This is a genomic window from Shinella yambaruensis (assembly GCF_050859155.1).
Classification (GTDB): domain Bacteria; phylum Pseudomonadota; class Alphaproteobacteria; order Rhizobiales; family Rhizobiaceae; genus Shinella; species Shinella yambaruensis.
In genome coordinates, this window is the sequence record NZ_CP150638.1 from 642,977 (window position 1) to 1,085,273 (window position 442,297).

Genomic DNA, 442,297 nt, shown 5'->3' on the forward strand with positions numbered 1-442,297 from the left:
CCGCCTGCGGTATCGCCGGCCGCTCTTCATTGCGGGGCTGGCGGTGCTCGGCCTTCTGTGGATATGGCTGGGCGTCTGGCTCGCGCTCACCTGACGGGCCGGTAACGCAGTTGTGTTCGGCAGGTTTCGGTGCGGGGCCTATCTTATCCGGCGGAGAACACAGCCGGAGGATCCGCCATGGACAAGCCGCAGATCACGCAGGCGATGATCAACGCCTATGACGAATACACCCACCTGACGCTCGACCGCCGCCGCTTCATGGAGCGCCTGACCGCGCTTGCCGGCTCCGGTGCGGCCGCCGCCGCCATCGTTCCGCTGCTCGCGGCCAATTCGGCGAGCGCCGAGATCATCGCCTCAGACGACGAGCGCCTGGCCGCCAAGGATGTCGTCTATGGCGGCAGCTCTGGCGAGATGAAGGGCTATCTGGTGCGCCCGAAGGAGGCGACGGCCCCGCTCGGCAGCGTCATCGTCATCCACGAGAACCGCGGCCTCAATCCGCACACCCGTGACGTCGCCCGCCGCATGGCGCTCGAAGGCTTCATCGCGCTCGCTCCCGATTTCCTCTCGCCCGCGGGCGGCACGCCGGACAACGAGGACCAGGCGCGCGAGATGATCGGCAAGCTCGATCCGGCGCAGACGGCGGCCAATGCCGAGGCGAGCCTGCAGTTCCTCGCAAAGCTCGACGGCGCGAACGGCAAGGTCGGGGCCGTCGGCTTCTGCTGGGGCGGCGGCCTCGTCAACCGCTTCGCCGCCAGGTCGCCGGAGCTGAAGGCGGGCGTCGCCTATTACGGCGCGCAGGCCGCCGCGGAGGACGTGCCCGGCATCAAGGCGGCGCTGATGCTGCATTATGCCGGCCTCGACGAGCGCATCAATGCCGGCATCGAGGCCTATCGCAAGGCGCTGGAGGAGAACGGCAAGACCTTCGAGATCCACATGTACGACGGCGTCAACCACGCCTTCAACAACGACACCTCCGCCGCGCGCTACGACAAGGCCGCGGCCGATCTCGCCTGGCAGCGCACGGTGGATTTCCTGAAGGCGAACCTCGCCTGAGCGTCCGAGGGCCTGCCGGGTTCATGCCTCCGGCAGGTCGAGGCGCATGGCGCAGCGCGTGTCGCGCTGGAGTCCGTGTTCGGCCTCCAGGTCAAGCACGTCCCTGAGGCGCGGCGAAAGCGCGGCCTCGTCCAGCGTGCTGAAGCCGAGCCGCTCATAATAAGGGCAGTTCCAGGGAATGGTGCGGAAGGTCGTCAGCGTCACCGCGGCAAGGCCGCGCGCCGCTGCCGCGTCGATCGCGTGCCGGATCAGCTTGCGGCCGATGCCGAAGCCCTGGTGCAGGTGATCGACCGAGATCTCCCAGATATGCAGGTCCTGCCCGGCGATCTCCGCGCTGAGGAAGCCGACCGGACGGTCGCCTCCGGCCACCGCCACCCAGTTGGTCCCCGCCCCGATCAGCTCGCGGTGCCGCTCGGCGCTCTGCACGTCGCCGACGGCGAGCCACGAGAAGGCCTCGATCAGGCGGAAGGCCTGCGCGGCCGAGCGCTCGATCTGGCACAGCGTCTCGACTTCGTCCTCGCGGGCAGGCCGGATCGTCACCGTCGACGGCCCGGCCTTGCCAGCGGGAATGCCGTCGAGGGGAAGCTGCGTCACCATCCGGGCAGGATATTGCCGGGCCGGAGCCGCGACAGGCGCGGGAAGACCTTGACCTCGGCTTCCGGCAGGTCGTCGACGGCCGTCAGCGGCGTGATGTTGTCGAGGCAGGCGCTGATATGGCTGGTGATGGCGTTGGAGAGCGAGGGCGAGAGGCCCGGGCGCCGCATGATGCCGATCTGCACCGGGGCGAGCGGCGGAAAACCGTCCGCCTGCGTCAGCACCTTCATGCCGGGACGCAGCGCCGATTCCGGCAGCACCGAAACCGCCATGCCCGCCATGACGGCCGCGGCGACGACGGTGGACGACCAGCTGGTGAACAGCACCTGGTAGTCCCGCCCGACGGAATCGAGCGCCGCGCAGGCGATCTGCCGCCACTGACAGTCGCGCCGGCCGACGGCGAGCGGCACCGGTGCGTTTTCCGGCAGCGGATGGTTGGCCGACATGACCCAGCAGAGCGGCTCCGTCCGCACGACGTCGGACTGGCGCTGGCGCGGATTGTGGGTGACGAGCGCGATGTCGAGCTCGCCCTTGGCCATCTTCTCCGCAAGGTCCACCGAGGGCTCGCAGACGATGAAAAGCTCGACATTCGGGTGGGTCTTGGCAAACCGCATGATGATTTCGGGCATGTAGCGGTCGGCGTAGTCGTCCGGCGTGCCGATGCGCAGCAGGCCCTCGAGGCGGTTGTCGTCGAAGGCGGCGATGGCCTCGTTGTTGAGGCGCAGCATCCGGCGGGCATAGTTGAGCAGGCGTTCACCCTCGGCGGTCAGCCGGTTGCCCCGGCCGTCCTTCATGAAGAGCTGCTTGCCGATGCGCTCCTCGAGGCGCCGCATCTGCATGGAAACGGCCGACTGGGTCTTGAAGACCCGCTCTGCGGCGCGGGTGAAGCTGCCCGTATCAGCAATGGCGACGAAGGTCTGGAGCTGGTCTATGTCTAGCGGAGCGGACATAACGATATCCATAAGATTGTTTGATTGATACTATTAGAAACATTCGTTGGACTGATCAATGGCTTTCTGCGAAAAAGCAAGTGTCGAACGATTGCCCCTGCCGGCAGTCATCGTTCGGCGGGATCCGTTGCCTTCCCTCGACCTCCCGGCGATGGCTCTGCCTGAAACATGACCTTCGAACCGCTGCCCTGTCCCTGGGCGGCGAACGATCACGGGTGCCGTGCGAAACCCCATGGAAGGACGATGGATCGCCGGGCCGGAAAGGAGAAATGCCATGCGCATGATCGACCGCAGACTGGAAATCGACAGCCTCGCAACGCGCCGTCCGGCTCCGAGCCTCTTCGCCCGCGTCCGCAACGCCGCCTACAGGTTCGTCCGCGCCTGGCAGAATCGCCGTGTGGTCAACCGGCTGAGCGAGCTCGACGATCATCAGCTTCTCGACATGGGGCTGTGCCGGAGCGACGTGCAGGATGTCCGGACCGCGTCCTTCTTCGCCGATGCGGGCCTGCATTTGACGATCGCGGCGCGTGAACGCGCCCGCCGTCACCTGCGCAGCGGCCGTCTGGATTGATTTCTCACGGTGCCGACCTATCTCCCGGGTCGGCACCTGACTTCCCCGCAGGGTGAGAGCCAATAGCCCTGCTGCTTGCCCGGCGTGCGACTCCCAAGGTCCGCGCCGGGCTTTTTCGTGTGTCGATGGATCCGGCCGCGCTACGCCCCGTTCTCAGGCCTTCTTGCCGCCATCCGGCTCCATGCCGCTGCGGATGGTCTCGAAGATCGATTCCACGTTGCGCTGGTAATCCTTCTGCATTTCCAGCCCGGTATCGAACATCGTGTTGACGAAGGACTTGAGCGAATCGGCCGGGGAATCGGCCTGTTCGGCGGTCTTGCCGCTGCCCGCGGGCTGGCCGGCCATGCCCGCCATCATGTCCTGGAAGGCCTTGGCGAAGGGGTTGTCGGTGAACGGATTGGCCGGCGCCTCCTTCTTCGTACCGAAGAACTCCTGGGCGGCCTGCATGAAGGGATTGCCGCTGAAGGGGTTTGCCGGCTCCCGTTTCCTGGCCATGCCCGTCGCTTCGGCCCATTGCTGCATCATGTCGGCAAAGGGGTTGGCGGGCGTCTTTCCGGCTTCCGCACCGGGGAAGAAGGGAGCGAAGGATTGCTTGAAGAGGCCGCCCATCAGCGTGCTCGCCATGACGGGCAGCATCTGCTTGTAGATGTCCTGGCCGATGCCGGTCATCTGCGCCGCCTGTGCGGCGATGGCGCGGGAAACGTCCTTGTTGCCGAAGAGGTGGCCGAGAATGCCGTTGCCCTCGGCAAGGCCCTGCGGCGTGAAGGCCTTGCTGATGTCCTCGAAATACTTGACGTGGTCGCCGGATGTCAGCGCGGTCATGAAGGCGGCAAGATCATAGGGATTGGCGGCGTTGCGCTTGAAGCCCTCGGAAAAGGCCGGCATCAGCGCGGCGATGGCCTTGGCCGCCTGTTCCTGCGCCAGCCCGAATTGCCGCGCCATGGTCTCGACGGCATTGCCGTTCTGCGCCTGCATCATCATGTCGTAGAGCGAAAGCATAACGGACCCTTTCCCGTTGGCAGGCATGTGCCTGCACTATAACGGGAATCTTGGCCGCGCAAACCGCTTTTTGGTGCCGCGCCTCAGTACTGGTAGTCGGTGAAGACCGGCTCGACGGAGCCGTTCCAGCGGCCGTTGTAGAGCGCCAGCATGTCTTCGGCGAGCGTCGCCTTCTTCGCCAGGACCTCGTCGAGCGGGGCAAGGAAGATTGTCTCGTCGACGCCCTCGCCATTGATCCTGGCGCGGGCGGCAAGGCCCTGGCGGGAGATCGAGACCACTTCGCGGGCGATGTCGAGCAGCGGCTTGTCGCGGAAATCGGCCTTGAGGCCTTCCGCGGGCACGGCGTTGCGCAGCGCCGTCACCTCCTCGACCGTCCAGTCGCGCACAAGCCGCTCGGCGGCATCCAGCGCGCCGTCGTCATAGAGCAGGCCCACCCAGAAGGCGGGCAACGCACAGATGCGCCGCCACGGGCCGCCATCGGCACCGCGCATTTCGAGGAAGCGCTTCAGCCGCACGTCGGGAAACAACGTGGAAAGGTGGTTCGTCCAGTCGCCGAGGTTCGGCTCCCAGTCGGCGAGCTCGCCCTTCAGCGCGCCGGCCATGAACTGGCGGAAGGTGATGTGCGTGCAGTCGTGGTACTTGCCGTCGCGCACGACGAAATACATCGGCACGTCGAGCGCCCATTCGACATAGTCGACGAAGCCGAAATCCGGCTTGAAGGCGAAGGGGATGAGCCCGGAGCGGTTGTTGTCCGTGTCGCGCCAGATGTCGCCGCGCCAGGAGAGCAGGCCGTTCGGCTTGCCCTCGGTGAAGGGCGAGGAGGCGAAGAGGGCGGTCGCCATGGATTGCAGCTTCAGCGAGACCTGCATCTTGCGGCGCATGTCGGTTTCGGAGGAGAAGTCGAGGTTCACCTGGATCGTGCAGGTGCGGTACATCATGTCGAGACCCTTGGTGCCGACCTTCGGCATGTAACGGGTCATGATCTCGTAGCGGCTTTTCGGCATGCGCGGCGTTTCGGCAAAGGTCCATTTCGGGCTGCCGCCCATGCCGAGGAAGCGGATGCCGAGCGGCTCGGCGATCTCGCGCAGCGTGGCGAGGTGCTGGTTGGATTCCTTGCAGGTCTGGTGCAGGTTTTCCAGCGGCGCGCCGGAAAGCTCGAACTGGCCGCCGGGCTCCAGCGAGATGGCGCCCATGCCGGAGGGTTCGGCAAGGCCGATGATGTTGCCGGCATCCATGATCGGGTCCCAGCCGGTCTTGGCCTGCATGCCGTTCAGCAGCGCCGAGATGCTCGCCTCGCCGAAATAGGGCACGGGGCTGTTGTCGGCCGTAAAGAAGACGAATTTCTCGTGCTCGGTGCCGATGCGGAACTTCTCCTTCGGCTTGTTGCCGGCGGCGAGGTAATCCGCCATGTCCGCGACGGTGCGGATCGGCGTCTGGTCGGTGGTGTCACGGGCCATGGGCGTCTTCTTCTGAACGGATGGCGCCCTGCGGAACGCCGGGCCTTGGGAGGGTGCTTGGACCGGAATTAGATGCGGTGCAAGCAAATTCCTTTCAAGGCAGATTCAAAAAAACCCATTCGACATTTTTATCAAAGCGCTTTCTTGCTTTCACGCAAATCCGCTCAGCGCCAGTCGCCGATCGCCGCCTGGATGACGGCCATCGCCGCCACCGCCGCGGTGTCCGCGCGCAGGATGCGCGGGCCGAGCGGGATCGGCGTCACGAAGGCGAGATTGCGCAGCAGCGTGCGCTCCTCGTCGGAAAAGCCGCCCTCCGGGCCGACGAGCAGGGCAAGCTTGCGCTCCTCGATCGCCTTGAGCGCCGGCAGCGGGTTCTGGCTGCCATGGCCTTCGTCGCAGAAGATGATGCGCCGCTCGCGCGGCCACTCGGCCAGCAGATCCTCAAGTTTCCTCGGTGCCGTGACCTGCGGGATCGCCAGGATGCCGCACTGCTCCGCCGCCTCCACGGCGTTCGCCTGCAGCCGCTCGAGGCTGGTGATCTTGCCCTGCACATGCTGGGTGAGGATCGGCTGCAGCACGCCGGCGCCCATTTCCACAGCCTTCTGAACGATATAGTCGAGCCGGCCGACCTTGAGCGGTGCGAAGAGATAGTGGAGGTCTGACGGCGCCGGCTGCGGCCGGGTCTGCTCGACGGGGGTCAGGACGAGGCGCTTGCGGGTCGGGAAGGAGAGCGTGGCGTGCCACTCGCCGTCGCGGCCGTTGAAGAGCAGCACGGCATCGCTCTCCGCCATGCGCAGCACGTTGGCGAGGTAGTGGAAGTGGTCCTTCGACGCCTCGAAGGCCACGCCCGCGGCAAGGGCATCGCCGACGAACAGGCGCTGCATCCGGTAATTGGCACGCATGGTCGGTCTCTCAGGTGAAAAGCGCGTTGAGGGCGAGGAAGACGATGGCCGAGAGGACCGCCGAGATGGGCAGCGTCACGATCCAGGCCGAAACGATCGTCATGAAGTGGGAGCGCCGCACGAGGTAGCGACGGCGCGTCTCGTCGAGGTTTACGGGCTCCTCCTCCGGGGCGATGCGGCTGCCGCGGCTGCGGATATAGTCGATGCGGCGCCGGGAGTTGCGCGTGTACCATTCGCGGAACAGGCCGACGCCGAAGACCGCGCCGACGGCGATATGGGTCGAGGAGACGGGAATGGCGAAGGCCGAGGCCGTCAGCACGGCGACGGCGGAGGACAGCGCCACGCAGAAGGCGCGCATCGGATTGAGCTTGGTGATCTCGCTGCCGACGATGCGGATGAGGCGCGGGCCGAACAGCAGGAGGCCGAGCGAGATGCCGAAGGCGCCGATGACCATGACCCAGAGCGGAATTGCCGCCCCGCTTCCCGCGTCGGCATGCAGGGCCGAGACCACGCCGTAGAGCGGGCCGACGGCGTTCGACACGTCATTGGCGCCGTGGGCGAAGGACAGCAGCGCCGCCGAACAGATCAGCGGGATGCGGAACAGCGTGCGCAGCGACTGGTTGCGGTTGTCGAGCCCTTCCGCATGGCGGCGGACGATCGGCCGGGTGGCGACATAGGTGGCGAGGCCGACGCCAAGGCCGATGAGGAGTGCCGCGCGGAGGGAGAGATCGAAGGCGCCGTTGGTGCCGCCATTGGCGATGAAGGCCGCGAAGGCGCCGGCCATGACCGCGACCAGCACCGGCACCCAGGTCTTCGCCGCGCCGATCTTGTCCTCGCGGTAGATGATGAATTCCTTGATGAAGAAGAGGAACGCCGCGGCGATCACGCCGCCGAGGATCGGCGAGACGGTCCAGCTCACGACGATGACGGCGATCGCGTCCCATTGCACGCTGTGGAAGCCGCTCGCCGCCGCGCCCGCGCCGATCACCCCGCCGACGATGGCGTGGGTGGTGGAGATCGGCGCATTGGCGAGCGTGGCGATGTTGATCCAGAGCGCGGCGGAGACGAGGGCCGCCATCATCGCCCAGGCATAGGTCTCGGGGCTGGGGAAGATCGACCGGTCGACGATGCCCGAGGCGACCGTCGCCGCCACGCCCTGGCCGGCCAGCAGCGCCCCGGCGATCTCGAAGACCGCGGCGATGACGAGGGCGACGCCAAGGCTCATGGCGCGCGCGCCGACGGCCGCGCCGACATTGTTGGTCACATCGTTGGCGCCGATATTCATGGCCATGTAGGCGGCGAGCGCCGCGGTGATGGCGACCAGCACGCCCGGTGTGCCGGTGGCGAAGCTGTTGGCGACGGCCATGGCGATCAGGAGGAAGACGAGGGCGATGCCGACGCCCGTCCACGAGCGCAGCACGAAATGCGTCGCCTGTTCGGTGAAGGTGAGTTTTTCCAGGTCCTTGTCCAGCGTCGGCTTGCGTAGCTGAACCTGTGAATTGGCCATTCCTGCTGCTCCGTTTTGGAGCCCCTGGCACGACCGCCGGGGTCTGTCTGCCGGTGCTTTCCGCCGTCCCTTCGTCACCGGACATCGCCGATGCCTGGGCATCGGCCGGGGCCGGTTTCTCGCGAGCGGACGAAATTCCCGCGGCAGCCTTCCGTCCGGAGGTCGCATCAGGGGCTCTCAGCCGACAGGCACTATCGTCTCAGGGCACCGGCGGCAATATGACAAGGGCCGATCGGGGGCGTTATCAGGCGTCGGGGGTGCCGTTCGGGCCGATTTCGGCGAGCATCGTGCGCTCGAAGGCGAGGATGAGGTCCTTGAGGCCGGGCTCCTGCACGCGGCGGGCGGCCTCCTGGCAGGTCACCCATTCGGCGCGCCGCTCGTCCTTCTCCGGAAAATTCTCGCTGAGGTCGTCGACGGAGAGCGGGAAGACGCGCACCCGGCAATCGACCTTCAGCCCGTGCGGCAGGCCCTTCAGATAGTTGTAGCTGCCGATCGGCGCCGCGCGGATGTTTCCCCTGACGCCGGCCTCTTCCCAGGCCTCGCGCGCGGCCGCCGCCGCGGCGCTCTTGCCGTCCATCGGCCAGCCCTTGGGAATGACCCAGCGGCCGGTGTCGCGGCTGGTGATGAGGAGGATTTCGATCGCCGGCTTTTTCTTCCTCACCCGGTAGCACAGCGCGCCGTATTGTTCTCGGGCCGGCCGGCGGAACATGAGATGGACGTCGCTGACGATGCGGTTGAGAATGTTCAAGGTCTTTTTCGTTCCTCTTGTCGGACGGGCCGGTTGAGTCTGTATAGACCATCTTGCTTGCGCGAGATTTGCGGCGCAAGTCAGGCTTGCGGGGGAAGCCCGCGCTTTTGCATGCGCAATTGCGAAATCCGCTGCCATTCGCCGCTGCGCTCGGCCTCGCGGATGGCGGTGGCGATGTAATCCATGTGCGCCTGGGCGGCCTTTCGCGCCGCAAGCCCGTCGCCGGCCATGATCGCCGCATAGATCGCCTCGTGCTGGGCGAGCAGGTGGCCGCGCGCGTCCTCGGAGGAGAAAACGAGGTGGCGGTGGAAAAAGATCCCCTGGGCGAGCAGCCGGTAGCAGGCGCGCAGCGTATGCAGCAGCACGATGTTGTGCGCTGCCTCGCCGATCGCGTTGTGCAGCTCCACGTCGGCCTCCAGCTCCGCATCGAAGGAGCCTCCCGCATGGGCCTCCCGCATCGCCTCCATGATGCGCGTCAGCATCTGCCGGTCGTATTCGGTGGCGCGGCGGGCGGCAAGCTCGGCGGTGATGCCCTCCAGCTCGCGGCGGTACTCGACATAGTCCTCCGTCGCGCGCTGGTGGCGGGCGATGAGGTCGACGACGGGGCGGGAGAACACCTGGCCGATGATGTCGGCGACATAGGTGCCGCCGCCGTGCTGGCTGATCAGCAGGCCGCGGGTCTCCAGCTCCTTCAGCGCCTCGCGCAGGATGGGGCGGGAGACGTCGAGCCGCCTGGAAAGCTCGCGTTCGCCCGGCAGCCGGTCGCCGTCGCGCAGCACCCCTTCGAGCAGCAGCAGTTCGATCTGCCGCACGACCTCGTCGGCAGTGCGGCTGTGGCTGATGCGGGCGAAAAGGTCGAAGGCGGTGTCGGTCACCGGTGAACACTAGCAATGCGGGCCGAAACTGGTCAACAATCTTGTCCAGTGGGGAGGAGCAGGCCTGCGTCAATGCGCCCTATCTCCAGGGGCCTGACATTTGTTAAGACTATGCTGTTGCACATGAGGGGACAGTGCAGACATGGCAAAAGGCAGCTTCGCCTTTCCGCAGGCGACCGCGCGTGCGCAGGCGCTGGGGGAAATTCACGCAAGACCATACGCGCTGGTGCCGTCGCCGCGCGTCATCTTCCAGCTCGCCTTCCTGACCGAAGGCGGCTCGGCGGTCGATCACGCCGTGATGGGGGAACTGTCGCGCTCGCGCGGCATCTCCCCGCCGGGGCGCGATTCCAGCCACCATGCGCTGAGCTGGGGGCAGGGCACGTTGCGCTGGGAGCGGCATACCGAGTTCTCCACCTATTTCTGGGACGCGCCGGCACCGGAAAAGTTCGGCGGCGAGGTTCCGGTCCATCCGTTCGGCGACAGTTTTTCGCCGCCCGGCACGCTGATCTCGGGCGTGCGGCTGGAAATCCGGCCGGACACGCCGGAAACCCGCGCGGCGATCTCCACCTTCGACCCGACGAGCCTCTGTTACAGCGAGATCAAGAACGGCCAGGGCGCGATCCTCACCGACTTCCGCCAGAATGGCGACGGGCTGACGCAGATCCTCGTCATCGACCGCGGCATGACCGAGGCCGGGCGCGGCGCGCTCGTCCAGCGCCTTCTGGACATCGAGACCTACCGCACGCTCGCCATGATGGGCCTGCCGCTCGCCCAGTCGCTCTCGCCGGACATCCGCCGCATCGAGGACGGGCTGACCGGCATCACCAATGCCATGAAGCAGCATGCCCGCGAGAAGGCCGATACGCTGCTGACGGAGATCACCCGGCTTGCCGCCGAGCTGGAGGCCAATGCGGCGCTCAGCCTCTATCGCTTCGGCGCCAGCCGCGCCTATTACGGCATCGTGCAGGAGCGCATCCGCACGCTCGCCGAGACGGCGGTGTCCGGCTACGAGACCCTCGGCTTCTTCCTGGAACGGCGCCTGGCGCCCGCCATGCGCACCTGTCAGTCGGTGGAGGAGCGGCAGGCGAACCTGTCGCGAAAGCTTGCCCGCGCCACAGCGCTTTTGAGAAGCTGGATCGACGTGGAGCTGGAGCAGCTCAACACGAGCCTGCTCAACTCCATGGACCGCCGCGCCAAGCTGCAGCTGCGCCTGCAGCAGACCGTCGAAGGCCTGTCGGTCGCCGCGATCTCCTATTACGTGGTCGGTCTCTTCGGCTATGTCGCCAAGGCGGCGCACGGGCTCGGCCTGCCGGTCAAGCCGGAAACGCTGACCGGCATCGCCGTGCCCTTCGTCATCGCCGGCATGTGGCTGCTCGTGCGCGCCATCCGCCAGCGCCATGCGGAAGAGGACAAGCATTAGAGCAATGCCAGCAAAAGTGTGCAGCGGCCTGCCGCCGCTCAGGTCGACAGGTCGCACTGGTAGCGCGGCACGCCGTCGGTGACGGCAAAGCCGGTGTCCCAGCCGAAGCCGGTTTCGTCGTGTTTCGCGAGCTTTTCCTGTGCGGCAAGGCCCCGTTCTTTGAACGTTGCCTCGGCAGCCTCCAGCGCGTCGGGCGGAAAGATAATCGCCTGGTAGCTGAAGCCGCTGGCAAGCGCCGTGATGTAGACCTCGATCTCCTTGACCGGCACGCCGCGCCAGGTGCCGCCCGTCACGGGCAGGACGATGTGCAGATACTCGTCCTGCGGTCGGACGGAGGGCGGACCGAAGACGGCCTCGTAGCCGGGCGGAATGGCGATCGCGCCTTCCTTGCGGGCGAAGGCGTAGCTCGATTGCAGGAGGCCGGCCAGCGCGTCGCTGTAGTCGCAGGCATCGTCGAAACCCTGGAGCAGGTGGTCGAGCGGCCTTGCGCCGGCCGCTGCCGGAAGCGCCAGCCCGACCAGCGCCGCCATCATTGTCATCCTGCCGATCATCGCCGTCCTCTCCGCCATGGGCCTGCAGCTTAGAGCATTTCCAGCCGAAGCGAAGTCGCTTCGGCGTTGGATAACGCGGTAAAAGCAAGAATCCAGCGCAAGGGTCCGCCCGCGCCAATCGGCGCATGTGCGGCCGACGGTGCTCAGCGCTCCCAATAGGGCAGGGGGCCGTAGAGGTCGGCGAGATAGTCGATGAACAGCCGCACCTTGACGGGCAGGAACTGCCGGCTCGGATAGACCGCCGAGAGCACCACGTTGCGCGAGCCCTCATATTGCGGCAGCACCTGCACGAGCGCGCCGCTCTTCAGCGCCGGCCCGACATCCCAGGTCGAGCGCAGCGCGATGCCCATGCCGGAGAACACCGCCTCCCGCACCACCTCGCTGGAATTGGTGTAGAGCTGTCCCTGCGGGCGATAGGTGACATTGCCCTCCGGCCCTTCCAGCCGCCAGACGTCCTGGGTGTGCGGCGGCAGGCAGACATGGGCGGGCAGCGCGTCGAGCGAGGCCGGCATGCCGTGGCGTGCGATATAGTCCGGCGAGGCGCACAGCACGCGCCGCACCGAGGCGAGCCTTCGGGCGACCAGCGAGGAATCGGAAAGTTCGCCGATGCGGATCGCAAGGTCGAACCCGCCGCCGACGATGTCGGAGAAGTCGTCGGTCAGCATCAGGTTGACGACGAGCTCGGGATAGGCGTCCATGAAGCCCTTGAGATTGGGGGCGATATGCATGCGGCCGAAGGAGGTGGGCGCGGAGATCCGCAGCGTGCCGCGCACGGCGCCGGAACGTCCCGAGACGAAGGCTTCCGCCTCCTCGATGCCGGAAAGGATGCCGACGATGCGGTCATAGAAGCCCTGGCCGGCCTCGGTCAGCGAGATCTGCCGCGTCGTGCGCTGGAAGAGGCGGGTGCCGAGGCGTTCCTCCAGCCGCTTCACCCGCTTGGAGACGACCGCGGGCGACAGGCCGAGCGCCCGGCCGGCCGCCGACATGCTGCCCATGGCGATGACGCGGGAAAAGATTTCGAGGTCGCCGAGATTTGTCATTCCATCGCGTCCATTCTTGCCGAAACGGACAAAATGCTTAGCATTTGCACCCTGCAATAGGAAGTGGTAAAGAAAACAGACCACTTAGGGCGGGAGGCCAAGACATGGATCAGATCGGGTTCCTGGAGCCGCGTCCGGCGGTGCTGTCGCGCCGCCGCGAGATCGTCGCCGACCTCGTCGATCTCCTGCCGGAAGGCTGTCTCGTGCACGAGCCGCGCGAGCTCGTGCCCTTCGAGACGGATGCCTTCGTGTCCTATCGCCGCCTGCCGCTCGCCGTCGCCCTGCCGGAAACGACCCAGCAGGTGGCGGCGGTCCTCAAATACTGTCATCGCTACGGCGTGCCGGTCGTGCCGCGCGGGGCGGGCACCTCGCTTGCCGGCGGGGCGATCCCGCAGGAGGACGCGGTGGTCGTCGGCCTTTCCAAGATGGCGCAGATTCTCGAAGTGGACTACGCCAACCGCACCGCCACGGTGCAGGCCGGCGTCACGAACCTCTCGATTTCCGATGCCGTCTCCGCCGACGGCTATTTCTACGCGCCCGATCCGAGCTCGCAGCTCGCCTGCACCATCGGCGGCAATATCGGCATGAATTCCGGCGGCGCGCACTGCCTGAAATACGGCGTGACCACGAACAACCTGCTCGGCGTCAAGCTCGTGCTCATCGACGGCACGATCGTCGAGCTCGGCGGCAAGGCGCTTGATGCCGGCGGGCTCGATCTCCTCGGCGTCGTCTGCGGCGGCGAGGGCCAGCTCGGCATCGTCACCGAGGCGACGGTGCGGCTCATCGCCAGGCCCGAGGGCGCGCGCCCGGTGCTCTTCGGCTTCGACAGTTCGGAGGAAGCGGGCGCCTGCGTCGCCGACGTCATCGGCTCGGGCATCATCCCCGTCGCCATCGAGTTCATGGACAAGCCGGCGATCGAGATCTGCGAGGCCTTTGCCGGCGCCGGCTATCCGATGGATGTCGAGGCGCTGCTGATCGTCGAGGTCGAGGGTTCCGAGGCCGAGATGGACGCGATGCTCGCCAGCATCATCGACATCGCCCGGCGCCACGGCGTCAAGGTCGTCAAGGAAAGCCAGTCGGCGACGGAGGCGGCGCTGATCTGGAAGGGCCGCAAGTCCGCCTTCGGCGCCACCGGCCGCATCGCCGACTATATCTGCATGGATGGCACGGTGCCGCTCGGCCAGTTGCCGCATGTGCTGCGCGGCACGGCGGAGATCGTCGAGAAATACGGCCTGCGCGTCGCCAACGTCTTCCATGCCGGCGACGGCAACATGCATCCGCTGATCCTCTTCAACGCCAACGACCCGGAGGATGCCGCGCGCGCGGAAGCGGCGGGCAACGACATCCTGAAGCTCTGCGTCGATGCCGGCGGGTGCCTCACCGGCGAACACGGCGTCGGCATCGAGAAGCGCGACCTGATGCGCCACCAATATGCCGATGTCGACCTCGCCCAGCAGATGGCGGTGCGCGCGGCGTTCGATCCGCAATGGCTGCTCAACCCGTCCAAGGTCTTCCCGCTCGAAGGGCGTCCCGCCGCATGACCCCCATCCACGAACCGCTTTCCGAAGAGGCCGCCGCGCGCCTCGTCCAGGTCGCCGCGCTGTCGCGCACGCCGCTTGCCATCCGCGGCGGCGGCACGCGCAGCCTTGCCGCCGCGCCGGACGGGGCCGAGACGCTCTCGACGCGCGGCCTTGCCGGCATCGTCGCCTATAACCCGGCCGAGATGACCATGACCGCCCGCACCGGCACGCCGCTGGAGGTCGTGGAGGCGGCGCTTGCCGAAAAGCGCCAGATGCTCGCCTTCGAACCCTGCGACCTGCGCGGCGCGCTCGGCTCTTCCGGCATTCCCACCATCGGCGGCGTCTTCGCCACCAATGCCTCCGGCCCGCGCCGCTTCGTCGCCGGCGCCGCGCGCGACAGCCTGCTCGGCGTGCGCTTCGTCAACGGCAGGGGCGAGGTGGTGAAGGCCGGCGGGCGGGTGATGAAGAACGTCACCGGCCTCGACCTCGTCAAGCTGCTCGCCGGCTCGCACGGTGCGCTGGCGCTCATGACGGAGGTCACCTTCCGCCTGCTGCCGGTGCCGGAAACGGCGACCACCATCGTCGTCTCCGGTCTCGCCGACGCGGAGGCTGCCGCTGCCATGGCGACGGCTATGGCGATGTCCGTCGAGGTCTCCGGTGCCGCCCACCTGCCGGAAAGCGTACGTGGCCGGTTTGCCGGCGGCGCGCTGCCGGACGGGGCGGCCACCGTGCTGCGCCTCGAAGGGCTCTCGGCCTCCGTCGCCGTGCGCAGCGAGAAGCTCGCTGCCAGCATGGCCCGCTTCGGCGCCGTGACGCATCTCGATGCGGAGACGACGGCGCGCCTCTGGCGCGAGATCCGCGACGTCGCACCCTATGCCGACGGCACGCCGCGTCCGCTCTGGCGCGTCTCCGTCGCGCCCACCGCCGGCCACCAGCTCGTCGCCGCGCTCCGCCTCGAAGCGGGCGTCGATGCCTTCTACGACTGGCAGGGCGGCCTCGTCTGGTTGCGCATGGAGGCCGATCCCGAGGCCGCCCTCTTGCGCCGCTACGTCAAGGCCGTCGGCGGCGGGCATGCAACGCTGCTGCGGGCGCGGCCGGAGGTGCTGGCGGCAACCGCCGTCTTCGAGCCGCAGGCCGAGGCGGTGGCGGCGCTTTCCGCAAGGGTGAAGGCGAGTTTCGATCCGGCGGGGTTGTTCGTGTCGCGGATTGTGGGGTGAGGATGATCGTTATGATGGAATCTGTCGCTTACCCCCCTCTGCCCTGCCGGGCATCTCCCCCTCAAGGGGGGAGATTGGATGAGGCGGCGTTTCGCCCCTCTTTGACGTTGCATTGGAAACGATGGCCTTACCTCTTGCCGATCTCCCCCCCTGAGGGGGAGATGCCCGGCAGGGCAGAGGGGGGTGCCGAACCCGCCCGCGCCAACGAAGAAGGCGCCCGCTGATGCAGACCAACTTCACTCCTGAGCAGCTTGCCGATCCGCATGTCGCGACATCGGAGAAGATTCTCCGCAAATGCGTGCATTGCGGCTTCTGCACCGCCACCTGTCCCACCTATGTGACACTGGGCAACGAGCTCGACAGCCCGCGCGGCCGCATCTACCTCATCAAGGACATGCTGGAAAACGGCCGGCCGGCGGATGCGGAGGTGGTGACCCATATCGACCGCTGCCTCTCCTGCCTCTCCTGCACGACGACCTGTCCCTCCGGCGTCGACTACATGCATCTCGTCGACCATGCCCGCATGCATATCGAGGCGACCTACAGGCGTCCGTTCTGGAACCGGCTGACGCGCAACATCCTCGCCGCCGTGCTGCCCTATCCGGGCCGCTTCCGCCTGGCGCTGAAGGCGGCCGCGCTCGGCCGGCCCTTTGCCGGCCTCCTCAAGCGCTTCAAGCCGCTCGAACCCTTCGGCGCCATGCTGGACCTTGCGCCCCGCTCCCTGCCGAAGGCCGCGGGCGAGGCGGGGCCGGGCACGCATCCGGCCGCCGGTCCGCGCCGCGGGCGGGTCGCGATCCTCTCCGGCTGCGCCCAGCCGGTACTGAAGCCGGAGATCAACGCGGCGACGATCCGCCTCCTCACCCGCCTCGGCGTCGAGGTCGTGGCGCCGGCGGGCGAGGTCTGCTGCGGCTCGCTCGTCCACCATATGGGCCGCGAGGCGCAGGCGCTGGAGGCGGCACGGCGCAATGTCGACGTCTGGCTCGGCGAGATCGAGAAGGACGGGCTCGACGCGATCATCATCACGGCATCGGGCTGCGGCACGACGATCAAGGACTACGGCTTCATGCTGCGCCTCGACCCGGCCTATGCGGAGAAGGCCGCGCGGGTCTCGGTGCTTGCGAAGGACATCACGGAATATCTTGCGACCCTCGACCTGCCGCAGCAGGAGACGAAAGGGCTGACGGTCGCCTATCACTCCGCCTGCTCCATGCAGCACGGCCAGAAGATCACCATGGCGCCGAAGGTGCTGCTGAAGAAGGCGGGCTTTGCGGTGCGCGATCCGGCGGAAGGGCACCTGTGCTGCGGTTCGGCCGGCACCTACAACATCCTCCAGCCGGAGATTTCCGGCAAGCTGAAGGCGCGCAAGGTCAGGAACATCGAGGCCACCAAGCCGGACATCATCGCCACCGGCAATATCGGCTGCATCACCCAGATCGCGACGGGCACGACGATCCCGATCCTGCACACGGTGGAGCTCATCGACTGGGCCTATGGCGGAACCAAGCCGGCCGTGCTTTCCTGAGGCTGTCACGCGCGGAACAGCCGCTTCGCCCCCGGATTGCCAGAGCATTTCCAACCGAAGCGACTTCGCTTCGGTGTCGGATAATCCAGAAAAAACAAGAATCTAGAGCATTTCCGGTTTATCGTCATCCTCGGGCTTGACCCGAGGATCCATAAGCCGTTGAAAAAAATGGCAACTGTGTTCAAGCGAAGTTGGTTTTGTCGCGCTGCATTGCGTTGAGGATCGTGATGAGCTTTCGCGCGACGGCGATGATGCCGGCCTTTGCGGAACCTGTTCTGGCTGAGACGGCCTGATGGAAGGCGCGCAGGCGCGCTGAGGCCTTGATGGCGCCGAGGGCCGCCATGTAGAGGGCCTTTCGCACGCGTGGCCTGCCGCCCTTGATGCGGCGGCGGCCGGATCTCCTGCCGGAATCGTCATTGAAGGGAGCAAGGCCGGCAAGGCTTGCGGCTGTTTTGGGCGAAAGGCTGCCGAGTTCGGGCATATGGGCCAGCAGGGTCAAGGCTGTCACCTTGCCCACGCCGGGCGCGGAGGTAAGGCGGTGCGCCTGCTGAGCGAGATGTCCATTCTTCATCTGCTCGTCGATCGCAGCCTGGATCGAGGCGATCCTCTCGCCGAGGATGGCGATCATGGCCTCGATGTCGGCGCGGACGGCGGGATCGAAGGCATCGCAAAGATGCCGGCGCTCGGTTGCACGGGCATCGACGAGCTGATCCCGGCGGCGGGCAAGGGCCGCCAGCCGTTCGCGCACCGGGCAAGGCGGCGCCTCGGCCGTCAGGCCGAACATGGTTCCCATCTCGCAAAGCGAGCGGGCATCGATGCGGTCGGTCTTGGCCAGCCGTCCCCGCGCTTCGGCAAAGCGCCGGGCCGTCTTCGGGTTGACGCGGGCAAAGGCGATGCCGGCCTGCGAAAGACACAGGCGCAGCAGCCGGTCGCAATGACCTGTCGCCTCGAAGACGACCAGGTCGGTGGCCGGGTCGAGACCACGGGCAAAAGCGGACAGCGCGGTCTGCTCGTTGGGGATGCGGCAGAACCTGGCCGTTTTCGGATCGAAGATGTCGATCATGTCCTTGCCGATGTCGCAGCCGATGAAGGTATGGTGTATCGTCATGGCGCCTGCTCCTGTGTGCGGGGTCTGTGGCGACAGCCCCGTGCAACTGTTCAGGTTGATGGGCGAAGCGGGAAGGGGCCAAGCCATGCCGCGGCCTGCCGTCACAAACGGCGGCCTGGATCCTCTCGGCCTCCTTCCCGCAACCATCTTACATCAGACCAAACACACAGGGTCCTCGGGTCGAGCCCGAGGATGACGGAAGAGAGGTCAGAGCAAGGTCTCCCGCCAAATGACGCCGGCGCAAGGCCGGCGTCCGGGCGATCTGCGGCGGGCGGTGGATCAGCCGCCGAAGCCGAAGAGGTTGCCGAAGAAGTCGACGCCCTTGTCGTTGTAGCTCACGCTGCCCTGGCGGTTGCCGGGGCCGACGACGATGACCTTGGTGCCGATGTCGGCGCGGGCATAGAGATGCTCCACGTCCTTGTTCATCATGCGGATGCAGCCCGACGACATGTTCTGGCCGATCGTCCAGGGCTGGTTCGTGCCGTGGATGCGGAAGATCGTGTCGCGGCCGCCCTTGAAGAGGTAGAGCGCGCGCGCGCCGAGCGGGTTGTCCTCGCCGCCGGCCTGGGTGACGGGCAGGATGCGGCCCTTCTTGGCCTCGCGGCGGCGCATCTCGGCCGGCGGCGTCCAGCTCGGCCATTCGGCCTTGCGGCCGACCTTCACCACGCCCGACCAGCCGAAGCCGTCGCGGCCGACGCCGATGCCGTAGCGCGTCGCCTTGTTGTTGCCCTCGACATAGTAGAGATACTTGTTGTTCGTATCGACGATGACGGTGCCCGGCGCCTGGTCGGTGACGAAGCGCACCTTGGTGCGCTTGTACTTCGCCGCGACCTGCTTCTTGCTCGGCTGGGCGACGAGCGTCACGTCGGAGGCCGTCTCGACCCGGTCGCCCGTGCGGGCCGCGGGGAAGGCATTCGCCGACGAGACCGGCATGATCGCCGTGGCCGCGACGGTCGCGGCCAGCAAGATCGATGCGTATTTCCGCATGGTATAGTCCCTCTCAATCCTCAATTCTGCGAGGCTAGCCGACTCTCGACCGATTTCAAGCCGGCTTGCGGACAGTAAGACGATTGTGAAGGCGGATTTCTTCGGGGCCTTGTGGCGCCAATACCACAAAATCAGATCACGATGACCTTCGTGCCCACCTTCACGCGCTCGTAGAGGTCGACGACATCTTCGTTGCGCATGCGGATGCAGCCGGAGGAAACCGCATAGCCGATCGTCCAGGGCGCGTTGGTGCCGTGGATGCGATAGAGCGTCGAGCCGAGATACATGGCGCGCGAGCCGAGCGGGTTTTCCGGCCCGCCTTCCATGAAGGCCGGCAGGTAATGGCCCTTGGCGGCCTCGCGGGCGATCATCTCCTTCGGCGGCGTCCAGCTCGGCCACTCGGCCTTGCGGGTGATCGTGTGGGCACCGGCCCATTCGAAGCCCGGCTTGCCGACGCCGACGCCGTAGCGCCGCGCCTTGCCGTCCTTCAGGACGAGGTAGAGGAAGCGGTTGTTGGTATCGATGACGATGGTGCCGGGCTTGTGCCCGCTTTCATAGTCGACGAGCTGCGGCAGGTACATCGGGTCGAACTTCGACTTGACCGGATTGCGCGCCGTGCCGGTCGCCGAGACCTGCTGCACGCGGGCCGCGCCCTCGCGGCGCAGGACGCGGCGCTGCTGCACCTTCTGGCGCTGGATGATGCGGCGGGTGTTGACGGCAGGCTGCACGCCCTCGCCGGTAAGCTGCATCAGCCAGGGCGCGGTAAGGTCGGGGCTGACGATGACCGGCGGGCGGCTCATGTAGCGCTCGCTCGCATGTGCCGCGGTGGTCGTGCACAGAAGGGTCGTTGCCAGGAGGATTCGTATCAACATCGGACGTACTCGCTACTGATCGTCGCCGGGATGCGCCGCGAAACTCTGAAAATTCGGCGCGGGTTCGACGGGAATGCTTGCACCCTGCGATGAAGCGAATGGTAAACGGACGTTCATTCGATATCGACGATGCCGATAAAGCTTTGAGTAGGGTTATTGCCGGCTTTCCAAATGTGGTTGATGAGTGGTAAAGCGGAACAAAAAGGAAACGGAGGGCGCGGTCATGGCAAAGGGACTTCTGGAAGGCGACGACGGACGGGTGCGGTGCGCCTGGCACGGCAATCTCGACGACTACCGCCGCTACCATGATGCGGAATGGGGCCATCCCGTCGTCAGCGACCACCGCCTCTTCGAGAAGATCTGCCTCGAAGGCTTCCAGTCGGGCCTGTCCTGGCTCACCATCCTGCGCAAGCGCGAGGGCTTCCGCGCCGCCTTCGCCGGCTTCGATTTCGACAAGGTCGCCGGCTTCGGCGACGACGACATCGCCCGCTGCCTTGCCGATCCCGGCATCGTGCGCCATCGCGGCAAGATCGTCTCGACGATCAACAACGCCCGCCGGGCGCAGGCGCTGCGCGACGAGTTCGGCACGCTCGCCCGCTACTTCTGGAGCTTCGAGCCGGGCCCGGACGAGCGGCCGGCGCGGGTCGACTGGGAGACGATCGTCGCCAACCCGACGACGCCCACCTCCGTCCGGCTTTCCAAGGACCTGAAGAAGCGCGGCTGGACCTTCGTCGGCCCCACCACCGTCTATGCCTTCATGCAGGCCATGGGCCTCGTCAACGACCATGTGGAAGGATGCTTTTGCCGCGCCGAAGTCGAAGAGAAGAGAAATCGGCTCGAACGGCCATAATTCGCGTCTTGCCGCCACAAATACAGCTTTGATTCTACAACGAATCATGTAGCTTAAGGTTGAGCGGCAAAATCATACATCGTAAGTTCTGGGGTCGGCGTACGCGTGCGTGGTCGTGAAGCGCCGCTTTGTGCTGAATGATTTGGCATGGGGGACAAATGGCGGCGAGCACACCTGCAATGGACGATTCTCGACTTGAAGGCTGGGCCTGTGACAAGGCGCAGGAGATCATGCTCCGGGAGGGCTTTCGCCTGATCCGGTCGGCAAGAAGCGGCAACAACACCGAAATTCGCGAAACGACGCTGCTGATGGCCCGCGCCATCGCGGCCTCGCTGGTTGAGGCGTCGGCGGTCCACCGCAATCCGGCGGCCGAATAAGCGCAGATGAATGGGGATGTGCAGAGGCTCGCCGGCGTTCCGGCGGGCCTCTGCTGTTCTGCCGGCCGGTCTACTTGGCGTTCTTCGCCAGCCAGTCTTCCATCATCCGGATCTCGCCCTCCTGGGCGGTGATGATGTCCTCGGCGAGCTTGCGAAGGCTTTCGTCCTTGCCGTATTGCAGCTCGATCTTCGCCATGTCGATAGCCCCCTGGTGATGGGCGATCATGCCGCGCACGAAGTCTTCGTCGGCATTGCCGGTGAAGTCGATCGCCATGCCTTCATGCATTTTCGTGTTGGCCGCGATGAAGGCCTCGGTGGAGGGGCTTTGTCCGGCCGGCGTCTCCATCGCCATGCCCTGATGGGCGGAATGGTCGGCCTCCTGGGCTGTTGCCGGCAGGGTGACGGCGAGCGCGAGGGCTGCGCCGAGAAACAGGGTCTTTGCGTTCATTGTCTTTTCCAGTTCTGAAGGGTGTCGATAGCCGGGCGCGGGGCGTCCGGATAGGCGGGCGTCAGGACCGGGGAGGGGGATCGAGCGGCCGGTGGGCGAGGCCGGAAAGCTGCGGCACGACGGCGGACAACCGGTCGGAAACACCGACCGTGCGCGCCGCCGGCTCGATGCGCACGGCCTCTATGGCGAAGCAGGCGGAACAGGCAAGCGGATGGGCGGCGCGCTTCGACGTGTCGTGGTCGCCGCCGGCCTCGTCGCTGCCCGACGTGTGCATGGCATGCAGGCCGGAAGGCTGCGCGCCATGCAGCGCCGCCGCGGCCACCGGCACCCAGCCGGAGAGCGCGGCGCCCAGAATGGCGAAGACGAAGAGGATCTGCCTCATGCGCCAACAGATAGGCGGCCCGCGAGCAAAAGGAAAGGGCGGGTCGGGAACGTCCGGCCCTTCCGCGTCCATTTGCTTGGCCGGCGCGCCACCGCGAGCGTGCCCCGGATCGGACCGCCGGCCGTCTCTGGCTGGCCGGGCGGGCGATCCTGGCGAAGCGGAAGGTCGCGTTGCCGCCGCCGCCTCTCCCAGCGCCTGCGCCGCCGCGGCATCCATGGCTTGCGCCGTCGTCGTGCGCGGTTGGGCCATGCTATCGCCCCGGCCGGGATACCGGGGCGCTTCCGCCCTTGCCGCTGCCCGTCCAATCCGCTAGGGAAACCGCAACGGAAATACAGGAATTTCGGGTATCCCGATGAGCGAAAAGCAAAAAAAACCGCAGAAGCTGAAGGCCCGCCTGCCGCGCGGCTTCGTCGACCGTGACGCCGCGGACATCCGCGCCCTCACCGAAATGACCGCGAAGATCCGCGCGGTCTACGAGCACTATGGCTTCGACCCGGTCGAAACCCCGCTTTTCGAATATACCGACGCGCTCGGCAAGTTCCTGCCGGACAGCGACCGCCCGAACGAGGGCGTCTTCTCGCTGCAGGACGACGACGACCAGTGGATGAGCCTGCGCTACGACCTGACGGCGCCGCTTGCCCGCCATGTCGCGGAGAATTTCAACGAGATCCAGCTGCCCTACCGCACCTACCGCGCCGGCTACGTCTTCCGCAACGAGAAGCCGGGCCCGGGCCGCTTCCGCCAGTTCATGCAGTTCGACGCCGATACGGTGGGCGCGGCCGGCGTTCAGGCGGACGCCGAAATGTGCATGATGTTCGCTGATACGATGGAAGCCCTCGGCATCGCCCGCGGCGACTACGTCATCCGCGTCAACAACCGCAAGGTTCTGGACGGCATGCTGGAGGTCGTCGGCCTTGGCGGCGAGGAGAATGCGGCGCGCCGGCTGAATGCCCTGCGCGCGCTCGACAAGTTCGACAAGTTCGGCATTCCCGGCGTCCGCGAGCTTCTCGGCGCGGGGCGCAAGGACGAAAGCGGCGATTTCACCAAGGGCGTCGGCCTCGATCCCGCCGGCATCGAGCTGCTGGTCGGCGTGCTCGACACCTCGTCCTTCGGCGACAACCTGGAGACCGTCGCTTCGCTCGACCGTCGCTTCGGGCAGAACGAGCGTGCCCGCGAGGGCGTGCAGGAGCTCGAGCAGATCGCGAAACTCGTCGCCAGCGCGGGCTATGATGCCGGCCGCATCAAGGTCGATCCCTCCTGCGTGCGCGGTCTCGAATATTACACCGGCCCGGTCTTCGAGGCCGAGCTGCAGTTCGCCGTCACCAACGAGAAGGGCGAGAAGGTCGTCTTCGGCTCCGTCGGCGGCGGCGGCCGTTATGACGGCCTCGTCTCCCGCTTCATGGGCCAGCCGGTGCCGGCCACCGGCTTTTCCATCGGCGTCTCGCGCCTGATGACGGCGCTGAAGAATCTCGGCAAGCTCGGCCAGGACGAGGTCGTCGCCCCCGTGCTCGTCACGGTCATGGACGGTGACATCGAGAGCATGGGCCGCTACCAGCGTTTCACGCAGGAGCTGCGCGCCGCCGGCATCCGCGCCGAAATGTACCAGGGCAACTGGAAGAAGTTCGGCAACCAGCTCAAATATGCCGACCGCCGCGGCGCCCCCGTCGCGATCATCCAGGGCGGTGACGAGCGCGCCGAAGGCCTCGTGCAGATCAAGGACCTGATCGAGGGCAAGCGCCTTTCCGGCGAGATAGAGGACAACATCGCCTGGCGCGAGGCCCGCGTGGCGCAGGTCTCCGTGCCGGAGGCCGAACTCGTCGCCAGGGTTCGCGAAATCCTCGACGCCCAGGCCGAAGACCGGGCGCGGGCCGGCTGACGGCGATGAGCGCGCGGTTCCACCCCCCTCTGGCCTGCCGGCCATCTCCCCCACAGGGGGGGAGATCAAATTGTTGCACCGTTTCGCCCATCGCCAACGCTTCACTTTGGGCAATGCCGATATGGCCAGCCGATCTCCCTCCCTGTGGGGGAGATGGCCGGCAGACCAGAGGGGGGTGTGCCTCCCCACGACCGGAGGTGTTTCCATGCCTCTAGTCAACCTCCCCGCCTTCGCGCCCGATCTCATCGCCGATCTCGAACGTCTCGGTACGGAGCGTGTCGACACGCCGGTCATCCAGCCGGCCGAACCCTTTCTCGACATGGCGGGCGAGGACCTGCGCCGGCGCATCTTCCTGACGGAGAGCGAGACCGGCAAGAGCCTGTGCCTCCGGCCCGAATTCACCATTCCCGTCTGCCTGCGCCATATCGAGACGGCGACGGGCACGCCCAAGCGCTACGCCTATCTCGGCGAGGTGTTCCGCCAGCGCCGCGAGGGCTCGAACGAGTTCTACCAGGCCGGCATCGAGGATCTCGGCGAGCCGGACGTCGCAAGGGCCGATGCGCGCGCCGTGCATGACGCGCTGACCGTCTTGAAGAATCGCCTGCCGGGCGTGGCCTTCTCCGTGGTGCTCGGCGACCAGTCGGTCTTCGAAGCCGTGGTGGCGGCCTGTGGTCTTCCCGCCGGCTGGCAGAAGCGGCTCGTCCATGCCTTCGGCAACCAGGCGCAGCTGCAGCGGCTGATGGACGACCTCTCCAATCCCGCGCGCGACGGCGTCTTCGGCCCGGAGGTCGATCGCCTCGCCATCCTCGGCAAGCTCGACGACGAGGCGACGCTGATCGCCCATATCGACGCGACGATGGAGGCGACCGGCTATTCCACCAATGCCAGCCGGAGCCCGGCCGATATCGCCCGGCGCCTGCGCGAGAAGATGGAACTGGCCAACACGCGGCTCGATGCCCGCACGCTGGCGCTCCTCAGGGAGTTCCTGGCGCTGGAGCTGAGCCTTGCCGAGGCGCCCGGGGCGCTCGCCGCCTTCGCGGAAAAGGCCGGCCTCTCGCTCGGCGCGGCGCTCGCGCGGTTCGAAAGCCGCGTCGCGGCGCTCAGCGCCACCGGCGTCGATCCGGCGACGATCACCTATCGCGCCGCCTTCGGCCGCCCGCTCGATTATTATACCGGCCTCGTCTTCGAGATCGCGCCGGCCGGGGAGAGCCTGGTGCTTGCCGGCGGCGGCCGCTTCGACCGGCTCTTGACCCTGCTCGGCGCGAAGGAGCGCATTCCGGCCGTCGGCTTCTCGCTCTGGCTCGACCGTATCGCGGGCGTGAAGGGAGCTGCCGCATGACCATCACCATCGGCCTTCCTTCCAAGGGGCGCATGAAGGAGGACAGCTCCGCCGTGCTCGCCCGCGCCGGTTTCTCCGTCGTCGCCGTCGGCAACGACCGCTCCTATCGTGGCCGCGTCGAGGGGCGCGACGACATCGAGATCGCCTTCCTCTCGGCCTCCGAGATCTCCCGCGAGATCGCCAACGGCACCGTCGATTTCGGCGTGACCGGCGAGGACCTGGTGCGCGAGGGGCTGGCGGAGGCGGATGCCCGCGTCGAATTCTGCGCCCGCCTCGGCTTCGGCCATGCGGATGTCGTCGTTGCCGTGCCGGAAATCTGGCTGGATGTCGACACGATGGCGGATCTCGGCGACGTCGCCCAGGATTTCCGCGCCCGCCACGGCCGGCGGCTCACCATCGCCACGAAATACTGGCGCCTCACGCAGCAGTTCTTCTCCGGCAACCACGGCATCCAGCTCTACCGCATCGTCGAGAGCCTCGGGGCGACCGAGGGTGCGCCGGCCTCGGGCTCGGCCGACATCATCGTCGACATCACCTCGACCGGCTCGACGCTGACGGCCAACCACCTGAAGATCCTCTCCGACGGCGTGATCCTCAAGTCCGAGGCCTGCCTCGTGCGCGCCCGCAAGGAAGAACATGAGGGCGATCCCGTCGTCGCCGAGATCGTCCAGGCGGTGCGCAAGGCGCTCTGAGATGGACGAGGCGGACCGCATTGCCGGCCTTTACGAGCGCCATGCGGACGCCTTCGACCGTATCCGCGGCCGCGATCTCTCCGAGAAGCCATGGCTCGACCGCTTCACCGCGCCGCTGGCCGCTGGAGCCGCTATCCTTGACCTTGGCTGCGGCTCGGGCGAGCCGCTGGCCGCGAGTCTCATCACACGCGGCTTTGCCGTCACGGGCGTCGATGCATCGCAAACGCTGGTCGGCCTCTGCCGAGCGCGCCATCCCGCCCATGACTGGTACGTCGCCGACATGCGCGGCTTTGCCCCTGGCAAGACCTTCGCCGGCATTCTGGCCTGGCACAGCTTCTTCCACCTGACGCCGCAGGACCAGCGGGCGATGTTTCCCCGTTTTGCTGCCATGGCCGCATCGGGCGCGATGCTGCTGTTCACGTCGGGCCCATCGCAGGGTGTCGTCGTCGGCGCCTTCCAGGGCGAGCCGCTCTACCATGCCAGCCTCGACGGTGCGGAGTATCGGGAGCTTCTGGCGGCAAACGGCTTTGCCGTCGTGGAGCACCAGCGGGAGGATCCGGATTGTGGCGGCGCGACGGTCTGGCTGGCGCGGAAATCCGGATGATCCACCGTCAGGCTCCTGCTTGCGGGCAGGCGATACGGCTCCTATATCCTTGATCTAACTCAGAAGGAGCCCGCCTTGTCCGACCTTTCCGCCTTCCCCGTCACCAAGAAGTGGCCCGCCAGGAACCCCGATATCATCCAGCTCTATTCGCTGCCGACGCCGAACGGCGTGAAGGTGTCGATCGCGCTGGAGGAGCTCGGTCTGCCCTATGAGGCGCACCGCATCGAGTTCGGGCCCGAGGGCGTCAAGTCGCCGGACTTCATCTCGCTGAACCCGAACGGCCGCATTCCCGCGATCATCGATCCGGACGGCCCGGACGGCAAGCCGATCGGCCTCTTCGAATCGGGCGCGATCCTCGTGTATCTCGCCGAAAAGACCGGCAAGCTGATCCCGGCCGATGCCGCCGGGCGCTACGAGACGCTCGCCTGGGTCATGTTCCAGATGAGCGGCGTCGGGCCGATGTTCGGCCAGTTCGGCCATTTCTACAAGTTCGCCGCCGATAAGGTGGCCAACAATCCCTATCCTGCCGAGCGTTACCGCGACGAAGCCAAGCGCCTGCTCTCGATCCTCGAAGACCGCCTGAAGGACCGCCGGTGGATCATGGGCGACGAATACACCATCGCGGACATCACGACCTTCCCGTGGATCCGCGGCGCGGATGTGTTCTATGGCGGTCGCGAGGCGCTGGACTATGCAGGCTTCCCGGCCGTGATGGCCTGGCTGGAGCGCTGCCTTGCGCGTCCGGCGGCGATAAAGGGCCTCGAAATCCCCGCCAAGCCCTGACGCAAACGAAAAATCCGGCGGCGCGGCGATGAGTTGACGCCGCCGGTTCCGGCGCGCTACCTCTCGGAAAACAAGGACGGGACGGACGACATCGTGACGGGAAGACTGGTTGTTGCGGGCGGCGGTCAGGCCGCCTTTGCCCTGGTTGCCAAATTGCGCGCGCTGAAGGACGAGCGGCCGATCACCATCATCGCCGCCGAGGCGAGCCATCCCTACCAGCGTCCGCCGCTCTCCAAGAAATACCTGCTCGGCGAGGCCGATCTCGGCCGGCTGATGTTCCGCCCGGAAAGCTGGTATGCGGACAACAATGTCGAGATCCGCCTCTCGACCGAAGTCACCGCCATCGACCGCGCCGCAAGGACGGTGACGCTCAGCGACGGCTCGACGCTGCACTACGGCGTTCTGGCGCTCGCCACCGGCGCGACGCCGCGCCGCCTGCCGGCCGAGATCGGCGGTGACCTCGACGGCGTCTTCACCGTGCGCGACTACCGCGATGCCGATCGCCTCGGCCTCGAAATGCAGGAGGGCCGCCGGGCGCTCGTCGTCGGCGGCGGCTATATCGGCCTCGAGGCGGCGGCGGTCGCGCGGGGCAGGGGGCTGCATGTCACGGTCATCGAGATGGCCGACCGTATCCTCGCCCGCGTCGCCTCGCCGGCGACCGCCACGATCCTCAAGGCGATCCACACGGCGCGCGGCGTCGATGTGCGGGAAAAGACCGGCCTCGTCCGGCTCCTCGGCGAAAACGGCCGCGTCACCGGCGCGGAACTCTCCGACGGCTTCGTGCTGCCCGTCGACGTGGTGATCGCCGGCATCGGCGTTGCGCCGAACGACAGGCTTGCGCGCGATGCCGGGCTGGAGGTCGCAAACGGCATCGTCGTCGATGCCCATGCCCGCACCTCCGACCCGGCGATCTTCGCCATGGGCGACTGCGCGGTACTGCCCTTCGAAGGCAACCGCGTGCGGCTCGAATCCGTGCAGAATGCCGTCGACCAGGCGGAGGCCGCCGCCGCGGTCATCGCCGGCGGCGATCTGCCCTACGAGCCGAAACCCTGGTTCTGGTCCGACCAGTATGACGTCAAGCTGCAGATCGCCGGCTTTTGCATGGGATTCGACGATACCTTCGTGCGCCCCGGCGCGCGCGAGGGCAGCGTCTCCGTCTGGTACTTCCGCGCGGGCAGGCTGATCGCCGTCGACGCGGTCAACGATGCCAAGGCCTATGTGGTCGGCAAGAAGCTGATCGAGATGGGCCGCACGCCCGAGCGCGCCGCCCTGGAGGACCCCGCGACGGACCTCAAGGCCCTGACGCTCTGAGCGTGGTGATGCGCACAAGTTGAGCGGAATTTTTGTTACGGATTGGAACAGTTGTACTGTTTTGACTTTTGTTAAGTATGAACCGATGCAGGGCCTGGCGGCCCGGTATCGCCATATCTGAATTCACTCATTTTTTAGGGTTGTGCGGCTGAGTGGGGCCATCTCATTCCCACCGGTGACCTTTCATGCTCCGCATTCTGACCTGCCTGACCGTCGAGCACGACCTCCGTCTCGTCCTGCTCGCAGCCCTCATCTGCTTCCTGTCCTGCTATGTTGCGGTGACGCTGACGCAAAGGGCGCAGGCTGCCAAGGGCATGGCGCGCAATCTCTGGCTCGGGGCGGCCGGCACGTCGAGCGGCTTCGGCATCTGGGCAACGCATTTCATCGCCATGCTGGCCTACGACCCCGGCGTCGTCATGGGCTTCGGCATGGAGCTGACACTGGTCTCGCTCGGTGTCGCGATCGTCGTGACGACGATCGGCCTTGCCGTCGCCACCTATGTTCCCGGCAGGAGCGCGGCCGTCGCCGGCGGCCTGCTGCTCGGTGCCGGCGTCACCTCCATGCACTATATCGGCATGGCGGCGCTGGAAGTGCCGGGCACCCTCCATTGGGACCTCGCCTATGTGACGGCTTCGGTCGTTTGCGCCGGGCTCTTCGGGGCGCTTGCGCTGGTCTTCTGCATGCGCCCGCAGGCGCGGCTTCGCGACCGGGCGCTCGCCACCGTGCTGATGGCGCTCGGCGTCGTATCGCTGCATTTCACCGCCATGACGGCGGTGACGGTCACGCCCGGCCTGGTGCCGGTGAGCGACGACACGATCTTGTCCGTGGGCCTGATGGCGCCGCTGATCGCCGTCGTCGCCTTCTCGCTGCTCTTCACGGGCCTGACGGCGGCCGTCTTCGCGCGGCAGGCCGAGCTTGCGGCAAACGAGAGCATGCGCCAGTTCGCCATGCTGGTGCAGGGCGTCAAGGACTATGCCATCTACATGCTCGATCCGGACGGCCGCGTGGCCAACTGGAACGGCGGCGCCGAGCGCAACAAGGGCTACAAGGCGCACGAGATCGTCGGCCAGCATTTCTCGCGTTTCTACAGCGAGGAGGACCGCGCCGCCGGCGTGCCGGAGCAGGCGCTGGCGATCGCGCGGGAGGAAGGCAAATACGAGAATGAGGGCTGGCGCTATCGCAAGGACGGTTCGCGCTTCTGGGCGAACGTGGTGATGGACGCCATCTACGACACGGGCGGCACGCTTGTCGGCTATGCCAAGATCACCAAGGACGTGACGAAGGAAAAGGCCGATGCCGACCGTCTCGCCGAGGTGACGAAGAACCTCGACCTGGCGCTGGAAAACATGTCGCAGGGCCTCTGCCTGTTCGACAAGGACGAGCGCCTGCTGCTCGCCAACAAGCGCTACAGCGAGATCTTCGGCTTTCCGGAAGGCCGTATCCGCCCCGGCATGACGCTGCGCGAGATCGTCGACCAGGGCGTCGCCGACGTCTTCGTCGATCCCGAGGTCTGGCAGCCGCGGGCGCGCGACATGTATGCGCGCCGCCGCGCCGCCATCCAGGCCAATGACGGCGGCGTGATCGTCGAGAAGCTGGCAAGCGGCATTTCCGTGCAGCTGCGCTATCGCACGCTGCCGGATGGCGCATGGGTCGCCACCTATGAGGACGTGTCCGAGCGCCTGCGCTCGGAGGAGCAGATCTCCTTCCTCGCCCGCCATGACAGCCTGACGGGCCTGCCGAACCGCGCAAGCTTCAACAACCGCCTCGAAGCCGACCTCGATTCGGCGAAGCGCTTCGGCGGCAAGGTCGCGGCGATCGGCATCGACCTCGACAAGTTCAAGGAAATCAACGACACGCGCGGCCATGCCGCGGGCGACGAGGTGCTGATGACGCTTTCGAAGCGCATGCAGGCCTGCCTGGAGGCCGATGAGACGGTCGCCCGCTTCGGCGGCGACGAGTTCGCCGCGGCAAAGCGCTTCGAGGATGTGTCCGACCTCCACGATTTCATCCAGCGGCTGGAAGCCTGCCTCCACGAGGAAATCCGCATCGACGGCTACGATATCAAGCCGGGTGCCAGCCTCGGCGTGGCGATCTATCCGCAGGATGCCGACAATCTCGAGGCCCTGCTCAACAATGCCGACCTTGCCATGTATCGCGCCAAGGAAGCACTGACCGAGCGGGTCTGCTTCTACGAGGTCTCGATGGACGAGGCCGCCCGCAGCCGCCGCCTCATCGCCAACGATCTGTGGCAGGCGGTGGAGCGCAACGAGCTCCAGCTCCACTACCAGGTGCAGAAGGCGGTCACCACCGGGGATACGATCGGCTACGAGGTGCTGCTGCGCTGGCACCATCCGATGCGCGGCACGATTCCGCCGGGCGAGTTCATCCCGATCGCGGAAGAGTGCGGCGCCATCCTGCCGATCGGCGAATGGGTGCTGCGCGAGGCCTGCCGCGAGGCCGCGACCTGGGACAACGACCACAAGATCGCCGTCAACCTGTCGCCGGTGCAGCTCGGCAATGCCGATGTCGCCGACCTCGTGCACCGTGTGCTGCTGGATACGGGCCTCAGCCCGCACCGGCTGGAGCTGGAAATCACCGAATCGACCATCATCGGCGACAAGGAGCGGGCCCTCCAGACGCTACGCCGCATCAAGGCCTTCGGCGTCACCATCGCCATCGACGATTTCGGCACGGGCTATTCCTCGCTGGAAACCCTGCGCGCCTTCCCCTTCGACAAGATCAAGCTCGATCGCAGCTTCATGAGCGAGGTGGAGGCGAGCCCCGAGGCGAAGGCCATCATCCGCGCCATCCTGGCGCTCGGCCAGACGCTGCGCGTGCCGGTCCTGGCGGAAGGCGTGGAGACGCGCAGCCAGCTCGACATCCTGCTGGACGAGGGGTGCGACGAGGCCCAGGGCTACTTCCTCGGCCGTCCGGTGCCGGTGGAGCGCATCCGCACGGGGCCTGAGGCGAGCGAGGCGGCGTGAGGCTTGGCAGCCTCCCTCTGGCCTGCCGGCCATCTCCCCCTCAAGGGGGGAGATCGGATGGAGAGCCGTCTCGACCATCACAAACGCTGCGGAAAAGGCAATGCCCCGCGTCTTGCTGATCTCCCCCCTTGAGGGGGAGATGGCCGGCAGGCCAGAGGGGGGTAGGCGCCCGTCGCAAACGGGGTCGCTGCCAACCCCTACTGCCGCTTGAAGCGGCGGCCGGCGAGGTCGATCTGGAAACGGGGGAAGATGAAGACGCCGATGATGGAGCCGGCATACTTCTCCTCCAGGCCCGTCGATTCCCCGACGCAGAACACCGGCTGGCGCGGTGCGCCGTCGAGATGGATGGTCGTCGAGAAGCAGAAGGATGACGAGGACGCGGCCGCCTGCTCGAAGAGCTCCAGCACGCGCGTGCGGTCGAGCGGCTCGTAGCAGCGGATGAGGTTCAGGAGGCCGCAGGTGCGCTGCGGCAGGCCATGCGCCAGCGCCGCCTTGTCGCCCAGCATGAAGAGTCCGTTGGAAAGATCGCCGGTCCAGCGCTCCGTCACGCAATATTGCGTGAGCAGTTCGTTGTCTGTTTCGTCGAACCCCATCGAGCCCGGCAGAAAGGGCGACGAGAGATCAGTCTTGATTATCTTGAACACCTACGACCTCAGGCAGTTGCTCGAATTTAGCCGACATGTCCCGCCCTTGACGGCGCAAGACATGCTAAAAAGCAGTCCCGGCTGACAACCATCGAAGCCCGCCGAACCACTTTCTTATGTACTGAACTGCATCCGGCTCCGTCTGTGCTATCGGATCGGACGTACGCGCGAAGACCGCCGCTGACCTTCATGCAGGTCTTCCGGCGGTTTCTTTCCAGTGCTTGGGGACATCCGGCTGCACGACAAATCGACTGTAGTCCCGTCGAGTTTCAGCGGCTGAATCCCCCGTGAATCTTTAAAGTTCACTTGGAGCGTCTTTATAGTTGGTTTTTTGATGCCATCAACGGCTTTTTGATAATTATTGTACAATTGGAAAAATTCTTTTCACGGCAACGATACAGATGCCGCCCGTCTTTCGAACGCAAAAGGGGCGGCCCGAAGACCGCCCCTTCCGAACTGAACCGGATGGCTCGGATGTGCAGGCTTTCGCCTGTCACATCATGTCCATTCCACCCATGCCGCCCATGCCGCCCGGCATGCCGGCCGGAGCGTCCTTCTTCGGCAGCTCGGCGATCATGGCTTCCGTCGTGATCAGCAGCGAGGCGACCGAGGCGGCGTTCTGCAGCGCCGTGCGGACAACCTTGACCGGGTCGACGATGCCGAGCGAGATCAGGTCGCCGTATTCGCCGGTCTGGGCGTTGTAGCCGTAGTTGTCTTCGTTCTTGTCGAGGATCTTGCCGACGACGATCGAAGCTTCGTCACCTGCATTTTCCGCGATCTGGCGAACGAGGGCCTGGAGAGCCTTGCGCACGATGTTGATGCCGGCTTCCTGGTCGTCGTTCTCGCCCTTGGAGGCGATCTTGACGGAGGAACGCAGCAGGGCCACGCCGCCGCCCGGTACGATGCCTTCCTGAACGGCAGCGCGCGTCGCGTTGAGGGCGTCGTCGATGCGGTCCTTCTTTTCCTTCACTTCGACTTCCGTCGAGCCGCCGACGCGGATGACGGCAACGCCGCCGGCGAGCTTGGCAAGGCGTTCCTGCAGCTTCTCGCGGTCGTAGTCGGAGGTGGTTTCCTCGATCTGGGCCTTGATCTGCGCGACGCGGCCTTCGATCTCGGCCTTCTGGCCGGCACCGTCGACGATCGTCGTGTTTTCCTTGGAGATCGAGACCTTCTTGGCCTTGCCGAGCATGTCGAGCGTGACGTTCTCGAGCTTGATGCCAAGGTCTTCCGAGATGACCGTGCCGCCCGTCAGGATGGCGATGTCTTCGAGCATGGCCTTGCGGCGGTCGCCGAAGCCCGGAGCCTTGACGGCAGCGATCTTGAGGCCGCCGCGCAGCTTGTTGACGACGAGGGTCGCGAGGGCTTCGCCTTCGACGTCTTCAGCGACGATGACCAGCGGCTTGCCGGTCTGGACGACGGCTTCGAGAACCGGGAGCATTGCCTGGAGGTTCGAGAGCTTCTTCTCGTGCAGGAGAATGTAGGCGTCTTCGAGGTCGGCGACCATCTTTTCCGGGTTGGTCACGAAGTAGGGCGACAGGTAGCCGCGGTCGAACTGCATGCCTTCGACGACTTCGAGTTCGGTCTCGGCGGTCTTGGCTTCTTCAACCGTGATGACGCCTTCGTTGCCGACCTTCTGCATGGCTTCGGCAATGTCGAGACCGACCTGCTTGTCGCCGTTCGCGGAGATCGTGCCGACCTGGGCGACTTCTTCCGAGGTGTTGATCTTCTTGGCCTTGGCCTGGAGATCCTTGACGACTTCGGCGACGGCGAGGTCGATGCCGCGCTTCAGGTCCATCGGGTTCATGCCGGCGGCAACGGCCTTGTGGCCTTCGCGGACGATGGCCTGGGCGAGAACCGTGGCGGTCGTCGTGCCGTCGCCGGCGATGTCGTTGGTCTTGGAAGCGACCTCACGGACGAGCTGGGCGCCCATGTTCTCGAACTTGTCGTCGAGTTCGATTTCCTTGGCGACGGAAACGCCGTCCTTGGTGATGCGCGGAGCGCCGAAGGACTTGTCGATGACGACGTTGCGGCCCTTGGGACCGAGGGTTACCTTCACGGCGTCTGCGAGGACGTCGACGCCACGCAGCATCTTTTCGCGCGCGGTGCGGCCGAATTTGACTTCTTTGGCTGCCATTGTGAGAACTCCTGAAGAGGTGTCAGCGGAATTGGGAAAGGATTACCGGCGGATCAGCCGATGATGCCCATGATGTCGGCTTCCTTCATGATCAGAAGGTCTTCGCCGTCGAGCTTGACTTCGGTGCCCGACCACTTGCCGAACAGGACGCGGTCGCCGGCCTTGACGTCGAGCGCGACGACCTTGCCGCTTTCATCGCGGGCGCCGGAGCCGACGGCGACGACTTCGCCTTCCTGCGGCTTTTCCTTGGCGGTGTCCGGAATGATGATGCCGCCCTTGGTCTTGGCTTCGGATTCGACGCGACGAACGACGACGCGATCGTGAAGCGGGCGGAAGGTGGTGCTTGCCATTGTCTTATCCCTCGATCAAATGACATTGCGGATCGCGAGATGGATCCGGTGGATTGATGTTAGCACTCGTCTTTCGTGAGTGCTAGCGATGCCGAGATAGGCGGCTGGGCGTTTGGAGTCAAGAACGACGCCTGCAAAATTTTTCGCCCGGTATGAGTTACCGCAGCCGCCAGATGGGAGCGTCATCGCACGCCATCAAGACGGCGCGGTGAATTTTCATCCGTTTGCCCGTCGATGGGGCAAAAATGTGCGGAGAGGCTTGTTTTCTTGCCGTCGCTTTGCAATGTCAGCCGGGCTCGATCTCGACACGGGAATCCCTGATGGCTCACCGCATCCAATCCTTCCGCGACATCACGCAGCATTATGACGTGGTCCTTTGCGACGTCTGGGGCGTCCTGCACAATGGCGTCGAAGCCTTCTCCCATGCTTCCGAAGCGCTCGCCGCCGCGCGCGCGGCCGGGCTGACGGTCGTGCTGATCACCAATTCCCCGCGCCCGCATCCGGGTGTGAAAGTGCAGATCCGCGGCCTTGGCGTGACGGATGACGCCTACGACCGGATCGTCACGTCCGGCGACGTCACCCGCGCGCTGATCGCCGAGGGGCCGAAGAACATCTACTTCATCGGCGCCGAAAAGGACCTGCCGCTGCTCGACGGCCTCGGCGTCGAGCCGGTCGGGCTGGAGGAGGCCGGCATCGTCGTCTGCGCGGGCCTGCGCAGCGACGAGACGGAAACCGTCGAGGATTATCGCGCCGAGCTGACGGCGCTCGCGGCGCGGGAACTGCCCTTCATCTGCGCCAATCCCGACCTCGTCGTCGAGCGCGGCCACAAGCTCATTCCCTGTGCCGGCGCGATCGCCAAGCTCTATGAGGAACTGGGCGGCGCCACCCGGATCGCCGGCAAGCCGCACCGCCCGATCTACGAGAAATCGATCGCCGAGGCGCGCGAGGTGCGCGGCGATTTCGACCTCTCGCGGGTGATCGCCATCGGCGACGGCATGCCGACGGACGTGCGCGGCGCGGAGGCCTTCGGCCTCGACGTGCTGTATATTTCGGGTGGCATCCACGCGCAGGACTATGTCGAGGGCGGTCGCACGGACGAGGCGAAGCTGGAGGCCTTCCTGAAACGCGAGGGCGCCCACCCGAAATGGTGGATGCCCCGGTTGCAGTGACGGAGACGGTCGTCATGACGGTGTTTCACAGGAACGAGACGAGGGAGCCGCTGCCGAAGCACCTGCGCGGCGGCGTCGTCGCCATCGGCAATTTCGACGGCGTGCATCGCGGCCACCAGGCCGTTCTGCAGCGGGCGCTCGATATCGCCGCCGAGCGCGGCATTCCCGCCCTGGTGCTGACCTTCGAGCCGCATCCGCGCACGGTCTTCCGGCCCGAGCGCCCGGTCTTCCGCCTGACGCCGGCGCCGCTGAAGGCCCGCATCCTCGAAGGCATGGGTTTTTCCGCCGTCATCGAATACCCGTTCGACCGCAGCTTCTCCGAAATCTCCGCGCACGATTTCATCCGTACCGTCCTGATGGACTGGCTGCACGCGTCCGAGGTCGTCACCGGCTTCGATTTTCACTTCGGCAAGGGCAGGGAAGGCGGGCCGGCCTTCCTGATGGCCGCCGGCCAGGAAAACGGTTTCGGCGTCACGCTGGTCGACGCCTTCCGCGACGAGAACGCCTCGGTCATCTCCTCCAGCTTCATCCGTGCCCTGCTCGGCGAAGGCGCGGTTGCGGAAGCCGCCGGCCAGCTCGGCTACCGCTACACGGTGGAGGCCGAGGTCATCGACGGCAAGAAGCTCGGCCGCACGCTCGGCTATCCGACCGCCAACATGCAGCTTCCGCCGGAAGTGGAACTGCGCAGCGGCATCTACGCCGTGCGCTTCCGCCGGTCCGACGGAAGCCTCCACGACGGCGTCGCCAGCTACGGCCGCCGCCCGACGGTCGATGCGAACGGCGCGCCGCTGCTCGAAACCTTCCTCTTCGATTTCTCCGGCGACCTCTACGGCGAGGTCTGCGCCGTCTCCTTCTTCGGCCACCTGCGCGACGAACTGAAGTTCGACGGCCTCGATGCGCTCGTCGTGCAGATGAAGCGCGACGAGGAGGAGGCACGGGCGCTGCTCTCCGGTGTTTCGCCGCTGGGACCGATCGACCGGCGGCTCTGTTTCTGATCGCAAGCGACGGCCTTACCGTCGGCAATTTGTTGACGAATCTTGCCCCATTCTCCTTCGTCATCCTCGGGCTTGACCCGAGGATCCTGTGTGTTTGGTCTGATGTAAGATGGTTGCGGGAAGGAGGCCGAGAGGATCCAGGCCGCCGTTTGTGACGGCAGGCCGCGGCATGGCTTGGCCCCTTCCCGCTTCGCCCATCAACCTGAACAGTTGCACGGGGCTGTCGCCACAGACCCCGCACACAGGAGCAGGCGCCATGACGATACACCATACCTTCATCGGCTGCGACATCGGCAAGGACATGATCGACATCTTCGATCCGAAAACGGCCAGGTTCTGCCGCATCCCCAACGAGCAGACCGCGCTGTCCGCTTTTGCCCGTGGTCTCGACCCGGCCACCGACCTGGTCGTCTTCGAGGCGACAGGTCATTGCGACCGGCTGCTGCGCCTGTGTCTTTCGCAGGCCGGCATCGCCTTTGCCCGCGTCAACCCGAAGACGGCCCGGCGCTTTGCCGAAGCGCGGGGACGGCTGGCCAAGACCGACCGCATCGATGCCCGCTCGCTTTGCGAGATGGGAACCATGTTCGGCCTGACGGCCGAGGCGCCGCCTTGCCCGGTGCGCGAGCGCCTGGCGGCCCTTGCCCGCCGCCGGGATCAGCTCGTCGATGCCCGTGCAACCGAGCGCCGGCATCTTTGCGATGCCTTCGATCCCGCCGTCCGCGCCGACATCGAGGCCATGATCGCCATCCTCGGCGAGAGGATCGCCTCGATCCAGGCTGCGATCGACGAGCAGATGAAGAATGGACATCTCGCTCAGCAGGCGCACCGCCTTACCTCCGCGCCCGGCGTGGGCAAGGTGACAGCCTTGACCCTGCTGGCCCATATGCCCGAACTCGGCAGCCTTTCGCCCAAAACAGCCGCAAGCCTTGCCGGCCTTGCTCCCTTCAATGACGATTCCGGCAGGAGATCCGGCCGCCGCCGCATCAAGGGCGGCAGGCCACGCGTGCGAAAGGCCCTCTACATGGCGGCCCTCGGCGCCATCAAGGCCTCAGCGCGCCTGCGCGCCTTCCATCAGGCCGTCTCAGCCAGAACAGGTTCCGCAAAGGCCGGCATCATCGCCGTCGCGCGAAAGCTCATCACGATCCTCAACGCAATGCAGCGCGACAAAACCAACTTCGCTTGAACACAGTTGCCATTTTTTTCAACGGCTTATGGATCCTCGGGTCAAGCCCGAGGATGACGAAGGAGAGGTCTGGCAGTCTTTGTCAGCGTCCCGCCGCGGCTTTGCCGCTCGTCATGTCTTTTCAAACCGCCCAAAACGCCGTAAGACCGCGCGCATGATGCTCGACCGGCTGACCATCGATCTGCGAATTAGTGGCCCGGCCTTCCGCGCGCTCTGAGCGAGGCCGGAAGGTCCGGGATTTCGGGCGTTTCGAAAGCGCCCCCGCCGTCAGTGCCCATTGCATGACCTGACACCTTCCCCGCATGCGCGAAAGATGCGCGCGACGAGACGATAGCCATACCCATGACCGATACGCCCGAAAAAGTCGACTATTCCTCCACCCTCTACCTGCCGCAGACGGATTTCCCGATGCGCGCCGGCCTGCCGCAGAAGGAGCCGGAAACGGTGGCCCGCTGGCAGAAGATGGGTCTCTACAAGAAGCTGCGCGCCTCCGCGGCCGGCCGCGAGAAGTTCGTGCTGCACGACGGCCCGCCCTATGCCAACGGCAACATCCATATCGGCCACGCGCTGAACAAGATCCTCAAGGACGTCATCAACCGCTCGTTCCAGATGCGCGGCTATGACGCCAACTACGTGCCCGGCTGGGACTGCCACGGCCTTCCGATCGAATGGAAGATCGAGGAGAAGTACCGCGAGAAGGGCAAGAACAAGGACGAGGTGCCGGTCAACGAATTCCGCAGGGAATGCCGCGACTTCGCCACCGGCTGGATCAAGATCCAGTCGGACGAGTTCAAGCGCCTCGGCATCGAGGGCGACTTCGACAATCCCTACACGACGATGAATTTCCACGCCGAGGCCCGCATCGCCGGCGAACTGCTGAAGATCGCCAAGAGCGGCCAGCTCTACCGCGGCTCCAAGCCCGTCATGTGGTCGGTCGTCGAGCGCACGGCGCTGGCGGAAGCCGAAGTGGAATATGCCGACGTCGAGAGCGACATGATCTGGGTGAAGTTCCCGATCGTGGACGGTGCCGCCGACCTTCAGGGCAATTATGTCGTCATCTGGACGACCACGCCCTGGACGATCCCCGGCAACCGCGCCATCGCCTTCTCCTCGCGCTATCCCTATGGCCTGTTCGAAGTCGAAAGCGCGCAGAACGATTTCGGCCCGCAGCCCGCCGAGAAGCTGATCTTCGCGACGCGCCTTGCCGATGAGGCGGCCGCGAAGGCGAAGCTCACCTTCAGGTTCGTGCGCGATATCGAGCCGGCCGAACTCGCCGCGCTCACCTGCGCCCATCCGCTGAAGGACCTCGGCTACACGTTCCCGGTCCCGCTGCTCGACGGCGACCACGTCACCGACGACGCCGGCACCGGCTTCGTGCACACGGCACCCAGCCACGGCCGCGAGGACTTCGATGCCTGGACGGCCAAGGCCCGCGAACTGGAAGCGCGCGGCATCTCCTCGAAAATCCCGTTCCCGGTCGACGACGCCGGCTTCTACACGGCAGACGCCCCCGGCTTCGAGGGCGCGCGCGTCATGGACGACAACGGCAAGAAGGGCGATGCCAACGAGCGCGTCATCAAGGCGCTCATCGCCGCCAACACCCTGTTCGCCCGGGGCCGCCTGAAGCATTCCTACCCGCATTCCTGGCGCTCCAAGAAACCGGTGATCTTCCGCAACACGCCGCAGTGGTTCGTCTACATGGACAAGGAACTCGGCGACGGCACGACGCTGCGCTCGCGTTCGCTCGCGGCGATCGACGACACCCGCTTCGTGCCCGCCACCGGCCAGAACCGCCTGCGCGCCATGATCGAGAGCCGCCCGGACTGGGTGCTGTCGCGCCAGCGCGCCTGGGGCGTGCCGATCGCCGTCTTCGCCGACGAGAACGGCGAGGTCCTGGTCGACGCCGCCGTCAATGCCCGCATCATCGAGGCCTTCGAGAAGGAAGGCGCCGACGCCTGGTTCGCCGAGGGCGCCAAGGAGCGCTTCCTCGGCAATGACCATGATCCGGCCAGGTGGACGCAGGTCATGGACATCCTCGACGTCTGGTTCGATTCGGGCTCGACGCACACCTTCACGCTCGAGGACCGCCCGGACCTGAAATGGCCGGCCGACGTCTATCTCGAAGGCTCCGACCAGCACCGCGGCTGGTTCCACTCCTCGCTGCTCGAAAGCTGCGCGACGCGCGGCCGTGCGCCCTATAATGCCGTCATCACCCATGGCTTCACCATGGACGAGAAGGGCGAGAAGATGTCGAAGTCCAAGGGCAACGTCGTCTCGCCGCAGGACGTGATGAAGGAATCGGGCGCCGACATCCTGCGCCTCTGGGTGATGACGACGGACTACTGGGAAGACCAGCGCCTCGGCAAGACGATCATCCAGACCAACATCGACGCCTACCGCAAGCTGCGCAACACGGTGCGCTGGATGCTGGGAACGCTGGCGCACGACACGGGCGAGGAAATCGCCCATGCCGACATGCCGGAGCTGGAAAGGCTGATGCTGCACCGGCTGTCGGAACTCGACGCGCTCGTGCGCGAGGGCTATGACGCGTTCGATTTCAAGAAGATCGCCCGCGCGCTGATCGACTTCTCCAATGTCGAGCTCTCGGCCTTCTACTTCGACGTGCGCAAGGATGCGCTCTACTGCGATGCCCCGTCCTCGCTGAAGCGCCGCGCAGCGCTTTGCGTCATCCGCAAGCTGTTCGAATGCCTCGTCACCTGGCTTGCCCCCATGCTGCCCTTCACGATGGAAGAGGCGTGGCTGTCGCTGAGGCCCGATGCCGTCTCGGTGCACCTTGAGCAGTTCCCGGCGGTTCCGGCCGAATGGCGCGACGATGCGCTCGAAGCCAAGTGGGAGAAGATCCGCGCCGTGCGCTCGGTCGTCACCGGCGCGCTGGAGATCGAGCGCCGCGAGAAGCGCATCGGCGCCTCGCTGGAGGCCGCCCCGGTCGTCTCGATCGCCGATCCGGAGCTGCTTGCCGCCCTCGAAGGCCAGGATTTCGCGGAGATCTGCATCACCTCGGCCATCAGCGTGGTTGCCGGCGAAGGCCCGGCCGAGGCCTTCCGCCTGGCCGACGTCGCCAAGGTCGCCGTCGAGCCGAAGCTGGCGGAAGGCCGCAAATGCGCCCGGTCCTGGCGCATCACGACGGATGTCGGCAGCGATCCGGACTACCCGGACGTCTCGGCCCGCGATGCGGCGGCGCTGCGCGAGATCGGCTTCCGCCGCGCGGCATAAACGCCTCGGCTCTGTTGACGGCCGGCGCTTTCCGGCCGTCAATCTTCCCGGGTGAATTGCGCTTGCCGCCGTCATCCGGTAATGCTGCCTGAAAATGGTCGGATTTTTCCGCCATGGGACGGCGGCCGTGCCTGGGCCTTGGGCCGCCGGCCTTGCTGGAAGGGTATTCATGGGAATGACGCGAAATATTCGGGTGCGCACCGGCCTGGTCGGTCTCTTGGGCGCAAGCTTCGTTCTGACCGGCTGCATGGGGCCGACCTACGGCACGGGCAAGAGCACCGGCGAGCAGCTGGTGGAGGACCTCGGCAACGCCGCCATGTTCCGCCGCAGCAACGAAGAGGCGAAGAATATCCGTTACCAGCCCCGCGGCGGCCTAGTCGTGCCGAAGGACGCGGGTGCGCTCAGCGAGCCGCAGCAGTCCGTCGCCAACAAGGACAATCCGGCGTGGGTCGAGAGCCCGGAGGACATGCGCGAGCGCCTGCGCGCCGAGGCGGATGAAAACAGCTCGAACATCAACTACCGCTCGCCGCTCGCCTCGCAGGGCACGACGACCCGCAAGCTGTCCGCTTCCGAGCAGACGGCCGCCTACCGTGAGGCACGCCGCCTGCAGATGGGGGCCTATGCCGACAAGCGCCGCTACCTGAGCGATCCGCCGCTGGATTACCGCCGCCTTCCCGAGGAGGCCCAGGCCGATCTCGGCGAGCCGGAGCGTGTCAAGGAGCGCCGCCGCAAGAAGGAAGCCAAGGCGGCCAAGCAGAGCGGCTCCTCCTGGTGGCCGTTCTAAGTCCGTGACGGACTATCGCATTCGGGCGGCGTCGGCGGGCGATGCCGCGACCATCCTGCGTTTCATCCGCGAACTTGCCGATTATGAAAACGCCCTCGGCGAGGTCGCCGCGACGGAAGAGACCGTCGCCGCCTCGCTGTTCGGCGAGGGGTCCGTCACCCGTGCGGTGATCTGCGAGACGGAGGAGGGCGAGCCGGCCGGTTCCGCCGTCTTCTTCAAGACCTATTCGACCTGGCAGGCGAAGAACGGGCTCTACCTCGAGGACCTCTACGTGACGCCCGCCCATCGCGGCGCCGGCGTCGGCAGGATGCTGCTGCGCCACCTCGCCCGCATCGCGGTGGGGGAGGGCTGCGGGCGTTTCGAATGGAGCGTGCTCGACTGGAACGCGCCGGCCATCCGCGTCTACGAGGCACTCGGCGCAGAACCGCAGTCGGAATGGATCCGCTATCGCCTCGACGGCGACAAGCTGGAGAAGTTCGCGGCCGGATGAAATATGGAGCGTTTCGCGATCCTGAGGAAAAGCGTAAATGCTCCAAAAGCCCGGTCAGCGCCGCTCGGCAAAAAAATCCTTCAGGATCGCCGCCGCTTCCAGGCCGCCGATGCCGGAATAGACGTCCGGCGCGTGATGGCAGGTCGGCTGGGCGAAGAAGCGCACGCCATTGTCCACCGCGCCGCCCTTCGGGTCTTCCGCGCCGTAGTAGAGCCGGCGGATGCGGGCGAAGGAAATGGCGGCGGCGCAGAGCGTGCACGGCTCCAGCGTCACGTAGAGGTCGGCGCCGGCGAGGCGTTCCTGCCCGAGCTTGCCGGCGGCCGCGCGGATGACGGCGACCTCGGCATGGGCGGTCACGTCGTTCTCCGCCCGCGTGCGGTTGCCGGCGCGCGCGATGACCGCGCCGTCCATCACCAGCACCGCCCCGACCGGCACCTCGCCTCGCGCGCCGGCGGCGCGGGCTTCCTCAAGCGCGATCTCCATGAAGCGATTTGTCATGAGCGGCACGAATTCCTCTTAACCCCGGACGCCTGACCTGATAGGACACGGCAAAACGCAGGCAACACAAATGACATCCAAAGACAAGCCAAAACGGCCGGGCGCCAAGCCCGCGGGCCGTGATCACAAGCCGCGCGGCGCATCGGCCGCAGCGGGCAAGAAGCCCTTTTCCGCCGGCAAGCCGTCGGGCGCCAAGAAGCCGTTCGCGGGCAAGTCCGCGCCGAGCGGCGGCAAGCCCGCCCGTGCCGCCAAGCCGGCACCGGCCGCACCCGCCAGCGCCGAGCTGGCGCCGGAGCGCATCTCCAAGCTCTTGGCGCGCGCAGGCGTCGCCTCGCGCCGCGATGTCGAGCGCATGATCATGGAGGGCCGGGTCAGCGTGAACGGCACGGTGCTGGACACGCCCGTGCTCAACGCCACGCTTGCCGATCATATCGAAGTGGACGGCGTGCCGATCCGCGGCATCGAGCGCACACGCCTCTGGCTCTACCACAAGCCGGCCGGCCTGGTGACGACCAATGCCGACCCCGAGGGCCGCCCGACCGTTTTCGAGAACCTGCCCGAGGACCTGCCGCGCGTCATGTCCGTCGGCCGCCTCGACATCAACACCGAAGGCCTCCTGCTCTTGACCAATGACGGCGGCCTCGCGCGCATGCTGGAGCTGCCGACCACCGGCTGGCTACGGCGCTACCGCGTGCGCGCCCACGGCAAGATCGAGCAGGCCGATCTCGACAAGCTGAAGGAGGGCATCGCCGTCGACGGCGTGCTCTACGGCGCGATCGATGCGACGCTGGACAAGACGCAGGGCACCAATGTCTGGCTGACGCTGGGGCTTCGCGAAGGCAAGAACCGCGAGGTCAAGAACGTGCTCGGCGCGCTCGGCCTCGACGTGAACCGCCTGATCCGCATCTCCTACGGCCCGTTCCAGCTCGGCGAACTGCCGGAAGGCCATGCCCAGGAGATCCGCGGCCGCACGCTGCGCGACCAGCTCGGCCCGCGCCTCATCGAGGAATCCAAGGCGAATTTCGACGCGCCGCTGTTCGACCATGCATCGGTCGACACGGACGAGAAGCCGGCGCCGAAGAGCCGTAGCGAGGCTCCGGCCTGGGGCGAAAAGCCGGCCGGCCGGCGCGAGAAGCCGGAGGACCGCCGCGAGAAGGCGCGCGCCCGCCTCGACACCCGGCGCGACGACCGCTTTGCCGACAAGCCGCAGGGCGGCGGCCGTGGCCGCGACGAGGACCGTTTCGACAGCAAGCCGAAGCGCGAACCGGCCGTGCGCGCCCGCAAGTCGAATGTCTGGATGGCGCCTGGCGCCCGTCCCGTTGCCGAAAAGAAGGCGGATGCCGCCGAGGGCGTGAAGCGCGAGCCGCGCGAGCGCCCCGAAGGCGCGCCGAAGACCAAGCGCTACGGCCGCACCGCCGATGGCGCGCTGACGCGCTCGGCCAAGAAGTTCGACCCGGACCGCAAGGGCCCGGCCCGCGGCCGTCCCGGCGACGACCGGGCGGAAAAGCCGCGCATCCTGAAGACGCGCGACGAGGATGGCGAATGGATCCGCGCCAGCGCGCCTGAAACCGGCGATCGTGGTGATGACGGCCGCGGCGGTTTCGGCCGCAAGCGCTCCGGCGCTGGCGACGACCGCTCTTCCCGTGATTTCGGTGACCGCCCGCCGCGCGGCGATCGCCGGCCGCGCGCAGAGGGCGAGCGCTCCTTCGGGGACCGCCCGGCCCGTGGCGACCGCAAGCCGCGCGCGGAAGGGGAGCGTTCCTTCGGGGATCGCAAACCCCGCGCAGAGGGCGAACGGTCCTTCGGGGACCGCCCGCCGCGCCGCGATGGCGGCAAGCCGTTCGGCGGAAAACCCGGCGGCAAATCCTTCGGCGGCAAGCCGGGCGGGCGGCCTTCGGGCGGCAAGCCCGGTGGTGGCCGTCCGGCAGGCGGCAGCCGCCCGCGCGGCAAGGGGAAGTAAGCGGCCGTGCGCATCGTCGGCGGTGAATTCCGCGGCCGGTCGCTGGCGACGCCGACGTCGGACGATATCCGCCCGACGACCGACCGCACGCGCGAAAGCCTGTTCAACATCCTCTCGCACGCCTATCCCGAGGCGCTCGACGGCACGCGCGTGCTCGATCTCTTCGCCGGCACCGGCGCCGTCGGCCTCGAGGCGCTGTCACGCGGCGCGCGCGCGGTGCTCTTCGTCGAACAGGGCGTCGAGGGCAGGGGGCTCCTGCATTCCAACATCGAGGCGCTCGGCGTGATCGGCCGCGCGAAGATCTTCCGGCGCGATGCGACGGCGCTCGGCGGCGTCGGCACGATGGAGCCGTTCCACCTGCTCTTTGCCGATCCGCCCTATGCCAAGGGCCTCGGCGAGCGGGCACTCGACGCGGCAGCCCGTGGCGGCTGGCTCGTCGGCGGCGCCCTTGCGATCCTCGAGGAGCGTGCCGATATTCAGCCTGCCGTCATCGATGGCTACGAATTGCTGGAGGTCCGCACCTTCGGCGACACGCGCATGCATTTCTACCGCTATCGCCCCGGCTGATCCTTTCGCCGGCGCTGCCGAAACGAACCGGAGACCTGAGCCATGACCGACGCCCTCGTTTCCGCAAACCAGCCGCAAGCCGACGGCCCGACCGTCGCCATCGCGCTTGGCGGCGGCGGCGCGCGCGGGCTTGCCCATATCCATGTCATCGAGGTGCTGGACGAACTCGGCATCCGCCCCGTGCTGATCTCCGGCGCGTCGATCGGCGCCGTCATGGGCGCGGCAAGGGCGGCCGGCATGACGGGCCGGGAGATCCGCGAGCACACGCTTGCCGCCATCGGCCATCCGGGCCGCATCATGAACCGCCTCTGGAGCCTCCGGCCCACCCGCTTTTCCGAGGTCGTCGCCCGCGGCTTCCGCGTCGGCCAGTTCGACCTGGAGCGCATCCTCAAGGCCTTCCTGCCGGAAAGGCTGCCGGAGACCTTCGAGGGGCTTTCCATTCCCCTGAAGATCGTCACCGCGGATTATTACGCCCAGTGCGAATGCGTCTGCGACAGCGGCCCGCTCTTGCCGGCGATCGCCGCCTCCGCCGCGCTGCCCGCCGTCTTCCGCCCGGTGGTGATAGACGGCCGGGTGATGATCGACGGCGGCCTGTGGAACCCGGTGCCCTTCGATCATCTCCTCGGCAAGGCGGACATCACCATCGGCGTCGACGTCATCGGTCACCCGCCCGCCGGCACGGCCGGCATGCCCAACAGCATCGACAGCCTCTACGGCGCCACCCAGCTCACCATGCGCTCCATCGTCACGCTGAAGCTGGAAAAGGGCGCGCCGGACATTTTCCTCCGCCCCGATGTCGGCCGCTTCCGCGTGCTCGATTTCGTCAGGGCCGAGGAGGTGCTGGCCGCCTCCGCGGGCATCCGCGACGAGTTGAAACGGGCGCTCGACGAGAAGCTGTCGGCGGTTTGAGGCGACGGTCATAGTCCGCAGCCGGGATACCCCCCTCTGCCCTGCCGGGCATCTCCCCCTCAAGGGGGGAGATTGGATGGGGCGGTGTCTCGCCCATCTCCAGCATTGCTGATCGAGCAGGTCTTTTGCGTCTTGCCGATCTCCCCCCTTTGAGGGGGAGATGCCCGGCAGGGCAGAGGGGGGCTTTCCGGGCGAAGGGCCCGCCTTCAGGCACTCTCCTCCTCGTCCAGCGCCAGCTTCCTCGGCTTGACCAGCGGCTCCGGCTTCACCGGCTTGCTGTGCAGCATGTGCCGGCCGGCGGCAAGGCCCTCGACGGCCTGCAGCTCCAGCCGGTCGAGGTCGCGGCGGCGGATGTCGTCGCCGATCGCCTGGGCGTCGTCCGGCTCCACGCCGAGCTCCTCCAGCGTTTCCCGGCCGAAGACGAGGGCGGATTCGAAGGTCTCGCGCACGTCGTGCTGCACGCCCCGCCCGCGCAGCGACAGCGTGTGCACCCGGTCGTAGGAGCGCACGAAGAGCGTGGCATTGGGATATTCCGACTGCACGAGGTCGACGATGCGATCCGTCGTCGCCTTGCCCTGGGTGCAGATGGCGACGACCTTGGCCCGTTCGATGCCGGCGGCGCGCAGCACGTCCTTGCGCGTGCCGTCGCCGAAATAGATGCGAAAACCGAAACTTGCCGCCTGACGCACGCGGTCGGTCGAATGGTCGATGACGGTGACCTCGCGCCCGCCGGCAAGAAGGATCTGCGCGGCGATCTGGCCGAAGCGGGAAAAGCCGATCATCAGCACGTCCGCGCCCGCGCCCTCGAAATCCTCCTCCATCTCCTCCTCGATGTCAGCGACGATGAGGAAGCGCGAGAGCGCCGCGGCGATCGGCGTCAGCGCCATGGAGATGGTGACGATGGCGATGAGCAGCGAGGCGAGGCCGCCGGAAAAGATGCCGGCGGCCGAGGCCGCGGTGAACAGCACGAAGCCGAACTCGCCGCCCTGCGGCAGCACGAGCGCGATGCGCACCGCGTCATTGTGGGGGGAGCCAGTGAGGCGGCAGAGGCCGTAGATGACGAGGCTCTTCACCAGCATCACGGCGGGCGTGGCGATGAGGATCGTCAGCCAGCTGGAGAAGACGACGTCGAGATGCAGCGACAGGCCGACGGCCATGAAGAACAGGCCGAGCAGGATGCCGCGGAACGGCTCGACGTCCGCCTGCAGTTCATGGCGATAGGAGGAATCGGCAAGCAGCACGCCGGCGAGGAACGCGCCCATCGCCATGGAGAGCCCGGCCATCTGAAGGAGCATGGCGGCGGCCAGCACGACGAAGAGCGCGGCGGCGATCATCGCCTCGCGCGCGCCGGTGCGGGCGATCACCTGGAATAGCGGGTTGAGAAGGTAGCGGCCGGCGGCAAACAGCGCCGCGATGGCGCCGATGGCGATGAGGAAGTCCTCGAAGGCCGTCGTCGTGTCCTGCGGCGCCTGCTCGGCGAGCAGCGGGATCAGCGCCAGCAGGGGCACGATGGCGAGGTCCTGCAGGAGCAGCATGGAAAAGGCCCGCTGGCCGTAGCGCGTGTTGGTGTCGCCCCGTTCGTCGAGGATCTGCATGGCGAAGGCCGTGGAGGAGAGCGCAAGGCCGAAGCCGATGATCAGCGCCCCGTCCCACCGTTCGAGGCCAAAGGCGAGCGTCAGGCCGGCCAGCGCAAGGCCGGTCACGACGACCTGCGCCATGCCGAGCCCGAAGATGTCGCGACGCATCGCCCACAGGCGCGAGGGCTTCAGCTCCAGCCCGATCAGGAAGAGCAGGAAGACGACGCCGAGTTCGGCGACGCCCAGCAGTTCCTCGCCGTCGCGGATCTGGTGCAGGATCGGGCCGATCACCACGCCGGCGGCGAGATAGCCCAGAATGGTGCCGAGACCCAGCCGCTTGAAGATCGGCGCGGCCAGCAGCGCCCCGCCGAGCATCATGAGGACCTCGTTATACGGGCTGTGGGTATAGGCCATGCGGAGGGCTTTCTTCTGAAGGGGCACCGGCAACGCGGCAAAAAAGGAGCGGCCTCCCTTGATGCCCGTGCGACTGCACAATAAATGGGGCAGCAAAGAAAGGCCAAGTCATGTCAGAGACGATCGATTCCGCAAGCCTTCTCGCGCGTGCCGGTGAACTCATCGACCGCGCCGTTCACGCAGGGGCGGATGCGGCCGATGCGGTCGTCGTCCGGGGCCGCTCCTCCTCCGTCAGCGTGCGGCTCGGCAAGGTCGAGGGCACCGAAGCCTCCGAGAGCGACGACTTCTCGCTGCGCGTCTTCGTCGGCAGGCGCGTCGCCAGCGTCTCGGCCAATCCGGGCTTCGACCTGAAGGTGCTCGCCGAGCGCGCCGTCGCCATGGCCAAGGCCTCGCCGGAAGACCCCTATGCCACGCTCGCCGACAAGGCCGATCTCGCCAGGGGCTGGCCGGACCTCGAGCTCTTCGACCCGACCGAGGTCTCGGCCGAGCAGCTGGCCGAGGCGGCGCTTGCCGCGGAAGCCGCCGCGCTTGCCGTCCCCGGCATCACCAATTCCGGCGGCAGCGGGGCCTCGGCCGGCATGGGCGGCCTCGTGCTCGCCACCTCGCACGGCTTTTCCGGCGCCTATAGCGCCAGCCGCTTCGGCCGCTCCGTCAGCGTCATCGCGGGCGAGGGCACGAAGATGGAGCGCGACTACGACTTCGATTCGTGCCTCTATTTCGCCGATCTGCGCGATGCCGGGGACATCGGCCGCGAGGCGGCCGCCCGCGCCGTGCGCCGGCTCAACCCGCGCCAGGTGCCGACGGCGAAGAACGTCACCGTCGTCTACGATCCGCGCGTGGCGCGCGGCATCGCCGGCCATATCGCGGGCGCGATCAACGGCGCCGCCGTCGCCCGCAAGACGAGCTTCCTGCGCGACCGCATGGGCCAGCAGGTGCTGAAGACGGGCCTGTCCGTCACCGACGATCCGCTGGTCGTGCGCGGTTCGTCCTCGCGCCCCTTCGACGGCGAGGGTGTGCGCGGCCAGCGCCTCACGATGATCGAGGATGGCGTGCTCAAGCACTGGTTCCTCTCCACCTCCACAGCCAACGAGCTCGGCCTGAAAACCAACGGGCGTGGCGTGCGCGGCGGCACGGCGGTCAACCCGGCCTCGACGAACCTTGCGCTCGAGCCCGGCGACATTGCGCCGGAGGACCTGATCCGCTCCGTCGGCACCGGCTTCTATGTCACCGAGCTGATCGGCCAGGGCGTCAACATGGTGACGGGCGAATATTCCCGCGGCGCCTCCGGTTACTGGATCGAGAACGGCGAGCTGACCTTCCCCGTTTCGGAAGTGACGATCGCCTCCAACCTCGTCGACATGTTCCTGCGCATCACGCCGGCAAGCGATATCGACCGCTCGTTCGGCGTCGCCGCGCCGACGCTCGCCATCGAAGGCATGACGCTTGCCGGGACGTGAGACCATGCCGAGCCCCGCCACCGCCTGGACCGCCGACCTCGATCTTCTCACCGGCGCCGCGCGGCTTGCGGGGGCCCGGGCGCTCGACTTCTTCCGCAAGGGACCGGAGGTCTGGTGGAAGAACGGCGGCCGTTCGCCGGTGAGCGCGGCCGATTTCGCGGCCAACGACATCCTCAAGAAGGAACTGCTCTCGGCCCGGCCTAACTACGGCTGGCTCTCGGAGGAGACCGACGACGATGCGGGCCGGCTCGACTGCGAGACGGTCTTCGTCATCGACCCGATCGACGGCACGCGCGCCTTCATCGCCGGCAAGGACGTCTGGTGCGTCAGCGCCGCCGTCGTGCACAGGGGGCGCCCTGTCGCCGGCGTCCTCTTCGCGCCTGCGCTCGACGAACTCTTCACCGCGGCGGCGGGCGGCGCGGCGCTGAAGAACGGCCAGCCCATCCGTGCGACTGATCCCGACGCCGCCCGCCCGACGCGCATCGCCGCGCCGGAGGACATGGCGCACGGCATCGACCGCTACATGATCGGCGGCGTCCAGCGCATCTCCCATGTGCCCTCGCTCGCCTATCGCCTGGCCATGGTGGCGGACGGGCGCATCGACGCGACATTGGTGAAACGCAATTCGCACGACTGGGACCTGGCGGCGGCCGATCTCATCCTCGCGCAGGCCGGCGGGGCGCTTGTCATGCTCGACGGCGAGGCGCTGTCCTACAACCGGCCGACCGTCAGCCACGAGACGCTGGCCGCGGCCGGATTTTCCCGGCTTTCCGGGCTTGTCGAGGCCTCCCGGCACCTTGCCGGCCATTGACCTTTGGTGCGGAATACCGCAAACCCATTGCCGAAATCGGCATCATAAAAAGAGAGAAGACATGACCGAAAGCAAAGAACCGAAACAGCTCCTGCATCTGGTCTTCGGCGGCGAACTGACGACGCTGACGGACATGCAGTTCCGCGATCTCAACGATCTCGATATCGTCGGAATCTTCCCCGACTATGCCTCCGCGCTCGTCGCCTGGAAGTCGAAGGCACAGCAGACCGTGGACAATGCGCACATGCGCTATTTCATCGTGCACATGCACCGGCTTCTGGATCCGCAGCAGAACTGAGGCGCGTTTCCCGACACCGTTCCGCGCGGCTTGATGCCGCGCCGAACCAGAGACCGGACCTTCCATGATCCCGAACAAGACGAAAGCCGCAACCAAGGGCACCTGCGCATGAGCCGGCGCCTCGCCCGTTTCGCGCTTTCGCTTTACCGCTGGGGCGGCGTCGCGCTCTATCCGATCGTCAGCCCCTATCTCACGTTCCGGGCCGCCAAGGGCAAGGAAGACCGCTCCCGCCGCCGCGAGCGCTACGGCTATGCCAGCGTCGCGCGCCCGCCGGGGCCGCTGGTCTGGTTCCATGCGGCCAGCGTCGGCGAGACCAACGCGGTGATCCCGCTCATCAAGGAAGTGCGCCGCCGCGGCATCGCCGTGCTCTTGACGACGGGCACGATCACCTCCGCCAAGGTCGTGCGCGGCCGCCTGGGCACGGATGTCATCCACCAGTATGTGCCGCTCGACCTGAAGCCGGCGATCAGCCGGTTCCTGGAATACTGGCATCCCGACCTTGCCATCATGGCGGAGTCGGAGATCTGGCCGATGACCATCCTCGAGCTCGGCAAGCGCCACATCCCGCAGGTCCTGGTCAACGGACGCATCTCGGATCGTTCCTTCCCGCGCTGGAAGCGGCGCCATGCCATCGCCGACGCCATCTTCGAGAATTTCGCCCTCGTCATCGCCCAGTCGGAGCTCGATGCCGACCGGTTCCGCACGCTCGGCGCCCTGCCGGTGCTGGTCTCCGGCAACCTCAAGGTCGACACGGACGCGCCGCCGGCCGATTCCGCCGTGCTGCGCAGCTATCTCGACCAGATCCAGGGCCGGCGCACCTGGGCGGCGATCTCCACCTTCGAGGGCGAGGAGGCGGCCGCCGGCGATGTGCACCGGGTGCTGAAGGAGCGCACGGGCCTGCTCACCATCATCGTGCCGCGCCATCCCGAGCGCAGCGACGCCATTGCCGACATGCTGGAGGCACGGGGCCTGAAGGTCGCCCGCCGTACGCGCGGCGACGCCCTGACGCCGCAGACCGACATTTTCCTCGGCGATACGATCGGCGAGATGGGCCTCTACCTCCGCATGACGGAGATCGCCTTCGTCGGCCGCTCGCTGTTCGCCGAAGGCGGGCAGAACCCGCTGGAGCCGGCCATGCTCGGCTGCGCGATCCTGTCCGGCGGCAATGTGCAGAATTTCCGCGAGGCCTACCAGCAGCTCGCCCGCAACGGCAGCGCCAAGATGGTGCGCGACACGGAAATGCTGGCCAAGGGCGTACACTATCTCCTGATGAACGACGAGATGCGCAAGCAGATGATCGAGGCGGGGCAGGAGACCGTGCAGGAGATGCGCGGGGCGCTGCGCGCCACCATCAAGGGGCTGGAGCCCTATATCAACCCGCTCACCGTGAAGGCGCGCCTGCATCCGCGCCAGACGTCCTGACGAAAGGCGTGTCATGTCCAAGGCTGAGACCATTTCCGGCATCCTCTTCGACAAGGACGGGACCCTGCTCGACTATGCCAAGAGCTGGGTGCCGGTGAACTACGAGCTCGCGCGCATCGCCGCCGCCGGCGACGAGGCGCTGGCCCGCACGCTGCTTCTGGCCGGCGGCATGGACCCCGACACCGGCTATGTCACGCCCGACAGCCTGCTTGCCGCCGGCAACACGGTGGAGATCGCCGAGGGCATGGTCGCGGCCGGCGCGCCCTTCACGGTGGAGGCGCTGGCGACGCATTTCGACGGCCTCTTCGCCAATTCGGCCCAGCTCGCCGTCGCCGTCACGGACCTTGCGCAGTTCTTCGCCACCATGCATGCCCGCGGCTACTGGCTCGGCGTCGCCTCCAGCGACAACGAGGCCTCGATCCGCGCGACGGCGAAGCGCTTCGGTTTCGAGGGCTACCTGCACTATGTCGCCGGTTACGACAGCGGCTTCGGCACCAAGCCGCAGCCGGGCATGGTGCTCGGCTTCTGCGCCGCGACGGGCCTTGCGCCGCACCAGGTCGCCGTCGTCGGCGACAACAACCACGACATGCATATGGGCCGCAATGCCGGCGCGGGCCTCAACGTCGCGGTGCTGACGGGCACCGGCTCGCGGGAATCGCTGTCGGACGCCTCCGACTATTGCCTTGCCGACATCACCGAGCTCGTCCCGCTCCTGCCCGAGGCGGCCATCGCGCGTCCGGTGGCGTGAGCGGTGAGGGCGGCCCCTCATCCCGCTGCCGCGACCTTCTCCCCGCAAGCGGGGAGAAGGGACAAGCAGAAAAGGCCTCCTCCATCTCCTCCTGTTTGGGGAAAACAGTGCGCCTTCCCCTTCGCCCCGCTTGCGGGGAGAAGGTGCCGGCAGGCGGATGAGGGGCAGGTCATCCCCCCTCGGAGCCGATGCAAATCCCCCCGGTTGATTTTCCGCAACTTCTCGCGTTTGCTGCGACGAACCGGGTCGGCACGCCCGCGGGGGATGGAATGGTAAGTGAAGCGCCGCCTTTCTGGTGGACGAAGCCTGACTGGCGGGCCTATGCGCTCTGGCCGGTCTCGCGCCTTTACGGCCTGATCGCCGGCCGGCGCATGCGCAAGGGCCGCCGTGCCGAGATAGCCGTGCCCGTCATCTGCGTCGGCAATTTCACCGTCGGCGGGGCCGGCAAGACGCCGACGGCGATCGCGCTCGCCCGCGCCGCCAAGGCGCGGGGTCTCAAGCCCGGCTTCCTGTCGCGCGGCTATGGCGGCTCGCTCGACGTGACCACCGTCGTCGATCCGCACCACCACCGCGCCCGCGCCGTCGGCGATGAACCGCTGCTGCTCGCCCGCGAGGCGCTGACCGTGATTTCGCGCCGGCGCGTCAAGGGCGCCCGCAGGCTGGTGGAGGAGGGCGCCGACCTCATCATCATGGATGACGGCTTCCAGAGCGCGCAGCTCACCTTCGACTATGCGCTGCTGGTCATCGACAGCCGCCGCGGCATCGGCAACGGCCATCTCGTGCCGGGCGGGCCGGTGCGCGCGCCGCTTGCCGAGCAGATGCGCCAGGCGAACGCGCTTCTGGCGATCGGCAACGGCAATGCCGCCGACGCGCTGATCCGCCAGGCGGCGCGCGCCGGCAAGGCGATCCACTCCGCCACGCTCGTCACCGTCGGCGCGGGAGACCTCGCGGACAAGGTCGTCATGGCCTGGTCGGGCATTGCCGACAACGAGAAGTTCTTCCGCACCGTCACCGAGACGGGGGCGCATCTCTACGTGACGCGCGGCTTCCCCGATCATCATCACCTCTCCGAGGACGAGGTCGCGGAGATCCTCGACCATGCCGAAGGGTTGAACTACCAGCTCGTCACCACGGCGAAGGACAGCGTTCGCCTTGCCGGCGAGCATGGCCGCGCCGAGGAGCTGAAGGAGAAGAGCCGGGTGATCGAGGTGGAAATCCGCTTCGACGATCCGAGAGGGCCGGATGCGATCATCGATGCGGCGATTGCCAGCGCAAGGCGGCGCAAGCTGCAGCGGTCGGCCGCGAAATAGGGGGTAGGCAATAGGCAGTAGCCAATAGGAATTGACGCCGCCGCACTCTCGGGCAGTCTCTACTGCCTACTGCCTACTGCCTACTGCCTACTGCCTACTGCCTACTGCCTCTTCTGCACCGGCAGCGCCCCGGCGCGCTTTTCGGCCTCGAGCGAGGCTTCGGCGCTGGCATAGGGCTCCTGCCGGGCGACGCTCCAGTAGCGCAGCTCGTCGACGGGCACCGTCTCGCCGGTCATCGCGCAGATGACGTGCGAGCCGGGCATCAGGATCTGGAAATCGCCGTCGAGATAGCGGATCTTCGCTTCGCGGCTGCCGCGTCCTTCAAAACGGTTCATCATCGATCTCAATATCCGTCTCATCCAGGGTCACGCGCCGGCTGCGCGGTCGATACCGTGCCATATCCCGGCAAGGCCGAAATTTCCAGCCTTTTCGCTGTCGCACCGGCCAAGGGGGCTCGCTTTGAAAGAATGGTTCACGCTCTGGATTCTTGTTTTCCCGCATTTCCAGCCGAAGCGAAGTCGCTTCGGCTGGAAATGCTCTAGCTCCGGCCGAACAGCCGCTCGATGTCGGAAAGCTTGAGCTCGATATAGGTCGGCCGGCCGTGGTTGCACTGGCCGGAGCCGGGCGTCGCCTCCATCTGGCGCAGGAGCGCGTTCATCTCCTCCGGCCGCATGCGCCGGCCCGAGCGAACCGAGCCGTGGCAGGCCATGGTCGCGGCAAGGAATTCCAGCTTGTTCTTCAGGCCGCTCGCCGTGTCCCATTCGGCCAGTTCGTCGGCAAGCTGGCGCACGAGCCCGGCCGCGTCCATCTCGCCGAGCATGGCCGGCGTCTCGCGGACGGCGACGGCGCCCGGCCCGAAGCGCTCGATGCCGAGGCCGAGGCGGGCGAATTCTTCCGCATGGGAGACCAGCCGGTCGCAATCGTCCTCGGGAAGGTCGACGATCTCGGGGATGAGCAGGGCCTGCGCCGGCACCGGCCGGGCATGGAGGGCGTTGCGCATCGCCTCGAAGACCAGCCGCTCATGCGCCGCATGCTGGTCGACGATGACGAGCCCGTCCTCGGTCTGCGCGACGATGTAGTTCTCGTGCAGCTGCGCGCGTGCCGCGCCGAGCGGGTGGCGCTGCGGCGGTTCCTCGTCCCGCGGCGCGGTGGAGGGAGGGGCGAAGGCCGGCTCGCCGCGCGCCGAGGGCGCGGCGAAATCGGCAAAGCCGGCCTGTCTTTCGCTGAAATGCGGCGCCGCGGCGCCGGCCGTCTCGAAGGGGCGGTAGGGCGAGGCGGCCGGGCTCCAGGGCGTCTGAGGGCGCTGCGCCTCCGGCCGGAAGGCGCGCATCAGGCCGGCCGCACCGGTCGTTGCCGCCCGGTCGCCCTCCCGGGCGAGCGCCTCGCGGATCGCGCCGATGATGAGGCCGCGCACCAGGCCCGGATCGCGGAAGCGCACGTCGGATTTCGCCGGGTGCACGTTGACGTCGACGAGCGCCGGATCGATCTCGATCGCCAGCACCGCCACGGGATAACGCCCGTGCGGGATCGTCTCGGCATAGGCCGCGCGCAGCGCCGACCAGATCAGCTTGTCCTGCACCGGCCGGCCGTTGACGAAGGCGAACTGGTTGAGGCTGTTGCCGCGGTTGAAGGTCGGCACGCCGGCAAAGCCGGTGAGCCGGACGCCCTCGCGCGCCGCATCGATCTCGATGGCATTGTCGCGGAAATCGCGGCCGAGCACCTGGGCGATGCGGGCGAGCCTGTCGCTGCCCGTCGCGGGAAATTCCAGCGTCGTGCGGTCGGAGCCCGACAGCACGAAGCGCACATGCGGGAAGGCGATCGCCATGCGCCGCACCACGTCGGCAATGGCCGAGGCCTCCGCCTTTTCGCTCTTCAGGAACTTGAGGCGGGCGGGCGTGGCGAAGAACAGGTCGCGCACCTCGACCACCGTGCCGCGATTGGCCGCGGCGGGCCGCACCGGCTCCACCCTGCCGCCGGTCACGCTGATCTCCGCGCCCTCGCCGGCCTCCGACGTACGGCTGAGCAGCGAGAGCTTCGCCACCGAGCCGATGGAGGGCAGCGCCTCGCCGCGGAAGCCGAGCGTGCGGATGTCGAGCAGGTCCTTGTCGAGTTTCGAGGTGCAGTGGCGGCGGATCGCCAGTTCCAGGTCGGCGGGCGCCATGCCGCTGCCGTTGTCGGTGACGCGCAGCAAGGTCTTGCCGCCGCCGGCCGTCGCGATCTCGATGCGCGTCGCGCCCGCGTCCAGCGCGTTCTCGATCAGCTCCTTGGCGGCGCTTGCCGGCCGTTCGATCACCTCGCCTGCGGCAATCTGATTGATGAGGGTTTCGGAAAGCTGCCTGATGGTCATACCGCCATTTTCGCGGATTCGGCGGGGGCTTGGAAGGGGCAAGTTGGCTTATTCCGCCTTGCGGCGCCCGGCGGCCGCAAATCGTTTAATCAGGCTTTAATAAAATGCTGCCAACGTGCGCGGACGCTTGTATGAACACAAGCCGGCCGGTTTTCCGGTGGACGATTTCAGCGTCGCTGGCCGCTGTCATTCCCGTATGTCCCAAGGTGCAAGACGCGCCGATCAGCATGTGTCCGGGAATGCCAGACAGGCGAGGTCTGCCACTATGAATGATGTAGCGTCGTCAGACGCGAACATCCGGCTGGGAATGTTTGAGGCCGCGTGCGATATCCTCGCCGCCGCCGTGATCGTCTACGACAAGAACGACTGCCTCGTCTTCGCCAGCCGCCAGGTCCTGCGCTACTTTCCCATTCCCGCCGATACGCTGAATCCCGGCACGCGGCTGCGCGACGTGCTCGGCGCCATCTTCGACAGCGGCGTGCGCTACGGCATTCCGCCCGAGCAGCGCCACAAGGCGGTCAACCGCGAGGAGTGGATTTCCACCCGCATCTCGGCCCATTGGCGCGAGCAGTACGATGCCGTCGAGCGGCTCGGCCGCGACCGCTGGATCCATTTCCGCAAGCGCCGCCTGCCGAGCGGCTACAATGTCACCACCCTGGTCGACGTTTCGGAGCAGAAGAAGCAGGAGGAGCAGTGGCGCTCGGACCTCGAGCGCATCGCGCTGACCGAGGAGATCCTCGAGACCCTGCCGTCCCCGGTCGTCATCAAGGACCGCAACCTCACCTATATCGCGGCCAACAGCGCCTTCTGCGCGATCTACAATGCCAATCCCGACGGCATTCTCGGCCGCTCGGTCTGGGACCTTGCCGATGCGGAGAATGCCGAGCGCATCGAGCGCTCCGACCGCGCGGTGCTGGAGACGGGCGAACCCTACAGCATGCCGGAGCACGTCATCCGTGCGGATGGGGCCGATCTCTACGTCATCACCCGGAAATACCGCATCGGCGCGCCCGGCCACCATGCCATCGTCACATTGATGGAGGATGTGACCACGCTCGTCGCCGGCAACAGGGCGGTTTCGGACGGCGGCGACGTGGTGCTCAGCGTGCCGGGCGGTTTCGTCGAGGGGCAGAACTGCTTCGATCCGGTGCGCGACGCCGAACGCCGGCTGCTGCTGGGCCAGCTGAACGGCGAGGAGCTGCGGGCGCTTTCCGGCAAGCGTGCCCTGGTCGCCACGCCCAATCCGCGCATCGAGGAGATCCTGGTCGGCGAGTTCCGGGCGCGCGGGGCGGATTGCTGCGCGGTGCGCAGCGTCTGCGAGCACGATGCCTTCCTCGCGCTTGCCGCCCGCGAAGGGCTCTCGATCGACCTCGTGGTGATCGACGACAACCTGCCGGACCACGAGCGCATCCTTTCCAATGCGCACGGCATCGCCACACGGGTGATCGCGCCCGACGGCATCGGCCCGGATTTCATGCGCGTGCTCGTCGAGGAGCACGAGCTGCTCTCGCAGAACGATTCGCCGCTCGGCGACATCATCACGCCGGTGTCGCTGTCGGACGACTGGTACATCGCGACGGACATTTCCGCCATGCTGCCGGGCGCCGTCGGCGATATCGAGGTGCTCGTGGCCGAGGACAACCGGATCAACCAGTTCGTCTTCTCGCAGATCCTCGAGGGCATGGGCATCTCGCACCGCATCGCCGAGAACGGCGAGGAGGCGGTGATGCTCTGGCGCAAGCACCAGCCGCGCCTCGTGCTGATGGACATTTCCATGCCCGTGATGAACGGCATCGATGCGGCGATGGAGATCCGCGAGGCCGAGGAGCTGACGGGCACCCACACACCCATCGTCGCCGTCACCGCCCAGGCGCTCAATGTCGACATGCAGAACTGCATGGACGCCGGCATGGACGACTACATCACCAAGCCGGTCAGCCCGGACATGATCGAGGCGATCTACCGGCGCTATGCCGGCCGTCAGCCGGAGAAATCTGTCGCATAGGTTGAATGGGGCCGGTCAACTCCCCAGATTTGGGGAGGCAGGTGGGCAGGAGTGACGATCGTTTGCTATGTTTTTGTTAACGATCATGCCTCATCGTGGAACCATCCTCGGAGGTCGCGTGCAAGTACGGGAAATCATTGATGAAGTCTGCTGATCCTGCAGCGCTGGATGTTTCCCAGACCGACCTCCATGCGATGGCCTATACGGACCCGCTGACGGGGCTCGGCAACCTCTACCGGTTGCGCGACAAGGTGCGCCAGATCGCCAAGGAGCGCGAGGAGGACCCCGCGCCGTTTGCCATCGGCATCGCCAATCTCGACGGCTTCAAGCCGATCAACGACCTTTTCGGCCCGCGCGCGGGCGATGAGATCCTCTGCCAGGTGGCCCATCGCCTGAAGGCCTGCATTCCCGACGGCGCCACCGTCACCCGCCACGGCGGTGACGAGTTCGCCTTCGTGCTGCCGCTCGTTTTCGAGCGCAAGGGCGCGGAGAAGATCGGCCAGATGCTGCGCGAGGTGCTGTCGGCCCCCTTCGACCTCGGCGACCGCAATGTGCGCCTTTCGGCCTCGTTCGGCTTTGCCATCTTCCCCTTCGCCGGCGCGGATTTCACCGAGCTCTTGAAGAGCGCGGATACGGCCCTCTATCGCTCCAAGCGCCGCGGCCGCGGCCAGATCACCGTCTATTCCCAGGAGATCGCCCAGGAGATGAAGCGCGCCACGCAGCTCGAGCAGGCGCTGCGCAATGCCATCATCGCCAATGAGGTGGACGTGCATTTCCAGCCGATCGTCAGCCTGCGCGACGACACGGTCGTCGGCTTCGAGGCGCTTGCCCGCTGGTGCGATGCCGATCTCGGCTATGTCTCGCCCGCCACCTTCGTGCCGCTTGCCGAGGAGCGCGGCTTCATCGATGCGCTGTCCGATACGCTGCTGCGCAAGGCGGCCGAGACGGCGCTGTCCTGGCCGAAGGAGCTCTTCCTCTCCTTCAACCTCTCCTCCGCCCAGCTGATGGACCCGAAGACGGCCTTCAACACGCTGGCGATCCTCAACCGCGCCGGGCTCGATCCGCGCCGGCTGGAGCTGGAGATCACCGAGACCGCCGTGATGACGGATGCCGACACGGCGCAGAAGATCGTCGGGGAGCTGCGCGCGGCGGGCGTGCGCATCTCGCTCGACGATTTCGGCACCGGCCAGTCGAGCCTCGGGCGCCTGCGCGACTTCACCTTCGACAAGGTGAAGATCGACCGCGCCTTCGTCTCGCGCATTTCCAACGACAAGGCCTCCGAGCACATCATCAAGGCGATCGTCGCCATGTGCGAGGGCCTCGATCTTGCCGTCGTCGCCGAAGGCATCGAGGATTTTTCCGAGGCGCTGAAGCTGAAGGCGCTCGGCTGCGGCATGGGGCAGGGCTATTTCTACGGCAAGCCGCAGGATGCCGTTGCCACCATGCGCTTCCTCTCCGATCGTTATGTCAGCGTCGAGGGCCGGGCGGTCTGCTGAGGCGCCGTCCCCGAATAGACCACTTCCGTAAAATTGCAGGCATTTGTTTAGCCGGGTGGCAAGCAGCCTCTGTTATGGTGGCTCCACTGTGAATGTTCGTGAGGGGAGCCACGGATGACGACCATCAAGGATATGCCCGTCAGGGCGAGCGACCGTTCCAAGGTGCGTATTTTCGCGACGGTGCGGGTGATGCATCAAACGACGCGTGCGCGCGTCATCGACCTCTCTCCGACGGGCATGGCCTTCGACGTGGAGAAGCCCATCCAGGCCATGGCCGGCCAACTGGTGACGGTCGAGAGCGAGGAACTGGGCCGCCTCAGCGGCACGGTGTGCTGGTATTCCAACGGCCGCCTCGGCATCCAGTACAAGCTGTCGACCAACGCGCTCGCGCAGATCACTTCCTATTTCCGCTTCTTCCACGAAGAGGTGCGGCCGGTCCTGCGCCGCTGACGCTCAGGCCTCGCCGCTCCGGGCCAGCCGGCCTTCCTCCAGCAGCCAGTCCCGCACCCGCCGGGCCGGGCCGTTGAGTTCGCGCGAGCGCGGCCAGACGACGTGGAAGGCGTCATCCGTCCTCAGCACATGGCCGCCGACGGTGACGAGCGCGCCCGAGCGCACCTGCCCGTCGATCAGGTGCCGCCAGCCGAGCGCGACGCCTTCCCCCGCCAGCACGGCCTGGATCACCAGCACATAATCGTTGATGGCGAGCCGGCGGGCCTGCGCCGGGTAGCGCACGCCCGCGCTTGCGAACCATTCCGGCCAGTCGCAGGCCGCCCGCACCGGCTCCTCCAGGTGGATGAGGGGCAGCTTCAGCAGTTCTTCCGGCGTCGTCGGGTGCCCGCGGCTTTCCACGAAGGCCGGGCTCGCGACGGCCGCGATCACTTCCGGCGCCAGCAGCGCCGCATGGTAGCGCGGCCATTTCGCCGGGTCGCCGCCGCGAATGCCGAGCGGGATCGGCTCCTCGTCGAGGTCGAGGTCGCGCACGCTGGTCTGGATGCGCAGGTCGATATCGGGAAGGTCGGCGCGCAGCTTGGCAAGCCGCGGCAGCATCCACATCGAGGCGAAGGCGGTGGAGGCGGCAAGCGTCACATTCGCCTCGCGCCCCTTGGCGCGGATATCCTCCGCCGATTTCTGGATGCGCGACAGGCCGAGCGTCACGTCCGCATGGAAGCGCTCGCCGGCATCGGTCAGCTCCACGGCGCGGTGGATGCGGTGGAAGAGCGCCACGCCCAGCTGCTCCTCGAGATTGCGCACCGCATAGGAGACGGCCGCCTGCGTCATGCCGAGCTCGGCGGCGGCGCGGGTGAAGTTCTGGTGCCGCCCGGCGGCCTCGAAGATGATGAGGCTGGAGGCGGAGGGGAGCAGGCGGCGCAGGGTTTCCATAAATGCAGCTTATAGTCTTCGTAAGTTTTTTCCAGCGTCACAAGGCGCTCAATCACGCCTAGCCTCGTTCTGGATTATGGAGGCGGCAATGGCAGACGCAGCGACGATCGAAGCACCGGCACGCAGAGTGAGGGGACGTCCGGCCCGGCGGGAGGGTGGTGCCAAGGCGCTCGGCGTGCCCTATATCGTGCGGGGCATCCCGACCTACGACGTGTTGTCGGAAGAGAACCTGCAGAAGATCGAGCGGGCGGCGGACCGCATCCTGGCCGAGGTCGGCATCGAGTTCCGCGACGATCCCGCCGCCATCGACCATTGGAAGCGCGCCGGTGCGAAGGTGGAGGGCCTGCTCGTGCGCTTCGAGCCCGGCATGCTGCGCGAGATCGTCTCCTCCGCGCCCGCCGAGTTCACCCAGCACGCCCGCAACCCCGCCAACAATGTCGAGATCGGCGGCAACAAGGTGGTCTTCTCGCCGGCCTATGGCTCGCCCTTCGTCATGGATCTCGACAAGGGCCGGCGCTACGGCACGCTGGAGGACTTCCGCAACTTCATCAAGCTCGCCCAGTCGAGCCCCTGGCTGCATCATTCCGGCGGCACGATCTGCGAGCCGGTCGACATTCCCGTCAACAAGCGCCATCTCGACATGGTCTACAGCCACATCAAATATTCCGACCGCGCCTTCATGGGCTCGATCACCGCGGAGGAGCGCGCGGAGGATTCCATCGACATGGCGCGCATCCTGTTCGGCGCCGATTTCGTCGACAAGAACTGCGTCATCCTCGGCAATGTCAACGTCAATTCGCCGCTCGTCTGGGACGGCACGATGACGAAATCCCTGCGCGCCTATGCCCGCGCCAACCAGGCCGCCGTCATCGTGCCCTTCATTCTCGGCGGCGCCATGGGACCGGTGACGAATGCCGGCGCCATCGCCCAGTCCTTCGCCGAAACGCTGGCCGGCTGCGCGCTGACCCAGCTTGAAAGGAAGGGCGCGCCGGTCATCTTCGGCAATTTCCTCTCCTCCATGTCGCTGCGCTCCGGCTCGCCCACCTTCGGCACGCCGGAGCCGGCCATCGGTTCCATGGTCGTCGGCCAGCTTGCCCGGCGCCTGAAGCTGCCGCTGCGCTGCGCCGGCAATTTCTCGAACTCCAAGCTGCCGGACGGCCAGGCCATGCAGGAAGGGCTGATGTCCATGCTGTCGGCGGTGCATTGCGGCGCCAACTTCATCCTGCATTCCGCCGGCTTCCTCGATGGCCTGCTCTCCATGTCCTACGAGAAGTTCGTGATGGATGCCGACCTTTGCGGCGCGCTGCATTCCTATCTCGCCGGCGTTACGGTGGACGACAACACGCTGGCCATGGACGCCTTCCTCCAGGTCGGCCCCGGCAGCCATTTCCTCGGCTGCGACCATACGATGCGCAACTACCAGACCGCCTTCTGGGATTCGGCCCTCTCCGACAACGAGCCCTTCGAGAAATGGAGCGAGGAGGGCGGCTCGACGGACATGGCGACCCGCGCCAACCGCCAGTGGAAGAAGACGCTCGCCGAATACCAGGCGCCCCCGCTCGATGCCGCCATCGACGAGGCGCTTTGCGACTACATGGACCGCAAGAAGGCCGCGATGGCCGACGCCTGGTATTGAAGCTGACGCCTGGTATTGAAGGAGTTTCAAGCGCGCATTTGCGGCTGCTCCCCCCTCTGCCCTGCCGGGCATCTCCCCCTCAAGGGGGGGAGATCGGCAAGGAGCAGGAAACCTGCTCGAATCGCAACGCTGGAGATGGGCGAAATGGTCCTCCATCCAATCTCCCCCCTTGAGGGGGAGATGCCCGGCAGGGCAGAGGGGGGTAAACGCGCACGCCAAAAAAAGAATGGTGCAAAAGAAAAACCCGGTGGCGCAGGGATGGCCACCGGGCTGGAGATCAGAATGAACCTGCCGGATTATTCGACCGGCTGGGTGGCCGGAGCCGTGCCCGTGTCGGTCGTCGACGAGGTCGTCGAGGTATCGACCGGGGTCGTGGCCTGGCGTTCGGCAACCTGCTGCGCCGTGGTCTTGAATTCCGGCGCGGCCTGCAGGCTCTCGGCGGTTTCGGTCGTCGTCAGCTTGACATCGTCCGAATCCGGGATCTGCGTGATCGAGATCTTCTCGAACGGAACGGCGACCCACTTTTCGCCGATGCCCAGGAAGCCGCCGACACCGACAACGGCTGCGGTGATGCCGCCGTCCTTCTCCATGATCAGGTCGGAGATCTTGCCGATGCTTTCATCGGCGCTGTTGTAGACGGCCTGGCCGAGATAGGTGTTGGCGCTGATCTGTTCCGGCGACTGGGCCGTCAGATAGTCACCGCCGGCAGCCGGCGCCTGCGCCGTGTCCTCGGTCGGGGTCGTTGCCGGGGTCTGAGCCGTATCTTCGGTGGCCGTGCCGGTTTCCGGCGTCTGGGCCGTATCCTCGGTCGTCGGCGTGGTCGGGGTTGCTGCGGTGTCGCCGGGCGTGGTGCCCGTGGCGTCGTCACCGGTCATGCCCGGCTGCTGTTCCAGGGTCTGGGTTTCGCCGGCGGCCGGCTGGTTGGTGTCCTGCGCAAAGGCTGCCGGGGCCAGGGCCGCGCCGAGGAAGAGTGCACCAGCGGCAACGGAAGTGAGAAGTTTATTGGTCATCTTGAACCTGCCTTTCGTCTCGTTGGCATCAAGGCGCGGCGGTCTTTAGAGGGGCCGTCCGCACCGGCTGATGGACAAGGAACGGCGACATCCGATTTTGGTTCCGATGAAAATTGCCTTCTTTTTGATTGCCGCCATGCATTTTTGACGCGGGAAGCGGGCGCAGGGCCGCGGCCCGCTCCAGCCGGATGTATCTTCAGATCGCGAATGCCGGCTCGAAACGCCCCTTCACCGCAAGGCCGAGTTCGAAGGTCTGGCCGGCATGCGGATCGGCAAGGCGTGCGGCCGCGTCCATGCCCTGCCAGGCGGATGTCACCAGCAGCCGGTCGGCCTTGTCGCCGATGAAGGCCGGGCAGCTCGCCTGCGCGGCCGGCACCAGATGGCGGGCGATCTTCGTGCCGTCGGGCTTGTAGACATCGACCGCATTTGCGCCCCAGCGCGCGTTCCAGATCAGCCCGTCCGCATCGCAGACCGAACCGTCGATGCCGCCCGGCGTGCCGGTCTCGTCGCCGAGGACCTCGGGCGCGCCGGCGGGCAGGCCGGTCTTCGGGTCGAGCGCGACGCGCATCAGATGGTTGACGTCCGTATCTGTGAAATAGCCGATGCGGCCATCCGGCGAGAAGCAGATGCCGTTCGGGATGGTGATGTCGGAAAAGAGCTTCGTCACCGTCCCGCCGGCAATGTGATAGATTGCGCCGGCATGCTTTTCCGCCTTGCGGCCCATCGTGCTCGCCCAGAGCGCCCCGGACGGATGCACGCGCCCGTCATTGGAGCGGTTCTGCGCCTTGTCCTCCAGCGTGACGAAGGGACTGAGCGCTCCATCGGCGACCCTGCGCAGGAAAAGCCCCTGGTCGGAGACGATGAGCTGGCGCTCCGGATCGACGACGGCGAGCACGCTGCCGAGGAAGGGCAGGGCATGCGTCGCCTTGGTCATCGTCGCAAGGTGCAGTTCATGCAGCGTGCGGCCCATGATGTCGAACCAGTAGGCCTTGCCCGTCGCCGGATCGTAGGTCGGGCCTTCGCCGAGCTCGCAGGCCGTCTCGCACAGGATGCGGCCGTTGAAGGAATGGGTCTCGCTCATTTTCCGCCTCCATAGACCGCGTCATAGGCCTCGACCGTCGCGCGGGCGCGGGCGCGCACCTCGTCGGCGCCCATGCCCACCTTGTAGAGGCTGGAGCCGAGGCCGAAGCTGCGGATGCCGATGGCGGCATAGTCGGTGAAGTTCTTCTCCGAGACGCCGCCGACGGCCGCGATCTCCAGGTCGGCCGGCAGCACGGCGCGGATCGCCTGGATGCCGGCAGGACCGAGCACGCTGGCGGGAAAGAACTTGAGTCCCGTCGCCCCGGCGCGCGCGGCGGCGAGCGCTTCGGTCGGCGTGAAGACACCCGGCATCGTCACCATGCCCTTGGCGGCGGCGGCGGCGATGACGTCGGGCTCGACATTCGGGCTCACCATCAGCCGCCCGCCGACATCGGCGAGCCGGTCGACATCCGCGACGGTCAGCACCGTGCCGGCACCGATCAGGCAGCCCTCCGGCGCCATCTTCGCGGCGGTCTCGATCGAGGCGAAGGGATCGGGCGAGTTCAGCGGGATCTCGATCGCGGTGAAACCCGTCTCGATTAGGGCGCCGACGACAGCCTGGGCCTCGCCCGGCTTCAGGCCGCGCAGGATGGCGATCAGCGGGTATTTCATCGGGGGGAAGGGGATGCGGTTCATCGGTTCAGCTTTCTCGGGAGCAGGTCCGGGGTGAGCGGAATGGGTTGCAGTTCATGTTCAAAGGGACCAGAGGGCTTTCGCGCCTGCGGCAAGGCCGTCGCGCACGGCGGTATCGGCATCGATGACGGTGGGGGCGATGCCGGCGGCGGCAAGGGCGTCCTTGTAGAGTGCGCCGAGCCCGCCGGACACGACGAGCATGACGGGCGTGCCCTCGGCGACGAGGGAGAGGGCTCCGGCGATCTCCAGCCCGATCAGCGTGCCGGAAAGGCGTGCCTTGGCATCCACCGGCGAAAGCCCCGCGATCAGCGAGCCGGCGCGCACGGAGAAGATCTGGCTCGTTGCAAGCGCCGGATTGGCCACCATGCGCACGACTGCGGCGCGGAAGGCGGCGTTGTCGCCGGCAATCGCCACGGTCTCGGCGATGGCGTGGCTGAGGATCGTGTTCCTGGCGATCGCCTCGAACAGCTCACCGGTCATGAAGGTGGAGAACCCCGCGACCTTTCCGCCGGAAAGGCGCACCCACTTGCTGTGCGTGCCGGGCATGCAGACGAGGTGGTCGCCTTCACCCAGCGTGGCGGCGGCACCGAGAAGCTGGGTCTCCTCGCCGCGCATGACATCGGGCGCGGCCGCGTCGCGCTGGGCAAGGCCGGGCAGGATGCGGATGTCAGCGGAAGCGCCGGGAATGCGCACGGCGGCGGCGGGAATGTCGGCAAGCGCGGCGGGCGTATCGAGATAGCCGGCCTCTATCCAGCCCTGTTTGGCCCCGGCCATGCCGCAGATCAGCACCGGCAGGCCGGCGGGTGCCAAGACGGCGGCAAGGTGGCTTTGCAGCACCTCGGCAAAGCCGGTGCGGGCGGCGGTCGTCATGCCTTCGCCGCTGCGGCGTTCGGCGAGCACGTCGCCGTCCTTGCCGATGAGCCAGAGGCGGAAGCTGGAGGTCCCCCAGTCGACCGCGACATAAGCGGGTTCGGGTGTGGTCATCAGAGCATGCCTCCGTCGACGATGAGCGTTTGTGCGGTTATGGCGGCGGAGGCGTCCGACGCCAGGAAAAGGCAGGGGCCGACCATGTCGTCGGCGATGAGCGAGCGTTTCAGGCACTGGCGGGCGATGCCGCCGGCCACCGCCGCCTCGTCGATCCACAGGCGCTTCTGCCGTTCGGTCAGCACCATGCCGGGCAGGATGGCGTTGACGCGGATATTGTCCGGCCCGAGCCGGCCGGCGAGCGACTTGGTGAGGCCGACAATGCCGGCCTTGGCGGTGGCATAGCCGGGAAACTCGCCCATGTTGAGCAGGAAGGCGATGGAGGAGAAATTGACGATCGCCCCGCCGCCGGCTGCCCGCATATGCGGTGCGGCGGCCTGGGCGGCGAAGAAGTGGTGGCGCAGGTTCACCGCCTGGTTCTCGTCCCAATAGTCGGGCTCCACGGTCTCCAGATCGTGCCGGTCGTCGCGCGCCGCGTTGTTGACGAGCACGCTGAGGCCACCGAGCACAGCGGCCGCTTCATCGACCGCCCTGCGCAGCGCATCGATGTCACGCAGGTCCGTCCGTATGTAATGGGGCAGGTGCCCGACCCTGCCTTCGAGTTCCGAGACCAGGGTGCGGCTCTCCACCTCGGCAATGTCGAGAAAGGCGACGCGGGCGCCGGCAGCGGTAAAACCCCTGACCAGCGCCGCGCCGATGCCCGAACCGCCGCCGGTGACGAGCACGCCCTGTCCTGCAAGGTCCGGATAACGCCCCGTCATCGATGGTCTCCAGAAAATTCCATTATTTGGAACTGAGTTTGATTATTCGGAATTATTTCGTTACCATGGCAGCCTGTCAAGGGACGAGCGGGGATGTGGCAATGGCGAACGAGCGGGACGAGGAGGGGGGCACCGGCACGCTCGGCAAGGCGATGGCCGTCCTGGAGACCGTGGCGCTCGCCGAGCGCCCGATGCGTTTCACTGATGTGCTCGCCGTCAGCGGCCAGCCGCGCGGCACGCTGCACCGCCAGCTCTCCCATCTGGTGCAGGAGGGGTTGCTGGAGCTGCGCCCCGACCATGCCTATGTGCCGGGCCTGCGCCTCTTGAAGCTCGCCTCCGCCAGCTGGGCGCGCAACGAGTTCCGCGCCGTTGCCGCGCCCTTCCTCGAGGCGCTGCACCGGCAGACCGGCGAGACCGTGCATCTCGGCGTCCTGCGCGGGCGGGAGATCATCTATCTCGACAAGGTGGAGAGCCGGCAGGCCGTGCGCATGAACTCGCAGATCGGCAATGCCTCGCCGGCCTATTGCACCGGCGTCGGCAAGGCGGCGCTCGCCGCGCTGGATGCCGAGGCGCTCGACGCCCTCCTGTCCGGCCTGGAGTTCCGCCGGTTCACGCCGCAGACGATCACCAGCCGCGCGGCGCTGCTCGACGAGCTGGCGCAGATCCGTTTGAGTGGCATCGCCTTCGACCGGGAGGAGCACGAACCGGGCATCCGCTGCGTCGCCGCCCCGGTCTTCGACGCCGGCCGCGCGCTCGTTGCCGGCGTTTCCGTGACGGGGCCGGCCTATCGCGTCGGTGAGGCGCAGCTCGACGACTGGGCGCCGCGCGTGCGGCATGCGGCCGGCGCCATCATGGCGGAATTGTCGGCCCGCCTCGGTCCGCAACGGTAAGTCGAGAGGCAAGGTCCGTAAATGATGGCATGGTTGTCTTATGGCGCCATTTTACGGTAAATTAGAAAATCGCGCTGGACGTGGAGTTGGGGCATCATTAGCTTCCCTCACGACCAGCTCACGAGTTGCGTCGCTCGCCGCGGACTTGAGGCGCGGTTCATCGAACATACTTGCATTGGGATACGGGGGTTCCTGGAGCAAGCAGTGCATTGTGACGGCATTTTTGCCGCACGGGCGCGTGCGTGCTGAAGGAAGATGGATATGGCGGATCGATTTCATACGGCGTCTGCGCGGTTCCGGCATCGGCGGGACCCGGATCCGGCGACGCTGGGCTCGCAGGAAGACGTCGCCGAGACGCTGGACAGCCTTGCCAAGCACTATGGCCTTCGCGGCTACCTCCTGATCAACGTCCCGTCGGAAACCTCGACCGACTTCTCCTCCAACGTGCTGCTGACGTCCTGGCCGGACGAGATGCTCAAGACATACGACCATGCCGGCCTGATCTTCGGCAGCCCCGTCATCGAGCGCCTGCGCCAGAGCACCAACCCCTTCACCTATGATGCGGACCGCACGAACCGGCGCAGGGCCGATGGCAAGGCGGCGATCGCGGCGAGCCTCTTCGAACGGCACGGCCTGTCGCGCGGGGCCTATTTCCCGGCCCACAATTCGGTGGGTCTGCGCGGCGCGCTGGCCTTCGGCGGCACGCGCGACGTGCTCAACCCGCGTGAGATGGCCGAACTCAACGCGGTCGCGAACCTCATCTTCACCGAAGTCGTCGAGCTGCGCGCCGGCCGCCGGCAGAACGTTTCGCTCTCGCGCCGCGAGATCGAGTGCCTGTCCTGGGCCTCGGCCGGCAAGACGAGCGTGGAAATGTCTGAAATCCTCGGCCTTTCGGAATATACGGTCAATCATTATCTCAACCGGGCGACGCGCAAGCTCGATGCCGTCAACCGGGTCCAGGCGGTCGCCAAGGCGATTCGCGCTGGGCTTTTGAACTGATGCATAAAAAAACCTTGCGACTTTCTGGAATGCGTGCGGTTCCGCTCCAAATGCCCAAGGCTAAGAACAAAATTGCGGGGGACCATGACGGCTGACGAAACGAGCAGCACCGACAACCAGCTACGGGACGAAGGCAGCGAGATCGCCGCTCTCGAAACGCAGTTCGACATCGTGCGCTATATGCGGCGCAAGTGCGAGGAATACGGGCTCAAATTTTTCATCGTCTTCAACCTGCCGGGCTTCGAGGCGGAGAAGCTGTCGGCCTATTCCATCGTCAGCAACTGGCCGCAGGAAATCCTCGGAAAATACGATGCGCTGCGCATGGTTCGCCACAGCGCCGGCATCCGTAAGCTACGGCTTACCACCGTGCCGTTCTCCTATGACATGCGGGAATGGATCGGCGAATCCTCCGAGCAGCTGGATTTCACCGAGCTGGTCGGCGCCATGACCAGCCACGGCATGCTGGCCGGCCACTTTTTCCCCGTGCACGATGCGCTCGGCAATCGCGGCGCCGTCGTCTGGGGCGGCGAGAGCCCGACACTCGGCCGCGACGAGCGGCTGATGCTGCAGATGATCTCCGTCCACCTCTTCAACCGGCTCGCGGAGATCGGCGCGGCCTGGAAATCCGGCCAGGTCGTGCTCACCGAACGCGAGATCCAGTGCCTCAGCTGGACCGCGGCGGGCAAGACCAGCCTGGAGATCGCCGAAATCCTCGGCCTGTCCGAGCATACGGTGAACCACTACCTCAACCAGGTCACGCGCAAGCTGGAGGCGGTCAATCGCACCCAAGCCGTGGTCAAGGCCATCCGCCGCGGGCTGATCGCCTGAGCGGGAGCCGAGGCTTTCGGTCACGGGCGAAAACGTTTGGCGAGCGCCTTTCCGTGCACTATCTACGGAAAAAAGGGCCGCGGCCTGATGCCGCGACGGGTCGATCGAGGGTTTCATGACGGATGTAAGCAAGGAACAGGTGCTGGAACGGCTGCGCACGGTGCGCGGCCCGGACATGGACGGCAACATCGTCGACCTCGGCCTCGTCTCGGATGTCTTCATCTCCGACGGCAAGGCCTATTTCTCGATCACCGTGCCGGCCGAGCGCGCCCGCGAGCTCGACCCGATGCGCGCCGCCGCCGAGCGCGTCGTCAAGGAAATCCCCGGCATCAAGGCTGCCATGGTGGCGCTGACGGCGGACAAGCGCGCCGCTTCCGGCCCCGCCGCCGCCCGCGCGCCGACCCCGCCGCCGCCCGGCCGCGGCGATGCGCACGGCCATGCCGGCCATGCCCATGCCGCGCCCGGCCAGCCGCCGCAGCGCGCGAAGTCCGGCATTCCCGGCGTCGGCGCCATCATCGCCGTCGCGTCGGGCAAGGGGGGCGTCGGAAAATCCACCACCTCCGTCAACCTCGCCCTGGCGCTGAAGGCGAACGGCCTTCGCGTCGGCATCCTCGACGCCGATATCTACGGCCCGTCCATGCCGCGGCTCCTGAAGATCTCCGGCCGGCCGCAGCAGCTCGAAGGCCGTACGATCAAGCCGATGGAGAACTACGGCATCAAGGTCATGTCCATGGGCTTCCTCGTCGACGAGGAGGTGGCGATGATCTGGCGCGGGCCGATGATCCAGTCGGCGCTGATGCAGATGCTGCGCGAGGTCGCCTGGGGCGAGCTCGACGTGCTCGTCGTCGACATGCCGCCGGGCACGGGCGATGCGCAGCTCACCATGGCCCAGCAGGTGCCGCTTGCCGGCGCCGTCATCGTCTCCACCCCGCAGGACCTTGCCCTCATCGATGCGCGCAAGGGCCTCAACATGTTCTCGAAGGTCGAGGTGCCGGTGCTCGGCATCGTCGAGAACATGAGCTATTTCATCGCGCCCGATACCGGCAACCGCTACGACATCTTCGGCCATGGCGGCGCGCGCAAGGAGGCCGAGCGCATCGGCGTGCCGTTCCTCGGCGAGGTGCCGCTGACCATGGATATCCGCGAGACTTCCGATGCCGGCACGCCCGTCGTCGTTTCCAATCCGGATGGCGCGGCGGCGAAGACCTATCGCGCGATCGCCACCCGCGTCTGGCAGGAACTCCAGGCGATCGAGGGCAAGGGCGCGCGCGGCGCGCCGGCGATCGTCTTCGAATAGTGGCGTCGATTTCATTCGACCCCCTTCTGCCCCGCCGGGCATCTCCCCCTTGAGGGCAGGGCCATTGCATGGAGGAAAACGGTAGCCCCATCCCCTTCTCCCCCGCGGGGAGAAGGTGCCGGCAGGCGGATGAGGGGGAGTGCCGCAACACAAACGAACCGTCGGAGCCACCCCCTCATCCGACCCTTCGGGCCACCTTCTCCCCGCGGGGGAGAAGGGGAAAACGGCAAGGTCGAATTCCATATGCGATAGCCCTGCCCTCAAGGGGGAGATGCCCGGCAGGGCAGAGGGGGTAAGCTCCCGTGCACACGCCGATGGAACCAAAAGCAGGGTCCTTGCTTTTTATGTTGTGCCGCGCAATATGCGCGGCCGACCGCTGAAGCGTGGCGTCCAGTCAGGAGTGTGAGCGATGGTCCTTCCCGGAGCCATTCGCCGGTGATCACGGTTTTCCGCCCCAACGGCGAGGCGCGCGCCCTGCCGGCAGAAACCGATTCTGCGGCCGCCGAGGCCCTTGCCGGCGCCGTCTGGGTCGATCTGCTCGAACCCACCCGCAACGACGAGGCCGTGATCGAGCGGGTCCTGTCGATCGACGTGCCGACGCGCGACGAACTGAAGGACATCGAGCCGTCGAGCCGGCTCTATACGGACGGCAATGCTGCCTACATGACGGCTTCGCTGATGGTGAAGGCGGAAAGCGACCTGCCGCACCTGACCGACGTTGCCTTCATCCTCACGCCGGACCGGCTGCTGACGGTGCGCTATGCCGAGCCGCGCTCCTTCTCCCTTTTCAAGAGCGCGATGCACCGCATTCCGGGCGGCTGCGGCACGCCCATCGTGATGATCACGCGGCTTCTGGAAACCATCGCCGACCGCACCGCCGAAATCCTCGAGATCGCGGTTTCGCGCGCCGACAAGCTCTCGCTCGAAGTGTTCGGCGACAAGCGGCATCTGAGCCGCCGCCCGCCGCGCTATCTGGAGGACCGCGTCGTGCAGGTCTCCGCGCTCCACCGCCTTGTCGCCAAGACGCGTGACAGCCTGATGTCGCTCTCGCGTGTCCTGACCTTCCTGCATGGCCTGCCGGCGCTGCAGTCCGATCGCGAGAGCCTGGAGCTCTGCCGCACGGTGACGCGGGACGTACAGTCGCTCTCCGAGCACGCCAATTTCGTCGCCGGCAACATCACCTTCCTGCTCGATGCCTCGCTCGGCCTCATCAACCTCGAGCAGAACGCCATCATCAAGATCTTCTCGATCGCCTCCGTCGTGCTGCTGCCGCCGACGCTGATCGCATCGACCTACGGCATGAACTTCGAGTTCATGCCGGAACTGCACATCCCCGCGGCCTATCCGCTGACGCTGGCCGCCATGGTGCTGTCGGCGATCCTCCCCTTTTTCTTCTTCCGCTGGAAAGGCTGGCTCTAGGCCTGATCGTCCCATGCAAGCACATGCCGCCGGCGCTCCGCATTCCCGCAGCAGGGCGCGCACGCTGTTCCTTCTCGCGCTCGGCTCCGTCGGCGTCGTCTATGGCGACATCGGCACGAGCCCGCTCTATGCCCTGCGCGAGGCGCTGCGCCCGGTCGCCGGCGACGGTCTCGTGCGCGAGGAGGTCGTCGGCCTCATCTCGCTGATGATCTGGACGCTGACGGTCATCGTCACGCTGAAATACGTGCTCTTCCTGCTGCGCGCCGACAACCACGGCGAGGGCGGCACGCTCTCCCTGCTGGCGCTTCTCACGAAGACCGCGGGCCGGCATGCCACCGTGCTCTTCTTCATGGGGGCGGCCGGCGCGGCGCTCTTCATCGGCGATGCGATGATCACGCCGGCGCTGTCCGTCCTTTCCGCCGTCGAGGGCCTGAAGCTCGTGACGCCGACGCTCGACGACTATATCGTGCCGATCTCCGTCGTCATCCTCGTCATGCTGTTTGCCGTGCAGTCCTGGGGCACGGCCGCCGTGTCGAAGTTCTTCGGCCCGATCACCGCCCTCTGGTTCATCGTCATGGGCCTCGGCGGCATCAGCCATATCAGCGACGACCTCGGCATCCTGGCCGCCTTCAACCCGTATTATGCCGTGCTGTTCATGTATAACGAAGGTTATGTCGGCCTCGTCGTGCTGGGGGCGGTCTTCCTGACGGTGACGGGGGCGGAGGCGCTCTATGCGGACCTCGGCCATTTCGGCCGGCGGCCGATCCAGTGGGCCTGGTTCTGCCTGGTCTTCCCGGCGCTGACGCTGAACTATCTCGGCCAGGGCGCGCTGGTGCTTTCCCATCCCGAGACGATCGCCAATCCGTTCTTCCTGATGTTCCCGAAATGGGCGCTGCTGCCGGTCGTCGTCCTTGCGACCTTCGCGACGATCATCGCCAGCCAGGCGGTCATCACCGGCGCCTTCTCGCTGACGCGCCAGGCGATCCATCTCGGTTTCCTGCCGCGCATGGAGATCTTCCACACGTCCGAGACCCAGACCGGCCAGATCTATCTGCCGGGCGTCAACACGGTGCTGCTCTTCGGCGTCATGCTGCTCGTCTTCATATTCGGTTCCTCGGAAGCGCTGGCGACCGCCTACGGCATTTCCGTCACCGGGGCGATGGTGGTGACGACCGTGCTTGCCTTCGAGTTCCTGCGCAGGCGCTGGCGCTGGACGCCGCTTGCCGCCGCCGCGGCGCTGCTGCCGCTCTTCCTGCTCGAACTCACCTTCCTCGGCGCGAACCTGCTCAAGGTGGTCGACGGCGGTTATGTGCCGGTCATGATCGCCGGCGCCGTCGTCGTCCTGATGTGGACCTGGACCCGCGGCACGAGGATCCTGCGCGAAAAGACCCGGCGCATCGAGGTGCCGCTGCCCGCCTTCGTCAAGTCCGTGGAAAGGCCCGGCGCGCATGCCCCGGTGCAGGTCACCGGCACGGCGATCTTCCTCACCAGCGATCCGGACTTCGCCCCCGCCGCGCTGCTGCACAACATCAAGCACAACCACGTCCTGCACGAACGCAACTTCATCCTGACGATCAAGACCGCCAACACGCCGCGCGTCGCTCCGGCCCAGCGGTTCTCGGTCGAGAAGATCTCGGAGCGGTTCTCGCGCATCGAGATGCATTTCGGCTTCATGGAGACGCAGAACGTCTCCCAGGCGCTCGGCCTGATGCGCAAGGCGGGGCACAGGTTCGACATCATGTCGACCTCGTTCTATCTCGGCCGCCGCAAGCTGGTGCCCGACGCCGAATCGGGCATGCCCATGTGGCAGGACCGGCTTTTCATCGCGCTCGCCAACATCGCCACCGACCCGTCCGACTATTTCCGCCTGCCGACCAACCGCGTGGTCGAGCTCGGCTCGCATGTCGTGATCTGACGAAAACGTGAAGGGGAGGTGAACGCCTCCCCGAAAGCCGTTTATCAGCATTAACCAACCATCAAGGTTAATGCTTCATTTTACCCTGACAACGAGCCGCTTCGGGCCCGTGCTTCGGCGCGGAAGGGCTCCCATACAGTCAGTTTCGGGCAGGAGGACACGCCATCGACAATGGCGGCGCGCCTGCGCATGCGTGCGGAGTAAGAAGTTGCGTAAGCGTAACATTCGTCATGCGGCGGCCGGCCGCTTCCTCGCCTATCTGAAGCGGGAGTGGAAAATCCCCCTGGCCGTCGGCCTCGGCCTCGTCGCCACCTTTCCGACGCCGGCCGCCCATACGGACCTTGCCACCTATCTCGCCGGCCTCAACCGCAAGGGCGGCAACCAGACCATGGTGCTGACCCGCTCGCCCGCCGGCTCCATTCACGAGGTCGAGATCGCCTTCGCCGACGCCATGACGACTGGGGGCATCGAAAGCGGCGCGGGCGTGGAGCTGCCGGGCGGCGTCACGGCGGCGCTGCGCAGCGAGCACAAGGGCAAGGGCGGCATTCCCGACGAGGACCGCGTCAACCGCCGCGACAAGAAGGGCCGCATCGTCGCCGTCCTGCCGGTGACGCCGCCGAAGGGCTTTGCCGCCGGCTCGATCCTCGATCGCACCAGCTTCCTGCTCTCGCCCGCCTTCGACACCGGCCAGCGCATGGCCTTCGCCAAGCCGCAGATCAAGGGCAAGGAAATCGAGATCGCCACCGCCTTCTACAAGAAGGAGCCGGTGCGCAGGAATCCCGGCGTCTCGCCCGTCATCGCAAGCCTCGTCACCAACGACAATGCCGACGTGCTGGCGACCGCCTATGCCCGCGTCGAGCCGGATTATGCCCGGGAATCGCCCTTCGATTCGATCCTCAAGCCGAAGACGGAACTCGGCCGCTTCGTGCCCGACATCTCGCCGGACGATCACGCCTGGGCGGCCACGCCGCTGCCGGCGGAGGTCTTCACCGCCAAGGAGCAGAAGTGCCTTGCCGAAGGCATCTATTTCGAGGCGCGCGGCGAGGAGCTGAAGGGCCAGGCCGCCGTCGCGCAGGTCATTCTCAACCGCGTGCGCAACCCCGCCTATCCGAAGACCATCTGCGGCGTCGTCTACCAGAACGAAAACTGGCGCAACCGCTGCCAGTTCTCCTTCGCCTGCGACCGCATTCCCGACCTGATCCTCTCGCCCTGGCACTGGAAGACCGCCAAGGAGATCGCCATGGCGGTCACCGCCGGAAAGATCTGGTTCGACGACGTCGGCTCGTCCACCCACTACCACGCGACCTATGTGAACCCGCCCTGGGGCCGCACGATGAAGCGGGTGGCCAAGATCGGCAAGCACATCTTCTACCGCACTTATGGCGGCGGCTGGAGCTGAGGAGCGCTGAGGGGCAGGGCGGGGTGAGTCCGCGCCACAGCCTTCGCGATTCCCGGGACGATCGGTCGCGCCTGATGCGTGATTCCGGCTAATCTATTGATTTATTTCATAATATTTGCTGCTGCGCAAAGCTTCGCCATGCCTTGACTATGCCGGCACCTAAAACTATGTTGCGCCCGACTTCGAAAGGGGTCGGATATGGCTTGAATCCTAGCCTTCAATATGTCCGCAATGGGGCGAAAGCGCCGCGGAACGAAACGGGAGAACGCCATGGCCGACGAACAGAAGAAAAGTCTGGAAGACCGGCTGAAGCGCCTGGATGCGGAACTCGCGGAACGGCGCAAGGACGACGGGGCGGATAGAGCCGCCGAGGCACGGGCATCGGAGAGCCGCAAGGGCTACGCGGTGGCCATGAAGCTCTCGAGCGAGTTCGTCGCTGCTGTCATCGTCGGGGCGCTTCTGGGCTATCTTTTGGACCATTTTGCAGGTACAGGGCCGTGGGGGATGATCGTTCTTCTGCTCCTCGGCTTCGGTGCCGGCGTTCTGAACGTCATGCGCGCGGCTGGCATGGTGGCATCGCCCCATCCGGTCGACAGGCTGGCGGGGCGAGAGCCCGGCAAGGCCGGCAGCGGGCGGGACGAGACCAAACCGAAGGACGGCGCCTGACGGCGTTGTCCCATTCATGGGTGACTTCCGCCGCAAGGCGGGCAAGCGAGAGAGATAGACGGTGGCAAACGATCCGACCCATCAGTTCCTGGTCAACAAGATTGTTCCGATCGAAATCGGCGGCATCGATTTCTCGTTCACCAACGCCTCGCTCTTCATGGTCGCCACCGTCGCGGCCGCCGCGGGCTTCCTCTACTTCACGACCGGCCAGCGCGGCCTCGTTCCGAGCCGCATGCAGTCGGTCTCGGAAATGTCCTACGAGTTCATCGCCTCGATGCTCCGGGAAGGGGCGGGCAGCCACGGGATGAAGTTCTTCCCGCTGGTCTTCTCGCTCTTCATGTTCGTGCTGACGGCGAACCTGCTCGGCATGGTGCCCTATTTCTTCACGGTCACCAGCCAGATCATCGTCACCTTCGCCCTGGCCATCCTCGTCATCGGCACGGTGGTCGTCTACGGTTTCTACAAGCACGGCTTCGGCTTCCTGAAGCTCTTCGTGCCGTCCGGCGTTCCCGGCGCGCTGCTGCCGCTGGTCGTCTCGATCGAGGTCATCTCGTTCCTCTCGCGTCCGATCAGCCTGTCGATCCGTCTCTTCGCCAACATGCTGGCGGGTCACATCACGCTGAAGGTCTTCGCCGGCTTCGTCACCTCGCTCGGCGCGCTCGGCGCCGTCGGTGTCGCCGGTGCGATCCTGCCCCTTCTCATGACCGTCGCCCTGACCGGTCTCGAATTCCTCGTGTCGTTCCTGCAGGCCTACGTCTTCGCAGTTCTGACATGCATGTACCTCAACGATGCCGTGCATCCGGGTGGTCATTAAGGAAACAGTCGTCGGCGCCCTCGGGCGCCGCTCATAAGCCGCAACAACCCATTCAAGGAGTTCAACATGGAAGCGGAAGCAGCAAAGTTCATCGGCGCAGGTCTTGCCACGTTCGGTCTCGCCGGCACGGCTCTCGGCCTCGGCAACATCTTCGGCAACTACCTGGCCGGCGCTCTGCGCAACCCGTCTGCTGCTGACAGCCAGTTCGGCCGTCTCGTATTCGGCTTCGCCGTTACGGAAGCTCTGGGCATCTTCTCGCTGCTCATCGCTCTCCTCCTCCTCTTCGCCGTCTGATATCGGCCGAGGACTGGACCATGGCCTCCGGGCCGTGGTCCATCGTACGTTCCGTACAAGATCTGAGAGTGCCCCCTGGAGGTGAGCATGTCCGTGACCCCGGCATCGGCCGAGTCCACCCCTTTCGAAATCGCCCAGGCGGAAACCCCTGCGACGTCGCATGAGACGGATACGCATGCGGCCCAGCCGGCAGGCGAAGTGCACACCGAAACGGGTGTGGCCCATGGCGACGAGCACGCCACCGGCGTTTTCCCGCCCTTCGACCAGACCACGTTCGCATCGCAGCTCCTGTGGCTGGCGATCACCTTCGGTCTGTTCTACCTTCTCATGTCGAAGGTCGTCATTCCGCGCATCGGCGGCATCCTCGAGACGCGCCATGACCGCATCGCGCAGGACCTCGACGAAGCCTCCCGCCTGAAGGCGGAAGCCGACGCCGCGATTGCGTCCTACGAGCAGGACCTTGCCAGCGCCCGCGCCAAGGGCAATGCGATCGCCTCGACCGCCCGCGACGAAGCCAAGGCCAAGGCCGACGCCGAGCGCGCCAAAATCGAAGCCTCGCTGCAGGACAAGATCGCCGGTGCCGAGACCCGCATCGCCGAGATCAAGGCCAAGGCCCTTGCCGATGTCGGCTCGATCGCCGAGGAAACCACGGCAGCCCTCGTCGAGCAGCTCATCGGCGCCAAGGCCACCAAGGCCGAGATCGCTTCCGCCGTGAAGACGGCCGCAGGCGAATAAGGAGGACACCATGGCATTCGACGCAACATTCTATGCCTTTGTCGGCCTCCTGCTGTTCCTTGCCCTCATCGCCTACCTCAAGGTGCCGGGCATGATGGCGAAGGGCCTCGACGCCCGCGCGGAGAAGATCCAGAACGAGCTGGCGGAAGCCAAGCGTCTTCGCGAGGAGGCCCAGCACCTGCTCGCCGAATACCAGCGCAAGCGCAAGGATGCCGAGGCGGAAGCCGCCAGCATCGTCGCCGCCGCTGAACGCGAGGCGAGCGCCCTGACGGCCGAGGCCAAGCAGAAGACCGAGGAATACGTCACCCGCCGGACGGCGCTCTCCGAGCAGAAGATCCGCCAGGCCGAGGCCGACGCGATCAACGCCGTGCGCGCCGCCGCCGTCGACCTCGCCGTCGCCGCCGCCGAGAAGGTCATCGCCACCAAGGCCGATGCCGCGACCGGCAAGGCACTGTTCGACAACGCCATCGGCGAAGTGAAGGCCCGCCTCAACTGAGGTCGCCCGCACGATCGATCTGAGAAAGGCCGGAGCGATCCGGCCTTTTTTCGTTGTGCCTATGCCATGACAAGGCGTGTCATGTGCTGGCCCGATACGCCTCGCCGATCTCGCGCTCGGTGAGAATGCGGTCGATCAGGCCCCATTCCAGCGCCTCCTCGGCTGTCATGAAGCGGTCGCGGTCCATGGCCTTTTCGAACTCCTCGTAGCTGCGCCCGCAATGGCGGGCATAGAGCCGCGTCATGCGCTGCTTGGTCTTCAGGATCTCCTCGGCGTGGATGAGCATGTCCGATGCCTGGCCCTGGAAGCCGCCGGAGGGCTGGTGGACGAGGATGCTGGCATTGGGCAGGGCGGCCCGCATGCCGGGCGCGCCGGCCATCAGCAGGAACGAGCCCATCGAGCGGGCGGTGCCCATGCAGAGCGTGTGAACGGGCGCGCGGATGTAGCGCATCGTGTCGTACATGGCAAAGCCGCTGGTGACCATGCCGCCGGGCGAGTTGATGTAGAGCTGGATCGGCTTCTGCGGGCTCTCGGCCTCCAGGAACAGCAGCTGTGCGCAGACGAGCGCGGAGACGGTGTCGTTCACCTCGCCGTTGAGGAAGATGATCCTCTCGCGCAGCAGGCGGGAATAGATGTCGAAGGAGCGTTCGCCCCGGCTGGATTGCTCGACGACCATAGGGACGAGTTGCATCGTTTCGCGCATGGGCGAACTCCTGTCTTCCGGATTGTTTCGGGGAGGGGTGGGTTAGGTCAGGCGGCGCGCATCAGCGTGCGCCCGTTGCCGTTGCCATTGTCGTTGACGGGCCGCGGCACGACGCGTGCATCCGCAAGGCCATGGACGATCCGGAGCGTGGTGCCGCCCTGCCCGTTGGGACGGAGCTGGAACACGACGAGGCTTTCGAGATGGGGCGGTTCATCGTCCCGCAGCCTGTAGCGGATTTCCTTGCCGGGCGCGGTCAGGACCGGCTCGGCGTCGGCGAGCGCGCCGCCCGGCAGCCATCTTTCGCGAAAGGCGGGAATGCTGATGGCCCGCCAGACCTTTTCGGTCGGTGCGTCGAGCTCGTATTCGAGCACGAGATCCGTCGCCTGCTCGGCCTGCCTGTCGCTCATTGGTCCATGTCCTTCAGCAAATCCTTCAGGGCGTCGATCCGCGCCGGCCAGTAGGCCCGATATTTTGCGAGCCATCCGGCAATGCGCGCCAGCCCGTCCGGGTCGACCTCGTAATTGATGAACCGTCCCTGCCGCTCCTCGCGCACCAGCCGCGCCTGGCGCAGCACCGCCAGATGCTGGGACATGGCGGGCTGGCTGATCTCCATGCCCTCGCGCAGCGCGCTGGCATTCATCGCGCCGTCCGCCAGCTTCTTGAAGATCGCGCGGCGCGTGGGATCGGCAAGCGCCTTGAATATCTCGTTCTCGATCATGAGAATGAGATAAGCATACACTTATCTGATTTGCAAGGACCCGGTCGTGCAGGCAGGCGGGAGCCGTCCCCCCGGGCTCAGTCCTGCCGGAGCGGGCGGAAGCTCATGCGGTGCAGCCGGCAGGGGCCGATATCCGTGATGGCCCTGCGGTGCACTTCGGTGGCGTAGCCGGCATGGATGGCGAAGCCGTAGCCGGGATAGGTGTCCTCGGCGCGGGCCATCATGCGGTCGCGCATCACCTTGGCGACGATGGAGGCGGCGGCGATGGAGAGCGAGCGGGCATCGCCCTTGACGACGGCGCGGCCCTCGCAGGCAAGGCCGGGCGGCACGTCGCGGCCATCGGCCAGCACGAGTTTCGGCGCGATCTCCAGGCCCGCGACGGCGCGGCGCATGGCATCGAGGCTCGCCTTGCGGATGTCGATGGCATCGATGCGGCGCGACGAGCTGGAGGCGACGGAGACGAAGGCCGACTGCAGGATCAGGGTGAACAGCGCCTCGCGCCTGGCGGCATTGAGCTGCTTGGAATCGTTGAGGCCGCCGGGGATGTTGTCCGGGTCGAGCACCACGGCGGCGGCGACGACCGGACCTGCCAGGGGGCCGCGGCCGGCCTCGTCCGTGCCGGCCACCGGCCAGATGCCACGCTTGAGGGCCGCGGCTTCCATCTGGAAATCCGGCCCCTCGGGCAGGTCGAAAAGAAGGCGGGAATCGGAGGATGCGGTACGGGACATGCGGCGAACCTCGCACATCCATCCGATTCCCTGCAAGCCCTCCGGCAGGAGGCGGACGCCGGAGGAGCGCCGGTCTGCCCCGGGGAAAGGCAGACCGGAAGAAGAGGCCGGGCGCGGGCGCCCGGCGGGGTTTCGTTTTCGCAGCTCTCCGGTTCGGGCCGAACCGGATGGGCTGGATTTCCCGGTGCCGTCAGTCCTTTCGGGAAAGCCGGATCCGCTTTCCCCTGACAAATCGGCCGGGCGAGGCGCGAGGCCCCTCCCGCCTTACAGCAGCGAAAGCTGCACGCCGCTGCCCGAGGGCGGCACGAACTGGTCGCAGGCGAGGCTGCGGCGGGTGCGGGTCAGCTCCAGCCGCTTGGCCGCCATCTCGAAGCGGCGGGCGATCTGCCAGGCATAGGGACCGGCGCCTTTCATGCGCTTGCCGAATTCGGCGTCGTAATCCTTGCCGCCGCGCATGGAGCGCACCAGCGACATGACATGGCGGTAGCGGTCCGGGTAGTGGCGCAGCAGCCAGTCGCGGAAGAGCGGGCTCACCTCCAGCGGCAGGCGGAGCAGCACATAGCTCGCCTCCAGCGCGCCGGCGGCCTTGCCCGAATCGAGCACGCGCTCGATCTCGTGGTCGTTGAGGCCGGGAATGATCGGCGCCATCATGATGGCGACGGGAATGCCGGCCTGCGAGAGCGTGCGGATGGCCTCCAGTCGGCGCGGCGGGGTCGCGGCGCGCGGCTCCATGGTGCGGGCGAGCTTGCGGTCGAGCGTGGTGACGGAAAGCCCGACCCAGGCGAGGCCCCGCGCCGCCATGCGCGCGAGGATGTCGATGTCGCGCAGCACGAGCGCCGACTTGGTGACGATCGAGACCGGATGGTTGGCCGCGTCCAGCACCTCGAGGATCTGCCGCATGATGCGCCATTCCTTCTCGATCGGCTGGTACGGATCGGTATTGGTGCCGATCGCGATGACGCGCGGCTTGTAGCCGGGCTTGGAGAGCTCGCGTTCCAGCAGCTTCGGCGCATCCGGCTTGGCAAACAGCCGTGCCTCGAAATCGAGGCCGGCGGACAGGCCCATGAAGGCATGGGTCGGCCGGGCGAAGCAGTAGATGCAGCCGTGTTCGCAGCCGCGATAGGGATTGATCGAGCGGTCGAAGGGAATGTCGGGCGATTCGTTGCGCGTGATGATGGTGCGCGGCTTTTCCACCTGCACCTCGGTTCTGAAGGGCGGCAGTTCCTCCAGCGTCTGCCAGCCGTCGTCGACCGTCTCGCGCGTCACCGGCTCGAAGCGGCCGGTGAAGTTGAGGCCCGCGCCCCGGCCGCGCCGGCGCTCGCTGTCGACGCGCATGCCCGTCTCGGCCATCAGCGCTTCGGCAATGTCTTTCGCGTGGCCGGGCGCAAGCGCGCCCTGCCTCAGGCTGGCCAGATCGTTCATGAGTGTCTCCGCCGGGGGCAGGCCCCGATTCAATGATTATATTCCTATCGCGCAAATGAGAACAATGCAAGAACAAATTTCGGGGCGCCGCTAACCATGCCGCCTAACCATGCGGGAAACTTCGCGGGTTCCCGCGGTGGAAATCGATGCTGCAATGCGGTATGGGAGGACATGCTGACCATCATCATGGAATGCCGGGACAATGAGGCCGAGCTTGCGCAGACATTGTCTGCGCTGGTTTCCGGCGCCGTCGAGGGCATCGTGCGCGACGTGATCGTGCTCGACCACGGCTCGCGCGACGGCTCCTCCAAGGTGGCGGACGCAGCCGGCTGCCGCTTCCTGACGAGCTGGGACATGAAGGACGTGGTGCGTTCGGCCCGCGGCGACTGGCTACTGCTGCTGGAGCCGGGCGCCCGGCCGCTGTCGGGCTGGGTGGATGCCGTCGTCGACCATGTGTCGGTCAACCGCAATCCCGCGCGGTTCCTCGGCTCGCGCAGCCACCGCCGGCCGTTCTTCCAGCGCCTTGCGCGCCGTCGCGCGCCGCTGGAGCAAGGCTACCTCGTCAGCAAGCGCCAGGCCTCGGCCGCCGTGCGCACCGGCATGACGCTCGCCGACATAGCGACGGGTGCCGGCGTGCGCCGGCTGGCCGTGGAGCTGGTGCCCGCCTGGGCCGTGAAGGCCATGCGGACGGGGATCGATTGAGCCAGGGCCGGACATCGTTGCGGAACAGGCCGTCGGTGACGGATAGCTCGATTGCGAAATCGGCGTCGGCATCGATGTCGCGCCACTCCCCCCGGAGGGGAGCGGGTCAGCCGGCGGTGCGCTTCAGGTGCTCGTCGAGCCGCGGCATGATTTCCACGAAGTTGCAGGGCATGTGGCGATAGTCGAGCTGCGCCTTCAGGATGCCGTCCCAGGCGTCCTTGCAGGCGCCGGGCGAGCCCGGCAGCGCGAAGATGAAGGTGGCGTTGAGGACGCCGCCGGTCGCGCGCGACTGGATCGTCGAGGTGCCGATCTTGTCGTAGGAGATGCGGTGGAAGACCTCGGAAAAGCCGTCCATGCGCTTTTCGAACAGCGGTTCCAGCGCCTCCGGCGTCACGTCGCGGCCGGTAAAGCCCGTGCCGCCCGTTGTGATGACCACGTCCACCGCATCGTCGCGCGTCCAGGCTTCCACCCTGGCGCGGATCGCGGCCACGTCGTCCGTCACGATGGCGCGGTCGGCAAGGCGGTGCCCGGCCTCCCTGATGCGCGCGACCAGCGTATCGCCGGACCGGTCGGTGTCGAGGGTGCGCGTGTCGGAGACGGTAAGCACGGCGATGCCGACCGGGATGAAAGGCCTCGTCTCGTCAATATGCGCCATCGTCGGCTCCTTTGCCTTGCGCTTCCAGCGTGCGCGTGGCGGTGAAAAACCAGTGCGGATGCCGGCGGGAGAGCGCCGCCGCCGCGGTCTCGGCAGCCGCGTCCGTATCGTATAGCGCAAAGCAGGTCGCGCCGGAACCGGACATGCGCACCAGGCCGGCGCCGGTGGCCGCAAGGCTTTCGGAGATCACGGCGATCTCGGGGCAGAGCCGGCGGGCAGGGGGCTCCAGGTCGTTGCGCAGGCGCGCAAGCGCTTCCGCCCAGCCGGCGGCGCCCGCAAGGGCGAGCGGCGGGTTGTGCCGGGAGGCAAGCGCCTGGAAGACGGCCGGCGTCGAAACGCCGACGAGCGGATTGGCCAGCACGATGGGAAGGGCCGGCAGGGCGACGGGGGTGATCGCCTCGCCGACGCCGCGCGCGCGCAGCGGGCGGCTGGCAAGGCACATCGGCACGTCGGCGCCGAGGCCGATGGCAAGCGCATCCAGCCCGTCGGCGGGCAGCTCCGCGCGCCACAGCGAGATGAGGCCGCGCAGCGTCGCGGCGGCATCCGCCGAGCCGCCGCCGATGCCGGAGGCGACGGGCAGGTTCTTTTCGAGATGGATGTGCACGGGCGGGGCCGCCTGCCCGGTCGGGGCGAGCGCCGCGCGCAGCCGGTCGCGCGCGCGGGTGACGAGGTTGTCGGCCTCGGCCGAAAGCGCCCCGCAGAAGCGGCCGGTGAGGGTGAAGCGGTCCTCGGCCGCCGGCGCAAGGCCGATGCGGTCGCCGAAGGCGGTGAAGGTCACGAGGCTGTCGAGGAGGTGGTAGCCATCCTCGCGCCGGCCGGTGACGGCGAGCGCGAGGTTGATCTTGGCCGGGGCCGGCTCGACGACCGCGAACCCCGACAGGGCGTCGGCGTCAGCCATGCGGCGTCAGGACTTGCGGTCGGCCGCCGTGCCCTCGGGCGAGGGGTTCTGCACCGGCTTTTCATCCTTGGCTTCCGCGGAGGCCGGCTCGGTCTTCTCCAGTTCCGGCAGGCCGTTTTCGATCTTCAGCTTGATCTTCGGGATTTCAGCCTCTTCCGGCTTCAGGCCGAGCGCACGGTTCCACTGGAAGGTGGCTTCCAGCTTGCGGCCGACGCGCCAGTAGGCATCGCCGAGATGGTCGTTGATCGTCGGGTCGCCCGCCTTCAGCTCCGCCGCCCGCTCCAGTTCCGCCACGGCGTCGGAGAAGCGGTTGAGGCGATAGTAGGCCCAGCCGAGCGAATCGACGATATAGCCGTCGTCCGGCTTGATGCTGACGGCCCGGCGGATCATGTCCAGCCCCTCGTCGAGGTTCATGTTCATGTCCACCCAGGAATAGCCGAGGTAGTTCAGCACCTGCGGCTGTTCCGGGTTCAGCTCCAGCGCCTTGCGGAAGTTCGGCTCGGCCTTCTCCCATTCCTTCAGCCGCTCATAGGCGATGGCGCGCTGGAAGAAGATGCTCCAGTGGTTGCGTGTCGGGACCGGGCCGATGGCGGCGACCGCACGGTCGTAGAGACTGGCCATCTCCTTGTAGTCCTTGGCGTCCGACAGCACGCTGCCGAGCGCAAGATAGGAGCGCAGGTCCGCCGGATCGGCCTCGATCAGTTCCTGCAGGTGCTTCTTCGCCTCGGGAACCTTGCCCGTATCGGCAAGGTTGAGGCCGAGCTGCAGCTCGGAAATGCGCCGCATCGGCGACTTTTCCGGCACGGCGCGGTAATATTCGATCGCCCGCTCCGGCTTCTTCTGGTTCTCCGCCAGCCCGCCGAGCAGCACCAGCATGTCGTCGCTGTCCGGGTCGAGCGCGCGGGCGGCCTGCAGGTAGAGCGAGACGATGTCCTCCGCGCCGTCGCGGTTGAGCGCGCCGCCGATCGAGAAGAGCACGGCGGCGGCGCCCTGCGCGGCGTTGCGCACCTGCTGCTCCTGCTTCTCGCCGGCCTCGATGCTCTGGCGCAGCGCCTTCAGCGGCGCATAGCTGGTGATGAAGTTGTCGCCGACCGAGATGGCGTCGAGCGCCTTCTGCTTGTTGCCCTCATGGGCCTCGAGGCGGGCAAGCGCCATCACGGCGCGGATGAAGGTGTCCGGCGCGGCGCTCGCGCCGTTGCGGTCGAGGATGGCGTCGTTGAGGCGCGCGCGCGCCGTCGCCTTGTCGCCGGCCGCCGCGGCCAGCGCGCCGGCATGGTAGTTCTTGAAGATGGCGAGCCAGTCCGGCCCCTCCATGCCGCCGATCAGCTTCAGCGCTTCCTTCGACTTGCCGTCGCCGAACTTGGCCCAGGCGAGCAGGAGGTCGTTCATCATGCGGTCGAGATCGTTCGGTCCCCTGTAGACGAGGATCTTCTCGGCGCTCTTGTATTCGCGCTTGCGGATCGCCTCCATGCCGCGCACCACGGCGGTGATGCGCTCGACGGCGGGGTCGTTGCGCAGCGCATCGGCAAGCTTCACGCCCTCCTCGAAATCGCCGTTCATCAGCTGCGTCACCATCAGGCGCTGCTTGACGTCCTTGTTGGTGGGGTCGAACTGCAGGGCGATCTTGTAGAGCGCGACGGCGGTCTCGTATTCCTTGTCGAAATCGGCCGTGCGGGCGGCGAGGAAGGCGCCGGAGAAGGTGTTGACGCTCAACGGATCGAACGGCCTTTCCTCTGCGGCCGCGGCTGCCGGCTTTTCCTCCGCATATGCCGCCAGAGGGCCGGCCAGGGTACCGGCAAGCGCGATGCTGGCCGCGATCGCCACGCCGGAGAGAAGCCGAAGGAGAAGGGAATGCCGCATCAAAATGCCTTTCGCCAGAAGCTGTGCCGTAGCCCTATGGGGATTGCCGTGACAAATTCAGCCACGATCACGCCCAAATCAATCACGGACTCATGACGGCAGAGAATGGCTTTTTTGGCGCGGTGCGGCAAGAAAATCCTGCCGGACCGCGTATTCGCCGATCAGCTGACGCGGGCGATGGAGAAGTCGATGACTTCGAGCAGCGCGTTCTTCCAGGGCGAGGCCGGCAGGGGTGCGAGCGCGTCGCGGGCGATCATGCCGTAGTGCTGGGCGCGGGCGATCGTGTCCGTCAGCCCGCCATAGCGGGTGATGAGGCCGAAGGCGCGTTCGAGGTTCGCGTCGTCGCTTTTTCCGCCCTCGATCGCCTCGCGCCAGAAGGCGCGGTCTTCCGCCGTGCCGCGGCGCCAGGCGAGGATGACGGGCAGGGTGATCTTGCCCTCGCGGAAATCGTCGCCGGTGTTCTTGCCGAGATCGGCCGCCTTGCCGCCATAGTCGAGCGCGTCGTCGACGAGCTGGAAGGCAAGGCCGAGATTCATGCCGTAGGATTTCAGCGCGTTGCGCTCGGCCCGGCCGGTACTGGCGATGATCGGCCCCACTTCCGAGGCGGCGGCGAAGAGCGCCGCCGTCTTGGCGCGGATGACCTGGAGATAGTCGTCCTCGGTCGTCTCCATGTTCTTGGCGACGGAGAGCTGCAGCACCTCGCCTTCGGCGATCACGGTGGCGGCGGTGGAGAGCACGTCGAGGGCCTCCAGCGAGCCGACCTCGACCATCATCTTGAAGGCCTGGCCGAGCAGGAAGTCGCCGACGAGCACGCTCGCCTGGTTGCCCCAGATCATGCGGGCGGTGGATTTGCCGCGGCGCATGTCGCTCTCGTCGACCACGTCGTCATGCAGGAGCGTCGCCGTGTGCATGAACTCGACGCTGGTGGCGAGCTTGATGTGCTGGTCGCCGTCATAGCCGAACATCGCGGCGGAGGCGAGCGTCAGCATGGGGCGCAGGCGCTTGCCGCCGGAGGAGATCAGGTGGTTGGCGACCTCCGGGATCATCGCGACGTCGGAGCCGGCTTTCGACAGGATGAGCTGGTTCACCCGCTCCATGTCGGCCTTCGTGAGATCGACGAGCGGCTTCACAGACGCCTGTTTGTTTTTGCCTTCTTCAAGCGGTATCACGACGCCCAAATGCCCGGACTCCTGTTCATTTTTGTTGAAAGACAATAGAAAGCGGGGCTTCCTGCGGCAAGAGGCGAATTGTCCCGCCTCGGGAATTATGGCTGGAAAACGACCGGAATGATCGAATTGATCCGCACCAACGACGCCGTCCTGCTCTCCTTCGCGGAAAGCCTGATGAAGGAGGCGGGAATCCATTGCCTGATCGCCGATCAGGCGATGAGCATCCTCGAAGGCTCGCTCGGCATGCTGCCCCGCCGCTTCCTGGTGGAGAGCGACCGGGCGGACGAGGCCCGGCGGATCCTCAAGGATGCGGGGCTCGAAGCGGAGCTGCGGGCGTGAGGGCCGTGGTTTTCACGGTGAAGGCTGCATTCGGAGCACCCTCCTCTGCCCAGCCGGGCATCTCCCCCTCAAGGGGGGAGATCGACTTGGGGCAAGGCAGTGCCACGATCCAATCTCCCCCCTTGAGGGGGAGATGCCCGGCTGGGCAGAGGGGGGATGGCCAAGCCCGGCCCCGCGCGCAGGGGACGACCTGCCCATGACCGTCACCGAAACCGTCGACGCCTTCCACTACGGCCGCTTCCACGTCGTCCAGCCGAAGGGCATCGGCCATCGTTCGGGCATGGACGCCATGCTGCTCGCCGCGCTGGTGACGGGGAAGGGACCGATGCGCGTCGCCGATCTCGGCGCCGGGGCGGGCGCTGCCGGCCTTGCCGTCGCCGCATGCAACGAGAAGGCCGAGGTGCTGCTCGTCGAGCGCTCGCCGCTGATGGCGGGTTTTGCCCGCAAGTCGGTGGCGCTTCCGGAAAACGCCGCCTTTTCGGCCCGCGTCGGCGTGCTGGAGGCCGATGTCGGGCTCGCGGGCACGGCCCGCGTCGCGGCGGGCCTCGCCGACGAGGTCTTCGACCAAGTTATCATGAACCCGCCCTTCAACGACCGCATCGGCAGCCGCACGCCGGACGCGCTGAAGGCCGAGGCCCATGCCATGGAGCATGATCTCTTCGAACGCTGGATCCGGACGGCGGGCGCGATCCTGAAGCCGGGCGGCCAGCTCTCCCTCATCGCCCGGCCGGAATCGATCGCCGAGATCGTCGCCGCCTGCGGCCGCCGCTTCGGCGGCATCGAGATCACCGCCCTCCATCCCCGCCCCGGCGAACCGGCCCTGCGCATCCTCGTCACCGCCATCAAGGGCTCGCGCGCCAGGCTGGCGCTTCGCATGCCGCTCGTCATGCACGAACCCGGCCGGCACGCCTTCACCCCCTTCGTCGACGACCTCAACAACGGCCGGGCAAGCTATCCGCGCCTGTCGAAGACCTGAATATTCCGTGATTGTCTTGCGTTTTCGCCCGTCGTGCATACATCAGCCGGGCAAACGAACAGGAGGCAGGATCGCGCGATGGCCGGATTTTTGAAGACGCTGGTGCCGAAGAGGTTCCGCAAGGAAGGGGTCGCGATCCCGGTCGTCCGGCTGCACGGGGCGATCATGGCCTCCGGCAGCCAGTTCCGGCCGCCGCTCAATCTGGCCACCGCCGCGCCCGCGCTCGAAAAGGCCTTCGGCTACAAGCAGGCGCCGGCCGTGGCGATCTCCATCAATTCGCCCGGCGGCTCGCCGGTGCAGTCGCGGCTGATCTTCCAGCGCATCCGCGCGCTCGCGGCGGAAAAGAACAAGCGCGTGCTCGTCTTCGTCGAGGACGTGGCGGCCTCCGGCGGCTACATGATCGCGCTTGCCGGCGACGAGATCTTTGCCGACCCGACCTCGATCGTCGGCTCGATCGGCGTCGTCTCGGGCGGCTTCGGCTTTCCGGAAATGCTGAAGAAGATCGGCGTCGAGCGGCGCGTCTACACGGCCGGCAGCAACAAGGCGATCCTCGATCCGTTCCAGCCCGAGCGCGAAAACGAGATCGAATATCTCAAATCCCTGCAGCTCGAGATCCACCAGGTCTTCATCGACATGGTGAAGGAACGCCGCGGCGCAAAGCTCACGGACGATCCCGACCTCTTTTCCGGCCTGTTCTGGACCGGCGGCCGGGGCCTGGTGCTCGGCCTTGTCGATGGCCTTGCCGACATGCGCTCGGAGCTGAAGAAGCGCTATGGCGAGAAGACGCGGCTGGAGCTGGTCTCGGCGCCCAAGGGGCTGTTCGGCCGCAAGGCGCCGGGCGTCGGGGGGCCTTCCGGCGACATTGCGGAGCGTATAGGCTCTGCAGGCGTGGCCGCCGTGGCGGGCCTTGCGGAAGAAAAGGCGCTGTGGGGCCGTTTCGGCCTTTCCGGATAAGGCGCGCGTGAAACAAGGGGAGGGGCGATGGCCCAGATCATCTTTCTGCTGCTGGTCGTCGGCCTTGCCTGGTTCGGCTATCGCAAGTTCGTGGCCGACGCCGAACGCCTGAGCAAGCTGCGCAAGCGGTCCGAGGAGGAACGCCGCACCGGTGCCACCGGCACGCTCGTCAAGGATCCGGAAACCGGCGAATACCGCCTGCGCCGCGACGACGAATAAAGAGGCCCGGCAAGCGCGGGATACGGTTCGGCGCCGGGATGTGTGGGAAAACAGCGAGATGGCTCCTTTTCGCGATTTGGGAACACGATGGAAGGATCTGTCGCCGCGGCACGGCTGTGTGCCGGCGCGGGACTGGAAACGAGGCCCTGTCGTGCGGTCCCGGGACATTAACCACGCTCCGTAAGGTTAACGCGGGATTTAAGCTTTTGCAGCCGCCTGCCGGCGTTGCCCCCGCGCGTAAGAAGGCCGATCTAGCGGTCAGGGCTGCCATGAGGGCGTCCCGGCAGTGAACGGAGAAGATCCATGGCCTCGCTTGACCTCGACTGGATTCGCACCATCGTCGTGACGGGCGGCGCCGGATTCATCGGCTCGCATATCGTCGACGACCTCCTCGCCCATTGCCCGAAGGCGCGCATCCGCGTGCTCGACGCCTTCACCTATGCCGCCGACATGTCCTATCTCGATGCCGCCTTCCGCACCGGCCGCGTGACGCTGCAGGAGGGCGATGTCGGCAATCTCGACCTCGTCACCGAAATGCTGAAGGATGCGGACCTCGTCGTGCATGCGGCGGGCGAAAGCCATGTCGAGCGCGCCTTCTCGGTGCCGGAGCGCTTCACGCTCGCCAATGCGCTCGGCACGCAGGTGCTGGTCGAGGCGATGGGCCGCCGCCGCGTGCCGCTGATGATCCATGTCAGCTCCGCCGAGGTCTATGGCGCCGGCAACGGCCAGCCGGTCGGCGAGCTCGCGCCGCTGCTGCCCGACAATCCGCTCGGCGCCTCCAAGGCTGCCGCCGAAATGCTGATTGCCGGCCTGCGCCGCTCCTTCGACCTCGATATCCGCGTGCTGCGCCCCGTCAACATCGTCGGCACGCGCCAGAACACCGAAAAGCTCCTGCCGCGCTTCCTCGAGCTTGCCGCCGTCGGCCGGCCCCTGCCGGTGCATGGCGACGGCCGGCAGACGCGCGGCTTCGTCACCATGGCGGATTTCTGTTCGGCGCTGCGCGCGGTGGTGGCGCGCGGGGCGGAGAACGCCACCTACAACGTGGCCGGCGACGATTTTCTCGACATCCTCTCCGTCGCGCGCCTGGTGCTGGAGACCGTGCAGGAGCCCGTTTCCGGCGTCAGCTTTGCCGGCGGCCGGCCGGGCAATGCCAGCCGCCCGCCGCTCGACACGCGGGCCTTGAAGGCGCTCGGCTGGCAGGCGAAGGGCACGCTGCGCCGCGAGCTTCCGATGCTGGCCGCCTGGTACGGCGCGCGCATGCCGGCGGGCCTGCGCCGCCAGGTGCGGCAGGTGCCGGATCTCGCCCCGCAGCGCGTGCAGGCCGTCACCCAGGCCGCCGGCTCCGGGCTCTTCCGCTCGCTCGAACGGCACTGACCCGTTTCGGGCGCCGGCCCGAAACCCTTGACCCTTCCGGCGCATCGTGGCACCAGTCCGGCACCTTTCCAAGAATGCCCGGACGAAACCGATGACCTCTGCCGCCCTGCCTGACCACATGAACCCGACGCGCTCCTTCCAGGGGCTGATCCTGACGTTGCACAATTACTGGGCGGACAAGGGCTGCGCGGTGCTGCAGCCCTACGACATGGAAGTGGGCGCCGGCACCTTCCACCCGGCCACGACGCTGCGCGCGCTCGGCCCCCGCCCGTGGCGCGCCGCCTATGTGCAGCCCTCGCGCCGCCCGTCCGACGGCCGCTACGGCGAGAACCCGAACCGCCTGCAGCACTATTACCAGTATCAGGTCATCCTGAAGCCGAACCCGTCGAACCTGCAGGAGCTCTATCTCGGCTCGCTCGCCGCCATCGGCCTCGATCCGCTGCTGCATGACGTGCGCTTCGTCGAGGACGACTGGGAAAGCCCGACGCTCGGCGCCTGGGGTCTCGGCTGGGAATGCTGGTGCGACGGCATGGAGGTCTCGCAGTTCACCTATTTCCAGCAGGTCTGCGGCATCGAATGCGCGCCCGTCGCCGGCGAATTGACCTACGGCCTCGAACGCCTCGCCATGTATGTGCAGGGCGTCGACAATGTCTACGACCTCAATTTCAACGGCCGCGAGGGCGACGAGAAGATCACCTATGGCGACGTCTTCCTGCAGGCCGAGCAGGAATATTCCCGCCACAACTTCGAATTCGCCGACACCGCCATGCTGCATCGCCACTTCATCGATGCGGAGAAGGAGTGCCAGGCGCTGCTTGCCGCCGGCGCGCCGGGCGATGCGGAAAACCAGCGCCTGCACAAGTGCGTGCTGCCGGCCTACGACCAGTGCATCAAGGCGAGCCACGTCTTCAACCTGCTCGATGCACGCGGCGTGATCTCCGTCACCGAGCGCCAGAGCTACATCCTGCGCGTGCGCACGCTGGCGAAAGCCTGCGGCGAGGCCTTCCTCCTGACGGATGCCGGCGGCGTGAACTGGACGAAGGACGCGGCCTGAGCCGCAACCGTTTCCAAGGGAGAGGAACATGGCGACAGAAAAAGTGGCGATCATCACGGCCGGCGGCAGCGGCATGGGCGCGGCGGCGGCAAGACGGCTGGCGGCGGACGGCTTCAGGATCGCCGTGCTCTCCTCCTCCGGCAAGGGCGAGGCGCTGGCGGCCGAAAGCGGCGGTTTCGGCGTCACCGGCTCGAACCAGTCGAACGACGACCTGAAGCGCCTCGTCGATGGCGCGCTGGAGCGCTGGGGCCGCGTGGACGTCCTCGTCAACAGCGCCGGCCATGGCCCCCGCAAGCCGATCCTCGACCTGACGGACGAGGACTGGCACGCGGGCATCGACGTCTATTTCCTCAATGCCGTGCGCCCGACGCGCCTCGTCACCCCGGTCATGCAGAAGCAGAAGTCCGGCGTGATCATCAACATCTCGACCGCCTGGGCCTTCGAGCCGAGCTCCATGTTCCCGACCTCGGCCGTCGCCCGCGCGGGCCTCGCCTCGTTCACGAAGATCTTCGCGGACACCTATGCGGCCGACAACATCCGCATGAACAACGTGCTGCCCGGCTGGATCGACAGCCTGCCGGCGACCGAGGAACGGCGCGACGGCGTGCCGATGAAGCGCTACGGCACGAGCGAGGAGATCGCCGCGACGGTGGCCTTCCTCGCTTCCGACGGTGCCGCCTACATCACCGGCCAGAACATCCGCGTCGACGGCGGCATCACGCGCTCGATCTGAGACAGGTCCGGTATCCTAACCCTCTCCCCGCCTGCGGCAGGACAATCGCATGTGGCGCTCGACGTTGCCGCGCATCCCCTTCTCCCCCACGGGGAGAAGGTGGCCCGAAGGGTCGGATGAGGGGGTTATGCAGGTGGAATCCTTTGCTTTTCTTGCCGGCGGGCTCCCCCTCATCCGCCTGCCGGCACCTTCTCCCCGCGGGGGAGAAGGGGATATGGCAAGGGTTTCCTCCATATCCTATTGCCATGCCGCAAGTGGGGGGCTGCCCCGTGAACCGGCGATATCAGAGGAAAACGGCGCGGCATCTCCCCTTCGCCCCGCTTGCGGGGAGAAGGGGACCGGCAGGCCGGATGAGGGGCCAACGTCCCGAAGAGCCTTTTTCGTTCAGGCGAGGGTCGAAACCTTCACGCCGAGTTCCCAGACGGGCTTCAGCGTCGGCATCGCGCCGGTGGGAAGCTGGCCGGCATAGGTCTGGAGCGCCCGGCGCACACCCTTCGGACGGTCGACCGCGGCGCCCATCGTGTAGGCGAGGAAGAGGGCGGTGAAACCGAGAACGTTGATGGTGAGGACGAGGGCTTTCATGACGGTTGCTTCAAGGTTCGTGTTGTTGGTGAAGCGACTATCGGCCAAGGCACGCCGCCGCGCGGTTCCCGGGGTGACAGGGCCGGCGGGCGATCGTTCTCTTTGATGAAAAGCAGGTGGCCTCGGAGCCCGCGGGGGGCTTTCCTGCGGCGATGCGAATGCTAAGGTCGGGCCTGGGACAAAGAAGGAGCGGAGACTTTCATGATCGGTCTGGCAATCGCGGCGGTGGTCGTCCTCTACGCCATCATTCTCTACAACGGCCTCGTCAAAGCCCGTCAGGTGAAGGAGGAGGCCTGGTCCGGCATCGACGTGCAGCTGAAGCGCCGTGCCGACCTCATCCCCAACCTCATCGAGACCGTGAAAGGCTACGCCGCGCACGAGAAGGATACGCTGGAAAAGGTGGTGGAGCTGCGCAACCGGGCGCAGGCCGTGCCGGCGGGTGACGTCGCGGGCAGGGCGCAGGCCGAAGGCCTGCTCAGCCAGGCGCTCGGCCGCATCTTCGCGCTCGCCGAGGCCTATCCCGACCTCAAGGCCAACCAGAACTTCGCCGAGCTGCAGGAAACGCTGGAAACGCTGGAAAGCGAGATCCAGATGTCGCGTCGCTACTACAACGGCGCCGCCCGCGATCTCAATGTCAAGGTCGAGAGCTTCCCCTCGAACCTCGTCGCCGGCCTCTTCAAATTCCTCAAAGCGCCCTATTTCGAGATCGAGAACCCGGCCGACCGGGCCGTGCCGACCGTAAAGTTCTAGAGCATTTTGTTTTGTCGCATTTCCGAACGGAAAACCGGTATCCACTTTTCCTGGAAATGCTCTAATCCCGGAGTCCTTCATGATGCGGATTGCCGCTCTCCTGGCGCTGTGGCTCTGCCTTCTGGTCGGGGGCGCGGCCCGGGCGGAGGAGTATTTCGACCGCTACCATTCCGACATCGCCATTTCGAAGAACGGCACCCTGACCGTGACGGAGACGATCCGCGTCCATGCCGAGGGCAACCGGATCCGCCGCGGCATCTATCGCGATTTCCCGCTCACCTTCGTCGATGCCGGCGGACGGGAGCGCGAGGTGGGCTTCAAGATCCTTCGCGTCGAGCGCGACGGGCGGCCGGAGCCCTACCGCACGGAAACCATCCGCCGCGGCATCCGCATCTATTTCGGCTCGGCCGACGTGCTCATCGATCCGGGCTTCCACGAATATCGCCTGACCTACGAGACGACGCGGCAGATCCGCTTCTTCGACACGCATGACGAACTCTTCTGGAACGTCACCGGCACCGAATGGGCCTTCCCGATCGAGAGGGCGACGGCGACGGTGACGCTGCCGCAGGGCGTGCGGGCGGAGGAGCTGACCGTCTTCACCGGTCCGCTCGGCGCCACGGGCAAGGATGCGCGCGGCGAAAACCAGGGCAACCGGGCGACCTTCGAGACGACGCGCGCGCTCGGGCCGAACGAGGGCCTGACGATCGGCGTGAAGATGCCGGCCGGCAGCATCGACCGGCCGACGGCGGCGGAAGAGCGCGCGCTGTTCCTCAAGGACAACCGCAACCTCTTCCTCGCCTTCGGCGGCCTGGTGCTGGTCGTCGGCTATTATCTCTGGGCCTGGCTCTCCGTCGGCCGCGACCCGCCGCGCGGCGTCATCGTGCCGCGCTGGGATGCGCCGGAGGGCATATCGCCGGCGCTCGTCAACTATATCGACGAGAAGGGGTTCGGCGGGCGGGGCTGGACGGCAATCTCCGCCGCTTTCCTCAACCTTGCGGTCAAGGGCCTTGTCGAGCTGAAGGACCTGAAGACCTCCATCACCGTCACCCGGACGGAAAAGCCGGTCGAGGGAACCCTGCCGACCGGCGAGGCGACCCTCCTGAAGACCATGGGGTCGGGAGGAAGCACCTTCGTCATCGACAAGTCGAACGGCAAGCGCGTGCAGACGCTGGGCCATGATTTCAGCCAGGCGATGGAGAAGGAGCACCGTTACAAATATTACCTCGCCAACTGGCCGCAGGTGATCTGCGGCATCCTCCTGTCGCTCGCCTGCCTTGCGACCCTGCTGATCTTCGGCACGCTGCCGGAGGAGGGCATCGTGCTCGTCATCCTGCCCGTCTTCGCCTCGGTCTTCGTGTCGATCTTCGCGCTGGCGCTCGGGCAGAACTTCCGGCGGGCGAAAACGCTCGGCGCGCGCATCCTCGCCGTCGTGATGATCGCCTTCGTCGGCTTCGTTCTCCTGACGGTCTTCGGCGGCGTTCTCGTCACGCTGTTCGTCACCAGCGCGGCCGCCGGCCAGATGCCGCTCTTTGCCGCCGTCGGCGGCATCGTCGTCACCAATCTCGTCTTCTTCTTCCTGATGGGCGCGCCGACGCCGCTCGGCCGCAGGATGATGGACGGCATCGAGGGCCTGCGCCAATACCTGACGCTCGCCGAGAAGGACCGCATGAACATGGCCGGCGCGCCGGAAATGTCGCCGCGCCACTACGAGACCCTCTTGCCCTATGCCGTGGCGCTCGGCGTCGAAAAGCCCTGGTCGGAAACCTTCGACCGCTGGCTCGCCGCCGCCGCGGCGGCCGGTGCTGCCGCGGCGGCCTACCAGCCCGCCTGGTATCACGGCGACGGCTTTTCCTCCGGCCGCTTCTCCGACCGCATGGGCGGCTTTGCCGGCTCCATGGCGAGCACCATGACCGCCTCCCTGCCGGACCCGCCGAAAAGCTCATCCTCCGGTTTCTCCTCGGGCGGCGGTGGCGGTTCGTCCGGGGGCGGGGGTGGTGGCGGCGGGGGTGGCGGCTGGTAGACGATCAGCGCGTCAGCCCGACTTTTCGGGTTTGGACGGATGACATTTGGCTTGAGGCTTGCTAAGTCCCCGCCAGTCGAAAAATCCATCAGTTAGTGACCCCCATGCCCGATCTTCTGCTTGAACTCCGCTCCGAGGAAATCCCCGCCCGCATGCAGCGGAAGGCCGCGGGCGACCTGAAGAAGCTCGTCACGGACGCGCTGGTGGATGCGGGCCTGACCTATGAGGGCGCGCGCGAATACTGGACGCCGCGCCGTCTGACGCTCGACATCCGCGGCCTCAACGCCCGCTCGAGCGACGTGCGCGAGGATATCAAGGGCCCGACGACCTCGGCGCCCGAACAGGCGATCCAGGGCTTCCTGCGCAAGGCGGGTCTTGCCTCTGTTTCCGAAGCCCATGTGCATTCGGACCCGAAGAAAGGCGATTTCTACGTCGCCCATATCGTCAAGCCGGGCCGCCCGGCCGACGAGATCATCGCCGAGGTGATGCCAGGCATCATCCGCAACTTCCCCTGGCCGAAGTCGATGCGTTCCGGCGCCGCCTCCGCCAGGCCCGGCGCGCTGCGCTGGGTGCGCCCGCTGCAGTCGATCGTCTGCACCTTCGGCTCGGAGACCGAGGAGACCCGCGTCGTGCCCTTCGAGGTCGACGGGCTCGTCGCCGGCAACGTCACTTACGGCCACCGCTTCCATGCGCCCGAGGCGATCACCGTGCGCCGCTTCGAGGACTATGTCGCCAATCTGGAGAAGGCCAGGGTCGTGCTCGACGCCGAGCGCCGCAAGCAGATCATCGCGACGGATGCGAACAACATCGCCTTTGCGAACGGCCTGGAGCTGGTCGAGGACGAGGGCCTGCTGGAGGAGGTCTCAGGCCTCGTCGAATGGCCGCAGGTGCTGATGGGCACCTTCGAGGAAGAGTTCCTGGCGATTCCCTCGGAAATCATCCGCCTCACCATCAAGACGAACCAGAAATGCTTCGTCACCCGCAAACCGGGCGCCGAAACGCTCTCCAACCACTTCGTCCTCGTCTCGAACATCGAGGCGAAGGACGGCGGCAAGGAGATCGTGCACGGCAATGGCAAGGTCGTGCGCGCCCGCCTGTCGGATGCCAAGCACTTCTGGCTGCGCGACCAGGGCGACCTGCCGGACCTCGACACGCTGAAGGCCTCCGCCGAAAAGTTCGGCCTCGACCTGAAGAAGCCGCTCGACCAGCGCATGGCCAAGCTCGATGCGCTGAACGTCACCTTCCATGCCAAGCTGGGCACCCAGGGCGCCCGCGTCGAGCGCATCCGCAAGCTTGCAGGCGAACTCGCCCCCGTCATCGGCGCCGATGCGGCGCTCGTCGACCGGGCCGTGGTACTCGCCAAGGCGGATTTGCGCACCGAGGCCGTCGGCGAATTCCCGGAACTGCAGGGCATCATGGGCCGCAAATACGCCGCGCTCCAGGGCGAGGACGCCGCCGTGGCCGAGGCGATTGAGGATCACTACAAGCCGCAGGGGCCCTCCGACCGCGTGCCCGCGGGCAAGGTGGGCCTCACCGTCGCGCTCGCCGACAAGCTGGACACGCTGATCGGCTTTTGGGCGATCGACGAGAAGCCGACCGGCTCGAAGGACCCCTATGCGCTGCGCCGCGCCGCTCTCGGCGTCATCCGCATGCTGCTCGAAAAGAACATCCGCCTGCCGCTCGCCTCCGTCGCGAAGGATCCGGACCTCGTCGCCTTCTTCCACGATCGCTTGAAGGTCTATCTGCGCGACATGGGCGCGCGTCATGACCTGATCGACGCCGTGCTGGCGCCCGAGGCCGACGATCTCCTGATGGTCGCCCGCCGCGTCGAGGCGCTGACGGCCTTCATCACCTCGGAGGAGGGCCAGAACCTGCTCGCCGGCACCAAGCGCGCCACGCAGCTTCTCGCCGCCGAGGAGAAGAAGGGCACCTTCGTCGATGGCGCCGTCTCGGCCGATCTTCTCCTGCTCGACGCCGAAAAGGCCCTCCATGCCGCCGTCGAGATCGCGACGAAGGATGCTGCGGCTGCCGTTGCCAAGGAAGACTTCCGCTCCGCCATGGAAGCCCTCTCGACGCTGCGCGCCCCGGTCGACCAGTTCTTCAACGACGTGCTGGTCAACGACGAGGACCCCGCCATCCGCGCCAACCGCCTCGCCCTGCTCTCCGCCATCCGCGCCGCCACCGGCACGGTCGCGGATTTCTCCAAGATCGCGGGATAGGCCGCCTCTTGAGAATGGTGGCGTATATGTTACCATCCTCACATGAAGGTCGTCGAATATCTCGATCCGGCGGGACGCAGCCCTTTTGCAGCCTGGTTCCGGCGGATCGAGGCGCGCGCCGCGGCCAAGGTGACGGTTGCGCTCGCGCGGCTGGAGGGCGGCAATCTTTCCAACACGAAAACCGTCGGCAGCGGCGTATTGGAATATCGCATCGACTATGGCCCGGGTTATCGTGTCTATTTCGGGCGCGATGGAGAGACGCTGGTCATCCTGCTTGCCGGCGGCACGAAGCAGCGCCAGCAGCGGGATATTGCCGACGCCCAGGCTCGCTGGCTCGACTACAAACGTAGAAAGCGTGGAGACTGACATGGCCCTGACACGCGATTTCAAGCAAAGCATCAAGGCGCGTGTCGCCGCTGATCCGGCCTATGGTACGCTGTTGCTCGCCGAGGCCGTCGAGCTTCTGCTCGCAGGCGACATGGAGACGGGCAAGAGCGTGATGCGTGATTACATCAATGCAACGGTGGGCTTCGAGGCACTGGCGCTGGCGACCGGAACCCCGGCGAAAAGCCTCATGCGCATGTTCGGGCCGAAGGGAAATCCCCGGGCCGACAATCTCTTCGCCGTGATCGGCGCCTTGCAAAAGGCCAATGGCGTCAACCTTGCCGTCGGCGTGGCGGCGTGAGGCATGGCCGCAAGAATCCTCATCAGCGCCTGTCTTGCCGGCCTGCCGGTGCGCTACAACGGTTCGGCCAAGCCGCTTGTCCATGGGGCGGTCGAGCGGTGGCGGGCGGAGGGGCGGCTGGTGACGCTCTGTCCGGAGCTTTCCGGCGGCTTCCAGGTGCCGCGGCCGCCGGCGGAGATCGAGAACGGGCTTGACGGCGAGGACGTGCTCGACGGGCGGGCGCGGGTGCTGGAAGTGTCCGGCGGGGATGTTTCGGCGGCCTATATAGCGGGCGCGCGCATCGCGCTCGACGTGGCGCGGGAAAACGGCTGCCGGCATGCGCTGCTCATCGACGGCAGCCCGTCCTGCGGCTCCGGCTTCGTCTATGACGGCACGTTTTCAGGTGTCCGGCATGCGGGGCAGGGGGTGACGGCGGCGCTCTTGCGGCGCGGCGGCATCGCGGTCTATTCCGACAGGGAGGTCGATCGGCTGGTCGGCGATCTCGGGGAGGGCGGCTGATACGCTTGCGCCCCCGCTTGAGGTCAGGGGCGCAAAACGTCCGCTTTCGCGGATTCCTGTCAGCCTGGAGGGACTGAGAGGCAGGGCTCGTGCAATATGGGGTCAGTTGACCCGAAGTTCAAACCCTGCCGGATCAAACTCCCGTGAAGGGACCATGCCGGCCGTTGCCGTCCTGCTGGCCGCGGTCTCGTCGAGGGCGCCGGTGCGGGCGCCCGCATCGACGGTTTCCGCGGCGGTGGCATCCGCGTCCGCCGGCTTTTCGGCCTCGGCGGCCTGCTGGACCTCAACGGGCGCCTTGCTGACGAAGAGCACCGGCGAGCCGCCCATCCAGGCTTCCGTGCGGAAGATCTTGCGCTCGCCGTTTTCCTCGCGGATCTCCACCTTCTGCGTGCCGGGCTCGATGGCATCGACATGGTAGGCGGCGGATTTCGACTTCGGCTTCAGCGCCGGGCAGTCGTCGCAGCGGATCGCCGAAATGCTCGAGCCGTCGGATGAGGCACTGGCAACGGGCTCGATCGAACCCGCAAGGGCGGGGGCGGCAAGAAGCAGGAAGGCAAAGGTCGGCAGCAGGGTACGCATCAACGGTTCTCCCTTATGGTTGTAGGGAGAATAGCGCCCGCCGGTTACGGTCCCGTCAGGGGAATTGGTAAAATTTGAGCGATCCGGCGTTTTTCGCGCCGGGCCTCACGCCTTTTCGCGGGCGACGGCGCGCCAGCCGATGTCGCGGCGGCAGAAACCGTTGTCCCATTCGACCCGGTCGAGCGCCTGGTAGGCCGCCTTTTGCGCTTCCGCGACGGTCGGGGCGACGGCCGTGACGTTGAGCACGCGTCCGCCGGTCGCCACCAGCTGGCCGTCCTTCAGGGCTGTGCCGGCATGAAACACCTTGCTGACCGCATCGTCGGCCGGCAGCGCGCGGATCGGCGTGTTCTTCTCGTAGGCGCCGGGATAGCCCTTCGAGGCCATGACGACGGTGAGTGCCGCGGCGTCGCGCCAGCTGGCGGAAACCGTGTCGAGCCTGCCGGTCGCGGCCGCATGCAGGATCGGCAGCAGGTCGCTTTCGAGCCGCATCATCAGCACCTGGCATTCCGGATCGCCGAACCGCACATTGTATTCGATGAGCTCGGGGCCTTTGGCGGTGATCATCAGCCCGGCGAAGAGCACGCCCTGAAAGGCGTGACCGTCGGCCGCCATGCCGCGGATCGTCGGCTCGATGATCTCCTTCATGGTGCGCGCGACCATGTCGGGCGTCATGACAGGGGCGGGCGAATAGGCGCCCATGCCGCCGGTATTGGGGCCGGTATCGCCGTCGCCGACGCGCTTGTGGTCCTGGGCGGAGGCGAGCGGCAGGGCGTTCGTGCCGTCGCACAGGCAGAAGAAGCTCGCCTCCTCGCCGTCGAGGAAGGCCTCCACCACGACTTCCGCCCCCGCCGCGCCGAAGGCGCCGTCGAAGCGGTCGTCCACGGCGGCCAGCGCCTCGCCGAGCGTCATCGCCACCGTCACGCCCTTGCCGGCGGCAAGCCCGTCCGCCTTGACGACGATCGGCGCGCCCTCGCGCTCGACATAGGCCTTCGCGGCGGCGGCATCGGTGAAGCGCTGGTAGGCGCCGGTGGGGATGTCGTATTTCGCGCAGAGGTCCTTGGTGAAGCCCTTGGAGCCCTCGAGCTGCGCGGCGGCAGCCGAGGGGCCGAAGACGTCGATGCCGGCGGCGCGCAGCTCGTCGGCCATGCCCGCGACCAAGGGGGCTTCCGGTCCGACCACCACGAAGGTGACGCCGTTCGCCTTGCAGAAGGCGGCGACGGCCGCATGGTCGTCGATATCGAGAGAGATCAGCGTCGCGCATTCGGCGATGCCCGGATTGCCTGGGGCGGCATAGAGCGTTTCGAGGAGAGGGGACTGTGCCAGCTTCCAGGCAAGGGCGTGCTCGCGTCCGCCCGATCCGATCAACAGAACCTTCATGCCCATACCCTCGATCCGTCCTTCGTTGCTGGCGGGTTAAGGGGACGGGGCTGAAAGGTCAAGGGCTGTAGGTCGCGGGAGCGCGCAAGGACAGGATAATGCCGGAGTGGCGGGCAGCAACCGTCTCCCCGCAAGCGGAGGGAAGGCAAGTGAGGGGAAGGAAGAGGAGGCCCGTATTCCCCGATCCCTGCGGTTCGATGGGTCGGGAAACCGGTTCCATCCTCCCCTTCGCCCCGCTTGCGGGGAGAAGGTCGCGGCAGCGGGATGAGGGGCGAGCGCGAATGGTAGGGCACGGCCCCTACAGCGTCGCCGCGCCCTTTTCCTCGACGGTACGGCCGAGGGTTTCCAGCTCCGTATCGATCAGGTGCACGTCCTCGTACCAGCCGTCATCCTCCACCATGGCGCTCTCGGTGGCCGCGCGCTGGAGGGCGCGCGCTTCGGTGCGCAGCTTTTCCAGCTTGGCGATCTTCTCCTTTCGGGAAAGGCAGGTGTCGTTGCGGATTGCCTGCAGCTTCAGTTCCATCGTGCTGACGGTCATCGGGAAACTCCTTGTTCGTTCCCCGAAAAACGCCCGCCCGGCCGATTCGTTCCGCGTGCCGTCCCGCCGGATGGTTAGCAAAGCGGTAATGAAACGCGGCTAATGTTCACGCAATCAAAGGTTTCGGCAGCCCGCAGCGGGCCTGCCGGTGAAGCGAGGATTGTGTTTTGCGTATCCGTGTCTCGACCGCAATGACTGCGGCCGCCCTTATTCTTGCGCCCGTTTCCGCCCGTGCCGGCGAGGGCGGCTATTTCTGGTCCGGCGACTGGTATCTGAAGGTCGGCGCCGCCGGCTTCGCCGCGCCGCGCTACGAGGGGGCGAAAAAGTACCTGCTCCAGGTCACGCCGATGATCTCGCTCGGCAAGGCGGGCAGCACCGTCCGCTTCTCCTCGCGCAACGACAACCCGTCCTTCGCGCTGATCGACAATGGCGGCTTTCGAGCTGGCGCGACGGGAAAACTCGTCATGCCGCGCGACAAGGACGATTCGAAGGACCTGCGCGGCCTGACGCCTGTGAAGTTCGGCGGCGAGCTCGGCGCCTTCGCCGAAGCCTATCCGACGGACTGGCTGCGCGTGCGCGGCGAGGTGCGCCACGGCATCCGCAGCCATGACGGCATCGTCGCCGATATCGCGGCGGATGCCTTCGTCGACGTGCGTCCGGACGTGCGCGTGTCGGCCGGCCCGCGCGTGACGCTCGCCTCGAACGACTACATGGACACCTATTACGGCGTGAAGCCGAACCAGGTCGCCAAGTCCGGCCTTTCCGCCTATGATCCCGATGGCGGCATCCACTCGGTGGGCGCGGGCGCGGCCATCACCTGGCAGGTCAACGAGAAGATCGAGACGAGCGCCTTTGCCGAATACAAGCGCCTCGTCGGCGATGCCGCCAAGTCCAGCCTCGTCAAGGAGCGGGGCAGCCGCGACCAGGTGCTGATCGGCCTTTCCGCCACCTACAGGTTCGATTTCACGCTGCCGTAAATCCTTTCGGCCCGCGCGGGCGCTCCTGCGGCGCGGTGCCGGCTTGACCGGCGCCGGTCGGCTTGCGATCTAGGGGCATGATCAGCTCTCCCTCCGATTCCGGCCGCGTCGCTGATGCGCCGTCCCGAAACTGGGTCTACCGCGTGCTGCCGCGCGCGGCCTGGCCCTATGCGCAGCTCGCCCGCTGGGACCGGCCGATCGGCTGGCAGCTGCTCCTCCTGCCCTGCCTCTGGTCGGCGGCGCTTGCGGCCAATGTCTCGGCGGCGATCGGCACCTTCGATCTTGCGCGCTTCGCCACGCAGCTCTTCCTCTTCTTCGTCGGGGCCGTCGCGATGCGCGGCGCCGGCTGCACCTATAACGATCTCGTCGATCACGAGATCGACCAGGCGGTCGCCCGCACCCGCTCGCGCCCGCTGCCGTCGGGCCGCGTCACGCGCCGGCAGGCGAAGGCCTTCATGGCGCTGCAGGCGCTCGTCGGCCTCGTCGTGCTGTTGCAGTTCAATCTCTTCACCATCGTGCTCGGCATCGCCTCGCTGGCGATCGTCGCGATCTATCCCTTCGCGAAGCGCTTTACCGACTGGCCGCAATTCTTCCTCGGCATGGCCTTCTCCTGGGGCGCGCTGATGGGTTGGGCGGCGGAGTTTTCCGCGGTGTCGGCCGCCTCGCTGGCGCTCTACATCGCCGCCATCGCCTGGACCATCGGCTACGACACGATCTACGCCCATCAGGACAAGGAGGACGATGCGCTGATCGGCGTGCGCTCCACCGCGCGCCTCTTCGGCGAGAAGACCGCCGGGTGGCTCATCGGCCTCTACAGCCTGACGGTCGTGCTGATCGCGCTCTCCTTCTGGCTCGCCGGCATCGGCATCGTCGCCTGGCTCGGCCTCGGCGTGGCGGCCGCGATGCTCGCCTGGCAGATCGCCACGCTCGACATCGACGACCCGGAGCAGTGCCTGGCGCTCTTCAAGTTCAACGGCATCGTCGGCCTCTGCCTCTTCCTCGCGCTCACCATCGCCATCCCGTTCGCCTGATCAGCGGTGCCGCGGCCCGCGCGAGCCGGTCTGAGGGCGGTCCTGGCTGCGGCGGAGCGTCGTCGGGTGGAGGGCGATCTCGAAGCCGCGGCGCGGCGGGCGGGCACGCTCGACGATCGCGCTGTCGACAGTGCGGATGCGGCCGAGGAGGGTGGTGAAGAACTTTGCCATTGTGATCTGTCCCTTGCTTCGCGTTCCCAGGTAACGAACCCGATGTGTTGAACGCTGTTTCCCATGCCGGGCGCGGGAAAAGTGTTCCCGGGGGAACAAGCGGGGGGGACATGGAAAAGCCGGCCGCAGGGAACGGCCGGCTTTGCGCAGGTCATGGCGTCAAGGCTCAGCGCCGGGCGATGATCTCCCGGCCGTCGATCTTCATCTGCACGCCGAGCTTGCCCGTGGTGCGGCGCACCAGGAAGCGCGGGCGGCGGTCGGCGAAATAGGAGTGGCGGCGGCGGGGCTTGGCGGGGCGGCTGCCGACCGCCAGGTTGTCGTCGAGCGGCCGGGCGACGCCGTCGGCCTCGACCATCAGCATGGGGATGCGGTAGGCCTCGGCCCAGCTGCGCCAGTCGGCGGCGATGTCGCACAGGTCGTGCGCCACAAGCAGCGGGATGCACAGGCCCGGATCGTCATGGTGCAATTCGAGGGTGACGGTCACGTCGCCGTTGCCATGGTCGATGGCGCGGGCCGCGACGCCCTTGAAGGCGCGGGCCGGCAGCGCGATCGAGAGCGGCAGGCCGCTTGCGGGCAGGACCTTGCGCAGCACGGCGCCGCGTTCGTCGAGCGTGATGGTGGCGTCGGTTCCCTCGGTGCGCAGCTCGAATGTCACCTGCTGCGGAAAGCGCTTGGGATCCAGCCGGAGCGTGGTGCCGGCCCAGGCCGGCTTGGAAACGGTATTCAGCATGTCTTTCGCCCTTGTTTTCCTTGAGAGCCGGTGCCCGGTCTTCTCATCGGGACTTTTCGTCCTCTGAGGGCGAGAATAGGCGCGCCCCCTTCCGAGCCGCTTAAAAATCGCGGTTAAGAAAACTTTGCAGTTCCTGATGGTTAGCAAAACCGCACGGGCTAGGGTTTAGGAGAGGTGAACGCCGGCGACAGGCCGGGACAAGCCTCGCGCGCGAGAGTGGCCCCCGATAAGCCTGCCCGCTTTGTCGAAAGAGACCTCTCCGATGCTGTCCACCTATACGAGCTACAACCTCATCGCGCGCGACATGCTGATGTCGCTGGACCGCACGGCGAGCGAGACGGTCACGGCCCGCGAAGCTGCGTACTACAAGGAAAACATCGGCAAGGTGAGCACCGTCGACGAGTTCCTCGACGACTACCGGCTCTATTCCTATGCCATGAAGGCCTATGGCCTTGAGGACATGACCTATGCCACGGCCTTCATGCGCAAGGTGCTGGAGAGCGATCCGTCGGATACGGGCAGCTTCGTCAACCTCCTGACGGATTCGCGCTACCGCGAGTTCGCCACCGCCTTCAGCTTCGAGGCGTCCACCGCCACGGCACAGACCGAGGCGCAGCTCGACGCGGTCATCGGCCTCTATTCGGCGACCGCCGCCAATGCCGGCGCGGCGATCAAGGAGGAGACGCGATACTACAATGCCGTCATCGACACGGTGACGAGCGTCGACCAGCTTCTGAACAACGACCGGCTGCGCGGCTACGTCTTCACGGCCTTCGGCATCGATCCGTCGACCTGGTCGCGCCAGACGATCCGCGGCGTGCTGGCGAGCGACCTCGACGACCCGGACAGCTATTTCAACACGCAGTTCGGCGCCAGGGCCGCGGCCGCCCAGACCGCCATCCAGGCCGCCAATGCCGAGCTGGCGACGCTTGAATCCAACGCGGCCAACGCGGCCCGCATTGCCGAGCTCAAGGCCGTGATCGCCCGCCAGAACGCCACCATCGCCAGCGCCGAGAAATACGCCACGCTCGCCAGCGCCTTCAATTTCGCCGCCGATGGTACGGCGGTGGCCGGCACGGTGCAGAATGCCGGCCAGAAGACCAGCACGACCGAGCTCTACACGCTCTCCAATCCGCGCACGACGTCGGCCGCCGCGCTGATCCACAGGGACTATTACGAAAGCCGGATCGCCAGCATCACGACGGCGAGCGAGCTGGCCGCCGATCCGCGCCTCGTCAGCTATGTCAAGGTGGCCTTCGGCCTCGACAAGCTGTCGATCGTCAGCTCCACCATCGCCAATATCGTGACCAGCGATCCCGACCCGGACAACGCCGACAGCTACATCAACAAGTTCGGCGGGGCGGACAAGGAGGCCTATTTCGCCCTGCGCGCTGCGTTCAACTTCCAGGAGGACGGCACGCTGGCGCCCGGCGATGCGCCGCAGACCGCCGCCCAGACCGCGGCGGTCACCAGGGACTACATGAACCGCTACAACGACAAGGACGACGAGGCGGACGAACTGGCCATCAAGCGCTTCAAGAGCCAGATCGCCGCGGTGCAGACCGTGAGCGACTTCGTCGGCGAGGCGAGCGTCTACGACTTCGCGTTGAAGGCCTACGGCCTCGATCCGGCCAAGGTTTCGGCCCTGACGATCAAGAACGTGCTGAAGAGCGACCTCAACGACCCGAAGAGCTATGTGTACCGGCTGAAGGACGAACGCTTCGTGGAGTTCGCCAAGGCGTTCAATTTCGGGGCGGACGGCAACATCACGGCGCCGAAGCTGGCACAGTCGGAATCCGAGATCCTCGTCATGTCGCGCGCCTATGTGACCGCGAAATCCCGTTTCGGAACGGAAGATGACAAGACCTTGGCGGAGGAGGAAGCGAAATATTACTCCGCCCAGATGCAGAAGATCGACAGCGTCGAGGAATTCCTCTCCGACGCGCGCCTCGTTGCCTTCGTGCTGGTGGCGAACGGCATCGACACGGAAAGCGTCGACGCCGAATTCATGGCGAAGATCTTCACCTCCGATCTCGACGACCCCGACAGCTTCGCCAACCAGCAGCCCGACCGCGCCTTCCGCAGGATCGTCGCCTCGTTCAACTTCAATGCCGAGGGCCTGGTCATGCGGCCGGACGATGCCGAGATCCAGTCGCGCCGCGGCATCTACCAGACGGTCGACAGCTATGTGCGCCAGAAGCTGGAGGAGGATGCCGGCAACGACAATGCCGGCGTGCGCCTGGCGCTTTATTTCGAGCGCAAGGCGGAAACGGTTTCGAGCCCCTACGACCTGCTGGCCGACGACGCGCTCTTCGAGGTCTTCAAGGTGCTCTACCAGCTGCCGGACGAGATCGCCAGCGCGGACGTCGATGCCCAGGCCGACATGATCGAGCGCTATCTCGAACTGAAGGACCTGCAGGATCCGGAAAAGGTCTCCAAGATGATCGTGAAGTTCTCCGTGCTCTACGACCTTGAAAACCAGAGCACGACGGACCCGGCGCTGTCGGTGCTCACCAGTTCCGGCTCGGCCGGCATCAGCGCCGATCTCATGATGTCGCTGGCGCAGCTGCGCACCGGCGGCTGACCGCTTGGAGCAATTCCAGCAAAAGTGCGGCGCGGTCTTGCGTCCGCAATTGCGTTAAACAAACAGACAGAGCGTTTTCGCGATTCGAAGAAAAGCGGAACTACTCTAGTTCCTGACGACCTTGCCGGGATTCATGATGCCGGCGGGGTCGAAGGCCCGCTTGACCCTTGCCATCAGGTCCATCTCGATCGGCGCGCGTATCGCCGCGAGCTCGTCGCGCTTCAACTGGCCGATGCCGTGCTCGGCGGAGATCGATCCGCCATGTTTCAGCACGATGCCGTGCACGAGGTCGTTGATCTCGCGCCAGCGGCCGAGGAAGGCCGCCGTGTCGGCACCGACGGGCTGGGAGATGTTGTAGTGGATGTTGCCGTCGCCCATATGGCCGAAGGAGCAGATACGCGCGCCGTCGATGGCCGCCATGACCGCCGCATCCGCCTCCGCCATGAAGGTCGGGACGGCCGAGACCGGAACGGAGACGTCGTGCTTGATCGAGCCGCCCTCCGGCTTCTGCGCCGGCGACATGCTCTCGCGCATGTGCCAGAGCGCCCGGCGCTGCTCTTCGCTCGCGGCGATCACCGCATCCTCGACCAGCCCCGCCTCGATGCCCTCAGCCAGCAGCGCCTCCATCATGCGCGCCGCCGTCTCCGGCGCGTCCGACGTCGAGATGTCGACCAGCACGTACCAGTCGTGCCGGCTGGCGAGCGGGTCGCGCACGCCCGGAATGTGCCGCGTGGTGAAGTCGACGCCGAGCCGCGGCATCAGCTCGAAGCCGGTCAGCGCGGTGCCGCAGCGGCTGGAGGCGCGCTCGAAGAGGGTGAGCGCGTCCGCGACGGATTTCAGCCCGGCGAAGGCCACCTCGTGGCCGAGCGGCCGGGGGAAGAGTTTCAGCACCGCGCCGGTGATGACGCCGAGCGTGCCTTCCGCGCCGATGAAGAGGTCGCGCAGGTCGTAGCCCGTATTGTCCTTCTTCAGCCGGCGCAGGCCGTTCCAGACCTCGCCGGTCGGCAGCACGACTTCGAGGCCGAGGCAGAGCTGGCGCATGTTGCCATAGGCGAGCACAGCCGTGCCGCCGGCATTGGTGGAAAGGTTGCCGCCGATCTGGCAGGAGCCTTCCGAGCCGAGCGACAGCGGGAACAGCCGGTCCACCGCCTCCGCCGCCTCCTGGATCGCCGCAAGCACGCAGCCGCCGTCGGCGACGACGACATTGCCGACCGGATCGACATCGCGGATGCGGTTGAGCCGGGAGAGCGACAGCACGACATCCATCGCCCCCTCGCGGGGCGCCGCGCCCCCGACATGGCCCGTATTGCCGCCCTGCGGCACGATGGCCGTGCGTGTCTCGGTGGCGAGCGCCAGGATCTTCGAGACCTCTTCCACAGAGCCCGGCCGCAGCACGAGCGGCGAGGTGCCGTGATAAAGCCCCCGGCTTTCGACGAGGTAGGGCGCGATGTCGCGGTCCGCCGTCAGCGCATGGGCCGGGCCGGTGATGGCGGCGAAGCGATCGATGAGGTCGGGGGAAAGCGTCGCCTGGATCATGGCTCTGTCCTCGTTGGCGCCGTGCCGCAAGGGGCGGAACGGCCTGCATCGGAAACGGTGTGGAAACGCCTGAAGCATGGCGCGCAAGGTATGCAACGGTTTTGCGCCAACGGCATGCCGGAAATCAAGAGGGCAGGGTGCGCATGAAGCGGTCGCGATGCTGCCCGGGTGTTCTCCGGAACGGGAGAGTGCACTTCGTTTCGAAGCGCCTGCCAGCCGGGCGCCTAGCCGCGCGGGGCGGCGGCGCGCTGCAGGCGGTCGTTGATCGCCTCGCCGAGGCCGCGGGCGGGGATCGGTGCGAAGGCGATGGAGCGCGCGCCCGTCGCATCCGCCTGCTTCATGTAGCCGAAGAGGTTGGCGGCCGCCTCTGCGAGGTCGCCGGCGGGGCTGAGGTCCAGCACCAGCACCGCATCGGTCTCGCCGGGCAGCGCCGTGCCGCCGAAGCGGATCAGCACCTCGCCGGGCGCCACGTCGCGCGCATCGAGCCGCACCGGCGCATCGGGCGCATAATGCGAGGCGAGCATGCCCGGTGCCTCGATCGCGGCGCCTGCCTTTTCGTTGCGCAGGACCGGCCGGCCGGTGACGCGCTCGACCTCGGCGGCATCCAGCCCGCCGGGCCTGAGCAGCCGGATCGTCTCGCCCTCGACCTTGAGGATGGTGGATTCCAGCCCCACGACCGCCGGTCCCGCATCCAGCACCAGCTCCAGCTTCGCGCCGAAATCCTCGGCGACGTGCCGGGCGGTGGTCGGGCTGATGCGGCCGGACGTGTTGGCGCTGGGGGCGGCGAGCGGCCGGCCGAAGGCCGAGAGCAGCCGGCTGGCGAAACCCTTGGGCACGCGGATGCCGATCGTGTCGAGCCCGGCGCGGGCAAGCGGATGGATGGCGCTTGCCGGCCGGATCGGCAGCACGAGCGTCAGCGGCCCCGGCCAGAAGGCCTCGGCGATCGCGCGCGACAGCGGATCGAAGACCGCATGCGCCTCGGCCATGGCAAGGTCGGCCATGTGGCAGATCAGCGGATTGAAGCGCGGCCGGCCCTTCATCTCGTAGATGCGGGTGATGGCCAGCGGGTTGGTGGCGTCGGCGGCAAGGCCGTAGACCGTCTCGGTGGGAATGGCGACCGGCACGCCCCGGCCGAGCGCCTCGCAGGCCCGTGCCAGCGCCGCCTCCGCATCCGTCCGCGTATCCACGATGTCCGCCATGTCGCCCTTCCTTGTCCGGGCTTCCTTTACAGGGCTTTTCCGGCAAAAGCCAAGGGGCGCTGTCGCAAGGCCATCCTCACCCCAACCCTTCCCGGCCGGCAAGGAATGGATGATCTGCCGGCCGTCGGGACGGGCCTGACGCGGCGGGGAAGGGGCTACAGCGCGTGGATGATCTTGCGCAGCGCCTCGTTGCGCGCGCCGAGCATCAGCACGTTCTTCATGGCGAGCTTGGGATCGTCGGTGCGGAAGAGCACGCCGTTGCCGCGCACCTTGCGGTCGATCTGCAGGCGGCCTTCCTCTTCGGCCGGCGTGATGGCGACGGCGAAGTACATGCGCTTCGCGGTCTTCGAGATATCGGCGAAGAACTGCTCCTCCTCGCCGATCTCGGCGAAGAAATTGGCCATGTAGAAGGCCCATTGCACGTTCTCGAATTCCGCGAAGCGGGAATTGGCGACGGTGATGTGGCAATAGCCGAGATGCGGCGTCTGGGCGAGCGTGCGGTGGAAGATCAGCTTGGGAAAGCGGATCGACTGGTGGAAGCCGTTGATGCGGTCATGCGTCACGTTACCGGCATTTTCCAGCTTGCGGCCGGTGCGCTCGGCCACCTCCTGGTAGGTGAGGTAACGCTTCTCGCTCGGGCTCCAGGGGAGGTTCCGGTCGATGCGGCCGGTGCGCAGGAATTCGGTATGCACCGCCGGCTTCGGCTGGTTCGCACGCTTGTAGGCGACCGCGTCGTAATAACGGAACTTGGTTTGCTGCACGCGCCGGTACTCCATCCTCGCGCTTCCCTGCGGCAAGTTTATGGAAACCGCGTTAAGCATTCCTTGCCGGGGCGCTCCTGTTTCCTTTGGTACGCCGGGTCGCAATATGGCAAATGTGGCAGCCCGGCGGCCGGCCTGCCTCCGATGCGGTCAGCGTGCCCGTTTAATTTGCATAATTGATTGAAATATATGCAATATTGTGAAGGCCCGTTCGGGCTCCCGCTGTTTTCCTCCTGTCGTCAAATCGGAATGGCATGTCGCTTTCTGGCATGTCATTCGCCGATTCTTGCGCTTAGATAAGGACACTCGAGGTGCCGCCCGAAAAGGCGGAGAATTGGGAAGCCGGTTGAAATCCGGCGCTGCCCCCGCAACGGTGTTGGAGAAAACGCGGCAGGACGCCACTGGACAAGATGTCCGGGAAGGCGCCGCGATGGTCCGCAAGGACGCTCCTCAGCCCGGAAACCAGCCTTGGGCAACGATCGTGACTGGCTGCGGCGGGCGGCCGGGAAGCGTGCAGTCCGTGCGCCTTGCGCCCGGATGCCGTCTCCTTCCGTGCGCCGTATCCCCAATTTGCAATCCGAGGATCCGGCATGGACATTCGCAGCGACGTGCTCCGCAAGCTCAAGAACCGGCGCGAGGGCCATAGCCTCGAGCAGGCCTTCTACATCGACCCCGACCATTACAAGCTGGACCTGGAGACGATCTGGTACCGCGACTGGCTGTTCGTCGGCCATGACTGCGAGATCCCGAAGGCCGGCAACTATTTTACCGTGCAGATCGGCGATTATCCCGTGGTCATCACCCGCGACCGCACGGGCACCGTGCGCGCCCTGCACAATTCCTGCCGCCATCGCGGCTCGCGCGTCTGCACGCAGCACAGGGGCTCCTCGGCCAAGCTCGTCTGTCCCTACCACCAGTGGACCTACGAGCTGGACGGTTCGCTGCTCTTCGCCCGCCACATGGCGGAGGATTTCGACAAGAGCCAGCATGGCCTGAAACGGGTGCACTGCGAGACCGTCGGCGGCTACATCTTCCTCTGCCTGGCCGACGAAGCCCCCGATTTCGCGCCGTTCCGCGCCACGGTCGAGCCCTATCTCGCCCGCCACCGCCTCGGCGAGACGAAGGTCGCCTTCGAAAGCACGATCGTCGAGAAGGGCAACTGGAAGCTCGTCTGGGAGAACAACCGCGAGTGCTACCATTGCGCCGCCAACCATCCCGAACTCTGCCGCACCTACCCCGAGGCGCCGACCGCGACGGGCGTACAGGGCGCCAAGGACGATCCGGTCATCGCCGCGCACTGGGAAAAGTGCGAGGCCGCGGGCCTGCCGAGCGAATTCAGGATGTCGCCGACCGGCCAGTTCCGTGCCGCGCGCATGCCGCTCATCCAGGATGCCGAAAGCTACACCATGTCCGGGGCCCGGGCCGTCCAGCGCCCCCTATCCAATGAGGTGCTGGAAAGCCACATCGGCACGCTGCTGCTCTTCCACTATCCGACGACATGGAACCATGTGCTCGCCGACCACGCCATCACCTTCCGCGTCCTGCCGCTCGGTCCCGAGCTGACGCAGGTCACGACGAAATGGCTCGTCAGCAAGGACGCCGTCGAGGGGGTCGACTACCGTCTCGACGAGCTCACCCATGTCTGGACCGAGACCAACGACCAGGACCGGCGGATCGTCGAGGAAAACGCCTTCGGCATCCGCTCGCCGGCCTACCAGCCCGGCCCCTATTCGCCGGAGGACGAGGGCGGCGTCATGCAGTTCGTCGAATGGTATGCGAATTTCATGATCGACCGGCTCGACGGCGGCAGGAAGCCGCTCTCGCGGGTGGCCTGACATGACGATCGCCAGCCATTTCCGCCACTTCGACGAGCTTCATCCGTGGAACGATCGCCAGCACATGCTGGAATGCATCGCCGCCACGGTGGAGACATCGGATGTGATGACCTTCACCTTCCGCTCCGATCGCGACAACTGGTTCCGCTACCTGCCGGGCCAGTTCGTCACGCTGGAACTGCCGGTGTCGGAAGACGAGCCCGTGATGCGGACCTACACGCTCTCCTCGACGCCCTCGCGCCCCTTCTCCGTTTCCGTGACGGTGAAGGCGCAGAAGAACTCGATCGGCACGCGCTGGATGTCGGATTGCGCCCCGCAGTCCGACGTCGCCTTCGTCACCTGTGCCCGCAAGCCCGAGGACCTCCTGTTCAAGGCGGAGCTGGAATGCCTCGCCGCGCAGATGCCGAAGCTGGCGCTCGGCTTCGTCGTGGAAGGGCAAAATCCGCGCGACGGCTGGCACGGCCTGCGCGGCCGCATCGACGCCGCCCGTCTCTCGCTTCTGGCGCCCGACTTCCGCGACCGCACCGTCTTCTGCTGCGGCCCGGAGCCCTTCATGCGTGGCGTGCGCGACATGCTGAAGGTCTGCGGCTTCAACATGGAGCGTTACCACGAGGAGAGCTTCCAGCCGGCCGCCGCCCCCGCGCCTGAGGAGATCGCCATCCGCGCCGGTGCCGGCGAGCAGGAGGTGGATGCCAACGCCGTTGCGACCGTCACCTTCACCATGGCGGGCAAGGACGCCAAATGTCCGCCGGGCCAGACGATCCTGCAGACGGCCCGCGCTGCCGGCGTGCGCATCGGTGCAGCCTGCGAGGGTGGCCTGTGCGGCACCTGCCGGGTCATGAAGGTCTCGGGCGAGGTCGACATGCGCCACAATGGCGGCATCCTCGACGACGAGATCGAGGAGGGCTACATCCTCGCCTGCTGCTCGCGGCCCATCGGCGACGTGCAGATCGAGGCGTAGGAGCGGAGCCTCAGAAATCCTGGTAGTTCAGCGGCGTGACCTCCACCAGGCGGCGGCCGAGCGTGGTGGTCGCGGTGCCTTTCGCCATGATGCCGGCGCGCACCTCGGCCGTCACGGCGACGGGGAAAGACGCCGTCGCGCCTGAGGCGAGCGTTACGGCGCCGGCCGTCTGCGCGGCGGTGCCGGCCTCGGCTTCGGCCGTCACCGTGGCCTTGAAGGCGCCGCCTGCCGGGATGGAGGCGGTGAGCATCCCGTCGAGGGGCTCGAAGGGCTTTTCCGGCAGCAGCCCGCCGAAGGCCCAGGCCTTGCCGAGTGCCGCCTTGGTCATCGGCGCCACGTTGACGTCGATATCCGTCAGCGCGCCCTTCACCCGGTAGGGGCAGCGCCGCTTCGAGCAGTTGACGCCGGCGGAGAACTGCCAGAGCGCGTAGCTGTCCCAGTTGCCCATCGGGAAGGCGTCTTCGATGCCGGGCTTGTAGCGGGCGTACCAGAGCGGCAGGCGCGAGAGGATGCGGTATGTGTCGCGGTTGAGCGCGATGTGCCGGGCGGTCGAATGGTTGGTATAAAGTACCGGATAGCGGCCCGTGCGCGTCTTGATATGGCCGGCGAAGACCTGCGCATCCGCAAGCGACATGTAGTTGTCCGGATCGATGCCCTCGATGTCCAGCACCATCATCTCGTCGTCCTGCGGATTGGCGTAGTCGAGGAAATGATTGGCCTGGTCGACAGGATTGCCCGGCCGGGCGAGGTGATAGGCGCCCCAGAGCAGCCCTTTCGACCGGGCGAGCAGCCGGCGCGTCTGGTAGAGTTCGCGGCTCACCGCGTATTTGCGCCACATGGTCTTGCAATGCGCCACCGTGTCGCCGCCATGCTCGCCCTTGCAGCTGAAACTCTCGGGCAGGCCGTCGGAAGCCTTGGAGATGAAGCCGGCGATGCGGCTGTCGGAGAGCATTTCCGACCAGTCGATCTCGTTCAGCTCATAGGCATCGATGACGATGGCGTTCTCGGGCTTTTTCCATGGTTCCACATAGGCCGCGCTGGCGGAGAAGGGCAGGCCCGCCAGAAGGAGAAGGGCGGCCAGGCCGGAACGATGCTTCGGGTTCATGGACGCTCCTGTTCGATTCCTGTGCCTCCGCAAGCGGCCATGGTGGACGAAGCATGGTTAACGGACGGCTAACGCGCGCAAGGCTGCGCGAAGGCGCTTCGGCAGCCATTGAATCAGGAGTGGGGAGACCGCATATGGAACGAAAGGGACTTTTGTGCGTTTCGCGTTCAAATTGCCGTTCGAGCAACAGTCGAAAGGCACTGTTAGGGAGAAGTGTCATGAGGTTTCTCAACAAATGCCTGGCCGTGGCCATGTCGGCGCTCTTCGCCGCGACGCCGGTCGTGCCGGCGGGCGCCATGCCGCTTGCCGTTCCGAAGGCCCAACCGGTCACCACGACCGGCGGCGGCGACGTGCAGCTTGTGCGCGATGGCGAGCGTCCGTTCTGGCTGAAGCGCAACTTCCGCTTCGACGGGAATTCGCGCGACGTCCGGCGCAACTACAACCGCCTGGGAACGCGCGAGCGCAACCGCCGGATCGAGCGTGCCTGGAACGGCGACAGCGGCTGGCGTGACAATCGCCGCTACCGCTATCGCGACCGGGATGTCGGCTGGCGTGACCGGGGCGACCGCTACGGCTGGTATCGCGGCCATCGCGGCTACCGCTACCAGCGCCCGGGCTATCGCTACCATGACGGTTTCTGGTTCCCGCTCGCCGCTTTCGGCGTCGGCACCATCATCGGCGGTGCGATCGCCAACGACCGGACCTATGTCGGCGGCGGCAGCGCGCATGTGAACTGGTGCGCCAACCGCTATCGTTCCTACAGGGCCTACGACAACACGTTCCAGCCCTATAACGGGCCGCGTCGCCAGTGCATCTCGCCCTATAGCTGATGGGTGATCCCCTGCGTGCCGGATGGTCCCCCCGGCACCTGGAACGGGCTGACCGGTCATCGACCGGCCGGCCCGTTTCCGTTTGGGCCGGTCTGATTGCCGGCCTAATCACATTGACGTTTACGTAAAAATCAATAATCTGCCGACAACACGTCGCTCCGCCAGCCGGGCAGGGCGGCCGGGAGGAGGATAGAGATGTACAAGGCGCCGGTCGAGGAGATTGCATTCACGCTGAAGCATGTGGCGGGGCTTGCGCCCGCGCTGGAAGGCGGCCACCTCGGCGAGCTGACGGACGACCTCGTCGATGCCATCCTCTCCGAAGCCGGGCGGTTCGCCACCGAGGAGGTGGCCCCGCTCGCCGAGATCGGCGACAGGCAAGGTGCCCGCCTTGTCGATGGCGCGGTGAAGATGCCCGACGGCTGGCCGGCACTCTACAAGGCCTGGGCGGAGGGCGGCTGGAACTCGCTGACGGCCTCGCCCGAATTCGGCGGGCAGGGCCTGCCGCATATGCTGCATGTCGCCGCGCTCGAAATGTGGAACAGCGGCTCCATGGCGTTTGCGATCGGCCCGACGCTGACGATCGGCGCCATCGAGGCGCTGGCGGCGCATGGCTCGGACCGCCTGAAATCCACCTATCTGCCGAAGATGGTGTCGGGCGAATGGATGGGCTCGATGAACCTCACCGAGCCCCATGCCGGCTCGGACCTCGGCGTGATGAAGACCCGCGCCGAGCGGCGCGACGACGGCACCTATCGCCTCTTCGGCCAGAAGATCTTCATTACCTATGGCGAGCACGATTTCACCGACAACATCGTGCATCTGGTGCTCGCCCGCCTGCCGGATGCACCGGCTGGCACGCGCGGCATCTCGCTCTTCCTCGTGCCGAAGTTCCTCGTCAATGACGATGGTTCGCTTGGGCCCCGCAACGACGCCCATTGCCATTCCATCGAGCACAAGCTCGGCATCCACGGCTCGCCCACCTGCACGATGATCTACGGCGACGGCCGCTTCGGCGACGAGCCGGGCGCCATCGGCTGGCTGGTCGGTGAGGAGAACCGGGGCCTTGCCTGCATGTTCACCATGATGAACAACGCCCGCCTTGCCGTCGGCATGCAGGGCGTGGCGATCGCGGAAGCGGCGACGCAGAAGGCGATCGCCTATGCAAAGGAGCGCACGCAGGGCAAGGCGCCCGGCTGGCAGGGATCGGGACAAGGTTCAGGCCGAGGTTCAGGCCAAGGTTCGGGCATGAGCCCGATCATCGAGCATCCCGACGTCGCCCGCATGCTTCTGACCATGAAGGTGTTCACCCAGGGCGCCCGCGCCATCACCTATGCCTGCGCCCACGCCGTCGACATGAGCCACGGCGCGGAGGCGAAGCACTGGGCCGAGCGCGCGAGCCTGCTCACCCCCATCGCAAAGAGCTTCGCCACCGATGCCGGCGTCGACGTCGCCTCGCTCGGCGTGCAGGTGCATGGCGGCATGGGCTTCATCGAGGAGACGGGCGCGGCCCGCCTCTACCGCGACGCCCGCATCGCGCCGATTTACGAGGGCACCAACGGCATCCAGGCCATCGACCTCGTCACGCGCAAGCTGCCGCTTTCGGACGGCGACCATCTGCGCGGCTTCATCGCCGAACTGCGGGAGATCGCGGCAAGGGCCGGGCAGGCGAATGCGCCGGCCCTCGGCGAGACCGCATCCCGCCTCGAGGCCGCCATCGCAGACCTTGAGGCGGCGAGCGAATGGCTGCTCGCCGCGCTGGCGGAAGGCCGACAGGCCGAGGCGCTCGCCGGCGCCACGCCTTACCAGCGCCTCTTCGGCCTGGTCCTGACCGGCGCCTATCTCGCCAAGGGCGCGCTCGCTGACGGCGGCGACGGCCGCAACGGCGAACGCGCCGCGCTGTGCCGCTTCGCCGCGGAGAATATCATCGGCGAGACGGCGGCGCTGCGGGACAGGGTGGTCTCCGGTGCCGGGAGCCTGGAAGCCGCGCGCGTGGTTCTGGGATAGGAACGCTTGGGCTGCCAGCGAAGTGAGAGACTGTAGCTGCCGGCCCCCCCTCTGCCCTGCCGGGCATCTCCCCCTCAAGGAGGGAGATTGGTTGGGGCCGCCGTTTCGCCCATCTTCGGCGTTGCCGGTTGAGCGAGGTTCTCGCGTCCTGCTGATCTCCCCCCTTGAGGGGGAGATGCCCGGCAGGGCAGAGGGGCGATCCGGCACCTGAGTGACAGCCATTCGATGAAGGAAACCGATACCCATGACCGACCATATCCTGATCGAGCGCCCCGAAGCGGCCCCGGGCGTCCAGGTGATCCGCCTCAACCGTGCCGACAAGAAGAACGCCATCACCCGCGCCATGTACCAGGCGATGACCGGGGCGCTGGCGGCGGGTGATGCGGACGAGACGGTGCGCGCCACCGTCTTTCTCGGCAGCGAGGGCTGCTTTTCCGCCGGCAACGACCTCAACGATTTCCTCGCCTTCGCCATGGGCGGCACGATGGGCCGCGAGGTGATCGACTTCCTCCATGCGCTCGCCGCCCATGGCAAGCCGCTGGTTTCCGGCGTCGACGGCCTCGCGATCGGCATCGGCACGACGATCCACCTGCACTGCGACCTCACCTATGCCTCGATCCGCACCGAGTTCCGCACGCCCTTCGTCGATCTGGCGCTGGTGCCCGAGGCGGCCTCCAGCCTTCTCGCCCCGCGCCTGATGGGCCACCAGCGCGCCTTCGCGCTGCTCGCCGCCGGCGAGGGCTTTTCCGCCACCGCCGCGCGGGATGCGGGCCTCGTCTACGCCGTCGTCGAACCCGCCGCGGTGGAGCGCGAGACGCTCGCCGCCGCCGCGCGCCTCGCCGCCAAGCCGCCGAAGGCGCTCGCCATCGCCCGCACCCTCATCCGCGGCGCGCGCGCCGACGTGGCGGCACGCATCGACGAGGAGGCGGGGCATTTCGCGGCGCAACTGAAAAGCCCGGAAGCACGCGCCGCCTTCGAGGCCTTCATGGCCCGCCGCTGAGGCGCGCGGCGCCGCCGTGGCGGCTCGTAATTTGTGGTATGTTCATTTTAACAGCGCCTTAAACACGTTTTCCTATGGTGCGGCATTCTCCGGCGCCTAGGCCGGCGGCCGCATGATGCGCCCGATTTCCGCCCACTGGCATGTCGTTCAGCATCGCGCCGCCGGTTTTGGCAGAGGCGCCCGAAGGAACACCCTTTCCATGGCCAAGCGCTCCAATCTGATGACGCGCATCCTCGTCGTCGCGTCCCTCGTCGTCGTTGCCGCCTTCACCGGCTTCTCCCTCTATATCGACAGCCTGCAACGCAGCGTCTTGACGAACTCCGTCGAGGAAAGCATCGACAGTTCCGGCAAGCAGGCCGCCCAGAGCATCGCCAACTGGCTGAATGCCCGCGTCTCGCTTACCGAAATGGCCGGCAACGCCGCCGGCAAGGCCGTCGAGGCGTCTGGCATCGAGGCCGTTCTGCAGAACGACGTGCTCGTCAGCCAGTTCATGACCACCTATGTCGGCGACGAGACGGGCCTCTTCACCATGTGGCCGAAATCGGAGATGCCCGAGGGCTACGATCCGCGCCAGCGCCCGTGGTATCAGGATGCCGTCAAGGCCAATGGCAGCGTCCTGACCGAGCCCTATATCGACGCCTCCACCAACGACCTGATCATCAGCGCCGCGACGCCCGTCAAGCATGACGGCAAGCTGCTCGGCGTCGCCGGCAGCGATTTTTCGCTGAAGTCGCTCGTCGACATGGTCAATTCGGTCGATCTCGGCGGCACGGGCTTTGCCTTCCTCGTCAGCAAGAACGGCCAGATCCTCGTGCATCAGGACAAGGCGCTCGTCACCAGGACGCTCGCCGATGCCTTCCCGGCGGCGACGCCGGCCATCGGCGGCGGCATCGCCCACACGACCTATGCCGGCAAGCCGGTGCTGGTCTCCTTCGTGCCGGTCACCGGCCTGCCGTCGGTCGAATGGTATCTCGGCTTCACCATCGACAGCGGCATGGCCTACGCGGCGATCGGCCAGTTCCGCATCGCCGCGACGATCGCCACCATCCTCGCCGTCGTCGTCATGATGGGCTTCCTCGCCACCGTGCTCTCCCGCCTCGTCGTGCGCCCGGTCAAGGACATGACAGCCGCCATGGATGCACTCGCCTCGGGCGATGTCACCGCCGCCATTCCCGGCGAGGACCGTACCGACGAGATCGGCCGCATGGCCGCCGCCGTTGCGGTCTTCCGCGACAATGCCATCGAGCGCACCCGCCTCGAAAACGCCGCGGAGGAAGGCCGCGTGCTCTCCGAAAGCGAGCGCCGCGAGCGCGAGGCCGTCAAGGCGCGCGAAGCCGGCGAGATCCAGCACGCCGTCGAGGCGCTGGCGGACGGCCTCGGCCGCCTTGCCGACGGCGATCTCGCCCACCGCATCGAGGAACCCTTCGCCGGCCATCTCGACCGCCTGCGCACCGACTTCAACCACTCGCTCACCAGGCTGCACACGGCGATGACGACGGTCGGCCAGAACGCCCGCGCCATCGATGCCGGCGCCACGGAAATCCGCTCGGCCGCCGACGATCTCGCCCGCCGCACGGAGCAGCAGGCGGCGTCCGTGGAAGAAACCGCCGCCGCGCTGGAGGAGATCACCACGACCGTGAAGGACTCCACCCGCCGCGCCGAGGAGGTCGGTTCGCTCGTCTCGCGCACCCGCCAGGGCGCTGAAAAATCCGGCGAGGTGGTGCGCCGCGCCGTCTCGGCCATGCAGGGCATCGAAAAGTCCTCGCACGAGATCTCCAACATCATCGGCGTCATCGACGACATCGCCTTCCAGACCAACCTCCTCGCGCTCAATGCCGGCGTGGAAGCGGCCCGCGCGGGCGAGGCCGGCAAGGGCTTTGCCGTCGTCGCCCAGGAAGTGCGCGAGCTTGCCCAGCGCTCGGCCAATGCCGCCAAGGAGATCAAGGCGCTGATCACCGCATCCGGCGAGCAGGTCCGCTCCGGCGTCGCCCTCGTCGACGAGACGGGCGCCGCGCTGGAGGCCATCGTGCGCGAGGTGCAGGAGATCAACGGCCATGTGAACGCCATCGTCACGGCCGCCCGCGAGCAGTCGACCGGCTTGCAGGAGATCAACACCGCCGTCAACACGATGGACCAGGGCACGCAGCAGAACGCCGCCATGGTGGAGGAACAGACGGCGGCCAGCCATGGCCTCGCCGGAGAGGCGGGCGCCCTCAACGCGCTGCTCGCCCAGTTCAAGCTCGGCGCGGGCGGCGCTGGTTACGCCGCGACGCCGGCACGCCGCGCGGCATAAGGCCTCCAGGCGGCATGATCCAACGCCGGCCTTCCTCGGAGGCCGGCGTTGTCATGAGCGGAGTATTGTTCTAATGTGTCAACAAATATCCGTTGAGGAGGTGCCGCCATGACGATCACCACCCTATCGAGCCGCGAATTCCAGCAGAATGCCAACAAGGCGCAGAAGGCTGCGAAAGACGGCCCCGTCTTCATCACCAACCGGGGGCGGACGGCCCATGTCCTTCTCAGCTATGAAGAATACCGCCAGCTTACCGGCGGCCGTCGAAGCCTTGTCGAGGCGCTTTCCATGCCCGGTCTTGGCGAGACGGAGCTGGACATTCCCCGCACCGGGGCACTGCCGCGTCCGGCCGACTTTTCCTGATGTTCCTGCTCGACACGAATGTCCTTTCCGAATCGCGCAAGATGGGTGCCGGAAAAGCGGACGAGAATGTCGTCGCCTGGCTCGCGGCCCGTGACGCGGCGACCTGCTTTGTCTCAGCCGTCACGCTGATGGAACTGGATCTCGGAATCCTGCTGATGGAGCGGCGTGATCCGGTGCAGGGCGCACGCCTGCGCATCTGGATGGAGAAATATGTGCTCCCGGAGTTCTCCGATCGCATCGTGCCCGTCGACAGGAGCGTCGCGCTTGCCTGCGCGCGCCTGCATGTGCCCGACCCACGACCGGAGCGGGATGCCTTCATTGCGGCGAGCGCGCTCGTCCATGGCATGGCGCTCGTCACCCGCAATGTTCAGGATTTTGCACCCATGGGTGTCGCGCTGATAAATCCCTGGGAGCCTATCTGAACGCCTACTTCTCCAGCACCGCCACCGCTTCCACATGCGCCGACCACAGGAACTGGTCGATCGGCGTCACGAGGCGGATGCGGTAGCCGGCGGCGGTGAGGATGGCGAGGTCGCGGGCAAGGCTCACGGGATTGCACGAGACGGCGACGATGGTCTTGACGCCGGAGCGGGCGAGTTCCCGGCACTGGTCCTCCGCGCCGGCGCGCGGCGGATCGAAGACCACGGCATCGAACACCTTCAGCTCGGAAGCCATCAGCGGGCGGCGGAAGAGGTCGCGCCGCTCCACCGTCACCGGCTTCAGGCCTTGCGTGTTGCGCGCCGCCTGGTCGAGCGCCTTCAGCGCCTTTTCCTCGCCCTCCACCGCATGCACCTTGGCCTGCCGCGCGATGCGCAGCGCGAAGGTGCCGGAGCCGGCGAAGAGATCGGCCACGCGCCTGGCCTTGCCCAGCGCCGCCAGAACCAGGTCCGCCATGGCGTCCTCGGCCGGCTTCGTCGCCTGGGTGAAACCGCCGGCGGGCGGGAAGATGCGCACGCCGGAAAAATCGATCACCGGCTTCTGCGGCTCGATAAGGACCTCCCCGTCGCTGGAAACGCGGGCGATGCCGCGCAGCGACAGGATGCATTCGGTAACGGCGCGCCGCTCCTTGTCGCCCACCTTCTTCACGCCCTCGAAGGCGAGGTCGAGGCCGGAGAGGGTTTCGAGCACGGTGACGCGGAAGGGCTCGGCCGAGGTCGCGATGGCGGCGGCCACCCGGCGGATCGCCGCCAGCATGGAGACGATGCCGTCGCTCGAGATCGGACAGTGCTCGATGGAGACGATGTGGTGGCTGCCGGCCTGGTTGAAGCCGAGCAGCATCTCCTTTTCCGTCCGGCGCACGGTGAAGACGACGCGGCGGCGTTCGCCCGGCCGGGCGATGACGAGCGGGGCGACCTCGGGCGCAAGGCCCTTGGCCTTCAGCGCGTTGACGACGAGGCCGCGCTTGAAGTCGTGATAGAGCGCATCGGAAGCGTGCTGCAGCGTGCAGCCGCCGCAGGTGCCGTTCCTGCCGTCCGGGCCGAAATGCACGCAGGGCGGCTCCACCCGTTCCGGCGAGACCACCGACATGGACATCACCGTGCCGTGGTTCTTCACCCGCGCGACGGCGGCCGTTTCGCCGGGCAGGGTGAAGGGCACGTAGACCGGGCCGCCGGCCGCCTCCGCGATGCCGTCGCCGCCGCTGCCGAGCCGCGCGATGGTGAGCGTTTCCGTCGTCATGGCTTTCGGCCTCCCAGAAGAAATTCGCGGTTGCCGTCGCCACCGGTGATCGGCGAGGGGATGAGGCCGAGGCTCTGCCAGCCCATGTCCTCGACGAGCCAGCGTTCCAGTTCCGCCGCCACCGCCGGCGCGCGCTCCGGGTCCTTCAGCAGCCCCGCCTTGCTGATCGCCTCGCGCCCCGCCTCGAATTGCGGCTTGACGAGCAGGACGCAGAAGGCGCCGGGCCGTGCCAGCGCCAGGGCCGGGGGCAGCGCCAGTTTCAGCGAGATGAAGGAGACGTCGGAGACGACGGCGCCGATGGCGCGGCCGTCGAGATGGTCCGCGTCGAGCACGCGGGCGTTGAGGCCCTCGTGGCTGGTGACGCGGGCATCCGCCGCCAGCCGTGGGTGAAGCTGGCCGTGTCCCACATCGACCGCGACGACATGGCTGGCGCCGCGCTCCAGCAGGATCTCCGTGAAGCCGCCGGTGGAGGCGCCGATGTCAAGACAGTCGAGGCCCGCGGGATCGAGCCCGAAGGCGTCGAGCGCGGCCTTCAGCTTCAGCGCCGCGCGCGAGACATAGGCCTGCGCGGGGTCGTCTATCTCGATGGTGGCAGAGACGGGAAAGGCCGAGCTCGGCTTTGTGACGATGCGGCCGTCGACGCGGACGGTGCCGCGCGAGATGGCATCACGCGCCCGCGAGCGGCTGGCGACGAGACCGGCGTTCAAAAGAAGCTGGTCGAGGCGGATGGTTTCTGTGGGTTGGGACATTGCCTCTCATGACGCCTCGCAGGCCAAGAGGCAAGTCCCGCCTCACAGCCAGATGATGCGGCCGGGGAAATATCGGTGCGATTCAAGGTCGACAAGCGCGGCAATGCCACGCGGCGCCTGCACCGGCCGCGCCGCACGCACGAAGATGGGCGCGCTGTGGATCCCGTGCGCCGGGCGGATATCCGGCAGCCGCTTCTGCAGCATCGCGATGGCGGCGGCCTCGATGGCCGGGTCGTGCGACGGCCGTTCTCCGGCCGCCGCGATGGAGGCATGGCAAAGCGTGGCGGCAAGGGCCGCAAGCAGCGCGTGACGCATGGTGAAAATCCCTGTCCGGTTCTTCTCTTTGGCGTGAAACCTAGCAGCCGGAGGTTTCAGAACGGCCAAGGGATGTGGTTACAGGGTTGCAAACCCGGATGGTTGAGAAACCGTGACGGAACATGCCTGCCTGCCGGAAGGCAATGCCCGGCAGGCAAGGAAGGACGGGTGTTCAGGTCACCCGGCCACGCCGACGCCAACGGCCTTCTGGCCGAGCGCCTGGAACACGGTGGAGACGATGCCGGCGCGGTCGAGGCCGGCCTTGGCATACATCGCCTCGGGCTTGGCCTGTTCCATCCAGATGTCCGGCAGCACCATCGGGCGCACCTTCAGGCCGTGGTCGAGCAGGCCTTCCAGCGCCAGGAACTGCAGCACATGGCTGCCGAAACCGCCGATGGCGCCTTCCTCGATGGTGATCAGCACCTCGTGGTGGCGGGCGAGCTGGCGGATGAGGTCGTGGTCGAGCGGCTTGGCGAAGCGCGCATCGGCAACGGTCGTCGAAAGGCCGGCGGCATCGAGGTCTTCTGCGGCCAGCAGACAGTCGGCGAGCCGCGTGCCGAAGGAGAGGAGGGCCACCTTGGAGCCCTGCTTGACGACGCGGCCCCTGCCGATCTCGAGGCTCTCCCCGCGTGCCGGCATATCGACGCCGACGCCCTCGCCGCGCGGATAGCGGAAGGAGATCGGACCGTCGTCATAGGCGCTGGCGGTGCGCACCATGTGCTTCAGCTCCGCCTCGTCGGCGGCGGCCATCACCACGAAGCCGGGCAGGGTGGCGAGGTAGGTCGTGTCGAACGAGCCGGCATGGGTCGGCCCGTCGGCGCCGACGAAGCCGGCGCGGTCGATCGGGAAACGCACCGGCAGGCCCTGGATGGCGACGTCGTGCACGACCTGGTCGTAGCCGCGCTGCAGGAAGGTGGAATAGAGCGCGCAGAACGGCTTGTAGCCTTCGGAGGCAAGGCCGGCGGCGAAGGTCACGGCGTGCTGCTCGGCGATGCCGACATCGAAGGTGCGGGCCGGGTAGGCCTTGGCGAACTTGTCGAGCCCGGTGCCGGAGGGCATGGCGGCGGTGATGGCGAGGATCTTCTCGTCGAAGCCCGCCTCCTGCACCAGCGCCTCGGCGAAGACGGAGGTGTAGGCGGGCGCGTTCGGCTTGGCCTTCGCCTGCGCGCCGGTGATGACGTCGAAGGTGTTGACGCCATGATACTTGTCGGCGGCGGCTTCTGCCGGCGGATAGCCCTTGCCCTTCTGGGTGACGACGTGGATGAGCACCGGCCCCCTGGAATTGTCGCGCACATTGCGCAGCACGGGCAGGAGGTGCTCGAAGGAATGGCCGTCGATCGGGCCGATATGGTAGAAACCTAGTTCCTCGAACAGCGTGCCGCCGGTGACGTAGCCGCGCGCATGCTCGACAGCGCGGGTGATCGCCCGGTCGACCGTCTTGCCGAGATAGGCCGTCAGTTTCTTGCCGAGTTCGCGAAAGCCCATATAGGTGCGGCCGGAGGCGAGGCGCGCGAGATAGGCGCTCATCGCGCCCGTCGGCGGGGCGATCGACATGTCGTTGTCGTTGAGGATGACGATGAGGCGCGCATCGAGCGCGCCGGCATTGTTCAGCGCCTCATAGGCCATGCCGGCCGACATGGCGCCGTCGCCGATGACGGCGATGACGTTGCGGTGCTCGCCGGAAAGATCGGCCGCTACCGCCATGCCGAGGCCGGCGGAGATCGAGGTCGAGGAATGGGCGGCGCCGAAGGGATCGTATTCGCTTTCCGCCCGGCGGGTGAAGCCGGACAGGCCGTCCTCCTGGCGCAGCGTGCGGATGCGCTCGCGCCGGCCGGTCAGGATCTTGTGCGGATAGCACTGGTGGCCGACGTCGAAGATCAGCCGGTCCTTGGGCGTGTCGAAGACCTTGTGGATGGCGATGGTCAGTTCCACCACGCCGAGGCCCGCGCCCAGATGCCCGCCGGTGCGCGAGACGGCATCGACCATCTCGGCGCGCAGTTCGCTGGCCAGCTGCGGCAGGTCGCGATCGTCCACGGCCTTCAGGTCCGCGGGAATGTGGACCTTGTCGAGCAGGGGGGTGGCGGGTGCTTGTGTCACTCTCATGCCTCGTGTTCTCGCCCGCGTGCCCTGGCTCCGTTGGGGAACCCGGCCCGGACATGCGGTCTCATGCCGCGCTCACCTGTCACATGCAGAATGCGGCGCGCGATTTCAACCGTTTCAGCAAGTCTAGAGCGTATTTCGCCGGATTGATACCGCGCAATCCGACGCATTCCCGCGTTCTCCCGGGCAATTGGGGCATTTTGCGGACGTAAGGCCCCTGCACTCACGTTGTCGTGATTTCCGGACGCGGAGTCCCTATGCCTTCTTCGAACGCGACTTGGCGCGCGCGGCTCCATTCAGCGCCACCGCGGCGCGGATCAGCGCCTTGAAGGCGGCCTCGTGGATGACGTCGCCCTCGCGGAAATCGATGGCGCGGCGGGTGTTGCCGTCCAGGCTGGAATTGAAGAGGCCCGCCGGATCCTCCAGGGAAGCGCCCCTGGCGAAGGTCAGCTTCACGACGGCCTTGTAGGTCTCCCCGGTGCAGACGATGCCGTCATGCTCCCAGACCGGCACGCCGCGCCACTTCCATGCCTCGACGATATCGGGATCGGCCGCCTTCACGAGCGCGCGCAGCCGGGCGAGCGTCTCGCCCCGCCAGTCTGCAAGCTCGGCAATGCGCGCGTCGATCAACGCGGAAGGGGTGGCCGTTTCGCTTTCCATCTTGTCCATCGTCCTCGTGTCCTTCGTCACATGCGCTCGCCCGGAAGCCGGCTCGCCTGCCGGATCCAGTCGGCAAGCGGCGTCTTGTCGAGATCGTCGCCCTCATGGATGTGGAAATAGCGCGTCTCGGGGGTTTTCGAGGCGACCGGCGGGACGGGATCGAGCGACGTGCCGCGGAAGAAGGTCAGCTTGATGTATTTCGCAAAGCAGTGGTAGCTGAGAAACCAGCCGTCGCCCTCGATGCCGTAGAACGGCGAGTTCCACTTCACCGCCTTGTGGACATCAGGCACCGTCTTGACGATCAGTGCGTCGAGCTTGCGGCCGACATCGCTCTTCCAGCCCGGCATGGCCGCGATATAGGCCTGGATCGGGCCGTCGCCATAACCCTTGGCGATCTGCGGATTGCCGCCCGAAAGGAGCTTCGGTTCGTCCGGTGCCTTGGTCATCGCAGGCCCTCCGGGCTGCGCCGCCGCGCCAGATAGGGCAGGGCGAAGAGATAGAGCCCGCTTGCCAGCAGCAGGATGAGCGGGAAGAGCGCGAGAAGGTCGATCCACAGGGCCGGGTTCTCCTGCGTCATGGCCGCGATGTTGATCAGCACCGCGACGGTGAAGATGACTGAGAGCCAGCGGTGTATCTGCCGGATCCGCATGTTCCAGTTCATTGTTGCCTCCTCAAGCGACAAGAGAGCCCGGCGATTCAGTCCAGATTGTCCAGGACGTGGTCGAGATTGTCGAGGAACCGCGGCCAGCCGGCCTGCGCGCCCTGGAAATAGCGCGGCTGGTCCGGCTTGAAACCGGTCTGTTCCATGCGCAGCGTCGTGCCCGCGCCGACGGGCGTCAGCGTCCAGGTGACGATGCTCTTCAGGCGCGAATCGCCCCATGTATAGGAAAGGCTGCGGTGCGGCTGGACCTCCAGCACCTCGCAGTTCACGGAACCCCACTCCGCCCGGAAATCGAAGCGATGGCCGACACTGGCCGCAAAATCGGTCTCCATCAGCCATTCGGCGATGAGATGGGGTTGGGTCAAAGCGCGCCAGATCTTTTCCGGCGGATGGGGGATGTGCCGTTCCATGACGACGGAAAGGGTTTCTGTCATTGATCCATTCTCTTCAGGAGGTCTTCCAGGCGATCGAACCGGCTCTGCCAGAAGCCGGCCATCTGGCTCGTCCAGTCGGCGAGCGGGGCGAGGGCATCGAGTTGCGCGCTGTAATGCGTCTGCCGGCCCTCGTGCCGGTCACGCACCAGGCCCGCCTGCTTGAGCAGGGCGAGATGCCTGGAGACGACCGGCTGGGAGACGCCGGCCTGCGCCGTCAGCGCCCCCACCGTCTTCTCCCCCTCGCGGCACAGCCGCTCGAAAAGCGCCCGGCGGGTGGGGTCCGCAAGCGTGCGGAAGAGCGCATCATGTGCTTCGGCCACGTTGATCCATACCTTGATAGCTATGTATTTCCTATAGCCGGTTGACTGTGAATAAGTCAAGTCAGGCGAAACGGGCCAAAAAAGACTGGCTCCGCTTGCCTGCAATATATGCTTAACCGTCTATACATCAGCTGGCCGGCAGCGGTACGAATTCCTCTTCGTCGCCGGGCACGATGTCGAAGCGGCCGCTGCGCCACTCCTCCTTGGCCTGTTCGATGCGTTCCTTCGAGGAGGAGACGAAGTTCCACCAGATATGGCGCCTGGAGCCGAGCGGCGCGCCGCCGAAGAGCATGATATGACAGCCCTCCGGCCCGGCCTTCAGCGTTATCGCGTCGCCGGGGCGGAAGACGAGCAGCTGGTCGGGCGCAAAGACGTCGCCGGCGACGTCGAGCGTGCCCGACAGCACGTAGACCGCCCGCTCCTCCCAGTCCGCCGCAAGCGGCGCGGAAGCGCCGGGCGCCAGTGTCAGGTCGGCGTAGAGCGTCTGCGTCGGCACGCCGACCGGCGAGGCATAGCCCTCGTAGGAGCCGATGATCGTGCGCCCGGTGATGCCGCCCGCCGAGAAGGCCGGAAGCTCCGCCTTGGTCGTGTGGGCGAAGACGGGTGCCATCTCCTCGTGGCTGTCGGGCAGCGCCAGCCAGGTCTGCAGGCCGGAGATCGACTGCGGCCGGCCGCGCAGGTTCTCCGGCGAGCGCTCCGAATGCACGATGCCGCGCCCCGCCGTCATCAGGTTCACGTCGCCGGGTTCGATGACCATCTCCGTGCCGAGGCTGTCGCGGTGCTTGATCTCGCCGTCGAAGAGATAGGTGACGGTGGACAGCCCGATATGCGGATGCGGCTTGACGTCGATGGCCTCGCCGGCGCGCAGCAGCGCCGGCCCCATGCGGTCGAAGAAGATGAACGGCCCGACGAGCCGGCGCTTGGCCGTCGGCAGCGCCCGCCGCACCTCCAGCCCGCCGATATCGCTCGTGCGCGGAATGATCAGATGCTCCAGCGCATCGCACGCCGCCGCATCGCCGGCCTCCGGGTCCTTTCCGGGAAAGAAGCTCATTGCGCCCTCCTGTCGTTGCTTCGTTCGCGGATGCTAGCGGGCAGGCAGGGGCATGGATAGGGCAGCGGGCGTTGACGGTGTGGTCAGGAATTCAGCGCGGATGGGTTTGCTCTGTCGCTTCCAGACGCGCTAGCGTAGCCTTGGTCGACAGGAAAAGAGGATCGAGCAAGGTCGTGACGATCGCCCAGATCGCCTTGGGTTCCAGCCGGTCGTAGGCGTGGCGAAGGACGTTGCCGATATCGCGGATACCCCGCCAATCGAGATCGGGCATTTCCGCTTCAGCCAAGTCGCCGAGCTTCTTCGCGGCCTCTGAAATCCGCTGAAGACAACGCTCCGTTGCGTCCCTCGTTTTCCGGTCTGCAAGAAAAGCCGGGAAGTCCATGCCCTTCGTATACTCGCGGATCATCTCGATGTTCTCGATGATATCCATGAGCCGCACGGTGGGTCGCTTAGAAGGCAATGACGCGATCCCGTTCGAGTTCGCGGCGCAGGCGTTCCTTCCGGACAGGTTCGGAAAGCACATCGACACTTCTGCCTGTCATGCCTTCGATCTTCTCACGGATATCCTCCAGTGTGCTGAAGTAGCCGAAGCCGGATTGAAAGACGCGATCTTCCAGCGAAACGGCGACGTCGATATCCGAATCCGGGCCATCGTCACCGCGCGCAACCGAGCCGAACAGCGACATGTGCGTAATGCCGGCAGCTTCGAATTCGCTCCGGTGTTCCACAAGCTTCGCGATGATCTCGTCCCTGGTCATGGGAAAAATTCTACCACGACGCGAGAAGGGCGTCGAGTTGGGGGCCTATGCCCCGTCGAGCGGCTCGGTGCCCTGCGGCTTGCCGGCGCGGTCGAGGCGGATCTTCTCGATGCGATTCTCGGCGGCCGAGAGCAGCGTCTCGCAATGCTTCTTCAGCGCCTCGCCGCGCTCGTAGATCTCGATGGAGCGGTCGAGCGGCACGTCGCCGCGCTCGAGGGCGGCGACGATCTTCTCCAGCTCCTCCACGGCCTGTTCGAAGGAGAGGGCGGAGACGTCAGGGGCGGCGGCGTTTGTCATGGTCAGCCTCTCATCAGGCGAAGGATATGGGTGGCGGCGGATTCGGCGAGGCCGGTGAGGTCGTAGCCGCCTTCCAGCAGGCTGACCACCCGGTTGTTCGCCGATTTTTCGGAAAGCTCCATCAGCTTGGCGGTCGCCCAGTCGAAATCGTCGGCGACGAGGTTGATCTGCGCCAGCGGATCGCGATGATGGGCGTCGAAGCCGGCGGATATGATGATCACGTCCGGCCGGAAATCGGCGACGCGCGGCAGGACGCGCGAGCGGAAGGCGTCGCGGAAATGGTCGCTGCCGTCGTTCATCGAGAGCGGCGCGTTGACGATGTTGCCGGCGCCCGTCTCGTCCTTCGCGCCGCTGCCGGGATAGAGCGGCATCTGGTGCGTCGAGCAGAACAGCACCGACGGGTCGTCGTAGAAGATGTCCTGCGTGCCGTTGCCGTGGTGCACGTCCCAGTCGACGATGGCGACGCGCTCGGCGCCGTGCGCCTTCTGGGCATGGCGGGCGGCGATGGCGGCATTGTTGAAGAAGCAGAAGCCCATCGCCCTGTCGCGCTCGGCATGGTGGCCGGGCGGGCGGGCGGCGACGAAGGCATTGTCGGCCTTGCCGGTGAAGACCGCGTCGATCGCGGCGATGGCGCCGCCGATGCCGGTCAGCGCCGCCTGCAGCGTCGCGGGGCTCGCATAGGTGTCGGCCTCGACCTGGTTGATGTCCTCCTCCGGCATGGCGGACATGACGGCGGTGAGGTGGCGCTCGGGATGGGCGAGCAGTACGACGTCCTCGTTCGCCTGCGGCGCCTTTTCGCGAACGAGCGGCGAAAAGCGCTCGTGCTCCAGCGCGAGGTTGATCGCCCGGATGCGGTCCGACCGCTCCGGGTGGCCCTCCGGCGTATGGTGCTCGAGGAAGATCGGGTTCTCGAAGAGACACGTCGTCATGGCCGGAAGCTACCCATTGCGGTTCACGAGGTCCACGGGAAATGGGCCGTGTCCACGGCTTTTCAACCGTCAGGGAGCGAGAAGCAGCTTTCCGGTGCGCGCGGGATCGTCCTGCCGGGCGAGCGCGGCGGGAAGGTCGGAAAGGGGAAAGACGCCGTCGATGGCCGAGCCGAGGACACCGGCGCGAATGCCGGCAAAGCTGCGCGCGAAGGCTGCCTCGATCGCCGCGCGCGGCGCCGAATGCACCCAGTTGCGCAGCCAGAGGAAGGAGAAGGCCACCGTCTCGCGCCGGCTCGCCACCAGCGCGGCATCGAGCTGCGCCCCGCTCAGCGCGCCGTACTGGATGAAGGCGCCGCCGTCGCGGATCTGCCGGAACAGCGCATTGCCGGGCTCCCCGCCGACCGCGTCGAGCACCGCATCGAGCGGCGGGGCGGCATGGGGAACGATCTCGCCGGCAAATGTCTCCGCCAGCCGCGCCGCGCTCGCCGCGCTGCGCACGAGGGCGACGGGCCGGAAGCCGGCCTCGGCCAGCAGCACCAGCAGCATGCCCCCGATGGCGGAGGCCGCGGCCGTGACGCCGACGCGCTGGCCCCCTGCCGCGCCGAAATGCGTCCTGGCGGCCTCGACCAGCCGGAAGGCGGTGAGCGGGTTCACATAGGCCATGGCGGCGGCCTCGTCGGAAAGGTCGTCCGGCACGGCGAAGCACCAGCCGGCCGGGCGGAGAAGAAAGGACTGCCACAGTCCGCTCGCGCCGATCGGCAGCACGCGCTGGCCGAGGGAAAGCCCGCTGACGCCCTCGCCGAGCGCGGCGATCTCCCCGACGCCCTCGAAGCCGGGCACGAAGGGCAGCACCGTGCGGCTGCGATAGGCACCGGTGACGGGGATGAGGTCGGAGGGGTTGATCGCCGCGCGGCGGATGCGGATTTGCACCTCACCGGGGCCGGGCACGATGCGCTCGGCTTCCTCGAGGCGGATCACTTGCCGGGGATCGCCGAACGCTCTAACAACGGCACGGAACATGGCTTTACCCCGGGGCAGGACGTGGAACAGGCGGCAGACATCACGCTCAGCGAGGTCCGGATACCCTTCCGCGATATAGACATGCACGGCCACATGCACAATGCCGCCTATTATGCCCATGCCGAGGCGGCCGTCGCCGGGCTCTGGCGGCACCGGCCGCACGGCGCGGCCGATCCGGTCTATTTCGTGCGCAAGTCCGGCTGCACCTTCCATCGCGGCCTGAAGCTCGATGACCTTGCCCGCCTGAAGGTGTCCGTCACGCGCATCGGCGCGACCTCGCTGAGCTTCGCGGTCGCGGTTTCCGCAGAAGGCGCGCCGGTCGCCGACCTGGAGATCGTCTGGGTCGCCGTCGATCCGGCAAGCCGCCAGCCCGTCAACGTGCCGCAGCCGGTGCGCGACTGGCTGAAGTCATTCCTCGCCTGACGCCGTCCCGACCTGCAGCCAGCCCGGCCGGCAATCCTCGAAGGAATGGTATTGCGGCGCAAGCGCCGGATCGGCCGGATCGTCGAAGCCGCCGATGAGCAGCGCCACGACCGGTTCGTCGTCGATCGCGCCGATGGAGCTGCCGCAGGCCGGGCAGAAGGCACGGCTGGAATAATCGGAGGAGCGCCAGGTGGCGGGCCTGCCGCCACTGCCGGTCCAGGCGAGGCGCTCGGCAGGAAACTCCACCCAGGCGGCGGTCGGCGCGCCCGTATGCCGCTGGCAGAAGCGGCAGGAGCAGGTATGCGGCTTTTCCGCCACGCCCCGCGCCTCGAAACGGATGGCGCCGCACAGGCAGCCGCCGGCATGGATCTTCTCGCCCATGGTTCCTCCCTCACAGTTTCCGGAAAAGCGTCACGATCCCCATGCCGCCGCCGACACCCATCATGGTAAGCGCCTCGGCGCCCGCTTCCGCTGCCCGCATCTGCGCGAACAGCCGCGTGACGAGGATGGTGCCGGAGGCCCCATAGGGATGGCCGAGCGCCAGCGCACCGCCCTCGCGGTTGACGGCGGCGGGATCGATGCCGAGCGCATCGAGGCTGGCGAGCACCTGGGACGCGAAGGCCTCGTTGAACTCGATGAAGGGAACGCGTGCGGCGTCAAGGCCGGGATGGCGCGCGGCGAGCTTCCGCATGGCCGGCACGGGGCCGAGGCCGAGCAGGTTCGGATCGACGCCGGCGACCGCGCTGTCGACGATTTCCAGCAGCACCGTCAGGCCCAGCCTCTGCGCCTCGGCGAGCGACGTGACGAGCACGACGGCGGCGCCGTCGTTGACCGGGCAGGCATTGCCCGCCGTCACCGTGCCGCCGGGGCGGAAGACGGGCTTCAGCGCGGCGAGTTTCTCCAGTGCGGTGTTTTCGCGCGGGCATTCGTCGCGGGAGACGGGGCCGGCGGGCGTGTCGACCGGCACGATCTCGCCGGCAAAGCGCCCGGCCTTCTGCGCCGCCACGGCGCGGCGGTGGCTTTCGAGCGCGAAAAGGTCCTGCCGCTCCCGGCTGATGCCGGCATGGGCGGCAACGTTTTCGGCGGCGATGCCCATGTCCGGATCGCCCACCGTATCCGGCGCCATGCGGGCGCGGCGGAGCGGCTCGGGCGAGCCGCCCGGCGTCGACGGCGGGCGGAAGCGCAGATGGGCGCGGCTGGTGCTCTCGGTGCCGCCGGCAAGGTAGAAGCGCCCGGCGCCCGCCTGCACCAGCCGCGCCGCCAGCGCGATCGCCTCCAGCCCGGAGCCGCATTGCCGGTCGATAGTCATGCCGGGCACGCAAACCGGAAGGCCCGCCTCCAGTGCGGCAAGGCGCGCGAGATTGCCGGCGCTGTTGGCGGCATTGCCGAGGATCACATCGTCGACGGCATCGGGCGATAGTCCCGTCTCGGCAAGGATTTTCCGGATGAGCGGCACGGCGAGGCTGGCCGGCTCGACAGCCGAAAGCGTGCCGCCGATGCGGCCGATCGGCGTGCGGAAGGCCGCGGCGACGACGGGGATGCGGTCAGAGGAAACGGTCGAGCGCATCGCTTTCCTCCGCCACCCATTGCCGCACGGTCTTCGCCGCCACCTTGCCGGAGGACGTCACCGGCATGGCGCGGCACAGCCAGATGCGGCGCGGCTGCTTGTAGCGCGGCAGGAATTCCGAGAGCGCCGCCGTCAGCGCCCGGGGCGTCAGGCCCGGCCGTTCCGGCTCGATCACCGCGACGAGCTCGCTGCCGAGATCGGCATGGTCGATGCCGAAGACATGGGCGGCGCGCACGAGGCCGGTGTCGCGCAACGCCGTCTCCACCTCCGAAGGATAGATGTTGTTGCCGCCGGACAGCACCATGCCGCCGGAGCGGCCGAGCAGGTGCAGCATGCCGTCCGCCTCCATGAAACCGACGTCGCCGACGGTCGCGAGCCTGCCGGAACGGACAAGCCCAGCCCCGTCGCCCTGTCCGAGATAGCCGGTCGCGACCAGCGGGCTTTCGACGAAGACCGTGCCCGTCTCGCCCGCCGGCAGCGGCCTGCCGGCATCGTCGAGCACGGCGATCCTGACGCCCGGAAAGGCCCTGCCGACCGCCGTGGAGGAGGCGGCCTCGCCCGGCGCGGTGACGGTGACGAAGCCGAGTTCGGAGGCGCCGTAATATTCGCGCAGCGCCGCCTCGGGGAAATGCGCCGCGCAGAGCGCATGGTCCGCTGCCGTCAGTTTCGCACCGGCAATGGTGATGGCCGTGACGCCGGTCACCGGGGGCTCCGCGGCGAGCCGGCGCAGCATGGTCGGCACCAGGACGAGGCGGCGGATCGTGTTCGCCCGGATCGTCGCGAGCGCCGCATCCGGATCGAAATGCGCGGCGGAATGAAAGGCACCGCCGGCAAGCAGCGTCTCGGTCATCGCATAGAGCGCAAGGCCATGGGCGAGCGGGCCGGGGGCATAGGTTCTCACCGTCCGGTCGATGCCGAAGAAGGGCGCGCCCATGGCAAGGCTGGTCCGCCAGGAGCGCCGGTCGCGGATGATCGGCTTCGGATCGGCCGTCGTGCCCGAGGTGAAGACGATGAGGAACGGAGCGTCGGCCGCCCCTTCCGGCAGGGGCTGCGTGTCCAGTGCGGCGCTTTCGGCGATCACGTCCCGCGCATCGCCGTGCCGGCTCTCTACGACGAGGTCCGCTCCATGGGCCGTGACAAGAAGGTCGGGGTCGATTTTCCCGATCAGGCGCTGGCGCTGCGCCTCCGGCAGGTGCGGGTCGATCAGCGCGGCGCAATGGGTGCCGGCCGTCGCGGCCGCGAAGGCGGCGGGAAAGAGCGCGTGGTTGCCGGTCATGATCGCGACCAGCCGGTCTTTCGGCCCGATGGCGCTGCGCCCCTGCGGGGCGAGATCGGCGAAGGCGGCGTGAAGCCGCCGGGCGGTCGCCGTGAGCGTGCCATAGGAAAGAACCCGGTCCTCCAGGTGGAAGGCCGGGTTCGCGGGGCTTTCGGCGGCGTGCCGTTCGAGGGCGCCGGAAAGCGGCATCGGCTCAGGCGCGCTGCGGCAGCAGCGGATAGCCGGCGAGCACGGCGCGGCCGGCCAGCATGGCGACGAACGCCTTGATGAGATCGCCGGGCACGAAGACCATCGAGGCGAGGGCCGTCTCGAAGAAGGCCTTGCCGCTCATATAGGCGAGCCACGGAATGCCGAAGAGGTAGACGACCGCGATGCCGCCGGCGACCGAGGCGGCGAGGAAGGCGAGGAACTGCGCCAGCTCCGGCTGGTCTTCCCGCACGAAGCGCTCGGCGATCAGGCCGCAGACATAGGCGCCGAAGAACCAGCCGACGAGATAGCCGGCCGTCGGCCCGGCAAAGACGGCAAGGCCGCCGCGCCCGCCAGACAGGACCGGCAGGCCGATCGCCACGAGCAGCAGCACGAGCAGCACGGCCGCCGCGCCGCGCCTGGCGCCGAGAATGCAGCCGGCGAGCATGACGCCGAGCGTCTGCGCGGTGATCGGCACCGGAATGAAGCCGAGCGTGAGCGGCGGCAGCAGGCCCAGCACCACGATGATCGCGGCGAAGAGGGCGACGAGGACGATGTCTCTGGTGGTCATGTCGGGTTCCCCGGTGGACAAAATAGGGTCGAATGGTTAGTGCCGCCGAAAGCCGCGCGCGTCAATCGCCATGGCGATCGTATCGGCGTCCTTCAGCGTCAGGATGATGAGCGGCACGAGGGTGGTCAATGGCCGGACCGGCAGGCCGCGCGCCCGGTGCGCGTCCGCGATCTCGCCATAGCGCGCGAAGATCTCCGGCACGAAGCGGATGACAAGGCCGACCGCGAGACTCACATCGGCCGCGCGCACGAAGCCGAAGCGCTCGAGCGGCGTCAGGAGCCGGGTGATTTCGTCCATGAAGGCGGAGATGGAGGTCGTGGCGGTGACGGCGGCGGCGAGCAGGACCAGCGCGCTCAGCCGGCAGAGGACGACCAGCGCCTCGTGCAGCGAATGGAACGCATAGTTCGCGGCCGCGACGAGGAGCACCGTGAAGAGCACGAAGCGCACGCGCCGCAGGGCCTCGCGAAAGCCGATGCCGGTCGAAAGGTAGAGGAAGGCGGAAAGCCCGAGCGCCGGCACGAGGATGCGCAGCTCCGAAACGAGGAAGAGCCCGATCGCGGCGGCGAAGAGCAGGGCCAGCTTGCCGCGCACGGGCATGCGGTGCAGCGGCGAATCGCCTTCGATGTCGAGCCCGTTCAGCATGCCGCGATCTCCCGGTAGGCGCGGATCGCCTCCGCCGGCCGGTCGTCGGCCGCAAGCCGGCCCTCGTGGAAGACCAGCACCCGGTCGAAACCGTAGAGCAACGCGAGGTCGTGCGTGATGACGAGCACCTGTTCCGGCAGGCCCGCCACCGTGCGCTCGATGAGCGCGCGGTTCTTCAGGTCGAGCTGGTTGGTCGGCTCGTCGAGGATCAGGAGGTCCGGGCCGGTGACGAGCACGCTGGCGATCGCGCCGAGCTGCGTCTCTCCGCCGGAAAGCTCGTGCACGCGCCGCCGCGCTAGGTGGGAAATGCCGAAGCGGGCCAGCACCGCCTCGGTCCGCTCGGCGATCTCCGCCTTGCCGAGGCCGCGGTTCTTGAGGCCGAAGGCGATGTCCTCGGCAAGGATCGGCAGGATCATCTGGTGCTGCGGGTTCTGGAAGATGAACCCGGTTTTTCCGCGCGCGGCGCTCTCGTCCTTCACGGTGTCCAGCCCGTCGACCGTCACCGTGCCGCCCGTCGGCTTGACGAGGCCGTTGATCAGCCGCGCCATGGTGGTCTTGCCCGAACCGTTGAGCCCGACGACGCCGATGCGCGGTTCGCTCAGCGCAAGCGTCAGCGGATGTAGCGCGGCGCGCCCGGCATAGGTCACCGTTGCGGCGGAGAAGACGATATCCAAGAGCGGGGTCCCGTTTCGCGGATGCTGGGGGAGCTATAGGCAATTCTACCGCATGTGCGAAGAGGTTTTCCGCGCCGGCCTGTGCGATAAGCGACAATCGGGCGAAGGACAAAACGGCCGATCCCCGCATTCCTGTCGGAATCGGGTGGAACAAACCAAGAATATGTGCCTATCATCCACCATGACGATTCTCCTCTCCAACGCCGAGGCCCGGCGTATCTTTCTCGCCCGGCAGGGCCTGAGCGCGCCGCCCGGCCGCGTTCTCGGCAAGGCCGGCCTGCTGAACCTCATCCACGACATCGGCTTCGTGCAGGTGGACAGCATCGCCACCGTGGAGCGGGCGCATCACCAGATCCTGTTCTCGCGCAACCAGACCTACCGGCGCGAGCACCTGACGGCGCTGCTGGAGAAGGACGGCGAGCTCTTCGAGAACTGGACGCACGACGCCTCGGTCATCCCGAGCGCCTTCTTCCGCTACTGGAAGCATCGCTTCCGCCGCGAGGACGCCGCCATCATCGAGCGCTGGCGCAAGTGGCGCGGCGAGGGGTTCGAGGCGGCCTTCGACGAGACCTATGCGCGTATCGCTTCCGGCGGCGCCGTGCTGTCGCGTGATCTCAAGGCGGACGATCACAAGTCCGGTGGCTGGTGGAACTGGCATCCGAACAAGACGGCGCTGGAATATCTCTGGCGCACCGGCAAGGTGGCGATCGCCCGGCGCGAGAACTTCCAGAAGGTCTACGACCTCGTCGAGCGCGTGCTGCCGGCCCGTCATCATGCGCCGGATGTCGAGCACGACGCCTTCGTCGACTGGGCCTGCCGCAGCGCGCTGGAGCGGCTGGGTTTTGCCACCCATGGCGAGATCGCCGCCTTCTGGGACCTCGTCTCGCCGGACGAGGCCAGGGCCTGGGTGGAGGCGCATCGCGAGGAGCTGCACCCCGTCGCCATCGCGCCGGCGGATGGCGGCAAGCCGCGCGCCTCCCATGCCTTCGCCGATTTCCCGGCCTGCCTCGGCGACGTTCCCGATCCGCCCGCCCGCCTGCGCGTGCTCTCGCCCTTCGATCCGCTGATCCGTGACCGCAACCGCACCGAAAGGCTGTTCGGCTATTTCTACCGCATCGAGATCTTCGTGCCGGAGCCGAAGCGGCAATACGGCTACTATGTCTTCCCGCTGCTCGAAGGCGACCGCCTCGTCGGCCGTATCGACATGAAGGCCGACCGCAAGGGCGGCACGCTCGACGTCAAGCGGCTGTGGTGGGAACCGAAGGTGCGCGCCTCGGCCGGCCGGATGGAGAGGCTGGAGGCGGAACTGGCGCGCGTGGCGAAATTCGCGGGCGTCGAGAAAGTCCGGTGGCTGGACCGGGCGAGGGCGGACGCGTGATGGCGGGCGGTCAGCCCGCCTTCCGGTAGCGGCGGGCGACATAGGCCACCTGCCCGGTGGCGAGGCCCTTGTAGAGGATCGAGCCCCTGGAGCCGGAAAATTCGGACATGAAGCGCCGCATCAGGCGCAGCCGGCCGATACGCTCCCGCTTGCGCGCCTCGGCCGCATCGAGAGCCGCCACGACGCCCGCGGAAAGATCGCGTTCGCCCATCTTCTCCAGTCCCGGGGCGCCCAACTGGTCGTCGAGTTCCGCAAGGCTGGCCCTGGCGCGCATGTCGGCGAAGGTGAACCAGCCGCCCGGCGCCAGCACGCGGGCCACTTCGCGGGCGAAGGCGGGCACGTCGGCGTAGCAATGGGACGATTCGATGTTCACGACGACATCGAAGGCGCCATCGGGAAAGGGCATGCGCTCGGCATCTCCCACCTCGAACGAAAGCGACGGCGTGCCGGCATTCAGGCTTTTCGCCCGGGCCACGGTCGCCTGGGAGTAATCAAGGCCCACCACCGATGCCGGCGCGTGGTAGCGGGCGATGTAGCGTGATCCGCCGCCGCGGCCCGAGCCTACTTCGAGGACGCGCAGGCCGGCGACGGGCAGGTTTTCGACGGCCTGCTGGTAAAGCCCGATGAAGACCCTTTCGGGTTCGTCCTCGGGCTTCAGGGGAAACGGAACGCCCTCCGGCACGAAGCCGTAGTTCATGAAGCGCCAGTCCTCGTCGCGCCAGAAGCGGGAGAGCAGGTTGTAGAGGCGCCGCCAGACCCATTTCTGCGCCCGCGGAAACCGGCCTTGCTCAATCGACTTGAGAAGATTGGAAAAGAGACTGCTGCCCATTTCCGGTCCGTCAGGCCGTGGCGCCGGCGGCGGGCATTTCCCGCGCGATCCACTCACGGCCCTTCATCACCAGCGCGGCATCGTCGCTGTTGCGCGGATCGAAGCCCGGCAGATAGTAGCGCAGGAGCAGCGGGATGCAGCGGCGCCAGAAGCCGGGAGAGACGAACACGACCCACAGGAAGCGCATCCAGAAGCGGAAGCCGGGCTTCACGCCGTCCGTCTTGGCATAGAGATGCGTGTTGCGCAGGAAGATCAGGAGGAACGGGACGATGGTGGCGTTCATGGCGATGACGCGCAGCAGGTAGCGCTGCCAGCCGGACATGTTCGCCGTCGCCTTCTTCAGCACGTCGAGCGCGACGGCCTTATGCTCGATTTCCTCCAGCGCATGCCACATCCAGAGCCGGCGATAGTGCGGTTCCGCGCCGTCGAACATCTCCGGATGCCGCAGCGTGACGGTGGACAGCGTCGCCGTCAGATGCTCGATGGCGCAGGTCACCGCCAGCCTCTGCAAGGGTTTCGTCGTCAGGCCGAGGGCCGAGGCGACCGGCCCTTCCATCGCCTTCACGTCGTAGCCGAGGGCGGCCATGGCACGGTTGTAGTCCTCGTGCTCGCGGGTGTGGTAGGCCTCCTGCACGGCATAGCCGTTGATTTCGTCCGCAAGCTCGCGGTCGTCCAGCTGCGCGGCATAGTGCTTGAGCGAGCGGATGAAGAAGCGTTCGCCTTCCGGCAGGAAGATGGACAGGCCATCGGCCAGCGCCGTCTTGACGATGTCACCGGCGAACCAGTGCCGCGTCGGCTTGTCGACGATCCCGAAGCGAATGTCGCGCGGGATGATGTCGTCCGCGCCATGGTGATCGGCGGTCGCGCCTTCCTTGCCTTTCCAGCCGTAGCCAGCTCCGTCTGTCACGATCGTCACCATGCTGTTCGTCGCTTGCCGAGCGGCAGGACCTCGATAATGCCACAAGCCGGCGGACGCGCGCAACAGGGCAGGGCCGTGCCCGTTGGCGCGGCGCGCGCTATTCCTAAAGGACGTCCGTCCCGGCGATTGCGATGCCGAACCCTTCGAGGCCGACATAATGGCGCTCGCGCGAGGCCATGAGACGGATCGAGCTGATGCCGAGATCCTTCAGGATCTGCGCGCCGAGGCCGATTTCCAGCCATTCGCTCTCGCGCGCCTGCGCCTCGTCGTGACCCTCGCGGTCGTGTTTGCCCTTTCGGGCGGTGGAGGACTGCCCGACGCCGACGGAGCCTTCGCGCAGGTAGACGATCACGCCGCGGCCCTGCTCCGCGATCCGCTTCATGATGCCGTCGATCTGGCGGTTCGCGCCGAAAACGTCGCCGCCGACATTCTCGAGATGCAGGCGCACCGGGATGTCCACGCCGTCGCGGATATCGCCGAAGACGACGGCGAGGTGCTGCATCGGATCCCAGGGCAGGGTGTAGGTCAGGGCCTTCGCCTTACCGTAGGGCGTATCGATGTCGAAGCTGTCGACCTGCTCGATCAGCGTCTCCTTGCGCTGGCGATAGGCGATGAGATCGGCGACGGAGACCTGCTTGAGGCCATGCTGCTCGGCAAAGCTCGCGACCTGCGGCCCGCGCATGACGGTGCCGTCGTCATTGACGAGTTCGCTGATCACGCCGATCGGCGGCAGGCTTGCGAGCCTGCAGAGGTCGACGGCGGCTTCCGTATGGCCGGAGCGCATCAAGACGCCGCCCTCGCGCGCGACGAGCGGGAAGATGTGGCCGGGGCGCACGAAATCCGTCGGGCCGACATTCGGGTTGGCGAGGTTGCGCACGGTCAGCGTGCGGTCGTCGGCAGAAATGCCGGTCGTCGTGCCGTGCTTGAAGTCGACGGAGACGGTGAAGGCGGTGGTGTGGGCCGAATCGTTTTCCGCCACCATGGCGTTGAGGTTGAGGCGCTTGGCCTCCTCGCGCGGCATGGGCGTGCAGACGATGCCGGAGGTGTGGCGCACGATGAAGGCCATCTTCTCCGGCGTGCAGTGCACGGCGGCGACGATGAGGTCGCCCTCGTTCTCGCGGCCGTCGTCATCCATGACGACGACGATCTCGCCGGCCTCGAAGGCACGGATGGCATCGACGACGCGCTTCTGGTCGTAGCTCATGGCGGTTTCCTATTTCAGGCGGCCGGTCTGGCCGCGGTCGCGGAGATAGTGGTCGGCAATGGCGCAGGCAACCATCGCCTCGCCGATCGGCACGGCGCGGATGCCGACGCAGGGATCGTGCCGGCCCTTGGTGCGCACGTCGACATTGTTGCCGTCGGCGTCGATCGAGCGGCGCTCGGTGAGGATGGAGGACGTGGGCTTGATGGCGAAGCGCGCGATCACCGGCTGGCCGGTGGAAATGCCGCCGAGGATGCCGCCGGCATGGTTGCTGAGGAAGATCGGGTTGCCGTCATTGCCCATGCGCATCTCGTCGGCGTTCGCCTCGCCGGTCAGTTCCGCGCTCGCAAAACCCTCGCCGATCTCCACGCCCTTGACGGCGTTGATCGACATCAGCAGCGAGGCGATGTCCTGGTCGAGCTTGCCGTAGATCGGCGCGCCGAGGCCGGCTGGCACACCCTCGGCAACCACCTCGACGACCGCGCCGATGGACGAGCCCGCCTTGCGGATGCCGTCCAGGTATTCTTCCCAGACCGGAACGATGGCGGGGTCCGGCGCGAAGAACGGGTTGTCGTTCACCGCGTTCCAGTCCCAGTTGTCGCGGTTGATCCTGTGCTTGCCGATCTGCACCAGCGCGGCGCGCACGGTAAGGCCCGGCACGACCTTGCGGGCAAGCCCGCCGGCGGCGACGCGCGCCGCCGTCTCGCGGGCGGAGGAGCGGCCGCCGCCGCGATAGTCGCGGATGCCGTACTTGACGTCATAGGTATAGTCGGCATGGCCGGGACGGTAGCGCCGGGCGATCTCGCCATAGTCCTTGGAGCGCTGGTCGGTGTTCTCGATCAGCATGGAGACGGGCGTGCCGGTGGTGATCATCGTCTCGCCGTCGTCGTCCATCATCACGCCGGAGAGCACCTTGACGAGGTCATCCTCGCGGCGCTGCGTCACGAAGCGCGACTGGCCGGGCTTGCGCTTGTCGAGCCAGGCCTGGAGTTCGGCGAGCGTGAAGCGGATGCCGGGCGGGCAGCCGTCCACCACGCAGCCGAGCGCCGGCCCATGGCTTTCGCCCCAGGTGGTGACGCGGAAGAGATGACCGAAGGTATTGTGCGACATGAGCGGAACCGGACCCCACAAGAAAGTGCGCCCTCTCTTAGGGGAAAAGGTGGGGTCGGGACAAGGGTTTCGCGTGGGTGAGGCGGTTTTGGCGCTATCCCAAAAGCTCTAGGACGCCAGTTTCCACCGCATCTCGCTGCCGAAGGCGAGGAAGGCGTCGCGGGAGAGCGGCTTGGCGAAGGCATAGCCCTGCAGCAGGTCGCAGCCGAGCAGGCCGAGCATTTCGGCATGGGCCATCGTCTCCACGCCCTCCGCCACGATCTCGATGCCGAGCGAGCGGCCGATCTCGATGATCGAGCGCACCAGCGCCTGCTCGTTGCGCGAGGTGAGGATGGGGGCAACGAGCTGGCGGTCGATCTTCAGCCGTTTCGGCTTCAGCTTGAGCAGGCTGACGATGGAGGTGTGGCCGGTGCCGAAATCGTCGATCTCGATGTCGATGCCGAGCGCCTTGATGCGTTCGAGATTGGCAAGCACCACGTCGTCGCTCTCGTCGAGGAAGATCGATTCGACCAGCTCGAAGGCGATCTGGCCGGGCTGGATGGACAGGCCCGTCAGGCTGTCGATCAGGCTCTCGTCCCTGAGGCGCCGCGCCGAGACATTGACCGAGATCTTCGGCATGATGAGGCCCTGGGCGGCCCAGCGGGCGCAGTCCAGCAGCGCCTTTTCCAGGACGATGCGGTCGAGCGTCGCCATGACGTTGAGGTCCTCGGCGATCTTCAGGAACCGGTCGGGCGTGAGCAGCCCGTCGCGCGGGTGGTTCCAGCGGATGAGCGCCTCGGCGCCGGCGAGCTTCAGCGTGCCCGCGTCGATCTGCGGCTGGTAGTAGGGCACGAACTCGTTGTTCTCGATGCCGGCCAGGATGTCGTCGGCGATGCGCTTGTTCGAGATGATCTCGGCCTGCAGCGCCTCGGTGAAGAATTCGTGCCGGTTCCGCCCGAGCGCCTTGGCGCGGTAGAGCGCGATATCGGCGTTGACGAGCAGCTTGGCGGTGTCGATCGACCGGCCCTCGGTCAGCGCGATGCCGATGCTGACGCCGAAGCGGCAGAGATGACCCTCATATTCGACAGGCTGCTGCATCAGGCTGATGATGCGGCGCGACAGCGCACTGAGATAGGTCTGGTCCGTCGTGTTCGTCACCACGACGACGAATTCGTCGCCGCCGATGCGCGCCACGAGGTCGCCGGCATGCACGCAGGCCCGCAGCACCTGCGAGGCGTGCACGAGCAGCGCATCTCCGGCGGCGTGGCCGAGCGTGTCGTTGATCTGCTTGAAGCGGTCGAGGTCGATATGCAGGATGCCGACGCGGGCGTCCTTCGTCTCGCTGCGCGCGGCGATGCCGGTCAGCTCGTCGTCGAGCTTGCGGCGGTTGCCGAGGCCGGTCAGCGGGTCGTGCAGCGCATTGTGCTCGATGCGGACCTTCGCCTGTTCCAGTTCGATATTCTTGGCGTCCGCCTGCTCCTTGGCCGCCTTCAGGTTCTCCTTCAGGATCACGTCTTCCGTGACGTCGAAGGCAAGGCCGATGAGCTTGCGGCTGCCGTCCTGGCCGAGATGGACCTTGCCGACGGAGCGGACGTGGCGGACCTCGCCGTCCGGCAGCACGACGCGGGCCTCATGAACGTAGGGCAGGTGGTGCTCGATGCAGTGGTTGACGGTCTCGACCGTCGCGGCCCGGTCGTCCGGATGCATCGCCTCGAGCCAGGCCTCGTGCGTCACGATGCCGTCGGTGAAGACGAGGCCGTAGAGCTGGTGCATGCGCTCGTCCCAGTAGGTCCGGCCGAGGTCGAGGTCGGCCTCCCACAGGCCGCACTGGTAGGAATCGAGCGCGAGGTCGAGGCGGCGGCTGGTCCGTTCGAGCTCGGCATTCTGCCGGTCGGACTGTTCCTTGGCCTCCCGCAGGCGGGCGGTCATCTGCATGTCGTTGGTGACGTCGAAGGCGAGGCCGACGAGCTTGCGCCGGCCGTCCTGCCCGACATGCAGCTTGCCCACCGACTGGACGTGACGCACGGAGCCGTCGGGATGCACGACGCGCGAGGTGCGCAGATAGGGCACGTTCTCCTCGATGGTCTGCGTGGCCTTGCTCTCGGCCTCCGCACGGTCCTCGGGGTGGATGGCGTTGATCCAGGTCTCGTGCGTGATGCGCTCGCCGGTGTTCGTGACGCCGTAGAGCTGGTGCATGCGGTCGTCCCACAGCGTCAGGCCGTCCTCCAGGTCGGCTTCCCACAGGCCGCATTCGTAGGAATCGAGCGCGAGGTCGAGGCGCTGCGTCAGCTTGGCAAGCTCGGCGTTCTGCACCTCGGCATGGTCCTTGGCGCTCTTCAGCGCCTGGTTGAGCAGCACGTCCTCGGTGACGTCCCAGCTGATGCCGGTCAGTTTCTCCTCGCCGTTCGGGCCGACGAGGCGCGAGCCGACATTGCGGATGTAGTGCCAGCTGCCGTCCGGCATGAGGATGCGGTACTGCGACTTGTAGTCGTTGCCGCCGGCACGGATCATGTCCATCTCGGCCCTGGTGGTGGCGACGTCCTCCGGGTGAAGGACGGAGCGCCACGCGTGGTCGTTCGGCGTCTCGTTCTCCGGAAAGCCGTGCAGGCGATGCATCTGCGCGTCCCAGTTGCGCGCGCCGGTGGAGAGCTCGATTTCCCAGATGCCGATCTTGGAGGCGTCGAGCGCGATGTCGAGGCGCTGGGAGAGCGATTGCACCTGGCGTTCGCGCGCCCGCAGGCGGGCGATGTTGCGCTGGCGCTCGCTGACGAGGCCGCCGGTCAGGAAGATCGGCACGATGATGACGAGGGCGGCGGCGACGATGATCAGCCGGACCTGCGTGAGGTTTTCCGGCGGATGGTGCCAGCCCTTGGCCGGAATGGCCGCCAGTTCCCAGCGGCCGCCGGGAAAGTCGAGGGCCTGCACGACGGGATCCTTCTCGAAGATCTCCGCATCGCCGAAGAACGGATCGACGATGTTGTCCGGCACGCTGACATCGCGGATGGCGAGCTGGATGTCGGTCTCATGCCGTTGCGCGCCGTGCAGGGCGGCCTGGTCGGGATCGAACAGGCCGGCATCGCTGAAAAGCTTGCGCTCGTCGATCAGGCCGTCGATGTAGCCCCAGAAATAGTGCCGCGCGCCCGCATTGGTGAAGACCGGGATGAAGAGGTTGAAGCCGCGGCCGCCCTTGGCGAACTGCACCGGCCCGAACATCAGCGGTCGCCCGCGCGAACGGTCCGCCTGGGCGGCCTGGCGAAAGGAGGGGAAGCGGTTGAAGTCGGTGCCGAGATAGTGCTGGTTGCCGTCGAGCGGGAAGGCCTGCCGGACGATGCCGTCCGGCGCGACGCCGACGCGCCGGAAATGGGCGTTCTGCAGCATCAGCTTGCGGGCGAAGACATTGAACTGCAGCGTCGCCTGCTCGGGGGCCACGGCGAACATGTTGGCGACGCTGCGCAGCGCCGCCACGTTGCTGCTCACCTGGCTCTGCAGCCGGGCGCCGACCAGCGCGAGATCGCCGGCGACATGGTTCTGCAGCTCGTTGTGATAGATGCGCTCGTTCTGCCGCTCGTAGATGACGCCCGCCGTCAGGATGACGCAGCCGGCGATGGCCGCCGGAACGAGCGATGGCTTCGCCCATTCTGCTATGGACGCCAGAGCGTGGCGAAGGGCGGCTGGAAGGTGCAAGACGGCGGTCCCCGATGATCGCAAAACGGTAAGTGAGGCATTGTTAAAATTGCATTTATAAGCAGCTGAAATACTTGCACTTCCCATCCGATACGGCGGCTCCGCCCACCGGAGCGTTGCCGACTTGTCCGACAATTCGGGGGACGAGCCGGCGGCGCGCCTTGATTCGCCTGACCTTTCCGGCCATCCATTTCGTGGACGCGCGCGGGGGCGGGCGAATTTCGCCATATTTGGGGGGCATCTGACATGGCCAGCAAAAAGACTGATTCATTCCCTGAGGTTCGCAAGATGCGCTTTCTGATCGCCGCGCTGATGGCCACGGCCGTTTTTCTCTCGCCGCTCGCCGCTTCGGCCGAAAGCGCCGACGTGGAGGCGGTGATCACGAATGTCGACACGACGAATCTCAGCCTCTCGCTGGACGACGGCAAGAAGTACCAGGCGCCGGAGGAGTTCAACTTCGAAGGCCTGGAGCCGGGCGTGAAGGTGCTGGTCTTCTACACCGAAGTCGACGGCAAGCGCGTCATCAACGATCTGGAGATCATCCAGTAGAGGGTCGTCCCTCATCCCCCTGCCGGGACCTTCTCCCTGCGGGGGGGGAGGAGAAGGGGAATGCCGTGCCGTTCCTTCCTCCGGAAATGGGCAGAATGCAGGAAAACGGCGAGCCCATCGCTGCTCGCCCCGCTTGCGGGGAGAGGATGCCGGCAGGCAGGTGAGGGGCCTTCGCTCCTCAGAGCCAGTGCATTCCCGTCGCGTCGATGCGCAGCACGCGGTCCTGGTGGATCGGCGTGTTGGCCGCCTCCTCCTCGTCCATGCCGTTGAGGCGGAAGGCCGCGCGGAAAACGCCGCCATGGCTGACGCAGACGGTCGGCTCGCGCACGTCGGCAAGCCATGAGGCGACGCGCCAGGAGAGGATCTCGTAGCTTTCCGCCGCTTCGCCCGGCGGAATGAAGTTCCATTTCGCGCGGCTGCGCTCCTCGACCCGCCGCGGCGCTTCGGCCATCAGTTCGGGCAGCGTATGGCCCTCCCAGTCGCCGAAGGAGACTTCGACGAGGCGGGCATCGGTGCGGTAGGCCAGCGGATCGAGCCCCATGGCGCGGCGCAGGATTTCCATGGTCTCGCGTGTGCGCCCGAGCGGGCTTGCGACGAAATCGAAATCGCCGGCCTTCTTGCCGAGAATGCCCTTGAGGGCGGCGCCGTTGCCGGCCGCCTGGCGGCGGCCGGTCTCGTTCAGCGGGATGTCCTTCTGGCCCTGCAGCCTGCCCTCTGCATTCCACGCGGTCTGGCCGTGGCGGATCATGTAGATGAGCAAGGCGGGAAACCTCGGGAGAAAGGCCTGTATCAGTCCTTGACGACGGAGATGTCCGGCGCATCGACGGCCTTCATGCCGACGACATGGTAGCCGCTGTCCGCATGATGGGTCTCGCCGGTCACCGAGCGCGAAAGATCGGAGAGCATGTAGAGGCCGACATCGCCCACCTCCTCGATGGTGACGGTCCGGCGCAGCGGCGCGTTGTACTCGTTCCACTTGAGGATGTAGCGGAAGTCGCCGATGCCGGAGGCCGCGAGCGTCTTGATCGGGCCGGCCGAAATGGCGTTGACGCGGATGTTCTTCGGGCCGAGGTCGACGGCGAGATACTTCACGCTCGCCTCCAGCGCGGCCTTGGCGACGCCCATGACGTTGTAGTTCGGCATGACCTTTTCCGCGCCGTAATAGGTCAGCGTCAGCATCGAGCCGCCGTCGGTCATCAGCTTTTCCGCGCGGCGGGCGACGGAGGTGAAGGAATAGACCGAGATCTGCATGGTCTTGGCGAAGTTCGCCGGCGTCGTGTCGACGTAGCGGCCGGTCAGCTCGTCCTTGTCGGAAAAGCCGATGGCGTGCACGAGGAAGTCGATCTTGCCCCAGGTCTTCTCGATATTCTCGAAGACGGCGTCGATCGACGCCTCGTCGGAGACGTCGCAATCGCCGGCCAGCACCGCGCCGATTTCGGCGGCCAGCGGCTCGACGCGCTTCTTCAGCGCATCGCCCTGGTAGGTGAGGGCGATCTCGCCACCCTGTGCGTGGATAGCCTTGGCGATGCCCCAGGCGATGGAACGGTTGTTGGCGACGCCCATGATGACGCCGCGCTTGCCCTTCATCAGACCAGATGCCTGAACCATGGTTTGCCCCCTGATACGTAAGTCAGGTTTGCCTATGGCATAGGCGGCAATGGCGTTCAAGCGCGCGGGGGTTCAGGAACTGTTAGCACACGTAACAATGGGTGCATGTTTTATGAAAGCGTCACGAAGCGCTTAAAGATAGAGCCCTTCGCGCAGGCTGCGCATCAGGTCGATCATCTTGTCGTCCGGCTTTTCCCACAGGAGGAGGCGGATTTCGGCGACGAGATCGCCCCGCTCGCCGTTCTCCATGACGAGGCCTTCGCCGGGAATGCGGATCTGCTGGTCGGAGCCCGACCAGGCCGGAACCGTCACGGGGAGGGTCCCGAGCGGGCCCTCGACGGTCGTCTCGCAGCCGAGCACGGCATTCTCGATCGTCACCGGCAGGTCGACCTTGAGGTCGAAGCCGTCGACCCGGAAGCGGCCGGGAATAACGCGCAGGGTAAGGACGGCATCGCCGCGCCTAAGGCCCTCGATACGGTGTCCGGCCTCCTTGAGGCGGATCACCTGGCCGTCGGTCGACCCGGCGCCGACCGGCACGCGCAGCGTCTGGCCGTCCGGCGTCTCGACGGTCGGGCGCACCTTGTTGAGGATGTCCTCGACGCTGACGGCGACGTCTGCGACGAAGTCCGGCGCCGTTTCCACCTTGGCGCGGCTGCCGCGGATGCGGCGGATGATGGCGGAGATGAGGTTGGACGCCGGGGCGACGCCGCGGCCTGGTGCCGCCTTCTCCGCGTCCGGCTCGTCGGTTGCCTTGCGGGCGTCCTGGGCGGGGGCGGCGGTCGCTTGTGCCTGCGCCTGCGGGCGAGGCTGCGCCTGGGATTGGGCCTGTGCCTTGGCCTCCGCCGGCTGGCCGCGCGAATCGACGCCGAAGATGCGGGCGATCATGTCCTCGGCATCCTCGTTCGACATGCGCGGCGGCGCCTCGCTCTTCGCCTTGCGCTCGGCCTGCTGGCGGCGCATCTGCTCCATGCGGCGCAGTTCGGCCTCGCGCTGCTGGCGGTCGTAGCGGCTGCGCTTGTCGGGATCGCGCAGGATGTCGTAGGCGCGGCCGGCCTCGGTGAAGCGCACGGTGGCGTTGGGATCGTCGTGGTTCTGGTCGGGATGCACGGCCTTCGCCAGCGAGCGCCAGGCAGCCTTGATTTCCTCCTGCCCGGCGTTCCGCTTCACACCGAGCACCGAATAGGGGTCACGCATAACTTCCACCCGTTGCCGTTTTGCCCGCCATGATAGCGATGAACGTCCTAATCACTCGTTACGGGTCAGAGTTGAGAAATCGCAAAGATCGCGCGCCCTCAACCCTGCAGGTCGAAGGCGAGCAGCAGCCATTCGCCGGAACTGGCAAGGCAGGTCCGGCCGGAATAGTTGGCGATGCCCTGGTAGGAATGGCGCGTCGTCACGAAATCGCGGCAGGGCCGCCCGGCATTGTCGCGGTTTTCCGCAATGCTGCTGATGACGCCGGCGCTGCCCGAGGCGGAGTTCGCCCAGGGAATGGGGCTGCCGCCGATGCGCGCAAGATCGGCGGAGGAGACGGCATTGCGCACGGTGATCTCGTCGGTCAGCCGCTCCGTGCCGGCGGGCACGGAACTGGTGCGCACGGCATCCACCTTGCCGCCGTCGAAGAGGTCGAGACCGCCCATGCAGCCCGAGAGAGAGGCGCCGCACAGGGTCACGACAACAACCGCAAGGCAATGTGCCCCGTATGGCTTTGTCTGCGCTCGCGACTTTGCTATGACGTCCACTCCAACCTGCCTCATGCAGCCAATAGATCGGCATTGAATCGAATATGAGCGAAAATGCGTTAACAAGCGGTGACTTCACCGAGGAAAACGAACCCTATTCCCTCTTCGGCGCATGGCTGGAGGAGGCGGGGAAGACCGAGCCGAACGACCCGAACGCGGTGGCGCTCGCCACCGTCGACGAGGCGGGCCTGCCGAATGTGCGCATGGTACTGCTCAAGGGGTTCGATGCGCGCGGCTTCGTCTTCTACACGAATTTCGAGAGCCGGAAGGGCGTGGAGATCCTTGGCGCGCGCAAGGCCGCCATGTGCTTCCACTGGAAGTCCCTGCGCCGCCAGGTGCGCATCCGCGGCGAGGTGGAGATCGTCACCGATGCCGAGGCCGACGAATATTACGCCTCGCGCCCGCGCGGCAGCCGCATCGGCGCCTGGGCGTCGAAGCAGTCGCGCCCGCTGGAAGGCCGCTTTGCGCTGGAAAAGGCCGTCGCCGAATACACGGCCCGCTACGCCATCGGCGAGATCCCCCGCCCGCCGCACTGGTCCGGCTTTCGCATCAGGCCCGTCTCGATCGAATTCTGGCACGACCGCCCCTTCCGCCTGCACGACCGCGTGGAATTCCGCCGCACGGAGGACGGCGACGGCTGGACGAAGGTCAGGATGTATCCGTGAGAATTCGGGACCGTCGTGTTCTATGGCGGCATACCCCCCCTCTGGCCTGCCGGCCATCTCCCCCTCAAGGGGGGAGATCGGCTAGAGGCGAAAACCTCGCTCAAATTGCAACGCTAAAAAGAGGGCAAAATGCCGCCCCATCCCATCTCCCCCCCTTGAGGGGGAGATGGCCGGCAGGCCAGAGGGGGGCGCAGTGTGGAACGGTTTCCCGAACGTGCGACGGACAACACGCCGCCGCCTGAGGCCCAAGCTCAGCGTCGCATCAGCCGGAAGGGAATGCCCGAGGCCAGCGCGCCGACATATTTCGGCTTCTGGTAGTGCCCGTTCAGCGAGATGCGGGGCAGCGTCGTCGGCGTGTCGAAGGAGCGGGCCGAAAGCGTGCCCGGATCTGTGGTGACGGCGACGCGGAAGCCGAGGTCCCTTGCGAGCTTGTGCTCGCGCGGCGAGACGGCGGCGCGGTCGCCATAGGGATAGGCGAGCGTGTCCGGCCGGTGGCCGACGATGTCGGCGATGCGCGCGGCCGACTGGTCCATCTCGTGGCGCGCCTCCTCGTCGCCGAGGCGCGCGAGGGCGCGGTGGCTCACCGTATGGGCGCCGATCGAGGCGAGGGGGTTGACGACGAGGCTCTTCAGCTCCGGTTCGCGCATGACGAGCCGTTCGGTGATCATCAGCGGATCGATGCCATGGGCCCTTGCCGCCGCATCGAGGCGCTCGATCGCTGCCGCCTCCTCCATCTCTGCCTGGATGAAGCGGGCGAGCCGGGCATAGGCGGCCTGTTTCTGGAAGGGGGTGGCAAGCGGCATGGCGATCGCGCCGGAGCCGAAATCGAATTCCAGATGGGGCGCGGTGCGTAGAAGTTCCGTCAGCGTCTCCCACCAGATGCCATGGGTCTTGCAGGTGAAGCCCGGCGAGACGAAGACGGTGAACGGCACCTTGTGCCGCGTGAAGACCGGCTGGGCATGGACCGCATTGTTGCGGTAGCCGTCATCCAGCGTGAAGGCGGCGAAGCGCTCGCCGGCCCGCGCGATGGCGAGCCGCGCCGGCATGTCGGCCAGCGCCACGAACTGGTAGCCTTCTTCCGTGAGGTATTCGATCGCCGCATCGAGAAATTCCGGCGTGACCTCCAGATGCGCATTCGGATCGAAGGCCTGCGGCGTCTTCGGCCGCACATGGTGCAGCGTGAAGATCGCGCCCATGCCGCGGGCGGACGCCATCAGCCCGACGCGTTCGGCCAGGTGCGCGAACTCCAGCCCGCCGGTGATCACGGCGCGCCTCAGTCCCTGTCGCATGACACTGCGGATCGGCATGTCGTCTTCGTTGTCCCTTCGTCTCTCGCGGCCGTTATCGCACCCGGTCGGTATCCGAGTGGTTAACAACGGCTTTCCTGTGGCGCGGCGGCGCCGGCCGCCCGGTCTGGAAGGTGAGGATACGGATGACATCCATGAAGATGCGGGTGATGGGGTCGAACATCGTCGTTCTCCGTGCTTTCGGTCTGCACGGAGTGTCCGCCCGCTTGCCCCTGCGGCTCAAACGAGTTTATCGTCGATTTCGGATGACTTGAGGTTATGCGATGAAACGCGGACGTCTGCCGCTCACGGCGCTCAGGAGTTTCGAGGCGGCGGGCCGGCTCGGCAGCTTCACGCTGGCGGCCGAGGAACTGCTCGTCTCGCAGGCCGCGGTGAGCCGGCAGGTCAAGGAGCTGGAGGCCGAGCTCGGCAAGCCGCTCTTCGAGCGCCGCCATCGCAGCGTGCGCCTCACCTCCGCCGGCGAGGCGCTGCTCGACGTCCTGTCGCGCGCCTTCGACGCGATGGATGCGAGCCTGTCGGAGATCCGCGGCCGGCGCGGCGGCGGGCTGCTGGAGATCAGCTCCGAGCCCTCTTTCGCGGCAAGCTGGCTCGTGCCGCATCTCGACGATTTCCATGCGGACCATCCCGAGATCGACGTCGTGGTCGAATCGGACATGCGGCTCATCGAGTTCCGCACGCACGAGGCGGAAATCGCCATCCGGCATGGCATGGATGCCAGGGCCTGGCCGCGCGTTGCGGCCGAGCATCTGGCGGACGTGGAGCTGGTGCCCGTGATCATGCCCTGCCTGATGGCGGAGGGGCCTCCGCTGCGCGTGCCGGCCGATATCCTCGCCTATACGCTGCTGCACGAGGAGAACCGTAGCGCCTGGCAGCGCTGGTTCGCCGCCGCCGGCCTGCCGGATGTGCCGCCCGGGCGGGCGCAGATCTTCACCGAAGGCAATCTGGTGCTGCAGGCGGCGCTGCGCGGCCACGGCATCGCGCTGGTCGACCGCGCCTTCGCGGCCGAGGACATCGCCGAAGGGCGTCTCGTGCAGCTCTTCGACATCTCGATCCGCTACGGCGCCTACTGGCTCGTCGCCCGCGATTTCAAGCGCCTCTCCCCGGAGGCCCGCGCCTTTCGGCAATGGCTGTTGCAGCGCTTTGCCGTCTCTGGCGGTCCTTGAGGCCGAGGTCCGGCTGCCCCTCATCCCGCTGCCGCGACCTTCTTTCCGTCTGTGGGAAGGCAATCGCATCAAGCAGGGCGGCATGTTGCGTCCCCCCCTCTGGCCTGCCGGCCATCTCCCCCTCAAAGGGGGGAGATTGGCAAGAGGCAAAAACCTTGCTTGATCAGCAACGTTAGAGCGAGGCGAAACGCTGCTCCATCTAATCTCCCCCCCCCTTTGAGGGGGAGATGGCCGGCAGGCCAGAGGGGGGACGCCTCGTCAGATATGATTGCCCTCCCGCTTGCGGGGAGAAGCTGCCGGCAGGCGGATGAGGGGCTGCGGAGCGCCAGGGAGCTTGCGGGATCAGGCCTTGGTGCCGCCCACCGTCACCTGGTCCATGCGCAGATGCGGCTGGCCGACGCCGACCGGGACCCACTGGCCGGCCTTGCCGCAATTGCCGATGCCGGTATCGAGCTTCGTGTCGTTGCCGACCATCGAGACGCGGCGCATGGCGTCCGGCCCGTTGCCGATCAGCATGGCGCCCTTGACCGGCGCCGTCACCTTGCCGTTCTCGATGAGATAGGCTTCCGTGCAGCCGAAGACGAATTTTCCGGAGGTGATGTCCACCTGTCCGCCGCCGAAGGAGACGGCATAGAGGCCGTTCTTCACGGAGGCGATGATCTCCTCCGGCGTCCTGTCGCCGGAGAGCATGTAGGTGTTGGTCATGCGCGGCATGGGCCGGTGGGCGTAACCCTGCCGGCGGCCGTTGCCGGTCGCCTTCATGCCCATCAGGCGGGCATTCTGCCTATCCTGCATATAGCCGACGAGCTTGCCGTCCTCGATCAGCACGTTATAGGCCGACGGCGTGCCCTCGTCGTCGACGGTGATCGAGCCGCGGCGGTTGTCGATCGTGCCGTCGTCGACGACGGTGACGCCCCGGGCGGCGACCTGCTCGCCCATCAGTCCGGCGAAGGCCGAGGTCTTCTTGCGGTTGAAATCCCCTTCCAGCCCGTGGCCGACGGCCTCGTGCAGCATGACGCCCGGCCAGCCGGAGGAGAGCACCACGTCCATCGTGCCCGCCGGCGCCTCGACGGCCTCGAGGTTGACCAGCGCCTGGCGCAGCGCCTCGTCCGCGCCGAAACGCCAGCTCTCCTCGGTGAGGAACGCGTCGAAGGTGGTGCGCCCGCCAATGCCGTAGCTGCCGGTCTCCTGCCGGTCGCCGTGTCCGGCGACGACGGAGATGTTGACGCGGGTCATCGGGCGGATGTCGGTGACGCGGTGCCCGTCGGCGCGCAGGATGTTGACGACCTGCCAGCTCGCGGCGATCGAGGCCGTCACCTGCCGCACCTTCGGGTCCTTGGCGCGCAGGTAGGCGTCGATCTCGGTGAGGAGGGCGACCTTCTGCTCGAAGCTCGGCGCGCCGATCGGGTTGTCGGGCGTATAGAGCCGGCGATTGGTGCCCTGCGGCGCGGCGGCATAGTCGCCGGAATAGCCGCGCGTGACGGCACCCGCCGCATCGGCCGCGCGCTTCAGCGCCGCAAACGTCATCTCGCCGGAATGCGCATAGCCCACCGCCTCGCCGGCGACGGCCCGAAGGCCGAAGCCCTGGTCGGTGTTGAAGCTGCCGCCCTTGAGGCGGCCATTGTCGAAGGAGAGGGATTCGGCCTGGGCATGCTCGAGGAAGAGCTCGCCATCGTCGGCACTATCGAGCGCCTCCTTCAGCACCGCCTGCACGGACGCCTCGTCGGCGTCGAAGAGGGAGAGGAGGTCGGTGTTCATGGGAGGCTCCGCAAGCAATGGACTTGGGGCTCATGTAAGTCCCCGGTGGGCGGGCGGCAAGCCCGCCCGGGAGCGGGCTTACGGCAGCGCGTCGTAGCCTTCGCCGAAACCCTTGAGGTCGACGGGGATGCCGATGCCTTCCTCGGGCGACTGGAAGACGATGAAGGTCGCCGTCGCGCCGGAGCGGAAGGTCTTCAGCAGCTCGTCCTCCAGCACGACCTCGGCATAGCAGCCGTCCGAGAAGCAGCGCACGAAATAGGCGCGGCCGATGTCCTTGCCGTCGACATTGAGGCCGAGGCCGTTCGGCAGGAGCACGCCGAGCGGCGCGAGCACGCGCAGGATCTTCGCCTTGCGGTCGGCGGTCTTCAGCACGACGACGGAGAGGCCGAGCTCGGGCCGGTCCTCGGCCAGCACGTTCTGCATCAGCGCGCACTGTTCGCCGGAGGCGCCGGCCGGCTGGTCGCAGACGATCGACCAGGCGCCATGGTTCGATTTCACCGTGCCGGGCTGCTGGGCTGCCGAAAGGGAGGGAAGCGCGAGAGCGCCGAACCCGAGCGCGGCAAGGCCAAGTGCCGCGCGGGACAGCCGGGAAAGGGGAGCAAAACCCATGAAAACCTCGGAATCTCGAATCAGTCGGGCCTATCTTTGAAGGGGCGGCGGCGAAATGAAAAGCCCCGGGCGCTCATTTCCAATTGATTGAAGGCGGAAATTGGACGGCCCGCCCACTCATTATAATAGGGGCCTTGCGCGGGGCGGGCGAGGCGCCGCAGCAGGCGGACCGGGCCGGGTGAGGGGGGCATGCGGCGGGATCGGCGCAGCCAAACCTTTCATGCTATAGAGGATTGTGAAGAAACTGTGGGGAGCGGGGCCATGCTTTTGCTTTTGCGCAAAAATGCCGCACGGGGTGTCCCCCATGGCTGTTGCGGCGAGCATGAAACTGTGGTTTTAAGCACTCAGTATAGCAGGGATTCTGCGCGTCTGTTTGATCCCGATCAAACGCCTTGGGGAGATACGTTGTGAAAAACAAAGCTTTTGCAGTTCTGGCCGCGATCGGCTGTCTGCTCTTTGCTTCCACCGCTTTCGCTGATCAGCCGTTCGACTGGCAGAAGGGCCTTCAGCCCGCTGCGACCTCGATCATGGAAGAGATCCGCTGGTTCGAGCAGTACACACTGTGGTTCATCGTCCCGATCACCCTGTTCGTTCTCGCGCTGCTTGTTGTCGTCGTCGTGAAGTTCCGCGAAGGCGCCAATCCGGTCCCGTCCAAGACCAGCCACAACACGGCGATCGAAGTCGTCTGGACGCTCGGCCCGGTCATCGTTCTCCTCTTCCTCGCCGTTCCCTCCTTCCAGCTCCTGACCAAGCAGCTCGCCCCCACGGAAGAGCCGGAACTGACGATCAAGGCCACCGGCTACCAGTGGTACTGGGGTTATGAATACCAGGTCGGCGAAAGCCCGCTCTCCTTCGACAGCATCCTGCTCCAGGAAGGCGATCGCGCCGCCGCCGGCAAGGAAGACAAGGGCGTCTATCCGCGCCTTCTCGCCGTCGACAACGAGGTCGTCGTTCCCGTCGGCAAGCATGTCCGTCTCCTCGTCACCGCTGCCGACGTGATCCACGCCTTCGCGATGCCCTCCTTCGGCGTGAAGATCGACGCCGTGCCGGGCCGCCTCAACGAAACCTGGTTCAAGGCCGATCGTGAAGGCCTGTTCTACGGCCAGTGTTCCGAGCTGTGCGGCAAGGACCATGCGTACATGCCGATCGCCATCCGCGTCGTCTCGCAGGAGAAGTACGATACGTGGCTTGCCGCCGCCGCGACGAATCTCGGCGATGCAAACAAAGCCCTGATGGCGTCGGTCGACGGTGCGGCGAAGTCCGTCAACGTCGCCGCCAACGCCGCGCAGTAATTCCAAGGGAGTCGAGACCATGGCCGGAACATCCGCTGCCCACGGCGATCACCACGATCACCACGAACACAAGCCGCTCACCTTCTTCCAGCGTTGGTTCCTGTCGACCAACCACAAGGACATCGGCACCCTCTACCTGATCTTCGCGATCTGTGCGGGCATCATCGGCGGTACGCTGTCGGTGGTGATGCGCATGGAACTGCAGGAGCCGGGCATCCAGATCTTCCACGGTCTCGCCCAGATGGTCTACGGCTTCGAGGGCGATGCCGCCATCGACGGCGGCAAGCACATGTTCAACGTCTTCACGACGGCGCATGCGCTCATCATGATCTTCTTCATGGTCATGCCCGCGCTCATCGGCGGCTTTGCCAACTGGATGGTGCCGATCATGATCGGCGCGCCGGACATGGCCTTCCCGCGCATGAACAACATCTCCTTCTGGCTGATCATCCCGGCCTTCCTGCTGGTTCTCCTTTCGATGTTCGTCGAAGGCCCGGCGGGCGCCTATGGCGCTGGCGGCGGCTGGACGATCTATCCGCCGTTCTCGACCTCCGGCCAGCCGGGTCCTGCCATGGACTTCGTGATCCTCGGCCTGCACATCGCCGGCGCATCCTCGATCCTCGGTGCGATCAACTTCATCACCACGATCCTCAACATGCGCGCCCCGGGCATGACGCTGCACAAGATGCCGCTCTTCGCCTGGTCGGTGCTGATCACCGCCTTCCTGCTGCTGCTCTCGCTGCCGGTCCTGGCGGGCGGCATCACCATGCTTCTGACCGACCGCAACTTCGGCACGGCCTTCTTCGCGCCGGAAAACGGCGGTGACCCGATCCTCTTCCAGCACCTGTTCTGGTTCTTCGGTCACCCGGAAGTGTACATTCTGATCCTGCCCGGCTTCGGCATCGTCAGCCACATCGTGTCGACCTTCTCGCGCAAGCCGATCTTCGGCTACCTCGGCATGGCCTATGCCATGGTTGCCATCGGCGCCGTCGGCTTCATCGTGTGGGCACACCACATGTACACGGTCGGCATGTCGCTCGACACGCAGCGCTACTTCGTCTTCGCCACGATGGTCATCGCGGTTCCGACGGGCGTGAAGATCTTCTCGTGGATCGCGACGATGTGGGGCGGTTCGATCCGCTTCACCACGCCGATGGTCTGGGCGATCGGCTTCATCTTCCTGTTCACCGTCGGCGGCGTCACGGGCGTTCAGCTTGCAAACGCCGGCCTCGACCGCGCCCTGCACGACACCTACTACGTGGTTGCCCACTTCCACTACGTCCTGTCGCTCGGCGCCGTCTTTGCCATCTTCGCGGCCTGGTACTACTGGTTCCCGAAGATGACCGGCTACATGTATTCGGAATTCCTCGGCAAGCTGCACTTCTGGGTCATGTTCGTCGGCGTGAACCTGATCTTCTTCCCGCAGCACTTCCTCGGCCTTGCCGGCATGCCGCGCCGCTACATCGACTACCCGGATGCCTTCGCCGGCTGGAACGCGGTGTCGTCCTACGGCTCGTACATCTCGGCCTTCGCCGTCGTGATCTTCCTCTTCGGCGTCTTCGAAGCCTTCGCCAAGAAGCGCGTCGCCGGAGACAACCCGTGGGGCGAGGGTGCCAATACGCTGGAATGGCAGCTCTCCTCGCCGCCGCCGTTCCACCAGTGGGAACAGCTCCCGAAGATCAAGTAGGATCTTTTGACATCGGGGCCGCCGGAAACGGCGGCTCCCTGACTTGCAGAACACGTGAATGCAGAACGCGTGAATGTTGGCGGAGACGACGGTTCGTTGGGCAGCGGCCCACGCCCCACCCTCCGTCATCCTCGGGCTTGACCCGAGGATCCACTCCCTACGGCACGCCGGAGGGGGGTGGCGTGGATCCTCGGGTCAAGCCCGAGGATGACGGAAGAGAGGGAGGAGGCATGAGGTTTGCTCTCTCTGACAACGGAACGATACGGTAAAGAACATGGCGGTCATCGAGCATCACGAAACGGTTCCGGGCGGCGGCGAGGTCTACCTCTCCGAAGCGTCGCCGCGTGATTTCTTCGAGCTTCTGAAGCCGCGCGTCATGTCGCTCGTCGTCTTCACGGCCTTTGCCGGCCTCATCGTCGCGCCGGGCGAGATCAATCCCCTCATCGGCGCCATCGCGATCCTCTGTATCGCCGTGGGCGCCGGAGCCTCCGGTGCCCTCAACATGTGGTACGACGCGGACATCGATGCGGTCATGACCCGCACCGCCAAGCGTCCCATCCCCTCCGGCCGCATCCGCCCGGAAGAAGCGCTCGCCTTCGGCCTGACGCTCTCCGCCTTCTCGGTCGCGATCCTCGGCCTTGCGGTCAACTGGCTCTCGGCGGGCCTGCTCGCCTTCACCATCTTCTTCTACGCCGTCATCTACACGATGTGGCTGAAGCGCTCGACGCCGCAGAACATCGTCATCGGCGGCGCGGCCGGCGCCTTCCCGCCGATGATCGGCTGGGCTTGCGTTACCGGTGGCGTCTCCGTCGAGAGCGTCGTTCTCTTCCTCATCACCTTCCTGTGGACCCCGGCGCATTTCTGGGCGCTCGCCCTCTTCAAGATGCGCGACTACGACGCCGTCGGCGTGCCGATGCTGCCGAATGTCGCCGGCGAGTGGACGACGAAGGTGCAGATCCTTGTCTACGCCGTCCTGACCGCCGTCATCGCCGTCGTGCCGACCGTGCTCGGTTTCGCCAGCTTCGGCTATGGTCTCTTTGCCGCAGCCCTCGGTCTCGGCTTCGTGTGGTATTCTGTCGGCGTATTGCGCATGCCGGAAGGCGACCGCGCGATGGTGCCGGCCAAGAAGCTCTTCGCCTTCTCCATCGTCTATCTGTTCGCGGTCTTCTCCGGCCTGATGGTCGACCACCTGGTCGCGTCGCTTGGATGGGTGCTGTAATGGAAACGGTCAATCTCACGGAAAGCCAGAAGAAGTCGCGCCGCGGCCGGAACATCGCGCTCGGTGCGGTGCTCCTGGGGCTCGTCGTGCTGTTCTACGTCATAACCCTCGTCAAGTTCTCCGGCGGAATGGCGGGCTGACGATGAGCGAGCTGCAGAAGACCGAGAAAAGCGGGCCCGAGAAAAGCGGATTGGGCAACGGCACGATCGTCGCCATCTGCTGTTCCTTCGTCATCGGCATGGTCGGCATGGCCTATGCGGCCGTGCCGCTCTACGAGATGTTCTGCAAGGTGACGGGCTATGGCGGCACGACGCAGCGCGTCGAGCAGGCCTCCGACGTCATCCTCGACAGGACGATCAAGGTGCGCTTCGACGCCAATGTCGGCCCGGGCCTCGCCTGGAGCTTCGAGCCGGTGCAGCGCGAGGTCGAGCTGAAGATCGGCGAGACCGTGCAGGTCCTGTATAAGGCACGCAACAACGCCTCGACGCCGACGACCGGCCAGGCGACGTTCAACGTCACGCCCCAGGCCGCCGGCGCCTATTTCAACAAGGTCCAGTGCTTCTGCTTCACCGAGACGACGCTGAAGCCGGGCGAGGAACTCGAAATGCCCGTCGTTTTCTTCGTCGACCCGGCGATCGTCGAGCCGGTCGAGACGAAGGGCATCCACACGCTCACGCTGTCCTATACCTTCTATCCGCATGAGGCGTCGAAGCCGGTGGCTTCGGCTGCGGAGGCGAAGGCGGACGACGCGAACAAGCTTTGAATACCATGCGTTTCCGGCTATGCCGGGAACGGAACGCGATACATTGGGGATAAGTCAGATGGCCGATGCGCATCAGAAGAAACACGACTACCACATCATCGACCCCAGCCCGTGGCCGTTGCTTGCCTCCATCGGCGCCTTCATCCTGGCGTTTGGCGGTATCGGCTACATGCGCTACCTTTCGGGCGGTGCCTTCAGCCTGTTCGGCATCAACTTCGCCAATCCGTGGATCTTCTACATCGGCCTCCTGATCACGCTCTACACCATGTATGCCTGGTGGGCGGATACGGTGAAGGAAGCCCATGAGGGCCACCACACGCGCGTCGTCTCGCTGCACCTGCGCTACGGCATGATCATGTTCATTGCCTCCGAGGTGATGTTCTTCGTCGCCTGGTTCTGGGCCTTCTTCGACGCCAGCCTCTTCCCGGGCGAGGCCATCCAGGCCGCCCGCGTCGAGCATACCGGCGGCGTCTGGCCGCCGAAGGGCATCGAGGTGCTCGATCCCTGGCACCTGCCGCTCTACAACACGGTCATCCTGCTGCTTTCGGGCACCTGCGTGACCTGGGCGCACCACGCGCTGCTGCACAACGACCGCAAGGGCCTCGTCAACGGCCTCGCGCTGACGGTGGCGCTCGGCGTGCTGTTCTCCTTCGTCCAGGGTTACGAATACGCCCACGCGCCGTTCGCCTTCAAGGAATCCATCTACGGCGCGACCTTCTTCATGGCGACCGGCTTCCACGGCTTCCACGTCCTGGTCGGCACGATCTTCTTGATCGTCTGCCTCATCCGCGCCATGCGCGGCGATTTCACCCCGAAGCAGCACTTCGGCTTCGAGGCGGCCGCCTGGTACTGGCACTTCGTCGACGTCGTCTGGCTCTTCCTGTTCTTCTCCATCTACATCTGGGGTGGCTGGGGCGCGCCGATCGCGCATATGTAGGCGAGTCTCGCTCGATTTGTCGAAACGGCCGCAGCGATGCGGCCGTTTTCCGTTTCGGGGCCGTTTGTCGCGGCCTTTCGATTGGACGGGGCAAGGGCAGGGCGGTATAGGGATGTATGCGCCGGTTTGGCCCCTCATCCCCTGCCTGGACTTTCTCCCCGCAAGCGGGGCGAAGGGGCAGAAGGCGCATCCATCGCTCCTCGCCCCGCTTGCGGGGAGAGGATGCCGGCAGGCAGGTGAGGGCCTTGCCGCCCGAAGCATGAGCCCGCGGCCGCCCGCCCGGGCGTGAACACACGGACAAGACCATGGACGAGGACAAGGCACTCTATCCCCCCGTCGACCCCTTCAGCGCCGGCGTGCGCGGCTGCTGCCCGCGCTGCGGCCAGGGCAAGCTGTTCGACGGCCTGCTCAAGGTGAAGCCGGCCTGCGCGAGCTGCGGGCTCGACTATTCCTTCGCCGATTCGGGCGATGGCCCGGTCGTCTTCGTGCTGCTCATCGTCGGCTTCATCGTCGTCGGCGCGGCGCTGTGGATGGAGGTGAACGTCAACCCGCCGCTCTGGGTGCATTTCCTCTTGTGGATCCCGCTCGTCATCGTCCTCGGCCTCGGGCTGACGCGCATCCTCAAGGGCCTGCTGATCGCGCTGCAATACCGCAACAATGCGCGGCCGGGCGAGATCGACCGTGGCTGAGGTCCCCGCCGGTGCCATGCCGCGCAAGGGCTGGGGCAAGGCGATCCTCACGGGAACCGCCTTGGTCATCGCCCTCGCCATCCTCCTGTCGCTCGGCACCTGGCAGGTCCAGCGCCTCTACTGGAAGGAGCAGCTTCTCGCAGACATGGCCGCGCGCCGCATCGCCGCGCCGGCGGCGCTCGCCGATATCGAGGCGATGGCGACACGGGGCGAGGATATCGAATACCGCCCCGTCACGGTTTCCGGCACCTTCGCCAACAACAGGGAGCGGCACTTCTTCGCCACCTGGCACGGCCGGACCGGCTATCACGTCTATACGCCGCTCCAACTCGCCGACGGCCGCTTCCTCTTCGTCAACCGCGGCTTCGTGCCCTTCGAGGCGAAGGAGCCGGAAATGCGCAAGCAGGGCCAGCTCACCGGCGGGCAGACCGTGGTGGGCCTTGCCCGCGCCCGCCTTGCCGAAAAGCCGTCCTCCATCGTGCCCGACAACGACCTGCAGAAGAACATCTTCTACTGGAAGGACCTCGACGCGATGGCGTCGAGCACCGGCATTCCGGCCGACAGGCTCGTGCCCTTCTTCGTCGATGCGGGCGATGCGCCGAACCCCAAGGGCCTGCCGATCGGCGCCGTCACCCAGTTCGACCTGCCGAACAACCACCTGCAATATGCCGTCACCTGGTATGGCCTCGCGGCCGCGCTGGTCGGCGTCGGCCTCTTCGCCGTGCTGCGGCGCAAGGCGGCCTGAAAGCGCGCGACCAGGTTGTTTTTTCTTGGCGCGGCGCCGCTTGCCGGCCTATATGGGGCGCAAGGCCCGACCATTGCCGGATACAAGAGAAGCATGATTGATACCCGACCGGACTTGACCATCAGGCTGTGCGGCCCGCGCGGCTTCTGCGCCGGCGTCGACCGCGCCATCCAGATCGTCGTTCTGGCGCTGAAGGCCTATGGCGCGCCGGTCTATGTGCGCCACGAGATCGTGCACAACCGCTATGTCGTGGAGGGTCTGGAGGCCAAGGGGGCGATCTTCGTCGAGGAGCTCGACGAGATCCCGGAAGAGCACCGCCAGCAGCCCGTCGTCTTTTCGGCGCACGGCGTGCCGAAATCGGTGCCGGCGGATGCCGAGGCGCGCAACCTCTTCTATCTCGATGCGACCTGCCCGCTGGTTTCCAAGGTGCACAAGCAGGCGATGCGCCACCAGCGCCTCGGCCGCCATGTCGTGCTGATCGGCCATGCCGGACACCCCGAGGTGATCGGCACGATGGGCCAGTTGCCGGAGGGCTCCGTCTCGCTGGTCGAGACCGTCGAGGACGCCGACAGATACGTGCCGCCGGATCCGGACAATCTCGGCTTCGTCACCCAGACGACGCTCTCGGTGGACGATACGGCCGGCGTCATCAAGCGCCTGCACGAGCGTTTCCCGAACCTCACGGCCCCGGCCGCCGATTCGATCTGCTACGCCACCACCAACCGGCAGGAGGCGGTCAAGCAGGCCGCGCCCGGCTGCGACCTCTTCCTCATCGTCGGCGCGCCGAACTCCTCCAATTCCAAGCGTCTCGTCGAGGTGGCGCTGAGGGCCGGGGCGACGAAATCCGTGCTCGTCCAGCGCGCCGCCGAGATCGACTGGGAGACCATCGGCGACATCCGCACCGTCGGCCTCTCGGCCGGCGCATCGGCGCCGGAGGTCATCGTCAACGAGATCATCGAGGCTTTTCGCGCGCGCTACAATGCTGTCGTGGAGCTTGCCGATACCGTCGAGGAGAACGAGCACTTCCTCGTCAACCGCGAGCTTCGCGCCATCGAACTCACCCCCGCCGACATGGCCTTTGTCAATGGGGAGTAGCTGGTGACGGGGGATGCAGCGACCACGCTGCTTCTCCAATATGCGCTGAGCGGGATTCTGCTGCTTGCCATCATCTGCGGGATCGCGAGCTTTTTCTTCATGCTGCGATCGATAATGAGCTTCGGATCGGGACTTGGAAATCCGGCAGGCAGTTCGTCTGATTCCGAAGGGGCTGCGCGGATGTTCGACGGTCCGGAATACGCCGCGAAACGTAGACAGCTGGGCTTTTCCGTCCTGGTGCTGGTTTGCTCCCTTGTAATCCTCGCCGCATTCATCCTGATTAAGAATCATCTGACCTGTTGTCAGCTATCAGCCATTTCCTAGGTAGTTCACTTGGCCGTCTACACCGATATCACCGAAGACGATCTGTCCCGTTTCCTCACCGCCTATGACGCGGGCACGCTGCTCTCCTACAAGGGCATCGCCGAGGGCGTGGAGAATTCCAACTTCCTGCTGCACACCACCAAGGGCGCCTTCATCCTGACGCTCTACGAAAAGCGCGTCGATCCGAACGACCTGCCGTTCTTCCTCGGCCTGATGCACCATCTCGCCGAACGTGGCCTGTCCTGCCCGTTGCCGCTGCCGCGCAGCGACGGCGCGCTGCTCGGCGAACTCTCGGGCCGCCCCGCCGCGATGATCTCCTTCCTGGAAGGCATGTGGCTGAGAAAGCCCGCGGCGAAACATTGCCGCGAGGTGGGCCGGGCGCTGGCCGAGATGCATCTGGCCGGCGAAGGCTTCGAGCTCACCCGCGCGAATGCGCTCTCCGTCGGCGGCTGGCGGCCGCTGTGGGAAAAGTCCGCGGACCGGGCCGACGAGGTGGAGGCGGGCCTCCAGGACGAGATCGCCGGTGAACTCACCCTCCTGGAGGCGAACTGGCCGAAGGACCTGCCGTCGGGCGTCATCCACGCCGATCTCTTCCAGGACAATGTCTTCTTCATCGGCGACACGCTGTCGGGCCTCATCGACTTCTACTTCGCCTGCAACGACCTCTTGGCCTACGACGTTTCCATTTGCCTCAATGCCTGGTGCTTCGAGAAGGACGGCGCGTTCAACCTGACCAAGGGTATGGCGCTGCTGGAGGGCTACGAGAGCGTGCGCCCGCTTTCGCCCGGGGAGGCGGCGGCGCTGCCGCTGCTCGCGCGGGGCTCGGCCCTGCGCTTCTTCCTGACGCGGCTCTACGACTGGCTGACGACGCCGCCGGGCGCGCTGGTCGTCAAGAAGGATCCGCTGGAATATCTGCGCAAGCTGCGCTTCCACCGCCAGATCCGCAACCCCGCCGAATACGGTCTGTCGCGATGAAGCATGTCGATATCTTCACGGACGGCGCCTGCTCGGGCAATCCCGGTCCCGGCGGCTGGGGCGCGGTGCTGCGCTACGGCGAAGTCGAGAAGGAGATGCTCGGCGGCGAGGCACTGACCACCAACAACCGCATGGAGCTTTCCGCCGCCGTCGCCGCGCTCGGCGCGCTGAAGAGCCCGTGCGAGGTCGATCTCTATACGGACTCGAAATACGTCATGGACGGCATTTCGAAATGGATCTTCGGCTGGAAGAAGAACGGCTGGAAGACCGCCGACAAGAAGCCGGTGAAGAACGGCGACCTCTGGCAGGCGCTCGACGAGGCGCGGGCGCGCCACAAGGTGGAATGGCACTGGGTCAAGGGCCACGCCGGCCACCCGGAGAACGAACGCGCCGACGAACTGGCGCGCCAGGGCATGGCGCCGTTCAAAGGCATTAGGAGTTAGGCAGTAGGAATTAGGGAAGCCGGCGTCCTCCCTACTGCCTACTGCCTAATTCCTCTTCAAAGCTGCTCGATCATCGCAGCGGCACCGGAGACCGTCGCCTGGCCGGGGCTTTCCTCGATGTTCAGCGCCTTCACCACGCCGTCCTCGACGAGCATGGAATAGCGCTTGGAGCGCACGCCGAGCGTGCCGGCGGAAAGGTCGATATCCAGGCCGAGCGCCTTGGTGAAGGCGGCGTCCCAGTCGGCGAGGAAGCGCAGCTTGCCGGCGCCGCCCGTGGAGGTCGCCCAGGCGCCCATCACATGGTGGTCGTTGACCGCGACGACGGCGATGTCGTCCACGCCCTTGGCGAGGATCGCGTCGCGGTTTTCGAGGTAGCCCGGAAGATGGTTCAGCGAGCAGGTCGGCGTGAAGGCGCCCGGCACGGCGAAGAGCACGACGCGCTTGCCCGCGAAAAGGTCCGCGGTCGAGATATCGGCGGGGCCGTCCGGCGTGCGTTCCTTGAGCGTGAGGTCGGGCAGCTTGTCTCCAACGGAAATGGTCACGGCGTCTCTCCTGTCTGGTATGGGATGGCGCGGGGCCGGAAGGGCCCGCCGGCGGCACTATAAGCAGCGCCGGCCAAAGTGCGAAGCGGTTTTCCGCCTGAAGAGGCAGGCGGCTCACTTCACCGCGAGCGGGCCTTCCATCGTCTTCTCGCCGGCCCGGAGGGTCAGCCGGATGGGGTTCTTCGCAAGGTCGAACACCTTCGGCCGGTGCAGCACCGGCACGTCGGAGACGAAGGCGTCGCCCTCCCGCCGCACGGGGCCGGCCGCGCCGAATTCGAACGGGGCGCCGGAGAGGAAGACGTCCGCGGCGTCTCCGTCCGCCGGTGCCTCGAAGCGCACCGCGATCGTCTTGCCGTCCGCCGACCACTGGCCGCCGAGCGGGCGGAAGCCATCTCCCGCCGTGCCGGGAAGCGTCGCCTCGGCCGCGGCGACCGCGGTCTCCTCCAGCGGGTTGGTGAAGCCTTCGCCGCCCGTCTCCACCGTCAGGTCCGCCTGCACGGGAATACAGATATCCTTGCACACGCCGAGGAAGACGGTGGCGGTCACCGTGCCGCCCACCGCCCCGCCGAGTTTCATCGGCAGGCGCACCGGCGCGTCGTAGCCGATATAGTGGTTGGTATCATCGCCAAGCCGGCGCGGCGCCGGAAAGCCGATCGAGGTCAGCGTCGCGCCGGAGACGGTGATCGACGGCGGAATGCCGCTGCCGCCGGGATCGCGCCAATAGGTCTTCCAGCCCTCGTGCAGGCGGATGTCCAGCATGGCGCGCGCCGCGCCGTCGGCGCCCGCCGGAAGCACCACGAGGCGCACGTCGCCGCCCGGCGTCTCCACCCAGGAGGAGGTTGCCGCCGTGGCGGCGGCGGGAAGGAAAAGCAGCGCGATTGCAGCGGTTTGCAGGCGTTTCATGCGTCAACATCTAGCGCCGGGGCCGCGTGCTTTCCAGCAACAAAAACGCACGGGCCGATCATAAAAGCTTGATCGTCCGGCGGCACACCATACCTTTCTATAGGCTGGCACGTCGCGCCGGCGAAAAGAACGCTTTTCATTTGGCGGCGAATTGATAGGCTACTTGCACTATGGCTATGTCGGTTCTGAAAAACAGGCGAGAACGCGGCTTCCTTGACGGTCAGTTCCTGATCGCCATGCCGGGCATGGCCGATGCCAATTTTGCCCGCACCGTTGTCTATATCTGCGCCCATTCGGAAGACGGGGCCATGGGCTTCGTCATCAACCGCCCGCAACAGCTGAGCTTCTCCGACGTGCTGCTGCATCTCGATCTCGTCGGCGAGGACGAGGTGATCCGCCTGCCGGGTGCGACGCTGGACTTCCCCATCCGCTGCGGCGGGCCGGTGGAGAGCGGGCGCGGTTTCGTGCTGCATTCGGACGACTACATGTCCGAATCCTCCATTCCCGTCAGCGACGATATCTGCCTCACGGCGACGCTCGACATCGTGCGCGCCATTTCCCGCGGCCGCGGGCCGGAGAAGGGCCTGATGATGCTCGGCTATGCCGGCTGGGGAGCGGGGCAGATCGAGAACGAGATCGGCGCGAACGGCTGGCTGTCCTGCCCCGCGCAGGAGGAGCTGATCTTCGACACCGACCTCGACAGCAAGTACGAGCGGGCGCTCGGCCTGATGGGCATCACGCCCGCCATGCTCTCCGCCGAGGCCGGCCACGCCTGAGCGGCGCGGCAAATTTTCCCCGATGCCGCCGGAACTTGTTGCAGCGCACGCCGTTTATCTGCCGCAGTCAACAACTGCGCCTCTAACAAGGAGTACGATGGTGGGTAGCACGAGCGACAAGATCAAGGGCACGGCCAACGAACTGGCCGGCAAGGCCAAGCAGGCAGCGGGCAAGGCGGCCGACAGCCCGAAGCTGCGCGCCGAGGGCGCCGCCCAGGAAGCCAAGGGCAAGACCCAGAAGGCGGTCGGCAAGGCCAAGGATGCCGTCAAGGGCGCCATCGATCGCCTCTGATCGATGATGCGGGGCGGCACGCCGTGTCATCCCGCCATTGCGAAGTCGAGATACCCGTATCGCCAATGCCGATGCGGGTATTTTATCGAAAGCATCATCGCCGATCGGGGGGCATCATGAAACTCTTCACCTGCGGCACATGCGGCCAGACCACCCATTTCGACAATCGCGTCTGTGTGCGTTGCGGCTCCACACTCGGTTTTCTTGCCGAAGACATGACATTGCATGCCCTGGTGCCGGAAGGCGAGGGGCTGTGGAGGGTCGTCCCGCGCGAGGGTGTCTATCGTTTCTGCGACAATGCCGCGCACGACGTCTGCAACTGGCTGCTGCCGGCCGACAGCCCGCACGCCTTCTGCGAGGCCTGCCGGCACAATCGCATCGTGCCCACCACGGATCCGAAGGGGCTGGAGCGCTGGCGGCGCATCGGCGCGGCCCAGCGCCATCTCTTCTATTCGATCCTGCGCTGGAAGCTGCCGCACCCGACCCGCGAGGAGGATCCGGCCGGCGGCCTCGTCTTCGATTTCCTGGCCGACGAACTGGATGCGGACGGCAATGTCGTCCAGCCCGCCATGACCGGCCACGAGGACGGCCTCGTCAGCCTGCGCGCCGCCGAGGCGGACGACGAGGTGCGCGAGGGCGTGCGTGTCTCGATGGACGAACCCTACCGCACGCTGCTCGGCCATTTCCGCCACGAGATCGGCCATTTCTACTGGACCCAGCTCATCCGCGACGAGGCGACGCTGGAGGAGGCCCGCCGCCTCTTCGGCGACGAGCGCGCGGACTACGCCGCTGCCCTCCAGCACAATTACGAGCAAGGCCCGCCCGCCGACTGGCAGCAGCACTTCATCAGCACCTATGCCAGCTGCCATCCGGCCGAGGATTTCGCCGAGTGCTGGGCGCACTTCTTCCACATCGTCGACACGCTGGAAACCGCCCGCGCCTTCGGCCTCAATACCGATCCGAAGGGCCACGAGGAACTGGAGGCCGAGGTCACCTTCGACCCCTACCGCGCCCCCGATGCCGGCCGCCTCGTCGAGGCCTGGATCCCGCTCAGCGTGGCGATGAACGCCATCCAGCGCTCGATGGGCCAGCCCGACAGCTACCCCTTCGTCCTGCCGCCGCCGGTCGTGGAGAAGCTGGATTTCATCAACGGACTGGTGAGGGAAGCAGCCAATAGGAATTAGCCAATAGGCAGTAGGGGGTGCCCTATTGGCTACGGCCTACTGCCTAACGCCTAATTCCTCCTCACGCCCGCTTCATCAGCGGAAAGCGTTCCTTCAGCAGCCGCAGCACGGAATCGTAGCCGATCGGCGGGCCGAAGAGGTAGCTCTGGCCGAACTCGCAGCCCATATTGCCGAGCTCGATCGCTTCCTCCTCCGACTCGATGCCTTCGGCGACGACCTGCATTTCGAGCTCCCGTGCCATGGAGATGACCGAGCGCAGGAGCACGGTACGCTTGTCGGAGCCGTCCCGCACCAGCGCCTTGTCGATCTTGATCGTGTCGAAGGGAAAGCGGGTGAGGTAGGAGAGCGAGGAATGGCCTGTGCCGAAATCGTCGAGCGCCAGGCCAAGGCCGACATCCTTCAGCTTGGTGAGGATCAGGCGGGCCTGTTCCGGGTTCTCCATCACGACGGATTCGGTGAGCTCCAGCTTCAGCTTCTGCGGCTCGCAATGCGTCTTGGCGAGCGCGGCGCGCACATCGTTGTAGAGCTCGTTGTTGAGCAGCTGGGCGCTGGACAGGTTCACCGAGACGAAGACGGGCAGGTCGCCGGTCTGGAGCTGCCAGTCCATCAGGTCGCTCGCCGCCTTGTCGAGGGCGAAGAGGCCGAGCTGGTTGATGAGGTCGGAGCTTTCCGCGATCGGGATGAATTCCGTCGGCGAGATGTTGCCGCGCTTGGGGTGATCCCAGCGCATCAGCGCCTCGAAGCCGGCGATCTCGGCATCGGAAAGGCGCACGATCGGCTGGTAGACGAGCGAGAGCTCCTTGCGCTCGATGGCGCGGCGCAGGTCCGTCTCGATCTGGAGGCGGTCCGCGCCGAAGGTGCGGAAGGCGGGGCGGAAGGGCTCGACGCGGTTGCCGCCGCCCTTTTTGGCCCGGTACATGGCCAGTTCCGCATCGTTGAGCAGGCCCGGCGCGTCCTCCTGCTGGTCGACCCAGGAGACGAGGCCGATCGAGGCCGTCAGGATGATCTCGCGGCCGCCGAAATTGATCGGCACCATGATCGCCTTGCTGACGGCGTCGGCGAAATCCGCCACCTTGGCCGGATCGCGCTCGGACATCAGGATCAGGCCGAACTGGTCGCCGGCCAGCCGCGCCAGCGTGTCCTGCGGCTTCAGCAGGCGGCGCAGGCGCCGGGTCAGCGCGATGAGGATGTTGTCGCCGGCGGCAATGCCGAGCGCATCGTTGACCTGCTTGTAGCGGTCGATGTCGATGGTGAGCACCGTCGGGCGCACATTGTCGGAGCTTGCCGTCAGCGCGAGGATCGACTGGAGACGGTCGAGGAAGACCTGGCGGTTCGGCAGGCCCGTCAGGTTGTCGTGCAGGGCGTCCTGCAGCAGCCGGTCGACGGAATTCCTCTGCTCGGTGATGTCGATGATCGTGCCGACGCAGCGGATGATCTCGCCATTGGCGCCGAGCACCGGCCGGGCGCGGATCGAGAGCCAATGGTAATGGCCGTCCTCGGCGCGCACGCGGAACTGATGGTTGAGCCGGCCCTTGCGGTGTTCCAGCAAGACATCCAGCGTCGCGCGGAAACGGTCGCGGTCGTCCGGGTGGAGGCGCGGCAGCCAGTTGCGCGCCGGCCCGTGCATGACGCCGGGCGCAAGGCCGAGCTGGATGGAAATGTCGGGAATGGTGACGACGCGGTCGCGGGCCACGTCCCAGTCCCAGACCGTGTCGCCGGAGCCGGTCAGCGCGAGCGACTGGCGCTCGAGATCGGAGAACAGGCCCTGGCTATAGGCGCCGCCGGCAAAGGCGTGCTGCATCACCGTGAAGCCGATGAGGAGCACGATCAGCACGAGGCCGCCGCCGAGCGCCGGCTGGATGATGTCGTTGTTGAGCTGGCCCGTCACCGTCAGCCACGCGCCGAACAGCCAGACGAGGATCAGCGCCCAGGCGGGCACCAGAAGGATGGCGCGGTCGTAGCGGTTGAAGCCGAGATAGGCGATGAGCACGATGCCGACCGTGCCGGTCAGGGCGAAGGAGAGGCGGGCGATGCCGGCGGCGATCGGCGGATCGTAGATCGCGACGCCGAAGAGCAGGCCGAGGCCGAGAATCCAGGCGAGCGTCGCATAGGAGAGATGCGCATGCCAGCGGTTGAGGTTGAGATAGGTGAAGAGGAAAACGACGAGGCCGGCGGCAAGGAACACCTCCGTGCCGGCGCGCCAGATGCGCTCGTCCCCCGCCGTGATGCTGATGAGCTTCGACAGGAAGCCGAAGTCGACGCAGATATAGCCGAGCACCGCCCAGGCGAGCGCTGCCGTCGCCGGCAGCATGGAGGTGCCCTTCACCACGAAGAGGATGGTGAGGAAGACGGCGAGCAGGCCCGCGATGCCGAGCACGATGCCGCGATAGAGCGTGAAGGCGTTGACCGTGTCCTTGTAGGAATCCGGCGCCCAGAGATAGATCTGCGGCAGGTCGGGCGTCGCCAGTTCCGCGACGAAGGTGACGACCGTGCCGGGGTTGAGCGTGATGCGGAAGACGTCCGCCTCGTCGCTCGGCTGCCGGTCGAGCGCAAAGCCTTCGCTCGGGGTGATCGAGAGGATGCGTTTTGCCCCGAGGTCCGGCCAGAAGAGCTTCGATTGCACGAGGCGGAAATGCGGGGCGACGATCAGGCGGTCGATCTGCTCTTCCGAAACGTTGGCGAGCGCGAAGACGGCCCAGTCGCCCTGGTGGTCCTGCGAGGTGGCGCGCACCTCGATGCGGCGCACGATGCCGTCCGTGCCGGGCGCGGTGGAGACCTGGAAGGCCTCGCCCCGGCCCGTATAGATCTCCGTAGTGGCGGTGAGGTCGAGGGCGGTGTCGTCACGGGAGATCTTAACGGGTTCGACGGCGAAGGCACGCCCCGTCATCATGCCGGCGAAGAGCATCGTGGCGAGGAGAATGAGGGCGAGCAACCGGCTGGCATGCAGCGTTTGCGGCACGGATAAAGGCTTCATTGAAACTGCATGGTCCTTAGGTCTGCCCAGTCCTGTCGCGCCCGGGTGCCGCCTACGGCCGCCTGTCGGCCGCCAGAAGCGAGAACATCAGATGGTCGCGCCACTCCCCGTTTATCTTCAGATACTCCCGAAGGTAGCCTTCCTGCCGAAAGCCGGCCTTTTCAAGGAGACGGATGCTTCTCTGATTGTCTGGAATACAGGCTGCCTCGATACGGTGCAACTGAAGGCTCGAAAAGATATACGGTATGACCAGTTTCAGGGCACCATGCATGTGGCCCTGGCCGGCATGGCGCTCGCCCATCCAGTAGCCGATCATGCAGCATTGCGCGGCCCCGCGCCTGATATAGCCGATGGTCAGCCCGCCGAGCAGCGTCTTTTCCTCGCGTGCGAAGACGAAGAGCGGCACGGCCTGGCCGGAGGAAAATTCCTGTTCATTTCTGAGAACGCGGGCGCGGAAGGCGCTTTCCGTCAGTTCGTCGTTGCGCCAGGTCGGCTCCCAGGGCTCGAGGAAGCGGCGGCTTTCCGAGCGGAGCTGATACCATTGCCGGTAGTCCTGGAAGCGGGGCAGGCGCAGGAGGTGCCGATCGTCGGCAAGTTCCACGGTGTCGGACTGCCGGGACAGAAACCGAAAAACCGACCGTGCCATTCGCCCTCCGCGCGCGCCGATCCGTGGCGTGCCTTGTCGGGAAAGACTATGCCGAGAGGCTCGCCGGCGTCAAATGGTCCGGGGAAGGCGGGCCGCCGGAAAACTCTTCCAAAAACAAAACCCGCCTTGCGGCGGGTTGCGTCTTCGAAGCCATGGGCGCTTCACCATCGGTGAGGGCGGGACGACCGGTTCCAGCGCTTTGGTCAAGCGCGCCCTGTCGTCGGGCCGTGGCGCCAGGCTCTCTTGCCGGATGGCTCAGCCGAAAACCGTAAGGCCCTTGACGGCGGACTGGATGTTCGAGCGCGAGATGCCGAGGTCCTGCAGGGCGCGGTCGTCGAGGGCGCTGAGTTCACGGACGGCACGGCGGTCGGCGGCGTTCTTCTTGAGCTTTGCGAAGATGTTCATTGGTCAACTCCTTTGGGTTGCCCATGATATAAACAATCCCTTGCCCGGAAAAAATGCATATGCTTGCAGCGTAGGCATGCGTTTATTGCATGGCGACGCAAGTGCCCGTTATTCGAGGTTCTCCTGGGCAAACGCCGCCGCCACATGCAGGTCCGTCGTCTCCAGCCGGCCGGGGCCGAGATTGACGAACGTGTGCGGCACGTTGGCCGGTCCGAAGACGATCTGCCCGGCGCTCGCCTCAATCTGCCGGTCGCCCACCGTGAAGAGCGCGCGGCCCTCGCGCACGATGAAGATCTCGTCATAGGGATGCCGGTGGAGCGGCGGCCCGCGGCCGACCTCGTCCGTCGTGTAGAACATGACGGAGACATCGGTGCCGAAGGCCCGGCCCTCGAACTCGCCCTGCCAGACATCCGGTTTTTCCGCCCATTGGGCGCGCTCGAGCATTGCGGCGACTTTCTGCATGGGGTCCTCCTTCAGTCCGCGGCGGCGAAATGCGCCATCTGGTCGGCATGGGCCTTGGCGAAGGCCGGGCGGGCGGTGGCGCGGGTCATGTAGCTGCGGCAGGCCGGATGATCCGCCAGCCCGTCGAACCGGTCGACGAGGCGCAGCACGTCCGCCATGGCGATGTCTGCCACGGAGAAGGGCCCGGCCAGCCATTCCCGCTGCGAAAGGACCGGCTCCATGCGCTGCAGCCGCAGCTTCAGGAAGTCGTCGAGCGGCTTGCGCGACGGCGTGTCGGCGGGAACGTTCGCGAACATCAGGAGAGCCCAGGGCAGGCTTGCCATCTCGACGGAGTTGAGCGCCGCGAACAGCCATGCGATGGTGTCGCTCCGTCCTCGCGGGTCGGCGGGCATCAGGGCCGCGCTCCGTTCGCCGAGATGGAGCAGGATCGCGCCGGTCTCGAAGATCGAGATGTCGCCGTCGACAAGCCACGGCACCTGGCCGAAGGGCTGGTGCGCGAGATGTCCGGCCTTGCGGTCGTCGAACGGCACGCTCTCGACGCGGTAGGGCAATCCGGCCTCTTCCAGCGCCCAGCGCACGCGCAGGTCGCGCACCAGGCCGCGTGGCGTCTTGGGCACCCAGTCGAAGGTCGTGACGACGAAGTCGGCCATGGTCCATCTCCCATTCCTGTTTCAGGACAAGGACGGGCGCGCCGCTTTCGTTCCGACAGCGTCGGCGGATTTTTTCCGGCAATGGTTGGGAAGGGTTCCCTCAGCTCGCCGCGCGGTCGGGAAGGGCCTGCCGCGACAGCGAGCGCGTGATGTCCCCTGCCGGGACCAGGTGCTCCAGCGGGCCGATCGCGGAGATGGTCGGCACCGTGTCGAAGAACAGGCGGCCGGCAAGGTCCGTCAGGCGCTCGATGGTGATGCCCGCAAGGCGCTCCATCAGCTCCTCGTTGGGGATCGGACGGCCGTAGAGCATCATCTGGCGGGCGATCTGGCCGGCGCGGGCGGCCGGGCTTTCCTGGCCCATCAGGAGCTGGGCGCGGATCTGCGCGCGGGCGCGCTCGATTTCCTGCTGCTCGATCGTTTCGGAGGATTTCTTCAATTCGTCGAAGATGACGGGCATCAGCTCGGGCAGGTTCTCGCCGCCGGTCGCGGCGTGGATGCCGAAGATGCCGGTGTCCGAAAAACCCCAGTGGAAGGCGTAGATCGAATAACACAGGCCCCGGTGCTCGCGCACTTCCTGGAAGAGGCGGGAGGACATGCCGCCGCCGAGGATGTTGGCGAGGATCTGCGAACAGTAGAAGTCGCGCGCGTGATAGGCCTTGCCCTCGAAGCCGAGCAGCACCTGCGCGTCCATCAGGTCACGCGTCTCCCGGATGTCGCCGCCGGTATAGCGGGCCGGCTCGAAGACCGGCGAGACCTTCGGGGCGGTCGGCAGGCTGGAGAAGCGATCCTCGACCTGGCGCACGAATTCCTGATGGTCGACGGCGCCGGCGGCCACGACGAACATGCGGTCCGTCGTATAGTTGCGGTCGAGATAGGAGCGGATCTCGCCGGGCGAGAAGGACAGCACCGATTCCGGCGTGCCGAGGATGGCGCGGCCGATGATCTGGTCGCGATAGGCGACCTCGGAGAACTTGTCGAAGACCACGTCGTCGGGCGTGTCGTTCGCCGCGCCGATCTCCTGCAGGATGACGTGCTGCTCGCGGCGAAGCTCGTCCTCGTCGAAGACGGATTGCGTCAGGATGTCGGCGAGGATGTCGACCGCGAGCGGGACATGGTCCTTCAGCACGCGGGCATAGTAGGAGGTGGTTTCCGTCGAGGTGGCGGCGTTCACCTCGCCGCCGACATTCTCGATCTCCTCGGCGATCTGGCGGGCGGAGCGGCGCTCGGTGCCCTTGAAGGCCATGTGTTCCAGAAGGTGGGCGATGCCGTGCTCGTCCGTGGTTTCGTTGCGTGACCCCGACTTGATCCATACGCCGAGAGCCACGCTCTCGAGATGGGGCATGTTTTCCGTCACCACGGTCAACCCGGACGCAAGCCGGGTGCACTCAACTTTCATCATGCGCACTTTCTGCGTTCCACATTTGCGCGTCTCCTTCAAAACCCGCAAATGCTCTCCCTGTGTCCACACAATCCCGAACGCAAACCGCTCCCGGAACCGCTCAGCCCCGGATTCGCGAGTGGTCGCCGATGAAGGCTTCCACGACGTCGAGTTCCGCACTCAGCACGTCGAACCGCTCCTCCCGCTGCATGAGGTCAGCAAGCCACGTCGGAAGCGCCGGGTCAATACCGCATGCCGATTTTACTGCGGCGGGGAATTTCGCCGGATGGGCGGTGGCGAGCGTCACCATCGGCGCACCGGGCTTCTCGTGCTTGGCGGCGACGAAGACGCCGATCGCCGAATGCGGGTCGAGCAGGTAGCCGGTGTCGGCGAGCGTGTCCTTGATGGTCTTGGCGACCTGTTTTTCCGAGGCTCGGCCGGCGCGGAACTTCTTGCGGATCACCTTCAGCGCGCTGTCCTCGATCTCGAAGGCGTTTGACTGCTTCAGGCTTTCCATCGCGCGGCGCACGGCGCCGGCATCGCGGCCATAGGCCTCGAACAGCAGGCGCTCGAAGTTCGAGGAGATCTGGATGTCCATCGAGGGCGAGGTGGTGGCCTTGACGTCCTTCATCTCGTAGCGGCCGGTCTTCAGCGTGCGGGCGAGGATGTCGTTCTCGTTGGTGGCGATGACGAGCTTGTCGATCGGCAGGCCCATGCGCTTGGCGGCATAGCCGGCGAAGATGTCGCCGAAATTGCCGGTCGGCACGGTGAAGGAGATCTTGCGGTCCGGCCCGCCGAGCGCCACGGCACTGGTGAAGTAATAGACGATCTGGGCCATGATGCGCGCCCAGTTGATCGAGTTGACGCCCGAAAGCTTCATCCGGTCGCGGAACTTCGTGTCGTTGAACATCGCCTTCACGAGGTTCTGGCAGTCGTCGAAATTGCCCTTGACGGCAAGGGCGTGGACGTTCTTTTCCTTGGAGGTCGTCATCTGGCGCTGCTGCACCGGCGAGACCTTGCCTTCCGGAAAGAGGATGAAGATGTCGGTGCGCTCGCGGCCGGCAAAGGCGTCGATCGCCGCCCCGCCCGTATCGCCCGAGGTGGCGCCGACGATGGTGGCGCGCTCACCGCGGGTCGCCAGCGCATGGTCCATCAGCCGGGCGAGCAGCTGCATCGCCACGTCCTTGAAGGCGAGCGTCGTGCCGTGGAAGAGCTCCAGGACGAAGGAATTCGGCCCGGTCTGCACCAGCGGCGCGATCGCCGGATGGCGGAAGGTCGCATAGGCCTCGTCGATCATCGCGCGGAACTTGTCCGCCGGGATGTCGCCCTCGACGAAGGGCGAGAGCACCGTGAAGGCGATCTCCTCGTAGGACTTGCCGCGCAGCGCCCGGATCTCCTTCTTGGAGAAGGTCGGCCATTCACGCGGCACATAGAGGCCGCCGTCGCGGGCAAGGCCCGCCAGAAGCGCATCGGAGAAGCCGAGGGAAGGGGCCTCGCCCCGCGTCGAAACATAGTCCACGTTCATACGTCCTTGGGAAGGTTGATGATTTCGAGCGACGAAAATCGCAGGAACCGGCTGTCGCTTCGTACCAATGCTCTGTCGCCCCGTCCAGCGAAAGGCCACGGGCCGCCTTGCGGCGGATCGCGGCAATGCCGTTGCGTTTTGCCCGTTCCGGCGCGAAACGGGCCCTGGTGAAATTCTGCGGGCGGGTTCAATCGACAATCGATTTTTAGCCACGTCGCTGCTATAGACCATCGCCTGGGGTCGTGAAAAGGCCCGCAAAAAGAGTTCCGAAAGGCTTGCGCGCCGGGGGCGGGGCCTGATCGCAGGGGTTACAGTATCGTGTTTGGAATGAATATCCGCCGCTTTCTCGGCATATCCCTTCTCGCCGTCGTCGCCGGCTGCAGCCAGACCGACAAGCCGGCCGATCTCGGCGTGACGAGCGACCCATCCGGCGTGGAGACCGCCGCCCAGCAGCAGACGGGCACCGCCGTCGTGCAGGGCTCGTGCCCGCAGGTCTACCTGCGCGACGGCACGGCCGTGCTGCGCCGCTATGCCAAGGGCGCCAAGGACGATCCGCAGAAGCTGCTCTACCAGGTGACGCTGGCCGACACGACACGCCAATGCGTCCTGAACGAGAGCCAGCTCGTCATGACCGTGGTGGTGCAGGGCCGTGTGGTGACGGGACCGGCCAGCACCGGTGGAACGGTCAACGTGCCGATCCGCGTCGCCGCCACGGACGGCAAGACGACGCTCTATTCCGATCTCGTCCAGTATTCCGTGAACACGGAGGCCGGCCAGTTCATCTTCACCAAGGGCGACGTGGCGCTGCCGGGCGGCTCCGGCGGCTTCACGAGGGTCTATGTCGGCTTCGACGAAGGGCCGTACAACACGAAGTGAGGAATTAGGGGGTAGGCAATAGGCCTTAGGGTTGACGGCGCTGTCCGACGCCGAGACCGCAGTCCTAATGCCTAATGCCTAATGCCTAATGCCTACTGCCTACTGCCTTAGACCGCCCCCTGCCATTCCGCCAGCGCCGAGATAACCCCCGGCAGCTCGCTCATGCGCGAGATCACGGTCTCCGCGCCGGCTTCCGTCAGCCGGTCGGCGTGGGAGGGGTAGGTGTGCGAGGCGCCGGTGAAGCCGACGACGCGCATGCCGGCGGCGCGGGCGCCGGCGATGCCGTGCACGGAATCCTCGATGACCAGCGTGTTGGCCGGGTTCGCGCTGAACTGCCCGGCGCCATGCAGGAAGATATCCGGCTTCGGCTTGACGCGATCGGGGCCGAGGTCCTTGGCCGAATAGACATAGGGACCGAAGACCTCCCGCAGGCCGACTTTCGAGAGCATCATGTCGAGGCGGTGCGCGGCGGAGTTCGAGCAGATGCAATAGGGCTTGCGGATGCGCGAGAGCATCGGCTTGACGCCCTCGATGACCCGCACCTCCTGGGCAAGGCGGGCATCGAGCAGCTTCTCCGACTTGTCGAGCAGCGAGGCGGAGAGCGGGATGGCGGCCTCGCGCTCGATGGTCAGCAGGATGTTGTGCCAGGTCATGCCGGCAAAGCGCTCGCCCATCTCCTCGACGCCGATCGGATAGCCCGCCTCGGTGAGAAGCCGGGATTCCACCTCGGCCGCGATGATTTCCGAATCGACCAGGACCCCGTCGCAGTCGAAGATGATGAGATCGAAACCGTCCATGACAAACCGTCTTTCAATGGCGCAATTGCCCGCATGGGGCGGGACGCGGCGGGCGTCGGGAATTGCGATGGGATAAGGGGCGGGATCGCCCGTGAAGCCGCGGTCTCCCTACACGAAAGGGCGCGCCGCGACAATTGCCGATTCCGGACGTGAGCTATGCGGCGGCTTGTGGGGCAAGGTGGTGCAAGGGCCGCTCATCCCGCTGCCGCGACCTTTTTCCCGCAAGCGGGGCGAAGGCGTAAGCCGCTTCGCCTTCCCGCCAATCGGCTGTCTTTGTTTGAGGAAGCCGGCGCCCCAGCCCCCTTCTCCCCGCTTGCGGGGAGAAGGTCGCGGCGGCGGGGTAAGGGGCAGCGGTCACTCCGGAAACAGCGCCAGGAACCGCCGCTCGCCCTCGGCGGTGAAGCGGATGGCGCGGCTGTCCTTCTCGCGCTTCGCCCAGCCGTCGGCGATGAACCGGGCGAGCAGCGCCTCGCCGAGCGAGCCGGCAAGGTGCGAGCGCCGCTCGCTCCAGTCGAGGCAGGTGCGGCAGACGGGGCGGCGCTGGGTCTTCAGTGCGGCAAGGTCGATGCCGATGGCGGCGATGCGCGCCTCGCCGGAAGGCGTCAGCGATGCCTCCCCGCCATCGAGCGCCACGTCGCCGTCGGCCACCAGCCGGTCGAGCATGCGCACGCCGAAATCGCCGGCAAGATGGTTGTAGCAGACGCGCGCCTTGCGCAGCGCCGGATCCTTCGGGCCGGGACGGCTGCGCATCAGCCCGCGGTTCGCCGCAAAGCCCATGATGTTCTCGAGCAGCAGCCCCACCTCGTCGTCGGCGAGCGCGAAATAGCGGTGCCGGCCCTGCTTGCGCTGGGCGACAAGCCCGCCGGCCTCCAGCCGGGAAAGATGGGAGCTGGCTGTCTGCAGCGTGACGCCCGCCGCGCCCGCAAGCTCGCTCGCCGTCAGCGCCTGCCCGCCCATCAGCGCGGTCAGCATGTTGGCGCGGGCGGGATCGCCGATCAGCGCGCCGATCTGGGAAATGTCGGGACCTTCTTTCATACTTCGATGGTAGCCGAAGCATTCGCGTTCGGCAATGTGGGAAAAGGGGGCATCGCAAGCACGGGCAATTCCGGCAAGGGATTGCGCCAGGACGAGGAGACGACGATGATCACCTGCTTCATCCGCTACCGGATCGACCCGTTCCGCAAGGACGCCTTCGCCGCCTATGCCCGCAACTGGGGCGAGGCGATCCCGCGCTGCGGCGCCGATCTTGTCGGCTATTTCGCCCCGCACGAGGGCTCGGCCACCACCGCCTATGGCGTCTACAACATCGAGAGCCTCGCTGCCTACGAGGCCTATCGCGCCCGCCTTGCCGCCGACCCGCTCGGCCGGGAGAACTATGACTTCGCCCGCAACGAGCGCTTCATCCTCAAGGAGGATCGCCTGTTCCTGAAGAACGTCTCGCTGCCGCATGCGCCGAAGGTGACGCCATGATTGCCGTCATCTTCGAGGTGGTCCCGGCGCCCGGCCGCATCGACCTCTATCTCGACACCGCCCGGGACCTGCGCCCGCTGCTCGACGATATCGACGGCTTCATCTCGATCGAGCGCTTCCGCAGCCTCACCGATCCGACGCGGCTCCTGTCGCTCTCCTTCTGGCGCGACGAGGCGGCGGTGAAGGCATGGCGGACCAGCGAACGGCACCGCGCCGCCCAGGCCCTCGGCCGCGCCGGCATCCTCGACAGCTACCGGCTGCGCATCGCCGGCGTCGTCAGGGACTACGGCCTCAACGACCGCAACGAGGCGCCGGACGACAGCCGGGCCTTTCATGCGGCGTAGGGCGGTAGTGCGGACGCAAGCCCAAGACGCGAAACCCGCGCTGCTCGTGGAAAGGGGCAATCGCGTATGAATGATGGAGATTACCCCCCTCTGCCCTGCCGGGCATCTCCCCCTCAAGGGGGGAGATCGGATGGATCACCGTTTCGCGCATCTCCGGCGTTGCTGGTTGAGCAAGGTTTTCGCATCTCGCCCGATCTCCCCCCTTGAGGGGGAGATGCCCGGCAGGGCAGAGGGGGGGTGCTCCGCCATATGCAGGTGGGTGCCGCCGTTCGCCGAAAACGCCATTTCCCAGCCTACTGCACCGTCACTTCCGAGCGCTCCCCGGCCTTCACCGTCGCCTTGGCCTCCTTCGGCGCGACGTCGCCCTCGTATTTCACGTTGACGACATAGTCCCCCGGCGGCAGCGTGTCCTGCCATTCGGCGCCGTAATTGTAGGACATGGACTTCCGGTTGCCCTGGATGTCCTTCGTGGCGTTGAGGATCTCGATGAAGCTCGCCCCGGGCGCGGTGATCGCCAGGACGCCGGCATTGATGTTGACGGTGACTTCCTTCATCTCCCCCGCCTTGATGGTGAAGGGGATCTCACCCGTCGCCGAGCCGAGTTTGGCCGTCAGCACATGCTCGCCCGGCGGCACGTCGAGCTTCGTGCCGGTGCCGTAATTGTAGGCGATGCTCTTGCGGGTGCCGTCGATGTTCTTGCTGGCGGCGACGACCTCGAAGAAGACGTTGCCGGAATCGACCGCCGCCCCGCCCTCCGCATAGACCGCCTTGTTGAGCACGACGCCCGAACCGATGACGAGGTCGCGCTCGATCGTCTCGCCCGCCTTGACGGCGACCGTCTCCTCGACGATGGACGGGCCGATCTTGCCGGTCAGCTTCAGTTCGCCGGCCGAGGCGTAGAACTTGGCCGTGCCGTAATAGGTGGTGGAATAGCCGCCGAAGGCGATCTCGACGCCCGCATTGGCATCGTCCTCGGCATCCTCGGGCGTGCGCTTGGGATGGATCGTCACATGGCCGGCATCGAAGTTGACGAAGGGTTTGGCGACGGCGCCGTCCTGCACCTCGAAGGGCACCTCCCGCCTGATCGCGCTTTGCAGCGTCGCGACGGCGACATATTGGCCCGGCGGGTAGTTGCCGGAGAACTTGCCCTTGTACTGGCTTTCCAGGGTGTCGCCGGCCGGCTTGCCGCCTGCATCCGCCTTGAAGACCTGCCAGAACACATTGTCGTTGTCGCCGAGCGAGGCGCCGCCCTCGGCAAGGACGCTGTCGAACTCGGTGTTGAACGCGAGGGCGGGCTCCGGCTCGGGTTCCGCTTCCGCCACGGCCTCGGCCGGCTTCGACATCGGCGCTTCCGCCACCGTCTCCGTCAGCGCCGCCACGAGCTGGGCGGCATCGGAGGCCTGGAAATAGGTGCCGCCGGTGTTCTCGGCAAGGCAGGCGACCTGCCGGCCTTCCTCCTCCGTCAGGCCGAAGCCCACGACATGGGTGGTGAAGTCGACGCCCTTGCTTTCGAGCGCCGAGGCGAGCGCACAGGGATCGGCCTCGCAGGTCTCGAGCCCGTCCGTCACCAGCACGACGGTCGCCTTGTCCTCGGTATATTTGAGGATGTCGGCCGCCTGCTCGGCGGATTGCGTAAGCGGCGTCCTGCCCTTGGGGCTGAGCCCCGAAACGAAGGAGGTGATCGCCTCCCCGGTGCCCGCGCCCGGCGGCACGGCCAGCTCGATGTCGCTGCACGAGCCCTTTTCGCGGTGGCCGTAGACCATCAGGCCGAGCTCGGTGCCGGCAGGCACGGATTTCAGCACCGTGCCCAGCGTCTCGCGGGCGATCTCGATCTTGCTGCGCCCGCCGATCTGGCCCCACATGGAGCCGGACGCGTCGAGCACGATCATCGTCTTGTCGGCGGCAATCGTCTCGGTGGCGGCAAGAAGCCCCGCCAGAAGCATGAAGGCGGCTCTCAAACGCACGTCTTTTCTCCTCGTTTCCCCGCAAACGCCGGCCGTCCACGCCGGCAAGGCTCAGCGATGCTGTTCCATGACGGGCGAGGCGGGGCGTCTATTCGATCTTGCTGACAAGCGTCTCGACCGCGACGCGCAGGGCCGGCAGGTCGCGCACGACGACGGTCCAGATCATGTCGTCGGCAATGCGATGGTATTCGTGGCGCAGGATGTTGCCGATGCCGCGGATGGCGCGCCACGGGATATCGGGCGTGTGCTGCAGGAGTTCGTCGGGAATGTGCCGGCTGGCCTCGGAGATGATTTCGATGGCCCGCTGGATCGCCAGCCGCAAGATGGCATCCCTGCCGAAATCCTCTCGCGATTTTCCCGAGAGCGCCGTATCGACCAGGGCGATCGTGTCGAGCATGTCCTGGAGAACCGGTCCGACATCCCGCGCCATCAGAAGATGCGGATCGCCGATTGTTCGATCCGGTCCCTCAGCCGCGGATGCAGGCTGTCGCGCGTCGTGATGTCGACATCACCGCCGAATTCATCCTCCAGCAGCAGCTTGATACGGGCAAGATCGACCAGCGAGAAGGCTTTCCCGCTGTCGTGGTCGATGAACAGGTCGAGATCGCTTGCCGGGCCGGCTTCGTCCCGCGCCACGGAACCGAAGAGATAGAGCGAGGTGGCACCGAGCGCCCGGACGGCATCGGCCTGCTGTTTCAGCCTCGTTATGGTCTCGCTCTTCGTCATTCCGGCATTCTAGAGCAATTCCGGTAAAAGTGCGAAGCGGTTTTGCGCCCGGAATCGCGGCGAAACAAACGCTCCAGCGCAGCTGGCGGAACAACGCCATGTCCAGAAAATTTCCCGAAACCGTTCAACAGGTTCAGCCTTTGGTAACCATCTTCGGTAACCATAAGCGCCAGTTCAGTTCCGAGTCAGCGTATCAGCGAGTATCCCATGCCATCTGTTCTTTCGCTTGCAGACGTCTCCCGTTCGCCCCGCAAGAGCGGCTGGCTCGACACGATCATCCGGGGGGACTGCGTTGCCGCGCTCGAGGCGCTGCCGGACCAGTCCGTCGACGTCATCTTCGCCGATCCGCCCTACAATCTCCAGCTCGGCGGCGCGCTGCATCGTCCGGACCAGAGCCTGGTCGATGCCTGCGACGACGAATGGGACCAGTTCGCCTCCTTCGAGGCCTATGACGCCTTCACCCGCGCCTGGCTGCTCGCCTGCCGCCGCGTGCTGAAGCCGTCGGGGACCATCTGGGTCATCGGCTCCTACCACAACATCTTCCGCGTCGGTGCGACCCTGCAGGATCTCAATTTCTGGATCCTCAACGACATCGTCTGGCGCAAGACGAACCCGATGCCGAACTTCAAGGGCCGCCGCTTCCAGAACGCGCACGAGACGATGATCTGGGCGACGCGCGACCCCAAGGCCAAGGGCTATACCTTCAACTACGACGCCATGAAGGCCGCCAATGACGACGTGCAGATGCGCTCGGACTGGCTGTTCCCGATCTGCAGCGGCGGCGAGCGCCTGAAGGGCGAGGACGGCAAGAAGGTGCATCCGACGCAGAAGCCGGAAGCCTTGCTCGCCCGCATCCTGATGGCCTCCTCCAGGCCCGGCGACGTGGTGCTCGACCCGTTCTTCGGCTCCGGCACGACCGGCGCGGTGGCCAAGCGCCTCGGCCGCCATTTCGTCGGCATCGAGCGCGAGCAGGCCTATATCGATGCCGCACGCGCGCGCATCGAGGCGGTCGAACCGCTCGGCAGCGGAACCCTGTCCGTCATGAGCGGCAAGAAGGCCGAGCCGCGCGTCGCCTTCAACACGCTGATCGAAAGCGGGCTGATCGCCCCCGGCACGGTGCTCACCGATGCCCGCCGCCGCCACAGCGCCATCGTGCGCGCCGACGGCACGCTCGCCTCGGGCAACGACGCCGGCTCCATCCACCGCGTCGGCGCCAGGGTGCAGGGGCTCGATGCCTGCAACGGCTGGACCTTCTGGCACTATGCCGATGGCGCCGAGCTGAAGCCGATCGACGCGCTGCGCGCCGTGGTGCGCGCCGGCATGGCCGGCCTCGAATAAAGCCTTTCCAGGAAAAGCGGCCACCGGTCTTCCGTTCGGAAAAGGCGAAAATCGAAGACCGGCAAGCGCCATTACCCGTTTCTCCAGCTGCGGCCTCCGGTGTTCCCTGCACCGGGGGCTGTGGCTTTCGATGGGGAGGGTTTGCCGGCAGCGCCTGTCCCGAATTTCCATCCATGCGATTCAGGTGATGTTAACCATCAATGGCTTAGTGTGACCTCGAAAGTACATCAGGCCAAGCAACGGAAATCGTTGCGGAAAGCCGGGGCCGATCAACCGGCCCGGCAGGCAGGATATCGCCTTTCCGGTTTTCGTACCTTCAGTCCCGGAAATGCGAAAACGCCCGGAGCCGCAAGGCTCCGGGCGTTTCGGTTTTCAGGCCCGTTCAGAGCGCGATGCCGTGCGCGGCAAGGTCGGCCTTCAGCTTTTCCGGATCGGTGAACTGCACCGCGTTCCAGCCGGCGAGCCGCGCGCCCTCGACATTGGCCGGGGCGTCGTCAATGAACAGCGTATGGGCCGGCGAGAGGCCGAAATCGCGCGTGTGCTTCTCGTAGATCGCACGGTCCGGCTTGATGAGGCCGATCTCGCCCGAAACCGTCACGCCGCGCGGCATGTCGAGGAAGGGGTAGAGTTTTCGCGCTTCCTTGAAGGTATCGGCGGCGAAGTTGGTCAGCATGGTCACGTCGCGGCCGTCGGCGATCAGTGCCTCCATGATCGCGACGCTTTCCACATAGGCATGCGAGACCATCTCGTGCCAGTGCTTGCGGAAGGCGCGGATGTGCTCGGCGCGGTCGGGATGCACGTCGATCAGCAGCGCCTCGGCGTCCTCCCAGGCGCGGCCGCGGTCCTGTTCGAGGTTCCAGTCGTGCGTGCAGACATTGGTGAAGAACCAGTTGCGCTCGGCATCGTCGGGAATGAGGCGGGCATAGGGAATGTGCGGATCGTAATGGATCAGCACCCTGCCGATGTCGAAGACGATGTGTCGGATGTCGATGCTGTTCATGCTTTCCTCGCTTGTGTCAGGCAGTAGGAATTAGGCAGTAGGGAAAAGCAGAGCAGGCGGACGCCGGCCCGGTCGCTTGTCTTCTCGACTGCCGCTCCTTTTCCCTACTGCCTACTGCCCAATTCCTATCGCCTCGAAAACGCATCCGGTATGGCCTGCCTTATCGCCTTCTTCATGACGGTCGGCAGCGCCTCGCCGTCGAGCGTCTCCTTCGCCTGCCACCATCCTTCGCCGGCCTGCACATGGCGCGGCACCATGGAGCGGTAGATGGAGAGGCGCAACTCGAAATGCGTGAACACATGGGTGACGGTGCCGCAGGCCTGCCAGTCGGCAGCAAAGGGCGCGGCGGCAGGGCCGGTCTCGCCGTCGATGCGGGCCGTCCAGCCGCTGCCGGGCACCTCGGTCATGCCGCCGAGAAGGCCGGTTTCCCCACGCTTGCGCAGGAAGATCGCGCCCGTCTCGTCCTCGGCGACGAAGGCGGCGCCGAGCCGCACGGGCTTTTCCTTCTTCGCGGCCTTGCGCGGATAGAGCTCCGGGTCCTCGCGCCCCAGCACGCGACAGGCGGCATTGAGCGGACAGAGCGCGCAGGCCGGCCGGCGCGGCGTGCAGATCGTCGCGCCGAGGTCCATCATCGCTTGGGCGAAATCGCCCGGCCGGTCCGCCGGCGTCATGGCGGCCACCAGCGCCCGCATCTCGGCCTTTGCCGCGGGCAGGGGCGTTTCGATGGCGTGGAGGCGGGAGATGACGCGCTCGACATTGCCGTCCAGCACCGCGCTCCTGCGGTTGAAGGCGATGGCGGCGATTGCCGCGGCGGTATAGTCGCCGATGCCGGGCAGGGCCTTCAGCCCGTCCTCGCTGTCGGGAAACACCCCGCCATGCTCGAAGGCGACGGCTTCGGCGCATTTCTTGAGGTTGCGCGCGCGGGCGTAGTATCCGAGGCCCGCCCAGGACTTCATCACGTCCTCCGTCTCGGCCTTCGCAAGGTCGGTGACCGTCGGCCAGCGGCTGGTGAAGAGGGCGAAATAGGCCTTGACCGCCTGCACCGTCGTCTGCTGCAGCATCACTTCGGAGAGCCAGATGCGGTAGGGATCGGGCCTTTCGCCGCGGGCCGCCATCGGCGGGCTCACCCGCCAGGGCAGGTCGCGGTGGTGCCGGTCGTACCAGGCAAGAACGAGATCGGCGGGTGCCGCGATGCGGGGCGCTTGGGTCATGACGTGCCTGAAACGGGGTCGATGCGACCCATGATGCGAACACAGCTCCGGACGCAAAACGCTCGCACACTTTTGCTGGAATTGTTCTATAACTGGCGAAGCAGGCGGCGATCTTCAAGTCGGTTTTTCGCCGGAACAGGAATATTTTCCCGATCGGGAGCGGATACGTGAATACCAGCAAGGTGCCCCGGCGCGGCCAGAGGCGCGGCATCGTCCAGATCAGCGAAGTGGCCAACGACCTCATCGATCCGGTGCTGGCCAAGCGCGCCGGCATCAACACCATGCTGCTCGGCTCGTGGGACGAGATCGCGGGGGCGGAATTTGCCGAATGCACGCGGCCGGAGCGCATCACCTGGCCGCGCCGCGCCTCCGAGATGACGGGCGAGGGCGGTGGCCACCAGCCGGGCGTGCTGACGATCGCCTGCGAGGGCGCCCGCGCGCTCTTCCTCAGCCACCAGCAGGGCGAGATTATCCAGCGCATCAACGGCTTCTTCGGCTTTCCGGCCGTGAGCCAGATGAAGATCGTGCAGAAGCCGGTGAGCCCGCATTCCAGCCGCCGCGCCAAGCCGCGCCCGCTGACCGGCGAGGCCGCCCGCCATCTGGACGACCTCGTCGACGGCATCGAGGGAGACGCGCTGAAGGCGGCGCTGAAACGGCTCGGCACGGCGGTGCTCGGCCGGCGCCGGTAAGGGACGGAAAGCCCCGTCCCCGACCATCGAACGGTCACAATTCTTTGAAGTTACTTGCCTTAACGCCGCTTGTTCCCGCCCCAAAGCAGGTATAACGGGGGTGCCCGGAGCAATTCCGGAAAAAGCGCAAGGAAGCTTTTTCCGGAATTGCGTCAATGGACCCGAGAATTCCCATCCCTTCCGACAGGAGAGACCATGTCCCTTTCCGAAATGAGCCTGATGAAGCGCCTTGCGACCGGCGTTGCCGTTGCGGCGCTCGCCGTGACGCTGGCTGCCTGCTCCGACGAGAAGAAGGAGGAGACCGCCAAGGCTCCCGAAACCAGCCAGACGACGACGGGCGAAAGCGCAAGCTCGACGCCGGCCACCTCCTCCGGAACGACGACCACCACGACGACCGAGACCGCCCAGGCGCCGGCCGCCGAGGCGAAGTCCGTCGAGGTGCCCACCGCCGACGGCGACGTCGACATGGCGGAGGTGATGAAGGAAGGCGCGCTGCCGGAAATGGCGCTCGGCGAGGCCAATGCCCCGGTCACCATCGTCGAATACATGTCGACGACCTGCCCGCATTGCGCCGCCTTCCACAACAACACCTTCGACGCGATCAAGACCAAGTATGTCGACAGCGGCAAGGTTCGCTTCGTCATGCGCGAGTTCCCGTTCGATCCGCGCGCGGCCGCCGCCTTCATGCTGGCGCGCTGCAAGCCGCAGAACCCGGCCGAGCTTTCGGACGCCTCGCAGTATTTCCCGATGATCTCCATGCTGATGAAGCAGCAGGAAACCTGGGCCGCCGCGCAGGACGGCCGCGAGGCGCTGCTGCAGATGTCGAAACTCGCCGGTTTTACACAGGAGAGCTTCCAGGCCTGCTTGACGAACCAGAAGCTTCTGGATGATGTGAACGCGGTGCGCGAGCGCGGCGCCAAGGAATTCGGCGTCGCGGCGACGCCGACCTTCCTGATCAACGGCAAGCGCTATTCGGGAGACATGTCGGTTGACACCATGTCGGCCCTCATCGACAGCATGCTCTGATCCTTCGACCGGGTTTATGGCGGGCGACGGCAGTGGTCGCGCGCCCGCATTCCATTGGGTTTCGGGTGGGATTTACCCCCCTCTGGCCTGCCGGCCATCTCCCCCACAAGGAGGGAGATCGGCTGGAGGCAGGAACCTTGCTCAAATGGCAACGTTAATGATGGGCGGGACGCCGCTTCGTCCGATCTCCCCCCTTGTGGGGGAGATGGCCGGCAGGCCAGAGGGGGGTGGCCTCGTCCGCCCCACCTGCGCATGAAGTTCACCAAGCTCCGCCTTCTCGGCTTCAAGTCCTTCGTCGAGCCCACCGAGTTCATCATCGAACGGGGGCTCACCGGCATCGTCGGGCCGAACGGCTGCGGCAAGTCGAACCTCGTCGAGGCGCTGCGCTGGGTGATGGGGGAGAACTCCTACAAGAACATGCGTGCGTCCGGCATGGACGACGTCATCTTCTCCGGCTCGGGCAACCGCCCGGCGCGCAACACCGCCGAAGTCGGCCTCTATCTCGACAATTCCGACCGCACGGCTCCCGCCGCCTTCAACGATCAGGACGAGATCCAGGTCTCGCGCCGCATCGAGCGCGAGAACGGCTCGATCTACCGCATCAACGGCAAGGAGGCGCGCGCCAAGGACGTGCAGCTGCTCTTTGCCGATGCCTCTACCGGCGCCCGCTCGCCCTCCATGGTCGGGCAGGGCCGCATCGGCGAACTCATCCAGGCAAAGCCGCAGGCCCGCCGCCAGCTGCTCGAAGAGGCGGCCGGCATTTCGGGCCTCCACTCCCGCCGCCACGAGGCGGAGCTGCGCCTGCGCGCCGCCGAGACCAATCTCGAACGGCTCGACGACGTCACCACGCAGCTCGAAAGCCAGATCGAGAGCCTGAAGCGCCAGTCCCGCCAGGCGAACCGCTTCAAGGCGCTCTCCGCCGATATCCGCCGCCACGAGGCGATGCTGCTGCATATTCGCTGGGCGCAGGCCAAGGAGGCCGAGGCCGAGGCCGAAAGCCAGCTCAACCAGGCGACCTCGCTCGTCGCCGAGCGGGCCAACGCCCAGATGCAGGCCGCCAAGGAACAGGCCGTCGCCAGCCTGAAGCTGCCGGAGCTGCGCGAGAACGAGGCGAAGCTCGCCGCCGTGCTGCAGCGCCTGCAGATCGCCCGCGCGCAGCTCGAAGAGGATTCCGCCCGGCTGCTGCGCCGCCGCGACGAGCTCACCCGCCGCCTCGCCCAGCTCGCCGAGGACATCGGTCGCGAAGAGCGCATGGTGGCCGACAATGCGGCCGTGCTGGAGCGCCTGATTGCCGAGGAGGAGGAGATCGGCGAGATTCTCGCCGAGGCGGACGCGCGCGCCGAGACTGCCCGCGAGGCGATGGAGGCCGCCGCCGCGACGCTGGTCCAAAGCGAAGCGGCCCTCGCCGCCGTCACCGCCGAGCGGGCGGAGGCGCAGGCGGTGCGCAACCAGCTCGAAAAGGCGATCCGCGACCTTGCCGAACGCCACCTGCGGCTTGGCCAGCAGCTTGACGCCCAGGCCCGCGAGCTTGCGGAAATGGATACCCGCATCGCCGCGCTGCCCGACCCCGAAGAGCGCCGCGCCGCCGTTTTGTCCGCCGAGGAGGCGCTGGAGGCGGCCGGCGAGATGCTGGTCGCCGTCGAGGAGGCGCTGGAGGAGGCCCGTTTTGCCGAATCCGAGCTGCGCGGCCCGGTCGATACCGCCCGCGCCCGCCTTGCCGGCATCGAGACGGAAGCCCGTACGATCCGGCGCATGCTGGAGGCTGGCGGCACCGGCGGCTCCTTCCCGCCCGTCGTGGAGGACGTCGATGTCGACCGAGGCTATGAGACGGCGCTCGGCGCTGCGCTCGGCGAAGACCTCGATTCGCCGGCCGACAGCTCCGCCCCCGTGCACTGGCGCCTGTCCGGCGATGCGTCCGGCGACGCGCCCCTGCCGAAGGGCGTTCCGGCGCTGATCGACCATGTCCGCGCGCCCGCCGTGCTCGCCCGCCGCCTGGCGCAGATCGGCATTGCCGGCAGCGTCGAGGAAGGGTTGTCCCTGCTGCCGCAGCTCAAGGCCGGCCAGCGGCTCGTCACCCGCGAGGGCGCGGTCTTCCGCTGGGACGGCCATGTCACCGGTGCCGATGCGCCGAGCGCCGCCGCGCTCCGCCTCGAACAGAAGAACCGCCTCGCCGAACTCGAAGCCGAGCTGGAGGACGCCCGCGCCGCGCTCGGTGATGCGGAAGCCGACCTCGCCCACGCCGCTGAAGCCATCCGTGCCGAGACACAACGCCAGCAGCAGGCGCGCGAGGCCCAGCGCGCCGCCGCCCGGGCGCTCGCCGAGGCGCGCGAAGGGCTGGAAGCGGCCGAACGGGCGGCCGGCGATCTCATCCGCCGCCGGGCCGTGCTTTCCGAAACAGGCGCGCAGATCGAGGCGCAGGTGGAGGAGGCCGCGATCTCGCTGGAGGATGCCCGCGCCGCGCTGGAAGAGGCGCCGGACCTTGCCGACCTCGACCTCAGCCTTCGCACCCGCACGATGGACGTCGCGACCGACCGCGCGACGCTGGCCGAGGCGCGCGCCGGCCATGACGGCCTTGCCCGCGAGATGGCCGATCGCCGCCGCCGCCTGATGACGATCCTAGCCGAGCGCGAGACGTGGCGAAGCCGTGCCGCCAATGCCGAGAACCACATCGCCACCCTGCGCGAGCGCGAAACCGAAGCGCATGAGGAGATGGAGGAGCTGGCCGAGGCGCCGGACGAGATCGAGGACAAGCGCCGCGAGCTCCTGACCGGCCTCAGCAATGCCGAGGCCGCCCGCCGCGAGGCGGCCGATGCGCTCCAGGAGGCGGAGAACCGCCAGCGCGAGGCCGACCACACCGCCGCGACCGCGCTGTCGCAGCTCGCCGAATCGCGCGAAACGCGGGGGCGGGCGGAAGAGCGCCTCGTCTCGGCGCGCGAGCGCCGCATCGAGGGCGAGGCGCGCATCCGCGAGGCGCTGAACTGCGCGCCGCACGAGGCGCTGCGGCTGACCGGCCATCCCGCCGGCAGCCCGCTGCCCGATCCGCGCGAGCGCGAACGCGAGCTCGACCGGCTGAGGATGGAGCGCGAACGGCTTGGCGCCGTGAACCTGCGCGCCGAGGAGGAGCAGCGCGAGCTGACGGAAAAACGCGATGCGCTCGTCGCCGAGCGCGAGGATATCATCGAGGCGGTCCGCAAGCTGCGCTCGGCGATCCAGAGCCTCAACCGCGAGGGCCGCGAGCGCCTGCTGGCCGCCTTCGACGTGGTCAACGTGCAGTTCCAGCGCTTGTTCACCCACCTTTTCGGCGGCGGCACGGCGGAGCTTCAGCTGATCGAGAGCGACGATCCGCTGGATGCCGGCCTCGAGATCCTCGCCCGTCCGCCGGGCAAGAAGCCGCAGACCATGACGCTGCTGTCCGGCGGCGAGCAGGCGCTGACGGCCATGGCCCTCATCTTCGCTGTCTTCCTCACCAATCCCGCGCCGATCTGCGTGCTCGACGAGGTGGACGCTCCGCTCGACGACCACAATGTCGAGCGCTACTGCAACCTGATGGACGAGATGGCAGCCTCCACCGAGACCCGCTTCGTCATCATCACGCACAATCCCATCACCATGGCCCGCATGAACCGCCTCTTCGGCGTCACCATGGCCGAACAGGGCGTCTCCCAGCTCGTCTCCGTCGACCTGCAGACCGCCGAGCAACTGCGCGAGGCGTCGTAGCCGTTCCTCTCTTCGCACGGTAGCGTACGGGAACAAATCCCCCTCTCGCGCATTCAACAGCGCCTGCTGTTCCCGCAGGCCTTCGTGCAATTGGGGATCAAACGTGAGCAGAGACGCACTTTACATGATCATCGGCGCCCTCATCGTCGTGGTGGCCGGGTTTTCCTATTATGCCTGGCAGCAGGAGAAGAAACCGGACGGTGTCGAGATCCGCGTGGACGAGCAGGGGCTTTCCATCGAGGGAAACTGAAGCCTGCCGGCGCGCCAGGCCGTGTTCCCGCCAGGGGCACAGCTTTTGTCCGGCTCTCGTAATGTTGCATTGCCGTTGCAAATTTGATGCATTGCAGCAAAAAACCTGTCGCGCCGCGTTTTCAACAGGATGCAGTTCATGTAGATTGTGAGGACGCATATGGGGAGGCGTGCATGGACAAGTGGGTCTACACCTTTGGGGGAGGCCGCGCCGAAGGCAGCGCGGGCGATCGCAACACGCTCGGCGGCAAGGGCGCGAACCTTGCCGAAATGTGCAATCTCGGCCTGCCGGTGCCGCCCGGGCTCACCATCGTCACCGCCGCCTGCAACCATTACTACGACAACGGCCGCCGGCTGCCGGACGATCTGAAGGATCAGGTCCGCGCCGCGCTTCGCCAGATGGAGGCGATCACCGGCCGCCACTTCGGCGACACGACGAAGCCGCTGCTGCTCTCCGTGCGCTCCGGCGCGCGCGCGTCCATGCCCGGCATGATGGACACGGTGCTCAATCTCGGCCTCAACGACCGCACGGTCGAGGCGCTCGGCCACGATGCGGGCGATGCGCGCTTTGCCTGGGACAGCTACCGTCGCTTCATCCAGATGTATGGCGACGTCGTCATGGGCCTCGACCACGAGGTCTTCGAGGAGATCCTGGAGGACGAGAAGGGGCGGCTCGGCCACGAGCAGGACACCGAGCTTTCCGCGGTGGAGTGGCAGCATGTCATCGCCCGCTACAAGCAGACCATCCAGGAAGAGCTGGGCGAGGCCTTCCCGCAGGATCCGGAGGTCCAGCTCTGGGGCGCGATCGGCGCCGTCTTCGCAAGCTGGATGAACGCCCGCGCCGTCACCTACCGCACGCTGCACAACATCCCCGCCGTCTGGGGCACGGCCGTCAACGTCCAGGCCATGGTCTTCGGCAATCTCGGCAATTCCTCCGCCACGGGCGTCGCCTTCACGCGCAATCCCTCGACGGGCGAGAACAAGCTCTACGGCGAGTTCCTCGTCAATGCGCAGGGCGAGGATGTCGTCGCCGGCATCCGCACGCCGCAGAACATCACCGAGGAGGCGCGCATCGCGTCGGGCTCCGACCGGCCGTCGCTGGAAAAGCTGATGCCCGAAGCCTTCGCGGAATTCCGCGGCATCTGCGACCGGCTGGAGCGGCATTACCGCGACATGCAGGATCTCGAATTCACCATCGAGCGCGGCAAGCTCTGGATGCTGCAGACCCGTTCGGGCAAGCGCACCGCCAAGGCCGCGCTGAAGATCGCGGTCGACATGGCGACGGAAGGCCTGATCAGCGAGGGCGAGGCTGTCGCGCGTATCGATCCCGCCTCGCTCGACCAGCTGTTGCACCCGACCATCGATCCGCGCGCGCGCCGCGACGTCATCGGCTCCGGCCTGCCGGCTTCGCCGGGCGCGGCGACGGGCGAGATCGTCTTTACCTCGGAAGACGCGGTGAGGGCGGAGGAGGAGGGGCGCAAGGTCATCCTCGTGCGCATCGAGACGAGCCCGGAGGACATTCACGGCATGCACGCCGCCGAGGGCATCCTCACCACCCGCGGCGGCATGACCAGCCATGCGGCGGTCGTCGCGCGCGGCATGGGCACGCCCTGCGTTTCCGGTGCCGGCACGCTGCGCGTCGACCTGCGCAACGAGCTCCTGGTCGCTCAGGGGCTGACGCTGAAGAAGGGCGACGTCATCACCATCGACGGCTCGTCCGGCCAGGTGCTGAAGGGCGAGATTCCCATGCTCCAGCCCGAGCTGTCGGGCGATTTCGGCCGGATCATGGAATGGGCCGACCGCACGCGGCGCATGAAGGTGCGCACCAATGCCGAGACGCCGGCGGATGCCCGCGCCGCACGCTCCTTCGGCGCGGAGGGCATCGGCCTTTGCCGCACCGAGCACATGTTCTTCGAGGGCAGCCGCATCAATGTGATGCGCGAGATGATCCTCGCCGAGGACGAGGCCGGCCGCCGCGCCTCGCTGGCAAAGCTCCTGCCGATGCAGCGCTCGGACTTCGCCGAACTCTTCGAGATCATGCACGGCCTGCCGGTGACGATCCGCCTGCTCGACCCGCCGCTGCACGAATTCCTGCCGAAGAGCGACGAGGAGATCGCCGAGGTGGCGGCCGCCCTGTTCATCGAGGAGGCCGCGCTGCGCCGGCGCGTCGATACGCTGCACGAGTTCAACCCGATGCTCGGCCACCGCGGCTGCCGCCTCGCCATCTCCTATCCGGAGATTGCCGAGATGCAGGCCCGCGCCATCTTCGAGGCGGCCGTGGAGGCGGCCAGGACGACCGGCGCGGCCGTGGAGCCGGAAATCATGGTGCCGCTCGTCGGCCTCAAGGCGGAGCTCGACTATGTGAAGGCCCGCATCGAGGCCGTCGCCAAGGCGGTGATCGCCGAAAGCGGCGTTGCCATCAACTATCTCGTCGGCACGATGATCGAGCTGCCGCGCGCGGCGCTCCGCGCCCATGTCATCGCCGAATCGGCCGAGTTCTTCTCCTTCGGCACCAACGACCTGACGCAGACCACCTTCGGCATCTCGCGCGATGACGCCTCGGCGTTCCTGTCGACCTATATCCAGAAGGGCATCGTCGAGCAGGACCCGTTCGTCCAGCTTGATTTCGACGGGGTGGGCGAGCTCATCCGCATCGCCGCCGAACGCGGCCGGCGCACGCGGGCCGACCTGAAGCTCGGCATCTGCGGCGAGCACGGCGGCGATCCGGCCTCGATCCATTTCTGCGAGGAGGCCGGGCTCGACTACGTCTCCTGCTCGCCCTTCCGCGTGCCGATCGCGCGCCTTGCGGCCGCGCAGGCGGCGTTCAGCGGCAAGGCCTGAGACCGCTTAGCTTCAGCGCCGCCGGATGGGCACATAGACATAGGTCGGCCGGTCCCACATCGGCGATTGCAGCCGCGCGGCGCGGAAATCCGCGCGCCGGTCGAGATCGATGCGCTGCAGGCATTCGGCAAAGGCGTCCGTCCCCATGCGAAAACCGTAGGACCGGCATCGGGCCTCGTCATTGGCGCGCACTTCGGCGGCCGTCTGGCAGCCGGCGAGGAAGAGGGCGGTGGCGGCGAGGGCGGCGAAACGAACAAGCATCTTGGACATGCGGGCTCCGGCGAACTGTTGCGTGCCATGGATAGGCCCGTCGGCGCGCCGCGGCAAGGGCTCCCGGCAATTCCAAACGCCGGAGCGATGCCGCTTCGGCTGGAATGCTCTAAAGCGCGTCGCGATCTTTCAGATTCGCTCCCTGCGCTTTAGCTCTTTGTTTTTTCGCATGTCGTTGCCGCAAAACCGCTGCGCACTTTTGCGCGACATGCTCTAGATGCGCTGCAGCACGTCCACGAAGGCGTCGGCGAAGCGCTTGAGGTCCTTCGTCGTCTCGTCGGGATTTTCCACGCGGATGGCCGATCCCTCCGTATCGAGCAGCGCGAAGACCACGGTAAGCGCGCCGTCCTCGCCCTGCGGCACGCGCAGGGCCGCGATGCGCCGGCAATCGTCGGCAAGCCCCGAGGCCGGCAGCTCGAAGAGGAAATCGCCGCCGACACGGTCGGCCGCCATGCGCACGGCATCGGCAAAGCCGGCCTCCTCGCCGGAAAAGCCGTCGAGCGAGAGCTCGAGTTCCAGAAGCTTCAGGGGGAGGGCGGGTTCGCCCGCGGGCGCGGATATAGCGGTGTCGGCAGCCGTCTGCGTCGGCAACATCGTCTTGCTCCTTGCTCTACCCCCGTTCGTAAACCGTCGTTAACGAGCGTGGCGAATTTGCGGCACGCAAGGATTTTTACCGCGTGCTGCCTGTTGTCCCCGGCAAGGATGTCGCATGGTCATGGAGGAAAGCCGTGCCGCTGAGGTTTCCGCGGAACCTGAAGCGTGCGCCGCAATGTCTTAAAACGATTCCGGTTTCGGCAAATTTGCAGTAGGAAAAGGACGCGGCAGCGAGCGCCGCAGCGCATCCGGTGAGGCCATGGCAATCACGATTCAGTACGAACGGCCCGTTTCGCATGCGGCGCACTGGGCGCGGCGCCTGGCGCTGTTCTCCTGCCTGCTGTTCCTCGCCGCCGTGCTGTCGCATCGTTTCGGCCCGCTCACCACGCCGCATTTCCTGGCGCTGGCGGGCTTTGCCGCGGCCATGGCGGGCATGGCCGTGCTGCTGGCCGCCGTCGGCCTTGCGCGGCTCTGGCATGTCGGCGCGCGGGGCGGCAAGGCGGCCTTGACGGCGCTCCTGCTCTGCCTTCTGCCGCTCGGCTTCACCGGTGCCGCCGCCTATGCCTATTTCTACAAGCCGGCGCTCTACGACGTGACGACGGATACGCTCGCCGCCCCGCCCTGGCTTGCCGCGCCGGCCGCCGAACAGGACTGGCTGCCGCGCATCGGCCCGGTCGGGGCGCGTGACCGGGCGGTGCAGCTTGCGGCCTATCCCGGCCTGTCGGGCCGGCGCTACGACGGCGCGCTCGACCGTGTCTACCAGGGCGTGCGCAAGGTCGCCGCCGCCTATGGAATCACGATCACCGCCGAGGACGGGCTCGACAACATCCTCGCGGACCTAGAGGATCTCGTCGTCGATCCGGCCAAGGTGGCCGAAAGCCAGGAATCGCTCGGCGACGTGCCGGTTCCCGAGGCGCGCCCGCTCGAGACACCGCCCATTCCCCGCATCGGCGGCCCGGGCGACGTGCTCCTGCAGGGCGAATGGCGCTCGCCCGTCTTCGGCTTCCGCTTCGACGTGGTCATCCGCCTGCGCGAGGAGGCGGAGACGACGCTCGTCGACATGCGCGCCGCCTCGCGCTACGGCCCGCACGACCTCGGCTTCGGCGCGGCGCTGGTGGAAGGCTACCTGAAGGCGCTCGATGCGGAACTGCTGGGCATTGCCGGCGACTGACGGCGCCGGCATCCAGCGTCAGGAATCTCAAAGGCCGGGGGCGGGGAAATAGAGCCCCTTCAGCGCCGGCGGACCGTCCGTCACCACCTCGCCGCGCGCGACGAGGTCCTCCAGATGCGCCAGCACCGAGAGCGCCGCCGCGCCATGCAGGCGCGGGTCCGTCTCGCGGTAGATCACCTTCACCATGTCGGCGATCAGCCGGTCGCCGGCGCGCACGCGCTCGCGCACCGCCCGCTCGCGCATGCGCCGGTGGGTCCTCAGTCCCCGCAGGAATGCCGCCGGCTCGGTCACCGGCCCGCCATGGCCGGGCAGGTAGAGCCGGTCGTCGCGCTCCAGCAGCCGGTCGAGCGAGGCCATGTAGTCCGCCATGGCGCCGTCCGGCGGCGCCACGATGGTGGTCGCCCAGGCCATGACATGGTCGGCGGAAAAGACGATGCCGTCCGGTCCGTCGAGCGCGAAGGCGGCGTGGTTGGCGGTGTGGCCCGGGGTGAGCAGCGCCGTCAGCGCCCAGCCGTCGCCCGCCACGCTCTCGCCATGGCCGAGCGCGATGTCCGGCACGAAGTCCACGTCCGCGCTTTCCGCGAAGGGATTGCTTTCGCCGGCATGCAGCGGCCGCGCCGCGCGGTGCGGCCCCTCCGCGACGATGATCGCGCCCGTCTCCGCCTTCAGCCGGCGGGCGAGCGGCGAGTGGTCGCGGTGGGTGTGGCTGACGGCGATATGGGTCACCTCGCGCCCGGCGAGCGCCCGCATCAGTGCCGCAAAATGCGCCTCGTCCTCGGGGCCGGGGTCGATCACCGCCACAGACCGGTCGCCGACGATGTAGCTGTTCGTGCCGTGGAAGGTGAAGGGGCCCGGATTGTTGACAGTGATGCGCTGCACGCGCGGCGCCACCGGCACCGCCTCGCCATGCGCCGGCTTGAATTCGAGGTCGAACTGCGGGGCCTCCCGGCCGGTGTCGCTCCCGGCCGTCACTTGTATTCGATCTCGATGAAGCTCATCGGCGTGTCGCCGCCGTTGACGACATTGTGCGCCACGCCCGCCTCGCGCCGGTAGACGGCGCCCGCCTTGGTGTGCACCCGCCGCTCGCCGGTCTCCTCCTCGATCAGGAAGTCGCAGTCCGTCATCGGCACGACGACATAGCCGAGCCCGTGCACATGATGGCCCGTATCGGCGCCCGGCTCGAAATCCCAGCGCGTCACGCGCACGACGGCATCGTCGAGAAGGACGGTGGGCATTGCCGGCGGGCGGGCGCGGAACTGGGGCATGGCGGCTCCTCACAGGAAAGGGCAGGGCGGGCGAGCCGGCTGCGCCGGGCGGCCGCCGAAAGGGCGATCGATCGCCCGGACCCTATCGCCGCCATGCGCCCCTGCCAAGCACCAAGCCGCAGATCACGCCTCTTCGGCAAAGCCCGACCGGAGAATAATCGCCCCGAACCGGAACTTAAGCATTGTCCACGCCGCCCGCCTTTGCTATCAGGCTCCCGCCGTGTTGGGGCGTCGCCAAGCGGTAAGGCACCGGTTTTTGGTACCGGCATTCCCAGGTTCGAATCCTGGCGCCCCAGCCACGGCTGTTTCGGAACCGCCCTTGCGATCTGCCAGCCTCGCTCAGCCAAGCCCGCCGAGCGGGATGATCTCCGCTGCGCCCGGTTGCCAGTCGCTTCCTTCCCAGTCCCCGAGCCAGCGCTCCGCGCGAAGGCCTGCCGCGGCAAGCAGCGCCTCCAGCTCCGCCTTGTCCGGGAAGGCGATGCGGGAGGCGGCGGAGAGGCGTTTGCCGGTGGCGCGGATCTCGTAATGGGTGCCGTAGGTGACGATGCCGGTCGCCGGATCGTGGGCGACGTCGTTCCAGGCGGCGACCGGGCCGAAGCGGGGATGGTCGATGAGGCGCATTGACGCCTCCGGTCCCCATTCCTCCCATTCCCGGCAGGCGGGGTTGCGGCTGTCGAAGACGAAACGGCCGCCGGGCGCAAGATGCGCGGCAATGGTGGCGAGGGCGGCGGCGCGGTCCTCCCGCGTCAGGAAGACCTGGAAGGCGTGGCCGGTCAGCACGACCAGGTCGAAACGACGGCCGAGCCGCAGCGTGCGGGCATCGCCCTCGATGAAATCGATGCCGCCCGCGCCGGGCTTGCCGCGCGCGATGGCGAGCATGGCCGGGGCCGGATCGACGCCGACGACCGTGCGTCCGCCGGAAAGCGCCACGGCAAGCTCGCCCGTGCCGCAGCCGAGGTCGAGCACGCTCGTCGCCTCCTCGGCAAGCGCCCGGCAATAGGCGAAATCCGGCGATCGCTCCCAGCCGTTTTCCAGATCGTAGAAATCCGCGAGCTCCGGGTCGTGGTAGAGGCGGTCTTCGTCCATGTGTCCTCCCGGAGCAAATCCGGCAAGCGTGCGCAGCGGTTCTGCCTAAAAAAGCGAAAATGTTCCAAGAAAAAGGCCGCGTCTTCGCGCGGCCTTGGAAAAGGCGGTCGGGCTGCCCTTTACGAGGCGGCGTCGAGAACCTTCTCGCAATGGGTCGGCCCGCCCTTCGGGTCGACGCGGTCGCCGACGGCGCGGATGGTGTTGATCCGGTAGCTTTCGTTCACCGTCAGCTCCACCGTGCAGGACTTGCCCTTCACGAAGCCGCCGCGCCACTTGTAGAGCGTCGTGCCGCCCGCGCCGGCCGTGTCGGAGATCGGCGGGCCATAGGCCGCGAAGAAGCTGCCGGCGGTCTTGCCGTTCCAGCGGGCCTGCAGCGGGTTGGACGCGACGACGGCGGTGGTGCATCCGGCGAGGGCAAGCGCAACGCCTGCCAGAATTGCAATGCGGGAGTTCATGGGTGCCATTTCCTTGGGACTTCGGTGCGGCCGTGAATGTGAGCCTCGCACCGCCATAGCGCAGCACGCCGGAAAGGGGAATCGCCGCCACGCGAACTTTGCCGTCGTCCCCAGCGAAGAGGCGTCAAACGTGCGGATTTGCAACAGTGTGCGCGGCGGTTGAAGGGCGGCGGGGGAGGCCGGGCCGCCGCAGCGCCAAGGCCCCTCCGCCTCGTGTCACAGGAGGAAGTCCGCCTTGTCGAGATTGTCGATGTTGAACTTCCGGATGATCAGGACGTCGTTGCCGCCCAGTTCGATATGCACGTCGCTGCCGACCTGCTCGGCCTTGTCCAGCACCTTGTTGACGCTCGAAAACTTGTAGGAGCGCAGGTCGATGTCGTCGACATTGTTCTTGAAGTCGGTGATCGTGTCGCGACCGTAGCCCTTCTTGAAGACGAAGATGTCGGTTCCCTTGCCGCCGGTCAGCGTGTCGTCGCCCTTGCCGCCGTCGAGCTTGTCCTTGCCCGCCGCGCCGTTGAGCTTGTCGTTGCCGCCATTGCCGAACAGGGTGTTCTTGCCCTCGTTGCCGAGGATGTTGTCGTTGCCCGAGCCGCCCTTGGCATTCTCGATGAGCGAGCGCAGGTCGCCGTTGAAGAGCAGCGCGTTGAAGATGTTGCCGCGGGCATAGCCGTCGTTCGGCCCGCCGCCGAGGAAGGCAAGCTGGGTCTTGCTGAACATCGAATAGGCGCCCGGCCGCAGGTCGATGTCGAGCCCCGTCTTGTAGGCGCTGAGGTCGTAGGTATCGGTGCCGCCGCCGTCCCAGATCGTGCCGAAGATGCGGTTGCCGCCGGCATCGATGGCGACCTTGCCGTTGACGAAGGTATCGCCGTTGCCCGGCTTCCACTTGTAGACGGTGTTGCCCTTGTTGGTCGTATAGTCCGCGCCGTACATGTACTGCAGCGCGTAGATGTCGGCCATCATGAAGGTCTGCGGCGCGCCGAACTCCTCGTATTTGTAGCCGCTGGCGTCGTCGCCGACGAAGGAGTTGTACGTCATGACCGAATATTCGGGACTGTTCCATTCGCTCTGGATCGCGCCGAACGTGTCGTTTTCATGCGCGTGCTTGAGGCCGAGCGCATGGCCGAGCTCGTGGATGAGCGTGTGCCAGGCGTAGTTGCCGGCCTTCGGCGTGCGGTAGTCGTTGATCGTGCCGGCATTTTCCGTGCTGAACCAGATGTCGCCGCCGGTGGCGCCGGTGTCCGGATAATAGGCATGGGCGGTGGGGCTGGCGTCGTCCGACTGGGCAAAGCGTAAGGTGGCGGTGCCGTTCGAGCCGGCCGAGAAGTTCAGGTTGGTGAACCCTTCGACGGAGAAGCCGTCGTTCGCTTTGCCGCCGAAGCTCTTTTCCATGGCGAAGAGCGCGGCGTTCTTCTGCATGGCCGAGACCGCGCCGAAATTGTTGTCGGGCTCGCCCGAATAGGAGTAGCTGCTCGTCGATGTGGGAAAGGCATAGGTGACGCCCGTGCCGTCCCAGGCAAAGCCGCTGAGCACGGAATCGATGAACTGCGATCCCGTCGCCGTGACCGTCTTTGTGGATTTACCCGTACCCGTCATTGCTGCCCCCCTTCGAACAGAGCTCGTACGTTGTTGTCGCCGGACGGATAGTGTCCCCCCGTCCGCACGCCGCCTTGCTGCGCCGGACCGTTTCCGCCGTGGATCGATGGCATCATATGGCAGCAAGACGTTCGCACAAGAAGCCTTATTCATGCGCGAAAGAACAAATTTGGTCGTACTTGTGGTTTTACCGCCGTGTCGCCTGCGGGTTGCATGGGCGGCGGCGCATCGAGGCGCGGAGGGCATCGTGCGGATCGTCCGTCCGCCGTCGAACCGGCCGGACGACAGCCGCCCCGCAGCGAGGCTTACTTAACGACGGGCCGGTGGAATGCCGTCAATGCGTCGTCGGCACGTCGTCGTCCTCGAGGAACGACCGGATGCCGTCGCGCGCCACCGTCGCGAGGAACTCGTCGAAGGCCTCCCGGTCCGTGGCGAAGGGCTCGTCCCATTCGAAGAGCTCCTCCTTCTCCGTGACGACCTCCAGCTTCCAGTCCTGTTGCGTTCCCGCCGGCCGGAAGATGTCGACAAGGACCGTAATCCCGTCCTCGGTGAACTCGCCGGACAGTTCGGAATGCTCCAGCTTGGGTTTCTTGGCCATGGTGTTCCTCGACGGCGAAAGCAGGCGGCGTGCATGCAGCCGGACCGTTATCCTATCTTCGCGAGGAGCGCAAAGCCGCAACGCGAAGCTGGGGAGCACGCCTGTCATGCACCATGCCGTCGTCGTTTATTCTCGTGGCCGGGCTGCGGAGTGCGGAACAGAAACCGGTTTCGGACCTTTCCCTGTGATCAGGGAGGCAAACGATGAAGCACAAACTTCTGGTAAGCGATGCGGGCGAGCGTACCTATATTCTGGTTCTCGACGAAGGCGACGAGGCCTTCCGGTGCATCACCGATTTCGCTGAAAGAGAAAGCCTGACCGCGGCATCGATTACCGCAATCGGCGCGTTTCGCGCCGCAACCATCGCCTTCTTCGAATTCGACACGAAGCACTACCGGAAGATACCCGTGGAGGTGCAGTCGGAGGTCCTCAGCATGCTGGGGGACATAGCGGTGGATGACGAGGGCAAGGCAAGCCTGCATCTCCACGTCGTGCTCGGCTTTCCGGACGGAAGCACGAAGGGCGGCCACCTGGTGGAAGGATACGTCCGGCCCACGCTGGAGGTCATGCTGCGCGAAACGTCGGCCGACCTGCGGCGGCGGACGCGCCCCGATCTCGGCATCGCGCTGATCGACGTCGGTTAGCCCTGGATGTCCTTGCGCCAAAGCGAGACGAGCGGTCCGTCCGAGCCGTAAACCGGGTCGCTTTTCGGGAGGGGCAGGCTCGCGATGATCTTCAGTTCGCCGGACGTGGCTGCCGTCGTTTCGATGTCGGCATGTTGGCCGGGCGGATAGCCGCCGACCACGCGGAAATCATCACTTCCGGAATTTTGCTTGTGGCCGGTGCCGGCCGGCAGCACAAGGCAGTCGCCCGCGCGAACCTGAAGCGCCCTGCCGTCCGGCCCGCCGATCAGGAGCTCGGCGCTTCCTGCCGCGATGCCGAGCACCTCATGGGCGCCGACGTGGTAATGCTGGTAGGAGAAGACGCCGTTGCGCCAAAGGCCTTGCCAGCCCGCGTCGTAAAACAGCCGCTCGAAGGCACGGGCACGATCCTTCTCGCCTGCCGCCAGCACATCGCGATAGACGAGCACCGGCAGGAACGGATGGTTCGGCACCCATTCGCTGGCGGGGAAGAACAGCGTTTCCGGTTGTTTCATCGTCGTCTCACTTGCCTTTCTTCGGTTCCCGGCCGAAATCCTTGCGCAACTCGTCCTTGGCCTTTTCCAATGTGTCGCGCCGGCGTTTCGAAAGCTGGTCGCCGGCGCGGTTGATGTAGAATGTCAGCATGGACATGGCCGAGCGGAAAGGGCTGGATTTGCGCCGGTCGCTTTCCTCCGCCGAATGCTTCAGGGACTGCGCGATCTTTTTTGCGCTGCCCTGCTTGAAGACGCCCTCCTTGAGGTCCATCGCGTCGCTGTTCTCGGTCACGTCCTGCGACCACTTCTTCTGTTTCTTCGCCATGCTCAGCCTCCTTCGCCGGGATAGGGATGGGCTTTGAACAGCCGGGCGGCATGCACCGTGTTGCGGGCGACGAGATCCAGCGTCGAGCGCACGACATCGGGGATGTCCTCCAGATCGACGAAATTGACCGAGCCCATCGCTTCGCCCACCCAGTAGGTCACGGCATTGGCGGGAATGGTGAAGCCGACGTCGTTCAGCGCTTGGAAAAGCTCGGCCGAGACATGATGCGCGCCGTCCTCGTTGCCGACAACGGCGACGGCGGCGACCCGGCCATAGGAGACCATGCGGCCCTCGTCGTCCTTCTCCTCCAGGAAGGCGTCCATCCGCTCCAACGCCCGCTTGCAGACGCTCGACGGCTGGCCCATCCAGATCGGCGTGCCCATGACGAGAATGTCGGCGTCGAGGATCTTGTGGCGGATGCCCGGCCAGTCGTCGCCATGGCCTTCGTCGGAGGTGACGCCGGGCTTGATATCGAAATCGGCCAGCTGCAGGAAATCCGTGGTGACGCCAAGCGGTTCCATCGCGTCGGCCAGCAGCTTCAGCATGCGGTCGGTGGAGGAGGGGTCCTTGGCGGTCCTTGTCTTGAGCGTGCAGTTGAGCGCCAGCGCTGTCAGGGTCATGTTCGCCTCGCTTCATAGGGGTCGAATGCCGAACCGATCCATCCGCCGATTGTTCCGGGAACCGATCCGGCAATCGTGCATTAGAACCTCCAGATACGCGGTTCCGGAGGTTCCCATGGACAACAAGGACAGATTGATCCTGGCGCTGGCGGCGCTGTTGCGCGCCGAGCGCGAGACCCGCGGTGCCCTGATGGACGCGCTGGAGGAAAACTCCATTTCGCGCGAAACGCTGCTCGCCATCCTTTCCGATCCCATCCCCGTCGTCACGCAGGAGGACATCGAGTTCGCCGAGCGCTTCGCCATGTCCAGGCATCTGCCCATCGAGAGGAAACGGTGATGGCGCCGCGCGCCTTCTGGAAGGGCTATCTCAAGCTCTCGCTCGTCACCTGCCCGGTGGCGATGTCGCCGGCGATCTCCCAGGAGGACAAGGTCCGCTTCCGCACCCTGAACGGCAAGACCGGCAATCCCGTCGTCAGCCGCTATGTCGATGCGGTGACCGGAAAGGCCGTCGCCGAGGACGACGAGGTGAAAGGCTATCCGCGCGGCGAGGACGATTACGTCATGCTGGAGGATGACGAGATCGAGGCGGTGGCGCTGGAAAGCACGCGCACGATCGACATAGAGACCTTCGTCCCGCGCGAGACCATCAAATGGATCTGGTACGATGCGCCGCATTTCCTGGTGCCCAACGATACGGTGGGCGAGGAGGCGTTTTCCGTCATCCGCGAGGCGATGGCCTCGACCGGCACGGTGGGCATCTCCAGGCTGGTGCTGTATCGACGGGAGCGGGCGGTGATGCTGGAGCCGCGTGGCAGGGGTATCGTGCTCTGGACGCTGCGCTACGGCGAAGAGGTGCGTGAGGAGAAGGACTATTTCGGCGGCTTCGGGCGCGCGAAGCCGGACGCCAAGGCCCTGTCTCTGGTGAAGACGCTGATCAAGGAGCGCACCAGGGCCTGGAGCCCGAAGATGGCGGACGATCCCGTCCAGGACCGCTTGCTCGACATCATCGCTGCCAAGAAAAAAGGCCGCAAGCGTCCGGCGAAGCAGAAGGCACCGCCGCCGACGTCGGGCAATGTCATCAACATCATGGATGCCCTGCGCAAGAGCATCAAGGCGGAGGGCAAGGGCAGGTAGCTCAGCCCTTCGCCTTGCCGGTCTTCAACGGTTCCGCAGCCTTTCTGAAATCCGCCCACGGGTCGGTCGCAAGCGCCTGAAGACGCGTCGGCGTGTTCTCCACCGTGAAATAGGCGGGGCCGATATCGGCGCTGAGCTCGCTCCAGGCGAGCGGCATGGAGACGGCGGCGCCGGGACGGGCGCGGGTGGAATAGGGGGCGACCGCCGTCATGCCGCGCTGGTTGCGCAGGTAGTCGATGAGGATCTTTCCCCGGCGCTTCGACTTTGTGATGGTCGAGACATATTTGTCCGGGCTGTCCTTCGCCATGGCGTCAGCGACGCCCTTGCAGAAGGCCTTGATCGCCGGCCAGCGGGCGGACGGCTTGAGCGGGGCGCAGACATGAAGCCCCTTGCCGCCGGAGGTCTTGACGAAGGCATTGAGCCCGGCGGCTTCGAGGCGCTTGCGTGTCTCCTCGGCGGCATCGATGACCGCCTGCCATGCGACGCCCTCGCCGGGATCGAGGTCCATGATGATGCGGTCCGGACGCTCCCAGTCGGCGAGCGTCGAGCCCCAGGGGTGGATTTCCAGCACGGCCGACTGAACGAGGCTCATCAGCCCGTCGAGATCCTCGATCGCCACATAGGGTTCGTCGTCCTTTTCCGCCGGATCCTGCACTTCGACGATATGGGCGTTGATGCCCTTCCAGGCATGCTTCTGGAAGAAGGTCTGCCCGTCGATGCCGCTCGGCGCGCGCAGAAGGGCGAGCGGGCGGCCGACGATATGCGGGGCGATATAGCGCCAGACCTCGGTATAGTAGTCCGCCAGCCCTTCCTTGGTGACGCCTTCGCCGGGCCAATAGACCCGGTCGGGATGGGTGAGGCGCACGGTGCGGCGCGGCGGCTTTTCCGCCTTCGGCGCGGCGGATGTCTTGGACTTCGGCATTTCGGCGACGACCTCCCTTGCCGGCTTGTCTTCCCTCAGGCCCCGGAACGAAGCATGGCGCAGATGCCCATCGGCCGTCCAGGCGCGGAACTCCACTTCGGCCACCAGGTCCGGCCGCACATAGCGGGCCTGTCGCGCCTCCTCGGCCGTCAGTTTCCGGCCGAAGGGGCTTTCGTCCGTCCGCATGCGCGAGAGGCGTTTGAAGAGATCGGCGGCAACGGGCGTGCTGAAGCCGGTGCCGACCCGGCCGACCGGCTCCAGCCTGCCGTTCTTGTAGACACCGAGCAGCAATGAGCCGATCGCCTGGCGCGAGACGGTGGAGGGGGCATAGCCGCCGATGACGAATTCCTGCCGGGCCGAGCATTTCGACTTGATCCAGCCCTTGCTGCGGCCTTCGCGATAGGGGGCGTCGCGCAGCTTGGAGACGACGCCTTCGAGGCTGAGGCGGCAGGCATGGCGCAGCACCAGCGCGCCGTTCTCGTCGAAATGGCCGCTGTAACGCAGGATGCCCCCGGTTTCCGGCACGAGCTTTTCGAGGAGGGCCTTGCGCGCCTCGAGCGGCAGGCGCGTCAGGTCATAACCGTCGAGATGGAGAAGGTCGAAGACGTAGAAGGTGAAGCGGTCGTTCCGGCCCGCGCTGAGATCGGCTTGGAGGGCGGAGAAGTCGGACGCCCCGGCGCCCGTCTCGACGACGAGCTCGCCGTCGATCAGCGCCTTGCCGACCGGCAGCGCGGCAAGCGCCGCGACCACCGGCTTGCCGAATTTCTTCGTCCAGTCCAGCCCGCTGCGGGTGAGGAGCTTGACCCGGCCCGCCTCGATGCGCGCCTGGAGCCGGTAGCCGTCGAACTTGATCTCGTGCAGCCAGCGCGCGCCGGGGGGCGGCGCGGCTGCGAGCATCGCCAGCGTCGGCGGCAGGAAATCCGGCAGGTTCGCCTTGCGCGCGCCCTTGAGGCCCGAGGGATCGGGCGCCTCCGTATCCGGTTCCGCCTTCACGGGGTCGGCCTTCGCCTTCCTTCCGGAGGACTTGCGGATGCGTCCGGTCTTTGAGGACCAGCCCGGTTCCTCCCCTGCGACGTCGGCGATGTCCCGCCCCGTTTTCACCGATTCCGGCCGCTCATCAAGCAGGTCGTCATCGCCGTCGGGCATGGCGAATTCGTCGTCGCCCTTGATCAGCAGCCAATTCTCGCGCTTCTCGCCGGGCTTGCCGTGCATGCGCACGAGATGCCAGCGGCCGTGCAGCTTCTCGCCGTCGAGGGTGAACTCGAGATGGCCCTTGGCATAGGCTTTCCGCGCGTCGCCGATCGGTGCCCAGGTGCCGCGATCCCAGACGATGACGGTGCCGCCGCCATATTCACCCTTGGGGATCGTGCCTTCGAAATCGCCATAGGCGAGCGGGTGGTCCTCCACATGCACGGCCAGCCGCTTTTCGCTCGGCACCAGGCTGGGGCCGCGCGTCACCGCCCAGCTCTTGAGCACGCCGTCCATTTCGATGCGGAAATCGTAGTGCAGGCGCGTCGCGTCGTGCTTCTGGATGACGAAGCTGTGGCCGCCCTTGCGGGCCTTCCTGCCGCGTGGTTCGGATGTGGTCTTGAAGTCCCGCTTTTGCCGGTAGACGTCCAGCGTCGCCATGATCACCCTGCCTTGCGTCGGCTTGCCGCCGTCTTGCCTGTGGCCGCGGCCTTCTTCCTGCCGCGCTTTGCCGGTTTCTCGTTTTCACCGGCGCTCCGCCGCAGGGCCTCCATGAGGTCGATGACCTTGCCCTCGGCCTTCTGCGTGACACGTTTGATCTTCCGGCCCTCGATCTTCGCCTTGACCACCTCGGCGAGCGCCGCGTCGTAACGGTCGTCGAAGGTCTTCGGATCGAAGCGGCCGCTCTTCGTCTTGATGATGTGCTCGGCCAGGTCCAGCATCTCGCCCTTGAGCTTGAAGGCGGGGATCTCCGAAAAGGCCTCCTCGGCGGAGCGCACTTCGTAGTCGTAGCTCAGCGTCGTCGCGATGAGACCTTCCCCGTGGGGGCGGATGAGGAGGGTACGCACCCGGCGGAACAGCACGGTCTCGGCCAGTGCCGCCACTTTCTTCGTCTTCATGCCCTCGCGGATCAGCGCGAAGGCCTCTTCGCCGTGCCTGTCGGACGGCGCAAGATAATAGGGTTTGTCGAAATAGAGGTCGTCGATGTCGTCGCAGGCGATGAACGCCTCGATCTCCATCGTCTTGTCGCTCTCGGGCACCGCCGAGGCGACCTCCTCGGGATCGAGCGTGATATAGTCGTTCTCACCCGCCTCGTAACCCTTCACCTGATCCTCGCGCTCCACCACCTTGCCCGTCTCGCTGTCGACGAATTCCCGGTGCAGCCGGTGGCCGGTCTTGCGGTTCAGCATGTGGAAGGCGATGCGTTCGCTGGTCGAGGCGGCCGTGTAGAGCGCGACCGGGCACACCAGTTCACCCACCTTCAGGAAGCCTTTCCAGTTCGCTCTCGGCGCCACGCCCGTTCTCCCGCTTCAAAGCGGAAGCAATGCCGGCATGCCGCAAATGTTCCCGGCCTCGTGCCGGCGGCATCATGCGGCAATTCCGGCGCGGAACGAAAACGGGGCTTTTCGTGTTCCCGAGGCGTCCGAAACAACGCGAGGACGGTATGGGCAGGCGGCTGAGGATCATGACCTACAATGCGCACAGTTGCTTCGGCACGGACCGGAAGCTCGACCCCGGCCGCATCGCCGCGGTGATCGCCGAATGCGAAGCCGATATCGTCGCGCTGCAGGAGGTGGACGTCGCGCGGGCGCGCAGCGGCGGCATCGACCAGGCGCAGGCCATCGCCAATCACCTCAGCATGGCCTCGCACTTCCATCCGGCGCTGCACCTGGAAGAGGAACGGTACGGCGACGCGCTGCTGACGGCGCTGCCGACGCGCCTCGTCAAGGCCGGCGGGCTTCCCTCGCGCGGCGAGCCGCGGGGTGCGCTGTGGGTGGAGGTGCCTTTCGACGACGTGAAGCTGCAGGTCTTCGTCACCCATCTCGGCCTGTTCGGCGCCGAGCGCGTGCGGCAGACCGAGGCCCTGATCGGGCCGGGCTGGCTCGGTGCGCCGATGCCGGACGATGCGCGCGTCGTCCTTGCCGGCGATCTCAACGCGGTCTCCCGCTCGCCGTCCTATCGCCTGCTCGTTCGCCGCCTCAAGGATGCGCAGGTCGAAGCCGGCGGACGGCTTGCCGCGACCTTTCCCTCCCGCCTGCCGCTGCTGCGCATCGATCACATCTTCATCGGCGAGGGGATCGCCGCCCGCAGGGCCTTCGTGCACGATACGCCGCTCGCCCGTCGGGCGTCCGACCACCTGCCGCTCTGCGTCGACCTGGAGATCGCGTGATGCGGGAAAAGATGCCCTTTATCGCAACGGTGGCATGGTCGATCCCGAAGGCGGTTGCCGACCGGTTTCCCGAAACCGGAAGCGGCCTCGAAAGATATGCCGCCGTCTTCAACGGCGTGGAGGTCAACTCGACCTTCTATCGCCACCACCAGAAGACGACATTCGAACGCTGGGCGGGGTCGGTGCCGGATCATTTCCGTTTCGCGGTGAAGATACCGCGCGAAATCACGCATGGCGCGCGCTTGCGGAACGTCGATCGGCTCTTCGAGGCATTCGTCGACGAGGTTTCGGCGCTGGGTGGCAAGCTCGGGCCGCTGCTGTGCCAGCTGCCGCCGAGCCTTCGGTTCGATGCCGGAGACGCCGAAAACGCGTTCGCGGCCATGCGCCGCGTCTTTACCGGCACTCTCGTGCTCGAGCCGCGCCACAAAAGCTGGGCGTCGCCGCCGGCGCGCACGCTCCTGCAACACCATGCGATCGATCGCGTTTTGGCCGATCCTGCGCCGGTCTGGCCGGCGTCCGATTTCCACGAGGCGCCCCGATATGTCCGGTTGCATGGCGTGCCCGAAATCTATTACTCCAGCTACGGCGATGCCGAGATCCGTGCCTTCGCGAAGCGCCTCGCCGTCGATAGCTGGTGCGTCTTCGACAACACGGCCTCCGGCGCCGCCATCGAGAATGCGCTGACGATGCGCGATCAAATGGTTTGACGGCGGGCCACGGGATGGATGAACGTTTCTTCGCGCGTGACGTGGTCGCCGTCGCCGCCGACCTTCTGGGGGCCCGCCTGCTGGTCGATGGTGTCGGAGGGCTCGTCGTGGAAACCGAGGCCTACCGCCAGGACGACGAGGCGTCGCACAGTTTTCGCGGGCCGACGGCTGGAAATGCCGCGATGTTCGGCGAGCCGGGCCGGGTCTATGTCTATCGATCCTATGGCCTGCACTGGTGCCTCAACGTCGTCTGCGAGCGGGGCAGCGCGGTGCTCATCCGCGCGCTGGAGCCGACGCACGGGCTTGAGACGATGATGGCGCGCCGTGCGGTCACCGCTGCGCGCAAGCTGTGCAACGGGCCGGGCAATCTGTGCCGGGCGCTTGCCGTAACCGGCGAGATGAACGGACTTTCGGTCCTCGACGCGCCCTTTTCCCTGGAGCCGCCGTTCGAGGTGCCCGTTTCGGCAAGCGGTGTCCGCATCGGCATCAGCAAGGCCGCCGAACGCCCGTGGCGCTTCGCGGTAAAGGGATCGCCCTATCTCAGCAAGCCGATCTGACCAACGGCGCTCCTAAGGCTCCACGATGTCCAGCTCGGCGGTGAAGGTCGTTCCATTGCTCCCGTCGAAGGTGTGGGTGCCGTTGAGCTGGTTGACGACGCCCCGGATCAGCCGGCTTCCCATACCCTGTTTGACGGCCTGCGGATCGAAGCCGATGCCGTCGTCGTGGACGGTGAGCCGGGCCCGCCGCCCCCCGATGGCCGTGAGCACGATGGAGATCCGGCCCGCGCGGCCGTCCGGAAAGGCATATTTCAGGATGTTGGTCAGCAGCTCGTTCACCAGCAGGGCGAGCGGGGTCGCATTGTCGGTGGAGACGGCGAGGTCGTCGATCTCGTAGGTCACGGTGACGGGCGCGCCGTAGGCTGCCATCAGCTTCTCGACCACCGAGGTCAGCAGGTCCCGCGCTGACAGGCGGGAAAACTCGTCATGTCGGTAGATCTTCTCGTGCACCGCGACCATGGAGGAGATGCGGTCGACCAGCGATTGCTGGACCTCGTCCGGCAGGCGCTGGAGCTGGATGATGCTCTGGACGGCCTGCAGGTTGTTCTTGACGCGGTGATGGACCTCGCGAAGGAGCAGCTGGTTGTCGGCAAGGGCGTTTCTGAGCAGCTGGGACTGTGCCGCATCGCGCTGCCGCAGATGACGGATCCACTGGCCCGCGGCCAGAAGGCTGACGCTTGCGAGGATCAGCACCGCGATCGCCACCGTCACGTCCCGCCGGAAGCGCTGGATGCCGAAATCGTAGTCGGCCGAAGCGAGCGCGATGAACCTCGCGCCATCGACGGTCCGATAGGCGACGATGCGGTGGGCGCCGTCGACGGGCGAGATGGCGTCGTAGGTGCCGGTCGGCGCCTTGGGCAGGTAATCCGTGAAAAGCACGTATTTGCTCATGTCGAGCGGCCCGTCGGCGAGCGGATAGCGGGCGACGAGCTGGCCGTCGGACCGGGCGAAGCTGACCGTGGAGTTCGGGCCGAGATCGACGGCCTCCCAGACATCGGCGAGGACCCTGACCTCGAAGGAAACGACGGCGGCGCCGGCGAACCGGCCGTTTCGCTCCAGCCTTCGGCTGAAGGCAAAGATCTGCTCGCCGTTGAGGCGGCTGATCAGCAGGCTTGAGACGTGCTGCTTCGTGCCCTTCGCCAGTTCCGAGAAATACGGCCGGTCGACGATGCTGATCGGCTTCACCATCGGATCGGTCGAATAGAGGGTCAGACCTTCGTCATCGACCACATAGGCCTTCACCTGGCCGGGAAGGTCCGCGACGGCCTCGTCGATGTTTCTGACGCTGGTGGATGCCGGCGGCGTGATGGTCTCGCCGAGCGCCTCGTCTATGCGCTGCAAGGCCTGCCGCGCCAGGGAATCGATGAGGGACACGTTGCTCGCGACGATCTTGGAGGCGGCGACGGCGCGCTCCTCGGTGCGGCGAACCGCGTCGTGATAGCTCGTGTTGAGCCACAGGCCGAGCATGAGCAGCAATGAGACGAACATCGCGACGATGATCATCGCGGCCGCCCTTGCCAGCGTGAAATGGATGTTCAGCCCGCGCGGCACCGCTATCCCCCAAGTGCGTCGGCCAACCTTAACCAGAAGGGTGAAACATGTCCCGGCCTTTCGTCAACCGGGCACGGCCGGTCATCTACCGTACTGTCGTCCCGGCAGGGCCGGTGGAGTCCGCACCGGTCCGCGCCGGCGAGACGTTCGGAACAATCGTCCGGTCCTCCCGTTTGCCTGATATCCCGGGAGGCAAGCATGGCCATCGACAATTCGGTTCATCTGGAAGGCAGGATCAATGCGCACCGGCGTCTGCTGGTGGAGCTGGTCTCGGTGGTGGCCGCCATTCCCGAAGCGCGCGAGGCGCTGGTCGCCATGGCGCGCGACAATGAAACGGTCATCGACCACGAGGAGGATCCCGGCATCGAGCCCGATGCCGCCTTCGCCGCCCAGCAGATCGCCGACGACGAGATCAGGGGAATCCTGAAGGCCGCGATGGCCCGCCTCGAAACCAAGCCATGAGGATAGAACGATGGGAGTGATTGAAAAGATCTCCGGATACTTCAAGCAGTTGGCCGGCGAGGTCACGGGCAGCCAGGCGCTGCACGACGAAGGCCGCCGCCAGGCGGCGGATGGCGGCTATCGCGAGGAAGACGAGCAGGTGGTGCCCGTCGCGTCGCGCACGGTGCCGGGCGCGGGCAGCGTCGTCTCGGCGGAGACCGGCCGTGAAAAGGTCATCCATGCCGACGCCGTTCCGCAATTTACGGTCTCCCAGGCCGGCCGGACCAATGACGGCGTCTCCAGTGCGAAGCCGCGCGTCATCACCGGAAGCGACGATGCCACGGCGCACCGCACGCCTCCCGGCATGGAAACGCCGGGCCGCGACTGGTCCGCCGGTTTCGATGAAAACGCGCCGCGGCAGGATATGCCGGCCCCCGTCGCCGACTATTCCGATACCGAGCAGCTGAAACTCTACCGCCTGGTGCCGATTGCCTCCGCCGGCGACACGAACTGGGACATCGCGCCCAACCAGGGCGAGGTGGTGGTGCGCGCCCGTTCCAGCGGCGATGCCCGCGTCGTGGCCGCGGAGGCCGAGCTCGACTACATGGAAATCGACGCCCTGCCGGGCGATGGCAATTCCACGACCTCGTCGAGCGCCTTCCGCAACGAGAAGCTCTACACCGTGGTCGACGAGAGCGATCCCGCCTATCCCGTCGAAGGGCCCCGCGAGGTCGTCGCCGGCACGGTCCGCGTCGACAATATCCGTCCCACCGAACTCTGAGGAGGCTGTCATGACCCGGAGCCAGTCCGCCCGCACGGCCGCGAAACAGCGGGATATCCAGGAAGAGGTCGCCGAGGCCGACCGCAAGGGCAGGGACGAGGAGCCGAAGGCCATGCAGGCCGGCGCGCGCCTCTATCCCGTGCCGCCTTTCCCGAAGCAGCACCAGCCCAAGCCCGGCCACGAGGCGAAGCTCGATCCGCAACCGATGTACGACGCGCCCTTCTACAAGGGCTCGGAAAAGCTGGCGGGCAAGGTCGCGCTCATCACCGGCGGCGATTCCGGTATCGGCCGGGCGGTCGCCGTGCTCTTTGCCCGCGAGGGCGCGGACGTGGCGATCTGCCATCTCGCCGAGGGGCAGGATGCGAAGGACACCATCGCCGCCGTCGAGGCGGAGGGCCGGCGCTGCATCGCGTTTGCCGGCGACGTCAAGGACAAGGCCTTCTGCACGCGGACGGTGAAATGCGTGGTGAAGGATCTCGGCAGGCTCGACATCCTTGTGAACAATGCGGCCTTCCAGGTTCACACGAAGGATATTCTCGACCTGTCCGAGCAGCATTTCGACGAGACGCTGAAGACCAATCTCTACGGCTACTTCTTCATGGCGCAGGCGGCGGTGCCGCACATGGAGCCGGGTTCGGCCATCATCAACACCGGCTCGGTCACCGGCCTCGAAGGGTCCAAGGACCTTCTCGATTATTCGATGACGAAGGGCGGCATCCACGCCTTCACGCGTTCGCTCGCCGGCCAGCTCGTGCCGCGCGGCATCCGGGTCAATGCGGTGGCGCCGGGGCCGGTCTGGACGCCGCTCAACCCCTCCGACAAAGAGGCCGGGGACGTCGCGAAATTCGGCGCCAACACGCCCATGAAGCGCCCCGCCCAACCGGAGGAGCTGGCGCCCGCCTATGTCTTCCTCGCCTCGCCGCAATGCTCCAGCTACATTACCGGCGAGGTGCTGCCGATCATCGGCGGATACTGAGGGCATCCTCCCAAGGGATGCCACGCCGGGCGGCGCGTTGCGGCACTGGCGCATGGCTGAAGCAGGGCTCGACGAAGGGGCCTTGCTACCCGTCCCGCTCCGGGTCGGACGAGAGAAAATCCTCGGTAAGGAGCAATTCCACCTGGGCGGAGAAGCGATGGCCGAGCAGCGTGAGCGAAGCGTCATGCGTCTCGTCGGCCCCGCTGCACACCGCGTCCTTGAGAACGATGACGCGGTAGCCGAGATCGATGCCCCCGAGCGCCGTCGCCAGCACGCAGACATCCGTCTCGCCCCCCGTGATGACGAGCGTATCGACGGCCTGAATCGCCAGCCGGGCATGCAGGCGGCCATCGACCCAGGGCGAATAGGTCTGCTTGTCGAAGAGTGTCGCCGGCGGGCAGTAGCGCGCAAGCTCGGGAACGAGGGCGAGCATGTCCGGGGGAAGATGCTCGCCCGTCATCATCCGCCATTTTTCGTAGTAGGTCCGCCACATGCCGTGCGCATCGGAAGGGCGGGCCGGCGGGCAGAATCGTGAGAATATCGTGCGGGCGCTGTGGCGCGCTGCCACTTCGATGACCTGCGGCGACACCGCTTCCAGCCAGGCGACCCGCCATGGCGTGTCCTCGGCGAACATTCGCTGCATGTCGACGCAGATATGGCGCCAGTTTCCGAACATGGCGGCACTCGTTGCAAGGGGTTCGCCCGATGGCAGGGCGCGGGCAATGGGCCGGCGCGCGGCCGGCCCCCCGCCTGTTCAGGCTGCCTTCGACTTGCCTTCGCGGTTCACCTTCGCTTCGGCCAGCCGGGTCAGCGCCTGGTCGGTCTTGCTTTCCTCCGAAAGCGTCTGGTCGAGCAGCTGCGCCACGTCCTTGTGTCCGAGCTGCAGGGCCCAGGACTTCAGCGTGCCGTAGCGGGCGATCTCGTAGTGCTCGACGGCCTGGGCGGCGGCCAGCAGTCCCGCGTCGAGGGCCGGCGATTCCTTGAATTCCTCCAGGATCTCCTGGCCTTCCTCGAGAATGCCGTCGATGGCGGGGCAGGTCTTGCCGCGGGCGGGCTTGCCGAGGATCTCGAACACCTGGACGAGCCGTTCGACCTGGCCTTCCGTTTCCTGCAGGTGCTTGTCGAATGCGGCCTTCAGGTCCTCGGCCTTGGCGCCGCGTCCCATCTTCTTCAGCGCCGCGATGATCTTGCGTTCGGCGTAATAGATGTCCTTGACCCCGTCGATGAAGAGGTCTTCCAGTGTCTTCGTGGGCATTGCAGTCTCCTCGTTGGGAATGAGCCGTTGATCGGCCTGGGATTGAACAAGGCAATCCGGCGATTGTTCCTGAAGATTGGGCTTCTATCGGAAGCGGGCCGGCCGGTTTGTCAGGTTCATCTGGATTTCGAGCCGGCTCGCGAAACGGCCCACCAGCCGCACGAGCTTTCTGGTTTCCCACTCGCTGATGCGCTGAGACCGGCAATAGGCCACGACGTCGAACACCTTGCGTGCCGGCACCGAGCGTTTCTTGTCGAGATGTTGCATGTTCTCTCCCCCGCTATCGTGCCAGTCAAATGTGCGCGGGGAGGGGATGTTCCCGCCGCGCCGGGGATCGTACGGAACCGTACGTTCCGTGGCGGGGCGGCCCTGCCTCATGCGCGGCCTCACGCATAGCGAGGTGCCGCGAAACCGACGGCTCGTCGTCTCGGTACGATTCCGTACGGAGCCGGCATAAGCCGGCGCTCTGCTTCATCTAGCCCCCTTGCCGTGCCACAGTCCGCGCTCCCGGAAGGGAGGGCGCAATCGCCGTCCGGCAGTTGGACGGAGCCTCAAGCTGCTCCGTTGCCAAGGCTCCCCCGAGCATTGGCCGCCCGTTCGCTTCGGCGACCGCGCACATCCAAGGAACGTTTGCTTCCCTTCGACATTGTCCAGCCAATCCAGGAGGTGGCAATGGGACGTTATTACTTCAAAATCCAGGATCAGGACGGCGTGCTCCAGCCCGATCGGGGTTTCGATTTTGAGAATCTGGCGCAGGCCAGGGAAGAGGCAAAAACGCTTCTGGCGGAAATGGCGATCGACGGGCTGCCCAACGAGCCGATCGACAGCATTTCCGTCGAGCTGCAGGACGCCAACCGCGTTCCCATCATCACGTTCCGGCTGATTCTGGAGGCGATACCGCACGGCGCCCAGCAGTTGTGACGCCGGGCCGCAACCAGGAAGGACACGCTACGCTTCCATCCCCTTTGTCCGCTTCCGTACCGACGCCCGGCGCCGGGTTGTCTCGCCGATTTTATGATCATAGATGGACGGCCATTGACTTTAGGAGAGACCGAAGCCTTTGGCAGATATGCGGTCGCTGAACCGCATAGGATCGTTGGATGGCAGACGTTTGGCAGGGCAGGTTCCGGAACAACCTGCTTCGGCGTTTACCGGAAACGAGCCTGGAGCGGTTTGCCGGGCGGCTGGAACGAATAGAGCTTCCCCGCTTGTACCAGCTTTCCTCTCCCCACCAGCCGATGGAGCACGCCTACTTCTTCGAGAACGGGATCGCGTCCGTCGTCGTCCGGTCGCCGGAGGGCCAGCATAGCGAGATCGGCATCATCGGAAGGGATGGCATGTGTCCGACCTCGGCTGTCCTCGATGTCGATGCCGATCCCTTCTCCATCCACATGCAGATGCACGGGCAAGCCTACCGGATCCCCGTTCCGGACCTGAAGGCGGTTCTTGCGGAGGATCGGGAGGTTCACAGGCTGCTTTCCCGCTACACCCAGGCGCTTGCCGTCCAGCAGGCCTATACGGCGCTGTCCAATGCCGTGCACCACATCGACGAGCGGCTCGCGCGGTGGATCTTGATGTGTCACGACCGGGCGGACGGGTCGGATATCAGCCTGACGCACGAATTCATGTCGATCATGCTCGCCGTGCGGCGCCCCAGCGTGACGACGGCGCTCCATGTGCTGGAGGGCAAGAAGCTCATCTATTCCGAGCGTGGCGTCGTCAGCGTGCGCAACCGCGCCGGCCTCGAGGCCTTTGCGCGCGATGCCTATGGCGAATGCGAGAAGGAGTATGAACGGCTCATCGGGACCATCGTCTCGCGATCCGTTATCTGAGCGCCTCGCTGAAGGGAACGCGGGCCACCAGCCGCCCCCGTTCGTCGGCAATCTCGCAGAAGCGCGTCTCGTCGACCTGCCCCTTGCGGACATCCTCGGCCAGTATCTCGCGGGCTGCAAGCCGCGCCTCGGCCAAGGCCGCCTGCACCGTGTCGAAATCCGCGCCTTCCCGATCCTCGATCCGTTCCGTTCGACTGCAGATGTGAAAGAAGTAGCGGGTCATGTTCGCCTCGGGACAGCTTTGGCTCTCCTACTGACTGGTGAAGCCGCGAAGTGTTCCATTCTCTTTTTGCCGGCGTCTGTACGCTATCGTACGGCAACCTCCGCGAGCCCGCTTCGTTTCTTTGGAAACGGAGGAATGAATGGACGCCCTGGTCTCCAAGCCCGCCGCGCAGACGGTTCACGCCGCGATCGAAGCACAGTTGCCCGCGCTGAGGCGGTTTTCCCAGCGGTTCACCCGGTCGGCCAGCGACCGCGAGGATCTCGTGCAGGAGACGGTCATGCGCGCGCTCCGGTCCTCTCACCAGTTTTGCCCGGACACGCGACTGCGCTCGTGGCTCTTCACGATCATGCGCAACACCTTCAACACGGAATACCGCCGCCGCTGCCGGGAACCCGTCGGGCTGGACGACGGGCTGTTCGAGCGCGCCAGCATTTCGGCGCCGCAGGAATGGGCGGTTCGCCGCAGCGAGCTGCGCTCCGCGCTCAGCCGTATTCCGCCGCGCTCGCGCCGCACATTGCTGCTCGTCGCGATGGGGGTCAGCTACATCGACACGGCGCGGCTGTGCGCATGCGAGATCGGCACGGTGAAAAGCCGGGTCAACCGCGCGCGAAAGATGCTCGAGGACGAGATTGGCCGTCCCGGCGCGTTTTGACGGGAACGACGCAGCGGAGGATCGCCCCTTCCTTTCCGGATGAGCTTCGCCGAGCGGCACGCGCGGGAACAATGGCAGGCCTGATCGGTTGGATCTGTCTCCTCACTGCAGCATTGAACGAATGGAGAAGACGATGACCGATCGCAAGCGAGCTTCCGGCGAAGAGGATTTCCGTGACCACGAGGAGCGTGACATCCGGGATGGCTGGCCCTATCCCGACGACGATGACGCACGCCGGGCCGGACAGAACGCGCCCTACGGAACACGCGGCGCCGATCCGGACCAAGCCGACAACGGGGGTATCGAGATCACCGCCGATCCCGAGGCGCGGGATGTCGACGGCGCACCGCTGCCGTTTGCGGAGGAAACGGACGACATCATCGCGGACGACGATCTCGAGGCGCGGATCCTGGAGGCGCTTGAAGAGGATGAACGGGTCGATCTGGCCATGCTGGATCTTGCGATCCGCGACGGCATCGCCGTCCTCGACGGCGCCGTCGACAGCGAGGAGGACCGTCGCCATCTGATCGGCTTCCTGCGCCGGGTGAAGGGCGTGCGCGATGTGCGCGCGGACGGGCTTTTGATGCGGGGTGTCGATAGCCACGTTCCCCGCGACGTGACGGAATAGGCCGGGGCTTCTTCGTACGATATCGTACCGCATTCCCGCTTTGAATCCCGCAAGGACGGTCCTAGAATCCACGGCTGTCACGGAGAGGAGGCGGGCGTGGGCAGCTACACTTCCAAGGGAACGTTCGAGCCGGAAGAATTGGGCGCGTTGAAGTCGGTCTTCGATGAATTGACCTCGCAGCCTTGGTTCGATGCCTCGCAGGAGGCCAGGGAGAGCTTCGCCAGATATCTCTTCGAGACGTTCCCCGCCGTCACCTTCGATCCCGTCAGGCACCGCTCGATCATCGAAGCCTCCGCCCGCATGTTCTACACCAGGGATGACATCTAGCCTGCGGGCTGAAACCATCGCTCCCCTTCTGCGTTGCAAACCTGATCCCCGAAGAAGAGGAGAAGGTTCCATGTCCGACGACAGCACGAAGACCATGTGGGCGATATTCGCGACCCGGGAGGCCGCCGACCGGGCCGTCGAACATCTCGTGCAGCAATGCGGGATTGACCGTGCCGATGTCTTCATCGAGCCGGACACGCACGCCAACACGGCCGGCGTGGAAGCCTCCGGTGGCGATACCGTGCGCGCCGATGCGCCGCTTCATGGTGAGATCCGCGTCTCGGCCGATATTGCGCGCACCGATCTGCTCAAGGCCGAGCAGGCCTTTCGCCAAGCCGGTGCACGCAGCGTGATGGCGCAATAGACCCGGTCAAACCCGCAAGGAGGCCACGATGGCTATCATTCCGAACGAACCCAATCCCGGCCCCAACCCGGTGCCCGACCTTCCCCCGATCGGCGAGCCGACGCCGCCGATCAAGGAGCCGGAGCCCGACCGCCTGCCGGACGAGGAACCCAATCCGAACCCGGACGAGAACGACGATCCGGCCAAGCAGGTCGGCCGGCGGTAGGCCTCAATCCGCCGGTTTCCGTCCGGCGAAATAGGCGGCGAGAGGGGCCATGTCCTCCGCTTCGAGGTTGGCGACGGCTTTCGCCATCACGTCCCTGAACGGACCGCCGCCGCGGCCCTTCCCGGTAAAGAGCTTCAGCTGGCTTTCGAGATAGGCCGCCGGCTGGCCCGAAAGGCGGGGAAAGGCGGGATTGGCCCCGGCCTTGTCGTGGCATGACAGGCAGGCGGGAATGCGCCGGGCCGGATCGCCGTTCAGGGCGATCGTCTCGCCGCGCGCCGCGTCCTCCCCGGATGTCGATTGGCGCAGGCGTGCGGGCTGGGCGGCAAAATGGCGGGCGAGCGTCCGGCGTTGCTCATCGTCCAATCTCTCCGTCGCGACGGCCATGATGCCGCTCGCCCGCGTTCCCTCCGCATAGGCGAGCAGAGCCTGTTCGAGATAGGTGGCGGACTGGCCGGAAAGGTCCGGAATGAGGCTTTGCGCATCGAGCCGTTCCGGTGCGTGGCAGCCGTTGCAGGTCCCGATGGCGTCCCCGGTTCCTGCCGGTCGCGTTTCGGCAAGGCCGGCAAGGCTGCGATAGGCCTCGGCATCGAGCGCCGGATAGCGGCGCAGGAAGGCGACCATGGCCCAGGCTTCGTCCTCGCGCCCCGCGGCCGGCCAGGCCGGCATGCCGGTGAAGCGCACGCCGTGCTGCACGATCTTGAACAGTTCGGCATCGCTCCAGCCGGCGATCTTGTCCTTGAGATCCGGCGGGGCGGGCAGCATGTTGCGGACGCTGTCCGGCCGCGGCCGCGCCGGCGAGCCGTGACAGATGGCGCAGCCCCCCTCGAAATGGCCCGCCGCCATCGGCAGCATGCCCTCGGTGAAGGCTGGGACCGGCGTTCCTATCGCCGCGGTCCTGACCGAGGATCGCATCACCCAATGCAGGAACCAGTCGGTCGCCTTCCAGTGGCCCGTGCTCGCGCCGACGCCGATAATGCCGGACCAGGCGATAAGGAACGCGCCGAGCGCGCCGGCCAGCACGAGGCCGAGGATATGCCTCCAGCCGATCAGCATGGCGGCCTCTCCGCCGGAAGCGCCTCGTCCTCCCGCAGGACGCCGGCAAGAAGCAGGATGCCGCCGAGGAGATAGGCGAGCGCCCCGACCATCAGCATGACGACCCCGCCGAGCTGCTGGTCGGCGGCGGCCGAGAGGGGAATGCCGAAACAGGTGACGTCGCCGCCGCCATAGAGCGGGCGCGGGGCGAGCGCCAGCAGCACGCCGAGCAGGGTCATGTGCATCGAGGTGAACAATAGCCCGGCCGCGCCGGCAAGGCGGCCGTCCTTCGGCCGGAAGCAGGCGTGCCAGAGCAGGACGCCGGCAACCAGGAAGCTTGCCTGTTCGACGAGCGACAGGGCGAGGCTTCCATCCGCGATCCTCCGCAGGGCAGGCAGATGCCAGAACCAGACGACGACGAGCTCGACGAGCGAGGCGAGCATCGGAGTTGCGCGGATCACGCCCGGCAGCGGATCGAGCCGCGTATCGCGCAAGCCATAGGCGACGAGCGGCGCGGCAACCGCGACGATGCCCATATGGATGATCATATGGGCCGTGAACGAGCCGCTGCCGAAGCTGGCGAGGAGCATTGCGCCGAGCGCGGCGAGAAGGGCGAGGCCGAGGAAGCGCGCGAGGCTCTTCATGGCTGGCACGCCCCGATGAAGACCAGCGGCACGGCGACGAAGAGCACGGCCACGAAGCTGAGGCCGGAGAGGAGCAGCGTCGCGAACCCCTGGAAGAGCAGCCGGTCCTTGCGGGTCGGTTCGTCGTGCGGCGGATCGCCGGACCCGAAACCCCACTGCCGCCAGGCGAGCACGGCGGAAAGCACGATGCCGGCAAGCGCGGCGAGGGTGATCAGGCCGAGGGCGAGACGCATCGTGTCGAAGGAGAAGGGAACGGCGCCCGCCTTCGCGCAGGTGACGGCGGCGGTGATGTAGCAGGCGAGGAAATGCAGCGCCCAGATGGTCGGCGCCGTGAAGAGGGTCCAGAGGCTTTCGATTTCCTTGGGGATCAGCCGCATGGATCACCTCAATCCCGGAAAGAGGCCGAGGACGCCGAAGGACGTGACCGCCGTGATGACGAGGAAGTGCCAGTAGAGCACGACATTGACGAGGTCCATGTCGTGGCGCGCGTCCATCCGGCCGGCAAGGCTGCGCGCCAGGCAATAGAGCTGCATGACGATGCCGACGCCGCCATGCACCACGGTCCACAGGGCGACGACCCAGACGATGGCCGGATAGACATGGGCGGTCGGGTCCATGCCGGTGAGATAGGGTCCGGCAAGGCCGGCGCCACCTGCCGCAAGCGTCAAAAGCAGGGTGGCGAGGAGCGAAAGGCGCGTGGCGGCCGGCCGGTCGCCTTCGTTGAACCTGCGCGCCAGCAGCATGGCGAGCCAGGCCAGCGTGAAGAGGCCGGCGGCAAGGAGCGGCCAGAGCATGCCGGGCCCGGCGTGGCCGCCCGTGAAATCGTCGTGGATGGTCCAGTAGAAGAAGTAGCCGAACATCAGGCTGGCATAGGCGGTGCCGTCGCCCGCCATGGTGATGAACATGGCCCACCAGCCGACCGATTGCGGTCCGGACGTATAGAGCGGCAGGCTCTTGCCGAGGCCGACGTCGCGCATCTCCTGCCTGGGGATCACGGCGGTGCCCGTCCAGAGCCAGGCGATGATGGCGGCAAGCGTCATCACCGCGCAGACGATCGTCACGATCCACCAATGGAAGGTGAGCGCGATGAAGACGCCGCCGAGCGAGAAGGCGGCGAGGATGGTGAGGATCGAGGTGCCGCCGACGCGCAGGCACTGGATCGGCTCGGCGTCCAGCACCGAGGTGACGAGCGTCTCGCGCGCGCCGTCCTTTGCGTCGGGCAGGTAGAAGCGGCCGGCCTTGATGTCCTCGATGAGGCCTGGCTGGTCCCAGATCGGATAGCGGCTCCTGATGATGGGGATGGAGCGCACGCCCCACTTTTCCTCCGGCTCGCTGATCCATTCCAGCGTGCCGGCGTTCCAGGGGTTCTCTTCCACCTTCGGCTGGCGGTGCTTGGGCCTCACGACGTCGATCACCACGATGGCGACGCCGGCGGCGAAGATGAAGGCGCCGATCGTGGAGACCAGGTTGAACCAGTCCCAGCCGATATCGGCCGGATAGGTGAAGACCCGCCGCGGCATGCCGCGCAGGCCGGAAAGATGCATCGGGAAGAAGGCGATGTTGAAGCCGGAAAACATCAGCCAGAAGGCGATCTTGCCGAGCCGGTCGGAGAGTTTTCGCGCGTCGAGCAGCGGATAATAATAGTAGATGCCGGCGACGACCGGGAAGAGCATGCCGCCGATCAGCACGTAGTGCAGGTGGGCGACGATGAAATAGGTGTCGTGCGCCTGCCAGTCGAAGGGCACGAGCGCCACCATGACGCCCGTCAGCCCGCCGATGATGAAGATCGCAAGCCCGCCCGCGCCGAACAGCATCGGCACGGAGAAGATGACGCGGCCGGCGAGCATGGTGGCGATGAAGACGAAGATCTGCACGCCGGTCGGGATCGCGACCGCCTCCGAGGCGGCGGAGAAGAAGGCGAGCGAGATCTGCGGCAGGCCCGTCGTGAACATGTGGTGCACCCACAGGCCGAAGCTCAGGAAGCCGGTGCCGACGGCGGCGAGCACGATCCACGAATAGCCGACGATGGGGCGTTGCGAGAAGGTCGGCACGATCATCGCCATCAGCGCGATGGCAGGCAGGAAGATGATATAGACCTCCGGATGGCCGAAGATCCAGAACAGGTGTTGCCAGAGCAGGGGATCGCCGCCACGCGCCGCGTCGAAGAACGGCCAGTCGAACATCCGCTCCATCTCGAACAGGATGTCGCCGGCGATCAGCGGCGGGAAGGCGAAGAGGATCATGCCGGCGACGATGAGGAGATACCAGGCGAAGAGCGGCATCATGTTGATGCGCATGCCGGGCGCCCGGCACTTCATGATGCCGACGATCAGCTCCACCGCGGCGGCGATCGAGGCGACCTCGATGAAGGAGAGCCCGAGCAGCCAGATATCGGCGCCGATGCCGGAATATTCCTTGTCCGTGGCCAGCGGCGGATACATGAACCAGCCGGAATTCGGCGCCGCGCCGAAGAAGATCGAGCCGCAGACGAAGACGCCGCCGAGCGCGAAGCTCCAGAAGCCGAAGGCGGATAGGCGGGGGAAGGGCAGTTCCCGCGCGCCGAGCATCGAGGGCAGGAGGAAGATCGCCACCGCCTCGAAGATCGGCACGGCGAAGAGGAACATCATCACCGTGCCGTGCAGGGTGAAGGCCTGGTTGAACGTGTCGGCGGAAAGGAAGTCGTTGTCGGGCACGGCGAGCTGCACGCGCACCAGAAGGGCGAGCACGCCGGCAAACAGCATGAAGAGGAAGGCGGCCGCGCCATACCAGAGGCCGATTTCGGTGTTGTTGACGGAGGTCCAGTAGCGCCAGCCGGAGGGCGTGCGCCAGACCGCGCGCAGTTCCGCCTCCTGCGCTTGGCGCTCCTGCGTCGAGAGCTCTGGTTCGGCCGCACCGGTCATTTGAGCCCCACGAGATAATCGGCCATGGCGGCGATGTCCCCGTCCGGCAGCATGTCGAAGGCCGGCATTTTCGCGCCGGGCTTGACTTTGTCCGGGTTGCGGATGAAGCGCGCGACGTTTTCGGCCGTATTGGCAAGCGTGCCGGCGCCGACCGTCTGGCGCTGCCCGAAGAAGGTGAGGTCCGGTCCGAGGCTCGCGGTCTCCGTCAGGCCGCGGATGCCATGACAGCCGGCGCAGCCGTGACGGGCGAAAAGCTGCTCGCCTTCGCTGCCCGTTGCGGGGTTCCCGTCCGCCTGCGCCCGGCGCCAGGCCGCATAGTCCTCCGGTTCCATCACGACGACGGAAAAGGCCATCAGCGTGTGGGAGGCGCCGCAGAACTCCGCGCAGGGCGCGCGAAAGATACCGGCCCGTGTCGGCAGCAGCGAGAGCGTGTTGGTGCGGCCGGGGATCATGTCCATCTTTCCGCCCAGCGCCGGTATCCAGAAGGAATGGATGACGTCCTGCGCCTTGAGCGCGAAGACGGCGCGCGCGCCGACGGGAAGGCGCAGTTCGTTGGCGGTCTCGAAGGCCGGCATGCCTTCGGCGGCGGGATAGCGGATGCGCCACCAGAACTGCTCGCCCGTCACCTCGATCGGCCGGGCCGCCGGCGCGGAATGCGCCAGCCAAGGCCGGATCGCCGGCATCAGCCAGACCGCATAGGCAAGCAGCGCCAGGAGCACGGCGACGGGAAAGGCGACCCCGCCCCAGGCGATCAGCCGCCCGGCGGTCTTCTCGCTCCACGGCGCCTCGCGCCGCCGCGCCGCGTGAAGGAGAAGCCCGACGACGGCGAGCCAGATGAGCGCACCGCCGGCGACCATGACGAGGAAGAGCGTATAGATCGCCGCCGCCTCGTCACCCGCGGGATCGAGCGCTGACTGTGTGCCGGAACAGCCGCTCAGCGGGATCAGCAGGAGAGGCAGGGCGCGTCGATGAATGGCGGTGCTCCAGGCGGTGGTTCCTGAGGGGCGATATGGCCCGCAAGGCCGGGCTGGCAAGGGTCAGTGCACGGTAATGGCGATGTTTGCATCGTGCGCCGCCGCCAGAAACGCATCCCGCACGTCCTCGTCGGTCACCTCGCCATCGAGCGCGTCCGCGCAGAGGCGAATGGCCTTGTAGAAGGCGGGTCCGTGCTGCTTCGGCCAGAAATCCATCAGATAGGCGGCGGCCTCGAGGGAGTTGCGCACCACCACGAATGCTTCGGCCTCCCGATTGGCCAGGACGACGGGCATCTGCCAGTTGTGAGCGCTTTCCATTTCGAAACCCCGCGCTGTTGATGTCCTTCTACAATCAGGAATGGCGAGGATTGTTCCGTCCGCCTCCCGGAACCAACGGGGCCGAGCGAACTTCTAGACGATCGCGCGAACAAGGCGGGAGCGGGATCGTGCTGGATTATCTCACTGCGGATTTGCTGCTTTTCGTCGTCATCGGCTTCCTGGCCCAGATCGTCGACGGCGCCCTTGGCCTCGCCTTCGGCGTGCTGACGACCACGAGCCTGCTTGCCGTCGGCGTGCCGCCGGCAACGGCAAGCGCCATGACCCACGTGACGGAATGTTTCACCACCGCCGCTTCCGGGCTTTCGCATGCCTATCATCGCAATGTCGACTGGCGGCTGGTCGCGCGGCTTGCGCCGGCCGGCATGGCGGGCGGGGCGATCGGCGCCTATCTCCTGTCGAACATCGACGGCAAGGTGATCGAGCCCTTCGTTTCGGCCTATCTCGTCGCCGTCGGCCTCTTCATCCTCTACAAGGCCTTCAACCCGTCCTGGCCGCGGGATGTGCGCGACTGGATCGTGCCCTATGTCGGCGGGCTCGGCGGCGTGCTCGATGCCATGGGCGGCGGCGGATGGGGGCCGATCGTGACGAGCAGCCTGCTCGGGCGCGGCCATGACCTCAGGAAGGTCATCGGCTCCACCAACCTCACCGAATTCGCCGTCACCATGGTCATCTCGGTCACCTTCATCCTGGCGCTCGGCTGGTCGGAGCTCTCCTCGGCGGTGGGCCTCATCATCGGCGGAGTGCTCGCCGCGCCGTTCGGCGCCCTCATCGTCAGCCGGCTGCCGGTCAAGCCGCTGATGATCGCGGTCGCGCTGGTCATCACGGGGACGGCCGCGGTGCGGGTGTTCTAGCCGCCTCCGCCGGCAGATGCGGCATCAGCACGCGGTTATTTTACGCCTCCCGCAAAATTAGCGAGGAACCAAACGCCGCGATCTCGGTTTGCTTCTTGCCTTCAACGGCTGACAACGAGGAAACATCATGAAAAAGCTATTGCTCGCCGCCGCGTTCGTCGGCGCATCGACCCTTGGCGCCTTCGCCCAGACCTCCACGACGCCCGCCACCGATGGCGACACGCCGGCGGTCGCGACGCCGGACGACAAGAACGCCACCGCGCCGGTCGAAGGCGCGAACAGCTTCACCGAGGACCAGGCCAAGGAGCGCATCGCAGAAGCGGGCTATGCCGACGTCACCGGGCTCGCGCTCGACGACAAGGGCGTCTGGCGGGGCACCGCGATGAAGGACGGCAAGTCCGTCGGTGTCGCGCTCGACTACCAGGGCAACATCGTCGCCAACTGACGCCAACTGAGAGGATACTCCCATGAAGAAAACCGCAACCGGACTTTTTGACGACTATTCCGACGCGCGTGCCGCGGTCAGCGCCCTCGAAGCGCGGGGCATCCCCTCGGACGACATCAGCATCGTGTCAAACAATGTGGACGAGCGCCGCACCGGCGATACGAACGCCGCGGAGGGCGCGGGAGCAGGGGCCGGCATCGGTGCGGCCGTCGGCGGCGTCGGCGGCCTTCTGACCGGCCTCGGCATCATGGCCATTCCGGGCGTCGGGCCCGTGGTCGCCGCCGGCTGGCTTGCCGCCACGGCGGCCGGTGCCGCCGCCGGCGCGGTGGCCGGCGGCGCGGCGGGCGGCCTCATCGGCGCGATGACGGAATCCGGCGTGCCGGAAGAGCATGCCCATGTCTATGCCGAAGGCGTGCGCCGCGGCGGCACGCTGGTTACCGCCCGCGTCGAGGAAAGCCTCTATCCGGAGGCCGAGGCGATCCTGCGCCAGTCGAACTGGGTCGATCCAGCCGAGCGGCGCGCGGCCTATGCCGAGCAGGGCTGGACGCGCTTCGACGAGACGCTCGATCCCTACGGTCCCGCCGAAATCGAGCAGGAGCGCCTGCGCTACCGGCGCTGATCGCTTGGCAGCCGTATTTTTCGGTTCGTGATGCAGCGGCCGGCCCGGACCTTCGGGCCGGCCGCTGCATATTCGCCGCCTCGCCTGCGGCGCGCCGTCCCGCTCTTGCGACTTGGACAGGATGGCGTAAGCTCGACGGCGCACCGTCATCTCCCCGAATTGCCGGCGCCAGGCGCTGACAGGCGTGCCGGCCCGAAACAGGAGGCGTGGACATGGCCGCCCCGTTGCGCTCTGCACCCCCCAACAACCTCCTGCAGCTCTTGCCGGATGTCGACTTCCAGATGCTGGCGCCCGACCTGAAACACGAGGTCCTTCCCAAGGGCACGCCCCTTGCGCATCGGGACCGGCCGATCGACGCGGTGTATTTCCTGACCGACGGCATCGGGTCCGTCGTGATCACGACGCCGCAGGGCCGGCGCGCGGAAGCAGGCATCTTCGGCTTCGACGGCTACATCCCGACCTCCGCGGTGACGGGCGCCCGGGTCAGCTCCTATGACGTGACGGTCCAGCTCGACGCCGAGGGCTACAGCATGGGCTTCGACGATTTCCGCCGCTGGATGGACCAGAGCAAGCCCTTCGTCCGGATCATGAACCGCTCGATGGAGAGCTTTGCCGTGCAACTGGCCCACACGGCCGTGTCCAATGCGGTCCACGAGGTCAACGAGCGGCTCGCCCGCTGGCTGCTCATGTGCCACGACCGCTCGCGCAGCGACGAGATGGCGCTGACGCACGAACTCCTGTCGGTGCTCCTGGGCGTCAGGCGGCCGAGCGTGACGACCGCGCTGCATGTCCTGGAAGGCGAGGGATTCATCCGCTCGCTGCGCGGCAGCGTCGTCATCCGCGACCGTCCCGCCCTGGAGGAGTTCGCCCACGACGCCTATGGCAGGCCGGAAGCAGAATACCGGCGCCTGATGAGCGGTCTTTCCTGAGGCATCCTGAAAGGGGCCATTGTGGGCCGACTGGCCGGTCGAAAAGGGGAAGTCGTTATCGACGGCTTCGAGCTGGTCACGCGGGGGGAGTTGGTCACGCGAGGCGCGCTCTCGCAGCACCTCAAGGCGCTGGAACAGCAGCTGAACGTCCGGCTCATCAACCGAACGACGCGCAACATGTCGCTGACGGAGGAGGGGCAGCGCCTGTTGGACGTCCTGCAGCCCGCGCTCGTGGCCATAGAGAGGGCGGTATCGGAGTTAGGGGAGATGCAGGCGGAACCGTCGGGCTTGATCCGCATGACCGTCCCGCGCCCCGTCAACCGCATGCTGATCGAGCCGTACATGAGCGCGTTCCTGGCGCGCTATCCAAAGCTGCGGCTGGAGATCGTGCTGGACGATGGCTTTTCGAACATAGTGGCCGACGGCATGGATGCCGGCATCCGGCTGGGCGAGAGCCTGGACGAGCATATGGTGGCGGTGCCCGTCACGCCGCCGATCGAGGAGGCCGTCGTCGGATCGCCGGCCTACTTTGAAAAATACGGCGTGCCTGAAACCCCGAACGACCTTTTGCGGCACAATTGTCTCGCCTTCCGTTTCACATCCAGCGGCACGATCGATCGCTGGTCGTTCACGTCACCGGACGCCGAAGAACGGACGATAGAGTTCGAGCCGAAAGGCAACGCGGTGTTCAACGACGACGAGACCATGCTGAACGCCGCCATACAGGGCGTGGGGTTGGTCAAGTATCTGGACCTTTGCGTTCGGCAACACTTGGCCGATGGGCGGCTGGTGCGGGTGCTCGCGCCCTGGTGCCGGCCGTTTCCGGGCTTCTATCTCTACGTGCCCTCACGCAACCAGATGCCGGCCAAGACCCGGGCGCTGATCGATTTCCTGGTCGAGCGGCGCAAACACCTGGTCGCGGAGTCCCGCAAAGCCATTCCGGCAATCGCCCCGGCCGGCGAGAGCACATAGAAGGACACGGATATCCGTCACCTGACGAAGGGCGTACTGCAACCGTATGATCCGGACGCAAGGAGGGACTGCTTTCTTGCCCCCCAAGGAGCGGCCAGTCCCTTTCGGCCCAATCCCGGAACTGGTTGAACGGACGCTACGTCGTGGTTTGCACGCGTTCGGCCATGGCCAGCGCCAATGCACGGCTATCGAGGCTATGTCTTCTTTGTGTTGTATCGCAGTGCATCGATCAGCGCAGCCAGTGCCGGCGGATGCTGACGCCGATTGGGGTAGTAGAGGTGATAGCCCTCGAAGGTCTTGCACCAGTCGGCCAGCACCTCGACAAGCGCCCCGCCCGCGATGTGCCCGGCAACGAAATCGAGCGGCAGATAGGCGAGGCCGAAGCCGGCAAGGCAGGCCTGGCGCACCTGCACGACGCTGGTGAAGACCAGCCTGCCTTGCGTGGTGACGCGCAGGTCCTTGCCGCCCTTGCTGAAGGTCCAGGCGAAGAACTCGCCATGCGTGGGCAGGCGAAGGTTGATGCAATCGTGGTCGGACAGATCCTGCGGCCGCTTCGGTTTCTTCCGCTGCGAAAAGCAGGACGGTGCGCCCACGACGACCATCGGGATATCCGGCCCGATGCTGAGCGCGATCATGTCCTTCGACACGAGCTTTCCGCGGCGCACGCCCGCGTCGAAGCGCTCGCGGACGACATCGGTGCGGCCGTAGTCCGTCACCAGCTCGATATTGACCTCCGGATAGAGGGCGAGGAACCGTTCCAGCGCCGGCCATAGCAGGCTGAGGATCGCATATTCGTCGGCCGACAGGCGGATCGTGCCGGAAGGGCGCTCGCGCAACGAACCGAGCTGGGCGAAGCCGCGGTCGATCTGCTCCAGAGCGGGCGCCACCTCCGACAGCAGCCGCTCGCCCGCCTCCGTCGGCGAGACGTTGCGCGTCGTGCGATTGAGAAGGCGGATTCCCACCCGCTCCTCCAGATTGCGCACGGTCTGGCTGAGCGCGGACTGCGAAACGCCGAGCCGCGCCGCGGCGCGCGTAAAACTGCCTTCCTCCGCGACGGTGACGAAGGCGTTCAGATCACGAAGGTTCTCGTTCGACATTCATAAGCCTGGCTAATCACGACATCCCGATTGCACTGTCTAATCGAAAACAGGAAGGCGCGCTATCTTCGGGTCATCGAATGGAAAGGAGACCGAACATGAAATCCGTGACCTTCAAGAACAAGACCTGGGACGTCGCCGCCAACCTGCACCTGCCGGCCGGCTTCGACGAGGCGAAAAAATATCCGGCCATCGTGGTCGCGCACCCGATCAGCTCCTGCAAGGAGCAGACGGCCGCGATCTACGCCGCGAAGTTCGCCGAACTCGGCTATGTCTGCCTTGCCTTCGACGCCTCCACGCAGGGCGCCAGCGGCGGTCCCGGCCGCTATCTGGAAGACCCGGCGACCCGCGTCGAGGATTTCCGCTGCGCGGCCGATTACCTCGTGACGCTGCCCTATGTCGACGAGAACCGCATCGGCGTGCTCGGCATCTGCGGCGGTGGCGGCTATGCGGTCAACGCGGCGATGACCGAGCGCCGCTTCAAGGCGGTCGGCACCATCGTCGGGGCCAATTACGGCCGGCTGTGCCGGGAGGGGGACCTTTCCGCCGATGCGGCGATCAAGGCGCTGGAAGGCATCGGCGCGCAGCGCACGGCCGAGGCCCGCGGCGCGGAGACCGCGATCGCCACCTATATCCCGCAGTCGAAGGCGCAGCTCGATTCCTATGGCATCACGGATGTCGATGTGGTCGAGGCGGTGGACTACTACACGACGCCGCGCGGCCAGCAGCCGGGATCGCCCAACAAGCTGAACGTCGCCAGCACCGGCGCCGGCTTCACCTTCGATGCCTTCCATCTGGCGGAGAAGCTGCTGACCCAGCCGCTGCAGATCGTCGTTGGTGGCGGGCAGGCGGGCGCCTTCGGCTCTTATCGCGACGGGTTCGAGCTGTTCAACAAGTCGGCCTCGAAGGTGAAGAACATCCTCGTCGTGCCCGGCGCCACGCACTACGACCTCTACGACAAGCCCGATTGCGTCGATCAGGCCGTCGACAGGCTCAAGACGTTCTACGCCGAGAACCTCTGACCGTCAGCCACCGATAGGAAGGTTCGCCGTACTGCCGAGCGACAGGAATGTCCCTGCGCGCGTTCTTCAAGGCAGGCCGTTTGGACAAGAAAGGCCCTCTTCGGAGGGCCTTTTCGATTCAACCGCCACGCATCCCGCAAGGGGTTTCTGCCAGTTTTCGCGCGGGGAGATTTCTGTCAGCCCTCGGGATGGCTGTAAGCCATTGTCTTGAAAGGATTTTCTCTGGTCGGAGTGGAGTGGTTCGAACACTCGACCCCACGTCCTCGACGAGGCGACCTCGGCGCTCGATACGCAGACGGAGCGGGCGATCCAGCAGTCGCTCGCCGCGCTCTCGGCCGGCCGCACCACGCTGGTCATCGCCCATCGCCTGGCCATCATCGCCAATGCCGACCGCATCCTCGTCGACGACGACGGCCGCATCGTCGAAAGCGGCAGCCATGCCGAGCTGATCGCCCGCAAGAACGGCCGGTATCGGAGTTTACATCTGGCGCAGGCGGCCGCTTAGGGCGGATTCTCCCTGCTTAGACTTTGATGAGGCTGGCCCGATTTGATCTCGGAAAAGCGAAACACCAGCAGATGAATTGGCGGAGAGCTTGGTTCGTATCCCATCAAGAGCGAATAGCGTGTCCGGTGATGAACGTCCCGCATGATCAGAGGGCAGGCCGCATTTCGCGAGTTTTACTGGAGATCAATGACGTCGTGAGCAACCGCCCGGACCAATCGTTTATCGTGGCTTGTAAGAACGAGGCTCATATCCTGCTCGTCAACCAGGGTTCGCAGAAGCTCTGTCACTTCGCGCTGCACCAGTGGATCAAGCCGCGATGTCGGTTCATCGGCGACCAGGCAATACGGTTTGAACAGGAGGATGCGAGCGATTGCGATGCGTTGCAGTTCTCCACCGGAAACCTCGTCCGGTCGCCGTTCGAGAAGCGATGGTTGAACCGCCAACCGATCGAGAAGGGGTGGCAGGTCGCGTGCCAGGCATCCGAACGGTAGCACAGGTTTGAGGTCCTCAAGCTGACGTCTCAACACACGCCCCGGCATGAACGCCGAAGCTGGATCCTGATGTAACTTCTGAAAACGCGCGCGTAAGGCAGGTCGACGGACACGGTGCGGATCAGTGCCGTCGCACCATCGCACCGTGCCTGCGTGCGGTCGCGCGAGGCCGAGGAGCACATTGCCCAACATCGTTTTGCCGCAACCGCTCGGACCCGTTATGGCTGTGATGCTCCCCCGGAGGAGCGTCAGACTTAAGTCCTGGAATAATCTGCGATCACCGACCGCATAGGTGAGCTTTTGGGCGTGGAGCACCGGCTCGGCGATGCGTTGCGCCGTGCGCCGGGGCCACCGATCGGGATCTGCATCAAGCCACGCCCGGGTATAGGCGTGGCGCGGTGCCAGTATCACCTCTTCCACAGGCCCCTGTTCCAACATCCGGCCGGCGCGCATCACACCTATATGGCCGCCAAGGCCACGCGCGACGCGTATGTCGTGTGTGATTGCCAACACCGCCCGGCCATGGTCGAGGAGTTGTCGGATGCGTGAGACAGTCTCTTCGACCCGATCATCATCCAGGCCTTTGGTCGGCTCGTCGGCGATGACGACGGGCGCCTGCGTCGTCAATGCCCCGGCAACCAGAACACGTTGAGCCATGCCGCCCGACAACATGAACGGATACTGCCGCCCAACCGAGGCACGGAGGCTCAGGCTCGTCATCGCCTGATGCGCATGTGCCTGTTTTGCCAAACCAGTGATCTGCGGCAGCACGCGCATTGTCGGATCGAGTGCTGCTCGTGGTTCTTGCGGCACAAGCGCCAGGTGATTTGCCCAATACTGTCGCAAAGCCGCCCGATCCGATAGTTCGACGGTACGTCCATCGAACTCGATGCGTCCTTGCACGCTCAGTCCCTCCGGGACCAGGCCGAGCACCGCCTGCGCGACGAGGCTCTTGCCGCTACCTGTTTCGCCTATCAGAACAACGGCGCCTGCCTGCGGAATTGCGAAGCTGACGGCTTCGACCAGCAGCGTGCCTTTTTGATCCCGCACCGAGAGATCACAAACTCGTAATATCGCCCGCATCATATTGCCTCGGCCAGTCGTCGCCCGGCGATCATGCAGGCAAGCACGGTCACGAACAGCGCGACACAGGGGGCTGCGATCTGTACTGGCGCGACGTCCATATAGGGCAGGAGCTCCGTGATCATCGCGCCCCATTCCGGCGTGGGCGGTTGCAACCCAAGTCCCAGGAAGCCCAGTGAAGAGATCGTCAAGACCGCGCCACCGACGCCCAGCGCCGCAAGTGACGCTGTATGGATCAGAACCCGCGGCATGACCTGTCGCAAGAGGATCCGCCATCCTGCGAGACCAGCCAGACGCGACGCCTCGACATGCGCCTCGGTCATGGCGGCGGCTGCGACACTCCGCGTCATCCTGGCGAACTGGGGCCACTGCCCCAGCGCAATACCGACGAGAACCGGCAGCATTCCGCCACCCATCAGCCCTGCCAGTACCATTGCGAGAAGTAGTCCAGGGAACGCAAGCGCGAGGTCGGTGAGGCGCATCATCGCTGCATCGACAAGGCGGTTGGAGACCGCGGCGGCTAGCCCGACCAAGGTCCCGATGGCCACCGCCGCTGCCATCGCTGACGTCGCGATGCCGATAGAGCGGGGTAGTGCATGGAAGAGGCGAGCGAACACGTCGCGACCCAGATGGTCGGTTCCGAGCGGAAACAGCATGGATGGCGGCGCGAGGGCAACCGCGAGGTCCTGATGGAGAGGATCGCGGCCGATGATCACGGCGATCGTAACAATCGTCACCGCCGTAGCCGCCCCGATCGTCCAAAGAAGGCGCTGATCAACGGCTGCCATGGCCCTCATCCACAAGCCGGGGATCCATCCACATGCAAATGAGGTCAGCGGCAAGGCTGATTGCCGCGAAGGTGGTGCCGATCAGAAGCGCACAACCCATGACGACTGGGACATCGCGTGCAAGCAGCGCCGATACCATCGCGTTCCCGATCCCCGGAAAATTGAACAAGGTCTCCACGACAAAAAAGCCGTCCATGAGATAGGCAAACTGAAGCGCCGCGAAGGTGACGATCGGAACGCTCGCGTTTCGCAGGCCATGCCGTATGAAGGCTTTGACTTTGCCAAACCCTCTCACATGAGCATAGGTCATGTAGGCTGAGGCCTGCACTTCAGCGACAGCATCGCGTATGACCCGCATAGACGGCGCCATCAGCCCCAGGGCCAGCGTGATGGCTGGAAGGACGAGATGCTCAGGTCGTCGATACCCTGCTGGCGGAAGCAGGTTGAGGGCGAGTACGAAGATCGAGATGAGTGCGATCCCGATCAGGAAGGTCGGCAACGATGAAAAGGCCGCCGCGGCGAATGCCGTTGCCCGATCGATTGCGCCATCGGGCTTGAGACCGGCCGCGATACCAAGCGGCAAAGCCAATGCATAGGAGAGCAGCCAGGCGATAACTGCGAGCCGCAGGGTGTATCCGCCAGCCTGCCGAAGTTCCTCGGCCACGGGCCGGCCGGAAACGAAGGAGCGCCCGATATCACCGGTGGCGACCGCCTTCAGCCAGTCGAAATACTGCACGAGGAGAGGGCGAGACAGCATCTCGGCGTCGCGGATCTGCTCGACCGCCGCTGGAGACATATTTTCCGTTCCCAACCGGCTGACGGCGATCCTCAGCGCCATGTCGCCGGGAATGGCGTGAAGAAGCGCAAAGCAGATCGTCGCGAGGATCAACGCGACCGAGAGAGCCTCAAGAACCCGGCGCAAAACAGCGCGCGGAACGGCGTGACGAACCGCGCGCTGCATGGATCAGTCCTTGAACGACAAATGATTGAGCGGTCGCGTCTGCATCACCGGGTCGGCAACAAAGCCTTCCAGCCGCTCCGAGACGGCGTATTTCTCATCGGTGAACGTGATCGGGATGACGGGAAGTTCGTGCTGCAGGATTTCAGCCATCTTGCGCTGAAGCGGCAGGCGAGCCTCCGGATCGGTCGTGAGATTGTATGCGGCAACGGCTGCCCGCATCTCCTCGCTCTTCCATCCGGTGGCTCCGGTCGCATCTGTGCTGGGTTCGTCGGTCGCAAAGTCGCTGGTGAGGCGCGCCACCGGATCCGGCACCTGGTAGATCATGGTGCGGATGCCTAGTCCCAACTCGAGCGTCCCATCGTTCTGTGCTTCCGGGATAAGGCTGGATTCCCCGACCTGGATGGAGAGGTCAAAGCCGATCGCCTTTAACTGGGCCTGGAGTGCCTCGGCAATCACGGGCAGGTATGCGCGTTGCGGGAATGTCCGCATCATGCCGGCGAAGCGCGTGCCATCCTTTTCACGGATCCCGTTTGCCCCCGGTTTCCAGCCGAGCTCGTCGAGGATACGGTTCGCCTCGGCGACGTTGAGCGTTTGCGGCTTGAAATCCTCAAAATGCCATCCCTTCATCGCGGGCGGGAAATACTGGTTCGCGGCAAGGTCCTCGTTGCCCATGATCGTCCGGGCGATTGCTTGTCTGTCGACGGCAAAGCTGAGCGCGCGGCGAATCTCGACATCGGCGAACTGCGGTTTTTTGACATTGACCAGCATCATGACGACCCGAGGCACCGGTGCACGGACGATGTGCGTCTCTCCGGAGCGGTCGATACGCGAGACGGCCGTCGTCGGGATTTCCAGCACCAGATCGCCTTCACCTGCCAGCGCGATGTTCACGCGGGTCTCAGGGTTCGGTATGCCATCCACGCGGACACGCTCGATTTTCGCGACGTCACCCCAATAGCTGTCATGCCGAACCAGATCGAGGCCCTGCGGGAGTTCCGCTTTTTCGATTCTGTACGGTCCTGTCGCCACGATAGCCGTGAGTTCTCCGCTTGAAGCGAACGACGAGGGCGCAAGAACCGGAACGGCGGGGTCCAGGAGGTAGGCAAGGAATGGCGCGAACGGTTGCTCAAGCGTGAATGTCACGGTCCCGTCACCGGCGCTGACATCCTTGACCTTGGCGTTCTTGATAAGATTGCCGGTCGGAAGGAGCGCCTTGAAGGATGCCGCGACGGCCTCCGGCGTCATCGCGGTTCCGTCGTGGAAGGTGACGTTGGGGCGCAGGAAGAAAGTCCATTTCAGGCCATCGGCCGATGTCTCCCAGCGCTCGGCCAGCGCCGGCAGCACCGCCGCCTCCGGATTCGTCTGTACCAGCGTCTCCGTGACGCCGTTGGCGCGAAGCTGGAACCCCCCGGTCTGGGTATCGAGCCGTTGCAGCTGGAACGGCTCCACGACGCGAAGCTCCTCCTGCGCAAAGACGGAAAAGGGGGAGACGAGCATCGCCGTTACGAAAGCGGAAAACCAAAGATTGCGAGACATGAAAATCACTCCGGAGCGATTGCGGTGAGAACGAAGAAGGTGATCGGGGTATCCGGATCGTCATAAACGGAGCCGTAAGGGTCGCCGGGCATCAGGTGGCGCCAGCTTTCAACGGAGCGGAAGCCGGCGCCAGCGATCAGCGCACGCGCATCGGTCTCGGTCAGACCGTTATAGAAGGGCAGGTTTGTCCCGAAGATTTCGCGACTGTTGTTGACGCGTTGGCGATACCAAAGCCCATCCGACAGCAGAAGTTTGCCGCTTGGCCGGAGGATTTCGCGCGCCAGGGCCAGTGCGGCCGGCGGGTTTTCGAGCGTCCACAGGACATTGCGTATCGCGACGGCATCGGCACTTGACGCCGGAAGCTTCGCTTCGTCCATGGTCGAGTGGATGAAGTCGATCTCAAGGCCGGCCTCGGCAGCAGCGGTTCTCCCATGAGAAAGCATTTCGAGAGAGCCATCGACGGCCGTGACACGATGGCCAAGGCTCGCCGCGAGGAGCGCGCACGCTCCGGTCCCGCACCCTAGATCGACGACGTCCTGAGGCCTGCTGCCGAGTGCGGCTTCGAACACTGCCCGCCATGACGAGGCGTCGCGCCGATGGGACGCCGCGGCGTCAAACTTCCATGCCCGAGCATTCCAATGCTCTGACATGGCGGTGGCAGTCGTCGGGGCAACACGTTCCATCGTGGGGTCCTTCGATAGCAGGTGCTGGTTGCTGCGTGGGTCATGACGTGGAATGCGCCGGGCGATAGATCATCGCCGGCAGGCGCGCCAGGATGTTGCTTGCGAGCTTGCCGGGTCGGTCGACGGAGCGGCACCAGCCGTCATCGAGCTGGGCATAGAGCTGCGCAAAGCGCACGATGTCGGCCACGTCCTCGATTGGATCGAGGTTGAAGAAGAGCCAGCTCGCCTTTTCGGGAGCACGAACGGCGACCGAGCACGGCTGGTCACAGCCGCCCATGCAGGCGGTTCCCGTAACCTCGAACTGGTCGGAGAGGCTCGTTTCGGCAATGGACGCGCGCAGGTTCGCGATCATGGTTCCGCCGGGCCGGCGGTAACGCTCCGTCCGTTTGCAGCCTTTGCAAACAAGGATCTGATGCGGCGCGGATTGAATCACGCAATAGGCAGGTGTCGCCACCGGCCGGGAAGATGCTTTCGCCATCACTGCTCCTGACCGGACTCCCCGCCCGGTTCGGTTTCATTCGTGATGGCAGGTCTCCTGACTTGCGGGTCGTCGCGTCCTCCACCTTCCCAGCGCCTCCGAACGAGGTTCACCAGTGGTCTTTCGAGGTTGCTCGCCGCTCACAGTTGCGGGGGCAGTCACGGTCTCGGCCCCTGATGGGTAGTCCTCACCGTGTTCCCTTTTCACCTGACGTCGCTTGGCATGTCAGGAACCATCGAAGACACCGTAGCCAACAGTCAGCGCAAGTCAACGGCCTGATTTCGGCGCGCCATCCAATAACCTGTTGGAATAGAGTGGGCCGATCTTATTATTGGACGGCCGACTGCGCTCATCCCATAGTGCGCGTGTCGGACGAGGGAGACGTCGGTCCTCCCAAGCGTCACCCGGTCCGCCGCAAACAAGATGGGGAACAAAAATGATCAAGATCCTGACTCATGTTTCAATTGTCACCGCCTTCGCTTTGACTGCCTTGAGCGGTCAAAGCTTTGCTCAGAGTTTCGACACCTCGGCGATCAAGGTCGAGGAGGTCTTGGCCTCCCGTTTGCCCGAAAAAATCAAGGCGGCCGGCGTCCTGACCATAGGGTCGGACACCGCCTATGCACCCTGGGAATTCCTGAGCGAGAAGGATGGACAGACGCCGGAAGGCATCGACGTCGATATTGCCAACGCGATCGGCAAGAAGCTCGGCGTCAAGATCGACTTTCAGACCTCGGCCTTCGAGGCCATTCTGCCCGCTCTCGGAACCAAGTTCGACATCGGCGTTTCTGCCTTTTCGATCACGAACGAGCGTATGAAAGCGGTCAATTTCGTCAGTTATGCCGACACGGGCAGCATGTGGGCCGTCAAGGCCGGCAACCCGACTAAGTTCGACCCAGCCGATATTTGCGGCCGCAAGATTGCCATCCAGTCCGGCAGCTACCACGAAAAGGCAGTCATCGCCGAAAATGATCTTTGCAAGCAGGCCGGCAAAGCCGAAATCGAGATTTTGCCATTCTCCAAGCAGCCTGAAGCGCTGACCCGCGTCGCTGCGGGCGGCGCGGACGCCACGGTCTCTGGTGAGGCCGGCATCGGTTATGCTGCCAAACAGTCGAGCGGAGCCTTTGAAACTCTCAAGCCGGCCGGCGGCGCGCTGAGCAAGCACGGTCCGAACGGGATCGCCGTTGCAAAGGCAGACATGGAACTGACGCAACGTAAGCGTGTAGGCGATCCCACGTAGCGCGTTTGTTCGCGGAAGCTCATTTTCTGCATGAATCATGCGGAGAGTCATATGAGCGACAAGGTGAATCAGGTCCGGACATTCGAAGTTTTGACGGCAACGCCGTCGCGACGTTCGCCGCGGCATTGGTCTGATGACGAGAAAGCGCGGCTTGTGGCGGAAGCTTTTTCGCCCGGAGGGACGGTTGCGGAGGTTGCGCGCGCCTATGAACTGGACGTGTCGCAACTTTATGCGTGGCGCAGGAAGGCGCTTTCCATGGGGACGATGGCGCCATTGACGGTGCCATTGGGCGGTCGAACCATGATGGAAAGCGAGCCGGCGAAGTTCACGCGCTTTGAGGTGAGCGGCGGCGCGACGGTGGAGATTGTGGTTGGCGATATCGTCATCCGGGTACGCGGCGATATCGATCCGGATCAGTTGGCGGGCATTATCGGCGCGGTGCGCAAGGCATGATCGCTTCCGGCGTTGTGGTTTACGTGTCTTGCCAACCGGTCGACTTCCGCAAGGGAGCCGCATCGTTGATGGCGTTGGTGCGGGATGGCGGCCTCGACCCGTTCAATGGCGCGCTTTACGTCTTCCGGTCGAAACGGGCGGACCGTGTCCGCATTGTCTGGTGGGACGGCAGCGGGGTCTGCCTCTATTCAAAAACCCTGGAAGAGAGCAGCTTCTGCTGGCCGGGCATATCGGCGGCGCGGGTGCGTCTCGACCATTCGCAACTGATGGCGCTTCTGGCCGGAATGGATTGGAAAAAGATCCGTCCAGCCAAGGTCCGGCGACCGCTGCTGACGGGCTGATACCGGCCTGCGGCAAGATGAATCATGTCGCGGGAACGCTTGGGAAAACGGCCGCTTTTGTGCTCTATTCCTCCCATGGTTTTGCCTGTTTCCGAATTGCCAGATGACGTCGATGCGCTGAAGGCGATGGTCCTGGCGATGGCGCGCGAGCAGGCGGCAAACGAGGCGCGGATAGCGGTTACAGAAGCTCGGCTCGTCACCTCCGAGGCAGAGGTTATCCGGTTGCAGGCGGTCGAGGCGGCGGCCAACGAGCGGATCGCCAACCTCACGACGATCATGAAGGTCCTGCAGCGCACGCAGAATGGCACGCGGTCCGAGCGATTGCACCTGGCCGTCAATGACGAGCAGGTGTCCTTTGCCTTCGAGGAGGTCGAGACGGGTCTTTCGGCGATCCAGTGCGAGCTTGATCGCGCTGCCGGGGACAAGCCGAAGCGTGCGCCGCGTCCGCGCAAGGGCTTTGCCGCTCACCTCGAACGCATTGAGGAGATCATCGAACCGGAAATCCCTGCTGAATGCGAGGGTCTGGAAAAGGTGCTGATCGGCGAGGACCGCTCCGAACGGCTGGATGTCGTGCCGCCGAAGTTCCGGGTCATCGTGACGCGCCGCCCCAAATACGCTTTCCGGGGGCGTGACGGCGTGATCCAGGCTCTGGCACCGGCGCGCATCATCGAAGGCGGCCTGCCGACGGAGCGGCTGCTGGCCTATATCGCGGTCTCCAAATACGGCGACGGCCTTCCGCTTTACCGGCAGGAAGCGATCTATCTGCGCGATGGCGTCGAGATTAGCCGGAACTTGATGGCGCAATGGATGGGGAATCTGGGCTTCGAGCTTCAGATATGCGCCGACTACATCCTGGAGCGCGTCAAGGAAGGCGAGAGGGTCTTTGCCGACGAAACGACGTTACCCACCCTTGCGCCCGGTTCGGGCAAGACCATGAAAGCCTGGCTTTGGGCTTACGCACGCGATGATCGGCCCTATGGCGGAACCAGCCCGCCGATGGTCGCCTATCGCTTCGAAGACAGCCGAGGTGCGCAGTGCGTGGCGCGGCATCTCGTTGGCTTCAATGGTATCCTGCAAGTCGATGGATACACGGCCTACACCAGCCTGGCCAAGACGCGGGCCAAAGGCGGCAACAACGAGACGATCCAACTCGCAGGCTGCTGGGCGCATCTGAGGCGCAAGTTTTACGACCTGCACATCACCGGGGTCTCGCAGGCCGCGACGGATACGGTCGTCGCCATGAGCGCGCTATGGAAGGTCGAGGATGAGGTTCGCGGCAGGGACGCCGATACCAGAGCGACGCTGCGACAGCAAAAGTCCGCAGTCATTGTCACCGGCCTCTTCGATCTGTGGGAGAGAGAGCTGCGCAAAATCTCCGGGAAATCCAAGACCGCCGATGCGATCCGCTATGCGCTCTCCCGGCGGGACGCGCTGGAGCAGTTCCTGGCGGACGGCCGTGTCGAAATCGACTCCAATATCGTCGAACGCGCGATCAGGCCTCAAACAATCACGAGAAAAAATAGTCTATTCGCCGGCAGCGAAGGTGGTGGACGCACCTGGGCGACATTGGCCACTCTCCTTCAGACTTGTTTATGCCGCGCGCGGCATAAGGCCGTTTATGCCGACCGGCGAACTATGCCGATTAAGCAAACTTTTGCCAACGTTTTCTGTAACATAGCGGTAACCCCAGCGGCATAGCTTAGGGTCTCTCCGTCGTAATTGACGCGAAGGAGAGGACATATGATCGCAAGTGACTATTTGAAGCGCAGCGCACTGTATCGGAAGCTGGTCCACGGTCCATATCGGGAGTTTGCGCGCGTTTACGCCACCAAGATGTCAAACGAAGGTTTGGGTCGGCACTGCACGCGGCGCTCGCTGAGCCTGTTTCGAGACCTGATGGACTGGTATGTTGGCAATGGACATCATCCGCAGGATTTAAGCGAAGCTCATGTCGATCGTTTTCTTGAGCATCGTTTCGAACACTGGAGCCCTGACACGGGCGACCGATCAGCGCTCCGACGCTTACTCTCCGCGCTACGGGAAGAGCGCTTAATACCAACTGCCCTCCCGGTTGAGCGTACAGAGCACGAGCAGATTATCGATGTATTCGCGGTATATTTGTCGAATGAGAGAGGACTCGCTGCCTCGACGGTGGAAAGCCACAAGCTGCTGTCATATCGATTTCTGCGGGAGGTCTGTCCTGCCGGCGCAGACGGGTTTGAAGCGCTCACCCCGGAGATTGTCATCGGGTATGTCGAACGACATGCGCTCGATGGCTCCGCCGACAGCGGCAAGGCAATGTGCGGAGTCGTGCGTGCCTTTCTGCGTTACTTGCATCTGAAGGGCTTCATTTCGACGGCGTTGGCCGATTGCGTGCCGTCCATCCGCCGCTGGCGACTTGCCGGCCTTCCAACATTCCTACCGCCAGAGAAGGTCCAGAAGGTTCTTGATGCCTGTGATCGGACGACGGCAATGGGTCATCGGGACTATGCGGTTCTGATGATCCTTGCCAAGCTCGGTTTGCGCGCCAGCGAAGTTGCCACCCTCAATCTCGATGATATCGACTGGCAGTGCGGCACGATCCTCGTACATGGAAAGGGGCGACGGCAAGCGACTATGCCGCTACGTCATGACGTCGGAACAGCTATCGTCGCTTATATCCGGCATGGGCGGCCCGCTTCGGCATGTCGGCGAGTTTTCTTGCGAACTCTTGCGCCGCACGTGGGTTTTGCGTCCGGCTGCGCCATCACGATGATCGCGAAGCAGGCACTCGAACGGGCAGGCATTGACGGCTATGCGCATCACGGTGCCCATCTTTTCCGCCACAGCCTCGCGACCGACCTTTTGCGGTCAGGCGCCAGCTTTGCCGAGATCGGCCAACTGCTCCGCCATCGAAGCATCGACAGTACAAGGATCTATGCCAAGCTCGATATCGAGAAGCTGCGTGAACTGAGCCTGCCCTGGCCGGGAGGTGCCCAATGAGCCGGCTTCGCACCGCGCTTGAGCGCTACGTCGGCATGCGCCAAGGGCTGGGATACAAATATGACGGTCCGGCAAAACGATTGTCGGAGTTCGTCGCTTTCATGGAAGCCCGCGGCGCCGAGACCATCACGACAGACCTTGCAATGGAGTGGGTCACCTCAATGGGCCGGCAGCCGAGTTGGTCCGTCCGCCTGGTTGACGTGCGCTGCTTTGCCCAGCACCTGGCTCATTTCGATCCTCTGACGGAAGTACTACCAAGCGACGCTGTACCGCCGGCACGGCGCACAAAGCCCTACATCTATAGTGAAGTCGAGATTCAGGCGCTTCTGGCAGCAGCACTGTCGCTGCCGCCGGCCGGCGCCCTTCGGCGATGGACATATAACTGCCTGTTCGGATTGATAGCGGTGACCGGGCTGCGCCATTCCGAAGCGCTCGGCCTGCTCCGGACCGACGTTGATCTCGACCAGGGCATCCTCACCATTCGAGAGACTAAGTTTGGTAAGTCACGGCTAGTGCCGCTACATGCCACGACAATCGCCATCCTTTCAGACTATGCCGCCCGACGCGATGCACACCTTGGTACGCCGCGCAGTCCCTATTTCTTCGTCGCCGAACAGGGCGGCAGATTGCTGCATCAATACGTGCACCGCGTGTTCTGGCGATTATCCCGGCAAATCGGATTACGGCAGGAGGGGAATCGCAATGGCCCACGGATTCATGATCTTCGTCACCGTTTCGCCGTCCAGACCCTGATCAACTGGCATCGGGCTGGCGAAGATGTGGAACGCGAACTGCCGGTTCTCTCGACCTTTCTCGGCCATACCAATGTTCGCGACACCTACTGGTACCTGTCCGCCGCGCCGGAACTGATGAACCATGCGGTCCGGCGATTGGATAAGCGTTGGGAGGCTCGGTCATGAGACGCACGAACGACTTGGCCGTGCTGATCGAGCGGTGGTTCACAGATCGGCTTATGAAGCATCGAGGTGTAAGTTCTAACACCATCGCCTCCTATCGCGACACCTTCAGGCTCCTGTTTGCGTTCGCACAGACGCGCCTTGGGAGATCCCCATCCCAGTTGACGCTGCGGGATTTGGACGCTCCCTTCATCGGCGCATTCCTGGAGGACCTTGAGACGAAGAGATCCGCCTCAGTGAGGACCCGGAATCTCCGCCTCACAGCCATCCGATCCTTCTTCCGGTATGCAGCGTTCGAGGAGCCCACACATAGCGCCCATATTCAGCGTGTGCTCGCGATCCCCAGCAAGCGATGTGACAAGCGGCAGCTTCAGTTTCTAACCAGGCCCGAGATTGAAGCGATCCTGGACTGCACGGATCGAAGCACGTGGCTGGGACGCCGCGATTACACTCTGCTATTGTTGGCCGCGCAAACCGGATTGCGGGTCTCGGAGATTGTCGACCTGGACCGAGACTCCGTAATGCTCGGCCAGGGCGCGCATGTGCGATGCGTTGGCAAGGGCCGCAAAGAGCGATGTACGCCGCTCACAAAGGTTGCACGGCAAGCCCTTCGTCACTGGCTCAACGAGCCCAGAAAGCGAAGCGCAACGGCGCTCTTTCCGAACATGCACGGTGGCAAGCTCAGCGCTGACGGCGTGCAGGCACTGCTGAACAAATATGTCGCCAAAGCACGTGAGCACTGCATCTCCCTTCGCTCAAAGCGGGTCTCGCCCCATGTCTTGCGGCACTCCGCCGCCATGGAGTTGCTACAGGCTGGCGTCGACTGCTCGGTTATTGCCCTGTGGCTGGGCCATGAAGCGATGGAAACAACCCTGACCTATCTTCATGCACATCTTGAACTGAAGGAATCTGCACTCGCAAAGCTGAAGCCGTACGAACGCGCTAAGGCCGAGCGATTTCGACCAAACGACCGGCTTCTGGAATTCCTGAACGCCCTCTGAGCATGAGAACTATGCCGAGTGTCAACCACCGGCATCCGGCCGAACCTGCCGGGAACGCGCCATGGACCGTTCCTATCAGAAGAGGCATTCGGCATAGTTCGCCGGTCGGCATAAACCTGCAAAATGAACAGCGTTGATCCGCTCGCCTGGCTCTGCCAAACCTTGACCCGCATCGCTCAAGGCTGGCCCGCGTCTGACATCGAAGCCCTCATGCCCTGGAACTTCAGGTCCGACGCCATCGGCTGACCGCTTACGACGCAACTCATCGCAGACACCATCAATTCCCTGATTGCAGACGGCACCTACAAGGCCCTGCTCGACACCTGGGGCGTCGGCTCCGTTATCGTCGACAAGGCGCTCGTGAACCCTGAAGTCAAGATCTGAGCTCATGGCTTCCGATGTTGAAAACATTGCGACCGGCTTCAAGCCGGTCGCCGTAGAGAAGCCAGCGATCACGCGAAACATCGTGGTTCCGCGCCGTCATCCCGGCCGCTGGCTCGCGGTCGCGGTCCTTGCCATTCTCGCCCTGCAGATCGGCCAGGCGGTTTCGGTCAATCCCAACTTCCATTGGGATGTGTACTTGACGTACCTTTTTTCGCCGCAGGTCATTCGGGGCGTGGGATGGACACTTCTGCTGACGGTTGTTGCCATGACCGTAGCGATCGTTGTCGCTGGCCTGCTCGTTGTCATGCGAGACAGCGAGAACCCTGTTCTTCGCGGCATCGCCTATGGTTGGGTGTGGTTCTTCCGGGGCACACCGATCTACACCCAGCTGCTATTCTGGGGCCTCTTTGCCGTTCTCTTCCCCAATCTCAGCCTTGCAATTCCGTTCGGGCCAGAGATCGTCAGTGTCGAGACGAAGTACATCCTCACGCCGGCCATGGCCGCGATCCTCGGCCTTGGTTTCAACGAGTCCGCCTATCTCACGGAAATCTTCCGCGCGGGCTTCAACTCCCTCGACAGAGGGCAGGCCGAGGCCGCCCAGGCACTCGGGATGAAACCCGGAAAAATCTGGATGCGGATCCTGATGCCGCAGGCGATGCGCGTGATCATCCCGCCGACAGGCAATGAAACGATCGGCATGCTGAAGATGACGTCGCTCGTGCTCGCGGTACCGTTCACGCTGGACCTGACCTTCGCGACCAACGCGATTTCCAACAGGCTGTACCTGCCGATCCCGCTCCTGCTGGTCGCGGGTACCTGGTATCTTGTGATCACCAGCCTGCTGATGGTCGGCCAGCATTTTCTCGAACGTCACTTTGGCAAGGGCGTTTCCGTTCATCCGACACGGGCGGAGTAGAGCCATGAACGCAAATATTTCCGAATTCTGCGTCGAGATGCAGAACATCCATAAGTTCTACGGCCCGGTCCATGCGCTCAAAGGCGTCGATCTTCGCGTGCGCCGGGGCGAGGTCTGCGTTGCGATCGGCCCTTCGGGCTCTGGCAAGTCGACGCTGCTCCGGTGCATCAACCAGCTTGAAAGCATCTCGGCCGGTCGTGTCCTCCTGAAGGGCGAGTTGCAGGGTTACGTCGAGAGGGACGGACGGTTTCATCCTCTTTCGTCCGGCCAAATCGCTGCCCAGCGGCGCATGACAGGGATGGTCTTTCAACGTTTTCATCTGTTCCCGCACATGACGGCACTCGAAAATGTCATGGAAGGGCCGGCCCATGTCAAAGGTTGGCCGAAAGAGCAGGCGCGCAAAAAGGCCAACGAGCTCCTGGACAGGGTGGGGCTGGATGGTTTCGGCGGCCGCTATCCGGGACAGCTTTCCGGTGGTCAGCAGCAGCGCGTGGCGATCGCGCGGGCGCTCGCCATGGAGCCGGAGGTTATGCTGTTCGACGAACCGACCTCTGCACTTGATCCGGAACTCGTCGGTGAGGTCCTCGACGTGATCAAGGATCTGGCGATGAGCGGCATCACAATGGTTGTCGTAACCCACGAGATCGGCTTTGCCCGCGAGGTCGGCAATCACCTCGTGTTCATGGACCAGGGACAGGTGGTCGAGGAAGGCCATCCACGAACCATGCTTGCCAGTCCGCAGAACCCGCGGACTGCCGCATTCCTATCCAAGGTTCTGTGAGCGGCCATGTCAGAGAGACGCGAAATGGGCTCAGATTGCGCCGCGCAGTTGTTTTATGAACTCCTCGAGGTTTCTGGAAGGAAGGCGATTGGGTGGCGTAATCAGCAGGGTGCGGAAATGCAGTGCCGGTTCGAACGGTCGCAGGACCAGCCCGTGGTCCACGTAGGGTTCTGCGGTGAGAGGATTGACGAGACCAATACCAATGCCTGCGGCAACCATCGCGCAGATCGTCGTCGAGTAGGGCGTCTCAATCACCGGGCGGACCGTGACGCCAGCGCGCGCAAAGGCGGCTTCCGCCTCGCGCCGGGTCGTATCCTCCGGAGCAAGCGCTATGAATTTTTGTCCGTCGAGGTCGCTGGGATGTATGACATCCAGAGCTTCGAGCGGATGTCCCTGTGGCATGGCAAGCGCTACCCGGAACTGCGCGAACTCCTCGACCTCCACGCCCGTGCGATCGATCTCGTCGGCCACGATCCCGAGATCGAATTGCCCGGATGCGACAAGGTCCCGGACGTTCGAGGACATCCGTGCCTGGAAGGTGATGCCGACATTGGGATTGCTTTGCATGAAGGCGTGCAGGGCGCGGGGCAACACATTCGTCGACAAGGCCGAGAGGCAGGCAATTCTGAGCTCACCGGAGCCGTAATCCCGAATGCGTGCCGCCGCACCACGAAGATGGGTCAGACCAAGAAAAGCCTGCTCCACTTCGCGGAAGAACAACTGGCCTTCCTGCGTCGGCTGCAACCGCCCCTTGATCCGCTGGAAGAGATCGAACCCGAGCGACCGCTCCAGTTCCTGGATCATCTTGCTGACCGCGGGCTGCGAGACGTGCAGCACGTCCGCGGCCCGCGCGGTCGTGCCGTTCGTCATCACCATACGAAACACTTCGACCTGCCTCAGATTCATCGCAGCCACCTCTACAGACCAGCAATAACTTCAGCGAATAGCAGTAGCGCAAAGCGTGTCGCTCCGGAATTGATTTCCGAGCGCGTTCCGAGCGACTTCAGAAAGGTTCATCCATGAACGATCTCACCCAATGCGTTGTTACGCCGAGCGTATCGATGGACGGTTTTGCGCCGCTTGGTGTGGGAGTGCATCGCGCCTCGACGATCGTGTTCGAGGATGCCGCCGCCTACGCCTCTCGCGGCGAGCGCGGGCATGAGGGGTATTCCTACGGCCTCTATGGCACGCCGACGACGCGCACCCTCGAGGCGAAGCTGACGAGCCTGGAAGGAGGAGCCTGGACGTTTCTTGCGCCTTCCGGCCAGGCGGCAAACGCATTTGCCGTGCTGCCGTTCTTGTCGGCCGGTGACCATGTTTTGATTGCCGATACGGCCTATCCGCCCATGCGCGACTTCGCCACTACAGATCTGCGCCGACTGGGTGTCGAAGTGGGCTTCTTCGATCCGAAATCCCCTGATGACGTTCGTGCGAAGATGCGCGCGACGACCAAGATCGTCTGGTGCGAAAGTCCGGGTTCCTCCACGATGGAAATTCTCGATTTGCCGGCGATTGCCCGGATCGCCCATGAACATGGTACGCTTGTCGGTGTCGACAATACCTGGGCGACACCGCTCAATTTCAAGCCCCTGGAGCATGGCGCCGACATCGTGACGGAAGCGCTGACCAAGTTCGTCTCCGGCCATTCTGATGTCTTGATGGGATCGATCACGATCAAGGATACGGCGCTTCTTAAACCGATCCGGTCCCTGATCGGGCGAATGGGCATTGGTGTCTCGCCCGATGATGCGTCACTTGTCCTTCGCGGCTTTGAAACCTTCGGCGTTCGGCTACGCCATTCGGAGCGGGTGGCACTCGAATTCGCGCGCAAGATCGAGCTGCACCCGCTCGTGGAGCATGTCCTGCACCCCGCGCTCGAAACCTCGCCGGACCATGCCCTTTGGAAGCGCGACTTCCTCGGATCGAGCGGCGTTTTCAGCATCCTGTTCAAGAATGAGGCGATCGCGCATATCCCCGCGGCGCTCGACACGCTGAAGGTGTTTGCAATCGGTGCCTCCTGGGGTGGGACACGCAGTCTCGCCGCACCTATGTCGATCGATGGTTTTCGCAGCGCCACAAGCTGGTCCGGCCCGGACGTGATCTTGCGCCTGAGCATTGGACTGGAAGACGAATACGAGCTGTGGGCCGATATCGAGGGATTGCTCGCGAGCCTCGATCAGGCGGTGACGAACGCGGAAACCCGCGCGGAGCGGCACACCCTTCGCCACGGTTGACTTGAGCCGACCTGCATTTCGAGGTTTGGAAAGGAAAGATCCCATGTCAAGAATGGATGAAGTGCTGCGCGATATAGACGGCAATTTCGATACGACGGTTCGAAAGCTGCTCGAACTGATCTCAATACCCTCGATCTCCAGCGAGCCGGAAGGCCGAGATGGCATAGAGCGCGCCGCATCCTGGCTGAAGGATGAGTTGTCATCGATTGGCCTGCCTGCGGAAATTGTTCCGACAAGTGGCCATCCTCTCGTGCTCGCGCGATCATCGGGGGCACGAAACGGGGCGCGGCCCAAATTGCTCTTCTATGGCCATTACGATGTCCAACCCGTTGGCGATCCCGGCCAGTGGACGCATGCTCCTTTCGAGCCGCGTGTCAGGGAGGAAGAAGGCCTTCAGCGCTTCTACGGGCGAGGGGCCTCCGATAGCAAAAGCCAGCTCTGGACGTTTATAGAGGCTCTGCGCGCGTGGAAACAGGTGCATGGCGCGTTTCCGGCCGATATCATCGTCCTTCTCGAGGGTGAGGAAGAATGTGGGTCTCCAAGCTTGCCGGAGTTCATCGAAAAGCATCGCGATCGGCTCGACTGTGACGTCGCGTTCATTTGCGATGCGGAGATGTGGTCCCCCGCCCAGCCGGCAATCACCACGCAGCTCAAGGGCCTGGTGCATGAACGTGTCAAGGTTTCGGCGCCAAATCCTGATCTACATTCCGGTCACTATGGGGCGGTTGCCGCAAATCCCATCCGAATCCTGAGCACGATCCTTGCCGGACTTCATGACGAAGAGGGTCGGGTGACGATCGATGGCTTTTACGACGGCGTAGAGGAGATTCCGAATGTCGTCCGGGAACAGTGGCGAGAACTGGCAAAGGAGCCGGATCTCTATGGCGGCGTAGACCTGACCGGTGGCATAACAGAGGCCGGATACTCCGCGCTCGAAGCCATGTGGGGGCGGCCGACGGTGGACATCAACGGCATCACCGGCGGAAACCAGGGACCAGGCGAACGTTCGGTCTTGCCCGGCTCCGCGACAGCTCGGCTTTCCTTCCGCCTCGTCGCCGGGCAATCTCCGGAGAAGATCAGGCAGCAGTTTCAGCGCCATGTTCGGTTCAGGCTTCCGCCGGGCTGCAGCGTGGAGTTCGAAGGCTCCGGCGGCAGTTCCGCCGTCGTTCTCTCGCAGCACAGTCCTTTTCTTGCTGCTGCGGCGCGCGGTCTGCGGGAGGAGTGGGGCATGCCGGCGATCTTGCGCGGAACCGGTGGCGCGATCCCGCTCGTGCAACAGTTCAGCGACGTTCTTGGCGCGGAATGTGTGGTCATAGGCTTTATCCTGCCATCTGATGCCATCCACGCCCCTGATGAGCGATACGACACTGAACGGCTGCTGAAGGGCGCACGAAGCTGGGTCAGGATTTTTGGAGAGATCCAAAACCATGCCGCAGCAGGATAGCCAGTCCATGCCGGAGGAAGCGATCGCAACCCGTGATGCTGCGGTCCAGCCAGCACTGCGGCTGGAAGAAGACGCCATCGGCACACGCCTGATCCAGGACAGCGTCGCCTATGGTATCCAGACCGTGCGCGCGACAGAGAACTTTTCCATTTCCGGTCGGACGATTGCCGATATCGAAGGATTCGTTCCTGCAATCCTCACCATCAAGCTGGCCGCGGCAAGGGCGAACCATAAGGCAGGCGATCTTGATGGTCGCCTCGCAGATGAGATCGAGGCCGCTGCGCTCGAACAGCTTCGCGGCATTCGTCGGGAGGATTACCCGGTCGACATCTATCATGGCGGGGGAGGGACGGCTGCCAATATGAATGTCAACGAGGTGCTGGCAAACCGTGCAAGCGAAATCCTGACCGGACGCAAAGGATTTGATCCGGTCCATCCCAACACGCATGTCAACATGAGCCAGTCGACCAATGACGTCATCCCGTCCGCGATGAAGATTTCCGTTGGAAACGAGCTGTCGAAGCTGAAGGATGTTCTCACCGGGCTTATCGGGGTGTTGGCCGACAAGGAGCGCGAGCTGGCCGGCGCCGTGAAGCTGGCACGCACTTGCCTGCAGGATGCCCTGCCGATCACGTTCGCACAGCAGTTCTCGGGCTATCGCGCAGCCTTCGAGCGCCAGGCGCGCGAGCTTGAAGTCAGCGAGATGGCATGCTGCGGTCTTCCTCTCGGTGCAACCGCGGTCGGTACGGGATTTGGCGCTTCTGCTGACTACCGACGCCTGGTGTATGAGGAACTGCAGGCGCTGACTGACACGCATTACCATCAAGAGGAGAACCTGTTCGATGCACTGCAGAATGCAGATCATTGGATCCGTGTTTCCGCGGTCCTGAAGGCGATCGCCATCACGCTTTCGAAGCTTTCCGCCGATCTACGGTTGATGGCCTCGGGACCGCGGGCCGGGTTCGGCGAGATTTCGTTGCCGGCCGTCCAGCCCGGCTCTTCGATCATGCCGGGCAAGGTCAATCCGGTAATGCCGGAGATGATCATGCAGGTCGCATTTCGGGTGATCGGAAATGACGCGACGGTAACGCGTGCCGCGGAGGGTGAACTCGACCTCAATGTCTGGGAATCGATCATCCTTGAGGCAATCAGCGAATCCATTCGCCTTCTGAGGCAAGGCATATCGCTATTCGTCGATAGATGCCTCTCCGGCGTCCAGGTGAACGTTGATCGCACCCAGGACGACGCATCCAGGTCTTTAGCGCTATCGACAGCGCTTGCAGCGATCTACGGGTATCCGGCTGCTTCAGCGGTCGCGAAGCATGCGGCGTTGCAAGGGTTGTCTGTCCGTCACGCTGCAATCGCTTGCGGGCTTATGAACGAGAGAGAGGCCGACGACCTGTTTGCGGATATTTCGGTGTTTGCCGATCCGAACCGGTGCGCGAACCTTGTCGCGAGCTTCAGACGCCTGGTTTCCGGTTCAACCATGCAGCGGCCCTCGGCTGGTGTCGGACCATGACGGCATGAAGGCGCTCTTCTCGCCGCCCTTCGTGCGCGTCTGGCTGGGCAGCACCGCCTCCGGTCTTGCCACCTGGGCCCTGCCGTTCGTTCTCGGACTGGCCATGCTCGATGGCCGATTGTCCGCCGCTGACCTTGGCCTTGCTCTGGCGGCGCGCACGATTGGCTTTCTTGTCGCTGTCCCTATCGCAGGTGTCCTCTCCGATGAAAGAGGTCCAAGACAGATTATATTTGTATCGGGGGTGGTCGCCGCCGGCAGCATCCCGATCATGATCGCAGGCCTCTATGCGCATGGGGTCAGCGGTCTTCTGTTGCTTTTGGCAGGAGCGTCTGTGATCGGGGTCGGGCAAGGGGCGTGCCGACCCGCCTACCAGGCGATCATCCCGGAGATCGTCAAATCAGACCGACTTCAGGCTGCCAACGCCGTCATGAGCATCGCGGTGCGTGTGACAAGCATTCTTGGTCCAGCGACCATCAGCTTCGTCGCGCTCTGGAGCGGAACGGTCGCTGCCTTTGGTGTTATCGCGCTTCTTTGGCTGGCAAGTGCGCTGATGCCCCCGAATGTGACAAGCAGGTCTACAGGATTGCCCCGCGGCGAGGGGCTCACCTTCGGGCGGTTGGTCCGGGATTTTTGTGAGGGCGCGCGGGAGGCGCGTGGTCATCCCTGGTTCATGGCCGGTCTTTTGTCGCTCACGGTAACCGTTGCGGCAGGGTACTCCGTCACCTCGGTGTTGCTGCCGGGCATAAGTCAGGAAGCGTTCGGCAGCGCGGCACTTATGACGAGCACGGCCACCGCCTACATGGTCGGCGCCCTCGCCGGCGCCCTGCTTATGGCACGATGGCACCCTCGCCGTCGAGGATGGGTGGCCTTGGCTGGACTCGCACTATACGGGCTCGTCCCCTTCAGCTTGCTGTTCGCTGACATCAGGATTATCCCGATCCTCGCCTATTTCGTGGCGGGTGTCGGTATCGAGATCTTCAACGTGCCATGGTTCACGTCCGTCCAGAACGAAATACCGCCGAACCGACTGTCGCGGGTGTCGTCGATCGACTTCCTTTTTTCTTATGGCCTCGCGCCGTTAGGCTTGGCGCTGATCGCACCGCTCGCGACCGTCCTTGGCCGAGACGTGTTGCTCATCTGCGTCGGTCTGGCGTGCCTGTTCATCCCCGCAGCGGCAGCACTTGCGCCAACCGCACGTTCCTTTTCCAAGCGGCATTCTCCAGCGAGGGGCGCGTCGGGCGAACATGGTGGTCACGGGGATCATCTCTAGCCCAATTGCATCGTCCGTTGTTGTACGACACGGTGAGCAACTTCGGTCGCCTGCCCGAAAGCCGATGAACATCTCCGTCCATGATCTGTCGATGAACGCCGTCACGTAGCCGTGCATCACTTCCGGCGACTTTGAGCTAGTCAAATTACAGGATGTTATTGACATCCCTCGATAACTGCCCGCGTTCTGGCGGGGCTCAGGCTCGTGCCCCTTCAAGAGCTTTGCTCGTCTCGTGGCTTACGACACGTCCTGCCTATTTCGGATCGACGACTACCTCCAGTGCCGCTTCTTGAGACAGCCCAGATAGAGTAGCGATCATCCCGTCTGCGTTCGTGTAGATGTCCGGCACGCTGTTTCAAGACGCAAGGGATGCCTGGCCTCCTTGTGTCGGCGGACAGGGAGTCCTCATAACACCAGATTATACCCGAACCCATTATATTTCATTTGAAGCCTTCCGGTGCCAACCTAGAATGAAACGACAAAAATAGCTGTCCTATAGCTATAAATAAAGGATAATTGTTTCGGGAGGGGCATGTGGAGTTCTGTAGAAAAGAATTCTCCGGTAAGAGCTCGGGTATGCTTGAGGGAATCAGGATAGTTGATTTATCAAGACTTGTTGCCGGAAACTTCATAACTTTAAAAATGGCGGATTTTGGCGCAGATATAATAAAGATAGAGAATACGCGGGATGGAGATCCTTTCCGGAAGTGGCATGGAGCGGGTGTAGCGCTTCACTGGAAGGAATACAGCCGCAACAAGCGGAGTCTCACGCTCGATCTGCGCAGTGAATGCGGCAGGGAGATATTGTTCAAGCTTGTTGAGACGGCGGACGGTCTGGTCGAGAACTTCCGGCCAGGCACTCTGGAGAAGATGGGGCTGCACCCCGACCTGCTGCTGGAGCGCAATCCGCGCCTTGTTGTGCTGCGCATATCGGGCTTCGGCCAGACCGGCCCGTATCGCTCCTATGGCGGGTTTGGAACTCTCGTCGAGGCGATGTCCGGCTATGCCGAACGGTCCGGCTTCGAGGATCGCGAACCCGTGCTTCCGCCTTTGGCGCTTGCCGACAACGTGACGGGCCTGACCGGCGCCATGGCCATGATGATGGCTCTCTATCATCGGGACGTGAAAGGCGGCTCCGGCCAGGTGATCGACCTGTCCCTGCTCGAGCCGATGTATGCCATCCTCGGCCCGGAGGCTTCGCGCTACAGATTGACCGGGACCGTGAAGAAGCGGGTCGGGAGCGCGTCCAGCACGTCTTCCCCGCGCAACGTCTACAAGACCAGCGACGATCGGTGGGTGGCCATGTCCGCCTCCATGCCCACCATGGTCGCGCGTCTGTTCCGGGCGATCGGGCGCGAGGACATGCTGAGCGACCCCCGATACAGCACCAACACGGAGCGCTTCAAGCACCGCCATGAGGTCGATGCGATCGTCGGCGGATGGATCCGGGAGCGGACCCTCGACGAGAACCTCGCCTTTTTCCGCAAGCATGAAATCACCGTCGGGCCGGTCTACAACATCAGCCAGATCGTCGAGGATCCGCACTTCATCGAGCGCGAAATCCTGGTGGAAGTGCCGGACGAGGAGCTCGGCTCGCTTCCCATGCACAACATCTTCCCGCGCTTCTCCAAGACGCCGGGCGATTTCTATCGTCCCGCACCCAAGCTTGGCGAACACAATTCGGAAATCCTGGAAGAACTGGGTTTTGACGAAACGGCGCGCAGCGCATTGCGCGAGGAGGGGATCATTTCATGACCACGCTCAACGCTCCCGCACCCTCGCGGCTGGGGTCCGTGCTTCGCTCGCTGCTGTTCGTGCCCGCCGTCAACGACCGGTATATCGACAAGGCGCATACCCGGGGCGCCGACGGCATCGTTCTCGACCTCGAAGACAGCATCGCCGATTCTGAAAAGGCGGCGGCCCGGCGCAAAGCGCCGGCGGGGCTCGAAAGGCTTGCGGCCAACGGGGTGCGCAATCTCCTGGTGCGGATCAACAGTTCGCCGCGGCTTACCGTGCATGACCTCGAAGCGGTCGTCGTTCCGGCCCTCGCTGGGGTGATTCTGCCGAAATGCCGGTCTGCCGACCACGTCCGGGCAATCTCGGAGATCATGCTTTCGCTGGAGCTCGAGCGGGGATTTGCACCCGGCTCCATCGCGCTCGGCGTGCGGGTCGAGACGGCCGACGCCTTCTTTCACATGCACGAGATCGCCGCCGCCGATCCCCGCGTCGTGTTCTTCGGCCTCGGCGGGGAGGACTTCAGCCTCGCCATCGGCGTCGAGCCGTCGGTGGATACGCTGCTTTATCCCAAGCAGCAGGCTGTCATCGCGGCGAGGGCCGCCGGCGTCAGCCCGATCGGGCTGATCAGTTCCGGCGCCGACTTCACCAATCTCGATGCCACCAGGGACGTCGTCCGCCAGTCGCGGCGCTTCGGGTTCCAGGGCGCCTCCTGCATCCACCCGGCCATCGTGCCGATCCTCAACGAGGAGTTTTCGCCCTCGCCGGCGGATGTGGAGCGGGCCGAAAGGCTCGTCCAGGCCTTTCGCGACGGTATAGAGGCGGGAACCGCGTCCGTGAGCTTCGAGGGCAAGATGGTCGACTATCCCGTCGCCTTTCGCGCCGAGCGACTGCTTGCGGACCATGCCGCGATCGCGGCCCTTGCAAAGACCGCATGATGCCGCAGCTGCCTTGCGGGCAGCACGCCGGCTGCGGATTTCCGGCGAGTTAGAGAGTGGAGTGGACGATGGTCCAGCTGAAAATCGAGCGACTCACGAAGACCTTCGGGACCGTGCGCGCCGTCGATAATATCGATCTGACCGTCGAGGAGGGCGAGTTCCTGACCCTGCTGGGGCCGAGCGGTTGCGGGAAGTCGACCACGCTTGGGGCCATCGCCGGCCTCGACCGCCCTGACGGCGGAAGGATAACGCTTGGAGACCACGTCTTCTTCGACGGTGCGAGCGCGACTTTCGTGCCGCCGGAAGGGCGCGACATCGGGCTTGTCTTCCAGTCCTATGCGCTATGGCCGCACATGACCGTTCGCAAGAACCTGGAATTCCCGCTTTCCTTGCGCAAGGTGCCCGCCGCCGAGCGCAACCGGCGCATCGAGGAAGTGCTCGATCTCGTCGAGATGGGCGACTACGCCGACCGCTACCCGTTCGCCCTGTCCGGCGGGCAGCAACAGCGCGTCGCTCTCGCCCGCACCCTCGTCTACCGGCCACGCCTGCTGCTGCTGGACGAGCCGCTTTCGAATCTCGATGCGAAACTGCGCGAGCGGGCGCGCCTCTGGCTGCGTGACATCCAAAGCCGGATCAGCGTCACCACGGTCTACGTGACGCATGACCAGACCGAGGCGCTGGCGCTGAGCGACCGGATCGCCGTCATGAGCGGGGGCAGGATCGTCCAGCTCGCCAGCCCGGCGGCCATCTACCATGCGCCGGCAAGCCCCTTCGTCGCCGACTTCATCGGCAGCGCGAACATTTTCAGCGGCGAGATCCTGCATGTGGAGCAGGGGACGACGCGGCTGCAGCTCGATGGCGGGCGAACGCTTGTCACACCCTCGCCGCCGCCGGAGGGCACGTCGGGCAAGGTGATGATCGCGGTGCGGCCCGAGAAGATCCTGTTTGCCCGGGACGCCGCCCGGGCCGGGACGGAAAATGTCTTCGAGGTCGACATCGAGGCGCGCTCGTTCCTGGGCGCGCGTCACATGGTGCTGGCGCGGCTGGGGGATGTCGCGCTGCGGATCGAATGCGAGTGGGAGCCCGGCACGGAGGTCGCCAGCATCCACATTCCCGCCGAAGCCTGCGTCCTCTTCGACGCACCGGCGCCATCGGGGAAAGCGGCCGCGGTCGAGGAGGCGGCCTGACAGCATAAATGAAAACAAGGGAGGAACCACAATGTTTGAAAGAAGACAATTCCTGGCGCTGACCGGCGCCGGTGCACTGGCGGGCATGTTCCCGTCGATCCTGAGGGCCCAGGCGGCCCTGCCGAACGGTTATCCCGCGAGCTATCAGGAAATCGTCGAGGCGTCCCGTTCGGAGCCCAACCTGCTGATGTACGGCGGTGTCGCGCCGGCCCAGATGACGCGGCTCTTCGACGGGTTCAAGAAACTCTATCCCTGGCTCTCCGTCGATTATCTCGAAGGCGACAACTACGGCGTCATCGAGCGCTATCTCAACGAGGTCGGCACGGGCAGCCCGACGGCGAGCCTCATCTTCGCCGCCGCTCCGGATGCCTGGCTCAACCTGATTACGCGCAACGAGGTGCTCGACTACGCATCGCCGGAAACCCCGGCCTATGCGGATCACGCATCGTCGCCCCATCCGGGCCTTTACACCGGCGGCGGCGACCCGGTGGTCTTCATGTGGAACAGCCTGGTGGTGCCCGAAAACCTGCGCCCGACCCGCTTCGAGGACATGGTCGAGGTCGTGCGTAGCCATCCGGAGATCTTCAACGGAAAGCTGACCAGCTACGGCGCGCACCTCACCGGCTTCGGCTACAGCGTGCACTATACGCTGGCAAAGCACCACGGCGACAAGATCTGGGATTGGTATGGCGTCGTCGGACCGCAGACCCGCTATGAACGCTCGATGGGCACGATGATCGAGAAGACCCTGTCGGGGGAATATGCGCTCGCCTATCTCGCCGCCAACCAGAGTGCGCGCGTGGCCGTCCAGGACCCTTCCGTGGCGGATATCCTGGGCATTTCCTATACGCTCGACGGCTGCCCGATTTCGGTCCGCGGCCTTGGCATCACGAAGAGCGGCAAGAGCCCGAACGCCGCGCGGCTCATGCTGGACTACCTGCTCTCGCGCGACGGTCAGATCGCCTATGCGAGCGCGGGCAAGCTGCCGGCGCGGATGGACATCCGGCAGGAGGAGCTCGACGGTGCGGACATCCGGTCCTCGTTCGTCGAGCAGGTCGGCGAGGCGAACGTCCTGCCCATCGGCTACGATCCCGAGATGCCGAAGCAATACGAGACGTTCGTCGCGAAGTGGAAGGCGGCCAACGGCATCGCCTGACCGGCATTCCGTTGCCGGCCAGCTGCGAAAAGCGCGACGCTCCGGGCCTGACAGCCCGGAGCGTCCGCCTCGACGAGGACCTCCGGCGTGGCCGGTACTCCCCCTTTACCGACACTCTGTTTCCGCTGGGCTTTTTCGCAGTTCAGCGGCGGAAATTGAGGATTCCTGCACATGGCGCAGTTCGCAGACGGGACCACCGATCAGGCAAACGCATCGTTCCGGCCGCGCTCCTTCGGGATCGACCGGTCCACACTGATCCAATATGCACTTTACGCCTTCACGATTGTCCTGGTCCTGGGGCCGATTTCGCCGATCATCTACCAGTCCTTTGTCGACCGGCCCCTCTATGACACCGGCCAGCAATACACGCTCGACAACTATGTCCGGCTTCTTTCGTCCCCGGTGTTCCTGGAAGCCATCTGGAACACCCTCGTTTTCGCGCTCCTGTCCACCCTTATCGGCACGTCGATCGGCGTCATCGCCGCGATCCTGATCGGGCGGACGAACATGCCGGGGCGACGGTTCCTGAGCGGGTTGCTGCTCTGGCCGATCTTCATTTCGCATCTCGTCATGGCCTTCGGCTGGTTCATCGTCTACGGCCCGGCCGGATACATCACGCTGATGATAAAGTCCGTTCTCGGCGTCGAGCCGTGGAACCTCTATTCGCTCGGCGGGATGTCGCTCATCGCCGGCGTCTCGATCGCGCCGCTGACCTTCCTCTACTGCTCGGCGTCGACGGCGCTCTCCGAGGCGACGCTCGAGGATGCCGCGCGGACCTGCGGGTCCGGTCCGTTCCGCACGCTCTGGGCGGTCACCCTGCCGTTGCTGTTGCCGGCGATCTTCTACAGCATCATCCTGAATTTCACCGGCGCGCTGGAAATGCTGGCCATTCCGCTCGTCTTCGGCGAACCGGCCGGCATCAACCTCTTCGCGACGCTGCTCTATACCCAGGGCTTCGCCGCGGCGCGGCCGGACTACGGCATCGTTTCGACGGCGGCGCTGTTCCTCATCATCGTCATCTTCCTGCTTCTGACATTGCAGCGGCGGATGCTGCGCAATTCGCGCCGCTTCGTCACCGTCGGCGGCAAGGCCAGCCGGCCGCGCACCGTGGAACTCGGCCTGTTCCGCTGGCCGGCATTCCTGCTGCTTTTCACCTATGCGGTGATTTTCATCGGCGTTCCGCTCGGCATCCTGTTCCTTCGGGCGAGCGTGTCCGTCCTGTCGCCGCTCGCGCCTTTCTGGCATTATTTCACGTCGAGGCACATCGTCGCGGCCTTCTCGTACGAATCCAACATCCGGGCCATCGTCAACACGCTCGTCATCGCCGCACTCGGGGCGGCGATCGGGACGTTCTTCGTCGCCATGATTACCGTCGTGGTTCACCGTTCGCAGTTCCGCTTCCACCGGAGCTTCGAATATGTGGCGCTGTTGCCGCGCGCCATTCCGGGGCTCGTGGCCAGCATGGGGTTCTTCTATGCCATGGTGATCATCCCGCCGATGGGCTGGCTGCGCAGCACCATCTGGATCCTGATGCTGGCCTACATCATGCGCTTCATTCCGCTCGCCTTCGGGGCCCTGTCGCCAAGCCTCATGCAGATCGGCAAGGAGCTCGACAGCAGCGCCCGGGTGATCGGCGCGGACTGGTGGCGCACGACGAGGACGATCGTCCTGCCGCTGATGAAGCCGGCCATGTTCTCCAGCTTCGCCCTGATCTTCGTCTTCTGCCTGAAGGAATATACGACCGCCGTCTTTCTGTTCACGCCGGGCAACGAGGTGCTGGGGGCCTCGTTGCTGCTGTATTGGGCAAACGGCAACATGGGAATGGTCGCGATGCTCTCCACTGTGCAGATCATCCTCACGATGTTCTTCATATATGGCGCACGCTCGCTCTTCGGGGTGAAATTCGGTGGCTAAGGTCTTTCTCCAGAGCGGCGGCGGGCGATGACCGTGCGCTCCAGCCTTTCTGCGATCCTTTCCGCGCTCCGGCATCCCAATTACCGGCTCTATGCGACCGGCAACGCGATATCGCTCGTCGGAACCTGGATGCAGCGCCTGACCGTCGGATGGCTTGCCTGGGAGCTGACGGGATCGGGTGTCTGGCTGGGGCTGATAGCATTCTCGGACCTGTTTCCGACCGTCGTTGCGGCGCCCTTTGCCGGCACGCTGGCGGACAGAAGGGATCGCCTGCGCATTCTGAATGTCACGCAGAGGGCGGCCATGGCGCATGCATTGCTGCTCTTCGGTGCGACCGTGACGGGCGTCATCAATATCTGGCTGCTGTTCGCGCTGACGCTGTTCCTCGGAACGGTATCGGCCTTCGACCAGCCGGCGCGGCTTGCCCTTGTTCCCTCCCTTGTCCCGCGGGCCGACATTCCGGTTGCGGTCGCCATCAATTCCATCGTCTTCAACCTCGCCCGGTTCATCGGCCCGGCAGTCGCCGGCCTGCTGCTGTACTGGTCCGGCCCCTCGATCGTGTTCGCCTCCAATGCCGTGTCGTTCATCGCGTTCCTGGTCATCCTGTCGAAACTGGATATCGTGTCCGATAATCTGCCGGCCGCCCGGTCCGGCAATTTCATGCAGCGAATGGCGGAGGGGCTGCGGTATCTCGTCACCAATGCCGGTCTGCGGGTGCTGCTGGTGACACTGATCGCGGTCAGCGTCGGCGGCCGGCCGATCGTCGAGCTCCTGCCGGGTTTTGCTGCCGATGTCTTCCGATCGGGGTCGACGAGCCTGGCGATCCTGACAGCGTCCATGGGGGTGGGGGCGATGCTCGCCGGCCTCAGCATCAACGCCCAGGCCTCCCCGCGCGCGCTCGTCGGCATGATCGTCGCCAGCGCCGCGCTGCTTGCGATTGCCATCCTCGTCTTCGTCTCGACGTCCTCGCTCTGGATCGCCGTGCCCGCACTGGTGGTGGCGGGCTTTGGCATGGCCCGCGCGTCGATCTCGGCCCAGACCGCGATACAGCTTTCCGTCAAAGCGGAAATGCGCGGTCGGGTGCTCGCCATCTATGGCCTGATTTTCCGTGGCGGTCCGGCGCTGGGAGCGCTCGGCATGGGCCTGGCGTCCGCGCAATTCGGATTGCGTTGGCCGGTCGTCGCCGGGGCCGCATTGTTGCTGGGGGGCTGTTGCTGGGCGTTTCCCCAGCGCGAACACATCATTGCGTCGCTGGAAGAGGAGGGCGGAGCTTAGTCGCACGAGGAGAGCGAGACGGGGGTCCGTTTGCGGGCACAAGCGATTTGCGGGAATACAGCGGCTTCCATCCGTGCGAAAACGGGGCGGGCTCATGGAAACGACGGCTCGATCCGTTCGGGAGGTACGATGAACATACGGCAGCTCGAGGTCTTCTGGGCAATCATGCGCACCGGCAGCGTCACCGGTGCCGCGCAGATGCTGGGCATATCGCAGCCGGCGGTGAGCCGCATCCTGCGCCACACGGAAGACCAGCTGCGCATGAAGCTGTTCATCAGGCGCAGCGGCAGAATCCATCCGACGGAAGAGGCCAACCATCTCTTCGTCATCGCCGAGACCATCTTCGACAACATCAGCAAGGTCAGGCAGGCGGCTCTCGATTTCCGCGACAGCCTGTCGGGCCGCATGCAGATCGCCGCGACGCCCAATCTGGCCGCCACGTTCCTGCCCTTGCCCGTCGCCCATTTCATGAAGGACCGGCCGCGCGTCGAACTGTCGGTGAAGGTTCTGACGACGACCCAGGTCACCACGCGCGTCTCCCTGCACCAGGCTGATGTCGGTATCCTCTACGGCCCGGTCAAGGATCCCTCGATCGTCGCCGAGGATCTGTGCGCCATGGATCTCATCTGCCTGATGAAAGCCGACAACCCGCTGGCGATGAAGTCAGAAATTCATGCCGCCGATCTGGAAGACGAAAGGATCATATCGTTTCACCGGACGACCCCTCCGGGCGGCGCGGTCCGCAGCTTGTTCCGGACCGTGCTTCCCGACAAGACCATCGATGTGGAGTGCGATCATTCCATCGTCGCCCTGTCATTGGTGCATGGCGGAATGGGCACGGCGATCGTTCCGCCGTTGCTGCACCTTTCCCATGTTCTGCCGGACGTCGTCGTGCGCCCGTTCCGCCCGGCGGTCTCGATCACGCCGCTGGTGATCTATCGGAAGATGCCGTCGATTTCCCGGTTGACCGCGGCGCTCATCAAGGAGCTTCATGAGTTTGCCGACAGACAGGCCTGTGCCGGCCTGTCGTAGGCAAGCATAAGAAGGCTATCTCGACCGGGCGCCTTCGCGGAACTTTGCCAGCGTACCGCCCCGCATCACCTGTCCGGGCAGGGGATGGCCGACGATCCGTTCCGCCAGCAAGGCGCATTCGATCAGGGCGTCGAGGTCGATCCCGGTCTCGATCCCCATTTCGTGGCACATGAAGACCAGGTCCTCCGTGCTGATATTGCCGGCCGCGCCGCGATGGGCCGCGAAGGGGCAGCCGCCGAGCCCGCCGACGGCCGCGTCGAAATAGACGACACCCATTTGCAGCCCCGCAAAGGCATTGGCGATGGCCATGCCGCGCGTATCGTGCAGGTGAAGGCTGACATTGAATTCGGGAAAACGGTCCTGAACGGCGCCGACGACGCGCTTGATCGTGTTGGGCGTCGCCCAGGCCATGGTGTCGGCAAGCGAGATGACGTTGATCGGCAGATCGTGCTCGACGATCAGCGCCTTGAGGGCGCTGATTTCCGAAAGAACCCTTTCGACCGGAATCTCTCCGGCGAAGTTGCAGCCGAAGGCAGCGGTGACCGATGCCTCGCTGACCGGTATCCCCATGTCCTTGTAGCGGCCTATTTCATAGCGCGTATATTCCAGGTGCTCTTCATGCGAGCGATTGAGGTTCTTCTTCAGGAAGGCATCGGAAGGATAGGCGCGGATCTTGCCTGCGATCGTCAGCCGGTTGCGCAGCGCCCAGGCGCGCAGCAGGCCGATCTCGTTGAACCAGATCGACGAATACTCGACGCCGGGGGTAAGGGTCATCCCGCCGACCACCTCCTCGGCATCGGCCATGCCGGGCACGCGCTTCGGATTGACGAAGGAAACGGCCTGTATGTATTTCAGCCCCGTCCGGCCGAGGGCATCGATCAGCGCGATCTTGTCGGCGGCCGCGATGGGGCCGGGCTCGATCTGGAAGCCCTCGCGCGGGCCTTCTTCCGAAATCACCACCGAGCTGGGAAGCGTCATGGGTCTCTCCATCTTCACGGGCTGGCCGGCCGGCCGTGTACGGTTTTATAAAATCCGCGTCCGGACAGGGCGCCCGGCGCGATGATCCTCGATATTGGCCACCACGAATGCCGCCTTGGCCCGGATCACATCGAGGCCGCCGCCGCCCACATGGGGCGTCACAATCACGTTGGACAGCGACAGGAGAGGCAGGGACGCCGGCGGCGGCTCGGCGGCAAGGACATCGAGCGCGGCAAAGCCGAGCCGCCCTTCGGCAAGGGCGCGCGTCAGCGCGTCCTCGTCGACGACGGCGCCGCGCGCGGTGTTGATGAGAATCCCCTCCGGGCCGAGCCGGTTCAGGAGGTCTTCCGTCACCATGCCCCGGGTCTGGGGGGTGAGCGGGCAGTGAAGGCTCACCATCGAGGCCTCGTCGAACAGCCTCTCGACATGCGGCGTATGGCGCAGCGATCCGAATTCGCAGGCGGAACTGTCGAATGCGTCCGCGGCAAGGTCGACCTCGCGCCGCGTGTGCACCAGGACATGGGCGCCGAGTGTTCTCAGCCGCCATGCTGTCGCCCGGCCTATGCCGCCGTAGCCGACGACGCCCACGGTGCTTCCCGCCAGCTGGCGGATCCGGCCTCGATATTCCCAGCGCGGCCATGCCCGTTCGTGGCGCACGCCGTGATCGAGATCGGGAATGCGCTTGAGGGCCGCGAGGATCAGCGCGATGGCGTGTTCGGCGACGGCGCTGTCGCTTCCGACCGTGCATACGGCCAGTGCGATGCCCCGCGCGGCGCAGGCCGCCGTATCGATGTCATCGGAACCGACGCCGAACTTCTGGATCATCCGCAGGCGGGTGGCGCGCTCGAAAAGCGCCTTGTCGAGCTTCTCGCCATAGACGATCAGGTAATCGAAGAGGGGAGCGCTTTCATGGAAGCGGCCGCTTCCGGCCGCCCCGTCGCTCGAAACCAGCGTCCATGTTTGCGGCGTCGCCGCGGCGATGATGGTCTGGACCTCCGGATTGTGCGGCATCAACAGGCCGACTGTGATCCCGCTCATCGTGCACGGCTCCGGAACGGCGGCATCCTTGCGTCACGCGGCGTCATACCAAGCCTCCGCGTCCGAGGGACGGATATTGGTGAGCTTGCCGGAAAAATGGCGCAGCGCATGCGGCTGGTAAGGGAACTTTCTCGCCTCGTCGAGATCGAGGCTCAGGCCGAGCCCGGGCCGGTCCGACAGTTCGAGGCAGCCGTCGCGGAACGTGCAGCCCTCGTCGGCGATGCGGCGGCGCCAGGGCACGTCCGTCACCATGATCTCCAGGGAGCCCATCGCGTTCCAGGCCATCGCCATGTGCATGGATGCGGCATGGCAGACGGGGCCGTTGGGATTGTGCGGGACCATCGGCAGGCTGAGGCTGTCGGCCAGTCCGTTGACGAGCACCATCTCGCTGAACCCGCCGATATGGACGATGTCGGGCTGCAGGACGTCGACGGCCCGCGCCTGGACGAGACTGGCGACGTCGAACCGCGAATAGCACCGTTCGCCGGCGGCGATCGGAACATTGACCGCGCGGCGTACCTCGGCCATCTCGAACGGCCGGCCGGGCGGTATCGGCTCCTCGAACCAGCTGACCCTGAAGTCCTCCAGCGCGCGGCCGATCTCGATCGCGGTATTGACGTTGAAACGGCCATGCCCCTCGATCATCAAGTCTATATCCGGCCCGACCGCGGCACGAACCGCGGCGACATATTCCATCGAGGCGTTGATATCCCCACGGTTCATCGTCTGGTAGGCCTTGCCGAAAGGGTCCCACTTGAGGGCGCGGAAGCCGCGATCGACGATCGAGACGGCCTTTGCGGCAAACTCGGCCGGTGTTTTCGCGCCGACATACCAGCCGTTCGCATAGACGGGGATGCGGCTTCTGACGCGCCCACCGAGAAGGGCATAGAGCGGGACGTCGAGCGCTCGCGCCTTCGCATCCCATATGGCGATATCGAGTGCGCTAAGGGCAGCCGACATGACCGGTCCCGTCAGCCAGTAGCTTTCCCGTTGCAGGTTTGCCTGGATGACCGCGGCGTCGAGGACCGACTGTCCGATGAGCCGTTCGCTCCATAGGGCGATGATGGCGGCGACAGCCGTTTCCGTGCCGATCAGCGTCGATTCTCCATAGCCGCGTGTGCCATCCTCCAGCGTCACGACGACGAAAACCCAGTTGGTGCGGAAATTATCGACGGTGATCGAAGATATGTCTTTGATTTTCATGTTTTCTCTTCCCTGAAAAACGAGGCGCCGACGTTTGATACGCTATGACCAGGGGTCAACCTGGAAGTGCGACACGGCATCCTCGTCGAAATCGAAGCCGAGACCCGGCTGCTGTGGCAGGTCGACGTTTCCGCCGTGCAGATGCAGGCGCCTGTCGAAAAGCTTTCCGACCGGCACGATGGAATCGTCCGGGAAATATTCGAGGAACAGGGCGTTTTGTGTGGAGGCGACAAGATGCGCGTGAATGTCCTGAAGCGAATGCGGGGCGATCGCGACGCCCGAACTTGCCGCCGTCGCGGCGATCCTGCGGAATTCGGTGACGCCGCCGCAAACCGCCACGTCGGGCTGGAGAACGGTGATGCGCGCGCGCTCCATCAGTTCCCGGTGCCCCCAGCGTCCGGCGACCAGCTCTCCGGTCGCGATAGATACGGGCAAGGCCGCAGCCAGCCGGGCGTGATTGTCGTTGTCGTCCGGACCGAACGGCTCCTCGATGAGAAACGGACGATAGTCGAGCATGGGCCTCAACGCCTCGAGCGCCGATGCGAGGTTGTTCCATGCATTGTTGGCGTCGAGCAGCAGCAGCCCGTCGTCGCCGAGGGCGGCGCGTGCCGCGGCGACCCGCGCGAGGTCGACCGAGGGGGCAGCCGCGCCGATCTTGATCTTCACGGCCTTGAACCCCGCCGCCACATAGCCTGCGACCTCGTCGCCAAGATCCTGGGGGGTCTTGCCTTCCGCATAGTAGCCGCCGCTCGCATAGGTCGGGATCGTGCCCTTCGACACTGCGCCGAGATAACGCCAGAGCGGGAGGCCGCTTTTCCTCGCGTTCCGGTCCCAAAGGGCGATGTCCACCGCGCTCAGCGCCCGCATCACCGCGCCGGTCCGCCCGTTGAGAAGGGAGTCCTGGTACATGGCCTGCCACAGGCCTTCCGTGCGGTGCGGATCCTCGCCGGCCAGGAGGGGGCTGAACAGTTCCCTGACCGCCGTCGTGGCCAGCCCTCCATAGCGCGTGCCGCCATGGCAGATTCCGATGCCGATGCTGCCATCCGTGCACCGCACCCGCACAAGAGTATACCAGCGCTTCTCGATGCGGCGTGTCGACAACTGGACCGGCTTGGCAAGCGGCAGATTGACGGTACAGGCTTCGATCGCCGCTATCACGCTCATGCCAGTCTCTCCTCCTCCTTGTCACGATCGCCCGGCCGCTGGGGCCTGCAAGCGGATCGTGAGGTGATGGGACCTAACAAGACGCGTGATTGTGCTTCAAATTAAATATTTATGGCGCGGTCATAACGCCAGGGTATGGCCGCGCCTGTCCCGGCTTCGCTCCCCCGATCCTGCGGCGGGCGGCGCTATCCTGCGAGAGGTCATAACGCCTAGCTATGACCGCGCCGCGATTATCGCATTTGCTGCCTATTTGCTCATCCCATACGGTCATCCGGTGGCGAAGCGACCGTGCCGGACTGCCCGTCTGTGTTTGTGTCTTCGGCGAACTGAAGGCACGATGCGCGCAGAAGACGGACATATGCGGAGGGACGCCGTTCAAAGCACAGGCAGGTCGCTCGGTCCGGCACATAGAACATTTTCTGGGAGGAATATATGAAGTGGTATTCGGCAATGATCGCGACGGGTCTGGCTCTCATGCCGGCCTCCGCGTTTTCGGCATTTCCCGACTATTATCCGCCAGACTATCAGGCCATCGTCGATGCGGCGACCGCCGAGGGTAAGGTCGTCCTCTACGCGCCGCTGAGCACGACGACGCTGCGTCCGCTCATCGAGGGCTTCCAGGCGGAGTATCCGGGTATTACGGTGGAGCTCAACGACCTCAACACCGTGGTCATTTACAATCGCTTCATCAGCGAGGCCGCCGGCGGGGCGCAATCGGCGGATGTGCTCTGGAGCTCGGCGCTGGATCTCCAGGCCAAGCTCGTCACGGACGGCCACTCGCTGGATTATGCGTCTCCCGAAAGCGCGCATCTTCCCGACTGGGCCGTCTGGCAGGGCAAGGGCGCATACGGGACGACATTCGAACCGATGATCTTCGCCTACAACAAGGATGCGCTGAAGCCTGAGCAGGTGCCGCAGACGCATGCCGACATCGCCCGGCTGATCACCGAGAACCTCGATACGTTCAGCGGGCGCATCGCCTCCTACAATATCGAGACGGCCGGCCTCGGCTTTTTCGCCATCACGCAGGACAGCAAGATCATTCCCGAATTCTGGACGCTCGCAAGGGCGCTCGGCGCGGCGTCCTCCCGGTTCTATTCCAGCACCGGCGAAATGATCGAGAGCATCGCTTCGGGCGAGAACGTGTTCGGCTACAATCAGCCGAGCCATGCGTCATCCTACGGCCGCGACAATCCGAGCCTCGGCATCGTCTTCCCGCAGGATTATCTCGTCATCGCGTCCCGAATGGCCTTCGTCACCGCCAAGGCGCAGAATCCCAATGCCGGAAAGCTCTTCCTCGACTACATGCTCTCGCAGCGCGGTCAGCAGATCATCGACGGGATGGGATTCCACTCGCTCCGCGACGACGTGACCGGACCGATGACCCGGGAAGACCTGACCAAGACCTATGGCGACCGGCTGAAGCCGCCGGTCATGGGTCCGGGATTGCTGGAATTTCTCGACCAGGACAAGCGGCTCGAATTCCTCAACACCTGGAAGAGCTCGCTGAGCGCGGGCCAGTGAGGATCCGGCGCGCCGCATGAGACCTCACATTCATGCGGATGGAACCAGTCCCGTCCCGGTATCGCCGGAACGGGACCTCGGCGATGTGCCGACCGCTGGCGTTCGGAATGCCGCTTTCAAGACGCGCGCAGGGCAAAAGGTCTTAGGCGCAATACAAACAGGAAAATTTTTCATGATAATGAACCCATCGCGGGCGGTGGTCATCCTGGTGACGGCAGGCGCTGTCTGTCTGCCCCTTGGAATTCTCGTCTACCAGAGTGTTCTGTCCGGCCCGTTCTTCCATGCGGATTCGCATTTCACGCTCGACGCCTTCGGCTTCGTCCTGAGGGATCCGGAGTTCTGGGTTGCCTTGCGGAACTCACTGCTCGTGGCGACGGGCATGCTGGTGGTGGCCCTGCCGCTGGGCGCCTTGCTGGCGCTCCTCGTCGCTCGCACCGACATACCGGGACGCGCTGCTCTGGAGCCGCTCATCCTCGTGCCTATTCTCGTGTCCCCCGTGGTTCTCGCGCTCGGCTACGTCGTCGCGGCCGGCCCGGTGGGCTTTTACACCGTCTGGTCGAAGCAGCTCTTCGGCGTCGCGCCCTGGAACATCTATTCGCCGGTCGCCATTGCCGTGATCGGCGGGCTGAGCCATGTTCCCTACGTCTTCCTGTATGTCTCGACCGCCCTCAAGGGCGTGGGCTCGGATGTCGAGGAGGCCGCGCGGACCACCGGCGCCGGCCCGTTGCGGGTCGCCCTCGACGTCAACCTGCCTCTCGTGGCGCCGGCCCTGATGTTCAGCGCAGTGCTGGTCTTCTTTGCCGGCGTGGAGATGTTCGGCCTCGCCCTCGTTCTGGGCAACTCGAACAATTTCAGCATGCTCGCGGTCTATCTCTATAAGCTGACCACCCGCCTCGGCGTCCCCGCCTATCACCTCATGGCGACGGTCGCCGTGCTGATCGTCCTCCTGACCTTCCCGCTGGTGATGCTGCAGCGGCATTATCTTAAGGTGGCGGACAAGTTCGTGACGGTGCGGGGCAAGGCGGCGCGCCAGAGGCCGCTCACGCTTGGCGCCTGGCGTTATCCCGCCCTGATGCTGGCGCTCGCCTGGCTTGTCGTGACCGTCATCGTGCCGATCTCCGGCATCACGCTGCGCGCATTCGTCACGTATTGGGGGCCGAACGTCAATCTCTTCGACGTGCTGACGCTGGACCAGTTCCGCTTCGTCTTCAGCGAGCCCGTGCTGGTGCGCGGCATTCGCAACAGCGTGCTCATTGGCGTGGTCGGCGGCGGCCTTGCCGTCGCTTGTTATGCAGCGATCGCCTTTGCCGCGCACCGGCGCAATGACGAGTGGACCCATCTAATGGATTATCTGATCCTGGTTCCGCGCGCCATTCCGGGGCTTCTCGCCGGCCTCGCCTTCCTGTGGGTGTTCCTATTCATCAGCCCTCTGGCACCGCTTCGCGCGACGCTTTTCAGCATCTGGCTGGCCTATACGGTGGTCTGGCTTCCCTATGGTGCGCGTCTGGTTTCGAGTTCGCTGGTCCAGGTCGGCAAGGAGTTGGAGGAGGCGGCGGTCAGCATCGGCGCGACCCGCCGGCGGGCGATGTTCGACGTGACCCTGCCCCTCATCCGTGTGGGGCTGCTGACGAGCTGGCTTCTCGTGTTCCTGATGTTCGAACGGGAATACTCGACCGGCGTCTATCTGCTCACATCCGGCACCGAGGTGATCGGCGCTCTTCTTGTCACGCTTTCGGAGACGGGCTCGATGAACCAGGTGGCGGCGCTCGCCGTCATCAATCTCGTCCTGATCGGCATCGGCGTGATTACTGCATTCCGTTTTGGAGTTCGCTTGCATGGGTAATCTGGTTATCACAGATCTTCACGTCAGCTTCGGCGCATTCAAGATATTGAAGGGCGTCTCGCTTGAGGTGGGGCGCGGCGAGGTCGTGGTCCTGCTCGGTCCTTCGGGAAGCGGCAAGACTACGCTGCTGCGGGCGATCGCCGGCCTTGAAGCCCCGCAGCTCGGCTCCATCCGGATCGACGAGAAAGTCCTGTTCCAGGGCGATCGCCGGCTCGATGTTCCCGCGGAGAAACGCGACCTCGGCCTGGTTTTCCAGTCTTATGCCCTCTGGCCGCACCGCAGCGTGTTCGACAATGTCGCCTACGGTCTGAAGCTGCGCGGGGTGGACAAGCTGGAGATAGCGACGCGCACTCATGACGCGCTCAAGGAACTCGGCCTTTCCGGCCTTGCCGAACGTTTCCCGCACCAGCTTTCCGGCGGCCAGCAGCAGCGGGTCGCGATCGCGCGCGCGCTCGTTTACAAGCCGCCGGTTCTCCTCCTCGACGAGCCGCTGTCCAACCTCGACGCCAAGCTCAGGGACGAAGCCAAGGCGTGGCTGCGCAGCCTGATCGTCGATCTGCAGCTGTCGGCGGTCATGGTGACCCACGACCAGGCGGAGGCCATGGCGCTCGCCGACCGGATCATCCTGCTGTCCGACGGGAACGTGGTGCAGCAGGATACGCCGGTCGGCATATACAACAATCCCGCCAACATCTTTTCCGCGGAGTTCTTCGGCACGAACAACCGGATTCTCGGTACGGTCGTCGAAATCCTGGAAGGCGGGCGCACCCGTATTCGCTGCGAGGCCTCCGATATCGAGCTGGTCGGCGAGACGCGCGGAAATTACCGTGTCGGAAGTGCCGTCGTGGCGGTCGTCCGCGCCGAACGCATTCAGGTCGCCGGCGCCGGTAGCGGCCTCAACCGGTTCCCGCTTCCCCTCGCTCATTCCATGTTCGGCGGCAGCCGGTGGGAGCATTTCTTCCGGTTCGGACCCTCGCTGCTGCGTGTCTACGGCGAACGGCAGATTTCCGGCGACGATCACTGGCTGGAAATACAGCCGGAACATCTCTGGATCTTTGATGCCCCCGAGGCCGCTAGCTAGGCGGGTGCGGCCGCCCGGACCAACGAAGAGACCATGACGCAAGACATACTGCGCAGACAGAAGGAAATGAAAATGTCGGACCAATCTCAGTCCCCGGCAGACGCCGATGCGGCGACGGTGGATTTGCCACTCTCGGGCATCAGGGTTCTGGAGTTTTGTCATACGATCATGGGGCCGTCCTGCGGACTGGTCCTGGCTGACCTCGGGGCCGAAGTCATCAAGGTCGAGCCTGCACCCCTGGGAGACCGGACGCGAAACCTGAAAGGGTTCGTCGCGGGCACCTTCGCCTATTTCAACAGGAACAAGAAATCCATCGGCATCGATCTCAAGTCGGAAGAGGGGCGTGCTTTCGCGCACGCGATGATCCGCGATGCCGATGTCCTTGTCGAGAACTATGCTCCGGGCACGGCCGAGCGCATCGGACTGGGCTATGAGGAGGTCTCGAAACTGAATCCCCGCCTGATCTACTGCACGCTCAAGGGCTTCCTGCCCGGCCCCTACGAGACCCGCCCCGCTCTCGACGAGGTTGTCCAGTATATGGCCGGCCTGGCCTATATGACCGGCGAGCCCGGAAAACCCATGCGTGCGGGCGCTTCGATCGTCGATATCCTCGGTGGTGTCTTCGGCGCAATGGCCATTCTCACCGCCCTCAGGCAACGCGACAGGACCGGTCTCGGCGCGAAGGTCGGAAGCGCCCTGTTCGAAACCGCCGCGTTCCTGGTGGGCCAGCATATGGCGGGTGAGGCGGCGACCGGCATACCGGCCAAGCCCATGCCCGTGCGCGGCCGATCGTGGGCCATCTACGAGACGTTTCGCACTGGAGACGATGAAATCGTCTTTGTCGGCATAACAAGCGACCGGCATTGGGCGGCATTCTGCAAGGCGTTCGGCCAGGAGGCGCTTCTCACCGATCCCCGTTATACGACAAATGAAAAGCGCCTTACCGAGCACGGGGCGTTGCAGGCCATCATCGCGGGGATCGCCGCCGGATACAGCCGGCAGGCCTTCATGGACATTCTGGTCGCCAATGCCATTCCCGCCGCACCGGTTGCCACGCCCGGCGACCTCTTCGAAGATCCGCACCTGAACGCCAACAACTGGCTGGTGGAGACTAGCCTGGTGCGCGGCGGCACTGCGAAGCTTCCTAGATTGCCGATGTTCGTCGATGAGCTGGCCTTAGGCATACGCATGCAGCCGCCGACTCTCGGAGAGCACACGCATGAACTTGCAACGCGTCATGGTCTCAGTGACGAGGATGTCAAGAGGCTGCTTAGGGCGCAAATACTCGCATAGCCGAGGGATGGAAGGGCGGTCGATCCTCAGAAAGCATGCTTTGTCATCGTCTACAGCAGGAGTTCTGAAGATCGAGGACTCTGAACTGGTAGCGCTCATCGAGGACATCCAATACGAATTGCCCCGTTAACTTGTGGAGTACCGCCTCAGAAGCCACTCCGATCTTAGGCGAGACTGAAAACGGTCGGAAGGTGACGAAGTCGGCCCCGTCTATATTACCGGAAGTCATCATCTACGATGTTGATTTAACGATGACGCTTCCGTTCACCATGTCGGTGACCAGTGGAATGAATGCGATCGCACATGCCGTCGAGGCTCTTTACGCCCGCGAAACAAATCCCGTGACCTGCTTGATGGCCGAAGAGGGAATTTCCGCCATCGCGGGCGGGTTGCCAGTGCTCCAGCAGGATGCGACGAGCGTTTCGGCGAGAAGCGATGTTCTCTACGGTGCCTGGCTGTGCGGCGTTTGCCTTGGCTCAGTCGGAATGGCGCTGCATCACAAGCTCTGCCACACGCTCGGCGGGATGTTTGATCTTCCCCATGCGCAGCTTCACACGGCGGTCTTGCCACATGTAGTGGCATACAATCGCGCCGCTACGCCCGACGCGATGGCGCGTGTGAATCGAGCGCTTGGCTCCACGGAACCGGCGCGGGGACTCTACGAGCTTTCCAGCCGCCTCGGTGCGACGATGGCGCTCAAGGATCTCGGCATGCGGGAAGATGGCATCGACGCGGCACTTGATCAGGCACTTTCCAATCCATATTGGAATCCTCGTCCACTTCATCGTCAACCACTCCGTGAATTGCTCACTCACGCCTTTCACGGAATTGCGCCGCTCTAATCGCAGCTTGGCCGCCGCATTATGGAGCTTTGCAGACCGAGCCTTCAATGTGGATGACGCACCTTGCTGAGACAACGGTTCAACGCTCACAGCGGAATGGCTCGGCTCACGCCCCGGCAACGCTATGTGGACTTACGTTGTGGCTCCTGCCTTCTAAATCGAAGAGTTCGCCAGTCTTGGGCATGGTGTACATGATCACCGCCGCTCTGCTCGACAGCTCCGGGCCCAATCGAGCTGACATGATGGAACCAGAGGGAGAGGCCCCTTTTGGGCTTTGACGCATATGTGGAACGACCCGGTTGGCAAGGCTTTTGTTGTATCATTCTTCATTTCTCGCGCCGCAATGGTTTCAATAGCTCGGTTCGTTGTTGCCGGCGTTTTCATGGTATTAGAGACTCAACTCGCAATCTCTTCCCGCACCCTTGCAACCTTCTGAGTAAAGTCGGCAAAGAACTGCGCCGCCAGTTTTTTCGCCGTGGAATCGATCAGCCGGCTGCCGAGCTGGGCGATCTTGCCGCCGACCTCGGCCTTGACGACATAGGTGAGCAGGGTCGCATCCGGCCCGTCCTCGGTGAGTGCCACATCCGCGCCGCCCTTGGCGAAGCCGACCATGCCGCCCTTGCCTTCGCCGCTGATCGTGTAGGAATGCGGCGGATCGAGGTTCAGGAGCTGGACCGTGCCCTGGAAGCGCGCCTTCACCGGCCCGACCTTCAGCGCGACGGTCGCCGTCATCTCCGTGTCGGAGGTCTTTTCCAGCGTCTCGCAACCGGGAATGCACTGGCGCAGGATGTCCGGGTCGTTCAGCGCCTGCCAGACGGTCTGCACCGGGGCTTCGATCCGTTCGCTGCCGTTCATGTCCATGAGAAATGTCCTTTCAGGGTGTGGTGGTGTGGCCGCGCTGGTCGCGGCGGCGGATGACGAGAATTTCGGCGAGGATGGACAGGGCGATTTCCTCCGGCGTGATGGCGCCGAGATCGAGCCCCGCCGGCCCCTTGATCCGGTCGAGTCGCTCGGCCGGGATGCCCGCGCGGGACAGATCGGCCTTGAGCGAGGCCATCTTTCGACCGCTTCCGACGAAACCGTAATAATCGGCCTCAAGGGCGAGCGCCGCCTGGAGTGCGGCAAGGTCGCCGCTGCCCTGGGTGGCGACCAGCGCGAAAATCTTGCCGGCCGGCGGTTCGGCGATGGCAAATCCATCCACCACGACATCAGCCATAGGCGGTGCGGCGCGGTCGGCGGCGGGTGCGGCGAGCGTGACGTGGAAGCCGAGCAGGGCGGCCTGTTCCACCACGGCGATTGCGACGGGGCTCGCCCCGAAGACGACGAGCGCGGGGCGCGGCAGCACCGGCTCGATGAAGATGTCCATCGTGCCCTTGCTGGGGCACATGTTGGCGGAGAACTGGATGCCCTCGCGCAATTCGCCCGCCGTAACGCCATGTTCGGCCAGAAGCTCCTTCGGCTGCACCGAGATCAGCCGCGCCTTGCCGTCTATCAGCGCCTGGCGGGCGGCGCGCAGCACCGCGCCGCGCGCGCAGCCGCCGCCGATCCAGCCGGCGACGATCGTACCGTCCGGGCGGATCACCGCCTTGGCGCCGGCCTTGGCCGCGGTTACCGAGACGGTGCGCACGACGGTCGCCAGCACGAAGGCCTCCTCGGCGGATTTGAGGCGGTTGGCGAGATCCATCACATCGACATGGGCGTTCATCGCGACCTCCCTCAGAGTTTCGCAAGATAGGGTTCGAGCGCCGCAAGGCTTTCGAGCGTATTGGCCGGCGCATGCAGGTCGACGAACGGCAGCGCGGCGCGGATGCCGGCCGCCTCCGGCGCATAGCCGTCCCAGCCCATCATCGGGTTCAGCCAGGCAATACGCCGGCAGCGGCGGCGCAGCGCCGCCATCTCCCGAGCCAGCTGCGCGGCATCGCCCGTCTCGTAGCCGTCCGAGACGATCATCACGCAGGTGCGCGAATGGATGACGCGGGCGGCATGCCAGCGGTTGAAGGTGGCGAGGCATTCGCCGATGCGCGTGCCGCCGCCGGCGCCCTCCGCCATCATCGAAAGCCGGTCGAGGGCGCGTTGCGCATCGCGCTCCTTCATGGCGTCGGAGACATGGGCGAGCCGGGTGTGGAAGAGGAAGGCCTCCGACTCGCGAAAGGCATCGAGCACGCCATGCATGAAGCGCAGGAAGAGCCCCGTATAGGGCGTCATCGAGCCGGAGGCGTCGAGCAGCATGACGAGGCGCAGCGGCTTTTCCTTGCGCCGGCGCCGGACGAGATCCAGCGGCACGCCGCCATGGCCGATATTGCCGTGGATCGTGCGGCGCAGGTCGATGCGGTAGCCGCGCCGGCGGGCGAGATCGCGGCGGGTGAGCCGCGTGCGCATCGCCCGCGCGAGATCGGCGGCGATGTCATGCGCCCGCGCCATATCCGCCGGATCGGAGAGTTTCCTGAGGTCGATGCCGGAGAGCGCCTCGACCGCGGAGGCGCCCTCCATCCGGCTTTCGCCGCTGCTCTGGGCCTCCCCGCCATCGGCAGGAGCCTGATCCGACACCGTGCCGCCCTTCGCCCCGCCGCCCTCCAGCGCTTCAAGGCCGGAGCCGGCATGTCCCGAAACCGCGCTCCGGCTGCGCACGCGTTTTCCCAGCCAGAAGGCATCGAAAATGCCGTCGAACCGTTCCCATTCGCTGCGGCGGGCGGAAAACAGATGCTTCAGGGCGGAGCGCAGCAGGCCGGGCTTTTCCGCATAGCCGGCGGCTATCAGCGCCGCGGCATCCCGGCCCTCGCCGAGCCCGACCGAAAAACCGTTGTCGCGCAGCGTCCTCAGGAAGGCCGACAGTTTTTCTGCGACGAGGCGGCCGACCGCGCTCGATTCCTCCGGGGTCAACGGTGTGCCGCAACAGCTCATGCCACCCTCCCCAACAGGCGCTCGGTGACCTCTCGGCGGAAGCGCGCCTTGTCCTCGCGGGTCTTGAGCAGGCAGGCCAGCGTCTCGTGCACCGCTTCGGGATCGTCCTTCAGGTCGGCGATATCGAGGCCGACGAGCACCGCCGCCCAGTCCAGCGTTTCGGCGACGCCCGGCACCTTGCGCAGGTCCTCCTTGCGGATGTTCTCGACCATGCGCGCGATCTGCAGGGCGAGCGCCGCGCCGGCCCCATCGACGCGGGCGAGGATGATACGCGCCTCGCGCTCGACATCGGGATAGTCGATATGGTGATAGAGGCAGCGCCGCCGGAGCGCGTCGGAAAGCTCGCGCGTGCCGTTCGAGGTCAGCACGACATGCGGGATCGTCACCGCGGTGATCGTGCCGAGTTCGGGAATCGAGACCTGGAAATCGGAGAGTAGTTCCAGCAAAAAAGCTTCGAATTCCTCGTCGGCCCGGTCGATCTCGTCGATCAGCAGCACCGGCGCCTTCTGCCGGCGGATGGCGGCGAGCAGCGGGCGTTCCATCAGGTATTTTTCGGAGAAGACCGCGTCTTCCAGCCCGCCGGCCGCCTCGCCCTGCCGGGCCTGGATGGCCAGCAGCTGGCGCTGGTAGTTCCATTCGTAGAGTGCAGCCGACTGGTCCAGCCCTTCATAGCATTGCAGCCGGATCAGCTCCGTCTCGTGCACCGATGCGATGGCATAGGCGACCGCCGTCTTACCGACGCCGGCCTCGCCTTCGAGCAGCAGGGGGCGGGAGAGCATCTGCATCAGCGAGAGGGCGACCGACAGGTCGCGGTCGGCGATGTAGCCGGCGCTCGCCAAACGCTCGCCGATTTCGGGGCGGGAGAGCGTGTTCATGTCGTGGCCCCATCCGTCGCATGGCGGGAGGGCCGCCCCTCATCCGCCTGCCGGCACCTTCTCCCCGCAAGCGGGGAGAAGGAGAACGATGCACCGTTTTCCCTAAACAAGATGAAGGAAGGCCAAGCCTCCTGCCCCTTCTCCCCGCTTGCGGGGAGAAGGTCGCGGCAGCGGGATGAGGGGCGAAACCTGCGCATCAGACCAATCCTACACCGCGCCGAGCGTCTTCGCCGCCTGCCAGTTGCGCCAGAAATCGTGCGGCATCTGGATATGCGTCGATCCCAGGAACGAGAAGGCGTCGTTGACGGCATTGGAGAAGGCCGGCACGCCGCCGACATTCGGGCTTTCCCCGACACCCTTGGCGCCGATCGGGTGATGCGGCGAGGGCGTAACGGTGAAGTCGGTCTCCCAATGGGGCGTTTCCACCGCCGTCGGCAGGAAGAAATCCATGAAGGAGCCGGTCACCACATTGCCGTTCTCGTCGTAGCGGATCTCCTGGCCCATGGCGATGGCGAAGGCTTCCGTCAGCCCGCCATGCACCTGCCCCTCGATTATCATCGGGTTGATGCGCGTGCCGCAATCGTCGAGCGCATAGAAGCGGCGCACCTTGTAGACGCCGGTGTCGACGTCGATATCCATGACGCAGAGATAGGCGCCGAAGGGATAGGTCATGTTCGGCGGATCGTAATAGCTCACCGCCTCCAGGCCCGGCTCCATGCCGGGCGGCGGCGCATTGTAGGCGATCCAGCAGATGTCCTTCATGCCGAGGAATTTTTCCGGCAGGCCCTTCACGCGAAAACCGTCGATATCCCATTCGAGGTCATCCTCGTGCACCTCCAGCCGGTAGGCGGCGATCATCTGTGCCTTGGCCTTCACCTTGCGCGCCGCCATGGCGATGGCAGCACCCGCGACGGGCGTGGAGCGCGAGCCGTAGGTGCCGAGCCCGTAGGGTGCGGTGTCGGTGTTGCCTTCCTCCACCATGATATCGTCGGCGGGAATGCCGATCTCCGTGGCGATGATCTGCGCCCAGGTCGTCTCGTGCCCCTGGCCCTGGCTTTTCGTGCCCATGCGGGCGATGCCGGCGCCGGTCGGGTGGAGCCGGATCTCGCAACTGTCGAACATGGCGATGCCGAGGATGTCGCAGTTCTTCGAGGGGCCGGCGCCGACGATCTCGGTGAAGAAGGAAATGCCGAGGCCCATGATCTCGCGGGTCTCGCCGCGCTGGAAGGCCGCGCGCTTTTCCGCCTGCTCGCGGCGCAGGCCGGCATAGTCCACCACCTCCATCATCTTCTTCATGGCGGTGTGGTAGTCGCCGGAATCATATTCCCAGCCGAGCGCCGAGTGATAGGGGAACTGCTCCTGGCGGATGAAATTCTTCAGCCGCAACTCGGCCGGGTCCATGCCGAGCTTCTGCGCGAGGATATCCATCGCCCGCTCGATGCAATAGGCCGCCTCCGTCACCCGGAAGGAACAGCGATAGGCGACGCCGCCCGGCGCCTTGTTGGTATAGACGCCGTCGACCGCGAGATGGGCGGTGGGGAAATCATAGGAGCCGGTAACGATGTTGAAGAAGCCGGCCGGCCATTTCGACGGGTCGGCGCAGGCATCGAAGGCGCCGTGGTCGGCGAGCACATGGACGCGCAGGCCGGTGACCTTGCCCTCCTTCGTCGCGGCGATCTCGGTCGTCATGTGGTAGTCGCGGGCAAAGGAGGTGGCGCAAAGATTCTCGATGCGGTCCTCGACCCATTTGACCGGCCGCCCCGTGACGATCGAGGCGACGGCGGCGCAGATATAGCCCGGATAGGCGCCGACCTTGTTGCCGAAACCGCCGCCGATATCCGGCGCGATCACATGGATCTTGTGCTCGGGGATTTTCGCGATCAGCGCCACGACGGTGCGGATGACGTGCGGCGCCTGGAAGGTGCCGTAGATCGTCAGTTCCCCCTTCACCTTGTCGAACGAACACAGGCACTGGCATGTCTCCAGCGGCGAGGGATGGGTGCGGTGATAGGAGATCATCTCCTTGATCGTCACCTCCGCCTTGCGGAAGGCGGCATCCGTCAGGTCCCTGTCGCCGACGGTCCATTCAAAGATGTGGTTGTGGTGTCTTCGCGGGCCGTGCGCGCCTTCCGTCTTGCCTTCGAGGTCCTCGCGCAGCACCGGTGCATCCGCGTCCATGGCGTGGAACGGATCGACGAGGACCGGCAAGGCCTCGTACTCCACCTCGACGGCGTTGATGCCGTCATCGGCCGCATAACGGTCGGTGGCGACGACGAAAGCGACTTCCTGGTTCTGGAACAGCACCTTGCCGTCCGCCAGCACCATCTGCACGTCGCCGGCCAGCGTCGGCATCCAGGCGAGGTTGACGCCCTTCAGGTCCTCCGCCGTCAGCACGGCGAGCACGCCCGGCACCTTCAGCGCCTTCTCCTTGTCGATCGATTTGATGCGGGCATGGGGATGCGGCGAGCGGACGAAATCGCCGTGCAGCATACCGGGCAGCTTGACGTCGTCGACATAGTTGCCCTTGCCTTGGGTGAACCGGATATCCTCGACGCGCTTGCGCTTGCAGCCCATGCCTTCGAGTTTGGCCTCGCGCTCGGCGCGCGTGATGGTCATGTCGTTCATTCCGCAGCCTCCCTGAACTCCGTGCCGTTGACCTTGGCGGCAGCGTATTGGATCGCCTTGACGATGTTCTGGTAGCCGGTGCAGCGACAGAGATTGCCGGCGATGCCGAAGCGGATCTCCTCTTCGCTCGGGTTGGGATTTTCCTTCAGCAGCCGGTGGGCGCGCACGATCATGCCGGGCGTACAGAAACCGCATTGCAGCCCGTGCATCTGGCGGAAACCCTCCTGGAGGGCCGAAAGCGTGCCGTCCGCATTGGCGATGCCTTCGATGGTGGTAACCTCGCAGCCTTCGGCCTGCACGGCGAAGACGGTGCAGCTTTTCACCGACATGCCGTCGAGATCGATGGTGCAAGCGCCGCAATGGGTGGTCTCGCAGCCGATATGGGTGCCGGTCAGGGCGAGATTTTCGCGGATGAAATGCACGAGCAGCGTGCGCGGCTCGACAAGGCCCTCGACCTCGCTGCCGTTCACCCGCATCGTCACATGGGTCTTTGCCATCGTTTCCTCCCTAGAGTTTTTACGCATTCCCGGACGGAAAACCGCTTCACACTTTTCTTGGAAATGCTTTAGGCGGCTCTGGCCGCAGCGCGCTTCAGCGCCCGCATGACCATGATGCCGCCGACATGCGTGCGGTATTCGGCCGGGCCGCGCCCGTCGGCGGCCGGCTGCATGACGGCGTGGGCAAGGTCGGCGGCCTTGGCCAGCGTCGCCTCGTCGAGCGTGGTGCCGATCACGCAGGCGGCGGCGTCCTCGGCGAGAAGCGGCGTCTCGGACAGGTTGGTGAGGCCGATGCGACAGCTCTCGACCTTGCCGGCGGAGAGCGTCAGCACCACCGCGGCGGCAGCCGTCGCATAGTCGCCGATCTTCCGCTTCAGCTTCTCATAGGCGTAGCCGTGGCCGGAGGGCGGGACCGGGATGGTGATTTCGGTCAGGAGTTCGCCGGGTTCGAGCGCGGTGAAATAGGCGCCCTGGTAGAAATCGACGGCATCGACGTCGCGTGCGCCGTCCGGCCCTTCCAGCCGGTAGCGCGCGCCGAGCGCCATCATCAGCCCCGGCATGTCATTGCCCGGATCGCCATTGGCGACATTGCCGCCGAGCGTGCCGCGATAGCGCACCTGCGGATCGGCGATCTGCAGCGAGGTTTCCTTGACGATCGGCACGAGCGCCGCGATCTCCGGCGAGGCCACCAGCTCATGCTGGGTGGTCATGGCGCCGATGACGAGCGTGTCGCCCTCGCGCCGGATGCCCTTCAGCGCGCCGATGCCGTGCAGGTCGACGAGATGCTCGGGCGTGGCGAGGCGCAGCTTCATCATGGGAACGAGGCTGTGGCCGCCGGCAAGCGGACGCGCTTCATCCCCGAGGCTGGAGAGCAGTTTCACCGCATCGGCAACCGATTGCGGCCGATGGAACTGGAATGGGCCGGGTATCATGGGTCTCCTCCGCTATAACGGAGGATCAGCATTTTCCTCGGGCGACGGACAGGCAAGGAGACGGCCGGCTTTCCGGCACCAGCGCCGGATTTCTGCACGAAAGGCGGCTTTGCCCGCACGAATTGCGTCAGGCACTTTGACCTATGGCGTCGTTCCGGTGCGGGCCGTCACGCCGGCTGAGGCCCAGCCGCGCCTTCAGTTCGGAGATCTTCGTCCGGCTCACCGGAACGAGGTGCGGGACGGTGCCGCCAAGCTCGACGACCGCGCCGTCCCCTTCCTTCCGCATCAGCACGATGTGCGGCACGGCGACGATATGGCTGCGGTGGACGCGCAGGAACGTCTGGGGACAGAGCTGCGATTCCATTTCCGAGATCGACCAGGCGCACATGCGCTCGCGCTGCCCGTCGTGGACGAGCGTGTAGTGTGCATCGGCGCGGACGCTGCGGATATCGGCCGTCTCGATGAACCGGATGCCGTCCGCCCCGTCGACGGGAACCTTGGTGACCAATGGCCGGGCCGGCTGGCCGAGACCGGCCAGCGGAGCCGCCCTGTTCGCCCGGATGGCGGAAACGGACGGATCGGGCCGCTCGGCCTCCGCCTTGAGATGCGCTTCCGGCACGAGGAGAAGCAGGAAGCCGCCGGCGACCAGGAAACAGAGCAGCGCCACGACCAGCGAGAGGACCTGCTGCGAGGCGACGAGCCCGTCCATGGCCATGGCATGCCCGCCGGCGGGGCCGGGCTCGAAATGCATGCCGTACATGGCCGTATAGTGCATGCCGGAAACGGCGATGCCGAAGGCGACGGCGCTGAGCGCCAGCCGAAGGCCGCCATGGCGCGCGATATAGATGCGCAGGCCCCCATAGGCTGCGCCGATGGCGATCAGCAGCGACAGCGCCACCATCGGATAATCGTGGCGGATGGTGAAAGGCCCCGCGAGCCCATGGATGCCGACATAATGCATGGAGGCGATGCCGAAGCCGAGAAGCAGCGCCGCCCAGAGCACGCGCATGCGCGAGGGACCGCCGATGCTGACGAAATAGAGCGAAATGCCGACGACAAGGGCGCAGATGAGGAAGGAGACGAGCGTCGGCAGCACGAGATAGGCCGCGTCCTGCGGCAGGGGGGCGGCCATCATGCCGATGAAATGCATCGTCCAGATGCCGACCGCCAGGAAGCCGGCCGCTCCGGAAAGAAGCAGCCGCCGGCCGGTATAAACCGAATTGCCGATCCGCGCCGCGAGGGCGAAACCGGTACAACCTCCCAGTATCGCGACCAGCACCGAAAGTGCGACGAGATACGGATCGTGTTCCTCGAACATCGTCGTTCCCACCGTACCCGTTCCTCCCCGGGCCGGCTTTCTCCTTATGCAGACGAGGGTACATCCCTCGTCCAGAGATTGGCAAGCGACCCGCCGGAAATGCCGGCGGGCTCGCGGTTCCTGGTCTTTCCAGCTAAACGGATTGTCTGCCGCAAAAAGGGGCGCGCCCCGAAATCCTGCGCGACTTGAAACAGAACGGATCTCGTAACGGGGGACAAGTGGGTGATGGCGGAGCGCTTCAATATGGCATCGAACCGAACGAGCTTTCCGATTTGGTCGTTTTCCTGACAATTCTCAGGCACCGCAGTTTCCGGAAGGCTGCCGATCAGCTTGACGTCTCTGTATCGGCGCTCAGTCATCGCATGAAGGCGCTGGAGGCGCGCCTCGGTGTCCGCCTGCTCAACCGCACGAGCCGCAGCGTATCTCCGACCGCTGCAGGTGCCGCCCTTGCGGAAAAGGTGGCCGCCGGCCTCGATCTCATCAGCAGCGGTCTTGAAGACCTGCAGGGTCGGTTCAGCGGCTCGCGCAAGCATCTCATGGCTTCGCTCGACCAGAGCCTCAAGCGCATGCAGCTCGACTACGTGGATATCTTCTATTCCCATCGCCCCACCCTCGATGTGCCGCTGGAGGAAACGATGGGCGCCCTCGTGCAGATGGTGCGCCAGGGCAAGGCGCTCTATGTCGGGATCTCCTCCTACGGTCCCGAACGCAGCCGCGAGGCCGAGCGCATGCTGCGCGCCGAAGGCGTTCCCCTTCTCATCCACCAGCCTTCCTATTCCATGCTGAACCGCTGGATCGAGGATGGCCTGCTCGATACGCTCGACGAACTCGGCGTCGGCTGCATCGCCTTCTCCCCGCTGGCGCAGGGCCTGCTCACCTCGAAGTATCTGAACGGCATCCCGGACGACGCGCGCGCCGCCAGGGGTGGCTCTTTCAAGAAAAAGCTGCTGAGCGAGGACAATCTCGCCCGGGTGCGTGCGCTCGACGCCATCGCGCAACGCCGCGGCCAGTCGCTGGCGCAGATGGCCATCGCCTGGGTGCTGCGCGACCAGCGCGTCACCTTCGCCCTCATCGGCGCGCGCAATGTCGCTCAGTTGGACGATTCCCTCGATGCCCTGAAGAACCTCTCCTTCTCCGCCGAGGAGCTGAAGGATATCGACCGCTATGCCATGGAAGGTGGTATCGATCTCTGGCGCGGCCTCGACAGCCACGCCTGACACCTCGCAATGCCGCGGCTCGGCGCTGCTGTCCGGCCGCGGTCCCCGCATCCGATTTCTGGAGGATTACCGATGGAATACCGTCTGCTTGGCCGTTCAGGCCTCAAAGTCTCAACAATCACCATGGGCACGATGACCTTCGGCGGCAAGGGCTGGGCGAGGACCGTCGGCGACCTCGGCGTCGCGGATGCGCGCAGGCTGGTCGACCTTTGCCTCGATGCCGGCGTCAACCTCATCGATACCGCCGACGTCTACTCGCAGGGCGCCTCCGAGGAAATCCTCGGCGAGATCCTCGGCGGACCGCGCAAGGACGGCGTGCTGGTCGCCACCAAGGCCCGCTTTCCGATGGGCGAGGGCCCGAATGACGAGGGCTCTTCCCGCCACCATCTCATCCGCGCCTGCGAGGCCAGCCTCAAACGGATGAAGACCGACGTCATCGACCTCTACCAACTGCACGAATGGGACGGGCAGACGCCGCTAGAGGAGACGCTGGAAGCCCTCGATACGCTCGTGCGCCAGGGCAAGGTTCGTTATATCGGTTGCTCCAACTTCTCCGGCTGGCACATCATGAAAGCGCTCGGCGTCAGCGAGAGGGAACGCTACCAGCGCTTCGTCAGCCAGCAGATCCACTACACGCTGGAAACGCGCGACGCGGAAAACGAGCTGCTGCCGATCAGCCTCGACCAGGGACTTGGCGTCTTGGTCTGGAGCCCTATCGCCGGAGGGTTGCTCTCGGGCAAGCACCGCCGCAACCAGGCCGCGCCCGAAGGCACACGTCAGTTCGCCGGCTGGACCGAACCGCCGATCCGTGACGAGGACCGCCTCTGGAACATCGTCGATGCCCTCGTCGACATCGGGGAAGGGTGCGGCGTCTCGGCGGCCCAGGTCGCCCTTAGCTGGCTGATCGGCCGAAAGGGCGTGACCTCGGTGATCATCGGCGGGCGCACGGAAGCCCAGTTCAAGGACAATCTCGCTGCCGCCGGGCTGAAGCTCAGCCCCGAGGAGCGCAAGCGGCTCGACGATGTCAGCCGGCCCTGGCTACAATATCCCTACTGGCACCAGAGGAACACCGCGAGCGGTCGCCTCGGCGATGCGGACCTCAGCCTCATCGAACCGTACCTGAAGGACGCCTGACAGGCGGGTCGGGGAGGCGACGGCTCGGACAGGTGCCTTCGCCGAAGCCGTATGAGTGTCCTTCCTCCGATGTAACGGGCATCGAACGAGATCGCCGCCACATAGGGCGGCGATCCGCAGATGATGAGAAGTTGACGTCAATGGGGTGTCAGATCGAAACCGAACCACTTTTCCGACAGGCGCTTGATGGTGCCGTCGGCGATCGCCGCACCGATCGCCTCGTCGAATCTGGCCTTGAGGCCGGTGTCCTCCTTGCGCAGGCCCACGGAGCTACCGGCGCCGAGCATGCCGCCCTGGAATCGCGGGCCGGCGATGACCATGTCGGAATTGGCCGGCTTCTCGACCGCGGTCACCAGGTAGCCCATTGAGGCCATCGTGAGATCGACACGTCCGGCGACGAGGTCGAGGTCATGCTGCTCGGTGGTCTTGTATTCTCGCACTTCGACCGCGTCCTTCAGGTACTCATTAATGAAGCGGGCGGCGATGGATGCGGTCTGCACGCCGATGACCTTGCCCTCGATCAGCGGCTTCAGCTCCTCCGCGGCCTTGCGCGCGCCGGCTTCGTTGGTCGCCAGCGAGAAGAGTTCGCCCTTCATCGGCAGATCCGCGAGCGGGCTTCCCTTCAGCGTGGCGAACGACTGGCCGGTGCTGCCGTAGGAGATGGAGAAGTCGATGATTTCCTTGCGCTTGTCGGTGGCGGACATGCCGGCCATGATCGCGTCGAACTTGCCGGCGGTGAGCGCTGGGATCATGCCGTCGAAGGCCTGGGCGATGAAGGTGCATTCGATCTTCATGCGGACGCACAGGTCGTTGCCGAGCTCGACGTCGTAGCCGTCGAGCGTGCCGTCGGGACGGGTGAGGTTGTAGGGCGGGAAGGCGCCCTCGGTGGCGATGGTGATCTTGTCCCCGGCCGATGCGGACGGCGCAAAGGCGACGGCCAGCGTCGCGGCCAGGGCGATCGTATGTTTCTGCATTGAGTTCCCCTTTTCGTTTCCGTGCAGTGATCGGTTATTTGCTGATGAACTGTCGGAAGCGCTCGGACCGGGCGTTGCCGAAGACCTCCGCCGGCGGTCCCTGCTCCTCGATCTCGCCCTTGTGCAGGAATACGACGCGGCTCGAGACGTCCCGGGCAAAGCCCATCTCGTGGGTGACGACCAGCATGGTCCGCCCCTCTTCGGCGAGCGCCCGCATGACGCGCAGCACCTCGCCGACCAGTTCCGGGTCGAGCGCCGAGGTCGGCTCGTCGAACAGCATGACCTTCGGCCGCATGGCGAGCGCGCGGGCAATGGCGGCCCGCTGCTGCTGGCCGCCGGACAGATGCGACGGATAGGCGTTCCGCTTCTCGGCGATGCCGACCTTCTCCAGGAGCGCCTCCGCCTCTTCGATGCATTCCGCACGCGGTCGCTTCTGCACATGGATCGGCGCTTCGATCAGATTTTCGAGGACCGTCTTGTGGGTCCACAGATTGAAGCTCTGGAACACCATCCCAAGGCCGGTGCGGATCCGGTCGACCTGCCGCTGATCGGCGGGCCGGCTCCTGCCGTGCGGCGCCGGAACGAGGCGGATCGTCTCGCCGGCCACCGTGACGGTTCCGGCATCGGGCGTCTCCAGCATGTTGATGCAGCGAAGCAGCGTGGATTTGCCGGAGCCGGACGATCCGAGGATCGAGATCACCTCGCCCTGGTGCGCTTCGAGGGAGATGCCCTTCAACACCTTGACGGGGCCGAAGCTCTTGTGCAGGTCCTTCACGACCACCACGGGTTCGGACGAGGTTTCGGACGAGGTTTCGGACATGGTCATGGGCTGTCTCCAGTCACCCGCGGGCGGGTTGGCAGGGGCTGGCGCAGGTGGCCGCTCAGCCGGTACTCAAGGAATGCGACGCAGCGCGTCAGGACAAAGTTGATGGCGAGATAGATGGCGCCGGCGACGAGGAAGACCTCGATCGCCCGATAGGTCTCGGAAATGATCCTGGCCGCGACGCCCGTGATCTCCATGATCGTGATGATCGAGGCGAGCGATGTGGCCTTCACCATGGAGATCATCTCGTTGCCGTAGCCGGGCAGCGCCTGGCGGATGGCGAGCGGCAGCACGATGCGCCGGAAAGCGAGGAACCGCGACATGCCGCAGGCCCGCGCCGCCTCGATCTGCCCCTGCGGAACCGAGAGCAGCCCACCGCGGATGATCTCGCCCGAATAGGCGGCCGTGTTCATCATCAGCGCGATGACGGCGCACCAGTAGGGTTCCCGCAGGATCGGCCAGACGGCGCTGTGGCGCACTTCGGGGAACTGGCTGAGGCCGTAGTAGATCAGGAAGATCTGCACCAGGAGCGGCGAACCGCGGAAGACGTAGATGTAGAAGCGCGCCGGCCAGTCGAGGATGCGCAGGCCGGACGTGCGGCAAAGCGCGAGCAGCAAGGCCAGAACGGCGCCGAGACCCACTGCCGTCACAGCCAGCCGGAGCGTCGTCGGCACGGCCGCGATGAGCTCCAGGAAGGTCTCCCACATGAAGACGAGGTTCATGACGCCCTCCCGGTTCCGCGGCGGCTGTGCTTCTCGGCCAGTTGCAGTGCGAGGCCCGAGACCGTGGAGATCGCGAGATAGAGGGCGGCGGCGACGACATAGAAATCGAACGGCCTTCCGGTCGAGCCGGCGCCGATCTGCGACTGGCGGAGCAGTTCCACCACGCCGGTGATGGAGACGAGGGCCGACTCCTTCAAAACGACCTGCCATACATTGCCGAGGCCGGGCAGGGCGTGGCGCAGCGTGAGCGGGGCAACGATACGGCGGAACCGCAGCATCCGCGACATGCCGCAAGCGACCGCCGCCTCGATCTCGCCGGGATGGACCGCGCGAAAGGCGCCGCGAAACACCTCGGTGTGCTGCGCCCCCGACGTGACGCCGACGGCAAGGGCGCCGGCGAGAAATCCGGGGAAGCTGATGAAGCCCTCGTTGCCGAACAGCCGACCGGCCGCCGAGATGACGGCAGACCCTCCGAAATAGAAGAGGTAGATGACGAGCAGGTCCGGAATGCCGCGCAGGACGGTGGTATAGGTGCCGGCGGCGGCGCGGGCCACCGGCCCGCCGGAGATCTTCGCCCAGGCGCCGAAAATGCCGATGACGGCCCCGATCGCAAAGCCGCATACGGCGATCAGCACGGTCATGACGGCGCCGGTGGCCAGCGCGGCGCCCCAGCCGTCCGGCCCGAAGCCGAAGGTTTCGAAAAAGCCAGGTGAATTCATGCGCGATCCTTCCGCACGCTGTCAGCGATCAATGAGGGACCGCCCCGCGATGGCGGGGCGGCGACCTCTCTACTGGTCAAAGGACGGCGTCAGGTCGAGCTTGCTCCATTTTTCCGAAAGGCTCCTGATGACCCCCTCGGCGGCCGCCTCCTTGATGGCGGTATCGAATTTTTCCTTGAGCTCCGTCTCGCCCTTGCGCAGACCCATGGCCACTTCCGTTGCCAGCATGGCGCCCTTCAGCAGCGGGCCGGCCATGGCGAGATCCTCGTTTCCGGGCTTGGCGAGCATCGAGGTGCCGTAGACGCCGCTGTCGAAGCCTGCGTCGATGCGGCCCGCCTTGAGGTCGAGGTCGCGCTCGGCGGAGTTCTTGTAGGTGCGAACCGTCACGGTGTCGCCGAAATAGGCGTTGATCAACTGTTCCTGGCTTGTCGACTGGACGACGCCGATGGACTTGCCCTTCAGCGCGGTTCCGATTTCGGCCATCACCGGATCGGCCGTCGCCTTGTCGTTGAGGTTCAGCCGCTCGCCCGCCATGGGCAGCGCGGCGACAGGACCATCCTTGAGGACGATGAAGGTGGCGACGCCGGAGGCATAGGGTACGGTGAAGTCCACCACTTCCCTGCGCTTGGCATTGATGCCCAGCGTCATGATCAGGTCGAATTTGCCGGCGTTGAGACTCGGGATCATCGCACTCCATTCGCCGGTGATGAGCTCGCATTCCACCTTGGCCCGGGCGCAGAGATCATCGATGACCTCGACGTCGAGACCCGTGAGAGCGCCCTTGGAGTCGAGCGCGTTCCATGGCGGGAAGGCACCTTCGATACCCACCTTGACATGGGTCCAGTCCTTCGCGCCAGCCGGTGCGACGGCTGCGGACAGCGCCATTGCGGTCACGGCCGCAAGAATTCCCAGTTTGGTCATTTCGAATTCCCCTTTCTTCGAACCGGCCTTCTGTCCGGTCCTGTTGAATCGTGCTGGCGGCTAGAGTGCCGCCAGCGCGGCTTTGGCTTCCCGCAATGCGTATGCGGCAAGATTCCTGCATTGCCGCGCATGCACGGCATGAAAGAGCGCGTCCTCGCCCGCCTCAGCGGCCGCCAGTGCGCGCAGCCCGTCGAGGGACGGCCAGGGCGCATGGGGCAGGGCGCTGTCGTGAGCGAAGCGATTGCCTTGCGTGTAGTTGAGCGGCACCAGCAGCCGGGAGACCCGCATCAGCGCCCGATTGATCGCGTGCGCTTCTGCGCCGGTCGCCGAGGCCGCTTGCACCCTGACCGCCTCGGCCAGCTCGCCGAACCGCTGCGCCTCGGCGATCAGCGGCGTGACATCGAACCGGCCGGCGAGATCGGTGCCGATGCGTTCGAGCTCGCGCTGCAGCGAGGCCGCGGTGGCGCCGTAGTCCAGCGGCAGCACCTCGTCCGTCAGCAGCCTGTCCAATACGCGCAGCACGATGCGCGTGTCGCGGACGAGATTGGCGGGATCGATATGCTCGGCGGTGTCTTGCGGCGTGTGCCACCACCAGCCGAGCGCCGTCGGCATCCTGATGGGCCCGGGCGGCTGATGGCTGAGGCTGCCGAACATCGAGGGCAGGCCCACGCCCCAGAAGGACTGGTCGGCCGCCCGGCCGTGGCGCCGCCCGGCATGCACCTGCCCGGTCTCTGCCAGCACGGCCTCGGCGGCAAGCGCCTTCAGCTCGTCGATGACGGCGGAATTGGTGAGGATATCGGCACCTTCGCCGCCGGTCGAATCGACGTTGACATGCGCCACGCAGCGCCGGTCGAGTTCGTCCCAGTATTCGTCCGCATACCAGGCCGAGCCCGAATAGCGCCCATGGGAATGGCCCGACCAGAAGCAGAGGCGCAGGCCCCGGCGCCAGCGGCCCCGGCCTTCGGCCAGCAACCGGGCAGCCTCCAGCATGGTGGCGTTGGCCCCGCCATTGTCCATGACGCCGAAATGCCAGGTATCGTGATGGCCGGAGAACAGGACGAAGGGTCGTTCGGCATCGGTCGTATCGACGGCGTCGAGCTCCGCGACGAGGATCGGCGTCTTGCGCCAGCCCGTGTCGACGCTCGCCCACATGGTGGCGCTGACGGTCTCCCCGGATTTGCAGCGCTCCCGCAGAGCCGCGCCGGCTTCCGCGGCGATGGTGCAGATCACGGCGGCCGGCAGTTGATCGCGGGTGAGCTGCGAGGGACTGCCCCAGACCGGCGAGACGCACATCTCGTAGAGCAGTTCGTTCGGGCTGACATGGATGAGCCCCGCGGCGCCGTGGTCGCGTGCCTGCGCTGCGACCTCTTCGGTCGCGATGCCGTCGACCAGGACGATCCGTTCCCGCGCGTCGAGGCGGGCGAAATCCGCCGGGCCGCCGTCACCGCCATAGACGACCTCGGCCGTCAGGCCGCCGGCAGGGCTGGAGGCGGACATGGAATGGGTGATGCAGCGGATGTCGCCGCCGTCGACCTTCAGCCGGGCCTCGCCGGGCAGGCTGATATAGGCATCGTGTTCGATGAGCCGCGTCTCGTAGCCATAAGAGGCCATCTGCCGTTGCAGATAAGCGAAGCTTTCGCGCTCCTGCGGCGTGCCGGAGAGTTTCACACGCCTGGCGAATTCTCCGATATGGGCCATCAGCCGGTCACGGTCCGGCTCGAAGGAACGCTCAGGCATCGGCCTTCTCCGGCAGCGGCGGATTGACGTCGTCAGGGATCGGATTGACGAAAGGCGTGCCTTCCAGCCGGGCAGCATGGTCGGCTTTGGCGGCGGCGATCTCCCGTGGATCGGCAAAGAGGTCGACCGCCGTGCCGGCCATGACCTTGGCCGCGTGGATCATGCCCTTGTGCGCGGCCGGCAACTTGCCCTGGGCGACGAGTTGCCAGGAATGGCCCGGCGTTCCCACGGCATAGGTGGCGCCGCGCATCTGCACCGTCGGCACCACCCAGCTGACCGTGCCGACATCGGTCGAGCCGACCAGCGTTCCGTCGCCGCTTTCCGGCGGAAAGATCACGTCGCAAAGGGGAACGCCCTTGCGCACCTTGAGGCCGAAACGCCCGAACGAAGCGGCGATATCGGCATCGCTGAACGTGCCCTGGAATTGTGCCGCGCGATCGCGGTCGGCATCGTCGAACTCCGGAGGCCCAAGGCGTTCGAGGTTGCGGTGCATCAGTTGCTCCAGCGGCGTGTTGCCGACCAGATTGGCATCGCCGCTTATCACCGCGTCGCTGACGGACGTTCCCGTCATCAGGGCCGCCCCCCGGGCGACGTCCTTCACCCGCTCGACGAGTTCGAGCAGTTCCGGCAGTGTCCGCGCCCGGACGAGATACCGCACGGATGCCCGGGCCTGCACGACATTCGGCGCATGGCCGCCGGTATCGGTGATGGCATAGTGGATGCGCGCGGTGGACGGCATGTGTTCGCGCAGATAGTTCACGCCGACATTCATGAGTTCGACGGCATCGAGCGCGCTGCGCCCCAGATGAGGGGAGGCCGACGCATGCGAGGCGCGTCCGGTGAAGCGGAACACGATTTCGTTGCAGGCAAGCGACAGAGGATTGTTGACGCCGGCGAAAGCGGCGGGATGCCAGGAAATGGCGATGTCGACATCGTCGAAGACGCCGGCGCGGACCATGAAACCCTTGGAGGAACCGCCTTCTTCGGCCGGGCAGCCGTAGTAGCGTACGCGGCCCGGCAGGCCGTTCTTCTTCAGGTAGTCCTTGACGGCCGCGGCCGCCAGCATGGAGCCGGACCCGAGCAGATTGTGCCCGCAGCCGTGGCCGTTTCCACCGTCCACCATCGGCCGTTCTTCGGCGACGCCCGCTTCCTGGCTGAGGCCGGGCAGAGCGTCGAATTCGCCGAGGATGGCGATGACCGGGCCGCCCTCGCCGGCCTCGCCCATGAGGGCGGTGGGCATGCCCGCAATGCCGCGCTCGATGCGGAAGCCTTCCGCCGCCAGCATCGCCGCGTGCTCGGCGCTTGAGCGATACTCCTCGTAGTTTGTTTCAGGCGTGTCCCAGATGCGGTCGCTGAGGGCCGCAAAGGCCGGACCCTTCTCATCGACCAGCGCCCAGACCGCATCCGCATTCTTCATCGATCCGCCTCGATTTCAATGTTATCCAAAATTGGCACCAATTTATGCGCCGATTTTGGATTTACGCAAGGGCCGTCGCCGATTATATTTTTCGCACGAAGCACCTTGCGGCTCGACGCTATGGGGAGATTGGGGCGGATGAAGACGGTGAAGCCGAAGGAAAGCGAGGCGGCGCAGACCGTCGACGTGACGGACCTCATCCTCAACGATATCCAGACGGGCGTTCTGGCGCCGGGATCCTGGCTGAAGCAGATCGACCTTGAACGCCGCTATGGCTGTGGCCGGCCGGACGTTCGGCGTGCCTTGGACCGCCTGACGCAAAAGCGGATCGTCGAGCACGTTCCGAACCGCGGCTACCATGTGTTCGAGCCGGATGGGGATCGTGCACGCCAGGTCAGCGAGATTCGTATCTTGCTGGAAACAGGCGTTGCGGACAGAATCATCGACAATGCCACGGCGGGCGCGATCGCCGAACTGCGCCGTCTTGCCGACCAGTTCGATGCGGTCATCCTGGATGGAACGACGATCGACCTCTATGAGGCCAACCTGGCGTTTCACCACGCCTTGCTCTCGCTCTGCGGCAACGACGAACTGGTAAGCCTCGTAACGGAGATCCGCCAGCGCACGTCGTCAGCGCCGGTCTCACAATGGATCACACGCGCCCGCATCCAGCAATCGAGCCTGGAGCACTACGAGATGGTCGATGCCATCAACATGAAGGATGTCGAGAAACTGAAATCAGTGATTGTCCGGCACATCCGTCAATAGTTGGTTCCAAAAATCGTTGTCCCACCCGTTCGAAATAGCGGCTTTGACTGTTCAGATCACTTCAAGAGTATGCGCTCGATACGCGCCAGACACCTGCAAGATTTCCTCAAGGCTGCCGTGGGGCTCATGCCTGCTGAATAGCAAGCCTGGGGTGGAATTCGATCATTTCAATTGGGCTGGAACGATTGCTGCTCATTGTTGTCAATGGGCCTCCTCTCCTCCGCAAAGCAAGATGAGTAGGCCGGATGAGATTCATATCCGGACAGCGGAGGTGGACACTAATTTGTAGAGGCTGGGCGTCATCAAAGTCCGCTTTTATGGTCTGACCTGTAGCATCGGTGCATCGAGAACCGGCTGGATCTCCTCCTCCAGCCGCCGTGCCTCGGTGCGAAGCATCTCGACGAGACTTTCGCGACGGGGCGGGGCGAGTCTCTGCGTTATGGCGGTGAGGTGGATGGCGCCGGCCGGCTGTCCGTCTGAGCGCCTCAAGGCCACCGCGATGGCAGCCATGCCGGTGATGTCGGCCATTTCCTTGTAGATGTGCGTGTCGTTGTAGCTGTATCCGTGCTCTCGGGTCGTGGCGATCATCGATCGGATCTGGTCGTCGCTGAATGCAAAGCGCGATCTTTCCATCTTCTGTTGCGCCAGAACCCGTTCGATTTCGGCATCCGTCATGGCAGCCAGCATCGCCAGGCTGCCCGCTCCGACACCGAGTGGTCGCCGGTCGCCGATGTTGAGGGTCAGGACCCGGATCGGGAAGGCGCCCTCCCGCGCATCGAGGCAGACCGCATGGTCGCCGGACCTGCCGATGAGGTAGATCGTATCCTGTGTCTTGCGGACGAGCCGGGCCAAGGATGGTTCGGAAAGCTTGGCGACCGCAAAGCGGTTGCGCGCCGCCGAGGCGAAGCTGAGCAGCTTGATGCCCACGAAGTAGCGAGCCGTCTCCGGATCGAAATCGACGAGGCCATGGTCGCACAGGCCGTTGACCAGGCGATGCGCGGTCGTCTTCCCGAGCGCCGTGGCCTCGACCAGATCGGCAAGGCGCAGCCCCTGCGTGGATGCGCGCGATAGCGCGTCCAGTATGACCATCAGGCGCTCCGCGCTGCGCGGACTGTCGCTCGCCGGCTGCTCTGGCAGATCGTCCTGCTTCTTCACCTTGCCGTCCTTCCGTTTCGAACGCACCGAACGACCGTTCTCAAAAAACAAGCATTTTGGAACGGTCTTGATCTTCGAATTTTCATACCGTCTCGGCAATTCCGCCGCAAGCCGCCTGATCGACGGATATTTTCATGCGAATGCCGCTTGACGATGTTCCATTTTTTATGTTTTAAATAATAAAAATCGGAACAGTTAGGAGCTAAGCAAGATGCCAGAGCCCATCGCTTACGTGAATGGAGAGTTCCGTCCGGAGTCTGAGGCCTCCATATCGATCCTCGATCATGCGGTTCTCTACGGAGACGGCGTGTTCGATACGGTCTTCGGCTGGAAGGGCCGCATCTTCAGACTTGACGAGCACATCGAGCGCACGTTCCAGTCGATGGCGGCGATCGCCCTGGATCCGCCATTCTCCCGGTCAGAACTGAAGGCGCTCGTGCTGGAGGCGGCCCGGCGCAACGGCTTCGAGAATGCCTACATCAAGTGGATCGTCACGCGCGGCGTGAACGGACGGCCGTTGATGGACCCGCAGGGTTGCGTCGCGAACCTGATCATCATCGTGCAGCCCTATCTGGAGCGCGTTTCGGCGGAACGGGCCGCCCGCGGCGTTGCTCTGAAGACGGTCGCATGGCGGCGGCCGTCGGGCCAGGTGCTCGCGCCCCAGGTGAAGAGCCTCAACTACCTCAATCTCGTCATGGCCAAGATGGAGGCGAAGGCGGCGGGTGCCGACGAAGCGCTGCTGCTGACGCTGGACGGCCATCTGTGCGAGGCGACCGGCTGCAACATCTTTCTCGTGAAGGACCGGCGGCTGCTGACACCCGACCGCGACATTCTGTTCGGAATCACGCGGGCGGCCGTCATCGAGCTGGCGCCCAGCCTGGGCTTTACCGTGGAGGAGGGCGCCTTCGGGCTTTATGACGCCTATACGGCCGACGAGATTTTCGTCTGCAGCACGGCTGGCGGGCTGCTGCCCGTCTGCCGCATCGACGGACGCACTGTGGGCGGCGGTGCGCCCGGTCCGGCCTTCGCGTGCCTGTCGGCTGCCTATGGAGCTCTCATCAATGCACCGGAGGCCGGTCCGGCCTACCTGACGGTCGAGACTGCCGCATGAACCGCGACTGACAACAAAGCAAAGGGGAAAACCATGACACGCAGTGCATTTTCAGCAGCCGTGGCATTCTGCATGCTAGCGGCTCCCGCCGTCGCGCAGGAGCCTAAGCGGGACCTCGTCGTGGCGACGTCCCAGGCCGACGCCGGCAAGCTTGATCCGCATCTGGCCTCGGCAGGTGCGGACAAGGGGGTCCTGAACTGGGTATTCAACGCGCTGGTGCGCATCAGGCCGGGTGAGACGAGCCCTGAATTCATCGAACCGGACCTTGCGGAAAGCTGGACGTCGAGCGCCGACGGAACGGAATGGACGTTCACGCTGCGGCAGGGCGTGGAGTGCCATGGCGGCTACGGCGAATTCACGGCGGAGGACGCCGTATACTCCATCAGGCGGGCGGCAAACAAGGAGACCTCCGCCTTCTCCGGTGACTTTGCCGCACTCGACAAGGTCGAGGCGCCTGATCCATACACAGTGAAGGTCACGCTCAAAACCCCCATCCCGAGCCTGCTAGGCCTGCTGTCGAACTATCATGGCGGGCTGATGGTCTGCGGCAAGGCGGCCGAAAAGCTCGGCGCAGACTTCTCCACGCATCCGATCGGCACCGGCCCGTTCGAGTTCGTCGAGTATCTGCCGCAGCAATACATCAAGCTGAAGGCGAACGTGGCGTATTTCCGCGGCACGCCTCAACTCGATACCGTCACCTACCGCTACATACCGTCCGACGCGACGCGCGACCTGGCTTTCCAATCCGGGGAGGTCGACATGATCTTCGGGCGGCAGAACAACCAGTGGGTGGAGCGGACGCAAGCGGTCCCCGGCGCGGTGGTCGTCGGGATGGAACCGGCGGAACTGAATTCGCTCTATCTCAACAAGACGGTCAAGCCGCTCGACGATATCCGCGTTCGCCAGGCCATCGCGCACGCCATCGATCGCAAGCTGATGGTTGCCTTCACCGGCGACAAGGTGGCGCGCGAGGCGATTTCCGTCGTGCCGGACGGCAATCTCGGCGTCGTGGATGCCGGACTGTTTCCTTACGACCCCGAAAAGGCGAAGGCGTTGCTCGCCGAGGCGGGCTATCCCGACGGCATAACCCTCAAGACGATCCAGTCGAGTCTTCCGGTCCTGCTCAAGATTATGGAGACGCTGCAGGCAGACCTGAAGAAATCCAACATCACCCTGGACATGCAAGTCGTCGATCACCCGACCTACATGGCCGACATCCGCAAGGACCTGTCTCAGGTCACGCTCTACCAGGCCGCACGCTTTCCCGTGGCCGACGTCTACCTGACGCAGTTCTTCCATTCCCGCTCGACGGTCAATACGCCCGGCGGCGTGGTCAATTTCTCGCACTGCGACGCCGCCGATGCCGAGATCGACGCGGCAAAGCGGGAACTTGACCCCGTCAAGCAAAAGCAATTGTGGAAGACCGCGCAGGAGAAGATCGTCGCGGATGTCTGCGCGGTTCCCTTCTCCGAGCAACTGGTCGTCTGGGCCTGGAACGGCGCGCTCGATCTCGGCTACGACCTGCAGGGCTCCCTCAACCTCGTGCCGCAACTGACCGAACAGACGCACTTTACCAAGTGACTGCGATAATCTGAGGTCCATCCTTCCGTGCCGGGGGTGCGGAAGGCCATGCCTGCAAGGCGGAAATTCATCATCATGCTATCATTCCTCATTCGCAGAATTGCCCTGGCGCTGACAACCGGCTTCGTGGTGCTGACGCTCGTCTTCGTCGTCGTCCGCATCCTGCCCGGAGACCCGGCGCAGGTGATCCTTGGCGACATGGCGTCGGAAGAGAGCCTGACGGCGCTGCGCCAGCGGCTCGGGCTCGACCGTTCGCTGCCGGCCCAGTATCTCGACTTCGTCGGCGGCGCGCTCTCCGGTGACTGGGGCAAGTCCATGGTCACCGGCCGCGCCGTCGTCACCGAAATCATGACGGTGCTGCCCTGGACCATCGAACTGACCGTGATCTCGCTCCTTCTCGGCACGGCGGTCGGCGTTCCGCTCGGCGTCTGGGCGGCCGTCAATCGCAATCGTGCCGTTGACTATGCGGTTCGGGTCGTCTCGCTGCTCGGCCTGTCCTTTCCGGCCTTTGTTTCGGCGGTCATCCTGTTGCTGGCCTTTGCCATCCAGCTTCGCTGGTTTCCGGTGATCAGCGCCCGGAGCGGCAGCCTCGGAGCCTGGTTCCAGTCCATCACGCTGCCGGCCTTGAGCCTCGGGCTGATCATGGCCGCCTACATCACCCGCGTCACCCGTTCGGCGATGCTGGAAGTGCTGTCCGAGGACTACGTGCGCACGGCCCGCGCCAAGGGCGTGCCCTGGCCCGCCGTGGTCAGGCGGCACGCCCTGCGCAATGCCCTTCTCCCCATCATCACTGTGGTCGGCCTGTTCCTCGGCATCCAGATCGGAAACTCGGTGCTGACGGAAATCGTCTTCAACCGGCCGGGGCTCGGCAAGCTCATCGTCGGCGCGCTCAACCAACGCGACTACACGATGCTGCAGGGGATGATGGTCATCTATACGCTGATCGTCGTCTTCGTGAACATGCTGACCGACATCGCCTATGGCCTTGCAGATCCGCGAGTGAAGCTACAATGACCCATGCTGCTCTTCCCGGCGCGCCGCGCGGCGCCTTGCGCGCCCTGATTCGCGTCTTCAACGTCAACAAGACCTCCTGGGTGGGGCTTGCCATCCTGCTTGCCGTGATCGTGATCGCCGTCTTCGCGCCGCTGTTCACGGCACACGATCCCCTTGCCCAGGACGTCACGCACCAGCTTTCCGGCCCGTCCGCGGAACATGTCTTCGGTACGGACGAATACGGCCGCGACACTTGGGCAAGACTGATCTACGGCGCCCGCGTTTCGCTCGCTGTCGGCATTGCCTCGACAGTGATCGCCATGCTGGTCGGCTCGGCCATCGGTCTGCTGGCCGGCTGGTACGGCGGCCGCTTTGACGCCGTCATGATGCAGGTCATGGATGTGCTGCTCGCCTTCCCGTCGCTCATCCTCGGGCTGGTCATCGTCGCCATGCTCGGCGCCACGACGCCGAACATCGTCTTGGCCATCGCGCTGACCTCGATCCCGCCGTTCGCGCGGATCGCGCGGGCGCCGACCATCGCGCTCAAGGAGCGCGAATATGTCGAGGCCTGCCGGTCGCTGGGCTATTCCGATGCGCGCATCCTGCTCGTGCATATCCTGCCCAACATCGCCGCCGAGATCGTCGTGATGGGTTCGCTCTGGCTGGCCAACGCCATCCGCACCGAGGCGTCGCTGGCTTTCATCGGGCTCGGCATCAAGCCGCCGACCCCGACCTGGGGCGGCATGATCCGCTCCGGCTTCGAGAATATCCTCGACAGCGCCTGGCTGGCCGTTGTGCCGAGCCTTGCGATCCTGATCGTCATCTTCGCCCTCAACCTGCTCGGCGACGGCCTGCGCGATGCGGTCGACCCGAAGCTCAAGAACGAGGTGTGAAAATGAGCGACCCCGTACTTTCCGTCAGGGATCTGACGACGTCATTTCGCGGACCGCAGGGATGGACTCCCGTCGTCAAGGGACTGTCCTTCGATCTCAAGCCGCGCGAGACACTTGCCATCGTCGGCGAGTCCGGTTCCGGCAAGAGCGTCACGGCGCTATCGCTTCTCAAGTTGGTGCCGGAGGCCAACGGCCGGGTCGAGGGCTCAGCCCTGCTCGGTGGTCGCGACCTCGTGTCCTTGCCGGAGGCGGAGATGTGCCGCATCCGCGGCAACGAGATCGCCATGATCTTCCAGGAGCCGATGACCAGCCTGAACCCGGTGCTGACCGTCGGCGACCAGATCTCGGAGGCGTTGATCCTGCATCGCGGCATGGACAGGGCCGCGGCCCGGGCCGAGGCGCTGCGTATCCTCGACCGCGTCCGCATCCCGGCGGCGCGTGAGCGTCTGGACGAGTACCCGCATCGCTTTTCCGGCGGCATGCGCCAGCGTGTGATGATCGCCATGGCGCTCGCCTGCCGGCCGAAGGTCCTCATCGCCGACGAGCCGACGACGGCGCTCGACGTGACCGTGCAGGCCCAGATCCTCGACCTGATCCACTCTCTTCAGGACGAGTTCGCCATGGGGGTGGTCTTCATCACCCATGACATGGGGGTGGTCGCGGAAATCGCCGATCGCGTGCTCGTGATGCTGCGCGGCGACAAGGTCGAGGAAGGCGAGACCACGCAGATCTTCGACAGGCCGGCCCACGCCTATACGCGGCGGCTGCTCGCCGCGGTTCCCACGTTGGGCTCGATGCGCGGCGAGGCAGCGCCGAAGAAGATGCCGGACTTCGTGGAAGGGGACGAAAGCGCCAGCCCGGCTGCCGCACCAGATCGCTCGCCGGCCTGTCACGACGAGCCTCTTCTTGAGGTCGAAGGCCTGACGACCCGCTTCGAGATGCGCAGCGGGCTTCTACGGCGCGTCTCCGGCCGCGTGCACGCGGTGGAAAACGTCTCCTTTTCGCTGGCGCGGGGTGAGACGCTCTCGCTGGTCGGGGAATCGGGCTGCGGCAAGTCGACGACCGGCCGCTCTATCCTCCGGCTGGTCGAGCCGCTCGCCGGTTCGGTCCGCTTCGAGGGACGCGAGGCGATCGGCATGGGTGGGGCGCAGTTGAAGGCGCTGCGCCGCGACATGCAGATGATTTTCCAGGATCCCTATGCCAGCCTCAATCCGCGCATTCCCGTCGGCAGGGCGATCGCCGAACCCATCGTCGTGCACGGGCTTGCCGGCCGGCGCGAGGCGGAGGAGCGCGCCGCCGGCCTGCTGGAGAAGGTGGGGTTGGAGCCTGGCATGGCGGCCAGGCTGCCGCACGAATTCTCGGGCGGCCAGCGCCAGCGGGTCTGCATCGCCCGTGCGCTCGCTCTCTCGCCCAAGCTGATCGTGGCAGACGAGGCCGTTTCCGCCCTCGACGTCTCGATCAAGGCCCAGGTGCTCAACCTGATGCTCGACCTGCAGTCCTCGCTGGGGCTTTCCTACCTGTTCATCTCGCACGACATGGCGACCGTCGAACGCGTCAGCCATCGCATCGCGGTCATGTATCTGGGGGAGATCGTGGAGATCGGCCCCCGCGCGGCGATCATAGAGAACCCGCAGCATGCCTACACGCGCAAGCTTCTGTCCGCCGTGCCCCTGCCGGACCCCGCACGGCGCGGCACCCGTCCGCCGCTTCCCGCCGAAGACCTGCCCAGTCCCGTTCGCGCGCCGGACTTCGTTCCGCCCGAACGGATCTGGCGCACCGTTTCGCAAGGCCATCTGGTCCAGGAGTCGTCCTGACATGCACAACCATTCTCCTGTTTTCTACCGCGACCTCAACGCGGTCCCGCCGGCCATCGTCAGGGGTGAAGGCTCCTACCTGGAGGATGCGTCCGGCCGCCGCTATCTCGATGCGTCGGCAAGCGCCGGCGTGGTCGGCATCGGCCACGGCCGCTCCGAGATATGGGATGCCTTGGCCGCGGCGGGGGACAAGGTCACCTTCGTCTACAACGCGACTTTCACCCACCCCTGGCAGGAAGAGCTTGCCGGCCGCATCCTTGCCATGGCGCCTTCCAACATGGCCGGCGTCTACTTCACTTCGGGCGGGTCCGAAGCGAATGAATCGGCCTGGAAGCTCGCGCGCCAGTATTTCGTCGAGCGGGGCAAGCCCCAGAAATACAAGGCTGTTGCAAGATGGCTCAGCTATCACGGGGTGACGCTCGCCACGCTGTCGCTATCCGGCCGCACCAGCTGGCGCGAGATCTATTCGCCGCTGCTCCTGCCCGTGGCGCGCGTCGCCCCGCCCTACGAATACCGTTGCAGGATATGCGGCGGGGGCCGATGCACGCTGGCGTGCGCCGACGATCTGGAGCGCACGATCCTGATGGAAGGACCCGAAACGGTCGCGGCGTTCTTTGCAGAACCCATCGTTGGAACCACGGCAGCCGGCCTCACGCCGAATCCGGGCTATTATCGCCGCATCCGCGAAATTTGTGACCGCTACGACGTGCTCTTCGTCGCCGACGAGGTGCTGTGCGGCTACGGCCGCACCGGCCACCCCTTCGCGATCTCGGGCTGGGATGTCGCGCCGGATATCGTCACGCTCGGCAAGGCGATCGGTAGCGGCTATGCGCCGCTGGGGGCAATGGTCGTGTCGGAGAAGATCCGCGAGGTCTTCGCCGCCGGCAGCGGCCGCTTCGTCCACGGCCTTACCTACAGCGGCACGCCCTCCGCCTGCTTCGTCGGAAACCGGGTGCATGAAATCATGTCCCGCGAGGGGCTCTTCACGCGCGGCGCGGAGATCGGGCGCTATCTGGAGGCCGGATTGCGTGCGCTTGCGGATCGGCACCCGGCGATCGGCGACATCCGGGGACGCGGCCTGCTGTGGGGCGTCGAGTTCGTCGAGGACCGCGAGACGCGACGGCCTTTCGACCCGAAGGTCGGCTTCACCGCGAAGATCGTTGGCCACATGCGCGTAAACGGGATTCTCGTCGCCGCCGGCATTCCCGGCATCAACCATGGGCAAGGTGGCGACCACATCCAGATCAGCCCGCCCTTCACCATCAGCGAAAGCGAGATCGACGTCCTGCTCGACGGTCTGGACGAGGCGCTGAAGCGGTATGGGAGCGTTCCGGCATGATCACGCTGGGCTCCGTGACGGACCTTCGTCCCGAACATGCCGGCCGGGCCGTTCTGGTCGGATCGCATGGCGGCCACGCGACGGGCGAGTATGCGCTCGCATTCGCGATAGCCTCGCTGATATGCCACGACGCCGGCATCGGGCTGGAGGAGGCCGGGGTCGAAGGGCTGACGGTTCTTGCGAACCAGTCCGTTCCGGCAATCGCAATCGATTACCGCTCGGCACGCATTGGCGATGCGCAGGACATGCTGGCCCGCGGCCGCGTCAGCCGGGCGAATGCGCCCGCCGTCGCGCTGGGCATCTTCCCCGGAAGCCGGGCCGCGGATGCGGCGGCGTTGCTATCCGATCGAGTAGGGCAGGCAACGGCGCTTTCCGGGGCAACCGGTGACGCCATCTTTCGTCGCCGGGAATGCTCGCTCGGCCCCGGTCGACGCCTTGTCTTCCTCGACAGCGCATCGTCGATCACGCCTTTCGACAACGGAGCCATCATCGTTACGGGCTCTCACGGCGGGCTGCCGGCCGGGGCGGCGGACCGCGCGATCAAGGCACGCCCCTTGATCGCCATCTTCAACGACGCCGGCGTCGGCATCGACACGGCGGGCATCGCGCGCCTGCCCGTGCTGGATCGGCAGGGGGTGGCTGCGGCCTGTGTCAAGGCCGCGTCGGCCAGGATCGGCGACGCCCGGTCCACCTACGAAACCGGCATCGTCTCCTTTGCCAACGAAAAAGCGCTCGCCCTCGGCGCACAGCCCGGCACGCGGATACGCCATCTCATCGGCAGCCTGACCGGCATCGCCGCTGATCAATTTCCAACATGGGACACATGACAATGACCGAAGCAAAGCTGACCACAGCGACATCCGACGCAACGATCCGCCTCACGGGCGGGGAGGCGATTGCCGAAATTCTCGAACGGGCGGACGTCGGGCCGATGTTCGGCATGGGCGGGTTTCAGCTTCTGCCCTTCTACGAAGCCGTCCGGCGCAAGGGGTTACGCCATCATCTGATCAACGACGAGCGGTGCGGAGCCTTCGCCGCCGACGCCTGGGCGCGGATGTCCGGACGGCCGGGCGTGTGCGACGCGACGCTGGGGCCGGGCGCCACCAACCTTGTGACGGCGCTCGTCGAGAGCTTCAACGCCGGGATTCCCCAGGTCGTCTTCGTCGGCGATACCCACCGCGATCATTCCTGGAAGAACATGACGCAGGAGACCCGGCAACTCGACATCCTGCGTCCCGCCGTCAAGGAGGTGATGCGTATCGAGCGGCCCTCCCGGGTGCCGGAGGCGGTGCGCCGCGCCTTTGCGGTCGCCACCTCCGGCAGGCCCGGACCCGTCGTGGTCGACGTGCCGGAAGACGTCGCGCACGAAGTCCACGACTATTCGGTCGCCGACTTCTGGATCGATCCGGCGACGACCCGGTTCCCGGGTTATCGGTCGAGACCCGATGCGGGTGATGTCGAGCACGCTGCTGCGGTCATCGCGGCGGCGAGGCGACCGCTCCTGCTGGTCGGCGGCGGCGTGCATATCTCCCAGGCCTACGAGGCGCTGCGGGCCTTCGCCGAAGCCCACGCGATCCCGGTCGCCCACACGCTCTCCGGCAAGGGCGCCATCGCCTGCACGCACCCGCTTTCGGCCGGCCTGTTCGGCCGCTACTCGCGCATCGCCAACGAACTGATCGAGGCCAGCGATTGCCTGATCGTCGTCGGCTGCAAGCTGGGCGAGATCGCTACCAGGCGCTTCCAGCTCTTCAACGGCCATGCGCCCGTTATCCATGTCGAGGTGCTTGCGGAGGAGATCGGCCGGACCACCCGGACGGACCATGCGCTCGTCGGCGACGCGCGGCTGGCGCTGGAGGACCTGTCCGCCGCCCTCTATGGCGAAGCTGTCCGGGCATGCGCCGCCCGCGCGGACTACGCGGCCGAGATTCCCGCACGCATGCGCAGGTGGCGGGATGGCGCCGCCGACCGCCTTCTTTCGAGCGAGGTGCCGATCAACATGGGCCGAATGTTGCACGAGCTGAATGAGGCGATGCCGGCCGAGTCCGTGCTGGTCGCCGACGGCGGCTTCGCCGCCCATTGGGGTGGGCTGCTCTACGATACCAAGGCGGCGGGCCGGAGGTTCGTAGCCGACCGGGGTTTTGCCTCGATCGGCTACGGCCTTCCCGGAGCGATGGGCGCACAGCTCGCGGTGCCCGACCAGCCGGTCGTCGCCATCACCGGCGACGGCGGGTTCAACATGACGATCGGCGAGCTGGAAACCGCGCGCCGGGCCGGCACGCCGTTCACGCTGATGATCGTCAACAACGCTGCCTCCGGCTACATCAAGGCGTTGCAGCATGCGATGTACGGTGCCTATCAGTCTTCGGATCTCGTGGAGATGAACTATGCCCGGATCGCCGAGGACTTCGGCTGCCAAGGCATCCGTGTCGAACGGCCCGAGGAACTCGGCCCGGCCATCCGCGCTGCGAACGAGGAGCGCCGCCGGCCCTCCGTTATCGACGTCGTTGTCACGCGCGATCCCGCAAGGATGCTGCCGGGTGTCGATAATCGCACCTTAAAAGTGACCAAGGGAGACAGGCCGGTTTGAGGAGCAAGTCGCGATCCCACAAATCGGATCGGACCATCTTGAAATGAACGTCCTCTGTTTCACGGTGTCCGGCGATGTTGCCTTTGCCATCGGTTCAATCATGGCTGCTCGCAATAAACAGGTCGTCGCTTCATATCCGTTCAAGAGCTTTGCGCTCGATACGCTATGGAGACTTGTGAGATTTCCTCAAAGCGGCCGTTCGGCTTATGCGCGCTGAATGGTCGGCTTTGGGTGGCTACGCCGGAAAAATCATCGTTCGCTGACTGAGAGAGGATGGCTGCTGTGCACCATTGGTTGAGGCACTGAGCGAAGCGGTGCGCAAACCCGCGAGCGGATGTGCAACCTCACATTGACAGTACGATAATGTTGCGTGGTGGAATCAAACGACAGACTGGCTCCCGCCAAGCAGATCCTTGAGGCCGGCAATCGCCTTGCGCGCCGGCGGCGGCATCGTATACCGTCTGCCGCCGCCGGTTGGCGAAAAGGGCGCGAGGCACCTTGTCCCGGTCCATAAAACGGAACACGTGGACGGCGCCTCTGCTGCCCGCCATGCGTCAGCCTTTTATGGCGATGCGCTTGACCTGTGACTGCGTCTTCCCGCTTTTGGGCAGGGTCCCGTGAGCACGCCATTCTTGAAGCGGGCGTCTATCTCCTCTTCCCTGATTTCGCATCCAAGCGGTATGCGCCGCTCGAAGCGACCGTAGAAGCGCTCAGAGAACCGCTTGTCCTTATCTTCCGCTTCGGAGCGCTTCTCGCCCTTCAGCGTCAACACGCCGTCATTCAGCAGGACCTCGATGTCCTTCTCTTCCAGCCCGGGCACTTCGGCGGTTATCCTGATCTCCTTCTCGCCGTCGTAGATCTCGACGCTCGGCTAGCCGTCGCCGAAGGCGGAAGCGCCGCTGAACGCGGGCAGGTTCGAGCCGAAGCCGCGGAAGACATCGTCGAACATGGTTGGCCAACTGGAATCGCTGGCGGAAGGCGCGTTCGGCGATGCCGCGATGCAGGTACTGACCCTCATCCACGCCGGTCTGTTCGCCGGCCACCGTCAACAGGTTCTGCATCGTTCGCCCCTGCTTCTCGACGTGGACTTGCGAGAACGACATCATCTGGAAACCGCCAGCTCAGCGAACTGCGGAGGCCTGTCGGCCCGCCGGCGTGATGATGGGGTAGGATTTCCTGACGATAACGATGACGGTTGCGGCGATGACTCACTTGATGATGTCACCCGGCAGGAACGGCATGGAGCCCGTCAGCGCCGTGGAAAGCGGAATCCGGGCGACGGCGGCGCTCCATGGAATGCCGATCCCATAAAGCACGACGATCCCGCCCGCCGCGGATGCGAGGAAGGCCGCGACATGGCCGAGGCGTTGCCAGAGACGTTCCATCAGGAGGCCGCCGACGACAGCCGTGACGACCCATCCCAGCAGGAAGCCGCCGGTCGGCCCCATAAAGAAGGCGCCGAAGCCGCCGCGACCTCCCGAGAGAAGCGGCAGGCCGATCGCAACGAGGATCAGGAAAAGGATCATCGACAGGCCACCGCGCCTGGCACCGAGAACGCCGCCGGCGAGGATGGCACCGAGAGATTGCGCCGTGATCGGCACGCCCACGACCGGCAGGGTCATGGGCGGGAAGACGGCGAGGGCGGCCGTGATGGCGGCAAAGGTTGCTATAAAGACGGTGTCACGCGTTTCCATGGGGTCCCCCTATGATGGCGGGCAGGACGCGTATCGTCCGGGTCCGCCGCGGAGCAGCGGACCATGCGTTTGGCGGCGGGGCGTCTTGCCGCTGCCCCGGGATCGCTATTTTCCGAGCAGCGTCGCGACGAAGGACGTGTTGAAGACGCCGGAGACGAACTGCTCGTTCTGAAGGATTTCCTTGTGGAACGGCGCCGTCGTCGTGATCGCCCCGAGGTCGAGCTCGTCAAGCGCCGCGATCATGCGGGCTCTCGCTTCCTCGCGCGTCTGGCCCCAGCAGATGAGCTTGCCGACCATGGAATCGTAGAAGGGCGGAATGACGTATCCGGCCTCGATATGCGTATCCATCCGGATCCCGAGCCCGCCGGGCATATGGAAGCGCTTCACGGTGCCGGGGCATGGCATGAAGTTCTGTTCGGGGTCCTCGGCATTGATGCGGCATTCGATGGCGTGGCCGGAGATACGGATATCGTCCTGCCGGATGGCGAGCGGAATGCCGCTGGCGACTTCGAGCTGCATCTTGATGAGGTCGAGCCCGGTGATCATTTCCGACACGGGATGCTCGACCTGGATGCGGGTGTTCATCTCGATGAAGTAGAACTTGCGCTCATCGAGATCGAACACGAATTCGATGGTGCCGGCATTGGTGTACTTGACCTCGCGGCAAAGATTGACCGCGGCGGTGGCAAGTTCCTGGCGCAGCCTGTCGTCGAGAACCGGAGAGGGGCCTTCCTCGATCAGCTTCTGATTTCGCCGTTGGGTCGTGCAGTCGCGCTCGCCCATATGCAGGAAGGTTTCCCCGTCGCACATCACCTGGATTTCGATGTGGCGGATATTGGTGAGATAGCGCTCGATGTAGACGGAGGAGTCGCCGAAGGCGGTTTCGGCCTCGGACATGATTTCGGAAAGATCGCTTTCCAGGCTTTCCATCTGGCGCACGACGCGCATGCCGCGCCCGCCGCCGCCTGCCGCCGCCTTGATCAGCAGGGGGAAGCCGACGTCCTTGGCGACCTTCAGCGCCTCGGCGAACTCGGTGATCGCGCCGTCGGAACCGGGAACCGTGGGCACGTCGGCCTTCTTCGCGATCTTCTTCGCCTCGATCTTGTCGCCCATCTGGTGGATGACCTTGCTGGACGGGCCGATGAAGATGATGCCTTCCTTCTCGCAGGCGGCCGCGAACTCCGCGTTTTCGGCAAGGAAACCGTATCCGGGATGAATGGCGTCGGCACCGAAGGAGAGGGCGGCGCCGAGAACCGCCTGCTGGTTGCGGTAGCTCATGTTGGAGCGCGCAGGTCCGATGCAGACGGCCCTATCGGCGAGCCGTACGGGCAAGGAATCTGAGTCCGCCTCCGAATGAACCAGGATGGTCGATATGCCAAGCTCACGACAAGCGCGGATGATACGAAGAGCGATCTCGCCGCGATTGGCGATCAGCACTGTTTTGAGTAACGCGGACATGCAGATTCTTCCCAGTTGAGTGTGTTTACGGCAGCCTTCAGTTGGTCCTGATGATCATCAGGGGCTGGCCGTATTCGACGGCCTGCTCGTTCTCGACCAGGATCTTCGCGATGACGCCCTCAACCTTGGCTTCGACATTGTTCATCAGCTTCATGACCTCGACGATGCAAAGCACGGTGTCGGACTTGACACGGTCCCCGACCTTGACAAAGGCCGGGGCGCCCGGCTTTGACGCCGCATAGAAGGTGCCGACCATGGGTGCCTTGATGACCACCTCGTTCTCGCCGGGCTGCTCATAGGCATCGGCTGCGGCAGCGGGTGCCTGGACCACCGGCTGAACGGTGGGCGCGACGGCAGGTGTTGCCGGGGCGGCCTGCACCGATGCGGCAACGGACGCCTTTGCGATCTTGCTGTCGGCAAAGAACGAGGAATTCTCGTTCCGCGACAGCGAGATCTCGACCTCGCCGACCTTCAGGTAAAAGTCCTTCACATCATCAGCGACATTGATCCACTTCAGGATCGCGTTCACTTCCTTGATCGCCTCGTTATCCATTGGCATTGACCTTCTCGACTCCAAGTTTCAGTTCAAAGTTTGCGGTTTTGATCGCCAGGGCGCGCTTGCCAGTGTTTTGCGCGTGGGCGCGCTTGATGAGGGCGAGCAGGGAACTTCCGCCGTCAGCCGGGGAGACTTCCTTCTTGGCCTTCACCATTTCGTCCACCTGCGTCCCCGCGAACATCGCGCGCAGGAGCAGCGTGTCGATGTCGTCGTCCGGATAGCGCGCCGCGAGATCGGGCAGCATGGGCGGAATGGGGCTGGGCTCGGCGGCGATTTCGGAGGCGCCGTTGCGGATGATACGCTCGCGCAGTTCCGGATCGATCGGCGCCAGCAGCTTGCCGTAATAACCGAGGACGTATTTCTTGATCTCGTTCGGCACGATCTTGTAGCGCTCGCCGGTGATGACGTTGAGCACCGCCTGGGTGCCGACGAACTGCGCGAACGGCGTGATCATGATGGGATAGGCAAGTTCCGAGCGGACCTTGGCGACTTCCACCAGGAGTTCGTCGAAGCGGTCCTCAAGGCCGGCCGTCTTCAGCTGCGACTGGAAGTTCGACAACATGCCGCCGGGAATCTGGTGCATGTAGTGGAGGCCGTTGTATTCGACCGGCACGCCGAGCGGCTTATCTTCGTCTTCGGCGATCTGATGAAGCCGTTCGCTCACCTTGGCGATGCGCGCCATGTCGAGGTTCACCTCGTAGCCGAGCGCCTTCAGGTCGCGCACGACACTTTGCACGGCAGGCTGGCCGTTGGCATTCGCCAGCGGCGCGATGGAGAGGTGCAGCATGTCGACGCCATGCTCGACGGCCTCAAGATAGACCAGCGGGGCAAGCGCCGTGAGGCAGTGGCTATGGATTTCCAGAGGCCGGTCGCCGATCAGATCCTTGATCGCGGGGACCAGCGTACGGATGCGCTCGGGCGTCAGAAGGCCGCCGGCATCCTTGAGCATGAACGCATCGATATCGGTCTTCTCAAGATACTCCTTGGTCTTGGCGATATAGAGCGCGTCGGTATGGACCGGGCTCTCGCAATAGGACAAGGCGCCGAAGGTGTAAGCACCCAGCTCCTTGGCCCTGCGCAGCCCCGGCGCGATGTTGTCGATGTCGTTCAAGCCATCGAACGAACCAATTACGCGGAAGCCATTCGCATAGAGGCTATCCACCCATGATTGTATAACATCGTCAGGAAGAAAATCGAAGGATGCAATGTTCCGTGAGCGGATCAGCGCGCGGAACTTCGTGCCCGGCGCGCGCTCGTGAAGTAGTCTTACGCGCTCCCAAGGGTCTTCTTTCAAGTAACGAACAGAAACGTCGAATTGAATGGGAGCGACGAGGTCGATCTGTGTATATCCTGCCGCGGTGATATCATCAAGCATCGAAAGCATGTGTTCCGTGCGCATGCGCGTTGCCCAAAGGCTCTGCTGGCCATCGCGAAACGTCGTGTCGACGATTTTGATCTCGCGCATGCTCCCGGCCGGGCGGCCGCCATTGGCCATGATCTGTGATATGGTCTGAATATGATCTTTAGCCACAGCAAAACTCCCGTTGAATTTTGATCTCTATATGAAAAATTCTCCGAATGAGATCGAAATCTCTGGAAAAACTCTGTGAGATCAATGGTTTGATTGTGTAATCGTGCAAAGTATATCCTCCTGATGCGCAAGATTACGATTGTGAAGCTAGTTTTCTGACCAGCCACCCGTCAACAAAAAAATCGCTATTTGACATTTGTTCGCATTTCGCACGTTCCGCTGATTGACGGTCTGACCGAAAAGATAATAGTCTGTTTGTCGGACAATGCAGCTCGCCAGAATTGGGGAGCAGGCCGGGCGCCGATGGGGCGTGATGCCGGAGACTTGGAGGGCTTTTTGCTGGGCGGCCTCGTCCAGGCGGGATCCTATGTTCGGCCGCCTGGAGGCACGCCGATCTCAAGAATGGACGAGGCGATCAATTCCGGCCGCAAATGTCGTTTGGCCGGACGCAAACCGGGAGGAGAACCGAATGCGAAATTTTGTGAAGTTTGGCGGACTGTTGGCCGCGCTGATCGCCGGCACGAGCACTGCCGTTGCCGAGGACACCTTCAAGGTCGGCATCGTCACCTTCCTTTCCGGGCAGGCGGCGCAGAGCTTCGGCGTTCCGGCAGCCGACGGCGCGCGGTTGCTGGTCAAGAAGCTCAATGCCGGCGAGGTGCCCGCGCCCTACGACACGCCGGGCATGGGCGGCATGCAGATCGAAGCCGTCCTGATCGACGAGGCGGGGGGAGCGACCGTCCAGGTTCAGGAATACCGCAACCTGGTGCAGCGCGAGAAGGTCGACGTGGTCATCGGCTATGTCGGTTCGGGCGACTGCCTTGCCGTCGCGCCGGTCGCCGAGGAACTGAAGACGTTCACCATCCTCTACGATTGCGGCACGCCCCGCATCTTCGAGGATGCCGACTATCAGTACGTCTTCCGTACCGCCGCGACCGCGACGCAGGACAATGTCGGCCTCGTGCGCTATCTGAAGGCGCTCGGCGTCGATATCAAGACCTATGCAGGCATCCATCAGGACTATGCCTGGGGGCATGATAGCTGGGTCGACTTCAAGGCCGCCATGGGCCGGATCTATCCCGAGGCCACGGTAGCGGCCGAGCTGTTCCCGGCGTTCGGCGCCGGCCAGTACGGAACGGAGATCTCTGCGCTCATGCAGAGGCGCGCCGATGTCATCCATTCCTCCCTGTGGGGCGGCGATCTCCAGTCCTTCATCCTGCAGGGTCTGCCGCGCGGCCTCTTCAGGCAGGCGCAGGTTGCCTTGTCCACCGCAGACCATGTCTTGCCGCCGCTCGGCAACAACATGCCCGAGGGCGTGATCATCGGCGCGCGCGGCTCCTACGGCTACATGGCGCCGGAAAGCGCGCTCAACACCTGGTGGGACGCTGCCTATCGCGAGGCCTACGAAAACGTCGTGCCGGTGCAGGGTCCCTATCGCATGGCGCAGGCGCTTCTCGGCCTGAAGAGCGCCGTCGAAAAGGCGATGAAGGAAAACGGCGGCGTCAAGCCGTCCTCCGAGCAGCTTTCCGCCGCCATGACGGGGCTGTCCTGGGAGAGCCCCGCGGGCCTGATCGAGATGACGAACGGCAAGGGCCATCAGGCGATCCAGTCGATTGGCTTCGGACGCACCCAGAAGGACAAGGAAGGCAATATCGTCCTCGGCGACATCCTTCACTTCGACGCCCGTTGCGTGAATCCGCCGGCGGACCAGAAGAGCATCGACTGGATCCAGGCTGGTTTCCCTGGCTCCAACTGCGAGTGACCAAGGCAGCCGGGGCGCGCAGCCCCGGCCTCCCGCAACACCGACGATCGGTTTTCTGACATGGACCTCATTTTCACCATTCTCCTGGATGGACTTATCTATGCCTCCTGGCTTTTCATCGTCGCGCTCGGGCTGACGCTCGTCTTCGGCGTCCTGAAGATCCTCAACTTCGCTCATGGCGGGCTCTATGCGCTCGGGGCCTACGGGGCCGCGATCGCCGTGCCCTTCTTCGCCGGCCTCGGCATGCCCGAATGGTTCAGCTTGCTTGCCATGTTCATCGCCGCGGCGGCCGTGGCCATCCTGATCGCACCACTGATCGAGCGCGGGCTGCTGCGCTACTTCTACGGCCGCGACGAAGTGCTGATCCTTCTCATCACCTACGCTGTGTTCCTCATCCTGGAGGACGTGACGAAGATGATCTTCGGCGTGAACCCCTACTATGTCTTCGAGCCGCGTAATCTGCTCGGCAATGTGGAGATGGGCTCGCTGTTCTATGTCGGCTACGACCTCGCACTGATCGGCCTTGCCGTCGTGTGCGGTCTCGGCGTCTGGTTCGGCCTGAACCGTACGCGGATCGGCAAGATCACCCTGGCGGTGATCAAGGAGCCCGAAGTGAGCCAGGCGATGGGCGTCAACATCGCGCGCATCTATCTCCTCGCTTTCGGCGTCGGCGTCTTCCTCGCCGCGCTCGGCGGCGCCTTCACGAGCCCGTTGATCTCGGTGCAGCCGGGCAACAGCGTCTCGGTCATCGTCGTCAGCTTCGCCGTCGTCATCATCGGCGGCCTCGGCTCGATCCCCGGCGCGGCGATCGGCGCGCTGATCGTCGGCATCGCTCGCGCCTTTGCGGTCTACGAGCTTCCCGAAGCCGAGATCTTCATCATCTACCTCGTGATGGTGGCCGTGCTGATCTTCCGGCCGGAAGGCCTTTTCACTCCCATCAAGGCGCGCAAGATATGAACCCGATCCTTCGCACATTCGGCCTCGCCGCGCTCGGCGCGCTGGTCTTCATCGCCATCGGTCTCGTCGTGCCGGCCTGGTTCCTCTTCACTATGACCAAGGCGGTCGGCTTCGGCCTCGTTGCACTCGGCCTCGTCGGGCTGCTCAGAGGCGGGCTGCTCAGCTTCGGGCAGGGGCTCTACTATTGCGGCGGCGCCTATGTCTCGGGCCTCATGGCGAACTGGGCAGGCGTCACGGACATGATCGTGCTGCTTTCCGTCGGCTGCATTGCCGGCGGCCTGATCGCCGCTCTGGTTTCGCCGCTGGTCGCCCGCTATCGCGGCATCTTCTTCGCCATGCTGACCATGGCGCTTTCGATGGTGGCCTACGGCGTCCTCACCAAGATCGCCGCCATCGGCGGATCGGACGGCTTCAACGTCCCCAAGCCGACCCTTCTCGGCTACCACCTGGCGGAGACCGGCTTCGGCCTCTATGCCATCGCCGTCGTCACCGCCGCGCTCGCCGCCGCGGTCTGTCGGGTTCATTTCGACAGCGGCCTCGGCCTCATCGCCAGCGCCGCGCGCGAGAACGAGTTGCGCATCGAATATCTGGGCGCCTCGGTGTTCTCCGTCAGCACGCGCAGCTTCATCCTCGCCGGAGGCCTGGCCGGGCTCGGCGGCACGCTGAACGGCGTCGCGCTCGGCCATGTCGATCCCTTCTTCAGCTATTGGACGACGTCGGGCGAGATGGTCTTCATCGCCATTCTCGGCGGCTATGCCTCGGTGACGGCCGTCTTCGGCACGGCGCTGGTCACAGAGCTCGTCCGGTCCTTCTCCGGCCAGTACTTCCCCGAAAGCTGGCAGATGCTGCTCGGCATCTTCCTCCTGCTCGTGATCGTCTTCCTGCCGCGCGGCGTGGGGTCGATGTGGGCGAAGCCGGCGAGAAGCCATGCAATCCGCAGCATCAAGGAGCCAGCGACGTGAGCGGTGCAGTCCTCGAGGTAAAGGGCCTCATGAAATCCTTCGGCGCGCTGGTCGCCGCCAACAACCTGAACGTGGAGGTCATGCCCTCCGCCCGGTTGTCGCTGATCGGCTCCAACGGCGCGGGCAAGACCACCTTCGTCAACATGGTGACGGGCTATCTCAAGCCCGATGCCGGCCAGGTGAAGCTGGACGGCAAGGACATCACCCGCCTGCCGCCGCGGCTCATCACGCGGGCAGGCCTTGGCCGCTCCTTCCAGATCCCGCAGCTCTGCGAGGCCATGACGCCGGTCGACAACATCCTCGTGGCACTGGAGATCGCGGGCGACGGCGGGTCGGTCTTTCGTCCGGCGCGCACCAGAGACTCGCTCGACAGGGCCGTCGAGATGCTGGAGCGCTTCGGGCTGGAGCGCTACGCCGGCCGTCCCGTGAACGAATTGCCGGGCGGGGTGCGCAAGCTGATCGATATCGCGATGTCGCTTGCCAGCCGCCCGCGCGTGTTCCTGCTCGACGAGCCGACATCGGGCGTCAGCACGGAGGAGAAGTTCCCGCTGATGGACAAGGTCATGGCCGCGCTTGAGGGGGAACGCTCCGCGGTGATCTTCGTCGAGCACGACATGGAGATCGTGACGCGTTACGCCGACCGGGTGCTTGCCTTCTACTCCGGCGAGATCATCGCGGACGATGCGCCCGACGAGGTGCTGAACGACCCCGCCGTGCAGAAATACGTCACCGGAACGGCGAGGTAGGGCGATGCTGACCATTCGTGACATCAACGTGAAAATCGGCCAGGTCGAGGCGGTCCGCAACTTCTCGATGGATGTGCCCGCCGGATCGATGATCGGCCTGGTCGGCCGCAACGGGGCCGGCAAGACCACCGTGATGCGCGCCATCATGGGCCTCGCCAGGCTCGGCGGCGGCTCCGTCACCCTCAATGGTGAGAACCTGGAGAAGGTCGACGTTCATCGCCGCCCGGCGTTGGGCCTCGGCTACATGCCGGAAACCCGGGGGCTGATCCCGGACCTGACGGTCGAGGAGAACATCCTCCTGCCGACATGGGTGATGCGCGGCATCGACGGCAAGGCGCGGCTGAAGCTCGTCTACGACATCATGCCGGAACTGATGCCGATGGCCGACCGCAAGGCGCTTCTCCTGTCGGGCGGCCAGCAGAAACTGGTGGCGCTCGGCCGCGCGCTCACCGTCGGCACCCGGCTTCTCCTGCTCGACGAGCCCTTCGAGGGCGTCGCCCCGGCGCTCGCCCAGCGCCTCTCCGAGGTGATTTCCTCGCTGAGGAGCGAGAGCCTCTCGACCATCATGAGCATGTCCGAGATCACCCATTCCGAAAGCCTGCTCGACCAGGTCTGGCGCATCGAACGCGGTGCGAACGTTACGGCGAGCGCGGCGTGACGCCCGGCGCAAGACCCTCTTCCGATAGAAAGGATATCATCTCATGCAAACGACACGATCCGTCATCGCCGATGGGGCCGGAGGTCCCGAAGTCCTGCGCATCGTCGAGCGCGCCTTGCCGGCGCCTGGTCCGAACGACATGGTGGTGCGGGTTCACGCGGCGGGGATAAACCGGCCCGACGTGATGCAGCGGCAGGGCAACTATGCGCCTCCGCCCGGCGCGAGCGACGTGCTCGGACTGGAACTGGCGGGGACCGTCGAGGCGGTCGGAACCGACGTGACGCGCTTTGCGCCGGGCGACCGGGTGCTGGCGCTGGTCGCCTCCGGCGCCTATGCCGAACGTGCCGTGGTACACGAGGATGTCGCTATCGCCATTCCGGCGGGGATGAGCTTCATCGAGGCGGGTGCCGTGCCCGAGACCTATTTCACGGTCTGGAGCAATGTCTTCGAGCGCGCCGGCCTTGCCGATGGCGAGACGCTTCTCGTGCATGGCGGCACCTCCGGCATCGGCTCGACGGTGATACAGGTGGCGAAAGCGCTCGGGGGGCGGCGCGTGATCGCCACGGCCGGCTCGGACGAGAAATGCGCGGCCTGCCTGGAGATGGGCGCCGATCATGCGATCAACTACCGGACTGCGGATTTCGTGGAGGAGGGGTGGCGGCTGACCGAGGGCCGCGGGCCCGATGTGATCCTCGACATGGTGGGCGCGCCCTATTTCCAGAAGAATCTCGACCTGATCGCGCTTGACGGGCGGATTTCCCAGATCGCCTTCCAGTACGGCAGCCGCGCCAATATCGACCTCGCTCCGCTTCTGTTCAAGCGGGTGACGATGACCGGTTCGACCTTGCGCGCCCGCCCCGTCGCCATGAAGGCCCGCCTTGCCCGCGCCCTGGAAGAGCATGTCATGCCGCTCCTGGCGGCGCGGCGGGCCTTGCCGGTGATCGACAGCGTCTTTCCCTTCGAAAAGGTCGCCGACGCCCATACCCGGATGGATGGGGGCAGCCATGTCGGCAAGATCGTTCTGGCGATGACCGCGGAAGCCGACGCCACCGCCGGCGGCGGGTGAGCGTCGCTACCACGGAATCCGGCAATCGTCTTTTCGTCGAAACCTCACCATGCCCGGGCCTTTGCGAAGGCCCGGCAAGGCGCCCGATACGGGAGGCAGGATATTGACCGCAAACAAGCGCGATTTGATGGGAGGCCTTGCGAAAGGCCTGCGGGTGATCGAGGCCTTCACGGCGGAAGCCCCGAAGCTCAGCATCACGCAGGCTGCCGGGCGCATCGGCCTCGACCGCGCCACGACACGCCGCTGCCTGCTCACTTTGGCGGAACTCGGCTACTGCGCCTATGACGGGAAGTTCTTCACCATCACGCCGCGCGTCCTGCGCTTGGGGACGGGCTGCCTCGCATCCATGCCTCTCCACAAGATCGTCCAGCCGATGCTGGACGAGGTTTCCGAGGAGATAAGGCAGAGCACGTCCGTCTCGATCCTGGATCATACGGAAATCGTCTATATCGCCCGGGCCGCGCAGACCCGCGTCATGTCGATCGCGCTGATGCCGGGTTCCCGCCTGCCTGCCTATTGCACCTCCATGGGGCGCGTTCTGCTGGCCGCGCTGCCCGAAGCGGAGGCGCAGGGCGTTCTGGAAGCCTCGACGCTGACCCGGCGCACCGAGTTCACGCAGACGAGCCTCAAGGGGATCATGGAGGAGTTGGCCCGTGTGCGCCAGCTTGGCTATGCCCAGATAGACCAGGAGGTCGAGATCGGCCTCAGGTCGATCGCTGTTCCGCTGAAGAACACGCGTGGCAGGACGGTCGCGGCTTTGAACACGGGGCTGCCCGCAGCGATCGTGCGCATGGAGGATGCGGTCCAGGAGTTCCTGCCATCGCTGCTTCGCGTTCAGAAGGAATTCGCGACCCTGTCATTGTAACGCCAAGGAAACAACGCCGCCGGGCACATGCGGAGCCGGACGGGCGAACATCGCCGCTTCGCTTGCCGCATCGATATTCTAACGGAGGGGCGGTTCTATCCGCCGCATTGAAAACACCATGGACAAGACACTTGCAAGCCTGGAGGCAGCCGTATCGTGCATCGGCGACGGCGCTGTCGTGATGATCGGCGGCTTCGGCGGCTCGGGCGCGCCGATCGAGCTGATCCACGCCCTCATCGACAAGGGACCGAAGGACCTGACGGTCATCAACAACAATGCCGGCAACGGCCGCATCGGCATTGCCGCGATGATCGATGCGGGGATGGTGCGCAAGATGATCTGCTCCTTCCCCCGCTCGACCGATCCGCGCGCCTTCACCGACCGGTATCTCGCCGGAAAGATCGAGCTGGAGCTGGTGCCGCAGGGCACGCTCGCCGAGCGCATCCGCGCCGGCGGCGCCGGCATCCCCGCCTTCTACACGCCGACGAGTTTCGGCACGGAACTGGCCGAGGGCAAGCCGACGGCGGAGTTCGACGGCCGCATGTACGTGCAGGAGCGCTGGCTGAAGGCGGACGTCGCGCTGATCAAGGCGCATGTCGGCGACACCCACGGCAACCTCACCTACAACAAGGCCGCCCGCAATTTCAGCCCGCTGATGTGCATGGCGGCGGCGAAGACCATCGTGCAGGTGAGCCGGCTGGTGCCGACGGGCGGCATCGACCCGGAGCACGTCGTCACCCCCGGCATCTTCGTCGACGGCATCGTCGAGGTTGCCGAGCCGAAGCAGGAAGAAGACCTCATCCGCGCAGGAGTGGCCTACGCATGACCGTCGATACGCACCCCATGAACACCCGCGAGGACATAAAACTCTCCAACGCCCAGATCGCCTGGCGCGCCGCGCAGGACATTTTCGACGGCGCCTATGTCAACCTCGGCATCGGTTTTCCGGAAATGGTCGCCCGCTACCAGCCGGAAGGCCGCGCGGCGATCTTCCACACGGAGAACGGCATCCTCGACTTCGGCGAGGCGCCGCCGGAAGGCGAGGAGGACTGGGACCTGATCAATGCCGGCAAGAAGGCGGTGACGCTGAAGCCCGGCTCGGCCTTCTTCCACCATGCCGACAGTTTTGCCATGGTGCGCAGCGGCCATCTCGACGTCGCCATCCTCGGCGCCTACCAGGTGGCCGAGAACGGCGACCTCGCCAACTGGCGCGTCGGCTCCAAGGGCGTTCCGGCCGTCGGCGGGGCGATGGACCTCGTGCATGGCGCAAAACAGGTCGTCGTCATCACCGAGCACGTCACGAAGAAGGGCGAGCCGAAGCTCGTCGAGCGCTGCACCTTCCCGCTCACCGGCGTCGGCTGCATCACGCGCGTCTATACCAGCCATGCCGTCATCGACGTCTCCGGCGGTCGCTTCGTGCTGCGCGAGAAACTGCCGGGCATGACGATCGAGGAGTTGCAGGCGATGACCGGCGCCAGGCTGCATGTCGACGGCGATGTCGCCGATCTCATCGTGCCGCAACTCTAGAACAGTGTTGTACGCACTTCCGGCCGCAAAGCCGCTGCGCACGTCTGCTGGAACTGCTTGAGGGGAACACCATGTCCGAAGCCTATATCTGCGACTATATCCGCACGCCCATCGGCCGCTTCGGCGGTGCGCTTTCCTCCGTGCGCACCGACGATCTCGGCGCCATCCCGCTGAAGGCGCTGATGGCAAGGAATGCCGGCATCGACTGGGAAGCCGTCGACGACGTCATCTTCGGCTGCGCCAACCAGGCGGGCGAGGACAACCGCAATGTCGCGCGCATGTCCGCGCTCCTGGCCGGCCTTCCCGTCTCCGTCTCCGGCACGACGATCAATCGGCTCTGCGGCTCCGGCATGGACGCGGTCATCGCCGCCGCTAGAGCCATCAAGGCCGGCGAGGCGGAGCTGATCGTCGCCGGCGGCGTGGAGAGCATGAGCCGCGCGCCCTTCGTGCTGCCCAAGGCCGAAAGTGCCTTCTCGCGCAATGCCGAGATCCACGACACCACCATCGGCTGGCGCTTCGTCAATCCGCTGATGAAGAAACAGTACGGCGTCGATTCCATGCCCGAGACCGGCGAGAACGTCGCCGAGGATTTTTCCATCTCCCGTGAGGACCAGGACGCCTTTGCCCTGCGCTCGCAGCAAAAGGCCGCCGCGGCGCAGGCGAACGGGCGGCTGGCGAAGGAGATCACGCCCGTCACCATCCCGCAGAGGAAGGGCGATCCGGTCATGGTGGAGAAGGACGAGCATCCGCGCGCGACGACCATCGAGGCGCTCGCCAGGCTCGGCACGCCCTTCCGCAAGGACGGCGGCACGGTGACGGCGGGCAATGCGTCGGGTGTCAACGACGGGGCGGCGGCGCTGGTCATCGCCTCGGCGGCGGCAGTCAAGAAATATGGCCTCACCCCCATCGCCCGCATCCTCGGCGGCGCGATGGCCGGCGTTCCGCCGCGCATCATGGGCATCGGCCCGGTCGCGGCCACCGAACGCCTCTGCGCCCGCCTCGGCCTGAAACCGACCGACTTCGACGTGATCGAGCTCAACGAAGCCTTCGCCTCCCAGGGCCTGGCGACGCTGCGCCAGCTCGCCATCGCCGACGACGCGGAGCACGTCAATCCGAACGGCGGCGCCATCGCGCTCGGCCATCCCCTCGGCATGTCTGGCGCCCGCATCACCGGGACGGCGGCGCTTGAACTCAGCCTCACCGGAAAGAAACGATCGCTCTCGACCATGTGCATCGGCGTCGGGCAGGGCATCGCCGTCGCGCTCGAACGGGTCTGACGGCGGAAGAGGGGCGACAGGATGGGCTTTCCGGATATCCTTTTGAGAGGCTACCGCAATTTCATGGAGCGGCGGTTTATCCATGAACGCTGCCGCTACCGTACGCTGGCGGAGGACGGGCAGGCGCCGCACACGCTCGTCATTGCCTGCTGCGATTCCCGTTCCGCGCCGGAGACAATTTTCGATTGTGGCCCTGGTGAGCTCTTCGTCGTCCGAAATGTCGCCAACATGGTGCCGCCCTATGAGCCGGACGGCCATTTCCATGCCACCTCGGCGGCGCTCGAATATGCGATCCAGGTCCTGAAGATCGAAAACATCGTCGTCATGGGTCATGGGCGGTGCGGCGGCATCAAGGCGGCACTCGACCCCGCCGCCGAGCCCCTGTCGCCCGGCGATTTCATCGGCCGATGGATGGCCCTCCTGCAACCGGCGGCCGCGCAGATAAAGGGCACGCACCTGATGACCCAGGGAGAGCGGCAGACGGCTCTGGAGCGCGTGTCGATCCGAAACTCGATTAACAACCTTCGCACCTTTCCCTATGTCTGCGCCCTGGAAGAACAGGGCAAGGTGCGCGTCCATGGAGCCTGGTTCGACATCTCGACCGGTGAGCTCTGGGTGATGGACGACAGGACCGGCGACTTCCGTCGTCCGGATGCCGACGGTATCGGCATGACGGAAGAGTCGCCCCCCAACACAGCATCCGAACGCGTCAGGGCATCGGCGTGAGCATTCGCTTGCTGCACCCCTGCCGCGTTATCCAAGTTGCTCCTGCCGGCGCGGGTCTATCGGGATCGGCGCATGCAGGTCGAAACCGGCAACTTCATACCCGCGTTTGAAGTCTTCTATGTGGCGCGCCATCCAATGTTGCGCCGCTCGGCTGTCTCCTCTTTCGATCTCTGCGAGGATCGACCGATGCGCGGCAAGCAGACGATGGCGCGCCTGGGGGACCGCGTCATAAAGGCCGACCGTGGCGGAGAAGAGCAACATCCGGATCGGTTCGCTGACCAGGCCGAGCACGGCATTGGAGGCGGCCTGCGCGACGAGCCGGTGAAACTCGATATCGTACTCGATGACCTTGTCGTCATCCTCGATATGCTCGTTCAGGCGGGCGACGTTTTCGCGCAGCGCCTCCCTTACCTCCGGCTCTATCCTTTGCGCGGCCGCATGGGCGGCGAACGGCTCGATCTGAAGCTGCATTTCCCACAGGTCGAGGAAGCTGACATGCATGAGCCCGAGCGCGCGCGTGTTGACGCGCGCGATCTCGCTGGCCTGCGGAACCTGGACGACCAGCCGCTTGCCGCCGACCCGCGTTACCAGATCGGAGTTTTCCAGCGCCCTGATCCCTTCGCGGACCGTCGAGCGGTTGACGCCGAGCTGCGCGGCCAGTTCCGTCTCCGTGGGAAGCTTGTCGCCCGACTTGAGCCGGCCACTCATGATCGCCTGCTCGATCGCCTTGGCGACCCTCTTGTAGGTCGGATCGCGGTCGATCTGGATCAAGGTGGGCTCTGGCGGTGAAGTTGCCATCCGCGGCTATGCTCCGTTTCTCGAATACTGTGGTCTTTTGGTTGAAATTGCAGCTTAATCGCAGCAACCGTGAATGTCAGCCGGTTTCACTGCCGACGAGGGCGTCAAAGTCCTGAAACGAGATGGCCTCCGTCAACCGCAAGAGTGGTGCCGGTGATATATGTCGCGCGGTCGGAACACAGCAGCCGCAGCGGTTCGTCGAGGTCCGACATCCGGCCCAGCCGTCCCTGAGGAATCCGCTTGATCAATCTCTGCCCCGCGTCTGTCGCGAAGAACTCCCGGTTCAGCGGCGTCTCGATATAGCCGGGGCAGAGGGCGTTGACCCTGATGCCGTGGCGAGCCCATTCAAGGGCGAGGGACCTGGTGAGTTGCACGACGGCTGCTTTCGATGCCGCATAGGCGGCGACCTTGCTTGTAACCCGTAGACCGAGGATCGAGGCGACGTTGACGATCGCTCCGCCTCCGGTCTCCTGCATCCTCCGCGCAGCCGCCTGCGCAACGAGAAAGACGCCCTTCAAATTCGTGTCTATAACGCGGTCAAGGTCCTCGTGGCTCGTGTCCAAGGCGAATGTCTCGACGCTGACGCCGGCATTGTTTACCAGTACGTCGATCTTCCCGTCGATCCGTTCGAAAGCCGACTGGACGGAGCCAGCATCTGCAACATCCACGGCTATGCTTTCCGCAGCCCCGCCCGACGCGGTGATGTCTTCTACGATGCGCGCGAGGACTTCACTCCTGCGCGCCAGCATCACGACCCGATGGCCCTCGGCCGCCAGGGTGCGGGAGAAATGTTCACCGAGCCCGCTTGAGGCGCCGGTCACAACAAAGCAGCGTCCGCTCATCGTCCCTTTTCATCACACAATGGTATCTTATTGACCTATTGTCCGACAGTCGCTCTATGACTGGTGAGAAGTCAAGGGTGTGTGCCATTCCGTGGCATGGAATCGACATGGGGCGGCTCGCCTTGCGCGAAGCCGCCCCCAAGAAATTCATCGCCATGCTGCTTGGGCGGCGCCTTGCCGGGAAGACGCCACCCGGCTCGCCATCAACTCGCCTTGCGCATGCGCTGCGACAGCTCATGGAGGTCCGCGCCGGCATCGAAACGGCTGACGCGGAACGACCGGATGAGGTGGAGGAGTTCGTCAGTGTCCGCGGCGAGGGCCTCTGCCGAGGCCGTAGTTTCCTCCGCCATGGCGGCATTGCGCTGCGTGGCTGCATCTAGCTGGTTCAGCGACGTGGAGATCGATCGAAGCGTCACATCCTGCTCCGAAGCGGAATAGGCGATCTTTCCGACGATGTCGCTGGCAGCGGCAACCTGCCCGGAAATGCGCTTCAGGGCCTCGCCCGTTTCCCGGACGAGGCGCACGCCGTTCTGCACCTGGCCGGAGGAGCGGGAAATCTGGTCCTTTATCTCCTTGGCGGCGGCTGCGGATCGCTGCGCGAGTTCCCGCACCTCCTGTGCGACGACTGCAAATCCCTTGCCGGAGTCGCCGGCGCGGGCGGCTTCGACCCCCGCATTGAGGGCGAGCAGGTTCGTCTGGAACGCGATCTCGTCGATGACGCCGATGATCTTGGAGATTTCTTCGGATGAGGTCTCGATGCCGTTCATCGCCTCGATCGCTTCCGCCACGATCAGATCGGACCGGCTCGCCTCGGTGCTGACCGATTTGACGCGCTGGGAGGCATCGCTTGCTCCCTCGGCCGTCTGCCGCACGGTCACGGTCAGTTCATCGAGAGCGGCCGACGTTTCCTCGAGGTTCGCGGCTTGGCGTTCGGTGCGCTGGGACAGTTCGTTGGAGGCCCGGCGGATTTCCTCCTTGGCGCCGCCGATGTCGATCCCCTTCGCGTTGACCTTCGTCATGGCGGCTTCGAGATGGTCGAGCGCTTGATTGAAGTTGGCGCGAAGGGTTTCATAGGACGGGCCGAGGTCGCCGCATCGGACCGTGAGATCGCTCGTCGCGAGCCTCTCCAGGGCCTCGCCGATCGCCGAGACCACGCGTGCCTAGCTTGCCGCATCCCTTTCCTGCAGTTCGTAGTTCTGCTGACGCTCGCGGTCGAGTTCCTGCCGCTGGCGTTCCTCGCGTTCGGCCATGGCATGGCGCTCGCGGATTTTTTCCTGCAGGGCCTGCGTGGCCTTCGCCATGGTGCCGACCTCGTTCGACATTCCTGTGTGCGGGATCGCCGTTTCGACGTCTTCATCGGCGACGGCCTGCAGGGCGGCATGAACGGCGGCGAGCGGCTTGGTGATGTTGCGCATCACGACGAATGCGGCCGCAAGCGAAAGGAGGAAGGCGACGAGCCAGGCGGCGGTGACTTCCAGGATCGTCTTGTTGATCACCGCCTCCAGATCGTCGGTATAGACGCCCGTCGCGACGACGATCTGCCAGGGCTCGAAGATGCGGGAATAGGTTGCCTTCTCGAAGAATTCACCCGCCGGCTCGCCCGGCTTCTCCCAGTAATAGAGGGTGATGCCTCCGCCGGCTTGCGCTTTGGCGAGCATGTCCTCGCGGAACAGGTTGCCTTTCTTGTCCGGCTGGCCTTTGAAGTTCATGCCGACAAGCGGGGCATTGTAGTGGAACCGGACCGTGATGTCGGAGTCGAATGCCCAAAGATAACCCGCCGGCTCGAACGTCACGGCGGCGGCGACTGCATAAGCCTGGCGCTGGGCCTCTTCACGGCTAAGCTCGCCTGCTTTCTCGCGGTCGTGGTAAAGCTGCAGGATGGAGAGCCCCGATTCCACTTGCGTGCGGAGCATATCGTAACGCTCCTTGTAGATGGCGCTGATGGAGGTTCGGACCTGATAATAGGTCACCGCGGCGAAGGCCGCCATGAGAACGGCGACCATACACAGCAACTGGCGGGATATTCTCAGATTCTTCATAGTCGACACACTTTCAGGCAGCCGAAGTCTCCCGACGGGAGCCGGTCAGGGAGAATATTGATTTCGAGAGCACGCATCCTGCGCAAGATGAGCGCGAGCATTACGCTATGGGCTCACCTTGATGCTTGACGCCTGAATAAAATTTTAATTCTGGTGCGCGCGAAAAGTACAAAGACGGGTGGCATGAACGAAGTTCGATATTCGCACGGAATTGCCCTTTTCGTCGTGGTTTTTCACATTCGACGGCACGATGATCCAGAGAGGCTGAGCTTGACCCTCAGCCTTGGTTGAAGGTTATGGTTCGGTCTTTTCTGCGGCCTCTACAGGCAGGAAGGGTTCGTGACGATGAGCAAGCGCGTTCTCCATGTGGTCAGCAACGTTGCCCACTACACCGATCCGTCGCATCCGACCGGCCTCTGGCTGTCGGAACTGACCCATGCGTGGGACGTGTTCGCGGCGCGGGGCTATGAGCAGCATATCGTCAGCCCGAAAGGCGGCGCGTCGCCGCTGGAGCCGCGCGCCCTCAAATGGCCGCTCCTCGATGCCTCCGCGAAGGCCTGGCTGGATGATCCCGAACGGATGGCGCTTCTGGCCTCGACGGCGCGGCCTGAGGAGATCGATCCGGCCGGATACGATGCCGTCTATTTCACCGGCGGACACGCTGTCATGTGGGATTTCCCGGATGACGAAGGATTGCAGCGGATCACGCGCGCCATCTGGGAGCAGGGCGGGGTCGTCTCCTCGGTCTGCCATGGCTATTGCGGCCTGCTGAACACGCGCCTGTCTGACGGCAGCCTTCTGGTCGCGAAGCGTAGGATCACGGGCTTTTCCTGGACGGAAGAGATTCTGGCCGGGGTTGCGCGGAAGATGCCCTATAATGCGGAGGCGGAGATGAAGACGCGCGGCGCCTTGTACGAGAAGGCCCTGCTGCCCTTCGTTTCCCATGTCGTGGTGGATGGCCGGCTGGTGACGGGGCAGAATCCCTTCTCGGCCAAGGCGACGGCGAAGAAAGTAGCCGCGCTTCTCTGAGAAGGCCGTGTGCCTAACCGGCTTTGACTGAACGGCGGCGGCCCGCCTTGCCGAGAAGTTTTGTGTCGTCGGCCTCGAGGGTAGGCCCTTCCACGTCCTTGCCAAGCATGCGGGACAGAACCCGTCGCGCATTGGCGGCGCAGTCCATGTCGCCGGGCTTTGCCTCGATATCCTCAAGGAGCGCGACGAGCTGCGCCTTGCTCCGGGCCAGCCGCATTTCCAGCGCCTCGATATCCGCGACCTTGCGGCGGAGCGCCTCGACCAGGCTGCCGTGGTCCCACCGATCCAGGTCGGGCGGCAGGAGCGTGCGGATTTCATCGAGGCTGAAGCCGGCGGCCTGGGCGGTGGTGATCAGTTCGAGCACCATCACCGCTTCCGGCGGATAGGTGCGATAACCGTTCGGGCGGCGGTCGACCGTCTTCAGGAGGCCCGCGCTTTCATAGAAGCGGATGCGCGAATTCGTCAGCCCCGTGCGCTTTGCCAGTTCACCGATGTTCATCTGCAAAAATCCTTCAGAAAGTGTCTTGACCATAAAGTTAGCTTAAACGTTAAGGTCTGTCCAAATCTAATTTGGAGATCTTCTCATGTCCCTGTTTTCCCCGCTGACGCTGCCCAATGGCGCTACTATCCCGAACCGCATCGCCAAGGCTGCGATGGAAGAGAATATGGCGGACGGCGACCACGCACCGTCCGCCGAGCTCATCAGCCTCTATCGTGCGTGGGCCGAGGGTGGATCCGGGCTCATCATCACCGGCAATGTGATGATCGACGCACGCGCCATGACCGGCCCGGCCGGTGTCGTCCTGGAAGACGACCGTTACCTCGACCGCTTCAAGACATGGGCGGACGTCGCGCGCTCGGGCGGCGGCCAGGTCTGGATGCAGATCAATCATCCCGGCCGTCAGATGCCCGCCGGGCTCGGCCAGCCGACATTGGCTCCGTCCGCGGTCGCACTCGATCTCGGCGCGCAGTCCAAGGTCTTCCCCGTGCCGCGCGAGATGACGCCCGCCGACATCGCCGAGGTCGAACGTCGCTTCGTCAACACCGCGGTGCTGGCGGAACGCGCGGGCTTTACCGGCGTCGAGATCCATGCGGCCCATGGCTATCTCTTGAGCCAATTCCTCTCCCCGCTTGCCAATCACCGCAAGGATCGCTGGGGCGGAAGCCTCGAAAACCGTGCCCGTCTTTTGCTGGATATCGTTCGCAGCGTGCGCGCGGCCGTCTCGCCAAGCTTTGCGGTAGCGGTCAAGCTCAACTCGGCCGATTTCCAGCGCGGCGGTTTCTCGCCGGAAGATGCGCAGGCCGTGGTCGCCATGCTTTCGCCGCTCCGTGTCGATCTCGTCGAATTGTCGGGCGGCAGCTATGAAGCGCCGGCGATGATGGGTGCGGCGCGCGATGATCGCACCCTGGCGCGGGAAGCCTACTTCCTCGAATTCGCGCGCAAGATCGGCGAGGTCGCGACGATGCCGCTGATGGTCACGGGCGGCATCAAGCGTCGCGCGGTGGCGGAGACGGTGATCGAAAGCGGCGTGGCCATGGCAGGGATCGCCACCGCGCTCGCCATCGAACCGAACCTGCCGCGTAACTGGAAGCTCGGGAAAAACGACGCTCCAACGCTGAAGCCGATCACCTGGAAGAACAAGCCGATTGCATCTTCGGCGCACATGGCCGCCGTTCGCTACCAGTTGGTCCGCCTCAGCCGCCGCCGTCGCACGGCGCCGAATGTGTCGCCGGTCTGGGCGCTGCTCACCGCGCAGGTATCCGCAAAGCGTAGTGCCCGTCAGTATCGGCGCTGGATGACTGCGCGGAAGGCGGCCTGACCGCCCGGCTGGCGAAATCGCACCGTCAGTGAGCGCCGTGCGCAGCCCTTGACCTTAAACTGGACTTTAACGTTACCATCCGCTCGCAGAATGAGCGCATTATTGAGGAAAGTCGTCGTTCATGGCTGATGAATTCACGGAAGCCGATTTTGGCGGTCACAAGGTCATGGTGCCGAAAGGCGGTTACTACGACCGCTTTCGCTCCAATCCCGATCTCGACGCGGTGGCGAAAGACCCGGCCGCCGGCAATATCGATTTCTTCCGGCGTATCCCGAAAGTTATGGTCCCCTCGCGGATCGGCCCCACATGGGCGCCGAACTTCTATTACCGCGCCAGCAGCGTGCAGGCCTTGATGCTCGCACCGGTGAAGAAGATCCGCGCAATGTTGCCGGGGCAGCTCGAGCCGCTGCGCGCGCTGCCGGGATACGGGCTCGTCGCGCTCACCTTCTTCTCCTATGCGGTCTGCGACAACGATCCCTATAACGAGGTCTCGGTCGCCGTCGTCATCCGCCGGCCGGGAGCGCGCGGGCCGCATGCGCTGGAACTGCTCGGCTCGATGCGGCGGCAGAGCTTCTTCGCGCATGTGCTGGCGCTTCCGGTCGATACCGAGATCGCCCGCGTGCGCGGGGTCCATGGCTACCAGCTGCCGAAATGGCTCACCGGCATACAGTTCGATATCTCCTCGAAAGGCGTCTCGGCGAGCATCGCGGCAACGGACGGCAAGCCGGATGTGGAATTGACCGCGCCGTTACCGGCACTGCGCCGGATACCGTCACAGTCGCGCCTGTCGACCAACACTTCCATCGGGCTGGTCGATGGCGAGTGGCGCCAGACGCAGTTCGTGACCAATCTGATCGAGTTCGCGCAGACGCTGTTCCCGCGCGACGTGAAACTGTCGCGCGCCGGCGGTCCGATCAGCCAACTACTCGACGGTTTGGGCGTGGGAACTATCTTACGGTTCGACCTTGTTAAGGATGCGCAGATGGTCTTGCACCTGCCGCGCCCGCTACAGGCCCTGCCTGCCATTTGAAGACCACATCACCGGGTTGCACCCATCAACAAAGGAGAAGTCGTCATGGCCTATGTCAAAACAAAGGACGGAACCGAGATTTTCTACAAGGATTGGGGTCCGAAGGACGCGCAGCCGATCCACTTCCATCACGGTTGGCCGCTCAGCGCGGATGATTGGGACAACCAGATGCTGTTCTTCCTCAAGGAAGGCTTCCGCGTCGTCGCGCATGACCGGCGCGGCCATGGTCGTTCGAGCCAGGTCAGCGACGGCCATGACATGGACCACTATGCTGCCGATGCCTCGGCGGTCGCCGAGCATCTCGATCTTCGCAACGCCATCCATATCGGCCATTCGACCGGTGGCGGGCAGGTTGCCCGCTACGTCGCGCAGTATGGCCAGCCGCAGGGGCGTGTCGCCAAGGCGGTGCTGGTCAGCGCCGTGCCGCCACTGATGGTCAAGACCGAAAGCAATCCGGATGGGACGCCGATCGAGGTGTTCGACGGTTTCCGCGCCGCGCTGGCCGCGAACCGCGCGCAATTCTTCTTCGACGTGCCAAGCGGACCCTTCTACGGATACAACCGGCCGGGCGCAGAACCCTCACAGGGCGTTATCGAGAACTGGTGGCGCCAGGGCATGATGGGCAGCGCCAAGGCGCATTACGAGGGCATCAAGGCGTTCTCGGAAACCGACCAGACCGAGGACCTGAAGGCGATCACCGTCCCGACCCTCGTGATGCAGGGCGACGATGACCAGGTGGTCCCCTACAAGGCGGCGGCGATCATGCAGGACAAGCTCCTGCAGAACAGCAAGTTGATCATCTATCCCGGCTTCTCGCACGGGATGCTTACGGTGAACGCCGATGTGATCAATGCCGATCTGCTCGCATTCATAAAAGGTTGAAGCGAACGCGCGCCGGACCGGCTTCGGCGCGCGCCATTTCAAGAGATGGACGATATGATTCCGGCCCACCCCGATCCCAGCTTCGATATGGCGGCTCTGCTCGAACGCCAGCGTTCCGCCTTCCTCAAGGAAGGACCGCCAACCCTTGCCGATCGCAAGGCCCGGCTGAAACGCCTGCGCTCCGCCGTACTGGCGCATCGGCGCGCGGTGGCGGAGGCCATCAGTGCGGATTTCGGGCATCGTTCGCGCCACGAGACCGACATCATGGAAACCGTCGGCGTGATCCAGACCATCGACTATCTCATCCGCAATCTGCGGCGCTTCATGAAGCCGGAGCGCCGGCATGTCGGCCTGTTCTATCGCGCCGGTCGCGCCTATGTGGAGTATCAGCCGAAAGGCGTCATCGGGGTGATGGCGCCATGGAACTATCCATTCTCGTTGACGATCATCCCGCTTGCGACCGCGCTCGCCGCCGGCAACCGTGCGATGCTGAAACCGTCGGAACTGACCCCGCGCACCAGCGAGACCATCCGCAGGATGCTCGAAGAGATATTTCCGGCCGATGAGGTTGCCGTCGTGCTCGGCGGCCCGGAGATCGGTGCGGCGTTCAGCGGCCTGCCGTTCGATCATCTGCTCTTCACCGGCAGTACTCCGGTCGGCCGCAGGGTGATGAAGGCGGCGAGCGACAATCTCGTGCCGGTGACCCTCGAACTCGGCGGAAAGAGCCCGGTCATCGTCGAACGCGGCCATGTCGACGACCGGACGATGGCAAGCATCGTCTTCGGCAAGCTGTCGAATGCCGGGCAGACCTGTGTCGCGCCCGATTACGCACTGGTGCATGAAGATGATCTCGACACGTTCATTGCCCAGTTTGGAATGAGCGTCGCGCGTGCTTATCCCAACGGGCCGACTAGCGACGATTACACCTCCATCGTCAACGATCGTCATTACGATCGGCTGCGTGGCCTGATCGAGGATGCCCGAACCAGGGGCGCACGAGTCATCGAGGTCGGCGTCACTCCGGAGCGTTCCGCAGACCGAGCGCGTACGCTGGCGCCTACGCTGATCGTGGACGCCGGAGACGATGCAGCGATCATGCAGGAGGAGATATTCGGCCCGCTCCTTCCGGTCACGACCTATCGCACGATCGACGAGGTTATCGACTACGTGAACGCACGGCCCCGTCCGCTGGCGCTCTACTATTTCGGTGCCGAAGGTGCGGACCGCGAGAAGCTGCTGATGAACACCACATCGGGCAATGTCGGCATCAACAACACCATGATCCATGTCGCGCAGGACGATCTGCCGTTCGGCGGGATCGGCCCGAGTGGCATGGGCGCTTATCACGGCATCGAGGGATTCCGAACAATGAGCCACGCCAAGGGCGTATTCATCCAAGCTCGATGGAACCTGCCGAGCCTGCTGCGCGCGCCGTTCGGCAGGCTTGTCGATCTGGCCCTCAGGGTGACGCTGGGCTCAGGAAAATGAGATTCGAAAGCCAAGCATGGCTAGTCGTCCTACGGACCGATCCGCTCCCGCACGTTGAGGTGCGCGGATTTAGGGAAGCATGCGACGACCCACTGCCACACGCGGTGTTGAAGCGAGTCGGACTGCATTTCTACCCCCAGAAGTTGATCTGATAAGACACTAAGTCTGAGGTTCCCCCGGAGCAAGCAAGCTTGTTGGATAATACAAAGGTTGTGCATAAGCCGTGGCTTGCTTGCAGGCCAGATACTGAATGGCAGCCTATCGCCAATATTAATCGAAAAGCGGGCAGACCGCACACGGCCCTAATGGAGACGTTGTGCCCCAAGCTCCCGCCAATGGCGGCGCATCTAAGAACTTTGTTGCCTCCAGGCAGGCCAATTAGTCAGGAAAGGCGCTTTTCAAAGGGTCTTTTCTATTCGACCGCCACGCGGCCGGCGAGGGGTTTCTGTCAGAGTTTCTGCCAGTTTTCGGGCGGGAAGGTTTTGGTTAGCTCTCGGGATGGCCGTAAACCCTTGATGTATAAGGATTTTCGCTGGTCGGAGTGGAGTGATTCGAACACTCGACCCCCACGTCCCGAACGTGGTGCGCTACCAGACTGCGCTACACTCCGTGACCAGCGGCGCCTCTATAGAACAGGCTTTTCGTTTCGACAAGCGCAAAATATCAAAAAAATTCGCGCCGTTGGGGAAAGCGCCGGAAGGCCGGGCGTTTTGTTTTTCGGGGGCGCTGCGGGAACCGGATTGCGGCTTTCGCGTTTGGCGAGCCATGGAACAGATCATCGCCGACCTCTTTCCCCGTACCGAAGTGCCCTATCCGGTCCTCTTGGCCCGCATGGCGGGGGCAATCCTGCTCGGGGCGGTGATCGGGGCGGAGCGGGAATACCGCGACCATGCCGCGGGGCTGCGCACCCATATCCTCGTGGCGCTGGCGGCCTGCGTCTTCGCCATCCTGTCCATCGAGAGCGTGCACATGGCCGGCTTTTCCGACGAGCAGGTGCGCATCGATCCGCTGCGCGTCATCGAGGCGGTCACCTCCGGCGTCGCCTTCCTCGCCGCGGGCATGATCGTCTTCTCGCGCGGCGAGGTGAAGGGGCTGACGACGGGGGCGGGCATGTGGCTTGCCGGCGCCGTCGGGCTTTCGGTCGGCCTCGGCTACTGGTTCGTCGCGGTCGTTGCGACCTTTGCCTGCTTCGTCGTCCTCTTCATTCTCGCCAAGATCGAGATGAAGAAGGACGAGGACACGAAGGCGGCGGACGGCGGGAAAACATGACGGTTCGAGTTGTGTTTTAGGCGTTTCGTCGGAATTCTGTTGATTTACGAATAAATCGGGCCCTATACCGTCTTCAAACGAGGACGCGCGCAGCCATGCGGGCGGCCCCCGCATCCGGCCGCTCGCGGCGGGGCGGTCGAGTGGCCCTTCGCCGCCCGGATGCCGCCGGCCCGCCGGCCGGCCTCCGGCGTCGATCTTTGAAGAGACATTGTCATGCGTCCATCGGGCAAGGCCGGCATAGAGGAACTCAGAGCGGCGCTGAAGTCGAGCGCCACGGGCTTCCTCGCCATCGGCCTCTTCAGCTTCTTCGTGAACCTGCTCGTGCTGACCGGGCCGCTCTTCATGCTGCAGATCTACGACCGGGTGCTCTCCTCCCGCTCGGAGGCGACGCTGGTGGCGCTGACCGGCCTCATCATCGGCCTCTATCTCGTCATGGGCGTGCTCGACCACATCCGCAGCCGCGTCGCCGCGCGCATCGGCGCCCGCTTCCAGGCACGCTTCGACAAGCGCGTCTTCAACGCCGTGCTCGACCGCACGAACCTGCACGCCCAGGGCATTTCCACCGTCACCGGCATGCGCGATCTCGACGCGATCCAGAAGGTGCTGTCCTCGCCCGCGCTCTTCACGGTCTTCGACATTCCCTGGACGCCGTTCTTCCTCTTCGTCATCTTCACCTTCCATCCCTGGATGGGCGTGCTCGGCATCGTCGGCGGCCTCATCCTCGTCGGGCTCACCTGGCTCAACCAGAACGGCACGAAGGAAGACCAGGAGCGGGCGATGATCGCCGGCCGGCTCAGCGACGAGATGACCCAGACGCTGCAGAAGGAGAGCGATACGGTGCGGGCGCTCGGCATGCGTCGCGCCGTCGCCGGCCGCTGGCAGCTCCTGCGCGACAAGGCGCTCGAGGCCAACATCCGCTATTCCGACAGCAACGGCTTCTATTCGATCAGCTCGAAGACCTTCCGCGTCTTCCTGCAGTCGGCGATCCTGGCGCTCGGCGCCTATCTGGTGCTGCAGAACGAGATCACCGCCGGCGCGATGATCGCCAGCTCCATCATCATCGGCCGGGCGCTGGCGCCCATCGAGGGGGCGATTGGCCAGTGGTCGCTGATCCAGCGCGCCGGGCAGGGCTGGCGCAACCTCGCCCAGCTCCTGGCGCGCGTGCCGGAGGACGATCCCCGCACGACGCTGCCGAAGCCGCGCGCCATCCTCGAGGTCGAGCAGGTCACGGTCGTGCCGCCCGGCGAGCAGGTCGCGACGCTGCGCATGCTGAATTTCGAGCTCAGGCCCGGCCAGGCGCTCGGCGTCATCGGCCAGAGCGCCTCCGGCAAGTCGACGCTCGCCCGCGTGCTCACCGGCATCTGGCCGCCGGCCGCCGGCAAGGTGCGCCTCGACGGCGCCTCGCTGGAGCAGTACGGCACGGACGGCCTTGCCGACCATGTCGGCTACCTGCCGCAGGATGTCGTGCTGTTCGAGGGCACGGTGGCGGAGAACATCGCCCGCATGGCGCTCGATCCCGACCCGGTGAAGGTGGTGGAAGCGGCGAAGAAGGCCGGCGCGCACGACATGATCCTGCGCCTGCCGGACGGCTACGACACGAAGCTGCCGGCCATGGGCGGGCGCCTGTCCGGCGGCCAGAAGCAGCGCGTCGGCCTTGCCCGCGCGCTCTATGGCGATCCGGTGCTGGTGGTGCTCGACGAGCCGAACTCCAACCTCGACGCCGAGGGCTCGATGGCGCTGAACCTTGCCATCCGCAACCTGAAGGCGGAGGGCAAGTCCGTCGTCATCATGGCGCACCGGCCGGCGGCGATCGAGGAATGCGAGCTCATCCTCATCATGGAAAACGGCCAGCGCCTGGCCTTCGGCCCGCGCGACGACGTGCTGCGCGCGCACCTGCGCAACCACACGCAGGTCGTCGCCGGTGCCGGCGGCAGCAACAAGTAAGGGTTTAGAGCCATGGTTCGCGAAACGGGCGCCAAGGACAAGAAGTGGACCAGCCGGGGCTATGCGATCGCCGGCTATGCGACGGTCTTCGTGCTGCTCGGCGGCATGGGCGCCTGGGCGGCGCTGACGCGCATCAACGGCGCGGTCGTGGCCGGCGGCATCATCGAGGTCGCCAGCAACCGCCAGATCGTGCAGCATCTGACGGGCGGCGTGGTCGGCGAGATCCGCGTCAAGGAAGGCGACACGGTGAAGGCCGGCGACGTGCTGATGCGCCTCGACGACACCTTCGACCGCTCCGAGCTCGCCGTCATCGAGGGCCAGCTCTTCAGCCTGCTCGGCACCGCCGCGCGCCTCCAGGCGGAGCAGGACGAGACGGCCGAGATCAGCTTCGATCCCGAGCTCCTGAAAGCCGTCGCCACCGATCCGGAGGCCGCCGAGATCGTCGCCGGCCAGAAGCGGCTGATGGCGGCGCGCGCCGAAACGCGCGGCAAGCAGGCCGCCCAGCTCCAGGAGAAGAAGGCGCAGATCGCCAAGCAGAACGAGGGCCTGGAAAGCCGCATCAAGGCGCTGGAAACCCAGCTCAGCCTGATCGGCAAGGAACTGGAGGCCCAGAACAAGCTGCTCGCCCAGTCGCTGACCAATGCCAGCCGCGTGCTGGCGCTGCAGCGCGAGGAGGCGGAAATCCTCGGCACGATCAGCCAGGCCCGCGCCAACATCGCGGAAAATGCCGGCCGCGTCGCCGAAATCGAGATCGCCATCCTCAACATCCATTCGACGGTGCGCGAGGAGGCGACGACGGCGCTGCGCGAGATCGAGGCGAAGGTCGCCGAGCTCAAGGAGAACCGCAACGCCAAGCTGGAGACGCTGAGCCGCATGGACATCACCGCGCCGATGGCCGGCGTCGTGCTCGGCATGCAGGTCCACGCGCTGCGCTCGGTCATCCGCCCGGCCGATCCGCTGCTCTACATCATCCCGCAGGAACAGGACCTCATCATCACCACGCAGATCTCGCCGACGCAGATCGACCAGGTCCATGTCGGCCAGATGGCGCATATCCGCTTTGCCGCCTTCGACCACCGCTCGACGCCGGAAATCTTCGGCCATGTGACGAAGGTCGCCGCCGACGTGCTCGCCGACCAGCGCACCGGCGCCACCTACTACAAGGCCGAGATCAAGCCGGACAGCGGCGAGATGGCGAAGCTCGGCGACAAGCATGTCATGCCCGGCATGCCCGTCGAGACCTTCATCCAGACCTCCGAGCGCTCGCCGCTGGAATATCTGATCAAGCCGCTCGCCGACTATTTCGCCAAGGCGTTCCGCGAGCGGTGAGCGGGCGTTTCACCAACCCCTGATGGAACAATTTGGCGCCACGACCGTTTCCCGATCGACACAACGGTTTGGGAAAGGAAATTCTATGGCTCGGGCCTTGATCCTCTGGTTGATGGGCGTTCCGCTCTTCGTCGTCCTCCTGCTCTGGTACTTCTTCTTCTGAGCGGGACACGGAATGGTAAAAGGGGGCCGATTGCGGCCCCTTTTTATTTTCGAAGCTGAAGCCGCCCCTCATCCGCCTGCCGGCACCTTCTCCCCGCAAGCGGGGAGAAGGAAAAAGAGGCAAGGGTTTCCCGAAAATCGGAGGCGGTGCGGCATATCCCTTCTCCCCGCTTGCGGGGAGAAGGTCGCGGCAGCGGGATGAGGGGCCGCCTCCACGGCGAAATCCTACTCGTCGAGATCGGCCAGAATCTCCGCTGCCCGCCCAGCACTCGTATGGCGCACGTCCACATCCTGCCGGCGGTTGGCGAAGAGTTCGGTCGCCATGATCTTTTCGGCGAGGTCGGCCGGCAGGGAGAGCAGCACGCGCTGGTCGTCCTTGTGGATGCCGCCGATCTCCGAGCGGCGGCCGGTGATCATGCCGCCGGCCACCGTGTTGTTGGTGTCGGGGTCGATCAGGATGAAGGCGCCGGTCGTGCGGTTCTGCTCGTAGGTGTCGAAGATCGCCTGCTCGTCGAAGGTGAGATGCACCTTGCCGATGGCGTTCATGCCGAGCCTGTCCGCGGCACCCCACTTGGCGGTTTTCAGGTCGAGCTGGCTCACCGGCTCGATGCTGACACGTTGGCGGCGCGAGCCGCTCTTCAGCCAGTAGCGCTTGCCCGGCTCGATGCCGTCCGGCTGGAGGGCGACGAGCTGGGCGTCGAAGCCGCGGCCGGTCATCGGCTGGCTGTCGATGGCGACGATCATGTCGCCGCGCGCCACGTCCACCTGCCGGTCGAGCACAAGCGTGATCGCGTCGCCCGCGACGGCGGCGTTGCGCACGAGGTCGAAGGTGACGATCTTGGTGACGTTCGCCACCATGCCGGAGGGCAGGACGACGACCGAGTCGCCCGGCTTCACCGAGCCGCCCGCGACCGTGCCCTGGTAGCCGCGGAAGCTTTCGCCGGGGCGCGAGACGCGCTGCACCGGCAGGCGGAAGCCGACCGTCTGGTTGGAGCGCGTGGTGGCCTTCTCCAGGGTCTCGACCAGCGTCGGGCCGTCATACCAGGGCATGGCGGCGCGCCCGTCATAGACGACGTTCTCGCCCTTCAGCGCCGACATAGGTATGGCGGTGATCTGCTTGACGCCGAGCGTCAGGGCGAATTCCTTGAAGTCGTGCGTGATCTGCTCGAAGCGGGCGCGATCGTAATGCGTCAGGTCGATCTTGTTGACCGCGAGCACGAACTGGCGGATGCCCATCAGTGAGGCGATGGTGGCATGGCGGCGCGTCTGTTCGAGAATGCCGACGCGCGCATCGACCAGCAGAACGGCAAGGTCGGCCGTGGAGGCGCCGGTCGCCATGTTGCGCGTATACTGCTCGTGGCCGGGCGTGTCGGCGACGATGAAGGCGCGGCGGTCCGTCGAGAAGTAGCGATAGGCGACGTCGATGGTGATGCCCTGTTCGCGCTCGGCCTGCAGGCCGTCGAGAAGGAGGGCGAAATCGGGCAGGCCGAGATCGTTCTGCTTGCCGGAACTGTCGCGCTCGAGCGTCGCGGCCTGGTCTTCCTTGACGGCCTTGGTGTCCCAGAGCAGGCGGCCGATCAGCGTCGACTTGCCGTCGTCGACCGAGCCGCAGGTGATGAGGCGAAGCGGGCGGGAATCGCGGATGGCGCGGGCGTGTTCAGGGGCCGTTTCTTCCAAGGAGAAAACCTCGGCGGTTGCAGTGGCGGAAACGGTCATCTCAGAAATACCCTTCGCGTTTCTTCTTTTCCATGGAGCCGGACTGGTCGCGGTCGATCGCGCGGCCCTGGCGTTCGGAGACGGTGGCCGTCTCCAGCTCGGCGATGATGTCGTCGAGCGTCGTGGCGGTGGAGCGGATGGCGCCGGTCAGCGGGAAGCAGCCGAGCGTGCGGAAGCGGATGACGCCTTCCTGCTTCACTTCGCCGGGAAGCAGTTCGAGCCGCGGGTCCTCGGCCAGGATCATCATGCCGTCGCGCTCCACATAGGGGCGCTTTTCCGCGAAATAGAGCGGCACGATCGGGATGTCCTCGGCCTGGATGTAGCGCCAGATGTCGACCTCGGTCCAGTTGGACAGCGGGAAGGCGCGCACGCTCTCGCCGTTGCGGATCATGCCGTTGTAGATGTTCCACAGCTCCGGGCGCTGGTTGCGCGGGTCCCAGCGGTGGTCGGGCGTGCGGAAGGAGTAGATGCGCTCCTTGGCGCGCGAGGCTTCCTCGTCGCGCCGCGCGCCGCCGAAGGCCGCGTCGAACTTGCCGGCGTCGAGCGCCTGACGCAGCGCCTCGGTCTTCATGATGTCGGTATAGAGCGCCGAGCCGTGCGTGAAGGGCGTGACGTTCTCCGCCGCGCCGCGCGGGTTGATGTGCTCGATCAGGTCGAGATCGTAGTCCTTCACGATCTTGTCGCGGAAGGCGATCATCTCGGCGAACTTCCAGCCCGTGTTGACGTGCAGCAGCGGGAAGGGCACCCGGCCCGGATAGAAGGCCTTGCGCGCGAGATGCAGGAGGACCGAGGAATCCTTGCCGATCGAATAGAGCATGACCGGCCGCTCGAATTCGGCGGCGACCTCGCGGAAGATGTGGATCGCCTCGTTTTCCAGCGCCTTCAGATGCGGATCGAGCGGCGGCTTCTGCGTTGCGCTGTGCTTCGCTTCCGCTTCGGGACGGATATCGGACATGAAAGGGGGTACTCCGGATTTCTGCGCCCCTCGGGGCGGATGAACTTTAAAGGGCGCTCGATTCGAGGGAGGGGATCGCCGATTCCGGCACATGCAGGCCGCATTCGCGCTTCTCGTCGTTCTCCCACCACCAGCGGCCGGCGCGCTCGGGCTCGCCGGGCTTGATGGCGCGCGTACAGGGCTCGCAGCCGATCGAGGGATAGCCGCGCCGGTGCATCGGGTTCACCGGAACCGCATTGTCGGCGACATAGGCCTTGATGCGCTCGATGTCCCAGTCGGCCAGCGGGTTGATCTTGATCAGGCCGCGCTCGGCGTCGAACTCCGCGAACGGCGTGTCGGCACGGTTGCCGGACTGGCCGCGGCGAAGGCCGGTGATCCAGAAGGATGCCCCTTCGAGTGCGCGCGCAAGCGGCTTCAGCTTGCGCACGCCGCAACAGGCGTGGCGTGCCTCGACGCTCTCGTAGAAGCCGTTGAGGCCGTATTGCGCGGCATAGGCGTCGATATCGTCCTGGCGGGGATGATAACGCGCGATGGTGATGCCGTACTGGTCCTCGGTCTCGTCGATGAGGTCGACGGTCTCCTTGAAGAGGCGGCCGGTCTCCAGCGTCACGACGTCGATGCCGAGGCGCTCGGTGCCGATGGCCGCCGTGATCACCTGGTCCTCGATGCCGAGGCTGGTGGTGAAGACGGAACGCCCGCCAAGCCCGGCCACCAGCGCGAGGCGTCCGGCAAGGTCGAGTTCGGCGAGTTTGTCATTGAGGGCCTGCGCGGTCCCGTTTCCGGTGAGAGCAGTCATTCCATTCCATGCCTTTGCGAGAAGTTGCCGGATTATCGCAGCCTTGCCCGGCCCGAGACAGCAAAACGGATTTCTGAAATGTCGGCGCGGGAGCAAATATCTCTCCATCTCGCGCCACGGGCAGAAATCCTGCCGCCTTTCCCGGCCGTCAAAAAACTTGACAGCAAAAATCAGATTTAATAGCTGAATGTCGAATTCAAGTATCGGGGCGCATGGGTGCGCGACAGGAAGGAACGAGGAAAATGGCGATCAAGATTGCGGTCAAGGATGCGAACAAGGACGGCAAGGGCATCAACTTCGCCGCGTACCTCTCCAACTTCAACAAGACCTACCTTCGCGACGGCTACGGCTCCTTCAACAGCGCCGACCCGATGGCCATGAGCGGCACGCAATATGCCAGCACCAATCTCAAGGACTACGGCGTCGTGCTGACCGCCGGCAAGGCGAAGTGGGACTATGACCTCGCCACCCACAAGATCACCGGCTCGCTGAAGGCCATCACCTTCGGCGACAAGGTCGAGCTTGTCGGCTCGCGCTTCAAGGCGGTGTCCGACATCGAGATCACCGGCCTCAACGTCACCGACAAGACCCTTGCCGGCAAGATCCTGAGCGACATCATGGGCGGCAAGAACACCGATGGCGGCGCGACGACGAGCCTCCAGAAGATCCTCAAGGCCAATGCCATCGAGTTTTTGGGCAGCACCGGCAACGACACGTTCACCGGTTTCGGCAAGGCCGACAAGATTTCCGGCAACAACGGCAACGACACGCTGAAGGGCGGCGGCGGGAACGACACGATCTCCGGCGGCGCGGGCAATGACAAGCTCTTCGGCGATGCCGGCAACGACAAGCTTTCGGGCGGCAACGGCAACGACACGCTCGACGGCGGCGCCGGCAACGACAAGCTGACCGGCGGGAACGGCGCCGACACCTTCATCTTCAAGAAGGGCCAGGGCAACGACACAGTCACCGACTTCGAGGCCGGCAGCGCCAAGGGCGACGTGATCCGCCTCGACAAGTCGGTGCTGAAGAACTTCAACGACGTGCTCTCGCACGCCACCGAAAAGTCCGGCGACCTCATCATCGACTACGGCAAGAACACCATCAAGCTCGAAGGCATCGACAAGGCGGACCTTCACGCCAACGATTTCTTCTTCTTCTGAACCTCCGGTCGGAAGCAGGCAGGAAGGGCCGGGCGCATTGCCCGGCCCTTTCATTTGGACGCGGCCGTTCAAGGATAGTTGAACGGCCTCGCCGGCCCAGGGGTGTATCCTATCTGTCGGGGCAGGAGAGACAGAGGAGAACGCCATGCAGGCCGCAACAACACGGATGGTCGTCCTCGCCGCCACCGCGTCGATGACCGCTTTCGCCGCCTTCGCGCATCACGGCTGGACCTGGGCCGAGGAAGAGCAGACCGAACTCACCGGAACGATCCGCACCGTCTCGATCGCCCCGCCGCATCCCTCGCTGGAGGTCGAGACGGCGTCGGACGGCGTGTGGAAGATCGAACTCGGCAATCCGCGCCAGACGCAGCGGTCCGGCTTCGTGGAGGGATCGGCGGAGCCGGGCGATGCGATCGTCGTGCTCGGCAACCGCTCGCTCGACCAGAACGAGAAGCGCATGAAGGCCGTGCGCATCACCGTCGCCGGAAAGGTCTTCGACATCTATCCCGAGCGCATCGAGAAGAATTGACGGGGCGGGGGATGGAGGCGCTTGCCTGGCTCTCGACGACGCCGGTCGCCGCCGCGCTGAAGGCGTCCGGCACGCTCTATCTCGTCGTCAACGCCGCCCATATCCTGTCGATCGGCCTCGTCGTCGGGGCCATCCTGCCGCTCGACCTGCGGCTCGTCGGCCTCATCCGCGCCGCGCCGATCGCCGCCATCGGCCCGCTGCTCTCGCGCACCGCGGCGACCGGCGTCGTCGCCGCGCTCGCGACCGGCCTGTGCCTCTTCTCCGTGCGACCGCAGGAATATGCGGGGAACCCGGCCTTCCTCGCCAAGGTCTCGCTCGTTGCCCTCGGCATGGTCAATGCGCTTGTCCTGCACGTGCGCGGCGCCTGGCAGACAGCGCTGGCGACGGACAGCGCGCCGCCCGCCTTGCGCGTGCAGGCGCTGCTTTCGATGGTCATCTGGGTCGGCGCGGTGCTGGCGGGGCGGTGGATCGCCTTCATCTGACGTTTCGTTCGGGATGCGGCGCGAGCGTGCCCCAGCAGTTGTCCCACAGGTCGTCCTCGTCGACGATGACGATGTCGCGCGGCCTGGGGTCGCCGGCGATCACCTGCCTTGCGCCGGCGAGCGCCTCTTCCACGGGAATGGGGATCGTGTCGCGGGCCTGCGCCGGATCGGTGATGAAGGCGCAGGGGCCGCCGATGCCCTCGATCAGCGTGACGACGAGGTCGGTCTCCTTGCGGATATGACGATGCGAAACCTTTTTGTATGTTGCCACAGGCTCCCCCCTTTGAGGCGATTGCCCGCCTCAATTCCGTGCGACCATCAAGGTTCCAAAGTTTTTATCGGTCGCTCACCGCCGCGCGCGGGTTGGTCCACGGCTCCTGGTTGGAGCGGGCGAGGGGCTGCCTGCCCAGGATGTGGTCGGCCGCCTTCTCGCCGGTCATGATCGACGGCGCGTTGAGGTTGCCGTAGGTCACGTGCGGGAAGATCGACGAATCGGCGACGCGCAGGGCCTCGACGCCGATGACGCGGGTCTGGGGATCGACGACCGCCATCGGGTCGCTGGCCGCGCCCATGCGGCAGGTGCCGCAGGGATGGTAGGCGCTTTCCAGGTGCTCGCGCAGGAAGGCGTCGATCTGATCGTCCGTCTCGACGGCGGCGCCCGGCTGGATTTCCGGCCCGCGGAACTCGTCGAAGGCCTTCTGGCCGAAGATCTCGCGGGTGAGGCGCACGCAATGGCGGAACTTTACCCAGTCCTCTTCATGGCTCATGTAGTTGAAGCGGATGACGGGATCGGCCATCGGATCGGCGGAGCGCAGCGTCACGTTGCCGCGCGACTTCGACAGGTTGTAGCCGACATGCACCTGGAAACCGTGGCTCTTGGCCGCCGCCCTGCCGTCATAGGAGATCGCGACGGGCAGGAAGTGGTACTGGATGTCCGGCTGCCTCAGCCCCGGTCCCGAGCGCAGGAAGGCGCAGGCCTCGAACTGGTTGGAGGCGCCGAGCCCGCCCTTGGAGAGAAGCCACTGCGCGCCTGCCACCCCCTGCCAGAACCACGGCAGCCAGGAATAGAGCGAGACGGGCTTCGTCGAGATCTGCTGGAAGTAGAACTCCATGTGGTCCTGCAGGTTGGCGCCGACGCCCGGCCGGTCGACCTTCACCTCGATCCCCATGTCCTTCAGGTGTTGCCCCGGGCCGATGCCGGAGAGCATCAGGAGCTTCGGCGAGTTGAAGGAGGAGGCGGAGACGATGACCTCGCGGTTCGCCTTCACCACCTCGATCCTGCCGCCCCGCTCGATCTCGACGCCGATGGCCCGGCCGTTCTCGATGACGATCTTCCGCGCGAAGCAGCGCACGAGCGAGACGTTCGGCCGCTTCATGGCGGGGCGCAGATAGGCGTTCGCCGCCGACCAGCGCCGGCCGTTGTGGATCGTCTGCTCCATCAGGCCGAAGCCTTCCTGCTTGGAGCCGTTATAGTCGTCCGTCAGCTCGAAACCGGCTTGCTGCCCGGCCTGGATGAAGGCGTGGAAGAGCGGGTTGGTCACCGGCCCGCGCCGCACGTGCAGCGGCCCGTCGGTGCCGCGCCAGCCGGCTTCGCCGCCATGCGAGGTCTCCATGCGCTTGTAGTAGGGCAGCACGTCCGCATAGGCCCAGCCCTGCGCGCCGAGCTCCTCCCAGCGGTTGAAGTCCTCGGCATGGCCGCGCACATAGACGAGGCCGTTGATGGAAGAGGACCCGCCGATCACCTTCCCGCGCGGCGCGGTGATGCGCCGGTTGTTGAGGTTCGGCTCGGGCTCGGAGAGATAGCCCCAGTTGTAGCGCTTCATGCTCATCGGCCAGGCGAGCGCCGCCGGCATCTGGATGAACGGCCCGATATCCGACCCGCCATATTCCAGCACCATGACCGTATGCCTGCCGTCCTCCGAGAGGCGATAGGCGAGCGCCGAGCCGGCGGAGCCGGAGCCGATGATGATGTAGTCTGCGTTGGTCATGGCCTGTTACCGCTGGTTGATCGGAGTATAGCTATTTGCTATAATCTTGGAATGAAGGTGGTGCAGTATTCCAAGGCTGCCACAAAGGTTCTGGACCGAATGCAGCCGAAGCGACGGGCGGCCATCCGGTCCAAGGTCGATGCGTTCGCGCGCGGCGACGTCGTCGACGTCAAGAAGCTCAAGGGGAGCGCGCTTCTGCGCATTCGTGTCGGCGACGATCGCGTTATCATCGATGAGCAAACGGCGTTGGTTATCGTCGTCGAAGTTGGGCCGCACGGCGGTATCTACAAGGAGTGAACAATGGGCGAGGTGCGCAAGACCGTGATCGACGGGCAGTCCTATGTCCTCGTGCCGGAAGACGACTACGAGGACCTTCTCGACACGATCGCGGCAGAGCGAATCATGGCGCGTGTGCGGGCGGGTGAAGAAACATGGCCGGCCGAACTCGTCTACGAGCTTTGGGAAACCGACAGCCGCATCCGCACGTTCCGGAATTATCGCGGCTTTACGGTCTCCGAGCTCGCCGAAGCCGCCGGTATCTCCCAGCCCTACCTCTCCGAGATCGAAGCCGGCAAGAAAACCGGCTCCGTCGACGTGCTCAAGCGCATCGCGAAGGCTCTGAGGGTCGATCTCGATGACCTCGTCGTGGACGTGGCGGACTGAGGCGCCCATCTCAATACGGCGCCTCGACCTTGCCCATCGACACGTACACCGTCTTCAGCTCGGAATAGTGCTCCAGCGCGGCCAGCGAGTTCTCGCGGCCGAAGCCGGATTGCTTGGAGCCGCCGAAGGGGATTTCCACGGGGGCTAGGTTGTAGGTGTTGATCCAGAGCGTGCCGGCTTCGAGCTGGTCGACGACGCGGTGGGCGCGGGTGATGTCCGCCGTGAAGACGCCGCCGGAGAGGCCGAATTCGGTGGCGTTGCCGCGGGCGATCACCTCGTCCTCGCCGTCGAAGTCGAGCACGCACATGACGGGGCCGAAGATCTCTTCGCGGGCGATGGTCATGTCGTCGGTGACGTCGGCAAAGACGGTCGGCTGGATGTAGGTGCCGTCGCCCGACACGTCGTTCGGAATGCCGCCGCCGGTCAGAAGCGTCGCGCCTTCCGCCTTGCCCTTCTCGATATAGTCCAGAACCTTGTCGCGCTGGGCCCTGGAGACCATCGGGCCGAGCTGCGTCGCCTCGTCCATCGGGTCGCCGATGACGATCCTTTCCGTCCGCTCCTTCAGGCGCGACAGGAACCTGTCCTTGATGCCCTTCTGCACGAAGACGCGGGTGCCGTTCGAGCAGACCTGCCCGGTCGAATAGAAGTTGCCGAGCATCGCACCGCCGATGGCGCTTTCGAGGTCGGCGTCGTCGAAGACGATGAGCGGCGACTTGCCGCCGAGCTCCATCGTCACATGCTTGAGGTCGGCGGCGGCGGCGCCGGCGACCTTCTTGCCCGTCGGCACGGAGCCGGTCAGCGAGACCTTGGCGACGTCCTTGTGGTTGACGAGCAGCGGCCCGGTCGTCCGGTCGCCCTGGATGACGTTGTAGAGCCCCTTCGGCAAGCCGGCTTCCACGAGGATCTCCGCGATCTTCAGCGCGCCGAGCGGCGTGTTCTCCGAGGGCTTGAAGACCATGGCGTTGCCGCAGACGAGCGCCGGCGCGCCTTTCCAGCAGGCGATCTGCTGCGGATAGTTCCAGGCGCCGATGCCGACGCACACGCCGAGCGGCACGCGCTTGGTGAAGGCGAAGTCTGCCCCAAGCGGAATATAGTCGCCGTTGAGCCCCGCCGCGGCGATGCCGCCGAAGAATTCGAAGGCGTCGGCGCCCGAGGTCGGATCGGCAACGATGGTCTCCTGGATCGGCTTGCCGGTATCGAGCGTCTCCAGCTCGGACAGCTCGCGGTTCCTCTCGCGCATGATCTCCGCCGCCCGCTTGAGGATGCGGCCGCGCGCCGTGGGGCTCATCGCCGCCCATTCCTTCTGGGCGCACTTGGCCGAGGCGATGGCCTTCTCGACGATGGCGGGCGTTGCGGCGTGGAGGCGCGCGATCACCTCGCCGGTGGCGGGGTAGATGCTGTCGAAGGGCGTGCCGGCGGCGTCTTCCACATAGTCGCCGTCGATGAAGTGCGAGGCTTTCGGTTGGGCTTTCATCTCATTCTCCCCGCGGATAGCGTTTGGATTCCTCGAGATTGTCGAGGTTCATGTGGTTGCGCATGTAGCGCTCGGAGGCCTTCTGCAGCGGCTGGTGGTCCCAGGGATAATAGGCGCCGTTGCGCAGCGCCTCGTAGACCACCCAGCGCCGCGCCTGGCTCTCGCGTACGCTCGCGTCGAAGGCGGCCATGTCCCAGCGCGCCTCGCGCATCTGCCGGAAGCCTTCCAGCGTCGCCTTGATGACAGGATCGTCCGACGTCGCAAGGTTCGTCAGTTCGAGCGGATCGGCCTCCAGATCGTAAAGCTGCTCCGGGTCGAGTTCGCAGTGGATGTATTTCCACTTGCCCTCGCGAATGCCGACGATGGGCGCATAGGAGGCCTCCGCCGCATATTCCATCAGCACCGGCGCGGTCCGCTCCGCGCCGTTGATGACGGGCAGCAGGCTTTCGCCGTCCGTCCAGGGCATCACCTCGTCCATGGAGATGCCGGCGAGGTCGCACAGCGTCGGCGTCACGTCGAGGTTCGACGTCGGCGCGAGATGCAGGCCGGGGGGGACGCCCGGGCCGGCGATCATCAGCGGCACGCGGGCCGAACCCTCGAAGAAGTTCATCTTGAACCACAGGCCGCGCTCGCCGAGCATGTCGCCATGGTCCGAGCAGAAGAGGATCAGCGTGTCGTCCAGCATGCGGGTGCGCGTGAGCGTGTCGACGAGTTCGCCGACCTTCTCGTCGAGATAGGAGATGTTGGCGAAATAGGCCTGGCGCGAGCGGCGCACGTCCTCGCCGCTGATGGCGAACTTGGCGTAGTCACAGGAGGCGAGGATGCGGGCGGAATGCGGGTCCTGCTCCTCCAGCATGCCGACCTCGGGCAGAAGGTGCTCGCAGTCCTCGTAGAGGTCCCAGAACTTCCGGCGCGCCACATAGGGATCGTGCGGATGCGTGAAGGAGACGGTGAGGCACCAGGGGCGCCGGGCCGCGTCGTCGTTCTCGCGGGAGAGCTGGTAGAGCTTCTGACCCGCGAGGAAGGCGACCTCGTCGTCATATTCCATCTGGTTGGTGATCTCGGCGACGCCCGCGCCCGTCACCGATCCCATGTTGTGATACCACCAGTCGATGCGCTCGCCGGGCTTGCGGTAGTCCGGCGTCCAGCCGAAATCGGCCGGATAGATGTCCGTCGTCAGCCGCTCCTCGAAACCGTGCAGCTGGTCCGGCCCGACGAAGTGCATCTTGCCCGACAGCGCCGTGTAGTAGCCGGCGCGGCGCAGGTGATGCGCGAAGGTCGGGATCGAGGAAATGTATTCGGCGGCATTGTCGTAGACCCGCGTGCGGCTCGGCAACTGCCCGGCCATGAAGGAGGCGCGGGCGGGCGCACAGAGCGGCGAGGAGGTGTAGTTGTTGCGGAACCGCGCCGAGCGCGCGGCGAGTGCCTTCATGTGCGGCGCATGGAGGAAGTCGGCCGGCCCGTCCGGGAAGAACTTCCCGTTGAGCTGGTCGACCATGATGATCAGGATGTTGGGCTTGCTGGCGGTCACGGGCGGATCCTTGAAGGGGGAAACGAAGCTTTGGACGGTTCTACCTCGGCGCGGCGGCGGGAGGCCGCCGCCCTGCGGCGGGCGGGGGCGATCCTGCGACGGCGCCGGCCGCACCCGCCGCCGCCAGTTGCGCCTGCACGTAACTCTCCGTCAGCGCGATGGAGGATTCGATGCTGACCGGCGCCGATTTCAGCCCCTGCCGCAGATAGAGCCCGTCGATCATCGCCGCCGCACCGTCGGCGATCTCCCCGGCGGTCCCGGCCGGGCATAGCGGCTTGAGGCTCGACAGCAGGTTGGAGTTCAGCCGCCGCGCATAGACGACGAGCAGGCGCCGCACCGCCTCGGAACGCTGGGCCTCGGTGTAGAAGGCAAGCCAGGCCGCGACCGTCTCGGGCGCGAACTGGTGCGCCTGGAAGTTGACCCGGATGATCGCCGAGAGGCGTTCACGCGGCGTCGTCGCCGCCGCCAGCGCCGCCACCACATCGGCGCGCAGCTGGCGCAGGAGGCTGCGGATCGTCTCGATGACGAGCTGCTCCTTGGAGCCGAAATAGTGATGGGCAAGCGCCGGGGAGACGCCGGCATGGCGGGCGATCTCCGACATGGTGACGGCCAGCGAGCCATGGTCGCCGACCGCCCTCAGCGTCGCGTCCACCAGCGCCTTGCGGCGCACCGGCTCCATTCCAACTTTCGGCATGGCGTTTTCCTGATTTTTCGCAAGCGTATTTTTAATTGAGTGATCAATCAATAAAAATCTTCGCGGCGTGCGCTGCGTCAATTCGCTGTCGCGAAGCGGCGGCGTTCCGTGTTAGCCTGCCGTTGTTTTCATTCTTTTTTCGAGGTGCACCATGGTCCTCTCTCCCGGAATGAACCCTCTTACGGACGTACGCGCAAAATGGGGCTGGTTCGTCGGCCTCGGCGTCGTGCTGCTCGTCTTCGGCGGCATTGCGGCCGCCAATCTCTTCTGGGCGACGGTCGCCACCGTCTATTATGTCGGCATGCTGATGATCGTCGGCGGGGCGGTGCATCTGGCGCATGCCTTCCAGGTCAAGGCCTGGCGGGAGACGATCGCCTGGGCGCTCAGCGCGCTGCTCTATCTTGCGGCCGGCGTGCTCGCCTTCGTCAACCCGGTGCTGACCTCGGCCGTGCTCACCCTGCTGATGGCCGCCGCGCTGCTCGTCGCCGGCATCTTCCGCATCTTCGCCGCCTGGCGCACCCGGCCGGAAAAGGGCTGGGGCTGGCTCATGGCGGGCGGCATCGTCACGACGCTTGCGGGCCTGGTCTTCCTCCTCGGCTGGCCGGTCAACAGCCTGTGGTTGCTCGGCCTCTTCCTCGCCTTCGACCTTGCCATGCAGGGCTGGGCGCTGATCGTCTTCGGTCTTGCGCTGCGCAAATAGCCCGCGTGGCCGGCCGGACACCGTTTGACAGGCGCCGCGGCAGCGCCTAGAAAAACCGCGTGGGATGGGGATGGAGCTCCCCGACAACCGCCGTGTGACCGGCTGATAGCTCCTGCCAGACCGGCCAGCGATGGCCGTCGACGGCGGGAGCATGTTCTGCGACCGCCCGAGGGCGGTTTTTTGTTGTCCGGATGTCGTGACAACGGACTGTGAGGGCAGCGGACATGAATTACCTGATCGTCTTTCTCGGGGCGGGCGTCGGCGGCGCCGGCCGCCATGGGGTGAACGTGCTGGCCGCCCGGCTGTTCGGCACGGCCTTTCCCGCCGGCACGCTTCTCATCAACGTGTTCGGCTGCCTGCTGATGGGGCTGATCGCCGGCGCCTTCGCCTTCCGCGGCCACCTGCCGCAGGAGATGCGGCTGTTCCTGACGACGGGCATCCTCGGCGGTTTCACCACCTTCTCGGCCTTTTCGCTCGACGCGGCGCTGCTCTGGGAGCGCGGCGAGGCGGGGCTGGCGGCGCTCTATGTCGGTGCGTCGGTGCTTTTCTCGCTCCTCGCCGTGGCGGCGGGGCTTGCCTTCGCGCGGGCAATGCTCGCGGGCGGTGCGGTGTGAAGGCGCTCCTGACATCCTGGCAGGTCTGGGCGCTCGGCTCGGCGGTCTTCGCGGCGCTGACGGCGATCTTCGCCAAGATCGGCATCGCCGAGGTCAATTCCGACTTCGCGACCTTCGTGCGCACCGTCGTCATCCTCCTGGCGCTCGCCCTCATGCTGACGCTCGCCGGCAACTGGCAGGCGCCGGCAAGCGTGCCCGCGAGAAGCTGGATCTTCCTCGTCCTGTCGGGCCTTGCGACCGGCGCCTCGTGGCTGTGCTACTTCCGCGCGCTGCAGATCGGCAAGGCCGCCCAGGTCGCGCCGGTCGACAAGCTCTCCGTCGTGCTGGTCGCCGTCTTCGCCGTCCTGTTCCTCGGCGAGCAGCTTTCGCCGGCCCATTGGCTGGCCGTTCTGATGATCGGCGGCGGTGCCTTGCTGCTGGCGTTGCCTATATGAGGGAAACCTTTTTCAACGCCTTGTAGTCATTGAGATTTCATCGAACTGTCACAGTACGGAAACGGTTTTTTCAGGCCTCGGCGGAGAAACTTCGCGGCAACGTCCACGTCTTGGAGCCGCACATGTCCGCCGCCGAATTGCTCGCCCTTCGCCGCTTCGGGGATGGCGAGATCGTCACCCTCGCCAAGCTGGTGATCGAGACCGCCTTCCAGCCGATCGTCGAGGCGGTGACGGGCGCGGTCTTCGGCTACGAATCGCTGATGCGCGGCTTCGATCGCCTCGGCTTCCGCTCGCCGCTCGACCTGATCGACCGGGCGCACGAGGCGGGTCAGCTTCTGGCGCTGGAGCACATGGTCAACAGCCGCGCCATCGCCGCCTTTGCCGCGCTGCCGGATTTCCGCTCCCGCACGCTCTTCATCAACCTCGATTCCCGCCTCGTGCCGGAAGGGGCGGACCTTGTCGAGCGCCTGGCCGGCCATCTCGCCCGCGCCGGCATTCCGGCCTCCTCGATCTGCTTCGAGATTTCCGAGCGCTTCGACAACGACACCCAGCCGGATTTCGCCCTGCTGGTCCGCAAGCTGCGCCTTGCCGGCTTCAAGCTCGCCATCGACGATTTCGGCGTCGGGCACAACGGCCTGAAGCTGCTCTGCGACCACCCGGTCGACTATCTGAAGATCGACCGCCATTTCATCTCGGGCATGGAGAACGACGCGCGCAAGCGCCACCTGGTGCGCAACACCGTCAATGCCGCCCATGTGCTCGGCATCCGCGTCATCGCCGAGGGGGTGGAGAGCGAGGCGGAGTTCGTCGCCTGCCGCGATGCCGGCTGCGACCTCGTGCAGGGCTGGTTCGTCTCGCGCCCCGTCACGGATTTTTCCGCGCTGGGCCCGGTCTATGCGCAGGTCGCGCGCGCCGGCGGGCGGCGCCGCTCCTCCCGCACGCTCGACAGCATCCTCATCCGGCGCGAGATCGAGCAGGTCGCGGTGCTGCGCGAGAACGAGAGCCTGGAATCGGTCTTCGAATTCTTCCGGCGCGACCCCAAGCGCACCTTCTTTCCGGTGCTCAACGCCAATGACGAGCCGCGCGGCATCCTGCACGAATATCACGTCAAGGAACTCTCCTATCACCCGTTCGGCCGCGACCTCCTGAAGAACAAGCTCTACCAGAAGAGCCTGTCGCATTTCGTCACCATGGCGCCGATCGCCGATCTCGACACGCCCGCCGAACAGCTGCTCGACGTCTTCACCGGCATGGGCGGCAATGAATGCGTGATCCTGACGGAGAACCTGCGCTATGCCGGCATCCTGTCGGCCTCCTCGCTTTTGAAGATCATCAACGAGAAGCGTCTGAAGACGGCGGAGGACCAGAACCCGCTGACCGGACTTCCCGGCAACCGCTCGATCCGCGACTACCTGCAGGACAAGGCGCTCGACGGAGACCAGATCCGGTGCCTGTGCTATTTCGATTTCGACAATTTCAAGCCGTTCAACGATCATTACGGCTTCCACAAGGGGGACCTGGCGCTCTCGCTCTTCGCCTCGCTGATGCGCCGCGACTTCGTCGGCGAGGACGTCTTCATCGGCCATGTCGGGGGCGACGATTTCTTCGCCGGCATTTCCGGCCGTTCCGTCGAGGCGGTGCGCGGGATGCTGGAGCATCTGCTCGCCGATTTCGCCCGCGAGGTGCGCTTGCTCTATTCGCAGGAGGACCAGCTGGCCGGGGAGATCCGCGGCCGCGACCGCGCCGGCCAGGAGGCGACCTTCCCGCTGATGCGCTGCTCGGCGGCGGTCCTCGTCCTGCCGGAGGGCGAGGTGATCGGCGAGGCGGGGCAGATCAGCAGCCGCATCGCCGGCCTGAAGGCGGATGCCAAGGGCAGCGACGGGGGGCTCGTCCTGTCCTCGGCATCCGTGAGTGCAGGGCAGGAGGCCGCCCTGCGTTGAAACAGGAGGGCAGGCCCTTTCGAGCCTGCCCCTGCCACGCTAGCGAAGGATCTTCACCGTCTTCGCCTCGTGGTTCTTGCCGGACATGTCGAAGGAGATGGACACCTTCTCGCCAGCCTTCAGCCCGGGATCGTGGAACCCCTTGGGAAGCTGGTAGACGGTGCCGTCGGAAAGCGTCAGGGACATCGACGCCTTGTTGTAGTCCTTGACCGTGCCGGTCGCCGTCTGGGCGGCGAGGGCAAGGGCCGGGGTGGCGAGAACCGTGACGATGGCGAGGTTGGAAAGAAGAACACGCATCTGTGTCGTCCTGAATTGGCCCCTGCAGCGCCGCCCGTCATTCATGACGGAGAAGGGACGCCGCAGCGGGCCGCTGCGAAACCGTCCGGAAGCGTCGTGTCGCGGCCCCTTGGGGCGAGCCGCCGGCGCTCCCCGGCTTCGAAAAGGACGGTAGGCCCGGAAAAATCCGTTTTCAAATTAACAAGATTTAATTCTGCCTGTCGCGAAACGGCCGGAATTTCAGCGCTTTACGGCCGAAAATTGGCATGCCGCCGTTATCGTATCCCTCGCGCAGACGGCCGCAGGCGATTCAAAAGATTCGCGCTTTCGGCTAGAATCGCCGCAGGAGAGCGCCACGTCACATCTGCCGGGAGATACGCCCATGTCATTGCCCTCGTCCATGTCCTATGTCGGGCTCAGCGAATATGGCGGCCCGGACAATCTCGTGGTGATGGAGGGCAGGACGCCGCAGCCGAGGAGCGGCGAGATCCTCGTGCGCGTCGCGGCCGCCGGCATCAACCGGCCGGACGTGCTCCAGCGCAAGGGCGATTATCCGCCGCCGCCCGATGCAAGCCCCATCCTCGGCCTGGAGATCGCGGGCGAGGTGGTGGCGATCGGCGAGGACGTCACGGGGTATGCGCTCGGCGACCGTGTCTGCGCGCTGGCGAACGGCGGCGGCTATGCGCGGTACTGCGCGGTGCCGGCCACCCAGGCGCTGCCGTTCCCCAAAGGCTTCGACGCGGTGAAGGCGGCGGCCCTGCCGGAGACCTTCTTCACCGTCTGGGCGAACCTTTTCATGATGGCCGGGCTGAAGCGCGGCGAGAGCGTGCTCATCCACGGCGGCACCAGCGGCATCGGCACGACGGCGATCCAGCTCGCCAGCGCCTTCGGCGCGCGCGTCTTCACGACGGCGGGCACGGCGGAGAAATGCGCGGCCTGCCTCGATCTCGGCGCCAGCCGCGCGATCAACTACCGCAGCGAGGACTTCTGCGCCGTCATTGCCGAGGAGACCGGCCGGGCCGGCGTCGACGTCATCCTCGACATGATCGGTGCGGCCTATTTCGAGCGGAACCTGAAGTCGCTCGCCCGCGACGGGCGCCTGTCGATCATCGCCTTCCTCGGCGGCACCTTCGCGGAGAAGGTGAGCCTTGCGCCCATCCTGCAGAAGCGCCTGCACCTGATGGGCTCGGCCATGCGCCCGCGCACGGCGGCGGAAAAGCAGGAGATTCGCGACGCGCTGCTGGAGAATGCCTGGCCGCTGCTGGAGGAGGGGCGCATCGCCCCGGTGATCCACGCCGTCATGCCCTTCGGCGAGGCGGCGGCCGGTCATCGCATGATGGAGCACGGCGATCACATCGGAAAGATCATGCTGACTTTCGACTAGGGCAAATCCAGCCGGGGAGAAATCGCCCCCGGCGCCGGAGGATGCGGGAGCATGTCCGACGAGCCCGATGCGCTCGAGGCTCAGTCCGCCTGCTCGATCCGGTCGCGGCCGAGATGCTTGGCGCGATAAAGCGCCCGGTCGGCCCGCTCGAAGAGGTCTTCGGCCGCATTGCCGCAATATTCCGCGACGCCCGCGGACATGGTGTAGGCGCAGCCGAGGCCGATGCGGTTTTTCTCTTGCGCCACATGGCGGCGCAGCCGCTCCACGGCGCGCGTCGCCTCCCGAAGGCCGGCGCCCGGCATCAGCATCAGGAATTCCTCCCCGCCGACCCGGGCGAAGGTGTCGCCGCCACGCAACTGCCGCCGCCCGGCGGCGGCGAAGTGCCGGAGCACCTCGTCGCCCCTGGCATGGCCGAAGCGGTCGTTGATCGTCTTGAAGTGATCGAGATCGATCAGCGCCAGCGAGAGCTGCGTGCAGTCGCGGAAGGCGATCCGCATTTCCGCATCCAGCCGCGCCATCGCCGCGCGGCGGTTGAACAGGCCGGTGAGCGGGTCCGTATCGGCGGCGAGCTGGGCCGCATCGCGGGCAAGCTGCAGCATGTGCTCGTTGGACTTGAGCATGGTGATGTCGGTGAAGACGCTCCACAGCCAGCCGCCGGCAAGCAGCGTCTCGTTCACCAGGAACCAGCGGTCGTCGCGGATGTCGATCTCGAAGGTGCGCTGCGGGGTGCTGCGCCGCTTGGCGCTGGCCATGTCGAGGAAGGCGTCGATCGGCCCGCTCATCTTCGGCCCGACGCTTTTCGCATGGCAGCGGCGCATGATGTCGGCGAAGGTGCGCGCGCCCGGTTGTACGTCGAAAAGCGCGCGGAAGGCGGCGGAGCCGTAGGACAGCTCGTCATCCGGCGAGAACAGCGCGCAGGCGACGCCGGAGGCCTCGAGCCCGGAAAGGACGAGGTCCGTCGTCGCCCGTTCCCGAAGGCATGCAAGCGGCAGGATCGCTTCGGCATGTGCCATGCCGCGTCCGCCCGGCCACCTGTGCCCGTCGTTGCGTCTCACCCGCCGCTTTCCTTTCCAAGACAGGATCGCCGGGAATCGCGCCGGTCGATCGTCACCCTTTGTGGCAGAAGGCGGCGGGGTCGCAATGAAGACTGTCGGTTTCCGTTAACAAATCCTCAACCCGCAGCGGCGCCCTTTCCTGCGGGAAGGCGGATGGCGAGGAGGATCGCCAGCGCCGCCGGCAGGGCGAGCAGCGCATAGAGCCAGCGTGCCGCCGTCAGCGCCCCGTCGACGCCGCCGGGGCTCGCCAGGCCCGTCGAATTGGCGATGATGCCGGCGAGCGCCGCCCCGAAAGCCGCGCCGAGCGCCTGCATGGTGGTGATCGCCGCCGAGGCCTTGTCCGTCTCGCCGGCCGGCGCGAGCTGCAGCACATGGGTGACGAGATGCGCCCAGCCCATGCCGATGCCGAAGCCCATCAGGAAGATGAAGACGGTGGCGACGGCCAGCAGCACGAGGCCGCTCGCCGGGTTGTGCCGGGCGAGCGTGACGGCGAGGAGGGCGGTCGCCAGCGCCTCCATCAGCGCGCCGGCGACGATCACCCGGTTGGCGCGCCGTCCCGTGAGGCCGGCGCTGGCGAAGGCCGCGGCCGTCCAGCCGAGCGCCAGCAGCGCCACGAGATAGCCGGAGACGAGCGGACTCACGCCGTGCAGCACCTGCAGGAAATAGGGGATGTAGATGTCCGAGCAGACCGTCACCAGCAGCATCAGCATGATGAGGTAGACGCGGGCGAGCGGCGAGAAGAGGCTGATCGTGCCGGCCGGCAGCAGCCGGCCTTCCGCCCGCCGCTCGATCGTGATCGCCGCGAGGACCGCGAGCACGGCGGCGGCCGCGAAGGCGCCGCGCAGCGCCGGTGCCTCGACGGAACTGGCGAAGGAGAGGACAACCACCGCGGCGACGAGCAGCACGATCTGCGGGAAGGGCGTCTTCGTCGTCACGCGCTCGCCGTCGCCCGGCGGCAGCAGCTTCGGCGCGGAAACGGCCATCAGCACCGACAGCGGAACGAGCAGGGCGAAGGCCTCGCGCCAGGCACTGCCGGTCGCGAAGATGCCGCCGATCGTCGGCCCGAGGAAGGTGGCGATGCCCCAGGCGGCGGCATAGAGCGTCGAGGCCGTGCTCCACAGCGGCTCGGGATAGACATGGCGGATGAAGGCGTAGCCGAGCGCCACCAGGAACCCGGCGCCGAGCCCCTGGATCGCCCGGCCGGCGAGCACCGTCTCCATGGTGGGCGCGATGGCGCAGACGAGGCTGCCGATGCCGAACAGCAGCGCGCCGGCCCTGTAGCAATGGTTGAGCGTCACCTTCTCCGGCCGGACGGCGACGAAGGTGGAGCCGAGCACGGAGGCAGCGACATAGATCGTCGTCGCCCAGGCGAAGAGCGCAAGGCCGCCGATGTCGCGCACGATCGAGGGCATCAGCGTGGCGGTGATGTAGGTCTCCACCGCATGCAGCATGATGCCGCCGCCGAGCATCAGCGTGCCGAACAGATAGGCGCGGGAAAACAGGCTGGAAAGCCGCGGCGCGGCCTCCTTGGACGATATGGCGCTCTCGGACATGGGAACGGGCCTTGCTATGCGAAATGCGGTGGAAACAGACGTGACACGGCGCAAAACGGAGTTCAAGCCGTGACTTTTCGGTGAAATTGCGGGGCCGTGGGGCCGGATTGCCATCCAGGTCCTGCGGGCTGCATCTCTTCTGCGAGGGTAGGCTAATGGAGCGACATCCCCCTCTGCCCTGCCGGGCATCTCCCCCACAAGGGGGGAGATTGGATGGAGGACCATTTCGCCAAATTACGACGTGGCTGATTGAGCAAGATCTTCGCCTCTTGCCGATCTCCCCCCTTGTGGGGGAGATGCCCGGCAGGGCAGAGGGGGGGCGCTCCATACGCGCGCCCTTGCTACAAGGAGCTTACGGCCAGACGAAACCCCGGCCGCGCCGTTACGGGTTCCATTCTCCCGCCACCTGCCGGGTCGCGACATTGAACCGGTTCCACACATTGATCGCGGCGATCTCGACGACGAGGGCGGCGAGCGTCTTTTCGTCGTAGTGGCGGGCGGCCTCGTTCCAGATCGCATCCGGCACCGCCTCCTCGCGGTCGGCGATGCGCGTCAGCGTCTCGGTCAGTGCCAGCGCGGCCCGCTCCGCGTCGGTATAGAACGGCGCCTCGCGCCAGGCGGCGACGGAAAGGATGCGCCGGTCGCTCTCGCCGGCCTTCTTCATGAGGCGCGGATGCAGGTCGACGCAGAAGCCGCAGCCGTTGATCTGGCTGGCGCGCAGATGCACGAGATGGATGGTCTTTTCCGGCAGCGCCGTCTTCTGCGCGGCGCCCTGGAGGGCGCGCATGGCGGCTGCGGCATCGGGAAGGACGGCGGCGATATTGGTCATACGGGATTGCATTTCATCACTCCTTGCATTGTTTTCAGCGTCGACGGTCGCGAACCCTGTCACACCGGTGCGGCTTCGTTCGTCATGGCCATGACGCCGCTGGACGAAGGAGTGTGACCGATGGAGAAGAAAAATTTCTGGGCCGACCGTTTCGAGGCCGAACGCGGGCGCCTGCGCGCCGTTGCCCTGCGCATGCTCGGCTCGCAGAGCGAGGCCGAGGACGCGGTGCAGGAGGCCTGGCTCCGGCTGGAGCGGACAGGCGGCGGCGATATCGGCAATCTCGGCGGCTGGCTGACGACCGTCGTCGGCCGCATCTGCCTCGACATGCTGCGCGCCCGCGCACGGCGCCGCGAGGATCCGATCGACGGCGAGGGCGGCGAGGACCGGCATGCCTATGCGGGCGCGGCGGCGGACGAGCAGGCGGCGCTTGCCGATTCGGTCGGCCTTGCGCTGCTCGTCGTGCTGGAGCGCCTGACGCCGGCCGAGCGGCTCGCCTTCGTGCTGCACGACATGTTCGACGTGCCCTTCGAGGAGATCGGCCGCATCGTCGACCGCTCGCCCGCGGCCGCCCGCCAGCTCGCCAGCCGCGCCCGCCGCCGCGTGCAGGGCCTGCCGGACACGCCGTCCGCGGATTACGAGCGCCGCAGGAATGTCGTCGCGGCCTTCCTCGCGGCCTCGCGCGACGGCGATTTTTCCGGCCTGCTCGCCGTGCTCGATCCCGACGTCGTCTTCCATGCGGATGCCGATGCGGTGCGGCTCGGCTCGCTCGCCGAGATCCACGGCGCCGATGCCGTCGCCACGAACTTCAAGGGCAAGGCGACCGCCGCACGGCTCGCCCTCATCGACGGCCGGCCGGGCCTTGCCGTCATCCTCGGCGGCGAGCTCAGGATCGTCGTGCGCATGGAGGTGGAGGGCGATCACATCGTCGCGATCGAATCGATCGCCGACCCCGCCCGCATTGCAGGGTTCGAGATGGAATATCTGTAAGAAGGCTTTGCGCCAAAGCGCTGTTACCCTTCCTCCGTCACCCTCGGGTCAAGCCCGAGCATGACGGAGGAAGGGTATGCGTCCGCCGGAAAAGGCCGCTAGATGCCGATGCGCCCGATCGCCGGGATCTTGATCGCCGGCCGATAGAGGTCCACGCCGGCGACGAGGCCCATGATGTGCAGCTCGATCCCGGAGCGCAGCCCGGCGGAGATGCCGAGGAGGCCGTAGAGCGTCGCATGCACGTCCCTGCCATCAGGATCGACCGCGAAGATCCTGCCCTCCGGCAGGTAGTCTCGCCCCACCGCATCCGGCGGCAGCACCACGCCGAGTTCCGGCACGGAGCGCAGCACATGGGCGACGAAGGTGTTGGAATTCGGCCCCGGCCACATGCGGTAGCCGCCCGGCTTGGAATAGGGGTAGGCGGCGATCGCCGCCTCGATCCTGGGGATCAGCCGCGCTGCCTCCTCGCCGCTGACGCTGACCACCACGCGCGGCGTGTTGGAATACCAGAAGGCATCCGGCGCATAGCCGTTCCTGCGCACCGGCGTGCCCCAGCCGACCTTGTCGTAGCGGTTGTAGCTCCCGTTCGCCGCCTTGGTGACGATCCAGGCATGGCTCGAGACCGCGCCCTTCAGGCCGCCGGTGGCGGCGGAGAAGACGTGGATCGTCGCCTGCGGCGTGTCTTCCGCCTTCGGCAGGATGCCGGCGGACTTCCAGTTCGCCTCCCGCCAGCTCTGCGGCCGCTCCTTGATGTACCAGTAGCCCGCCGAAGCGAGCGCCGGCATGAGGTAGATGACGAGGAAGAGGGCGAGGACGTTCCTCAACAGTTTCATGCGCGGCGCCTCCGAAATCGCGTGTGCGGGCCCTGGTTTTCGGATAATACCGCATCCGAAACCGGAAATTTGAGGGCATGAACATGGCAAACCCCGTCCTTGTCGAGGTCACCCGCGGCAATCTCGTCGAAAGCCGCCATCGCGGCATGGTCGTCGCGGTCGACGGCGATGGCAAGGTGGTGTTTTCGCAAGGGGATATCGAGGCCGGCATCTTCCCGCGTTCGGCCTGCAAGGCCATGCAGGGCCTGCCGCTCGTCGAAAGCGGCGCGGCGGATGCCTATGGCTTCGGCAACAGGGAGCTGGCGCTCGCCTGTTCCTCGCACAGCGGCGAGCCGGAACATGCAAGCCTTGCCGGCGCCATGCTGGCCGCCGCCGGCGTCGACGAGGGCGTGCTGGAATGCGGCGCACACTGGTCCTTCGAGCAGCCGGTGCTTGTCAGCCAGGCGCGCGGCCTCGAGCGGCCGACGGCGCTGCACAACAACTGCTCGGGCAAGCATGCCGGCTTCGTCTGCGCCGCCTGCCACACCGGCAAGGACCTCAAGGGCTACGTGCGCTACGAGCACCCCGTCCAGGCGGAGATCCGCGGCGTCATGGAAAGCCTGACGGGCGCCGCGCTCGCCACCGACAATTGCGGCGTCGACGGCTGCTCGATCCCCACCTATGCCGTGCCGCTGAAGAGCCTCGCGCACGGCTTCGCCAGGATGGCGACCGGCACCGGCCTTGCGCCCGGGCGCGCGAAGGCCGCCCGCCGCCTGATCGATGCCTGCATGGCCGAGCCCTTCTACGTCGCAGGCACCAGGCGCGCCTGTACGCGTCTGATGCAGACGGCCCCCGGCCGAATCTTCGCCAAGACCGGCGCCGAGGGCGTCTTCTGCGCCGCCATCCCGGAAAAGGGCATCGCCATCGCCCTCAAATGCGAGGACGGCACGACCCGTGCGGCCGAGAGCATGGTCGCCGCCACGCTCGCCCGCTTCTTCGCCGACGAACCCGACCTCCACGCCGCCCTGATGGCCGAGGCCAACCGCTCCATGTCCAACTGGAACGGCATCCACGTCGGCGACGTCCGCGTCACGGATGCCTTCGCGGCCTGATCAGCCCTCGACGATCTCCACGTCCAGCTCCCGGTAGGGCGCGAGCGTGTCCGGCGGGAGGCCGGGCGGCAGGAGGAGGCCGGTGGCGGCGGCGAGCGGCAGGATCTTCCAGGGCGAGGCGCGGCCGAGCTTTTCCCGCGTCAGCGGGACCCAGGTCGCGGCGGCGTTTTCGGCGATGGTGCGCTTGGTGGCGGCTTCCTCCATGTCGCCGGTGGTCAGGCCGTGCGTCGGATGCGCGGCCGTCACGCCCATGAAATAGAGATCCGCCTTCAGGCCGCGTATGGTCTCCAGCGCGAGGGCGCCCGTCGACACCATGGAATGTTTGTAGAGCCTGCCGCCGACCAGCACGACCTCGGCGGTCGGGTGGCGTTCGAGCTCGCAGGCGATGGTCGGGCTGTGCGTCACCACCGTGAAGGCGAAGGTGCGCGGCAGCAGGCGCGCAAGCGCCGCCGTCGTCGTGCCGCCATCGAGGAAGACCACCTGACCGGGCTCGACCATCGCCGCCGCCCGGGCGCCGAGCGCGGTCTTCTCGTCCGTCGCGACCGCCTGGCGCGCCGAAAAATCCGGCAGCGGCGGGGAGAGCGGCAGCGCGCCGCCATGCACGCGCTTGAGCAGGCCGTCGGCCGCCATTTCCCGCAGGTCCCGCCGGATCGTGTCCTCCGACAGATCGAGCTCCGCTGCCAGCGCCTTTGCGACGATCTCGCCGTCGCGGCCGAGGCGCCGGGCGATCAGGGCTTTTCTCTGGCTGGTCAGCATGCATTTGCACTCCGTCTTGACTCTGCATGAAATTACACGAATATTCATGAAATATCCAGAAAATTCCGGATATTTCATGCATCAATCGTAAGGAGTAGACATGCTGATCCTGATTGCCGGCCCCTATCGTTCGGGCACCGGAGACGATCCCGTGAAGATGGCGGAGAACCTGAAGCGGCTGGAGGCGCCGTCCTATGCGCTGTTCAAGGCCGGTCATGTGCCGATGATCGGCGAGTGGGTGGCGCTGCCCGTCTGGCGCGCCGCCGGGGGCGGGACGGTGGGCGACGCGCTGCACGAGGAGATCTTCTACCCGACGGCGCACCGCCTGCTGGAGCTCTGCGAGGGCGTGCTGCGCCTGCCGGGGGAGTCAAGGGGAGCGGACAATGACGTGCGCATCGCCCGCGAACGCGGCCTTCCGGTCTGGCACCGGCTGGAGGATGTGCCGGGCTGCGCGGCGGCTGCATAAATTTGCAGGCCCGTGTCGGGAAGGGGCGAGGTGATCCGTCCTGTGGCATGACGGGCGATCCGCCGCCGGCGGCGCCCGCACCATGCCAGATCAAGGAGGACTTCCATGCGCATGATCTTCGTCAACCTGCCCGTCAAGGACTTGCCCGCGACCCGCCGCTTCTTCGGCGCGCTCGGCTTTGCCTTCAACGAGGCCTACAGCGACGAGACCGCCGCCTGCATGGTGGTGGACGACAACATCTTCGTCATGCACCTGACGGAGGCGAAGTTCGCCCAGTTCGTCACGGGCAAGGTCGGCGATCCGGAATCCGCCACGCAGGTGCTGACCTGCCTCTCCGCCGCGAGCCGCCAGGAGGTCGACGACATCAAGGCGAAGGCGCTCGCCGCCGGCGGGCGCGAATGGAAGCCGAACATGGAGTTCGGCCCGATGTACGGCTGCTCCTTCCAGGATCCGAACGGCAATGTCTGGGAGTTCATGCACATGGACCAGTCGGGCGGCTGACGGCGGGCGAGGGGCTGCACGCAGGCTGGCGTGCCTGCCCCTCATCAGCCTGCCGGCACCGTCTCCCCGCAGGCGGGGAGAAGGAACGGGCGGAAATTTCTGGGCAATGGGCACCGTTTCGGGAAAGCGGTGCGGTAATCCCTTTTCCTCACCTGCGGGGAGACGGTCGCGGCAGCGGGAGGAGGGGCTTTTCGTCAATCGATGCGACCACGCACCTTGGCGCTTATTCCGTGGGACCATCCGCAACCAGCTTGCGCAGCCGCGCGGGCGCCTTGCGGCGCCAGGCCTCGGCCATCCGCTGCTGCAGTTCCCCATCGTCGATCACGGCGGCGCGCAGGAGGAGGGCGGGCCAGCCCTTGTAATGGTCCGTCTCGTGGTAGATCTCGGGCGCCATCTCGATCAGGCGCTCCTTCTCGTCCATCGGCGCCATCAGCACCAGCGTCCCGGCATCCTTGATGCGCAGGAAGAGCTTGCCCGCCACCTTGAGCGCGGGCGTGCCGTAGGATGTGCCGGTCTCGACGCCCGGCAGGCCCGCGGCAAGGCGCTGGAGCCGCGCCAGGAGCGTTTCGGTTTCGTCGTTAGCCATGCGCGCCATCCTCCCCGGCCAGGATAGCCCGGACCGGGAAGGACGGCGAGGGGGAGGATCAGAGCGGCCGGCGGCCGCTCTCGGCCCGGAGCGCCGGGGTGCGGAAGAGTCCGAAGGGCAGGTCGCCGAGCGCGCGCGAATCCATCGTCTCGATCTCGGGATGGGCCAGCGGATCGCGCAGCCAGACGGGGGTCTCCGCAGCGTCGGCCTCGGCGCGCAGCGCCTCGGACACCCTGGAGAAAATCTTGAACATTGCCTTCTCCTTGCGGTTCGTTACCATAGGTTATGGCTGATAATCGCGCCACGGGGCCGTTTCGGCAATCGAGTAGTTCAGGATATCGGTATAGAAAAGCTATATGAGAAATCTCAATCGCGTGCATCTCAACGGCCTGCGCGCGCTGGAGGCGGTGGGCCGGCTCGGCTCGCTGCAGGCGGCTGCGGAGGAACTCGGCGTGACGGTCGGCGCGGTGAGCCAGCAGGTCATCAAGGCGGAGGGGCAGCTCGGCCGGGCGATCTTCGAGCGTACCGCGCGGGGCCTGCAGCGGACGGCCTTCGGCGCCCCGTTCCTGGCGCGGCTTTCGGCCGGCTTCGGCCAGCTTTCCGAGGCGGTCGCCGCCACGCAGCGCCGCGACGATGCGATCCTGACGATTTCCGTCGCGCCGATCTTCGCCTCGCGCTGGCTCATCCACCGCATCGACCGCTTCGCCGCCGCCCATCCCGATATCAGCCTGCGCATCGAGGCGACGACGACGCTGGTCGATCTGGCGCGTTCCGATGTCGATCTCTGCATCCGCGTCGGCCCCGGCACCTGGCCGGATGTGGCGACGGAATTCCTGGTGCCGCAGGTCGTCTTCCCGGTCTGCGCGCCGGCGCTGGCGGCGGGGATAAGGACGCCGCGGGACCTGTCCGAGCAGCCGGCCGTGGTCGACGGCAACGACGCCTTCACCTGGGAGCGCTGGCTGGCGCTCGCCGGTTTCGCCGTGCCGCCGCCCAAGGCGCGGCATGTCTTTTCCGACGCCTCGCTCTGCCTCGACGCGGCGCTGGCGGGGCAGGGGGTGCTGCTCGCCTATCCGGTGCTCGCCTCCTGGGCGCTGAAGGAGGGGCGGCTCGTCGCGCCGTTCCCCATCCGGGTCGAGACCGGCATGGGCTATTACTTCGTGACGGCCCCGGGCGTGCCGGAGCCGCGCAAGGTCTCGCTGTTCAAGCGCTGGCTGCGCGCGGCGCTGGCCGAGGACGAGGACGGCTTTGCCGGCGCGGTCATTCCGGCTCGCAAAGCCGTGCCGCCATCATCGCCTTGAAGGCCGGGCGCGCCTGGCAGGCCGCAAGCCAGGCTTTGACGTTCGGCGCCGCGTCGAAGAGCTGCGGCTCGCTCATGGCATAGCGGAAGACCTCCGCGAGGTTGAGGTCGGCGACGGTGAAGCGGTCGCCGACGACATGGCCGGTGGCGGCAAGATGGGCGTCGAGCCGCTGGAAGCTCGTCTTCAGCGCCTTGGCGGCGCCCCGGATGGCGAGGCGGCCCTGTTCGCTCTCGGCGACCCTGGTGTCGAGCGCCAGGATGATCTTCACCGCATGCGGCTCCACCTCCGTCGCCGCCCACATCGTCCATTGCAGCATTTCCGCCTCTTCCGTCACCGTCCGGCCGGCAAGCGGGCCGCCGTGCTTGCGCGCGAGGTAGAGGTTGATCGCCAGCGATTCCGTCATCACGAAGCCGCCGTCGTCGATGCAGGGGATCAGGCCGGTCGGGTTGACGGCGAGGAAATCCGGCGAGCGGGTGTTGAGCGGCGCATCGGCCGCCAGCGGATCGTCGAGGCGGCGGGCCTGGATGACCGGCACGCTGGCGAAAGGCAGGCCGAGTTCGCCGGCAAGCCAGTAGTTGCGCGAGGCGCGCGAGCGGTAGACGCCGTAGATGGTGAGCATGGATCCTCCCTGGAGTGCCCGGCCGGGCGCGGGCTTGCGTCAGAACAAAGAGCCGCGGCAATCCCTCGGCTAGAAGAGGGCGAGACTGCCGGGGCCTTGGCGGCACCATAGGCGGCGGGTCGGCAAAGCGGTAGGGCGCCGGCCTGATCGATCCATGAATTGTCGTGATGGCCCCGGGCCTGCTTGTCGCATTGACCTGCCGCCGGCATGGGGCTAAGGGCGAAGGGTCCGCCGATCGCGGATGAGGACGACCGATGACAGGACGCATGACACGCTGGGCCGCCTGCCTGCGCATTCTCTGCGCGGTCGCCCTGCTGTTCGTCGGTTTCGCCCACCAGCCGGCCTCGGCCACCGCGCCGACGGCGCTGGAGCTCACGCAATACGTGCTTCCCGACGGCACCCTGCCGGACATCTGCCTCAACGACATGGTGGGCGGCAAGGCCAAGCATGTGGGGCCGGTGAAGTGCGAGGCCTGCCGCATCGGCGGCGCCATGCTGATGCCGGCGCCGGCCGATCTCGACGGCGCCGTGCTCGCCTTCCGCCGCCTTGCCGCGCTCCCCCTCGTCGAGGAGGCGTTGCGCCCGCGGCGCGAGCGTCCCGGCGCGCCGCCCCGCGCGCCTCCCTTCCTGTCCGCCTGATTGTTGCGCCCGCACGCCGGTTCGCCGCCGTGTGCCGAAAATCCAGCCTGACAGGACCCTTGCATGTCCGTGATTTCCGATGCGCCGGCCGTTGCCGCCGCCCAGTCCTCCGCGCTCGCGCAGCGCCTCTACCGCGCCATCTGGCGATGGCACTTCTTCGCCGGCCTGCTCGCCGTGCCCTTCATGATCAGCCTTGCCGTCACCGGCGGGCTCTATCTGTTCAACGACGAGATCGACGCCAGCCTCTTCCGCTACCGCAACTATGTCACGGTCGGCGGCGCCGAACTGCCGCCCTCGGCCATCGTGGAGAAGGCCGTCGCCGCCGTGCCGGGCGGAACGCTCTCCTCCTACCGCACGCCCGCCGGCGCGGACCGCTCCGCCCGCGTGACGGTCTCTACCGGGGCCGGCAAGGTGCTGGTCTTCGTCGATCCCTATAACGGCGCCGTCCTGGACACGGTCGGCGCAAAGGAGGAGTTCAACCAGGTCGTGGAGGACCTGCACAGCCTCGATTATTTCGGCACCGCCTGGGAGCGCATCATAGAGGTCGTCGCCGGCTTTGCCGTCGTGCTCGTGCTCACCGGCATCTATCTCTGGTGGCCGCGCAGCCAGACGGGCGGCGTCGTCAGCGTGCGGGGCACGCCGGCAAGGCGCGTCTTCTGGCGCGACCTTCATGCCGTCACCGGCATCTTCGCCAGCGTGCTCATCCTGTTCCTCGCCTTCAGCGGCCTGTTATGGACCGGCTTCTGGGGCAGCAAGGTCAACGGCTATCTCACGGCGAACGGCATGGGCTATCCGGCCGAGCTGTGGGACCGGGTGCCGCATTCCATGCTTGTCACCAGCGATGTCCTGCCGAAGACCGCCTGGCTGATGGAGAACGCGCCGGTGCCGGCCTCGACGCCGCCGGGCGAGGGGCAGGTGGCGCTGCCGCCCATCGGCCTCGACAATGCCGTGACGATCGCCAATGCCGCCGGCATGCTGCCCGGCTACGACCTTTCGCCGCCCGCAGGCGAGACCGGCGTCTACACGGCGGCGATCTATCCGGCCGACCTGCAATACGAGCGCACGCTGCATATCGACCAGTATACCGGCGAGCGCCTCGTCGACACCGCCTATGCCGACTATCCGGCGACGGGCAAGCTGATCGAATGGGGCATCAACGTGCACAAGGGGCAGGAATGGGGCCTCTTCAACCAGCTCCTGATGCTTGCGACCTGCCTCGTCGTCATCGCGATGAGCCTGTCGGCCGTCGTCATGTGGTGGAAGCGCCGGCCGAGGGGCCGCATCGGCGTGCCGCCCGGCCCGCGCGAGAGGCGCATCTATCTCGGCCTGTGGGCGATCGCCGCCGTCTTCGGCGTGCTCTTCCCGCTGACGGGCCTCACCATCCTCGCCATGATCCTCCTCGACCAGTTCGTCATTCGCCTCGTGCCGCCGCTGCGGCGCCTCTTTTCCTGAACGCAAAGCCAGAAAGGATTTTTTCCATGAAACGCATTCTCGCCTCCTTCGTCGCCCTGGCACTCTCGGCCTCGGCCGCCTTCGCCCACGACTTCACCCTCGGCAGCCTGGAGATCGACCACCCGGCCTCCCGGGCGACGCTGCCCGGCCAGCCGGTCGGCGGCGGCTTCATGACCATCACCAACAAGGGCACCGAGGCCGACCGCCTCGTCTCCATCACCGCGCCGGACGTGTCCGACGACGTGCAGCTGCACGAAATGGCCGTCGAGAACGACGTGATGAAGATGCGCCAGCTGCCGGACGGCATCGAGATCCCGGCCGGCGCCACGGTCGAGCTGAAGTCCGGCGGGCTGCATGTCATGTTCATGCGCATCAAGCACCCCTTCAAGGAAGGGGAGAAATTCAAGGCGACGCTGACCTTCGAGAAGGCCGGCGCGATCGACGTGGATTTCACGATCGGGGCCGCCAGGCCCGGCGCCGGGCAGGGCAACGGCGCTGCTGCCGGCCACGGCGGCCACGGCGGCTGAGGCCCGGGATCAGCGGATGAGGGGGCGATGCGGCGCTGCCCCCTCATCCACCATGGCGCCTCTCCGTTCGGGCAGGAAGAAGAGACGCGTTTCGGGACGGGCTCAGCCCGTCCGGTTCCGTTCGATCGTCAGGTGCGCGAAGGTCGAGCCATCCCTTGAGAGGTCCCCGGTGGTGCGCTCGTTCCAGCGGTAGCCGGCAATCGCGCCGTTCGGGGTGTCCTCGAAGATGTTGCCGGAGATGAGGGCCGAGCCTGCCTCCTCCACGACGGTCGCGGCGCAGCCGACCGGGCTGCGGCGCACCAGGTTGCCGTTGACGACGAGGCCGCGCATATAGGGTCCCCAGCCGAGCATCAGCCCCCATTTCGGGGCGTTCTCCACGGTATTGCCCGAGACGACCGTATCGGCCTCCACCGCGATGCCGATGCCGAAGCCCGCGCCGTCGTGGATATAGGGGCCTTCGAGCCGGAGGTTGCGCACCACGTTGCCGGTGACGGTCGCAAGCCGCCCGCCCTCGTCGAAATTGACGATGAGGATGCCGCTGGCGGCGCCGTCGACGAGGTTGCCGTTGACGAGCGCGCCCTCGAAGCCGAATTCGGAATAGATCGCCGCCTCGCCGCTGTCGAGGCAGGTATTGCCGGATATCTGCACGTTCGAGCCGGCATTGGCGCGGATGGCGGAAAAGGCGCAGCCGGAAACATGGTTGTTGCCGATCATCACCGCGTCGGCACGGAAGACGTTGATGCCGTTGCCGTACTGGCCGGTGCCGCCGCTGGTGGCGGAAATGCGGGCGATGCGGTTGCCCGAGACGATCGTGCCGTCGTGGCCCTTCTCCCAGCGGTGGATCAGGATGCCGCCATTGCCGCAGTCGAAGACGTGGTTGCCGGTGACCGACAGGTCGCGGCTCTCCACGGCATAGAGCGCGTATTCCGCAGCGCCCGAAAGCCGGCTGCGCTCGATGCGCCCGCCGCAGCGCTGCAGGCTGACCGCCGTCTTGGAGGAGCCCTGGATCTCGCAGTTCTCGATCGTCACATTGGCGACATTGCTGAAATGCACGAGGCCGTCGACCGTATCGCCGAGCCAGCGGTTCGCCCCGTCGATGACGAGGTTGGCAAGCTCGATCCGGCCCGCGCCGTCGGCGGCCAAGAGGTGGCCGTCGCCGCCATAGACGATACGGGTGGCGCCCGGCACGCCGGTGAGGCGCGTATTGTCGGGCAGCGTGATGTTGGAGACGGCATAGTCGCCCGGCGGCAGGAAGACGGGCATGTTCTTCGCCGCCGCCTCCTTCAGCAGCTTGGCGAAGGCCTTGCTCTTGCGGTCGTCCGCGCCGGGGCGGATGCCGTGCGCCGAGGCGTCGATGCTGCCGCGGAGATCGACATCGACGACCGGCAGCCGCTGCGTGCGGGCGAGTGCCGGGGGGACGATGCCCGCCGCGCCAAGGCCGAGGCCCGAGAGAAATAACCGTCTGCTAACCATGAAAGCTCCTTGCCCGTCAGGGAGCAGGAAGCGTGCCAGATGGTTTTGTGCCGGAACGGTACAGCCGGATGCTGCGCGCCAAGGTTGCCGCAGAGGGGCGGTAAGGCCCGGATCGACAGCATTTCGCCGGTTTCCTTTAGGGTTGGATAACGACTCTAGGTGTACCATCGGGCATTCCGAAAGGGAGGCGGCTGACAGCGCCCTTCCTTGCGCTTGGGAATTGCAGGGGTTCATGTCGACGAAACTGTCTCACCTTGACAACGAAGAGGTCGATGCAACGGCACGATTGATGTCCGCCGGCCAGCGCCTGATCTGCGAGGCGACGCGGCTCTTTCCGCTCGCCTCCGCGCAGGGCGAGCGCACGATCTGGCTCGAAGCGATGATCGACGAGGTGCCGGACTACCTCTTCTTCAAGGACAGGAACAGCCGCTTCGTCGTCGCCAACCGGGCGATCGTCGACGACAACCGCCGGGAGGGGCTGGAAAGCCTGGAAGGCCTCTCCGATTTCGACATCCACCCCGAACATGTCGCCCGCGGCTTCTTCGAGACCGAGCAGGAGATCATCCGCACCGGCCGCCCCATGCTCGACATGGAGGAGCTGATCCGCGATTCCGCGGGCAGGCTCAAATGGCTGCTCACCTCGAAGCTGCCGGTGCGCAGCCCCGAGGGCGACGTGATCGGCCTCGTCGGCGTCTCGCGCGACATCACCGAGCGCAAGCGCTCCGAGAGCCTGCATGTCGGCCAGGCGCATCTGTTGAAGATGATCGCGCTCGGCGCGCCGCTGGTCGACGTCTTCTCCTCCCTCATCCTGCTGATCGAGGCGCATGTGCCGGAAGTCACCGGCTCGATCCTGATGCTCGCGGCCGATGGCAAGCACATCCTCAACGGTGCCGCGCCCAATCTCGACCCCGCCTACAGCCAGTTGATCGAGGGGATCGAGATCGGCCCGAAGGTCGGTTCCTGCGGCACCGCGATGTGGCGCGGCGAGCCCGTCATCGTCTCCGACATCCAGACCGATCCGCTCTGGGAGGACGCCAAGGCGCTCGTCGCGCCCTACGGCTTCCGCGCCTGCTGGTCCTCGCCGATCCATTCCTACCAGGGCAAGGTGCTCGGCTCCTTCGCGCTCTATTCGCGCAGCCCCGGTGAGCCGACGGCCGAATGCCTGAAGCTGGTCGGCATGGCGACGCACATTGCCGGCATCGCCATCGAGCGCAAGGAGGCGGAGGACAGCATCCAGTTCATGGCCCATCACGACACGCTGACGGGCCTGCCGAACCGCAGCATGCTCGACGAGCGCGTGGCCTCCGCCATCGAGGCGGCCGACGAATGCGGCGGCGGCATGACGCTCGCCTTCCTCGATCTCGATCATTTCAAGCTGGTCAACGACAGCCTCGGCCACCATGCCGGAGACGAGCTGCTGAAGATCGTCGCGGCGCGGATGCTGCGCTGCGTGCGGGCGAGCGACAGCATCGTGCGCCTCGGCGGCGACGAGTTCGTCGTGCTCATCAACGGCGCGATGCGCAAGGGCGAGAGCGTGGAGGACCGGCTGCGCGCGGTGCGCGAGGCGATCGCCGAGCCGGTGCTCATCGAGGGCCGCTCCTTCCAGGTCACCTGCAGCATGGGCGTCGCCGCCTATCCCGAGCACGGCCGCAACGCGACCGAGCTGCTGGCCCGTGCGGACGCCGCCATGTACCGGGCCAAGGAGATCGGCCGCGATGCCATGCAGGTCTTCACTGCCGAGCTGGCCAACCGCGCGCATGAGAAGCTGGAGCGCCAGGAGGAGCTGCGCCGCGCGCTCGCCCACGGCGAGCTTTTCCTGCAGTACCAGCCGCAGATGGACCTTGCGACCGGGCGCATCTTCGCTGTCGAGGCGCTGATCCGCTGGCGCCATCCCGGGCGCGGGCTGATCGGCCCGGGCGATTTCATCCCGCTTGCCGAGGAGACCGGCCTGATCGGCCCGATCGGCGACTGGACGCTGCGCGCCGCCTGCCGGCAGAACAAGGCCTGGCAGGAGAGCGGCCTGCCGCCCATCGTCGTCAGCGTCAATGTCTCGGCCCGCCAGTTCCAGGAGAAGGACTGGGTCGAGCGCGTCGCCGCCGCCCTTGCCGAAAGCGGGCTGGAGGCGCGCTATCTGGAACTGGAATTGACCGAAAGCCTGATCATGCAGGACGTGCAGCAGGCGGTGGAGACCATGCACCGGCTGGAAAAGCTCGGCGTGCACCTTGCCATCGACGATTTCGGCACCGGCTATTCCAGCCTTGCCTCGCTGAAGCGTTTCCCCGTCGGCCGCCTCAAGATCGACCGGTCCTTCGTGCAGGACCTGCCGGACGACGGCGACGACGCGGCCATCGCCCGCGCCGTCATCTCGCTGGCCCATACGCTGCAGTTGCGGGTGATCGCCGAGGGCGTGGAGACGCGCGAGCAGGTCGACTTCCTGCGCGAGGCCGGCTGCGACGAGATCCAGGGCTACTACCTCTCCCGCCCCATCGACGCCCGCGCCCTCCAGGCGATCCTCTGCATTCCCAATCTCTAATAATCCCTGTGGTTCGGGTCCTTCCGCTCTTGACAACACTATGTTGATATCAACAGTAGGGGCATGGCCGACGAACCCTTGATTTCCTACGAGACGACCCTCTTCGTGCGCGATACCTGCCTGTGCCTGCATGCGCAGCGCGCGGCGCGGGCACTGGCCCGGCGTTTCGACGATGCCCTGCGTCCCTGCGGGCTCACCAACGGCCAGTTCTCGCTGCTGATGGCGCTGAACCGCCCGGAGCCGCCGCCGATGGGCCCGGTCGCCGCCGTGCTCGCCATGGACCGCACGACGCTGACGGCCGCGCTGAAGCCGCTGGAGCGCCGCGGCCTCGTCGCCGTCGAGGCCGATCCGCGCGACCGGCGCGGCCGGCTCCTGCGCCTGACGGGCGAGGGGCGCCGCCTGCTGACGCAGGCCTTCCCGGTCTGGAAGGAGACGCACGAGAAGATCGACCGCCAGCTCGCCGCCGTCGACATGGCCGCGCTGCGCGCCGGCATGCTGGCGATCGCCTGAGCGGACGCCCGGCGCGGCAGCCCCCGTTTGAAGTATGCCGTGCGGGTGGATCCTCGGGTCGAGCCCGAGGATGACGGTGGGGAGGAGGGGCTTCCAAGCGCATTGACCGGTGCGGCAGGGGAGCCGTCGCGTCGGTTCGCCTTCACTCCCCTTCTTGCGTCATCCTCGGGCTCGACCCGAGGATCCACCCGCACGGCACGCCGCCGACGGCTGCCACTGGCACCGCGCACAAAACCCTCTATCTTCCCCCGCATGAAGCCAGACCAGCTCCTCCATCCGGCGCCCGCCGGCCTTTATTGCCCTGCCGGCGATTTCTACATCGATCCCGTCCGCCCCGTGGCAAGGGCGCTGATCACCCACGGCCATTCCGACCATGCCAGGGCCGGGCACGGCGCGGTGCTGGCGACGCGCGAGACGCTCGACATCATGGGTATCCGCTACGGCGCGGATTTCTGCGGCGCCATGCAGGCGGCCGCCTTCGGCGAGCGCATCGATCTTTCCGGCGTCACCGTCTCCTTCCATCCCGCTGGCCATGTGCTCGGTTCGGCGCAGATCGCGGTGGAGCGCGGGGGCCTCACCATCGTCGCCTCCGGCGATTACAAGCGCGGCGCGGACCCGACCGCAACGCCCTACGAGCCGGTGCCCTGCGACGTCTTCATCACCGAGGCGACCTTCGGCCTGCCGGTCTTCCATCATCCCGAGCCGAAGGGCGAGATGGGCAAGCTGCTGACCTCGCTCCGCCAGTTCCCCGAGCGCAGCCATCTTCTCGGCGCCTATTCGCTCGGCAAGGCGCAGCGCGTCATCCGCCTCTTGCGCGATTGCGGCTATGACGCGCCGATCTACATCCACGGCTCGCTCGCCCGTCTCTGCGATTATTATGTCAGCCGCGGCATTGCGCTCGGCGACCTGCGCCCCGCCACGACGGAGAGAAGCAGCCCCGCCGATTTCCGCGGCGCCGTCGTCGTCGGCCCGCCCTCGGCCTTCGCCGACCGATGGGCGCGCCGCTTCAACGAGCCGCTCGTCGCCTTCGCCTCCGGCTGGATGATGGTGCGCCAGCGTGCCAAGCAGGGCGGCGTCGAGCTGCCGCTCGTCATCTCCGACCATTGCGACTGGCCGGAACTGACCGGGACGATCCGCGAACTCGCGCCGCGCGAGGTCTGGGTGACGCATGGCCGCGAGGAGGCGCTGGTGCGCTGGTGCGAACTCGCAGGCATCCCGGCCAGGCCGCTGCATCTCGTCGGCTATGAGGATGAGGGGGATTGAGGATGCAGCCCGCTTGTCCTTCGCCGGTTCCGTCTTCGGGGCCGCAACACCCCCCTCTGCCCTGCCGGGCATCTCCCCCTCAAGGGGGGAGATCGGCAAGAAGCAGGAGCCTTGCTCGATCAGCAGCGCCAGCGATGGGCAAAACGTTGCTCCATCCAATCTCCCCCCTTGAGGGGGAGATGCCCGGCAGGGCAGAGGGGGGTGCCACAATGCACGCCCCGACCACAAACCCATCGCACCCAGCCGGAAGGCACTCCCCATGAGAGCCTTCGCCACGCTCCTCGACCGCCTCGTCCTCACCCCCTCGCGCAACGGCAAGCTGACGCTGCTCGCCGATTATTTCCGCGACACGCCCGATCCCGACCGCGGCTACGGCCTTGCCGCCATTGCCGGCACGCTGGACTTGAAGAGCGTCAAGCCGGCGCTCTTGCGCGAGCTCGTGCTGGAGCGCATGGACGAGGTGCTGTTCCGCTATTCCTACGATTATGTCGGCGACCTTGCGGAAACCATCGCGCTCGTCTGGGACGAGGAGCGCAAGGAGCGCGTGCCGGATGAAGCGCAGCCCCGGCTCGGCGCCGTCGTTTCCCGCATGAACGCGCTCGGCCGCACGGAGGTGCGCGGCGCGGTGCGCGATCTCCTCGACCGGCTCGATCCCTCCGCCCGCTTCGCCTTCCTCAAGCTTGCGACCGGCGGCCTGCGCATCGGCGTCTCCGCCCGCCTCGCCAAGCAGGCGCTGGCCGATTTCTCCGGCAGGGATGTCGTGGAGATCGAGACGCTGTGGCACGGGCTGTCGCCGCCCTACGAACCGCTCTTCGCCTGGCTGGAGGGCCGGGCGGACCGCCCGGTGCTCGCCACCCCCGCCATCTTCCATTCCATCATGCTCGCCAATCCGGTGGGCGAGGGGGATCTCGACGCGCTCGACCCGGCCGATTTCGCCGCCGAATGGAAATGGGACGGCATTCGCGTGCAACTCTCCGCGGCAGGCAGCACGCGCCGCCTCTATTCCCGCTCCGGCGACGACATCTCCGCCGCCTTCCCGGATGTGCTGGAGGCGATCAATTTCGAGGGCGTGGTGGACGGCGAGCTGCTCGTCGGCGGCACGGCGCGCATGAACAGCCCGACGCGCACCTTCTCCGATCTCCAGCAGCGCCTCAACCGCAAGACCGTCACCGCGCGCATGCTGGAGGACTATCCCGCCTTCGTGCGCGCCTATGACGTGCTGTTCGAAGGCGAGGCGGATGTGCGCCCGCAAAGCTTTTCCGACCGCCGCGCCCGCCTCGGCGAAATGATCGAGAAGGCGCCGCACGACCGTTTCGACCTGTCGCCGCTGGTGCCCTTCGGCTCCTGGGCCGAGCTGGAGACGATCCGCCGCGATCCGCCCGATCCGGTCATCGAGGGGGTGATGCTCAAGCGGCTCGACAGCCCCTACCAGGCCGGCCGCATGAAGGGCCCGTGGTTCAAGTGGAAGCGCGATCCCTTCAACATCGACGCCGTCATGATGTATGCCCAGCGCGGCCACGGCAAGCGCTCGAGCTACTATTCCGACTTCACCTTCGGCGTGTGGACCGATGGCCCGGACGGTCCCCTGCTGGTGCCGGTCGGAAAGGCCTATTTCGGCTTCACCGACGCCGAGCTCGAAGTGCTGGACCGCTATGTGCGCAACAATACGACCGACCGTTTCGGCCCCGTGCGCGCCGTCAGGGCCGAGCCCGGCTACGGCTTCGTGCTGGAGGTCGCCTTCGAGGGCATCAACCGCTCCACCCGCCACAAATCCGGCGTTGCCATGCGCTTCCCCCGCATCGCCCGCCTGCGCCAGGACAAGCTGCCCGCCGACGCCGACCGGCTGGAGACGCTGATGGCGATGGTGGAGGCGCGGGAAGCTTGAAGCCGTATCCGGAAGGGAGGCTGGAAGTTCGATTGCCTTCTGGTCGCCTATAGGCTACTTTGCTGCCCATGATCATCAAGGAAGCGCCTGCATTTACGAAGTGGCTTGGCGCTCTGCGAGACGCAAACGCCCATGCCCGGATTGTCCGCCGGGTGGAGCGTTTGCAGCAAGGCAATCCCGGCCAGGTGAAGGATGTCGGGCGGGGCGTGTCGGAACTGAAGATCGATTATGGGCCGGGCTATCGCGTCTATTTCGCTCAACGCGGTCCGGTCCTGATCCTGTTGCTTTGCGGCGGCGATAAATCGACGCAACGCCGCGATATCAAGCGGGCGATCGAGATCGCCGCGCAATGGAGTGAATGAGATGGCCAAGAAGAAGATCGCTGACCTGCCCACCTTCGACGCGGCGGCGCATCTGGATACGCCGGAGCGCCAGGCGGCCTATATCGCGGCGGTTCTCGAAGAGGGCGATATGGCGGAAATCCGCCATGCGATCGGAACAGTCGCGCGCGCACGCGGCATGGCGGAAATCGCCGCGGCTGCGAACCTCAATCCGAAGAGCATCTATCGTGCGCTCGGCAACAGTGGAAATCCCGAATTCGCCACCGTTTTCAAGGTTCTTTCCGCCATGGGATACACGCTGACGATCAAACAGCAGGATGCGGCATAGGCGCTCAAAGCCCCAGCGCCGAAAGATCCGGTCCGAGCGGCACGATGCCGTTCGGGTTCAGCGACTTGATCGAATGGTAGCCGTGCTTGATATGGTCGATGCTGACCGTCTCGCGCACGCCCGGCAGGTCTAGCACGCGCTTCGCATAGGCCGAGAGCGCCGCATAGTCGGCAAGCCGCCGCAGGTTGCACTTGAAGAGGCCGTGATAGGCGGCATCGAAGCGGACGAGGGTGACGAAGAGGCGGATGTCGGCCTCCGTGAAGGCCGTGCCGGTGAGGAATGGTCCGCCGGCGGCAAGGCGTGCCTCCAGCTCGTCCAGCATGGCGAAGACGCCGTGGAAGGCCTCCTCGTAGGCGACCTGCGTGGTGGCGAAGCCGGCGCGGTAGACGCCGTTGTTGAGCGCGGGATAGATGCGTTCGTTGAGCGCGTCGATCTCGCCGCGCAGGGTCTGCGGGTAGAGGTCGACGCTCTCATCCGCCAGCGCGCCGAAGCCGCTGTTCAGCATGCGTATGATGTCGGCGGATTCGTTGTTGACGATCGTTTTCGAAGCCTTGTCCCAGAGCACCGGCACGGTGGCGCGGCCGGTGAAGGTGGGGTCGGCGCGGGTGTAGAGCTCGTGCATGTAGGTTGCGCCGTTGAGCGCGTCGCGGTTTGCGCCCGGATAGTCGCCGAAGCGCCAGCCCTGGTCGGTCAGCGCCGGCTCGACGACAGAGACGGAGATCACGCCGTCGAGCTTCTTCAGCTTGCGGGCGATCAGCGTGCGCGAGGCCCAGGGGCAGATCAGCGCGACATAGAGCTGGTAGCGCCCGGTCTCGGCCGCAAAGCCGCCGTCGCCCGTCGGGCCGGCGCTGCCGTCGGGCGTCACCCAGTTGCGGAAGCTCGAAACCTGCCGCACGAAGCCGCCCTTGGCATCCTTCGCCTGGACGGGCTGCCAGTCTTCCGTCCATTTGCCGTCGACGAGCATCGCGTTCCCCTCGTTTCGGTTGAAGTTACCGTCCGGGATAATCCGCGCGCGCGAAAACGGCAATTCTCCCGGCGATTGACACAGCGTTCACAAAGCGGCCCCGCCGTGGCCGGGCGGCGACAGGGCGGCGAAAAGCGGGCGCGCAAGCCTGAGGCCAGCCGCAATTGCCACAATTGTGGCAGGGTTATGGACCTAATTTGCCGCTCGTTAGTTAGTGATTCAGCCTCTCGCCCCATTCTACGTTCCGCACAACGGATTTTGACGATCTCCATGACCGACACCGCGCTCTCCCGCCGCCGCTTCCTGCAGTTCACCGGGCTTGCCATGGCAAGCGGCCTGGCCGGCTGCACCTCCTCGATGAATACGGACAGGTTCCGCTACGAGACCCGGCCCTATTTCCGCAATCCCGCGCTGGAGGGCCGGCCGGAATATATCGACGGCGCCCGGCCGCCGAGCGGGCTCCTGCCGGAATCGTCCTACTACGCCTCAATCTACGGTCCGGTCTTCGACGGCGGCTATCAGGTGCCGGCGGTGCCCTACCAGCAGATCGACGCGCGCTACTATCGCCAGGAGGTCGAAAGCCCGTTCGGCGAGCGGCCCGGCACGATCATCGTCGACACGGGCAACCGCTTCCTCTACCTCATCCTGCCGAACGGCCGCGCCATGCGCTACGGCGTCGGCATCGGCCGGCAGGGTTTTTCCTGGTCGGGCCGCGGCGTCATCCAGTGGAAGCAGGCCTGGCCGAAATGGACGCCGCCGGACGAGATGGTCGCGCGCCAGCCCGAACTCGTCAAATACTCCGCCGCCAACGGCGGCATGCCCGGCGGCCTCAACAACCCGCTCGGCGCGCGCGCCCTCTACATCTTCCAGAACGGCGAGGACACGCTCTACCGCCTGCACGGCTCGCCGGAATGGAAGTCCATCGGCAAGGCCGTCTCCTCCGGCTGCGTGCGCATGCTGAACCAGGATGTCATCGATCTCTACGATCGCGTGAAGGGCAAGGCGCCGATCCTGGTGATCTGAGGCGGGACACCCCCCTCTGCCCTGCCGGGCATCTCCCTGCAAGGGCAGGACTGTCGCATATGGAAGGAAACCCGTTGCCTCCTTTTCCTTCTCCCCCGCGGGGAGAAGGTGCCGGCAGGCGGATGAGGGGGATGGCGAAGGCGCAAAGGCTCGATCCGAGCCACCCCCTCATCCGACCCTTCGGGCCACCTTCTCCCCGCGGGGGAGAAGGGGATGTGCGGCATCGTCGAACTTCATATGAGTAGCCCCCCTTGTGGGGTATGCGCCCTAGCCCGCCGCCGGCGAGATCAGCCGTGCGCCGTCGAGCCGCGGCAGGTCGCCGGCGGCGACGGCCTTGCCGCCCTGCATGCGCACCTTGCCCTCCGCGACGAGCCGCAGCGCCAGCGGATAGCTCAGATGCTCGACCGTCAGGACGCGCGCGGCGAGCGTCCCGGCCGTATCGTCCGGCAGGACGGGAACCGCGGCCTGCACGATGGCCGGGCCTTCGTCCATGCCCTCGGTCACGAAATGCACCGTGCAGCCGGCGATGCGCATGCCCGCGTCGAGGGCGCGCTGGTGCGTGTTGAGGCCGGGGAAGAGCGGCAGGAGGGACGGGTGGATGTTGAGGATGCGGCCTTCATAGCGGCTGACGAAGGCGCCCGAGATGAGGCGCATGTAGCCGGCAAGGCAGATGAGGTCGGGCGAGAGCGCGTCGAGCGCCTCGATGATGGCCGCCTCATGGGCCTCCTTGCTGGCGAAATCCTTGCGCAGGAAGGCGCGGGCCGGAATGCCGAGCGCCTCCGCCCTGGCCAGCCCGCCGGCCTCCGCCTTGTCGGAGAAGACGGCGACGATCTCCGCCGGGAAATCCGGGTCCTCTGCGGCCTTCGCCAGGGCCAGCATGTTGGAGCCGCCGCCGGAGATGAAGGCGACGACGCGCTTGCGCGATCCGCTCATAGGGCGAGCGTGCCCTTGTAGATCGTGCCGGCAGCGCCCTCTTCGCGCGCGACCATGCGGCCGAGGCGGAAGACGGTTTCGCCCTCGCGTGTGAGGACAGCGGCGACCTCGTCGGCCTTGTCGGCGGGAACGACGGCGATCATGCCGACGCCGCAGTTGAAGGTGCGCAGCATTTCCGTCGCGGCGACGCCGCCCGTCCCGGCGAGCCAGGAGAAGACGGCCGGCGCCTTGACGGCGGCAAGGTCGATCTCGGCTGCGAGATGCTTCGGCAGCACGCGCGGAACGTTTTCCGGGAAGCCGCCGCCGGTGATATGCGCCAGCGCCTTGATGGAGCCGGTCTCGCGGATCGCTTTCAGGAGCGGCTTCACATAGATCTTCGTCGGCATCAGCAGCGCCTCGCCGAGACTCTTTTCGGCATCGAACGGGGCGGGCGCATCCCAGGCGAGGCCCGAGAGCGTCACGATCTTGCGCACCAGCGAATAGCCGTTGGAATGGACGCCCGAGGAGGCAAGGCCGAGGATGACGTCGCCCTCGGCGATGTCGCCCGCCGGCAGCAGCTGGCCGCGCTCGGCGGCGCCGACTGCAAAGCCGGCAAGGTCGTAGTCGCCATCGGAATACATGCCCGGCATTTCCGCCGTCTCGCCGCCGATGAGCGCGCAGCCGGCCTGGCGGCAGCCTTCGGCAATGCCTTCGACGATCGCCGCGCCCTGGTCGGGATCGAGCTTGCCGGTGGCGAAATAGTCGAGAAAGAAGAGGGGTTCGGCACCCTGCACCACGAGGTCGTTGACGCACATGGCGACGAGGTCGATGCCGACCGTGTCGTGGCGGTTCGCGTCGATGGCGATCTTCAGCTTGGTGCCGACACCGTCATTGGCCGCGACGAGGACGGGATCGGTGAAGCCCGCCGCCTTGAGGTCGAACAGGCCGCCGAAGCCGCCGATCTCGCCATCGGCGCCCGGGCGGCGCGTCGAGCGCACGGCCGGCTTGATCTTCTCGACCATCAGGTTGCCCGCGTCGATGTCGACGCCCGCATCGCTATAGGTCAGACCGTTCTTTCCCGACTGGCTCATGGCTCTCGTCTCCGGCTTGAGGCCTCTCGCGGCCTGCTTGGGGCTTGTCGCGCCCGATTGGCATGGCGGGGGATGAAGTGCAAGCGGAATGCCGGGAATGCGGGGATTTTTTCACCGGTTTGCGAATGAAAGCGGGTTGCCGCGGACACCCCCCTCTGCCCTGCCGGGCATCTCCCCCACAAGGAGGGAGATCGGAAGGAAGCGCGAACCTTGCCCGAACTGCACCGTTAATGAGGGGCGAAACGATGCTCCATCCAATCTCCCTCCTTGTGGGGGAGATGCCCGGCAGGGCAGAGGGGGGTGAGCCACAAACTCACCAAAACTATGGGGAAACCGAGGAAAACACCGCTGCATTCCCCCACCGCCCCGCCGAGCCTTGACCTTCCTCGTCCCCGCATCCTATCTCCTCATGCGATACGGCGAAACACAAGGAAAGAGCGCGATGGCAGCCCATATCAGCGGCGCGGGACTGAAGCGGCAGGTGGTCTTCTGGCTCATCGCGCTCGGCTTCCTCCTCATCTTCCTCCTTGTGTTCAGCGATATCCTGCTGCCCTTCATCGCCGGCATGGCGCTCGCCTATTTCCTCGATCCGGTCGCAGACCGGCTGGAGCGCTGGGGCCTCAGCCGGCTGATGGCGACGGTGGTCATCCTCATCGCCTTCATCATCCTCTTCGCGCTGTCCCTGATGATCGTCATCCCGCTGCTGGCCACGCAGGCGGCGGATTTCCTGGAGAAGCTGCCGGGCTACGTCACCCAGTTGCAGGAGCTGGTGGCGAGCTTCAACCCCGACCTGCTGCCCACCTGGGTCAGCAGCCAGATGGGCACGATCAAGCAGAGCTTTTCCTCCATCCTCGCCGAAGGCGCGGGCTTCCTCGGCACGGTGTTCAAGCAGCTCTGGAACTCCGGCATGGCGCTGGTCAACATCGTCTCGCTGCTCGTCATCACGCCGGTCGTCGCCTTCTATCTCCTGCTCGACTGGGACCGCATGATCGCCAAGGTGGACAGCTGGGTGCCACGCGACCATGTCGCCAACGTGCGCCAGATCGCGACCGAAATGGACGCGGCGATTGCCGGCTTCGTGCGCGGGCAGGGCTCCATCTGCATCATCCTCGGCCTGTTCTACGGCGTCGGACTCTCCTTCGCCGGCCTCAATTTCGGCCTGCTGATCGGCCTCTTCGCCGGTCTCATCAGCTTCATCCCCTATGTCGGCTCGCTGGTCGGCCTGGTGCTGGCGGTGGGCGTCGCCGTCGTGCAGTTCTGGCCGGACTACTGGATGGTCGTGCTTGTCGCCGTCATCTTCTTCGCCGGCCAGTTCGTCGAGGGCAATATCCTGCAGCCCAAGCTCGTCGGCTCGCGCGTCGGCCTGCATCCGGTCTGGCTGATGTTCGCGCTGGTCGCCTTCGGCGCGCTCTTCGGCTTCGTCGGGCTGATGATCGCCGTGCCGGCGGCCGCCGCCGTCGGCGTGCTTGTCCGCTTCGGCCTGCAGCGTTACCTTGACAGCGACCTTTATTATGGGGCGAGCAAGCCCGTCCTGCTCGAAGAGAGCACGCCGGAGGAATGACGGGCGGCAAGGCCGCGCCAGGCGGAGCGGCGTCCGCCCGGACTTGCGCCAGAACGAAGAGTTGGTATCCGAGTAGCACCATGACATCGCGCAAGACAGCCGAACAGTTGCCGCTGGCCTTCGGGCACGACCCCGCGACGGGGCGTGACGACCTTCTGGTCGCCGAGCCGGTCAATGCCGCCGTGGCGATGATCGACGCCTGGCCGCACTGGCCTTCGCCCGTCGTCGTCATCGCAGGCCCCGTCGGCTCGGGAAAGTCGCACCTCGCCGCCATCTGGCGCGAGAAGGCGGGTGCCGAGATCATCGAGGCGAAGGCGGGCAGGGGCGCCGAGGCGGCCGCCGAGCGCGGCCCCGTGCTCATCGAGGACGCCGACCGCGCCGGTTTCGACGACCGCGCGCTCTTCCACATCATCAACAATGTGCGCCAGCACGGCCACACGCTGCTGATCACCAGCCGGCTGTGGCCGATGTCCTGGCCGGTCGAGCTGGCGGACCTGCGCTCGCGCCTGAAGGCCGCAACGGTGGTGGAGATCGGCGAGCCGGACGACGAACTGCTCTCGCAGGTCATCATAAAGCTCTTCGCCGACCGCCAGCTCTTCGTCGACGAAAGGCTCGTCGCCTATATCGTCGCGCGCATGGAGCGCTCGCTGGAGGCCGCCCAGACGCTCGTCGAACGCCTCGACCGGCTGGCGCTCGCCCGCGGCAGCCGGATCACCCGCACGCTGGCGCAGGAAGTGCTGGGCGAAATGGTCGGCGGCGAGGAGTGAGCCGGAGAGTTCAAGCCGGCATCCGGTGATCCCCCCTGGCCTGCCGGTCATCTCCCCCTCAAGGGGCAGGGCTATCGCCTATGGAAGGAAACCGTCGCCCCATCCCCTTCTCCCCCGCGGGGAGAAGGTGCCGGCAGGCGGATGAAGGGGATGGCAAAGCCGCAAAGGCTCGATCCGAGCCACCCTCTCATCCGACCCTTCGGGCCACCTTCTCCCCGCGAGGGAGAAGGGGAGAGCGGCGACGCCGCATTCCACCACAGGTGATTGTCTTGTCCTCAGGGCGGGATGGCCTGCCTGCCAGAAGGAACACCCGGCGATTGCTCGGCGAATTCCACCGACCCCGGATTGACTGTCACAGTTCCGTCGTCAAACTGCGCTAAGCGGTTCGGAGAAAAGTGGAAATCGGTTTCCGTCCGAACCCGCGTGGAAAGCATGCGGCCGATCTGGCGGCGAAGTGGGGCGGACTCTCCAATGGATACAGCGACTTCGGAACATGCGCAGGAAAAGCCTGTCGAGCAGGTGCCGCCGCCGGAAGGGGCGAGCGCCGATGTCGCGGCCCTGATGGCAAGCCCCGAACGCTTCATCAACCGCGAATTCTCCTGGCTGCAGTTCAATCGCCGCGTGCTCGAGGAAACGCTGAATACAGCCCATCCGCTCCTGGAGCGCGTGCGCTTCCTGTCGATCTCGGCCGGCAACCTCGACGAGTTCTTCATGGTGCGCGTCGCCGGCCTCGAGGGCCAGGTGCGCCAGGGCGTCGGCATCCGCAGCCCCGACGGCAAGACCTCGGCCGAGCAGCTCGACGATATCCTCAAGGAGATCGACAATCTGCAGATGGAGCAGCAGGCCTCGCTTGCCGTGCTCCAGCAGTACCTCGCCAAGGAGGATATCCTGATCGTCCGCCCGACCGCGCTCACCAGCGACGACAAGGTCTGGCTGCAGCAGGAATTCACCCAGTCGATCTTCCCCGTGCTGACGCCGCTGTCGATCGACCCGGCGCACCCGTTCCCGTTCATCCCCAATCTCGGCTTCTCGATCGGCCTGCAGCTGGAAAGCACGACGGGCAAGGAGCCGATGACGGCGCTGCTGCGCCTGCCGGTGGCGCTCGACCGCTTCATCCGCCTGCCCGACGCCAAGGGCGCGATCCGCTACATCACGCTGGAGGATGTCGTCGGCCTCTTCATCGGAAAGCTCTTCCCCGGCTACATCGTGCGCGGCTCGGGCACCTTCCGCATCATCCGCGACAGCGATATCGAGGTGGAGGAAGAGGCCGAAGACCTCGTGCGCTTCTTCGAGACGGCGCTGAAGCGCCGCCGCCGCGGTTCGGTGATCCGCATCGAGACCGATTCGGAAATGCCCGAATCGCTGCGCCGCTTCGTCGTCGGCGAACTGAACGTGCCGGACAACCGCGTCGCCGTCCTGCCCGGCCTTCTCGCCCTCAACACGCTGTCGGAAATCGCCAAGGCGCCGCGCGACGACCTCCGGTTCGAGCCCTACAATGCCCGATTTCCCGAGCGCGTCCGCGAGCATGCCGGAGACTGCTTCGCCGCCATCCGCGAAAAGGACATGGTCGTCCACCACCCCTACGAAAGCTTCGACGTGGTGGTCCAGTTCCTTCTCCAGGCTGCGCGCGATCCTGACGTCCTGGCGATAAAGCAGACGCTCTACCGCACCTCCAACGACAGTCCGATCGTGCGCGCGCTGATCGACGCGGCCGAGGCCGGCAAGTCGGTGACGGCGCTGGTGGAATTGAAGGCCCGCTTCGACGAGGAGGCGAACATCCGCTGGGCGCGCGACCTGGAGCGCGCCGGCGTGCAGGTCGTCTTCGGCTTCATCGAACTGAAGACCCATGCCAAGATGTCGATGGTCGTGCGCCGCGAGGAGGGTAAGCTGCGCACCTACTGCCACCTCGGCACGGGCAACTACCACCCGATCACGGCGAAGATCTACACCGACCTTTCCTTCTTCACCTGCAACCCGACCATCGCCAGCGACATGGCGAACATCTTCAACTTCATCACCGGCTACGGCGAACCGGAAGCCGGCATGAAGCTCGCCTTCTCGCCCTATACGCTGCGCCCGCGCATTCTCCGCCACATCGAGGAGGAGATCGCCCATGCGAAGAACGGCGCGCCGGCGGCGATCTGGATGAAGATGAACTCGCTGGTCGATCCCGACATCATCGACGCGCTCTACCGCGCGAGCCAGGCGGGCGTGGAGATCGACCTCGTCGTGCGCGGCATCTGCTGCCTGCGTCCGCGGGTTCCCGGGCTTTCCGACAATATCCGCGTCAAGTCCATCGTCGGCCGCTTCCTCGAACATTCCCGTATCTTCTGCTTCGGCAACGGCCACGGGCTTCCCTCGGACAAGGCGCTGGTCTATATAAGCTCCGCGGACATGATGCCGCGCAACCTGGACCGGCGAGTCGAGACACTCGTGCCCTTGATCAACCGGACGGTGCATGAGCAGGTTCTCTCGCAGATCATGCTGGGCAATCTCATCGATAACCAGCAGAGCTACGAGATTCTTGCGGACGGAACGTCCCGGCGCATGGAAGTGCAGCCCGGTGCCGAGCCGTTCAACGCTCAGCACTACTTCATGACCAATCCCAGCCTGTCCGGCCGGGGTGAGGCCCTGAAGTCCAGCGCACCGAAGGCGATCGCGGGCTGGCAAGGCCGCCGGAAGAAGTAAACTGGATATGCATGGTTGAGTCTGAAGCCCAGGGGCGTTTGCCTGGAATTGCCCCGGTGTCAGTCGTGGATATCGGTTCCAACTCGATTCGCCTCGTGATCTACGAGGGCATGAGTCGGTCGCCGGCCATCCTGTTCAACGAGAAGGTCATGTGCGGCCTCGGCAAGGGTATTGCCAAGACCGGCCGCATGGATCCGGCCAGCGTCGAGCGGGCGCTTGCGGCGCTGCATCGTTTCAAGGCCCTGTCCTGGCAGGCGCGCGCCTCCACCATGTTCGCGCTGGCGACCGCCGCCGCGCGCGAGGCGGAGAACGGCCCCGATTTCATCCACCAGGCAGAGCTCATCCTCGGCCAGAAGGTCCGCGTCCTGACCGGCGAGGAGGAGGCCTATTTCTCCGCGCTCGGTATCGTCAGCGGCTTTCATGATCCGGACGGCATCGTCGGCGACCTCGGCGGCGGCTCGCTGGAGCTGATCGACGTGGCAGGCGCCATGATCGGCCGCGGCATCACGCTGCCGCTCGGCGGCATCCGGCTTTCGGAAGCCTCCGGCGGCTCGCCCGCCCAGGCCCGCATCGTCGCGCGAAAATACCTGCGCACCGCCAATCTCCTGAAGAACGGCGCCGGTCGCGCCTTCTACGCCGTCGGCGGCACCTGGCGCGCCATCGGGGCGCTCCACATGGAGGTGCAGAACTACCCGCTGCACATGATCCAGGGCTACGAGCTCGGCTTTTCCGACGCCATGGATTTCCTGACGGACATCGTGACGGCCAAGGACCAGAAGGATCCCGCCTATGCGGCGATCTCCAAGGGCCGCCGCAACCTCCTGCCGTTCGGCGCCGTCGCCCTGCAGGAGACGATCGCGATCATGAAGCCGTCGCGGGTGTTCTTCTCCGCCCAGGGCGTGCGCGAAGGGTTTCTCTATTCGCTCCTGCCCGACCGGGAAAAGGCGCGCGACCCGCTCATCGCCGCCGCCGGCGAACTTGCCATCCTGCGCGCCCGCTCGCCCGAGCATGCGCGCGAGCTTGCCGAATGGACCGGCCGCATGATGCCGCTCTTCGGCATCACCGAGACCGAGGAGGAGCGCCGCTACCGCGAGGCCGCATGCCTGCTCGCCGATATCAGCTGGCGCGCCCATCCCGATTATCGCGGCCTGCAGGCGTTGAACCTCATCGCCCACGGCACCTTCATCGGCATCACCCATCCCGGCCGCGCCTTCATCGCGCTCACCAACTACTACCGCTTCGAGGGCCTTGGCGACGACGCCGTCAGCAGCTCGCTGGCCGCCATCGCGACGCCGCGCCTGCGCGAGCTCGCCAAGCTCGTCGGCGGCCTGCTCCGCGTCGTCTACCTCTTCTCCGCCTCCATGCCCGGCGTCGTGCCGCACCTTGCCTTCCGCAAGGCGACCGCCTCCGGGGCCGACCTCGAATTCGTCGTGCCCGCCGACTATTCCGAACTGACCGGCGAGCGGCTCGACGGCCGCCTCCAGCAGCTTGCCAAGCTCACCGGCAAGAAGCTCGCCTTCCGGTTCCTGTGAGGCGAGGGATGAGAGGCGCCCTCCTTCTCGCCGCCCTGCTCTTTGCCGGAAGTGCGGCAGCGCAGGACTGGCAGGCCGTCGAGCGCGTCGAGCCCTACGGCGTGACGGGCGCGACGGGCCTCGAGATCTACCAGTCGATCGGCGCGCGCGGCCCGAAGCTCGGCGTCGCCCGCGTCATCGCCCATACCGGCTTCAAGCTCACCTGGACGCGCAAGTACGAGCGCCAGGGCAATGCCTGCACCATCACGGTCAACAAGCCGAAGCTGATCATCACCTACACGCTGCCGAAGCTGAAGGTGAAGCTCTCCGAGCCGCTGAAAAGCCGCTGGGACACCTTCCTCGCCGGCGTGACCGCGCATGAGAAGGTGCACGGCGACTTCATCAAGGACATGGTGAAGGAGATCGAGGCGGCAAGCGTCGGCATGACGGTCGAGAACGACCCGAACTGCCAGAAGATCCGCCCGCAGCTCCAGGCCAAGCTCGGCGAGCTCTCCCAGGCCCAGCGCGCCCGCAGCCGCGCGTTCGACCAGGTCGAGCTGAACGACGGCGGCAACGTGCACCAGCTCATCCTGCAGCTGGTCGATCCAAGTTAGGGTGGAGACGGCGCCGGCCTCATATCCGTGCAAGCCGTATTGACGACCCGCCACCATAAGCCGCTGTCAAGTCCGTTCACTTCTCCTCCGTCATCCTCGGGTCAAGCCCGAGGATGACGACGGGGAAGGCAGACACCCAAAGAGCAATGCCGCCAAAACCAAAACGGCAGCGCCCGCAGCCGCTGCCGTCTCTCACGCCCAACCGTCACCGATCACTCGGCCTTCAGCAACTCGCCGACCTCAAGGAGCACGAACTCGTTGTCGTCGGCCTTGTCCAGCGCGCGGCCGGCGGAGAAGGGCAGGTTGTTGTCGTTGCCGACGATGATGTGGGTCTCGTCGACGCGGTCGACGTTCTCGATCGTCACGAACGGCATGTCGTAGAAGCCGTCGCCGCCGCCCTGGCGCTTCCTGTTGTCGGGGTCGGCGATCTTCAGGAGATCGATATAGCCGATCTTGCGCACGGCCTTGCCGGCATTCTCGTCGGTCATGGCGATCTTGTAGATGCGCTTGACCTTCGAGGCGGTGGCGAAGCAGTCGGGCTTTGCGTCCTTGGCGTCGGCGCAGGCCTTGTCGGCGGTGCCGGCGCCGTTGTCGCGCTCGATCACCAGCGCGGTCGTCCCGTCCAGCATGTTGAAGTCGCCGATCGCCTCGCCGCCCTCGGCGAGCGGGTAGAGCCAGCTGCGGCCCGTCCAGGCCTTGGAGGCGGCGTCGAGCTCGACGATGCGCAGCGCCGGGCGGCCGTCCGCCTGCTCGACGCTCTCGCTGTCGACCCAGAGCGGGCCTTCCAGGAGGCCGTAGAGCTTCGTGCCGTCCTTCGAGAGCGCCAGGCCCTCATAGCCGCCGGAGCGCTTCAGGTTGAAGGCCGGCATCTTCTTGGAGGGATCGGCCTGCACGGCGAGCGTCGGGTTGTCCGGCGAGGTGACCGGCTTGCCGTCCACCTCGGTGGCGATGACGTCGGTGAGCCTGCCGTCGCGGTCGAATTTCAGGATGTAGGGGCCGAATTCCTCGCCGATCCAGAAGCCGTCCGCGACCGGCTGGATGGATTCGACGTCGAAGTCGCCGCCCGTCAGGTAACGCGTCTCCGCGCCTTCCATGACGATCGGGAAGGGTGCCTTCCGGTCCGGGTCGGAGAGGAAGACGGTCCTGACCGGCTCCATCGTGCCCTTGTCCCAGTCGAAGCGCACATTGTGGATCATCAGCATGGCGTCGGTGGAGTTCAGCTTGTTGCCGAAGCCGTTGTCGGAAAGCGTCCAGAACGAGCCGTCCTCCATGGTCTTGATGCCGGAGAAACCCTGCATCGGCTGGCCGTCGAAGGGCAGCGCCAGGCCGGTCTCGCGCACGCCGTCCTTGCCCATGACGGTGCCGAGCGCTTCTGTGCGCTTGCGGTCGGCGGTGGTGAACTTGCCGGATGTCTTCAGGTAGGTGGCGGCGTCGGCCGGGGCGGCGATGATCGTGTCCGCCGGCAGGATCGCATGGGCCGTCAGCGTGGCCGGAAATTCCTTGTCGTCGGCCTGCGCGGCGGTCGCCATCAGAAGCGCGAGGGCGGCGGTGGTGAAAAGGTGTCTGGTCATGAATGTCCCCATCGGGTTGGCAAAGCGAGGCCGTTGATAGGCGGCGCACATGACCGCCGCTTGACAGTTGCTTGTCGCTTTCATGACGGGGCTGGGGGGGGGAGACTAGACGGCGAGCGCCGCGAAGCGCCCGGGCGTCATGCCGAGCGCCTTCTTGAAATGGCGGTTGAGATGCGCCTGGTCGGCAAAGCCGCTGGCAAAGGCGGCTTCCGCGATGCTTTCCCCCGCCGTAATCAGAACCTTCGCCCGCTCCAGCCGGCGCATGACGAGGTAGCGGTGCGGGCTGGTGCCGAGAAGCTGGCGGAACTGCCGGGCAAGCGTGAAGCGGTCGAGCCCCGTCACCTCTTCGAGGTCGGCCGAGCTGACCTGCCGGGAGAGGTTTTCCCTCAGGAAATCGCAGGCCCGGCGCACCTCGGCATGGGCGAGCCGGCCCGTGCCCGCCTGCGGCGCGCCGGCATGGTCGAGCAGGGCGGCGGCGATCTCCCCCAGCAGCTCGTCGAGCTTCAGCGGCTCGATCGCCGCATCCATGCTGCCGATGGCGTCCAGCAGCAGGCCTGCCAGCCTGGGATCGTCGATGACCGGCGCGGCGACGAAGGGCAGCGTGCGCCCGCGCGCGGCGGTCGCCGGCAGGAAACGTTCCGGCGGGATGTAGATCATGCGGTAGGTGAGGCCGTCCTCGGTGGCCGCGCCCCCGTCGTGCATCTCGTCGGGATGCAGCACGATCACGTTGCCGGGCGGGCTGAAGCGGGTCTCGCCGCGATAGGAGAAGGTCTGGATGCCGGCCATGGTGACGCCGAGCGCGTAGGTATCGTGCCGGTGCGGCTCGAAGCCCTTGCCGTGGAAGCGCGCCTCGATGCGCTCGATGCCGGCGAGCTCCGGCGCCACGACGATGCGGTCCCTTTCCGTGCACGAACGTTCAAGCGGGCCCTCGACCGCGCCTGCTATCGCATTGGCCGCGGAATGGTCCGCAGCCTTTTTTCGGGAGTATACCTGCATGTTCGATACCAAGTTCGCCATCGTCCTGCGCGAGGACCTGGAGGTCTGGCAGAAGCTGAACGTGACCGCCTTCCTGTCCGGCGGCATCATCGGCCGGAAACCGGAGCTGATCGGCGAAGCTTATCGCGATGCGGCCGGCAATGTCTACAATGCGCTCAGCGTCCAGCCGGTCATCGTGCTTTCGACGGACGGCGGAACGTTGTCGAAGATCCATGCCCGCGCCCTCGAGCGCGACGTCCCGGCCTCCGTCTATATCGAGGAGATGTTTACGACCGGCCATGACGCGGCCAACCGCGCCGTCTTCGCCGAATTCGGGCCCGATGACGCCAAGGTCGTCGGCATCGCGCTGCATGCCGACAGGAAGACCGTCGACCGCATCACCAAGGGGGCGAAGCTGCACGCCTGATCAGAGCGCGACCGCCTCGATCTTCCTGTCGACGAAGCGCAGCGCCACCTTGCCGCCGATGAGGTTGAGGGCCGTTTCGCCGAAGAGCTCGCGGCGCCAGCCGGAGAGCGCGGCGACATCGGCCGCCTCGCCGTCGATGGCGATCTTTTCCAGATCGTCGCTGTTGGCGATGATCTTGGCGGCGACGCCTTCCTTCTCCGAGACGATCTTCAGGAGCACCTTCAGCATCTCGCTGGCGGCCGCGGCGCCCTCCGGCACATGGGCCTGGCGGGGCAGGCGCGGCAGGTCGGTCTTCGGAATGGCGAGCGCCTCGTTGATCGCCTCCAGCAGGGCCGCGCCGGACTGCGAGCGCTCCCAGCCCTTGGGAATCGTGCGCAGGCGCGCCAGCGCCTCGGCATCGGCCGGCTGCTGCTGGGCGATCTCGTAGATCGTGTCGTCCTTGAGGATGCGCGAGCGCGGCACGTTGCGGCCGCGCGCCTCCCGCTCGCGCCAGGCGGCGACCTTCTGCAGCACGGCCAGCTCGATCGGCTTCTTGACGCGCATCTTCAGCCGCCGCCAGGCGTCGTCCGGATGCAGGTCGTAGGTCTCGCGCGCTTCCAGCACCGCCATTTCCTCGGTCAGCCACAGCGAGCGGCCGGCGGCCTCCAGCTTCTCCTTGAGCGCGAGATAGACGTCGCGCAGGTGCGTCACGTCGGCCAGCGCATATTCGAGCTGCTTTTCGGTGAGCGGCCGGCGGCTCCAGTCGGTGAAGCGCGAGGACTTGTCGATGTGCACGCCCTTGATCTTCTGCACCAGCTGGTCGTAGGAGACGCTGTCGCCGAAGCCGCAGACCATGGCGGCGACCTGCGTGTCGAAGATCGGATGCGGGATGAGGTCGCCGCGGTTGACGATGATCTCGATGTCCTGCCGGGCGGCATGGAACACCTTCAGAACCGCCGGGTTCGCCATCAGGGCGAAGAAGGGGGCAAGGTCGAGGCCCTTGGCGAGCGGATCGACGATCACCTCGGTCTCGGGGCCTGCGAGCTGGATCAGGCAGAGTTCCGGCCAGAAGGTGGTTTCCCGCAGGAATTCCGTGTCGATGGTCAGGTACTCGGAACGGGCGAGTGTCTCACAGGCTTCGGCAAGGGCTGCGGTGGTCTCGATGATCTGCATAAGCGGCTCGGGCGGACTTTCTCGTTTTTTGATCGGGCAGCTTTAGACGTTCCACGGTTTTGCCACAATCGAAAACTTGAGGTGGCAGGCCATGGCAAGGGCGCAGCACGCCCTCTCTTCCGTCATGCTCGGGCTCGACCCGAGCATCCACGCCTCACCCGCGGCTTGGATCCTCGGGTCAAGCCCGAGGATGACGGGGAAGGCAAAGTTTCTCACCCGTCAAACGGCACGGCATGCTGCACCGTTCCTTATGTTCGTCCTGTGTCTCTTCTTGCGTCATCCTCGGGCTCGACCCGAGGATCCACGAGCCGCACGGCACGACTTCGCGATGGCCTCTAGACGACCCGCACGTAGCTCGTCATGCCGGTCTTCTGGTGCTCGATGATGTGGCAATGGAACACCCAGTCGCCCGGATTGTCGGCGACGAGGGCGAGCTGCACCTTCTCGTCCGGCAGGATGAGGTAGGTGTCGGAAAAATGCGGGCGGATCGCCTGCTTGTTGGAGTTCATCGGCCGGAAGACGAGGCCGTGCAGGTGGAGGGGGTGGACCTGCGGCGTCGGGTTCTCGACGTTGAAGATATAGGTCCTGCCCGCCTTCATCTCGGCGAGCGGGGCGGTCGGGTCGCCCGTGTCGTCGGCCCACGGCACCTTGTTGATGGCCCAGAAATTGTAGCCGAGCGAGCCGCAGATGCCGTCCTTCGGCCGCTCCTCCGCCGAGGCGCTGAGGACGAAGGGGATCTCGGCGGCGGCGGACAGGTCCGGCTCGGGCAGCGGGTTTTGCGTGAGCGGCGGCAGGTCGCGCGCATCGCGCTTCAGCGAGGCGCCGGTGGCGCGGAAGGTGGCGAGCGTCGCCGGCTTGGTGCCGCGCAGGTCCTTCAGCGCCGCGATGGCGCCCTCCGTGTCGGGCATGCGCAGCACAAGGTCGAGCCGCTGGCCGGGGCCGATCATCAGGTGGTCGAGCGCAAAGCGCGTCGCCGCCGGATTGCCGTCGAGGGCGATGACCGTGGCTTCGGCGCCCTCCATCTGGAGCGCTAGGATGCGGGTGACGTCGGTCGCGGCAAGGCGCAGGCGCACGAGGCCGCCGGCCGGCGCGTCATATTGCGGCGATTGCCGCCAGTTGGCGGTGCGCACCGTGCCGAAGGTGCCGGCGCGGGCGGCGTCGCGCGGCTTGAACTGGGCGATGAACTGGCCGTCGCCGCCAAGCCGCCAGTCGCGCAGGTTGAGCACGATCTCGGCGTCGAAGACGGGATCCGCCGGGTCCTCCACGACGACGAGGCCGGCAAGGCCGCGGCCGATCTGGGTGAGCGTGTTGCAATGGGGGTGATACCAGAAGGTGCCGGCATCGGGCGGGGTGAAGGCATAGTCGAACCCGTCGCCGCCATAGACATAGGGCTGCGTCAGGAAGGGCACGCCGTCCATCCTGTTGTCGATGCGAAGCCCGTGCCAGTGGATCGTCGTCGGCTCGTCGAGCCTGTTGTCGAGGCGCAGCGCAAAGGCCTCGCCCCGCCGCATGCGCAGCACGGGCGGGATCTCGGCGTCGCCATAGGTCATGACGCCCTTCGTCGGGCCCTTGTCGGTGATCATCGCCTCGCCGGGGCGGGCAACGAGCGTTACCGGTGCCTCGGCCTTCGCCAGCCCGCCGAAGCGGCCTGCAAGGCCGACGCCGCCGGCATAGGCCCCGGCGACGAGTGCGCCCTTCATCAGCGTGCGGCGTGTCAGCATGGCGGTCCCTCCGGTGCGTCCATCCGCTTCTAAACCTGAGAGAGAGCCTCAGCAATAAGCGGCGCCCGACCAGATTGCCGCAGGCTCAGGGATCGCCGTTGCGGTCCTTGTCGGCGAGCTTGTTGAAGAAGAAGGAGGTGCGCAGGAGGTTGCGGAAGCGGCTGCGCCGTTTCCCGGCGGGCACGGCGGCGCGGGCGCTCATGCGCAGCGCCGTATAGGCCATGAAGGACACGAGGATGACGGCGGTGTAGAGGAACAGCGCCTGCGGGCCGAAGAACTGCAGCAGCACCGAGGCGAAGAGCGGGCCGATGATCGCCCCGCAGGACCAGAAGAACAGCATGCCGGCGGAGACCAGCGCATGCTCGCCTTCGCCGGCATGGTCGTTGGCATGGGCCGAGCAGAGCGAATAGAGCGGCATGGCGAAGGCGCCGAAGATGAAGATGCCGACGAGGTTCCTCACCTCGTTGCCGCCGGCGAAGAAGGCGAGGTAGAGCGCGGCGAGCGCCGAGCCGAGCGTGGCGACGAGGATGATCAGCCGCCGGTCGAGCCGGTCGGAATAAAGGCCGAGCGGATATTGCAGCACCACGCCGCCGACGATGCCGGCGCTCATGAAGCTGGCGATCGCCGTCACCGAAAGGCCGATGTCGTGGGCGTAGATCGGCCCGAGATTGCGGAAGGCGGCATTGGTGAGGCCGACGACGATGCAGCCGACGGTTGCCAGCGGCGAGATGTTCCAGAGCTTCGGGATATCGAAGTGGATGGCTTCCGGCACCGTCGGGCTGGAGCGGTCGGCCAGCGAGATCGGCACCAGCGACAGCGACAGCGCCATGGCGACGATGGCGAACAGCTCGAAGCCGCCGATGCCGATGCCGGGAATGAGATATTGCGCCGCGGTGACCGAGCCGAGGTCGACGACGCGGTAGACGGAGAGCGTGCGCGCCCGGTTGGCATTGGTGACGGCGGCGTTCAGCCAGCTTTCGACGGTGGCGAAGAGGCTGGCGAAGCAGATGCCGGCGACGAGCCGCATGGCGAACCAGAAGACGGGATCGATGACCAGCACCATGGCTATGGCGGAGGCCGAGGCGATCGCCGCCATGGCGGAGAAGGTGCGGATATGGCCGATCGCGCGCAGGAAGCGCGTCACGTAGATGCAGCCGATGGCAAAGCCGATGGAATACCCCGCGCCGACGATGCCGATCACCGCGGTGGAGAACCCCTCCTGCGAGGCGCGCAGCGCGATGAACGTGCCCTGCAGCCCGTTCCCGCCGATCAGGATGCCTGCGGTGACGAGAAGGGGAATCAGGGGGCGAATCGTGGACATGCGGCCACTATGGCGAAGGATTTTCCGAAAGGGAGAGAGAAAGCGGGACGGGGGCTAAATTGTGGGGGAGTGTGGTGGTTGCGGGGGCGTCCTCCGTTGCTCTCCCCGCAGAGGGCAAGGCCATTGCATATGGGGTTCGACGGTGCCGCACATCCCCTTCTCCCCCGCGGGGAGAAGGTGGCCCGAAGGGTCGGATGAGGGGGTGGTTCGGACGGATCGTTTGCGCCTTCGCCATCCCCCTCATCCGCCTGCCGGCACCTTCTCCCCGCGGGGGAGAAGGGGATGGGGCAACGGTTTCCTGCCATGGGCGATCGCTCTGCCCTTGAAGGGGAGAGGCCCGTAGGCCAGGGGGATTCCAGAGGGGATTTTCGCCGGACACGCGTCAATCCATCCCGCGACTATTCGTCGAGCAATTCCGTCATGAGGCGCAGGTGGTCGGACTGCAGGGGCTTTTCGAAATAGCTCTTCACGAAGCTGTACTGCATCGCCCGCTCGCGGTCCTTGCCGAGATGGGAGCTGGTCAGCATGGCGACGACGGGGGCGTGCACCTCGAATTCCTCGGCATAGCGGTCGAGGAATTCGAAGCCGTTCATGACGGGCATGTTGATGTCGAGGATGATGGCGTCGGGCGTCTCGCGGTGCAGGATGTCGAGCGCTTCCGAGCCGTCGAATGCCTTGATGATGCGGATCGACGGATCGTATTTGCGGATGGTGTATTCACAGATGAACTGGTCGTTCTCGTCGTCGTCGACGACCAGGATCGATTGGATAGTCATGGTCAATCCCCGTCGGGCAGTTCTATGATGAACCGGCTGCCCTTATCTCTAGCTTCATAGAGCGCCGTGCCGCCGAGGGCTTCCGCGCTCTTTCTCAATATGTAGAGGCCGAGCCCGCTGCCGAAGGACCGGTTCGGGTGCAGCCGTTTGAACATCTTGAACAACAAATGGCGGCTTGCGGGCGGAACGCCCAGGCCGTTGTCTTCCACCGACAGCCGCAGCTTGCCGGCATAGCGGAAGGCGCGGATGTCGATCGCCGGCTCCGCCTCCTTCGGATCGTGATATTTGACCGCGTTGGAGAGCATGTTGCCGACGATGACCTGGAATTTCGACGGCTTGCTGACGATTGTCAATTCCGCCGGCACATGATTTTCGATGCGGATCCGCTTGGAATCCTCGAAATGCGAGAGCGCGTCGATCGCCTCTGAAATCAGCGCCCGCAGCGCGATGGGCCGTGCCTCCTCCTCCATCAGCCGGTTGCGGGTGATGGTGATGATGTTCTGGATCAGGTGGTCGAGCCGGCGGAAATTCTGCTCCATGCGCTGCAGCGTCTGGCCGAGCGCGGTGAACTCGCCTTCCGCCAGCATGTCCTTGGAGATGGTGAGGAGGCCGAGCGAGGAGGCGATCGGCGAGCGCAGGTCGTGCGAGGTGCGGTAGGCGAATTCCTCCAGCTCGGCATTGGCGTCGATCAGCGCCTGCTCGCTCGCCTTGCGCTCGGAAATGTCGCGCACGATGCCGCTGTAGATGACCGTGCCGTCGAGCTCCAGCTTGGCGACGGCAAGGTCGAGCGGGAAGACCGAGCCGTCCTTGCGCCGGCCCTCCACCTCGCGGCCGATGCCGATGACCTTCGCCTCGCCGCTGCGCTTGTAGTTGGCGATATAGCGGTCGTGCTCGCTGTGATAGGGCTCCGGCATCAGGATCCTGACATTGCGGCCCACCATCTCCTCCGGCGTGAAGCCGAAGATGCGCGTGCAGGCGGGATTGGCCGACAGGATGATGCCGCGGTCGTCGATGGTGACGATGCCGTCCACGGCATTGTCGATGATGGCGGTGAGGCGGGCGCGGCTTTCGGCAAGGTCCGCCGCCATGCGGCGCGTGCGGCGGGAGGAGACATAGAGATGGGCGACGAGGGCGCCGTAGAGGACGCCCGAGATCAGCACCAGCGAGGAGAGCGTCGAGCGGGCGCCGGCATCGCTGTTCGAGAAGGTGATGCCGAACGCGGCTTCGTAGCGCGCCAGCTCGTAGTAGCTCATGGCGAGCAGCAGCAGATAGGTGGCAAGGCCGAGCACGCCGGCAAGCGTCACCCGGTGGACGCCGGTCGCCTCCGTGCCGGTGAAGATGAGCGCGATGCCGACGGCGACGAAACAGCTTGCGCTCTGGAACGACATGCGCGTGAAGCGGATCCAGTCATGGGCGAAATCCAGCGCGATCGCATAGCCGATCAGCGCGGCCGCCGCGATGATGACGGTGACGAAGCCGAGCGCCACCTGCACCGCACTGTTCTTCCCGGTGAGCGCGCGCAGCGCCAGCGCCAGGCTGAGCAGCATCAGGCAGAGCGCCGTGTTGGGGGCGATCCGCCCGGGCAGGCTGGTGCCGATATCGACGAAGGGCGTGTGGAGCAGCGTGTCGATGCCGGCGTCGATGCCGAAAAGGTGCTGGGAGAGCGCGAGCGCGCCGTAGAGGAAGACCGGGGCCATCATCAGCGCCGGCAGGCGCGCATGGCCGCGCGCGGCAAGGCCGAGCGCCGTGCCGATGACGACGAAGGCGAGCGCGGCATTGAACTTCATGCCGAACAGCCATGGATGCCGCTCGGCAAGGCCCGCCGGCTCGGCCAGCCAGAGCGCCATCATGGAAAGGCCGGCGGCGATGCACCAGAGGCTTGCGGCGGTGTTCGCCCTCAGCCAGGACCATGCAGGATTCAAGAATGCCCCCTTCGCGGCTCGCCCGCGCGCACTTTAGCGCGAAGGTTGAATCGCGAACAGATCCCGTAAGGGGAGGACCCGGTAAAATCCCGCTTTTCAGGCGGCGTCGTCCTGCGCGGCGCCGGCATCGAGCCGGCCGGTCAGGGCCTGCAGGTCGGCCGTCAGGGTCTGCAGGGCCTCCAGCGAGCAGCCGGTCGCCTTGCCGATCTGCCGGCGGATGCCCACGGCCTCGCGCTTCATCGCATGGCCCTTGCCGGTGAGCGTGACGAGGACCTGGCGCTCGTCGCTCCTGTCGCGGGCGCGGTGGATGTAGCCGGCCGCCTCCAGCCGCTTGAGGAGGGGGGAGAGCGTGCCGGAATCGAGGCCCAGCGTCATGCCCAGCGCCTTCACCGTGCGCCCGTCCTCCTCCCACAGCGTCATCAGCACGATATATTGCGGATAGGTGAGGCCGTAGGGATCGAGCAGGGGCTTGTAGGTGCGGTTCAGCGAATGGGCGGCCGAATAGACGGCGAAGCAGAGCTGCTGGTCCAGCGCCAGCATGCCCGCCGGGATATCGTCCGTCTCAGCTTCGTCACGTTTGTCGGTCATGCTGCCATTGTCGCACAAATGGCCGAAATTGCAATTTGCAAAATCATATTGCGCGCAATATGATTTTGCGCTATCTAGAATCCATCGCCAACGAAACCAGGAAGGAGACATCCATGCCCATTCTCTACAGAACCAAGGCATCCGCAACCGGCGGCCGCGCCGGCCATGGCGCAACCGAGGACGGCACCGTCGACGTCACGCTCACCGTGCCCAAGGAACTCGGCGGCGACGGCGCGGCCGGCGCCAACCCGGAAAAGCTGTTCGCCGTCGGCTATTCGGCCTGCTTCCTCGGCGCGCTGAAGTTCGTCGCCGGCAAGGAAAAGGTGAAGATCCCCGATGACGCCAAGGTCACGGCGACCGTCGGCATCGGCCCGCGCGAGGATGGCGGCGGCTTCGGCCTCGAGGCCTCGCTCGAAGTCTCCGTGCCCGGCGTCGACAAGGCCGTGGTCGAGGACCTCGTCAAGAAGGCGCATGTCGTGTGCCCCTACAGCCACGCCACCCGCGGCAATCTCGACGTCAAGACCACCGTCGCCTGACCAGGCCGGCAGATCGAAAGAAGGCCGTCCGGAAATTCCTCCGGGCGGCCTTTTCGTGTTCCATGCGGAACAGCGCGAGGCGGGGGGATGTGAGACCTTCTGATCACCGGATGAGAGAGGCTCATCCCCAACCAGAGATCAGGAGAGACCCCATGCGCAAGATCATCGTTTCCGCCGCCATCGCCGCCGTTGCCGCCATCTCCTTCGCCGCCCCTTCGCAGGCCGGCTACTACAGCTACGGCTACAAGCCGCACTGCTTCATCAAGAAGGTCAAGGCCTACGACTACTACGGCAATGTGATCTTCAAGAAGATCAAGGTCTGCAAGTAGACATCCCCGGCACAGACCTTTGAGCGAAAGGCCCGGAGCCCAGCCTCCGGGCCTTTTGTCGTGCGCGCGTGGCGCCGCCTTGACATGCAATGATTTTATTGCATATTCTTCGCCATGGACGACGATGCCCTCGACCGCATCTTCAAGGCCCTGGGCGATCCGACCCGCCGCAGGATCATCGATCGCCTGCGCGAGCGGCCGCGCCAGTCCCTGTTCGAGATTTGCGCCCTGTCCTTTGCACAGGACGGGGTCACCCTGTCGCGGCAGGCGATCACCCAGCATCTCGACATGCTGGAAAAGGCCGGGCTGGTGCGCGTCGAGTGGTCGGGGCGCACGAAGCTGCACACGCTCGATGCCGGCCCGCTGCGCGCGGCCGTCGGGCAGTGGCTGCAAACCCATCTCTGAAGGAGGAAACCATGCGGATCTATGTCACCAGCGTTCCCGTGGACGACCAGGCGAAGGCCGAGGATTTCTATACGCGCGTGCTGGGCTTTCGCGTCAAGCATGACGTGCCCGTCGGCGAAGACCGCTGGCTGACCGTCGTCTCGCCGGAAAACCCCGACGGCACCGAACTGCTGCTCGAGCCGAGCGGCCATCCGGCCGTCGGACCCTACAAGGCGGCGCTCGTCGAGGACGGCATCCCGATCGCCTCCTTCCAGGTCAACGATCTCGATGCCGAGCACCAGCGGCTCGTGTCGCTCGGCGTCGCCTTCACCCAGCCGCCGATGGATGCCGGGCCCGTGCGCATGGCGGTGTTCGACGATACCTGCGGCAACCTCATCCAGATCATCGAAATGAAGGACACCTAGGAAAGGGCACGAAACCCTTGTCATGGGAAAAAGAGTTGCTATATTCTTTCCCGTGAAAGGAGATCGTGTCATGCAGCGCAAGCCCGTCATCAACGCCAATGCCGAAGGCGCCGTGCTCACCAAGGCGGCCGTCAATGCGGCGGAGCGGCTGGGGCTGACGGCGCGCATCCTTTCGGCGGTCATCGGGGTCTCGGAGGCGACCGTGTCGCGGCTGAAGCGGCAGGACGTGCTCCTGGAGCGCGGCACCAAGCCGTTCGAGCTGGCGGTGCTGCTCGTGCGCCTCTTCCGCTCGCTCGATGCCATCACCGGCGGCGACGAGGGTGTCGCCCGCGCCTGGATGACGGCGGACAACAGCGTGCTCGGCGCGCGCCCCGTCGATCGCATCGTCTCCATTTCCGGCCTTGTCGATGTCCTTGCCTATCTGGACGCCCGCCGCGCTCTCGTCTGAGGCGCGGTCCTTTTCGGGGCCCGTCTGGCGTTTCGTCGAGGCGCAGCACCGCGTCTCGACGCTGAAGCTCGTCGACACGCTGGACGAACAGGCGCTGCTGGAGGATATTCTGGAGGAGAGCAAGCCGGTGCTGCCGCCGGAATGCGCCGGCCTCGACTATCTGCTCGCCACCCCCTTCCGCTACGGGGCGGTCTATCCGCACGGCTCGCGCTTCCGCCGCGCCGGGCGCACGCTCGGCGTCTACTATGCCGGGCTTTCCGTCGAGACGGCGCTCTCCGAAATGGCCTTCTACCGGTTGCTGTTCTTCGCCGAATCGCCCGCAACGCCGCTCCCGGCCAATGCCGCCGACTACACCGCCTTTTCCGCCCTCGTCGAGACCGGCGCGGCGCTCGACCTCACCGCCCCGCCGCTCGACCGGGACGCCGCCCTCTGGACGCACCCGACCGACTACGCCGCCTGCCAGGCGCTGGCCGACGGCGCGCGGGCGGCCGGCCTTGCCGCCATAATCTACCGCTCGGTGCGCGATCCGGCCGGCGGCGCCAACATGGCGCTTCTCACCGCCTCCGCCTTTGCCGCGCCAAGGCCGGTGGAGCGCCAGACCTGGCGCATCCGGCTCTCGCCGCTCGGCGTGCAGGCGCTGTGCGATCACCCGCCGCGCCGGATCGGGTTTTCCCGCGAGGATTTTCGCGGCGACCCGCGCATCGGCTGACGGCCGCCATTTCCGGGCAGGGGACATTGTATATGGAATTCGACGGTGCCACACATCCCCTTCTCCCCCGCGGGGAGAAGGTGCCGGCAGGCGGATGAGGGGGATGGCGAAGGCGCAAACGATCCGTCCGAGCCACCCCCTCATCCGACCCTTCGGGCCACCTTCTCCCCGCGGGGGAGAAGGGGAGGAGGCGACGGTTTCCTTTCACAAGCGATAGTCCTGTTGCTCGCGGGGGCAATCCCGGCAGGCAGCGGACGACTCACCCCGACAAAGCCGCCTCGGCGAAGAAGGCCTCGGGTCCGTCCACCTCGATGAGCCGCCGCTTCTCGATCACCCAGAAGCGGTTGGCCACCGCCCGCACGAAGGCGCGGTCGTGCGAGACGATGAGGCAGCTCGCCTCGTTTGCCGTCAGCTCCCGCTCCAGCGCCTCCTGGCCCTCGATGTCGAGATGGTTGGTCGGCTCGTCGAGCAGGTAGACGTTCGGATTGGTCAGCCGCAGCACCAGCATGCCGAGCCGCGCCTTCTGCCCGCCGGAGAGCAGCCCCACCGGCCGCCCCTGCATCTCGATGGAAAGCCCGGCGCCGGCGAGCAGGCTGCGCGCCCGCTGGTCGCCGATGTCGAAGCGGCGGATGATCGTGCCGTGCGGCGTCTCGGCGTCCGAAAGGTCCGACAGCGCCTGGTCGCCATAGCCGAGCACCAGCGAGGGCGTCGCCTTGATGCCCTCATGGCCGGCGCCCGCTGCCGCGATCGCCGCGCGCAGCAGCCGGACGAGCCGCGTCTTGCCGGCTCCGTTGCGGCCGAGCAGCACGATGCGGTCGCCCTGGCAGATGAATTTCCGGCCGGTGCGGAAGAGGAGGGTGCCGTCGGGCGTCCCGACGGCGGCATCCTCCAGCGTCACCAGCACCCTGGCATGGGTGCCGCGGTTGGCGAGGCGGATGGTGCCGGCCGGGCGCTCCTGATGGGCGGGCCGCGCGGCGTCCTCGATCCGCTCGGCCCGTTCCTTGAGCTGCTTGGTCTTGACCACCAGGAGGTCGCTGCCGGAATTGATGCCGATATTGTTGAGCTTGGCCGCCTGCTGGCGCAGCTGCTGGGCCGCCTTCATGTCCTTCTCGAAGCGCCGCTCCTCGGCCGCGTCCGCCGCGTCGAGCGCCGCGCGGGCGCGCGAATAGGGCAGCGCGAAGAGCTGCGAGCGCTCGGGGCGCAGGAACAGCGTGCGGTTGGTCACGGCGTCGAGGAAGGCGCGGTCGTGGCTGGAGATGACGACCGGCATGTCGCGCGGCAGGCTCGCGAGCCACCCCTCCAGCCGGGCGATCTTCGAAAGGTCGAGATGGTTGGTCGGCTCGTCGAGCAGCAGCACGTCCGGCTCGCCGACGCGCACGCGGGCGATCAGCGCGATGCGCTGCCAGCCGCCGCTGAGCTGGGAAAGCGGCCGCTCGCGCAGCGCCTCGGGCACCTCCAGCTCCTCCAGCGTGACATCGGCCCGCCAGCCTTCGCTCTCCTGCTGTTCGGGGGAAAGCGCGCCGAGCACGGCCTCGCGGAAGGTGAGCGCCTCGAGGCCGGCGGGAAGGTCCTGCTCCATATGCCCGACGGTGAGGCTGCGGGCGCGAAAAATCTCGCCCGTCGTCGGCTCGAAGGCGCCGGTGATGCATTTCAGCAGGGTGGATTTCCCCCGCCCGTTGGCCGCCACGAGGCCGATCCGGTCGCCGGCGGCGACGGAGAGGTTGAGATCGGCGAAAAGCGGGGTGGAGAGGGTGACGCCGAGGGCGCGGATAGTGATGAGCGACATGGAACGATCTCTGGTCTTCGGAGCCCCGCGGTGCGGCATCGGCCGTCGATCACGCGGAATGGCTCAGGGACATGGATGCGGCTGAAACCGCACCCACCGGGAGGCAGACCAGAAGAAGAGTGTGTTCGTTCCGATCAGCCCTGCAAACGCATCTGCAGGGCAAGATCAGGACCATGCGTGCGGTTCGGCAGGAAGTCGGTCTTCACGCGCAGCCCTCTGTTACGTGTTGCGAACGGGGGAAGTGGTAGCATTCGCTTGCGGGTTTTGGCAAGCGGAGAGGGGAAAGCACCCCTCTGCCCCGCAGAGCATCTCCCTCCACAAGGGCAGGGCTAACGCCTCTAAAAGGAAACCGTGGCCCCATCCCCTTCTCCCCTGCGGGGAGAAGGTGCCGGCAGGCGGATGAGGGGGATGGCGAAGGCGCAAACGATCCGTCCGAGCCACCCCCTCATCCGACCCTTCGGGCCACCTTCTCCCCGCGGGGGAGAAGGGGAGAATGGCACCGTCGAATTCCATATGCGATGACCTGCCCTCAGGGCAGATGTCCGGCAGGGAAGAGGGGTATCTACCCCATCGGCAGGGCCGAGCAGCGCCTACCGCCGCAAGCTCCCCAGGATGCCGCGCACCAGCGCCCGGCCGAGCGAGGAGGCGACGGTGCGGGCGACCGACTTCATCGCTGCTTCCGCCACGGTCTCGCGCTGGTAGCCGGAGCGCGCCTTCGGCTGCTTGGGGGCGGGCTGGGCGGCGGGTTCGTCGTCGCCGAAGCCGGGCAGGGTCCAGCGGCTGCCGCCGGAGGACTGGGTGCTGGCCTGCTGCTCTTCCGCCTGCTCCTGCGCGGCGGCGGCCTCGGCCGCCTTCTTGGCGCGGGCGGTCAGGATCTCGTAGGCGGATTCGCGGTCGAAATCCTCGTCATAGAGACCGGCGACGGGGCTGACATTCATGATCTCCCTGCGCTCGGCCTCGGTGACGGGGCCGAGGCGCGAGGCCGGCGGGCGGACCAGCGTGCGCTCCACCATCGAGGGCGCGCCCTTGCCCTCCAGCGTCGAGACGAGCGCCTCGCCCGTGCCGAGATTGGTGATGACCTCGGCGCAATTGAAATCCGGGTTGGGGCGGAAGGTGTCGGCGGCAGTCTTCACGGCCTTCTGCTCGCGCGGCGTATAGGCGCGCAGCGCATGCTGCACGCGGTTGCCGAGCTGGGCGAGCACGGTTTCCGGCACGTCGAGCGGGTTCTGCGTGACGAAATAGACGCCGACGCCCTTGGAGCGGATGAGGCGCACGACCTGCTCGACACGCTCGACCAGCACCTTCGGCGCGTCGTTGAACAGAAGGTGCGCCTCGTCGAAGAAGAAGACGAGCTTCGGCTTGTCGGGATCGCCCACTTCCGGCAGCACCTCGAACAGCTCCGAGAGCATCCAGAGCAGGAAGGTGCCGTAGAGGCGCGGGTTCATCATCAATTTGTCGGCGGCGAGCACCGAGATCGCGCCGCGCCCGTCATTGGTGGTGCGCATGATGTCGGAGATCTTCAGCGCCGGCTCGCCGAAGAACTGCTCGGCGCCCTGCTGTTCGAGGATCAGCAGCTCGCGCTGGATCGAGCCGACCGAGGCCTTGGAGATGAAGCCGAACTGGCTGGAGAGCGCCGAGGCGTTCTCGCCCATGTAGTTGAGCAGCGCCTGGAAATCCTTCAGGTCGAGCAGCGGCAGGCCGCCCTGGTCGGCGATCTTGAAGGCGATGTTGATGACGCCTTCCTGCGCGTCCGTCGCGTTCATCAGGCGCGAGAGCAGGAGCGGGCCCATCTCGGAAATGGTGGTGCGGACGCGGTGGCCCTTCTCGCCGTAAAGGTCCCAGAAGATCACCGGGAACTGCTGGAATTCGTAAGGCGTAAGGCCGATCTGGTCGGCGCGCTTCTGCAGGAAGTCCTTGGCCTCGCCGATGGCGCCGATGCCCGAGAGGTCGCCCTTCACGTCGGCGCAGAAGACCGGCACGCCCGCATTGGAAAAGCCCTCGGCGAGGATCTGCAGCGTCACCGTCTTGCCGGTGCCTGTGGCCCCCGTCACGAGGCCGTGGCGGTTGCCGAACTTCAATTCCAGATATTCCGGCTTGTTGTTGGTATCGTCCGGCTTGCGGCTGGTGCCGATATAGAGTTTTCCGTCCTGAAGAATGGATTCCGTCACGTTGAAACTCCTTGGCGCCGTTCTGACCCGATCGCTGCCGGCGGGCAGATCGCCGCGCCGGGCAGGTTTTCATTGAATCGTCTCAGGCAGGTTATAAGGATAGTCCGGCACGGGAACAACACGCTTTGAAGGGGTGCCTGCCCGCGTGTCGAAGGCCCGCGCAGCCGGCTTGAGTTTGCCGGACAATTCATTTACCTTGACGTTAACGTCAATTCCTTTCGGAGGGTTTTCCATGAACGAACTCGTCACCCGCGTTGCCGATGCCGTCGGTATCGACGCCGCCCTGGCGGAAAAGGCCATCGGTATGATGCTCGGCTTCCTGCAGCGCGAGGCCGCCGACGGCCCGGTCGCCCGCATGATCGAGGCCATTCCTGGCGCGTCCGAACTGGTCGCCAAGTACAATGGCGAAGGCGCGGGCGAAGGCCTGCTCGGCGGGCTGATGAGCGCGATCGGCGGCGGCGGCGTCATGGGCCTCGGCCAGCAGCTGATGAGCCAGGGCCTCGGCATGGGCGAGATCACCGGCCTTGCCAAGGAAACCATGGCGGTCGCCCGCGAGCATGCCGGCGCCGAGGTGGTCGACGAAGTCGTCGCCTCCGTACCGGGCCTCAGCCAGTTCGTCTGATCGGGCCACTGTAAGCCCGACCCGACAAGGATAGGGCAGGAGCGTCACCTATTGCGATACCCCCCTCTGGCCTGCCGGCCATCTCCCCCTCAAAGGGGGGAGATTGGCAAGACGTGCAAACCTAGCTTGATCAGCACCGTTGAAGAGAGGCAAAGCGTTGCTCCATCCGATCTCCCCCCTTGAGGGGGAGATGGCCGGCAGGCCAGAGGGGGGTGTCGCAATAGGCAACCTCACCTGTGCCGGCAGATAGAGGAAACGTCCCTACCGCCGCCGCGCGATCATCAGCGCCGCGGTGAAGAGCGTCAGCCCGATGCCGACGGAGAGTGGGCCGGCCTTCGGCCCGCCGGCCTCCATGATCGCGCCCGTCAGGGCCGAGCCCGCGCCGCTGCCCGCCGCATAGGCGAGCGCGAAGGCGGCGGCGCCGGCCACCAGCATGGCGCTGCTGTAGCGCTCGCCGAGCATGGTCAGCGCGCAGGTATAGAGCGAGAAGGTGGCCGTGCCCATCAGCGCGAAGACCGAGAGGATGGCGACTTCCGACTGCATCGAGGGCAGGATGAGATAGCTCGCCGCCGCGACGACGACGGCCGCGAGGGCGACGCGTTCGCGCGGCAGCTTGTCGAGCAGGAGGCCGATGAAGGGCTGGGCGATCGCCGTCGGCAGGGCGAGCACCGTCACGCTGATCGCCGCGAAGGCCTCCGTATGCCCCATCTTCACGAAATAGACCGGCATGGCCGAGATGGCCGCGATATCGGCGAAACCGAAGGCGAAGACCATGCCGACGAGCAGCGGCGCGGCCTTGAAGAAGCGGAAGACGTCGCCCGTCGAGGAGGGCTCCGGCACCGTCCTGGTCGAGAACATCAGCATGGCGGTCGCAAAGGCGACGATGGCGAGGTAGACGGCGGTCAGCGCGAAACCGAGCCCGCCCTCGCTGCCGAGGAGCGGAATGGCGAGCGGCCCGGCGGCAAAGCCGGCGCACATGCCGGCGCCGTAGATGCCGGAGACCCGGCCGCGCAGCCGGTCCGGGCAGGCGGCGTTGAGCCAGGCCTCGCCGAGCATGAAGATGAGGCTGGCGAAGAAGCCGAGCAGGAAGCGGGCGAGGAACCAGACGGCGAAGGAGGACGACGCCGCGAAGGTGGCAAGGCACAGCGAGCAGCCGACGAGGCTGGCGATGATCAGCCGGTCGGCCCGCCAGCGCGCCGTCAGGCTGCCGAGCAGCAGCGTCGAGGCGGCAAGGCCGGCGGCGAAGGCGAGCGCATTGACGCCGATCAGCGCCGGGGAGAAGCCGCGCGCTTCCAGCGTCAGCGAGATCAGCGGATAGGTGAGCCCCTGCGCCACGGAAAAGGCGGTGACGCCGAGAATGACGGCGGCAATGGCCGGCCAGTCCGGCGAGAAGACGGTTGAGGATGAGGACTGCATGAAGGGCTCCCGGCGCCGCGTCGGGCGCGCACCCTCCATATCGGATCGGGACCCTGTTTGGGAAGGGGCGGCTCAGGCGATGGTGCGGAGCAGGGCGCGCAGGATCCTCCCCATCTGCGCATGGCCGATGCCCTTGTCGACATCCGCCGCCCGGTGCACCACGACGAGGCCGAGCGCCTCGATGACGATGATGTACTGGCCGCCCGCGCCGCTGGCATAGAAGACCGGCCAGTCCGTGGAAAGGTCGTCGCCCGGCGCATTCGCCTCCGCCGTCCACCAGAGATAGCCATAGCCGCGCCCGCCGCCGAGATCGGTCAGCGGCCGCGTGCTCTGCGCCACCCACGTTTCCGGCACGACCTGCCGGCCCTCCCAGCGGCCGCCTTCGAGGAAGAGCACGCCGACCCGCGCCAGGTCCCGGCCGGAAAGACGCATCTTGTAGACGGGATGGCGCGATTGCGGGCCGGGAACATCGAAAACGTCCTCCACCGCGAAATCCTGCATCTGAAGCGGTCCGGCGACATATTCCTGGAATGCCCCGGCAAGCGTGCGGCCGGTCTGCTGCCGGTAGATCGTGCCGAGGGCGTTGAAATCCCAGTTGTTGTAGTACCAGAACGTCCCCGGCGCATGGCTGCCGCGCGCAGGCCGCCCCGGCTCCATGCCGTAGACGCAGGGGTGGTAGATGCCGGAGCGGGATTTCAGCAGGTCCGCGACGGTCGCCTGCTTCTCCTGCGGCGTCAGCGGCGTAAGATCGTCGATGCCGAGATCGCCCAGCGTGGCGTCGAGGTCGATTTCGCCGGCCGCGACGGCGATGCCGTAAAGGATGCCGATCAGGGATTTGCGCACCGAGGCGACGCTGGAGCGGTGGGCATGGAAGCCGCGCGCATAGACCACCTCGCGGCCCCGGACGGCGAGCAGCGCCGTCGAACCGCCGGCGGCGAGCAATGTCTCGAGGTCGTCCAACAGGGCCTCCCGGCGGATGGGGAATCGGAGACCAAGTCTGGCATGACGGCAGGAGCGTGGGGAGGCTTTTGTGTGAAACCCTCCCGCGGCCCGCGCCGCAGGAGGGGCGAGGAATTGTCAGGCGGCGCGATCCCAGGCCGGGGCGAGGCCGTCGGGGCTGACGATGCGGCCGTCCGGGCGGGCAAGCCGGTGGATGCGCATCATCTCGTCCGGTGACAGCACGAAGTCGAAGACGGCGAGGTTCTCGGCGATCCGGCTTTCGGTCGCCGTCTTGGTGAGCGCCACCACGTCGGGCTGCTGGATCAGCCAGCGCAGCACGACCTGCGCCGCCGATTTCCCATGCGCCGCGCCGATCTCCTTCAGCACCGGATCGTTCGGCACCTTGCCGTCGGCCATCGCATAATAGGCGGTGAGCGCCATGCCATAGGTCTCGGCCGCTTCCAGCACCTTCATCTGGTCGAGATAGGGATGGTATTCGACCTGGTTGGTGGCGAGCGGCGCGGTGCTGAGGCGCACGGCCTCGGCCATCAGGGCGCTGTTGAAGTTGCTGACGCCGATATTCCTCGCAAGGCCGCGCTCGCGCACGGCGTTGAGCTCGCCGATCTGCGCCTCCAGCGGCACCGTCTCGTTCGGCCAGTGCAGGAGGAGGAGGTCGACATGATCGGTCCTCAGTTTCTTCAGGCTCTCCTCCACCGAGGCGGCGAACCTGTCCCGGCCGTAATTGTCGACCCAGACCTTGGTGGTGAGGAACAGGCTGTCGCGCGCAATGCCGGATTTCTCGATGGCCGCGCCGACGGCGGCCTCATTGTCGTAGATCTGGGCGGTATCGATATGGGTGAAGCCCTCGGCGAGTACCTTCGGCAGGATGGCGAGGACTTCGGGTTCCGGCATGCGGAACGTGCCGAAGCCGAGCTGAGGGATGTGGGCGCCATTGGCGTTGACGGTTTTCATGACATTCTCCTTTCAGGTTGGGGGCCCGCCGGAGCGCAGGCAATTCCAGCAAATCTGCGTGGCGGTTTTGCGTTCGGAACTGCCGGGAATGAGGCGGTAACGCCCCGGCGGGGGCAAGGGTTTCAGGCCGGCTGGCAGGCGGCGTCCGGCCGGGCGCGCTCGCGCCGGTCGAGCGCGCCGCTGAGAAGCGTCAGGCCGAGCGCGGCGGCCACGAGGACGGCGCCGACTGCGGGCGTTGCGCGAAGGCCGAGCGGCGAGGCGACGACCAGCCCGCCGATCCAGGCGCCGGCCGCGATGCCGAGGTTGAAGGCGGCGATGTTGAGCGCCGAGGCGACGTCCACGCCGGCCGGGCGATGGCGCCGCGCCATGTCGACGACATAGAGCTGGAGGCCGGGCACGTTGGCGAAGGACAGGAAGCCGAGCGCGGCGAGGGTGACGAGCGCGAAGGCCGGGGCGGGCGCCGTGAAGGTGAAGAGGACGAGCACGGCGGCCTGCAGCGCGAAGAGCACGACGAGCGCCTTCACCGGATCGCGGTCCGCCACCTTGCCGCCGACGATGTTGCCGAGGGCGATGGCCGCGCCATAGAGCACGAGCACGAGGCTGACCGTGCCCGCCGAAAGGCCGGTGACCTCCTGCAGCAGCGGCGAGAGGAAGGTGAAGGTCACGAAGGTGCCGCCATAGCCGAGCGCCGTCATGGCGAAGACGGTGATGAGGCGGCCGGAGCCGAGCACGCGCACCTGCTCCACAAGGCCCGCCGGCTTTTCCCGGCGCAGGTTCGACGGCAGCAGGAGGGCGATGGCGGCGAAGGCGACAAGGCCGAGCCCGGCGACGGCCCAGAAGGTGGCGCGCCAGCCGAAGCTCTGGCCGATGACGGTGCCGAGCGGCACGCCGGTGACGATGGCGACGGTGAGGCCCATGAACATCATGGCGATGGCCGAGGCGCGCCGGTCGGGCGAAACGAGGTCGGCCGCGATGGTGGCGCCGACGGAGAAGAAGACGCCGTGCGCGAAGGCGGAGAGCACGCGGCCGGCCAGAAGTGCGCCGTAGCCCGGCGCGAGCGCCGCCAGCGCATTGCCGGCGACGAAGAGCGCCATCAGGCAAAGCAGCAGCGGCTTGCGGCCGAGCCGGCCGGTGAGGGCGGTGAGCACGGGCGCGCCGAAGGTGACGCCGAGCGCGTAGACGGAAACGATGAGGCCGGCGAGCGGCAGGGTGATGGCAAGGTCTGTCGCGACGGTCGGCAGCAGGCCGACGATCACGAATTCGGTGGTGCCGATCGCATAGGCGGCGACCGTCAGGGCGAAGAGGGCAAGTGGCATGGCATATCCCCGCGTCCGGCTTGAAGCGGACGGCTTGGCTGGGTTGCGTTTCTGGTTCGCCGCGGAATATGGCACCCGACCACTTGCGTGTTAATCCGGTCAAGTGGATAAGAATATGTGAATTGAATTCAAAGGTGGCGCATGGACAACCGGGCCGGCGAAATGGACGTCTTCGTGCTGGCGGCGGAGCTGAAGAGCTTTTCGGCCGCCGGCCGCAAGCTCGGCCTGTCGCCCTCGGCGGTCAGCAAGCTCGTCACCCGCATCGAGGATCGGCTGGGCGCGCGCCTTCTCGTGCGCACCACGCGCCGGCTGGAGCTGACGCCGGAAGGGGAGGTCTATCTTGGCCGGGCGCGGCGCATCCTGGCCGAAATCGCCGAGACGGAGCGCATCGTGGCGGCGGGCGCGCGCGTCGTGCCGCGCGGGCCGCTGAGGGTCAATGCCTCCGTGGGCTTCGGCGAGCGCTACATCCTGCCGCTGGCGCCGGCCTTCCTGTCGCTCTATCCGGAGATCGAGCTGGACCTGACGCTGACCGACGGCGTGATCGACGTGATCGGCGAGCGCGCCGACGTCGCCATCCGCTCCGGTCCCTTGCGCGATTCGTCGCTGAAGGCGCGCAAGCTGCTGGAAAGCCGCGAGGTCGTCATCGCAGCGCCCGCCTATCTCGCCCGCGCCGGCACGCCGCGGCACCCGGACGAGCTCGCCGCCCACAATTGCCTGCGCTTCAACTTCCGCCGCAGCATGGCGGGCTGGCCGTTCCTGTCCGGCGACGGCAAGGCGGTCGAGATGCGCGAGGTCTCCGGCAACATGCTGGTCTCCAGCGGCGCCATCCTGCGCCAGCTCTGCCTCGACGGCCTCGGCATCGGCCGCATCGGCCGCTTCCATGTCGAGGAGGACATTGCGGCCGGAACGCTGGTGCCGTTGCTTGAGGACTACAATCCCGGCGAGGTCGAGGTCGTGCATGCCGTCTTTGCCGGCCACGAGCACCTGGCGGCCCGCATCCGGGCCTTCATCGATTTCCTCGCCGGGAATATCTGAGGGGCAGGTTATTCCTGCCCGGCCTCGTCCACCGTCTTGTTGTCGCCCGTCTTGGCCCGTTCCGCCGCCGCCGCCTCGCGCTCGCTTTCGCGCACCACATGCAGGAACTCCGCGGCGATGGGCGGGGAGACCTCCACCGTCTTCTTCTCCTTGTCATAGACGCAGAGATAGGTGATCTGGCTCTTCGATTCCGGTGAAAGCCCCTCGATCGCGGCAAGGCCGAAGGACTGCGTGCCCGTCGGCTCGACGAAGACGTTCGGCGTGCCAAGCGCTTCCGGCAGGCTCGCGAGGCAGCTCTTCTCCACATCGGCGCGGAATTCCTCCCATGCATCGGGCGAGGAGGCATGGGCGAGCGGGGCGGCAAGCAGGAGCGGAAGGGCGGAAAGCAGGCGAAGATGCATGGACAGGCTCCGTGTCGGGGGTGTCGGACAAAATGTTTCAGATCGAATCCGGTTCCATTTGTCATTGATCCGACACGGGAAACGGGAAGGATTTTGTCGCATGTCAGGAAAAATTGGAACCCGGGCGGTTGCCTCTTCCGGTTGCCGCTCCTATGTTCCGCTCACGGATTTCATTGAAAAAATTCCGTCGCCAAGAGGAGACACCACGATGGCTTTCGAACTTCCGCCGCTTCCCTACGATTACGATGCGCTCACGCCCTTCATGTCGCGCGAAACGCTCGAATATCACCATGACAAGCACCACAAGGCCTATGTCGACAACGGCAACAAGCTGGCCGAGGAAGCGGGCCTTCAGGACCTCTCGCTGGAAGAGATCGTCAAGAAGTCCTACGGCACCAACCAGGGCCTCTTCAACAATGCCGGCCAGCACTACAACCACATCCATTTCTGGAAGTGGATGAAGAAGGGCGGCGGCGGCAAGAGCCTGCCGGGCGCCCTGCAGAAGGCGATCGACAGCGATCTCGGCGGCTATGACAAGTTCAAGGCCGATTTCGTCGCCGCCGGCACCACGCAGTTCGGCTCCGGCTGGGCCTGGCTCTCCGTCAAGGACGGCAAGCTCGCCATCTCCAAGACCCCGAACGGCGAGAACCCGCTGGTGCACGGCGCAAGCCCGATCCTCGGCGTCGACGTCTGGGAGCACTCCTACTACATCGACTACCGCAACGCCCGCCCGAAATACCTCGAGGCCTTCGTCGACAGCCTGATCAACTGGGACTACGTCCTGGAGCGCTACGAAGCCGCCACGAAGTAAGGCGTTTTTCGCTTCCGAGTTCAGGAAACCCCGGCTGGAAACGGCCGGGGTTTTCCATGCCTTGGATATGGCGTGCCATTTGTGCTAGGATGTACACAAGCGAACACAGGTGGCGGGTATGGGCAGCACGACGATGACGATCCGCGTCAGCGCGGACCTCAAGGAAAAACTCGACCGGCTGGCCGCGGATACGCGGCGCAGTCGGTCCTTCCTCGCCGCCGAGGCGGTCTCCGCCTATGTCGCCCGCGAACTTGCGATCGTCGAGGGCGTCAATCAGGGCCTGGAAGACGTTCGCCACGGGCGCACGGTTTCCCATGAGGAGGCCATGTCCGAACTGGCATCCCTCATCGACGCGGCTGAGCGCGATCGCCCGTGAAGCGGCCTGTCCGCTGGTCGCTATCCGCTCTCGACGATCTCAAACGGCAGGTAAGCCATATCGCGCGCGATGATCCCGCGGCCGCCCGTTCGGTCGCCAGCCGCATCGATGCTGCCGCCCTCCTGCTCGGCGAGCGGCCCATCGGTCGGCCGGGACGTGTCGGCGGAACCTATGAGAAATCCGTGCGCGGGCTGCCCTATATCATCGCCTATGGCCTCGAGATGAAGGACGGCCGGGAAACGCTGTTCATCCTCCGCGTCATCCATGCGGCCCGCAACTGGCCGGCGGAGGAATGGCCGGAATAGGCCTTACCCCGCATCCCGCCGGTTCTCCGCCCAGCCGGAAATCCAGAGCTGCCGCAGCCTGTCGCCATCGCCTCGGAAAAGCCGGCCCGTCGTTTCGCAGGCCTCGACCCGGTCGGCGCGGAAATTGCGGATGGCCGCGCGCAGCTCGCACCAGGCGACGATGTTGGCGGTCTCGGAATAATAGATGAGGGCGATGGGGCGGATGGTGCGCTCGCTGGCGCGGCCATATTCGTCGCGGTAGTCGATCAGCAGCGTCTCCTCGTCGCGGATCGCCCGGCGCACGGTGGCAAGGTCGATCCCCTCGGGCTGGCGCGGCGTCGTGTCCCAGGCGTGCAGGGCGCGGGCGGAGAGCGTCTGGCGCAGCGGCGGCGGCACGGCGCCGGCGATCTTGTCGCCGACCCGCCGGGCGGCGGCCTTCAGCTCCGCGTCGCCGGTGCGCTCCAGAAGCGCCAGCGCCAGCACCACGGCCTCGGTCTCCTCGATGGAGAACATCAGCGGCGGCAGGTCGAAACCGGGGCGCAGGATGTAGCCGATGCCCCGCTCGCCCTCCACCGGCACGCGCATCGCCTGCAGGGCGGCGATGTCGCGGTAGATCGAGCGCACTGTCACCTCCAGCCGCCCGGCGACCTCGGCCGCCGTTATCGGGTGGCGGGCGAGGCGCAGGATCTGGATGATCTCGAAGAGCCGCGAAGCCTTGCGCATGGTCGTTCCCCTCACAACTGACACAACCCTGTCAGTTGGTCCTCGCTATAGCACGCTTCAAGCGCTTGAAACACAAGGAGGCAGCGGGCTTCCGGGCGCATATCGGCAATGGACAACTGACATGACCTACAGCGAAAACCTCTGGCTTTTCTTCCTGCTCGTCTCCGGCATCATCATCGTGCCGGGCATGGACATGGTCTTCGTGCTGGCGAGTTCCCTCTCCGGCGGGCGCAAGGCGGGGCTTTCGGCGACCTTCGGCATCATGGCGGGCGGCCTCGTGCACACGCTCTATGCCGCGCTCGGCGTCGGCATGCTGCTGCATTTCGCGCCGGGCCTCTTCAACGGCCTGCTGCTCCTCGGCGCCGCCTATGTCGCCTTCATCGGCTGGCAGCTCTTCCGCTCCTCGATCGTCGTCGATGCCGTCGGCAGCCTCGACCGGCGCGGCCTTGCGACGCGCTTCCGCCAGGGCGCGCTGACGAGCCTGATGAACCCGAAGGCCTATCTCTTCATGCTCGCCGTCTTCCCGCAGTTCCTGCGCCCGGAATTCGGCCCGCTCTGGCGCCAGACGCTCGTCATGCTGGCGATGATCTGGGCGACGCAGCTTGCCGTCTATGGCGGCCTTGCGCTCGCCGCCGCCCGCAGCCGCGATGCGCTGACCGGCAGCCCCGCCGCCACCCGCCTCATCGGCCGCGCCGCGGGCGTGCTGCTCGTGGCGATCGCGGTGGTTACGGTGTGGCGCGGCTGGGGCAGCGTGTGAAAGGCGCAACATTCTGGTTCTCAAAAATATTTTACTTTCCTCGACTTCCCAAAATGCAAAGATGCCCGCGCATCGTAAACCGGCGGCGCGGCGCAAGCCGCCCGCCAGCAACCGGGAGAACCCGATGAAGTTCAGGACTTTGGCGGCCGCGGCCGCGCTTGCGGTCATCGGCGCAGGGGCCGTCGTGGCGGCGGACGAGCCGCAGGTCGTCCGCCAGGAGATGATGAAGAAGGTCGGCGGGGCCATGGGCGCGCTTGCCGGCATCGCGAAGGGCGAAAAGCCCTATGACGCGGACGTCGTCAAGGCGTCGCTGACCACCATGAGCGAGGTGGGGAAGGCCTTCCCGGACCAGTTCCCGGCCGGTTCCGAGACGGGCAACGAGACCGAAGCCAGCCCGAAGATCTGGGAGGCGATGGACGACTTCAAGGCCAAGGCCGCCAAGCTCGGCACGGATGCCGACACGGTGCTCGCCAGCCTGCCGGCGGACCAGGCGGCCGTGGGCGCCGCGCTCGGCACGATCGGCCCCAATTGCGGCGGCTGTCATGAGGTCTACCGCGTCAAGAAGTGACCGCGGTAGGCCATCCCACCCGAAACGAACGCAGACCGCCCCGGCGACCGCCGGGGCGGCAATCCATGTCCGGATGCCGCGGTGGCGGGGCTCGCGCGGCTGGCGAGAGGCAATTCTCATGGCACTCAAGAAACTTCTCGGCGGGATCGTCGTGCTGGGCGCGATCGGCGCCGGCGCCTTCCTCTTCATCACCGCGCCGGAGCGGCTGCCGGCCGAGACCTGGGCCGCGGCGGGCGAGCCGGACCTGGCGAACGGCGAGCGCATCTTCCATGCTGGCGGCTGTACGAGCTGTCATGCCGCGCCGGGCGCGGCGGAGGACCAGAAGCTGGTGCTGGCGGGCGGCCTTGCGCTGAAGAGCCCGTTCGGCACCTTCCACGCGCCGAACATCTCGCCCGACGAGACGGCCGGCATCGGCGCCTGGACGCTGGCGGAGTTCGGCGACGCCATGAAGCGCGGCACCGGCCGCGACGGCGAGCACCTCTACCCGTCCTTCCCCTATGCCTCCTATGCGCGCATGACGGTGAAGGACATCGCCGACCTCTACGGCTACCTGAAGACCCTGCCGAAGAGCGGCAATGTGGCGCCCGGCCACGACCTGCCGTTCCCGTTCAACATGCGTCTCGCGCTCGGCGGCTGGAAGTTGCTCTATCTCGACGAGGCGCCGCGGGTGGCGCTCGCAAGCGCTGACGAGACCGTCAGGCGCGGCCAGTATCTCGTGGAAGGGCCGGGCCATTGCGGCGAGTGCCACACGCCGCGCGACGTCCTCGGCGGGCTGAAGACGGATCTGTGGCTGGCCGGCGGGCCGAACCCGGAAGGCGAGGGGCGCGTGCCCAACATCACGCCGGCCGAGGGCGGCTTCGGCAGCTGGAGCGCGGGCGACATTGCCAGCTATCTCGAAACCGGCTTCACGCCGGAATTCGACAGCGTCGGCGGCGCCATGGTGTCGGTGCAGAAGAACATGGCGCTGCTGCCCAAGGAGGACCGCGAGGCGATCGCGGCTTACCTGAAGGCGATCCCGGCCCATTGAGGCGGGGGTGCCCCCCGCCTTGGCGTGATCGGACAGGATGTGAACCCCTCCTATATGGGCAGGGGCTAACGCATATGGGGTTCGACGGTGCCACACCTCCCCTTCTCCCCCGTGGGGAGAAGGTGCCGGCAGGCGGATGAGGGGGGTGGCGAAGGCGTAACCGATCCGTCCGAGCCACCCCCCTCATCCGACCCTTCGGGCCACCTTCTCCCCACGGGGGAGAAGGGGAGGTGTGGCAGCGGTCTCCTTCCTAATGCGATCGCCCTGCCCATATGGGGAGATGATGCGGGCCGGGGATAGAGGCGGTCACGCCGGCGCCTTGCGGTGCTCGTCGCCATACATCGCGAGATAGCCGGACAGGTCGGCGGAGCCGAGGCCGATGGCGTCGAGGATTTCCCGCGCGAAGGAGACGGGGGCCGCGCCCGAGGCGGTGATGACGGCGCGGTCGCTGACGGCCTGAGGCTGGTCGCGGTAGAGCGCCGCCCCGCGATAGCCGGGCACGACCTGCGGCAGCTGTCCGCGATAATTGCCGGTATGCGCCCGGTCGTCGAGCAGGCCGAGGCGGCCGAGCGCCAGTGTCGCATCGCAGATCGCGGCGACCGGCTTGCCCGCCGAAACGAAGCGCGCGACCGGAGCCGAAAGGTCGGGCGCTTGGCCGGATTGCCAGATCGTGCCGCCGCACAGCACCAGCACGTCGAAATCGCCGGGCGCGGCGTCCTCCGCCCTGCCGGCGGACCTTATGGAGACGCCGCCGAGCGAGGTCACGTCCGCGCCGCCGGGTGTCAGGACCACGGTCTCGGCCCCGCACTCGCCCCGCGCCGTCGCCATCAGCAGCCCGCATTCCCAGTCGGCGTAGCCCTCGGTCAGCACGATGGCCAGTCGCTTCGCCATGTCGATGTCCTCCTCAACCTATTGTCAGCCCAGGGACTGGACATAGCGCATCCCGGTGACCGGGCCAGCCCGGAAGTTCATCTGCTCGTAGAAGCGGTGGGCGCCGAAATTGCCGGTCGCCGCGCTCACCGAGAGGTAGCCGCAGCCGGCGATGCGGGCGTGCTCGCGGGCGCGGGAGACGAGGTGGCGGCCGATGCCGTGGCCGCGATGGTCCTTGCGCACGAAGATCTGGTGCAGCTCCATGCCGCGCAGGCCTTCCAGCGCGCGGTACATCGGCACGAGAAGGGCGTAGCCGATCAGCCGGCCGCCGGCCTCGGCGACGAGCGCGGTGATCCAGGGATGGGCGCCGAAGAGATCGCGGTCGAGATCGGCGGCGGAGACCTTCGCCGTGTCGCCGTGGCATTCGGCATGCAGGGCGATCATGTCGAGGATCTGCTGCAGGTCGCCCGGGCGCGCGGCGCGGATGGTCAGCATCGGCGGGCGATCGAGGGCGGCGGGGTCGAGTTTGATGACGGTATTCTGCATTTCGGGCTCCTGGGATTTTGTGCCATCAGGTGCCAGAAACAACAAAGCCGCCTGATGGCGGCTTGTTGACATGATCGAACAGCCGCTCCTTATCGGAACAGCCAAAAATACGTCGCGGCGATGTGCGTGTTCTTGATCATGGGCGCGATATTCTCGAAATCGCGCCGTTTGTCAATCGGGTTTCGTCGGCGTCTGCAAAAAGCGGCGTGAAAGCGGGGGCGCTCAGGCCCCCGCTTCCTCCGTGCCGGCCGCGGATTGCCCTTCCGCCGTGCCTGCCTGCCGGGTGTCGTCGATGCCGAGCTGCTCCTTGATGGCGCGGCGGATGTCTTCCTCGATCGCCGAGCGTTCCTCCTCGGGAAGCTGCGCCAGGCTCTCCTCCGTGAGGCCGAGGGCCTCCAGCATTTCCTTGCGCAGCCGCTCGGCCGGCGTCATCCTGGAGAGCTCCAGGAATTCGGACGTCAGGCTGGCGCTCTCCGTCTCGGCCTTGTCGAGCTTGGCCTGGGTCAGCCACAGCGCATTGGCAAGGCCGGAGGGGATCGGCGCCGTGGGGCTGACGGTCGGGATGTTGCGCCCTGCCGTGCCGCCGCCCGTGCTGTCGTTAAGGCTTTCCCCGCTCGTCGCGCGCGGCCTGCCGTAGGTGTAGGCGGAAAGCATGCTGCCGTCGATCTTCATGGAGGGGCCCTTGAGCGTGCGTCGCGGGAACCAGTACCGGTTGCAGCTTTTGCGAGCCTTGCCGCCCTTTACACGTCGCTTTCGATGCGGCCCGCGCCGAGCCGCACGACATGGTCCTGAGGCGCGATCACGCTTCTGCGGTGGGTGACGGCAAGGATGGTCACGTCGCCGGCAAGGCCGCGGATATGCTGCATGATTCCCGCCTCCGTCGCTTCGTCCAGCGCCGAGCTCGCCTCGTCGAGGAAGAGGAACTGCGGATCGGCATAGAGCGCGCGGGCAATGGCGATGCGCTGCCGCTCGCCGCCGGAAAGCTTCATGCCCCGTTCGCCGACCTTTGTCTCGAAACCGTCCGGCAGGCCGTCGATGAAGGCAAGGATCGCCGCTTTTTCCGCCGCGCGCCGCAACCGCTCCGCGTCGAAGGCGCGGCCGAGCACGATGTTGACGGCGAGTGTGTCGTTGAGCAGCACCGCGTCCTGCGGCACGATGCCGACGGCGCCGTACCAGTCGCGCTGGCAGACGCCGTTAAGATCGATGCCGTCGACGGTGATGCGCCCCGCGGCGGGGCGGATGGATTTCAGCGCGAGGCGCAGCAGCGTCGACTTGCCGGAGCCCGTCTCGCCGACGAGATAGGTGATGCGCCCGCGCGTTGCGGCAAAGCCGATCTTCTCGACGCCGCGGCCGTTCTCGTGGGCATAGGAGACATCCTCGAAGGCGAGGCGGCCGGCCTTCGGCGAAAAGCCGCCCGATGTGCCCGTGTCCGGCTCCTCGGGGGCGGCCCAGATGCGCGCGAGCGGCAGCAGCGAGGCGCGGGCGCGCACCACGTTGTCGAGCGCATGGCCGATCATCTCGAAGGGCTGGTTGAGCTGCAGCAGCAGCGTGTTGAACAGCACGATGTCGCCGACGCTGAGATCGCCCGCCCGGTAGCGCGGCAACAGCAGGAGGAAGGTGACGACGAACTGCACGGCGAGCCCGGCGCCCATCAGCGACGAATAGCCGATGCGCCGGCGGCAGAAGGCCGCCCAGCTGTCGCGCTCCTCGCCGGCCTTTCCGGCAAAGCGCGCCTGCATCCAGCCGTGGCTGCCGAAATGGCGCAGCGTCTCCATGGCCGTCATGGCGTTGCCGATGAACTTGGCGTTCTCCTGTCCGGCCTCGATGGCCGCGTCGAGATATTTTCGCGTGCGGTGGTTGGCGATCGCCGTCAGTGCGATGAAGCCGCCGCCATAGGCGACGACGATCAGCGCGACCTCGATGTCGATCGTCGCCCCCAGCATGGCGATCGCCAGCGTGATCTGCGTGACGCCGGGAATGAAGACGATGAGGGCGAGCTGCACCAGCGTCATCATCGCGCCCTGGCCGCGCTGTCCGGCGCTTTCGATCTCGGCCGGGTTGTGCTCGGCGAAGAAGGCGGCCTCTTTCTTCAACAGCCGCTCGAACAGGCTGGTGCTGGCGATGAAGCTCAGGTTCTCCGCGCTCATGTAGGAGAGATACTGCACCATGTGCTGCAGGGCCGCGGCCGTGCCGATGAGCAGCGCATAGACGACGAGGCCGGCCGCCAGCATCTCGGCCATCCGGTCGGCGCTCATGGCGTCGATGAGGCGCGAGAAGAGATAGGGCGCGGCGATGGAGGCGATCGCCGAGAGGAAGACGATGACCGAGACGAGCGCCAGCAGGCCGCGCGAGGACCGCCAGTAATTGGCAAGGATGATCTTCACCGGCGCGGCGATCAGCCGCCAGTCGTCTTTCATGGCGAATCTCCCGGGGAGGATTTTTGGAGGGCTGCATCATGGGAAAGGCGGGATGGGGAGGCAACCCCGCAATGATCGCCCTTTTGCCGGGCACTATCTTCCTCCGCGCCACCCCCCTCTGCCCTGCCGGGCGTCTCCCCCTCAAGGGTAGGCGAATTGCATATGACAGCACGCTGCTGCCTTCCCCTTCTCCCCCGCGGGGAGAAGGCGGCCCGAAGGGCCGGATGAGGGGGGCTTGCACACCGTCTGACGTCTGCGCCACCCCCTCATCCCGCTGCCGCGACCTTCTCCCCGCGGGGGAGAAGGGGCAAGACGCGTCGCCTCATTCCATATGCAATTCGCCTGCCCTCAAGGGGGAGATCGGCAGGTGGTGGGACCTTTGCTCATATCGAGCCGTTGGAGATGGGCGAAACCGCGCTCCATCCGATCTCCCCCCTTGAGGGGGAGATGCCCGGCAGGGCAGAGGGGGGTCGGTACGGCGCCCCGCTACGGCAGCGTATAGGCGATGACGTAGTCGCCCGGCTTGGTGCCGACCGAGCCGTGGCCGCCGGCGACGATCAGCACGTACTGCTTGTCGCCGATCGTGTAGGTCATCGGCGTGGCCTGGCCGCCGGCCGGAAGGCGGGCTTCCCACAGCTGGCGGCCGCTCGTCAGGTCGTAGGCGCGCAGGTAGTCGTCCACCGCCGCGCCGAGGAAGGCGACGCCGCCCTTGGTGATGATGGGGCCGCCGATGCCCGGCACGCCGACCTTGAAGGGCAGCGGCAGCGGCGTCATGTCCATGACCGTGCCGTTCTTGTGCTTGTAGGCGATCTCGCCGGTGGCAAGGTTCGCGCCGGCGACATAGCCCCATGGCGGCGCCTGGCAGGGAATGCCGAGCGGGCCGAGGAACGGGCCCATGAACACGCCGTAGGGCGCGCCCTCGTTGCGGTTGAGGCCCTGCTCGGAGCCCTTCTCGTCCTGGCCCTTCGGCGGGATCTGGTCACGCGGCACGAGGCGGGAGGTGAAGGCGAGGTAGGTCGGCATGCCGAACATCACCTGCCGCTCCGGATCGACCGCGACGGACCCCCAGTTGAACGTGCCGAAATTGCCGGGATAGACGAGCGTGCCCTGCAGCGAGGGCGGCGTGTAGCGGCCCTCGTATTTCAACGACAGGAAATCGATGCGGCAGGCGAGCTGGTCGAACATCGTCACGCCCCACATGTTCTTTTCCGTCAGCGGCGGCGGCGAGAAGGTGAGGTCGGAAATCGGCTGGGTGGGCGCCGTGAAATCTTCCGGGATCGCCCCGGTCGGCGCCGGTATCTCCTTGACGGGGATGATCGGCTCGCCGGTGCGCCGGTCGAGCACGTAGATGTCGCCCTGCTTGGTCGGGCCGACGAGGGCGGGAATGGTGGCGCCGTCCTTCGTGATGTCGATCAGCGCCGGCTGGGCCGGCACGTCCATGTCCCACAGGTCGTGGTGCACCGTCTGGCGCACCCAGCGCACCGCGCCCGTCCCGATGTCGAGCGCGACGATGGAGGACGAGTATTTCTCCACATGCTCGCTGCGGCCCATGCCGAGCTGGTCGGGCACGCGGTTGCCGAGGGGGATGTAGACGAGGCCGAGCGCGTCGTCATAGCTGAAGACGGACCAGGAATTCGGCGAATTCACCGTATAGACCTGCCCCTCGGGCAGCGGCGTCGTGACGTCGGGATTGCCGGAATCCCAGTTCCAGACGAGGGCGCCGGTATTGACGTCGAAGGCGCGGATGACGCCGGATTGCGACTGGGTCGAGTAGTTGTCGTTCACCGCGCCGCCGATGATGATCTTGCCGTCGGTGATGACGGGCGGCGAGGTGGAATAGTAGTAGCCGGCCGGGTTGTAGGGCATGCCCTGTTCGAGCTGCAGCACGCCGTTCTCGGCAAAGCTCGTGCAGACGTCGCCGGTCGCCGCGTCGAGCGCGATCAGCCGGGCGTCCGAGGTCGGCAGGTAGACGCGGGCGGCGCAGGTGGCGCCGGCGGTCGCGGCCGGATCGGCATAGTAGGTCACGCCGCGGCAGGTCTGGTGCTGGCGGTCCGGGTTCATGCCGGAGTTGGAATCGTACTTCCATTTCTCCTTGCCGGTCGCCGCGTCGAGCGCGATCGCCCAGTTGTGCGGCGTGCACATGTAGAGCGTGTCGCCGATCTTGAGCGGCGTCACCTGGTAGGTGGTCTCGCCGACGTCGTCCGGCAGCTTCACGTCGCCGGTCTGGTATTGCCAGGCGACCTTGAGCGTGCCGACATTGTCGGTGTTGATCTGGTCGAGCGGCGAATAGCGCTGGCCGTATGGCGTGCGGCCGTACTGGTGCCATTCGCCGGCCGGCACGTCGCCGCCGAGGGCGGGCGTGGCGTTGACGACGTCGGTCGGCAGGCTGCCGGCCACGTCGTGCGGGTCCTGCGTCATCGCAAAGCCGGCAACGCCGATGGAGACGAGGACGGCAACGGCGAGCGGCAGGGCCGAGGCCGGGTAGGGCGTGCCGGTGGGGCTGGAAAAGCCGAGCGGGCGGCGGATGGCCGGCAGCATCAGCCACAGGCCGATGAGCACGATGACGCCGCCGCGCGGGCCGAGCTGCCACCAGTCGAAACCGACCTCCCAGATCGCCCAGCCGAGCGAACCGAGGATGACGAGGGCATAAAGCCAGAGCGCCGCGCCGGAGCGGCGCAGGAGCAGCACGGCCGTGACGAGGAAGGCAAGGCCGGTGACGAGATAGTAGGGGCTGCCGCCGAGCGACAGCAGCCACCCGCCTCCGCCCGTCAGCACCAATCCGATGATGGCGATGAGGGCGGCGGTCAGCGTGAGCAACATGGGGATCTCCGTTGGTGCTGCCGGCCGGGAGGAGGCCGACAAGACGTCCGGCTCAAGGAGGGACGACGGAGAAATTAGGGCAGAACCGTGGCGCTTCAATCCCGGGAAAAGGGGAGGGAGAAATTATACTATTCCACTCATGTTTTTGGGGCGAGGCCCAGGGAGCTTGCCCCTCACCCTAACCCTCTCCCCGCAAGCGGCAGGGCTACCGCATAGGGAATGCGGCATCACCGCTCTTCCCTTCTCCCCCGCGGGGAGAAGGTGGCCCGAAGGGTCGGATGAGGGGGTGGCTCGGACGGATCGTTTGCGCCTTCGCCATCCCCCTCATCCGCCTGCCGGCACCTTCTCCCCGCGGGGGAGAAGGGGATAGGGCAACGGTTTCCTTCCATAGGCGATGCCCGGCGCACAAGGCGGGAGGCGCCGGAAAAAGGGTGTAGTTTGCCCCCTCACGTCCCGCAGAAGGTCGCGGTGATCTCCTCGCCGGGCTTCGGCGGCACGGCATAGGCGGCGAAGGCCGGCTGGTCCTCGTAGGGCCGCGCCAGCACGTCGTTCAGCGCCGTAAACAGCGAGAAATCGCCATGGTCGACCGCCGCCGCCAGCGCCTCCTCGACCTTGTGGTTGCGCGGGATGAAGGCGGGATTGACGCGGCGCATCGCCGTAGCGCGCGCCTCGGCCGTCCCGGCTTCCCGCGTCAGCCGCGCGCGCCAGAGGGCAAGCCAGGGCGTGAGCGCGCCGGGCGTTTCGAGGAGGTCTTGCAGCGCGTCGTCCGCCGCCGCGCCTTCGGCCGCGTCGGCAAGGCGCCGGAAGGCGAGCGTATAGTCGGCCTTCTGCTCGTAGAGCGTCACGAGCAGGTCGCGGATCAGGCCCTGGTCGTCGTCCTCCTCATGCGCGCCAAGGCCGATCTTCGCCCGGATCACCGCCTTCCAATGCGCCTGGAAGCGCTCCATGAAGCGGCCGACCGCCGCATTCGCCATCTCCACCGCCTTGTCCTGGTCGTCGGAAAGAAGGGCAAGCAGCGCCTCGGCGAGACGCGCGATGTTCCACTGGCCGATCATCGGCTGGTTGCCGAAGGCATAGCGCCCGTTGCGGTCGATGGAGGAATAGACGGTGCGCGGGTCGTAGCGGTCCATGAAGGCGCAGGGGCCGAAATCGATCGTCTCGCCCGAGATCGTCATGTTGTCGGTGTTCATCACGCCGTGGATGAAGCCGACGCCGAGCCACCGGGCGATCAGCGAGGCCTGCCGGTCGGCGACGGCGTCCAGCAGCGCGAGATAGGGCTGCTCCGCGCCCTTCAGCGCTGGATAGTGCCGGTCGATGACATGGTCGGCGAGCACGCGCACATTGTCCGTGTCGCCGCGCGCGGCGAAGAACTGGAAGGTGCCGACGCGGATATGGCTGGCGGCGACGCGGGTGAAGACGGCGCCCGGCAGCACGCGGTCGCGATAGACCGGCTGGCCGGTGGCGACGGCCGCCAGCGCCCGCGTCGTCGGAATGCCGAGCGCATGCATGGCCTCGCTGACGATGTATTCGCGCAGCACCGGCCCGAGTGCCGCCCGCCCGTCGCCGCGGCGCGAATAAGGCGTCTGGCCGGCGCCCTTGAGCTGGATGTCGCGCCGCCGGCCGTCGCGGTCGATCACCTCGCCGAGAAGGATCGCCCGCCCGTCGCCGAGCTGCGGCACGAACTGGCCGAACTGGTGGCCGGCATAGGCCATGGCGAGCGGCAGCGAACCGGGCAGCGCCACGTTGCCGGAGAAGTAACCCGCGCCGTGCCGCTCCAGCGCATCCGCATCAAGGCCGAGATCCCCGGCAAGCGCCCGGTTGAACGCGACGAGCCGCGGCGCCTCCACCGGGCTCGGATCGACCGGGGCGAAGAAGACGTCCGGCAGGCGCGCATAGCTGTTGTCGAAGGCAACGGGCCTGCCGTCGTCGCCGTGCTGCGGGTTGGTGGCGTTGCTCATGGCATCCTCTTGCGGCGTTCGCGTCTCGTTTCCCTATAGGTAGCGACAAGCGGCCGGATTGAAAGGGCCGGCGGCGGGGCGCTCGCTTGCCGGCCCCTTTGCGCGGTGCTAGCGTCCGGGAAAAGCCATGCCGGTTCAACAGTCGGGGTTCTACAGATGCGTGCGCTCGCCGTCCTTTTGCTGTTCCCGTCCGTCGCCTTCGCGGAAACCTGCGGCGCCTGGAACGCCGGCATTTCCGAGGAGGAGGAGGGGCCTGTCATGGTGGCCTCGGTCTGCGTGGGGACCGGGACGCGGGAAAGCAACCTCTTCCTGAAATGCGGCCCCGAAGACCGGCTCAGCCTGCGGTTCCTCGCTGCCGCGGCGCTGGATTTCCCGCCGGGCGACGGCGGGGACTTCTCCAGCCCGCTGCGCCTTTCCGTCGATGGCGAGGCCTTCGACCGGCCGGCGCATTTCGAGGCGATGGACGGCGCGATGGTCAGCGAATTCCCGATAACCGGCCCGCTGGTCGACCGCCTCAAGGCCGGCAGGGCGCTGACCATCGCCTATCCGGCAACGACATTCGAACCGCTCGCCTTCCCCCTCACGGGGTCGAAGGCGGCGATAGACAAGCTGGCGGCGGCCTGCGCCGGCTCCTGACGCCCGTCGCCGGCCGGCATGGAATTTCACGGCCTTCTGAATAAGCGGGCGGCACCGTCCGTCCCCTTCTTCAGGCATGCATTGGTGAGCGAATGTCCGGTTGCCGGCGAGCCGGGACCGTGTCTCGGGAGGGTATCGTGCAGCGGAATGTCCATCGGTGGGTCGCGGCGCTTGCCGCCTGTCTTCTTCTCCTCGTCGCGCCGGCCGCCGTCGCCGCCGAACGCTACGCGCTCCTCATCGGCAATGCCGAATACGAGGACGCCGAGCCGCTGGAAAATCCGCTCAACGACATCGACCTCGTCGGCGAGGCGCTGGAGCGGGTGGAGTTCGACGTGACGCGCGTCACCGATGCCGACCATCTCGGCATGCTCTCCGCGCTCAACAATTTCACGCGGCTGGCGGAGAAGGCGGAGGACCCGGTGCTCTTCGTCTATTTCTCCGGCTATGCGGTGCAGATCGACGGCGACAATTTCCTGCTGCCGGTCGATGCCTCCGGCCGCACCGTGACGGGCCTGCGCAACCGCTCGCTGCCCGTCTCCGAGATCACGAAGACGCTGCGCGGGCTCGGCAAGGGCCTCAAGGTCGTGCTCTTCGACGCGGCGCATGAAAACCCGTTCCTCACGCTGCGCGACATCCCGGACGGGCTTGCCGAGCCGAAGGACGCCGGGGACGTGCACTATGCCTATGCCGCCGCGCCCGGCACCGCCTACGACTACGAGGGAACGCCGATCAGCCCCTTCGCCTCGGCCTTCGTCGATGCGATCAGCATTCCCGGCATCGTGCTGGAGGAGGCCTTCCGCAAGGTGAGCGAGATCGTCAAGGAGCGCAGCAAGGGCCGGCAGGAGACCTGGCAAAGCGATGCCGACTACGGCAAGTTCGCCCTGAGCCCGAAGGACGACAAGGTCGACGAGGCCGAGATCGCCTTCTACGAATTCGCCGCGCTCGCCGACAACCGCGAGGCCTACGACCGCTATCTCGGCCGCTATCCCGAGGGCGTCTTCGCCTATGTCGCCAAGCGCAAGATCGACCTTCTCGCCGGCCGCTTTTCCCGCGACCACGAGGATGGCGGCGAGATGCCCTATCTGACGGTCTCCAACGACCGGCGCGATCCGTGCGGGCGCATCACCTTCGGCGATTACGCGCAGGATCGGCGGCTCTCCGACATCTACAAGGACGGCCAGTTGGTGCTGATCGACGTGCGCTTCTGGTATCCGCCGGAAGGCTGCGACTATCTCTCCTACTTCACGACCGTCTATTCGCACGAGCGGCTGCGCAACGTCATCACCGCGGCGAGCATCCCCGAGCGGCGCATCTATGTCGGGAGCCGGGACGATCTCAGCCCCAGCGAGGAACGCGCGATCTACGACTATTTCGACGAGGATCGCCGCGGCTACGCGCAATCCCTGATGTTCCGCGCGATCAACGAGGAACGCCGCCACAGCCTCGGCGTCGCGATCAAGACGCCGGACGACAGGGCCCGCGAATATGTCGACGAGGTGGAATGCGGCGACGGGTGCCTGCGCGTGCGCGGCCTCGTGCGCCTGCGCGACAACAGCGTGCGCGCGCTGGAGGACTACGAGTTCGACTTCGTCGACGTGCGCCGCCTCGGCCTTTACGACAAGTACCGCGCCGCGCTGCGCGACTTCCCGGAGGACGAGCATGCGGGGAGCAGTGATGCCGCCCTGGGTGTGAAGGCGGACGATTATGCGGCGGCGGGCGGCGCCGTGAGCCACGAGACGAACGCCTATGGTGAAACCGCCGCCTCCGGCCATGACGACGGCTACGGCAAGGACGCCGATCCCTACCGCGCCGTGCGCACGGTCGGCGGCTGGGAGGTCGTCGCCGACTTCTCCGGCGACCGCCGCTTCCTGAACTGCCGCGCCACGCGCCGCGGCGAGGGCGGGCGCCACGCCGCCTTCCGCTGGTACGACGACGGCCACGTCACCTTCGGCTTCCAGGACACGGCCTACGACTACCGCGACGACTACACGAGCGATGCGCGATACTGGATCGACGACGGCGAGGGCTACGACATCAAGGGCAAGGCCTACGGCCGCCAGGAGATCGCCTACGACCTCGGCCGCGACCGCTCGGTGATCGACGCGCTGAAGCGGGGCAACCACATCCGTATCGGCGACGTGCGGACGAGCCTGAAAGGATCCAGCGCCATGCTGAGCGATCTGCAGGCCTGTGTGGGGGCGTTCCGGTAGGGGCGTCGCCTGCTCTTGCGGTGGGCCGAGTATGTGCTATTTTCGTAGCACATACTCGGAGATGCCCTGCATGAGCAATACAGCGAAAATCCGTCGGCAAGGCGGTGCGACCGTCTTCAGCATTCCGCCTGCGCTTCTGAAGATGCTCGGTGCCGAAGTCGGCACGGAACTGACCTTGACCGTTGACAACGGCTCGCTCATCGCGACGCCTGCCCAGCCCCGCAAGCGATACACGCTGGCACAGCTTCTGGAAGGAGCTGACGAAATGGCCGACCTGAACAAGCAGGCCGCTGCCTGGCAGGGCGGTTCCCGTGTCGGCAATGAAACATTCTGATGGTCCGCAGCAACATCCCGAAGCGTGGTGATGTGTTCATCGTCGACCTGAACCCGGTCGTCGGGAACGAGATGAAGGACGAACATCGCTGCGTGGTGATCACGCCCCGCGAGATCAACGCCGTCGGCATGTGCCTCGTCGTTCCCATCACGACGGGCGGTGCATTCGCCCGTAGGGCAGGCTTGGCGGTGAACATTTCAGGCCACAGGACGACGGGCGTTGCGCTTTGCAACCAGGTACGCGGGCTGGATATCGTCGAGCGCGTGAAGAACAGGACCGCCCGCTTCGTCGAAACGCTGGACAGTTACACGACAGATGAGATCGCCGCCCGCGTGGTGAGCATGATCGACCCCGCATGAGGCATCCCGCGGGCGAGGCTGGCCCGCCCGCGGGACGGGATCACATCTTCCCCGCCACCTTGATCGCGAAGGCATATTCGAAGGCGATCTCCTCCAGGCGCTGGAAGCGGCCCGAGGCGCCGCCGTGGCCGGCGCCCATATTGGTCTTGAGGAGGATCGGTTCGGTGCCGGTCGTCTTTTCGCGCAGCCGGGCCACCCATTTGGTGGGCTCCCAGTAGGTGACGCGCGGGTCGGTGAGGCCGGAAAGCGCGAGGATGGCGGGGTAGGGCTTCGCGTCCACATTGTCGTAGGGCGAGTAGCTGGCCATCAGCTGGTAGAAATCCCTGCTCTCGATCGGGTTGCCCCATTCCGGCCATTCCGGCGGGGTCAGCGGCAGCGTGTCGTCCAGCATGGTGTTGAGCACGTCGACGAAGGGCACGGCGGCGATGATGCCGCCGAACTTTTCCGGCGCCATGTTGGCGACCGCCCCCATCAGCATGCCGCCGGCCGAGCCGCCCTCGGCGACGATCTTCGCGTAGGACGTGAACTTCTCCTCGTTCAGATAATCGGCCGCGGCGATGAAGTCCTTGAAGGTGTTGGTCTTCCTGTCCATCTTGCCGTTCTCGTACCAGGCAAAGCCCTTGTCCTTGCCGCCGCGGATATGGGCGATGGCATAGACGAAGCCGCGGTCGACCAGCGACAGGCAATTGGTGTTGAACCCGGCGGGGATGGTGATGCCGTAGGCGCCGTAGCCGTAGAGCAGGCAGGGCGCCGAACCGTCGAGCGGCGTGTCCTTGCGGTAGAGCAGGGTGACGGGCACGCTCTCGCCGTCCGGGGCCGGCGCGAAGACGCGGCGGGTGACGTAGTCGTCGATCGTGTGGCCGGACGGCACTTCCTGCGTCTTCAGGAGCGTGCGCTCGCGCGTTGTCATGTCGTAGTCGAAGAGCTGCGAGGGCGTGGTCATCGAGGAATAGGAGAAGCGGATGACGTCGGTGTCGTATTCCGCCGCGCCGGAAAGGCCGAGCGAATAGGCCTCCTCCGCAAAGGCGATGGCGTGCTCCTCGCCGCTTTCCCGGTCGCGCACGACGATGCGCGGCAGGCCCTCGTGGCGCTCCAGCCAGACGAGGTGGCGGGCAAACGCCATGTGGTTGAGGATCAGCGTGCCCGGCCGGTGCGGCACGACCTCCGTCCAGTTCTCCCGGCCCGGCGCCGTCACCGGCGTCTGCATGATCTTGAAGTCCTTGGCGCCGTCGGCATTGGTGAGGATGTAGAAGACGTCGCCGCCCTCGGTCATCGAATATTCGAGCCCCGTCTGGCGCGGCGCGACGACGACCGGGTTGGCGAGGAGGTCCTTGGTGGAGAGCAGGCGGTATTCGCTCGTCTCGTGGTCGTGGATGTCGATATAGATGAAGTCGTCGATCAGCGAGCCGCCGACCGACATGAAGAAGCCGGCATCCTTCTCCTCGTAGACGAGGCGGTCGTTCTCCTGCCGCTCGCCGAGGATGTGGTGGAAGATCTTCGACGGGCGGTGGTTCTCGTCAAGCGCGGTGTAGAACAAGCTCTTGGCATCCGGCGCCCAGACGCCGTCGCCGCCGGTATTGGCGAGCTCGTCGCTGCGGTCCTCGCCGGTCGCAAGGTCGCGCACCTTCAGCGTGAAATATTCCGAGCCCTTGTCGTCATAGCCCCAGATGCCGAGCGAATGGTCGGTGGAGTGATGGATGCCGGACAGGCGGAAATAGTCCTTGCCCGCCGCCTCCTTGTCGCCGTCGAGCAGGATGGTCCGTTCGCCGCCCTCGCGCGGCTCGCGGAAATAGCGCGGCTGCTCGCCGCCGGTGACATAGGCGGTGCCGTAGGCGAAGGGGCCGTCCTTCACGGGCACGGAGCTGTCGTCCTCCTTGATGCGGCCGCGCATCTCGGCAAACAGCACCTTCTGCAGCGCCTCCGTATCGGCCATCGCGGCCGTCATATAGGCGTTCTCCGCCTCCAGATGCGCGCGGATCTCCGGCTGCAGGATCGAGGGGTCCTTGAACATCGCCTGCCAGTTCTCGTCGCGGAACCAGGCATAGTCGTCGGTGCGGGTGATGCCGTGGCGGGTATCGGAGACCGGCTTCTTGGCGGCGACGGGGGCGGCGGGCAGGTTTTTGAAGACGGGCAAGGGATCACTCCGGCAAATCGGTAGGCGGGACCAGAGAGATAGAGGCCCCGGCGGCCCGCATCAAGCGCTCAGCCCGCCCGGCGGGCGAAAAGCCGGTCGTGCAGCACCATGCCCGCCACCATGCAGGCGACGAAGAGGAGGGGTTCTGCCCGGCCGAGCGAAAGGGCGGCCAGCGCCGGGCCGGGGCAGAAGCCGCCAAGCCCCCAGCCGAGGCCGAACAGCGCCGAGCCGAGGATCAGTCTGCGGTCGACGGGGCGGGTGTCGGGCAGGTGGAAGCCTTCCGCGAAGGCCGGGCGTGCCAGGCGGCGCACAAGGACGAGGCCGAGCATCATGACGGCGACGGCGCCGCCGAGCACGAAGGCAAGGCTTGGATCCCAGGCGCCGGCAAGGTCGAGGAAGCCCTGCACGCGCGCGGGGTCCAGCATGCCGGAAAGGGCAAGGCCGAGGCCGAAGAGCGCGCCGCAGCCGAGCGCGGACAGGATTTGTGGGAGGGAACGGGTCACAGGCCGGAACTCCGCAGGAGCGCGACGGCGAAAACGCCGGCAACGAGGAAGCTGGCGACGGCGGCGAAGGAGCGCGGCGAAAGCCGGGCAAGGCCGACGACGCCGTGGCCGCTGGTGCAGCCGCAGCCCATGCGCGTGCCGAAGCCGACGAGGAGGCCGGCGGCGGCGATGAGCGGCAGCGGTGCGGCGATGGTGACTGCCGGCCAGCCGCCCGCAAGGGCCCGGTAGAGCAGGGGGCCGAGCAGGAGGCCGGCGACGAAGGCGGCGTTGACGGCGACATTGCTCCCCTCCGCGAGCCGGCCGACAATGCCGCTGATGCCGGCGACGCGGCCGTTGAGGACGAGCAGCAGCGCGGCGGCAAGGCCGATCAGCATGCCGCCGAGAAGGGCGGGAAGATAGGCGGTCATGGGCTTTCCCCGTCCGTGCAGAAGATCGTGTAGAGCGCGCCGACGAGCCTTGCGGCCTTTTCGGCGGTGAGGCGGTAGAAGATCTGCTTGCCCTTGCGGCGCGTCTCGACGATGCCGGCCTCGCGCAGCACGTTGAGCTGCTGGGAGAGCGTCGGCTGGTGGATGCCGAGCCGCCGTTCGAGGTCGCCGACGCAGAACTCGCCCTCGACCAGGGTGCAGACCAGCATCAGCCGGGCCGGGTGGGCGAGCGTCTTCAGCAGGCCTGCGACCTCCGCCGCCCGCGCCTCCATGGCCTGCGGCGGCAGCGGCCCTGCGCCGCCGGGCGGTCTGGTTGTGCTCATGCGGGGGTCCCTTCCAGCCGTTGCCCATAACATTATACATTTTCATATAATGTATAATGTTTATACGCAAGCGGGCTGGCGAGGGTGCGGCGGTTTGTCAGCCGGGCAGGCTGCGGCGGGCCTTGCGCTTGGCGGGGCGCAGCTCGTCGGCGATGGTCATGCCGATGATGGAGAGGGGCAGGGCGAGCATGGCGCCGGCCGCGCCCCACATCCAGGTCCAGAAGATGATGGCGGTGAAGATGATGAAGGCGTTGACCTCCAGCCGCTTGCCCATCACGGCCGGCATGACGAGGTTTTCCATGGCCAGGTGCACGAGGAAGAAGCCGAGCGCCGGCAGGAGGCCCATCACCAGCGTCTCGTGCGTGAGAAGGCCGGCGGTGGCGAGCGCGATGGTCATCAGCGTCACGCCGAGGAAGGGCACGAACGAGGAGAGGAAGGCGAAGAGCCCCCAGAGCACGGGCATGGCCAGCCCGCCGCCCCAGGTGATGAGGGCGGTGACGACGCCGAGCGCGCCATAGACCAGCGCCGCGGTGGCGAAATAATAGCCGAGCGCGCTGTCGATGGCGTTCATGACGCGGATGGCGGCGAGCCGCTGGCCGCGGCGCGGGAAGGCCATGATGAGCATCTGGCGCAGCTTCAGCCGCGCGGAGAGGAAAAGCACCAGCGCGGCGAAGAAGATCATGCCCTGCAGCAGGGCGGGGGTGAGGCTGGCCGAGAGGATGCCAAGGATGCTGCCGGTGTTCTCCAGCACCTTCTCCATCGACATCTGGCCGCTCTCGAAGGTCTGCGGGCTGATGTTCAGCCAGCCGAGGCGGGAAAAGAGCGGCGTGATGCGATCATACGCCCCGCGCACCAGGTCGGGTGCGTTGGCGGCAAGCTGGGTGATCGGATCGGCAAGCAGGCCGGCGATGAAGAAGACCCCGAAGCCGAAGGCGCCGGCCAGGAGCAGCGCGGTCGGCAGCGGGGGAATGCCGAGGTCGGTGAGCTTTTCCGCCGCCACGCCGAAGATGAGGCCCGTGACGACCGCCAGCGACAGCGGGATGAGGATCGGCGCCATGAGATAGACGACCGCCATGGCCATGATCGCGAAAATGCCGATGGCCGCCCAGGCGGCGGCAATGTCCAGCCCGTAGCGGCGGGGCGCGCCCTCCGAAAGGTCCTTTTCGATGTCGAGACTGCCCCGCAAGAGCCGCCGTTCGGCCGGTTTTCCCGATATGTCATGCATGGCGCATCCCCCGCTTTCCGCGCCGGAAACGCGCGAGGAAAGCGGAAGTTCCACCGCCTGCGGCTTGAAACCTCTGGTGGGTTGCCAGCGTCGCGAAATCGACATATTGCCCGTTAACCCCGAATTAAGGTGTCGGAAATGACGCCACGAAGAGGAGGCCGACAGTTGAAACGGCAGGCAGGCGGGCTTTTCATCGCCCTTTGCACCCTGGCGCTCGCGCCGCTCTGTTCATCGCCCGCGCTGGCGCTCGATGCGCGCGTGCGCAGCCAGCTTCAGAAGCTGACGCCGGAAGAGCGGCTGGAACAGCGCTGCGACATCGAGGCGATGGACCAGATCAGCGACGCCAAGGGCGGCTTCCGCCCGGACAAGGTGATCGCCTATGCCTTCGGCGATCCCAAGCTCGACGGCACGACGATCAAGACGAAGGGCGCCGTCTTCCGCAGCGGCGGCGAATGGTATCGCCTTTCCTACAAATGCGAGGCGAGCGCCGACCGCCTGGAGGTCAACGCCTTCAAGTACCGCATCGGCGACGTGGTGCCGCACGAGGACTGGGCGGCGCACTATCTCTACGATTGAGGGTGGGTTCGGCCGGGAAGGTGGTCGCGGAGCCGATCCTGTGGGGTGAGGATTTCCCCTTTGCCCTGCCGGGCATCTCCCCGTTGAGGGCGGGAGAATTGCATATGACAGCACGCTGCTGCTTTCCCCTTCTCCCCCGCGGGGAGAAGGTGGCCCGAAGGGCCGGATGAGGGGGTGGCTCGGACAAATCCTTTACGCCTTCGACCTCCCCCTCATCCGCCTGCCGGCACCTTCTCCCCGCGGGGGAGAAGGGGATGGGGCAACGGTTTCCTTCCATAGGCGATTGGACCTAGGGGGACTGGATGGAACACCGTTTCATCGTTCTTAGCGCCGGAGTTTGAGCAAGGTCTCCTCCTTGTGGGCAGGCGAATTGCATATGGAATGAGGCGACGCGTCTTGCCCCTTCTCCCCCGCGGGGAGAAGGTCGCGGCAGCGGGATGAGGGGGTGGCGCAGACGTCAGACGGTGTGCAAGCCCCCTCATCCGGCCCTTCGGGCCACCTTCTCCCCGCGGGGGAGAAGGGGAAAGCAGCAGGGCAGAGGGGGTGTCCCAATCCTTCACCGTTTCTTGCCAGGCCTTCAGGCCGAGAGCCTGAGGCCGATGCCCCAGGGATCGACGAGCGAGACGGTGTCGCCGCTGCGCGTCGTCGGGATCGCCAATGCGTCCAGCTTGTCCAGTGCCGTTTCCAGCCTGGCCGGTTCGTTGAAGCGGATCGTGTAGTCGGCAAGGCCGGTCATGCCGGGCCGGCGCTTCGGCTGGCCGCGCGAGTTCCACACATTGGCCGCGACATGGTGGTGGTATTTTCCGGTCGCGAAGAAGCTGGCGCCCGGATAGGTCGCCATGATGTCGAGGCCGAGCACGTCGCGGAAGAAGGCGTCCGCCTCCGGGATGTCGGAGACCTGCAGGTGGATGTGGCCGATGGCGGTGCCGTTTTCCTGGCCGGTCCAGCCGTCCTTCGGCGCCTCGTCGTAGAGCCCCTGCAGGTCGAGCCGGTGCGTCGCCATCTTCACCGTGCCGTCCGGCCCATAGGTCCATTCGGAACGGTCGCGGTCGCGATAGACCTCGATGCCGTTGCCTTCCGGGTCGTCGAGATAGATCGCCTCGCTGACGAGATGGTCGGAGGCGCCGGTGAGCGGCACGTTGTTGTGCGCGGCATGGGCGAGCCAGCGGCCGAGTTCCCTGCGATCCGGCGCGAGGAAGGCGGTATGGAACAGGCCCGGCGCGTTACGCGGCGCGCGGGCGGTGTTGCTGTCCGTCGTCAGTGTCAGAAGCGGCCGGCCGGCAACGCCGAGCGTTTCGCCCGAGGCCGACTTCTCGAGCACCGAAAGGCCCATGACCTGCTGGTAGAAGGCCGAGAGCATCGGCAGGTCGATCACCGTCAGGTGCGAATGGTCGACGAAGGCCGGCATCTCGACGGCGTGGCTGGTCGTGGTGGTCGTATCGTTCATCGGGGCGGTCTCCGCGCGGCTGGGGCCGGCCCTGGTGGCGGCGATGCCCGCGGCGGCGGCGCCGAGGAATGTCCGTCTGTCGAGGTCCGTCATGGTTTGATCCCTGTCTCGGTTTCCCCTGGAAACCGTTCTGTCGGAAGGGAATATGGCGGAGCGGCGGCGTTCACGAAAGATGGTGTTTCGGCGATTTACCGTCAATGTGGTGTTGACGATCCGGGTACGGGAACTTGATTCCGATCAATGTCGTTTTTCAGGTACGATGCCATTTTCGGCGCATGATCGGAAACAAAGGGAGACCGGTATCGTGACGGACCTGGCGCAGTACAAGGACATTCTGGAGACCCGCAAGCGCGAGCTCTACCGCCGCCTCAACAAGATCGAGAAGGATCTCGACACGCTGAAGAGCGGCGACAGCGCCGACCGCGCCATCGAGCGGGAGAATGACGAGGTGCTGGAGGAATTCGGCACGACCGGCCTCAAGGAGCTGGGCGCCATCGACGCCGCGCTTGACCGCATCGCCGCCGGTACGTTCGGGCTCTGCGCCAAGTGCGGCGCGCCGATCTCCGAGGCCCGCCTTGCCGCCGTGCCCCATGCCGCGCTCTGCGAGGAATGCATCGCGCAGCAATGAGGCATCCTCGGGCTCGACCCGAGGGTTCATCTCACACGGCAAACTTTTGTGATCCGCGCACACCCTTGCCCCCTGCCTCCAAACGCGCCACCATGGCCCGACATACAAGGCAGGGCCGGCAGTGGTGGAGATCAAGGGCGTCAAGTGGAACTATGACCGGGTCGAGGTGATCGCCGACGGCATCGTGCATGGCGTCGGCGTGGTCCTCGCGCTGATCGGCGTGACGGCGCTGATCTTCTATGCCACCGTCTGGGCGACGAGCGGGCAGCTGGCGGCCGCCTGGGTCTACGGCATCGGGCTCGTCGTCGCGCTCGCCACCTCCTTCGCCTACAACCTCTGGCCGGTCTCGAAGGTCAAGTGGCATCTGCGCCGCTTCGACCATGCGGCGATCTTCGTGCTGATCGCCGCCACCTACACGCCCTTCCTGCAGCGCGGCATCGACGATCCGCTGCTGGCCGGCATGCTTGTCGGCATCTGGCTGATGGCGGCGGCGGGTATCGCGCTGAAATTCCTCTTTCCCGGCCGTTACGACCGGCTGGCGATCCTCATCTATCTCGCCATGGGCTGGAGCGGGGTGCTCGCCGCCGGGCCGCTGACGACGCATCTTTCCACGGCCACGCTGACGCTGATCGTCGCCGGCGGCGTGCTCTATTCGGTCGGCGTCATCTTCCATGTCTGGGAGAAGCTGCGCTTCCAGAACGCCATCTGGCACGCCTTCGTCGTCGCCGCGGCCGCCGTGCATTATTCGGCGGTGCTGACCAGCGTCGTCTCGGGCGTCTGACGGCCTTTCTCGCTGCGATTGCGGCCGCAAGGCCCTGCGCTGGACTTGCCCTATTGCGCCGCTGGGGCGGCGCCCTGCGCGCTCGTGCAGCCCTCGGCCGGCCGCAGCGATTTCACCAGTCTCCCGACGAACGGCGAGATCTCCGCCTTCATCGACTGCGGGTATTCCAGCACGAAGGAGGCCGCGGCGTCGTCGCACAGCGCGATGATCCGGTGGTAGAGGATGGAATCGACGAGCGTGCCGGAAAGGCTCGCCCAGCCCGTCGTCTGCCGGTCATAGCTGAGGTCCCAGCCCTCCTGCAGATATGTGGTCCGCCGGTCGTCGACCTCTTCCCTGAACAGCCCGGTCGCCAGGTGGTTCGCCCAGATGGAGAGCCTCGCCTCGCCCTTCGCATAGGTCCGCCCGTCGCCATTGTCGGCTTCCTGCACGAGCGTGAAACCGGGCGGGATCTCCACCGCAAAGCCGAAGCGGGCATTGACATAGGGCTCCCAGCCCTGCGCGAAGGCAGCACCGGGGAGGGCGAGGAAAAGAAGAAGGAGAAAGCGTTGCACGATCGGCTACTCGTTGATGGCGTCCCCTGGGGAACGGACAAAGGTGGGCGTTTCTTCACCCGGCAACCACTGCCGGAGTTCCCGAAGCGATTCCGTTTCAAGGAATTGCGCAGCGCTTTTAAACTGTTGCAGCACTCTTCGCGCGTCAAGTTTGCGGCGCGGCGCCGGAATGCAGGCTGGACAGCTTTCCCGCTCCTCCTGTATGGCAGGAGGCAGAACCGGGGGGAACCATGGACATCACGATACGCGACGCCGTGGAGGCGGATCTTCCCGGCATCATGGACATCTACAACGATGCCGTCGCCAACACGACGGCGATCTGGAACGAGGCCATCGTCGACCTCGACAATCGCAAGGCCTGGTTCTCCGCCCGCCGGGAGCGCGGTTTCCCGGTGCTCGTCGCCATGCGCGGCAAGCAGGTGATCGGCTATGCCTCCTATGGCGACTGGCGGGCCTTCGACGGCTATCGCCACACGGTCGAGCATTCCGTCTATGTGCGCGGCGATTGTCGCGGCACCGGCACGGGCAAGCGCCTTCTCAAGGCGCTGATCGACCGGGCGGGCTTCAACGGCATCCATGTCATGATCGCCGGCATCGAGGCGGAGAACGCCGCCTCGATCAAGCTGCACGAAAAGCTCGGCTTCCGGGTGGTCGGCCGGTTCAGCGAGGTCGGCATCAAGTTCGGCCGCTGGCTGGACCTGACCTGCATGGAACTCAAGGTTCCCAAGCGGTAGGGCCGGCCCGAGGCCGCCTTTCCGCGCGCCTCAATCCGGATCGAAGCGGAGCGCCACGCCGTTCATGCAGAAGCGCAGGCCCGTCGGCGGCGGGCCGTCCGGGAAGACGTGGCCGAGATGGGCGTCGCAGTCCGAACAGCGGATCTCCGTGCGCGTCATGCCGTAGGAATAATCGGAATGGTCGCTCACCGCGCCGGGCTCGATCGGCTGGTAGAAGCTCGGCCAGCCGGTGCCGGAATTGAACTTCGCCTCCGACCGGTAGAGCGGCCTGTCGCAGCAGATGCAGCGATAGGTGCCCTTCTTGGAAAGGTCGAAATCGGGGCTGGAGAAGGCGCGTTCCGTGCCGTGCTCGCGCGTGATGCGGAACTGCTCCGGCGTCAGGATCTCCCGCCACTCGTCCTTCGTCTTGTTGACCTTCAACGTCTTCGTGTCGCTCATCGCGTCCTCCTGTCGGTGCATTAGATAGGACTTCGATTGCGGCAAAACAATTGGCCCGATCGCTTGAAAGTTGCGCCTGTTCCTCCTATCCTCCTTTTTTAAGGAAAGGAGGAAAACATGCCTTTGAACATCAAGGACGAGGAGGCCCATGCCCTTGCCCGCATGCTGGCCGAAGCGACCGGCGAAAGCCTGACGCGGGCGGTAAAGGTCTCCATCGAGGAGCGCCTCGCGCGCGTGCGCCATCTCAAGGCCGTGCGCCTCGCCGACCAGCTCGACAGGATCGCGCTTGATTGCGCCGGCCTGCCCGTGCTCGATGCGCGAACGCCCGAGGCTATTCTCGGTTATGATGAAAGCGGCCTGCCGCGATGATCGTGCTGGACACGTCTGCGCTGATCGCCATTTTGACCGACGAGCCGGAGCGGCGGGCGTTCAACGAGGCCATCGAGCGGGCCGCAACCCGCATGATGAGCGCGGCGACATTGCTCGAAACGAAGATTGTGCTGTTTGCCCGCCATGGCGGCGCGGGTGTCAATGCGCTGGATGCCTTTCTGCTGCGCGGTGATATCCAGGTCGCGCCGGTCACCGCGGCCCAGGCGGAGCTTGCCTTCGAGGCCTTCCGGCGTTTCGGCCGGGGCACGGGTCATGCCGCACATTTGAACTATGGTGATTGTTTTTCCTATGCATTGGCGCGTGAAAACGACGCGCCCTTGCTGTTCAAGGGTGGTGATTTCCGCCATACCGACGTAGAACCGGCGATCTGAAAAAAAACACGGCACGACGGGCAAAGCCCGCGCATGAGGGAGAGGGGATGCTACCAGACACGATGGGCTTGACCTTCCTTGCCTTCTGTCTGCCGTTTCTCGGCGCGCTGGTCGCGCCGGCGCTCACGCGGCTCCTCGGTCACCATGCCGCCTGGCCGCTGGCGCTGGTGCCGGCCGCGATCTTCCTCCACTTCATCGGCTTCAATGCGGAGGTCTCGCGCGGCGAGATCGTCACGGGCGGCTATGCCTGGGTGCCGTCCTACAATGTCAGCTTCTCCTGGCTGATCGACGGCCTGTCGCTCGCCTTCCTGCTCCTGATCTCCGGCATCGGCACGCTCATCGTGCTCTATGCCGGCGGCTACCTGAAGGGGCATCGGCACGAGGGGCGGTTCTTCTCCTTCATCCTGATGTTCATGGGCGCGATGCTCGGCCTCGTCGCCTCCGACAGCTTCCTGATGCTCTTCGTCTTCTGGGAGCTGACCTCGATCACCTCCTTCCTGCTGATCGGCTTCGACCATGCGCGCGAGGCCTCGCGCCGCGCCGCGCTGCAGGCGCTGGTCGTCACCGGCGGCGGCGGGCTCTTCCTTCTGGCCGGTCTGCTGCTCCTGTGGAACGTCACCGACGTCACGCAGCTGTCGCTTCTGATGTCCTTCGGCGCGGAGGTGCGGGCAAGCCCGTTCTACCTGCCGCTGCTCTTCCTCATCCTCGGCGGCGCCTTCACCAAGTCGGCGCAGTTCCCGTTCCATTTCTGGCTGCCGAACGCCATGGAGGCGCCGACGCCCGTCTCGGCCTATCTCCATTCGGCCACCATGGTGAAGGCCGGCGTCTATCTCCTGATGCGGCTCAATCCCGTCATGGGCGACACGCCCGCCTGGGAGACGATCCTGCCGGCCTTCGGCGGGCTGACGCTCATCGTCGGCGCGGTGCTCGCCATCCGCCAGAGCGACCTGAAGCTGATGCTCGCCTATACGACGGTCGCCTCGCTCGGCCTTCTCGTGATGCTGACCGGTTTCGGCTCGCAGCATGCAGTGGCCGCCGCCGCGCTCTATCTCGTCGCCCACTCGCTCTTCAAGGGCGCGCTCTTCATGGTCGCCGGCCTCATCGACCACGAGACGGGCACGCGCGACATCACCCGGCTCGGCGGGCTCAGGCGGGCGATGCCCGTCACCTTCCTGGCCGCGCTTTTCGCCGCGCTCTCCATGGCCGGCCTGCCGCCCTTCTTCGGCTTCCTCGCCAAGGAGGAGGTCTATGCGGCGCTTGCCGGCGGCAGCCTGCGCGCCATCGCGTTCACCGCCGCGGCCGTCATCGGCAACGGGCTGATGTTCGCCGTCGCCTTCGCGGTGGCGCTGAAACCGTTCCTCGGCGCGCCGGTTAAGACGCCGAAACATGCGCATGAGGGGCCGGCCCTCCTGTGGATCGGCCCCGTGCTGCTCGCCGTCAAGGGGCTTGTCATCGGCCTCTTCTCCGCCGCCGCCCATGCCCTGCTGACGTCGCCGCTCGCCTCCGCCATCGCCGGCAGGCCGCAGACGGTCGCCATTTCGGCCCTGCCGCATCTCGGCCTCGCGCTGGCGCTGTCCGTCGTCACCATTGTCTTCGGCATCGCCGTCTTCCTCTTCATCGACAAGGCGCGCGCGGCGGCGAACCGGCTGGTCGAGGATATCGGCTGGGGACCGGACCGTGGCTTCGACCAGGTGATGACGGGCCTCGTGCGCGCCGCCGCGGCGATCACCCGCCTCGTCCAGCCCGGCCGCATGGAGATCTACATGACGGCGGCCTTCGCGGTGATCGCGCTGGCGCTGCTCGTGCCGCCCGCCGTCTATGGCGAATGGCCGCGCCTGCCGGTCTGGCCGGCCGACATGCCGTTCCACGAGCTGGCCGTCATGGCGCTCGCGGTCCTCGGCATCGGCGCGGTGCTGACGGCGAGCAACCGCCTGACGGCCATCGTCGCGCTCGGCATCCAGGGCTTCTGCGTCGCATTGCTCTTCCTGCTGTTCGGCGCGCCGGACCTCGCCTTCACGCAGTTCATGATCGAGACGCTGTCGGTCGTCATCCTCGCCCTCGTCATGACGCGGCTGAAGCTGACGCCGCGCGACCACCGCCCCTTGCGCGAGAAGATCCCGGACGCGGTCATCGCCATCGCCTGCGGCCTCGGCTTCTCGCTCTATCTCCTGAAGGTCACGCAGGGCCGGTTCGACACGGCGCTCACCGATTTCTTCAACCTCTATTCCAAGACGATCGCGCATGGCGCCAATGTCGTGAACGTCATCATCGTCGATTTCCGCGGCACGGACACGCTGGGCGAGATCGCCGTCGTCATGGTGACGGGCCTGGCGATTCTGTCGATCATCCGCATCCGCAAGGGGAGGGCGTGATGGGCAGGGTCTTTGGTCGCCGTCCTCAGAGGCAGAGCAATGCCATTACCCCCCTCTGCCCTGCCGGGCATCTCCCCCACAAGGGGGGAGATCGGCAAGGGGCGGCCACCGTGCTCGATCAGGGACGTCGGAGATGGGCGGAACATCTCTCTATCCAATCTCCCCCCTTGAGGGGACGATCGCATATGGCGTTCGACGTTGCGGCTCTCCCCTTCTCCCCCGCGGGGAGAAGGTGGCCCGAAGGGTCGGATGAGGGGGTGGCTCGGATCGAGCCTTTGCGGCTTCGCTATCCCCCTCATCCGCCTGCCGGCACCTTCTCCCCGCGGGGGAGAAGGGGATGGAGCAACGGTTTCCTTCCATGTGCGATCGCCCAGCCCTTGAGGGGGAGATGCCCGGCAGGGCAGAGGGGGGTGTCCCCGCACGCCCCAGCGAGAGGCCGGCGCCCATGACCACACTCATCTTCCGCACCGTCGCCCCGTTCCTCACCGCGCTCATGGTGCTGTTCTCGCTCTTCGTGCTGCTGCGCGGCCACAACGAGCCGGGCGGCGGGTTCATCGGCGGGCTGATCGCCGTC

The 442,297-nt window shown here is 66.0% G+C and carries 443 protein-coding genes, 2 tRNA genes, 6 pseudogenes and 3 riboswitches (2 of these 454 cut by a window edge); of the genes and pseudogenes, 240 read left to right on the forward strand and 211 right to left on the reverse strand.

Translation table 11 applies throughout. The features are described from left to right. Together WMC41_RS03080 and WMC41_RS03085 are read left to right on the forward strand one after the other, a co-directional pair. Positions 1 to 94: the 3' portion of an MAPEG family protein gene (locus WMC41_RS03080; protein WP_244767938.1), read on the forward strand. It extends 326 nt beyond the left edge of the window; the window shows 94 of its 420 coding nt (coding positions 327-420); its start codon lies beyond the left edge, outside the window; its stop codon occupies positions 92 to 94. An 83-nt stretch (positions 95 to 177) separates the two neighbouring features. Next, positions 178 to 1,053 (forward strand): dienelactone hydrolase family protein, encoded by an 876-nt coding sequence (locus WMC41_RS03085; protein ID WP_432347001.1) that lies wholly within the window; start codon positions 178 to 180, stop codon positions 1,051 to 1,053. Positions 1,054 to 1,074: 21 nt separating this feature from the next. Here WMC41_RS03085 and WMC41_RS03090 read toward each other — a convergent pair whose 3' ends face one another. Both WMC41_RS03090 and WMC41_RS03095 read right to left on the reverse strand, forming a co-directional pair. Next, the gene (locus WMC41_RS03090; protein ID WP_432347002.1) at positions 1,075 to 1,647 is read right to left on the reverse strand and encodes a GNAT family N-acetyltransferase; all 573 of its coding nucleotides are present in this window, start codon (positions 1,645 to 1,647) and stop codon (positions 1,075 to 1,077) included. Continuing rightward, the gene (locus WMC41_RS03095; protein ID WP_244767935.1) at positions 1,644 to 2,597 is read right to left on the reverse strand and encodes a LysR substrate-binding domain-containing protein; all 954 of its coding nucleotides are present in this window, start codon (positions 2,595 to 2,597) and stop codon (positions 1,644 to 1,646) included. The genes WMC41_RS03090 and WMC41_RS03095 overlap by 4 nt, the downstream gene beginning before the upstream one ends. Before the next feature lie 274 nt (positions 2,598 to 2,871). Here WMC41_RS03095 and WMC41_RS03100 point away from each other — a divergent pair, with 274 nt between their 5' ends. After that, positions 2,872 to 3,168, forward strand: coding sequence for a DUF1127 domain-containing protein (locus WMC41_RS03100; protein ID WP_432347003.1), 297 nt, complete (start codon positions 2,872 to 2,874; stop codon positions 3,166 to 3,168). A gap of 153 nt (positions 3,169 to 3,321) precedes the next feature. On the opposite strand, the gene WMC41_RS03105 is transcribed toward WMC41_RS03100, so the two are convergent. From WMC41_RS03105 to WMC41_RS03130, 6 genes are all read right to left on the reverse strand, one after another. After that, entirely contained in the window at positions 3,322 to 4,167 is an 846-nt protein-coding gene (locus WMC41_RS03105) for a DUF937 domain-containing protein (RefSeq protein WP_432347004.1), read from the reverse strand. Between the two features lie 83 nt (positions 4,168 to 4,250). Next, positions 4,251 to 5,624, reverse strand: coding sequence for a glutamate--cysteine ligase (locus WMC41_RS03110; RefSeq protein ID WP_288080575.1), 1,374 nt, complete (start codon positions 5,622 to 5,624; stop codon positions 4,251 to 4,253). A gap of 164 nt (positions 5,625 to 5,788) precedes the next feature. Further along, complete coding sequence (locus WMC41_RS03115) at positions 5,789 to 6,526, reverse strand: 16S rRNA (uracil(1498)-N(3))-methyltransferase (RefSeq protein WP_432347005.1); 738 nt, start codon at positions 6,524 to 6,526, stop codon at positions 5,789 to 5,791. 10 nt (positions 6,527 to 6,536) lie between these two features. Continuing rightward, the gene (locus tag WMC41_RS03120) at positions 6,537 to 8,033 is read right to left on the reverse strand and encodes an inorganic phosphate transporter (RefSeq protein WP_244767930.1); all 1,497 of its coding nucleotides are present in this window, start codon (positions 8,031 to 8,033) and stop codon (positions 6,537 to 6,539) included. A gap of 244 nt (positions 8,034 to 8,277) precedes the next feature. After that, complete coding sequence (locus tag WMC41_RS03125) at positions 8,278 to 8,781, reverse strand: NUDIX hydrolase (protein WP_432347006.1); 504 nt, start codon at positions 8,779 to 8,781, stop codon at positions 8,278 to 8,280. 80 nt (positions 8,782 to 8,861) lie between these two features. Next, positions 8,862 to 9,656 carry a FadR/GntR family transcriptional regulator gene (locus WMC41_RS03130; RefSeq protein WP_432347007.1) on the reverse strand — a complete coding sequence of 265 codons (795 nt, stop codon included), beginning with the start codon at positions 9,654 to 9,656 and terminating at the stop codon, positions 8,862 to 8,864. Positions 9,657 to 9,798: 142 nt separating this feature from the next. On the opposite strand from WMC41_RS03130, the gene WMC41_RS03135 reads away from it, so the two are divergent. Continuing rightward, positions 9,799 to 11,076: a DUF3422 family protein gene (locus WMC41_RS03135; protein ID WP_244767927.1), complete on the forward strand. Its 1,278-nt coding sequence runs from the start codon at positions 9,799 to 9,801 to the stop codon at positions 11,074 to 11,076. Between the two features lie 38 nt (positions 11,077 to 11,114). Here WMC41_RS03135 and WMC41_RS03140 read toward each other — a convergent pair whose 3' ends face one another. Together WMC41_RS03140 and WMC41_RS03145 are read right to left on the reverse strand one after the other, a co-directional pair. Then, positions 11,115 to 11,627: a hypothetical protein gene (locus WMC41_RS03140; RefSeq protein WP_432347008.1), complete on the reverse strand. Its 513-nt coding sequence runs from the start codon at positions 11,625 to 11,627 to the stop codon at positions 11,115 to 11,117. A gap of 143 nt (positions 11,628 to 11,770) precedes the next feature. Then, entirely contained in the window at positions 11,771 to 12,667 is an 897-nt protein-coding gene (locus WMC41_RS03145; RefSeq protein ID WP_288080585.1) for a LysR family transcriptional regulator, read from the reverse strand. A 104-nt stretch (positions 12,668 to 12,771) separates the two neighbouring features. Between WMC41_RS03145 and WMC41_RS03150 the strand changes: the two genes are divergently transcribed. The 3 genes from WMC41_RS03150 (at position 12,772) to glcF (ending at position 16,926) form a co-directional block, all read left to right on the forward strand. After that, positions 12,772 to 14,208: an FAD-linked oxidase C-terminal domain-containing protein gene (locus tag WMC41_RS03150; RefSeq protein ID WP_432347009.1), complete on the forward strand. Its 1,437-nt coding sequence runs from the start codon at positions 12,772 to 12,774 to the stop codon at positions 14,206 to 14,208. Next, complete coding sequence (locus WMC41_RS03155; protein WP_432347010.1) at positions 14,205 to 15,404, forward strand: FAD-binding protein; 1,200 nt, start codon at positions 14,205 to 14,207, stop codon at positions 15,402 to 15,404. The genes WMC41_RS03150 and WMC41_RS03155 overlap by 4 nt, the downstream gene beginning before the upstream one ends. 223 nt (positions 15,405 to 15,627) lie before the next feature. Beyond that, positions 15,628 to 16,926: a glycolate oxidase subunit GlcF gene (gene glcF, locus WMC41_RS03160; RefSeq protein ID WP_432347011.1), complete on the forward strand. Its 1,299-nt coding sequence runs from the start codon at positions 15,628 to 15,630 to the stop codon at positions 16,924 to 16,926. A gap of 181 nt (positions 16,927 to 17,107) precedes the next feature. On the opposite strand, the gene WMC41_RS03165 is transcribed toward glcF, so the two are convergent. The 3 genes from WMC41_RS03165 to WMC41_RS03175 form a co-directional block, all read right to left on the reverse strand. Beyond that, the gene (locus tag WMC41_RS03165; protein ID WP_432343682.1) at positions 17,108 to 18,034 is read right to left on the reverse strand and encodes an IS110 family transposase; all 927 of its coding nucleotides are present in this window, start codon (positions 18,032 to 18,034) and stop codon (positions 17,108 to 17,110) included. Between the two features lie 279 nt (positions 18,035 to 18,313). Then, positions 18,314 to 19,021, reverse strand: coding sequence for a L,D-transpeptidase (locus WMC41_RS03170; RefSeq protein ID WP_244767921.1), 708 nt, complete (start codon positions 19,019 to 19,021; stop codon positions 18,314 to 18,316). A gap of 131 nt (positions 19,022 to 19,152) precedes the next feature. Next, positions 19,153 to 19,893, reverse strand: a complete 741-nt coding sequence (locus WMC41_RS03175) for a L,D-transpeptidase (RefSeq protein WP_288080589.1) — start codon at positions 19,891 to 19,893, stop codon at positions 19,153 to 19,155. Positions 19,894 to 20,116: 223 nt separating this feature from the next. On the opposite strand from WMC41_RS03175, the gene WMC41_RS03180 reads away from it, so the two are divergent. Then, positions 20,117 to 20,743: a DNA-3-methyladenine glycosylase I gene (locus WMC41_RS03180; RefSeq protein WP_288080591.1), complete on the forward strand. Its 627-nt coding sequence runs from the start codon at positions 20,117 to 20,119 to the stop codon at positions 20,741 to 20,743. 158 nt (positions 20,744 to 20,901) lie between these two features. Beyond that, positions 20,902 to 21,120, forward strand: a complete 219-nt coding sequence (locus WMC41_RS03185) for a hypothetical protein (RefSeq protein WP_432347012.1) — start codon at positions 20,902 to 20,904, stop codon at positions 21,118 to 21,120. 70 nt (positions 21,121 to 21,190) lie between these two features. On the opposite strand, the gene copM is transcribed toward WMC41_RS03185, so the two are convergent. Together copM and WMC41_RS03195 are read right to left on the reverse strand one after the other, a co-directional pair. Continuing rightward, complete coding sequence (copM, locus tag WMC41_RS03190) at positions 21,191 to 21,568, reverse strand: CopM family metallochaperone (protein WP_244767917.1); 378 nt, start codon at positions 21,566 to 21,568, stop codon at positions 21,191 to 21,193. 61 nt (positions 21,569 to 21,629) lie between these two features. Beyond that, positions 21,630 to 21,950 carry a hypothetical protein gene (locus WMC41_RS03195; RefSeq protein WP_432347013.1) on the reverse strand — a complete coding sequence of 107 codons (321 nt, stop codon included), beginning with the start codon at positions 21,948 to 21,950 and terminating at the stop codon, positions 21,630 to 21,632. A 352-nt stretch (positions 21,951 to 22,302) separates the two neighbouring features. Here WMC41_RS03195 and hisS point away from each other — a divergent pair, with 352 nt between their 5' ends. From hisS to WMC41_RS03230, 7 genes are all read left to right on the forward strand, one after another. After that, positions 22,303 to 23,826: a histidine--tRNA ligase gene (gene hisS / locus WMC41_RS03200; RefSeq protein ID WP_288080597.1), complete on the forward strand. Its 1,524-nt coding sequence runs from the start codon at positions 22,303 to 22,305 to the stop codon at positions 23,824 to 23,826. Positions 23,827 to 24,031: 205 nt separating this feature from the next. Continuing rightward, positions 24,032 to 25,165: an ATP phosphoribosyltransferase regulatory subunit gene (locus WMC41_RS03205; protein WP_432347014.1), complete on the forward strand. Its 1,134-nt coding sequence runs from the start codon at positions 24,032 to 24,034 to the stop codon at positions 25,163 to 25,165. Further along, positions 25,162 to 25,857, forward strand: a complete 696-nt coding sequence (hisG, locus tag WMC41_RS03210; RefSeq protein ID WP_244767913.1) for an ATP phosphoribosyltransferase — start codon at positions 25,162 to 25,164, stop codon at positions 25,855 to 25,857. Before WMC41_RS03205 ends, hisG begins: the two co-directional genes overlap by 4 nt. 1 nt (position 25,858) lies before the next feature. Further along, positions 25,859 to 26,461, forward strand: a complete 603-nt coding sequence (locus tag WMC41_RS03215; RefSeq protein WP_432347015.1) for a class I SAM-dependent DNA methyltransferase — start codon at positions 25,859 to 25,861, stop codon at positions 26,459 to 26,461. 75 nt (positions 26,462 to 26,536) lie between these two features. Then, positions 26,537 to 27,244, forward strand: coding sequence for a glutathione S-transferase C-terminal domain-containing protein (locus tag WMC41_RS03220; RefSeq protein ID WP_244767911.1), 708 nt, complete (start codon positions 26,537 to 26,539; stop codon positions 27,242 to 27,244). Between the two features lie 93 nt (positions 27,245 to 27,337). Then, positions 27,338 to 28,555: an NAD(P)/FAD-dependent oxidoreductase gene (locus tag WMC41_RS03225; protein ID WP_432348242.1), complete on the forward strand. Its 1,218-nt coding sequence runs from the start codon at positions 27,338 to 27,340 to the stop codon at positions 28,553 to 28,555. Between the two features lie 185 nt (positions 28,556 to 28,740). After that, positions 28,741 to 31,539, forward strand: coding sequence for a bifunctional diguanylate cyclase/phosphodiesterase (locus WMC41_RS03230; protein WP_432347016.1), 2,799 nt, complete (start codon positions 28,741 to 28,743; stop codon positions 31,537 to 31,539). 197 nt (positions 31,540 to 31,736) lie between these two features. Here WMC41_RS03230 and WMC41_RS03235 read toward each other — a convergent pair whose 3' ends face one another. The 3 genes from WMC41_RS03235 to groES all read right to left on the reverse strand — a co-directional run bounded on the left by WMC41_RS03235 (position 31,737) and on the right by groES (position 34,667). Continuing rightward, complete coding sequence (locus WMC41_RS03235; RefSeq protein ID WP_244767909.1) at positions 31,737 to 32,183, reverse strand: hypothetical protein; 447 nt, start codon at positions 32,181 to 32,183, stop codon at positions 31,737 to 31,739. 493 nt (positions 32,184 to 32,676) lie between these two features. Continuing rightward, a complete protein-coding gene (groL, locus tag WMC41_RS03240; protein WP_244767908.1) occupies positions 32,677 to 34,317 on the reverse strand; it encodes a chaperonin GroEL in 1,641 nt (546 codons plus the stop codon). Between the two features lie 53 nt (positions 34,318 to 34,370). After that, a complete protein-coding gene (gene groES / locus WMC41_RS03245; RefSeq protein ID WP_119254427.1) occupies positions 34,371 to 34,667 on the reverse strand; it encodes a co-chaperone GroES in 297 nt (98 codons plus the stop codon). A 320-nt stretch (positions 34,668 to 34,987) separates the two neighbouring features. Here groES and WMC41_RS03250 point away from each other — a divergent pair, with 320 nt between their 5' ends. The 6 genes from WMC41_RS03250 to WMC41_RS03275 all read left to right on the forward strand — a co-directional run bounded on the left by WMC41_RS03250 (position 34,988) and on the right by WMC41_RS03275 (position 42,522). Then, the gene (locus WMC41_RS03250) at positions 34,988 to 35,836 is read left to right on the forward strand and encodes a TIGR01459 family HAD-type hydrolase (protein ID WP_288080620.1); all 849 of its coding nucleotides are present in this window, start codon (positions 34,988 to 34,990) and stop codon (positions 35,834 to 35,836) included. Between the two features lie 14 nt (positions 35,837 to 35,850). Beyond that, positions 35,851 to 36,831 carry a bifunctional riboflavin kinase/FAD synthetase gene (locus WMC41_RS03255; RefSeq protein ID WP_432347017.1) on the forward strand — a complete coding sequence of 327 codons (981 nt, stop codon included), beginning with the start codon at positions 35,851 to 35,853 and terminating at the stop codon, positions 36,829 to 36,831. Between the two features lie 256 nt (positions 36,832 to 37,087). Then, positions 37,088 to 38,014 carry an IS110 family transposase gene (locus WMC41_RS03260; RefSeq protein WP_432343682.1) on the forward strand — a complete coding sequence of 309 codons (927 nt, stop codon included), beginning with the start codon at positions 37,088 to 37,090 and terminating at the stop codon, positions 38,012 to 38,014. Between the two features lie 342 nt (positions 38,015 to 38,356). After that, complete coding sequence (gene ileS / locus WMC41_RS03265) at positions 38,357 to 41,248, forward strand: isoleucine--tRNA ligase (RefSeq protein ID WP_432347018.1); 2,892 nt, start codon at positions 38,357 to 38,359, stop codon at positions 41,246 to 41,248. 169 nt (positions 41,249 to 41,417) lie between these two features. Continuing rightward, on the forward strand, positions 41,418 to 42,032 hold the full coding sequence (locus tag WMC41_RS03270; RefSeq protein ID WP_244767903.1) for a hypothetical protein: 615 nt from the start codon (positions 41,418 to 41,420) through the stop codon (positions 42,030 to 42,032). A gap of 4 nt (positions 42,033 to 42,036) precedes the next feature. Next, on the forward strand, positions 42,037 to 42,522 hold the full coding sequence (locus tag WMC41_RS03275) for a GNAT family N-acetyltransferase (protein ID WP_432347019.1): 486 nt from the start codon (positions 42,037 to 42,039) through the stop codon (positions 42,520 to 42,522). Between the two features lie 54 nt (positions 42,523 to 42,576). On the opposite strand, the gene WMC41_RS03280 is transcribed toward WMC41_RS03275, so the two are convergent. Beyond that, positions 42,577 to 43,020, reverse strand: coding sequence for a nucleoside deaminase (locus WMC41_RS03280; RefSeq protein ID WP_244767901.1), 444 nt, complete (start codon positions 43,018 to 43,020; stop codon positions 42,577 to 42,579). Between the two features lie 70 nt (positions 43,021 to 43,090). On the opposite strand from WMC41_RS03280, the gene WMC41_RS03285 reads away from it, so the two are divergent. Genes WMC41_RS03285 through WMC41_RS03295 form a run of 3 tightly spaced genes read left to right on the forward strand, consistent with a single transcriptional unit; the run spans position 43,091 to position 46,456 of the window. Next, positions 43,091 to 44,980, forward strand: coding sequence for a pseudouridine synthase (locus WMC41_RS03285; RefSeq protein ID WP_432347020.1), 1,890 nt, complete (start codon positions 43,091 to 43,093; stop codon positions 44,978 to 44,980). Positions 44,981 to 44,986: 6 nt separating this feature from the next. Then, positions 44,987 to 45,547 (forward strand): 16S rRNA (guanine(966)-N(2))-methyltransferase RsmD, encoded by a 561-nt coding sequence (rsmD, locus tag WMC41_RS03290; RefSeq protein WP_432347021.1) that lies wholly within the window; start codon positions 44,987 to 44,989, stop codon positions 45,545 to 45,547. Positions 45,548 to 45,589: 42 nt separating this feature from the next. Continuing rightward, a complete protein-coding gene (locus WMC41_RS03295; protein ID WP_272804582.1) occupies positions 45,590 to 46,456 on the forward strand; it encodes a patatin-like phospholipase family protein in 867 nt (288 codons plus the stop codon). Positions 46,457 to 46,662: 206 nt separating this feature from the next. Here the strand turns inward: WMC41_RS03295 and WMC41_RS03300 are convergent, their stop codons facing one another. Then, a complete protein-coding gene (locus tag WMC41_RS03300) occupies positions 46,663 to 48,447 on the reverse strand; it encodes a monovalent cation:proton antiporter-2 (CPA2) family protein (RefSeq protein ID WP_244767897.1) in 1,785 nt (594 codons plus the stop codon). Positions 48,448 to 48,557: 110 nt separating this feature from the next. Between WMC41_RS03300 and WMC41_RS03305 the strand changes: the two genes are divergently transcribed. The 6 genes from WMC41_RS03305 to lpxK all read left to right on the forward strand — a co-directional run bounded on the left by WMC41_RS03305 (position 48,558) and on the right by lpxK (position 54,493). Continuing rightward, positions 48,558 to 49,904 carry a TldD/PmbA family protein gene (locus tag WMC41_RS03305; RefSeq protein ID WP_432347022.1) on the forward strand — a complete coding sequence of 449 codons (1,347 nt, stop codon included), beginning with the start codon at positions 48,558 to 48,560 and terminating at the stop codon, positions 49,902 to 49,904. Between the two features lie 4 nt (positions 49,905 to 49,908). Further along, positions 49,909 to 50,715: a 3'(2'),5'-bisphosphate nucleotidase CysQ gene (locus tag WMC41_RS03310; protein WP_244767895.1), complete on the forward strand. Its 807-nt coding sequence runs from the start codon at positions 49,909 to 49,911 to the stop codon at positions 50,713 to 50,715. A gap of 61 nt (positions 50,716 to 50,776) precedes the next feature. Continuing rightward, a complete protein-coding gene (locus WMC41_RS03315; RefSeq protein ID WP_244767894.1) occupies positions 50,777 to 51,013 on the forward strand; it encodes a DUF4170 domain-containing protein in 237 nt (78 codons plus the stop codon). A 108-nt stretch (positions 51,014 to 51,121) separates the two neighbouring features. Beyond that, on the forward strand, positions 51,122 to 52,435 hold the full coding sequence (waaA, locus tag WMC41_RS03320; RefSeq protein ID WP_432347023.1) for a lipid IV(A) 3-deoxy-D-manno-octulosonic acid transferase: 1,314 nt from the start codon (positions 51,122 to 51,124) through the stop codon (positions 52,433 to 52,435). 13 nt (positions 52,436 to 52,448) lie between these two features. Continuing rightward, complete coding sequence (locus tag WMC41_RS03325; RefSeq protein ID WP_064329209.1) at positions 52,449 to 53,183, forward strand: HAD family hydrolase; 735 nt, start codon at positions 52,449 to 52,451, stop codon at positions 53,181 to 53,183. A gap of 269 nt (positions 53,184 to 53,452) precedes the next feature. After that, positions 53,453 to 54,493, forward strand: coding sequence for a tetraacyldisaccharide 4'-kinase (lpxK, locus tag WMC41_RS03330; protein WP_432347024.1), 1,041 nt, complete (start codon positions 53,453 to 53,455; stop codon positions 54,491 to 54,493). A gap of 101 nt (positions 54,494 to 54,594) precedes the next feature. On the opposite strand, the gene WMC41_RS03335 is transcribed toward lpxK, so the two are convergent. After that, positions 54,595 to 54,828 carry a DUF2093 domain-containing protein gene (locus tag WMC41_RS03335; RefSeq protein WP_244768114.1) on the reverse strand — a complete coding sequence of 78 codons (234 nt, stop codon included), beginning with the start codon at positions 54,826 to 54,828 and terminating at the stop codon, positions 54,595 to 54,597. Between the two features lie 203 nt (positions 54,829 to 55,031). Next, entirely contained in the window at positions 55,032 to 56,840 is a 1,809-nt protein-coding gene (gene mutL / locus WMC41_RS03340; RefSeq protein ID WP_432347025.1) for a DNA mismatch repair endonuclease MutL, read from the reverse strand. A gap of 307 nt (positions 56,841 to 57,147) precedes the next feature. Between mutL and WMC41_RS03345 the strand changes: the two genes are divergently transcribed. The 3 genes from WMC41_RS03345 to WMC41_RS03355 all read left to right on the forward strand — a co-directional run bounded on the left by WMC41_RS03345 (position 57,148) and on the right by WMC41_RS03355 (position 60,791). Beyond that, entirely contained in the window at positions 57,148 to 58,845 is a 1,698-nt protein-coding gene (locus WMC41_RS03345) for a response regulator (RefSeq protein WP_432347026.1), read from the forward strand. 140 nt (positions 58,846 to 58,985) lie between these two features. After that, on the forward strand, positions 58,986 to 60,341 hold the full coding sequence (locus WMC41_RS03350) for a putative bifunctional diguanylate cyclase/phosphodiesterase (RefSeq protein WP_244767889.1): 1,356 nt from the start codon (positions 58,986 to 58,988) through the stop codon (positions 60,339 to 60,341). A gap of 114 nt (positions 60,342 to 60,455) precedes the next feature. Further along, on the forward strand, positions 60,456 to 60,791 hold the full coding sequence (locus WMC41_RS03355) for a PilZ domain-containing protein (protein WP_244767888.1): 336 nt from the start codon (positions 60,456 to 60,458) through the stop codon (positions 60,789 to 60,791). A gap of 3 nt (positions 60,792 to 60,794) precedes the next feature. Here the strand turns inward: WMC41_RS03355 and WMC41_RS03360 are convergent, their stop codons facing one another. Beyond that, positions 60,795 to 61,721, reverse strand: coding sequence for a LysR substrate-binding domain-containing protein (locus WMC41_RS03360; RefSeq protein ID WP_244767887.1), 927 nt, complete (start codon positions 61,719 to 61,721; stop codon positions 60,795 to 60,797). Positions 61,722 to 61,809: 88 nt separating this feature from the next. Between WMC41_RS03360 and WMC41_RS03365 the strand changes: the two genes are divergently transcribed. Next, the gene (locus WMC41_RS03365; protein ID WP_288080657.1) at positions 61,810 to 63,357 is read left to right on the forward strand and encodes a trimethylamine methyltransferase family protein; all 1,548 of its coding nucleotides are present in this window, start codon (positions 61,810 to 61,812) and stop codon (positions 63,355 to 63,357) included. Between the two features lie 296 nt (positions 63,358 to 63,653). On the opposite strand, the gene WMC41_RS03370 is transcribed toward WMC41_RS03365, so the two are convergent. From WMC41_RS03370 to WMC41_RS03390, 5 genes are all read right to left on the reverse strand, one after another. Continuing rightward, positions 63,654 to 64,367 (reverse strand): PRC-barrel domain-containing protein, encoded by a 714-nt coding sequence (locus WMC41_RS03370; protein WP_272804592.1) that lies wholly within the window; start codon positions 64,365 to 64,367, stop codon positions 63,654 to 63,656. Between the two features lie 196 nt (positions 64,368 to 64,563). Then, complete coding sequence (locus WMC41_RS03375) at positions 64,564 to 65,448, reverse strand: SMP-30/gluconolactonase/LRE family protein (protein ID WP_432347027.1); 885 nt, start codon at positions 65,446 to 65,448, stop codon at positions 64,564 to 64,566. Then, complete coding sequence (locus tag WMC41_RS03380) at positions 65,445 to 66,083, reverse strand: 2-dehydro-3-deoxy-6-phosphogalactonate aldolase (protein WP_432347028.1); 639 nt, start codon at positions 66,081 to 66,083, stop codon at positions 65,445 to 65,447. Before WMC41_RS03380 ends, WMC41_RS03375 begins: the two co-directional genes overlap by 4 nt. A 57-nt stretch (positions 66,084 to 66,140) precedes the next feature. Beyond that, positions 66,141 to 67,064 carry a 2-dehydro-3-deoxygalactonokinase gene (locus WMC41_RS03385; RefSeq protein WP_432347029.1) on the reverse strand — a complete coding sequence of 308 codons (924 nt, stop codon included), beginning with the start codon at positions 67,062 to 67,064 and terminating at the stop codon, positions 66,141 to 66,143. Continuing rightward, positions 67,064 to 67,825 (reverse strand): SDR family NAD(P)-dependent oxidoreductase, encoded by a 762-nt coding sequence (locus tag WMC41_RS03390; protein WP_432347030.1) that lies wholly within the window; start codon positions 67,823 to 67,825, stop codon positions 67,064 to 67,066. Before WMC41_RS03390 ends, WMC41_RS03385 begins: the two co-directional genes overlap by 1 nt. 101 nt (positions 67,826 to 67,926) lie before the next feature. Here WMC41_RS03390 and WMC41_RS03395 point away from each other — a divergent pair, with 101 nt between their 5' ends. From WMC41_RS03395 to WMC41_RS03450, 12 genes are all read left to right on the forward strand, one after another. Then, positions 67,927 to 68,715 carry an IclR family transcriptional regulator gene (locus WMC41_RS03395; RefSeq protein WP_272804597.1) on the forward strand — a complete coding sequence of 263 codons (789 nt, stop codon included), beginning with the start codon at positions 67,927 to 67,929 and terminating at the stop codon, positions 68,713 to 68,715. A 261-nt stretch (positions 68,716 to 68,976) separates the two neighbouring features. Then, the gene (locus tag WMC41_RS03400) at positions 68,977 to 69,714 is read left to right on the forward strand and encodes a helix-turn-helix transcriptional regulator (protein WP_244767880.1); all 738 of its coding nucleotides are present in this window, start codon (positions 68,977 to 68,979) and stop codon (positions 69,712 to 69,714) included. 84 nt (positions 69,715 to 69,798) lie between these two features. Beyond that, positions 69,799 to 70,542 (forward strand): helix-turn-helix transcriptional regulator, encoded by a 744-nt coding sequence (locus WMC41_RS03405; RefSeq protein ID WP_244767879.1) that lies wholly within the window; start codon positions 69,799 to 69,801, stop codon positions 70,540 to 70,542. A 115-nt stretch (positions 70,543 to 70,657) separates the two neighbouring features. Then, entirely contained in the window at positions 70,658 to 71,839 is a 1,182-nt protein-coding gene (locus WMC41_RS03410; protein WP_244767878.1) for an Mrp/NBP35 family ATP-binding protein, read from the forward strand. Positions 71,840 to 72,274: 435 nt separating this feature from the next. After that, on the forward strand, positions 72,275 to 73,258 hold the full coding sequence (locus tag WMC41_RS03415) for a magnesium transporter CorA family protein (protein ID WP_284220291.1): 984 nt from the start codon (positions 72,275 to 72,277) through the stop codon (positions 73,256 to 73,258). A gap of 13 nt (positions 73,259 to 73,271) precedes the next feature. Further along, positions 73,272 to 75,173: a potassium transporter Kup gene (locus WMC41_RS03420; RefSeq protein ID WP_432347031.1), complete on the forward strand. Its 1,902-nt coding sequence runs from the start codon at positions 73,272 to 73,274 to the stop codon at positions 75,171 to 75,173. Positions 75,174 to 75,396: 223 nt separating this feature from the next. Next, on the forward strand, positions 75,397 to 76,572 hold the full coding sequence (locus WMC41_RS03425) for a cell wall hydrolase (protein WP_244768111.1): 1,176 nt from the start codon (positions 75,397 to 75,399) through the stop codon (positions 76,570 to 76,572). A gap of 270 nt (positions 76,573 to 76,842) precedes the next feature. Then, positions 76,843 to 77,238 carry an AtpZ/AtpI family protein gene (locus WMC41_RS03430; RefSeq protein ID WP_244767876.1) on the forward strand — a complete coding sequence of 132 codons (396 nt, stop codon included), beginning with the start codon at positions 76,843 to 76,845 and terminating at the stop codon, positions 77,236 to 77,238. Positions 77,239 to 77,299: 61 nt separating this feature from the next. Beyond that, positions 77,300 to 78,052: a F0F1 ATP synthase subunit A gene (locus tag WMC41_RS03435; protein WP_244767875.1), complete on the forward strand. Its 753-nt coding sequence runs from the start codon at positions 77,300 to 77,302 to the stop codon at positions 78,050 to 78,052. Between the two features lie 66 nt (positions 78,053 to 78,118). Beyond that, the gene (locus tag WMC41_RS03440) at positions 78,119 to 78,346 is read left to right on the forward strand and encodes a F0F1 ATP synthase subunit C (protein WP_024270186.1); all 228 of its coding nucleotides are present in this window, start codon (positions 78,119 to 78,121) and stop codon (positions 78,344 to 78,346) included. A gap of 87 nt (positions 78,347 to 78,433) precedes the next feature. Continuing rightward, positions 78,434 to 79,081 carry a F0F1 ATP synthase subunit B gene (locus tag WMC41_RS03445; protein ID WP_244767874.1) on the forward strand — a complete coding sequence of 216 codons (648 nt, stop codon included), beginning with the start codon at positions 78,434 to 78,436 and terminating at the stop codon, positions 79,079 to 79,081. Positions 79,082 to 79,091: 10 nt separating this feature from the next. Beyond that, entirely contained in the window at positions 79,092 to 79,577 is a 486-nt protein-coding gene (locus tag WMC41_RS03450) for a F0F1 ATP synthase subunit B (protein WP_244767873.1), read from the forward strand. Positions 79,578 to 79,656: 79 nt separating this feature from the next. Here WMC41_RS03450 and WMC41_RS03455 read toward each other — a convergent pair whose 3' ends face one another. From WMC41_RS03455 to WMC41_RS03475, 5 genes are all read right to left on the reverse strand, one after another. Further along, positions 79,657 to 80,280 (reverse strand): ATP-dependent Clp protease proteolytic subunit, encoded by a 624-nt coding sequence (locus WMC41_RS03455; protein WP_288080691.1) that lies wholly within the window; start codon positions 80,278 to 80,280, stop codon positions 79,657 to 79,659. Positions 80,281 to 80,327: 47 nt separating this feature from the next. Further along, positions 80,328 to 80,687: an SRPBCC family protein gene (locus WMC41_RS03460; protein ID WP_432347032.1), complete on the reverse strand. Its 360-nt coding sequence runs from the start codon at positions 80,685 to 80,687 to the stop codon at positions 80,328 to 80,330. Next, positions 80,684 to 80,998, reverse strand: coding sequence for an ArsR/SmtB family transcription factor (locus tag WMC41_RS03465; RefSeq protein ID WP_432348245.1), 315 nt, complete (start codon positions 80,996 to 80,998; stop codon positions 80,684 to 80,686). The genes WMC41_RS03460 and WMC41_RS03465 overlap by 4 nt, the downstream gene beginning before the upstream one ends. A gap of 77 nt (positions 80,999 to 81,075) precedes the next feature. After that, complete coding sequence (locus WMC41_RS03470) at positions 81,076 to 81,744, reverse strand: ribonuclease HII (protein ID WP_272804602.1); 669 nt, start codon at positions 81,742 to 81,744, stop codon at positions 81,076 to 81,078. A 246-nt stretch (positions 81,745 to 81,990) separates the two neighbouring features. Next, complete coding sequence (locus WMC41_RS03475) at positions 81,991 to 83,148, reverse strand: PA0069 family radical SAM protein (RefSeq protein WP_272804603.1); 1,158 nt, start codon at positions 83,146 to 83,148, stop codon at positions 81,991 to 81,993. A gap of 171 nt (positions 83,149 to 83,319) precedes the next feature. On the opposite strand from WMC41_RS03475, the gene WMC41_RS03480 reads away from it, so the two are divergent. Then, entirely contained in the window at positions 83,320 to 83,850 is a 531-nt protein-coding gene (locus tag WMC41_RS03480; RefSeq protein ID WP_432347033.1) for a glycosyl transferase, read from the forward strand. Positions 83,851 to 83,956: 106 nt separating this feature from the next. Here the strand turns inward: WMC41_RS03480 and moaB are convergent, their stop codons facing one another. The 4 genes from moaB to WMC41_RS03500 form a co-directional block, all read right to left on the reverse strand. Then, a complete protein-coding gene (moaB, locus tag WMC41_RS03485) occupies positions 83,957 to 84,505 on the reverse strand; it encodes a molybdenum cofactor biosynthesis protein B (protein ID WP_244767868.1) in 549 nt (182 codons plus the stop codon). Continuing rightward, the gene (locus WMC41_RS03490; RefSeq protein WP_432347034.1) at positions 84,492 to 85,403 is read right to left on the reverse strand and encodes a 4-(cytidine 5'-diphospho)-2-C-methyl-D-erythritol kinase; all 912 of its coding nucleotides are present in this window, start codon (positions 85,401 to 85,403) and stop codon (positions 84,492 to 84,494) included. Before WMC41_RS03490 ends, moaB begins: the two co-directional genes overlap by 14 nt. 6 nt (positions 85,404 to 85,409) lie before the next feature. Next, positions 85,410 to 87,263: a tetratricopeptide repeat protein gene (locus WMC41_RS03495; protein ID WP_244767866.1), complete on the reverse strand. Its 1,854-nt coding sequence runs from the start codon at positions 87,261 to 87,263 to the stop codon at positions 85,410 to 85,412. A 161-nt stretch (positions 87,264 to 87,424) separates the two neighbouring features. After that, positions 87,425 to 88,441, reverse strand: coding sequence for a polyprenyl synthetase family protein (locus WMC41_RS03500; RefSeq protein ID WP_432347035.1), 1,017 nt, complete (start codon positions 88,439 to 88,441; stop codon positions 87,425 to 87,427). A 108-nt stretch (positions 88,442 to 88,549) separates the two neighbouring features. Here WMC41_RS03500 and WMC41_RS03505 point away from each other — a divergent pair, with 108 nt between their 5' ends. From WMC41_RS03505 to WMC41_RS03535, 7 genes are all read left to right on the forward strand, one after another. Beyond that, entirely contained in the window at positions 88,550 to 88,771 is a 222-nt protein-coding gene (locus WMC41_RS03505) for a DUF2007 domain-containing protein (protein ID WP_064329242.1), read from the forward strand. A 196-nt stretch (positions 88,772 to 88,967) separates the two neighbouring features. Beyond that, the gene (locus WMC41_RS03510) at positions 88,968 to 89,747 is read left to right on the forward strand and encodes a tRNA1(Val) (adenine(37)-N6)-methyltransferase (protein ID WP_432347036.1); all 780 of its coding nucleotides are present in this window, start codon (positions 88,968 to 88,970) and stop codon (positions 89,745 to 89,747) included. Between the two features lie 78 nt (positions 89,748 to 89,825). Then, entirely contained in the window at positions 89,826 to 90,701 is an 876-nt protein-coding gene (locus tag WMC41_RS03515) for a S49 family peptidase (protein WP_432347037.1), read from the forward strand. Between the two features lie 27 nt (positions 90,702 to 90,728). Next, positions 90,729 to 90,920: a hypothetical protein gene (locus WMC41_RS03520; protein ID WP_064329246.1), complete on the forward strand. Its 192-nt coding sequence runs from the start codon at positions 90,729 to 90,731 to the stop codon at positions 90,918 to 90,920. A gap of 303 nt (positions 90,921 to 91,223) precedes the next feature. Then, entirely contained in the window at positions 91,224 to 92,294 is a 1,071-nt protein-coding gene (locus WMC41_RS03525) for a dTDP-glucose 4,6-dehydratase (protein WP_288080707.1), read from the forward strand. A 91-nt stretch (positions 92,295 to 92,385) separates the two neighbouring features. Next, on the forward strand, positions 92,386 to 93,348 hold the full coding sequence (locus WMC41_RS03530) for a glycine--tRNA ligase subunit alpha (RefSeq protein WP_064329248.1): 963 nt from the start codon (positions 92,386 to 92,388) through the stop codon (positions 93,346 to 93,348). Between the two features lie 28 nt (positions 93,349 to 93,376). Continuing rightward, positions 93,377 to 94,081: an SDR family oxidoreductase gene (locus WMC41_RS03535; RefSeq protein WP_272804611.1), complete on the forward strand. Its 705-nt coding sequence runs from the start codon at positions 93,377 to 93,379 to the stop codon at positions 94,079 to 94,081. 384 nt (positions 94,082 to 94,465) lie between these two features. Here the strand turns inward: WMC41_RS03535 and WMC41_RS03540 are convergent, their stop codons facing one another. After that, entirely contained in the window at positions 94,466 to 94,663 is a 198-nt protein-coding gene (locus WMC41_RS03540) for a hypothetical protein (RefSeq protein ID WP_023515130.1), read from the reverse strand. A gap of 201 nt (positions 94,664 to 94,864) precedes the next feature. Here WMC41_RS03540 and WMC41_RS03545 point away from each other — a divergent pair, with 201 nt between their 5' ends. From WMC41_RS03545 to WMC41_RS03570, 6 genes are all read left to right on the forward strand, one after another. Then, complete coding sequence (locus tag WMC41_RS03545) at positions 94,865 to 95,413, forward strand: LemA family protein (protein ID WP_244767859.1); 549 nt, start codon at positions 94,865 to 94,867, stop codon at positions 95,411 to 95,413. 79 nt (positions 95,414 to 95,492) lie between these two features. Continuing rightward, positions 95,493 to 97,436, forward strand: a complete 1,944-nt coding sequence (locus WMC41_RS03550) for a DUF2207 domain-containing protein (protein ID WP_432347038.1) — start codon at positions 95,493 to 95,495, stop codon at positions 97,434 to 97,436. 104 nt (positions 97,437 to 97,540) lie between these two features. Beyond that, on the forward strand, positions 97,541 to 99,655 hold the full coding sequence (gene glyS / locus WMC41_RS03555; RefSeq protein WP_432347039.1) for a glycine--tRNA ligase subunit beta: 2,115 nt from the start codon (positions 97,541 to 97,543) through the stop codon (positions 99,653 to 99,655). A 42-nt stretch (positions 99,656 to 99,697) separates the two neighbouring features. Beyond that, a complete protein-coding gene (locus WMC41_RS03560; RefSeq protein ID WP_272804616.1) occupies positions 99,698 to 100,021 on the forward strand; it encodes a type II toxin-antitoxin system RelE/ParE family toxin in 324 nt (107 codons plus the stop codon). Between the two features lies 1 nt (position 100,022). Beyond that, positions 100,023 to 100,340 carry a DNA-binding protein gene (locus WMC41_RS03565; RefSeq protein ID WP_272804617.1) on the forward strand — a complete coding sequence of 106 codons (318 nt, stop codon included), beginning with the start codon at positions 100,023 to 100,025 and terminating at the stop codon, positions 100,338 to 100,340. 3 nt (positions 100,341 to 100,343) lie between these two features. Then, entirely contained in the window at positions 100,344 to 100,838 is a 495-nt protein-coding gene (locus WMC41_RS03570; RefSeq protein ID WP_432347040.1) for a DUF523 domain-containing protein, read from the forward strand. Between the two features lie 102 nt (positions 100,839 to 100,940). On the opposite strand, the gene WMC41_RS03575 is transcribed toward WMC41_RS03570, so the two are convergent. From WMC41_RS03575 to WMC41_RS03585, 3 genes are all read right to left on the reverse strand, one after another. After that, entirely contained in the window at positions 100,941 to 101,417 is a 477-nt protein-coding gene (locus tag WMC41_RS03575; RefSeq protein ID WP_432347041.1) for a plant virulence effector HPE1-like domain-containing protein, read from the reverse strand. A gap of 105 nt (positions 101,418 to 101,522) precedes the next feature. After that, complete coding sequence (gene purD, locus WMC41_RS03580; protein ID WP_432347042.1) at positions 101,523 to 102,794, reverse strand: phosphoribosylamine--glycine ligase; 1,272 nt, start codon at positions 102,792 to 102,794, stop codon at positions 101,523 to 101,525. A 298-nt stretch (positions 102,795 to 103,092) separates the two neighbouring features. Next, positions 103,093 to 103,332 carry a hypothetical protein gene (locus tag WMC41_RS03585; protein ID WP_432347043.1) on the reverse strand — a complete coding sequence of 80 codons (240 nt, stop codon included), beginning with the start codon at positions 103,330 to 103,332 and terminating at the stop codon, positions 103,093 to 103,095. Between the two features lie 167 nt (positions 103,333 to 103,499). Here WMC41_RS03585 and WMC41_RS03590 point away from each other — a divergent pair, with 167 nt between their 5' ends. Then, positions 103,500 to 104,309: a MipA/OmpV family protein gene (locus tag WMC41_RS03590; RefSeq protein WP_244767851.1), complete on the forward strand. Its 810-nt coding sequence runs from the start codon at positions 103,500 to 103,502 to the stop codon at positions 104,307 to 104,309. A 77-nt stretch (positions 104,310 to 104,386) separates the two neighbouring features. Beyond that, positions 104,387 to 105,340, forward strand: a complete 954-nt coding sequence (gene ubiA / locus WMC41_RS03595) for a 4-hydroxybenzoate octaprenyltransferase (RefSeq protein ID WP_432347044.1) — start codon at positions 104,387 to 104,389, stop codon at positions 105,338 to 105,340. Here the strand turns inward: ubiA and WMC41_RS03600 are convergent, their stop codons facing one another. Both WMC41_RS03600 and WMC41_RS03605 read right to left on the reverse strand, forming a co-directional pair. Further along, positions 105,341 to 105,511 (reverse strand): hypothetical protein, encoded by a 171-nt coding sequence (locus WMC41_RS03600; RefSeq protein WP_244767849.1) that lies wholly within the window; start codon positions 105,509 to 105,511, stop codon positions 105,341 to 105,343. A 166-nt stretch (positions 105,512 to 105,677) separates the two neighbouring features. Beyond that, positions 105,678 to 106,241: a DUF6101 family protein gene (locus WMC41_RS03605; protein ID WP_244767848.1), complete on the reverse strand. Its 564-nt coding sequence runs from the start codon at positions 106,239 to 106,241 to the stop codon at positions 105,678 to 105,680. 262 nt (positions 106,242 to 106,503) lie between these two features. Between WMC41_RS03605 and WMC41_RS03610 the strand changes: the two genes are divergently transcribed. Continuing rightward, positions 106,504 to 108,825 carry a DUF1217 domain-containing protein gene (locus WMC41_RS03610; protein WP_432347045.1) on the forward strand — a complete coding sequence of 774 codons (2,322 nt, stop codon included), beginning with the start codon at positions 106,504 to 106,506 and terminating at the stop codon, positions 108,823 to 108,825. A 105-nt stretch (positions 108,826 to 108,930) separates the two neighbouring features. Here the strand turns inward: WMC41_RS03610 and WMC41_RS03615 are convergent, their stop codons facing one another. The 3 genes from WMC41_RS03615 to WMC41_RS03625 form a co-directional block, all read right to left on the reverse strand. Continuing rightward, entirely contained in the window at positions 108,931 to 110,361 is a 1,431-nt protein-coding gene (locus WMC41_RS03615) for an FAD-binding oxidoreductase (RefSeq protein WP_432347046.1), read from the reverse strand. Positions 110,362 to 110,585: 224 nt separating this feature from the next. Continuing rightward, positions 110,586 to 111,560 (reverse strand): L-threonylcarbamoyladenylate synthase, encoded by a 975-nt coding sequence (locus WMC41_RS03620; protein WP_432347047.1) that lies wholly within the window; start codon positions 111,558 to 111,560, stop codon positions 110,586 to 110,588. Positions 111,561 to 111,715: 155 nt separating this feature from the next. Continuing rightward, positions 111,716 to 112,321: a DUF6656 family protein gene (locus WMC41_RS03625; protein ID WP_432347048.1), complete on the reverse strand. Its 606-nt coding sequence runs from the start codon at positions 112,319 to 112,321 to the stop codon at positions 111,716 to 111,718. 292 nt (positions 112,322 to 112,613) lie between these two features. After that, positions 112,614 to 112,806, forward strand: a riboswitch (cobalamin riboswitch). Between the two features lie 105 nt (positions 112,807 to 112,911). Here WMC41_RS03625 and WMC41_RS03630 point away from each other — a divergent pair. Together WMC41_RS03630 and WMC41_RS03635 are read left to right on the forward strand one after the other, a co-directional pair. Continuing rightward, positions 112,912 to 114,156 carry an aromatic ring-hydroxylating oxygenase subunit alpha gene (locus WMC41_RS03630; RefSeq protein ID WP_432347049.1) on the forward strand — a complete coding sequence of 415 codons (1,245 nt, stop codon included), beginning with the start codon at positions 112,912 to 112,914 and terminating at the stop codon, positions 114,154 to 114,156. Position 114,157: 1 nt separating this feature from the next. Continuing rightward, positions 114,158 to 115,117 carry a flavin reductase family protein gene (locus tag WMC41_RS03635; protein ID WP_432347050.1) on the forward strand — a complete coding sequence of 320 codons (960 nt, stop codon included), beginning with the start codon at positions 114,158 to 114,160 and terminating at the stop codon, positions 115,115 to 115,117. 10 nt (positions 115,118 to 115,127) lie between these two features. Here WMC41_RS03635 and WMC41_RS03640 read toward each other — a convergent pair whose 3' ends face one another. Further along, complete coding sequence (locus WMC41_RS03640) at positions 115,128 to 116,222, reverse strand: glycoside hydrolase family 25 protein (protein ID WP_288080736.1); 1,095 nt, start codon at positions 116,220 to 116,222, stop codon at positions 115,128 to 115,130. 218 nt (positions 116,223 to 116,440) lie between these two features. On the opposite strand from WMC41_RS03640, the gene WMC41_RS03645 reads away from it, so the two are divergent. The 6 genes from WMC41_RS03645 (at position 116,441) to WMC41_RS03670 (ending at position 123,134) form a co-directional block, all read left to right on the forward strand. Continuing rightward, a complete protein-coding gene (locus WMC41_RS03645) occupies positions 116,441 to 117,052 on the forward strand; it encodes a BA14K family protein (RefSeq protein WP_244767840.1) in 612 nt (203 codons plus the stop codon). A 195-nt stretch (positions 117,053 to 117,247) separates the two neighbouring features. Beyond that, on the forward strand, positions 117,248 to 119,056 hold the full coding sequence (locus WMC41_RS03650) for an acyl-CoA dehydrogenase (protein WP_432347051.1): 1,809 nt from the start codon (positions 117,248 to 117,250) through the stop codon (positions 119,054 to 119,056). Between the two features lie 244 nt (positions 119,057 to 119,300). After that, a complete protein-coding gene (locus WMC41_RS03655; RefSeq protein ID WP_272804630.1) occupies positions 119,301 to 120,056 on the forward strand; it encodes a crotonase/enoyl-CoA hydratase family protein in 756 nt (251 codons plus the stop codon). A 199-nt stretch (positions 120,057 to 120,255) separates the two neighbouring features. Then, positions 120,256 to 122,349, forward strand: coding sequence for a methyl-accepting chemotaxis protein (locus tag WMC41_RS03660; RefSeq protein ID WP_432347052.1), 2,094 nt, complete (start codon positions 120,256 to 120,258; stop codon positions 122,347 to 122,349). A 108-nt stretch (positions 122,350 to 122,457) separates the two neighbouring features. Further along, positions 122,458 to 122,712 carry a type II toxin-antitoxin system Phd/YefM family antitoxin gene (locus WMC41_RS03665; RefSeq protein WP_244767836.1) on the forward strand — a complete coding sequence of 85 codons (255 nt, stop codon included), beginning with the start codon at positions 122,458 to 122,460 and terminating at the stop codon, positions 122,710 to 122,712. Continuing rightward, positions 122,712 to 123,134 (forward strand): type II toxin-antitoxin system VapC family toxin, encoded by a 423-nt coding sequence (locus tag WMC41_RS03670; RefSeq protein WP_432347053.1) that lies wholly within the window; start codon positions 122,712 to 122,714, stop codon positions 123,132 to 123,134. Before WMC41_RS03665 ends, WMC41_RS03670 begins: the two co-directional genes overlap by 1 nt. Before the next feature lie 4 nt (positions 123,135 to 123,138). Here the strand turns inward: WMC41_RS03670 and WMC41_RS03675 are convergent, their stop codons facing one another. The 15 genes from WMC41_RS03675 to WMC41_RS03745 form a co-directional block, all read right to left on the reverse strand. Further along, a complete protein-coding gene (locus WMC41_RS03675) occupies positions 123,139 to 124,389 on the reverse strand; it encodes a class I SAM-dependent RNA methyltransferase (RefSeq protein ID WP_432347054.1) in 1,251 nt (416 codons plus the stop codon). Continuing rightward, on the reverse strand, positions 124,386 to 125,138 hold the full coding sequence (locus WMC41_RS03680; protein ID WP_432347055.1) for a TlyA family RNA methyltransferase: 753 nt from the start codon (positions 125,136 to 125,138) through the stop codon (positions 124,386 to 124,388). Before WMC41_RS03680 ends, WMC41_RS03675 begins: the two co-directional genes overlap by 4 nt. A 42-nt stretch (positions 125,139 to 125,180) precedes the next feature. Continuing rightward, positions 125,181 to 125,453, reverse strand: coding sequence for a hypothetical protein (locus tag WMC41_RS03685; RefSeq protein WP_244767833.1), 273 nt, complete (start codon positions 125,451 to 125,453; stop codon positions 125,181 to 125,183). Between the two features lie 177 nt (positions 125,454 to 125,630). Beyond that, positions 125,631 to 127,550, reverse strand: a complete 1,920-nt coding sequence (gene dxs, locus WMC41_RS03690) for a 1-deoxy-D-xylulose-5-phosphate synthase (RefSeq protein ID WP_432347056.1) — start codon at positions 127,548 to 127,550, stop codon at positions 125,631 to 125,633. Positions 127,551 to 127,808: 258 nt separating this feature from the next. Then, positions 127,809 to 128,222 carry a DUF1801 domain-containing protein gene (locus WMC41_RS03695; RefSeq protein WP_272804635.1) on the reverse strand — a complete coding sequence of 138 codons (414 nt, stop codon included), beginning with the start codon at positions 128,220 to 128,222 and terminating at the stop codon, positions 127,809 to 127,811. A gap of 17 nt (positions 128,223 to 128,239) precedes the next feature. Next, complete coding sequence (locus WMC41_RS03700) at positions 128,240 to 128,659, reverse strand: DUF1801 domain-containing protein (RefSeq protein WP_432347057.1); 420 nt, start codon at positions 128,657 to 128,659, stop codon at positions 128,240 to 128,242. Continuing rightward, positions 128,656 to 128,874 carry a hypothetical protein gene (locus WMC41_RS03705; RefSeq protein WP_432347058.1) on the reverse strand — a complete coding sequence of 73 codons (219 nt, stop codon included), beginning with the start codon at positions 128,872 to 128,874 and terminating at the stop codon, positions 128,656 to 128,658. The genes WMC41_RS03700 and WMC41_RS03705 overlap by 4 nt, the downstream gene beginning before the upstream one ends. Positions 128,875 to 128,909: 35 nt before the next feature. After that, positions 128,910 to 129,308, reverse strand: coding sequence for an SRPBCC family protein (locus tag WMC41_RS03710; RefSeq protein WP_432347059.1), 399 nt, complete (start codon positions 129,306 to 129,308; stop codon positions 128,910 to 128,912). Further along, complete coding sequence (locus WMC41_RS03715) at positions 129,305 to 129,628, reverse strand: ArsR/SmtB family transcription factor (RefSeq protein WP_288080751.1); 324 nt, start codon at positions 129,626 to 129,628, stop codon at positions 129,305 to 129,307. Before WMC41_RS03715 ends, WMC41_RS03710 begins: the two co-directional genes overlap by 4 nt. 127 nt (positions 129,629 to 129,755) lie before the next feature. After that, a complete protein-coding gene (locus WMC41_RS03720) occupies positions 129,756 to 130,679 on the reverse strand; it encodes a pirin family protein (protein WP_432347060.1) in 924 nt (307 codons plus the stop codon). A 91-nt stretch (positions 130,680 to 130,770) separates the two neighbouring features. Further along, positions 130,771 to 131,109, reverse strand: coding sequence for a HepT-like ribonuclease domain-containing protein (locus tag WMC41_RS03725; protein ID WP_432347061.1), 339 nt, complete (start codon positions 131,107 to 131,109; stop codon positions 130,771 to 130,773). 19 nt (positions 131,110 to 131,128) lie between these two features. Beyond that, positions 131,129 to 131,437 (reverse strand): nucleotidyltransferase family protein, encoded by a 309-nt coding sequence (locus WMC41_RS03730; RefSeq protein WP_432347062.1) that lies wholly within the window; start codon positions 131,435 to 131,437, stop codon positions 131,129 to 131,131. 45 nt (positions 131,438 to 131,482) lie between these two features. Then, complete coding sequence (locus WMC41_RS03735) at positions 131,483 to 131,734, reverse strand: exodeoxyribonuclease VII small subunit (RefSeq protein ID WP_133034382.1); 252 nt, start codon at positions 131,732 to 131,734, stop codon at positions 131,483 to 131,485. A 2-nt stretch (positions 131,735 to 131,736) separates the two neighbouring features. After that, positions 131,737 to 132,663, reverse strand: coding sequence for a histone deacetylase family protein (locus WMC41_RS03740; protein ID WP_244767823.1), 927 nt, complete (start codon positions 132,661 to 132,663; stop codon positions 131,737 to 131,739). A 69-nt stretch (positions 132,664 to 132,732) separates the two neighbouring features. Then, positions 132,733 to 133,683: a zinc-dependent alcohol dehydrogenase family protein gene (locus tag WMC41_RS03745; RefSeq protein ID WP_432347063.1), complete on the reverse strand. Its 951-nt coding sequence runs from the start codon at positions 133,681 to 133,683 to the stop codon at positions 132,733 to 132,735. Between the two features lie 81 nt (positions 133,684 to 133,764). Here WMC41_RS03745 and WMC41_RS03750 point away from each other — a divergent pair, with 81 nt between their 5' ends. Continuing rightward, the gene (locus WMC41_RS03750) at positions 133,765 to 134,106 is read left to right on the forward strand and encodes an acyl-CoA thioesterase (protein WP_432348247.1); all 342 of its coding nucleotides are present in this window, start codon (positions 133,765 to 133,767) and stop codon (positions 134,104 to 134,106) included. On the opposite strand, the gene WMC41_RS03755 is transcribed toward WMC41_RS03750, so the two are convergent. The 6 genes from WMC41_RS03755 to WMC41_RS03780 are packed head-to-tail and all read right to left on the reverse strand — an operon-like array spanning position 134,092 to position 139,022. Continuing rightward, a complete protein-coding gene (locus tag WMC41_RS03755; RefSeq protein WP_432347064.1) occupies positions 134,092 to 134,487 on the reverse strand; it encodes a GFA family protein in 396 nt (131 codons plus the stop codon). The two genes, WMC41_RS03750 and WMC41_RS03755, sit on opposite strands and share 15 nt — an antisense overlap. Before the next feature lie 10 nt (positions 134,488 to 134,497). Further along, complete coding sequence (locus WMC41_RS03760) at positions 134,498 to 135,673, reverse strand: thiolase family protein (RefSeq protein WP_432347065.1); 1,176 nt, start codon at positions 135,671 to 135,673, stop codon at positions 134,498 to 134,500. Then, on the reverse strand, positions 135,651 to 137,138 hold the full coding sequence (locus WMC41_RS03765; protein ID WP_432347066.1) for a class I adenylate-forming enzyme family protein: 1,488 nt from the start codon (positions 137,136 to 137,138) through the stop codon (positions 135,651 to 135,653). The genes WMC41_RS03760 and WMC41_RS03765 overlap by 23 nt, the downstream gene beginning before the upstream one ends. Positions 137,139 to 137,142: 4 nt before the next feature. Continuing rightward, positions 137,143 to 137,706 (reverse strand): biotin transporter BioY, encoded by a 564-nt coding sequence (locus WMC41_RS03770; RefSeq protein WP_244767817.1) that lies wholly within the window; start codon positions 137,704 to 137,706, stop codon positions 137,143 to 137,145. Positions 137,707 to 137,742: 36 nt separating this feature from the next. Continuing rightward, entirely contained in the window at positions 137,743 to 138,348 is a 606-nt protein-coding gene (locus WMC41_RS03775) for an energy-coupling factor transporter transmembrane component T family protein (RefSeq protein WP_432347067.1), read from the reverse strand. Beyond that, positions 138,342 to 139,022 (reverse strand): energy-coupling factor ABC transporter ATP-binding protein, encoded by a 681-nt coding sequence (locus tag WMC41_RS03780; protein WP_432347068.1) that lies wholly within the window; start codon positions 139,020 to 139,022, stop codon positions 138,342 to 138,344. Before WMC41_RS03780 ends, WMC41_RS03775 begins: the two co-directional genes overlap by 7 nt. 181 nt (positions 139,023 to 139,203) lie before the next feature. Between WMC41_RS03780 and WMC41_RS03785 the strand changes: the two genes are divergently transcribed. Beyond that, positions 139,204 to 140,400, forward strand: coding sequence for a winged helix-turn-helix domain-containing protein (locus tag WMC41_RS03785; protein ID WP_432347069.1), 1,197 nt, complete (start codon positions 139,204 to 139,206; stop codon positions 140,398 to 140,400). Between the two features lie 10 nt (positions 140,401 to 140,410). Here WMC41_RS03785 and WMC41_RS03790 read toward each other — a convergent pair whose 3' ends face one another. The 5 genes from WMC41_RS03790 to WMC41_RS03810 form a co-directional block, all read right to left on the reverse strand. Beyond that, positions 140,411 to 141,229, reverse strand: coding sequence for a class I SAM-dependent methyltransferase (locus WMC41_RS03790; protein ID WP_288080770.1), 819 nt, complete (start codon positions 141,227 to 141,229; stop codon positions 140,411 to 140,413). A 10-nt stretch (positions 141,230 to 141,239) separates the two neighbouring features. Then, on the reverse strand, positions 141,240 to 142,136 hold the full coding sequence (locus tag WMC41_RS03795) for a metal-dependent hydrolase (protein ID WP_432347070.1): 897 nt from the start codon (positions 142,134 to 142,136) through the stop codon (positions 141,240 to 141,242). 115 nt (positions 142,137 to 142,251) lie between these two features. Continuing rightward, entirely contained in the window at positions 142,252 to 143,352 is a 1,101-nt protein-coding gene (gene ribB, locus WMC41_RS03800; protein WP_244767811.1) for a 3,4-dihydroxy-2-butanone-4-phosphate synthase, read from the reverse strand. 9 nt (positions 143,353 to 143,361) lie between these two features. Further along, the gene (gene aroC / locus WMC41_RS03805) at positions 143,362 to 144,459 is read right to left on the reverse strand and encodes a chorismate synthase (protein ID WP_244767810.1); all 1,098 of its coding nucleotides are present in this window, start codon (positions 144,457 to 144,459) and stop codon (positions 143,362 to 143,364) included. Positions 144,460 to 144,567: 108 nt separating this feature from the next. Beyond that, the gene (locus WMC41_RS03810) at positions 144,568 to 148,122 is read right to left on the reverse strand and encodes a bifunctional diguanylate cyclase/phosphodiesterase (protein WP_432347071.1); all 3,555 of its coding nucleotides are present in this window, start codon (positions 148,120 to 148,122) and stop codon (positions 144,568 to 144,570) included. A 288-nt stretch (positions 148,123 to 148,410) separates the two neighbouring features. Between WMC41_RS03810 and WMC41_RS03815 the strand changes: the two genes are divergently transcribed. Beyond that, entirely contained in the window at positions 148,411 to 148,671 is a 261-nt protein-coding gene (locus tag WMC41_RS03815) for a DUF1344 domain-containing protein (protein ID WP_023511842.1), read from the forward strand. 178 nt (positions 148,672 to 148,849) lie between these two features. On the opposite strand, the gene WMC41_RS03820 is transcribed toward WMC41_RS03815, so the two are convergent. From WMC41_RS03820 to WMC41_RS03835, 4 genes are all read right to left on the reverse strand, one after another. Beyond that, the gene (locus tag WMC41_RS03820; protein ID WP_432347072.1) at positions 148,850 to 149,431 is read right to left on the reverse strand and encodes a histidine phosphatase family protein; all 582 of its coding nucleotides are present in this window, start codon (positions 149,429 to 149,431) and stop codon (positions 148,850 to 148,852) included. 29 nt (positions 149,432 to 149,460) lie between these two features. Beyond that, entirely contained in the window at positions 149,461 to 150,279 is an 819-nt protein-coding gene (gene fabI / locus WMC41_RS03825) for an enoyl-ACP reductase FabI (protein ID WP_244767807.1), read from the reverse strand. 132 nt (positions 150,280 to 150,411) lie between these two features. Continuing rightward, the gene (locus WMC41_RS03830) at positions 150,412 to 151,473 is read right to left on the reverse strand and encodes a DnaJ domain-containing protein (RefSeq protein ID WP_432347073.1); all 1,062 of its coding nucleotides are present in this window, start codon (positions 151,471 to 151,473) and stop codon (positions 150,412 to 150,414) included. A gap of 98 nt (positions 151,474 to 151,571) precedes the next feature. Then, entirely contained in the window at positions 151,572 to 152,018 is a 447-nt protein-coding gene (locus WMC41_RS03835; protein WP_398432127.1) for an RT0821/Lpp0805 family surface protein, read from the reverse strand. Positions 152,019 to 152,062: 44 nt separating this feature from the next. Here WMC41_RS03835 and pdxH point away from each other — a divergent pair, with 44 nt between their 5' ends. Then, positions 152,063 to 152,683, forward strand: coding sequence for a pyridoxamine 5'-phosphate oxidase (gene pdxH, locus WMC41_RS03840; protein ID WP_432347074.1), 621 nt, complete (start codon positions 152,063 to 152,065; stop codon positions 152,681 to 152,683). Positions 152,684 to 152,934: 251 nt separating this feature from the next. Here pdxH and WMC41_RS03845 read toward each other — a convergent pair whose 3' ends face one another. Both WMC41_RS03845 and WMC41_RS03850 read right to left on the reverse strand, forming a co-directional pair. Next, positions 152,935 to 153,990, reverse strand: a complete 1,056-nt coding sequence (locus WMC41_RS03845; protein ID WP_432347075.1) for a polysaccharide deacetylase family protein — start codon at positions 153,988 to 153,990, stop codon at positions 152,935 to 152,937. A gap of 34 nt (positions 153,991 to 154,024) precedes the next feature. Further along, positions 154,025 to 154,153: a hypothetical protein gene (locus tag WMC41_RS03850; RefSeq protein WP_263194278.1), complete on the reverse strand. Its 129-nt coding sequence runs from the start codon at positions 154,151 to 154,153 to the stop codon at positions 154,025 to 154,027. Positions 154,154 to 154,253: 100 nt separating this feature from the next. On the opposite strand from WMC41_RS03850, the gene WMC41_RS03855 reads away from it, so the two are divergent. Beyond that, complete coding sequence (locus WMC41_RS03855) at positions 154,254 to 155,153, forward strand: LysR substrate-binding domain-containing protein (protein WP_244767802.1); 900 nt, start codon at positions 154,254 to 154,256, stop codon at positions 155,151 to 155,153. Between the two features lie 342 nt (positions 155,154 to 155,495). Here WMC41_RS03855 and tldD read toward each other — a convergent pair whose 3' ends face one another. Together tldD and WMC41_RS03865 are read right to left on the reverse strand one after the other, a co-directional pair. Next, positions 155,496 to 156,911 carry a metalloprotease TldD gene (gene tldD / locus WMC41_RS03860; protein WP_432347076.1) on the reverse strand — a complete coding sequence of 472 codons (1,416 nt, stop codon included), beginning with the start codon at positions 156,909 to 156,911 and terminating at the stop codon, positions 155,496 to 155,498. A 78-nt stretch (positions 156,912 to 156,989) separates the two neighbouring features. Continuing rightward, positions 156,990 to 157,520: an invasion associated locus B family protein gene (locus WMC41_RS03865; protein ID WP_272804659.1), complete on the reverse strand. Its 531-nt coding sequence runs from the start codon at positions 157,518 to 157,520 to the stop codon at positions 156,990 to 156,992. A gap of 407 nt (positions 157,521 to 157,927) precedes the next feature. Here WMC41_RS03865 and coxB (WMC41_RS03870) point away from each other — a divergent pair, with 407 nt between their 5' ends. The 12 genes from coxB (WMC41_RS03870) (at position 157,928) to rnhA (ending at position 167,689) form a co-directional block, all read left to right on the forward strand. Next, the gene (gene coxB / locus WMC41_RS03870; RefSeq protein ID WP_272804660.1) at positions 157,928 to 158,812 is read left to right on the forward strand and encodes a cytochrome c oxidase subunit II; all 885 of its coding nucleotides are present in this window, start codon (positions 157,928 to 157,930) and stop codon (positions 158,810 to 158,812) included. Positions 158,813 to 158,831: 19 nt separating this feature from the next. Continuing rightward, the gene (gene ctaD, locus WMC41_RS03875; RefSeq protein ID WP_244767799.1) at positions 158,832 to 160,499 is read left to right on the forward strand and encodes a cytochrome c oxidase subunit I; all 1,668 of its coding nucleotides are present in this window, start codon (positions 158,832 to 158,834) and stop codon (positions 160,497 to 160,499) included. A gap of 274 nt (positions 160,500 to 160,773) precedes the next feature. Further along, positions 160,774 to 161,718 (forward strand): heme o synthase, encoded by a 945-nt coding sequence (locus WMC41_RS03880; protein WP_244767798.1) that lies wholly within the window; start codon positions 160,774 to 160,776, stop codon positions 161,716 to 161,718. Further along, the gene (locus tag WMC41_RS03885) at positions 161,718 to 161,858 is read left to right on the forward strand and encodes a hypothetical protein (RefSeq protein WP_244767797.1); all 141 of its coding nucleotides are present in this window, start codon (positions 161,718 to 161,720) and stop codon (positions 161,856 to 161,858) included. The genes WMC41_RS03880 and WMC41_RS03885 overlap by 1 nt, the downstream gene beginning before the upstream one ends. A gap of 2 nt (positions 161,859 to 161,860) precedes the next feature. Next, positions 161,861 to 162,481, forward strand: a complete 621-nt coding sequence (locus WMC41_RS03890; RefSeq protein ID WP_272804661.1) for a cytochrome c oxidase assembly protein — start codon at positions 161,861 to 161,863, stop codon at positions 162,479 to 162,481. Between the two features lie 58 nt (positions 162,482 to 162,539). Continuing rightward, complete coding sequence (locus tag WMC41_RS03895; protein ID WP_244767795.1) at positions 162,540 to 163,418, forward strand: cytochrome c oxidase subunit 3; 879 nt, start codon at positions 162,540 to 162,542, stop codon at positions 163,416 to 163,418. Positions 163,419 to 163,723: 305 nt separating this feature from the next. Further along, positions 163,724 to 164,107, forward strand: coding sequence for a DUF983 domain-containing protein (locus WMC41_RS03900; protein WP_064329306.1), 384 nt, complete (start codon positions 163,724 to 163,726; stop codon positions 164,105 to 164,107). Positions 164,108 to 164,123: 16 nt separating this feature from the next. Then, positions 164,124 to 164,852 carry an SURF1 family protein gene (locus WMC41_RS03905; RefSeq protein ID WP_432348249.1) on the forward strand — a complete coding sequence of 243 codons (729 nt, stop codon included), beginning with the start codon at positions 164,124 to 164,126 and terminating at the stop codon, positions 164,850 to 164,852. A gap of 93 nt (positions 164,853 to 164,945) precedes the next feature. Further along, complete coding sequence (ispH, locus tag WMC41_RS03910; RefSeq protein WP_064329307.1) at positions 164,946 to 165,947, forward strand: 4-hydroxy-3-methylbut-2-enyl diphosphate reductase; 1,002 nt, start codon at positions 164,946 to 164,948, stop codon at positions 165,945 to 165,947. 3 nt (positions 165,948 to 165,950) lie between these two features. Then, positions 165,951 to 166,271, forward strand: a complete 321-nt coding sequence (locus WMC41_RS03915) for a hypothetical protein (protein WP_432347077.1) — start codon at positions 165,951 to 165,953, stop codon at positions 166,269 to 166,271. Positions 166,272 to 166,280: 9 nt separating this feature from the next. Beyond that, entirely contained in the window at positions 166,281 to 167,246 is a 966-nt protein-coding gene (locus tag WMC41_RS03920; RefSeq protein ID WP_432347078.1) for a homoserine kinase, read from the forward strand. Continuing rightward, positions 167,243 to 167,689, forward strand: a complete 447-nt coding sequence (rnhA, locus tag WMC41_RS03925; RefSeq protein WP_244767791.1) for a ribonuclease HI — start codon at positions 167,243 to 167,245, stop codon at positions 167,687 to 167,689. Before WMC41_RS03920 ends, rnhA begins: the two co-directional genes overlap by 4 nt. Positions 167,690 to 167,745: 56 nt before the next feature. Here rnhA and WMC41_RS03930 read toward each other — a convergent pair whose 3' ends face one another. Both WMC41_RS03930 and WMC41_RS03935 read right to left on the reverse strand, forming a co-directional pair. Further along, positions 167,746 to 168,231 (reverse strand): peroxiredoxin, encoded by a 486-nt coding sequence (locus WMC41_RS03930; RefSeq protein WP_064329310.1) that lies wholly within the window; start codon positions 168,229 to 168,231, stop codon positions 167,746 to 167,748. Between the two features lie 114 nt (positions 168,232 to 168,345). After that, positions 168,346 to 169,134 (reverse strand): protein-disulfide reductase DsbD domain-containing protein, encoded by a 789-nt coding sequence (locus WMC41_RS03935; RefSeq protein ID WP_432347079.1) that lies wholly within the window; start codon positions 169,132 to 169,134, stop codon positions 168,346 to 168,348. A gap of 170 nt (positions 169,135 to 169,304) precedes the next feature. On the opposite strand from WMC41_RS03935, the gene WMC41_RS03940 reads away from it, so the two are divergent. The 3 genes from WMC41_RS03940 to WMC41_RS03950 all read left to right on the forward strand — a co-directional run bounded on the left by WMC41_RS03940 (position 169,305) and on the right by WMC41_RS03950 (position 171,386). After that, on the forward strand, positions 169,305 to 169,910 hold the full coding sequence (locus WMC41_RS03940; protein ID WP_244767789.1) for a YqgE/AlgH family protein: 606 nt from the start codon (positions 169,305 to 169,307) through the stop codon (positions 169,908 to 169,910). A 100-nt stretch (positions 169,911 to 170,010) separates the two neighbouring features. Continuing rightward, the gene (locus WMC41_RS03945) at positions 170,011 to 170,202 is read left to right on the forward strand and encodes a CsbD family protein (RefSeq protein WP_432347080.1); all 192 of its coding nucleotides are present in this window, start codon (positions 170,011 to 170,013) and stop codon (positions 170,200 to 170,202) included. Positions 170,203 to 170,318: 116 nt separating this feature from the next. Continuing rightward, entirely contained in the window at positions 170,319 to 171,386 is a 1,068-nt protein-coding gene (locus WMC41_RS03950; protein WP_432347081.1) for a zinc-binding metallopeptidase family protein, read from the forward strand. Between the two features lie 61 nt (positions 171,387 to 171,447). On the opposite strand, the gene WMC41_RS03955 is transcribed toward WMC41_RS03950, so the two are convergent. From WMC41_RS03955 to thrC, 7 genes are all read right to left on the reverse strand, one after another. After that, complete coding sequence (locus tag WMC41_RS03955; protein ID WP_244768107.1) at positions 171,448 to 174,291, reverse strand: EAL domain-containing protein; 2,844 nt, start codon at positions 174,289 to 174,291, stop codon at positions 171,448 to 171,450. A gap of 121 nt (positions 174,292 to 174,412) precedes the next feature. Continuing rightward, complete coding sequence (locus tag WMC41_RS03960) at positions 174,413 to 175,006, reverse strand: GNAT family N-acetyltransferase (protein ID WP_244767784.1); 594 nt, start codon at positions 175,004 to 175,006, stop codon at positions 174,413 to 174,415. A gap of 255 nt (positions 175,007 to 175,261) precedes the next feature. Continuing rightward, the gene (locus WMC41_RS03965) at positions 175,262 to 175,411 is read right to left on the reverse strand and encodes a DUF1127 domain-containing protein (RefSeq protein WP_064496052.1); all 150 of its coding nucleotides are present in this window, start codon (positions 175,409 to 175,411) and stop codon (positions 175,262 to 175,264) included. 108 nt (positions 175,412 to 175,519) lie between these two features. Further along, positions 175,520 to 175,873, reverse strand: a complete 354-nt coding sequence (locus WMC41_RS03970) for a cupin domain-containing protein (RefSeq protein ID WP_272804669.1) — start codon at positions 175,871 to 175,873, stop codon at positions 175,520 to 175,522. A gap of 11 nt (positions 175,874 to 175,884) precedes the next feature. After that, positions 175,885 to 176,523: a glutathione S-transferase family protein gene (locus WMC41_RS03975; RefSeq protein ID WP_432347082.1), complete on the reverse strand. Its 639-nt coding sequence runs from the start codon at positions 176,521 to 176,523 to the stop codon at positions 175,885 to 175,887. A 100-nt stretch (positions 176,524 to 176,623) separates the two neighbouring features. Further along, complete coding sequence (locus WMC41_RS03980) at positions 176,624 to 177,922, reverse strand: M16 family metallopeptidase (protein ID WP_244767781.1); 1,299 nt, start codon at positions 177,920 to 177,922, stop codon at positions 176,624 to 176,626. A gap of 100 nt (positions 177,923 to 178,022) precedes the next feature. Further along, positions 178,023 to 179,426 carry a threonine synthase gene (gene thrC / locus WMC41_RS03985; RefSeq protein WP_244767780.1) on the reverse strand — a complete coding sequence of 468 codons (1,404 nt, stop codon included), beginning with the start codon at positions 179,424 to 179,426 and terminating at the stop codon, positions 178,023 to 178,025. A 318-nt stretch (positions 179,427 to 179,744) separates the two neighbouring features. Here thrC and WMC41_RS03990 point away from each other — a divergent pair, with 318 nt between their 5' ends. After that, entirely contained in the window at positions 179,745 to 180,302 is a 558-nt protein-coding gene (locus WMC41_RS03990) for a hypothetical protein (protein WP_398432116.1), read from the forward strand. A gap of 107 nt (positions 180,303 to 180,409) precedes the next feature. Here WMC41_RS03990 and WMC41_RS03995 read toward each other — a convergent pair whose 3' ends face one another. Together WMC41_RS03995 and WMC41_RS04000 are read right to left on the reverse strand one after the other, a co-directional pair. After that, positions 180,410 to 181,099 carry an HAD family hydrolase gene (locus WMC41_RS03995; RefSeq protein ID WP_432347083.1) on the reverse strand — a complete coding sequence of 230 codons (690 nt, stop codon included), beginning with the start codon at positions 181,097 to 181,099 and terminating at the stop codon, positions 180,410 to 180,412. A 354-nt stretch (positions 181,100 to 181,453) separates the two neighbouring features. After that, entirely contained in the window at positions 181,454 to 182,134 is a 681-nt protein-coding gene (locus WMC41_RS04000; protein ID WP_432347084.1) for an ArsR/SmtB family transcription factor, read from the reverse strand. A 105-nt stretch (positions 182,135 to 182,239) separates the two neighbouring features. Between WMC41_RS04000 and WMC41_RS04005 the strand changes: the two genes are divergently transcribed. Both WMC41_RS04005 and WMC41_RS04010 read left to right on the forward strand, forming a co-directional pair. Further along, positions 182,240 to 182,569 carry an NIPSNAP family protein gene (locus WMC41_RS04005; protein ID WP_432347085.1) on the forward strand — a complete coding sequence of 110 codons (330 nt, stop codon included), beginning with the start codon at positions 182,240 to 182,242 and terminating at the stop codon, positions 182,567 to 182,569. Beyond that, positions 182,566 to 182,913: an antibiotic biosynthesis monooxygenase family protein gene (locus WMC41_RS04010; RefSeq protein ID WP_432347086.1), complete on the forward strand. Its 348-nt coding sequence runs from the start codon at positions 182,566 to 182,568 to the stop codon at positions 182,911 to 182,913. Before WMC41_RS04005 ends, WMC41_RS04010 begins: the two co-directional genes overlap by 4 nt. A gap of 293 nt (positions 182,914 to 183,206) precedes the next feature. On the opposite strand, the gene WMC41_RS04015 is transcribed toward WMC41_RS04010, so the two are convergent. The 3 genes from WMC41_RS04015 to WMC41_RS04025 all read right to left on the reverse strand — a co-directional run bounded on the left by WMC41_RS04015 (position 183,207) and on the right by WMC41_RS04025 (position 185,603). Then, a complete protein-coding gene (locus WMC41_RS04015; RefSeq protein ID WP_432347087.1) occupies positions 183,207 to 184,877 on the reverse strand; it encodes a vWA domain-containing protein in 1,671 nt (556 codons plus the stop codon). An 88-nt stretch (positions 184,878 to 184,965) separates the two neighbouring features. Then, complete coding sequence (locus WMC41_RS04020; protein WP_432347088.1) at positions 184,966 to 185,307, reverse strand: HepT-like ribonuclease domain-containing protein; 342 nt, start codon at positions 185,305 to 185,307, stop codon at positions 184,966 to 184,968. Continuing rightward, positions 185,307 to 185,603 (reverse strand): nucleotidyltransferase family protein, encoded by a 297-nt coding sequence (locus WMC41_RS04025; protein ID WP_432347089.1) that lies wholly within the window; start codon positions 185,601 to 185,603, stop codon positions 185,307 to 185,309. Before WMC41_RS04025 ends, WMC41_RS04020 begins: the two co-directional genes overlap by 1 nt. Positions 185,604 to 185,810: 207 nt before the next feature. Between WMC41_RS04025 and WMC41_RS04030 the strand changes: the two genes are divergently transcribed. Next, the gene (locus tag WMC41_RS04030; protein WP_244767774.1) at positions 185,811 to 186,941 is read left to right on the forward strand and encodes a site-specific DNA-methyltransferase; all 1,131 of its coding nucleotides are present in this window, start codon (positions 185,811 to 185,813) and stop codon (positions 186,939 to 186,941) included. A gap of 382 nt (positions 186,942 to 187,323) precedes the next feature. Here the strand turns inward: WMC41_RS04030 and WMC41_RS04035 are convergent, their stop codons facing one another. Both WMC41_RS04035 and mutY read right to left on the reverse strand, forming a co-directional pair. Next, positions 187,324 to 187,941 (reverse strand): HAD family hydrolase, encoded by a 618-nt coding sequence (locus WMC41_RS04035; RefSeq protein ID WP_244767773.1) that lies wholly within the window; start codon positions 187,939 to 187,941, stop codon positions 187,324 to 187,326. Positions 187,942 to 188,066: 125 nt separating this feature from the next. Further along, positions 188,067 to 189,152, reverse strand: coding sequence for an A/G-specific adenine glycosylase (gene mutY / locus WMC41_RS04040; protein ID WP_432347090.1), 1,086 nt, complete (start codon positions 189,150 to 189,152; stop codon positions 188,067 to 188,069). Between the two features lie 167 nt (positions 189,153 to 189,319). Between mutY and WMC41_RS04045 the strand changes: the two genes are divergently transcribed. The 5 genes from WMC41_RS04045 to ppdK all read left to right on the forward strand — a co-directional run bounded on the left by WMC41_RS04045 (position 189,320) and on the right by ppdK (position 197,674). Continuing rightward, positions 189,320 to 189,841: a DUF721 domain-containing protein gene (locus tag WMC41_RS04045; RefSeq protein ID WP_432347091.1), complete on the forward strand. Its 522-nt coding sequence runs from the start codon at positions 189,320 to 189,322 to the stop codon at positions 189,839 to 189,841. A 195-nt stretch (positions 189,842 to 190,036) separates the two neighbouring features. After that, a complete protein-coding gene (locus tag WMC41_RS04050; protein ID WP_272804677.1) occupies positions 190,037 to 190,867 on the forward strand; it encodes a DsbA family protein in 831 nt (276 codons plus the stop codon). A 252-nt stretch (positions 190,868 to 191,119) separates the two neighbouring features. Further along, positions 191,120 to 194,584 carry a chromosome segregation SMC family protein gene (locus WMC41_RS04055; RefSeq protein ID WP_432347092.1) on the forward strand — a complete coding sequence of 1,155 codons (3,465 nt, stop codon included), beginning with the start codon at positions 191,120 to 191,122 and terminating at the stop codon, positions 194,582 to 194,584. A gap of 103 nt (positions 194,585 to 194,687) precedes the next feature. Next, positions 194,688 to 194,834 carry a hypothetical protein gene (locus tag WMC41_RS04060; RefSeq protein WP_244767768.1) on the forward strand — a complete coding sequence of 49 codons (147 nt, stop codon included), beginning with the start codon at positions 194,688 to 194,690 and terminating at the stop codon, positions 194,832 to 194,834. Between the two features lie 173 nt (positions 194,835 to 195,007). After that, the gene (gene ppdK, locus WMC41_RS04065) at positions 195,008 to 197,674 is read left to right on the forward strand and encodes a pyruvate, phosphate dikinase (RefSeq protein ID WP_272804681.1); all 2,667 of its coding nucleotides are present in this window, start codon (positions 195,008 to 195,010) and stop codon (positions 197,672 to 197,674) included. A 12-nt stretch (positions 197,675 to 197,686) separates the two neighbouring features. Here ppdK and WMC41_RS04070 read toward each other — a convergent pair whose 3' ends face one another. Together WMC41_RS04070 and WMC41_RS04075 are read right to left on the reverse strand one after the other, a co-directional pair. Further along, positions 197,687 to 197,944 carry a hypothetical protein gene (locus WMC41_RS04070; RefSeq protein ID WP_432347093.1) on the reverse strand — a complete coding sequence of 86 codons (258 nt, stop codon included), beginning with the start codon at positions 197,942 to 197,944 and terminating at the stop codon, positions 197,687 to 197,689. A gap of 213 nt (positions 197,945 to 198,157) precedes the next feature. After that, the gene (locus WMC41_RS04075) at positions 198,158 to 198,538 is read right to left on the reverse strand and encodes a hypothetical protein (protein WP_432347094.1); all 381 of its coding nucleotides are present in this window, start codon (positions 198,536 to 198,538) and stop codon (positions 198,158 to 198,160) included. Positions 198,539 to 198,803: 265 nt separating this feature from the next. Here WMC41_RS04075 and WMC41_RS04080 point away from each other — a divergent pair, with 265 nt between their 5' ends. After that, positions 198,804 to 199,709 carry a DUF1499 domain-containing protein gene (locus tag WMC41_RS04080; RefSeq protein WP_432348251.1) on the forward strand — a complete coding sequence of 302 codons (906 nt, stop codon included), beginning with the start codon at positions 198,804 to 198,806 and terminating at the stop codon, positions 199,707 to 199,709. A 27-nt stretch (positions 199,710 to 199,736) separates the two neighbouring features. Here the strand turns inward: WMC41_RS04080 and WMC41_RS04085 are convergent, their stop codons facing one another. Next, positions 199,737 to 200,681, reverse strand: coding sequence for an MBL fold metallo-hydrolase (locus tag WMC41_RS04085; RefSeq protein ID WP_288080825.1), 945 nt, complete (start codon positions 200,679 to 200,681; stop codon positions 199,737 to 199,739). Further along, a complete protein-coding gene (locus WMC41_RS04090; protein WP_244767763.1) occupies positions 200,678 to 200,974 on the reverse strand; it encodes a cupin in 297 nt (98 codons plus the stop codon). Before WMC41_RS04090 ends, WMC41_RS04085 begins: the two co-directional genes overlap by 4 nt. Before the next feature lie 224 nt (positions 200,975 to 201,198). Between WMC41_RS04090 and WMC41_RS04095 the strand changes: the two genes are divergently transcribed. Next, positions 201,199 to 201,273, forward strand: a tRNA-Gln gene (locus WMC41_RS04095). 40 nt (positions 201,274 to 201,313) lie between these two features. On the opposite strand, the gene WMC41_RS04100 is transcribed toward WMC41_RS04095, so the two are convergent. The 4 genes from WMC41_RS04100 to WMC41_RS04115 all read right to left on the reverse strand — a co-directional run bounded on the left by WMC41_RS04100 (position 201,314) and on the right by WMC41_RS04115 (position 204,706). Then, complete coding sequence (locus WMC41_RS04100; protein WP_432347095.1) at positions 201,314 to 202,060, reverse strand: class I SAM-dependent methyltransferase; 747 nt, start codon at positions 202,058 to 202,060, stop codon at positions 201,314 to 201,316. A 119-nt stretch (positions 202,061 to 202,179) separates the two neighbouring features. Further along, positions 202,180 to 202,515: a hypothetical protein gene (locus WMC41_RS04105; protein ID WP_244767761.1), complete on the reverse strand. Its 336-nt coding sequence runs from the start codon at positions 202,513 to 202,515 to the stop codon at positions 202,180 to 202,182. Between the two features lie 216 nt (positions 202,516 to 202,731). Beyond that, complete coding sequence (locus WMC41_RS04110) at positions 202,732 to 204,108, reverse strand: M10 family metallopeptidase (protein ID WP_272804684.1); 1,377 nt, start codon at positions 204,106 to 204,108, stop codon at positions 202,732 to 202,734. 334 nt (positions 204,109 to 204,442) lie between these two features. After that, entirely contained in the window at positions 204,443 to 204,706 is a 264-nt protein-coding gene (locus tag WMC41_RS04115) for a hypothetical protein (protein WP_244767759.1), read from the reverse strand. Positions 204,707 to 204,909: 203 nt separating this feature from the next. Between WMC41_RS04115 and WMC41_RS04120 the strand changes: the two genes are divergently transcribed. Then, positions 204,910 to 205,350, forward strand: coding sequence for a PPC domain-containing DNA-binding protein (locus tag WMC41_RS04120; RefSeq protein ID WP_244767758.1), 441 nt, complete (start codon positions 204,910 to 204,912; stop codon positions 205,348 to 205,350). On the opposite strand, the gene WMC41_RS04125 is transcribed toward WMC41_RS04120, so the two are convergent. Genes WMC41_RS04125 through WMC41_RS04135 form a run of 3 tightly spaced genes read right to left on the reverse strand, consistent with a single transcriptional unit; the run spans position 205,347 to position 206,786 of the window. Beyond that, complete coding sequence (locus WMC41_RS04125) at positions 205,347 to 205,862, reverse strand: cupin (RefSeq protein ID WP_432347096.1); 516 nt, start codon at positions 205,860 to 205,862, stop codon at positions 205,347 to 205,349. The genes WMC41_RS04120 and WMC41_RS04125 overlap by 4 nt on opposite strands. A gap of 7 nt (positions 205,863 to 205,869) precedes the next feature. Continuing rightward, positions 205,870 to 206,166, reverse strand: coding sequence for a DUF3175 domain-containing protein (locus WMC41_RS04130; RefSeq protein WP_244767756.1), 297 nt, complete (start codon positions 206,164 to 206,166; stop codon positions 205,870 to 205,872). A 2-nt stretch (positions 206,167 to 206,168) separates the two neighbouring features. Next, entirely contained in the window at positions 206,169 to 206,786 is a 618-nt protein-coding gene (locus tag WMC41_RS04135) for a flavodoxin family protein (RefSeq protein ID WP_432347097.1), read from the reverse strand. 115 nt (positions 206,787 to 206,901) lie between these two features. Between WMC41_RS04135 and WMC41_RS04140 the strand changes: the two genes are divergently transcribed. Further along, complete coding sequence (locus tag WMC41_RS04140) at positions 206,902 to 207,123, forward strand: hypothetical protein (protein WP_244767754.1); 222 nt, start codon at positions 206,902 to 206,904, stop codon at positions 207,121 to 207,123. Further along, entirely contained in the window at positions 207,123 to 207,920 is a 798-nt protein-coding gene (locus tag WMC41_RS04145; protein ID WP_432347098.1) for a Ku protein, read from the forward strand. The genes WMC41_RS04140 and WMC41_RS04145 overlap by 1 nt, the downstream gene beginning before the upstream one ends. Before the next feature lies 1 nt (position 207,921). Here the strand turns inward: WMC41_RS04145 and ligD are convergent, their stop codons facing one another. Both ligD and WMC41_RS04155 read right to left on the reverse strand, forming a co-directional pair. After that, positions 207,922 to 210,471 (reverse strand): DNA ligase D, encoded by a 2,550-nt coding sequence (gene ligD, locus WMC41_RS04150; RefSeq protein WP_432347099.1) that lies wholly within the window; start codon positions 210,469 to 210,471, stop codon positions 207,922 to 207,924. Between the two features lie 2 nt (positions 210,472 to 210,473). Next, complete coding sequence (locus WMC41_RS04155; RefSeq protein WP_432347100.1) at positions 210,474 to 211,325, reverse strand: Ku protein; 852 nt, start codon at positions 211,323 to 211,325, stop codon at positions 210,474 to 210,476. 149 nt (positions 211,326 to 211,474) lie between these two features. On the opposite strand from WMC41_RS04155, the gene WMC41_RS04160 reads away from it, so the two are divergent. The 3 genes from WMC41_RS04160 to WMC41_RS04170 are packed head-to-tail and all read left to right on the forward strand — an operon-like array spanning position 211,475 to position 213,464. Next, entirely contained in the window at positions 211,475 to 212,200 is a 726-nt protein-coding gene (locus tag WMC41_RS04160; protein WP_432347101.1) for an endonuclease/exonuclease/phosphatase family protein, read from the forward strand. A gap of 11 nt (positions 212,201 to 212,211) precedes the next feature. Beyond that, positions 212,212 to 212,907, forward strand: coding sequence for a DUF72 domain-containing protein (locus WMC41_RS04165; RefSeq protein ID WP_432348252.1), 696 nt, complete (start codon positions 212,212 to 212,214; stop codon positions 212,905 to 212,907). A 14-nt stretch (positions 212,908 to 212,921) separates the two neighbouring features. Continuing rightward, positions 212,922 to 213,464: a DNA-3-methyladenine glycosylase gene (locus tag WMC41_RS04170; protein ID WP_432347102.1), complete on the forward strand. Its 543-nt coding sequence runs from the start codon at positions 212,922 to 212,924 to the stop codon at positions 213,462 to 213,464. A 12-nt stretch (positions 213,465 to 213,476) separates the two neighbouring features. On the opposite strand, the gene WMC41_RS04175 is transcribed toward WMC41_RS04170, so the two are convergent. Continuing rightward, positions 213,477 to 215,015, reverse strand: coding sequence for a sensor histidine kinase (locus WMC41_RS04175; protein ID WP_432347103.1), 1,539 nt, complete (start codon positions 215,013 to 215,015; stop codon positions 213,477 to 213,479). Positions 215,016 to 215,213: 198 nt separating this feature from the next. Here WMC41_RS04175 and WMC41_RS04180 point away from each other — a divergent pair, with 198 nt between their 5' ends. The 3 genes from WMC41_RS04180 to WMC41_RS04190 all read left to right on the forward strand — a co-directional run bounded on the left by WMC41_RS04180 (position 215,214) and on the right by WMC41_RS04190 (position 217,213). Next, positions 215,214 to 215,477, forward strand: coding sequence for a hypothetical protein (locus WMC41_RS04180; RefSeq protein WP_244767747.1), 264 nt, complete (start codon positions 215,214 to 215,216; stop codon positions 215,475 to 215,477). A 403-nt stretch (positions 215,478 to 215,880) separates the two neighbouring features. Next, a complete protein-coding gene (locus WMC41_RS04185; RefSeq protein ID WP_432348254.1) occupies positions 215,881 to 216,237 on the forward strand; it encodes a hypothetical protein in 357 nt (118 codons plus the stop codon). 10 nt (positions 216,238 to 216,247) lie between these two features. Next, complete coding sequence (locus WMC41_RS04190; RefSeq protein WP_432347104.1) at positions 216,248 to 217,213, forward strand: SDR family oxidoreductase; 966 nt, start codon at positions 216,248 to 216,250, stop codon at positions 217,211 to 217,213. Positions 217,214 to 217,298: 85 nt separating this feature from the next. Here the strand turns inward: WMC41_RS04190 and WMC41_RS04195 are convergent, their stop codons facing one another. The 3 genes from WMC41_RS04195 to WMC41_RS04205 all read right to left on the reverse strand — a co-directional run bounded on the left by WMC41_RS04195 (position 217,299) and on the right by WMC41_RS04205 (position 218,735). Continuing rightward, complete coding sequence (locus tag WMC41_RS04195; protein WP_432347105.1) at positions 217,299 to 217,889, reverse strand: cysteine hydrolase family protein; 591 nt, start codon at positions 217,887 to 217,889, stop codon at positions 217,299 to 217,301. A gap of 78 nt (positions 217,890 to 217,967) precedes the next feature. Further along, the gene (locus WMC41_RS04200; RefSeq protein WP_244767744.1) at positions 217,968 to 218,468 is read right to left on the reverse strand and encodes a ferritin-like domain-containing protein; all 501 of its coding nucleotides are present in this window, start codon (positions 218,466 to 218,468) and stop codon (positions 217,968 to 217,970) included. 84 nt (positions 218,469 to 218,552) lie between these two features. Continuing rightward, complete coding sequence (locus WMC41_RS04205) at positions 218,553 to 218,735, reverse strand: hypothetical protein (RefSeq protein WP_244767743.1); 183 nt, start codon at positions 218,733 to 218,735, stop codon at positions 218,553 to 218,555. Positions 218,736 to 219,140: 405 nt separating this feature from the next. Here WMC41_RS04205 and WMC41_RS04210 point away from each other — a divergent pair, with 405 nt between their 5' ends. Both WMC41_RS04210 and WMC41_RS04215 read left to right on the forward strand, forming a co-directional pair. Continuing rightward, positions 219,141 to 219,389, forward strand: a complete 249-nt coding sequence (locus tag WMC41_RS04210) for a DUF6894 family protein (protein WP_244767742.1) — start codon at positions 219,141 to 219,143, stop codon at positions 219,387 to 219,389. A gap of 179 nt (positions 219,390 to 219,568) precedes the next feature. Further along, positions 219,569 to 220,300 carry a Crp/Fnr family transcriptional regulator gene (locus WMC41_RS04215; protein WP_272804693.1) on the forward strand — a complete coding sequence of 244 codons (732 nt, stop codon included), beginning with the start codon at positions 219,569 to 219,571 and terminating at the stop codon, positions 220,298 to 220,300. On the opposite strand, the gene WMC41_RS04220 is transcribed toward WMC41_RS04215, so the two are convergent. Continuing rightward, the gene (locus WMC41_RS04220) at positions 220,293 to 220,523 is read right to left on the reverse strand and encodes a DUF6894 family protein (RefSeq protein WP_244767740.1); all 231 of its coding nucleotides are present in this window, start codon (positions 220,521 to 220,523) and stop codon (positions 220,293 to 220,295) included. The two genes, WMC41_RS04215 and WMC41_RS04220, sit on opposite strands and share 8 nt — an antisense overlap. A gap of 139 nt (positions 220,524 to 220,662) precedes the next feature. On the opposite strand from WMC41_RS04220, the gene WMC41_RS04225 reads away from it, so the two are divergent. From WMC41_RS04225 to WMC41_RS04245, 5 genes are all read left to right on the forward strand, one after another. Further along, positions 220,663 to 221,175, forward strand: coding sequence for a sigma-70 family RNA polymerase sigma factor (locus WMC41_RS04225; protein WP_272804694.1), 513 nt, complete (start codon positions 220,663 to 220,665; stop codon positions 221,173 to 221,175). Between the two features lie 133 nt (positions 221,176 to 221,308). Beyond that, a complete protein-coding gene (locus WMC41_RS04230) occupies positions 221,309 to 221,803 on the forward strand; it encodes a BON domain-containing protein (protein ID WP_432347106.1) in 495 nt (164 codons plus the stop codon). A gap of 96 nt (positions 221,804 to 221,899) precedes the next feature. Continuing rightward, positions 221,900 to 222,130 (forward strand): hypothetical protein, encoded by a 231-nt coding sequence (locus WMC41_RS04235; protein ID WP_244767737.1) that lies wholly within the window; start codon positions 221,900 to 221,902, stop codon positions 222,128 to 222,130. Positions 222,131 to 222,200: 70 nt separating this feature from the next. Beyond that, positions 222,201 to 222,494 carry a hypothetical protein gene (locus tag WMC41_RS04240; protein WP_272804695.1) on the forward strand — a complete coding sequence of 98 codons (294 nt, stop codon included), beginning with the start codon at positions 222,201 to 222,203 and terminating at the stop codon, positions 222,492 to 222,494. Positions 222,495 to 222,522: 28 nt separating this feature from the next. Beyond that, complete coding sequence (locus WMC41_RS04245) at positions 222,523 to 222,699, forward strand: hypothetical protein (RefSeq protein WP_244767735.1); 177 nt, start codon at positions 222,523 to 222,525, stop codon at positions 222,697 to 222,699. A 3-nt stretch (positions 222,700 to 222,702) separates the two neighbouring features. Here the strand turns inward: WMC41_RS04245 and WMC41_RS04250 are convergent, their stop codons facing one another. Genes WMC41_RS04250 through WMC41_RS04275 form a run of 6 tightly spaced genes read right to left on the reverse strand, consistent with a single transcriptional unit; the run spans position 222,703 to position 228,567 of the window. Next, positions 222,703 to 223,752 carry a c-type cytochrome gene (locus WMC41_RS04250; protein ID WP_432347107.1) on the reverse strand — a complete coding sequence of 350 codons (1,050 nt, stop codon included), beginning with the start codon at positions 223,750 to 223,752 and terminating at the stop codon, positions 222,703 to 222,705. Beyond that, complete coding sequence (locus tag WMC41_RS04255) at positions 223,746 to 224,375, reverse strand: cytochrome c oxidase assembly protein (RefSeq protein ID WP_432347108.1); 630 nt, start codon at positions 224,373 to 224,375, stop codon at positions 223,746 to 223,748. Before WMC41_RS04255 ends, WMC41_RS04250 begins: the two co-directional genes overlap by 7 nt. Next, positions 224,372 to 224,752: a hypothetical protein gene (locus WMC41_RS04260; RefSeq protein ID WP_432347109.1), complete on the reverse strand. Its 381-nt coding sequence runs from the start codon at positions 224,750 to 224,752 to the stop codon at positions 224,372 to 224,374. The genes WMC41_RS04255 and WMC41_RS04260 overlap by 4 nt, the downstream gene beginning before the upstream one ends. A 3-nt stretch (positions 224,753 to 224,755) precedes the next feature. Next, positions 224,756 to 227,275 carry a cytochrome c oxidase subunit I gene (gene ctaD / locus WMC41_RS04265; protein ID WP_432347110.1) on the reverse strand — a complete coding sequence of 840 codons (2,520 nt, stop codon included), beginning with the start codon at positions 227,273 to 227,275 and terminating at the stop codon, positions 224,756 to 224,758. Further along, the gene (coxB, locus tag WMC41_RS04270) at positions 227,272 to 228,309 is read right to left on the reverse strand and encodes a cytochrome c oxidase subunit II (RefSeq protein WP_432347111.1); all 1,038 of its coding nucleotides are present in this window, start codon (positions 228,307 to 228,309) and stop codon (positions 227,272 to 227,274) included. Before coxB (WMC41_RS04270) ends, ctaD (WMC41_RS04265) begins: the two co-directional genes overlap by 4 nt. A 3-nt stretch (positions 228,310 to 228,312) precedes the next feature. Continuing rightward, entirely contained in the window at positions 228,313 to 228,567 is a 255-nt protein-coding gene (locus tag WMC41_RS04275; protein ID WP_244767729.1) for a DUF982 domain-containing protein, read from the reverse strand. Positions 228,568 to 228,698: 131 nt separating this feature from the next. On the opposite strand from WMC41_RS04275, the gene WMC41_RS04280 reads away from it, so the two are divergent. The 5 genes from WMC41_RS04280 (at position 228,699) to WMC41_RS04300 (ending at position 232,404) form a co-directional block, all read left to right on the forward strand. Beyond that, a complete protein-coding gene (locus tag WMC41_RS04280) occupies positions 228,699 to 229,439 on the forward strand; it encodes a sulfite exporter TauE/SafE family protein (protein WP_432348256.1) in 741 nt (246 codons plus the stop codon). Between the two features lie 127 nt (positions 229,440 to 229,566). Then, entirely contained in the window at positions 229,567 to 229,884 is a 318-nt protein-coding gene (locus tag WMC41_RS04285) for a PepSY domain-containing protein (RefSeq protein ID WP_432347112.1), read from the forward strand. 22 nt (positions 229,885 to 229,906) lie between these two features. Next, positions 229,907 to 230,503 carry a general stress protein gene (locus WMC41_RS04290; protein WP_244767727.1) on the forward strand — a complete coding sequence of 199 codons (597 nt, stop codon included), beginning with the start codon at positions 229,907 to 229,909 and terminating at the stop codon, positions 230,501 to 230,503. Positions 230,504 to 230,715: 212 nt separating this feature from the next. Then, positions 230,716 to 231,432 (forward strand): Crp/Fnr family transcriptional regulator, encoded by a 717-nt coding sequence (locus tag WMC41_RS04295; RefSeq protein WP_272804701.1) that lies wholly within the window; start codon positions 230,716 to 230,718, stop codon positions 231,430 to 231,432. A gap of 21 nt (positions 231,433 to 231,453) precedes the next feature. Beyond that, a complete protein-coding gene (locus WMC41_RS04300) occupies positions 231,454 to 232,404 on the forward strand; it encodes a LysR family transcriptional regulator (protein WP_432347113.1) in 951 nt (316 codons plus the stop codon). A gap of 194 nt (positions 232,405 to 232,598) precedes the next feature. On the opposite strand, the gene WMC41_RS04305 is transcribed toward WMC41_RS04300, so the two are convergent. Further along, on the reverse strand, positions 232,599 to 233,501 hold the full coding sequence (locus WMC41_RS04305; protein ID WP_432347114.1) for a LysR family transcriptional regulator: 903 nt from the start codon (positions 233,499 to 233,501) through the stop codon (positions 232,599 to 232,601). 98 nt (positions 233,502 to 233,599) lie between these two features. Between WMC41_RS04305 and WMC41_RS04310 the strand changes: the two genes are divergently transcribed. Next, a complete protein-coding gene (locus WMC41_RS04310; protein WP_432347115.1) occupies positions 233,600 to 234,523 on the forward strand; it encodes an alpha/beta hydrolase in 924 nt (307 codons plus the stop codon). A 259-nt stretch (positions 234,524 to 234,782) separates the two neighbouring features. Continuing rightward, a pseudogene (locus tag WMC41_RS04315) lies at positions 234,783 to 235,028 on the forward strand (multidrug ABC transporter ATP-binding protein); the annotation flags it as partial. Positions 235,029 to 235,201: 173 nt separating this feature from the next. Here the strand turns inward: WMC41_RS04315 and WMC41_RS04320 are convergent. From WMC41_RS04320 to WMC41_RS04345, 6 genes are read right to left on the reverse strand one after another with little or no spacing between them, the layout of a single operon-like run. Continuing rightward, positions 235,202 to 236,605: an ABC transporter ATP-binding protein gene (locus tag WMC41_RS04320; protein ID WP_244767722.1), complete on the reverse strand. Its 1,404-nt coding sequence runs from the start codon at positions 236,603 to 236,605 to the stop codon at positions 235,202 to 235,204. Then, entirely contained in the window at positions 236,602 to 237,390 is a 789-nt protein-coding gene (locus tag WMC41_RS04325) for an ABC transporter permease (protein ID WP_432347116.1), read from the reverse strand. The genes WMC41_RS04320 and WMC41_RS04325 overlap by 4 nt, the downstream gene beginning before the upstream one ends. Further along, complete coding sequence (locus WMC41_RS04330; protein ID WP_432347117.1) at positions 237,377 to 238,351, reverse strand: ABC transporter permease; 975 nt, start codon at positions 238,349 to 238,351, stop codon at positions 237,377 to 237,379. The genes WMC41_RS04325 and WMC41_RS04330 overlap by 14 nt, the downstream gene beginning before the upstream one ends. A gap of 3 nt (positions 238,352 to 238,354) precedes the next feature. Beyond that, positions 238,355 to 239,887 carry an ABC transporter substrate-binding protein gene (locus tag WMC41_RS04335; protein ID WP_432347118.1) on the reverse strand — a complete coding sequence of 511 codons (1,533 nt, stop codon included), beginning with the start codon at positions 239,885 to 239,887 and terminating at the stop codon, positions 238,355 to 238,357. Positions 239,888 to 239,892: 5 nt separating this feature from the next. Continuing rightward, complete coding sequence (locus tag WMC41_RS04340) at positions 239,893 to 240,570, reverse strand: class I SAM-dependent methyltransferase (protein ID WP_432347119.1); 678 nt, start codon at positions 240,568 to 240,570, stop codon at positions 239,893 to 239,895. A 40-nt stretch (positions 240,571 to 240,610) separates the two neighbouring features. After that, positions 240,611 to 240,922: a DUF1636 family protein gene (locus tag WMC41_RS04345; RefSeq protein WP_432347120.1), complete on the reverse strand. Its 312-nt coding sequence runs from the start codon at positions 240,920 to 240,922 to the stop codon at positions 240,611 to 240,613. Positions 240,923 to 241,078: 156 nt separating this feature from the next. Beyond that, a riboswitch (cobalamin riboswitch) is annotated at positions 241,079 to 241,300 on the reverse strand. Between the two features lie 184 nt (positions 241,301 to 241,484). Here WMC41_RS04345 and WMC41_RS04350 point away from each other — a divergent pair. The 10 genes and pseudogenes from WMC41_RS04350 to WMC41_RS04395 all read left to right on the forward strand — a co-directional run bounded on the left by WMC41_RS04350 (position 241,485) and on the right by WMC41_RS04395 (position 250,060). Further along, entirely contained in the window at positions 241,485 to 242,285 is an 801-nt protein-coding gene (locus WMC41_RS04350) for a transporter substrate-binding domain-containing protein (protein ID WP_432347121.1), read from the forward strand. A gap of 51 nt (positions 242,286 to 242,336) precedes the next feature. Next, the gene (locus WMC41_RS04355) at positions 242,337 to 242,738 is read left to right on the forward strand and encodes a transposase (protein WP_288081970.1); all 402 of its coding nucleotides are present in this window, start codon (positions 242,337 to 242,339) and stop codon (positions 242,736 to 242,738) included. After that, on the forward strand, positions 242,735 to 243,079 hold the full coding sequence (gene tnpB / locus WMC41_RS04360) for an IS66 family insertion sequence element accessory protein TnpB (RefSeq protein WP_109462507.1): 345 nt from the start codon (positions 242,735 to 242,737) through the stop codon (positions 243,077 to 243,079). The genes WMC41_RS04355 and tnpB overlap by 4 nt, the downstream gene beginning before the upstream one ends. A gap of 75 nt (positions 243,080 to 243,154) precedes the next feature. Next, a complete protein-coding gene (gene tnpC / locus WMC41_RS04365) occupies positions 243,155 to 244,777 on the forward strand; it encodes an IS66 family transposase (protein WP_432348257.1) in 1,623 nt (540 codons plus the stop codon). A 42-nt stretch (positions 244,778 to 244,819) separates the two neighbouring features. Further along, on the forward strand, positions 244,820 to 246,061 hold the full coding sequence (locus WMC41_RS04370) for a site-specific integrase (RefSeq protein ID WP_432344158.1): 1,242 nt from the start codon (positions 244,820 to 244,822) through the stop codon (positions 246,059 to 246,061). After that, entirely contained in the window at positions 246,058 to 246,981 is a 924-nt protein-coding gene (locus tag WMC41_RS04375; RefSeq protein WP_432344161.1) for a tyrosine-type recombinase/integrase, read from the forward strand. The genes WMC41_RS04370 and WMC41_RS04375 overlap by 4 nt, the downstream gene beginning before the upstream one ends. Further along, positions 246,978 to 247,979 carry a tyrosine-type recombinase/integrase gene (locus WMC41_RS04380; protein WP_432344164.1) on the forward strand — a complete coding sequence of 334 codons (1,002 nt, stop codon included), beginning with the start codon at positions 246,978 to 246,980 and terminating at the stop codon, positions 247,977 to 247,979. The genes WMC41_RS04375 and WMC41_RS04380 overlap by 4 nt, the downstream gene beginning before the upstream one ends. 114 nt (positions 247,980 to 248,093) lie before the next feature. Beyond that, a pseudogene (locus WMC41_RS04385) lies at positions 248,094 to 248,225 on the forward strand (transposase domain-containing protein); the annotation flags it as partial. Positions 248,226 to 248,367: 142 nt separating this feature from the next. Beyond that, positions 248,368 to 249,279 (forward strand): amino acid ABC transporter permease, encoded by a 912-nt coding sequence (locus WMC41_RS04390; protein WP_432347122.1) that lies wholly within the window; start codon positions 248,368 to 248,370, stop codon positions 249,277 to 249,279. A gap of 4 nt (positions 249,280 to 249,283) precedes the next feature. Further along, positions 249,284 to 250,060, forward strand: coding sequence for an amino acid ABC transporter ATP-binding protein (locus WMC41_RS04395; protein WP_244767714.1), 777 nt, complete (start codon positions 249,284 to 249,286; stop codon positions 250,058 to 250,060). A 30-nt stretch (positions 250,061 to 250,090) separates the two neighbouring features. Here WMC41_RS04395 and WMC41_RS04400 read toward each other — a convergent pair whose 3' ends face one another. After that, positions 250,091 to 250,966 (reverse strand): LysR substrate-binding domain-containing protein, encoded by an 876-nt coding sequence (locus WMC41_RS04400; RefSeq protein ID WP_432347123.1) that lies wholly within the window; start codon positions 250,964 to 250,966, stop codon positions 250,091 to 250,093. 113 nt (positions 250,967 to 251,079) lie between these two features. On the opposite strand from WMC41_RS04400, the gene WMC41_RS04405 reads away from it, so the two are divergent. The 11 genes from WMC41_RS04405 to WMC41_RS04455 all read left to right on the forward strand — a co-directional run bounded on the left by WMC41_RS04405 (position 251,080) and on the right by WMC41_RS04455 (position 265,763). Then, on the forward strand, positions 251,080 to 252,294 hold the full coding sequence (locus WMC41_RS04405) for a trans-sulfuration enzyme family protein (RefSeq protein ID WP_432347124.1): 1,215 nt from the start codon (positions 251,080 to 251,082) through the stop codon (positions 252,292 to 252,294). A gap of 43 nt (positions 252,295 to 252,337) precedes the next feature. Further along, on the forward strand, positions 252,338 to 253,738 hold the full coding sequence (locus WMC41_RS04410; RefSeq protein ID WP_432347125.1) for a M20/M25/M40 family metallo-hydrolase: 1,401 nt from the start codon (positions 252,338 to 252,340) through the stop codon (positions 253,736 to 253,738). Next, positions 253,722 to 255,257: an aspartate ammonia-lyase gene (locus WMC41_RS04415; protein ID WP_432347126.1), complete on the forward strand. Its 1,536-nt coding sequence runs from the start codon at positions 253,722 to 253,724 to the stop codon at positions 255,255 to 255,257. The genes WMC41_RS04410 and WMC41_RS04415 overlap by 17 nt, the downstream gene beginning before the upstream one ends. A 4-nt stretch (positions 255,258 to 255,261) precedes the next feature. Continuing rightward, on the forward strand, positions 255,262 to 256,527 hold the full coding sequence (locus WMC41_RS04420) for an MFS transporter (protein ID WP_432347127.1): 1,266 nt from the start codon (positions 255,262 to 255,264) through the stop codon (positions 256,525 to 256,527). 576 nt (positions 256,528 to 257,103) lie between these two features. Then, positions 257,104 to 258,282, forward strand: a complete 1,179-nt coding sequence (locus WMC41_RS04425) for a CaiB/BaiF CoA transferase family protein (RefSeq protein WP_432347128.1) — start codon at positions 257,104 to 257,106, stop codon at positions 258,280 to 258,282. After that, complete coding sequence (locus WMC41_RS04430; RefSeq protein ID WP_432347129.1) at positions 258,279 to 259,199, forward strand: HpcH/HpaI aldolase/citrate lyase family protein; 921 nt, start codon at positions 258,279 to 258,281, stop codon at positions 259,197 to 259,199. Before WMC41_RS04425 ends, WMC41_RS04430 begins: the two co-directional genes overlap by 4 nt. Before the next feature lie 68 nt (positions 259,200 to 259,267). Further along, positions 259,268 to 260,386 (forward strand): ABC transporter ATP-binding protein, encoded by a 1,119-nt coding sequence (locus WMC41_RS04435; RefSeq protein ID WP_432347130.1) that lies wholly within the window; start codon positions 259,268 to 259,270, stop codon positions 260,384 to 260,386. A gap of 31 nt (positions 260,387 to 260,417) precedes the next feature. After that, positions 260,418 to 261,542, forward strand: coding sequence for an ABC transporter substrate-binding protein (locus WMC41_RS04440; RefSeq protein ID WP_272804717.1), 1,125 nt, complete (start codon positions 260,418 to 260,420; stop codon positions 261,540 to 261,542). 171 nt (positions 261,543 to 261,713) lie between these two features. Then, a complete protein-coding gene (locus WMC41_RS04445; RefSeq protein WP_432347131.1) occupies positions 261,714 to 263,456 on the forward strand; it encodes an ABC transporter permease in 1,743 nt (580 codons plus the stop codon). A gap of 27 nt (positions 263,457 to 263,483) precedes the next feature. Continuing rightward, on the forward strand, positions 263,484 to 264,731 hold the full coding sequence (locus WMC41_RS04450; RefSeq protein ID WP_272804719.1) for an MFS transporter: 1,248 nt from the start codon (positions 263,484 to 263,486) through the stop codon (positions 264,729 to 264,731). Between the two features lie 129 nt (positions 264,732 to 264,860). After that, positions 264,861 to 265,763 carry a LysR family transcriptional regulator gene (locus WMC41_RS04455; protein WP_432347132.1) on the forward strand — a complete coding sequence of 301 codons (903 nt, stop codon included), beginning with the start codon at positions 264,861 to 264,863 and terminating at the stop codon, positions 265,761 to 265,763. 15 nt (positions 265,764 to 265,778) lie between these two features. On the opposite strand, the gene WMC41_RS04460 is transcribed toward WMC41_RS04455, so the two are convergent. The 4 genes from WMC41_RS04460 to WMC41_RS04475 are packed head-to-tail and all read right to left on the reverse strand — an operon-like array spanning position 265,779 to position 270,146. After that, complete coding sequence (locus tag WMC41_RS04460) at positions 265,779 to 266,741, reverse strand: hydroxymethylglutaryl-CoA lyase (RefSeq protein ID WP_432347133.1); 963 nt, start codon at positions 266,739 to 266,741, stop codon at positions 265,779 to 265,781. Between the two features lie 45 nt (positions 266,742 to 266,786). Beyond that, positions 266,787 to 267,779, reverse strand: coding sequence for an NAD(P)-dependent oxidoreductase (locus tag WMC41_RS04465; RefSeq protein WP_432347134.1), 993 nt, complete (start codon positions 267,777 to 267,779; stop codon positions 266,787 to 266,789). 33 nt (positions 267,780 to 267,812) lie between these two features. Further along, a complete protein-coding gene (locus tag WMC41_RS04470) occupies positions 267,813 to 268,982 on the reverse strand; it encodes a mandelate racemase/muconate lactonizing enzyme family protein (RefSeq protein WP_432347135.1) in 1,170 nt (389 codons plus the stop codon). 42 nt (positions 268,983 to 269,024) lie between these two features. Continuing rightward, on the reverse strand, positions 269,025 to 270,146 hold the full coding sequence (locus tag WMC41_RS04475) for a mandelate racemase/muconate lactonizing enzyme family protein (RefSeq protein ID WP_272804724.1): 1,122 nt from the start codon (positions 270,144 to 270,146) through the stop codon (positions 269,025 to 269,027). A 432-nt stretch (positions 270,147 to 270,578) separates the two neighbouring features. Here WMC41_RS04475 and WMC41_RS04480 point away from each other — a divergent pair, with 432 nt between their 5' ends. From WMC41_RS04480 to WMC41_RS04500, 5 genes and pseudogenes are all read left to right on the forward strand, one after another. Further along, positions 270,579 to 271,670 (forward strand): ABC transporter substrate-binding protein, encoded by a 1,092-nt coding sequence (locus WMC41_RS04480; protein ID WP_432347136.1) that lies wholly within the window; start codon positions 270,579 to 270,581, stop codon positions 271,668 to 271,670. Between the two features lie 172 nt (positions 271,671 to 271,842). Continuing rightward, positions 271,843 to 273,513 carry an ABC transporter permease gene (locus WMC41_RS04485; RefSeq protein WP_432347137.1) on the forward strand — a complete coding sequence of 557 codons (1,671 nt, stop codon included), beginning with the start codon at positions 271,843 to 271,845 and terminating at the stop codon, positions 273,511 to 273,513. Further along, positions 273,506 to 274,594, forward strand: coding sequence for an ABC transporter ATP-binding protein (locus tag WMC41_RS04490; RefSeq protein ID WP_432347138.1), 1,089 nt, complete (start codon positions 273,506 to 273,508; stop codon positions 274,592 to 274,594). Before WMC41_RS04485 ends, WMC41_RS04490 begins: the two co-directional genes overlap by 8 nt. Before the next feature lie 33 nt (positions 274,595 to 274,627). Beyond that, complete coding sequence (locus WMC41_RS04495) at positions 274,628 to 275,887, forward strand: CaiB/BaiF CoA transferase family protein (RefSeq protein WP_432347139.1); 1,260 nt, start codon at positions 274,628 to 274,630, stop codon at positions 275,885 to 275,887. Positions 275,888 to 276,033: 146 nt separating this feature from the next. Then, positions 276,034 to 276,729 (forward strand): annotated as a pseudogene (locus tag WMC41_RS04500) (maleylacetate reductase); the annotation flags it as partial. 396 nt (positions 276,730 to 277,125) lie between these two features. Here the strand turns inward: WMC41_RS04500 and WMC41_RS04505 are convergent. The 8 genes from WMC41_RS04505 to WMC41_RS04540 form a co-directional block, all read right to left on the reverse strand. Beyond that, complete coding sequence (locus WMC41_RS04505) at positions 277,126 to 277,590, reverse strand: SRPBCC family protein (protein ID WP_432347140.1); 465 nt, start codon at positions 277,588 to 277,590, stop codon at positions 277,126 to 277,128. Between the two features lie 13 nt (positions 277,591 to 277,603). Beyond that, on the reverse strand, positions 277,604 to 278,434 hold the full coding sequence (locus WMC41_RS04510; RefSeq protein ID WP_432347141.1) for an XdhC family protein: 831 nt from the start codon (positions 278,432 to 278,434) through the stop codon (positions 277,604 to 277,606). 11 nt (positions 278,435 to 278,445) lie between these two features. After that, positions 278,446 to 279,630, reverse strand: coding sequence for a vWA domain-containing protein (locus WMC41_RS04515; protein WP_432347142.1), 1,185 nt, complete (start codon positions 279,628 to 279,630; stop codon positions 278,446 to 278,448). After that, complete coding sequence (locus WMC41_RS04520; protein WP_272804745.1) at positions 279,627 to 280,505, reverse strand: AAA family ATPase; 879 nt, start codon at positions 280,503 to 280,505, stop codon at positions 279,627 to 279,629. Before WMC41_RS04520 ends, WMC41_RS04515 begins: the two co-directional genes overlap by 4 nt. 207 nt (positions 280,506 to 280,712) lie before the next feature. Continuing rightward, positions 280,713 to 283,130, reverse strand: coding sequence for an aerobic carbon-monoxide dehydrogenase large subunit (locus WMC41_RS04525; protein WP_432347143.1), 2,418 nt, complete (start codon positions 283,128 to 283,130; stop codon positions 280,713 to 280,715). After that, positions 283,127 to 283,627, reverse strand: coding sequence for a (2Fe-2S)-binding protein (locus WMC41_RS04530; RefSeq protein ID WP_432347144.1), 501 nt, complete (start codon positions 283,625 to 283,627; stop codon positions 283,127 to 283,129). Before WMC41_RS04530 ends, WMC41_RS04525 begins: the two co-directional genes overlap by 4 nt. Before the next feature lie 68 nt (positions 283,628 to 283,695). Continuing rightward, positions 283,696 to 284,559 (reverse strand): FAD binding domain-containing protein, encoded by an 864-nt coding sequence (locus WMC41_RS04535; RefSeq protein ID WP_432347145.1) that lies wholly within the window; start codon positions 284,557 to 284,559, stop codon positions 283,696 to 283,698. A gap of 127 nt (positions 284,560 to 284,686) precedes the next feature. Then, a complete protein-coding gene (locus WMC41_RS04540) occupies positions 284,687 to 285,877 on the reverse strand; it encodes an MHYT domain-containing protein (protein ID WP_432348259.1) in 1,191 nt (396 codons plus the stop codon). A 218-nt stretch (positions 285,878 to 286,095) separates the two neighbouring features. On the opposite strand from WMC41_RS04540, the gene WMC41_RS04545 reads away from it, so the two are divergent. Together WMC41_RS04545 and WMC41_RS04550 are read left to right on the forward strand one after the other, a co-directional pair. Beyond that, positions 286,096 to 287,094 (forward strand): aldo/keto reductase, encoded by a 999-nt coding sequence (locus WMC41_RS04545; protein WP_432347146.1) that lies wholly within the window; start codon positions 286,096 to 286,098, stop codon positions 287,092 to 287,094. A gap of 72 nt (positions 287,095 to 287,166) precedes the next feature. Next, positions 287,167 to 288,228 carry an aldo/keto reductase gene (locus WMC41_RS04550; RefSeq protein WP_432347147.1) on the forward strand — a complete coding sequence of 354 codons (1,062 nt, stop codon included), beginning with the start codon at positions 287,167 to 287,169 and terminating at the stop codon, positions 288,226 to 288,228. Positions 288,229 to 288,365: 137 nt separating this feature from the next. Here the strand turns inward: WMC41_RS04550 and WMC41_RS04555 are convergent, their stop codons facing one another. From WMC41_RS04555 to WMC41_RS04585, 7 genes are all read right to left on the reverse strand, one after another. Continuing rightward, positions 288,366 to 289,202, reverse strand: coding sequence for a transporter substrate-binding domain-containing protein (locus WMC41_RS04555; protein ID WP_432347148.1), 837 nt, complete (start codon positions 289,200 to 289,202; stop codon positions 288,366 to 288,368). A 34-nt stretch (positions 289,203 to 289,236) separates the two neighbouring features. Further along, positions 289,237 to 290,028, reverse strand: a complete 792-nt coding sequence (locus WMC41_RS04560; protein ID WP_432347149.1) for an ABC transporter ATP-binding protein — start codon at positions 290,026 to 290,028, stop codon at positions 289,237 to 289,239. After that, the gene (locus WMC41_RS04565) at positions 290,025 to 290,747 is read right to left on the reverse strand and encodes an ABC transporter permease (protein ID WP_272804751.1); all 723 of its coding nucleotides are present in this window, start codon (positions 290,745 to 290,747) and stop codon (positions 290,025 to 290,027) included. Before WMC41_RS04565 ends, WMC41_RS04560 begins: the two co-directional genes overlap by 4 nt. Further along, on the reverse strand, positions 290,744 to 291,466 hold the full coding sequence (locus WMC41_RS04570; RefSeq protein ID WP_432347150.1) for an ABC transporter permease: 723 nt from the start codon (positions 291,464 to 291,466) through the stop codon (positions 290,744 to 290,746). Before WMC41_RS04570 ends, WMC41_RS04565 begins: the two co-directional genes overlap by 4 nt. A 69-nt stretch (positions 291,467 to 291,535) precedes the next feature. Continuing rightward, entirely contained in the window at positions 291,536 to 292,387 is an 852-nt protein-coding gene (locus WMC41_RS04575) for a transporter substrate-binding domain-containing protein (RefSeq protein WP_432347151.1), read from the reverse strand. Between the two features lie 60 nt (positions 292,388 to 292,447). Beyond that, on the reverse strand, positions 292,448 to 294,124 hold the full coding sequence (locus tag WMC41_RS04580) for a M28 family peptidase (RefSeq protein ID WP_432347152.1): 1,677 nt from the start codon (positions 294,122 to 294,124) through the stop codon (positions 292,448 to 292,450). Further along, complete coding sequence (locus tag WMC41_RS04585; RefSeq protein WP_432347153.1) at positions 294,117 to 295,541, reverse strand: M20 family metallopeptidase; 1,425 nt, start codon at positions 295,539 to 295,541, stop codon at positions 294,117 to 294,119. The genes WMC41_RS04580 and WMC41_RS04585 overlap by 8 nt, the downstream gene beginning before the upstream one ends. A 138-nt stretch (positions 295,542 to 295,679) precedes the next feature. On the opposite strand from WMC41_RS04585, the gene WMC41_RS04590 reads away from it, so the two are divergent. Then, positions 295,680 to 296,309 (forward strand): GntR family transcriptional regulator, encoded by a 630-nt coding sequence (locus WMC41_RS04590; RefSeq protein WP_244767656.1) that lies wholly within the window; start codon positions 295,680 to 295,682, stop codon positions 296,307 to 296,309. A gap of 315 nt (positions 296,310 to 296,624) precedes the next feature. Here the strand turns inward: WMC41_RS04590 and WMC41_RS04595 are convergent, their stop codons facing one another. Then, a complete protein-coding gene (locus WMC41_RS04595; protein ID WP_272804756.1) occupies positions 296,625 to 297,464 on the reverse strand; it encodes an IclR family transcriptional regulator in 840 nt (279 codons plus the stop codon). Positions 297,465 to 297,675: 211 nt separating this feature from the next. Here WMC41_RS04595 and WMC41_RS04600 point away from each other — a divergent pair, with 211 nt between their 5' ends. From WMC41_RS04600 to WMC41_RS04635, 8 genes are all read left to right on the forward strand, one after another. Beyond that, positions 297,676 to 298,575: an aminotransferase class IV gene (locus WMC41_RS04600; RefSeq protein WP_244767654.1), complete on the forward strand. Its 900-nt coding sequence runs from the start codon at positions 297,676 to 297,678 to the stop codon at positions 298,573 to 298,575. Between the two features lie 33 nt (positions 298,576 to 298,608). Continuing rightward, entirely contained in the window at positions 298,609 to 300,156 is a 1,548-nt protein-coding gene (locus tag WMC41_RS04605; RefSeq protein ID WP_272804758.1) for an ABC transporter substrate-binding protein, read from the forward strand. 75 nt (positions 300,157 to 300,231) lie between these two features. Continuing rightward, complete coding sequence (locus WMC41_RS04610) at positions 300,232 to 301,170, forward strand: ABC transporter permease (RefSeq protein WP_432347154.1); 939 nt, start codon at positions 300,232 to 300,234, stop codon at positions 301,168 to 301,170. Further along, positions 301,167 to 302,042 carry an ABC transporter permease gene (locus tag WMC41_RS04615; RefSeq protein WP_432347155.1) on the forward strand — a complete coding sequence of 292 codons (876 nt, stop codon included), beginning with the start codon at positions 301,167 to 301,169 and terminating at the stop codon, positions 302,040 to 302,042. The genes WMC41_RS04610 and WMC41_RS04615 overlap by 4 nt, the downstream gene beginning before the upstream one ends. Positions 302,043 to 302,044: 2 nt before the next feature. Further along, positions 302,045 to 303,856, forward strand: coding sequence for an ABC transporter ATP-binding protein (locus tag WMC41_RS04620; RefSeq protein WP_432347156.1), 1,812 nt, complete (start codon positions 302,045 to 302,047; stop codon positions 303,854 to 303,856). Between the two features lies 1 nt (position 303,857). Next, positions 303,858 to 305,195, forward strand: a complete 1,338-nt coding sequence (locus WMC41_RS04625) for an aspartate aminotransferase family protein (protein ID WP_432347157.1) — start codon at positions 303,858 to 303,860, stop codon at positions 305,193 to 305,195. Beyond that, complete coding sequence (locus WMC41_RS04630; RefSeq protein WP_432347158.1) at positions 305,192 to 306,022, forward strand: hypothetical protein; 831 nt, start codon at positions 305,192 to 305,194, stop codon at positions 306,020 to 306,022. Before WMC41_RS04625 ends, WMC41_RS04630 begins: the two co-directional genes overlap by 4 nt. A gap of 2 nt (positions 306,023 to 306,024) precedes the next feature. Next, positions 306,025 to 307,782, forward strand: coding sequence for a thiamine pyrophosphate-binding protein (locus WMC41_RS04635; RefSeq protein ID WP_432347159.1), 1,758 nt, complete (start codon positions 306,025 to 306,027; stop codon positions 307,780 to 307,782). A gap of 554 nt (positions 307,783 to 308,336) precedes the next feature. Here WMC41_RS04635 and WMC41_RS04640 read toward each other — a convergent pair. From WMC41_RS04640 to WMC41_RS04660, 5 genes and pseudogenes are all read right to left on the reverse strand, one after another. Then, positions 308,337 to 308,731: pseudogene (locus tag WMC41_RS04640) on the reverse strand (Hsp20/alpha crystallin family protein); the annotation flags it as partial. 259 nt (positions 308,732 to 308,990) lie between these two features. Further along, positions 308,991 to 309,476, reverse strand: a complete 486-nt coding sequence (locus WMC41_RS04645) for a biotin transporter BioY (RefSeq protein ID WP_432347160.1) — start codon at positions 309,474 to 309,476, stop codon at positions 308,991 to 308,993. Between the two features lie 105 nt (positions 309,477 to 309,581). Continuing rightward, a complete protein-coding gene (gene accC / locus WMC41_RS04650) occupies positions 309,582 to 310,934 on the reverse strand; it encodes an acetyl-CoA carboxylase biotin carboxylase subunit (RefSeq protein ID WP_432347161.1) in 1,353 nt (450 codons plus the stop codon). A gap of 37 nt (positions 310,935 to 310,971) precedes the next feature. Further along, a complete protein-coding gene (accB, locus tag WMC41_RS04655; RefSeq protein WP_432347162.1) occupies positions 310,972 to 311,493 on the reverse strand; it encodes an acetyl-CoA carboxylase biotin carboxyl carrier protein in 522 nt (173 codons plus the stop codon). Further along, entirely contained in the window at positions 311,480 to 313,021 is a 1,542-nt protein-coding gene (locus WMC41_RS04660; RefSeq protein ID WP_432347163.1) for a pyruvate carboxylase subunit B, read from the reverse strand. The genes accB and WMC41_RS04660 overlap by 14 nt, the downstream gene beginning before the upstream one ends. A gap of 469 nt (positions 313,022 to 313,490) precedes the next feature. On the opposite strand from WMC41_RS04660, the gene WMC41_RS04665 reads away from it, so the two are divergent. The 11 genes from WMC41_RS04665 (at position 313,491) to WMC41_RS04715 (ending at position 323,564) form a co-directional block, all read left to right on the forward strand. Beyond that, a complete protein-coding gene (locus tag WMC41_RS04665) occupies positions 313,491 to 314,780 on the forward strand; it encodes an ABC transporter substrate-binding protein (RefSeq protein ID WP_432347164.1) in 1,290 nt (429 codons plus the stop codon). 60 nt (positions 314,781 to 314,840) lie between these two features. Next, entirely contained in the window at positions 314,841 to 315,737 is an 897-nt protein-coding gene (locus tag WMC41_RS04670; protein ID WP_432347165.1) for a branched-chain amino acid ABC transporter permease, read from the forward strand. Next, positions 315,734 to 316,699, forward strand: coding sequence for a branched-chain amino acid ABC transporter permease (locus WMC41_RS04675; RefSeq protein ID WP_432347166.1), 966 nt, complete (start codon positions 315,734 to 315,736; stop codon positions 316,697 to 316,699). Before WMC41_RS04670 ends, WMC41_RS04675 begins: the two co-directional genes overlap by 4 nt. Next, positions 316,696 to 317,445 carry an ABC transporter ATP-binding protein gene (locus WMC41_RS04680; protein ID WP_432347167.1) on the forward strand — a complete coding sequence of 250 codons (750 nt, stop codon included), beginning with the start codon at positions 316,696 to 316,698 and terminating at the stop codon, positions 317,443 to 317,445. Before WMC41_RS04675 ends, WMC41_RS04680 begins: the two co-directional genes overlap by 4 nt. 4 nt (positions 317,446 to 317,449) lie before the next feature. Then, positions 317,450 to 318,103, forward strand: a complete 654-nt coding sequence (locus WMC41_RS04685) for an ABC transporter ATP-binding protein (RefSeq protein WP_432347168.1) — start codon at positions 317,450 to 317,452, stop codon at positions 318,101 to 318,103. A 43-nt stretch (positions 318,104 to 318,146) separates the two neighbouring features. Next, positions 318,147 to 319,169: an NAD(P)H-quinone oxidoreductase gene (locus WMC41_RS04690; RefSeq protein ID WP_432347169.1), complete on the forward strand. Its 1,023-nt coding sequence runs from the start codon at positions 318,147 to 318,149 to the stop codon at positions 319,167 to 319,169. Positions 319,170 to 319,272: 103 nt separating this feature from the next. Then, on the forward strand, positions 319,273 to 320,034 hold the full coding sequence (locus WMC41_RS04695) for an IclR family transcriptional regulator domain-containing protein (protein ID WP_432347170.1): 762 nt from the start codon (positions 319,273 to 319,275) through the stop codon (positions 320,032 to 320,034). A 118-nt stretch (positions 320,035 to 320,152) separates the two neighbouring features. Then, a complete protein-coding gene (locus tag WMC41_RS04700; protein WP_432347171.1) occupies positions 320,153 to 320,860 on the forward strand; it encodes a 3-oxoacid CoA-transferase subunit A in 708 nt (235 codons plus the stop codon). Then, positions 320,857 to 321,561: a CoA transferase subunit B gene (locus tag WMC41_RS04705; protein ID WP_432347172.1), complete on the forward strand. Its 705-nt coding sequence runs from the start codon at positions 320,857 to 320,859 to the stop codon at positions 321,559 to 321,561. Before WMC41_RS04700 ends, WMC41_RS04705 begins: the two co-directional genes overlap by 4 nt. Before the next feature lie 71 nt (positions 321,562 to 321,632). Next, complete coding sequence (gene pcaF, locus WMC41_RS04710) at positions 321,633 to 322,838, forward strand: 3-oxoadipyl-CoA thiolase (RefSeq protein ID WP_432347173.1); 1,206 nt, start codon at positions 321,633 to 321,635, stop codon at positions 322,836 to 322,838. 21 nt (positions 322,839 to 322,859) lie between these two features. After that, positions 322,860 to 323,564 (forward strand): carbonic anhydrase, encoded by a 705-nt coding sequence (locus WMC41_RS04715; RefSeq protein WP_432347174.1) that lies wholly within the window; start codon positions 322,860 to 322,862, stop codon positions 323,562 to 323,564. Between the two features lie 27 nt (positions 323,565 to 323,591). Here WMC41_RS04715 and WMC41_RS04720 read toward each other — a convergent pair whose 3' ends face one another. From WMC41_RS04720 to WMC41_RS04730, 3 genes and pseudogenes are all read right to left on the reverse strand, one after another. After that, positions 323,592 to 324,335 (reverse strand): FadR/GntR family transcriptional regulator, encoded by a 744-nt coding sequence (locus tag WMC41_RS04720; RefSeq protein WP_245082429.1) that lies wholly within the window; start codon positions 324,333 to 324,335, stop codon positions 323,592 to 323,594. A 131-nt stretch (positions 324,336 to 324,466) separates the two neighbouring features. Further along, positions 324,467 to 325,204 carry an SDR family NAD(P)-dependent oxidoreductase gene (locus WMC41_RS04725; RefSeq protein WP_432347175.1) on the reverse strand — a complete coding sequence of 246 codons (738 nt, stop codon included), beginning with the start codon at positions 325,202 to 325,204 and terminating at the stop codon, positions 324,467 to 324,469. A gap of 203 nt (positions 325,205 to 325,407) precedes the next feature. After that, positions 325,408 to 327,243 (reverse strand): annotated as a pseudogene (locus WMC41_RS04730) (methyl-accepting chemotaxis protein). A gap of 345 nt (positions 327,244 to 327,588) precedes the next feature. Between WMC41_RS04730 and WMC41_RS04735 the strand changes: the two are divergent. After that, positions 327,589 to 328,272: a type 1 glutamine amidotransferase domain-containing protein gene (locus tag WMC41_RS04735; RefSeq protein ID WP_432348261.1), complete on the forward strand. Its 684-nt coding sequence runs from the start codon at positions 327,589 to 327,591 to the stop codon at positions 328,270 to 328,272. Positions 328,273 to 328,285: 13 nt separating this feature from the next. Here the strand turns inward: WMC41_RS04735 and WMC41_RS04740 are convergent, their stop codons facing one another. Continuing rightward, complete coding sequence (locus tag WMC41_RS04740; RefSeq protein ID WP_245082419.1) at positions 328,286 to 328,771, reverse strand: MerR family transcriptional regulator; 486 nt, start codon at positions 328,769 to 328,771, stop codon at positions 328,286 to 328,288. A gap of 85 nt (positions 328,772 to 328,856) precedes the next feature. Here WMC41_RS04740 and WMC41_RS04745 point away from each other — a divergent pair, with 85 nt between their 5' ends. The 4 genes from WMC41_RS04745 (at position 328,857) to WMC41_RS04760 (ending at position 333,492) form a co-directional block, all read left to right on the forward strand. Next, the gene (locus tag WMC41_RS04745) at positions 328,857 to 330,092 is read left to right on the forward strand and encodes an NADH:flavin oxidoreductase/NADH oxidase family protein (protein ID WP_432347176.1); all 1,236 of its coding nucleotides are present in this window, start codon (positions 328,857 to 328,859) and stop codon (positions 330,090 to 330,092) included. A gap of 121 nt (positions 330,093 to 330,213) precedes the next feature. Continuing rightward, a complete protein-coding gene (locus tag WMC41_RS04750) occupies positions 330,214 to 331,122 on the forward strand; it encodes a hypothetical protein (RefSeq protein ID WP_432347177.1) in 909 nt (302 codons plus the stop codon). A 45-nt stretch (positions 331,123 to 331,167) separates the two neighbouring features. Continuing rightward, complete coding sequence (locus tag WMC41_RS04755) at positions 331,168 to 332,004, forward strand: alpha/beta fold hydrolase (RefSeq protein WP_432347178.1); 837 nt, start codon at positions 331,168 to 331,170, stop codon at positions 332,002 to 332,004. A 54-nt stretch (positions 332,005 to 332,058) separates the two neighbouring features. Beyond that, positions 332,059 to 333,492 (forward strand): coniferyl aldehyde dehydrogenase, encoded by a 1,434-nt coding sequence (locus WMC41_RS04760; protein ID WP_432347179.1) that lies wholly within the window; start codon positions 332,059 to 332,061, stop codon positions 333,490 to 333,492. A 533-nt stretch (positions 333,493 to 334,025) separates the two neighbouring features. Here the strand turns inward: WMC41_RS04760 and WMC41_RS04765 are convergent. Further along, positions 334,026 to 334,102, reverse strand: a tRNA-Pro gene (locus WMC41_RS04765). A gap of 155 nt (positions 334,103 to 334,257) precedes the next feature. Between WMC41_RS04765 and WMC41_RS04770 the strand changes: the two genes are divergently transcribed. The 3 genes from WMC41_RS04770 (at position 334,258) to WMC41_RS04780 (ending at position 338,034) form a co-directional block, all read left to right on the forward strand. Beyond that, a complete protein-coding gene (locus WMC41_RS04770; protein ID WP_245082402.1) occupies positions 334,258 to 334,761 on the forward strand; it encodes an MgtC/SapB family protein in 504 nt (167 codons plus the stop codon). Positions 334,762 to 334,974: 213 nt separating this feature from the next. Then, the gene (locus WMC41_RS04775; protein ID WP_432347180.1) at positions 334,975 to 336,705 is read left to right on the forward strand and encodes a type I secretion system permease/ATPase; all 1,731 of its coding nucleotides are present in this window, start codon (positions 334,975 to 334,977) and stop codon (positions 336,703 to 336,705) included. 12 nt (positions 336,706 to 336,717) lie between these two features. Beyond that, positions 336,718 to 338,034 (forward strand): HlyD family type I secretion periplasmic adaptor subunit, encoded by a 1,317-nt coding sequence (locus tag WMC41_RS04780; RefSeq protein WP_245082396.1) that lies wholly within the window; start codon positions 336,718 to 336,720, stop codon positions 338,032 to 338,034. 387 nt (positions 338,035 to 338,421) lie between these two features. Here WMC41_RS04780 and cysN read toward each other — a convergent pair whose 3' ends face one another. Genes cysN through WMC41_RS04795 form a run of 3 tightly spaced genes read right to left on the reverse strand, consistent with a single transcriptional unit; the run spans position 338,422 to position 341,663 of the window. Then, positions 338,422 to 339,912 carry a sulfate adenylyltransferase subunit CysN gene (gene cysN, locus WMC41_RS04785; protein ID WP_432347181.1) on the reverse strand — a complete coding sequence of 497 codons (1,491 nt, stop codon included), beginning with the start codon at positions 339,910 to 339,912 and terminating at the stop codon, positions 338,422 to 338,424. 1 nt (position 339,913) lies between these two features. Continuing rightward, the gene (cysD, locus tag WMC41_RS04790; protein WP_245082390.1) at positions 339,914 to 340,867 is read right to left on the reverse strand and encodes a sulfate adenylyltransferase subunit CysD; all 954 of its coding nucleotides are present in this window, start codon (positions 340,865 to 340,867) and stop codon (positions 339,914 to 339,916) included. 46 nt (positions 340,868 to 340,913) lie between these two features. Beyond that, complete coding sequence (locus WMC41_RS04795) at positions 340,914 to 341,663, reverse strand: phosphoadenylyl-sulfate reductase (RefSeq protein ID WP_432347182.1); 750 nt, start codon at positions 341,661 to 341,663, stop codon at positions 340,914 to 340,916. Between the two features lie 242 nt (positions 341,664 to 341,905). On the opposite strand from WMC41_RS04795, the gene WMC41_RS04800 reads away from it, so the two are divergent. From WMC41_RS04800 to WMC41_RS04810, 3 genes are all read left to right on the forward strand, one after another. Continuing rightward, a complete protein-coding gene (locus WMC41_RS04800) occupies positions 341,906 to 342,826 on the forward strand; it encodes a calcium-binding protein (protein ID WP_432347183.1) in 921 nt (306 codons plus the stop codon). Between the two features lie 166 nt (positions 342,827 to 342,992). Further along, positions 342,993 to 343,355: a DUF6152 family protein gene (locus WMC41_RS04805; protein WP_432348262.1), complete on the forward strand. Its 363-nt coding sequence runs from the start codon at positions 342,993 to 342,995 to the stop codon at positions 343,353 to 343,355. An 11-nt stretch (positions 343,356 to 343,366) separates the two neighbouring features. Then, positions 343,367 to 343,837: a DUF6644 family protein gene (locus tag WMC41_RS04810; protein ID WP_432347184.1), complete on the forward strand. Its 471-nt coding sequence runs from the start codon at positions 343,367 to 343,369 to the stop codon at positions 343,835 to 343,837. Here WMC41_RS04810 and WMC41_RS04815 read toward each other — a convergent pair. Both WMC41_RS04815 and betA read right to left on the reverse strand, forming a co-directional pair. Next, positions 343,830 to 344,108 (reverse strand): hypothetical protein, encoded by a 279-nt coding sequence (locus WMC41_RS04815; protein ID WP_432347185.1) that lies wholly within the window; start codon positions 344,106 to 344,108, stop codon positions 343,830 to 343,832. The two genes, WMC41_RS04810 and WMC41_RS04815, sit on opposite strands and share 8 nt — an antisense overlap. Before the next feature lie 64 nt (positions 344,109 to 344,172). Next, positions 344,173 to 345,825 carry a choline dehydrogenase gene (gene betA / locus WMC41_RS04820; RefSeq protein ID WP_432347186.1) on the reverse strand — a complete coding sequence of 551 codons (1,653 nt, stop codon included), beginning with the start codon at positions 345,823 to 345,825 and terminating at the stop codon, positions 344,173 to 344,175. A gap of 51 nt (positions 345,826 to 345,876) precedes the next feature. Here betA and WMC41_RS04825 point away from each other — a divergent pair, with 51 nt between their 5' ends. Both WMC41_RS04825 and WMC41_RS04830 read left to right on the forward strand, forming a co-directional pair. Then, complete coding sequence (locus WMC41_RS04825; protein ID WP_432347187.1) at positions 345,877 to 346,122, forward strand: type II toxin-antitoxin system RelE family toxin; 246 nt, start codon at positions 345,877 to 345,879, stop codon at positions 346,120 to 346,122. A gap of 3 nt (positions 346,123 to 346,125) precedes the next feature. Further along, positions 346,126 to 346,488, forward strand: a complete 363-nt coding sequence (locus tag WMC41_RS04830; RefSeq protein ID WP_272804793.1) for a helix-turn-helix domain-containing protein — start codon at positions 346,126 to 346,128, stop codon at positions 346,486 to 346,488. A gap of 10 nt (positions 346,489 to 346,498) precedes the next feature. Here the strand turns inward: WMC41_RS04830 and betB are convergent, their stop codons facing one another. From betB to betI, 3 genes are read right to left on the reverse strand one after another with little or no spacing between them, the layout of a single operon-like run. Continuing rightward, positions 346,499 to 347,962 (reverse strand): betaine-aldehyde dehydrogenase, encoded by a 1,464-nt coding sequence (betB, locus tag WMC41_RS04835; RefSeq protein WP_432347188.1) that lies wholly within the window; start codon positions 347,960 to 347,962, stop codon positions 346,499 to 346,501. 1 nt (position 347,963) lies between these two features. Continuing rightward, positions 347,964 to 349,493 (reverse strand): choline-sulfatase, encoded by a 1,530-nt coding sequence (gene betC, locus WMC41_RS04840; protein WP_432347189.1) that lies wholly within the window; start codon positions 349,491 to 349,493, stop codon positions 347,964 to 347,966. Positions 349,494 to 349,533: 40 nt separating this feature from the next. Then, positions 349,534 to 350,187, reverse strand: a complete 654-nt coding sequence (gene betI / locus WMC41_RS04845; protein WP_288080879.1) for a transcriptional regulator BetI — start codon at positions 350,185 to 350,187, stop codon at positions 349,534 to 349,536. A gap of 169 nt (positions 350,188 to 350,356) precedes the next feature. On the opposite strand from betI, the gene WMC41_RS04850 reads away from it, so the two are divergent. The 4 genes from WMC41_RS04850 to WMC41_RS04865 all read left to right on the forward strand — a co-directional run bounded on the left by WMC41_RS04850 (position 350,357) and on the right by WMC41_RS04865 (position 353,875). Next, a complete protein-coding gene (locus WMC41_RS04850) occupies positions 350,357 to 350,887 on the forward strand; it encodes an HdeD family acid-resistance protein (RefSeq protein ID WP_432347190.1) in 531 nt (176 codons plus the stop codon). A gap of 57 nt (positions 350,888 to 350,944) precedes the next feature. Beyond that, a riboswitch (Fluoride riboswitch) is annotated at positions 350,945 to 351,009 on the forward strand. A 102-nt stretch (positions 351,010 to 351,111) separates the two neighbouring features. Then, positions 351,112 to 351,501 (forward strand): fluoride efflux transporter CrcB, encoded by a 390-nt coding sequence (crcB, locus tag WMC41_RS04855; RefSeq protein WP_245082356.1) that lies wholly within the window; start codon positions 351,112 to 351,114, stop codon positions 351,499 to 351,501. Next, positions 351,498 to 351,935 (forward strand): EamA family transporter, encoded by a 438-nt coding sequence (locus WMC41_RS04860; RefSeq protein ID WP_245082354.1) that lies wholly within the window; start codon positions 351,498 to 351,500, stop codon positions 351,933 to 351,935. The genes crcB and WMC41_RS04860 overlap by 4 nt, the downstream gene beginning before the upstream one ends. Before the next feature lie 122 nt (positions 351,936 to 352,057). Further along, a complete protein-coding gene (locus WMC41_RS04865) occupies positions 352,058 to 353,875 on the forward strand; it encodes an EAL domain-containing protein (RefSeq protein ID WP_432347191.1) in 1,818 nt (605 codons plus the stop codon). 39 nt (positions 353,876 to 353,914) lie between these two features. On the opposite strand, the gene WMC41_RS04870 is transcribed toward WMC41_RS04865, so the two are convergent. Further along, positions 353,915 to 354,172 carry a DUF1344 domain-containing protein gene (locus WMC41_RS04870; RefSeq protein ID WP_245082349.1) on the reverse strand — a complete coding sequence of 86 codons (258 nt, stop codon included), beginning with the start codon at positions 354,170 to 354,172 and terminating at the stop codon, positions 353,915 to 353,917. A gap of 361 nt (positions 354,173 to 354,533) precedes the next feature. Between WMC41_RS04870 and WMC41_RS04875 the strand changes: the two genes are divergently transcribed. Next, entirely contained in the window at positions 354,534 to 355,535 is a 1,002-nt protein-coding gene (locus WMC41_RS04875; RefSeq protein WP_272804798.1) for an NAD(P)H-quinone oxidoreductase, read from the forward strand. Between the two features lie 80 nt (positions 355,536 to 355,615). Here WMC41_RS04875 and WMC41_RS04880 read toward each other — a convergent pair whose 3' ends face one another. From WMC41_RS04880 to WMC41_RS04890, 3 genes are all read right to left on the reverse strand, one after another. Continuing rightward, entirely contained in the window at positions 355,616 to 356,548 is a 933-nt protein-coding gene (locus WMC41_RS04880; protein ID WP_288080887.1) for a sensor domain-containing diguanylate cyclase, read from the reverse strand. A gap of 158 nt (positions 356,549 to 356,706) precedes the next feature. Continuing rightward, positions 356,707 to 358,143, reverse strand: a complete 1,437-nt coding sequence (locus WMC41_RS04885) for an MFS transporter (protein WP_432347192.1) — start codon at positions 358,141 to 358,143, stop codon at positions 356,707 to 356,709. A gap of 382 nt (positions 358,144 to 358,525) precedes the next feature. Beyond that, positions 358,526 to 358,984: a carboxymuconolactone decarboxylase family protein gene (locus tag WMC41_RS04890; RefSeq protein WP_432347193.1), complete on the reverse strand. Its 459-nt coding sequence runs from the start codon at positions 358,982 to 358,984 to the stop codon at positions 358,526 to 358,528. Positions 358,985 to 359,092: 108 nt separating this feature from the next. Here WMC41_RS04890 and WMC41_RS04895 point away from each other — a divergent pair, with 108 nt between their 5' ends. Then, a complete protein-coding gene (locus tag WMC41_RS04895) occupies positions 359,093 to 359,959 on the forward strand; it encodes a sigma-70 family RNA polymerase sigma factor (protein WP_272804800.1) in 867 nt (288 codons plus the stop codon). Between the two features lie 98 nt (positions 359,960 to 360,057). Here the strand turns inward: WMC41_RS04895 and WMC41_RS04900 are convergent, their stop codons facing one another. After that, positions 360,058 to 360,792, reverse strand: coding sequence for a DUF3750 domain-containing protein (locus tag WMC41_RS04900; RefSeq protein WP_432347194.1), 735 nt, complete (start codon positions 360,790 to 360,792; stop codon positions 360,058 to 360,060). An 83-nt stretch (positions 360,793 to 360,875) separates the two neighbouring features. Between WMC41_RS04900 and WMC41_RS04905 the strand changes: the two genes are divergently transcribed. Further along, positions 360,876 to 361,883 (forward strand): asparaginase, encoded by a 1,008-nt coding sequence (locus WMC41_RS04905; protein ID WP_245082333.1) that lies wholly within the window; start codon positions 360,876 to 360,878, stop codon positions 361,881 to 361,883. Here the strand turns inward: WMC41_RS04905 and WMC41_RS04910 are convergent, their stop codons facing one another. Beyond that, positions 361,884 to 362,639: a DeoR/GlpR family DNA-binding transcription regulator gene (locus tag WMC41_RS04910; protein ID WP_432347195.1), complete on the reverse strand. Its 756-nt coding sequence runs from the start codon at positions 362,637 to 362,639 to the stop codon at positions 361,884 to 361,886. A gap of 100 nt (positions 362,640 to 362,739) precedes the next feature. Between WMC41_RS04910 and WMC41_RS04915 the strand changes: the two genes are divergently transcribed. After that, positions 362,740 to 363,105: a DUF4406 domain-containing protein gene (locus tag WMC41_RS04915; RefSeq protein ID WP_245082328.1), complete on the forward strand. Its 366-nt coding sequence runs from the start codon at positions 362,740 to 362,742 to the stop codon at positions 363,103 to 363,105. Positions 363,106 to 363,210: 105 nt separating this feature from the next. Continuing rightward, a complete protein-coding gene (locus WMC41_RS04920) occupies positions 363,211 to 363,606 on the forward strand; it encodes a VOC family protein (protein ID WP_245082327.1) in 396 nt (131 codons plus the stop codon). A gap of 223 nt (positions 363,607 to 363,829) precedes the next feature. Here the strand turns inward: WMC41_RS04920 and WMC41_RS04925 are convergent, their stop codons facing one another. Both WMC41_RS04925 and WMC41_RS04930 read right to left on the reverse strand, forming a co-directional pair. Next, a complete protein-coding gene (locus tag WMC41_RS04925) occupies positions 363,830 to 364,192 on the reverse strand; it encodes an MmcQ/YjbR family DNA-binding protein (protein WP_432347196.1) in 363 nt (120 codons plus the stop codon). A gap of 58 nt (positions 364,193 to 364,250) precedes the next feature. Then, positions 364,251 to 364,445: a hypothetical protein gene (locus WMC41_RS04930; RefSeq protein ID WP_272804805.1), complete on the reverse strand. Its 195-nt coding sequence runs from the start codon at positions 364,443 to 364,445 to the stop codon at positions 364,251 to 364,253. Positions 364,446 to 364,548: 103 nt separating this feature from the next. On the opposite strand from WMC41_RS04930, the gene WMC41_RS04935 reads away from it, so the two are divergent. Further along, positions 364,549 to 365,490 (forward strand): LysR substrate-binding domain-containing protein, encoded by a 942-nt coding sequence (locus WMC41_RS04935; protein WP_245082321.1) that lies wholly within the window; start codon positions 364,549 to 364,551, stop codon positions 365,488 to 365,490. Here WMC41_RS04935 and WMC41_RS04940 read toward each other — a convergent pair. After that, positions 365,450 to 366,109 carry a glutathione S-transferase family protein gene (locus tag WMC41_RS04940; protein ID WP_432347197.1) on the reverse strand — a complete coding sequence of 220 codons (660 nt, stop codon included), beginning with the start codon at positions 366,107 to 366,109 and terminating at the stop codon, positions 365,450 to 365,452. The genes WMC41_RS04935 and WMC41_RS04940 overlap by 41 nt on opposite strands. Before the next feature lie 254 nt (positions 366,110 to 366,363). Here WMC41_RS04940 and WMC41_RS04945 point away from each other — a divergent pair, with 254 nt between their 5' ends. From WMC41_RS04945 to WMC41_RS04955, 3 genes are all read left to right on the forward strand, one after another. After that, positions 366,364 to 366,747, forward strand: a complete 384-nt coding sequence (locus WMC41_RS04945; protein WP_432347198.1) for a hypothetical protein — start codon at positions 366,364 to 366,366, stop codon at positions 366,745 to 366,747. 72 nt (positions 366,748 to 366,819) lie between these two features. Further along, entirely contained in the window at positions 366,820 to 368,199 is a 1,380-nt protein-coding gene (locus tag WMC41_RS04950; protein WP_432348263.1) for a PepSY-associated TM helix domain-containing protein, read from the forward strand. Between the two features lie 26 nt (positions 368,200 to 368,225). Further along, positions 368,226 to 368,726 carry a copper chaperone PCu(A)C gene (locus WMC41_RS04955; protein ID WP_245082308.1) on the forward strand — a complete coding sequence of 167 codons (501 nt, stop codon included), beginning with the start codon at positions 368,226 to 368,228 and terminating at the stop codon, positions 368,724 to 368,726. Positions 368,727 to 368,828: 102 nt separating this feature from the next. Here WMC41_RS04955 and WMC41_RS04960 read toward each other — a convergent pair whose 3' ends face one another. After that, complete coding sequence (locus WMC41_RS04960; RefSeq protein ID WP_432347199.1) at positions 368,829 to 370,199, reverse strand: TIGR03808 family TAT-translocated repetitive protein; 1,371 nt, start codon at positions 370,197 to 370,199, stop codon at positions 368,829 to 368,831. A gap of 232 nt (positions 370,200 to 370,431) precedes the next feature. On the opposite strand from WMC41_RS04960, the gene WMC41_RS04965 reads away from it, so the two are divergent. The 7 genes and pseudogenes from WMC41_RS04965 to WMC41_RS04995 all read left to right on the forward strand — a co-directional run bounded on the left by WMC41_RS04965 (position 370,432) and on the right by WMC41_RS04995 (position 377,059). After that, positions 370,432 to 372,732: a putative bifunctional diguanylate cyclase/phosphodiesterase gene (locus WMC41_RS04965; RefSeq protein WP_432347200.1), complete on the forward strand. Its 2,301-nt coding sequence runs from the start codon at positions 370,432 to 370,434 to the stop codon at positions 372,730 to 372,732. A 63-nt stretch (positions 372,733 to 372,795) separates the two neighbouring features. Further along, positions 372,796 to 373,242 carry a MarR family winged helix-turn-helix transcriptional regulator gene (locus WMC41_RS04970; RefSeq protein ID WP_432347201.1) on the forward strand — a complete coding sequence of 149 codons (447 nt, stop codon included), beginning with the start codon at positions 372,796 to 372,798 and terminating at the stop codon, positions 373,240 to 373,242. 252 nt (positions 373,243 to 373,494) lie between these two features. Next, positions 373,495 to 374,505, forward strand: coding sequence for a ligase-associated DNA damage response exonuclease (locus tag WMC41_RS04975; protein WP_245082296.1), 1,011 nt, complete (start codon positions 373,495 to 373,497; stop codon positions 374,503 to 374,505). A gap of 31 nt (positions 374,506 to 374,536) precedes the next feature. Then, positions 374,537 to 374,708: pseudogene (locus WMC41_RS04980) on the forward strand (bifunctional diaminohydroxyphosphoribosylaminopyrimidine deaminase/5-amino-6-(5-phosphoribosylamino)uracil reductase RibD); the annotation flags it as partial. Positions 374,709 to 374,764: 56 nt separating this feature from the next. Beyond that, on the forward strand, positions 374,765 to 376,390 hold the full coding sequence (locus WMC41_RS04985) for a cisplatin damage response ATP-dependent DNA ligase (protein WP_432347202.1): 1,626 nt from the start codon (positions 374,765 to 374,767) through the stop codon (positions 376,388 to 376,390). Between the two features lie 68 nt (positions 376,391 to 376,458). Then, entirely contained in the window at positions 376,459 to 376,752 is a 294-nt protein-coding gene (locus WMC41_RS04990) for a type II toxin-antitoxin system RelE/ParE family toxin (RefSeq protein WP_272804816.1), read from the forward strand. Position 376,753: 1 nt separating this feature from the next. Then, positions 376,754 to 377,059: an addiction module antidote protein gene (locus WMC41_RS04995; RefSeq protein WP_272804817.1), complete on the forward strand. Its 306-nt coding sequence runs from the start codon at positions 376,754 to 376,756 to the stop codon at positions 377,057 to 377,059. Positions 377,060 to 377,063: 4 nt separating this feature from the next. Here the strand turns inward: WMC41_RS04995 and WMC41_RS05000 are convergent, their stop codons facing one another. Next, on the reverse strand, positions 377,064 to 378,023 hold the full coding sequence (locus tag WMC41_RS05000) for a glutathione S-transferase family protein (protein WP_432347203.1): 960 nt from the start codon (positions 378,021 to 378,023) through the stop codon (positions 377,064 to 377,066). Between the two features lie 270 nt (positions 378,024 to 378,293). On the opposite strand from WMC41_RS05000, the gene WMC41_RS05005 reads away from it, so the two are divergent. Then, positions 378,294 to 379,046, forward strand: coding sequence for a L,D-transpeptidase (locus WMC41_RS05005; protein WP_272804819.1), 753 nt, complete (start codon positions 378,294 to 378,296; stop codon positions 379,044 to 379,046). A 267-nt stretch (positions 379,047 to 379,313) separates the two neighbouring features. Here the strand turns inward: WMC41_RS05005 and purN are convergent, their stop codons facing one another. Next, positions 379,314 to 379,979 (reverse strand): phosphoribosylglycinamide formyltransferase, encoded by a 666-nt coding sequence (gene purN / locus WMC41_RS05010; protein ID WP_432347204.1) that lies wholly within the window; start codon positions 379,977 to 379,979, stop codon positions 379,314 to 379,316. After that, complete coding sequence (purM, locus tag WMC41_RS05015; protein ID WP_432347205.1) at positions 379,976 to 381,049, reverse strand: phosphoribosylformylglycinamidine cyclo-ligase; 1,074 nt, start codon at positions 381,047 to 381,049, stop codon at positions 379,976 to 379,978. Before purM ends, purN begins: the two co-directional genes overlap by 4 nt. A gap of 442 nt (positions 381,050 to 381,491) precedes the next feature. Between purM and WMC41_RS05020 the strand changes: the two genes are divergently transcribed. The 5 genes from WMC41_RS05020 (at position 381,492) to WMC41_RS05040 (ending at position 388,190) form a co-directional block, all read left to right on the forward strand. Further along, positions 381,492 to 382,610: an AI-2E family transporter gene (locus tag WMC41_RS05020; RefSeq protein WP_245082280.1), complete on the forward strand. Its 1,119-nt coding sequence runs from the start codon at positions 381,492 to 381,494 to the stop codon at positions 382,608 to 382,610. Between the two features lie 80 nt (positions 382,611 to 382,690). Continuing rightward, positions 382,691 to 383,377 (forward strand): DnaA regulatory inactivator HdaA, encoded by a 687-nt coding sequence (hdaA, locus tag WMC41_RS05025; protein ID WP_245082277.1) that lies wholly within the window; start codon positions 382,691 to 382,693, stop codon positions 383,375 to 383,377. A 471-nt stretch (positions 383,378 to 383,848) separates the two neighbouring features. Continuing rightward, positions 383,849 to 386,065, forward strand: a complete 2,217-nt coding sequence (locus tag WMC41_RS05030) for an RNA degradosome polyphosphate kinase (RefSeq protein ID WP_272804823.1) — start codon at positions 383,849 to 383,851, stop codon at positions 386,063 to 386,065. Positions 386,066 to 386,076: 11 nt separating this feature from the next. Beyond that, complete coding sequence (locus WMC41_RS05035) at positions 386,077 to 387,597, forward strand: Ppx/GppA family phosphatase (protein ID WP_432347206.1); 1,521 nt, start codon at positions 386,077 to 386,079, stop codon at positions 387,595 to 387,597. Between the two features lie 8 nt (positions 387,598 to 387,605). Next, entirely contained in the window at positions 387,606 to 388,190 is a 585-nt protein-coding gene (locus WMC41_RS05040) for a DUF922 domain-containing Zn-dependent protease (RefSeq protein ID WP_432347207.1), read from the forward strand. Between the two features lie 212 nt (positions 388,191 to 388,402). On the opposite strand, the gene WMC41_RS05045 is transcribed toward WMC41_RS05040, so the two are convergent. Beyond that, positions 388,403 to 389,761, reverse strand: a complete 1,359-nt coding sequence (locus WMC41_RS05045) for an esterase-like activity of phytase family protein (RefSeq protein ID WP_432347208.1) — start codon at positions 389,759 to 389,761, stop codon at positions 388,403 to 388,405. A gap of 105 nt (positions 389,762 to 389,866) precedes the next feature. Further along, positions 389,867 to 390,757, reverse strand: a complete 891-nt coding sequence (locus tag WMC41_RS05050; RefSeq protein WP_432347209.1) for an AraC family ligand binding domain-containing protein — start codon at positions 390,755 to 390,757, stop codon at positions 389,867 to 389,869. Here WMC41_RS05050 and WMC41_RS05055 point away from each other — a divergent pair. Continuing rightward, positions 390,756 to 391,163, forward strand: a complete 408-nt coding sequence (locus WMC41_RS05055; RefSeq protein ID WP_432347210.1) for a DUF2000 family protein — start codon at positions 390,756 to 390,758, stop codon at positions 391,161 to 391,163. The two genes, WMC41_RS05050 and WMC41_RS05055, sit on opposite strands and share 2 nt — an antisense overlap. Here WMC41_RS05055 and rnd read toward each other — a convergent pair whose 3' ends face one another. The 6 genes from rnd to WMC41_RS05085 form a co-directional block, all read right to left on the reverse strand. Beyond that, positions 391,164 to 392,309, reverse strand: a complete 1,146-nt coding sequence (gene rnd / locus WMC41_RS05060) for a ribonuclease D (protein ID WP_432348264.1) — start codon at positions 392,307 to 392,309, stop codon at positions 391,164 to 391,166. It abuts the gene before it with no gap. 341 nt (positions 392,310 to 392,650) lie between these two features. Beyond that, complete coding sequence (locus WMC41_RS05065) at positions 392,651 to 394,036, reverse strand: multicopper oxidase family protein (RefSeq protein WP_432347211.1); 1,386 nt, start codon at positions 394,034 to 394,036, stop codon at positions 392,651 to 392,653. A gap of 85 nt (positions 394,037 to 394,121) precedes the next feature. Further along, entirely contained in the window at positions 394,122 to 395,357 is a 1,236-nt protein-coding gene (locus tag WMC41_RS05070; RefSeq protein WP_432347212.1) for an MFS transporter, read from the reverse strand. 398 nt (positions 395,358 to 395,755) lie between these two features. Next, a complete protein-coding gene (locus WMC41_RS05075) occupies positions 395,756 to 396,133 on the reverse strand; it encodes a response regulator (RefSeq protein WP_245082257.1) in 378 nt (125 codons plus the stop codon). A 2-nt stretch (positions 396,134 to 396,135) separates the two neighbouring features. Further along, positions 396,136 to 398,055 carry a sensor histidine kinase gene (locus tag WMC41_RS05080; RefSeq protein ID WP_432347213.1) on the reverse strand — a complete coding sequence of 640 codons (1,920 nt, stop codon included), beginning with the start codon at positions 398,053 to 398,055 and terminating at the stop codon, positions 396,136 to 396,138. Between the two features lie 96 nt (positions 398,056 to 398,151). Then, positions 398,152 to 398,643 (reverse strand): MarR family winged helix-turn-helix transcriptional regulator, encoded by a 492-nt coding sequence (locus WMC41_RS05085; RefSeq protein ID WP_432347214.1) that lies wholly within the window; start codon positions 398,641 to 398,643, stop codon positions 398,152 to 398,154. Positions 398,644 to 398,756: 113 nt separating this feature from the next. On the opposite strand from WMC41_RS05085, the gene WMC41_RS05090 reads away from it, so the two are divergent. The 6 genes from WMC41_RS05090 (at position 398,757) to WMC41_RS05115 (ending at position 401,474) form a co-directional block, all read left to right on the forward strand. Further along, the gene (locus tag WMC41_RS05090; protein WP_064329445.1) at positions 398,757 to 399,179 is read left to right on the forward strand and encodes an organic hydroperoxide resistance protein; all 423 of its coding nucleotides are present in this window, start codon (positions 398,757 to 398,759) and stop codon (positions 399,177 to 399,179) included. Positions 399,180 to 399,331: 152 nt separating this feature from the next. After that, complete coding sequence (locus WMC41_RS05095) at positions 399,332 to 399,508, forward strand: hypothetical protein (RefSeq protein WP_272804301.1); 177 nt, start codon at positions 399,332 to 399,334, stop codon at positions 399,506 to 399,508. A 114-nt stretch (positions 399,509 to 399,622) separates the two neighbouring features. Continuing rightward, on the forward strand, positions 399,623 to 399,913 hold the full coding sequence (locus WMC41_RS05100) for an ArsR/SmtB family transcription factor (RefSeq protein ID WP_272804832.1): 291 nt from the start codon (positions 399,623 to 399,625) through the stop codon (positions 399,911 to 399,913). A gap of 11 nt (positions 399,914 to 399,924) precedes the next feature. Next, complete coding sequence (locus WMC41_RS05105; protein ID WP_432347215.1) at positions 399,925 to 400,317, forward strand: VOC family protein; 393 nt, start codon at positions 399,925 to 399,927, stop codon at positions 400,315 to 400,317. Between the two features lie 70 nt (positions 400,318 to 400,387). Continuing rightward, positions 400,388 to 400,765: an MbcA/ParS/Xre antitoxin family protein gene (locus WMC41_RS05110; protein ID WP_245082246.1), complete on the forward strand. Its 378-nt coding sequence runs from the start codon at positions 400,388 to 400,390 to the stop codon at positions 400,763 to 400,765. After that, entirely contained in the window at positions 400,725 to 401,474 is a 750-nt protein-coding gene (locus WMC41_RS05115) for an RES family NAD+ phosphorylase (RefSeq protein ID WP_432347216.1), read from the forward strand. The genes WMC41_RS05110 and WMC41_RS05115 overlap by 41 nt, the downstream gene beginning before the upstream one ends. Positions 401,475 to 401,733: 259 nt before the next feature. Here the strand turns inward: WMC41_RS05115 and WMC41_RS05120 are convergent, their stop codons facing one another. From WMC41_RS05120 to WMC41_RS05130, 3 genes are all read right to left on the reverse strand, one after another. Next, complete coding sequence (locus WMC41_RS05120; protein ID WP_432347217.1) at positions 401,734 to 403,260, reverse strand: ABC-F family ATP-binding cassette domain-containing protein; 1,527 nt, start codon at positions 403,258 to 403,260, stop codon at positions 401,734 to 401,736. Between the two features lie 590 nt (positions 403,261 to 403,850). Further along, a complete protein-coding gene (locus tag WMC41_RS05125) occupies positions 403,851 to 405,416 on the reverse strand; it encodes a helicase HerA-like C-terminal domain-containing protein (protein WP_432348266.1) in 1,566 nt (521 codons plus the stop codon). A gap of 81 nt (positions 405,417 to 405,497) precedes the next feature. Beyond that, positions 405,498 to 405,662, reverse strand: a complete 165-nt coding sequence (locus tag WMC41_RS05130; protein WP_244769893.1) for a hypothetical protein — start codon at positions 405,660 to 405,662, stop codon at positions 405,498 to 405,500. Here WMC41_RS05130 and WMC41_RS05135 point away from each other — a divergent pair. Next, a complete protein-coding gene (locus WMC41_RS05135; RefSeq protein WP_244769894.1) occupies positions 405,661 to 406,050 on the forward strand; it encodes a hypothetical protein in 390 nt (129 codons plus the stop codon). The two genes, WMC41_RS05130 and WMC41_RS05135, sit on opposite strands and share 2 nt — an antisense overlap. 261 nt (positions 406,051 to 406,311) lie before the next feature. On the opposite strand, the gene WMC41_RS05140 is transcribed toward WMC41_RS05135, so the two are convergent. The 4 genes from WMC41_RS05140 to WMC41_RS05155 form a co-directional block, all read right to left on the reverse strand. Continuing rightward, the gene (locus tag WMC41_RS05140; RefSeq protein WP_432347218.1) at positions 406,312 to 407,466 is read right to left on the reverse strand and encodes an MFS transporter; all 1,155 of its coding nucleotides are present in this window, start codon (positions 407,464 to 407,466) and stop codon (positions 406,312 to 406,314) included. Between the two features lie 72 nt (positions 407,467 to 407,538). After that, a complete protein-coding gene (locus WMC41_RS05145) occupies positions 407,539 to 408,426 on the reverse strand; it encodes a serine hydrolase domain-containing protein (RefSeq protein WP_432347219.1) in 888 nt (295 codons plus the stop codon). 117 nt (positions 408,427 to 408,543) lie between these two features. Beyond that, a complete protein-coding gene (locus tag WMC41_RS05150; RefSeq protein ID WP_432347220.1) occupies positions 408,544 to 409,377 on the reverse strand; it encodes an aldo/keto reductase in 834 nt (277 codons plus the stop codon). 122 nt (positions 409,378 to 409,499) lie between these two features. After that, entirely contained in the window at positions 409,500 to 410,693 is a 1,194-nt protein-coding gene (locus tag WMC41_RS05155) for an MFS transporter (protein WP_432347221.1), read from the reverse strand. Between the two features lie 141 nt (positions 410,694 to 410,834). On the opposite strand from WMC41_RS05155, the gene WMC41_RS05160 reads away from it, so the two are divergent. Beyond that, complete coding sequence (locus WMC41_RS05160; protein WP_244769899.1) at positions 410,835 to 411,728, forward strand: LysR family transcriptional regulator; 894 nt, start codon at positions 410,835 to 410,837, stop codon at positions 411,726 to 411,728. A gap of 8 nt (positions 411,729 to 411,736) precedes the next feature. On the opposite strand, the gene WMC41_RS05165 is transcribed toward WMC41_RS05160, so the two are convergent. Next, complete coding sequence (locus WMC41_RS05165; protein WP_272804841.1) at positions 411,737 to 412,129, reverse strand: hypothetical protein; 393 nt, start codon at positions 412,127 to 412,129, stop codon at positions 411,737 to 411,739. A gap of 208 nt (positions 412,130 to 412,337) precedes the next feature. On the opposite strand from WMC41_RS05165, the gene WMC41_RS05170 reads away from it, so the two are divergent. The 3 genes from WMC41_RS05170 (at position 412,338) to WMC41_RS05180 (ending at position 413,621) form a co-directional block, all read left to right on the forward strand. Beyond that, positions 412,338 to 412,940 (forward strand): superoxide dismutase, encoded by a 603-nt coding sequence (locus tag WMC41_RS05170; protein WP_432347222.1) that lies wholly within the window; start codon positions 412,338 to 412,340, stop codon positions 412,938 to 412,940. Between the two features lie 118 nt (positions 412,941 to 413,058). After that, positions 413,059 to 413,316 carry a CopG family ribbon-helix-helix protein gene (locus tag WMC41_RS05175; RefSeq protein WP_432347223.1) on the forward strand — a complete coding sequence of 86 codons (258 nt, stop codon included), beginning with the start codon at positions 413,059 to 413,061 and terminating at the stop codon, positions 413,314 to 413,316. Next, positions 413,313 to 413,621, forward strand: a complete 309-nt coding sequence (locus tag WMC41_RS05180; RefSeq protein WP_432347224.1) for a type II toxin-antitoxin system RelE/ParE family toxin — start codon at positions 413,313 to 413,315, stop codon at positions 413,619 to 413,621. The genes WMC41_RS05175 and WMC41_RS05180 overlap by 4 nt, the downstream gene beginning before the upstream one ends. A 3-nt stretch (positions 413,622 to 413,624) precedes the next feature. Here WMC41_RS05180 and WMC41_RS05185 read toward each other — a convergent pair whose 3' ends face one another. Next, positions 413,625 to 414,323, reverse strand: a complete 699-nt coding sequence (locus tag WMC41_RS05185; RefSeq protein ID WP_432347225.1) for a helix-turn-helix transcriptional regulator — start codon at positions 414,321 to 414,323, stop codon at positions 413,625 to 413,627. A 121-nt stretch (positions 414,324 to 414,444) separates the two neighbouring features. On the opposite strand from WMC41_RS05185, the gene WMC41_RS05190 reads away from it, so the two are divergent. The 3 genes from WMC41_RS05190 to WMC41_RS05200 all read left to right on the forward strand — a co-directional run bounded on the left by WMC41_RS05190 (position 414,445) and on the right by WMC41_RS05200 (position 416,675). Further along, positions 414,445 to 415,080, forward strand: coding sequence for a LysE family translocator (locus tag WMC41_RS05190; protein WP_288083651.1), 636 nt, complete (start codon positions 414,445 to 414,447; stop codon positions 415,078 to 415,080). Between the two features lie 124 nt (positions 415,081 to 415,204). Further along, positions 415,205 to 415,648 (forward strand): c-type cytochrome, encoded by a 444-nt coding sequence (locus WMC41_RS05195; RefSeq protein WP_244769906.1) that lies wholly within the window; start codon positions 415,205 to 415,207, stop codon positions 415,646 to 415,648. A 112-nt stretch (positions 415,649 to 415,760) separates the two neighbouring features. Next, entirely contained in the window at positions 415,761 to 416,675 is a 915-nt protein-coding gene (locus WMC41_RS05200) for a c-type cytochrome (RefSeq protein ID WP_432348268.1), read from the forward strand. A gap of 306 nt (positions 416,676 to 416,981) precedes the next feature. Here WMC41_RS05200 and WMC41_RS05205 read toward each other — a convergent pair whose 3' ends face one another. From WMC41_RS05205 to WMC41_RS05230, 6 genes are all read right to left on the reverse strand, one after another. Then, entirely contained in the window at positions 416,982 to 417,566 is a 585-nt protein-coding gene (locus WMC41_RS05205; RefSeq protein WP_432347226.1) for a DJ-1/PfpI family protein, read from the reverse strand. 24 nt (positions 417,567 to 417,590) lie between these two features. Continuing rightward, complete coding sequence (locus WMC41_RS05210; RefSeq protein ID WP_244769909.1) at positions 417,591 to 418,091, reverse strand: GNAT family N-acetyltransferase; 501 nt, start codon at positions 418,089 to 418,091, stop codon at positions 417,591 to 417,593. A 222-nt stretch (positions 418,092 to 418,313) separates the two neighbouring features. Beyond that, positions 418,314 to 418,763, reverse strand: coding sequence for a hypothetical protein (locus tag WMC41_RS05215; RefSeq protein WP_432347227.1), 450 nt, complete (start codon positions 418,761 to 418,763; stop codon positions 418,314 to 418,316). Between the two features lie 68 nt (positions 418,764 to 418,831). Then, the gene (locus WMC41_RS05220) at positions 418,832 to 420,508 is read right to left on the reverse strand and encodes an ABC transporter ATP-binding protein (RefSeq protein WP_432347228.1); all 1,677 of its coding nucleotides are present in this window, start codon (positions 420,506 to 420,508) and stop codon (positions 418,832 to 418,834) included. Positions 420,509 to 420,994: 486 nt separating this feature from the next. Further along, positions 420,995 to 423,328 (reverse strand): glucose/quinate/shikimate family membrane-bound PQQ-dependent dehydrogenase, encoded by a 2,334-nt coding sequence (locus WMC41_RS05225; RefSeq protein WP_432347229.1) that lies wholly within the window; start codon positions 423,326 to 423,328, stop codon positions 420,995 to 420,997. 446 nt (positions 423,329 to 423,774) lie between these two features. Further along, positions 423,775 to 425,286: a protein adenylyltransferase SelO gene (locus tag WMC41_RS05230; protein ID WP_432347230.1), complete on the reverse strand. Its 1,512-nt coding sequence runs from the start codon at positions 425,284 to 425,286 to the stop codon at positions 423,775 to 423,777. A gap of 156 nt (positions 425,287 to 425,442) precedes the next feature. On the opposite strand from WMC41_RS05230, the gene WMC41_RS05235 reads away from it, so the two are divergent. The 4 genes from WMC41_RS05235 (at position 425,443) to WMC41_RS05250 (ending at position 428,825) form a co-directional block, all read left to right on the forward strand. Continuing rightward, positions 425,443 to 425,922, forward strand: a complete 480-nt coding sequence (locus tag WMC41_RS05235) for a hypothetical protein (protein ID WP_432347231.1) — start codon at positions 425,443 to 425,445, stop codon at positions 425,920 to 425,922. Between the two features lie 137 nt (positions 425,923 to 426,059). Further along, positions 426,060 to 428,132 carry a caspase family protein gene (locus WMC41_RS05240; RefSeq protein WP_432347232.1) on the forward strand — a complete coding sequence of 691 codons (2,073 nt, stop codon included), beginning with the start codon at positions 426,060 to 426,062 and terminating at the stop codon, positions 428,130 to 428,132. Positions 428,133 to 428,202: 70 nt separating this feature from the next. After that, positions 428,203 to 428,466, forward strand: coding sequence for an AbrB/MazE/SpoVT family DNA-binding domain-containing protein (locus WMC41_RS05245; RefSeq protein WP_244769916.1), 264 nt, complete (start codon positions 428,203 to 428,205; stop codon positions 428,464 to 428,466). Continuing rightward, positions 428,466 to 428,825 (forward strand): type II toxin-antitoxin system PemK/MazF family toxin, encoded by a 360-nt coding sequence (locus WMC41_RS05250; protein ID WP_244769917.1) that lies wholly within the window; start codon positions 428,466 to 428,468, stop codon positions 428,823 to 428,825. The genes WMC41_RS05245 and WMC41_RS05250 overlap by 1 nt, the downstream gene beginning before the upstream one ends. A gap of 40 nt (positions 428,826 to 428,865) precedes the next feature. On the opposite strand, the gene WMC41_RS05255 is transcribed toward WMC41_RS05250, so the two are convergent. The 5 genes from WMC41_RS05255 to WMC41_RS05275 form a co-directional block, all read right to left on the reverse strand. Then, the gene (locus tag WMC41_RS05255) at positions 428,866 to 430,959 is read right to left on the reverse strand and encodes a S9 family peptidase (RefSeq protein ID WP_432347233.1); all 2,094 of its coding nucleotides are present in this window, start codon (positions 430,957 to 430,959) and stop codon (positions 428,866 to 428,868) included. A 68-nt stretch (positions 430,960 to 431,027) separates the two neighbouring features. Further along, on the reverse strand, positions 431,028 to 431,462 hold the full coding sequence (locus WMC41_RS05260; RefSeq protein ID WP_244769919.1) for a DUF6691 family protein: 435 nt from the start codon (positions 431,460 to 431,462) through the stop codon (positions 431,028 to 431,030). Beyond that, positions 431,459 to 431,869, reverse strand: a complete 411-nt coding sequence (locus WMC41_RS05265; RefSeq protein WP_432347234.1) for a YeeE/YedE family protein — start codon at positions 431,867 to 431,869, stop codon at positions 431,459 to 431,461. The genes WMC41_RS05260 and WMC41_RS05265 overlap by 4 nt, the downstream gene beginning before the upstream one ends. Beyond that, positions 431,866 to 432,210, reverse strand: coding sequence for a sulfite-sensing transcriptional repressor BigR (gene bigR / locus WMC41_RS05270; protein WP_432347235.1), 345 nt, complete (start codon positions 432,208 to 432,210; stop codon positions 431,866 to 431,868). Before bigR ends, WMC41_RS05265 begins: the two co-directional genes overlap by 4 nt. Positions 432,211 to 432,307: 97 nt before the next feature. After that, a complete protein-coding gene (locus WMC41_RS05275) occupies positions 432,308 to 433,435 on the reverse strand; it encodes an AI-2E family transporter (RefSeq protein ID WP_432347236.1) in 1,128 nt (375 codons plus the stop codon). 165 nt (positions 433,436 to 433,600) lie between these two features. On the opposite strand from WMC41_RS05275, the gene WMC41_RS05280 reads away from it, so the two are divergent. Beyond that, positions 433,601 to 434,011 carry a DUF930 domain-containing protein gene (locus WMC41_RS05280; protein WP_432347237.1) on the forward strand — a complete coding sequence of 137 codons (411 nt, stop codon included), beginning with the start codon at positions 433,601 to 433,603 and terminating at the stop codon, positions 434,009 to 434,011. Between the two features lie 577 nt (positions 434,012 to 434,588). Here the strand turns inward: WMC41_RS05280 and WMC41_RS05285 are convergent. Then, positions 434,589 to 435,458 (reverse strand): VOC family protein, encoded by an 870-nt coding sequence (locus WMC41_RS05285; protein ID WP_432348270.1) that lies wholly within the window; start codon positions 435,456 to 435,458, stop codon positions 434,589 to 434,591. A 304-nt stretch (positions 435,459 to 435,762) separates the two neighbouring features. Between WMC41_RS05285 and WMC41_RS05290 the strand changes: the two genes are divergently transcribed. Next, positions 435,763 to 436,086 carry a TraR/DksA family transcriptional regulator gene (locus tag WMC41_RS05290; protein WP_064329474.1) on the forward strand — a complete coding sequence of 108 codons (324 nt, stop codon included), beginning with the start codon at positions 435,763 to 435,765 and terminating at the stop codon, positions 436,084 to 436,086. Positions 436,087 to 436,207: 121 nt separating this feature from the next. Next, on the forward strand, positions 436,208 to 436,867 hold the full coding sequence (gene trhA, locus WMC41_RS05295; protein ID WP_244769923.1) for a PAQR family membrane homeostasis protein TrhA: 660 nt from the start codon (positions 436,208 to 436,210) through the stop codon (positions 436,865 to 436,867). Positions 436,868 to 436,917: 50 nt separating this feature from the next. Here the strand turns inward: trhA and WMC41_RS05300 are convergent, their stop codons facing one another. Next, positions 436,918 to 437,418, reverse strand: coding sequence for a hypothetical protein (locus tag WMC41_RS05300; protein WP_432347238.1), 501 nt, complete (start codon positions 437,416 to 437,418; stop codon positions 436,918 to 436,920). A 230-nt stretch (positions 437,419 to 437,648) separates the two neighbouring features. Here WMC41_RS05300 and WMC41_RS05305 point away from each other — a divergent pair, with 230 nt between their 5' ends. Then, a complete protein-coding gene (locus tag WMC41_RS05305) occupies positions 437,649 to 438,152 on the forward strand; it encodes a GNAT family N-acetyltransferase (RefSeq protein ID WP_244769925.1) in 504 nt (167 codons plus the stop codon). Between the two features lie 30 nt (positions 438,153 to 438,182). Here the strand turns inward: WMC41_RS05305 and msrB are convergent, their stop codons facing one another. Then, entirely contained in the window at positions 438,183 to 438,590 is a 408-nt protein-coding gene (gene msrB / locus WMC41_RS05310; protein ID WP_244769926.1) for a peptide-methionine (R)-S-oxide reductase MsrB, read from the reverse strand. Between the two features lie 117 nt (positions 438,591 to 438,707). Between msrB and WMC41_RS05315 the strand changes: the two genes are divergently transcribed. From WMC41_RS05315 to WMC41_RS05330, 4 genes are all read left to right on the forward strand, one after another. Continuing rightward, positions 438,708 to 438,959: a type II toxin-antitoxin system VapB family antitoxin gene (locus WMC41_RS05315; protein ID WP_272804858.1), complete on the forward strand. Its 252-nt coding sequence runs from the start codon at positions 438,708 to 438,710 to the stop codon at positions 438,957 to 438,959. After that, entirely contained in the window at positions 438,956 to 439,351 is a 396-nt protein-coding gene (locus WMC41_RS05320) for a type II toxin-antitoxin system VapC family toxin (protein WP_432347239.1), read from the forward strand. The genes WMC41_RS05315 and WMC41_RS05320 overlap by 4 nt, the downstream gene beginning before the upstream one ends. A 47-nt stretch (positions 439,352 to 439,398) precedes the next feature. Beyond that, complete coding sequence (locus WMC41_RS05325; RefSeq protein WP_432347240.1) at positions 439,399 to 441,723, forward strand: putative monovalent cation/H+ antiporter subunit A; 2,325 nt, start codon at positions 439,399 to 439,401, stop codon at positions 441,721 to 441,723. A gap of 445 nt (positions 441,724 to 442,168) precedes the next feature. After that, on the forward strand, positions 442,169 to 442,297 hold the beginning of the coding sequence (locus WMC41_RS05330; RefSeq protein ID WP_244769930.1) for a Na(+)/H(+) antiporter subunit B. 291 nt of this gene lie beyond the right edge of the window; 129 of the gene's 420 nt are visible here — the first part of the coding sequence; it begins with the start codon at positions 442,169 to 442,171; the stop codon falls past the right edge of the window.

Bases quoted from the DNA above. Each gene is read 5' to 3' on its own strand.
- ispH (WP_064329307.1), top strand. From the start codon at position 164,946: ATGATTGATACCCGACCGGACTTGACCATCAGGCTGTGCGGCCCGCGC.
- WMC41_RS03480 (WP_432347033.1), top strand. From the start codon at position 83,320: ATGCTGACCATCATCATGGAATGCCGGGACAATGAGGCCGAGCTTGCG.
- WMC41_RS03980 (WP_244767781.1), bottom strand. From the start codon at position 177,922: ATGATGAAAGTTGAGTGCACCCGGCTTGCGTCCGGGTTGACCGTGGTG.
- WMC41_RS03395 (WP_272804597.1), top strand. From the start codon at position 67,927: ATGGCGAACGAGCGGGACGAGGAGGGGGGCACCGGCACGCTCGGCAAG.
- WMC41_RS04670 (WP_432347165.1), top strand. From the start codon at position 314,841: ATGGACCTCATTTTCACCATTCTCCTGGATGGACTTATCTATGCCTCC.
- WMC41_RS03525 (WP_288080707.1), top strand. From the start codon at position 91,224: ATGGCCTCGCTTGACCTCGACTGGATTCGCACCATCGTCGTGACGGGC.
- WMC41_RS04460 (WP_432347133.1), bottom strand. From the start codon at position 266,741: ATGACGCTTCCCAGCTCGGTGGTGATTTCGGAAGAAGGCCCGCGCGAG.
- WMC41_RS03145 (WP_288080585.1), bottom strand. From the start codon at position 12,667: ATGACAAATCTCGGCGACCTCGAAATCTTTTCCCGCGTCATCGCCATG.
- betA (WP_432347186.1), bottom strand. From the start codon at position 345,825: ATGACCAACGCAGACTACATCATCATCGGCTCCGGCTCCGCCGGCTCG.
- WMC41_RS04260 (WP_432347109.1), bottom strand. From the start codon at position 224,752: ATGCGGCTGATCCCCAAGGAAATCGAAAGCCTCTGGACCCTCTTCACG.
- WMC41_RS05235 (WP_432347231.1), top strand. From the start codon at position 425,443: ATGCGTGCGCTCGCCGTCCTTTTGCTGTTCCCGTCCGTCGCCTTCGCG.
- WMC41_RS04570 (WP_432347150.1), bottom strand. From the start codon at position 291,466: ATGAATTCACCTGGCTTTTTCGAAACCTTCGGCTTCGGGCCGGACGGC.
- WMC41_RS03135 (WP_244767927.1), top strand. From the start codon at position 9,799: ATGGCAAAAGGCAGCTTCGCCTTTCCGCAGGCGACCGCGCGTGCGCAG.
- WMC41_RS04000 (WP_432347084.1), bottom strand. From the start codon at position 182,134: ATGAAAGAAGGTCCCGACATTTCCCAGATCGGCGCGCTGATCGGCGAT.
- WMC41_RS03960 (WP_244767784.1), bottom strand. From the start codon at position 175,006: ATGGCACGGTCGGTTTTTCGGTTTCTGTCCCGGCAGTCCGACACCGTG.
- WMC41_RS05210 (WP_244769909.1), bottom strand. From the start codon at position 418,091: ATGCAGAATACCGTCATCAAACTCGACCCCGCCGCCCTCGATCGCCCG.
- WMC41_RS04190 (WP_432347104.1), top strand. From the start codon at position 216,248: ATGACCCGGAGCCAGTCCGCCCGCACGGCCGCGAAACAGCGGGATATC.
- WMC41_RS03465 (WP_432348245.1), bottom strand. From the start codon at position 80,998: ATGATCGAGAACGAGATATTCAAGGCGCTTGCCGATCCCACGCGCCGC.
- WMC41_RS04170 (WP_432347102.1), top strand. From the start codon at position 212,922: ATGGATGAACGTTTCTTCGCGCGTGACGTGGTCGCCGTCGCCGCCGAC.
- copM (WP_244767917.1), bottom strand. From the start codon at position 21,568: ATGAACGCAAAGACCCTGTTTCTCGGCGCAGCCCTCGCGCTCGCCGTC.
- accB (WP_432347162.1), bottom strand. From the start codon at position 311,493: ATGCCAATGGATAACGAGGCGATCAAGGAAGTGAACGCGATCCTGAAG.
- WMC41_RS03665 (WP_244767836.1), top strand. From the start codon at position 122,458: ATGACGATCACCACCCTATCGAGCCGCGAATTCCAGCAGAATGCCAAC.
- WMC41_RS04575 (WP_432347151.1), bottom strand. From the start codon at position 292,387: ATGACCAAACTGGGAATTCTTGCGGCCGTGACCGCAATGGCGCTGTCC.
- WMC41_RS04145 (WP_432347098.1), top strand. From the start codon at position 207,123: ATGGCGCCGCGCGCCTTCTGGAAGGGCTATCTCAAGCTCTCGCTCGTC.
- WMC41_RS04795 (WP_432347182.1), bottom strand. From the start codon at position 341,663: ATGACTGCTCTCACCGGAAACGGGACCGCGCAGGCCCTCAATGACAAA.
- WMC41_RS05070 (WP_432347212.1), bottom strand. From the start codon at position 395,357: ATGTCCACGATTCGCCCCCTGATTCCCCTTCTCGTCACCGCAGGCATC.
- WMC41_RS03720 (WP_432347060.1), bottom strand. From the start codon at position 130,679: ATGAGCTTCTTTCCCGGAAAGGACCCGGAGGCCGGCGATGCGGCGGCG.
- WMC41_RS04830 (WP_272804793.1), top strand. From the start codon at position 346,126: ATGGGCGAGGTGCGCAAGACCGTGATCGACGGGCAGTCCTATGTCCTC.
- WMC41_RS03950 (WP_432347081.1), top strand. From the start codon at position 170,319: ATGAAACTCTTCACCTGCGGCACATGCGGCCAGACCACCCATTTCGAC.
- WMC41_RS04725 (WP_432347175.1), bottom strand. From the start codon at position 325,204: ATGAGCGGACGCTGCTTTGTTGTGACCGGCGCCTCAAGCGGGCTCGGT.
- WMC41_RS03310 (WP_244767895.1), top strand. From the start codon at position 49,909: ATGCCGAGCCCCGCCACCGCCTGGACCGCCGACCTCGATCTTCTCACC.
- WMC41_RS05040 (WP_432347207.1), top strand. From the start codon at position 387,606: ATGAGAGGCGCCCTCCTTCTCGCCGCCCTGCTCTTTGCCGGAAGTGCG.
- WMC41_RS04390 (WP_432347122.1), top strand. From the start codon at position 248,368: ATGGCTTCCGATGTTGAAAACATTGCGACCGGCTTCAAGCCGGTCGCC.
- WMC41_RS03970 (WP_272804669.1), bottom strand. From the start codon at position 175,873: ATGCAGAAAGTCGCCGCAATGCTCGAGCGCGCCCAATGGGCGGAAAAA.
- WMC41_RS04985 (WP_432347202.1), top strand. From the start codon at position 374,765: ATGAGAGCCTTCGCCACGCTCCTCGACCGCCTCGTCCTCACCCCCTCG.
- WMC41_RS05275 (WP_432347236.1), bottom strand. From the start codon at position 433,435: ATGCATGACATATCGGGAAAACCGGCCGAACGGCGGCTCTTGCGGGGC.
- WMC41_RS04350 (WP_432347121.1), top strand. From the start codon at position 241,485: ATGATCAAGATCCTGACTCATGTTTCAATTGTCACCGCCTTCGCTTTG.
- WMC41_RS03365 (WP_288080657.1), top strand. From the start codon at position 61,810: ATGGCAGACGCAGCGACGATCGAAGCACCGGCACGCAGAGTGAGGGGA.
- WMC41_RS04585 (WP_432347153.1), bottom strand. From the start codon at position 295,541: ATGAAGAATGCGGATGCGGTCTGGGCGCTGGTCGATGAGAAGGGTCCG.
- WMC41_RS05005 (WP_272804819.1), top strand. From the start codon at position 378,294: ATGACCGACACCGCGCTCTCCCGCCGCCGCTTCCTGCAGTTCACCGGG.
- bigR (WP_432347235.1), bottom strand. From the start codon at position 432,210: ATGAGCACAACCAGACCGCCCGGCGGCGCAGGGCCGCTGCCGCCGCAG.
- tnpC (WP_432348257.1), top strand. From the start codon at position 243,155: ATGGTTTTGCCTGTTTCCGAATTGCCAGATGACGTCGATGCGCTGAAG.
- WMC41_RS04430 (WP_432347129.1), top strand. From the start codon at position 258,279: ATGACCACGCTCAACGCTCCCGCACCCTCGCGGCTGGGGTCCGTGCTT.
- WMC41_RS04290 (WP_244767727.1), top strand. From the start codon at position 229,907: ATGAAGAAAACCGCAACCGGACTTTTTGACGACTATTCCGACGCGCGT.
- WMC41_RS04070 (WP_432347093.1), bottom strand. From the start codon at position 197,944: ATGTCCAAGATGCTTGTTCGTTTCGCCGCCCTCGCCGCCACCGCCCTC.
- betI (WP_288080879.1), bottom strand. From the start codon at position 350,187: ATGCCGAAAGTTGGAATGGAGCCGGTGCGCCGCAAGGCGCTGGTGGAC.
- WMC41_RS04525 (WP_432347143.1), bottom strand. From the start codon at position 283,130: ATGAACGACATGACCATCACGCGCGCCGAGCGCGAGGCCAAACTCGAA.
- WMC41_RS04320 (WP_244767722.1), bottom strand. From the start codon at position 236,605: ATGATGCGGGCGATATTACGAGTTTGTGATCTCTCGGTGCGGGATCAA.
- glyS (WP_432347039.1), top strand. From the start codon at position 97,541: ATGCCCGATCTTCTGCTTGAACTCCGCTCCGAGGAAATCCCCGCCCGC.
- WMC41_RS04120 (WP_244767758.1), top strand. From the start codon at position 204,910: ATGAAGCACAAACTTCTGGTAAGCGATGCGGGCGAGCGTACCTATATT.
- WMC41_RS04225 (WP_272804694.1), top strand. From the start codon at position 220,663: ATGGACGCCCTGGTCTCCAAGCCCGCCGCGCAGACGGTTCACGCCGCG.
- WMC41_RS04975 (WP_245082296.1), top strand. From the start codon at position 373,495: ATGAAGCCAGACCAGCTCCTCCATCCGGCGCCCGCCGGCCTTTATTGC.
- WMC41_RS05110 (WP_245082246.1), top strand. From the start codon at position 400,388: ATGCAGCGCAAGCCCGTCATCAACGCCAATGCCGAAGGCGCCGTGCTC.
- WMC41_RS04180 (WP_244767747.1), top strand. From the start codon at position 215,214: ATGGCCATCGACAATTCGGTTCATCTGGAAGGCAGGATCAATGCGCAC.
- WMC41_RS05155 (WP_432347221.1), bottom strand. From the start codon at position 410,693: ATGCCACTTGCCCTCTTCGCCCTGACGGTCGCCGCCTATGCGATCGGC.
- WMC41_RS05085 (WP_432347214.1), bottom strand. From the start codon at position 398,643: ATGACCGACAAACGTGACGAAGCTGAGACGGACGATATCCCGGCGGGC.
- WMC41_RS03790 (WP_288080770.1), bottom strand. From the start codon at position 141,229: ATGGGCAGCAGTCTCTTTTCCAATCTTCTCAAGTCGATTGAGCAAGGC.
- WMC41_RS03505 (WP_064329242.1), top strand. From the start codon at position 88,550: ATGATCGAATTGATCCGCACCAACGACGCCGTCCTGCTCTCCTTCGCG.
- WMC41_RS03610 (WP_432347045.1), top strand. From the start codon at position 106,504: ATGCTGTCCACCTATACGAGCTACAACCTCATCGCGCGCGACATGCTG.
- WMC41_RS04240 (WP_272804695.1), top strand. From the start codon at position 222,201: ATGTCCGACGACAGCACGAAGACCATGTGGGCGATATTCGCGACCCGG.
- WMC41_RS04455 (WP_432347132.1), top strand. From the start codon at position 264,861: ATGAACATACGGCAGCTCGAGGTCTTCTGGGCAATCATGCGCACCGGC.
- lpxK (WP_432347024.1), top strand. From the start codon at position 53,453: ATGGTAAGTGAAGCGCCGCCTTTCTGGTGGACGAAGCCTGACTGGCGG.
- WMC41_RS03315 (WP_244767894.1), top strand. From the start codon at position 50,777: ATGACCGAAAGCAAAGAACCGAAACAGCTCCTGCATCTGGTCTTCGGC.
- WMC41_RS04705 (WP_432347172.1), top strand. From the start codon at position 320,857: ATGACCGTCGATACGCACCCCATGAACACCCGCGAGGACATAAAACTC.
- WMC41_RS03815 (WP_023511842.1), top strand. From the start codon at position 148,411: ATGCGCTTTCTGATCGCCGCGCTGATGGCCACGGCCGTTTTTCTCTCG.
- WMC41_RS04415 (WP_432347126.1), top strand. From the start codon at position 253,722: ATGCCGCAGCAGGATAGCCAGTCCATGCCGGAGGAAGCGATCGCAACC.
- groES (WP_119254427.1), bottom strand. From the start codon at position 34,667: ATGGCAAGCACCACCTTCCGCCCGCTTCACGATCGCGTCGTCGTTCGT.
- WMC41_RS04295 (WP_272804701.1), top strand. From the start codon at position 230,716: ATGGCCGCCCCGTTGCGCTCTGCACCCCCCAACAACCTCCTGCAGCTC.
- WMC41_RS04565 (WP_272804751.1), bottom strand. From the start codon at position 290,747: ATGAACCTCGTCTTCATGTGGGAGACCTTCCTGGAGCTCATCGCGGCC.
- WMC41_RS04380 (WP_432344164.1), top strand. From the start codon at position 246,978: ATGAGACGCACGAACGACTTGGCCGTGCTGATCGAGCGGTGGTTCACA.
- WMC41_RS04550 (WP_432347147.1), top strand. From the start codon at position 287,167: ATGGAATACCGTCTGCTTGGCCGTTCAGGCCTCAAAGTCTCAACAATC.
- WMC41_RS03440 (WP_024270186.1), top strand. From the start codon at position 78,119: ATGGAAGCGGAAGCAGCAAAGTTCATCGGCGCAGGTCTTGCCACGTTC.
- WMC41_RS04330 (WP_432347117.1), bottom strand. From the start codon at position 238,351: ATGCAGCGCGCGGTTCGTCACGCCGTTCCGCGCGCTGTTTTGCGCCGG.
- WMC41_RS03380 (WP_432347028.1), bottom strand. From the start codon at position 66,083: ATGAACCGCATCCCCTTCCCCCCGATGAAATACCCGCTGATCGCCATC.
- msrB (WP_244769926.1), bottom strand. From the start codon at position 438,590: ATGAGCGACACGAAGACGTTGAAGGTCAACAAGACGAAGGACGAGTGG.
- WMC41_RS03515 (WP_432347037.1), top strand. From the start codon at position 89,826: ATGGCCGGATTTTTGAAGACGCTGGTGCCGAAGAGGTTCCGCAAGGAA.
- hisS (WP_288080597.1), top strand. From the start codon at position 22,303: ATGAGCGAAAAGCAAAAAAAACCGCAGAAGCTGAAGGCCCGCCTGCCG.
- WMC41_RS04865 (WP_432347191.1), top strand. From the start codon at position 352,058: ATGTCCGCCGCCGAATTGCTCGCCCTTCGCCGCTTCGGGGATGGCGAG.
- WMC41_RS03745 (WP_432347063.1), bottom strand. From the start codon at position 133,683: ATGTTCCGTGCCGTTGTTAGAGCGTTCGGCGATCCCCGGCAAGTGATC.
- fabI (WP_244767807.1), bottom strand. From the start codon at position 150,279: ATGGTTCAGGCATCTGGTCTGATGAAGGGCAAGCGCGGCGTCATCATG.
- WMC41_RS03405 (WP_244767879.1), top strand. From the start codon at position 69,799: ATGACGGCTGACGAAACGAGCAGCACCGACAACCAGCTACGGGACGAA.
- WMC41_RS04420 (WP_432347127.1), top strand. From the start codon at position 255,262: ATGAAGGCGCTCTTCTCGCCGCCCTTCGTGCGCGTCTGGCTGGGCAGC.
- WMC41_RS04630 (WP_432347158.1), top strand. From the start codon at position 305,192: ATGATCACGCTGGGCTCCGTGACGGACCTTCGTCCCGAACATGCCGGC.
- waaA (WP_432347023.1), top strand. From the start codon at position 51,122: ATGAGCCGGCGCCTCGCCCGTTTCGCGCTTTCGCTTTACCGCTGGGGC.
- WMC41_RS04135 (WP_432347097.1), bottom strand. From the start codon at position 206,786: ATGACCCTGACAGCGCTGGCGCTCAACTGCACGCTCAAGACAAGGACC.
- WMC41_RS05105 (WP_432347215.1), top strand. From the start codon at position 399,925: ATGCGGATCTATGTCACCAGCGTTCCCGTGGACGACCAGGCGAAGGCC.
- WMC41_RS04760 (WP_432347179.1), top strand. From the start codon at position 332,059: ATGATTCCGGCCCACCCCGATCCCAGCTTCGATATGGCGGCTCTGCTC.
- WMC41_RS04990 (WP_272804816.1), top strand. From the start codon at position 376,459: ATGATCATCAAGGAAGCGCCTGCATTTACGAAGTGGCTTGGCGCTCTG.
- WMC41_RS04130 (WP_244767756.1), bottom strand. From the start codon at position 206,166: ATGGCGAAGAAACAGAAGAAGTGGTCGCAGGACGTGACCGAGAACAGC.
- WMC41_RS03655 (WP_272804630.1), top strand. From the start codon at position 119,301: ATGACCGACCATATCCTGATCGAGCGCCCCGAAGCGGCCCCGGGCGTC.
- WMC41_RS03880 (WP_244767798.1), top strand. From the start codon at position 160,774: ATGGCGGTCATCGAGCATCACGAAACGGTTCCGGGCGGCGGCGAGGTC.
- WMC41_RS03695 (WP_272804635.1), bottom strand. From the start codon at position 128,222: ATGGACAAGATGGAAAGCGAAACGGCCACCCCTTCCGCGTTGATCGAC.
- WMC41_RS04995 (WP_272804817.1), top strand. From the start codon at position 376,754: ATGGCCAAGAAGAAGATCGCTGACCTGCCCACCTTCGACGCGGCGGCG.
- WMC41_RS03620 (WP_432347047.1), bottom strand. From the start codon at position 111,560: ATGGCGGACATCGTGGATACGCGGACGGATGCGGAGGCGGCGCTGGCA.
- ubiA (WP_432347044.1), top strand. From the start codon at position 104,387: ATGATCAGCTCTCCCTCCGATTCCGGCCGCGTCGCTGATGCGCCGTCC.
- ctaD (WP_432347110.1), bottom strand. From the start codon at position 227,275: ATGACCGGTGCGGCCGAACCAGAGCTCTCGACGCAGGAGCGCCAAGCG.
- mutY (WP_432347090.1), bottom strand. From the start codon at position 189,152: ATGACCCAAGCGCCCCGCATCGCGGCACCCGCCGATCTCGTTCTTGCC.
- WMC41_RS05205 (WP_432347226.1), bottom strand. From the start codon at position 417,566: ATGGCGAAGCGACTGGCCATCGTGCTGACCGAGGGCTACGCCGACTGG.
- WMC41_RS05305 (WP_244769925.1), top strand. From the start codon at position 437,649: ATGGACATCACGATACGCGACGCCGTGGAGGCGGATCTTCCCGGCATC.
- WMC41_RS03375 (WP_432347027.1), bottom strand. From the start codon at position 65,448: ATGAGCGAGACCCATTCCTTCAACGGCCGCATCCTGTGCGAGACGGCC.
- WMC41_RS04690 (WP_432347169.1), top strand. From the start codon at position 318,147: ATGCAAACGACACGATCCGTCATCGCCGATGGGGCCGGAGGTCCCGAA.
- WMC41_RS05220 (WP_432347228.1), bottom strand. From the start codon at position 420,508: ATGAAAGACGACTGGCGGCTGATCGCCGCGCCGGTGAAGATCATCCTT.
- WMC41_RS04590 (WP_244767656.1), top strand. From the start codon at position 295,680: ATGAAGACGGTGAAGCCGAAGGAAAGCGAGGCGGCGCAGACCGTCGAC.
- WMC41_RS04850 (WP_432347190.1), top strand. From the start codon at position 350,357: ATGAACCCTCTTACGGACGTACGCGCAAAATGGGGCTGGTTCGTCGGC.
- WMC41_RS03755 (WP_432347064.1), bottom strand. From the start codon at position 134,487: ATGGGCGAGAAGATCCATGCCGGCGGCTGCCTGTGCGGCGCCATCCGT.
- WMC41_RS04615 (WP_432347155.1), top strand. From the start codon at position 301,167: ATGACCCATGCTGCTCTTCCCGGCGCGCCGCGCGGCGCCTTGCGCGCC.
- pcaF (WP_432347173.1), top strand. From the start codon at position 321,633: ATGTCCGAAGCCTATATCTGCGACTATATCCGCACGCCCATCGGCCGC.
- WMC41_RS03775 (WP_432347067.1), bottom strand. From the start codon at position 138,348: ATGCTGAACGGGCTCGACATCGAAGGCGATTCGCCGCTGCACCGCATG.
- WMC41_RS04205 (WP_244767743.1), bottom strand. From the start codon at position 218,735: ATGCAACATCTCGACAAGAAACGCTCGGTGCCGGCACGCAAGGTGTTC.
- WMC41_RS04805 (WP_432348262.1), top strand. From the start codon at position 342,993: ATGGTCGTCCTCGCCGCCACCGCGTCGATGACCGCTTTCGCCGCCTTC.
- WMC41_RS04440 (WP_272804717.1), top strand. From the start codon at position 260,418: ATGTTTGAAAGAAGACAATTCCTGGCGCTGACCGGCGCCGGTGCACTG.
- WMC41_RS03975 (WP_432347082.1), bottom strand. From the start codon at position 176,523: ATGGCCGACTTCGTCGTCACGACCTTCGACTGGGTGCCCAAGACGCCA.
- WMC41_RS04955 (WP_245082308.1), top strand. From the start codon at position 368,226: ATGAAACGCATTCTCGCCTCCTTCGTCGCCCTGGCACTCTCGGCCTCG.
- WMC41_RS05020 (WP_245082280.1), top strand. From the start codon at position 381,492: ATGGCAGCCCATATCAGCGGCGCGGGACTGAAGCGGCAGGTGGTCTTC.
- WMC41_RS03885 (WP_244767797.1), top strand. From the start codon at position 161,718: ATGGAAACGGTCAATCTCACGGAAAGCCAGAAGAAGTCGCGCCGCGGC.
- WMC41_RS04450 (WP_272804719.1), top strand. From the start codon at position 263,484: ATGACCGTGCGCTCCAGCCTTTCTGCGATCCTTTCCGCGCTCCGGCAT.
- WMC41_RS03635 (WP_432347050.1), top strand. From the start codon at position 114,158: ATGACGATCGCCAGCCATTTCCGCCACTTCGACGAGCTTCATCCGTGG.
- WMC41_RS03700 (WP_432347057.1), bottom strand. From the start codon at position 128,659: ATGACCAAGGCACCGGACGAACCGAAGCTCCTTTCGGGCGGCAATCCG.
- WMC41_RS03660 (WP_432347052.1), top strand. From the start codon at position 120,256: ATGGCCAAGCGCTCCAATCTGATGACGCGCATCCTCGTCGTCGCGTCC.
- WMC41_RS03535 (WP_272804611.1), top strand. From the start codon at position 93,377: ATGGCGACAGAAAAAGTGGCGATCATCACGGCCGGCGGCAGCGGCATG.
- WMC41_RS03430 (WP_244767876.1), top strand. From the start codon at position 76,843: ATGGCCGACGAACAGAAGAAAAGTCTGGAAGACCGGCTGAAGCGCCTG.
- WMC41_RS03355 (WP_244767888.1), top strand. From the start codon at position 60,456: ATGACGACCATCAAGGATATGCCCGTCAGGGCGAGCGACCGTTCCAAG.
- WMC41_RS03215 (WP_432347015.1), top strand. From the start codon at position 25,859: ATGGACGAGGCGGACCGCATTGCCGGCCTTTACGAGCGCCATGCGGAC.
- WMC41_RS03675 (WP_432347054.1), bottom strand. From the start codon at position 124,389: ATGACGACGGAAACGCTCACCATCGCGCGGCTCGGCAGCGGCGGCGAC.
- WMC41_RS04530 (WP_432347144.1), bottom strand. From the start codon at position 283,627: ATGGCAAAGACCCATGTGACGATGCGGGTGAACGGCAGCGAGGTCGAG.
- WMC41_RS04800 (WP_432347183.1), top strand. From the start codon at position 341,906: ATGGCGATCAAGATTGCGGTCAAGGATGCGAACAAGGACGGCAAGGGC.
- WMC41_RS03205 (WP_432347014.1), top strand. From the start codon at position 24,032: ATGCCTCTAGTCAACCTCCCCGCCTTCGCGCCCGATCTCATCGCCGAT.
- WMC41_RS03180 (WP_288080591.1), top strand. From the start codon at position 20,117: ATGGCAAAGGGACTTCTGGAAGGCGACGACGGACGGGTGCGGTGCGCC.
- WMC41_RS04030 (WP_244767774.1), top strand. From the start codon at position 185,811: ATGCCATCTGTTCTTTCGCTTGCAGACGTCTCCCGTTCGCCCCGCAAG.
- WMC41_RS03650 (WP_432347051.1), top strand. From the start codon at position 117,248: ATGTACAAGGCGCCGGTCGAGGAGATTGCATTCACGCTGAAGCATGTG.
- WMC41_RS03280 (WP_244767901.1), bottom strand. From the start codon at position 43,020: ATGACAAATCGCTTCATGGAGATCGCGCTTGAGGAAGCCCGCGCCGCC.
- WMC41_RS03270 (WP_244767903.1), top strand. From the start codon at position 41,418: ATGGGAATGACGCGAAATATTCGGGTGCGCACCGGCCTGGTCGGTCTC.
- WMC41_RS04125 (WP_432347096.1), bottom strand. From the start codon at position 205,862: ATGAAACAACCGGAAACGCTGTTCTTCCCCGCCAGCGAATGGGTGCCG.
- WMC41_RS04425 (WP_432347128.1), top strand. From the start codon at position 257,104: ATGCTTGAGGGAATCAGGATAGTTGATTTATCAAGACTTGTTGCCGGA.
- WMC41_RS05265 (WP_432347234.1), bottom strand. From the start codon at position 431,869: ATGACCGCCTATCTTCCCGCCCTTCTCGGCGGCATGCTGATCGGCCTT.
- WMC41_RS04625 (WP_432347157.1), top strand. From the start codon at position 303,858: ATGCACAACCATTCTCCTGTTTTCTACCGCGACCTCAACGCGGTCCCG.
- WMC41_RS03150 (WP_432347009.1), top strand. From the start codon at position 12,772: ATGGATCAGATCGGGTTCCTGGAGCCGCGTCCGGCGGTGCTGTCGCGC.
- WMC41_RS03295 (WP_272804582.1), top strand. From the start codon at position 45,590: ATGACCGACGCCCTCGTTTCCGCAAACCAGCCGCAAGCCGACGGCCCG.
- WMC41_RS04050 (WP_272804677.1), top strand. From the start codon at position 190,037: ATGTCCCTTTCCGAAATGAGCCTGATGAAGCGCCTTGCGACCGGCGTT.
- WMC41_RS04275 (WP_244767729.1), bottom strand. From the start codon at position 228,567: ATGGAAAGCGCTCACAACTGGCAGATGCCCGTCGTCCTGGCCAATCGG.
- WMC41_RS03450 (WP_244767873.1), top strand. From the start codon at position 79,092: ATGGCATTCGACGCAACATTCTATGCCTTTGTCGGCCTCCTGCTGTTC.
- betB (WP_432347188.1), bottom strand. From the start codon at position 347,962: ATGAAAGCCCAACCGAAAGCCTCGCACTTCATCGACGGCGACTATGTG.
- WMC41_RS04200 (WP_244767744.1), bottom strand. From the start codon at position 218,468: ATGCCCACGAAGACACTGGAAGACCTCTTCATCGACGGGGTCAAGGAC.
- WMC41_RS03165 (WP_432343682.1), bottom strand. From the start codon at position 18,034: ATGACGATACACCATACCTTCATCGGCTGCGACATCGGCAAGGACATG.
- hisG (WP_244767913.1), top strand. From the start codon at position 25,162: ATGACCATCACCATCGGCCTTCCTTCCAAGGGGCGCATGAAGGAGGAC.
- WMC41_RS04540 (WP_432348259.1), bottom strand. From the start codon at position 285,877: ATGTTCGAGGAACACGATCCGTATCTCGTCGCACTTTCGGTGCTGGTC.
- WMC41_RS05165 (WP_272804841.1), bottom strand. From the start codon at position 412,129: ATGCATCTTCGCCTGCTTTCCGCCCTTCCGCTCCTGCTTGCCGCCCCG.
- WMC41_RS05065 (WP_432347211.1), bottom strand. From the start codon at position 394,036: ATGCTGACACGCCGCACGCTGATGAAGGGCGCACTCGTCGCCGGGGCC.
- WMC41_RS04470 (WP_432347135.1), bottom strand. From the start codon at position 268,982: ATGAAAATCAAAGACATATCTTCGATCACCGTCGATAATTTCCGCACC.
- WMC41_RS04160 (WP_432347101.1), top strand. From the start codon at position 211,475: ATGGGCAGGCGGCTGAGGATCATGACCTACAATGCGCACAGTTGCTTC.
- WMC41_RS03325 (WP_064329209.1), top strand. From the start codon at position 52,449: ATGTCCAAGGCTGAGACCATTTCCGGCATCCTCTTCGACAAGGACGGG.
- WMC41_RS03845 (WP_432347075.1), bottom strand. From the start codon at position 153,990: ATGCCGATCCGCAGTGTCATGCGACAGGGACTGAGGCGCGCCGTGATC.
- WMC41_RS03565 (WP_272804617.1), top strand. From the start codon at position 100,023: ATGGCCCTGACACGCGATTTCAAGCAAAGCATCAAGGCGCGTGTCGCC.
- WMC41_RS05315 (WP_272804858.1), top strand. From the start codon at position 438,708: ATGCCTTTGAACATCAAGGACGAGGAGGCCCATGCCCTTGCCCGCATG.
- WMC41_RS05230 (WP_432347230.1), bottom strand. From the start codon at position 425,286: ATGAGCAACGCCACCAACCCGCAGCACGGCGACGACGGCAGGCCCGTT.
- WMC41_RS03300 (WP_244767897.1), bottom strand. From the start codon at position 48,447: ATGGCCTATACCCACAGCCCGTATAACGAGGTCCTCATGATGCTCGGC.
- WMC41_RS03120 (WP_244767930.1), bottom strand. From the start codon at position 8,033: ATGGCCAATTCACAGGTTCAGCTACGCAAGCCGACGCTGGACAAGGAC.
- WMC41_RS03285 (WP_432347020.1), top strand. From the start codon at position 43,091: ATGACATCCAAAGACAAGCCAAAACGGCCGGGCGCCAAGCCCGCGGGC.
- WMC41_RS04895 (WP_272804800.1), top strand. From the start codon at position 359,093: ATGGAGAAGAAAAATTTCTGGGCCGACCGTTTCGAGGCCGAACGCGGG.
- WMC41_RS04555 (WP_432347148.1), bottom strand. From the start codon at position 289,202: ATGCAGAAACATACGATCGCCCTGGCCGCGACGCTGGCCGTCGCCTTT.
- WMC41_RS05135 (WP_244769894.1), top strand. From the start codon at position 405,661: ATGAACGAACTCGTCACCCGCGTTGCCGATGCCGTCGGTATCGACGCC.
- WMC41_RS03455 (WP_288080691.1), bottom strand. From the start codon at position 80,280: ATGCGCGAAACGATGCAACTCGTCCCTATGGTCGTCGAGCAATCCAGC.
- rnhA (WP_244767791.1), top strand. From the start codon at position 167,243: ATGAAGCATGTCGATATCTTCACGGACGGCGCCTGCTCGGGCAATCCC.
- crcB (WP_245082356.1), top strand. From the start codon at position 351,112: ATGAATTACCTGATCGTCTTTCTCGGGGCGGGCGTCGGCGGCGCCGGC.
- WMC41_RS03545 (WP_244767859.1), top strand. From the start codon at position 94,865: ATGATCGGTCTGGCAATCGCGGCGGTGGTCGTCCTCTACGCCATCATT.
- groL (WP_244767908.1), bottom strand. From the start codon at position 34,317: ATGGCAGCCAAAGAAGTCAAATTCGGCCGCACCGCGCGCGAAAAGATG.
- WMC41_RS05035 (WP_432347206.1), top strand. From the start codon at position 386,077: ATGGTTGAGTCTGAAGCCCAGGGGCGTTTGCCTGGAATTGCCCCGGTG.
- WMC41_RS04875 (WP_272804798.1), top strand. From the start codon at position 354,534: ATGTCATTGCCCTCGTCCATGTCCTATGTCGGGCTCAGCGAATATGGC.
- WMC41_RS03965 (WP_064496052.1), bottom strand. From the start codon at position 175,411: ATGAACATCTTCGCAAAGCTCAAGAAGAACGCCGCCGACCGCCGTGCC.
- WMC41_RS04925 (WP_432347196.1), bottom strand. From the start codon at position 364,192: ATGGCTAACGACGAAACCGAAACGCTCCTGGCGCGGCTCCAGCGCCTT.
- WMC41_RS03730 (WP_432347062.1), bottom strand. From the start codon at position 131,437: ATGACCAGGGACGAGATCATCGCGAAGCTTGTGGAACACCGGAGCGAA.
- WMC41_RS05045 (WP_432347208.1), bottom strand. From the start codon at position 389,761: ATGACCAGACACCTTTTCACCACCGCCGCCCTCGCGCTTCTGATGGCG.
- WMC41_RS04620 (WP_432347156.1), top strand. From the start codon at position 302,045: ATGAGCGACCCCGTACTTTCCGTCAGGGATCTGACGACGTCATTTCGC.
- WMC41_RS04465 (WP_432347134.1), bottom strand. From the start codon at position 267,779: ATGAGCGGGATCACAGTCGGCCTGTTGATGCCGCACAATCCGGAGGTC.
- WMC41_RS03935 (WP_432347079.1), bottom strand. From the start codon at position 169,134: ATGAAACGCCTGCAAACCGCTGCAATCGCGCTGCTTTTCCTTCCCGCC.
- WMC41_RS04770 (WP_245082402.1), top strand. From the start codon at position 334,258: ATGGAACAGATCATCGCCGACCTCTTTCCCCGTACCGAAGTGCCCTAT.
- tldD (WP_432347076.1), bottom strand. From the start codon at position 156,911: ATGAACACCGACCTCCTCTCCCTCTTCGACGCCGACGAGGCGTCCGTG.
- WMC41_RS03495 (WP_244767866.1), bottom strand. From the start codon at position 87,263: ATGCGGCATTCCCTTCTCCTTCGGCTTCTCTCCGGCGTGGCGATCGCG.
- WMC41_RS04935 (WP_245082321.1), top strand. From the start codon at position 364,549: ATGAGAAATCTCAATCGCGTGCATCTCAACGGCCTGCGCGCGCTGGAG.
- WMC41_RS03570 (WP_432347040.1), top strand. From the start codon at position 100,344: ATGGCCGCAAGAATCCTCATCAGCGCCTGTCTTGCCGGCCTGCCGGTG.
- WMC41_RS04345 (WP_432347120.1), bottom strand. From the start codon at position 240,922: ATGATCGCGAACCTGCGCGCGTCCATTGCCGAAACGAGCCTCTCCGAC.
- WMC41_RS04750 (WP_432347177.1), top strand. From the start codon at position 330,214: ATGGCTGATGAATTCACGGAAGCCGATTTTGGCGGTCACAAGGTCATG.
- WMC41_RS04110 (WP_272804684.1), bottom strand. From the start codon at position 204,108: ATGACGGGTACGGGTAAATCCACAAAGACGGTCACGGCGACGGGATCG.
- purD (WP_432347042.1), bottom strand. From the start codon at position 102,794: ATGAAGGTTCTGTTGATCGGATCGGGCGGACGCGAGCACGCCCTTGCC.
- WMC41_RS03725 (WP_432347061.1), bottom strand. From the start codon at position 131,109: ATGGATATCATCGAGAACATCGAGATGATCCGCGAGTATACGAAGGGC.
- WMC41_RS04685 (WP_432347168.1), top strand. From the start codon at position 317,450: ATGCTGACCATTCGTGACATCAACGTGAAAATCGGCCAGGTCGAGGCG.
- WMC41_RS03335 (WP_244768114.1), bottom strand. From the start codon at position 54,828: ATGAACCGTTTTGAAGGACGCGGCAGCCGCGAAGCGAAGATCCGCTAT.
- WMC41_RS05285 (WP_432348270.1), bottom strand. From the start codon at position 435,458: ATGAACGATACGACCACCACGACCAGCCACGCCGTCGAGATGCCGGCC.
- WMC41_RS04105 (WP_244767761.1), bottom strand. From the start codon at position 202,515: ATGAACTCCCGCATTGCAATTCTGGCAGGCGTTGCGCTTGCCCTCGCC.
- WMC41_RS03900 (WP_064329306.1), top strand. From the start codon at position 163,724: ATGGACGAGGACAAGGCACTCTATCCCCCCGTCGACCCCTTCAGCGCC.
- WMC41_RS04505 (WP_432347140.1), bottom strand. From the start codon at position 277,590: ATGGACATGAACGGCAGCGAACGGATCGAAGCCCCGGTGCAGACCGTC.
- WMC41_RS03770 (WP_244767817.1), bottom strand. From the start codon at position 137,706: ATGACCACCAGAGACATCGTCCTCGTCGCCCTCTTCGCCGCGATCATC.
- WMC41_RS04940 (WP_432347197.1), bottom strand. From the start codon at position 366,109: ATGCTCACCATCTACGGCGTCTACCGCTCGCGCGCCTCGCGCAACTAC.
- thrC (WP_244767780.1), bottom strand. From the start codon at position 179,426: ATGAACGTGGACTATGTTTCGACGCGGGGCGAGGCCCCTTCCCTCGGC.
- WMC41_RS03605 (WP_244767848.1), bottom strand. From the start codon at position 106,241: ATGCTGAATACCGTTTCCAAGCCGGCCTGGGCCGGCACCACGCTCCGG.
- ribB (WP_244767811.1), bottom strand. From the start codon at position 143,352: ATGAGCTACGACCAGAAGCGCGTCGTCGATGCCATCCGTGCCTTCGAG.
- ileS (WP_432347018.1), top strand. From the start codon at position 38,357: ATGACCGATACGCCCGAAAAAGTCGACTATTCCTCCACCCTCTACCTG.
- WMC41_RS04310 (WP_432347115.1), top strand. From the start codon at position 233,600: ATGAAATCCGTGACCTTCAAGAACAAGACCTGGGACGTCGCCGCCAAC.
- WMC41_RS03735 (WP_133034382.1), bottom strand. From the start codon at position 131,734: ATGACAAACGCCGCCGCCCCTGACGTCTCCGCCCTCTCCTTCGAACAG.
- WMC41_RS05115 (WP_432347216.1), top strand. From the start codon at position 400,725: ATGTCCTTGCCTATCTGGACGCCCGCCGCGCTCTCGTCTGAGGCGCGG.
- WMC41_RS04900 (WP_432347194.1), bottom strand. From the start codon at position 360,792: ATGAAACTGTTGAGGAACGTCCTCGCCCTCTTCCTCGTCATCTACCTC.
- WMC41_RS04255 (WP_432347108.1), bottom strand. From the start codon at position 224,375: ATGAAGAGCCTCGCGCGCTTCCTCGGCCTCGCCCTTCTCGCCGCGCTC.
- WMC41_RS04100 (WP_432347095.1), bottom strand. From the start codon at position 202,060: ATGGACGAAGACCGCCTCTACCACGACCCGGAGCTCGCGGATTTCTAC.
- WMC41_RS03550 (WP_432347038.1), top strand. From the start codon at position 95,493: ATGATGCGGATTGCCGCTCTCCTGGCGCTGTGGCTCTGCCTTCTGGTC.
- WMC41_RS04930 (WP_272804805.1), bottom strand. From the start codon at position 364,445: ATGTTCAAGATTTTCTCCAGGGTGTCCGAGGCGCTGCGCGCCGAGGCC.
- WMC41_RS03470 (WP_272804602.1), bottom strand. From the start codon at position 81,744: ATGTGCGAGGTTCGCCGCATGTCCCGTACCGCATCCTCCGATTCCCGC.
- ligD (WP_432347099.1), bottom strand. From the start codon at position 210,471: ATGGCGACGCTGGACGTCTACCGGCAAAAGCGGGACTTCAAGACCACA.
- WMC41_RS04740 (WP_245082419.1), bottom strand. From the start codon at position 328,771: ATGAACATCGGTGAACTGGCAAAGCGCACGGGGCTGACGAATTCGCGC.
- WMC41_RS03230 (WP_432347016.1), top strand. From the start codon at position 28,741: ATGCTCCGCATTCTGACCTGCCTGACCGTCGAGCACGACCTCCGTCTC.
- WMC41_RS03445 (WP_244767874.1), top strand. From the start codon at position 78,434: ATGTCCGTGACCCCGGCATCGGCCGAGTCCACCCCTTTCGAAATCGCC.
- WMC41_RS04600 (WP_244767654.1), top strand. From the start codon at position 297,676: ATGCCAGAGCCCATCGCTTACGTGAATGGAGAGTTCCGTCCGGAGTCT.
- WMC41_RS04885 (WP_432347192.1), bottom strand. From the start codon at position 358,143: ATGTCCGAGAGCGCCATATCGTCCAAGGAGGCCGCGCCGCGGCTTTCC.
- WMC41_RS04490 (WP_432347138.1), top strand. From the start codon at position 273,506: ATGGGTAATCTGGTTATCACAGATCTTCACGTCAGCTTCGGCGCATTC.
- WMC41_RS03855 (WP_244767802.1), top strand. From the start codon at position 154,254: ATGAAACGCGGACGTCTGCCGCTCACGGCGCTCAGGAGTTTCGAGGCG.
- WMC41_RS03185 (WP_432347012.1), top strand. From the start codon at position 20,902: ATGGCGGCGAGCACACCTGCAATGGACGATTCTCGACTTGAAGGCTGG.
- WMC41_RS04285 (WP_432347112.1), top strand. From the start codon at position 229,567: ATGAAAAAGCTATTGCTCGCCGCCGCGTTCGTCGGCGCATCGACCCTT.
- WMC41_RS03410 (WP_244767878.1), top strand. From the start codon at position 70,658: ATGACGGATGTAAGCAAGGAACAGGTGCTGGAACGGCTGCGCACGGTG.
- WMC41_RS04115 (WP_244767759.1), bottom strand. From the start codon at position 204,706: ATGGCCAAGAAACCCAAGCTGGAGCATTCCGAACTGTCCGGCGAGTTC.
- WMC41_RS03670 (WP_432347053.1), top strand. From the start codon at position 122,712: ATGTTCCTGCTCGACACGAATGTCCTTTCCGAATCGCGCAAGATGGGT.
- WMC41_RS05190 (WP_288083651.1), top strand. From the start codon at position 414,445: ATGACCTACAGCGAAAACCTCTGGCTTTTCTTCCTGCTCGTCTCCGGC.
- WMC41_RS04395 (WP_244767714.1), top strand. From the start codon at position 249,284: ATGAACGCAAATATTTCCGAATTCTGCGTCGAGATGCAGAACATCCAT.
- WMC41_RS04020 (WP_432347088.1), bottom strand. From the start codon at position 185,307: ATGGCGCGGGATGTCGGACCGGTTCTCCAGGACATGCTCGACACGATC.
- WMC41_RS05185 (WP_432347225.1), bottom strand. From the start codon at position 414,323: ATGCGCAAGGCTTCGCGGCTCTTCGAGATCATCCAGATCCTGCGCCTC.
- WMC41_RS03530 (WP_064329248.1), top strand. From the start codon at position 92,386: ATGACCTCTGCCGCCCTGCCTGACCACATGAACCCGACGCGCTCCTTC.
- WMC41_RS03645 (WP_244767840.1), top strand. From the start codon at position 116,441: ATGAGGTTTCTCAACAAATGCCTGGCCGTGGCCATGTCGGCGCTCTTC.
- WMC41_RS03100 (WP_432347003.1), top strand. From the start codon at position 2,872: ATGCGCATGATCGACCGCAGACTGGAAATCGACAGCCTCGCAACGCGC.
- WMC41_RS04485 (WP_432347137.1), top strand. From the start codon at position 271,843: ATGATAATGAACCCATCGCGGGCGGTGGTCATCCTGGTGACGGCAGGC.
- WMC41_RS04605 (WP_272804758.1), top strand. From the start codon at position 298,609: ATGACACGCAGTGCATTTTCAGCAGCCGTGGCATTCTGCATGCTAGCG.
- tnpB (WP_109462507.1), top strand. From the start codon at position 242,735: ATGATCGCTTCCGGCGTTGTGGTTTACGTGTCTTGCCAACCGGTCGAC.
- WMC41_RS04055 (WP_432347092.1), top strand. From the start codon at position 191,120: ATGAAGTTCACCAAGCTCCGCCTTCTCGGCTTCAAGTCCTTCGTCGAG.
- cysD (WP_245082390.1), bottom strand. From the start codon at position 340,867: ATGTCCGATATCCGTCCCGAAGCGGAAGCGAAGCACAGCGCAACGCAG.
- aroC (WP_244767810.1), bottom strand. From the start codon at position 144,459: ATGTCGCACAATACCTTCGGTCATCTCTTCCGCGTCACCACCTGGGGC.
- WMC41_RS04700 (WP_432347171.1), top strand. From the start codon at position 320,153: ATGGACAAGACACTTGCAAGCCTGGAGGCAGCCGTATCGTGCATCGGC.
- WMC41_RS04480 (WP_432347136.1), top strand. From the start codon at position 270,579: ATGAAGTGGTATTCGGCAATGATCGCGACGGGTCTGGCTCTCATGCCG.
- WMC41_RS04965 (WP_432347200.1), top strand. From the start codon at position 370,432: ATGTCGACGAAACTGTCTCACCTTGACAACGAAGAGGTCGATGCAACG.
- WMC41_RS03895 (WP_244767795.1), top strand. From the start codon at position 162,540: ATGGCCGATGCGCATCAGAAGAAACACGACTACCACATCATCGACCCC.
- WMC41_RS03350 (WP_244767889.1), top strand. From the start codon at position 58,986: ATGAAGTCTGCTGATCCTGCAGCGCTGGATGTTTCCCAGACCGACCTC.
- WMC41_RS03085 (WP_432347001.1), top strand. From the start codon at position 178: ATGGACAAGCCGCAGATCACGCAGGCGATGATCAACGCCTATGACGAA.
- WMC41_RS03510 (WP_432347036.1), top strand. From the start codon at position 88,968: ATGACCGTCACCGAAACCGTCGACGCCTTCCACTACGGCCGCTTCCAC.
- WMC41_RS05325 (WP_432347240.1), top strand. From the start codon at position 439,399: ATGCTACCAGACACGATGGGCTTGACCTTCCTTGCCTTCTGTCTGCCG.
- WMC41_RS05250 (WP_244769917.1), top strand. From the start codon at position 428,466: ATGGTCCGCAGCAACATCCCGAAGCGTGGTGATGTGTTCATCGTCGAC.
- WMC41_RS03420 (WP_432347031.1), top strand. From the start codon at position 73,272: ATGCAAGCACATGCCGCCGGCGCTCCGCATTCCCGCAGCAGGGCGCGC.
- WMC41_RS03305 (WP_432347022.1), top strand. From the start codon at position 48,558: ATGTCAGAGACGATCGATTCCGCAAGCCTTCTCGCGCGTGCCGGTGAA.
- WMC41_RS03600 (WP_244767849.1), bottom strand. From the start codon at position 105,511: ATGGCAAAGTTCTTCACCACCCTCCTCGGCCGCATCCGCACTGTCGAC.
- WMC41_RS04400 (WP_432347123.1), bottom strand. From the start codon at position 250,966: ATGAATCTGAGGCAGGTCGAAGTGTTTCGTATGGTGATGACGAACGGC.
- WMC41_RS03685 (WP_244767833.1), bottom strand. From the start codon at position 125,453: ATGCGTCACGCGCTGCTTGCGGCCCTTGCCGCCACGCTTTGCCATGCC.
- WMC41_RS04520 (WP_272804745.1), bottom strand. From the start codon at position 280,505: ATGAACACGCTCTCCCGCCCCGAAATCGGCGAGCGTTTGGCGAGCGCC.
- WMC41_RS03195 (WP_432347013.1), bottom strand. From the start codon at position 21,950: ATGAGGCAGATCCTCTTCGTCTTCGCCATTCTGGGCGCCGCGCTCTCC.
- WMC41_RS03765 (WP_432347066.1), bottom strand. From the start codon at position 137,138: ATGCCGCTTTCCGGCGCCCTCGAACGGCACGCCGCCGAAAGCCCCGCG.
- WMC41_RS04945 (WP_432347198.1), top strand. From the start codon at position 366,364: ATGACAGGACGCATGACACGCTGGGCCGCCTGCCTGCGCATTCTCTGC.
- WMC41_RS04970 (WP_432347201.1), top strand. From the start codon at position 372,796: ATGGCCGACGAACCCTTGATTTCCTACGAGACGACCCTCTTCGTGCGC.
- WMC41_RS04920 (WP_245082327.1), top strand. From the start codon at position 363,211: ATGCGCATGATCTTCGTCAACCTGCCCGTCAAGGACTTGCCCGCGACC.
- WMC41_RS03740 (WP_244767823.1), bottom strand. From the start codon at position 132,663: ATGACGACGTGTCTCTTCGAGAACCCGATCTTCCTCGAGCACCATACG.
- WMC41_RS03955 (WP_244768107.1), bottom strand. From the start codon at position 174,291: ATGCTCTTCGCCGGCATGATGACGGGGCGTGCCTTCGCCGTCGAACCC.
- WMC41_RS03520 (WP_064329246.1), top strand. From the start codon at position 90,729: ATGGCCCAGATCATCTTTCTGCTGCTGGTCGTCGGCCTTGCCTGGTTC.
- WMC41_RS04075 (WP_432347094.1), bottom strand. From the start codon at position 198,538: ATGTTGCCGACGCAGACGGCTGCCGACACCGCTATATCCGCGCCCGCG.
- WMC41_RS05030 (WP_272804823.1), top strand. From the start codon at position 383,849: ATGGATACAGCGACTTCGGAACATGCGCAGGAAAAGCCTGTCGAGCAG.
- WMC41_RS03390 (WP_432347030.1), bottom strand. From the start codon at position 67,825: ATGACGGGGCGTTATCCGGACCTTGCAGGACAGGGCGTGCTCGTCACC.
- WMC41_RS04245 (WP_244767735.1), top strand. From the start codon at position 222,523: ATGGCTATCATTCCGAACGAACCCAATCCCGGCCCCAACCCGGTGCCC.
- WMC41_RS05215 (WP_432347227.1), bottom strand. From the start codon at position 418,763: ATGAAGATCGACGGCAGCATGCTTTCCGCCTACACCTACGGCAGGCCG.
- WMC41_RS03905 (WP_432348249.1), top strand. From the start codon at position 164,124: ATGCCGCGCAAGGGCTGGGGCAAGGCGATCCTCACGGGAACCGCCTTG.
- WMC41_RS05090 (WP_064329445.1), top strand. From the start codon at position 398,757: ATGCCCATTCTCTACAGAACCAAGGCATCCGCAACCGGCGGCCGCGCC.
- WMC41_RS03360 (WP_244767887.1), bottom strand. From the start codon at position 61,721: ATGGAAACCCTGCGCCGCCTGCTCCCCTCCGCCTCCAGCCTCATCATC.
- WMC41_RS03475 (WP_272804603.1), bottom strand. From the start codon at position 83,148: ATGAACGATCTGGCCAGCCTGAGGCAGGGCGCGCTTGCGCCCGGCCAC.
- WMC41_RS03175 (WP_288080589.1), bottom strand. From the start codon at position 19,893: ATGTTGATACGAATCCTCCTGGCAACGACCCTTCTGTGCACGACCACC.
- WMC41_RS03095 (WP_244767935.1), bottom strand. From the start codon at position 2,597: ATGTCCGCTCCGCTAGACATAGACCAGCTCCAGACCTTCGTCGCCATT.
- WMC41_RS04370 (WP_432344158.1), top strand. From the start codon at position 244,820: ATGATCGCAAGTGACTATTTGAAGCGCAGCGCACTGTATCGGAAGCTG.
- WMC41_RS04140 (WP_244767754.1), top strand. From the start codon at position 206,902: ATGGACAACAAGGACAGATTGATCCTGGCGCTGGCGGCGCTGTTGCGC.
- WMC41_RS03490 (WP_432347034.1), bottom strand. From the start codon at position 85,403: ATGGCTGACGCCGACGCCCTGTCGGGGTTCGCGGTCGTCGAGCCGGCC.
- WMC41_RS05170 (WP_432347222.1), top strand. From the start codon at position 412,338: ATGGCTTTCGAACTTCCGCCGCTTCCCTACGATTACGATGCGCTCACG.
- WMC41_RS05055 (WP_432347210.1), top strand. From the start codon at position 390,756: ATGTTCGATACCAAGTTCGCCATCGTCCTGCGCGAGGACCTGGAGGTC.
- WMC41_RS03615 (WP_432347046.1), bottom strand. From the start codon at position 110,361: ATGATCCAGGCGACGCTTTCCCCCGACCTCATCGATCGCTTCGCCGCC.
- WMC41_RS04645 (WP_432347160.1), bottom strand. From the start codon at position 309,476: ATGGAAACGCGTGACACCGTCTTTATAGCAACCTTTGCCGCCATCACG.
- hdaA (WP_245082277.1), top strand. From the start codon at position 382,691: ATGACATCGCGCAAGACAGCCGAACAGTTGCCGCTGGCCTTCGGGCAC.
- WMC41_RS03785 (WP_432347069.1), top strand. From the start codon at position 139,204: ATGACGATTCTCCTCTCCAACGCCGAGGCCCGGCGTATCTTTCTCGCC.
- WMC41_RS04960 (WP_432347199.1), bottom strand. From the start codon at position 370,199: ATGGTTAGCAGACGGTTATTTCTCTCGGGCCTCGGCCTTGGCGCGGCG.
- WMC41_RS04510 (WP_432347141.1), bottom strand. From the start codon at position 278,434: ATGAACGCCCATGTCGATGTGATGGATCTCGCCAACCGCCTCAAATCC.
- WMC41_RS04495 (WP_432347139.1), top strand. From the start codon at position 274,628: ATGACGCAAGACATACTGCGCAGACAGAAGGAAATGAAAATGTCGGAC.
- WMC41_RS05120 (WP_432347217.1), bottom strand. From the start codon at position 403,260: ATGTCGCTCATCACTATCCGCGCCCTCGGCGTCACCCTCTCCACCCCG.
- WMC41_RS04195 (WP_432347105.1), bottom strand. From the start codon at position 217,889: ATGTTCGGAAACTGGCGCCATATCTGCGTCGACATGCAGCGAATGTTC.
- WMC41_RS03250 (WP_288080620.1), top strand. From the start codon at position 34,988: ATGGCTCACCGCATCCAATCCTTCCGCGACATCACGCAGCATTATGAC.
- WMC41_RS03585 (WP_432347043.1), bottom strand. From the start codon at position 103,332: ATGACCGTCAGCACGATGGAACTGAAGCTGCAGGCAATCCGCAACGAC.
- WMC41_RS04560 (WP_432347149.1), bottom strand. From the start codon at position 290,028: ATGACCATGTCCGAAACCTCGTCCGAAACCTCGTCCGAACCCGTGGTG.
- WMC41_RS05175 (WP_432347223.1), top strand. From the start codon at position 413,059: ATGGGCAGCACGACGATGACGATCCGCGTCAGCGCGGACCTCAAGGAA.
- WMC41_RS03170 (WP_244767921.1), bottom strand. From the start codon at position 19,021: ATGCGGAAATACGCATCGATCTTGCTGGCCGCGACCGTCGCGGCCACG.
- WMC41_RS04435 (WP_432347130.1), top strand. From the start codon at position 259,268: ATGGTCCAGCTGAAAATCGAGCGACTCACGAAGACCTTCGGGACCGTG.
- WMC41_RS04880 (WP_288080887.1), bottom strand. From the start codon at position 356,548: ATGGCACATGCCGAAGCGATCCTGCCGCTTGCATGCCTTCGGGAACGG.
- WMC41_RS04775 (WP_432347180.1), top strand. From the start codon at position 334,975: ATGCGTCCATCGGGCAAGGCCGGCATAGAGGAACTCAGAGCGGCGCTG.
- WMC41_RS04090 (WP_244767763.1), bottom strand. From the start codon at position 200,974: ATGCCCCAGTTCCGCGCCCGCCCGCCGGCAATGCCCACCGTCCTTCTC.
- ppdK (WP_272804681.1), top strand. From the start codon at position 195,008: ATGGACAAGTGGGTCTACACCTTTGGGGGAGGCCGCGCCGAAGGCAGC.
- WMC41_RS04810 (WP_432347184.1), top strand. From the start codon at position 343,367: ATGGAGGCGCTTGCCTGGCTCTCGACGACGCCGGTCGCCGCCGCGCTG.
- WMC41_RS04325 (WP_432347116.1), bottom strand. From the start codon at position 237,390: ATGGCAGCCGTTGATCAGCGCCTTCTTTGGACGATCGGGGCGGCTACG.
- WMC41_RS04825 (WP_432347187.1), top strand. From the start codon at position 345,877: ATGAAGGTGGTGCAGTATTCCAAGGCTGCCACAAAGGTTCTGGACCGA.
- WMC41_RS03370 (WP_272804592.1), bottom strand. From the start codon at position 64,367: ATGACCAATAAACTTCTCACTTCCGTTGCCGCTGGTGCACTCTTCCTC.
- glcF (WP_432347011.1), top strand. From the start codon at position 15,628: ATGCAGACCAACTTCACTCCTGAGCAGCTTGCCGATCCGCATGTCGCG.
- WMC41_RS04335 (WP_432347118.1), bottom strand. From the start codon at position 239,887: ATGTCTCGCAATCTTTGGTTTTCCGCTTTCGTAACGGCGATGCTCGTC.
- WMC41_RS03680 (WP_432347055.1), bottom strand. From the start codon at position 125,138: ATGTCCCAACCCACAGAAACCATCCGCCTCGACCAGCTTCTTTTGAAC.
- cysN (WP_432347181.1), bottom strand. From the start codon at position 339,912: ATGACCGTTTCCGCCACTGCAACCGCCGAGGTTTTCTCCTTGGAAGAA.
- purN (WP_432347204.1), bottom strand. From the start codon at position 379,979: ATGAGCGGATCGCGCAAGCGCGTCGTCGCCTTCATCTCCGGCGGCGGC.
- WMC41_RS03540 (WP_023515130.1), bottom strand. From the start codon at position 94,663: ATGAAAGCCCTCGTCCTCACCATCAACGTTCTCGGTTTCACCGCCCTC.
- WMC41_RS05000 (WP_432347203.1), bottom strand. From the start codon at position 378,023: ATGCTCGTCGACGGCAAATGGACGGAAGACTGGCAGCCCGTCCAGGCG.
- WMC41_RS03110 (WP_288080575.1), bottom strand. From the start codon at position 5,624: ATGGCCCGTGACACCACCGACCAGACGCCGATCCGCACCGTCGCGGAC.
- WMC41_RS04165 (WP_432348252.1), top strand. From the start codon at position 212,212: ATGCCCTTTATCGCAACGGTGGCATGGTCGATCCCGAAGGCGGTTGCC.
- WMC41_RS04890 (WP_432347193.1), bottom strand. From the start codon at position 358,984: ATGCAATCCCGTATGACCAATATCGCCGCCGTCCTTCCCGATGCCGCA.
- WMC41_RS05195 (WP_244769906.1), top strand. From the start codon at position 415,205: ATGAAGTTCAGGACTTTGGCGGCCGCGGCCGCGCTTGCGGTCATCGGC.
- WMC41_RS05160 (WP_244769899.1), top strand. From the start codon at position 410,835: ATGGACAACCGGGCCGGCGAAATGGACGTCTTCGTGCTGGCGGCGGAG.
- WMC41_RS04445 (WP_432347131.1), top strand. From the start codon at position 261,714: ATGGCGCAGTTCGCAGACGGGACCACCGATCAGGCAAACGCATCGTTC.
- WMC41_RS05095 (WP_272804301.1), top strand. From the start codon at position 399,332: ATGCGCAAGATCATCGTTTCCGCCGCCATCGCCGCCGTTGCCGCCATC.
- pdxH (WP_432347074.1), top strand. From the start codon at position 152,063: ATGAGCGAAAATGCGTTAACAAGCGGTGACTTCACCGAGGAAAACGAA.
- WMC41_RS04610 (WP_432347154.1), top strand. From the start codon at position 300,232: ATGCTATCATTCCTCATTCGCAGAATTGCCCTGGCGCTGACAACCGGC.
- WMC41_RS04675 (WP_432347166.1), top strand. From the start codon at position 315,734: ATGAACCCGATCCTTCGCACATTCGGCCTCGCCGCGCTCGGCGCGCTG.
- WMC41_RS03105 (WP_432347004.1), bottom strand. From the start codon at position 4,167: ATGCTTTCGCTCTACGACATGATGATGCAGGCGCAGAACGGCAATGCC.
- WMC41_RS04405 (WP_432347124.1), top strand. From the start codon at position 251,080: ATGAACGATCTCACCCAATGCGTTGTTACGCCGAGCGTATCGATGGAC.
- WMC41_RS05100 (WP_272804832.1), top strand. From the start codon at position 399,623: ATGGACGACGATGCCCTCGACCGCATCTTCAAGGCCCTGGGCGATCCG.
- WMC41_RS05075 (WP_245082257.1), bottom strand. From the start codon at position 396,133: ATGACTATCCAATCGATCCTGGTCGTCGACGACGACGAGAACGACCAG.
- moaB (WP_244767868.1), bottom strand. From the start codon at position 84,505: ATGGCGCATATTGACGAGACGAGGCCTTTCATCCCGGTCGGCATCGCC.
- WMC41_RS04230 (WP_432347106.1), top strand. From the start codon at position 221,309: ATGACCGATCGCAAGCGAGCTTCCGGCGAAGAGGATTTCCGTGACCAC.
- purM (WP_432347205.1), bottom strand. From the start codon at position 381,049: ATGAGCCAGTCGGGAAAGAACGGTCTGACCTATAGCGATGCGGGCGTC.
- WMC41_RS04635 (WP_432347159.1), top strand. From the start codon at position 306,025: ATGACCGAAGCAAAGCTGACCACAGCGACATCCGACGCAACGATCCGC.
- WMC41_RS04735 (WP_432348261.1), top strand. From the start codon at position 327,589: ATGAGCAAGCGCGTTCTCCATGTGGTCAGCAACGTTGCCCACTACACC.
- WMC41_RS03385 (WP_432347029.1), bottom strand. From the start codon at position 67,064: ATGACCACACCCGAACCCGCTTATGTCGCGGTCGACTGGGGGACCTCC.
- WMC41_RS03940 (WP_244767789.1), top strand. From the start codon at position 169,305: ATGGCTATGTCGGTTCTGAAAAACAGGCGAGAACGCGGCTTCCTTGAC.
- WMC41_RS03705 (WP_432347058.1), bottom strand. From the start codon at position 128,874: ATGAACTGGAACATGCGGATCCGGCAGATACACCGCTGGCTCTCAGTC.
- WMC41_RS04375 (WP_432344161.1), top strand. From the start codon at position 246,058: ATGAGCCGGCTTCGCACCGCGCTTGAGCGCTACGTCGGCATGCGCCAA.
- WMC41_RS03750 (WP_432348247.1), top strand. From the start codon at position 133,765: ATGCACGGCCACATGCACAATGCCGCCTATTATGCCCATGCCGAGGCG.
- WMC41_RS04025 (WP_432347089.1), bottom strand. From the start codon at position 185,603: ATGACGAAGAGCGAGACCATAACGAGGCTGAAACAGCAGGCCGATGCC.
- ctaD (WP_244767799.1), top strand. From the start codon at position 158,832: ATGGCCGGAACATCCGCTGCCCACGGCGATCACCACGATCACCACGAA.
- WMC41_RS03850 (WP_263194278.1), bottom strand. From the start codon at position 154,153: ATGTTCGACCCCATCACCCGCATCTTCATGGATGTCATCCGTATCCTC.
- accC (WP_432347161.1), bottom strand. From the start codon at position 310,934: ATGTCCGCGTTACTCAAAACAGTGCTGATCGCCAATCGCGGCGAGATC.
- WMC41_RS04410 (WP_432347125.1), top strand. From the start codon at position 252,338: ATGTCAAGAATGGATGAAGTGCTGCGCGATATAGACGGCAATTTCGAT.
- WMC41_RS05130 (WP_244769893.1), bottom strand. From the start codon at position 405,662: ATGGAAAACCCTCCGAAAGGAATTGACGTTAACGTCAAGGTAAATGAA.
- WMC41_RS04035 (WP_244767773.1), bottom strand. From the start codon at position 187,941: ATGAACAGCATCGACATCCGACACATCGTCTTCGACATCGGCAGGGTG.
- WMC41_RS04535 (WP_432347145.1), bottom strand. From the start codon at position 284,559: ATGATACCCGGCCCATTCCAGTTCCATCGGCCGCAATCGGTTGCCGAT.
- WMC41_RS04355 (WP_288081970.1), top strand. From the start codon at position 242,337: ATGAGCGACAAGGTGAATCAGGTCCGGACATTCGAAGTTTTGACGGCA.
- WMC41_RS04915 (WP_245082328.1), top strand. From the start codon at position 362,740: ATGCTGATCCTGATTGCCGGCCCCTATCGTTCGGGCACCGGAGACGAT.
- WMC41_RS04870 (WP_245082349.1), bottom strand. From the start codon at position 354,172: ATGCGTGTTCTTCTTTCCAACCTCGCCATCGTCACGGTTCTCGCCACC.
- WMC41_RS04475 (WP_272804724.1), bottom strand. From the start codon at position 270,146: ATGAGCGTGATAGCGGCGATCGAAGCCTGTACCGTCAATCTGCCGCTT.
- WMC41_RS03640 (WP_288080736.1), bottom strand. From the start codon at position 116,222: ATGAACCCGAAGCATCGTTCCGGCCTGGCCGCCCTTCTCCTTCTGGCG.
- WMC41_RS05150 (WP_432347220.1), bottom strand. From the start codon at position 409,377: ATGAAAACCGTCAACGCCAATGGCGCCCACATCCCTCAGCTCGGCTTC.
- WMC41_RS04665 (WP_432347164.1), top strand. From the start codon at position 313,491: ATGCGAAATTTTGTGAAGTTTGGCGGACTGTTGGCCGCGCTGATCGCC.
- WMC41_RS04005 (WP_432347085.1), top strand. From the start codon at position 182,240: ATGATCACCTGCTTCATCCGCTACCGGATCGACCCGTTCCGCAAGGAC.
- WMC41_RS04250 (WP_432347107.1), bottom strand. From the start codon at position 223,752: ATGCTGATCGGCTGGAGGCATATCCTCGGCCTCGTGCTGGCCGGCGCG.
- WMC41_RS04910 (WP_432347195.1), bottom strand. From the start codon at position 362,639: ATGCTGACCAGCCAGAGAAAAGCCCTGATCGCCCGGCGCCTCGGCCGC.
- WMC41_RS03560 (WP_272804616.1), top strand. From the start codon at position 99,698: ATGAAGGTCGTCGAATATCTCGATCCGGCGGGACGCAGCCCTTTTGCA.
- mutL (WP_432347025.1), bottom strand. From the start codon at position 56,840: ATGACCATCAGGCAGCTTTCCGAAACCCTCATCAATCAGATTGCCGCA.
- WMC41_RS03115 (WP_432347005.1), bottom strand. From the start codon at position 6,526: ATGCGTGCCAATTACCGGATGCAGCGCCTGTTCGTCGGCGATGCCCTT.
- WMC41_RS03710 (WP_432347059.1), bottom strand. From the start codon at position 129,308: ATGACAGAAACCCTTTCCGTCGTCATGGAACGGCACATCCCCCATCCG.
- WMC41_RS04580 (WP_432347152.1), bottom strand. From the start codon at position 294,124: ATGCCTGAGCGTTCCTTCGAGCCGGACCGTGACCGGCTGATGGCCCAT.
- WMC41_RS03995 (WP_432347083.1), bottom strand. From the start codon at position 181,099: ATGGACGGTTTCGATCTCATCATCTTCGACTGCGACGGGGTCCTGGTC.
- WMC41_RS04755 (WP_432347178.1), top strand. From the start codon at position 331,168: ATGGCCTATGTCAAAACAAAGGACGGAACCGAGATTTTCTACAAGGAT.
- WMC41_RS03575 (WP_432347041.1), bottom strand. From the start codon at position 101,417: ATGCGTACCCTGCTGCCGACCTTTGCCTTCCTGCTTCTTGCCGCCCCC.
- WMC41_RS05245 (WP_244769916.1), top strand. From the start codon at position 428,203: ATGAGCAATACAGCGAAAATCCGTCGGCAAGGCGGTGCGACCGTCTTC.
- WMC41_RS04780 (WP_245082396.1), top strand. From the start codon at position 336,718: ATGGTTCGCGAAACGGGCGCCAAGGACAAGAAGTGGACCAGCCGGGGC.
- WMC41_RS04905 (WP_245082333.1), top strand. From the start codon at position 360,876: ATGGCAAACCCCGTCCTTGTCGAGGTCACCCGCGGCAATCTCGTCGAA.
- WMC41_RS03155 (WP_432347010.1), top strand. From the start codon at position 14,205: ATGACCCCCATCCACGAACCGCTTTCCGAAGAGGCCGCCGCGCGCCTC.
- WMC41_RS04340 (WP_432347119.1), bottom strand. From the start codon at position 240,570: ATGGAACGTGTTGCCCCGACGACTGCCACCGCCATGTCAGAGCATTGG.
- WMC41_RS05140 (WP_432347218.1), bottom strand. From the start codon at position 407,466: ATGCAGTCCTCATCCTCAACCGTCTTCTCGCCGGACTGGCCGGCCATT.
- WMC41_RS03760 (WP_432347065.1), bottom strand. From the start codon at position 135,673: ATGCGCTCGACCGTTTCCTCTGACCGCATCCCCGTCGTCGCCGCGGCC.
- WMC41_RS05320 (WP_432347239.1), top strand. From the start codon at position 438,956: ATGATCGTGCTGGACACGTCTGCGCTGATCGCCATTTTGACCGACGAG.
- WMC41_RS04515 (WP_432347142.1), bottom strand. From the start codon at position 279,630: ATGAGCTGTTGCGGCACACCGTTGACCCCGGAGGAATCGAGCGCGGTC.
- WMC41_RS03890 (WP_272804661.1), top strand. From the start codon at position 161,861: ATGAGCGAGCTGCAGAAGACCGAGAAAAGCGGGCCCGAGAAAAGCGGA.
- WMC41_RS03830 (WP_432347073.1), bottom strand. From the start codon at position 151,473: ATGCGTGACCCCTATTCGGTGCTCGGTGTGAAGCGGAACGCCGGGCAG.
- WMC41_RS03460 (WP_432347032.1), bottom strand. From the start codon at position 80,687: ATGAGCGACAGGCAGGCCGAGCAGGCGACGGATCTCGTGCTCGAATAC.
- WMC41_RS04215 (WP_272804693.1), top strand. From the start codon at position 219,569: ATGGCAGACGTTTGGCAGGGCAGGTTCCGGAACAACCTGCTTCGGCGT.
- WMC41_RS04715 (WP_432347174.1), top strand. From the start codon at position 322,860: ATGGGCTTTCCGGATATCCTTTTGAGAGGCTACCGCAATTTCATGGAG.
- WMC41_RS03255 (WP_432347017.1), top strand. From the start codon at position 35,851: ATGACGGTGTTTCACAGGAACGAGACGAGGGAGCCGCTGCCGAAGCAC.
- WMC41_RS03260 (WP_432343682.1), top strand. From the start codon at position 37,088: ATGACGATACACCATACCTTCATCGGCTGCGACATCGGCAAGGACATG.
- WMC41_RS05225 (WP_432347229.1), bottom strand. From the start codon at position 423,328: ATGTTGCTCACGCTGACCGCCGCCCTCATCGCCATCATCGGATTGGTG.
- WMC41_RS04010 (WP_432347086.1), top strand. From the start codon at position 182,566: ATGATTGCCGTCATCTTCGAGGTGGTCCCGGCGCCCGGCCGCATCGAC.
- WMC41_RS04305 (WP_432347114.1), bottom strand. From the start codon at position 233,501: ATGTCGAACGAGAACCTTCGTGATCTGAACGCCTTCGTCACCGTCGCG.
- WMC41_RS03140 (WP_432347008.1), bottom strand. From the start codon at position 11,627: ATGATCGGCAGGATGACAATGATGGCGGCGCTGGTCGGGCTGGCGCTT.
- WMC41_RS03400 (WP_244767880.1), top strand. From the start codon at position 68,977: ATGGCGGATCGATTTCATACGGCGTCTGCGCGGTTCCGGCATCGGCGG.
- WMC41_RS04220 (WP_244767740.1), bottom strand. From the start codon at position 220,523: ATGACCCGCTACTTCTTTCACATCTGCAGTCGAACGGAACGGATCGAG.
- WMC41_RS04185 (WP_432348254.1), top strand. From the start codon at position 215,881: ATGCCGGCCCCCGTCGCCGACTATTCCGATACCGAGCAGCTGAAACTC.
- WMC41_RS04745 (WP_432347176.1), top strand. From the start codon at position 328,857: ATGTCCCTGTTTTCCCCGCTGACGCTGCCCAATGGCGCTACTATCCCG.
- WMC41_RS04210 (WP_244767742.1), top strand. From the start codon at position 219,141: ATGGGACGTTATTACTTCAAAATCCAGGATCAGGACGGCGTGCTCCAG.
- WMC41_RS03865 (WP_272804659.1), bottom strand. From the start codon at position 157,520: ATGGGTTTTGCTCCCCTTTCCCGGCTGTCCCGCGCGGCACTTGGCCTT.
- WMC41_RS05050 (WP_432347209.1), bottom strand. From the start codon at position 390,757: ATGCAGGTATACTCCCGAAAAAAGGCTGCGGACCATTCCGCGGCCAAT.
- WMC41_RS03630 (WP_432347049.1), top strand. From the start codon at position 112,912: ATGGACATTCGCAGCGACGTGCTCCGCAAGCTCAAGAACCGGCGCGAG.
- WMC41_RS03345 (WP_432347026.1), top strand. From the start codon at position 57,148: ATGTTTGAGGCCGCGTGCGATATCCTCGCCGCCGCCGTGATCGTCTAC.